Genomic DNA, 454,548 nt, shown 5'->3' on the forward strand with positions numbered 1-454,548 from the left:
GGCGCGCAGGGTCGCCGTCGCCAGGTCCGCGAGCTCGGCGGCCGCCTCGGGCAGGTCCGTCGTGCCGCAGACGTCACGGGCCGCTATGGCGAGCAGGCAGCGGCGGTAGGAGACACGCAACGACACCGGGTCGGTGGCATCGGCGAGGCCGCGCTCGAACTCCTCGACGCCGGGGTGCAGATCGGCCAGTTCGTACGTGACCAGGGCCTGCCAGTCCCTGGGGTGGCGGGCCAGGTGGTCGGCGAGGGCCTCGGAGGCGCCGAGCACGCCGAGCAGCCGGTCCCGCAGCGGCTTGGCGCTGACCAGGGTGTCGAGCAGCTCCTGGCGGCTGGTGTCGTCGGGCTGGCCCTCGACCAGGCGTACGAGGCCCAGGAGCGCCAGGTCGGGGTCCGCGGCGGCGCCGAGCGCGTCCAGGAGCACCGGGTCGGACCGCACCGCGGACAGCTCGGGGGCGCCGAGCAGCCGCTCGGCCGCGGACGGATCGGTGAAGCCATGCCGCAGCAGCCGCGTAAACGTACTGCTTCTGCGCCCTTGCGGCACCGTCATCCCCGCGCCTCCGTTCGATCATCCTGGCCCGAGCCTACGGCCTGACCGATGAGTTCTGCCCGCGAGCGGAGTCCGTACTTGGACGGAAGCATCAATAGCAGCGTCAGGGAGGCGGACCATGCCGAGCAAGGAACCCCGTACGGAACTGGATTCCCGCTACAGCAGCGCGGGGGCCGCCGCGACCCCCTGGTCCGAGGCCGTGCGGCAGCTCAGGACGGCCGAACTCTTCTGGATCTCGACCGTACGCCCGGACGGGCGCCCGCACGTCACCCCGCTGCCCGCGGTCTGGCTGGACGGCGCCCTGCACTTCTGCACGGGCCCCGAGGAGCGCAAGGCACGGAACCTCGCGGCCAACCCCGAGACGGTCCTGACCACGGGCGTCAACCTCTGGGACAAGGGCCATGACCTGGTCGTCGAGGGCTCCGCGGTCCGGATCACCGACGAGGAGAGACTGCGGCGCCTCGCGGCGGCCTGGGAGGAGAAGTACGGCAGCTTCTGGCACTACGAGGTGCGGGACGGCTGCTTCCACCACGGGCCGGGCCACGCGTACGTCTTCGAGCTGGCCCCCCGCACCGCTTTCGGCTTCGGCAAGGGCGAACCGTTCAGCCAGACGCGGTGGAGCTTCGGCTGACGTCCCCGGAGCGGACGCGGCCGTTCACGCTGACAGGACCCCGGAGCCTTGATGTACTCGGACCATGGAATACACACTCGAGGTGATCCCGCTCCCCGTCAGTGACGTCGACCGGGCCATGGAGTTCTACCGCGACAAGCTGGGCTTCCACGTGGACATCGACCAGGAGGTCATGCCGGGCATGCGCATCGTCCAGCTGACCCCGCCGGGGTCCGGCTGTTCCATCGCCCTGGCGGACACCCTCTGGGACACGATGGACGGCCCTACCCCGGCCCCCGGTACCTACCAGGGCCTCCAGCTGTGCGTCGCCGACGCGAAGGCGGCGCACGCCGAGCTGACCGCGCGCGGCCTGGACATCTCGGAGCCGGTCGCACACGCGCCGCAGGACGGCGGCACGTTCATGTACTTCAAGGACCCGGACGGCAACGGCTGGGCGATCCAGGAGTACCGGGTGCGGGCGGAGACGTCCTTGCGGGCGGCGATCGTCAGCGCCCTTTAGGGGCGCGGGGCTGTATCGATCTGCGGCTCTTTCGTGGCCGCTCGCGCAGTTCCCCGCGCCCCTTACGGGGCCCTGCTACAGCACCGGCAGGTTCTTCCTCAGCTCGAAGGCCGTGACCTCTGACCTGTACTCCTCCCACTCCTGCTTCTTGTTGCGCAGGAACTGGCGTGCTCTCAGAACGGCCTCGGAAGATTCAAGTGGGACCCCAGACGAGTAGGGATTTCACAGTCGTCGTTGGTCGTTGTCGGCCGCTGCGGGTCACCCTTTGACGGCCCACAGACGGCCCGGCGCTGCACTGGCTGAGCTGCGACCACGGCCCCAGAGGTTCCGGCTCGGACCCTTTGCCATCCCCTCCGCCAACGATCCTCGGTCGCATGCAGCCCGAAGCCCACCCAGCATGGCCCCGCGCACCCCACTCACCTCATGCCGCGTGAGGAGGTGGAGCAGGGTGGCGACTCCCACGCCGACTGGTCCATCGAACAGAGCCTCAGAGGAACACGCCGGCACAGTTTCCGCGTCGCTCAAAAGTCGACTTTCACTGACTAATTAAGTCATCAATTGACACATGTCTTTCGTTGGTGACGGGGCTATTATTTCCGAGACTGTTCCATGCCTTTAGGGTGGGCGCGATACATCCTGAGGGGGGATATGTCAGTTCCGAGCCAGGGGCAGGCGCCGAACCCGGATCCTGAACCGACACCCAGTCCCGCACCAGCACCAACTCCCGCACCATTACCAAGCCCAAGCCCCACACCGACACCTATACCGCCTGGAGCACTCCTCACGAGATTCGAGGTGTGGCGCTTTGTAGTGGAAATCGCCCTCTGTGTTGCAGCGCTCCTAACGCTCCTGTTCTTATCCTGGCAAACAGAGGCTGCCAGGCAACAGGCCTTCGAGGCTGAGAAGCAAAGCGCAGGGCAGCGCCTAGACGGCCTGTACCAGCACCTGCTGCAGAGGCGCGAATTTCTGGCGGAAAAGGACAACTCTGAACTCGCTCAACATGTCTGGGGTACGACTCCGCTGGAGGATATCCCTGATCGTGCAGAGCGGGAGCGGGTGGAAACTGTCCTGTCGTGGGATCTGCTTTTTGCGGACTATGCCTATGCAGTCCTTCCGGACTTAATCGGACAAGACTGTGTACCCGATGACAGGCATTTTGTCTTGAGAGTAGACAACGAGGCTGCACACACGTGTGATGATTGGCTGGCTTGGAGTGAGTACTTGGTCGCCTACTTTCGGGATCCCCGTCTCTGCGAAATGATTAAAGGGGCCAGGGATACGTACGGAACTGACTTCATCCAAGCTATCGACCGGACTGGCGCCTGCGACTTGCTTCCCCACGGTGCGAACTAACGGCGTGGTGGTCGCTGAAGTCTCCGCTCCTGATCAAACCAACTGTACGGAGCACTGATGGTCAGGGACGTTCGGCAATTCTCAGCTGTACTGCTAGTGCTTCGGGGTGCCCGTTAACGGTTTCTAGTAGACGACGGGAGGACGTGAGCCAATCGCCGCATCGAGTTGCTTGGCGACCGCGAGGGCATCCGCTACTCAGAGGAGTCACGACCCATGAAGTGCATCGTTGCTGGTCATGCTGCCGACCTCACACCGAGCCTTCGAGGAGCCGACCACGAGGCCATGAGGTACTGGAGAGGCTCGGCCAACAGCGCGAACCGGCAGGCGTCAGCTTCTCCCCAACCAGGCGTCGACCGCCGCCTTACGTGCGTCTTTTAGCTCCGTCTCAAGATCCCACATCTTCTCCGCCAAGGCTTCGATGTCGCTAACAGCGAACTGACGCTCTTCGAAGCCCTTCCGGTAGCGGCTCCGGCAGACGTGAAACACGCGATGATCTGGTGGGCTATTGGCAGGCCGACCAACACATCCATCTTCTCGGAGGACACATACAGCGCGCCACTCGCCGTGAACCATCAAGTTGCGGAGGCGGTTCACCTCCTGCGCAGCAAGGAGCACCCGACGTATTCGCTGGGAGTTTGCTTCCGGCCAGCGCTTCATCGCCTCAAGCTGCCCCATGACGGCGATGCCGTTCGATACGAGCCAGTCCACAGACTGCCCCTCAAAGACGATCCAACCAGCGTCATCGTTGCCTGCGAGCTCAGATACGACGTACCGGAGGCGTGACTCCATGTCAGCGCTCGCCACGACGAGCTGGCCTAGAGCCGGATACAACTCCTCGAACCCGTAGGTCAGACTGGGGGACTCGGTCATGCTCGTTAGCCTGCCTCAGATGTCCTTGAGCCCGCTCCGCATTTCCTGCTCTGCCTGAGACGAACAGGCGTGCCGCTTTTCAGGATTGTCCTGATCGGACGCCCTGGCAGCTGGTCGTACGCGGACTGGCCGATAGGGTGGGACGGGCGGAGGGGCGCCGCATGAGCAGCACCCCTCCTTGATCGGATTTCAAGAGGTCACTTCTTGCCAGAACGCCTCTTCGGAGCCTCTACCACCGTGGTACGTGGATGAGCCTTCGCAAAGCTCTTCGTCACGCACCGGCCGGTTACGGCGCTCCGGGCCTTGCTCCCGGAGCTACCACCGCTTCCCTTCTTAGCCATGATGCACCTCATTCGCATCAGACCTATGTCGGTCAACTCCGATTGTATTGGGCACCACTGACAACAGCTGGGGCCAACTACATCGCAAGTAGGTCGAGTTGGCGGACCCGTGACAGGTTGGTCGGAGAGCCTTGAACTTGGGAGGAGCTCAGCAGGTAAAGGGGAGGCCGACTGTCAGTAGCGCCTGCAAGGCTGCGCACATGATCGGTGAAACCCCGGACGTGTTATGGCGTCGCGGCCCTGTGTCGATGCTCAGGCATTCTGGCTAACCAACGATCGCGTTGACCGCGATGCCGGCACCGACGAGGCCGAAGGTTGAGAGCCCGGCGATCCATACGGAGTAGGCGCGAAGACGAGCCAAAAGCGGTACAGGCACGCCGAGCTGACCACACCGGTCGTTCAACGGTCGGTGAAGCACCTCCCACCCCTGGTCTCGCTCGAACCTCTCAAGCCAAACTGCATCCGCAATCGCACTGAGCCGGTGCCGCATCAGCAGCTCAACAGACAGGATCGCGACCACTACGGACAGAAACCCCGACCCAAGGCGAGCGAGTTGGCCAGATCCGGGGCCGAGGCCAATCGTCATCAGGAACGCCTGGGCAGTAAGGGCGATGCCCGGTACCTGCCAGACCATCTGGTCGAGGCCCACATGCCGAGCCGCGACCACTTGATACATGACTAGGCGATCGTCTGGACTCGGTTGCGTCGCCATGTAAGCCCCCGCTGATCGACGGTGGTGAGCATGCTCTGCTCATGACTGATACCACCGCGATGGGGCAAACATCCCCGGCCGTCGTCTCTGTTGCTCAATTCCCGTGGCGTGGCAGAGGCGTGCACCTGTCCAAGCCCTGTGACGGTGAGGTCCAGTCTGGTACCCCGGTCCAGCGTAAGACGGCCCACAGACGGCCCAGCCGCAGGCTGACAACCGAGAGGGCCCGCAGCCGACGACCGCGGGCCCTCTCGGGGGAAGTGAGCGGAAAGCGCCCTGACCTGCCCTTACAGCACCGGCAGGTTCTTCCTCAGCTCGAAGGCCGTGACCTCGCTGCGGTACTCCTCCCACTCCTGCTTCTTGTTGCGCAGGAAGAAGTCGTACACGTGCTCGCCCAGGGTTTCGGCGACGAGTTCGCTGCGTTCCATCAGGGCGATCGCCTCGCCCAGGTTCTGCGGGAGCGGCTCGATGCCCATCGCGCGGCGTTCCGCGTCGCTCAGGGCCCAGACGTCGTCGTCGGCGCCCGGCGGGAGTTCGTAGCCCTCCTCGATGCCCTTGAGGCCGGCGGCCAGCAGCACCGCGTACGTCAGGTAGGGATTCGCGCCCGAGTCGATCGAGCGGACCTCCACCCGGGCGGAGCCGGTCTTGCCGGGCTTGTACATCGGGACGCGGATGAGCGCGCTGCGGTTGTTGTGGCCCCAGCAGATGTACGAGGGGGCCTCGCCGCCCGCGCCCGCCGTGCGCTCCGAGCCGCCCCAGATGCGCTTGTAGGAGTTCACCCACTGGTTGGTGACCGCGGAGATCTCCGCGGCGTGCTTCAGGAGGCCCGCGATGAAGGAGCGGCCGACCTTGGAGAGCTGGTACTCGGAGCCGGACTCGTAGAACGCGTTGCGGTCGCCCTCGAAGAGGGAGAGGTGCGTGTGCATGCCCGAGCCCGGGTGCTCGGAGAAGGGCTTGGGCATGAAGGTCGCGTTGACCCCCTGCTCCAGCGCGACCTGCTTCATGACCAGGCGGAACGTCATGATGTTGTCGGCCGTGGAGAGCGCGTCCGCGTAACGGAGGTCGATCTCCTGCTGGCCGGGGGCGCCCTCGTGGTGGCTGAACTCGACCGAGATGCCCATCGATTCGAGCATCGTGATCGCCTGGCGGCGGAAGTCCATCCCGACGTTCTGCGGGGTGTGGTCGAAGTAGCCGGAGTTGTCGGCGGGGGTGGGGCGCGAGCCGTCCAGCGGCTTGTCCTTCAGGAGGAAGAACTCGATCTCGGGGTGGGTGTAGAAGGTGAACCCGAGGTCGGAGGTCTTCGCCAGGGCGCGCTTGAGGACGTACCGCGGGTCCGCGAAGGACGGGGAGCCGTCCGGCATGAGGATGTCGCAGAACATGCGGGCGGTGCCGGGGGCCTCCGCGCGCCAGGGCAGGACCTGGAACGTCGACGGGTCCGGCTTGGCGATCATGTCCGACTCGTACACCCGGGCGAATCCCTCGATCGCCGAGCCGTCGAAGCCGATGCCTTCGTCGAAGGCCTGCTCCAGCTCGGCGGGAGCCACCGCGACCGATTTCAGGAAGCCGAGGACATCCGTGAACCACAGGCGTACGAACCGGATGTCGCGCTCCTCCAGTGTCCGGAGCACGAATTCCTGCTGCTTGTCCATCTTCCGCTTCCACCCATCCTTGCTGGTCAGGCCACCTGCGTCCGCGCTGTTCTCGCGCTGAGCTCTCGTCCGGGGACACCGCGGGGCACATGAGCATCCCACCACACCGTTTCGAGCGCGTTGCGGGCCATGTGCCGCCCTGTGCCCATAGTGCCTGCTGATCGGCGCGCCCGTAACAGCGGGCGGCTCGGACTGCCCCTACAGCCCGCCGGGATCGCCCATTACGATCAGCGAACCGCTCCACCATGTTCCGCAACGCGCGTCCCGCCCTTTCCGTCGTATCGCATCGCCGAAGGACACATCATGGGTTCCGCCAAGAACACGAGCAGCTCGTCACGCAAGACCCGGATAGAGGAGATGCGCCGGGCAGAGCGCGCACGCGACCGCCGGGGCCGCGTCATCGCGATCACCCTGAGCGCGGTGGTGGTCGCCGCGCTCGCCGTGGGCGGTGTCGTCCTCTTCCAGAAGGCCGACGATTCCGACTCGGCGGCCTCCGACGGGAAGTCCGCGCCGAGGTTCAAGACGACGGCGGACGGCGAGAAGGTCTGGGACGCGAAGAAGCTGGGCCGTACGCATGTCACCAAGGACGTCAGTTACGCGATGACCCCGCCGGTGGGCGGCGATCACGACCAGGTGTGGATGAACTGCAACGGCGACGTCTACCAGGACGAACTTCCCGAGCGCCATGCCGTGCACTCCCTGGAGCACGGCGCAGTGTGGGTGACGTACAACGACAAGGCCAAGGCGGCGGACCTCAAGAAGCTCGAGGCGAAGGTCAAGCAGACGCCGTACACGCTGATGAGTCCGGTCAAGGACCAGAAGGACCCGATCATGCTGACGGCCTGGGGCCACCAGCGCACAGTGACCGGCGCGTCCGACCCGAACGTCGCCTCCTTCCTCTCCACGTACGTCCAGGGCAAGCAGACCCCTGAGCCGGGCGCCGCGTGCACGGGTGGCAAGGCCCAGTGAGGCGGCGCACCTGCTGGGTGGTGGGGGCGGTCGCCGCGGTGGCCGTGGCCGGCGGCGGGATCACGGTCGCCGTCGCGGCGTCGGACGGTTCGTCCGCCGCGTCGGCCCCCTCCACGGAGTCGGCCGACGCGGGCTTCGCCAGGGACATGGCCACGCATCACCAGCAGGCGGTGGAGATGTCGTACATCGTGCGCGACCGCACGAAGGACGAGGAGATCCGCCGCCTCGCGTACGACATCGCCCAGACCCAGGCGAACCAGCGGGGCATGCTGCTCGGCTGGCTCGACCTGTGGGAGCTGCCGAAGGTGCCCGAGAAGGCTCCGATGGAGTGGATGGGGATGGGGGACATGCCGCCGGGCGAAGACGGCGCTCTGATGCCCGGGATGGCGACGAACACGGAGCTGAAGAAGCTCGGCAAGCTGAACGGGCGGGCCGCCGAGGTGCGCTATCTGCAGCTGATGATCAAGCATCACAAGGGCGGGGTCCATATGGCCGACGGGTGTGTGGACCGGTGCGAGGTGGGGGCGGAGGTGCGGCTCGCGCGGGGCATGGTGGAGTCGCAGGAGTCGGAGATCGAGCTGATGACGGACCTGCTGAGCGCGCGGGGCGCTAAGCCGTAATTTTTCCCGGCCCCGCTCGCTCAATCGCCGGAGGCGGAGAGGCTGAATTTTCAGCCTCTCCGCCTCCGGCGATTGAGGAGGGCCCCCGCGCCGAGCGGGTTCTCGGGAAGGGGCGGGGTTGGGGAAAAATAACCGCCCCTACGCCACCCGCAGCAACTCCTCCCGCAACAACCGCCCCCGCAACACCTCCCCCCGCACGAACCGCTCGACCTCCCCCACCGCGAACTCCCCCAACCTGCGCACCTCACTGCCCTGCGCCCCCGCGACATGCGGGGTGACAAGAACGTTCGGCAGCGTCAGCAGAGGGTGCCCGGCCGGCAGCGGCTCCGGGTCCGTCACGTCCAGGAAGGCGTCCAGGCGCCCCGCCCCGCACTCCCTGGCCAGCGCCTCCGTGTCGATCAGCGCGCCGCGTGCCGTGTTGATGAGCGTGCCCCCGTCGGGGATCAGCTTCAGCATGTCCTCGCTCACCATGCCCCGCGTCTCGGGCAGTTGGGGCGCGTGGACGCTGACGATCGAACTGCGCCGGCACAGCTCCGAGAGGTCCACCAGCTCCACGCCGAGGCCGGCCGCCTCCTCCCGCGTGACGTACGGATCGCTGAGCAGCACGCGCCACCCCACGTCGGACGCGCGCAGCGCCGCGATGACTCCGCGGCCGATGCGGGAGGCGCCGATGATGCCGATGGTGCGCGCGTCGGCGCCGGTCCGCTCGGTGAAGGGCGGCCACCCGGCCGCGTACCCCGCCGCGGTCGGCAGCGCGCCCTTCGCCGCGAAGGTGATCGCGGCGAGCGTGTAGGCCACGACGGGCCCCGCGTTCGCGTCGGCCGCCGACGAGACCACCACGCCCCGGTCCCACAGGGCGTCCGTCACCACGGGCTTCACCGATCCGGCGGCGTGCACGAGGGCCCGGAGCCGAGGGGCGTGGGCGAGGACCTCGGCCGTGACGGGCGGGCAGTTCCAGCCGGTGACCAGGATCTCCGCGTCGGCCAGCGCCGCGAGCGCCCCGGCTCCGGTGAGTGAGCCGGTGAGCAGGGCGGGCGCCAACTCGACGCTACGGCCCAGCCGTTCACGGATGTCGGGGGTGAAGACCCGCTCCGCCACGTCCGCGCTCATCGCGAGCACCGCGTTCGGTCGGCCCTTCAACTCTGCCTGGTCTGCCACGCGTGACCATCCCTCGTAGTAACCGGTTACCCAACATCGCCTGGAGGCTAGGCCGAAGTCAGGACGGGGGTCAAGAGATCGCGGGGCCAAGGGGGTTGACCGGGCTTAGTAACCGCTTTAGATTCCGGTCACCTTGTTCCGACAACGGAGGGGCTGCCGTGTCAGCGGTGTTGAAGGACCGGACGGAAACCGAGGCGGTGAAGCCGCCCGGCAAGCGCAGCAATCGGCCAAATGGCAACAAAATAAGGCGTGATGAGCGATGGAAACGGTTTCGCTCCTCGCGAGTCCTGCTGCTGCTCATGGCCCCGGGAGTCGCGTACTTCCTGGTGTTCCACTACGGCGCGTTCATCGGGAACGCCGTCGCCTTCAAGGAGTACGTCCCCTTCGACGGCCTCTGGGCCAGCCCCTGGGTCGGCTTCGAGAACTTCGACCGGATGTTGGGCGACCCGGACTTCTGGCACGCGACCTGGAACACGCTCTTCCTCGCGGTGCTCCAGCTGGTCTTCTTCTTCCCGGTCCCGCTCGGCCTGGCCCTGCTGCTGCACAGCCTGACCTCGGACCTGACACGGCGCTTCGTGCAGTCGGTGGTCTATCTGCCGCACTTCCTGTCGTGGGTCATCGTCGTAGCCCTGTTCCAGCAGGTACTCGCCGACACCGGCCTGCTCAACTCCGTGCTCGGGCAGGCGGGTCTGCACTCCGTCGACATCATCGGCAACCCGGACGCGTACCCGGCGCTCGTCGTCGCGCAGGTCGTATGGAAGGACGCGGGCTGGGGCACGATCATCTTCCTCGCCGCGCTGATGCAGGTGGACGAGCAGCAGTACGAGGCCGCCGCCATCGACGGGGCGGGCCCCTGGCGCCGCTTCTGGCACGTGACGCTGCCGTCGATCCGGCCGGTCGTCATCCTGCTGCTGATCATGCGGCTCGGCGACATCCTCTCCGTCGGCTTCGAACAGATGCTGCTGCAACGGCAGTCGGTGGGACCAGAGGCCGGTGAGGTGCTCGACACCTTCGTCTTCTGGCAGGGCATCGTCGGCGGCGACACCGGATACGCCGCGGCGGCGGGCCTGTTCAAGGGCGTGGTCGGCGCGATTCTCGTCTTCGCGGCCAACAAGGTCGCCCATCGCCTCGGCGAGCAGGGGGTCTACAAGTGAGCACGAAATCCACGGCGATACGCGCCGGGCGGCCGAGTCCCGTGCGAGCGGGACGCCCCGTACGCCCCTCCTGGATGGAGAAGCCGAAGCCGGTCACCCAGGTGGCCAAGGCGCTGGCGATCGTCACCATCCTGGTCATGGTCTTCGTGCCGTTCCTCGTGATCATCTCGACGTCGTTCGCCTCGAACCGCGAGGTCATCGCCAACGGCGGCTGGGTCCTGTGGCCCACGCACCCCACCCTGCGCGCCTACGAGCAGGTCTTCGCGGGCGGCATCGTCACCAAGGCGCTCGGCGTGAGCGCCGGCGTCACGATCATCGGCACCCTGGCCTCACTCGCGTGCACGACGTTCCTCGCGTACGCGCTGAGCCGCCCCAAGGTGTACGGCGGCAAGCCGATCCTGCTGATCGTTCTGTTCACGTTCCTCTTCCCGCCCGGCATGATCCCCGCGTTCCTCCTTGTCAAGGGCATGGGGATGCTGGAGAGCTACAGCGCCTTGGTCGTCCCCGTCCTCATCAACGTCTTCAACCTGGTCGTCCTGCGCGGCTTCTTCCAGGGCGTGCCCGAGGAGCTGTACGAGGCGGCGCGGCTCGACGGCGCGAACGACTGGCAGATCCTGTGGCGGGTCGTGCTTCCGCTCTCCAAGGCGGCCCTCGCGGTGGTCGGCCTCTTCTACGCGGTGAGCTACTGGAACGCCTGGTTCCATGCCTCGATCTATCTGGAGTCCGACCACTGGCCGCTCCAGCAGGTCCTTCGCACGTACGTGATGGGCGGCTCGCAGATCGCGGACACCGGCCTGAGCGACGCCGCGAACGTGTCGGCCCCGCAGACGATGCAGATGGCCGTCCTGGTGATCGCCACCGTGCCGATTTTGATCGTCTACCCCTTCCTGCAGAAGTACTTCACCAAGGGCGTGCTCACGGGCGCCATCAAGAGCTGAGCCAACTCGCTTGAAACCTCGAAAGGTTGACACTGTGTCCGGTTCATCGGGTTCCTCTGGTTCCTCAATGTCGCGCCGTACGCTGCTGCGCTCCATAGCCGTCGGCGGGGCCGCGGTCGCGGCCCCTTCCCTGCTCACCGCCTGCTCCACCGGCTCGGGCGGCGGCGGTTCGGTCAGCAACGCCAACAAGAAGGCGGCGCCCTGGCCGACGTACGCCCCCGCCAAGGGCCCGAAGCCCGACCTCGCACCCACGTCCGAGGGCGTGCAGCCCGGCTTCACGAAGTACCCGCAGCAGCTGGTCGCCGCGACGGCCGAGAAGCCGGGCAACGGCAAGCAGAAGATCAAGGTCATGACCATCACCTACGGCACCCCGCCGAAGCCGGTCGGATCGAACAAGTTCTGGCAGGCGATGAACGAGGCCCTCGGCGTGGAGGTCGAGTTCTCGGTCGTGCCGGACGCGGACTTCCGCTCCAAGATGTCCACCCTGATGTCCGGCGACGACCTGCCCGACATGATCAACTTCGGTGGCGGATACGTCCTTCCGCGCGAGTCGCAGTTCGTGAAGTCGCGGTGTGAGGACCTCTCGGAGCACCTCTCCGGAGACGCGGTCAAGGACTACCCGAACCTCGCCAACATCCCCACGTACGCGTGGGAAGGCATGGGCCGCGTCTCCGGACGCATCTACGGCCTGCCGGTCGAACGGGCCAAGGTGCAGGGCGCGATGTTCATCAACCGGGACGCCTTCGACAAGGCGGGTTACAAGCCGGGCATGGCGGCGGCCGACTTCCAGGCCATGGCCAGGGAGGGCTCGCGGAACAAGAAGTACATGCTCGGCGGCTCGTCGGTCGGCTTCTTCGGCTACCTCTACCACGCGATGTGGCACGGGGCGCCGAACCAGTGGCAGATCAAGAACGGCAAGGTCACCGACATGTACGGGACCGACGAGTTCAAGGCAGCCCTTGAGTTCATGTCCAAGATGCGCAAAGCCGGCTCGTACAACTCCGACGCCACCTCGATCTCCCAGGTCGACCTCAAGACGCAGTTCTACAACGGCACGGTCCGCTCCATGACGGACGGCTGGGGCGCCGCCATCTCCAACGCGCAGGGCATCAAGGACGAGTTCACGCTGGACGCCGCCGTTCCGTACGTCGTGGACGGCGTTACGCCCGTCTACCAGCAGAACCGCGGCTGTTTCGGCTACACCGTCATCAAGAAGGCCTCCAAGGACCGCGTCAAGCTGATGCTGCGGGTCCTGGACTGGCTGGCGTCGCCGTTCGGCTCCAAGGAGTACGAGTTGATGCACTCCGGAGTCGAGGGCACGCACTTCGAGTACGACAAGAGCGGCGACCCGATCCCCACCTCGCTCGGCCTGGTCGAGAACCGCACGAACCTCCCCTTCGCCTACCTCATGGACGCGCCGCAGCCGCTGTACTTCCCCGGCTTCGCCGACCTGACCGAGCGGCTGCACACCTGGGAGAAGGCGGTCGTGCCGAACCTCGTCCGGGACGACCACTGGGGCCTGATGTCGGACACGTACAACCGGCAGGGCGCTTCCATGCAGCAGGTCATCGAGGACGGGGTGACGGCGATCGTCTCGGGCCGCAGGAAACTGTCCGACTGGGACGCCGTCTACAAGAAGTGGCAGACCCAGGGCGGCGAGAAGGCACGCGAGGAGTTCGCGAAGGAGTACGAAGCCGCGCACTGATCCGGCGCGGGAGCGGGATGATGGTCCGGGGCGGGCTGTTGTGGGGCGCGGAGCGCCGTGGGGGACAACACCGCCCCGGACGCTGCTACTTGAGGACTTGAGGAGACACAGTGGGTGAGCGGGTCACCATCCGTGACGTGGCGGCGCGGGCGGGCGTCTCGGTCGCGACCGTCTCGCGGGTTCTCGCGGGCAACTACCCGACGTCGACGGCGTCACGGGGGAAGGTGCTGCGGGCCGTCAAGGACCTCGACTACGTCGCCAACGCGCACGCGCGCGCGTTGGCGGGCGCCGGTCGCAAGACGATCGCGGTGCTGATGTTCGACGTGGTGAGCTCCTTCTACGCGCATGTGGCGCAGGGTGTGGAGATGGAGGCGGCCCAGCGGGGCCGGCTCACGCTGATCTCGTCGACGAACAGCGATCCGGCCCGCGAGCTGGCGCTGGTGCAGATGATGCGCGAGCAGGCCGCGGAGGCGGTGGTGCTCGTGGGCGGGGTCGTCGAGGACGACGAGTACCGCGAACGGATGGCGCGGTACGCGGAGGCCCTCGCCGCGGCGGGCTCCCGCCTTGTCCTGTGCGGGCGTCCGGCGCCGGCGCCGGATGTCCCCGCGCTGGTCGTCGAGTACGACAACGAGGCGGGCGCGTACGCCATCACGAGCCACCTGCTGGGCGCCGGGCACCGCAAGATAGCCCTGATCGGCTACCAGCCCGGCCACACCACGGGCGAGGACCGCGTCGCGGGCTACCTCCGCGCGCTGGCTGACCACGGGGTGCCGCGCGGGGAGGCGATCCTGCACGGCATCGGCTTCGGTCAGAATCACGGGTACGAGGCGATCAAGGACCTCCTCAAGAAGGCGGACGGCCGACCGGACTTCACGGCGGTGTTCGCGGGCGACGACAGGGTGGCGGCGGCCACGGTGATCGCCCTGCGGGAGCATGGGCTGCGGGTGCCGGAGGACATCTCGGTGGTCGGCTACAACGACGATCCGGTGGCGGCGGACATCACTCCCGGCCTGACGACCGTGCACATCCCCGCGGAGGAAATGGGCCGCACGGCGGTCCGCCTCGCCTTGTCGGGCTCCCCCCGAACAGGCCAAGAACGCCACCTCCTGGGCACGCATATCGTGATTCGGGAGAGTGTGCGGGGGGTTCGGGAGGGGGGTGGGTTGTAAAAGACCACGGACGAGGCGCGCACACCCACGGCGCACCACCCACCCCCGGACCGGGGAAACGCCCACTGCCGGGTGATCGGGTGGGTGGGCGGGGAAACGCCGCCGCGCAGCGGCGAACCAGACCACCCGACGAGGCACGCGCACCCAGGAACACAACCACCCCCGGACGGAGGGAACGACCGCTGCCGGGCGATCGGGTGGGTGGGGCTGCTCCGCCGCGCAGCGGCGGGTCGGGGCGGGTCAAGGCCCAGGGGCCAGTACCGCCTCCGCCACAACCCCCGGCACATCCCACATAGGCAAGTGCCCCGAAGGCTCCGCGACGCGGAAGGCCCCGCCGAGGGAGACGGCGAGGGCACGCTGCCGGGCGAGCCACCCCACCCCGCCACCCCCGTACGCCGCGAGCACCGTCACCGGAAGCCCACCCGGCAGAGGGAAAGCCCGCCGAAGCGCGTCGAGCTGCAGCGCCACGTCGCCATACGTCGCGTACTCCAGCAACGCCCCCCGCCACACCCGACTCCCCCCATAGACCCGCCGCAACGGCCCTTCACCCCGCACCGCCACCCTCCGCACCGCGGGCCCCACCGCCCACGGCAACCCCGTTCCAGCCAAGACAGCCCCGCCCACCCGGGCGGCCCTCACCCGCACCCCGCGCGGAACCCGTACCCTCGGCCGTTCCTCGACGCTGGAGTCGACGAGGACCAGGCCCGCCGTACGCTCCGGGAAGAGACGGGCGAACGCCTCGCAGTGGAAGCCCGCCAGGGAGTGTCCGACCACGGTGGCCGGGCCGGCGAGGCCCACCGCGTGCAGGACCCCCGCGATCCGCTCGGCCTCGCCGGCCAGCGTGGGCGCCACGCGCGCGTGCCCGCTCAGCCCCGACCCCGGCCGGTCGAAGCGGACGACGGTCCGCCACGGGACGAGGCGTTCCACCACCGCGTCCCAGTCGAACCACGCGAGCCCGAGCCCCGCGCTCAGCACGCACACCGGCCCGCTCCCCGCCACCCGCACGTGATGCGGCACTCCCCCGATCCGTACGAAACTCACGCGCGCCGCACCACCGCACGCGCGAGGAACCCCAGCCAGACCGCGATCAGCAGCACCTGGAGCCGCTGCCCCGCCCCCAGCGCCCACGTTCCGTACCCCGAGTCGAAGGCGGCGATCGCGGCCAACGTCCAGGCGGTGGCGGCCAGTTCGAGGCCCACGAGGAGGAGACCGAGGCCCCCCGCGAGGGAGGGCAGGAGCCCGTGCCTGCGCGCCGCGAACGTCAGCGCCACCATCCCCACCAGCGCCCCCGTCACCGCGACACTGCTGCTCACCACGTGCGCCGAGTGCGCCGCGGGCACGAGCCCCGCCCGCTCCCTGGCCCCGCAGACCGCGTCGGCGGTCGGCGCGCAGCTCAGCGGCAGCCGCGAATCGACCGCGGTGGCCGCTCCGAACAGGGCGAGCCCCGCCCACCCCACGACCCCGCTCCACCGCCGCGGCAGCCACAGCAGCGCACCCACCGCGCCCGCGAGGACCAGTAGCCCCGCGGTCAGGTCGGTCGTGCGGAACAACGTGCCGTACGGCTGGTCCTGCGCCCCGAGTTCACTGACGTACGAACTCAGCGGCGAGAGTCCCGTACCGAGGAAGGCTTCGAGGAGCCAGGTGCTGTAGGCGACCGCGCCAAATACCAGGAGGGCCGAGACGGTGAGGGCGCGAGCGCGGCAGGACTTGGTCGGCGTGACCGGCACGGCGGGGCGGCGGGCGGCGCTAGTCGGCGACAACACGTGCGCCCCCACCGTCGCTCCGTCCCCGCCATCCACTCCGTCCGCCCCGTCCACTCCGCCCGCGAATAGCGCTTTATGCCCCACTTTGTCCGTAATCGTCATGGGGTCATGATCGGCGGCATACTGGGGGGCCGCATGTCGCCGCATACCCGGTGGGGGTAAGGTTCCGCCCATGGCGGCCACGAGGAGACCAGCGAACGGCAGGCAGCTCCTGCTGCTCGCCGCCCTGCTCTTCGGCATCGTGACGATGCATACGCTGGGCCACCCGACCGGCCACGCGTCGAGCCCCACGACGGGCCACTCCACGAGCCCCGCGAGCCCCGCGACGGGCCACTCTCCGAACCACCAAAACCACCAGAACCGCCCGACCGACCCGAGGCACCACCCGAGCCACCACCCGAGCGGACCCGAACAAGCCGCCACGCAGCACGAAATGAGCGCGAGCGACGCAGCACCACCGGGCATCGCCGAAGTCACCGGCCACGCGGGCGCGGCGACAGTCGTGGGCGCCCCTGCCGGGATGGGCGGGATGGACCCGCTGTCCGTCTGCCTCGCCGTTCTTGCCGCGCTCACCCTCGTACTGCTGCTCAAGGCGGGCCTGCTGCGGCCCGGCGGCTTCGCCGTCCCCGCACGTCCGCTCGCCCGGCTGCTCGACGGACTGCGGCCCAATCCGCCGCCGCCCCGCATACTCCTCTCCCACCTCTCGGTGCTGCGCATTTAGGCCGACGCACCGGCTGCTTCGCGCTGCCCGCGTCCTGGTGCGTCCGTGTATGGGGACCTCCGGGCGTCGAGCGGTGTATCAGAAGCAGCAGATGCGCCCATCTGCACGCACCACCATCACGACGAGGTGTACTCAGCCATGCGCACTCAACCCCCGCGCACCCCTTCGCGCCGCGCCCCTTCGCGCCGCGCCCTGCTCGGCGCCGCGACGGCCGTCGCCGGTCCGGGCATCCTGACGGCCTGCTCCGGGTCCGGGTCCGGCTCCGGTGCGGACTCCGCCCACGCCGGACACGGCGGCGGCTCCGAGCCCGAGGGTTATGTCGATCCCGCGGGCAAGGAGGTCGCCGCCGCGGAGAAGAAGCGGACCGGTGGCGGCACGGTCCACGAGGTGAAGCTGACGGCGATGGCGGCCAAGCTCGACCTCGGCGGCCGCACGGTCAAGACGTGGGCGTACGGCGACCGGCTCCCCGGCAAGGAAGTCCGCCTCACCGCGGGTGACACCCTCGCCCTGACGCTCGCCAACCACCTCCCCGAGGCCACGTCCCTGCACTGGCACGGCCTGGCGCTGCGCAACGACATGGACGGCGTCCCCGGCCTGACCCAGAAGGCCGTGAAGCCCGGCGCCGAGTTCACCTACCGCTTCGCGGTGCCGCACCCGGGGACGTACTGGTTTCACCCCCACTCGGGCACCCAGCAGGACCGCGGTCTGTACGCACCACTGATCGTCGAGGACCCCAAGGAGCCTTTGCGGTACGACAAGGAGTGGGTCGTCGTCCTGGACGACTGGGTCGACGGCGTGGACGGCTCCACCCCGGACGCCGTGCTCGCCGAGCTCAGCAAGGGCATGGGCGGCCACGACATGGAAGGCGACAGCGAGGAGGGAGGCGGCTCCGGCGGGGACGGCATGGACCACGGCGGCCACGACATGTCCGGCATGGCGCTGCGCATGGCCGCGACGCCGAATCCCTCCGCATCGCCGAGCCCCTCCGCGACGCCGAGTGCCCCTACGTCGGGTGCCTCTGCATCGCCTCCCCCTTCCCGCATGATGATGGGCGCCAAGAGCGACCTGCTGGGCGGCGACGCGGGCGACGTCGCCTACCCGCACTACTTGATCAACGGCCGTACGCCGGACGCCCCGTCCTCCTTCAAGGCCCGCCCCGGCGACCGCATCCGCCTGCGCATCATCAACGCGGGCGGGGACACGGCCTTCCGGGTGGCGCTCGGCGGCCACGAGATGACCGTGACGCACACGGACGGCTTCCCGGTGGAGCACGCGAGGACGGACGCACTGCTGCTCGGCATGGGCGAGCGCTATGACGTCCTGGTCACCGCCAAGGACGGGGTCTTCCCGCTGACCGCGGCGGCCGAGGGCAAGAAGGCGGCGGCCCTCGCCGTCCTGCGCACGGGCGGCGGCCGGGCACCCGCCCCCTCGACACGACCCAAGGAACTGAAGGGCCGCCTCCTCACGGCGGACAAGCTCCGGGCGGCACGGTCGGTGGCCATCCCGTCCCGCAAGCCGGACCGCACGATCAGGCTGCGGCTGACCGGCGGAATGGCGAAGTACGACTGGGCCTTCGACAAGACTCCGTACTCCCCCGACCGCCGCCACCCGGTCCGCGCGGGCGAACGGGTCCGCCTGGTCTTCGCCAACTCGACGACGATGTGGCACCCGATCCATCTGCACGGCCACACGTTCACCCTGGCCAACACGCCGAACGGCCCTCGCAAGGACACCGCGGTCATCTTGCCGAACGGCACCCTGACGGTGGACTTCGAGGCCGACAACCCGGGCCTGTGGATGATCCACTGCCACAACGTCTATCACTCGGAGGCAGGAATGATGACGATCCTCGGCTACCGCAACTGACGGCCCCCGGCTACCGCAACTGACAGCCCCGGCTATCGCCGCTGACGGTCTGGGCTACGCGGCTACGCCTGACGCCCTGAGCCACCGCTCTCGCCCGGCGGCGCGTGGGTGGGGCGCCCCCGGCTCACCGGTGGGGCGCCCCGCCCCCACCCCCGCCCCGCCCCGCAAGGCATCGCGTCGCTCTGACGATTACACTGGGGTGCGTGCCTCAACTACGCCTCGCCCTGAATCAGATCGACTCGACCGTCGGCGATCTCGCCGGGAACGTCGAGGCGATCGTCCATTGGACCCGGCACTCCGCCGAGCAGGGAGCGCACCTCGTCGCGTTCCCCGAGATGGCGCTGACCGGCTATCCCGTCGAGGACCTCGCCCTGCGGTCGTCCTTCGTCGACGCCTCCCGGGAGGCGCTGCGCGCGCTCGCCGCGCGGCTGAACGACGAGGGGTACGGCGAACTGCCGGTCGTCGTCGGCTATCTCGACCGCACCGAGGAGGCCAAGCCGAAGTACGGCCAGCCCGCGGGCGCCCCGCGCGACGCCGCCGCCGTACTGCACCGCGGCGAGGCCATCCTGACGTACTCCAAGCACCACCTGCCGAACTACGGCGTCTTCGACGAGTTCCGCTACTTCGTGCCGGGCGAGACCCTGCCGATCCTGCGCGTGCACGGCGTCGATGTCGCGCTCGCCATCTGCGAGGACCTCTGGCAGGACGGCGGCCGTGTCCCCGCCACGCGCACCGCGGGCGCGGGGCTGCTGCTGTCCATCAACGCGTCGCCGTACGAGCAGAACAAGGACGACGTACGCCTTGAGCTCGTGCGCAAGCGTGCGCAGGAGGCCGGCTGCACCACCGCCTACCTCGCCATGATCGGCGGCCAGGACGACATCGTCTTCGACGGTGACTCGGTCGTCGTGGACCGGGACGGCGAAGTCATCGCGCGGGCCCCGCAGTTCGCCGAGGGGTGTGTCGTCCTCGACCTGGACCTTCCGGCCGCCGCTCCCGAGCCGCCGTCGGGCGTCGTGGACGACGGGCTGCGCATCGAGCACGTCACCGTCTCGGACGAGCCCCTCGCCGCGTACGAGCCGGAACTCACGGGCGGGTACGCCGAGCGGCTCGACGACGAGGAAGAGGTGTACTCGGCGCTGGTCGTCGGGCTGCGTGCCTACACCGCGAAGAACGGTTTCAGCAGCGTCCTGATCGGGCTCTCCGGAGGCATCGACTCCGCGCTCACCGCCGCGATCGCCTGCGACGCGCTCGGCGCGCAGAACGTGTACGGCGTCGCCATGCCCTCCCGTTACTCCTCGGAACACTCCATCAGTGACGCGGAGGACCTGGCCCGGCGTACGGGGCTGAACTTCCGCACCGTGCCGATCGCCCCGATGTTCGACGCCTACATGGGGTCGCTGGGTCTGACCGGGCTCGCCGAGGAGAACCTCCAGTCGCGGCTGCGCGGCACGATGCTGATGGCCCTCTCCAACCAGGAGGGCCACATCGTCCTCGCCCCGGGCAACAAGTCCGAGCTGGCGGTGGGCTATTCGACGCTCTACGGCGACTCGGTCGGGGCGTACGGACCGATCAAGGACGTCTACAAGTCCCTGATCTTCCGGCTCGCCGAGTGGCGCAACCGCGCGGCGCTCGACCGCGGCCAGACGCCGCCGATCCCGGAGAACTCCATCACCAAGCCGCCGAGCGCGGAGCTGCGCCCCGACCAGGTGGACACGGACTCGCTGCCGGACTACCCCGTCCTCGACGCGATCCTGGAGATGTACGTCGACCGGGACATGGGCGCGGACACGATCGTCGCCGCCGGGTATGACCGGGAGCTGGTCGTGAAGACGCTGCGGATGGTGGACACCGCCGAGTACAAGCGGCGGCAGTATCCGCCGGGCACGAAGATCTCCGCGAAGGGCTTCGGCAAGGACCGCCGCCTTCCGATCACCAATCGGTGGCGGGAGAAGTCCGTCTGACGGTGCCGGTCGGGCGGGCGGGGCAGATCCGCCGCGAAGCGGCGGTTCAGCCGCCCGCCCACCCGTCACCCGGGAGCACGGATCACTAGCGGCCGGCCGGCTCCCGCTGCGGCTCGCCCGAAGCCACCAGGCGCTCGCTGCTCATCGCGGTCGTCGCGGTCCTCGCGGTCGTCGGTGCGGGCGACCGCAGGTCCACCACATAGGCGAGCCCCGCCACCGCGAGCCCGAGCACTGCGAGGAAAGCGCCCACCACGGCCGGTGACGTCACCCCGAAGCCCGCGGCAAGCGCGAGGCCGCCGACCCAGGCACCTCCCGCGTTGGCGAGGTTGAACGCGGCCTGGTTGGCGGAGGAGGCCAGGGACGGGGCCGCCGACGCCTTCTCCATCACCATCAGCTGCAGGGGCGAGCCCGTCGTGAACGCCGCCATGCCGAGCAGCGTCACCGCGAGCGCCGCGCTCCACGCCGTCCCCATCAGGACTGGGAAGAGGGCAAGGACCACGACCAGCGCCGTGAGGCCGCCGAAGAGCGTGCCCCGCAGGGAATGGTCGGCGAGCCGGCCGCCGAGCAGGTTGCCCGCCGTCGCACCGACACCGAACAGCGCCAGGAGCAACGTGACGCTGGATTCGGCGTAGCCCGCGGCGTCGGTGAGCATCGGCGTCACATAGCTGTACGCGGAGAACAGCGCGCCGAAGCCCGCCACGGTCGTGCCGAGCGCGAGCCACACCGGAACGCTGCCGAGCGCCCGCATCTCCCCGCGCAGGCCGCCGCTCTCGCCGTGCCCGTGGTCGGCGGGGACGAGGAGGGCGAGCGCGGCGATGGCGGCGAGGCCGATGGCGCTGACCGCGAGGAACGTCGCGCGCCAGCCGAGCTGCTGGCCCATCGCCGTGGCGACGGGCACGCCCACGATGTTGGCGACGGTCAGGCCGAGGAACATGAGCGAGACGGAGCGCGCCTTGCGCTCGGGGGCCACGAGGCCGGTGGCGACCACGGCGCCGACGCCGAAGAACGCGCCGTGCGGCAGGCCGCTCAGGAAGCGGGCGGCCATCAGCCAGTGGTAGTCGGGGGCGGCGGCCGAGAGCGCGTTGCCCGCGACGAAGAGCACCATCAGGCCGATGAGGACCCGGCGGCGCGGCATGCGCGCGGTGACCGCGGCGAGCAGCGGGGCGCCGATGACGACGCCGAGGGCGTACGCGGAGACCAGGTGTCCTGCGGTGGGGATGGATATGTGCAGGTCGTCCGCGACGTTGGGCAGCAGGCCCATCATCACGAACTCGGTCGTGCCGATGCCGAAGGCGCCCACGGCTAGGGCGAGCAGGGCCAGGGGCATGAAGAACCTTCCGGTGGAGCGCGTGAGGGAGTGGTGTTCCATAAGTTTACGTACGGAACAAAGTCTCTCGGCCCCAGTATTCCGTGAGGTGAAGAGCAGATGTGCACCGCGTGACGCCCGAAGGGGTGCGGGGAACCGCGCGACCAGCCACGACCGGCCCGCCGGACGACCGCTCCCCCGGTCGGCCAGAGGCTAGAGCTCGACCCGCGCCGCGATCGGCAGATGATCGCTGCCCGTCTCCGGCAGCGTCCACGACGACAGCGGCTCGACGCCCTTCACCATGATCTGGTCGATCCGCGCCATCGGGAACGACGCGGGCCAGCTGAAGCCGAAGCCGTCGCCCGCCGCGCCCTGCGTGGAGCGCATCTGGGAGGTGACCGCGTTCAGGGCGCGGTCGTTCATCGTGCCGTTCAGGTCGCCGAGCAGCACGACCTTGGAGACCTGCTCGTCGGCGATCGCCTCACCAAGGGCGTCCGCGCTGTCGTCACGCTGGTTGGCGGTGAAGCCCGCGTCCAGCTTGACCCGCACCGACGGCAGGTGGGCGACGTAGACGGCGACCTCGCCCTTGGGGCTGTTGACGGTCGTGCGCATCGCGCGTGTCCAGCCCAGCTTGATGTCGACGGGCTCGGTGCCGGTCAGGGGGTACTTGCTCCACAGGCCGACGGTGCCCTGCACCGAGTGGTACTTGTACGTGCCGGCGAGCGCCTTCTCGTACGTCGGGACGGCGCCCGCCGTGAGTTCCTCCAGGGCCACGACGTCGGCGCCGGAAGCGGCGACGTCACGGGCGGTGCCCGACGGGTCGGCATTCTCCGCGTTCACGTTGTGGGTGGCGACCGTCAGGTCACCGCCGGCGCCCGACTTGTCGCTGATCAGACCGCCGAAGGAGCTGACCCAGATGACCGAGGGCAGCAGCACCGCGATCAGCGCGGTGGCGGACCTGCGCACGAAGCCGACGACAAGCAGCACCGGGATCAGGACGCCGAGCCAGGGCAGGAACGTCTCGATGAGGCTGCCGAGGTTGCCCACACCGTTCGGGATCTGTGCGTGGAAGAGCATCACCAGGGCGAGCAGCACCGCGATCCCGGCCGTGACGAGCCCGCGCCGCCAGATGCCCCGGTCGCCCCGCCAGCCGTCGGCCAGGCGCCGGAACCGAGACCCCTGGCGGCCGGGTTCCGAGCCGCCGCTGCCTGTCTCCGTCACATACGCCTGCGCCATACGCTCGTCGCCTCACTGGTGCCGTGCAACCGTCCTCGCCCCTGAAACCCTAGGCGATGATCGGGTGTCCTCCCCGCCGTCCGTGACGGCCGTACGGGACGAGGACGAGCGGCGCGGCGCGGCGGGTTCCGCATCTCCCCGCACAACGGGCCGCTGTGACGAAACGCGCACATTCACCCCGTGGGCCGCAGCCCCGCGAGCACGGTGTCCACGATCCGCTCGGCGAGGTCCTCCTCCAGCGGCGCGTCGGAGCGCAGGACGGTGCGGACGAGCATGGGGCCGACGAAGAGATCGTTGGCGAGGACGATGTCGACGTCGGCGGGCAGTTCACCGTTCTCCGCGCCCCGGCGCAGCACCCCGAGCATGACGCGGCGCTGGGGTTCGACGACGGTCGCGTGGTACGCCTCCCACAGCTTCGGCAGGCTCTTCATCTGCGCGAACACGTTGTGCAGCAGTGCGGAGGACCGCATGTTCACGCCGCGCCTGCGCAGATGGTCGAGGAGGGTGATGATGTCGCCGCGCATCGAATCGCCGGTCAGCTCGGGCGGCGGGTCGTCGATGCCGCGCAGGATGTCGACGAAGAGTTCCTCCTTGCCGCTCCAGCGACGGTAGATGGTCGCCTTGCCGACACCCGCCGTGCGCGCGATCCGCTCGACGGAGAGATCGGCCAGGGGCACGCCGTCCTCGATCAGCTTCAGGACGCCCTCGATGATCGACCGCTCCACGGCCTCACTCCGGGGGCGCCCCCGGGCGCCTTTGGCGATGTGGCCCACGTCAACTCCGCTTCTCGTCGTCCGGCGCTCTGCCGTGGCGATTCTCCCTTGCCCCGATCAGCGCCCCTGTCCCGATTCCCGATCAGCGCCCGGCGCCCACGGGGTCGGCCTCCGGACGTTCCGCCTCCGGCTCCTTGGGCGTGCGGCCGGGCAGGAACAGGGCGACGACCACGACGCCGATGAGGGCGACGCCCGCGCCGCAGAGTGCCGTGATGTGCATGGCGTGCAGGAAGGAGTCGTGGGCCACTGTCACCAGCGGTTCACCGCGCGGGCCGAGCTTGGCGGCGACGCCGAGGGTGGCCTCGATGGACTCGCCCGCCGCGTGCCGCGCGTCGGCGGGCAGCAGCGTGAGCTTGTCCTCGACGCCGCTGCGGTAGGCCGCGGAGAGCACGGAGCCGAGCACCGCGATGCCGAGGGCGCCGCCGACCTGCCGGAAGGTGTTGCTCAGCGCGGAGGCGGAGCCCGCCTTCTCGCGGGGCAGCGCCTGCATGATGACGACGCTGGCGGGCGTCATGATGTGCGCCATGCCGGTGCCCATCAGGAAGAAGATGACCTCCAGGATCCAGATCGGCGTATCGGCCTCCAGGGTCGTGAAGGCGGCGAGCATCGCGGCCAGGAGCAGCAGCCCGCCCGAGCACACGGCACGGACGCCGAAGCGGTCGACGACGAGGCGGGCGCGCGGCGCGAAGATGAGCTGGGCCGCGGCGAGCGGCAGCATCAACAGGCCGGTCTGCAGCGGCGAGTAGCCGCGCACGCTCTGCGTGTAGAAGACCGCGAAGAACGTCACGCCCATCAGTGCGAAGAAGACGAGGGCGAGGCTGCTGATCGCCGCCGAGAACACACGGTTCTTGAAATACGAGATGTCGATGGACGGGTGGTCGCTGCGCTTCTCGTACAGCACGAATCCGACGAGTACGGCGATGCCCGCGACGACGGTCCCGAGGACGGCGAGGTCGGTGAAGTCGGCGAGTTGGCCGCCCTTGATGATGCCGTAGACGAGCAGGACGAGGCCGACGACGGACAGGCCCACGCCCACCAGGTCGATCCGGCCCGGCTTCGGGTCGCGCGACTCGGGCACGAGCCAGATCATCAGCCCGATGGCGACGATCACGATCGGCACGTTCACCAGGAAGACCGAGCCCCACCAGAAGTGGTCGAGAAGGACGCCGCCGGTGATGGGCCCGATCGCGATGGCGAGACCGACGCCGCCCGCCCAGATGCCGATGGCCTTGGGCTGCTCGTCGCGCTCGAAGACGTTCATCAGGACGGCGAGGGTGGCGGGCATCACGAAGGCCGCGCCGAGGCCCATCACCGCGCGGAACAGGATGAGTTGTACGGGTGAGCCGGACTCGGCGGCGAGCGCGGAGCCGATGCCGAAGACGGCGAGGCCCGCGAGCAGCATCTTCTTGCGGCCGAGCCGGTCGCCGAGCAGGCCCGCGGTGAAGAGGAGCCCCGCGAAGACCAGGGTGTAGGAGTTGATGGCCCACTCCAGGTCGCCCTGGGTGGCGCCGAGGCCCGTGGGCTCCGGGGTCGAGATCGTCTTGATGGCGACGTTCAGGATCGAGTTGTCGAGCACCACGATCAGCAGGCTCAGCATCAGAACGCCGAGGATCGCCCACCGGCGCCGGTGAACGGCTTCCGGTATGCGTGGGGTGGAGACGGCGGGAGTAGTCATGGCTCCCACGGTAAAGCCATTTCGATACGAGACCGTCTCGTATTGTAAAGACTTTACCGAAGGGTCCCCTAGCCGACGGGCGCCGCGTGGTGCCACCATGGAGGTGATCCGGGGACGCCGTCAGGGCGCCTCGAGATAACAGAAGGAGCCGTTGCGATGACGCAACTTTCGGCTGCCCAGAACCAGCCCGCGGGGCCCGCCGCTCCCGCCGCGAGCCAGTCCACCGACAGCAGCAAGGCGCTGTACGGAGGCAAGAGCACCCGCCGCATCACCGTCCGGGACATCGCCGCCGCCAAGGAGCGCGGTGAGAAGTGGCCCATGCTCACCGCGTACGACGCGATGACCGCGTCCGTCTTCGACGAGGCCGGCATCCCCGTGATGCTGGTCGGCGACTCGGCGGGCAACTGCCACCTCGGGTACGAGACGACCGTGCCCGTCACCCTTGACGAGATGACCATGCTGTCCGCGGCCGTCGTACGGGGCACGTCGCGTGCCCTGATCGTCGGCGACCTGCCCTTCGGGTCCTACCAGGAAGGGCCGGTCCAGGCTCTTCGCTCGGCGACGCGCCTGGTGAAGGAGGCCGGGGTCGGCGCGGTGAAGCTGGAGGGCGGCGAACGCTCGCTCCCCCAGACCGAGCTCATCGTCTCCTCCGGGATCCCCGTCATGTCCCACCTCGGCCTGACGCCGCAGTCCGTGAACACCATGGGCTACCGCGTCCAGGGCCGCGGCGACGAGGCGGCGCACCGGCTCTTGAGCGACGCGAAGGCCGCGCAGGACGCGGGCGCGTTCGCCGTCGTCCTCGAACTGGTCCCCGAGGAGCTGGCGGCCGAGGTCACCCGCTCCCTGCACATCCCGACGGTCGGGATCGGCGCGGGGGCCGCGTGCGACGCGCAGGTCCTTGTCTGGACGGACATGCTGGGCCTGACCGGCGGCAAGATGCCGCGCTTCGTGAAGCAGTACGCGGATCTGCGGGGCGTGATGAGTGGCGCGGCCAAGGCGTTCGCGGAGGATGTCGTGGGCGGGGCGTTCCCCGCCGCCGAGCACGCGGTCCACTAGCTCCTCCCCCGGGCGTCTCATCCCCGCCCATCCCTGAGCCATAGCGGCACCACCGGCAGCCCGTCGAACTTCCCCCGTCGACGGGCTGTCCGTTTTCCCGGGTACAGGCGTCGTGTCGGTGGCTTGTCGGTGGTTTGTCGGTGGCGGCTGACAGCCTTGCGGCATGACGCGAATCGACAACATCCCCGGCGGCACAGGAAGCGCCGTCACCGTGAGGGGACTGGTCAAGCACTACGGCGAGACCAAAGCACTGGACGGCGTGGACCTCGACGTACGCGAAGGCACCGTCCTCGGCGTGCTCGGCCCGAACGGCGCCGGCAAGACCACCCTCGTGCGCTGCCTCTCCACCCTCATCACCCCCGACGCGGGCACGGCCTACGTGGCCGGGTACGACGTCGCCAAGCAGCCCCGCCAGCTCCGCCGGGTCATAGGTCTCACCGGCCAGTACGCCTCCGTGGACGAGAAGCTCTCCGGGCGCGAGAACCTCTACATGATCGGGCGCCTCCTCGACCTCTCCCGCAAGGAGGCCAGGGCGAGGGCGGACGGCCTCCTGGAGCGGTTCTCGCTCACCGAGGCGGCGAACCGCCCGGCCAAGACGTACTCCGGCGGCATGCGCCGCCGACTCGACCTCGCGGCGTCGATGATCGGCAGCCCCTCCGTCCTCTACCTGGACGAGCCGACCACCGGCCTCGACCCCCGTACCCGCAACGAGGTGTGGGCCGAGGTCAAGCGCATGGTCACCGAGGGCGTCACCGTGCTGCTGACCACGCAGTACATGGAGGAGGCCGAGCAGCTCGCCTCCGAACTGACCGTCATAGACCGCGGCAAGGTCATCGCCAACGGCGGCATCGACGAGCTGAAGGCGAAGGTCGGCGGCCGCACCCTGCGCATCCGCCCGGCCGACCCGCTGGAACTGCGCCCGCTGGCCGGCGCGCTCGACGACATGGGCCTGACCGGCCTCGCCACCTCCACCGTGGACGTCGAGTCCGGCACGGTCCTGGTGCCGATCCTCAGCGACGAGCAGCTGACCGCCGTGGTCGGCGCCGTCACCGCGCGCGGCATCACGATCGGCTCGATCGGCACCGAACTGCCCAGCCTGGACGAGGTGTTCCTCTCCATCACCGGCCAGAAGGCCAGCGCCCCGCAGGACGTCCGCCCCGAACTCGAGGAGGTTGCCGTATGAGCAGCACCACTCTCGCGCCGCCCCTCCACCAGGGAGAGGCCGACGCCCGCATCGGTCTTCGCGACCACGTCCGGCACACCAGCGCCCTGGTCCGCCGCAACCTGCTGTGGATCCGCCAGGACCCGGAGTCGATGTTCGACGCGGTCCTGATGCCGATCGTCTTCACGCTCCTGTTCGTGTACGTCTTCGGCGGCTCCATCGGCCAGGCCCTCGGCGGCGGTCAGGACCAGTACGTCCAGTACGTCGTCCCGGGCATGATGGCGATGATGAGCATGAACATCGCCATGGCCGTCGGCACGGGCTTCAACCAGGACTTCCAGAACGGCATCATGGACCGTTTCCGCACCCTGCCGATCGGCCAGGGCTCGGTCCTCTTCGCCAAGATCGTGGTGGAGCTGATGCGTCTGCTCATCGCGACGACGATCATGATGATCGTCGGTGTCCTGGTCGGCTTCGACATCACGAACTGGGGCGGACTGCTCGGCGCCGTGGGCCTCTCCGCGCTGTTCGGCACGTCCATCATGTGGATCTTCCTGGTCCTCGGCGTCTCGATGAAGAGCGCCCAGTCCGTGCAGGCGATGGGCTTCCTGGTCCTGATGCCGCTGCAGTTCGGTTCGTCGATCTTCGCGCCGACGCAGTCGATGCCGGGCTGGCTGCAGGGCTTCACCGACTACAACCCGCTGTCCTCGCTCGCGGACTCCGCGCGCGGCCTGATGGTGGGCGGCCCGGTCGCGCACGACATCTGGGTGACGGTCGGCTGGTCGGCGGTGCTCACCCTGACGATGGCGCCCATCGCGATCCACAAGTTCCGCACGAAGAACTGAGCGCGGAAGCGCTAACCGATGTGCCTGTCGCAGAGGGCGGCGGCCTCCTCCACGGAGAGGCTGCCGCCTTCCGCGTACGCGGCCTCGTACGCGGTGTCGCCCAGGGCCCCGCGGGCCAACTCCACGGCGGTGTCGCGGATGTCGCGCTCCGCGGCGGGCGCGAAGTGACCGGGCGGCAGCTCACGGTCGGCGACCGCGATCAGCCGGGCCGCGTCGTGGGCGTACCGGCCGTCGTCGAGGGCGGCCAGGGCACGTGCGGCGGTGGTGAGGTGCACGGACGTCATCTGCGGCGCCATCATCTTGACCAGCGGGTCGAGGGACTTGCCGAGCGCGGAGCGCGCCGTGGACAGGCCATCCGCGTGGCGGCCCTCCACGGTGTCGATCCAGGCCTCGGCACCCAGCATGAAGCCCTCGAAGATGACGAACTCGACGGCCTTGAACTCCTCCGTGAGCAGCCGGAGTTGTTCCCGCGCCGCCGCGGTGCGGCCGGTACGGACCAGCAGGTCCACGAGGAAGAAGCGGGCGGCCGGCAGCGACTCGCCGGAGTTCGCGGCGGCCTGACCGTCATGCTCGAGGACCGACCAGAGCAGCTCCTCGCCCCGGGCCAGTTCTCCGGCCTCCGCGAGCACCGCCCCGAGCCGCGCCGTGAGCACGCTCACCTGCGCGGGGGCACCGAGCCGCTCCGCGTGCCCGATGGCGGCCGCGAAGTCCTCGGCGGCCAGGGTGAAGCGGCCCCGCCGCTCATGGGCCTCACCGCGCGAGGACAGCGCCTCGGCCATGCCCCACACATCGCCGAGCCGGGTGAAGATCTCCAGGGACTCGTCGGCGTCACGACGCGCGTCGCCCGCCCGGTCTGCGCGGTTGGCGAGGACGTTGGCGCGCTGCTGCAAGGACGCGGCGAGCTCCCAGTCGTACCCGCGCTCGCGGCAGGTGGCGATGGTCGCGTCGATGATGACGTGCAGTTTGTCGATGTCGCCGTCGAGCAGGACCGCGAAGAACCACAGACTCCCCGGCGACCAGCAGGTCTGCGGAAGCCCCGGCCGGTAGGCCTCCCTGATGCCCGCGAGTTTCTCCACGGCCTCAGGCGTGTGCCAGGACTCCAGGTTCATGTCCATGCAGGACAGCTGGATGAGGTGCACGCCGCGCCGCGCCTCCTGGAGCACCTCGGGGCGCATGGGCGGCGGGTTGTCCGTGCAGCGTTCGTAGAGGGGTTCCACCGGGGTGACGGGCCGCGCGAAGGGGTCGGGGCCGAGGGCGACGACATCGCGGGACCAGTTGCGGGTCTCGATGCGCAGGTCGCGGATCGTCCAGTACCAGGAGAGGGAGAGGACCAGGCAGAGCGCCTCCTGCTCGTCCCGGGCGGCGACGGCGTGCCGCAGCGCGGTGCGCAGGTTCTCGTACTCGACCTCAAGGCGTTCGACGGCCTCCCGCTGGCCGCCGCCCCGCAGACGCGACTCGGTCGTCCGGGCCAGCTCGCGGAAGTACACCAGGTGGGCCCGCTCGGCGGCGCCGCGGTCACCGGCCTCGTCGAGCCGCTCCGCCGCGTACTCGCCCACGGTCTCCAGGAGCCGGTAGCGCATGACGCCTTGGGGCGAAGGGGCAGCGACGACCAGGGACTTGTCGACGAGCGAGCCGAGCACGTCGGCGACGTCGGGCGACTCGCCGGGGGCCCCGCACACCGCCTCCGCCGCGGCCAGGTCACAGCCGCCCGCGAAGACGGAGAGGCGGCGCAGGACGGTGCGTTCGGGGCTGTCGAGGAGGTCCCAGGACCAGTCGACGACCGCGCGCAGCGTCTGCTGGCGGGGCAGGACCGTGCGGGCGCCGTTCGTCAGGAGGCGGAAACGGTCGTCGAGGCGGTCCGCGATCTGCCGGGGGGTGAGCATGCGCAGGCGGGCCGCGGCCAGTTCGATGGCCAGGGGCAGGCCGTCCAGGCGGTGGCAGATCTCCGCCGCCGCGGCCCTGTCGTCCTCGATACGGAAGCCGGGGCGGGCCGCCGCGCCGCGGTCCGCGAGCAGGCGCAGCGCGGTGGGTTCCGGCAGCGGCTCCACGGGGCGCAGCAACTCCCCTGGTACGCCGAGGGGTTCACGGCTGGTGGCGAGGACCGTGAGGCCGGGGCAGTGCGCGAGCAGCCGGTCCGCGAGGCGGGCCGCGGCGTCGATGACGTGCTCGCAGTTGTCGAGGATGAGGAGCATGCGGCGCGAGGCGCAGTGTTCCGTGAGGCGGACTACGGGGTCGTCGCCGTGCCACTCCGAGACCGCCCGCAGCTCTTCGGCGCCCGCGGCGCGCAGCACCGTCTCGCGGGCGCCGAGCGCGGTGAGGACCGCCTCCGGCACCGCGTCCGGGTCCTCGACGGGCGCAAGCTCGGCCAGCCATACGCCGTCGGGCACGCCGTCCGCGTGAGCCTCCGCGGCCTCCTGCGAGAGGCGCGTCTTGCCGGCGCCGCCGGGCCCGAGCAGCGTGACGAGGCGGGCCCTGGCCAGGTCGCCCCGGATGGCCTCGATGTCGCCCTCGCGGCCGACGAAGGAGGTGAGCCTGGCCCGCAGGTTGCCCTGCGGTCTCTGGGGCGGGCGGGACTGGCCCGCGGGCGGCCGCGGGGCGTCAGCGTGCAGCAACTCCTCGTGCAGCGCGCGGAGTTCGGGCCCGGGGTCGGTGCCGAGGCGGTCCGCGATGAGGCGGCGTACTTCGTCGTACGCGGCCAGAGCCTGCGCCGGGCGGCCCGCGTCGCGCAGCGCCCGCAGCCGCAGGGCCTGGAGCGGCTCGTCGAGGGGGTGGTCGTCGCACAGGGCGGCCAGCTCGGGCAGCGCCTGCTCGGACCGGCCCAGCGCGAGGGAAGCGGCCAGCCTGGCGCGGCGGGCTTCGAGGCGGCGGGCCTCCCACCGGGCGGCCTCCGCCGTGCGCTCCGGCAGGTCGGCGAGCACGGGGCCCTGCCAGAGGGCCAGCGCGTCGTCCAGGATCGCCGCCGCCTTGGCCGCGTCGCCGTCGGCGAGGGCGTCGGCGCCCTCGGCCGCGAGGCGGTCGAAACGGAACAGGTCGATCTCGTCCGGGGCGGCGCACAGCCGATAGCCGCCATCGGTGGAGACCACGGCCCCGGCTCCGACGGCCCGGCGCAGCCGCCCCACCAGGGCCTGCAGCGCACCGGTCGCGTCGGCGGGCGGATCACCGTGCCACACCTCGTCGACGAGCACGGACGCAGGAACGGCCCGGGGCGCGCGCAGAGCGAGGATCGTCAGCAGAGCACGCAGCCGTGAGCCACCCACGGCGATCGGGGTGCCGTCGGTGCGAAATGCCTGGGTGGTGCCGAGAATGCGATAGCGCACGGGGTCCATTGTCTCTGGTGGAGCTGCGGAGCGACGTCGGGTGCCACGCCAGGTCGAACACATGGTCGGTCACGTCGCAAGGGGATGGCGGCTCAATTACGTCTCGAAGCCCGCCGAGCCGCGGCGGTGAGCGCGGTCGGCGGTCAGGCGGTGTCCTCTGCCACCTCCAAGGAGACCAGCACCCCCACCTCACTCACGTTCCACAGCGCCATGCCCCCACCCTCCCTGGAACTCCCCACCGAGGGCGAGACGTTTTCGTCGTACGCCGGGGTACGGTCCCGTACGACAACCGGTCAGCCATCTCCAGGAGCCTCGCCCCATGACCACCGCTCCCACCCGACCGAGCGACCGGCGGATCAGCCCCGTCTTTCTCGGGATCGCCGCCGTCACCGCGGTCTCCGGCTGGGCCGCGTGGACCGGGTTCGCGGACAACGCCGGGCTCGCGGTCTTCCTCTTCGTGACGGCGGCCTGGATCGTCTCGCTCTGTCTGCACGAGTACGCGCACGCGCGCACCGCCCTGCACAGCGGCGACATCTCCATCGGCGCGAAGGGCTATCTGACCCTCAACCCGTTGAAGTACACGCACGCCCTGCTCAGCATCGTTCTTCCGGTGCTCTTCGTGATCATGGGCGGCATCGGTCTGCCCGGCGGCGCCGTCTTCATCGAGCGCGGGCGGATCCGGGGGAAGTGGAAGCACTCGCTGATCTCGGCCGCCGGGCCGCTGACGAACGTACTGTTCGCGGTCGTCTGTACCGCGCCCTTCTGGCTGGACGCGCTCTCCGGTGTCCCCGACACCTTCCGCTTCGCGCTCGCCTTCCTCGCCCTGCTCCAGGTGACGGCCGCGATCCTGAACTCGCTGCCCATCCCGGGCCTGGACGGCTACGGCGTCATCGAGCCCTGGCTCTCGCACAAGATCCGCCGCCAGGTTGAGCCGTTCGCGCCGTTCGGCCTGCTCGCCGTCTTCGGCATCCTGTGGATCCCCGAGGTCAACGGCGCCTTCTTCGACGCGATCGACGCGATCCTGCGCGGTCTCGGCGTCAATGATCTGGAGACGTACTGCGGGCAGGACTTCTACCGCTTCTGGGACGGCGACCCGAGCCAGTACTGCACGCTCAACCCGTAGCGGCGCGCGCGGCGTCCCGCTCGGCCTTCGCGCGGCGCAGGTAGTACCACGCCATGTTCGAGGAGAGCCCGGCGAGCAGCACCCAGACGACACCGATCCAGTAGCCCTGGACGAAGGAGACCACGGCCGCGACGACGGCGAGGGCGCAGACCGTGAGGGCGTAGAGAGCGAGGCGGGGCATGGGGGTCGGCTCCTGTCGGGGTCGGTGATCGAGTCGCGCTGAGGCGGGACGCGTACCGGACCAGTGTCCCCCATGCCCGCTACGTCCTAGACGTCGGTCACGCGCAGGCCCGCGTGGGCCTTGTAGCGGCGGTTCACGGAGATCAGGTTGGCCACCAGGGACTCGACCTGGTGGGCGTTGCGCAGGCGCCCCGCGAAGACGCCCCGCATCCCGGGGATCCGCGCGGCGAGCGCCTGCACGATGTCCGTGTCGGCGCGGACCTCGCCGAGGACCATCACGTCGGTGTCGATCTCCTCGACGGCCGGGTCCTGGAGCAGGACCGCCGACAGGTGGTGGAAGGCGGCCGTGACCCGGGAGTCCGGAAGCAGGGCGGCGGCCTGCTCGGCGGCGCTGCCCTCCTCGGGCTTCAGGGCGTAGGCGCCCTTCTTGTCGAAGCCCAGCGGGTTCACGCAGTCGATGACGAGCTTGCCGTTCAGCTCCTCGCGCAGCGCCTCGAGCGTCTTGCCGTGCCCGTCCCACGGCACGGCGACGATCACGATGTCGCTGCGCCGCGCGCACTCCGCGTTCTCGGCGCCCTCGACGCCGAGACCCAGCTCGTCGGCCGCGGTCTGCGCCCGCTCGGCCGCGCGGGAGCCGATGATCACCTTCTGGCCCGCGCGGGCCAGGCGGTAGGCGAGGCCGCGGCCCTGGTCGCCGGTACCGCCGAGCACGCCGACGACGAGCCCGGAGACGTCGGGCAGCTCCCAGGGGTCCTTGGCCGGGGGCTTCTGCGCATTGTCGTTAGAGGTCATGCCGCCGACCTTACTCACCGGTTCGGCGCCGCCGCCGTCAGACCAGCGCGCCCACCGGTATCCGCCGGAAGGTGATGGTCTCGTAGGCGCTGAAGTCTCCCGTCTCGTAGAGGAGTCCGACGGTCTCGTCGTCGACGCGGACGAGGTCGGAGTACGCGGCGGGCAGCCCGTCCACCGTGTACGCGTCCTGCCACGTGGTGCCGCCGTCGCGGCTGCGGCGCACCGTCATCAGGGCACGGAAGCCGGGGTCGGCGGGCCCGGAGAACAGCAGCACGTCCGGTGTACGCAGGTGCAGCACGCTGCACTCGACGACGGGGCCGACGAGGCCCGCCTGCGGACGGAAGGGCTTGACGAGGCTCTGGCCGCCGTCGAGGGAGTGGGCGTCGGCGCGGGTGCCGGGGGACGGGGAGTCGTTGCGGGTGTTGAAGTAGAGCCGCCCGTCGGGGAGTTCGGCGGCGGTGGTCTCGTTCACGTTCACGTAGCCGTCGGTGTTGTCGTCGACGTAGCCGATGCGCCAGGTCTGGCCGAGGTCGTCGCTGAGCAGGCAGTGGCCGCCGTTGTACTTGCCCTCGGTGCCGTTGTCGGTGCCGGTGGGGGGCAGGGAGTGGTTGGCGGGCACGACGACGCGGCCCGTACTGATCTGCACCGCGTGGCCCGGCGTGGTGGCGTACCACCGCCAGTTCGCCTTCTTCACCTGCCCGGTGATCTCCCGGGCCGCCGACCAGGTCAGCCCGTCGTCGTCGCTGTGCGTCACCCAGATCCGCCGCCCGTTCGCGGCGGAGACCTTGCCGCGCCGGATGGCGTCCTCGGTCGCGGCGGCGGCGTTGCGGACGTGGACGAGGAGGATCCGGCCGGTGTCGAGGACGACGGGGGCGGGGTTGCCCGCGAGGCCGGTGCCGTTCTGGGCGACGACCTGGAGGGGGCCCCAGGTGCGGCCGCCGTCGCTGGAGCGCTTCAGCACCACGTCGATGTTGCCGAAGTCCTCCTGCGAACCGACCCTCCCCTCGCAGAAGGCCAGCAGGGTGCCGGAGTTGGTGAGCACGACGGCGGGGATACGGAAGCTCGCGTAGCCCTCGCGCCCGGCCCGGAAGGGAACAGTTGTCTCATCAGCCATCCCCGGTCCGTCCCCACCCCGGACGAATTCCCGGTGAACTCCGCCTGACGACTCGTCGGTTGCGGCAGGATGCGGCCCCATGGACGCCGTACGGGTCGCGCTGCTGCGCGAAGTGCTCGCGGGAACCGAGTGGGTGGGCGCGACGCGCCACTTCGCGGGAACACTGCGGTCCTCCGTGGTGCCGCACGGGGGCGGGCTGCTCCTGGTGGGCACGCGGGAGTACGAGCCGTGGCATCTGGCCGCGCATCTCGTGGACGAGGCGGCCTGGTCGGGCATGCCGGAACTGACGCCGACGCTCGTACGCCACCGGGTGCGGGAGGGTGATCCCGCGCATCTGTCGACCGGGCTCGGCCGGATCGAGGCGGCGCGGCGCGGCGAGACCCTCCTGGTGGTGGCGCCGGACACGCCCGCCCCGCCCCCGGGGGCGGACCTCCTCGAACGGGTCCACGACGCCCGCACGGCGGGGGCGACGGTGCTGTCCCTGGGTTCGGGGCACGGTGACCTCCGCGCCATGGCGCACGAGGCCCTGGCGGTGCCGGAGTCCCCTGACCTCGACCTGGACATGGTGCAGCACCTGGTGAGCGCGGCGACGGGCGAGAACTCACTGCCCGCGGCGCGCGGCCGCAGGCGCCTGCGCGACCGCCTCTCCCGCCTGGCGGACCAACTGACGGCGCCGCCACCGGCGCGGTGGTAAGAGGGGCGCACCAACTGCGCCGCACAATTCGGTTGCCCCGCCCCATGAGCAGCCCCGACCATGACTGTTCGTGTCCCTTTCCTCGATATTGCCCGATCTCTCTCCCTGGCGTTCCACGCGCGACTTCCGGTTGCTCTGGGTGCAGGGGCTCGTCACGACCTTCGGCAGCTTCATGGCCCTGGTCGCGCTGCCGTTGCAGATCAAGGACCTCACGGACTCACCGCTCGCCGTCGGCGCGATGGGCGCGGTCGAGCTGGTGCCGCTGATCGTCTTCGGGCTCTACGGGGGCGCGCTGGCCGACGCGGTGGACCGGCGCCGGGTGATTCTCCTGACCGAGGCGGGGCTCGGCCTGCTGGCCGCCGTGCTCCTGGTGAACGCGCTGCTCCCGGAGCCGATGCTGTGGCCGCTGTACGTGGTGGCGGCGGGCGTCTCGGCGCTCGCGGGGCTGCAACGCCCCGCGCTCGACTCCCTGATGGCCCGCATCGTGCCGCACGACCAGCTCACCGCCGCCGCGGCGCTCAACTCCCTGCGCTGGAACGTCGGCGCGATCGCGGCCCCCGCCCTGGCGGGCCTGGTCGTCGCCTACGCCGGGCACGCACCCGCGTACGCGGTGACGGTGCTCTCCTTCGCCGTCTCCGTGGCGCTGTGCGCCCGCATCGCGCCCGCGCCTCCCGCACACGACGCGGAGAAGCCGTCCCTGCGGGGCCTCGCGGAAGGCGCGCGGTACGCGTGGTCGCGGCCGGTGCTGCTCGGCACGTACGCCATCGACATGGCGGCGATGTTCTTCGCCTTCCCGAACACGATCTTCCCGTTCCTCGCGGAGGATCTTGACGCGGAGTGGTCGCTCGGCCTGATGTACGCGGCCGGGGCGGTCGGCTCGCTGCTGCTGAGCCTGACCAGCGGGTGGACGTCACGGGTGCGGCGGCACGGGCTGCTCGTCGTGTTCGGGGCGGCGGGATGGGGTCTCGCGATCACGGCCGCCGGATGGTTCGGCAACGTCTGGCTGGTCCTCGTGTGCCTGGCCCTGGCCGGCGCGGGCGACATGCTCAGCGGGCTCGGCCGCTCCACGATCTGGAACCAGACGATCCCGGACGAGCTGCGGGGCCGGCTCGCGGGCATCGAGGTGCTGTCCTACAGCGTCGGCCCGCAGCTCGGCCAGGTCCGCGCGGGAGCGGCCGCCGGCTGGACGGGCACCCGCAGCGCCATCTGGTCCGGCGGCCTCGCCTGCGTGGCCTCGGTCGCCGCCCTGACGGCGGTACTGCCGAAGCTGCTCTCGTACGACGCGAGCACGGACGAGGACGCGGTCCGGCGCCGGGAGGTGTCCGCCACCCGGTAGCCGGCTGCGCCCCGGCGGCGGATCAGGCGCTGCCGGGGTCCTTGTCGTGCCACTTCGGGTCGGTCTCCCACTCCAGGTTCCGGTCGGCGGCGGTCTCCATCGCCCGCTGGGCCTCCTCGCGGGAGGCGTAGGGCCCGAAGCGGTCCTTGCCCGGACAGTCGGGGCCCTCCTCGACCTTCTTGTGCTCCAGGCAGTAGAACCACTCGCCCGGTTTACCGACGGTCCGCTTCTTGAACAGTGGCATGTGATCTGCTCCTCTCTCTTCAGCCATGCTGCCCCGAGACCGCTGGTTAGACTCGCTGGCATGTCTGGCCAGTCACTGCTCGTCCCAGGGGAGCTCTCCCCCATCCGCCCCGTTCCGGGAAACATCAGGCGCCCGGAGTACGTGGGGAAACCCGCGCCCACCCCGTACACCGGGCCCGAGGTGCAGACCCCCGAGACCATCGACCTGATGCGCACCGCGGGCCGTATCGCCGCGCGCGCGATGGCCGAGGCCGCCAAGCACATCGCGCCCGGGGTGACCACCGATGAGCTGGACCGTGTCGCCCACGAGTACATGTGCGACTACGGCGCCTACCCCTCCACGCTCGGCTACCGCGGCTTCAAGAAGTCGCTGTGCACCTCCGTCAACGAGGTCATCTGCCACGGCATCCCGGACTCCACCGTCCTGAACGACGGCGACATCATCAACCTCGACGTGACCGCCTACATCGGCGGCGTGCACGGCGACAACAACGCCACGTACCTGGTCGGGGACGTCGACGAGGAGTCCAGGCTGCTCGTGGAGCGGACCCGGGAGTCCCTCGACCGCGCCATCAAGGCGGTCAAGCCCGGCCGCCAGATCAACATCATCGGCCGCGTCATCGAGTCGTACGCCAAGCGCTTCGGCTACGGCGTCGTCCGTGACTTCACCGGCCACGGCATCAACACGTCCTTCCACTCCGGCCTGATCGTCCCGCACTACGACAGCCCGCACGCCACGACCGTGATCAAGCCCGGCATGACGTTCACCATCGAGCCGATGCTGACCCTCGGCACGCACGAGTACGACATGTGGGAGGACGGCTGGACGGTCGTCACGAAGGACCGCAAGCGGACCGCGCAGTTCGAGGAGACCCTCGTGGTGACGGACAGCGGGGCGGAGATCCTTACGCTTCCCTGAACTCAGGGCGGGTAGCGTCTTACCGAAGCGTTTTACCGACAGGACGTCGGGAACCAGTTGACTTAGGTAAGCCTAACTTGGATGATCGGTGGAGGTCACCGGTTCATTCGTTCTTCGTCACTGGTTCCTGCCCTTCTTCGGCGTTCCTCGCTTTCCCCGGCTTCGGAGGTCCCTCATGGATGCGTTCTCGACGGTCATCCGCACCGCGTCGCACGAGCAGCACACGGAGGCGGAGACCTCGACGTTCATGAGCGACCTCCTCGGCGGCAGGCTCGGCGTCGACGCGTACGCGCGCTACACCGAGCAGCTGTGGTTCGTGTACCGCGCCCTGGAGGAGGGCGCCGCCGCGCTGAAGGACGATCCGGTCGCGGGCCCGTTCATACAGCCCGAGCTGCTGCGGGTGGCGGAGCTGGAGCGGGACCTCGCGCATCTGCGGGGCGCGGGCTGGAAGTCCGCCGCCGCCCCGCTGCCCGCCACGGCTGCGTACGCGGCGCGGGTCGCCGAGTGCGCCGAGGAGTGGCCCGGCGGTTACGTCGCCCACCACTACACCCGCTACCTCGGGGATCTCTCCGGTGGTCAGATCATCCGCGGCAAGGCGGAGCAGACGTGGGGCTTCGCCCGCAAGGGTGACGGCGTCCGCTTCTACGTCTTCGAGGGGATATCGAACCCGGCGGCGTTCAAGCGGGGCTATCGGGAGCTGCTCGACGGGCTGGGCGAGGTCGTCCCCGACGAGCTGGAGAGGCAGCGGATCGTGGACGAGTGCAAGCGCGCTTTCGCTTTGAATACCGGGGTGTTCCGCGAGCTGGGGGAGGAGTTCCCGCTGTCGGCGTAGGGGCGTTCCCTGCGGGACCTTCCCCAATCCCGCCCCTTCCCGAAACCCGCTGCGCGGGGGCCTCCTCAATCGCCGGAGAGGCTGAAAGATTCAGCCTCTCCGGCGATTGAGGAGCGGGGTCTGGGGCGGAGCCCCAGTTTCGGGAAGGGGCGGGGTGGGGGAAAATCGCACTCGTCCCCCCACCTCGATCAACCCGCCCGGCGCCGGCGCCGTGAGGATCTGTGAGCCACGCCCTTGCGTGATGTTGAGGGCCCGGCCAAGCCGCTCCGTCAGGAGCAACGCCGCCGCCCCCGTGGCCTCGTCCTCCCGGATGCCGTCGTCCCGGCCAGGGAAGGCACGGGCCCGGATCCGACCCGCCGCCTCGTCCTCCCAGGCCCACGCGTAGATCCACTCCCCAGGCGGGGGCACAGCGAGGGCGTCCACCTCGGAGGGGGACCCGTAAGCACGCAGCGTCCGCGGCGGCGCCCACTCAGGTCGCGCCACGATCCAGCTGAACTCCCCGTCCTGGCGGGCCTCCACGACCCCCGCGGCTGTGACCAGTTCGGGGACGTCGAGGAGCCAGGACGTACCGACGCAGGGGTGCCCGGCGAAAGGCAGCCGCAGCGTGGGCGTATAGATGTCGATGACCCCGCGCTCGGGGTCATCGACGAACACCGTCTCGCTGAAGCCGAGCTTCCCGGCAACCTCCTGCCGCTCCCCCTGCCCCGGAACACGGGCCCCGTCACGCACGACACCCAGCTCATTGCCGTGCAGACCGTCGGGCCCGCAGAACACCCGGAGTACGTCGAGACCGTCAGGCAGTTGCGTCATCCGGGCATTCAAGCATCCCGGGCTGTCAAGAGGCCCGGCGGCGAGCCACGTACACCGCCCCGGCGCCCGCGGCGGCGATCGCCCCGGCGGCCCCGAGCAGCGCACCCGTCGGCACCGACGCACCGGTGGACGCCAGCGAGCCCCCCGTACCGCCGCCGACCGTGCCTCCACCGACCGTGCCACCGAGGTCGGACGAACCTCCGCCCGTGGAACCGGAGTCGGTCGAACCGCCCGTCGAGCCGCCGCTGCCGCCCGGCAGTTCTGCGCCCTCGGCGACGGAGAGCGCCACCGTCACGGGGTCGATCGCGTCACCCTCCTTGTAGCTGGACGGCGCGTCCTCGCTCGCGAACTGCTTCGCGCCCGCCGCGGTGAACGCCGCGGGCACCTTGTCGAGGACGACGACGTCGTCCTTCGCCGCGTACGACGCCTTGGAGAGGTCGAGCGTCGCGAACCTCACGTCGTCGGCGGTGCCCTTGGGCGTGGTGACGTCCAAGGTCAGCGTGCCCTTGGTGCCGTTCGCGGCCACCTTGATGTCGCTGAACTTCATGTCGATGCCGTGCGCCTTGTAGGCGAAACGGACTGCGCCGCCGAAGGACGCGTTCAGCTTCTTCGCTTCGCTGTCCACGTCGCCATCGGCGTACGGGAAGTCGTAGCCGTTGTCGTTCTTCTCGGCGCCGCCGGAGAGTGTGGCGCCGCCGCCGGACTCGATGTAGCGGCGGAAACTCTCCTTCACGCCCCAGGCGAGCGAGCCGTCGTGGACCTTGCCCGCCTCCTCTGAGGGCGCGGGCTTCGAGGTGGACGACGTGGGGGCGGGGCTGGGCGAGGACGTCGTCGTGCCGGACGGCGTGGGGGTGGCCGTCGGCTTCGGCGTCGAGGTCGGCTCGCCCGTGGGCGTCGGGGTGGGCGTCGGGGTGCCGGTCGGAGGCGTCTTCTGCGCGACCGTCAGCGGGTCGCCGTCCGCGCCCGTGTACCGGCCACCGCCGCCGAGCGCCGCGTCGGCCTCCTTGGTCAGCTTGGTCTTCATGTCGGCCATGCTGCGCGTGACGGTGACGTCGGCGAGGGGCACGTCGTCCTGGGGCGTACCGCCGTCTCTGGTGACGTCGGCGGTGATCTTCGCCTTCGCGCTGTCGAAGCGGACGTCCGCGAGCTTGACGTCGAAGCCGTGCAGCTTGGAGGTGAAGCTGACGCTGCCCTTGAAGGCCAGGTCCACGGTGTGCTTCTCGGAATCGTAGGATCCCGCTCCGTCGACGAAGCTCAACGGCCCGTTGCCCGCGGCCTGTTCGGCTCCGTCAGCGACAGTGATCTTTCCCGCCGCCATGCCGGTGACGTAGCTGCGGTAGCTCTCCTTGACGCCCCACGTCAGCCGGTAGTCCTTCAGCGGCACTTCGGCCGCGGACACGGGTGCGGCCGCCAGGACGGTGGCGCCGAGCGCCACGGCGGTGCCGGCTGCTGCGGCGAGGGCTATCGGGCGGCGAATGGCTGCCATGGTCAGTGGTCTCCTTGAGATGAGGCGTGGTGAAGTGGGGCACCGGGCAGGCCGTAGGGGCGCCCGGCAGGGCAGTGTGGCGGCGTCACGTCCGGTCGGCGCCGCGCCGTTTGCGCAGGACCCCGAACGTGACCGCCGCGGCGAGCAGCACCGCCACGCCCGCGCCGACGCCGATCGGCACGGCGGGCGACGAGGAGTCGGACGAGTCGGCGGCGTGCTCGGTCTTCGGCTCGGCGGCCTTCTTCGCCTGCGGAGTGGGGCTCGCGGACGAGCCGAGGTCCGGCAGCGCGGGCAGCTTCGCGTCGGAGTCGAGGGCGACGGCCAGGGAGAGCGGGTCCATCGCGGAGCCCGCCTTGTACATGCCGCCGAACGCCTTGGAACCATCGGCGGTGAGCTTCGAGGGCACCTCGGTCAGGGCGACGAGCCCGTCCTTCGGCTTCAGTTCCTTCGCCGCGAAGGTGATCAGCGGGGCTTTCTTCAACGTGACGCCCTTGTTGCCCCCGTCGCTCTTGTCGCCCTTCCTCTCGACGTCCGCGAAGAGAGTGCCCTTGCCGTCCTTCACCTTCACGGTGACCTCGCTCAGCGCGAGGTCGAGGCCGTGCTCACCGGTGAAGCGCACGGTGCCGGCGAAGTCCGCGTCGAGGGCCTGCTTCTTCTTGTCGTACGTCCCCTCGCCCTGCGGGAAGCGGAAGAGCGCGCCGCCGTCCTGGGCTCCCGCGGTCAGTTTCCATTCGCCCTTGGCGATGGAGCCGGTGACGTACTCGCGGAAGGTGCGGCGCACGCCCCAGTCGACGGCGGCGTCCTCGATCCGGCCCGCCTTCGATCGCACCTTCCCGGACTCCGAGGACTTCGCGGACTTCGCGGACTTCGCGGGCTTCGGCGCGGGCTTCTTCGACTGCTTGTCGGAGCCGGACGGCTTCGCCGCGAGGTCGGTGGAGAGGCTCACCCGGTCGAGCGCGGTGCCCGCCGTGTAGTACCCGGCGAAGGCTTTCGCGCCCTGGGAAGTGAGCGTCGCCGGGAGATTGTTGAGGGCGATCGGTCCCGACCCGCCCTTCATGTCGATGCCGGACATGCCGAGGGTCGCGAGCGGCACCTGGGCGTTGGTCGTGACCTTGCCCGTGCCCTTCTCCTTGCTGACCATGTCGGCGTAGAGCGTGCCGGAACCGCCGGAGATCTTGACGGTGGGGCGGCTGATGGTCAGGTCGAGCTCGTACGAGCCGCCCTTCTTGTGCCCGAGGAAGTGCACCCCGCCGGAGAACCCGGCGCTGAAGGCCCCGCTGCCCGGGTCGTATGAGCCCTGCGCCGAGTGGAAGCGGAACTGGCTGCCGCCGACCGTGGCGGCCCCGCCCTGGAGCGTCGAACTCCCTTGGGCGATGGGCCCGGTGACGTAGCTCTGGAACGAGGATTTGATGCCCCAGTCGAGCCGCCCGCCCTGGACCGTGCGGTCCTCCGCGTGCGCCGTGGCCGCCGGGAGCAGAGCTCCGACGAGTGCGGTGAGCACGGCCACGGCTCCGGCGCGGGCGATGGCTCGCGCCTGTCTTGACGACGACATGGGACCCCTCCAGGTGTGGCTAATGAGGTAAGGCTAACCTAAACTACGATCACTCCGGCTGGAACCCCCATCCCGGCCACCCGGGCACCAGGTAGCTCACAGCACCTTCGACAGCAGGCCCTCAACAGCACGACAGGACGGTGGACTTCGGTGCGTATGCCGCGCTCACTCCGTATCGCCGGCGCGTGGACCGCCGTTCTCGCCCTGGCCCTCACGGGCTGTGGATCATCGTCGGACGATGGTGGTGAGACGTCCCCGAAGGCGAAGGCGGCGGCCTCCGCACCCGACCGGGTCGAGCCGCTGAAGGCCCGCCCCACCCCCGTGCTCCCCGCCACCGTCACGTCGGCCGACGGCAAGAAGGTCACCGTCGAGGACACCAGCCGCATCGTGCCGCTCACCGGCAGCCTGAACGAGATCGTCTTCACGCTCGGCCTCGGCAAGAACGTCGTGGCCCGCGACATCACCGCCACCTTCGAACAGGCGAAGAAGCTGCCGGTGGTGACACGTGCGCACGACGTCTCGGCGGAGAGCGTCCTGTCCCTGAAGCCGACGGTCGTCCTCGCGGACACCACGACGGGGCCCGCGGAGGCCATCGGCCAGATCCGGGACGCGGGCATCCCGCTGATCGTGTTCGATGCGGCCAAGGGCCTCGACGACGTGGGCCCCCGGATCGACGCGGTGGCCGAGGCGCTCGGGGTCGAGAAGTCGGGCGACGAGCTCACGTCCCGTACGCGGGACCGCATCGCGAAGGTGCGCGAGTCCATCCCGGCGTCCGCCCGCACCGAGAAGCCCCGCGTCGCCTTCCTCTACCTGCGCGGCTCCGCCTCCGTCTATCTGCTCGGCGGCCGCGAGTCCGGGGCGAGTTCGCTCCTGGAGGCGGCGGGCGCGGTCGACGCGGGCAAGGCGTCGGGGCTCAAGAAGGACTTCACGGCGATCACCAGCGAGGCGCTCGCCAAGGCGGCACCGGACGCGATCCTGGTGATGTCCAAGGGGCTCGAATCGGTCGACGGCGTGGACGGTCTCCTGAAGGTGCCGGGTGTCGCCGAGACCCCGGCCGGGCTCGACCGGCGCATCGTCTCGATCGACGACGGGGTGCTCCTGAACTACGGGCCGCGTACGGACCAGGTCCTGAAGTCCCTGGTGGAGCAGTTGTACGGGGGCAAGAAGTGACCGTCCTGACCAAGACGGCCGAAGCCGGGCAGCCCGGGACGGAGGAGCCGTCGGATCCCCGGAGCCGCCGGCGGGGCACGGCGGCCACCCTGACCTTCGGGCTCACGGCCGCCCTCGTCCTGCTCTGTCTCCTCTCCGCGGGCATCGGCGCGTACGACATCCCCCTCGGGGACGTCGTCGGCTCCGTCCAGCACCGGATCGGTCTCGGCGGGAGCGCGCTCGACCGGGTCGGCGAGAGCGTCCTGTGGAACGTGCGGTTGCCGCGCGTGGTGCTCGCGCTGCTCGTCGGGGCGTCGCTCGGGTGCGCGGGCGCGCTCATGCAGGGCGTGTTCGGCAATCCGCTGGCCGAGCCCGGCGTCATCGGGATCTCGGCGGGCGCGGCCGTCGGCGCGGTGGCGTCGATCGCGCTGGGCCTCAGCTTCTTCGGCAACTGGACGGTGACGGTCTGCGCGTTCGTCACCGGCCTCGCCACCGTCCTTCTCGTGTACGTCCTTTCGCGCGACGGCGGGCGCACGGAGGTCGTCACGCTGATCCTCACCGGGATCGCCGCGAACGCGTTCGCGGGTGCCCTGATCGGGCTCTGCATCTTCTTCGCGGACAACGCGCAGATCACCCAGATCACGTTCTGGCAGCTCGGCTCGCTCGCCCAGGCGACCTGGCCGAAGGTGCTTGCCGTGCTGCCGTGCGCGGTGGCGGGCCTGGCCGTGGCGCCGTTGTACGGACGGAAACTGGATCTGTTGGCCCTCGGCGAGCGGCCCGCGCGGCACCTCGGGGTCGACGTCGAGCGGCTGCGGCTGGTGCTTGTCCTCGTGGTGGCGCTGCTGACCGCCGCCGCCGTGGCCGTCGCCGGCATCATCACGTTCGTCGGTCTTCTCGTCCCGCACCTGCTGCGGATGGCGGCGGGGCCCGGCCACCGCTTCCTCCTGCCGGGCAGTGCGCTGGGCGGGGCGGTCGTCCTGGTCGGCGCGGATCTCGCGGCGCGGACGGTGGCGGCTCCGGCGGAGCTGCCGCTGGGGGTGCTGACCGCGTTCGTCGGGAGTCCGTTCTTCTTCTGGCTGCTGCGCAGGACCCGTCGCAGGCAAGGGGGTTGGGCATGATCACGCGGATCGCCGAGCGGCTGTTCTCGTCCGGCCGTGGGCTCGCGCTCCCGGAGGCCGTCGCTCCCGGCGACCCGCTCGCCGAGGCGTCGGGGCTCGTGGTGCGGCTCGGGGGGCGCGAGGTGCTCGCCGGGGTGTCCCTCTCCGCCCGCGCGGGCGAGGTGCTCGCCCTGGTCGGGCCGAACGGGGCGGGCAAGTCGACGCTGCTTGCCGCGCTGGCCGCCGATCTTCCGGCCGACGAGGGGGTCGTACGCGTCTTCGGGCGGCCCACCGCGGACTGGCCCGCGCGTGAACTCGCCCTGCGGCGTGCGGTGTTGCCGCAGGCCGCCGCGCTCTCCTTCCCCTTCGTGGTCGAGGACGTCGTACGGATGGGGCGTGCGCCCTGGGCGGGTACGGCGCGTGAGGACGAGGACGACCTTGCCGTGCGGGAGGCGATGGGCGCGACGGAGGTCGGTGCGTTCGCCTCACGTCCCTTCTCCGCGCTGAGCGGTGGAGAGCGGGCGCGGGTCGCGCTGGCCCGGGTCCTCGCCCAGCGGACCCCCCTCCTCCTCCTGGACGAGCCGACCGCCGCGCTCGATCTGCGCCACCAGGAGATGGTGCTCCGTCTCTGCCGGGAGCGGGCTGCGGCCGGGGACGCGGTGGTGGTGGTTCTGCACGATCTTGGGCTTGCGGCGGCGTATGCGGATCGGGTGGCGGTGTTGAGGGGCGGGGGCATCGCCGCGGAGGGGCCTCCGGCGGGGGTCTTCACCGGCGACCTGCTCACCGAGGTCTATCGGCAACCGGTCGAGGTGTTTCCGCATCCGCGGACGGGGGCTCCGCTGGTGGCCCCGGTGCGAGGCTGACGGCGATCCCTGCGGGCCTTCCCCAATCCCGCCCCTTCCCGAAACCGGGGCTCCGCCCCAGACCCCGCCCCTCAATCGCCGGAGGGGCTGAAATTCAGCCCCTCCGGCGATCGAGGAGGGCCCCCGCGCCAGAGCGGGTTTTCGGGAAGGGGCGGGGTTGGGGGAAAAACCCACCCCCTTGACCCGTACTTTGCCACCCCATGAACCCCCCATCACTCCACCGTGATGCCCCCGTGAGCAGGGCCGAACGGTGAGAGGTGAATCACGGAACGGCCGGGTATCGACCAGGTAAGGCTCAGTTAAGTTAGGTCCGCCTCACCGGCATGTCGGAGTCGTCCGCGTCCCGTCCGTGAACCGCCTTGGAGCCACCATGCACCCCGCCCGCCTCTCCGTCGCCACCGCCATAGCCGCAGCAGCGACCCTCACCGCCGTCACGGGCTGCACCGAGAAGAGCGACGCGAAGGGCGGCGGCAACACCATCGAGGTGACCGCCACCGACGACAAGTGCGAGGTCTCCAAGACCAAGCTCAGCTCCGGGCACGTCGAGCTCGCCATCGAGAACAAGGGCTCCAAGGTCACCGAGGTGTATCTCCTCTTCCCCGACGACCGCATCGTCAGCGAGCGCGAGAACATCGGCCCCGGCACGAAGCAGAAGCTCACCGCCGAGGTGAAGTCCGGCTCGTACCAGATCGCCTGCAAGCCCGGCATGAAGGGCGACGGCATCCGCCAGAAGGTCACCGTCAGCGGCGGCAAGACCGCCAAGCGCGACCCGCGCCTGGACAAGGCCGTCGCCGACTACCGCGCCTACGCGCAGGAGCAGGCCGACGCGACGCTGCCCAGGACGAAGCTCTTCACCGACGCCGTCCGCGACGGCGACATCGAGGCCGCCAAGAAGGCGTACTCCAACTCCCGCATCGGCTGGGAGCGCACCGAGCCCGTCGCCGAGTCCTTCGGTGACATCGACCCGAAGGTCGACCTCCGCGAGGACGGCCTGGAGGAGGACCAGGACCTGGAGAAGGACTGGACGGGCTGGCACCGTCTGGAGCGGGCCCTGTGGAAGGACAAGAAGATCGGTGAGCGCGAGAAGGAGCTCGCCACCCAGCTGGACAAGGACCTCAAGGACTGGCAGAACCGCGTCGGCAAGGCGGAGATCACCCCGACCTCCATGGCCAACGGCGCCAAGGAGCTCCTCGACGAGGTCGCCACCGGCAAGGTCACCGGCGAGGAGGAGCGCTACTCGCACACCGACCTCGTCGACTTCAAGGCGAACGTCGAGGGCGCGGAGAAGGCGTACGGGCTGTTGAAGGCCGTCGCCTCGGAGAACGATCCGGCGCTCGCCAAGGAGCTCGACAAGCAGTTCGCGGCGCTGGACAAGCTGCTCGGCGAGTACCGCCAGGGTGGCGGCAAGGACTCGTACACGTTCACGTCGTACGACAAGCTCGACAAGGCGGACACCAAGGAGCTGTCGGACGGCGTCAACGCGCTCGCGGAGCCGCTGTCGAAGCTGGCCGCCGCGGTCGTGAGCAGCAAGTAGCGGCAAGGGGGCCGGAATCATGGCTGAGATCACGCACGACACCGCGCCCGACGACGCGCACGCCGACGCGAATGTCGGTGAGGTAGACGCCAACTCCGGTTCCCCTTCCCGGCGTTCACTTCTCGGCTGGGGTGGCGCCGGGCTCGCGCTCGGCGCCGCCGTCACCGGGGGCGCGGTGGCGGTGTCCCGGTCCGGGGACGAGACCGTGCCCGCCGCGTCCGCGGGCGGCGCGGTCGCCTTCCTCGGCAGGCATCAGGCGGGCATCGCGACCCCCGTCCAGGACCGGCTGCACTTCGCCGCCTTCGACGTGAGGACGGACGACCGCGAGCAGTTCGTGCAGCTCCTCAAGGACTGGACGAAGGCCGCCGCGCGGATGACCGCGGGGCACGAGGTCGGTGAGGGAGCCTTCGGCGGTCTCACCGAGGCGCCGCCGGACGACACCGGCGAGGCGCTCGGCCTCAAGCCCTCCCGGCTCACCCTCACCATCGGCTTCGGGCCCAGCCTCTTCGAGAAGTTCGGGCTCGAGGACCGGCGTCCCGAAGCCCTCGTCGATCTCCCTAAGTTCCCGGGTGACAACCTCGACAAGTCCCGCGGCGGCGGCGACCTGTGCGTGCAGGCCTGCGCGGACGACCCGCAGGTCGCCGTGCACGCCATCCGCAATCTCGCCCGCATCGGCTTCGGCAAGGTCGCGGTGCGCTGGTCGCAGCTCGGCTTCGGCAAGACCTCGTCGACCACGCCGGGCGCGCAGACGCCTCGCAACCTCTTCGGGTTCAAGGACGGCACCCGCAACATCTCGGGCGAGGACGGCTCCGCGCTCGCGAAGCACGTGTGGGTCGGCGAGAAGGACGGGCCCGGCTGGATGGCCGGAGGTTCGTATCTCGTCGCGCGCCGTATCCGCATGAACGTCGAGACCTGGGACCGGACTCCGCTCGGCGAGCAGGAGGACATCTTCGGGCGCGACAAGGGCGAGGGCGCCCCGGTCGGCAAGGCCAAGGAGCACGACGAGCCGTTCCTGAAGGCGATGAAGCCGGACTCGCACGTCCGGCTCGCGCACCCGGACACCAACGGCGGTGCGACGATCCTGCGCCGCGGCTACTCCTTCACGGACGGCACCGACGGCCTGGGCCGCCTGGACGCGGGGCTCTTCTTCCTCGCGTACCAGCGGGACGTGCGCACGGGTTTCATCCCGGTGCAGCGCAGTCTGGCGCGCGCCGACGTTCTCAACGAATACATCCAGCACGTGGGTTCAGCGGTCTTCGCGATCCCGCCGGGCGTCCGGAACAAGGACGACTGGTGGGGCCGGGCACTGTTCGGCTGAGGCCTGAGGGGATCTGACAGACATGTTCGGCAATTACCTGATCGGCCTGCGCGAAGGTCTTGAGGCCAGCCTGGTCGTCTGCATCCTCATCGCCTATCTGGTGAAGACGGAGCGGCGCGACGCCCTCAAGCCCATCTGGATCGGCATCGGCGTCGCGTGCGGTCTCGCGCTGGGCTTCGGCTGCGCGCTCACCTTCGGTTCGCAGGAGCTGACGTTCAAGGCGCAGGAGGCGCTGGGCGGTTCGCTGTCCATCGTCGCCGTCGCGCTTGTGACGTGGATGGTCTTCTGGATGCGGCGTACGGCACGCCATCTCAAGGCGGAGCTGCACGGCAGGCTGGACGCGGCGCTGCAGATGGGCACGGGCGCCCTGGTCGCCACCGCGTTCCTCGCCGTGGGCCGGGAGGGCCTGGAGACCGCGCTGTTCGTGTGGGCTTCGGTGCGCGCGTCGAACGACGGGACGCCGGGGCCGCTGATCGGCGTGCTCCTCGGCCTGCTCACGGCGATCGCGCTCGGCTGGCTGTTCTACAAGGGCACGGTCCGCATCAACCTGGCGAAGTTCTTCACCTGGACCGGCGCGATGCTGGTGGTCGTGGCGGCGGGCGTGCTCGCGTACGGCGTCCATGACCTGCAGGAGGCGGAGTTCCTCGGCGGGCTGCGGAACAAGGCGTTCGACATCAGCGCGACGATCCCGCCGGACAGTTGGTACGGCACACTCCTGAAGGGCATCTTCAACTTCCAGCCCGACCCGACGGTTGTCCAGGTCACGGTGTGGCTGCTGTACCTGATCCCGACGCTCGCGCTCTTCTTCGCCCCGGTAGGGTTCGGGCCCGGGAAGGGGAAGGTGAACGCAACGCATGAGCAGGCTTCCAAGGCAGCGCACTCCGATGCGGGGCAGTCGGTCGCGACGGCCGGTCCGGTTCGCGATGGCGGCGTCGACGGTGACCGTACTGACGGTGACGGCGAGCGGCTGCGTGACGGTGCACGGGGAGCGGGAAGTCGTCCCGTCGGCGACGAAGGCTGAGGCCGACCGTGCGCTGAAGGACTTCCTCACCGCGTACAACAAGGCCGAGAAGGCGTACGACCCGGCCCTGGACGCGGCCCGGGTCACGGGTCCGCTGAGCGCCATCAACCAGGCGGGCCTGAAGTCGAAGGGCGCTCGGAATCCGGGCGGCAACCCCAACCAGGTGCCCCTGGAGTTGTCGGACGCGAATTTCTCGATCCCCAAGAAGGCCGGCTGGCCCCGGTGGTTCGTGGCCGACACGAAGTCCAACCGCAGGGGTGACCTGCGCTGGCTGCTCGTGTTCACCAAGGGCAGCAAGGACCAGCTGTGGGAGGCGTCCTACCTGAATCTGGTGTCGCCCGCCAAGATGCCCGAGCTGAAGAAGGACAAGGACGGCTGGGCCGAGCCGGTCGGGGTGAACTCCAAGGCCCTCGCGGTGGCGCCGAAGAATCTCGGCGAGCAGTACACGACGTATCTGAAGTCGGGCGGTGACACGTTCGCGCCGGGTGACCACACCTCGACGTGGAAGGCGTTCCGCGACAAGAACACCAAGCGCCGCGGCATCGCCGTGCAGTACATCGACGAGCCCAAGAACGACGGAACGTTCGCGCCGGTGGGCCTGCGTACCGAGGACGGCGGGGCGATGGTCTTCTTCTCGACGCACCACTACGAGAAGCAGACCGCCGCGAAGGGCGTGAACCTCACCGTCGAGCCCGAGGTGAAGCCCCTCATGAAGGGCGAGGTCAGGCAGTCGGTGACGCTGGAGCGCGTCTCCAACCAGGTCGTCCTCGACCCGGCGGGGTCGGGCAAGGTGACGTTCCTGAGCCGCATCCAGGGACTGACGGGCGCGAAGGGCGAGTAGCCGGGGGGGCCGACGCGCGGGCGTCAGCCCCTCATCGGCCAGGCGGCGACGTCGTGCTGGGGCTCGCCCGCGACGCGTGCGCACTCGTCGGTGAGCGTCTCCAGGAGCGTCAGCGGTTCCGGCAGCGCGTGCTCGGGGCCCCGGATCCAGTGGACCGTCAGGTCACCGGGCAGCCGCGCGGGCGGCACGAGGACGTACGAACCGCGGCAGTGCCAGCGCAGGCCGGGGTGTTCGTTCGTCGTCTCGGGGTGGCAGTCCAGCTCGCAGGGCCACCACTCGTCCTCGTCCTCGGGGGTACCGCGGGTGAGCGTGAAGAAGAGCATCCGCCCCTCGTCCATGGTGCCCTCGGACTCGGCGACGGGGCCCACCTCGATGCCGTCGGCAAGCAGCCTGGCCAGAGCCTCGCGCCCGGCGGCCAGCGGCACGTCCAGGACGTCGTGGACCATGCCGGTCGCGGTGATGAAGTTGGCCTGAGGCTGATGCCTCGCCCAGCGCTCGATCTGCCCGCGGTCGGTGGTGGACTGCGTCTGCCAGGCGAAGGAGATGGGGTGTCTGGCGGGGGTGGGACAGCCGATGCGGTCACAGGAACATCGGTACGCGGAGGGATGCGCGGCCGGTGAGAGCGGCAGACCCGCTGCCGCGGCGGCGACCAGCAGGGCCTCGCGGCTCGCCTCGTCGCCTGCCGTGTCCTCCGGTCGGGGACGCCGGCGAAGCCACTGGGAAATCTTGCTCTGTCCGCCGGACCGGCGGCCGAACTCCGCGCCCATCAATCCCCTCACCTCGCATGTGTGCCGAGAAGCATCTCCCATGGTCGCACCATCCTGCTCCTCGGGGGGCCAGAGCCCACATCCGGGGTAGCTGGGGTGATGCAAGGCGCAGGGTGACATTGCGCGTCATTGCGTACTAACCGGCGATTTACCCCCCTACCGTGTTCGCCATGGTCACCAGGACTGTGCTCACGGGACTCTCGGGGCTCATGAGCCTCACCACACTGGCCCTCGCCGCGCCCGCCAGGCCACTGGCCCCGCTCGAATGGGGAGGCGGCCCGTTGACGGTCGAGGCCCTCCCCCGCGTCACGTACACCGCGCACCGCGGCGGCGCCCTGGAAGTGCCGGAGAACAGCATGTCCGGCCTGGTGGCGGCGTACGAACGCGGAACGTCGCAGGTCATCGACGTGGATACGCGGATACTGCGCGACGGCACCCTGGTGGCCATGCACGACGCGACCCTGGACCGTACGACGACGTCCACGGGGCCGGTGAGTTCGCTCACCCTGAGCGAGTGGCGCCGGGTGAGGCTGCGCCCAGGCTCCGGTCTGCCCGGCAGCTGGCGCTCCGAGCGGCCGCCGACGGTCGCCGAGGTCCTCGACCGCTTCGGTGGGCGGATCGTGCTGATGCTGGAGGCGAAGGATCCGCGCAGCCTGCGGCGGCTCGGCTCGCTGATCCGCGCCCGCGGCCTGACGCGCTCGGTGTTCGTGAACTCCAACGACCCCCTCGTCGCCGCGCGCGCCCACAAGATGGGACTGCTCGCGCAGCTGTGGCGTTCCAAGGCGCAGATGCGCACGGACCGCCCGGCGGGGTGGGCCGGGTTCGTGGACGTCCTCGACGTGGACCACAGGGCGCGGGACGCGGATCTGCTGCGCGCGGTCTACTCCGGGGTCCCCCGGGTGTGGGCGCACACGGTGACCACGCCGCGCCAGCGCGACCGGGCACTGCGGCTCGGGTGCAACGGCGTGATCACGGACGCGCCTGGGCTACTCGCGCGTACGCCGGTGAAGGGGGCCAAAGCCGTGAGCGCGGCCGGTCTGCGACGGAAGTGGCCGGTCAACTCCGCGTGACCGGCGGCGCGCGGGCGGCGGGACGCTGTCAGCGGGGCGCTGTCAGCGGGGCGCGATTCCGTAGAGGGCATATTCGACGAGCTTGTCGCCGTACTCGTGTGTGAGCGGGCCGGTGCGCTGCATCCAGCGCTGGGCGAGCGGGCCCGTCCACAGCTCCAGGGCGATCCGGGGGTCCACGTCGGGCGCGACCTGGCCGGCCTCCTGGGCGATCTCGATGCGCCGCACGTACATCCGGAGGCCGGGCTCCAGGAGCTTCTCCACGTACTCGGCGCCGAGCTCCGAGTTGAGCATGCCCTCGGCGGCGAGCGCGCGCCAAGGAGCGTCGTACTTGGGGTTCTTGAACTCGTCGATGGTGGCCCGCATGACGAGCTTGAGGTCCGCCTCCAGGTCCCCGGTGTCCGGGATCTCGGCCGGGGGCAGGTCCCGCCCCGCGTTGTCGCTCGCCTCTTGGTGGGCCTGTTCGCCGAGGTCCAGGAAGGCGTCCAGCAGGACGGCACCCTTCGAGGGCCACCAGCGGTAGATCGTCTGCTTGCCCACGCCCGCGCGGGCGGCGATCGCCTCGATCGTGAGCTTGCCGTAGCCGACCTCGGAGACCAGGTCGAGGGCGGCGTCATAGATCGCGCGGCGCGAGCGTTCGCTGCGGCGCTTGGAGTCAGGGGCGGGTTTCGTGGCCATGCCCTCGAATGTAGCAGCGAACGAACCGAGACGTCCCGTCTCACAAACGCTTGACAAGACGAACCGTCTCGCTCAAAGTAGGGACATCGAAGCGAGACGGTCCGTCTCGCTGGTGAGCGGTTCTCGATCCGGAGGTACACAGATGACGCGAGGCGGAGCAGGAAACATGCTGGGTGTGGGCGGTACGCGCACCAACCTCTCCCGCAAGGCGCTGCGCGGCGACGGCCGCGGCGGCCAGGTCGGCGGCGGGCTCAGCCCGCAGGCGCAGAAGCGTGAGCTGCTGCGCAAGCTGCGGGAGGACCGCTCGGCGGACGGCAGGTCATGACCATCCGATGAACCACCCGTTCAGATCACAGCGCGAGGGCTCCTCAGACCGCACCATGAACAGCAACTGCCCCACCCCGGGCAGCAACTGACCACAGCGGTACGTGAGGAGCCCTCGTTGAGTCGTTTTCCTCGTCGCGCCACACCCCGGCGCTATCTGATGTGCTCACCCGCACACTTCAAGGTCACGTACTCCATCAACCCCTGGATGGATCCCTCGAAACCGGTCGACGTCCCCCTGGCCATCGCCCAGTGGGAGGACCTGCGCGACCGCTACCGCTCGCTCGGCCACACCGTCGAGGAGCTCACCCCGCGTCCCGGCCTGCCGGACATGGTCTTCGCGGCGAACGGCGCCACCGTCATCGAGGGCCGCGTGCTCGGCGCGCGGTTCGCCCACCCGGAGCGCGGCCCCGAGGCCGTCGCCCACCTGGAGTGGTTCCGGCAGCACGGCTTCACGGACCTGCACGAACCGACGCACATCAACGAGGGCGAGGGCGACTTCGCCGTCACCTCCTCGTACGTCCTTGCGGGGCGCGGCTTCCGGGCGAGCCCCCTGTCACACGGGGAGGCGCAGGAGTTCTTCGGCCGCCCGGTCCTCGGGCTCGATCTCGTCGACCCCCGCTACTACCACCTCGACACGGCGCTCGCGGTGCTCGACGACGCGACGGACGACGTCATGTACTACCCGCCCGCGTTCTCGGCGGGCAGCCAGGCGGTGCTGCGGCGCCTCTTCCCCGACGCGCTGATCGCCGATGAGCCGGACGCGGTGGCCCTCGGGCTCAACGCGGTCTCGGACGGTCTGCACGTGCTGATCCCGCAGGCCGCGGCCGGTCTCTTCGCACCCCTGCGGGAACGTGGCTACGAACCCGTCGCGATGGATCTGAGCGAGCTGCTCAAGGGCGGCGGCAGCGTGAAGTGCTGCACACAGGAGCTGCGCCGCTAGCTCTCCTGGTGGGGCGGCCAGGGGTCGCCCCACTCCGCGTCGCGGGCCGCGCGGTACAGCGGTCCGTGGCGCTTGGTCACCGTCTCGCGGTGCAGGGTCTCGTCCGGCGCGCACAGGTCGAGCAGGACCTGCCCCTTGCGGATCTGCGGCTTGCGGACGACGCGTTCGGGCGCGGGCTCGGCGTCGAACCGCACGGCGGCCACGTAGCTGAACTTCTCGTCCTCGTACGCCAACGATCCGCCCTTGACCTGCCGGTGCAGGGAGGAGCGGCTGACGCGGGCGGAGAAGTGGCACCAGTCGTCGCCGGGCACGATCGGGCAGGCGGAGCTGTGCGGGCAGGGCGCTGCCACGCGGTAGCCGGCCTCGATGAGGCGGTCCCTGGCCTCGATGACGCGTGCGTAGCCGTCGGGGGTGCCGGGCTCGACGATGACGACGGCCTGCCGCGCGGCGGCCGCGGCCGCGTCGACGAGGGACCGCCGGTCGCCTTCGGTCAGCTCCTTCAAGACATAGGACACGGTGACGAGATCAGTGCTCTCGATGCTGAGCGCCGATCCGATACGTGAGCGCTGCCACTGCGCGGACTTCAACCACGGGTTCGCGGCGGCCAGTTCACGCCCCAGGGCGAGGGCGGGCTCTGCCCAGTCGAGGACCGTGACGGGCCGCTCGCCCTCCCAGATCGCGCTCACCGCCCAGGTAGCCGCACCGGTCCCGCCGCCGACGTCCACATGACTGCCGGGCGCCCATCCGGAGGGCGCCGCGTCCGCGAGGGCCCCGAGCGCGGAACGCACCGCCTCGAAGGTCGCGGGCATGCGGTACGCGGCATACGCGGCGACATCCGCCCGGTCCCGCAGAATCGGCGCGTCGGTCGGGGTGAGCCCCCGGTAACTGGCAATCAGCCGCTCGACGGCCTGCACGGCCTGCTTGGGCGGAAGCCCATCAAGAAGCCCCGCGAGGGCGGTACGCAGGGTCTCGGCCGGAGATGCCGGGGAAATCGGGACGTTCACCCAGCAATCCTAAGGCGCAAAGAACCGGGCCCCGTAAGGGGCGCGGGGCTGCAACACATTGCGGCTCCGCCGCGGGGCACGACGGGCTCCGTCAGGGGCGCGGGACTGTGACACATTACGGCTCCGCCGCGGGGCGCGACGAGGCCCCGTAAGGGGCGCGGGGAACTGCGCGACAAGCCCCCACCGGACCGCAGGCGAGATACTGCGCACCGCACCCAGCACAGCCAACGCAGCCAGTACACGAGGCCCCTGCCAGGGGCGCGGGGAACTGCGCGACAAGCCCCCGCCGGGCCCGCAGGTGATGTCCCGCCGAGTCAAAGCCAAGCCGCGCGGGACAGCCGGGTAGCCGCCCGTGCCCGGGGTCCGCTGTCGGCAGACTCCCGCCGCGGGTGAACCGTGTTCGCCAGAAGGATCAGATACGTGTCCGTGGCCGGGTCGATCACCAGCGACGTCCCGGTGAACCCCGTATGCCCCGCCGCCCCCCGCCCCGCCAGCTCCCCCATGAACCACGCCTGGTCGAGCCCGAAGCCAAGGCCCGGCGGCGTCAGCATCAGCTCGACGAAGTCGGGGCCGAGGATCCGCGCCGTACCGTACGAGCCGCCGCACAGCAGCGCACGGCAGAAGACCGCGAGGTCGCGTGCCGTGGAGAAGAGCCCCGCGTGGCCCGCGACACCCCCCAGCGCCCAGGCGTTCTCGTCGTGCACCTCACCCCGCAGCATCCCCCGGGAAACCTTCGCCCAGGGCCTGCGCTGGTCCTCGGTGGCCGCGGCGTCGGGACGCGGCCCGAAGCCGGTGGCCGCCATGCCGAGCGGCCGGGTGATGCCCTCACGGATGAGGACGTCCAGCGAGCGCCGCGTAAGGCGCTCCAGGACGTGCTGGAGGAGCAGCATGTTCAGGTCGGAGTAGAGGTGATCCCCCGGCGGACTCGACGGAGCCTCCGCCCGCAGCGCGGCAAGACGCGCCGCCCCGTCCGGCAAGTCGTACAGCGGGAGTTCGGGCCGCAGACCCGAGGTGTGCGTGAGCAACTGCCGCACCGTGACCCCGTGCTCAGCGGCCGCCGTGAACTCGGGAACGTACGCGGAGACCAGCGCGTCGATGCCGAGCGTGCCCCGCTCCAGCTGCTGCATCGCCGCGACGGTCGTGAACAGCTTGGTGAGCGAGGCCAGGTCGAAGGGGGTGCCCGTGCGGGTCAGCACCTGCTCCGCGGGCGGCAGTTCGACGCCCACGTCCTTCTCCGGGTCGTACGCGGCGTACCGCACCGCACGGCCCACCGCCTCATGCACGGCGATCACCGGCCCGCGCCCGGCGAGCACGACGGCACCGGAGCACCAGGGCCGCTCGCCGCGCGTCAGCGCACGCACCTCGCGTACGAGGTGGGCCATCTCGTCCGTGTCGAGCCCCGCGCGATCCGGCGTCCCGGCGCGCAGCAGGCGTGGCGCGGTCAGTGGTCCATCCCCTCCTGAGTCGGTCTCGCCGAGAACGCGTGCGAGTTCGAGTTCGCGTGCGAGTTCTGCCAGGGTCGGCACAGTCCCAAGAAGCAGCCGATGGCCGCAAGGCCGCAGACGAGCTGGACCACCGCCATCGGCACGGCCGTGGCCTCGCCCGCGATGCCGACCAGCGGGGACGCGATCGCGCCGACGAGGAACGAGGACGTGCCGAGCAGCGCCGACGCGGACCCCGCGGCGTGCGGGGTGCGCATCAGGGCGAGGGCGTTCGTGTTGGGCATCGCGAGGCCCATCGCCGACATCAGGACGAAGAGCCCGGCCGCGACGGGGAACAGGCCCACCTCACCGAAGACGCCCGAGGTCATGAGGAGCAGCGCGGTGGCGGCGAGCACGATGACCGTCAGGCCGAAGGCGAGCGCCTTGTCGAGGCTGACCCGGCCGACGAGCAGCTTGCCGTTGATCTGGCCGACGGCGATCAGGCCGATGGAGTTCACGCCGAAGAGCAGGCTGAAGGTCTGCGGGGACGCCCCGTAGATCTCCTGGATGACGAACGGCGAGGCGGAGATGTACGCGAAGAGCGCGGCGAACGCGAACCCGCCCGCGATCATGTACCCGGTGAAGACGCGGTCGGCGAGCAGCGCCTTCATGGTGCGCAGCGCCTCGACGGTGCCGCCGCTGTGCCGCTTCTCGGGCGCGAGCGTCTCGGGCAGGCACCGCCACACGAGCGCCGTCAGGGCGATGCCGACCACGGTGAGCACGGCGAAGATCCCGTGCCAGTCGGTGAAGCGCAGGACCTGACCGCCGATGAGGGGCGCGACGACCGGGGCGACCCCGGAGATCAGCATGAGGGTGGAGAAGAAGCGGGCCATCTCCACGCCGTCGTAGAGATCACGGACGACGGCGCGGGCGATGACTATGCCTGCCGCGCCCGCGAGGCCCTGCAACAGGCGGAAGGCGATGAGGAGTTCGGCGGTGGGCGCGAACGCGCAGATCGCGGTGGCCAGGATGTAGACGAAGAGCCCGATGAGCAGCGGCCTGCGCCGCCCCCACTTGTCGCTCATCGGCCCGACGACGAGCTGCCCGAGCGCCATGCCGGTGAGGCAGGCGGTGAGGGTGAGCTGCGCGGTCGCGGCGGACGTGTGCAGCGAGCGGGTGACCTCCGGGAGCGCGGGGAGGTACATGTCCATGGAGAGCGGCGGCACCGCGGTGAGGCCGCCGAGCACGAGGGTGACGAGAAGGCCGGTGCGGCGCTGCGCGGTGAGGGCCACGGCGTCGGGTGCCGGCCCCTTCTCCACCGTCCCTTCCACCGTCCTTGACTGCCGTATGAGGGGGCCTTGCGGCCCGCTCGTGGTGCGGCTGCCCTGCTCCGGCATGCGGATTCCCTCCCGATTAGGCGTGCGATTACCTATGCTCTCAGCTCAGCTGTGCTGGTTGAGACCATTTCCGTGCTACTGCGCGGTACTCCGCGGCACTCCGGCTGTACGAACAGGGGTCCAGCAGTGGAAGACAACCGTGAGCCCGTGCGTTGGGGCATCCTCGCCACGGGCGGGATCGCCGCATCGTTCACGGCGAACCTCCTCGACATGCCGGACGCGGAGGTCGTCGCGGTCGCCTCGCGGACCGAGGCGTCGGCGAAGGCGTTCGCCGAGCGGTTCGGCATACCGCGGGCGTACGGCGAGTGGGGCGCGCTCGCCGAGGACAAGGACATCGACGTCGTGTACGTGGCGACGCCGCACGCCTCGCACCGGGCGGCGGCGGGGCTCTGCCTGGAGTCGGGCCGCTCGGTGCTCTGCGAGAAGGCGTTCACGCTGAACGCGCGCGAGGCGGACGAGCTGGTGACGCTCGCCCGGCGGCGCGGCCTCTTCCTGATGGAGGCCATGTGGATGTACTGCCATCCCCTGATCCGGCGGATGAAGGCGCTGGTCGACGACGGGGCGATCGGCGAGGTGCGGACCGTGCAGGCCGACTTCGGCCTCGCGGGTCCCTTCCCGCCCGCGCACCGGCTCCGTGACCCGGCGCAGGGCGGCGGTTCGCTGCTCGATCTCGGGGTGTATCCGGTGTCGTTCGCGCAGCTGCTGCTCGGGGAGCCCTCGGGGGTGAGTGCGAGAGCGACGCTCTCGGATGAGGGCGTCGATCTCCAGACGGGAATGCTGCTCTCGTACGAGAGCGGTGCTCACGCTTTGTTGCACTGCTCCATCAACGCGGGCACCCCGGTCACCGCGTCCGTCACCGGTTCGCGGGGCCGCATCGACATCCCGAACGGCTTCTTCTTCCCGGAGAGCTTCGTGCTGCACCGCGACGGCCGTGACCCGGAGGAGTTCGCCGCCTCCCCCGAGTACGGCCCCCGCGACAGCCTCAAGCACGAGGCCGCCGAGGTCATGCACCGCCTGCGCGCGGGCGACACCGAGTCGCCTCTCGTCCCGCTGGACGGCACCCTCGCGGTGATGCGGACCCTGGACACGGTGCGGGAGCGGATCGGGGTGCGCTACCCGGGTGAGTGAGCGCACCCCCGGTGGAGGTTAGACGGGCTTCAGGCCCGGGTTTCCCGCCTCCGTCACGAAGGAGGCCGCCGTCGTGACGGGGGCTCCCGGCGTGGTCACCGCCGACACCGTCTTGAAGTCGGCGCGCGCGGAGGTCTGGCCGAGGTCCACGGTCACATAGCCGCGCCGCCCGTTGTAGAACTTCATGTGCGGGTTGGCCTTGGTGTAGGTGTCCCAGGTCGCGGGCTTGTCGGCGCCGTCCCTGCCGCTCGCGATCGACGTGGCGACGATCTCGGTGCCGACCGTCTTGGACGCCTGGTCGTCGAAGTCGGCCTTGATGTCGTAGGCGTACCCGACGTGCACGTCGCCGGTGAGCACCATCAGGTTCTCGATCCCGGCCGACGCGGCGCCCGCGAGGACGCGGTCGCGGGAGGCCGGGTAGCCGTCCCAGGCGTCCATGCTGAGCTTCGCCACCGCGTTGAGGTCCATCTTCCGCTGCGAGAAGTTGACCTGCTGCGGCATGACGTTCCACACCGCCTTCGAGCTGCGCCAGCCGTCGATGAGCCAGCGCTCCTGGGTGGCCCCGGTGATGCTGCGCTTCGGGTCGGTCGACTCCGGCCCCGGGATGTCCGCGCCGTCGCCGTAGGCCTGGTTGGAGCGGTACTGCCGGGTGTCCAGGATGTCGAACTGCGCGAGCAGGCCCCACTGCACCCGGCGGTAGAGCTGCAGGTCTGGGCCGACGGGCTGCTGGGGGCTGCGCAGCGGCAGGTTCTCCCAGTACGCGCGGTAGGCGGCGGCGCGGCGCACCAGGAACTCGGCGGACGGGCTGCCGTTCTCGTCGAGGTCGTCCGCGTAGTTGTTCTCGGTCTCGTGGTCGTCCCAGGTGACGACGAAGGGGTGGGCCGCGTGCGAGGCCCGCAGATCCGGGTCGCTCTTGTAGAGGGCGTACCGCAGGCGGTAGTCCTCCAGGGTCTTCGTCTCGCGGTTGAAGACGGCGGGCAGCACGCGGTCGGTGTAGTTGCGGTGGCCGCCGGCCGAGTTCACCGCGTACTCGTAGAGGTAGTCGCCGAGGTGGAAGACGACGTCGACGTCGTCCTTCGCCAGGTGTTTGTGCGCGGTGAAGTAGCCGTCGTGGTACGCCTGGCAGGACACCGCGGCGAACTTCAGGGAGCTCACCGTGCTGCCGGCCGCGGGCGCGGTGCGGGTCCGGCCCGTCTCGCTGATCCACTTCCCCGTCTTGAACCGGAAGTAGTAGGTCCGCCCCGGGTCCAGGAACGCCACCTCGACGTGCAGCGTGTGGTTGTACTCGGGGTGGGTCATCTCGAAGCCGCGTCTGGCGACCCGCTGGAAACCGGCGTCGTGGGCAAGCTCCCACTCCACGAGGACGCGTTGGTTCGGCAGCCCGCCGCCCGGTTCGTACGGGGACGGGGCGAGGCGGGTCCAGAGCAGGACCGAGTCGGGCTGCGGGTCGCCGGACGCGACGCCGAGGGTGAACGGATCGTCGGCGATCTTCCGCGCGTCCATCTCGGCGGCGCCCGCCGCGCCCGCTGTCGGCAGATTGGTGGCGAACGCGAGCGCTGCCGCGGCGCCGGTGACGGTCAGGAAACGCCGGCGGCCCAGGTGGCGCGCGGCGGCTCGAAGCTCGGCTGTGTCCTGCTGGCCTGTGGATGTCATATGGCCCTCCCCTGACGATTGGTGTCCTGGGCATGCAAGTGGCGGGGGAAGACGCGCGACTGTCGCGTACACAACACCCAAATGGCGGGCGGATGATGACCCTATAGACACACCTCCCGTACGCTGCGGGGCCATGAACGCTGAGCCAACTGGGCACCCGAACGGAGACCGGACCGGACATCGGACCGGACAGACGAGGACCGCCGTGGTGACCGGCGCGGGATCCGGGATCGGCCGGTCCGTGGCGGTGGAACTGCTGCGGGCCGGATGGTCCGTGGCGCTCGCGGGGCGCCGCAAGGAGACACTCGAGGAGACGGCGGCGATCGCCGCGGGGGTGTCGGAGGGCGCCGCGGTGCGGCCCGTCCCGCACGCCGAGGGATCCGCCGAGGTGAACGCCCCGGCCGAGACAGACGCCCTGTGCGTGCGCACCGACGTCTCACGGCCCGAGGACGTGGCCGCGCTGTTCGCGGCCGTACGCGACCGCTTCGGCCGGCTCGACCTCCTCTTCAACAACGCCGGCACGTTCGGCCCCGGCGGCGTACCCGTGGACGAGCTGGAGTACGACGCGTGGCGGCACGTCGTCGACACGAACCTCAACGGCGCGTTCCTGTGCGCGCAGGCGGCCTTCCGGCAGATGAAGGAGCAGGACCCGCAGGGCGGCCGGATCATCAACAACGGCTCGATCTCCGCGCACGTGCCGCGTCCGCGCTCCATCGCGTACACGGCGACGAAGCACGCGCTGACCGGCCTGACGAAGTCCCTCTCCCTGGACGGCCGCCCCTACCGGATCGCCTGCGGCCAGATCGACATCGGCAACGCGGCGACGGACATGACCGAGCGGATGCAGGCCGGGATCCTCCAGGCCAACGGAGAGCTGGCGCCCGAGCCGGTGATGGACGTGTCGGACGTGGCCCGGACGGTGCGTCACATGGCGGAACTGCCGCTGGAGGCGAACGTCCAGTTCGCCACGGTGCTGGCGACGAACATGCCGTTCATCGGGCGGGGCTAGCCCCACCGGCCCTGTCGTGGCCGACCGTGACCCCCCGTTCACGGTCGGCCCACATCTCCACAAGCGGAATGGGAAATACCGCGTAAATTACGCGCATCAACCCTCGTATGCTCAGCGTGCCCTCCACGAGAACTGCACATTCAGAGCACACTCGGAGCACACCTTGCGCATACGTTCCGCGGCCCCGGCCGTCCTCGCCGCGGCCGCACTCGCGGCCCCTCTGCTCGCCGCGTCCCCTGCGACCGCGGCCGCTGCCGCGCACCAGAGCGGACTGCACCTCGGGTACATCCAGTTCGACAGCCCGGGCAGCGACTCCCGTTCCAACTCCTCGCTGAACGCGGAGTGGGTGAACATCCACAACAACTCCGGCTCGGCGATCCAGCTCAAGGGCTACAAGCTGAAGGACAACACGGGCTACACGTACACCTTCGGCAGCTACAAGATCGGCGCGGGCAAGACGGTCAAGGTCCGCACCGGCAAGGGCACCAACGCCTCCGGCGTCCGCTACTGGGGCCGCGGCTCGTACGTCTGGAACAACACCAGCGACAAGGCCCGCCTCATCAAGCCGAGCGGTTCGCTCAAGGACTCCTGCTCCTGGACGAACAGCAACCCCGGTTACAAGAACTGCCACTGACGGCGCATCTGACACAGCTGCCACACCTGCCGCATCCGGAGGGGAGCGAGACTCACTCCTCCCCTCCCCCGCGCAGGATCCGCTCGACCTCCTCCGACTCCCCCGCGGTCAGCGGCCCGTATGCCAGCGCGCCCGCGTTCTCCTCGACCTGCGCCACGGTCCGGAAGCCCGGGACGGGCACGGCCAGCGGGCTCCGGGCCCAGAGCCAGGCGAGCGCGCCCTGCGCGAGCGTCCGTCCGCCGCCTGTCAGCACCGACCGCACCGCGTCGACCCGTCCCAGCCATTCGGGATCCGCGCCCCCGCCCGTCCCGAAGCCCGGCAGCCACGAGGGCGGTGCGCTGCGGATGTCCCCGGCCGCCGGCACGCGCCCGCCGCCGAACTTCCCCGTGAGCAGCCCCATGGCCAGGGGACTGCGCAGCACGCTCGCCAGACCGAGCTCCGAGCACAGCGCCAGCATCTCGGGGGCGTCCTGCAGCACATTGCAGCGGTGCTGGATCGCCGTGCAGTGCGGGCCCTCGGCGAACAGCGCCACCCGCGCCGGGTCGTCCGTACTCCAGCCGTAGGCCCGGATCAGTCCCTCCCGCACGAACTCCTCGCAGGCGTCGCGCAGTTGCTCCGCACGCTCCGGGTCCGCGTCGCCGATGTGCAGTTGGTAGAGGTCGACGTGATCCGTGCCGAGCCGCTTCAGCGAGGCGGTCAGCGCACGGCGTGCGTACGCCACCGAGTCGTCCGCGCCCCCGACCGCGGTCCGGGTCTCCTCGTCGAAGAGGTTCCCCCACTTCGTGGCGATGACGACGTCGTCCCGGCGGGCGCCCAGAGCACGCCCGAGGACGCGCTCGCTGTGCCCGGTCCCGTAGTTGTCGGCGGTGTCGAAGAAGTTCACGCCGAGATCGACGGCCCGCCGGATCGCCCGCACCGACTCCTCGTCGTCGACGGCTCCCCAGCCGTACGGTTGCCCGTCGGGGCCCGACCACTCGCCGCCGATGGCCCAGCAGCCGAGGCCGAGCGCGCTCACCTCGATGCCGCTGCGCCCCAAGGTCCTGCGTGTCGTCTCCGCTGTCCCACGTGTTGTCTCCATGCCGAGGAACGCTAGGAGTTGAAGAGCACGCGAAGGCAAGGCCTGACGCGGAATCCTTCACGCGGTGTGCTGCTTCAGACCGTCACGCCTGTCCCGTCTCGAACCGGGAGACCTTCCCGCCGTCGACGGTGAACCGCCACTTCGTCCGCATCTCCCCCCACGTGTCGTTGCGGTACGAGACGATCAGCGTGCGCCCGCCGTCCGACTCGTTCTCCACGTCCATGTGGCCGTGCGAGGAGAAGATCTCGCGGCCCGCCCAGTCGGCGACGTCCCTGTCGGAACCGTCGTCGGACATGGTCGCGTCGGGCGTGAGGACCGCTTGGAAGGCGGCCTCGTCGTGGGAGTTCACGGCGGTGACGAAGGCCTGGACCGTCGGGTCGGAGAGCCGGTCTACCTGAATGCTCATGCGCCCACGGTCACACCGGCCGCCCCGCCCCGCCACCGGACGGGGTCACCCGTACGGCTGCTTGAGCGGGGTGCGCGGCGAGGCTCTGACGGACGGTGGGGTGACGAGCACCCGGCACGCACCGGCACCGACCACTCATCGGTCCCGCCGGCCCCCACCCCAGGAGACAGCGCCATGACCCGTTCCTGCTTCGACCGACGTGACCTGGGCCTTCTGCTGCTCCGCGTCGGTACCGGCGGTGTCCTCGCCGCCCACGGCGCCCAGAAGCTCTTCGGCTGGTTCGGCGGCCACGGCATCAAGGGCACCGGCGCCTTCATGGAGTCCATCGGCTTCGCGCCCGGCAAGGCGAACGCCGTCGTCGCCGGGCTCGCCGAGGCGGGCGGCGGCACGCTGCTCGCACTGGGCCTCGCGACCCCCGCCGCCGGTTCCGCGGCGGCCGGCGCGATGGCCGGGGCGACCGCGGTGCACGCCCCCAACGGCTTCTTCAGCCAGTCCGGCGGCTACGAGTACCCGGCGTTCCTCGGCATGGTCGCCGCCACCCTCGCCGTCACGGGCCCCGGCGCCTACTCCCTCGACGACGCGCTCGGCCACTCCTTCAACCGCAACTGGATGGTGCCGGCGGCCCTGGCGGGAACGGCGCTCGGCGTGCTCGTCTCGGTGGGCTCGCGAGCGAAGAACGTACGGGAGCAGGAGGTACGGGAGCAGGAGAGCACGTCGGGCCCGGACGAGGTCTGACGGCCGCTGCCGTGGTTGCGGCGCGCGGGTGAGGTGATCGACACGACCGGCACGCCGCCTGATGAGGTCGTACGGCGCATCGCGGCGAAAGTCGCTGGTGGGGAGGGTAGTTGACCGGATAGCGTCCTCGCCCATGACCGACACCACCCTCCAGAACCTGCCGCCACGCCTGACCGGCCTGACCTTTCACGGCCCGCTCTCCGAGGCGCGCGCCGCTCGCCTCGTCGAGCGTGTCGCGCCGGGCGCCCGCTCCGTCCTCGATCTCGGCTGCGGCTGGGGCGAGTTGCTGCTCCGCGTTCTTGAGTCCGCCCCGGAAGCCACCGGCGTGGGCGTCGACCTGTCGGCCGATGACCTGGCCAGAGGCCGCGCCGCCGCCAAGGAGCGCGGTCTGGCCGAGCGCGTCTCCTTCGTCGAGGAGTCCGCGACGGACACCACCCGCGGCCCCGCCGACCTGGTGCTGTGCCTGGGCTCCAGCCACGCGCTCAGCTCCGCCGAACCGCCCGGCCACACCGAGGCGGCGCTGCGCGCCCTGCGCCGCCTGGTCACTCCCGGCGGCCGCGTCGTGCTCGGCGAGGGCTTCTGGCAGCGCACGCCGACCGCCGACGAACTCGCCGGGATGTGGCCGGGGGCGCACACCGGCGAACACCTCTTCCTCGGCGACCTCGTGGACGCGGCGATCACCGCGGGCTTCCGCCCCCTGTGGGTGGAGACGGCGAGCGCGGAGGAGTGGGAGGAGTTCGAGTCCGGTTACCGCACGGACGTGGAGGAATGGCTGGCCACGAACCCCGGCCACCCCCTGGCCGCCGAGACCCGCGAGAAGGCCGACCGCCAGCGCTCCACCTGGCTGCGGGGCTACCGCCAGGTGCTCGGTCTCGCGTACCTGACGCTGATGCCGGCGGCCTGAGGGCAGGCCACCGGGGCTCAGCCGGTTCCGCCGTCGAACCACGTCCGGGCCAGCGCGTCGAGCGTCGGCTCGGGCGGGGCGGGCAGCTCCCGCAGGTACCAGGGCAGGCTGCTGTAGACGTGGAGCAGGGTGTGGGCGAGGAGTTCGCGCGGCTCGAAGGTGTGGCCGTACGCCCGCATGAAGCGGCCGAGGAGACCCGGCTCCGCGCGCGTGACGAAGAGACCGACGCCCACGAAGTCGTACACCCTGTCCCCGATCATGGCGGGTTCGAAGTCGAAGAGCCCGGTGAGCCTTGGCTGCCCGGTCCCGCCGACGGAGCCGACCAGCAGATGCTGCCGCATGAACTCGGTGTGCAGGAGGACCCGTGGCGCGTCGGCCCGCAGCGGCACCGCGTCCAGGAAGCCGGGGATCTGCTCCAGCCAGCTCTCCGGCAGCCCGCGCTCCCGCTGCCGTGCGACGGCCCCGGCGCGCTGTCTGCCGAGGAAGGCTCCCCAGTCGCCGGGCCCGAGCACGTCGGCGAGCGGCTCGGGGTCCAGGGCGTGCAGCGCGGCGAGCGCCTCACCGGCCTCGGTGACCAGCCGCTCCCGGTCGGCGCGCGGGATGCGCGGCCAGGCTTCGGCGAGCTCTTCGCCGGGCAGCCGGGACATCAGCACGTACCGCCAGCCGTTCTCGTACGCCCCCGACGCGTGCACCCGCGGTGTGGGGACGGGCAGCCGGCCCTGAAGATGACTCAACACCCGCTCCTCGACGAGACCGTCGTGGGCGACGGCGCCGGGGAAGAGCTTCAGGACGAGGTCGTCCCCGACGGCGTAGACGGGCTGTGTCCCCTCCGTGAACCGGTCGAGGGGCGCTCCGGCGAGGCCGAGCCTGCGGCAGAGGTCCTCGACCCCGGGCCGCATGACAGCCTCGTCGGGGACGACGATGTCCCATTGCTCGTCGGTGTCCACGGTGGGCAGCATGATCGGCACGGTAGGAGGGGGAGCCCGGCCACGGCAACGCATTTATGGACGGCCCGATCCGCGGCCCGCACCCCCACAAACACCGACCGAAGTCTGTCGCCCATCGACTTTCGGCCGCTCCCCCGCGGGTGCCTGCCCGCCTAGCGTCAAGGGCATGACCAGCGAAGAGAGCCTCGGCCGCCCCGTCCCACTCCGCAAGGACCGGACGACGGTCCTCGGTTACCCGCGCGCCGACCTGCTGACCGTACTCATCGGCATGCCGATCCTCGGACTCCTCCTGGGCATCGCCCTGCCGCCCCTGGCCAGGTGGCTGAGTGACCTGCCGGTGCTGCCCTGGCGGGACGGCATCACGTTCGTCGGCTCGCTGGACAGGCCGTGGCAGACGGCGATCGCGGCGGGCCTCGGCCTCGTCGCCGGACTCCTCATCGCCGCCACGGACTTCGACGAGACCCTCAAACTGACGCTGACCGACCGGGAGTTGGTGGCCGACCTGCACGAAACGAAGCGGACCATCGAACGCGCCCGCGTCTCGGCGGTGTTCCTGGACGGCAAGGAGTTGGTGGTCCTCGACCAGTCGTCGTGCGAGTTCACGCGTGGCGTCCACAAGACGCCGGCTGCGGCCCTGGCCAAGGCTTTCCGCTCGCACGGCTACCCCTGGCAGGACGCCGACCCGCACGCGGCCCTGTTCCACCGCTGGATTCCCGGCGTCCCCGGCCTGCCCGCCGAGGCGCACGCGGTCCTCGCGGCGCGCAAGGCCGCCCTGAAGAACAAGGCCGCGGAGGACGTCCGGGACCTCGCGGAGACGATGCAGGGTCTGGGGTACGTCGTACGGGACGAGGGCAAGGACCAGTACTGGCGACCGCTGGCAGGGGAAGCGGGCGAGAGGGGCAGCGCCGCCCAGAACTGAGCGCCACCGCCAGCCCGGCCGCACGGGTGCAAAATGGCGATCATGACCTCGCCCCGGACGCCCCAGACCTACCAGCCGGTCCTCGACCGCATCGCGGCCGAGATCGAGGAGACACCGGGGCGCGGCAGGCCCGCCGACTACATCCCGGCGCTCGCGGCCTGCGACCCGCGCCGGTTCGGCATGGCCGTCGCGGAGCCCGACGGCACGGTGTACGGGGTGGGCGACTGGCAGCAGCCGTTCTCCGCGCAGTCCATCACCAAGGTGTTCACCCTCGCGCTCGACCTGGCGCGCGAGGGCGACGCCCTGTGGGACCACGTGGGCCGCGAGCCCTCCGGCAACCCCTTCAACTCGCTCGTGCAGCTGGAGTACGAGAACGGCATCCCGCGCAATCCCTTCATCAACGCGGGCGCGCTCGTCGTCACCGACCGCCTCCAGACCCAGACGGGCGACGCGTCGGTCGCCCTCCTCGATTTCCTGCGGGCGGAGAGCGGCAACGCCGGGCTCGCCATCAACGAGAGCGTCGCCGCTTCCGAGTCGGCGCACGGGGACCGCAACGCCGCACTCGGCCACTTCATGGCGTCGTACGGCAACATCGGCAACCCGGTCCCTGTCCTCCTGAACCAGTACTTCCGCCAGTGCTCCGTCGAGGCGTCCTGCGCCGACCTCGCCCTGGCCACCGGCTTCCTCGCCCGTTACGGCATCCGCGCCGACGGCACCCGCCTGCTGAGCCGCAGCCAGGCCAAGCAGGTCAACGCGATCATGCTGACGTGCGGGACGTACGACGCGGCGGGCGACTTCGCCTACCGCGTGGGGCTGCCCGGCAAGAGCGGCGTGGGCGGCGGCATCATCGCCGTCGTCCCCGGCCACTGCACGCTCTGCGTCTGGAGCCCCGGCCTGGACGAGCGGGGCAACTCGGTGTCGGGGGTGGTGGCGCTGGACCGCTTCACGACACTGACGGGCCTGTCCGTGTTCTGAACCGACTGGCCCGATGTGCGCTCGGCGCCCTTCAGGGCGATCTCGCCGACGATGTGGGCCGCGGGCTGGATCGACTCGCGCGGCGTGAGGTGCGGGGCGTCGAGGGGCCGTTGCGGGAGTTCGGCCGTGTCGGCGAACGCCGCCGCCGTCGGCAGAGCGACGGCGGCGAGCGCCGCGACCACGATCGCGAGGGCCTTCAGGCGGACGCGGGTGGGCATGATCTGTTCCTCGGGGTCGCCCGGCCTGGGTCAGGCGGCGGGAAGGGCGGCGGGCCCGCTTGCACTGCCGGGGTTGGTCTGCCCGGCGCCGTCGGGCTGGGGCTGCGGGGCCGGCTTCACGTCGTCGGTGTCCGGGGTCGGCTCGGGGTCGGGCCGCACGTCGTCGTCCGGCTGGGGCTGCGGGTCCGGCGCGACCTGTCCGGCGTCGTCGAGCCACGACTTGAGCTGACCGTCGGGCTGGAGCGCGACATGCAGACCGTTGTTCTCGCCGTAGGCGGCGCGTCCGTTCGCGTCGAGGGAGCCGAGCTTGGCACCGGCGCCGAAGAAGTCGGCCTGGTAGTGGTTGGCGGACAGCTTGTAGACCTTGGCGCCGGAGCCGTCGGCGAGGGTTGGCGAGGCGACCAGGACACGCTTGTTCGGGGTCGGCTTCGGGGTCGGCTTCGGCTTGGCCTTGTCCATCCAGGAGGTGAGCGAGCCGCTCGGGGTGAGCTTGATGTGCAGGCCGTTGTGGTTGGCGTAGGCGTTCTTGCCGTTGGCGACGAGGGTGCCGCCCTTGGGGCCGGATATGACGGCCTTGGCCTTCTTCTTGCCGAGCTTGTAGACCTTGGCGACGGAGCCGTCGCGCAGCTTGACCGTCTTGGCCTTGCTGCCCTTGACGGACACCGCGGCCTCGGCACTCACGTGCGAGGCCGGCGCCTGGGGCCCGGTGGCGGCGATGGCCCCGGAGGCGGCGCCGAGACTGATGCCGGCGGTGGCGACGACGGCGATGGCGGTGGTGCGCAGGGTGCGGGCGGTACGCATGATGAAGGGGACCCTTCCGGGACGGTTCCAGGATGTGCGTCGTCCGCTCGGTCGCGGCGACATCTACGAAGTTACGGATCTCACATCAAAGAACCCCATAGGTGATGTAACGGTCATCACGCGCATCACCCGCAAAATACGCACTAAAGGTGACGTTTAACTGCAAGGCTTGCAGCTTCCCGCGAGAAGGGGTGCAGTAAATGGCGATAAGCGCCGGCGAGGCCCGAAGCCGTGGCACGGGAAAGGGCCGACTGATCGCGAAGATCCAGCGCACCCCCTTCACCGGCATCGGCAGCCGGAGCCCCTGAGTCCAGTTGCCCCGGTCAGAGTGCCGCGAACTCGACGAACGCGGCCCAGGCCGTGGGCTTTACGGCGAGCGGGGCGCGGGTTGCGTCCTTGGAGTCGCGCACGTGCACGCCGGCGGGGCGGATGGCTACCTCTACGCATTCGCCGCCGTCACCTGCGCTGTAACTGCTCTTGAACCAGGCCCGTCCGTCCGGGCCAGGCGTGGCCTCTTCCCCGCTCATCCCTCTCCCAACAGCTCCTCGATCAACACACGCGATTCTGCCGGAGTGCTGGCCTGTGCGCGCAGGGACCCGTAGGTACGTTCAAGCTCTCGAACCTTCTGACGCTCCGTGTGGACCCGGCTATCGCCTTGTACCTCCGCATAGGCGATCCTGCGCCCATCCTTCAGTTCCATCAAGGTGAACGGGCCAGCCAATCCCGCGTGTTGCTGACGGGAGAGCGGCATCACCTGAACCTCCACGTTCCGCTTCTCCGCAATGAGCAGGAGTTGTTCCAGCTGTCCCCGCCAAACCGCCTCACCACCGAGCGGGCGCAGAAGCACGGCCTCCTCGATCACAAAGCTCAGGTGTGGAGCGGGCCGGCGGTCAAGGATCTCCTGTCGTGCCAGTCGGGCAGCCAACCGCTGCTCGACGATTACTTCGTCCAACTGCGGGCTCCATATGGCGAACACCGTCCGCGCGTAGTCCTCGGTCTGCAGGAGTCCGGGAACAGCCTGGGTGGCGTACACGTGCAGTACCACCGCTTCGGCCTCGAACTTGGCCGCGTCCCGGAAGAACGCCGGATACTGAGCCCGAGCCACCTCCTCCTTGCTCGCCCTCAACACCCCGCCCGCGTCCAGCACTTCATCAGAGCGGTCGATGAACTTCGGGGGCGGAACACGTCTCCCCTGCTCGAACGAAGCGATCGTCGAGGACGAGTACCCGGTCAGCGACCCGAGTCTCGCGCGGTCCATCCCCGCCCGTTCCCGGAGCAGCTTCAACTGCCGCCCGAACAAGCACAGAATGCCCGCCCCGACCTCGCACTCCGGCTGCTGAACCTCGTCGTCCACGCCGCAGCTCCTCCCGTTCGACCAGCACGGTCAGCGGACTTCGCCGAGCCAACGCACAGCTCGGAAACCGGTCACGCCCGACACCGCGTACAAGCGCACCGTCCACGCGTACAACCCGTACCCGTCAGCGCATCGCTCCTGTTCAACGCTACGCAGAGTGCACGACCGTTGGCCGCATGAAGTCAGCATCTCCCCCGAACGGGCATATGCCACAGCGCACCGCCCCTGAACGCGAGTTCACCATGCGCTTCACCTCGACCCCGCGAGGCGCCCGCCTCGCCCGCCGCCTCGTCTCACACCGCCTGAACGACTGGGGCCACCCGTACACGACCCCGATCAACGAGACACTGACCCTCATCACGGCAGAACTGACCGCCAACGCCGTACAGCACGGCCACGTCCCCGGCCGGGACTTTCACCTGAAACTCGCCCTGGATGAGCACACTTTCCGTATCGAGGTGACAGACACCCGCGCCGAGAGACAACCCCCATCCACTGCCCCGCCCCTCGACTCCACGTCAGAGTCCGGCCGCGGCCTCCACCTGGTCACCGCCCTCGCGGACGACTGGGGCATCACCCCTCGCCCGTCCGCCCCCGGCAAGACGATCTGGGCCGAGCTGCGCAACGCCAAACGACCCCTCCCCGGGTATAAACCCAGGTCAGGGCCGTGAGGGCAGACGAGTCGGGCTGTACGCCGGGTTTTGTCGCCCGGTCGCCTCGCGGCGGCCGGGGAGACGGCCATCCATCTAGGATCCGCATTGCTGCGGACCTCGTGCGGTCTACCCGCGGACTCGGGCGGGCAGCCCTCGATCATCCGCGCAGAAACACCGAAGTGTCTCCTTTTGACCTTGCTCCAAGTGGGGTTTACCTAGCCGCCTGAGTCACCTCAGGCGCTGGTGGTCTCTTACACCACCGTTTCACCCTTACCGGAGACCGAAGCCTCCGGCGGTCTGTTTTCTGTGGCACTGTCCCGCGGGTCACCCCGGGTGGCCGTTAGCCACCACCTTGCCCTGTGGAGCCCGGACGTTCCTCGGGAAGACCCCCTGGTGAGGGAACCTCCACGCGGCCGTCCGCCCGGCTCGTCTGCCGTGCCGACCATGCTACCCGGCGGCCGCCGGAGCTCAGGCCGCAGCCGCCGTCAGCCGAACTCCACGGTCTCCAGTTCGAAGCCGAACGGTTCAGGGAGCGCGACCGCCTTGCCGAAGGGGAGCGTGCATTGCTGGCGGTAGTCGTCACCCTCCGGGTCGCTGAACAGTGTCACCGAGGAGCCCTCACGGTCGATGAGGAGGTAGAGGGGGATGCCGCCGCGGGCATAGCAGCGACGCTTGGCCTCGCGGTCCGATTGCGGTTTGGTGCCCGTGACCTCGGCCACCATGGCGACGCCGTCGCACGGCATCCAGGAGTCCGCGCCGCGGAAGAGCCGCAGCTCCGCGGGGGCGAACGTGGCGTCCGGGATGGCGTGATTGGTCGGGCACGCATCCCCGCCCCTCAGCTTCAGGCCCTTGTTTCCCGAGAAGCACATATCGGTCCCGGAACGTTTGCAGACCTGGCTCACGACCAATCCGAGCAAGTGCTCGTGGTCCCCGTCCGGCGGCGGCGTCACGACGATCTCCCCTTCGATCAGCTCCGCCCGGAAACCATCCGGCGTGCCCAGTTCGAGGAAGCCCTCCAGCAGGATCTCTGTCCGCGTGTGTGACTCACGTGGCCTGGCAAGCATGTCGCGTCCCTTCCTCTGTTGCCCGCCAGCCTGGGACATCGCTTGATCAGCGGTCCGAACGATCGGGACTTGTTCCCTCGATCGTGCCAAGGAACATGGGCGCTCCGCGCTGCTTGACCTTGCCGCAGCGTCAACGTTTCTACTGACCTCATGAGCGAGAGCGGAAACGGGATGCGGATCGGCGAGCTCGCCGGGATCGTCGGTGTCACGACGCGGGCCATCAGGCACTATCACCACCTCGGGCTGCTGCCCGAGGCCGAGCGGCGGGCCAATGGTTACCGGGAGTACGGGCTGCGGCACGCCGTCGCGCTGGCGCGGATCCGGCGGCTGACCGAGCTGGGGCTCGGGCTCGCCGAGGTGCGGGACGTGCTCGCGGACGACGCGGGGCGCGAGCTGGCCGAGGTGCTCGCCGAGCTGGACGCGGACCTCGCCCGGCAGGAGACCGCGATCCGCGCGCGGCGGGAGCGGCTGCGGGTGCTGTTGGACGACGCGGAGCACGGGCGGTTGTCCGCCGAGGGGCCCGTATCGCCTCAACTGGGGGAGTTCTTCGCCGAGATGGCCCGCTCGGGCGCCGACCGCGAGGTCCCCAAGTCCGCTATGGCCGCGAAGGACCGGGAGCTGCTCGCCCTGATCGACACGACGGCGCCCCCGGAGGAACGCGACAGGTTCATGGCCGCGCTGCACCCCGCACTGTCCACCCCGGACGCCGTGGAGCGCGCGCACGAGGTGTACGCGCTGCTCGACGCGCTCGCGGAAGCCGACCTCGCCGATCCGCGTACGGAGGCTGCCGTCGACGAGGCCGCACGGGCGCTCGCCGCGGCGCTGCCCGACTCGCTCCTGGAGCAGCTGGGCATCGAGGGCGTACAGGCGGTGGCCGACGGGCGGGGTCGCGGCGACGGATGGGCGCGCGGCGACGACCGGTTCCTCGAAGCCTTCTTCTCCGACTTCTCCCCCGCCCAGGCGGAGGCCGTACGCCGCGGGATGCGGCTCCTCATCGAACGGAGTGCGCGATGACCGGGCTTGTGCGGGGCCTCGCCTGGGTGGTCGTACCCGTCGAAGTCGTCCTTGTCGTATGCCTGTTGGCGGGGGACGTACTCCCCGTGCGCGTGCTCCTCGGCGTGGAGGCCGTCGCCCTGGCGCTGCTCCTCGTCGAGTGCGCCGGGCTCCTGATCGTGTACCGGCGGGGCGGGCGCGCGGCGCTCAGGGACGTCGTGCCGGAGCCGGTGCGGCGGATCGTCGGGCATGAGGCGCGGGCGCTGTCGAGCCTGGTGCTGTGGGTGGCGCGGCGGCGGCACGGGGTGCGAGAGGGGGATCTCGCCTTCGGGCACGCCCGCGATCAGGCCGCGATGCTCTACGGCTTCGTGTTCGTCTGCGTCGTGGAGACCATCGGGCTCGCCCTACTGCTGCGGAACTGGCCCACGCTCCACGCGATCACCCTCGTCATCGACGTCTACGGCGTGGTCCTGATGCTCGGTATACACGCCGCCTCCGTGACCCGCCCGCACGTGCTGTCCGCCGACGCACTCCGCGTACGTCACGGCGCCCACCGGGACGTGACGATACCGCTGGAGCGGATCGCCGCCGTGCGCGGTGAGCGGCGCTTCACACACGAGGCCGCCGACGGGGTGCTCGACATTCCGGTCGCCGCGCAGACGTCCCTCACGCTGGAGCTGGCGGAGCCCGTCATGGCGGCCGGTTTTCTTGGTGGGCGCCGGCCCGTGACGACCGTACGGCTGCACTCCGACGAGCCGGCGGAGCTGCGAGCCGCGCTGGTGCGGGCCCTGGAACGCAGGGAGGGGTGCGCGCGGGAACTCACTCAGGAACGCGCGCAGGAACTCACGCGGGCGCGAACTGCACCTTCGCCACCCCCGGGTCGGCCTGCGTGAGCCGCACCCGCAGCCGCTCCCCAAGCGGCAGCGCGCCGGTGCCGCCCTCGATGCGGGCGACGATCGCGGGATCGGTCAACTGGACGGTCCCGGCGGCGGGTTCACGCTCCTGCACGTCCACCACCACCCCGTCGAAGAGCTCGCCGACCCGCTCCTTGAGCAGCGCGGCCTCGACGAGGTCCACGCACTCGCGCTCCACGGTGTTCGCGCGCCGCGTCCCGTCCGCCATCTCCTTGGGCAGCTCGGGGAGCGCGGCGAGCACCCACTCGGGCGGTTCGTCCCCGGCGATCGCGGCCAGGCACAGCTCAGAGGCGTAGCGGTCGACGAGGCGGCGCAGTGGGGCGGTGCAGTGGGCGTAGGGGGCGGCGACGGCGGCGTGGGTGATCAGCTCCGGGACGTCGCCGCCGCTGAACGCGGTGTATCCGGCGCCTCGCAGCAGCGTGGTGCACTCCTGGAGGAACGCGGCATGGTGGGGCAGGCGCGGGTCCAGGGCGCGGACCAGCTCGGCGTACGGGACGTGGTGCGGCCAGTCGACGTCCAGGGCCTTCGCGGTGCGGCGCAGGCGGCCGACGGCGCCGTCCGGGGCGGTGGGGAGAGTCCGCAGAATCCCCGCCCCCGACTGGATCATCAGCTCGGCGGCGGCCATGCCGGTGAGGAGGGAGATCTGGGCGTTCCAGCCGTCGGCGGGAAGCGGAGCCCGGAATTCCAGCTCGTACGTGCCGTTGCGCTCGACGATCTCCTGTTCGGGCACGTTGAGGGAGATGCCGCCGCGCTCGACCTCCAGCCCTTCGCGCAGCCGCCCGATGTCGGCGAGCAGCGCGAGCGGTTCCTCGGCGGTGCCGCCGTCGATGGCCTGCTGCACGCCGTCGTAGTCGAGCTTGGCGCGGCTGCGTACGAGGGCGCGGCGCACGTCGGTGGAGACGGCGCGCCCCTCTCCGTCGAGGTCGATGGTCCACAGCACCGCCGGGCAGTCCTGGCCCGGCAGCAGGCTGGCCGCGCCCTCGCTCAGGGCGGTGGGGTGCAGCGGCACCTTCTCGTCGGGGAAGTAGAGGGTGGTGACGCGCCGGTGGGCCTCCGCGTCGAGCGGCCCGCCGGGCGTGACGTACGCGGCGACGTCCGCGATGGCGTACCGCACCCGGAAGCCGCCGCCGTTCCGCCGGGAGAGATGCATCGCCTGGTCCAGGTCGACGGAGGTGGGCGGATCGATGGTGAACAGGGGGAGGTCGGTCGCGTCGTGCGCGGGAAGCCGTGGAGCGGCGAGGGCCTGCTCGGCATCGGCCAGAACGCCCGCGGGAAATCCCTCGGGCACGTCCAACTTCGTACGCAGCTCACGCAGCACACCCCACAGGGGAGCCTCGGCTGCGCCGGTCACGCGGAGATGACGACGGGGCATGGGTCGAGCGTAGGCGGGGAGGGGGTGCGGCGCGAGGCGTTGTGAGAGGGGCGAGGCGCGGTCCTCGCTGCCGGGGGCGTGGAACGCCTGGCACGGCATCCGCCCGCTGCCGGGTATTCGGATGGGGGGTGGGAGACCGGCCGCGAGGCGGCGGAGGCCAGCACCACCGCCGGGTGCGAAGCGGCCGAGGTCGGCGCCCCCGCCGGGTGCGAGGCGGTGGGGGCCAGCACCACCACCGGGTGCGAAGCGGCCGAGACCAGCACCACCGCCGGGTGCGGCGGCAACGCCACGGCCGTCGCAGGCGCAGGCGCTCGTCGCTGCCGGTGACGATTACCCTGGCGCAGGGCCCGCACCCCCCACCCGTCGCCCTCTGAAGGAGACCCAGACCCATGCTCGTCCTGCTGCCGCCCTCCGAAGGCAAGGCGTCCTCCGGCCGTGGTGCCCCCCTGAAGCCGGAGTCGCTCTCCCTGCCGGCGCTCGCGGACGCGCGGCAGGCAGTGTTCGACGAGTTGGTCGACCTCTGCGTGGCGGACGAGGAGAAGGCCCGCGACGTACTCGGTCTGAGCGAGGGCCTGCGCGGCGAGGTCGCGAAGAACGCCGAGCTGCGTACGGCGGGCGCGCGTCCCGCGGGCGAGATCTACACGGGCGTTCTGTACGACGCCCTGGGCCTCGCCACGCTCGACGCCGCCGCCAAGCGCCGTGCGGCCCGCTCCCTTCTGGTCTTCTCCGGGCTGTGGGGCGCCGTCAGTGTCACCGACCGCATCCCCTCCTACCGCTGCTCGATGGGCGTGAAGCTGCCCGGCCTCGGCGCGCTCGGCGCCTACTGGCGTACGCCGATGGCCTCGGCGATGCCTGACGCCGCGGGCGACGGGCTCGTACTGGACCTGCGGTCGTCGGCGTACGCGGCCGCGTGGAAGCCGAAGGGGGACGTCGCTGACCGGACGGCGACCGTGCGGGTGCTGCACGCGCAGATGGTCGACGGCGTCGAGAAGCGGTCCGTCGTCTCGCACTTCAACAAGGCGACGAAGGGGCGGATCGTCCGGTCACTCCTGGAGACCGGCACGCAGCCCAAGAATCCGGCCGAGCTGGTGGAGGCGCTGCGGGATCTTGGGCACGTGGTGGAGGCGGAGGCGCCGGGCAAGGCGGGTAAGGCGTGGGCCCTGGACGTGGTGGTGCGGGAGATTCACTGATCCCCCTCGCAGCGCCGGTTGCAGCATGCGCAACGCCCTTTGCGCATGCTGCGTGTGCCGAGGCAGGATGCAGCCATGACTTCCCCCTCCTCCGCCTCCTCCGCCGCGGCCTCCGGCTCCGTGCTCGATCTCGCCCCCGTCGTCCCCGTCGTCGTCGTGGAGGACCTCGCCGACGCCGTGCCGCTGGCGCGTGCGCTGGTCGCGGGCGGGCTGCCCGCGATCGAGGTGACGTTGCGGACGCCTGCCGCGCTCGACGCGATCCGGGCCATCGCGGCGGAGGTGCCGGACGCGGTGGTCGGTGCGGGCACCGTCATCTCTCCCCAGGGCGTCGCGGAGTCCGTGGACGCCGGGGCCCGCTTCCTGGTCAGTCCGGGGTGGACCGACACGCTGCTCGCCGCGATGAAGGCGTCCGGGGTGCCGTTCCTGCCGGGGGTCTCGACGACTTCCGAGGTGGTGGCTCTGCTGGAGCGGGGGGTGCACGAGATGAAGTTCTTCCCGGCGGAGGCTGCCGGCGGTACGGCTTACCTCAAGTCGCTCGGTGGTCCGCTGCCGCAGGCCCGCTTCTGCCCGACGGGGGGGATCGGTCTCGCCTCCGCGCCGTCGTATCTCGCGTTGCCGAACGTCGGTTGCGTGGGCGGTAGTTGGATGCTTCCCGCTGACGCGGTCTTGGCGAAGGACTGGCCTCGCGTCGAGGCCTTGGCCCGCGAGGCGGCGTCCCTTCGCTGAACCGCCGGGTCCTTGTGCGTGTACACGCCTGCGGGCCGGTGGGGGCAATCGCGCAGTTCCCCGCGCCCCTTACCGGCTCCAGCCCCCGCGCTGATCCCTGCGGGTGCTTCGTGGCCGATCGCGCCGTTCCCCGCGCCCCTGGCGGGGCCCTCAGCTCCGCGCTGATCCCTGCGGGTGCTTCGTGGTTGCGCGCGCAGTTCCCCGCGCCCCTTACGGGGCCCTCAGACCTGCGCTCGTACCTGCGGGTGCTCTGTGGCTTGGCGCGCCGTTCCTCGCGCCCCTGACGGGCCCCGTGCACCGCGCCCGGAGGGGCGCGGGGAACTGCGCGCTCAGCCCCCCACCGACCCGCAGAGGGAACACGACGGCATGTCCCCAGGGGCGCGGGGAACTGCGCGGCCAGCCCCCGCTCAGCCGCAAGGGGGACTCCGCGTTCAGCCCCCGCCGCCCCCCGCCAAAGGCCTAACGCAAGTGCGACGTGTCGTTCAGGAGGCGTACCGATGCGTTGCCGTCGGTGTAGTACGCCACCGCCGAGACCGACGCCGCCGAGAGTTCCATGCGGAACAGGGACTCCGGCGGGGCGCCCAAGGCCAGGCGGATCAGGGTTTTGATCGGGGTTACGTGTGTGACCAGAAGGAGCGTACGGCCCGCGTACTCCGCGGCCAGGCGGTCCCGTGCCGCCGAGACCCTGTCGGCCACCACCGCGAAGGACTCGCCACCCGGAGGCGCCGCCTCGGGTGAGGCCAGCCACGCGTTCAGCTCGTCGGGCTGACGCGACCGCACCTCGCCGAACGTAAGGCCCTCCCAGGAACCGAAGTCCGTCTCGCGCAGCCCCTCGTCGACGCGTACGTCGAGGCCGAGGCGGGCGGCGACCGCCCGCGCGGTCTCCTGGCACCGCTTCAGCGGCGAGGTCACGATCGCCTGGATCGTGCCGCGGGTCGCGAAAGCGGTCGCCGCGCGCGCCGCCTGCTCCCGGCCCACCTCGGAGAGGGAGGGGTCGGTGCCCCCACTGCCGGAGAAGCGTTTCTGGGGCGTCAGCGCGGTCTCCCCGTGCCGCAGCAGCACGAAGGTCGCGGGGGCACCCAGGTCGGCAGGCGCCGCCCAGCCGACGGGGGGGGCTTCCTGCGCCGCCACGTTGCCCGCGGCACGCGCGTCGGCCGTCACCGCCCCTGCCTCCGCCCCCGCCCCCACCAGCGCAGCCCTCGCCCTAGCCGCACCGGCGACCGCGTCCCCCGGAGGGCCCGAAGGGGCAGACGGGACGGAAGCCTGCCGCGCGGCCCGCGCGTCGAGCTCCGCCGTCGAATCCGACGCCGACCACCGCTCGCCCCGCTTGCCCGCATCCATCGCCTCGTTGGCGAGCCGGTCCGCGTGCTTGTTCTGCGCGCGTGGGATCCACTCGTACGTCACCTGGGCGGGCGGGAAGACCGCCGCGGCCTCGGCGGCGAGCGGCTTCATGTCCGGGTGCTTGATCTTCCAGCGGCCCGACATCTGCTCGACGACGAGCTTGGAGTCCATCCGGACATGGATCGAGGCGGCCGGGTCCAGGTCGTGCGCCGCCTTCAGGCCGGCCACCAGCCCCTTGTACTCGGCGACGTTGTTCGTCGCGACCCCGATGTACTCCGCGGCCTCCCGCAGCGTCTCGCCCGTGGCCGCGTCGATGACCACCGAGCCGTAGCCCGCGGGCCCCGGGTTGCCCCGCGACCCGCCGTCGGCCTCGACGATGAACTCCTGCACGGCCACGGTCCCTTACAGACCCGACTCGGACGTGCGGACCAGGATGCGGCTGCAGTTCTCGCAGCGCACGACCGTGTCGGGGGACGCCGCCTTCACCTCGTTGACCCCGGTGATGTCCAGCTCGATGCGGCAGCCCTCGCAGCGCCGCTGGTAGAGCTTGGCCGCGCCGATACCGCCCTCCTTGACGCGCAGCTTGTCGTACAGCTTGAGCAGGTCGGCCGGGACCGAACCCGCCACGACCTCGCGCTCCTTGGTGACCGTGGCGGCCTCGCCGTCGATCTCCTCGAAGGCCGCGTCACGGCGGGCCGTCGCGTCGTCGATCTTCGACTGGACCGAGGAGACACGTTCCGCCAGCTCGGAGACCCGCTCCTGGGCGGACTCGCGGCGCTCCATGACCTCGAGGACGACGTCCTCCAGGTCACCCTGGCGCTTGGCGAGGGACGCGATCTCGCGCTGGAGGTTCTCCAGGTCCTTGGGGGACGTCACAGCGCCCGAGTCCAGGCGCTGCTGGTCGCGGTTGGCGCGCTGGCGCACCTGGTCGACGTCCTGCTCCGCCTTGGTCTGCTCGCGGGCGCAGTCGCTCTCCTCGGTCGTCGAGGCGACGTGCAGATCGCGCAGCTGCGCGATGTCCTTGTTCAGCGACTCGATCTCGGCGTGCTCGGGCAGGGACTTCTTCCGGTGCGCCAGCTGCTGGAGGCGTACGTCGAGTGCCTGGACGTCGAGGAGTCGGATCTGGTCGGCGGGCGCGGCGTTCAGTTGGGGGCTCCTGTGGTGTGGGTATTCGAGGCCGCGTGGGCGGTCCAGGGGTCGGTGACCGTCTTGGAGACGTGGACGCGAAGTCCCCATCCGTGACGGTCGGAGATCTGATCGAGCTGCGCCGCCGCCAGTTCGCACCACGGCCACTCGGTGGCCCAGTGCGCGGCGTCGAGCAGCGCGAGCGGAGTCTGTGCGCGGGCCTCCGACACCGGGTGGTGGCGCAGGTCCGCGGTCAGGAAGGCGTCCACGCCCGACGCGCGTACGTCGTCGAAGAGGCTGTCGCCCGAGCCGCCGCTGACCGCGATCGTGCGGATGAGCTGCTCGGGGTCGCCCGCGACGCGGATGCCCTGCGCGGTGGCGGGCAGCCGCCGGGCCGCGCGTTCGGCGAGTTCGCGGAGCGTCAGCGGGTGTTCGAGCTCGCAGATCCGGCCGAGGCCGCGACGGCCGTGGGTGTCGGCCGGGTCCGGTACGAGGGGACGGACGATCCGGAGGTCGAGCGCGCCCGCGAGGGCGTCGGAGACGCCGGGGTCGGCGCGGTCCGCATTGGTGTGCGCGACGTGCAGCGCCACGTCGTTCTTGATGAGGTCGTGGACGACGCGGCCCTTGAAGGTGCCGGCCGAGACCGTCGTCGTGCCGCGCAGGTAGAGCGGGTGGTGCGTGACCAGGAGCTGGGCGCCCAGCTTCACCGCTTCGTCGACGATTTCCTGGACGGGGTCGACGGCGAACAGGACCCGGGAGACTTCCGCGTCGGGGTCGCCGCAGACCGTGCCGACCGCATCCCAGCCCTCGGCGAGTTCGGCGGGCCACAGGACGTCGAGGGCGGCGATGACTTCAGACAGACGGGGCACGGAGAAAGGCTACCTTCCCGCTGCGCTCGGCATGGCGTGCGTTACGCACCGCTACGGTCTGCTACTGAGCGCCCCGTAGGGGGCGCGGGGCTGTATCGATTTGCGGCTCCGCCGCGGGGCGCGCTCAGCCGATGAAAAGCCGCAGACGCGTCTGCTCAGTTGCTCGGCAGACGCGTCTGCGGCTTTTCCCTGGTTGCTCGCGCAGTTCCCCGCGCCCCCTACGGGGGCACTACTCGGCGAGGAAGCCCCTGAGGTCCCCCAGGACCTCATTCGCCGCCGTCACACCAAGACCCAGGTACCACGTCTCGTCCGGGACGTTCTTGGCCTGCCCGTTCTTGACCGCGTCGAGCTTCTTCCACAGAGGGTTCTTCTCGGCCTCGGAGCGACCGGTCTTCTCCGCGTCGCCGTAGACCCCCGTGAAGATCCAGTCCGCGTCGGCCTCGTCGATCTTCTCGGTGCTGATCTCCGTGGCGAGGTCGTCGATCTGCTGGTTCTTGGGGCGGGGCAGGCCGGTGTCGGCGAGGATCGTGCCGATGAAGGACGCCTTCGCGTAGAGGCGGACGCGGTCCGGCATGTAGCGGAGCATCGTGATCGTCGGCTTGTCGTCGCCGATGTCCCGGCCCAGGGACCTCGCCTTCTCCTCGTACGCGGCCAGCTCCGTCTTCGCCTTGGCGGTCCTGTCGAGCGCGGCAGCGTTCAGGAGGTAGTTCTCCTTCCACGTGAAGCCGGGGCGGATGGAGAAGACCGTCGGAGCGATCTTGGAGAGCTGCGGGTAGAGCTTGGCGGCGCGCAGTTCGCTGCCGAGGATCAGGTCCGGCTCGAGGTTCGCGATCGCTTCCAGGTTGAGGGCGTTGATCGTGCCCACGTCCTTGGGGCTGCCCGCGTCCTTCTTGAGGTAACCCGGGATGCCGTCGTCGCCCTCGGTGGGCGCGTACCCGACGGGCTTCACACCCAGCGAGACGACGTTGTCGAGCTCGCCGACGTCCAGGACCACGACCCGCTTGGGCTGCGCCTTCAGCTCGGTCTTGCCACGTGCGTGCGTGATGGTCCGCGGGAACTCGCCCGGCTTCGCCGTCGTGCCCATCTTCGCCGTCTGCTCGGCGGCCTGGGAGAAGTCCTCGCCGCCCTGGGCGACGGCCTTGCTGCCGGTGCCGTCGCCGGACTTGCCGGAGCCGTCGCCGTCGCCGGACCCGCAGGCCGCGAGGGAGAGCGCACCTGCCACGGCGAGAGCGATGGCGGCGGTGGCCCGGTGGCGGCGCGGTCGTGCGGACCGCGGTCGTACGGGCCGCGGAGACGGGGAAAGCGGTGCCATCGGTGCTCCAGGCTCCAGGGGGTGTGCTGCTGCCGCTTCCGCGGGCCCGCATCACTTAGGTGGCCCTTACTTTAAGCGCGCCCTCCTCACCCAGCACAACCACCCCCGCCCCCTCAGGCGAATCGGTACATCGCCACCCTTCTGTGTGAAGCGGGCGTCCACAGGTGCCACGGCAGCGCGTGCGAAAACTAGCTTCGTGGCCCGGAGGTTCCCCCATGACAGCGCCCACGCTTGAGCCCGAGCCCATGACCGCGCCGACGTCTCCCCCGGCGCCCACGGCGCCCGCGGCGCCCCCAGTGATCACCGCCGACGGTGCGTACGCCGCCCGTCTCGCCCTCGACGGCGGTAGCTGGTTCCCCGAGCGCTGGACCCTCGACTCCCCCGAGCCGTACGCGGTGCCGCTGCCCGGCCATCAGCCCGAGGAGCCCGGCACCGAGGTGCTCCCGATGGCCGACGGCCGGGTCCTGATCCACCGCGTCGTCGACGGCCGGCACACCTTCGCCCTCCTGTACCCGACGGGGCCGGAGACCGGCGAGATCCTGCTCGGCGCCGTGGAGTGCGGCGAGTCCCGGCTGACACTGCTTCCGCCCTCACCGGCGGCCGGTCACGCGTACGCGCTCGCGGTCGGCGCGGGGTCGACGGCGCTGTGGCTGGTGGCGGGCGGCGCGTTCGGTCCCGAGCACGTCGCGGAGATCCCCGGGCACTGCTCGGGCGGGGTCTGGCTGGACGGGGAGGGCCGGATGCTGGCCCTGGACAGGGAGTTGGGCGGCCGGGTCAAGGCGGTGGCGGTGGACCTGGAGCGGGGCGGCGAGGTGTCACCCCTTCTCCAGATCGCCGACGAGAGCGACGACCGGCTGCTGCTCGCGGACCCCGACAGCGGGCTGCTCCTGATCCGCTCGGACGCGCCGGGCCACGACAGGATCGGCTGGGGGGTGCTCGGCGGCACGCGCCCGGTGCGTTTCCCCGAGTGCCTGCGCCTGCCCGACCTCGCGGTGACGCCGTTCGCCATACAGCCCGGCCAGACGCTGATGCCGGAGAACTGTGCGGTGGCGCTGCGGATCGACGGGGCGGCGGGGAGCTGGCTCGGCCTGTGGCGGCCCACCGAGCGCCGCCTGCATCAACTGGCGGCGCCCGGAGGGTGGTTGGCAGGTTCGGGGTGGTGGACACGGGAGGGTGCGCTGCGTCTGCCGTATGTGACGGAGGCGGTTCCGTGCGGGGTCGCGGAGCTGGAACCTCCCGCTCCGGTGGCGGCGCCCGCGGCGGTTGCCGCGCGGCCCGTTCCGTTGCAGCAGGCGCCTCTCAACGGGCGTACGGGTGTTGGTTAGACTCGCCCGGCTGCACCGAACGATCTTCTTACAGAGTTACAGCTTTTACGGGGTGAATGTGTTGACCAGAACCGAGATCCGTACGGAATCCGAGCGGAATCCCGAGCCGCGGGAGGCGGCGGGTACTTCTGGTGCCGGTAGGCATCGGGGGCCTGTGGCCGAGTGTGACGGCCCGGCGGCGGCGCCGCGGGGCAAGCACCGTCGTCCGGGCGACGAGAACTGATTCATTCCCCAACCCCGCCCCTTCCCGAAAACCCGCTCGGCACGGGGGCCTTGTCCTCAAGCGTCGGACGGGCTGGAAATCCAGCCCGTCCGGCGCTTGAGGACGAACTCGGCGGAGCCGGTGATTGACGGCAAGCAAGGCCCCCGCGCCAGAGCGGGTTTTCGGGAAGGGGTGGGGTCGGGGACAAATCAGCCCCGCTTCAGCCCCAGCACCTCCGACGCCGCGAACGTCTCCCCCGAGGGCCTGCCCGCGTAATAAGGCGACAGGGCCTCGTCCAGCTCCTCGTACGTGAAGACGTCCTTCGCCGTGTCGAACTTCGCCGCCACCTTGGGGCGCTCGACCACGGCCACCATTCCGCCGTGCACGACGAGCAGCTGGCCGTTGACCCCGGCCGCCGCGGGGGACGCCAAGTAGCCGACCAGGGGCGCCACATGCTCGGGAGCGAGCGCGTCCAGTTCGCCCGCTCCCGGCTCCTGGTAGCCCGCGAAGACGTCCTCCGTCATCCGGGTCCGCGCCCGGGGGCAGATGACGTTCGCGGTCACGCCGTACTTGCCGAGTGCCAGCGCGCTCGACGTCGTCAGGCCGACGATGCCGCCCTTGGCCGCCGCGTAGTTCGGCTGGCCCGCCGAGCCCGCGAGGAACGCCTCGGACGAGGTGTTGACGATCCGGCCGTAGACCGGCTCGCCCGCCGCCTTGGACCGCTCGCGCCAGTGCACGGACGCGAAGTGCGACGTGTTGAAGTGACCCTTGAGGTGGACGTGGATGACCGAGTCCCACTCGCTCTCACTCATCGAGAAGATCATCCGGTCCCGCAGGATGCCCGCGTTGTTCACCAGGATGTCGAGCTTGCCGTACGTGTCGATCGCCAACTGGACGAGCCCGCGCGCCTGTTCGTGGTCCGCGACGTCGCCCAGGTGCGCGACCGCCTGCCCGCCCGCCGCACGGATCTCGGCGGCGACCTCCTCGGCGGGCGTCGCGGACGCCTCGCCCGAGCCGTCACGGCCCGGCTGCCCGAAGTCGTTGACGACGACGCTCGCGCCGAGCCGGGCGAGTTCGAGGGCCTCCGCACGGCCGAGCCCTCTGCCCGCGCCCGTCACGATCGCGGCCAAACCGTCCAGTGGCCGTGGCAATGGCTGTGCCATCAGGGATCGAAGTCCTCTCAGATCTCGATGCACGTACGCAGCGCGACGCCCGTACGCATCTGGTCAAGCGCTTCGTTGATCTCGGAGAGGGGCACCCGGTGGGTGATCAGGCTCTCCAGGTCGATCCGGCCCGCGCGCCACAGCGCGATGGCCCGCTCGTAGGACTGCAGGACGTCGCCGCCGCCGTACATCGACGGCAGGATCCTCTTCTCGTCGAAGAACAGCTCGAACATGTTGAGCTGAAGGTTGTCGTCCATGGCGCCAGCACCGACGACGACGAGCGTGCCGCCGCGCCGCGTCGTCTCGTACGCGGTGCGGGCGGTGGCGGACTTGCCCACGACCTCGAAGACGTAGTCGAAGCCCTCGCCCGCGGTGATCCGCTGCTTGGCGTCGGCGAGTTCGTCCGGGGAGACCGCCTCCGTGGCGCCGAACCGCAGCGCGGCCTCGCGCCGTGACGCCACCGGGTCGACGGCGACGATCTGCGCCGCGCCCTTGAGCCGCGCGCCCTGGATCGCGGAGATGCCGACGCCGCCGCAGCCGATGACGGCGACCGACGAACCGGCCTCCACCTTCGCGGTGTTGATGGCCGCGCCCAGCCCCGTCGTCACCCCACAGCCGATCAGGGCCGCGATGTCGAAGGGCACGTCGTCCGGGATCGGCACGGCGCAGCCCGCGTCGACCACGACCTCCTCGGTGAAGGTGCCCGTGCCCGCGAAGCCGAAGACGTCCCCGCCGGGCCGCTTGAAGTTGGGGGTGCCCGCGTTCATGAACCCGGCGAGGCACAGCTGGCTCTGGCCTCGCTTGCACGCCGGACACTGGCCGCACGCGGGCAGCCAGCACACCAGGACCCGGTCTCCCTGGCTGATGCCGCTCACGCCGTCGCCGACGTCGACGATCTCGCCCGCGCCCTCGTGGCCGGGGATGAAGGGCGCCGGCTGCGGCAGTACGCCGTTCATCGCGGAGATGTCGGAGTGGCACAGGCCGGTGGCCCGGACCCGGATCTTCACCTTGCCGGGGCCGAAGCCCACCGCCTCGACGTCGTCGAGGACCTCCAGCTTGTCCTGGCCTATCTCGTGCAGTACGGCTGCGCGCATGGTGCGGCTCCTCTCGTACGGAATTCAGGCGTTGCGGCGCTTCAGGCGTTGCGGCGGCGCTTCAGGCGTGTCCGAAGCCTCAGGCGTGCTCGATCACCGTGTCGGCGAGGACCGGCGCGTCGTCCCGCTCGGCCGCCGTCACCGCCACCTGGACACGGCCGCTCTCCGGGCTCCACATCCGGATCCGCAAGGTCTCGCCGGGGAAGACGATCCCGGTGAAGCGTGTGCTGTAGCTCCGCACCCGCGACACATCTCCGCCGAGCACCGTGTCGACGACGGCCTTGAGGGTCATGCCGTAGGTGCACAGGCCGTGCAGGATCGGCCTGTCGAAGCCGGCGAGCTTGGCGAACTCGGGGTCGGCGTGCAGCGGGTTCCAGTCCCCGGAGAGGCGGTAGAGCAGCGCCTGCTCCTCGCGGACGGGACGCTCGACGATCCTGTCGGGCTCGCCCTCGGGGGCCGGGAGGCGGGTCGAGGGGCCGCGTTCGCCGCCGAAACCGCCCTCACCGCGTACGAAGATCTGGGCGTCGCTCGTCCACAACGGCCCATCGGAGTCGGCGACTTCGGTGCGCAGGACGAGGATCGCGGCCTTGGTCTTGTCGTACACGGCGGCCACCTTGGAGGTGGTGACGGCCTCGCCCTTGACCGGGATCGGGCGGTGCAGCGTGATGCTCTGGCCGCCGTGCAGGACCGCGGCCAGGTTCACCTCGATGCCGGGGGCCGAGAGCCCGCCGACGACGCCCATGCCGGCGCCCGCGACGGTCGCGAAGCTGGGCAGGACGTGCAGCTTCGACTCCAGGGTGTAGCGCAGCTCGTCCGGGTCGGTGGCGGGGATGCCCGCGCCCAGGCCCAGGTGGTAGAGCTGGATGTCCTTGTGATCCCAGGCGATCTCGGCCGACCTGGGCTCCGCGGCCAGTGCTTTCGCGGCATCGATGGGCATGGGGTGGCAGCTCCTTGACCGGTCTGAAGACCTCGGTGCGGCCGTCCGCACCGTCGGTCGCACCGAGGTCGCAACAGGGCCGGACAGCGCCCGTTCTAGAACGCGTTCCAGTCCGGCGATCCCATGTATAGCCGAGGGTTCGGTAGTTGTGAAGACTCCTGACGTCACGTCAGATAGGTGCTCGGAGGGCCGCCCTCGCCCGCCCGTGACATTTGTACCGGCCGAGTCCGTACAACCACATCTGCCGGTTTTCCGCCCCGGCTCCGTAGGGTCGGCAGCCTGGGACGAGGCGCCACGGCGCGACAGGAGAAACGATGGCGGTGAAGGGCTTCTGGCAGCGGCACGCACGTCTCGCGCGCTGGAAACACATCAGCGGGGCGCAGCTGGCGGAGGCGCGGGCGCGGGAGAAGTCCGGCCGGAGCAGACCCGAGGACCTGGGCCCGCCCAACGGCTTCGCGATGCTGCCCTGGCTCCTGATGGGGATGGGCTCCTTCTCCAACATCCTCCAGGGCGAGACGGGCAATCCCTGGCTCGGCGGGCTCGGCCTGCTGGTCTTCAACTCCCTCTACATCAGCGTGGTGTTCCGCGCCTTCGACAAGAGGGCGCGGGAGGCACGCGTCACCAGGCAGCTCCTGCTCGCGCTGACCGCGGTCACCCTCGCCCTCACCATCGGCTACGGCGACAGCTGGCTGATGTTCTTCCCGCTGCTCGGCCTGGCCACGGGTTCGGTGCTCCGGGGCAGGCAGCTCGTTCCCGCGGCGTTCGCCCTGAGCATCACGGCGGCGGTGGTCGGCGGCCTCAAGGACGGCTGGGACGCGGCGGGCATCGCGTACGGCACATTCATCTCCGTCATGGTGACGGCCGCGATCCTCGCCCTCTCCGAGACGGTGAAGGAACTGCGGTCCACCCGTGAGGAGCTGGCTCGCAGCGCGGTCGAGAAGGAGCGGCTCCGTTTCTCGCGTGACCTGCACGACCTGCTCGGCCACACGCTGTCGGTGATCGTCGTCAAGGCGGAGGCGACGCGGCGTCTGGCGCCCCGCGACCTGGACGCGGCGCTCGGCCAGGTCTCCGACATCGAGTCCGTCGGCCGCCAGGCCCTGACCGAGATCCGCGAGGCGGTCACCGGCTACCGCGAGGGCAGCCTGGCCACGGAGCTCGACCGGGCCCGCGACCTCCTGGACGCGGCGGGCATCGAGGCCGTCGTACGGCAGTCGGGCCCGCCGCTCGCCCCGCAGACCGCGGCGCTGCTCGGCTGGGTCGTCCGGGAGTCCGCCACGAATGTCGTACGCCACGCACGGGCGACCCGCTGCGAGATCGAGGTGACGGGCACCGCCGAACGGACTCGGCTGCTGATCACCGACGACGGTCGCGGCGTAGGCTCGGGAACGCCCGGCAGCGGGCTGAAGGGCCTGGCCGAACGCCTCGCGGCGGCGGGCGGCGCCCTGGAGTCGGGCCCCGCACCGGGCGGCGGATTCCGGGTCACGGCGGAGCTGCCGGTCACCGAACCAAGCCCCGGTCCCGGCCCCGGGTCCAGCGCCGGTCCCGATTCCGGTTCCGGCCCCCTCCTGGAGGAGCGCACCCCATGATCAGAGTCCTGCTCGCCGAGGACCAGGGCATGATGCGGGGCGCGCTCGCGCTGCTGCTCGGCATGGAGGCGGACATCGAGGTCGTCGCGCAGGTCGGCGCGGGCGACGAGATCGTGGACGCGGCGCTGAACGCCCGCCCCGACGTGGCGCTCCTCGACATCGAGCTGCCGGGCCGCAGCGGGCTCGACGCGGCGGCGGACCTGCGGGAGGAGTGCCCGGAGTGCCGGGTACTCATCCTCACGACCTTCGGCAGGCCCGGCTATCTGCGCCGGGCCATGGAGGCGGGCGCGGTGGGCTTCCTGGTCAAGGACGGCCCGGTGGAGGACCTCGCGGAGGCGATCCGGCAGGCACTGCGGGGCGAGACGGTGATCGACCCCGCGCTGGCCGCGGCGGCACTGAGCGCGGGGCCGAGCCCGCTGACCGGGCGGGAGGCGGATGTCCTGAAGGCTTCGGTGGACGGCGCGACGGTCTCCGACATCGCGGAGAAGCTGCATCTGTCGGAGTCGACCGTACGGAACTACCTCTCGGCGGCGATCGGGAAGACGGGGACGCGGAACCGGATGGAGGCGGTACGGGAGGCTCGGCAGCGGGGCTGGCTTTGATCTGGCCCCTGGGCCTTGACCCGGGCCGCCGCTTCTGGCCCCTGGGCCCTGGCCGTGGCTTGTGGCCCCGCGGCCCCGGGCGCCGTTGATCACCGGCTCCGCCGAGTTCGTCCTCAATCGCCGGACGGGCTGATTCCACTCAACCCTCGCCCCGCGGCACCCTCAATCACCGGCTCCGACGATTCGTCCTCAAACGCCGGACGGGCTGATTCCGTCGCCGGACGGGCTGATTCCGCTCAGCCCTTGCTCCGCTCCCTCGGCATCCACACCAGCAGCACCACGACCCCCGCCAGCAGGATGAACCCACTGGTCCTGAACGCCGCCGCGTAGCCCTCGGTCAGGGCCTCGGGGCTCGTGGAGCCGCCCATCCGCGAGGCCGCGACGGTGGAGAGCACCGCGAGCCCCAGCGCACCGCCCATCGTGCGCGAGGTGTTGATGAGACCGGAGACGAGGCCCGCGTCGCCCGGCGCGGCCCCGGACGTGCCAAGGGAGGCCAGCGGCGTCGCGGCCAGGCCGGCGCCGAACATCATCACGATGCCGGGCAGCATGATCGAGGTGACGTACGCGCCGTCGGCCGTCATCATCGACTGCCAGCCGAACCCGGCCGCCGCCACGATGATGCCGAGCAGCGACACGTTCTTCGCCCCGAGCACCGGCATCAGGCGGGGCGCCAGCTTCGAGCCGAAGACGATCGTCAGCGAGGACGGGATCAGGGCGAGACCCGCCTTCAGGGCCGAGTAGCCGAGGACGTTCTGCGCGTACAGCGTCATGAACATCCACATCGCGAACATTCCGGCGCCGCACACGAACATCGCCGCGTTCGCCGCCGACACCGACCGCACCCGGAACAGCTTCAGCGGCATCAGCGGCACCGCCGACCGCGCCTCCACCACCAGGAACGCCGCGAGCAGCGCGAGGCCCACCGCCAGGGGCACCAGGGTCTCGGCCGCCGTCCAGCCCTGCTCCTCGGTCTGGACGATGCCGTACGCGAGGGTGGCGAGCCCGCCCGTCACGAGGACCGCGCCCGGCAGGTCGAGCTTGCGGCTGCCGCCCGCGCGGCTCTCGGTGAGCCACAGCACGCCCATCGCGAGGACGAGCGCGCCGATCGGCACGTTGATCAGGAGCACCCAGCGCCAGGAGAGCAGGTCGGTGAGGACTCCGCCGACCAGGCCGCCCGCCGCGCCGCCGCCCGCTCCCACCGCCGACCAGGTGCCGATGGCCCGTATGCGTGCGGGCCCTTCGGGCACCGCGGAGGTCAGGATCGTCAGGGTCGAGGGGGCGAGCACCGCCGCGCCGAGTCCCTGCACGGCCCGCGCGAGGAGCAGCTGCCACTCGGCCTGCGCGAGGCCGCCCGCGAGCGAGGCCACCGTGAAGAGCGCGAGCCCGACAAGGAACATCCGCTTGCGGCCGAAGAGGTCGCCGGCCCGCCCGCCGAGCAGCATGAAGCCCGCGAAGGCGATCGAGTACGCGTTGACCACCCACTGCAGGCCCACCGCACTCATGCCGAGGTCGGCCCGCATGGAGGGCAGCGCGGTGTTCACCACGGACACGTCGAGGACGACGAGGAACTGTCCCGCGCAGGCGGCGAGCACCACCGCCCACACGGGGGCCGACTTCCGTGCGGTGGCGGGCATGTAAGTGTCGGGGGGCGTTTGGACCATGACAGCCATGCTCTCAGGAGTGCATGGCCCTTGCATCGGGGTTTCGCCGCAGAGATCCTCGGCCGTGGGTCCTAGGACCCCGGGCCGACTCCGCCCCTCCTTCCTTCCTCATCTCCCGCCCCTTCTTCCTCATCCCTTCCGCAGCAGTGTCACCACCGCGGCCCCGCCGAGGCCGATGTTGTGCGCGAGCCCCACCCGCGCCCCCGCCACCTGCCGCGCGTCCGCCTCGCCCCTCAACTGCCAGGTCAGTTCGGCCACTTGGGCTATGCCCGTCGCGCCGAGCGGGTGTCCCTTGGAGATCAGGCCGCCCGAGGGGTTCACCACCCAGCGCCCGCCGTACGTCGTGGCGCCGCTCTCGACGAGCTTCCCCGACTCCCCCGCCGCGCACATGCCGAGCGCCTCGTAGGTGAGGAGCTCGTTGATCGAGAAGCAGTCGTGCAGCTCGACGACGTCGACGTCCTCGATGCCGAGCCCCGACCTCTCGTACACCTGCCGCGCCGCCGCCCGCGACATCGGCTGCCCCACGACGTCGATGCACGAGCCCGATTCGAAGGACTCCCCCGTGTCCGTGGTCATCGCCTGCGCGGCGATCTCAACGGCACGCTCCTGGAGGCCGTGCCGCTCCACGAACCGCTCCGACACCACCACCGCGGCTGCCGACCCGTCCGAGGTCGGCGAGCACTGCAGCTTGGTGAGCGGGCGGTGGATGGTCTTGGCGGCGAGGATCTCGTCGACGGTGTACTCGTCCTGGAACTGGGCGTACGGGTTGTTCACCGAGTGCCGGTGGTTCTTGGCGCCCACCGCGGCGAGCTGCGCCTCGGTCGTGCCGTACCTCTCCATGTGCTCGCGTGCCGCGTTGCCGAAGATCTGGGCGGTGGGCGGGGTCATCTCGAAGCCGTGGCGGGCGGCCATCACGCCGTAGTGCCGGGCGACGGGAGACGTTTTGAAGTCGCCGCCGTCGGACCCGCCCCCCAACGCGCCCCGCGCCATCTTCTCGAAGCCGAGCGCGAGGACGCAGTCGTTGATGCCGCCCTCGACGAACTGCCGCGCCATCATCAGCGCGGTCGACGCCGTCGCGCAGTTGTTGTTCACGTTGTAGACCGGGACACCGGTCAGGCCCAGTTCGTACGCGGCCCGCTGGCCCGCCGTCGAGGCCTGGAAGCAGTACCCGACCGGGACCTGCTCCACCTGTTCGTACGAGATCCCGGCGTCGTCGAGCGCCTTGGTGCCCGCCTCCTTCGCCATGTCCCAGTACTGCCAGTCCCGCGTCTCGGGTTTCTCGAACTTCGTCATGCCGACGCCGACTATGTACGCCTTCACTGGCCAGCTCCTTCTAGATGATGGGGCGGGGCTCGGGGTCCCTCGGCAGGCCGAGGAGCCGCTCCGCGACGACGTTCAGCTGCACCTGCGTGGTCCCGCCCGCGATGGTCAGGCAGCGCGACATCAGGAAGCCGTGCAGCGCCCGCTCCCCGGCGCCCTCGCGCACCGCGCCCGCGGGGCCGAGCAGTTCGAGGGCAAGCTCGGCGACTTTCTGCTGATGCGGGGTCTGCACGAGCTTGCGGACGGAGGCCCCGGCGCCCGGTTCCGCCCCGGCCACCTGCTGCATCGTCGTGCGCAGGCCGATGCAGGCGAGCGCGTGCGCCTCGGCGGCGAGCGCGCCGATGCGCGCGCGGCGGGCGCCGTCGAGCTCGCCGGCTCGCTCGATGAGAGCCTCCAGGCCGGTGTCGAAGGTCAACTGGTCGGCCATGTGGACGCGTTCGTTGCCGAGCGTGTGGCGAGCGACCCGCCAGCCGTCGTTCACCTCGCCGACGACGGCGTCAGCGGGCAGCAGGACGTCGTCGAAGTAGACCTCGTTGAAGAGGGAGTCCCCGGTGATCTCCTTCAGCGGGCGGATGTCGATGCCCTTGGCCCGCTTCATGTCGACGAGGAAGTAGGTGAGTCCCTTGTGCTTGGGGGCTTCCGGGTCCGTGCGGGCCAGCAGGATGCCGTGGTCCGCCCACTGCGCCGCGCTCGTCCACACCTTCTGGCCGCTGATCAGCCAGCCGCCCTCGACCCGCTCGGCCCGTGTCCGCAGCGCGGCCAGGTCCGAGCCCGCCCCGGGCTCGCTGAACAGCTGGCACCACAGCACCTCGCCCCTGAGCGTCGGCGCCAGGAACCGCTCCTGCTGCTCGCGTGTCCCGTAGGCGATGAGCGAGGGCACCACCCAGGTGGCGATCCCGAGATCACTGACGCGTACGCCCGCTGCCGCCAACTCCTGCTGCACGGCGAGCTGTTGGATGGGCCCCGCGCCGAGGCCGTACGGCTCGGGCAGGTGCGGTGCGGCATGGCCGGTGGGCGCGAGGGCCTTGCGGGCGGCGGCCGGATCGAGGCCGCGGGCCGGGGCGATGGCCTCGCGCGCCTGCTCCCGGTAGGCCGCCGCCTCCGGGGGCAGCTCCATCCGCAGCTCCCGGCGCGCCCCGCCCTCCGCGAGCCGCACCGCCCGCAGCCGGTGCGCGTCACCGGTGCCGAGCAGCTGCCGGGCAACGAGTGACCTGCGCAGATACAGATGCGCGTCGTGCTCCCACGTGAAGCCGATGCCCCCGAGGATCTGGATGGCGTCCTTGGCACAGGAGTACGCGGCGTCGAGGGCGACACCGGCGGCGAGCGCACAGACGAGGCTGCGTACGTCCGGCGACGGGGAGTCTGGCGACAGGCCGTCGTCCGGCGAGGGGACGTTTGGCGAGAGGCCGCCCGGCGGGGGGACGTCCGTCGACGGGCCGTCCGGCGACGAAGGAGTGCCCGGCGAGGGGGCATCCGACAACAGACCGCCCGACGAGGGACCGCTTGGCGACAGGCCACCCCGCAGGGGGACATCCGGCGACGGGCCGCCCGGCGACGAAGGAGTGCCCGGCGAGGGGGCGTCCGACAACAGACCGCCCGACGAGGGACCGCTCGGCGACAGGCCACCCGGCGACGGGCCGCCCGGCGGCGAAGGGGTACCCGGCGAGGGGGCGTCCGACAACAGGCCGCCCGACGAGGGACCGCTTGGCGAGAGGCCGTCCCGCGGGGGGACATCCGGCGGCAGACCGCCCGGCGGCGAAAGGGCGCCCGGCGCCGGATCGCTCGGCGAGGCGGCGTCCGTCGCCCGCGTCGCGTCCCAGGTGAGGGCCCGTGCCTGCTCCAGGCGCACCAGCATGTCCGCGCAGAGGTGCTTGACCGCCTGGAACTGTCCGATCGGCCGCCCGAACTGCTCGCGCACCTTCGCGTACTCGGTGGCGGTCTCCAGCGCCCAGGCCGCCACCCCGCATGCGTCCGCCGCGTACAGGGCGCACGCCAAGTCCCGTACGAGTGCCGCGTCGACATCGAGCACCCGCCCGGCCGGGACCTCGACACCGTCCGCCACCACCTCGGCGGTGGGCCGCGTGGGGTCGGCGCTCTCCTGCGTACGTACGGTCAGCTCGGCCGCGTCGACGGCCAGCCACACGGTTCCGCGAGGGGACTCGGCGGCCAGGATCAGCAGGTCGGCGTCGGCCCCGCAGAGCACGGGCGGCGCGACGCCGTCGAGGAGGTAGCCGTCCGGCACGGACAGCGCGGTCAGCGTGCCCGCACCCAGCGCGACGGCGCCGATCCGCGCCCCGGAGGCCAGCTCGGCGGCCAGGTCGACGGCGCCCGCCCGGTGCAGCACGGCCGAGGCGAGGGAGCTCGCCAGGTAGGGCCCCGGGAGCGCGGCCCGCCCCGCCTCCTCCAGGGCAACCGCGAGGTCCACGAGGTCACCGCCCCCGCCGCCGCACTCCTCGGGCAGGTGTACCGCGAGCAGCCCCTGCTCGGCGAGCCCCTCCCAGTGGGCGGGCCTGCCGCCGGGGGCCGACGGGGCGTCGAGCAGCTTGCGTATCTCCTCGGGCGGGACCGCGCGGGCGATCCAGCCGCGCACCGCCGCCGCCAACTCCCGCTGTTCCTGCGTGATTCCGATGCCCATGCGCGTCCTCGCCGGTAGCAGCTTCCGGGACGGCGACACACTAGAACACGTTCCAATTCGATGGAAGCCTGACGGTGGGTCAGATGCGGGTCCACTCAGGTGCCGGGCGCGGGCTCCCGTAAGCCCCCGGTTAACAACAGGTCAAGAATTCCCCTCGTACGACATCCGTCGGAATAGTCGCCCGGGGAAACAGGTTCGTACTGCACGTACCCCTGCCACCCTGCACCCTTGCACCGCCCCCGGAGGCCCCACGTAATGACGCAGTCGACGACCCACCAACGCGGCACCCGCGGAGTCGTCCCCGTACTCGCCTTCGCCGGCATCGTCGTCGCGGTGATGCAGACGCTCCTGGTGCCGGTCATCAAGGACCTGCCGACGCTGCTCGACACCACGCCGTCGAACGCCACCTGGGTCATGACGGCGACCCTGCTCGCCGGCGCCGTCTCGACCCCGATCATGGGCCGCCTCGGCGACCTCAACGGCAAGCGCCGCATGCTGCTCACAAGCCTCGCCGTGATGGTCGTGGGCTCCCTGATCTGCGGCTTCACCGACAACCTCGTCGTGATGATCGTCGGCCGCGCCCTCCAGGGCTTCGCGATGGGCGCCATCCCGCTCGGCATCGGCCTGATGCGCGACATGCTGCCCCGCGAGAAGCTCGGCTCCGCGATGGCCCTGATGAGCTCCTCCATCGGCGTCGGCGGCGGCCTCGCGCTGCCGCTCGCGGCACTGACCGCACAGCACGCCGACTGGCACACCCTGTTCTTCGGCGCGGCGGGCCTGGGCGTCATATCGATGGTCCTGACCGTCCTCTTCGTGCCCGAGAGCAAGGTCAAGGCGCAGGGCACCTTCGACGTGATCGGCGCGCTCGGCCTCTCCGCGGGCCTGGTCCTCTTCCTCCTCCCCATCACCAAGGGCAGCGACTGGGGCTGGACATCGGGCATGACCCTCGGCCTGTTCGGCGCGGCGGCGGTCGTCCTCGTCCTCTGGGGCGTGATGGAGCTGCGCCTCAAGGCGCCGCTGGTGGACCTGCGCACCACGGCCCGCCCGGCGGTCCTGTTCACCAACCTGGCCTCGATCATGGTCGGCGTGGCGTTCTACGCGATCTCACTGGTGTTGCCCCAGCTGCTCCAGCTCCCGACCACCACCGGCTACGGCCTCGGCCAGTCCATGGTCGTCGCGGGTCTGTGCGTGGCACCGCTGGGCCTCACGATGATGTTCACGGCCCCGGTCTACGCCCGCCTCTCGGCGAAGTACGGCCCGAAGGTAACCCTGATCCTCGGCATGCTGATCATCGCGATCGGCTACGGGGCGGGCCTCGGCCTGATGAGCGCCGCCTGGCAGACGATCATCATCGCGGTGGTCGTGGGCGCGGGCATCGGCCTCGCCTACTCCTCGCTCCCGGCGCTGATCATCGGCGCGGTGCCCGCTTCGGAGACGGGCGCGGCGAACGGCCTCAACACGCTGATGCGCTCCATCGGCACGTCGGTCTCGTCCGCCGTGATCGGCATGGTCCTCGCCAACACGGCGAACCACGTGGGCGGCGTCGCCGTCCCGACGATGACGGGCTTCCGCACGTCCTTCCTCATCGCCACGGGTGCGGTCGCCCTCGGCCTGGTCTTCGCCCTCTTCCTGCCCTCCGCCCGCCGCTCGGTCAAGACGCAGCTCCGGGCCAGCAGCGAGGAGGACGCGAACCTGCGCGCGGCCACGGAGGCGCTGGCCGGTTTCCACGGCCGGGTGCTGAGCCCTTCCGGGGCGCCGGTGGCGCGGGCCAAGGTGACGCTGATCGACCGCCGGGGGCGGCAGGCGGGGTCGGCGCTGACGGATGACGGCGGCCGCTACGCGCTCTCCGTCCCGGGCGACGGCTCGTACGTCCTCGCGGCGACGGCGTCCGGGCATGCGCCGCTGGCCTCGGCGGCGGCGTATCGCGAGGCGGACCGAGCGGTGGAGATGGACCTGCTGCTGCCGGGCGGGAGTGAGGTGCTGGCGTAGGGGCGGTCCCTGCGGGGCTTTCCCCAATCCCGCCCCTTCCCGAAACCGGGGCTCCGCCCCAGACCCCGTACAAGATGTCCTCAAACGCCGGACGGGCTGGAAATTTCCCCGAGCCGGGGAAATTTCTAGCCCGTCCGGCGTTTGAGGACGAACTCGGCGAAGCCGGTGATCGACGGCACGCAAGGCCCCCGCGCCGAGCGGGTTTTCGGGAAGGGGCGGGGTTGGGGAGGGAAAAGACGCTCTACCCCCGCGGAGCGACCCTCTCCAGCTCCTCGATCGACCCGGACATAACAGTCCGGACATGCTCCGTCAGATGCTCCGCAGGCCAATCCCACCAGCCAACGGCCAACAGCCGGGCAACCTCGTCCTCGCTGTACCGCGTACGGATGAGCTTGGCGGGGTTGCCGCCGACGACCCCGTAGTCGGGAACGTCATCCACCACAACAGACCCCGAGGCGATGACGGCCCCGTGCCCGATCCGCACGCCGGGCATCACCATCACCCCGTACCCGAACCACACGTCGTTGCCGACGACGGTGTCCCCCCGCCCCGGCAGCCCGCTGATGAGATCGAAATGCTCGCTCCACGACCCGCCCATGATGGGGAACGGGAAGGTCGAGGGCCCGTCCATCCGGTGGTTCGCGCCGTTCATGATGAACCGCACCCCCGTCCCGAACGCACAGAACTTGCCGATACGGAGCTTCTCGGGCCCGTAGTGATAGAGGACGTTGCGCGTCTCGAAGGCGGTCGCGTCGTCCGGATCGTCGTAGTACGAGAACTCCCCGACCTCGATCAACGGCGACTTCACCAGCGGCTTCAGAAGCACGACACGAGGCTGGTCCGGAAAAGGATGCAGCACCGTCGGATCCGCCGGTACGAGTTGCATGGTCATGCCGCCTTCCACTCCTCTGCACGGCCCCGCCTCCATGATCAGCCGGACCATGCGGCAGCATAGGTCGGCCCACGGCGGAGACCCACCGCTTTTCGGAAGCCCAGGAGGACCCCATGGCCGCCCCCCAGCCCACGCCGGAGATTCTTGCCGCCTTCGAGGCGGCCAAGGGCTTCATGCCGGCCGGCGAGGGCCTCGCCCTGTACGCCGCGGCGACGGAGGCGGCGGCGCTCGGCTTGCCGCTCCTGGAGGTCGGAACGTACTGCGGCCGCTCCACGATCCTGCTCGCGGACGCCGCACGCGAGGCGGGCGTCACGGCCATCACCGTGGACCACCACCGCGGCAGCGAGGAGCAGCAGCCGGGCTGGGAGTACCACGACCCGGCGACGGTCGACCCGGAGCTCGGCCGCATGGACACGCTCCCGACCTTCCGCCGCACGCTGCACCACGCGGGCCTGGAGGACCACGTGATCGCGATCGTCGGCCGCTCGCCGCAGGTGGCGAAGGCGTGGGGCGGAAAGCTCGGCCTGGTCTTCATCGACGGCGGCCACACGGACGAGCACGCGACGGGCGACTACGAGGGCTGGGCCCCGCACCTCGCGGAGGGCGGCCTGCTCCTTATCCACGACGTCTTCCCGAACCCGGCGGACATCATGACGGGTCAGGCCCCGTACCGCGTGTACCTCAGGGCCCTGAACTCCGGCGCGTTCACCGAACTCCCGCCGACCGACTCCCTGCGCGTCCTGCGCCGAACGGGAGCGGGGATCTGACCTCCCCGTTAGAGTCACTCTCGTGTCGTACGTAGGTCCGGACAGCCAGCCCCCACGCCCGCCCCGCCGTTTCACCGGCGGCCCTCTCACGGTGACGCTCGCCGCGCTGGTGCCGACGTGCCTCGCGGGATGGCTCATTTACGAGGCCACGAGCGGACCAGGCGGCAGTGAGCCGGCCAGAACGCTTCCCTCCGTGAGCCAGTCCGCGCAGGGTTCGCCCTCCGCCGAGCCCTCCCCGTCCGCCTCCGAGAAGGACGACGGCAAGGGTGACAAGGGCGACGGCGACGCGAGTGACGAGCCGAGCGCGTCGAAGCCCCCGAAGTCCTCCACCCGCCCCGCCGCCTCCGGCCCGCTCAAGGGCAAGGTCGTCGTCGTCGACCCCGGTCACAACACGGGCAACGGCAAGCACACCGCCGAGATCAACCGCCTCGTCAACGTCGGCACGCACCGCAAGGAGTGCGACACCACGGGCACCTCCACCAACAACGGTTACAGCGAGGCCCAGTTCACCCTCGACGTCTCGCGCCGCCTGCGCACGTTGCTCGAGAAGCAGGGCGCCACGGTCAAGTTCACCCAGGACGGCGACCGCCCCTGGGGACCCTGCGTCGACGAGCGCGCCCGCATCGGCAACAACGCCCACGCGGACGCCGTCGTCTCCGTACACGCCGACGGCTCGGCCGTGGGCAACCGCGGCTTCCATGTGATCCTTCCCGCATCGGTGAAGTCCGGAGCCGCGGACACCTCCGAGATCGTCGTTCCCTCGCGAGACTTGGGCGAGCGCATCGCGGGCACGTTCCTTCGGGCGACCGGCAGCGCCCCTTCCAACTACGTCGGCGACGGCACCGGGCTCGACGTGCGCAAGGACCTGGGCGGCCTCAACCTCTCGACCGTCCCGAAGGTCTTCATCGAGTGCGGCAACATGCGCGACGCGAAGGACGAGGCATTGCTCACGAGCGACACCTGGCGGCAGAAGGCGGCGCAGGGGATCTCCGACGGAATCGTGAGCTTTCTGCGCGGATAACGGGTTGGTTCGTCGGGGATAACGGGTTGGTTGGTCTTTATCCCGAGCAGACACCCCACCCGCGTGAACGATAATGTCCTCCGTACGATGGGGGGCCATCCCCGCGCTCAGCACCACGACCTTGGGGCGAGCGACGCCTCCACCGACGAGACGACTTACGAAGGACCTGAAGTGAATATCCGCTCTCTCACTCGAGGCGACGGCGTGGTGATCGGGGCAGCGGTGTTGCTCTTCATCGCATCGTTCCTCAACACCCTTGACGCCGACGGCGGCGACAGCGACAAGCTTCCCAACGCCTGGGAGAACGGCAACCTGCTGCTGAGCGTGTACCTGCTCGGGATCATCGGTGCCGCGCTCATCGTCGTGGGCCGCGCCCTCCCGCAGCCGCGCAAGGTCGCGGGCCTCGACCTCGGCCAGCTCGGCGTCGCCTTCACCATCGCCGCCGCCTGGAGCTCGATTGGTGCGATCTTCGACGCCGACCAGTCGTACGGCTTCTTCTTCGACAGCAGCCTGAGCGGTGGCTCCGGCGGCCCCGAGGCCGGCATCGGCCTCATCCTCGGCCTGATCGCCGCCCTGGTCCTGGCCGCGGCCGCGGTCGCGACGGCGCTGGTTCCGGCGCTCAAGGCTCCCCTCGTCGGCGCCCCGCGTCCCACCCCTCAGCCCTACGGCGGCCAGCCGCAGGGTGGGTACGGGTACCCCGGTGCGCAGGGCCAGCCGCAGCAGGGGCAGCCGTACGGCGCCCAGCCGGGTCAGCCCGGTCAGCCGCAGCAGGGTCAGCCCTTCGGTGCCCAGCCGGGTCAGCCCGGTCAGCCGCAGCAGCAGACGCCGCCTCCCGGGCAGGCGCAGGCCGCCGGTGACTTCTCGCCGTTCTGGTTCGCCGTGCCCGTGCCGCGTCCGCTGTACGCGGAGGACGGTTCGCCGACGCCGATCGCCGAACTGGCGCCCGGCACCTGGTACTTGGCCGTCGAGCAGCGCGGTCCCGGCCTGGTTGCCCAGACGCAGGACGGCCGTCGTGGCGTGCTGCAGGACACCACGGGGATTCAGCGCGGCTGATCTCTCCGTACCTCGCGACACCTCGCGGCCCCTCGCCCTTCCGGGCGGGGGGCCGTTGTCGTACAGTCGCCACCCTGCACCGAACTGACGTACCGTCAGAAAGGACCGGGGTATGGGCATGCGCCTGGGACTCGCACTCGGCTACTGGGGGCGCGGGCCCGACCCCGGGCACGTGGCACTCGCCCAGGAGGCCGAGCGGCTCGGATATGACTCCGTGTGGACGGCCGAGGCGTGGGGTTCCGACGCCTTCACCCCGCTGACCTGGATCGCTGCGCAGACCTCCCGGATCAAGCTGGGCACGGCGGTCGTGCAGATGGCGGCGCGGTCGCCGGTGACGACGGCGATGCACGCGCTGACCCTGGACCACCTGTCCGGCGGGCGGATGATGCTCGGGCTCGGGCTGTCCGGGCCGCAGGTGGTGGAGGGGTGGTACGGACGGCCGTTCCCGAAGTCGCCGCTGACCGCGACCCGGGAGTACGTGGACGTCATCCGCCAGGTGCTTCGGCGGGAGGGGCCGGTGGCACTGGACGGGCGCTTCCACTCCCACCCCTATCGGGGAGAGGACGGGAGCGGCCTGGGCAAGCCCCTGAAGCCGATCACGCATCCGCTGCGGGCGGATCTTCCGGTGCTGCTCGGTGCGGAGGGCCCGAAGAACATCGCGCAGACGGCGCGGATCGCGGACGGCTGGCTGCCGCTCTACTGGTCGCCGATGCGGGCCGACGTGTACGAGGCTTCGCTGGAGGGTGCGCCCGACGGCTTCATGGTCGCGCCGATGGCGCGGGCGAAGGTCTGCGACGACGTTGCGGAGGGCCTGCTTCCGGTCAAGGCGATGCTGGGGTTCTATATCGGGGGGATGGGGCACTCCGCGCGGAACTTTCATGCAGATCTGATGGCGCGGATGGGGTTCGAGGCGGAAGCCCGGCGGATTCAGGAGTTGTTTCTGGCGGGGCGCCGGGAAGAGGCGGTCCTTGCCGTTCCGGACGCTTTCGCCGATGAGATCTCGTTGGTGGGACCGCGGGAGAGGATCGCGGAGCGGCTTGAGTTGTGGCGGAAGGGACCCGTCACGGATCTGCTGGTACTGGCTCCGGACCGTCTTACGCTGCGGACGCTGGCCGAGCTGGCCGAGCTGGCCGAGCTGGAGCGGTAGCTCAGCCCGTCCGGCGCCTGACGACGCCCCTCCCGGGTGCCTTCGCCTACCCCTTCGCCAGCTCCCCCGCCGACGGCACCTTGTTCTTGACCTCCGCGCCCGCGCCCTTCCCGGCGTCCTTCACCTGGTTGATGACGTCGTCGAAGGAGTTCACGACCGAGTCCGTGGAGTCGCCCTTGCGGAGCTTGGACGGGAGATCCTTCAGGGCGTCGATGCCCGCCGTCAGCGGAGCCACCGCCTTGGCCAGCGCGGGGTCGCCCTTCGCGTTCTTCGACGCCGCCTTCAGGCGGTTGTAGGCGAGGGTCCCGGCGAGGCCCGCCTTGATCAGGGCGAACTTGCGCCCGTCGGCGCCCTTCTTGAACTTCCCCGCGCGGAAGGGCTTCACGATCCACTGGTACGTCGCCCCGGCGGCGATCCCCGCGTTTGCCGCGAACCGCGTCTTGGCGAACTTCTGCTTCTCGGCGGAGCTCGAACTCGACGGCGCCCTGGAGGACGACGCCGCGTCCGCGTCGTCACCCCCGCACCCGGTCGCCCCCGCGATCAGGGCCCCGCACAGCACTGGGACGACGAGAGACCGGCGTACGGTCGCGGCGGACGGCAACACGGGGACCTCCGGGGGTGGACAGCCTGCGGACAGCTCTCCCGGCAGCCTCACCCCGGTCGGCGGGACCCGCCACTCGGGCGAGCCCGTACGGGTTTCAACCGGGCCGGGCCAGGTACACGGTCTTTATGTCCACCCGACAAGCACGTGGCAGCACCGCAGCGAGGGTCATCGTCATCGTCGCGGACGTGATGGCCATCATCCTCGGCCTGTGGATCCTCATGTATCTGTTGGACGCGAACCGCGCCAACGACCTCGTCCAGTTCATCCACGACGTGGCCCGCTGGCTGGCCGGCTGGTCACACGATCTGTTCACGTTCGACGAGGCCTGGGCCCGTGTGGTCTGCGGTTATGGCCTCGCGGCACTGGTCTACGTCTTCATCGGCCACGCCATCGCAGGCCGCCTCCGCCGCTACTGACCGGCACCGGCACGCCACGCCCCGACCCCCACCACCCCCAGTCACACGATCCGGGGGATCCGGGGGCACCCCCCGGAAAGACACAGCACGTTCGACGAGGCCTGGGCCCGCGTGGTCTGCGGTTATGGCCTCGCGGCACTGGTCTACGTCTTCATCGGCCACGCCATCGCAGGCCGCCTCCGCCGCTACTGATGGAGGAGCCCGCGCGTACCACCACGGTCGCCGCTGTCACCCCCCGGCAGCGGCGCCGCTGTGGCGCCGCTACTGACCCCCGGTGGCGGCGCCGCAGCACTCCGGGGTCAGGCCCTCGGGGAGGCGTTCGCCCGAGAAGACCGCGCAGGTGGCCTCGTCGCCGCCGAGTGCCGCCACCGCGAGCAGCAGGGAGCCCGCCGTCCACGTGGTGAGTTCCTCCGGCCAGATCGCACCGTCGTCGAAGACGTAACCCGTCCAGTACAGGCCGGTCTCCGGGTCGCGCAGGTGCTGGATCGACTGGAGGATCTCCAGGGCGCGGTCCGATTCCCCCAACACCCAGAGGGCCAGGGCGAGTTCGGCACTCTCGCCGCCCGTCACCCAGTTGTTGGGGATGACGCAGCGCACGCCGAGGTCCGGCACCACGAAGCGGTCCCAGCCCTCCTCCATGCGGGCCTTGGCCGCCGCGCCCGTGAGCGCGCCGCCGAGGACCGGGTAGTACCAGTCCATCGAGTAGCGGTCCTTGTCCAGGAACCGCTCGGGGTGGCTCTGGATCGCGTGGGCCAGCGCACCCGTCGCCAACTCCCAGTCCGGTTGCGGTTCTTCGCGCTGCTCGGCGATCGCCAGGGCGCACCGCAGCGCCTGGTGGATCGATGAACTGCCCGTCAGCAGCGCGTCGTTGACCGCCTCACCGCTCGGCTCCCGCTTCCAGCCGATCTGGCCGCCCTGCTGCTGGAGGGCGAGCACGAACTCCACCGCGCCCACCACCGTCGGCCACATGCGGTCCAGGAACGTGTCGTCGCCGGTCGAGAGGTAGTGGTGCCAGACGCCCACCGCGATGTACGCGCAGAAGTTCGTCTCGCGGCCCCGGTCCGTCACGTCGTGCGGATCCCCGTCGGCGTACGCCGCGTACCAGGACCCGTCCGGATTCTGGTGCCGCGCCAGCCAGTCGTAGGCGCGGCCCGCCGCCGCGTGCTCGCCCGCCGCGTCCAGGGCCATGGCGGCCTCGGTGTGGTCCCAGGGGTCGAGATGGTGGCCGCGGAACCACGGGATCGCGCCGTCCTCGCGCTGGACGGCAAGAATCCCGCGGACCGTCCGCGTGGCCTGATCCGCCGTCAGGACGCCCGGCAGGACCAGGTGTTCCGTCCGCTCCGGGCTCGTCACGCGTCGGTCTTCGCGTCGGCCTTCGGCAGGTGCGGCTTCGTCGCGTACGCCACGAAACTCTTGCCCACGACCGGGTTGAGCAACTGCTCCGCCACCTTCGTGGCCAGCGGTTTCTTCATGATGTCCCAGACGAGGAGCTTGTGGTACGCCCGCACGGGCAGCGCCTTGTCGTTGTCCACGCCGAACGCGCACTTCAGCCACCAGTACGGCGCGTGCAGCGCGTGCGCGTGGTGCGTGCCGTACGGCTTCAGGCCCGCTTCCCGCATCCTGCCGAGCAGCTCGTCCGCCTTGTAGATGCGGATGTGACCGCCCTCGACCTCGTGGTACGCGTCCGACAGGGCCCAGCAGATCTTCTCGGGGCCGTAGCGCGGGACCGTGACCGCGATGCGACCGCCCGGCTTCAGGACCCGGACCATCTCGGCGAGTACGCCCTTGTCGTCGGGGATGTGCTCCATCACCTCGGAGATGATCACGACGTCGAACGAGGCGTCGGGGAAGGGCAGGTTGAGCGCGTCACCCTCCATCGCGGTGGCGGTGGCGCCCGCAGGCGCCTCGCCCGCCTCCTTCATCGCGGCGAACCACTTGGCGACCTCGCGGATCTCCTCGCCGTTCTGGTCGAGGGCCACCACCTGGGCCCCCCGCCGGTAACACTCGAAGGCGTGCCGGCCCGCGCCGCAGCCCAGGTCGAGGACGCGGTCGCCCGCGGCGAGCGGGAAGCGGGTGAAGTCGACGGTCAGCATCAGCGATGGCTCCCGGAGTACGTCGGGGTGGTGGCCGGGGGGCGGCCGGATTGCGAGGCCGCGTTGGTGGCGATCGCCGCGCGGTACAACTCTGCGGTGCCCTGGGCGGCGCGGGCCCAGGTGAACTTGGCGAGAACCCGCTCACGCCCGGCGGCGCCGAGGCGGGCCCGCAGCTCCGGGTCGCCGAGCAGTCGGTTCAGTCCGGCGGCGAGGGCGCCTGGATCGGCGGGGCGTACCGCAAGGCAGGTCTCGCCGTCGGGCCCCGCGACCTCGGGGATCGCGCCGCCGGTCGTCGCGAGGAGGGGCGTCCCGGTGGCCATGGCCTCGGCCGCGGGAAGCGAGAAGCCCTCGTAGAGCGACGGGACGCAGGCGACCTCGGCCGAGCGGACCAGGTCCACCAGCTCCTCGTCGGTGATGCCCTTGACGAACTCGATGGCACCTTCGAGGCCGTACCGCTCGATGGCCTGCGCCACGGGGCCGTCCTCGGCGCGCTTGCCGACGACGACGAGGTGGGCGGCGGGGTTCTCGGCGCGGACCTTGGCCAGCGCCTCGACGAGGTAGATGAGGCCCTTGAGCGGGACGTCCGCGCTGGAGGTGGTGACGATGCGTCCGGGCACCTCGGGGATCGAGGGGTCGGGCGAGAAGAGGTCGGTGTCGGCGCCGATGTGCACGACGCTGATGCGGTCGTCGCGTACGCCGAGGTGGTCGACGATCTCCTGGCGCGATGTGCCGGAGACGGTGAGCACGGAGGGCAGACGGCGGGCCACACGCTTCTGCATGCGCGTGAACGCGTACCAGCGGCGCACGGACATGCGGCGGCGCCAGTCGGGCGCCGCGTCGAGCTCGAGGCGGCGGTCCACGGTGATGGGGTGATGGATCGTCGAGACGAGCGGGGCACCGAGGTCGCCCAACAGGCCGTAGCCGAGCGTCTGGTTGTCGTGCACGACGTCGAACTCGCCCCGCCTGGCTCGCAGATGGCGGCGGGCGCGCAGGCTGAACGTCGCGGGCTCGGGGAATCCGCCGGTCCACATCGTCGCCACTTCGAGCGCGTCGACCCAGTCGCGGTACTCGGCGCGCTTCGGCGTGCGGAAGGGGTCGGGCGAGCGGTAGAGGTCGAGGCTCGGCAGCTCGGTGAGCTTGAGCCCTTCGAGACCGTCGTCGTCCAGGACGGGGTAGGGCTGCGCGCCGATCACCTCGACGCTGTGGCCGAGGCGGGCCAGCTCGCGCGAGAGGTGACGTACGTAGACGCCCTGGCCCCCGCAGAACGGGTTGCCCTTGTACGTGAGGAGAGCGATGCGCAACGGACGATCACCATCGGCGTCCGGCCCCGTCCGGGGGCCCGCCTCCATGGCCTCAGCGGTCACTCTCGGCCCCCTTCTTCTTGCGGTTGTCCGCGAGGTTACGCCGGGACGGTAATCTAGAACAAGTTTCAGACTTGTTCGTTGAATGATCGGTGAGTGATCGCTGGACGAGCTTTGAATCTACCGGCAGGTAGCCGCGCTGTAAGGCCCGGATCAGGTGATTCGCGCCACGGCAGGTGCCCTGCCATGCTTGCCGACCACGTAACCGGCCGGGACGACGGAACAACGGGACATATGACAGCGGAAGCCAAGGCAGCGGAAGTCGCAGCAGCTGATCCGGCGTCGCCACCCCTGACCGAGCGGCAGGAGGCGCGCCGCCGCCGCATCCTGCACGCCAGCGCCCAACTCGCGAGCAGGGGCGGGTTCGACGCGGTGCAGATGCGCGAGGTCGCCGAGTCCTCCAGCGTCGCCCTCGGCACGTTGTACCGGTACTTCCCTTCCAAGGTGCATCTCCTGGTCGCCACCATGCAGGACCAGCTGCAGCACATGCACACCACGATCCGTAAACGCCCGCCCGCGGGTGAGACGCCCGCCGAGCGGTGCGCCGAGACGCTGATGCGGGCCTTCCGTGCCCTGCAGCGCGAGCCCCACTTGGCGGACGCCATGGTCAGGGCGCTGACGTTCGCCGACCGTTCCGTGAGCCCCGAGGTGGACACGGTCTCGCGGCTGACCACGGCGATCATCCTGGACGCGATGGGCCTGGCGGACGCGCCGACCCCCGAGCAGCTCTCGGCCGTCCGGGTCATCGAGCACACCTGGCACTCGGCGCTGATCACCTGGCTCTCGGGGCGGGCGTCGATCGCGCAGGTCAAGATCGACATCGAGATGGTGTGCCGCCTGATCGATCTGACGTCTCCCGAGGCCGAGTAGCACCGAGCAGGGCCGAGCAGGAGCCGATCAGTGCGCCGCCCCGTTTGCCCGGGAACGCTCGACAGCTAACGCCCGCACAACCCCCGAACCGTTGCATGGGGGGCGCACAGCCTCCTGGCAATTGCGCCCCTGAGCCTCTCCTTGGTCCCGCTTGGCCAGTTCTCCGCGTCCGTACGAGCCGTCGGCGCCGTATGAATGGCTACGTGCTGTACGAAGCCATCGCGACCACAAGCGGGAACCTGGAGGAGCGAAGCGTGATCCGGGTACTTCTCGTGCACGACGCCTGTCTGTTGCGGTCGGCTCTGGCCGAATGCCTCGCCCGTGAACCGGACCTGGAGGTGTCCCATGCCCCGTGGCACAACGCCCGCGACCGTACGGGCGCGGTGCGTCCCGACGTCTGCGTGGTCGACCCCGACGGCGACGCGGCCCACGCGTCCGCCGAGTTCGGGGAGCAGTCCCATCCCGTGTACGGCGGCCTCGGCTGCCCGCTCCTCGTCCTGGTGTCCGGCAACCGGCCGGGGCTGCTCCGCCGCTGCATGGACGCGGGCGCCCTCGGCTATGTGGACAAGGCGAGCCCGCCGGACCGGCTGCTCGCCGGGATAAGACAGGTGGCCGCCGGCCGGCGGTTCGTGGACGAGACACTCGGGTTCGGATTCCTGAAGGCAGCTCAGATGCCGCTCACCGCAAGGGAGTTACTGGTGCTCTCGCTGGCCGCCGGGGGCGCGCCCGTCGCCGAGATCGCGCACCGCCTGCATCTGACGAACGGGACGGTGCGCAACTACATGGCCGCGATCACCCGCAAGACCGGGGCCCGGAACAGGATCGACGCGATTCGGATCTCGCGGGTCGAGGGCTGGGTGTGACGCCCCGTTCACCGGCCCCCAGTTGCCGGACAGCTCGCGGTAGAGGGACGAGGTGCCGAGCAGCTCCTCGTGGCGTCCGCACACGGTGTGCGTCCCGTCCATCACCAGGATCCGGTCGGCGCGGCGTGCCGAGCTGATGCGGTGGGCGATCACCACGAGAGTGCCGCCCGGCCGTGCCGCGAAGGCCCGCTCGGCGCGGGCCTCCGCCACCGGGTCGAGGTGGCAGGTCGCCTCGTCGAGCAGGGCGAGGGGCGCGTACGAGACATAGGCGCGGGTCAGCGCGACGAGTTGGCGCTCGCCGGCGGAGAGGGCGGCGGGATCGACCGGGGCCGCGAGGCCGCCGAGCCGGTCGATCACCGCGCTGAGCCCGACGGCCCGCGCGGCGGCCAGCAACTCCGCGTCACCGACGGCGTCCACCCGCAGGTACTCCAAGTTCTGCCTGACCGTGCCGCTGAAGACGTACGCCTCCTGCGGGATCAACACCCGCCGCCCGGCGGCCGCACGCCCCCGCACGGGCCGCCCGTCGACGCGAACGACACCACCCCCCGGCTCCAGCAGCCCGGCCACGAGCCCGGCAAGGGTGGACTTCCCGATCCCACTGGGCCCGACGACCGCCAGATGACCGCCGCGCGGAAGGCTGAGCGAGAGTTCGCGTACGACGGGCGCGGCCTGGGGACCGTAGGCGAAGGTGACGGAGTCGAGCTGGAGGGCAGGGGGCACGCGAGGGGAGAGGGCTTCACCGGGAGCGGGGGGTCCATCGGGGGGAGGCTTCCGGCCGGGGGCAGACGTGCGGCCGGGGGCAAACGTGCGGCCGGGGGGAGGCGTCCCGCCGGGGGCAGGCACCCCGCCAGGGACAGGCACCCCGCCAGGGGCAGACGGCCCGCCAGGGGCAGACGGCCCGCCAGGGGCAGACGGCCCGCCAGGGGCAGACGGCCCGCCAGGGGCAGACGGCCCGCCGGGGGCAGGCACCCCGCCAGGGGGAACCGGCCCGCCAGGGGCAGACGCCCCGCCAGGGGGAACCGGCCCGCCAGGGGCAGACGCCCCGCCAGGGGGAACCGGCCCGCCAGGGGCAGACGCCCCGCCAGCGGAAACCGGCCCGCCAGGGGCAGACGCCCCGCCAGCGGAAACCGGCCCGCCAGGGGCAGGCACCCCGCCAGCGGAAACCGGCCCGCCAGGGGCAGGCACCCCGCCAGCGGAAACCGGCCCGCCGGGGACAGGTGTCCCACCGAAGACAAACCCCTCCCCAGGGGCAGACGCTCCGCCAGAAGCAAGTCCCTCGCCCTCAGTGGGCGTCCCGGTTGCCGCGGGGCCGGTGGCCCGTGACGGCGCGTCGCCGAGTGCAGATGGCCCGGTGACCGCTCCTGCCGTGTCGCGGGTGGTGGCGGCCTCCTTCGTTCCTGGCTGCTCGGGGATTTCCGCCTCCGGCGTCCACGTCAGGCGGCGCAGGACTATGGCCAGGCGGGAGCCGCTTGTGCCGAGGCCGTGGATCAGGTTGTGCAGGGCCGGGAGCAGGGCCTGGGTGACGTAGGCGATCGCGCCCACCAACGCGCCCGGCGTCACCCCCTTGTTCAGGAGCCAGGGGGCCGTGACGAGGAGCAGGACGAGCGGGAGCTGGCCGCCGGTCACGAGGGCCGCCGTGCGCAGGATGCCCCAGCGGGCCAGGGAGCCGGCCGCCGCGTACTCCGCGGCGATGCCCCGGTCCAGCTCCACCGCCACGTCCTGTTCCGCGCCCGCGGCGGCGACGTCCCGCAACCCCGGTGCCACTGAACCCAGTTGACCCGCGATGCCCTCATCGGCGACGAGGAACTTCTCTTGGCGCCGCGCCAGCGGCCGCAGGCTCGCCACGAACAGGCCGACTCCGGCCAGCAGCGGTGGCGCGACGACCAGAAGGAGGAGCGGGGCCAACGAGAACAGGCCGATCAGCGCGCCCGCCGCCGTGAAGACGAAGGAACGGGACACCAGGACCAGGCCCGCGAAGGTGTCCCTGGCGATCTCCACCTGCTGGGTGAGCCGGGACACGGAGGCGCCGTCCGCGTCCCGCAGCCCCCGGCCGACGACCTGCCGTACGAGGGTGTCCCGCAGGGGTTCCACCAGATCGGCGATCGCGCGGAACACCCGCCCCGTGCCGTACGCGGCCACGACCACGCCGAGGCCGGCCCCGCCGAGCCACCCGAGGCCCACCGCCTCACGCCCCGCCAGGAACCCGTCGTCCAGGGCGCGCGCGAGGGCGTAGCCGGTGAGGAAGGTCTGCCCGGTCTCCAGGACGGACCAGAGCGCGAGCCGCAGCACCACCGGCCACCGACGCAGAAGGAACCGCACGCCGCGACGGTAGGTACCCGGCCGCGCCGGGAAGGCCGACACCACCGGTCCGCTCGCCGCCTGGCCGCCAGAAGCCTTCCTCACGCGCCGAACACCTCCCTGTACTCCGCCCGCTCCCACAGCTCCGCATGCGTCCCCACCGCGCGGATCCGGCCGCCGTCCAGCCAGGCGACCACGTCCGCGCGGGCCGCCGTCGCCGCGCGGTGGGCGATGATCAGGCGGCTGCGGTGCGGGCTGCGGTGGAGCAGGGCCTCGGCTATGTGGTGTTCGGTCACCGTGTCGAGGCTCGACATCGCGTCGTCCAGGATCAGGATCCGGCCGCCTCGCGCGAACGCCCGCGCCAGGCCCAGGCGTTGGGCCTCGCCCCCGGAGAGGGGCGCGTCGGCGCAGGGCGTGGCGTAGCCGTCGGGGAGCCGCGTGATGAAGGAGTCCGCGTGGGCGGCACGGGCCGCCTCACGGATACGGGGCGGCGTCGGGCGCGGGGCGCCGAAGCCGATGGTGCCCTCCAGGGTCGTGCCGAGGAGCGCGGGCCGCTCGAAGGCGTAGCCGACCTCGCGGCGCAGCTCCTCGCGGCGGAGCGAACGCAGCGGTACCCCGTCGAGGCGTACGTCCCCTTCGTCGGGGTCGGCGAGCCGGCCCGCGACGGACGCCAGGAGCGACTTGCCCGCGCCGGAGCGGCCGACCACGGCGAGTGTGCGGCCCGCCGGGACGGTCAGGTCGACGCCGTCGAGCACGGTGCGCTCGCCGCGGGTCACCGTGACCCCGCGTAGCTCCAACAAGCCGTCCCCGGGCGGGAGTTCCGCGTCGCCGTACGTGGTCGAGGGTTCGGCAAGGACCTCCCCCAGGCGGCGCGCGGCGGCCTTGGCGCGCACCAGCGCCCCCAGCTGTCCGACGAGCATGCCGATGCCGGTGGCGAGCACCGCGTAGCGGGACGCGGCCAGCAACTCGCCGACGGAGATGCTGTCTTGCAGCACCAAATGGCCCGCGACCGCGACGACCGCGATCTGCAGGAGGGGCGCGACCGCCATGGCCTGTGACTGGGAGCGGCCCTGGACGCGCCACATCCGGTGCCCGTGCCGGGAGAGTTCGGGCAGCGGCCCGAGCACCCGCCTTGCCTCCTTGTCCTCGGTTTGCGCTGCCGCGATGGTCCTGGCCCCGCCGACCGCCTCGCTGAGACGGCCCGCGATGTCGCCCTGGACCTGCTGGTAGCGCGTCACGCAGTCGGAGGTGGCGCGGGTGAACGCCCGTAGGAGCAGGACGAGTACGGGGACTCCGGCGATGAACGCCACGGCGAGCAAGCCGTCGATCAGGGCGAGTGCCACCACGGCCCCGACGGGCACGACCAGGGCGGCGAGAAGCCCGGCGAGCGTGGCGGGCGCGACGCCCGCGTGCGCCGCGTTGTCGATGAGGCGGGCCACCAGGTCGCCGGGGGCGAAGCGTGCGGTGGCGCGCGGCCCCACGCCCAGTACATGACGTCCGACACGGCCCCTCAGCCAGGCCGTCGTACGGGCGTTGGTGGTTCCGGTGAGGACGCCTTCGCAGGCGTCGAGGAGCGCGCTCGCGCCGATCAGCGCCGCGCAGACGAGGATCCAGCGGGTGGCGTCGGCGCCTACGTGGCCGGCCGCGTGTCCCGCGATGACGGCGTCAAGGGCGCTGCCGATCGCGAACGGCAGGAGGAGACTCGCGCCGGCCCCCGCGACTCCGCACAGTGCCAGCGCCACGCAGCGTGCGGCGCTGTGGCGGGTCGCGGCCTTCAGCAGGCCCGCGTAGTGGCCGGGGCGCGGAGGACGTGTGGTCGTGATCGCCATGCGGTGCGGGCCCTCGCAGTCCTCGTGTTCCTTGGCGGAGCAGCCGTGACGAAGCGACCGGGCGTCGGGACGGGCGCCGGTGAAGGAGTCCCCGCCGCAACAACCGTCCGTAACCGCTGTCCATACCGGGTGTCCGGGGCGTGGTGGGAACCGGGCGGTGCCTCTGGGCGGAGGCGCCGCCCGGTCCCTCAGGAACCGTGCCGCTCAGGCACGGACCTGTGTCACAGGCAGAGCAGCACGCTCGCGTCGCTCCAGCACAGCAGCAGGCTCACGTTGCTGCCGCCGCCACCGTGGCCGCCACCGGTCATCTCGTCGGACTCCATGCTCTGCAGGTCGAGAAGCGCCATGGTCTTCCCTTTCATTTGGGGACGTAGTTGTCCTTATGGGTGGTGTCACGACCCCGCCGCGTGGCGGGACCGGCTCTGGGGCCGCCTGGGCGGCGGCAGGAAGGGGACGTGTGCTCCGCCGTCCCCCAGGGCGGCGGCGAGGGCGAGGAGACAGCCCGCCGTTCCGGTGTGGAGGTCCATGGAGAGACGCAGCATCTGGTGCCCGGGGAACGCGAGTTGGCCCGCGTACGGCATCGCGAACCAGCCGAGGCCCTCGATCTGCGCGGCGATGTCCTCGGGCGTGATGCCGGGCGCGGTGCTGCGGTTGAGGTGCGTCAGCAGTCCGGCCCGCCCCTGGAACAGGCCCGGCTGCACGCAGAACCGTGAGCGCGCGGTGGCCAGGATGCCCGGCCGTACCGCCTCGAACCCGGCGTCGTCCCGGTGCGCGAGGTAGTCGTCGACGACCATCCCGATGCCTACGCTGCCGTCGCCGAGGTACGGCATCGTGCGCCAGCCCTCGTCCACCCCGAGGCTGCCGTCCGGCCGCGCGACGCACCGGGCGAGGTCCGCGCGCAGGGCGTGTGCCGCCAGGTCGAGGAGCGCGGCGTCGCCGTTCCTCTCGTAGAGCCGCAGGAAGAGGAGTGCGGGGCCGGTGGCACCGTGCAGCAGACCGGCCCGTTGCCGCCCCTTCGGCGGGTTTTCGGAGGAGGTCAGCCGCTCGCCGATCACCTCGGCCGCTCGCAAGGCGTGCTGGGCGAGCGCCTCCTCGCCGGTGCTGTGCGCGAGGGCGTCGAGGGCAAGGCCGAGTCCGGCGAGGCCGCCGTGCAGGTCGGAGGGGAGCCGCTGCCAGTTCTCCTGGAGGACGGTCTCCATCAGGTCGAGTGCGCGGGTGCGGTGGCCGAGCCGGTCGAGTACGTGGGCGATGCCCGCGAGGCCGTCGTCGAGCCCGAGGGGCGTGCCGGGCGGCGCGGGCTCGGTGTGCTTCAGGAGCCAGCGCTCGCCTTCCTCGTAGCGTTCACCGCCGCTCTCGGCGAGGGCGTGCAGCACTCCGGCGGCGCCGTGCGCGAGGCCGAGCCCGCCGCTGTCGGTGAACTGCGCGATGTCCCCGGGGAAGAGCCGGTCGTCGCGCTCCGGGGTTGCCGAGGCGAGGATGGCCTTGACCATCGAGTCCCGGCTGCTGGGCCAGTCGGCGACGTCGACGAGCGGCGCGGCCGTCGATGCGGTCCGGCGTCCGGTCACCTTCGCGCCGTCCCGGTCCTGCCCGCCTCGCTCGATCTCCGCCACGGCTTCGTCGAGGAACTCGGGGGGTACGTCGGGGAATTGCGAGGCGATCACCGTCGCGAGATGCGCGGCCTTGCTCCGGTCGACGGCGAGGAGCGTGGTGATCGGCAGGAAGAGGGCGAGCCGCAGGCATGCCAGGGCGTAGCGGTCGACGTCCACGCCCTCGCGGTCCGCGGGCGCGATGAATCCGGGGTGGGCCACGACCTGCCGGCCGCCCTCGCCCACTCGCGTCGCCGCCTCGAAGTCGAGGAGGGACACGGACTGTTCGTCGGGCGCGACCATGATGTTGAACATGTGGAGGTCGTTGAAGACGACACCCCGCTCGTGCACGGCGGCGACGGCCTCCTCGACGGCCCGGTGGATCCGCAGCGCCCAGGCCGTGTAGGTGGCGATCGCGTCGGCGTCCGGCTCACTGACCAGGAGCGGATGCCGGTCCGCGAAGAAGGAGTTGAGGGTGCGGCCCTCCAGGAAGTCCATGACGAGGAAGCGGTGGCCGCCGAGTTCGAACCAGTCCCGTACCCCGGGCGCGACACCGAGGCCCGCCAGCTTCTCCAGCGCGCCCCGTTCGCGCTCCAGGCGGGCCACGGCGTCGGCCCCGTCGGAGGCCAGGCCCGCGTGCGGCCGGCCCTCCTTCAGGACGACCTTGCGGCCGTCCCGGGTGTCGGTGCCCGCGTAGACCCCGCCGCCGTTGGAGAAGTGCAGCGCCTTCTCCATGCGGTACGGCAGGTCGGTGACCGTCGTGTTGTTGCGCGCCGCGAGCTGCGGTCCGAGGAACGGCGGCAGCGTCACCCACTCGGGGACCTTGAACGCCGGGTCGCGTGAGTCGGGGACGAGGCGGCCTTGGCCGTCCTCGATCGCGGGCACGAGACCGCCGCGCTCGTCGGCGCACATGCGGCGGGTGAAGGCGCCGTACCTGACGTACAGCGGGCCTTCCTGCCAGCGCAGGTCGGTGAGGATGTAAGGGCCTTCGTACCCTTCGAGGATCTGCCCCAACTCGACCAGGAGTGAATGCAGTTGCTGTTCGTCGGCCGGGTAGATCGTCGCGAACTTGCCGCTGCCGTCGCGTCCCGCGTACTTGCTGTTGCGCAGGTGGAGCAGGTGCCGGCCCGCGATGAACTTGAACGGCACGGCGCGCGGCACGCAGTGTTCCCGCACCGCGGCGGCTATTCGGTCGGCGTTCTCCAGCGTGGCCGACACATGGATCTTCCAGCCCTGCTGGGGCGCGGGCCGTGCGCGCCCGTCCTCGTCGAGGGGGACGAAGGTCAGCCAGTCGCCCTGGCGGGCCGACCGCCACCCCTGCGGGACCGGCAGTCCCCCGGTCTCGAACTCAGGGGCGCTCCCGCCCACGGACAAGCGGTCCGGAGTCTCGTAGAAGTACCTGTCGGCCAGGCAGTAGACCTCGTACCGCTTGTCCACGGCGTCCCCATCCCCCAAGTTGTCTGGCTCTGAACAGTTCCAGGCCGCAAAGGGGACGGACAGTCACGGATGTCATCGATCGGGCATGCGGAACGCATGGGTAAAGTCCTGTTCGCACACGTTCGAGTGCAGATAAAGTGCACAGGACCGCCACAAACCGGCGCGGATCGCATCACGGAAGTAAATCCGGTTGCCGGAGCGAAGCCGCTAGTCCTCCGGCGGGAAGACGACCTCCCCGCTGCCGGACAACGTGATGGTGATCGCCTCGACCGGGCACCCCTCGGCCGCTTCGAGCACCTTCTCGTTGGCGTCGGTCTCGGGGTCCTCGGGGTGCGACTGGCGGGCGGAGTCGAGCGTGAAACCGCCCGGCGCCGTGATCACGCACATCCCGGAGCCGATGCAGACCGAGCGGTCCACCTCGACGTGCCAGCGGTCACCCATCAGGCACCCGCCCCTTCGTAACCCGCCGGGAGGTGGATCATCTTGTGCTCGAAGTACTCGCCATACCCCTCGGGTCCGAACTCCCGCCCCAGACCGGAGTTCTTGTAGCCGCCGAACGGGCCGAGCATGTCGAGGCTGAAGGTGTTCACCGAGTACGTCCCGGTGCGCACCCGCCGCGCGATGTCGATGCCGCGCTCCGTGTCCGCCGTCCACACGCTGCCGCTGAGCCCGTAGTCGGAGTCGTTGGCGATCTTCACGGCCTCGCTCTCGTCGCCGTACGGGAGAAGGCAGATGACCGGGCCGAAGATCTCCTCGCGGGCGATCCGCATCGAGTTGTCGACGCCGCCGAAGAGCGTCGGCTCGACGTACCACCCCTCGTCGAATCCGGCCGGACGGCCGCCACCCGTAAGGATCTTGGCGCCTTCCTCCTGGCCGATGCGGATGTAGTCGAGGGAACGCTGCTGCTGGCGTTTGGCGACCAGCGGGCCCAGTTCGGTCTCCGGGTCGAGCGGGTCGCCGACCTTCAGCGCGGAGGCCGCGGCGGCGAAGGCCTCGGCGAACTCGTCGTGGCGGGAGTGCGGCACGAGGATGCGGGTCTGGGCCACACACGCCTGGCCGTTGATCATCCAGGCGAAGGGGACGATGCCGGCGACCGCGCTCGCCGCGTCCGCGTCCGGCAGGATCACCGCGGCCGACTTGCCGCCCAACTCCAGTGTCACGCGCGTGAGGTTGCGGGCCGCGACCTCCATGACGCGCTTGCCCGCGCCCACGGAGCCGGTGAAGGACACCTTGTCGACGCCGGGGTGTCCGACGAGGTACTCGCTCACCTCGCGGTCGGCCGAGATGATCGAGAGCACGCCCTGCGGCAGCCCCGCCTCGGTGGCGATGTCGGCGAGGATGTACGCGTCGAGCGGCGTCTCGGGCGAGGTCTTGAGGATCACCGGGCACCCCGCGAGCAGTGCGGGCGCGAGCTTGGCCGCGGCGGTGAACTGCGGGACGTTCCACGGGACCACCGCCGCCACGACGCCGACCGGCTCGCGCCGGACCAGGATCTTGCCGAGGGCGCCGTCGCGCGCCTCCTCGTACGTGAAGTTCCTCGCGACCGTGAGCGCGGAGTCCCAGACCATCATCGCGGCGAGGGCCTGCACCATCACGCTCGACGTGTAGGGGGTGCCGTTCTGGGAGCTGATGACGCGGGCGATCTCCTCGTGCCGTACGGCGAACGCGTCCTTGATCCTGGTGACGACCTCGATCCGCTCGTCGAGGGTCATCCGGGGCCAGGGGCCCTCGTCGAACGCCTTGCGCGCGGTGGCGACGGCCCGGTCGACGTCGGCGGGCGCGGCGTGCGGCACCCGCGCGAAGACCTGGCCGGTGTGCGGCGAGACCACCTCGATGACGTCCTTGCCGAGGGGGTCCACCAACTCCCCGCCGATGAACAGCTGTCCGTGTTCCACGAGCTCGGTCATGGCTGACTGCCTCCTGCGGGATTACGGGATTGCGGGATTCCACCTGCGCGGCACGCTTTCTGACACTGTTTCAGAACTGATACCAGTTCTAGTTCCACTAGCCCACGGAGGGCAAGGCTCACGCAGCCGTTCAAGTAGCCTGACGAAACAGTCGACTTGGGCGATCATTGGAACTAGTTCTAGTTACTGCTGGTTCCAGTTGCCGAGAGATGAGGGCCCCATGACGCAGGTGACCGATCCGCAGGTGACCGAGCACGGCGGGGGCGTGTGGAGCATCAAGGTCCCCATCCCGGACAACCCGCTGGGCTTCACCCTCGTCCACCTCCTGGACACGGACGCCGGACCGGTCCTCGTCGACACGGGCTGGGACGACCCCACCTCCTGGGACGCACTCGCCGAGGGCCTCGCCGCCTGCGGCACCTCCACCGACGCGGTGCACGGCGTCGTCATCACCCACCACCACCCCGACCACCACGGCCTCTCGGCCAAGGTCCGCGAGGCATCGGGCGCGTGGATCGCGATGCACGAGGCGGACGCGTCGGTCGTACGCCGCACCCGGACCGGGCCGCCCGCCCGCTGGTTCGACTACATGGTGGAGAAGCTGACGGCCGCGGGCGCCCCCGCCGACCACCTGTCCCCCCTCATCGCCGCGCGTGACGCGGGCCGCGCACCCCGGCTGCCCGGCCTGGCCGCCGCGCTCCCCGACCGCGACATCACCCCGGGCGAGCTGCTCGAACTGCCGGGGCGCAGGCTCCGCGCGATCTGGACCCCCGGCCACACCCCCGGCCACGTCTGCCTGCACCTGGAGGAGGAGCACCCGGCGCGGCTGCCGGGCCACGGCCGCCTGTTCTCCGGCGACCATCTGCTCCCCGGGATCACCCCGCACATCGGCCTGTACGAGGACCCCGACGACAACACCGTCACCGACCCCCTCGGCGACTACCTCGACTCCCTGGAGCGCATCGGCCGCCTGGGGGTCGCCGAGGTGCTCCCGGCCCACCAGTACGCGTTCACCGACGCCCCGGCCCGCGTCCGGGAGATCCTGACCCACCACGAGGAGCGCCTGACGGACCTGCTCGCCCTCCTCGCCGAGCCCCTCACGCCCTGGCAGCTCGCCGAGCAGATGGAGTGGAACCGCCCCTGGGCCGAGATCCGCTACGGCTCGCGGAACATCGCGGTCTCCGAGGCCGAGGCCCATGTGCGGCGCCTGGTGAAGCTGGGGCGCGCGGAGGCGATGGGCAATGATCCCGTGCGGTATCGCGCTGTGTGACCTCCCGCCGGGGGCGGGCACCCCGGGGCGCCTCCCCTACGGGCCGGTAGAGTGGCCCCGTCGTCATCATGCCCGTACGGGGGGAAGCCGGTGTGAATCCGGCGCTGACCCGCAGCCGTGATCCACGGTCCTCGAGGACCGCCGGAAAGCCGGATCGCCTCGTACGGAACGTGACCGGCTCGCGTCATCGGAACCGCCGATGACCGGCACCGTCGAGGTATACGGAGCCGGAGCCGCCCGGTGCCCGTGCCCGCACGCGCCCGTGCTGCCCCGCTCCCCCGCAGGGAGAGGCACCCGCCGCATCATGAACGTTCGCCGCAGCGCAGCGGTCCTGGCCGCCGTCGCCGTGTTCGGTTCGGCCGCCGCCCCGGCCGCCTTCGCGGACACCGCGTCCCCGTCGCCCTCCGCCAAGCTGCCCTCCGGTCTGTACGGCGACGCCGACCCCAAGTTCGACGGGGTGTTCCGGCAGTCGTACGCCTTGCTCGCGCAGGACTCGGCCGGTGTGAAGCCCGCCGCGAAGTCCGTCGACTGGCTCACCGGGCAGAGTTGCGCGAACGGCGGTTACGCCGCGTACCGCGCCGACGCGGGCGAGCCCTGCGACTCCAAGACGATGTTCGACAGCAACGCGACGGCTTCGGCCGTGCAGGCGCTCGCCGCGCTCGGCGGCCAGAAGCAGACGGTCGGCAAGAGCGTCGACTGGCTGAAGTCCGTGCAGAACCAGGACGGCGGCTGGGGCTACAGCCCCGGCATGGACTCGGACGCCAACTCCACCGGCATCGTCATCGGCGCGCTCGCCGCGGCGGGCGAGAAGCCGCAGTCGGTGAAGTCGCAGGACGGCAAGTCCCCGTACGACGCGCTGCCCGCCCTCGCGATGAGCTGTGGCAAGGACGGCGGCGCCTTCGGCCTCGCGGACGTCAAGTCCGGCAAGCTGTCGCCGAACGCCGACGCCACCGCGGCCGGTGTCCTCGGCGCCCACGGCAAGGGCCTGGTCGTGGACGCGGCCAAGAAGAAGGAAGCCGCCCCGAAGTGCGCGAAGGCCGACACCGCCCAGCAGGCGGCGTCGAACGGCACGGGCTACCTCCTGAAGACCCTCGCCAAGGGCGACGACCACCTGATGTCGTCGATGCCCGGCGCCAAGAACATGCCCGACCTCGGCAACACCGCCGACTCCGTGCTCGCGCTCGCCGCGGCCGGTCAGCCGGAGCAGGCAAAGAAGTCGGCCCAGTGGCTGGCGAAGAACTCCGCGCAGTGGGCCGAGAAGTCCGGCCCCGCCGCCTACGCCCAGCTGATCTTCGCCGCCCACGCCGCCGGCCTTGACCCGCGTGACTTCGGCGGCGCGGACCTGGTCAAGCAGCTGAACGCGCAGGGTCCTGCCCCGGAGGCGACGGAGAAGGCCGCCGACGAGAAGAAGGACAGCGACGACGGCGGCGTGAGCATCTGGTGGATCATCGGCGTCGGCATGGTCGCCGGTATCGGCATCGGCTTCCTCTACAGCGGCAACAAGAAGAAGCAGCAGCTGTGACGCGGGGCCGCGCGCGGTGGGGGCGCCTGGTGACCGGGGCGCTCTTCGCCGCCCTGCTCGGTGTCCTCACCGCCGCCCCCGCCCAGGCCGGTACCGGGTACCGCTACTGGTCCTTCTGGGACCGCGACGGCTCCACGTGGGCCTACGCGAGCCAGGGGCCGAGCACCGCGCGCCCCGACGACGGGGCCGTCCAGGGCTTCCGGTTCGCCGTGTCCGCCGACTCGAAGGACGCCACGAAGCCGCGCGGCGCCGCGGACTTCGACACGATCTGCGCCAAGACCCCCGCCCAAGATGATCGCAAGCGGGTCGCCCTGGTCATCGACTTCGGCACACCGGGCGACGCCCCCGACGGGGAGAGCCCGCCGAAGGCGCGTACGGCCTGCGCACGGATCGCGGACGACGCGACCAGCGCGGACGCGCTCGCCGCGGTCGCCAAGCCCCTGCGCTACGACAGCAACGCCCTGCTGTGCGCCATCGCGGACTACCCGAAGTCGGGCTGCGGCGAGCAGGTCTCGGGCAACGGCGAGTCCGACGGCACGGAGAAGAAGCCGACCGCGAGCGAGTCCGGTGAGTCCGCCGGGAAGGACGACTCCGGTGGCCCCTCCGTCGGTCTGATCGCGGGCGTGGCCGCCATCGCCCTGCTCGGCGGGGCCGCCGTCTGGCAGGCACGCCGCCGACGCGGCTGACCGCACGATGACCGATCACCCGAGCACCGCTCCCGGTGCGCTGCGGAGGCGTCTGGCCCCCGAGGCGCACCGGAGCAACGCGCTGCACCCCGGCGCCTGGTGGGTGTGGGCGCTCGGGCTCGGCGTCGCGGCGTCGCGCACCACCAACCCCCTGCTGCTCGGTCTCCTCATCGGCGTCGCGGGCTATGTCGTCGCGGCCCGCAGGACCTCGGCCCCGTGGGCGCGGTCCTACGGAGCCTTCGTGAAGCTGGGCCTCGTCGTGATCGCGATCCGGCTCGTCTTCGCCATCGTGCTCGGCTCCCCCATCCCCGGTACGCACGTCATCGTGACGCTCCCCGAAGTGCCGCTGCCCGACTGGGCGAAGGGGGTGCGGATCGGGGGCCGGGTGACGGCCGAGGGGCTGCTCTTCGCGCTCTACGACGGGGTGCGCCTGGCCGGTCTCCTCATCTGCGTCGGCGCAGCCAACGCCCTCGCCAGCCCGGCACGGCTGCTCAAGTCGCTGCCGGGCGCGCTGTACGAGGTGGGGGTCGCCATCGTCGTCGCGATGACGTTCGCGCCGAACCTGATCATGGATGTGCAGCGCCTCCGTGCCGCGCGGCGCCTTCGCGGGCGTGCGGACAAGGGCATCCGGGGGCTGCTCCAGGTGGGGCTCCCGGTCCTTGAGGGCGCCCTTGAGCGGTCGGTCGCGCTGGCCGCGGCGATGGACGCGCGCGGCTTCGGCCGCAGCGCGCCGGTTCCGGCCGGGGTGCGCAGGGCGACGGCGTTCCTGACGCTCGGCGGTCTGATGGGCGTCTGCGTGGGCACGTACGGTCTGCTCACCGCGGACGGCACGGAGTACGGCCTGCCCGTCCTCGCCGTCGGTCTCGTCACCGCCCTCGCGGGGCTCCGCCTCGGCGGCCGGCGCTCCGTGCGCAGCCGCTACCGCCCCGACACGTGGGGCGTGCGCGCCTGGCTCGTCGCCGGGTCGGGGATCGCGGTGGCGGGCCTGATGATCTGGGCCGCCTCGTACGACGCGTCCGCCCTGCACCCCGGGGTCGTCCCCCTGACGGCACCGACACTGCCGCTGTGGCCCGCGGTGGCGATCCTTGCCGGACTGCTGCCCGCTTTCGTGGCTCCGGTGCCGACGGGGGAGGCGGCGCCTGCGCCTGCGGGGAAGCGGAGAGCGGCGGCGCCTGCGCCCGAGGGGAAGCGGAGGCCCACGACCGCGGGGCAGGCGGCACCCGCACTCGCCGGGAAACAGGCACCTGCCAGGGAACAGCCTCCCGCCGGGGATCAACCTCCCGCCGAGCAGCCGACACCCGCACCTGCGGCAAGTGCCGAGTCGGCCGTCGGGCCTCCCGAGTCCGCCGCCGTGCCCCCCGATTCCGCCACCCCGCTTCCCCCCAAGGAGCCCTCATGATCCGCTTCGAGGATGTCTCCGTGACGTACGAAGGGGTCGCGGGGCCCACCGTGCGCGGGGTCGATCTCGCCGTACCCGAGGGCGAGTTGGTGCTCCTCGTCGGGCCTTCGGGGGTCGGCAAGTCAACGCTGCTCGGTACGGTGAGCGGGCTCGTGCCGCACTTCACCGGGGGCACGCTGCGGGGCCGGGTGACGGTGGCGGGGCGCGACACACGTACCCACAAGCCGCGTGAACTCGCCGATGTCGTCGGCACGGTGGGCCAGGACCCGCTCTCGCACTTCGTGACGGACACGGTCGAGGACGAGCTGGCGTACGGGATGGAGTCGCTCGGGCTCGCTCCGGACGTGATGCGCCGCCGCGTCGAGGAGACCCTCGACCTCCTCGGCCTCGCCGATCTGCGCGACCGGCCCATCGCCACGCTCTCCGGCGGCCAGCAGCAGCGTGTCGCCATCGGTTCGGTGCTCACCCCGCACCCCGAGGTCCTCGTCCTGGACGAACCGACGTCGGCCCTCGACCCGGCCGCCGCCGAGGAGGTCCTCGCCGTACTGCAGCGCCTGGTGCACGATCTGGGCACGACGGTCCTGATGGCCGAGCACCGCCTGGAGCGGGTCGTGCAGTACGCCGACCAGGTCCTGCTGCTCGCGGCGCCGGGCGAGCCGCCCGTGCTCGGCGACCCCGCCTCGCTGATGGCCGTCTCGCCGGTCTACCCGCCGGTGGTGGGCCTCGGCCGCCTCGCGGGCTGGTCCCCGCTGCCGCTGACGGTGCGGGACGCCAGGCGGAAGGCCGGCGGGCTGCGGGAGCGGCTTGCCGGGGCCGCACCCCGCGAGGAGGTCACGGCCGTACGTCCGGCGGCGGGCCGCCCGAGCCTCTTCCGGCGTACGAAGAAGGCGGATGCCCCGGAAGCCGCCGCCGCGAGCGTCACGGGTCTTGCCGTGCGCCGGGGCCGGGTGGAGGCCCTGCGCCGCGTGGACCTCACCGTCTCCGCGGGCGAGACGGTGGCCCTGATGGGCCGCAACGGCGCCGGGAAGTCCACGCTCCTCTCCACCCTGGTGGGCCTGCTCGAACCGGCGGCGGGCTCCGTCCGCGTCGGTGGTGCGATCCCCCACCGCACAGGACCCCGCGAGCTGATCCGGCACGTGGGCCTCGTCCCCCAGGAGCCGCGTGACCTCCTCTACGCGGACACGGTGGCCGCCGAGTGCACGGCCGCCGACCATGACGCGGGAGCGGAGCCGGGCACCTGCCGCGCGCTGGTCACCGAGCTGCTCCCCGGCATCGCGGACGACACCCACCCCCGCGACCTCTCGGAGGGCCAGCGCCTCACCCTGGCCCTGGCGATCGTCCTGACCGCCCGCCCGCCGCTGCTCCTCCTGGACGAGCCGACCCGCGGCCTCGACTACGCGGCCAAGGCCCGTCTGGTCACGCTCCTGCGCGGCCTCGCCGCCGACGGCCACGCGATCGTCCTCGCCACGCACGACGTGGAGCTGGCGGCGGAACTGGCCCACCGGGTCGCGATCCTCGCCGACGGGGAGATCGTCGCCGACGGCCCGACCTCCGACATCGTGGTCTCCTCCCCCTCCTTCGCCCCGCAGACCACCAAGATCCTCGCCCCGCAGAAGTGGCTGACGGTCACGGAGGTACGGGACGCGCTCGGCGCCGAGGGCGGTACCCCGTGAGCGGCTCCCCCGTGGCCCGGCAGGCCCGCCCCATCCGCCTGGGGCCGCGCTCGATCGGCGCTCTCGCGCTCGTCAGCGCGGTCGGCGTGGTGGCCTTCGGCTGGCCGCTGATCGCGGGCGGGGATTCAGGCCTCAGCGCACACGCCCAGGACGCGCCCTGGCTGTTCGCGGCGCTGCTTCCGCTCCTGCTCGCCGTCGTCGTGGCGACCATCGCCGACGTCGGTCTCGACGCGAAGGCCATCGCGATGCTGGGGGTGCTCGCCGCGGCCGGTGCCGCGCTGCGACCGCTGGGCGCGGGGACGGCCGGGATCGAGCCGATGTTCTTCCTGATGGTGCTCAGCGGGCGCGTGCTGGGGCCGGGGTTCGGGTTCGTGCTCGGGGCCGCGTCCATGTTCGCCTCCGCGCTCCTGACCGGGGGCGTCGGCCCGTGGATGCCGTTCCAGATGCTGTCCATGGGGTGGGTCTGCATGGGGGCGGGGCTGCTGCCGGGACCCGACACCCTGCGCGGGCGCGGGGAGCTGTGGCTGCTCGCCGCTTACGGGGCCGTCTCCTCTGTCCTCTACGGGACCGTCATGAATCTGCAGGGCTGGCCCTACCTCGGTGGCCTCGCGACCGGCGTCTCCTTCGTGCCCGGCGACCCCGTCGGCGACAACCTCGGCCGTTTCATCGCGTACTGCCTGGCGACCTCGCTGGGCTGGGACCTGCCCCGCGCCGTCGTGACCGTCCTGCTGAGCCTCGCCCTCGGGCCCGCCGTCCTGAAGGCGCTGCGCCGGGCCACGCGCCGGGCCGCGTTCGAGGCCCAGGTCACTTTCGAGGGGCCGAAGGCGTGAGCAGCCGGTGGCTCTCCGTCGCGCGAAGGGGTCCTTCGCGGTGAGGCGGCCCACAGTACTTTGGTCCTCTACTAGGGCGGGCCGTAGCGGCGGCCTGCTGGCGCGTACGCGTCAAAACACGCGCTGACCTGCGGATTGAGAGCCAGGTCACATGCGGGACTTTTCGCACACATGCGACATCCACTAGTAAAAAGGGTCATTGCGGAGACGTGGCAGCCCTGCTTCTCTGGATCGAGTCGCACGGCGTCGCCGGTCGCAAGGCCCCCGGCGCCGACGCATTCCTCCAGCCACACCCCCGTGGCCCACGGCATGCCCGCGACACCATGTCCCCCACGGAAGGCCACGCTTTGTCCGCCACGCTCCTCCGCCGTATCGCCACCCCGAAGAAGGCCCTCACCGGTGCCGCCGTGGCCGTCGCCACGACCGGCATGGTGTTCAGCGCGGGCGCGGCCCAGGCCGCGACCCCCACGGCGGCGAAGGCCGCGGCTCCGGCCGCCGCTCCCGCCGCGGCGCCTTCCTCGGCCAAGGCGATCGCGAAGAAGATGATCCCGGACCCGGCCCAGTACAAGGCGTTCAGCAAGATCGTGGAGCACGAGAGCGGCTGGAACCCCAAGGCCACGAACGCCTCCTCCGGCGCCTACGGCCTGGTCCAGGCCCTGCCCGCCTCGAAGATGGCGTCGGCGGGCTCGGACTGGAAGTCCAACCCCGAGACCCAGATCAAGTGGGGCCTCGACTACATGAACGACCGCTACGGAAGTCCGGTCGGCGCCTGGAACCACTGGCAGGCCAACGGCTCGTACTGAGCCGTCAGGATCTCCTGAAACACACGAAGGCGGCCGCCCCTCTCGGGGGGTGGCCGCCTTCGTCACACCCATGCCAGGGACTCGCTCAGAGCCGCTGAATGATCGTCCCCGTAGCGACAGCGCCACCCGCGCACATCGTGATCAGCGCGAACTCCTTGTCCCGGCGCTCAAGCTCATGGAGGGCGGTGGTGATCAGCCGCGCCCCGGTCGCCCCGACCGGGTGGCCGATGGCGATCGCGCCCCCGTTCACGTTCACCTTCTCCAGGTCCTGCTCGAAGACCTGCGCCCAGCTCAGGACCACCGACGCGAACGCCTCGTTGATCTCCACGAGGTCGATGTCCTTCAGTGACATCCCCGCCTTGCCGAGCACCGCCCGCGTCGCGTCGATCGGACCGTCCAGGTGGAAGTGCGGATCGGCGCCCACCAGCGCCTGCGCCACGATCCGCGCGCGCGGCCTCAGCTTCAGGGCCCGCGCCATCCGCTTCGACGCCCACATGATCGCCGCCGCGCCGTCCGAGATCTGCGAGGAGTTGCCCGCGGTGTGCACGGCGGTCGGCATCACCGGCTTGAGCCGCTCAAGGCCCTCCATCGTGGTGTCCCGCAGCCCCTCGTCCCGGTCGACGAGGCGCCACATGCCCTGCCCCGCGGCCTGCTCCTCCTCCGTCGTCGGGACCTGGACGGCGAACGTCTCGCGTTTGAAGCGCTCCTCGGCCCAGGCGGTCGCCGCGCGCTCCTGCGAGATGAGGCCGAGCGAGTCGACGTTCTCCCTCGTCAGGCCGCGGTTGCGGGCGATCCGCTCGGCCGCCTCGAACTGGTTGGGCAGGTCGACGTTCCACTCCTCGGGGAACGGCTTGCCGGGGCCGTGCTTGGAGCCCGACCCGAGCGGCACCCGTGACATCGCCTCGACGCCGCAGCTGATGCCCACGTCGATGACACCGGCCGCGACCATGTTGGCGACCATGTGACTCGCCTGCTGCGACGAGCCGCACTGACAGTCCACCGTCGTCGCGGCGGTCTCGTACGGAAGGCCCATCGTGAGCCAGGCCGTGCGCGCCGGGTTCATGGACTGCTCCCCGGCGTGGGTGACCGTGCCGCCCACGATCTGCTCGACGCAGTCGGCGTGGATGCCCGTGCGACCGAGGAGCTCGCGGTAGGTCTCACCGAGCAGATAGGCGGGGTGGAGATTGGCGAGCGCGCCGCCGCGCTTACCTATGGGGGTGCGTACGGCTTCGACGATGACAGGTTCCGCGGCCATGGGCGTCCTCTCCATCCACATCCCGCGTGAGTGTCCCGGCACCCACGCGGAGAACTAGTACGCGTTCTAGTTCTGCAAGCAGTCTGCTGAGCGCGACCCCGGCACCGCAAGGGGCTTGCACGCACCTTGCGCAGGACGCGCACAGTGGGGCCTCCCCTGCTCTTTAGGAGCTTGGGGAAGCGACCCCGACGCGGGCCTTGCCACTTGTAGAACCCGTTACTACCTTGCGGGTCATCTCCTGATGGACCGTCAGGACAGCTACAGAGCTGCCAGAACTGAACTCCTGGAGTTGCCGATGCCCTGTCCAGCGCTGCCCGACGGGTTCGACTTCACCGACCCCGACCTGCTCCAAGAGCGCGTGCCCCACCCGGAGTTCGCCCAGCTGCGGCAGACCGAACCGGTGCGCTGGATCGCCCAGCCACCACGCATCTCGGGCTTCGACGACTCGGGCTACTGGGCCGTCACCCGGCACGCGGACGTCAAGTACGTGTCCACGCACCCGGAGTTGTTCTCCTCGAACCTCAACACCGCGGTCATCCGGTTCAACGAGACGATCAGCCGCGACCAGATCGAGGTCCAGAAGCTGATCATGCTGAACATGGACCCACCCGAGCACACCCGGGTCCGCCAGATCGTGCAGCGCGGCTTCACCCCCCGCGCCATCCGCTCCCTGGAGGACGCCCTGCGCGAGCGCGCGGGCTCCATCGTCGAGACGGCCCTGGCGAACGCCGCGGCCGACGGCTCCTTCGACTTCGTCACGAACGTCGCCGTGGAACTTCCCCTCCAGGCGATCGCCGAGCTCATCGGTGTGCCCCAGGACGACCGGACGAAGATCTTCGACTGGTCCAACAAGATGGCGGCCTACGACGACCCGGAGTACGCGATCACCGAGGAGGTCGGGGCCGAGGCGGCCATGGAGATCGTCTCGTACGCGATGAACCTCGCCGCCGCCCGCAAGGAGTGCCCGGCCAAGGACATCGTCAGCCAGCTGGTCGCCGCCGAGGACGAGGGCAACCTCTCGTCCGACGAGTTCGGCTTCTTCGTCATCCTGCTCGCGGTGGCCGGCAACGAGACCACCCGGAACGCCATCACCCACGGCATGCACGCCTTCCTCACCCATCCGGAGCAGTGGGAGCTCTTCAAGCGCGAGCGCCCGGAGACCACCGCCGAGGAGATCGTGCGCTGGGCCACCCCCGTCGTCTCCTTCCAGCGCACCGCGACCCAGGACACCGAGATCGGCGACGCGAAGATCAAGCAGGGCGACCGCGTCGGCATCTTCTACTCCTCGGCCAACAACGACCCCGAGGTCTTCGACGACCCGATGACGTTCGACATCACCCGCGACCCGAACCCACACCTCGGATTCGGCGGCGGAGGCCCGCACTTCTGCCTCGGCAAGTCGCTCGCGGTCCTGGAGATCAACCTCATCTTCAACGCGATCGCGGACGCGCTGCCCGACCTGCGCCTGGTCTCCGACCCCCGCAGGCTCCGCTCGGCCTGGCTGAACGGCGTCAAGGAACTGCAGGTCAGCACCGGCTGACCTGCCGCCGGGGAGGCAGAGGCAACTCCACCCACGCCCTGCCCCTGCCTCCTCGGACCTACCCGGGCCTCCCCCGGATCTTTTCCGCCGAAGCCAACGTTTCCATTGCGTGCCGCGTCTTGAGAAGTGAACCTTGCCTCTCCAAGACTTCGAACGGAAACGGTCGCCGTGGTCTCCGCAGGTCTCTCCGTCGCGCCGTCGGGCAGCACACCCAATGAGCGGAAGACCTCCCTCCGCGCCTTCTGCCGACGCCACCGGATCCCGCTCGTCGCCACGCTGCCCACACTGCCGCTGTACGCGGTGTGGGCGGCGTTCCTCGCCACCGGCGGCGGCGACCTGGCGGCGCAGTACGCCTGGGCGCGGTTCGCGTCGGAGCACGGGGCCGCCGCGTACGGCCTGTTCTGGTACGGCGGCATGCACACCGCCAACTACAGCCTGATCTCGCCCTACTTGATGGCCGCCGTGGGCGTGAAGACCGTGACGGTGGCGTCGGGTGTCGCCGGCGCCTGGCTGGTCGCCGCGCTCGTGGAACGCACCGGGATACGGCGCCCGCTGTGGCCCGCGGTGCTCGCCTCGCTCGCGGTGTGGTGCAACGTCGCGTCCGGGCGCACGACGTTCGCGCTCGGCATCGCCTTCGGGTTCGCGGCATGCCTGGTGCTCGTGCGCGAGCGGCGCGTGGTGCCGGCCGTGGTGTGCGCGGCGCTCGCCACCATGTCCAGCCCGGTGGCGGGACTCTTCCTCGTGGTGGCGGGCGCCGCCTACTTCCTCGTACGTGACTGGGGGCGGGCCGCGGCGCTGATGGTGCCGCCGGTGCTGGTCGTGGGGGTGACCACCGCGCTCTTCCCCTTCTCCGGCGAGCACTTGATGCCGTTCGACCGGATCTTCCCGCCCGTGCTCTTCAGCCTCGCACTCATCGTGGCGGCTCCGCGCGAGTGGCGCGTGCTGCGGTGGGGGGCCGCGGTGTACGCGGCCGGGACGGTCCTGACCTACCTCATCCCGTCCCCGATCGGCACGAACGTGGAACGTCTGGCCGAGCTGCTGGCGCCCGCCGTACTGCTCGGCGCGCTCCTGATGCCCGCCCTGACCCGCGCGCGCCGCATCGTGCTCACGGTCGCGCTCGTCCTCTCCTCGGCCTGGGTCGGGCAGAAGACCGCGGACGATCTGACGGTGTCGACGGCCGTGCCGAAGTGGGCCGCCGACACCGAGGGCGTGGTGCGGGAGCTGGAGCGGCTCGGCGCCGACCGGGGCCGCGTGGAGGTGGTCCCGGCCCGCAATCACCGCGAGGCCACGGCGCTGGCGCCGTACGTGAACATGGCGCGCGGCTGGAACCGGCAGCTCGACATCGAGCGCGGGCGCCTCTTCTACGACGGGTCGTTCTCGGCCGGCACCTACCGGGCGTGGCTGGACAAGTGGGCGGTCGGCTATGTGGTGTTGCCGTCGGGCAAGCCGGACGGGTTCGCCGAGGACGAGGCGGCCCTGGTCGCCAGTGGCCCCAAGTGGCTGGAACCGGTGTGGCGGGACGCGCACTGGCGGGTGTTCCGGGTGAAGGACGCGGTGCCGATGGTGTCGAAACCGGCGACCGTCGTGAAGTCCACCGGATCGGCCATGGTGGTGCGCGTCCCCACGCGTGAGCCGGTGACGCTGCGCCTGGTGTACTCGCGGTGGCTCCGGGCGGAGGGAGCCTGCTTGCAACGGCAGGGCGACTTCACCCGGCTCACGGTGTCGGCACCGGGCACGTACAAGATCAGCTCGGGGTACGGTCCTTCGCCGAGTCCTTCGTCATGTCGATGACCGGCTCCGCACTCGTGACCGGCTCCGCACCCGTGTCCGGTTTCGCGCCCGTGACCGGCTCCGCCCCCGTCGCCACCTGCAAGTTCCTGCCCACCCGGGGTCCGGCCAAGAGGTAGCCGATGCCGAAGCCCGCGCCGACGACGGCCGCGCCGCCCACCGCGTCCAGGACCCAGTGATTGCCGGTGGCGACGATCGCGGCGACCGTGCACAGCGGATGCAGCAGGCCGAGCGCCTTCATCCACCACTTCGGCGCGAGGATCACGATCACCACGCCACACCACAGCGACCAGCCGAAGTGCAGCGAGGGCATCGCCGCGTACTGGTTGGTGAGCGCCGTCAGCGTGCCGTAGTCGGGCTGGGTGAAGTCCTGCACGCCGTGGACGGTGTCGATGAAACCGAGCTCGGGCATCAGGCGCGGCGGGGCCAGCGGGTAGAGCCAGAACCCGACGAGCGCGAGGACGGTCGCGAAGCCGAGCGCGGTGCGTGCCCAGCGGTAGTCGGCGGGACGCCGGACGTAGAGCACGCCGAGGACGGTCAGCGGCACCACGAAGTGGAACGAGGTGTAGTAGAAGTTGAAGAACTCCTCGAGCCAACTGACCTTCACCACCGCGTGGTTGACCCAGTGCTCGATGTCGATGCGCAGGAACTGCTCGATCGCGTGGATCTGCTCGCCGTGGTGTTCGGCGGTGGCCCGTCCGCCCGAGTTGGTGCCGCCCGTCGCGGCGAGCCGTGCCTGCTGGTAGGCGGAGTAGCCGACGCGGATCAGGAGCAGTTCGAGCAGGAGGTTCGGCCGGGTGGTGACCCGCCGCCAGAACGGGAGCAGCGGCACCCAGCTCCAGCGCGCGGGCGCGGGCCTGGCGTAGTCGGTGGGGATGGGCACCTGATACCGCGGGTCCGTGCGGGACAGGAACGGCACCACCGTGGCGGCGGCGAGCGCGGCGATCAGGACGACGTTGTCGCGGATGGGCTCCACGACCGGCATGTTCGGCAGCATCATCTTCGCCGGCAGCGTCGAGACGAGGACGACGGCGACGGGCCACATGTACCGGTCGGACTGCTTCTTGCCGGCCCGACCCGCCACCGCGAGCAGCACCCACAGGAGCTGGTGCTGCCAGGTCGTCGGGGACACGGCGACGGCGACGCAGCCGGTGATCGCGACGGCGAGCAGCAGCTGCCCGTCCTTGGCGTAGCGCACGGCCCGGCGCACGCCGAACCAGACGACGGCCGCGCCCAGGACCACGTAGAGCCCGATCTCCAGCGGCCCTTCGAGGCCGAACCGGAGCAGGGCGCCGTGCAGCGACTGGTTGGCGAGTCCGGCCGGGCTCGCGCCGAGACCCGCTCCCGCGAGGTGGTGTATCCAGTACGTCCACGAGTCGTGCGGCATCGCGGCCCAGGCGAGCGCGGTGATGGCGAGGAAGGTGGCGCCGGTGGACGCGGTGGCCCGCCTGCGCCCGGTGAACCAGAAGAGGGCGGCGAAGAGCAGCAGCGTGGGCTGGAGCGCGGCCCCGATGCCGATGAGGACGCCGCCGGCGCGTTCCCCGCGGACCGCGAAGCACCCGAGCAGGACGAGGAGCACGGGGAAGATGCTGGTCTGGCCCAGATACAGGGTGTTGCGCACCGGGAGCGACAGCATCAGGAGACAGATCGCGACGGGCGCGGCGAGCAGCGAGGTGCGTCGGGACACGGGCTGCGGCAGGGCGCGGGCGGCGACCAGGCCGAGGATCACGACCAGGATCAGCGTGCCGAACGTCCAGCCCCAGCCGAGCGCCTGCTCGGCCGCGCGGGAGAACGGTTTGAGCACGAGTCCCGCGAAGGGGGTGCCGGTGAACTTGTCCGCGTCGTAGAAGGAGCCGTTCACATGCAGGACGCCGTCCGGGCCGATCCAGGTCTCCAGATCGATGAACCGCTCGCCTTTCGGCGTACGCAGGACGACGGCCGCCTGTCGTACCGCGAGTACTGCAGCGATCAGCCAGAGGGCGACACGGACCGCCCCGATCCGCGTCGTCGGCGCACCGGGTCCCCCCGTCCCAAAGGCATTTCCCGGTCCTCCGTGCTCGACATTCGCCACGCCCCGTCGGCCCTCCCGCCCGCTCGTCGTCTCTGCTCGGTCCCAACGTCCGGCTGGTCCCGAGAGTTCTCCGTCGGCCCCGAGATGTGCGGTCGGACCCGATGGGCTCGCGCCCTCTGGTGAGACGCGAGACACCCCCATTTCACCTGGCAGCCACACCGCTTTCTACCGGCTTTTGCGCAGACTTCCTAACCAGCCCTTTTGTCCGGTTGGCGACCGGACCTTTACAGGCCGTCCACCCCATATCCATATCCATGCCCATGGAACGACGCTGCGGCCCTCGGCGGGCGGTTCCTTGCACGAGACGCGACATAGATCACAAGAACGGTTTCTCGCCACCGCCGAAAGCGGAACCATTCGCCCTGGATAGCGGCACATTCCGGACAGTGCGCGGTTGACCGGGCACCGAACGTAATGGTGCCGTCTACACCTATGGTCGCCTGCGGGCCGCCCCTTCACCGGGCGGCTCTGTCCTTGTCGTCAACCGAGAGGCAGGCGAGCGAACCCTTGCCGGCAGCCGGACCCGTCGCACCCGTATCCCCGCAGACCTCTCAGACCTCTGGGACCTCTCGGACGCAGGCCCCTCCGTCCGCGCCCTCCCCGTCGGACGCCCGGCCGGATGTCACGGTCGTCGACCCGGCGCTGGTCAAGCGGGCAGTGAAGGCGGCGGCGCTCGGCAACGCGATGGAGTGGTTCGACTTCGGCGTCTACAGCTACATCGCCGTGACGCTCGGCAAGGTCTTCTTCCCCTCGGGCAACCCCACGGCCCAACTGCTCTCCACCTTCGGCGCCTTCGCCGCGGCGTTCCTGATCCGCCCGCTGGGCGGCATGGTCTTCGGCCCGCTCGGTGACCGCATCGGCCGCCAGAAGATCCTCGCCCTCACCATGATCATGATGGCGGCGGGCACGTTCGCGATCGGCCTGATCCCGTCGTACGCGACGATCGGCGTGGGCGCCCCGATCCTTCTGCTGCTTGCCCGCCTGGTGCAGGGCTTCTCGACGGGCGGCGAGTACGCGGGTGCGTCCACCTTCATCGCCGAGTACGCCCCCGACAAGAAGCGGGGCTTCCTCGGCAGCTGGCTGGAGTTCGGCACCCTCGCGGGCTACATCGGCGGCGCGGGCCTGGTGACGCTGATGACGGCCCTCCTCTCCACGGAGGACCTCCTCTCCTGGGGCTGGCGCATCCCGTTCCTGATCGCGGGCCCGATGGGTCTGATCGGCCTGTACCTGCGGATGAAGCTGGAGGAGACCCCGGCGTTCGCCGCGGAACTCACCAAGGCGCACAAGGACGAGCAGTCCCGCCCGAAGGTGCGCCTGCGCGACATGGTCACGGGCCAGTGGAAGGCGCTGCTCCTGTGCATGGGCCTGGTCCTGGTCTTCAACGTCACGGACTACATGCTGCTCTCGTACATGCCGAGCTATCTGACGAGCGAGCTGAAGTACGACGAGACGCACGGGCTCCTTGTCGTGCTCGCGGTGATGGCGCTGATGATGTGCGTCCAGCCGTTCGCGGGCGCGCTGACCGACCGGGTGGGCCGCCGCCCGGTGATCGCGGCAGGCTGCGTGGGCTTCCTGCTCCTGTCCGTTCCCGCCCTGCTCCTGATCCGCCAGGGCTCGCTGTGGGCGATCGGCCTCGGCATGGCGGCACTCGGCCTGCTCCTGGTCTGTTTCACGGCGTCAATGCCGTCAACGCTCCCCGCCCTCTTCCCGACCAAGGTCCGCTACGGCTCGCTCTCCATCGGCTTCAACATCTCCGTCTCGATCTTCGGAGGCACGACCCCGCTGGTGGTGACGGCACTGATCGGAGCCACGGGGAACATGATGATGCCCGCGTACTACATGATGGCGGCGGCCGTGGTGGGCGGCATCGCGGTCTGGTTCACGACGGAAAGCGCGGGCCGCCCGCTGCCGGGGTCACGCCCGGCGGTGGAGGGGGGCTCGGCGGATTCGTCGTCCGGGGCGAAAGCCGGACCTCCCAGCCCGTCCGGCGTTTGAGGCCCGCCCCTCCCAGCCCGTCCGGCGCTTGAGGCCCGCCCCTCCCAGCCCGTCCGGCGTTTGAGGACGAACTCGGCGGAGCCGGTGACCGACGGCACGCAAGGCCACGCGGCCAGCAAAGGCCCCCGCGCCAGAGCGGGTTTTCGGGAAGGGGCGGGGTTGGGGAAAAGCCCCGCAGGGACCGCCCCGCCCAGGACCCCACCGCCTACCCCCGGCACACCCGCCTACCCCGGCACACCCGCCTGCCACCCCACAAACAACGGCACCTCCCCCACCCCATCCAGCACCACAACCCCAAACGGCCGGTTAAAGGCGATCCACTCGATCCGTCGAGGGACATAAGCCCCGCCGGCAGCCACCGGCACAGCCGTAACCGCCGCCGCCTCCACCCCCTCCTCCGCAACCCGCACCACAGCCTCCTGCACCACCTGCGATATCGCGAGCCTCTCCGGCGACATCCCGGAGAAGTCGGCCCCCTCACCCATCGCCCACCGCACCCCAAGCGCAGCCAACTGCTCCGTGGCATCGACCCGCGTCCGCAAGGACATCCGCGGCAGCGCCATATTGATCTGCTCGGCGTCGATCCCCGTCCACCGCCCCTCCGGCGCCCACGCCAGCGGCAGCACCTCGGCGGCCCCGGCTCCCGGCTCACCGAGCACGAACCGCACCCGGGCAGGCGCCCGCCCACCCTCCGCCCGGCACTTCAGCTCGACGACACTCGCACCGCCCACAGTCCAGGCGGAGTTCAGCGGAACGGGCCGATGCATCGTGGGCACCCGGTGCCGTACGCCGAGGGAGTCCGTGAAGTCCTGGTCGCGCGTACCCGCCCCGTCGAAGGGGATCTCCCAACGCGCCCGCAGCGCAAGCACGTTGACGAGAAGCAGCAGCACATCCGGAGTGATCACCACCGGCAGCCGCTCGATCAGCCCGCCGGTGGCCTCCCGCACCCAAGCGTCAACACCGCCCGCATCCATCGGCCCGAACCCCACATCCGGCAACGCCTCCCGATAGGCGCGGTACACCGGACCCCGGCTCCACACCCGCGTGGCGACGGCCACCGCATCCGTACCGGCCAACGCCCGCGCGGCAGCCGTGACCACTACGGCAGCCTCTTCGCCCGCGACGCCGAGCAACTCCCGCAGCTCCGCGGCGGTTTCCTCCCGCGCGCCCACGGCGGCGGCGGCCAGCGCGAGCCACAACCCCGCGGGCGAACACACGAAGTCCCCCGCACCGGCCCCCTCACTGTGCCTCGCCCCGCTCCCCGACCCCGGCGAAGCCATCAGCGGCAACCACCGACCGGCGAGCCCCTGGATGGCAGCCGCGGGCAATCCCTGCCCAGCTCCGACGCCCACCCCAGTTCCCGCCCCGACCCCGTCCCCGTACGTCATCGCAACCCCCCGTAACCCACAGCCCAAGGCCCCATTCCTCGGCCCTCGACCCTCGCAACGCCACCACAACCCATCGACCCCAGTATGCGAGTCCCCACTGACAATCGACCCCACCCCCACTAACATCGTTAGCGAACCTAACGAGTGCCGATTGCTCCGGAAAGGACCCCATGCCCCAGCAGCAATGGACCGCGGTGGACACCTACTTCACCGATCTGCTCGCCCCCGCCGACGAGGCGCTGGCCGCGGCCCTGCACGACAGCGACGCCGCCGGACTGCCGCAGATCAGCGTCGCGCCGAACCAGGGCAAGCTGCTCCAGCTCCTCGCCCAGATCCAGGGCGCGCACCGCATTCTCGAGATCGGCACGCTCGGCGGCTACAGCACCATCTGGCTGGCCCACGCCCTGCCCGCGGACGGCCACCTGATCACCCTGGAGTACTCCCCGGTCCACGCCGACGTGGCCCGAGGCAACCTCGCCCGAGCCGGCCTCGACAAGCTCACCGAGGTCCGGGTGGGCCCGGCACTCGACTCGCTGGCAGCGCTCGTAAGCGAGGAGGCGCCCCCCTTCGACCTGGTCTTCATCGACGCGGACAAGGCCAACAACCCCCACTACGTGGAGTGGTCGCTCAAGCTCACCCGCCCCGGCAGCCTCATCATCGTCGACAACGTCGTACGGAGCGGCGCGGTGGTCGACGCGGACAGCGCCGACCCCGGCGTGCAGGGCACACGCGAGGCGCTGCAACTCATCGCCGACCACCCGAAGTTGACTGGGACGGCCTTGCAGACGGTGGGAACGAAGGGCTACGACGGCCTGGCCCTGGCCCGAGTACTGGACTGAGCCGCACCAGGCCACCCAGAAGCCCCACCCACCAACCAACCAGCCCACGAACCCGCCAACCAGCCTCAACCCTCCAAATAAAACCCGACATGCACGCTGCGAGGCCCAGCCCGGTCCTGGATGACGACATCACCGGACCCGCCCCTGGGCAGCGGAGCCGTCCCCCCGTACTCAAGGGGCGCCGGCGCCCCGCCCACACTGAGCCGCACCTCCGAGGCGGGCTCGGGATGCGACCCGCGCACCCACGTCACGGTCCAGGCGCCGTCGGGCCCGCAGCGGAACTCCAGGTGCGTACGCGAGACGAACAGCCAGTCATCCGGCGGCACAAGACGGCACACGCCACGATCGCGCCCCACCCGCAGCACGGAACCCGGCGCGCTCGGGGCGTCAGCCATGAGCATGCCCGCGGTCGCCCCCTCGTCCGCCCCGGCCAACGAGGCCATGGTCAGCTCCAGCACGTACGCTCCCCCAGCTCTCGGCGTCCAGAAAGCGCGACGGCCACACACGCCCCCGCGCCGCCGCATCCTATGGCGCACCTCACGTGACCACACGGCCGCCTGGAACAATGGCCGCACGACTGAATGCAAACCACCTGGCCGCGGCGCCGACGCCCCCTCCGAACAAGCCGCCCGAGGCAGCACAAACCTGGCGCGACCGCCACCCGGACAGGGGTTAGGGCGCGCCCGGACAGGGGTTAGGGCGCACCCGGACAGGGGCCGGGACGACATGCCCGGCCGGGCGTCGCGACTGATGGCGCCTGCGGCAGGATGGCCCCATGAGTATCGTCAAGATCAACGTGCTGACCGTTCCCGCCGAGCAGCGGGAAGTCCTGGAGAAGCGCTTCGCGTCCCGTGCCGGCGCCGTCGAGAACTCGGACGGCTTCGAGTGGTTCGAGCTTCTCCGCCCCATCGAGGGCACTGATGACTACCTGGTGTACACGCGCTGGCGTGACGAGGAGTCCTTCCAGGCGTGGATGGAGGGCCCGATGAAGGCCGCGCACCAGGGCGGCGCCGCGGGCGGCGGCGACCGGCCCAAGCCCGCGTCGAGCAGTGCCGCCGTGTGGTCCTTCGAGGTCGTGCAGCAGGCCGCCCCCAAGGGCTAGGGCCTGGCAGCCGCTCGGCGGGACGGAGCGGAAAAGCGATACCGGGGCTCGGCGGGCCTGTGGTGCCATGGGCCCATGATGTCCTCCGATCGGATACTCGCCTTCGCGGCCATGTCGTTTCTGCTCATCGTGATTCCCGGGCCCAGCGTCCTGTTCGTGATCGGGCGGGCGCTGGCGCAGGGGCGCCGGGCCGCGCTGACCACGGTGGTGGGGAACACGATCGGGGCCTATGTGCTCGTCGTGGCCGTGGCTCTTGGGGTCGGCACCGTCGTCGAGCGCTCGGTCGTCGTGTTCACGGCGCTGAAGCTGCTGGGCGCCGCCTATCTGATCTATCTGGGGGTCAAGGCAGTGCGCCAACGCGGCGCGCTGCACGCCGCGTTCACCGGTGATGCCCCGGCCCGCAGTGGTCTGCGTACCTTGTGGGAAGGGTTCGCCGTCGGGGTGGCCAACCCCAAGACCATCGTCTTCTTCGCCGCCGTGCTGCCGCAGTTCGTCGACCGCGAGCAAGGGCACGTCATGCTGCAGATGCTGGTGCTCGGCCTCGTCTTCAACGCCATCGCCGTGGCCTGCGACAGCGTGTGGGGACTGGCCGCGGCCACCGCCCGCGGCTGGTTCGCGCACTCGCCGCGGCGCCTCTCGACCGTCGGCGGCGTCGGCGGGCTCACCATGATCGGGCTCGGCGTCAGCATCGCTGCCACCGGGCGCAAGGACTGACCACCCCGGCAGCAAGGCCGCGCCGCCACTAATTCGCTTGCGGGGCAAGGCAGTTGCTTCCCGAGAATGACCCCATGACCACGACCCGCATCGCGAACGGCACCTCGGACACCGTCTCCTGGACCGTCACCCCCGAAGCCGTCGACTCCCCCGTCGCCGCCGCCCTCTGGCGCGCGTACTACACCGAGGTGAGCGACCGGTACTACCTCCTCCACGAGGGGCGCCGGACCGACCCCGGAGAGCTGGAGCGCGAGGTCGCGGCGGAGACGGGCGGCGACCTGCGCCCGCCCACCGGCGTCCTCCTGGTCGCCCGGTACGGGGGCGAGCCCGCGGGTACCGCCGGGGTGCGGCTCGCGGACGACCTCCCCGGTCCTCCTGCCGCCGAGCTCAAACGCGTCTTCGTACGCGAGGACATGCGCGGCAAGGGCGGCGCCGCGCTCCTCCTCGCCGCCGCCGAGGACGCCGCCCGCGCGCTGGGCGCCGAGCGCGTCGTCCTCGACACCCGCCTCGACCTCGTCGAGGCCAGAGCGCTCTATGCCCGGCACGGCTACGAGGAGAGCGAGCCGCTCACCGAGCGGATGTACGCCGAGTGCTGGTACGCGAAGAAACTGACCTGAACTGGCGAACCAGCCTGGCCTGACCCCCACAAAGGCGCGAGAGCGAGGTGGCGGCGCCGCTCAGGCCGCCACCCCGCGCTGTGGCGGCCTGCCGTTGTGCGGCTGTTCCGCGTCGGAGCCGCACATCTCGGCGCCGAGTTCCTCGACGAGCTTGACCAGGTCGGTGGGCCGGTCGGGCCCCCACCAGTCACCAAGGAGCTCGGCCAGGGACTCCTCGCGGGCCCTGGCGAGCTTGGCGACCGCGGCCCGGCCCTCGTCGGTCAGCGTCAGGCCCATGCCCTGGCGCCGGGCGAGCCTGCGCTCCTCGACCTGGCGGGACGCCGCCGTGATCACGGACAGGGGCACGGTGGTGCTGTCGGCGAGCCTCGCCGGTTCGACGTGCCCGTGGCGGCTGATCCGCAGCAGGAGCCAGCTGGCGGCGGGCAGCAGGTCGTAGCCCGCGCGCTCGGTGATGCGTACGTAGATCTCGCGGCGGCCCTCCCGCGTGCCGAGCACGGAGAGCGCCCGCGCCACCTCGTCGTACGACGAACGCTCGACGGGATTGCTGGCGAGCGTCTGCGTCTGGTCCGGCGCCATGACCGAGCCCCGCAGTTTGTCCTCGCGCAGGAACCAGGCCAGGACGAAGGCGACCAGGGCCACCGGCGCCGCGTACAGGAAGACATCCGTGATGGATGAGGCGTACGCGTGGACCACGCCGGGCCGCACCGCCGCCGGGAGTTCGGCGATGCCGCGCGGGTCCGCCTTGAGGGAGTCCGCACTGACGCCGGGCGGCAACTGCTGCCCCGCCACGGCGTCGTTGAGCTTGGTGACGAGCCGGTTGGCGAAGATCGTGCCGAAGATCGCGACGCCGAACGAGGCTCCGATGGAACGGAAGAACGTCGCGCCGGACGTGGCGACGCCCAGATCCCCGTACGGGACCGCGTTCTGCACGATCAGCACCAGGACCTGCATGACCAGGCCGAGCCCGAAGCCGAAGACGAAGAAGTAGGCGCTCATCTCGCCCGTGCCGCTGTTCTCGTTCAGCTGGTGGAGGAGGAGCAGTCCGAGCGCCGTGATCCCGGTGCCCGCGACGGGGAACACCTTCCAGCGGCCCGTACGGCTGACGATCTGGCCGGACGCGGTCGACGAGATCAGCATGCCGATCACCATCGGCAGCATGTGCACGCCCGACATCGTGGGCGAGACACCCTGGACCACCTGCAAGAACGTCGGCAGGTACGTCATCGCGCCGAACATCGCGAAGCCGACCACGAAACTGATGATCGCGGAGAGCGTGAACGTCCTGACCCGGAACAGTTTCATCGGGATGACCGGTTCGGCCGCCCTGCGCTCGATGGCCACGAACGCGGCGGCGAGCACGACGCCGAGCACGGCGAGGACGATGATCTGCGGCGAGCCCCAGCCCCAGGTGGTGCCGCCGAGCGAGGCGACGAGGACGAGGCAGGTGGCGACGGCCGCGATCAGGAAGGTGCCGAGGTAGTCGATGACGTGCTTCGTCGAGCGCACCGGGATGTGCAGGGCCGCTGCGATGACGACGAGCGCGACGACACCGATCGGCAGGTTGATGTAGAAGACCCAGCGCCAGCTGAGATGCTCGGTGAAGAGGCCGCCGAGCAGCGGCCCGAGGACGCTCGTCGCGCCGAAGACGGCACCGAACAGGCCCTGGTACTTGCCTCGTTCGCGCGGCGAGACGATGTCACCGACGATCGCCATCGACAGGACCATCAGTCCGCCGCCGCCGATTCCCTGGAGCGCGCGGAAGCCGATGAGCTGCGGCATGTTCTGCGCCATGCCGCAGAGCGCGGAGCTGACCAGGAAGATCACGATGGCCAGCTGGAACAGCTTCTTGCGGCCGTACTGGTCGCCGAGCTTGCCCCAGAGCGGCGTCGCGGCCGTCGCGGCGAGCAGATACGCGGTGACGACCCACGAGAGGTGCTCCATGCCGCCGAGCTCGCTGACGATGGTGGGCAGCGCGGTCGAGACGATGGTCTGGTCGAGGGCGGCGAGCAGCATGCCGAGCAGCAGCGCACCGATGGAGACCAGTACGCCGCCGTGCGCGTGCTCGTCCGGTGGCCCGGGGACGGGATCTGGCTCCGGCCCCACGGGGCGGGCGCTGACGTCCTGCGTCATGGACACCTCCTGAAAACTCCCGCGTGTCCTGCGAGGGCTCTCCCTCTCCATCCTGGTCCGTGTGACCCGTTATGGCCTGTTGAAGCCAGGGTCTGCATAATCGGCGGAGTTCTCTAGGGGTGGGGTACGAAGAGTGAGCAGCACGGAAAAACGTCCGGACGGCGACGGCAGCGGGCACGACGACGGGCTCGGCAGCGGGCCGGGCGACCGGCGGTGTCCTGAATGCGGTGCGTCGCGCGCACCGGGCACCGCGCCTGTCTGCGGCTGTACGGAACGGGCCGCCGACGCGGCGCGGGACGCGAGGTCCGCGGACGCCGCCGCGGCGGAGGACTTCGATCCGCTGCGGATCCGTCCGTACGTGACGTTGCCGGAGCCCGGCCGCGCGGAGGAGTCGGCGCCCGAACCGGACGCGGCCCTCTCCCCCGCCCCCGCCCCCGTTCTCCCGCCGGAGGTTGTGGCTCCGCCGCGCTCGGCGGACGTGGGGCTGTTCGCGCCGGGTGGTTCGGATAGTGCGGGCGGTGCGGAAGGTGCGGTCAGCGGGGGCAGAAACCTCTCCGCACCGGGAGAGGACCCTGCCCCGCCCCCTCTGCCGTACGACGACGGATCGGCACCGCCTCGCGGCCGTGCGGGCTGTACGCGGGGGTGAGCGCTGTGGTGGCGGTGGTGGCCGTCGCAGTGCTTGCCGCGGTGCTGCTCTCGCCCGACAAGCCGCAGCGGGAGCAGGCGCTGCCGGACGTGCCGACCCGTGCGGTGACCGGCCCGTCCGAATCCACCTCGGAGGCACCACCGCCCTCGACGACGTCCGCCGCGCCCTCCGTGTCCCCGTCGCCGTCGGCGTCGTCGTCCGCCTCACCCGAGGCGAGCCCGTCCCTCACCCCGTCACGCTCGGCTTCGCCGAAGCCGCGGTCCACCCGACCGCCGAGCCGCTCGACGGCACGGGCGACGGGCTCGGTGGAGCCGGCGGAGCCCAAGGCCGACCGCGTCCTGCGCCGCGGCGACAGGGGCCCTGAGGTCGCGGAACTCCAGGAACGCCTGCAGCAGCTGTACCTGTACATGGACGAGTCCGACGGCACGTACGACAGCCAGGTGGAAGACGCGGTGGCCCGCTACCAGTACGCCCGCGCGACGCACCGCGACGGCAGGGGGGTCTACGGGGAGGAGACGCGGGCGGCACTGGAGGCGGAAACGCGGGAGCCGTAGGGCGGCGGGGGACGCGGGGCGAAACGCAAGCCCCCGTCCCCACCGGAAACCAAAAGGCGCCCCGCACCGCGAAGGTGCAAGGCGCCGGAACGCATCACCGGGGCCGGTCACAAGTCCCGGTCAGCCAAGGATCTGCCAAAGATCAGCCGAAGCTGAGCCGAAGCCCCCCACCCTCAACCGGCTCCACCCGTACCTCCGTCAGATCGGCGACATGCACGGTGGGCCCGAACTCCCCGGCCCGGGGGCCGATCCCCACGACCCGCATGCCCGCCGCGAGCCCCGCGGCTATCCCCGCACCGGAGTCCTCGAACACGACGCAGTCAGCGGGGTCGAAGCCCAGCTCGGCGGCGCCCTTGAGGAACCCCTCGGGGTCGGGCTTGCTCGCGCTCACGCTCTCCGCGGTGACCCGCACGGCCGGAAGCGGCAGCCCGGCCGCGGCCATCCGACCGTTGGACAGGTGCACGTCAGCGGACGTCACGAGCGCGTGCGGCACCCCCTCCAGGGAGGCCAGGAAGGCAGCGGCGCCCGGCACCGGAACGACGCCCTCCATGTCGGCGGTCTCGGCGGCCAGCATCTCGCGGTTCTCCGCGTAGTTCTCCTCCATGGGCCGCTCGGGCAGCAGCACCGCCATCGAGGCGTACCCCTGACGACCGTGGACGATCTTGATGACCTCGTCGAAGTCGAGCCCGTGCCGCTCGGACCAGCGCCGCCAGCAGCGCTCGACCACGGCGTCGGAGTTGACGAGCGTCCCGTCCATGTCCAGGAGGAGAGCCCGGGCGGTCAGAACAGAGGCGGTCTCAGCCGTCATCGGCGTACTCCAGAGCACAGAGAGAGGTGCAGAGATGTCGCGGGAAGGGGGATGCGGAAGAAGCGGGAAAAGAATCAAGGCAGCTCCGCCCGCCGGTCAGGGAACACGGGCGGAGCCACTTTGTTCCTCCACGATACAAAAAGGGGCCAGCAGACGCCAGCACCGCAGGTCACACCCCTTACAAGGGCATCCCGAACCCGGACATCCGGGTGTCGCGGGGAGCGGCTCAGGCAATCGCCTCGTACAGGCTCCACACCCCGAGCCCCAGCATCAGGAGCGCCGCGATCTTGGTGATGAGCGACAGCGGCACCCGCTTCATCAGCGCCTTTCCGCCGACGATGCCGAGCCCGGCGACCGCCCACAGCGCGAGCACCGCGCCAAGACCCACGGAGAGCGGGTCGTCGTACCGCGCGGCCAGGTTCGCGGTCATGATCTGCGTCAGGTCACCGAACTCAGCGACCAGGATCAGCATGAAACCCGCGCCGGAGACCTTCCAGAAACTCTGGTCCTTGGGCTCGCGGACCTCTTCCTCGTCCTCGCCGCCCTTCAGGAGCAGCATCGCCGCCCCGCCGAGGAAGAGGACACCGGTGAGCGCGTGCAGCAGTTGCTGCGGCAGGAGCGTCAGGACGCTGCCCGCCGCCACGGCGAGCACGACATGAACGACGAAGGCGGCCGCGACCCCGACGAAGACGTACGAGGCGCGGTAGCGCGTCCCGAGGACGAGCCCGGCCAGCGCTGTCTTGTCCGGGAGTTCGGCAAGGAAGACGACGCCGAAGACGAGCGCCATCACGCTGATGCTGATCAAGGTTCCTCAATCGGTCGGGCTGCCCCACCGAGAGCAATCTGTACCTCACGTACGACACCTCGGCACGGCAGCACACACGGACGCACACGGTCATGTACGTCGGGCACTGCTTGCCGAAGGTCTCGCTGGCCGACCCGGTCCATCGCGGTACACCGCGAGGATGACGGGGCCTGCCTCCGGGCGCCGGCTCAGGCGAGCTGAGCAGTATGTCGACGGTCCGGCGAAGAGCTACTCCCCTTCTGCGCCATCCATCGTACGGGACGCACGAGCACCCCGGACCAGGGCCTTTCGACCCCCCGACATGTGACCCGGGCCACTTAGAAACGGCCCTCCGGGCCACTCGCCCCCAACTCCCCCACACATGAACGCACATGACATGGCGCCAGAACTCTTGAACTGACCACCTGATTGACGCGACCCTGTCACTTGACGCACATCCGCAGGAAACCCCACCGCGTCAGCATGGCCGCCCGAACGGCCAACATCCCCCCACCTCAAGGGAGTTCGCATGCCCGCTGTCTACGCGCGTCGACGTATCGCCACGGTCACCGCCCTGACCGCCCTCACCTCCGCGGCGGCCCTCCTCACCGGGGCGCCCGCCCAGGCCGCTCCCCCGGCGCCGGTATCCGCTGCCACCGCCCGCACCTACCTGGGCCAGCTCACCGAGCGGGCCGAAGGGTCGTCCGACGGATACAGCCGCGAGAAGTTCCCGCACTGGAGCACCCAGTCCGGCGCCTGCAACACCCGCGAGGTCGTCCTCAAGCGCGACGGCACGAACGTCCAGCAGGACTCCAGTTGCGCGGCCACGTCCGGCACCTGGAAGTCCCCGTACGACGGCGGCACCTGGACCGCCGCGTCCGACGTCGACATCGACCACGTGATCCCGCTCTCCGAGGCCTGGAAGTCCGGCGCGAGCAGCTGGACCACCGCCCAGCGGGAAGGTTTCGCCAACGACCTCAGCCGCCCCCAGCTGATCGCCGTCACCGACAACGTCAACCAGAGCAAGGGCGACCAGGACCCGGCCGAATGGATGCCGCCCACCACGTCGTACCACTGCTACTACGCCCGGATGTGGGTGGACGTGAAGCACCACTACAGCCTCACGGTGAACGCGGCGGAGAAGACCAAGCTGTCGTCGGTGCTCAACGGCTGCTGAGACCGGCTGCTGAGACCACCGGCTCGCATGAGCGGTCAGGTCACCAGCCTGTAACCAGCGGGAATCCCCGGAACCTCGCCACGGACCTCCGTCGTTCCGTACCGTACGGGGCGACGGAGGAGAGTGATCATCGTGGCACGGCTGCGTCTGGGTCCACTGCTGAGGTATGTCGACGGTTCGACGGCGACGGTCTGGGTCGAGGCCGACCGCCCGTGCACCGCCGAGGTGCGGTGCGCCGACGGCGCCAAGGGCACGGCGAACACGTTCCAGATCGCGGGCCATCACTACGCGCTCATCCCGGTCACCGGGCTGCGTCCGGGCACGGAGACCGCGTACGAGGTGCGGCTCGGCGACAGCGGCGCGCCCGTGTGGCCGCTGCCGGACTCGCCCTTCCCGCCGAGCACCATCCGCACGCCGGGCGACGGCGACGACGAGGCGATCCGTGTCACCTTCGGGTCCTGCCGCTGGGCCGCCCCGCCGAGCGACGAGCACGATCCCGTCGGGCCCGACGCCCTCGACACCCTCGCCGCACGCATCGCCACCGGCACGCCGGCCGACCGCCCGGACGTCCTGCTCCTCCTGGGCGACCAGGTGTACGCGGACAACACGTCCGAGGCGACGCGGCGCTGGCTCGCGGCCCGCAGGAACCTGAACGACCCGCCGGGCGACCAGGTCGCGGACTACGAGGAGTACACCCACCTCTACTACGAGTCGTGGCTCGACCCCGAGGTACGGTGGCTGCTCTCCACCGTGCCCAGTTGCATGATCTTCGACGATCACGACGTCATAGACGACTGGAACACCAGCGCGGCCTGGCTCGCCGAGATGCGCGCGACGCCCTGGTGGCGCGAGCGCGTGCTGAGCGGCCTGATGTCGTACTGGGTTTACCAGCACATCGGCAACCTGCCGCCCGCCGAACTCGAACGCGACGAGCTGTACGCCGTGCTGCGCTCGTCGCCCGACGGCACGGACGCGCTGCGCGCCTTCGCCTCCGCGTCGGACGCCGATCCCCGCGCCACCCGGTGGAGCTACCGCCGGGACTTCGGCCGCGTACGCCTGCTCATGATCGACACACGTGCGGCGCGTGTCCTGGACGAGCAGAACCGCGCGATGATCGATCCGGACGAGGCCCGCTGGCTGCGCGAGCAGGCGCTGGACGGCGTGGGCGGAGAGGTCGGCGCAGGCGGCGTGGGCGGGGAGGACGGCTCGGGCAGCACGGGCGGCAGGAGCCAGGGATACGACCACCTCCTGATCGGCACGTCGCTGCCCTGGCTCCTGCCGCACCTCATCCATGACGCCGAGGGCTGGAACGCCGCGCTGTGCCGTGGCGAGCGTGGCGCGCGCTGGGCCCGCTTCGGCGAGAACCTGCGCAGGCGTTCGGATCTGGAGCACTGGGCGGCGTTCCCCTCGTCCTTCGACGCGCTGACCTCCCTGATCGCTGAGGCGGGTACGGGGGCGGGCGCCCCGGCGACGGTGTGCGTGCTCTCCGGCGACGTGCACCACGCGTACATCGCGGAGCCCACGTGGCCGGACGGCGGCGGCCCCGAAGCCCGCGTCCTGCAGCTGACGTGCTCCCCCGTCCACAACTCCATCCCCGCGTCGATAAAGGTGGGCTTCCACTTCGGCTGGAGCAGGGTGGGCCGGGCGCTGGGCCGTCGCTTCGTACGTCATGGCCGTTCGGCACCGGCAGCCATCAACTGGCGCAAGACGGGCGGGCCTTGGTTCGGCAACCAGCTCATGACGCTGACACTGCGGGGCCGCTCGGCGCACGTACGCCTTGACCAGGCCCAGGTGGTGAAGGGCGTGGGCGCCCACCTGAAGACGACCCAGGAGTCTCAGCTCTCGTGACGCGGCGGGGGCGTGGGCTCACGGGTTCGCGAGACCCCTCACGCCCCTTTCTTTTCCATAACCCCTCATAGGACACCGGCGCTTCACACACCTCACGTGACACAGGACACACCCGTCCGGTGATCCTCCGCTGCGGGGTTCGCCTTCCGGTGCCGCGGCGGCATGATGAGGCGGACCGTCCGCTTCCACCGCCCTCAACACCCCCGCACCCTCGCCACCCCGCATCCCCCCACCGCCCCCTGCTATGCCCGGGAGTCACGCCTTTGTCCGCACCATCCGCATCGGCCGCACCGGACCATGACGTCGCAGACTCAGTCTCAGTCTCAAGCGCAGTCGCAGTCGCCGTCGTCGGCGCGGGGCCCCGCGGGACGAGTGTCCTCGAACGCCTCTGTGCCTCGGCAGCCGAACTCCTGTCGCCGGGGGCGCGGCTGACGGTTCACGTCGTCGACCCCTCGCCCCCGGGGCCGGGACGCGTCTGGCGGACCGCCCAGCCGGCCGAGCTGCTCATGAACACGGTCGCCTCCCAGGTGACCCTCTTCACCGACGAGAGCGTCGACTGCGCAGGACCGATCCGGCCGGGGCCGAGCCTGTACGCGTGGGCCGCCGCCGGGCACGCGCCGGGGCTCGGCCCGGACGACTACCCGACGCGCGCCTGCTACGGTCGCTACCTGGAGTGGGTCTTCGCCGAAACCCTGCGCGCCGCCCCCGGATCGGTCCGGGTCGAGGTGCACGCGGCGCGCGCGGTGCGACTGGACGGCCCGAGCGACGGCCCCCAGTCCCTCGTACTCGACGGTGGCCGCTCACTCACCGGCCTCAGCGCCGTCGTCCTCGCTCAAGGGCACCTCCCTGCGGTCGGCGACACCACGCAGGAACAGTTCGGCGCGCACGCCGCGCGCCACGGCCTTCGCCACATACCGCCGGCCAACCCCGCCGACGTGGACCTCTCGGCCATCGCCCCCGGCGAGCACGTCCTGCTGCGCGGGCTCGGCCTCAACTTCTTCGATCACATGGCGCTCCTGACGCAGGCCCGCGGCGGACGCTTCGTCCCGGCGCCGGGGGGCGGGCTGCGCTACCAGCCATCGGGACACGAGCCGAAGCTGTACGCGGGGTCGCGGCGCGGCATCCCGTACCAAGCACGCGGCGACAACGCGAAGGGCCCGTACGGACGGCATCGGCCGCTCGTCCTCACCCCCGACGTCATAGCCCGTTTCCGCAAGCGCGCGGACAACGGCGACGCCCCGGACTTCCTCGACGAGATATGGCCGCTGGTCGCGAAGGAGGTCGAGACGGTCTACTACGCCGCCCTCGTCCATCCCGCCGGGCGTGCCGTGGAGTTCCGGGACGCCTTCCTCGCGTCGCCGCACCGCAGCCCCCGAGAAGAGCTGACACTGGCCGAGTTCGGGATCCCCGAGGCCGCGCGCTGGTCCTGGGACCGCCTCGCGCAGCCGCATTCCGGCCGTACCTTCCGCTCACCGGACGACTTCCGCGCCTGGCTACTCGCGTATCTGCGCGAGGACACGGCGCAGGCCGCGCTCGGCAACGTCGCGAGCCCGCTGAAGTCCGCCCTGGACGTGCTGCGCGACCTGCGCAACGAACTCCGCCTGATCCTCGACCACGGCGGCCTGTCCGGGACGTCACGCCGCGAGCACCTGGACCGCTGGTACACACCGCTCAACGCCTACCTCTCGATCGGCCCGCCGCGGCGCCGCATCGAGGAGATGACCGCGCTCATCGAGGCGGGCGTCCTCGAAGTCCTCGGCCCGCGTCTCGCAGTGCGCCCCACCGCGGACGGGGCGTACCTCGCGCACTCCCCCGACGTACCGGGGTCGGCCGTGTCGGTCACCACAGTGATCGAGGCCCGGCTGCCCGAGCCCGACGTGCGGCGCACCGCGGACGAACTGCTCGGGCAGCTCCTGAGGACCGGGCAGTGCCGCGCCCACGTCGTCGACGGCCACGAAACCGGAGGCGTCGACGTCACACCCCGCCCCTATCACCTGATCGACCGTCAAGGACGGTCGCACGCAAGGCGGTTTGCGTTCGGCGTGCCCACCGAGGGCGTGCACTGGGTGACGGCCGCCGGCGCCCGGCCGGGTGTCGACTCGGTGACCTTGTCGGACGCGGACGCGGTGGCGCGGGCCGTGCTGCGGACGGCTGCGGGCGTCGCGAAGATCCCGTCGGCGAGGGGAGTGATCCCGTCCGCGGGGGAAGCGGAATCGCCCGAATGGCCAGATGTTGAACTTGCAAGCATTGATTAGGTTCACCTAACCTTGGGCCTCCACTCGGTTACCGTCCCCGAAAACCGAAGGAGTCCCCCACCATGACTGGACGTCTCAACAGCGCCCAGCCCTACGCCCTCGGGCTTTTCCGCATAGTGATCGGCCTGCTCTTCGCCTGCCACGGCGCCGCCTCGCTCTTCGGAGTGCTCGGTGGCGCGATGGGCGGCGGCACGGTCGACGCGGGCACCTGGCCCGGCTGGTACGCGGCCGTCATCCAGCTGGTCGGCGGCGGCCTGGTCGCCCTCGGCCTTGGCACCCGCGCCGCCGCGTTCATCTCGTCGGGCTCGATGGCGTACGCCTACTTCAAGGTGCACCAGCCGGAGGCCCTGTGGCCGATGCAGAACGGCGGCGAGGCCTCCGCGATCTTCTGCTGGGCCATGCTCCTGCTCGTCTTCACCGGCTCGGGCGCGCTCGGCCTCGACCGGCTCTTCGCCTCGCGCGGCGAGACCGCGAACAAGGGCGCCTCGGAGCGGACCCCGGTGGCCGCCTGACGCGGACGCGCGCTCAGGTGCACCGGTGACGGCGCCCCCTTCCTCGTGCGCGTACGAGGAAGGGGGCGCCGTCGCTACGTCAGACCCCGTCGTGCCCCGAGGGCTGTCGCTTCAGTGGGTGGGAAGGAACGGCACCGTGAAGCACGCCAGCCGCTCACCCGCGCCGCCCCGCTCGCGGTGCAGCACGACGGATCTGGCCTCACCCGCCCGGAACTCCCAGTCATGGCGGGAAGTCGCCGTGCCCGAGCCGTCCGTGCCCGCGGTGAAGTCCAGCCAGACCTCGTTCTCCGGGTTCACGTAGGCCGGGTCCTCGGAAGGCTGGACCGGGTCCTTGCGGTGCTGGTAGTGCCCGCCCGCCGCTTCGGGGTCGACGCCGCACGGCTTCTCGTGCACGTGCGCGCCGTACGCGTAACCAGGCTGCATTCCCTTCACCCGGAGCGTGACCGACATGTCGTTCGGCCTGCCGCGCTGGTCGATCTCGATCTGGGATCCGGCCGGGACGAGCTTTGTGTCGTACGTGACCGCCCACACGTACATGGAGGCCGTGGGCGGCGCGAACCGCCCCCCGGCCTTCATCTCGTAGTAGGGCGCACCTTCGTTCAAGGGCGCACCGCCACCGCCCGCTGCGAGCACCACCGTTGCCACGGCCCCGGCGAGCATTCCTGCCACCATCGCCCCGCTCCTTCCGTACCGTCCGCCGACCCTGCTGGTCGCTGGGTTGGTGATGATGTTGGTACGGGACTTCGGCGCCGTATGCCCCATCGGGGGCGGCAGCCGGGTGAACGTGATGTAGCGAACATATGAGCCCCCCGTGGATCTCCGCGGGAGACCGCGGCGTACGCTGTACAGCTGTCACCAAGCCGCCCCTGCCGCTCCCCCGCGACGTCGCGGCAGTCACGTCGCCGGCCGGGGAGTTACGGGGAATTTCGGTGCTTGAGAATCTGGGCTCACTGACCAGCAGCCCATGGATCTACGCGGTGGTCGCTCTCTCCGTGCTCTTCGACATCGTCGTGCCCGTGCTGCCGAGCGGCGTCCTCGTCATCACGGCGGCCACGGCGGCTGCCGCGGCGGGCACCAGCACGCAGAGCGTGCCGCACGCCGTCCCCGACATCCTGGTCCTGCTGCTCTGCGCGGCCACCGCCTCGGTCCTCGGCGACCTGGCCGTCTACCGCCTCGCCTGGCGCGGCGGCGAACGCCTGGACCGCGCCATCGCCCGCTCGCGCCGCCTCACCACCGCGCAGGAACGACTCGGCACGGCGCTTGCCCGGGGCGGCGGCGCCCTGGTCGTCATCGCGCGCTTCGCCCCCGCGGGCCGCTCGATCGTCTCGCTCGCGGCAGGAGCCGCACACCGCAAGGTGCGCGAGTTCCTGCCCTGGTCGGCCCTCGCGGGCGTGGCCTGGGCCGGTTACAGCGTCGCGCTCGGCTACTTCGGCGCCCAGTGGCTCGGCGCGACGTGGCTGGCCACCGGCGTCTCGCTGCTCGCTCTGTTCGCGGCGGGCGCGGGGGCGGCGTTCCTGGTCCGACGACCGCGCACCGCGACGGGCTCGGCCACGGCGGGCACGGCGGGCCCGGCGGGTCCGGCGGGTGCCGCCACGGCGGCGGCGACCGCGGCGAACTAGGCCGCCGGGGCCTTTTCGGGCGTCTGCTCGGCGGCCCGCGGCTTGCCTCCGCGAACCTCGATCCCGGCGAGCAGCTCGGCGGTGGCTTCGGCGACCGCGTCCACGGCACGGTCGAAGACCTCGCGGTTGTGCGCGGCCGGGGCACGGAAACCCGAGACCTTGCGCACGTACTGGAGCGCGGCGGCCCGGACCTCCTCCTCGGTGGCGTCCTCGGGGATGGCGGGCGGACGGAGAGTCTTGATGCTGCGGCACATACCTACAGCTTGCCGCGAGTGCGGCACGCGCGGGAAGTCGTGTCGGAGGTCTCGTCGGAGGCCGTGCCGACCACGAGAGCCCTCGCACTCGTAATTCGAACAGGAGTAGCATTACGGGGTGCCTGCAACCCCTGCATACGACTTTCCGGACGACCTCCTCGCGGGTCAGGAGGAACTGCACCAGGTCCGGGCCGAACTCCTGGCCCTGCTGAAGCGGCTCCCCTGGTCGGTCACGCCCCTGGACGGCTTCAGCGACGACCACGGCTGGCGGAAGGTGGAGCGCCCCGCCTCCCCAGGCTGGACCCCGGACGAACAGGCGGAGGTCGAGAAACTCCGGGCACGGGAGCGGGAGTTGGCAGTGTTTGTCACTTGTCACCGCTTCTGGGAACAGGTGACGGGACCCGACGCGGTGGCTGCTCGCGCACGGCTCAAACACATACACGAGAAAATCATTGACACCGGGTGACGGCGGGCGTTGACTCCCCCCAACGCCGAGGAGGTGCTGCCATGAATGTTCTGTTGGTCGTCCTGCTCCTTGCACTGATCGGCCTGGGTTTCAGCCAGCCACTTCTGTGGCTGGCAGCTGCGGCGCTCGTTTTCTTCATGGTCCAGCAGTACGACCGCGGGGGCTCGGGCAAGAGCAGCAGCGGAAGCGGCGCGGGTGCGGCCCCTGGTGCCGGAGGCGGCGGTGGGGGCGGTGGGGGCGGTGGGGGCGGAGGCGGAGGCTTCCCCAAGACCTACCGCGACTACCGCATCCGCAAGGAACGTCAGGAACGCTGGGACCGCAGGTACAAGCGCACACACCCGGGTTCCGGCCGCTGAGCGGGTCGGTCGCCCCAGGGCGGCCGGGCCCGCCGACGCGACCGGTCATCCAATGACCTGGACGCCCCGCGCCAAGGAGCCGTTCTGCGGCGGCGGTTCGCCCATGGGCCTCGAACAGGGCTGACGTACGCGGACACCGCCCCCTCAGCCTCCGAGCGGCGCTCCGGCGGGCAGCCCTCCCAGCGGCGCCCCGGCGGGAAGCCCTCCGAGCAGCGAGACCGCGCCCTGCGCCGCGCTGTCGACCGTGGAGGTGACAGCCGAGGGGTTGTCCGCCCGCAGCTCCCCGGTGGCCGGGTCGACGGCGACCTCGTCGAGGGGGTTCTTCACGTCCTCCGGACTCGGCGCGACCCGCGCGACGGAGTCGAGCAGCGTCCCGCCGTCGGCAGGCGGCTGCGGCGCGGCGTACGCGGATGAAGCGGTCCCCAGCGCGAGTCCTGCCCCGAGGAGACCGGCAGTGGCCTTGGCAGTCTTCATGAGATGCATCCTTTCCGGCGAGGGCCCCACACAGGCCGTGCCGAACCGTTCAACTCACCCAAGATCCCCGAAGTTCTGGGCGACCACCCGATCGATCCGTAACCGCCTTTACATTCGCGACCACGCGCGACCTCTCGCGGCCAGGTGGCGCCCTCCGGCCGGCAGGCGGACGATGGAAGAAAGGGGTCGGCTGGTGATGATGTCGGCCGTGGGCCCCGCGGCGACTCCAACTGACTCCGGATATACGCGGGCAGGGCCCGGACGGAGGAAGTTGTCATGATCGAGGTCAAGGCGGTCGAAAAGCCGGACGAGCGACGCGATTTCCCTCGCGGTCACCTCGAAGCCGTTCATCTCACGGGCCTTGACTTCGCCGTGGGAACCTTCGAACCCGGCTGGCGCTGGTCCGAATCCGTCGCCCCGCTCGCGGGCACCGAGAGCTGCCAGATCCACCACAACGCCTATGTCGTCAAGGGACGGATGCACCTCCGCATGGACGACGGAGGCGAGGCCGAAGTCGGCCCGGGTGACGTCTTCGTGTGCCCGCCCGGCCACGACGCCTGGGTGGTCGGCGAGGAACAGGTCGTGGTGTACGACTTCGCGGGAGGCATGGCCCAGGAGTATGCAAAGGCAGAGGGGACCTAGCCTGCGAAAGGCTTCACGGAATGAATCCCTCACGCGCCGGGAATTTTGCAAACGCACCCACCGACGCCGCCCCTCTCGCCTCTAGACGGGGGGGCGGCATCTGTTGGTGCCGCTGGTGTTTCTGATATTTCTGTTGCCGCCATCCTGAACCCCAGGTTTAGCCCCGCGGTCACGAAGGGACTCTCCAACTCGACTTCGGCATAACGTGGTTGTTGAGAGAGGGGGACCCGTCCATGCAGACCAAATCCGTGATCCTCGTCGTCGACGACCACAAGGACACCCTGTTCGCGCTGGAGAGCGCGCTGGCTCCCCTCGGATACCCGCTGGTGAGCGCGACCAACGGCGACGACGCGCTCAGAGTGGTGCTGCGCGGGGACGTCGGGCTCATCCTGCTCGACGTGCGCATGCCGGGCGTGAGCGGTCTCGACGTCGTGCGCTACGTACGGCGTCTGGACCAGACACGCGGCATACCGATCGTCCTGCTGACCGGTTTCGACGTCAGCCGCGAGGTCGCCGCGGCCGCCTTCCTGCTCGGCGTGGCCGACGTGGCCCTCAAGCCCATCGACCCGCTGACGCTGCGCACCAAGGTCCGCTACCTCTTCGACACCTACGAGCAGCTGAAGGCCATGCGGCAGCAGATCGCAGCACTCCAGGTCCAGTTGAGGGCCGGAACCGTCAAACCGACGAACGACAGCCACTCGGAGCCCGGCTGGGCACCCAGCCCTCAGCTTGAAACGTGACGCGACGAGCCACGTGACGCGACGAGCGACTGAACGCGACAGGGCAAGCCCGCACACGCCCCCACACGAAACCGGCCCCCCATCCGATCAAGGATGGGAGGCCGTTCACACCGTCTACCTGCACGGCGTCACTGTGGGCGCGGACGGTTTCGAACCGCCGACATCTGCCTTGTAAGGGCAGCGCTCTACCGCTGAGCTACGCGCCCGGGATATTTCGACAGCCTACCTTGCCTGTGGCCCCGGGCCGCAAACCCGTAAGGGAGCGGTCCTCGACCGGTGGGGGCACAGATGTTTCCGCCCTCCGTGGCAGTGGTAGTCCGCACCTCGTGTCCGCCCGCAGCGAAGACGGCAAAGTCTCGGTGCGGAGCGCGAACTAACCGGCCCGTGTGTTCGTCATTAACCGGTGGGAGAATGTGAGACCGGGCAAGGCGGATGACAGCACGGGAGAGGGATAGTGACGGCGACACCTTCGCAGCCGTACACACCGGACACGTCGAGTAGATCAGCACTGCCGGACGAGGATGTACGTCGCTGCGGGAGCGTGCGGCCTCATTCCCGCTCGGCGCCCCGTTCCCGCTCCGCGCCCCGATCCCGGCCCGCGCCTAATTCCCGCCCCGGCGTCCGTCCGAGCCCTTTGCGCGACGCGTTGGCGCTCGCCCTCCTGCCCCTCCCCCTCCTCGCCCTGGCCCTCCCCGCCGCCTTCGCGGGCGGCGGCACCCGGCGGTGGTTCGGCGGGCGCGGGGAGAGCGTGCGGGCCGACGCCCAGGCCGCCAAGGACGCCGCGGCCGCCGCCTTCTACGAGTTGGACACCGCCCAGCGGGACCTGCGGATCTCCGTGGAGACCATCGTCGCCGTCGACTCCACGCCCGCCGCCCAGCGTGCCGTGTCCGACTTCGAGGCCATCGGGCGCCGGATCGACGAGGCAAGCCGCCAGTACATCAGCGCGGTGGACGCCCATGATCTCGACCGCGACGACCTGGAGGCCTCCGTCGCCGCCCGCGCGCGGACCGAGCTCACCGAGGCCAAGGCCGAGCTGGACAAGGCCAAGCAGGACCTGGACCGGTTCCAGCAGGGGCTCGGCCCGTTGCTCGACAAGGCGGAGACACAGCTCGCCCGGCTCGCCCCGGCCGTCGAGCGCGCCCGCCAGACCCTCCTCGCCGCCAGCAACGCCCTCGATGCCGTGCGGGGTGCCGGGCTCAAGGCCGACGATCTCGCCGCCCGCCTGGCCGCCCTCGGGCCCGAGCTGACCAAGCTCAACCAAGGAGCGGGGCAGCACGGCGTGCCGGAGACGCTGCAGCGCGCCGACCGCGTCCTGCGAGACGCCGAAGCGGTGCGGGCCGAGGCGGAGCGGCTGCCCGAGCGTGCCGCCGAGATAGACCGCCGCCTCGTCTCGCTGCGTACGCGTGCGCAGGCCCTCACCACCCGCAGCGGCCAGGTCGAACCGGTCCTCAGCGAGCTGCGGCGGCGCTTCACCGTCGCCTGCTGGCAGGACCTGCAGCGCGTACCGGACCAGGCCGCGGAGAACGTGCGCCAGGCCGAGGTCAAGCTCAAGGAGGCCCGCCAGGCGCGGGACGAGCAGCGCTGGCCGGACGCCACCTCCCTGCTCTCGACGGTCCGCGCCCTGCTGAACTCGACGGACGAGGCGGTCTCGGCCGCCGGCGACCGGCTGCACCGGCTGAACGCAGTGGCGAAGGACCCCCAGCAGGAGATCGAGCGCACCCGCTTCGCGATCCGCGACGCCCAGCGCCTGGCCATGGCGGGGCGCCAGACCCCGGAGCAGCGGCACGCCCGCCCGCTGGACGAGTCCGTCGCCCGCCTGGACCGCGCGGTGGCCTCCCTGGAAGGGCGCCACCCGGACTACTGGCACTTCCTGACCGAGACCGAAGGCGTGCGGCAGGCGGTGGGCCGCGTGGTCACGCAGATCAGGGAGGAGCGCGGGCAGGGGGCCTGAGGGCCGAGGGGCGGCCGGTATCGGAGGGCGCCTGGTGGCGGTCCGTGGCCCGCGGGCGGATCCTGGAGCTACGTACGCCGACATCGGGAGGCGGACCATGGCCACGCATGTACTCCATCCAGGGACGAAGCGCCCGAGGCGGCGCGTCACGCTGAACGAGCACCTGCCCGTCGACCACCGTCTCAGCACGGTCTACCGCGTCGGCGCGGGCCTGATGGGGCTCGTCCTGATCGCGTTCGGCATCCTCGGCCTGATCGACAAGGTCGGCTTCTTCGACACCGGGGGCGACACCGTCGCCGGTCTGAACACCAACGGCGCGCTCAGCGTCCTGTCGATCTGCGTCGGGCTGTTCCTCCTCGCCGGCATGGTCATCGGCGGCAACTTCGCGTCGACGCTCAACATGGTCCTCGGCTGTGCCTTCATCCTCAGCGGCTTCGTCAACCTCGCCCTCCTCGACACGGGCTTCAACTTCCTCGCCTTCCGCATCCAGAACGTGCTGTTCAGCTTCGTGGTGGGCGTTCTGTTGATGATCTTCGGGATGTACGGGCGGGTCGGCTCGGCCCTGCCGCACGACAACCCGTACTGGCAGGCACGCCACCCCGAGCAGACGCGGCACGCGGGGCGCGGGCACGGGAGCCGCCGCCCCGAGCCGAGGTCCAAGGTCCCCGGCACCGAGACCTAGGGTCCGTCGACAGGGCAGGCCTAGCCCTGAGCAGGCACGCTCAGCCCCCTGTGCGAGCCTTGGGGCATGTCGGACCTCACCACTGCCTTCAGTTCAGCCCTGCGGACCCAGCGCCTGGTCGCCATCGTGCGCGGCACCGACGCGGAAGCCTCCTTCCGGACGGTCATGGCGCTCGTCGAGTCCGGTGTGCCGCTCGTCGAGGTCTCCTTCAGCGGTGCGGACACCCTGGGCGTCCTGCGGCGGGCCCGCGCCGAGCTGGGCGGCGAGGCCTGGCTCGGCGCGGGCACGGTCCTCACGGCGGACGACGCACGGCGCGCCGCGGACGCGGGGGCGAACCTCGTCGTGACGCCGGGACTCGGAGCCGGCGTCGAGGAGGCCCTGCGGTGTGAACTGCCCGTCGCAGCAGGGGTGTTGACCCCCACCGACGTGATCTCGGCGAGTGCTGCCGGCGCCACCGCGCTCAAGATCTTCCCCGCTTCGGCGATGGGCGGCCCCGCCTACCTGAAGGCACTGCGAGCCCCCTTCCCCGACCTCCCCTTCGTACCGGTGGGCGGCGTGGACGCGCCCGCCGCCGAGGAGTATCTGGCGCTCGGCGCGGTCGCGGTCGGCGTCGGCTCCCCGCTGATCGGCGACGCGGCGGACGGCGGCGACCTGGACGCGCTGCGCAAGCGCGCGGCGCAGTTCGTGGCGGTCACAGGGTCCGGCCGATGAGCGCCACGGCTCACGGGAGCGCCGCCGACGTCCTCACCCTCGGCGAGAGCATGGTCGCCCTGCGCGGCAGCGGTCCGCTGAAGCTGGGCGGTTCGATGGACGTGTCCGTCGCGGGTGCCGAGTCGAACGTGGCCATCGGTCTCGCGCGCCTTGACCACACGGCTCGGTGGGCGGGCGCTGTCGGCGACGACGAGGCGGGCGAGCTGGTGCTGCGCACGCTGCGGGCCGAGGGTGTCGACGTCTCCGGCGCCACCCGTGATCCGGACGCGCCCACGGGCCTGATCCTCTTCGAGCCACGGCTGCCCGAGGTGACCCGCGTGCACTACTACCGCGCGGGCTCGGCCGGTTCACGCCTCACGGCGACCGCGGTCGAGGCCGCCTTCACCTCTTCGGGCGCGCCTCGCGTCCTGCACCTCACCGGCATCACCCCGGCCCTTGGCCCGTCCGCCCTCGACGCGTGCCGCCGCGCCCTCGAACTGGCCCGGGAGCACGGCACGACGGTCTGCCTCGACGTCAACTTCCGCTCGCGGCTGTGGAGCGCGGAGGAGTCCGCCGCGGTGATGCGCACCTGGATGCCGTACGTCGATGTCCTCATCGCGTCGGACGACGAACTGCCGCTGTGCCTCCCGGAGACGAAGGACGCCGGTGAGGCCTCCGCCCTGGCCGGGGAGCTCCTCGCGCAGGGCGTCCGCGAGGTCGTGGTCAAGCTCGGCGCCGACGGGGCCACCACGTACGACGCCGCCGGCGAGCTGTACGCTCCGGCGCGCCCGGTGCGGGCGGTGGACGCCGTGGGCGCGGGAGACGCGTTCGTCGCCGGATACCTGTCGGCGCTGCTCGACGGGGAGGACCTGACGGGGCGCCTCGACCGGGCGGTGACCACGGGCGCCTTCGCCGTGGCGTCACACGGGGACTGGGAAGGCGCGCCTACGCGTGCGGAGCTCGGGCTGCTGGGAGCGGGGCCCGGGACCGTCGTTCGCTGAACGCCCTCCCGCAGGCAGCCCCACCGGCCCGCTAGCCCACCGGCCCGCTAGCCGCAGCAGCCTCCGCCACAGCAGCCGCCACCGCCGCCCGGGGCGGGGGCGGGGGCCGAGGACGAACCCCCGACGGCCACCGTGGACAGCAGCTTCACCGTGTCCTCGTGCCCGGCGGGACAGGCCGCGGGGTCGGCGGACTCGGCCATCGGACGGCTCAGCTCAAAGGTGTCGCCGCAGGAACGGCAGCGGTACTCGTATCGGGGCATGGGCCAAGGCTAGCGGCAGCGGACCCACCGGTGGTCAGCCGTCGGCAGGTTCTTCGCCGAGGAACCTCCGCAGGATCTCCTCCCCCGCCGCGACGCCGCGTTCCGGCAGCACGGTGAGCCCCGGCGCCGTCCAGCCCGTGTCCGCGAGCTCGCCGTGCCCCGGACGCCAGGAACGGTCGGCGGCGAGCAGCAGATCGGCGTCGAGGAGCGAGTCTCCGGCGGCGAGGATCTCGTCCGCGCCGATACGGCGGGCCACCTCGCGCACCGCCGCGCTCTTGGTCAGCGGCTTCGGCACGGCGTAGATCTTGCGGCCCTGCAGCGAGACGGTCCAGCCGCGTTCCTCCGCCCACACGGCGAGCTCCTTGACCCACTCCTTCGGCAGCAAGGAGCGCTCGACGACCAGATAGGCGAAGAGATCCTCGGCCACCCTCTCCTTCAGGAGCCAGGCCGGGTCGGCGGTGCGCACCATGTGCGCGCGGACCTCGTCGAGCGAGGCGCACTCTGCGGAGAGCCGCCGGTCCACGTCCGCTCGCCATGCGGGGTCGGACACCCCGTCGACCAGCAGGTGCCCGCCGTTGGCGCAGATCGCGAACTGTGGTGCGGGGCCCGGCAGATGGATGCGCCCGTACTGCTCGCGCGTCCGCGTGGTGGTCGGCACGAAGACCGTGCGGCGGCCCACCTCGTCGAGGAGACCGGCGGCGGCCTCGGTGACGTACGACAGCGGCTTGCTCTCGTACACCTCGACGCAGAGCAGGCGTGGCGCCTGGGCGTCGGGCATGGTCAGACCGAGGGCCGCGGCGGAGTAGATGAGGGTGCGGTCGAGGTCGCTGGCGACCAGGACCTTGCGTGAGGTACTCACTTGGAGGCCACCGCCTTGCCGTCCGTGCCGGTGGCTCCGCGCGTGAACTGAGGGTGGATCAGGCCGACGCAGGTGTAAGGGAGTTCGTCCACTTCCTCGACCGGCACGCCGCGCTGCTCGGCGAGGAGTCGTACGTGATCGAGGTCGGCCCCCGCTCCCGCGCGCGCCAGAATCTTCCAGGGGACACGCCGCAGCAGGACGCGCGTCGTCTCGCCGACGCCGGGCTTGACCAGGTTCACGTCGTGGATGCCGTACTCCTCGCTGATCCGCTCCACGGCGGCCCAGCCCTCCCAGGTCGGTGCCCTGTCGGCCGAAAGCAGCTCCTTGACCTGGGCATCGACGGCGTCGGCCACTTCGTCGAAACGGTCCGTGATGGCGTGCAGGAAGTCGAGGGAGACGTCGCCGTCCGCGAGCTCGCGGTAGAACTTCGCGCCGTGGAAGTCGTCGGGTCCGACGAGGTCCGCGCGCAGCACGGTGCGCGATATCAGGCCGGACACGGTCGAGTTGAGGCAGGCCGAGGGGATGAGGAAGTCCTCGCGGGTGCCGTAGGTGCGCACGCAGGAGCCGGGGTCGGCGAGCACCGCGATCTCCGGGTTGAAGCCGACGGGACCGCCCGACTCCTCGAACTCCCTTACTGCGTCCGCGAGTTCACGCGTGATCGCGCCCTTGCCCGTCCAGCCGTCGACGAAGACGACATCAGCGGGGTCGTGGTGTGCGGCGAGCCACCGCAGCGCGTTGGCGTCGATGCCGCGGCCGCGGACGATCGACACGGCGTAGTGCGGCAGATCCAGGCCGTGCCGGTGCTGCGCCCAGCGCCGCATCAGTACACCGACGGGCGTGCCCGCGCGGGCGAGGGAGACCAGCACCGGGCCGGGAGTGGGGGTCCCCCCGCGCTTTCGGCTGTGGGGGAGCTCCGCGAGCACGGTCTCGGTGACGGTGCCGACGGCCTGCGCGATGCGGGCGGCGGAGGTGCCGAGCGCCGCGCGGAACAGCTCTTGGTACTGCGGGCTCGGCTGGTACTCGACCGGCAGCGACTCGGCGTAGTGCGCGCCACCGCTCTGTATCGCCTCTTCGCGCTCCTCGGTGGGCGCCTCGAGGCGTACGTCCGAGAGATCCTGAAGCAGCCAGCCGACGTCTTCGGCCGCGTACGAGGAGAAGGCGGGGCCGCGGAGGGGCTCGGGCAGCATGGAGGGCCTTTCGGGGACGTGCTCGGCGACATGCTCGACGTGTTCGGTGGCGTGTTCGGGGGTCTGCTCGGGGACGTACGAGGGCACGACGGCGAGCAGCACCTGCGGTGCGTGCGCGGCGAGCTGCGCCAACAGGCCCTCGGGGGCGTGCAGTTCGGGTCGGTCGCCCACGGAATCGACCACGAGGACGATCGCGTCGAAGCCGCCGCCCGCGACGTTGTACGCGTACCGGTCGCCAGGCCCGTCGGCGGGGGCGTCGTGCGCGGGGAAGACGAGGCGGCTGCGTATGGCGTAGCCGGGGTCATCGACGGCGAGGACGGGCGAGCGGGTGGTGGTGGAGTACCGCACCTCCGCGCTCCCGGCGGGCAGCCGCTCCTCCAGGGCCACGCCCAGGGCCAGAGGCGCGTACATCAACTCCTCGAAGCCGAGGACGAGAACGCGGGCGGGACCTGCGGCGGCCCCCGGACCGCCCCCCGGAACCAGCGCCTCCGCGAGCCGGTCGGCCATCCCCGGCAGCGCCGCCTGAAGTGCCGTCCGGTGCTCGGGGGCGAACCCGTGGCGCCCGCCGTCCGGCACCCCCGCGGGCCAGCCGAGATCGACCCGGGTGACCGAGCCGCCCTCCTTGCGCGGGGCGGGGAGCGCCGAAGCCTCGTACTCCTCGACCAGCGCCTGCCCCCTCTCCAGGACGCCGTCCGGCAGGCTCACGGTGCCGGACGCCGTCGTGATGAGGTCGACCCGCGCGCCGATCTCCCGGGCGAAGTCGGCCAGGCGGCCCTGGTCCCGCGGGGAGCGCATGTCGACGAGGGCCACGATGACGTACCGCTCGCGCGGGTACAGCTCGTGCAGGGCGCGGATGGTGTTGAGGACCGTGTTGCCGGTGGAGAACTCGTCGTCGACGAGCACCAGCGGCCCGTCCCTGGTGAGCAGCCGGGGGTCCTCGGGGAGCAGCAGGTGCGAGGTCGCGTGCGAGTGGGACTCCTCGAAGCCGCCCGCCCGGCGTACCGAGTCGACCGGGCGGCGCGTGGAGTGGAGGTAGGGCGCGAGGCCGATGCCGTCCGCGACACAGTGGCCGAGGCCGGTCGCCGTCTCCGCGTACCCGAGCACGACCGCGCGCCGGGCCTCCGCGTCGCCCAGGAGCCCGCGCACGCGGACACCGAGGTCGCGCCCGGCCGCGTACACGACGGAGGGCAGCTGCGGCACATGCTTGCCGAGGACGTTGGACACCAGGAGGTGCGCCCGCTTCGGATTGCGGCGCAGGGCGAGGCCGAGCAGGTCGCTCAGCCCCGCGTCCCCGGCCAGTTCCACACCGAGCCGCTCGGCGACCCACCTCCCTGACCACACCGTCGCCGGCTTCACCACGTCGTCGTTCACAGTCCTCGCACAGTCCTTACGTTCAGCCGGATCAATCGGGGAAGTCCCGGCGGTCACCCGGAGAGCCCGGCGGTGAGCAGCTCCACGAAGCCGATGTCCTCGCGCGCGACGCCGAAGACCTCGGCGCGCTGGAGGGTCCGCTCGGCCCAGGCGCGGTGCGGCTTCACCTCGTTCATCTTGTTCGTGTACGCCGAGCGCATGACCCCGCCGCCGTCCCGCTCCGGGCGCAGGATGTCCTCGGCGTCGCTGAACTCCTCGTGGCTGACGACCGAGAGCGCGTGCACGGGCAGCACGTGCGAGGGGTGGATGCAGGTCTTGCCGAGCAGGCCGTTGGCCCGGTCGAGCTCGATCTCGCGCAGCAGCCCGTCGATGTCGTGCTCGATGAGCGCCTGGCGCAGCTCCTCGGCCCGGCCCTCCAGGAAGGGGCTGCGGCGCAGCTGGGGCTTGAACATGCGCTCCTGGGCGCGGAAGTACTCCCACACGGGCCCCGTCACGGTGAAGCCCGTGCCGTCGGCCCTGCCGAGGTGGTTGACGACGTCGGCGATGACGGAGGCCACGATGTGCACGTCGTACGCGGTCATGTGCGGGGGTCTGCGCAGTCCGTACGCCGAGCAGAAGTCGGTGACGCCGAGGCGCAGCGCGAGCACCCGCTCGCGGTACTTGTCGACGGTGCGGGCGATCCCGGCGAGGGTCTCCGAGCGGCTCTCCAGGTGCAGCAGCTCGGCCGATTCGAGGACGGGCATCGCGAAGAGCCGGTGGCCGCTCGCGGCTTCCGCCGCGGCGAGCGACTCCAGGAAGGCGGCGCCACGCTCCTCGGTGAACTTCGGCAGCACGAATCCGGAGAGGAGACGGATGCTGGGGCCGAGGCGGGCCGCCAGGTCGGCTATCTGCTCGGGATACCGGACCCGGATGAACAGCAGCGGCGGCTCCGCGCCGTCGCGCTCGGCCAGATCGGCGAACTGGTCGACCAGGTTCTCCTCGGCGCCGACGACCTCCGCGTCGTCGATCGAGTCCTCGAGGCAGAGGACCATCGAGATCACGCCACGCCCCGCCTGCTTCAGGATGTCGTCGGCGAGGCGGGGACGCGTGGCCGGGCTGTAGAGCGTGGCTCCCAGGGCGGCGGCGAGCAGGCGCGGGGAGGAGTCCGCGGTGAAGACGCACGGCTCCCGATGAAAGAGACGCTGTCGCACCTCTGGGGCTATATGCCCGAAATGACGCATGATTTCCCCTGTACTCGTCGGCGCGACCCGACGTGATGTGGCCGGTAATAGTACGTAGGGACGGGTGTCAAGGGTTCCCCACGTGCATGAAATTCAAGTAACTCGGCCATGACAGACACACAGGCCACACACCGTCACCCCCGCGTTGTCCCGTCCAAACCCGGGAAGGCAGGATGACCGCATGACGCACGCGATGTTGAAGGGGTCGAACGTCCCGCTCGAAGCCACGGCCGTCCGTGCCGTGCTGCGCTGGACCCCCGGGCAGGGCGTCCCGGACGTCGACGCGTCGGCCCTGTTGCTCGGCGCCGACGGCCGCGTCCGGTCCGACGAGGACTTCGTCTTCTACAACCAGCCACGTCACCCGTCCGGCAAGGTCTGGCGGCTCGGCAAGAAGCGCGTCTCCCAGGGCCTCTCCGAGGGCCTGACCGACACGATCCAGACGGACATGGCGGGCCTGGATCCCGCGGTCAGCCGAGTCCTGCTCGTCGCGTCCGCCGAGAACGTCGCCTTCGAGAACGTACGAGCGCTGCGCATCCTGCTGTACGACGCGGGCGCGTCCGAGGCCGAACCGCTCGCCTACTTCGACATCACCCCGCAGACGGGCGCCGAGACGGCCCTGATCTGCGGCGAGCTCTACCGACGCGGCGACGTCTGGAAGTTCCGCGCCCTGGGTGAGGGATATCTGAACGGCCTGGAGGGGCTGGCCGGCGACTTCGGCATCTCCGTGGACGAGTCCGAGGCGGTGCCCGAGCCGACGACCGAGGCCTCGCTCCCGCAGCCCTACCCCCAGCGCCAGCCGCTGCCCGCGCCCGCCACGCAGGCCCCGCCTCCGCAACCCTTCCCCGCCCCGGCCCCGCAGCCCTCGTACGGCTACCCGCCCGAGCCTCCGCGCCACCAGCCCGCCCCGCAGCCGTCCTACGGCTACCCGCAGCACGCGCCCGCGCACGCGGCGCCGGTCCCGCAGCCCAGTTACGGCTATCCGCAGCCCGTGGCCCCGATGCCCGACCCGAACTTCCGGCTGCCGCCGCAGGGGCCGCAGTTCCTCGCACGCTGAGTGCGCGGGGCGCTCCGGGCGCTCCGGGCAGGTGGGGCGCGCCCGGCCCGTGCGGCGCTTCAGGCGCCGCCGACCTTCGTCTTGTAGCCGCGGCCCCACTGCAGCCCCCAGCCGTACAGCCGGTCGAGTTCGGCCTGGAAGCCGTACACGAACTTCACCTCGCGGCGCACGACCAGCTCGTCCTTGACGTTCTCCAGCGTGAATATCGCGCAGGAGCGGGCCTGCGGCTGGCGCTCGTCCAGGTCGATCTCGATCCGCGGGCCGTTGCTGGGGTAGAGCGTCACCTTGGCGTGCGTGCGGTCGAAGGCGGGCGTCTGGTCGTAGATGTAGGCGAAGAAGAGCAGCCGCTTGATCGACTCGCGGTGGTCGAGGTTCACGTAGATCGTCTCGCCTGACGGCGAACCGAACCGGTCGTCGCCGCTGAGCTTCACGTACGGCGGCGCGTTCAGGTCCCCGAAGAAGCTGCCCAGCGGCTGCACGACGCCCTTGGCGCCGTCCATCGTCTCGTACAGGCAGCCGAGGTCGAGGTCCACGTTGACCACGCCCTGGGTGTGCGCCTGCACCACGTCGGGCTGGAACATCCGGAGGGGGTGCCGCAGCAGGCCGCCGCCCTTGGGCTTGCCGATGATGTCGGACGTACGCATCTGCCAGGAGAGGTTGACCCGGAGATTGCCGGTGGCCGCGCCCTGTTTGTTGAGCGAGACCGTCGGGTTCCTCTTCGTGAGTTCGATGGAGTTCGTCGCCGCGCTGCCCGACTCGTAGTCCATCGAGCGTCCACGCCACAGACCGTCCCAGAAGGACATCGCCGCCCCCAAAAAGTGCCGGAGCCCCATATGGGCCCGTTACGAATGCCACGGGGCGGCCAGGAGGACTCGTCCTCGATGGCCGCCCCGTTCAGAAGCGTTCCTCACTCGGCCCCGCGTCACACTCCGGGGACGGGTCGGACCCTGCGTCAGACGCCGGAAGGAACCTCGGTCTTGTCGTCCGAGCCCGAGCCCTTGCCCTTGCCCTCCTCGGCCGCGATGCGCCTGTTGCGCATGACGGAGGAGATGAAGGACCAGCCGATCAGGACGACGCCGACGAGGCCGGTGATGACCTCGTGGATCTCGTACTGGATCGTGATGAGCAGGATCGCGGCGAGGGCGCCGATCGCGTAGTGCGCGCCGTGCTCCAGGTAGACGTAGTCGTCGAGGGTGCCCTGGCGGACCAGGTAGACGGTGAGCGAACGGACGTACATCGCGCCGATGCCCAGTCCGAGCGCCATCAGGACGATGTCGTTGGTGATGGCGAAGGCGCCGATGACGCCGTCGAAGGAGAACGACGCGTCCAGGACCTCGAGGTAGAGGAACATGAAGAACGCGGCCTTGCCGGCCATGACGACGGCGGGGACCTTCTTGCCGCTCTTCCTGGCCTCTTCCTCCTGCTCGTGCTCGCGCTCCTCCTCTTCCTCGAGTTTGTTCTCGAAGAAGCCGGAGAGTCCGCCCACGATGAGATAGGTGATGAGTCCGGCGACGCCGGAGAGCAGCACCGTCTCCGCCTTGTCCACGTGTGTGCCGCCGTGCTGGTGGGCGTTGGTGGCGACGGTCATCGCGGAGATCATGAGGACGATGAGCGCGATGCAGGCCGACAGCATGTCGATCTTGCCGAGCTTGGCCAGCGGGCGCTCCAGCCAGCCGAGCCACTTGATGTCACGGTCCTCGAAGATGAAGTCGAGGAAGATCATCAACAGGAACATGCCACCGAAAGCGGCGATCGACGGGTGAGCGTCGGTCACCAACTGCTGGTACTGGTCCTTGTCGTTGAGCGCGAGACGCACAGCCTCGATCGGGCCGATCTTGGCGCTGATGGCCACGATCGCGACGGGGAACACGAGCCGCATGCCGAAGACGGCGATCAGCACACCGATGGTGAGGAAGATCTTCTGCCAGAAGGCACTCATCTTCTTCAGGATCCCGGCGTTGACCACCGCGTTGTCGAAGGACAGCGAGATCTCGAGGATGGACAGGATCGCCACGATCCCGAAACCTGTCCACCCCCCGTAGAACACCGCCGCGACCAAGCCGAGCGCGGTAACCGCGAACGACCAGCCGAAGGTTTTCAGAACCACTGGCTACCCAATCATGTGTGTACGGGCTCCCGTTTAGCGGTCTCCCCCGCGCCGGTCCCCTGCTTTACGAAACATTGACCCCGAAGTCTAGAGCGATGCCCCGCAGACCCGACGCGTACCCCTGCCCAACCGCACGGAACTTCCACTCCCCGCCATAGCGGTACACCTCGCCGAAGATCATCGCGGTCTCCGTGGAGGCGTCCTCGGAGAGGTCGTACCGCGCCAGTTCCTGGTGGTCGGCCTGGTTGACCACGCGGATGAAAGCGTTGCTGACCTGGCCGAACGCCTGGCCGCGGTTGTCCGCGTCATGGATCGAGACAGGGAAGACGATCTTGTCGCAGGTGGCCGGAACCTTGGAGAGGTCGATCAGGAGCGACTCGTCGTCGCCGTCACCCTCACCCGTGAGGTTGTCGCCGGTGTGTTCGACGGAGCCGTCCGGGCACTTCAGGTTGTTGTAGAAGACGAACCACTCGTCGCCGATGACCCGGCCCGAGTTGCACATCAGAGCGCTGGCGTCGAGGTCGAAGGGTGCTCCGGTGGTGGAGCGCGCGTCCCAGCCGAGGCCGATCAGGACCTGTGTGAGGTTCGGTGCGGCCTTGGAGAGGGAGACGTTGCCTCCCTTGGCGAGCGTGACGCCCATGATGTGTCCTCCCCGTGGTTCGAGATCAAGAATTCCCCGGTCCCCCATGGTGCGGGGGCAGTGCCCGGGAGCAGGAGTTTTGAGCGCGTCCGGCGCCGCACTCGTGGTGTGCGGCGCCGGACGACAGGCGGAGGGTGTTACTCGGCTCAGACGTTGACGCCGAAGTCCTGCGCGATGCCGCGCAGGCCCGAGGCGTAACCCTGGCCGACGGCGCGGAACTTCCACTCCGCGCCGTTGCGGTACAGCTCGCCGAAGACCATCGCGGTCTCCGTCGAGGCGTCCTCGGAGAGGTCGTACCGCGCGATCTCCGCGCCGCCCGCCTGGTTCACGACGCGGATGAACGCGTTGCGGACCTGGCCGAACGACTGCTGGCGGGTCTCGGCGTCGTAGATCGAGACCGGGAAGACGATCTTGTCCACGTCGGCCGGGACGGCGGCCAGGTCGACCTTGATCGCCTCGTCGTCGCCCTCGCCCTCACCGGTGGTGTTGTCACCGGTGTGCTCGACGGACCCGTCCGGGCTCTTCAGGTTGTTGAAGAACACGAAGTTGCCGTCGCTGCTGACCTTGCCCTCGGCATTCGTCAGGATGGCGCTGGCGTCGAGGTCGAAGTCCGTACCGGTGGTGGTACGGACATCCCAGCCCAGGCCGACCAGAACCGCGGTCAGGCCGGGGGCCTCCTTGCTCAGCGATACGTTGCCGCCCTTGCTGAGGCTGACTCCCACAAATCCTCCCAAATTGATGTCCAGGGGCGGGGAGCCCCAGTCGTGCTGTGCCATCGGATCAACGAATGGATCCTAGTGACCCGTTCCCGGCCGCCACAGGCTCTGCACCTGAAGAATCACAGGGTGTCACCCCTGAGGAATCACAGGGTGTCGAGCGCCTTGACGTAGTCGTTGAGGTCGCGGGCGTCCGGCAGGCCGTTCACGACAGTCCAGCGCACCACGCCCTCCTTGTCGATGATGAACGTGCCGCGCACCGCGCAGCCCTTGTCTTCGTCGAAGACTCCGTAGGCGCGCGACGCCTCGCCGTGCGGCCAGAAATCGGAGAGCAGCGGGTACTCCAGGCCCTCCTGTTCGGCGAAAACGCGCAGGGTGTGGATGGAGTCGTTCGAGACGGCGAGGAGCTGTGTGTCGTCGTTGACGAACCTCGGCAGCTCGTCGCGCAGCGCGCACAGCTCGCCCGTGCACACGCCGGTGAACGCGAACGGATAGAAGAGCAGCACCACGTTCTTCTCGCCGCGGAAGTCCGACAGCCGCACGGTCCGGCCGTGATTGTCCTTCAGCTCGAAGTCCGGGGCCTTGGTGTCGGTCGCGATGCCGGCGAGCGCCATGAGTTCGCATCCCTTCGGTGGGGCTGTTCGGGTGATGACCACCCTACGCAACGGGCGTTTCGTCCGATCACCTCGCAGGGCGTGCCATTTCCCGCGCGACGTGCGCCCTCACACGCACGCGTGAGCCCCCACCGGCTTAGGTCGGTGGGGGCTCACGGCGATTGGCTCAGTCGACTTCCTGCTGCCTGAGCGGCAGCTTCACCGCTTCTTGGCTGCCGCCTTCGGCGTGACCAGACGGCTGCCCGTCCAGTCCTTGCCCGCGTTGATGGTCCGGGTCTGCGCAAGGCCTGCGGTCTGGGCTGCCTCGTTGATGTCGCTCGGCTCGACGTAACCGTCGCGGCCGGTCTTCGGCGTCATCAGCCAGAGGTCGCCGCCCTCTTCGATCAGCTGGGTGGCGTCCACCAGCGCATCCGTCAGGTCACCGTCGTCCTCGCGGAACCACAGCACCACGGCGTCAGCAGTGTCGTCGTAGTCCTCGTCGACGAGCTCGCTGCCGATCACCCCTTCAATGGCCTCGCGGAGCTCCTGATCGACATCGTCGTCGTAGCCGATCTCCTGGACCACCTGCTCGGGCTGGAAACCCAGCCTCGCGGCAGGGTTGGTCCGCTCCTCCGCGTGGTCCGCGGTCGCGCTCACGGCTTGCCTCCTGATCATGTTTTCGGGAATGCCTTCATCCACGCGCGTGCGCGGGACATTGGCGGTAGTCCACACGGGCGGACCGGATCGCGCAAGTACCCGGCCGTCAAGACCGCTGAAACGGTGACGTTCCCGGCCGTGTCGTCGCAACTCAAGGCCCACCTGCCAGATCCTTCTCCGCTCGCACTTCGCTCGTACGACACCGATCGGAACTGAGGTCCGAACGGCCTTACGAACCGGCTAGGCGGGATGGGCGTATCGTTGCGATTTGGTCGAGCCTACCCCAGGGCCGCCGGGCGGACCCGTCGGTTACCCCTCAGTAGAGATGACGATTGCGTCTACGCGGTACACGATGGGGAACGTCTCACAGCCAGGCAGAACCCAGGCGAAAGCCCCAACAGCGAAGGAACAGCGTGGCTTCCGGATCCGATCGCAACCCGATCATCATTGGCGGCCTGCCGAGTCAGGTCCCGGACTTCGATCCCGAAGAGACCCAGGAGTGGCTCGACTCCCTCGATGCCGCGGTCGACGAACGCGGCCGCGAGCGGGCCCGCTACCTGATGCTCCGGCTCATCGAACGCGCGCGCGAGAAGCGCGTCGCCGTGCCCGAGATGCGCAGCACGGACTACATCAACACGATCGCCACCAAGGACGAGCCGTTCTTCCCCGGCAACGAGGAGATCGAGCGCAAGGTCCTGAACGCGACCCGCTGGAACGCCGCGGTGATGGTGTCGCGCGCCCAGCGCCCCGGCATCGGGGTCGGCGGCCACATCGCCACCTTCGCCTCCTCGGCCTCGCTCTACGACGTGGGCTTCAACCACTTCTTCCGCGGCAAGGACGAGGGCGACGGCGGCGACCAGATCTTCTTCCAGGGGCACGCTTCCCCCGGCATCTACGCCCGCGCGTTCCTCCTCGACCGGCTGTCCGAGCAGCAGCTCGACGCGTTCCGCCAGGAGAAGTCCAAGGCTCCGCACGGGCTCTCGTCCTACCCGCACCCGCGCCTGATGCCGGACTTCTGGGAGTTCCCGACCGTCTCGATGGGCCTCGGTCCGCTCGGCGCGATCTTCCAGGCGCGGATGAACCGCTACATGGAGGCGCGCGGCATCGCCGACACCTCCAAGTCGCACGTCTGGGCCTACCTCGGCGACGGCGAGATGGACGAGCCCGAGTCCCTCGGCCAGCTCTCCATCGCCGCCCGCGAGGGCCTGGACAACCTGACCTTCGTCGTCAACTGCAACCTCCAGCGCCTCGACGGCCCGGTGCGCGGCAACGGCAAGATCATCCAGGAACTGGAGTCGCAGTTCCGCGGCGCCGGCTGGAACGTCATCAAGCTGGTCTGGGACCGCAGCTGGGACCCGCTGCTCGCCCAGGACCGCGACGGCGTCCTGGTCAACCGGCTCAACACCACGCCCGACGGCCAGTTCCAGACGTACGCCACCGAGACCGGCTCGTACATCCGCGAGCACTTCTTCGGCGACGACCACCGCCTGCGCTCCATGGTCGAGAACATGACCGACGAGCAGATCCTGCACCTGGGCCGCGGCGGCCACGACCACAAGAAGGTCTACGCGGCGTACGCGGCCGCCAAGGCCCACAAGGGCCAGCCGACCGTCATCCTGGCGCAGACGGTCAAGGGCTGGACGCTCGGCCCGAACTTCGAGGGCCGCAACGCCACGCACCAGATGAAGAAGCTGACGGTCGACGACCTCAAGGGCTTCCGCGACCGCCTGCACATCCCGATCACGGACAAGCAGCTGGAGGACGGCGCCCCGCCGTACTACCACCCGGGCCGTGACTCGGAAGAGATCCAGTACATGCACGACCGCCGCCAGGGCCTGGGCGGTTACGTCCCGACCCGCGTCGTCCGCTCGAAGCCCCTCCCGCTTCCCGAGGACAAGACATACGCGACCGCGAAGAAGGGTTCGGGTCAGCAGTCGATCGCCACGACCATGGCGTTCGTCCGCATCCTGAAGGACCTCATGCGGGACAAGGAGATCGGCAAGCGCTTCGTACTGATCGCCCCCGACGAGTACCGCACCTTCGGCATGGACGCCTTCTTCCCGAGCGCGAAGATCTACAACCCGCTCGGCCAGCAGTACGAGGCCGTCGACCGCGAGCTGCTCCTCGCCTACAAGGAGTCCCCGACCGGCCAGATGCTGCACGACGGCATCTCCGAGGCCGGCTGCACGGCCTCGCTGATCGCCGCGGGCTCCGCCTACGCCACCCACGGCGAACCGCTGATCCCCGTGTACGTCTTCTACTCGATGTTCGGTTTCCAGCGCACCGGCGACCAGTTCTGGCAGATGGCCGACCAGCTGGCCCGCGGCTTCGTCCTCGGCGCCACCGCCGGCCGTACGACGCTGACCGGCGAGGGCCTCCAGCACGCGGACGGCCACTCGCAGCTGCTCGCCTCGACCAACCCGGGCTGCGTCGCCTACGACCCCGCCTTCGGCTACGAGATCGCGCACATCGTCAAGGACGGCCTGCGCCGGATGTACGGCCCCGACAGTGAAGACGTCTTCTACTACCTCACTGTCTACAACGAGCCGATCCAGCACCCGGCCGAGCCCGCCGATGTGGACGTCGACGGCATCCTCAAGGGCATCTACCGCTTCAAGGCGGGCGAGCAGGGCGCCATTCCGGCGCAGATCCTCGCCTCCGGTGTCGCGGTGCCGTGGGCGGTCGAGGCCCAGCAGATCCTCGCTTCGGAGTGGAACGTCAAGGCGGACGTCTGGTCGGCGACCTCCTGGAACGAGCTGCGCCGCGAGGCGGTCGACGTGGAGCGCCACAACCTCCTGCACCCCGAGGAGGAGCAGCGCACCCCGTACGTGACGCAGAAGCTGTCCGGCGCCGAGGGCCCGTTCGTGGCCGTCTCCGACTGGATGCGGGGCGTCCCCGACCAGATCTCCCGCTGGGTCCCCGGCACGTACCAGTCCCTGGGCGCCGACGGCTTCGGCTTCGCGGACACCCGCGGTGCGGCCCGCCGCTTCTTCCACATCGACGCGCAGTCGATCGTGGTCGGCGTGCTCACCGAGCTGGCCCGCGAGGGCAAGCTCGACCGCTCCGTACTGAAGCAGGCCATCGACCGCTACCAGCTGCTCGACGTCACGGCGGCCGACCCGGGCGCTGCCGGAGGCGACGCCTAGGCCTTACACACCGTGCGGTGGTAGCCGTAGCCGCGTGGTCGCGCGGCACCTGTAGCGCGTAGGACGTTCGGAGGGCGGTGGGGCGGTGGCTCCCGCCGCCCTCCGGCGTTTCCTACGATGCGCGCATGGAAGCGCCCGACAAGCACCCTCCGGCACAGCTCCGTTGGGAGCGACGCACACAGAATCCGCTCCTCGTGCTCGCGGTGGCCTTCGCCGTCGCCTACGCCGTGCCCATCGTGGTGCCCGACGCGAGCAAGAGCGTCGGAACCACCTGCACGGTGGTGGAGTGGATCGTCTGGGCATCGTTCGCCGCCGACTATCTCGTACGCCTCTACCTCACCGACCACCGCAAGCAGTTCGTCCGCTCGCACTGGCTCGACCTCGGTGCTGTCCTCCTCCCGATGTTGCAGCCGCTGCGGTTGCTGCGGCTGGTCTCGACTCTGCTGCTGGTCGGGCGCCGGGCCCGGATGGCGTCTCAGATTCAGCTGACGACCTATGTCGCCGGAGCTGTCGTTGGCCTCCTCATGTTCGGTTCGCTGGCCGTTCTCTCGGTGGAGCGGGAATCACCGAACGGCAACATCAAGACCCTTGGTGACGCGGTGTGGTGGTCCTTCACCACGATGACCACCGTCGGCTACGGCGATCACGCGCCGACGACCGGGCTCGGCCGCATCCTCGCGGTCGGCCTGATGCTGTCGGGCATCGCGCTTCTGGGTGTGGTGACCGCCAACATCGCGGCCTGGTTCATCTCGCGCTTCGACCGGGACGACGTCGAGGAGCGCCGCCAGACAGCGGCGATCGAGGCGCTGACGACGGAGGTGCGATCCCTGCGGGCACAGGTGACGGCGCTATCGGCGGGGGTGCAGCCTGACGCGGCGGGTGCGGGGGCATCTACCGCGCCGGCCGAGGGAGCTCCTCAGGTGCCTCCGGTCAGGTCTCCCAGACCTTGAACGCCCGTACGTGATAGGGCGATTCGGGGACCCACGTGCCACCCCCCGGATAGGTGTCGAACTCGCCCGTCTCGCCGCACTCCGCGGATTGATACGTGGTGACCGGCCGGCCCGTGCGGTTGGCGAGGGCTTGAGCGCTGCCCCCCTCCGGCAGCGCTACACAGCTCTCGATGTCGATCTCGGACAGCTCGTACGTCTGTCGGGCCCCTTTGAACTTCGCCTTGCCCCAGAGGCAGAGCTCCCCCGGTCCACACCCTGCGAGCGTGGGTGGCGCGGCGGCCCCGGCGTGCTTCGCGGGTGTCGCGAGGTCGGCCTGTGTGGCCGCTGCCGTGGCTCCGGCCTGTGCGGGGGTGAGGATCACTGTGGCGAGCGCGGCCGCGGCGAGGGTCGTGGGCATGGTCGTACGCATCTGCATCAACTCCCGTGTCGTGTGGATCACTTGCTGGATCACTTGCCAGAACTGTGACCCACTCGCTAGCTCCGTCGGAAGGGGTACGAATGTGCGTCACCCAGATAGGCGAAAACCCCCCAGTTGGACCCTGAGGGGCTTTCCCTGACGCGTGCTCTGAGGCGTGCCCTGATGCGTGCTCGCCGCTGGACGTGGGCGCGGTTAGATGTGCCCGACTCCGGCGCCCGCGTCGGCGTTGGCGCCTCGCTTGGCGGCCGTGGCGACCAGGGCCGCGACGACCGCGACGACACCGGCGACGGTGAAGGCCAGGCCCATCCCGGACACGAACGTGTCATGCGCGACCGAGGTGATCGCCTCGGTGACCGGCTCCGGCGCCTTCGGCGGCACCGGGGCCCCACCCATCTCGATCACGGCGGACGACTGGTCGAGCTGGTCCGGTGTCATGGGCGGAAGCTTGGCATCCGCCCAGTTCCCGGGGAGGTCTTCGTCGACCCGTGCAGCCATCACCGCACCGAGCACCGCCGTGCCGAGCGCACCGCCGACCTGCATGCCGGCCTGCTGGAGGCCGCCCGCGACGCCGGACAGCTCCAGCGGGGCGTTGCCGACGATGACCTCGGTGGCTCCCACCATCACGGGCGCGAGGCCGAGGCCGAGCAGGCCGAGCCAGAGCGACATCGGCAGCGTCGCGGTGTCCGTCGTCATCGTGGACATGCCGAACATGGCGACGGCGGTGGCCACCATGCCGCCGACGAGCGGGACGCGCGGGCCGAACTTGGTGATGAGAGCGCCGGCGATCGGCGAGGCCACGATCATCATGGCCGTCAGCGGCAGGAGGTGCAGACCGCTGTCGACCGGGCTCATCCCATGGACGTTCTGCAGATAGAACGTGACGAAGAACAGGCCGCCCATGAAGGCGAAGGCCATCAGGACCATGAGCACCACGCCCGCGGACAGCGGGACGGACTTGAACATGCCCAGCGGGATGAGCGGTTCCTTGACCTTCGTCTCCCAGAAAGCGAAGAGCACGAAGAGAACCACGGCACCCGCGAGGAAGAGCAGCGTCGTGGATCCGCCCCAGCCCCACTCCGAGCCCTTGATGAGGGCCAGGATCAGCGCGAACATGCCGCCCGACAGCAGGACGATGCCGGGGATGTCGAAGGACTTCGGCGCGTTCTCCGCGCGGTGGTCCTTGAGGATCACCAGGCCGAGGACGAGCGCGATGACGCCGACCGGCACGTTGATGAAGAACACCGACTGCCAGCTGACGTGCTCGACGAGCAGGCCGCCGACGATGGGGCCGCCTGCGGTCGAGGCGCCGATGACCATGCCCCAGATACCGATCGCCATGTTCAGCTTCTCGGCGGGGAAGGTGGCGCGCAGCAGGCCGAGCGCGGCCGGCATGAGCAGGGCTCCGAAGAGACCCTGGAGCACACGGAAGGCGACGACCAGGCCGACGCTGCTGGAGAACCCGATGGCACCCGAGGCCACGGCGAAGCCCGCCACACCTATCAGGAAGGTCTGCCGGTGGCCGAACCGGTCACCGAGCTTGCCGGCGGTGATCAGCGCGACGGCGAGCGCGAGGAGGTAGCCGTTGGTGATCCATTGAACGCCGGCCATCGAGGTGCCGAGGTCCTTGGCGATGGCCGGGTTGGCGATCGCCACGATGGTGCCGTCCAGGGCGACCATCATCACGCCGATCGCGACGGAGAAGAGCGTCAGCCAAGGGTGGCCGCGGAGCCCCTTGGCCGGGGCCGGAGCGGACGCCGGCTCCTTGTCCGCCTTGTCGACGGTGATCTGACTAGTCATGCGTTCGAGGCTAGTGTCAGTCGCTGACAGTTGACAAACCAATTCACAAGTCGGTAACTGTCACGTAGCTCACAGGTAAGATGAGCTGGTCAGAACGGTGGAAAGAGGGCCATGGCGTGAGGACCGAGCAGCGAGCGGCGGACCCCGCGAAACCGCAGCCCGAGCCCTTCGGGGACATCTCCGTCTCCGTCGAGCCCTCTCGGCCGGGCCTGCGTGAGCGCAAGAAGCAGCGCACCCGTGACGCGCTCCTGCGTGCGGCGCTCGAGCTCTTCACGACCAAGGGGTTCGAGGAGACGACGGTCGACGAGATCGCCGAGGCGGTCGACGTCTCCCAGCGCACTTTCTTCCGGTACTTCGCCAACAAGCAGGAGACCGCCTTCGCCGTACAGGAGATGGTGGAGCGGCGGTTCGTGGAGACGCTGCGCGAACGCCCTGCCGACGAAACACCGTTCGTGGCACTGCGCGGTGCCGTCCTCGGAGCCTGGGACGCGATGGGCCGGTCCATCGAAGAGGTCGTCCCGGTCGAACTCCACATGCGGACCTACCAGATGATCGAGTCCACCCCTTCCTTGCTCGCCGTCCACCTGCGCCGCTCCATCGAGATGGAGGAGGAGATCGCGTGTGTGATCGCCGAGCGCGAGGGCCTCGACCTGGACAAGGACCCCCGACCGCGCGTGGTGGTGGCCGCTTTCAGCGGCGTGATGCGCGTGACCGGGCGACTGTGGGGTGCGGGCGAGGACTCGAGCGTGGAGTCGATCCGCGCGATCACCGAGACATATCTCGACCATCTGGGGCCCGCGTTGACGGAAAACTGGCGCTCGAAGTGACACTCCGCGCAGTTCACTGCGGGTCACCCGCCGGATCGACCCGTCGAACAAATCAACACGTTGGGTAATTGTTTGATTCACCGTCAGTAGCGGCACGCCTGGGCGCGCAGCGCATATTCGCCACCTACGGAGCGTGACGAAAGTACCCAAAGTGCGCCCGCTATGCCTCAATTACCCCAGTGGAAACGTGATCTGCCTCACCCGGTGCACGGTAGGCATCACGATTCTCCTAGGGTGTTCCGTAGTGAATTCCTTCGACTCCTCCCCTCAACTCAGCGCCTGGCGTGCACTGCTTGCGCTCGCCGTCGTGTTCGTCATGCTGGCGACCACGGGCTGGACTGCGGTACGCCACCACAAGGACGCCGCTTCGCCGCTCGCGGCCTCGCTCTCCGCCTGGGAGCGCGGGCACATCGGCGGGCGGGCCCTGCCCGACCCCGGTGCCCACGCCGGCAAGCTCGCCCATTTCTTCGCGTCGCTCAACGCGCAACAGCGCACCCGCCTCGTCACCCGCTATCCCCTTGCGGTCGGCAACATGAACGGTGCCCCCGTAGAGCTTCGATATCGCGCGAACCGCATCGCTCTGGGGCAAGCGCGCAAGACCGAGCGAGAGCGCGTGCACGACAAGCGACTCTCCCGTCTCGGGCAACAGGAGGCGGAACGCAGAATGAAGCGCTTCGGCGTGATGATGCGTCCGGGTCGGCAGGTGCTGTCCTTCGACCCCATGGGGACGGGTCGCATCGCCGAGGTCTTCGGCAACCTCGACCGGGCCTCCAGAGTGTCGGTCGTGGTGCCGGGCGTGGACACGAACGTGCTGACGTTCGAGCGGACGAACCGCAAGTACTCGGCGCCTGTCGGCATGGCCAAGGCCCTGCACGGCGCGGAGCGCTCCGCGAATCCACGCGCGCGTACCGCCGTGATCGCCTGGGCCGACTACACCGCGCCCGTCGGACTCGGTGTGGACGCCGCCACGTCCATGCGTGCGGATGACGGCGCGATCCGGCTCAATGCTCTGGTCCGTGGTCTGCCGGGGCACTCACCCGTCGCGCTGTACTGCCACAGCTACGGCTCGGTGGTCTGCGGGGTCGCCGCACGACAGCTGCCCTCCCGCGTTTCCGACATCGCGGTCGCGGGCAGTCCCGGCATGCGCGCGGACACGGCGACACAGCTGGGCACAGGAGCCCGGATCTGGGCCACAAGGGACGGCGACGACTGGATCCAGGATGTACCAAACATGGAGGTCGGCGGGCTCGGCCACGGTGCCGACCCCGTCTCAAGGGACTTCGGCGCGCGCGTGCTCTCCGCACGCGGTGCGATCGGCCACACCGGCTATTTCGAGCCGGGCACGGAGAGCCTCAGGAACTTCGCCGACATCGGCATCGGTTCGTACCGTTCGGTGCAGTGTGCGAGCGGGGACGACACCTGCCGGAAGGAATTTTCCGGCGCGACAGTGGCCTGACGCGCGTAGAAATCGACAAAACAGCGGCACGCCGCAGGAGGGACGGAGGCGCGCGTGCCGCCTACGATGAGCCGCATGGGTGACGTACTGGCCGGATTTCATGCCGCCTGGGAGTTCGAGTCCGACTCCGTGCTCATCCGCTTCGAACGGGGGATCCGCACGCCGAAGCTCCTTCAGGCGCTCGGCGAACGCCGCATCCCCCACGAGGCGATCGCGGCGGTGACACTGACTCCTGGCAAGCGCGGGACGGTCGTCCTGCACGCCGTGCCGAGACCGGGGGCCGATCCACTGATGGAGGCGGCCGCGGGCCAGCTCAAGGACGGCTGCGACCCGTATCGCCTCGTGCTGCCCGCCGAGCGGGAGACGCTCGCCGAGTACTACGCGGACGAGCTGCGGGCCCAGCTCTCGGAGGCCGACTGCGGGCCTCCCGACCGCTACCTGGTGGCCGCGCCGGAGACTCCGCTGCAGTTCAAGGCGTACGACGGGAAGGCGTCCTTCGACGGCAAGTCGGTGGCCTTCCGGTGGTTCTGGACGGGGGCTTCGTCCGCGAAATGGAAGGCCGGCGACCAGAGCTTCCTGGTCACGGATCTGAGCGGCGTGGAGTGGCGCTCCCCCGAGGTCTTCGAGGGCCATCTGCGGCTGCTGCGCCGTGAGACCCCCGTCGCCCAGCCCGCGCAGGCGGACCAGGATCCCGCGGCCGTCGTATTCGGCCTCGGGTACGGACCGGTGCACGAGTCGCTGCCGTTCGCGGCGTCGGTGCTCGCAGCGGTGCGGTCGTCGGGCCCCGCCCTGACGCCCGGCACGGTCCCCGTCAACGCTCCGGTGGCCCGTCGCGACCCGGCGGACATCGCGGAGCGCATCCGGCACCTCGGTGAGCTGCACCAGTCCGGTCTGCTCACGGACGAGGAATTCACGATGAAGAAGGCCGAGCTGCTGGCGGAGCTGTGACCTGGCCTCGCTGTCGTTCGGCAGAGCTGCCGTTCGGCGGAAGCTCGGGCTTCCGGCCCGGGTCATACCTGGGTATCGCCAGAGGCCCATCTCGTACCTGGGTATGAGGTGCAGGTCAGCTCCGCGGTACGACGGCGCGGGGCGTGCTTCTTGCCTACGCTGATCAGGCCATGAGCAGTTCATCGACACCACCTGACCAGGGCCCCCGCCCACCGGCCACCGAGCCGGACGGGCGCGGGGACACATCTCGGCGTGCGGCCGCGGGCGTGCGCGAAGGACTCGACAGGGCAGGGGCCTTCTTCTCGACGCCCGCGGGGCGGGCGGAACCACTCCTCGCGCGGGCGCCCAGAACCTGGATGCGGCTGCTCCCCTTGATCACCGCGCTGGGATTTGTCGCGGCGCTCATCCCCATCACCACTCAGGTGCTGATGAACGACTACGGGGTGGGCGGCGGGCTCGCGGGCGCCCTGGGAGTCGCCCAGGCCGCGCCGTTGCTGCTGGCGGTCAGCCGGCCGTTGGCCGCCTGGTGCATCATCATCGTCGCGGACGTCCTCGGGGCGATCGTGACGCTGTCCATGGGCGACGACCGCCCCGCCCCATGGACGGCCATGATCATCGTGGGTTACGTGGTCGTGTGTCTCCTGCTGTCCCTGCGCGAGAGCCGCCGCACTCTCCTGGGGATCTGGCTGGTCACCGTCGTGGTGGGCCTCGTCCTCGGTGCCTTCCGCGATGACGGCAGCCAGGACACCAGCGTGCTCCTGATCGTGCTGAGCGGCGTCGCGCTGCTGCTCGGCGCGCTGCTGCGCGAGCGCGGCGACGCACAGCGCAGACTCGTCGAGCAGGAGACCATCAGCGAGGCCGAGCGCGCCCAGCGCACGCTCCTGGAGGAACGAGCCCGCATCGCCCGGGAGTTGCACGACGTCGTCGCGCACCACATGTCGGTGATCACGGTGCAGGCCGATTCCGCGCCCTACCGCCTCGACGGACTCCCGGACACGGCGCGTGAGGAGTTCGGGAGCATCGCGGCCAGCGCCCGCGAGTCCCTCACCGAGATGCGGAGGTTGCTCGCCGTGCTGCGCAGCGAGGACACCCCAGGTGAGCGGTCTCCGCAGCCGGGGCTCAGCCGGCTGCCGCATCTGGTGGAGGCCACGGTGCGTGCCGGCATACCGATCGATCTGTCGCGTCCTGAACTGTCGGTGCTCACCGAGCTGGCCGACGTCACCCCGGCCGTCGACCTGTCCGCCTACCGCATCGTCCAGGAAGCCCTGTCGAACGTGATGCGGCACGCGCCGGGAGCACGCACCACCATCACAGTGACCCTGGACGAGGAGCACCTGCTGATCCTCGTGGTCAACGGCCCGCCCACCGAAGCACCCGAGTCGTTGGAGCACAGCGGCACAGGTCACGGTCTCGTCGGCATGCGCGAACGCGTACGGTTGGTCGGCGGCACGGTCGACGCCGGGCCGCTGCCCGACGGCGGGTTCCGTGTGGCGGCCCAACTCCCCCTCCTCAAGAAGGAATCCGGCACCGCATGACCATCCGCGTGATCATCGTCGATGACCAGAACATGGTGCGGGCCGGCTTCGCCGCACTCCTTGCGGCCCAGAGCGACATCGACGTCGTGGGCGAGGCACCGAACGGCAAGGCGGGAGTCGACGTCAGCCGCAACGCCCATCCCGATGTCGTCCTGATGGATGTCCGGATGCCGGAGATGGACGGACTCAACGCGGCGCGAGCCCTGTTGGACCCGCCACCCGGAGTAGTACACGTGCCGAAGGTACTGATGCTCACCACCTTCGACGTGGACGACTATGTGTACGAGGCGCTGCGCGCCGGGGCCTCGGGGTTCCTCCTCAAGGACGCCCCGCCCGCCGATCTGATCTCGGCGGTGCGCGTGGTGGCGGCAGGCGACGCACTGCTCGCTCCGTCCGTGACCCGGCGTCTGATCACGGACTTCGCCAAGCAGCGGCCGCGCTCCGACCAGTCGCCGCGGCTGAACGGCCTGACGGCGCGTGAGACCGAGGTACTGGTGCTGATCGCGCGCGGCCTGTCCAATCAGGAGATCGCCGAGCGCTTGGTCCTCGCCGAGCAGACCGTGAAGACCCATATCGGCAAGGTGCTGTCCAAGTTGGACCTGCGGGACCGCGCACAGGCCGTGATCTTCGCCTATGAGTCAGGGCTGATCACCCCCGGAGGGCAGTAGAGCCCTCTCCCCTCCATACCGCGGTATGAGCCGCACATACCGCGGTATGACCTGCAAGTTGGCTCCCCAGTGTGAGGTGCCGACGGGCACCGTCTTCCTACTTTTCCCCTCGTCACGCCAGAGCGTGCCACGAGTTGGGGAGGGAGACGGGCCATGCGCCTTCGTTCTTGGAAAGCCCGCGGGAGCTGGAAGAACCGCAGCAAGCGGACACTGATCGCCGCGGCGCTCACGACGACGATCGTGGCGGGAACGACCGGCTGGGCGGTCGGCAATGAGCAGCAGCCGCTCACGGGCCCGCCGCCGGGCACACAGTCCTGGCGTGCGGACGATGCGTGGGGGGCCCGGCTGCCTGATCCGGCGGCCACCGCCCCCGCCAGGATCACCGCGTTCTTCGACTCGTTGAGCGAGGCGCAGCAGCACAGGCTGGCCGCACGGCACCCCTCGGTCGTCGGCAACCTGGATGGCGCCCCGACCGCACTGCGCTTCGAGGCCAACTCCCGCGCTCTCAAGGCCGAGCGTGCCCGTGAGCAGGTCCGCGAGAGCGACCCGAACCTCACACCGCAGAACCATGAGCGCTCCCGGTCCCTCGTCGCGCGATACGAGGAGCTCCTGCGCCCCGGCCGGCACATACTCGCGTTCGATCCACGCGGGAGAGGTCAAGTGGCCGAGGTGTACGGGGACTTGGGGAAGGCCCGGCACGTATCAGTTGTCGTGCCGGGGTCGGACATAGACCTGAGTACCTTCGACCGCTCGAACGACAAGTACGGCACACCGGCCGGGATGGCGCGCTCCCTGCACGCCGCGGCGGGCGACGACACAGCCGTGGTGGCCTGGGTCGGGTACACCACCCCGGTCGGTCTCGGCCCCGACGCCGCGACAGGGCGGCTCGCGGAAGCGGGCGCGCCACGGCTCGCACGGTTCGTGCAGGCTCTGACGGCGACCGGCACCCCACGCCCCGCCGTGTTCTGCCACAGCTACGGCTCGGTGGTGTGCGGCCTGGCGGCCCCCCAACTCCCGGCATCCGACCTGGTGGTGCTCGGCTCCCCCGGCATGCGCGCGGACAGCGTGGCCGATCTGCGCACCTCCGCCCGCGTGTGGGCGGCCAAGGACGACAGCGACTGGATCGGTGACGTGCCGAACGTCGAGCTGTTCGGCCTCGGCCATGGCGAGGACCCGACCGACCCGGGGTTCGGCGCCCGACGCGTTCCCGCGGAGCGAGCCGAGGGGCACACCGGTTACTTCGCCCCGGGGACGGACTCCCTCCGGGCCTTCGCCGCCATCGCGGAGACCGCGGCCCCCGGCATCCCTGACATCGGCGACATCGGCACCGACGGAAGCGCGCCTTCCGCCGAGGCCCGCCCCATCGGAGAGCGGACATGAGCCTCAACGCACTGACGAGCCTGCGCAACACAGCTGCGGCGATCGACGCCAAGACGCCCGCGCATCGTGACCGGGCGATAGACGGGCTGCGAGCGCTCGCCCTGCTCGCCGTGCCGACCGGGCACTGGCTGCTCGGCGGATTCACGCTCGACGCGAGCGGCGCGCTGCACAACGCGAGCCCTCTGGCGTCATTCGGCTTCTTCGCACCGCTCAGTTGGGTGCTGCAGATGCTCGGCATCTTCTTCTTGGTGGGTGGCTATGCCTCGGTCCTGTCGTACCGGCGGGCAGCGGCGCGCGGGGAGTCGACAAGACGCTGGCTTCAGGCGCGCGTGGCGCGTCTCGGGCGTCCTGTCCTCGGGGTGACGGCCGTCTGGGCCGCGTTGATCCCCGTGCTGTACGCGATGGGGGTGCCGGGCACGACTTTGCGCACGGGGTCCACGCTGGTGATACAGCCACTGTGGTTCGTGGGGATCTATGCGGTGATCACCGCGCTCACCCCGTGGTGCATCAAGGCTGCCGAGCGGCTCGGGGCCTGGGCCGCGGCACCACTGCTCGGATCGGTCGCCATCGTCGACTTCCTGCGCTACGGCCCGTTCGGGGACGCGATGCCGTCCTGGCTGAGCCTGGTGAATCTGCTGCCCGGCTGGATGTTCGCCTACCAACTGGGCGTCAGTTGGGGCGAGAAGAAGCTGGGCAGGCGCGGGGCGTGGCTGCTGCTCGTCGGGGGGACAGCCCTCTTCGCGGCCCTGCTGTTCGTCTTCCACTACCCGGCGTCGATGGTGGGTGTCCCGGGCGAGGCCCGGACGAACTCCCACCCGCCGTCGCTGCTGGTCCTGGCGCTGGCTGCCGCGCAGAGCGGTGCGGCGATCCTGCTGCGGGATCGCATCGGGAAGTTGCTGCGCCGGCCCGCTGTGTGGGCGCCGGTTGTGGTGATCAACCTGTCGGCGATGACGATCCTCTGCTGGCACCAGACCGCGATGCTCGCGGCGGCCGTGCCCGGCTCGTTCCTCGGCGGCACGGTGCCAGGGCTGACGGCGGGTCCGGACACCTGGGCCTGGATAGCCGCCCGGATCGCCTGGCTCCCGGTCTTCGGAGGGCTCCTGCTGCTGATAGGCCGTTACACCCGCGGCTTCGAGTCCCCGTGGGAGCGCGCCACACCCCCGCGAAGGGCCCTCGCCGGGCTCCTGGCGGCCGGGTTCGCGGTGTTCGCCCTGGGGCTGGCGTGAACGGGGGGGGACCGGAGGGATCGAGGGACCCGAGGGGCGAGGCTGCGCCCCTCGGGGGGTGGCCGGTGGCCGAGCCGTGGCTACTCGCGGCCCGCCGAGGTGAAGGTCATGTCGGCGTAGCGGTCGCCTGCCACCTGGGTGGCGATGGGGTTCAGGAGAGCGAGGTCGGAGGGGGTGAGTTCGAGGTGGGTGGCCGCGGTGTTCTCCTCGACTCGGGTGCGCTTGCGGGTGCCGGGGATGGGGACGACGGCCAGTCCGTGAACCTGGGCCTGCTGCTGGACCCAGGCCAGGGCGACCTGGCCGAGGCTCGCGCCATGGGCTTCGGCGACGGTGCGGACGGGGTCGAGGAGGGCCGCGTTGGCGGCGGCGTTGTCACCCGTGAAGCGGGGCTGCTGGCGGCGGAAGTCGTCCTTGCCGAGGTCCTTGTCGGCGCTGACGAACGAGCCGGTGAGGAAGCCGCGTCCGAGCGGGGAGTAGGGGACGAGGGCGACACCGAGTTCGGCGGCGGCGGGGACCACGCCCTGCTCGATGTCACGGCTGAAGAGCGACCACTCCGACTGGAGGGCGGCGATGGGATGGACGGCGTGGGCGGCGCGGAGTTCGGGGCCGGTGACCTCGCTGAGGCCGAGGTGCTTGACCTTGCCGGCGGCGACGAGTTCGGCCATCACGCCGACCGTTTCCTCGATCGGCACCTCGGGGTTGCGGCGGTGCATGTAGTAGACGTCGATGACGTCCACGCCCAGGCGCTGGAGGCTGGCGTCGACGCAGGCGCGGATGTAGGCGGGGTCGTTGTTGATGATCCGCTTGGTCGAGTCGTTCGGGTCGATGGACAGGGCGAACTTGGTGGCAAGGACGACCTCGTCGCGGTGGGCCTTGAGGAAGGGGGAGAGGAACTTCTCGTTCTCACCGTCGGCGTAGGCGTCGGCGGTGTCGTAGAAGGTGACGCCCAGCTCAAGGGCTCGTTCCAGGGTCGCCCGGGCCTCTTCGGCGTCGGTGGGGCCGTAGGCGAAGCTCATGCCCATGCAGCCGAGTCCCTGGACGCCTACTTCGGGGCCGCCTGTGCCGAGCTGCGCCTTCGCGATCGGCTCGGGCGTTCCGCCGAGGGTTCCGGTGGCCGTGGGGGGCTGGGGTGTCTCTGAGGTCATCGGTGTCAGTGCCTCTCCGACGCCGGGCGGGCGTCAGCGTAAAAGTTGATCTTGTAGTCGAGCACGGCGACCGTGTCCTGCAGTACCGCTATGCGGGTGCGGACGTCGCGGCGGGTCTGTTCGAGGAGCTCGTGGCGCTCGGTGAAGGTGTGGTCGCCCTCGCGCACCAGCTCGGCGTAGCGGACCATGTCCGCCACCGGCATACCGGTCAGGCGGAGCTTGCCGACGAAGGTGAGCCAGTCCAGGTCACGGTTGCGGTAGCGGCGCTGGCCCGTGTGGGAGCGGTCGATGTGAGGCATCAGGCCGATCCGCTCGTACCAGCGCAGGGTGTGCGCGGTCAGGCCGATGAAGGCGACGACCTCACTGATCGTGTAGTGGTCCTGCCCGTTCGGGCGGGGGTGCGTGGTGGGCGCCGAGGCGCATGCGTCGGCCCCGGTGCCGGTGGCGGCGCCAGTTCCGGGGCCGGTGGCGGTGCCCGTTCCGGTGCCGGTGGCGGTGCCCGTTCCGGTGCCGGTGGCGGTGCCCGTTCCGGTGCCGGTGGCGGTGCCCGTTCGGGTGCCGGCGGAGCTTTCGGTGCTGCCGGGGGCGCCTGGGGTCGCCTCGGTCACGCCCTGTGCGGGGCCCTTTGTGCGCGTGGTCTCGGTCTCCATCACCGTCATGACCACCACGCTAGAACCTTGGAGTGCGCTCTAAGCAAGCAGAACCGGGAGGAAATATGTGACGGCAACAACCCTCGGGAAATCGGGAGACGCCGCTTCCCGCGGTGGCTACGGTGCCGATCATGAGTGTTGTGCGTCGTGCCACGCCAGAGGATGCCGAGGAACTGATCAGGTTGCGGCAGGTGATGATCGACTCGATCTTCGCCACCGGCCCGGCGGCAGCTGCCGAGTCCGACACCGGCTGGCATGCCGAGTCCCTGCCCGTCGTCCGGGGGAGACTGGCCGATCACGACGGCGACTTCGCCGCCTTCGTCGTCGACCGGCCGGACCGGCCCGGCAAGCTCGCGGCGCTGGTGGTGGGCACACTGGACTACCGCATCGGACGGGCGGGCAATCCGCGGGGCGTCATCGGCCATGTGTTCAGCGTGGCCACCGACCCGGACCAGCGGCGGCGTGGGTATGCGCGGGCGGGCATGGAGGTGCTGCTCGACTGGTTCCGGGAGCGTGGTGCGGGGAGTGTCGATCTCAACGCGTCAGCGGAAGCCGAGCCGCTGTACGCCTCGCTCGGCTTCGTGCGCAAGCCTGACCCCTCGATGCGGCTGAGCCTGTAGGGCGCATAGGCTCGTACGCATGCAGAGCCTGGCGTTGATCGAGAACTGGCCGGTCCCCACCGCTGCCGCCGCCGTCGTGCGGGCGGACGGCACGGTCGTCGGGACGCACGGACCCACCGGGCACCGTTTCGCGCTCGCCTCGGTCACCAAGCCGCTGGCGGCGTACGCGGTGTTGGTGGCATACGAAGAGGGGGCGGTCGAGCTCGATGAGCCCGCCGGGCCCGAGGGCTCGACCGTGCGGCATCTCCTCGCGCACACCAGTGGTCTCGCGTTCGACGAGCACCGGGTGACGGCGCCCGCCGGAACGCGGCGGCTGTACTCGAACTCGGGGTTCGAGGTGCTCGGGGATCACATCGCCAAGGCGACGGACATCCCCTTCGGGGAGTATCTGCGGCAGGCGGTGCTTGAGCCGCTCGGGATGACGTCCACCACGCTCGACGGAGGGGCCTCGCCCGCCAAGGACGGGGTGTCCACCGTCGATGACCTGGTGAAGTTCGCCGCCGAGGTGCAGGCGCCGCGGTTGCTCGACGCGCGGACGGTGGCCGAGGCGATGTCCGTGACGTATCCGGGGCTCAAGGGTGTGCTTCCCGGGTACGGGCATCAGAGTCCCAACGACTGGGGGCTCGGGTTCGAGATCCGGGACTCGAAGTCGCCGCACTGGACCGGGAGTTCTTCGTCGCCCCGGACGTTCGGGCACTTCGGGCAGGCCGGGACGTTCCTCTGGGTCGATCCCGATGCGGGGGCGGCGTGTGTCGCTCTGGCGGATCGGGCGTTCGGGCCGTGGGCCGTCGAGGCGTGGCCCCCGTTCACGGACGCGGTGCTCTCCGAGCTGTAGGGGGGCGTACGGGCGGGCCTGGCGGGCGCCGCAGCTTTGCGCGGCATGCGCGGCACCCCGCAGCCCAGTCCCCGCAAGGACCGTTTCCGCAGCCCGGCGAAAGCGAGGAGCCGCCGCCGTGCCCACCCGTGCGGCCCCAGCGGCACGACTGCCCACAGCGACAGCGACAGCGGAGGCGCCCCCGAAGCGGCACGACTTCCGCCACGGCAGTCGCGCAGCCTCAGCCCCCCGCCATCTCCCACACCAGCAGCTCCGCCGCACCCCCGGGTCCCGCCACTGCCTCCAAGCCCTTCCCCTCCGTGATGCGGGCCGCGTCGCCCGGGGTCAGGGTTTCGTCGGCCACGTGGACTTCGCCGCGTACGACGTGGACGTACGCGAAGGGGGCGTCCGGGATGGCGGTGCGCTCGCCCGCGGCGAGTCGGCGGACGTGCAGGAGCGCGCCCGCGGCCGGGACCGCGTACGGGGTCGAGTCCGCGATGCCGTGGACCACCTCGTAGGCAGGGTCTCCGCCGGGGCTGAGCGGGGAGAGCCACATCTGCACGAAGACCAACGGGTCGCCGCCGTCGTTGCGTTCCACATGCCGGACGCCGCCCGCCGCGCTCAGGTGCTGGACGTCCCCGGGGCGCACGACCGACTCGTGGCCCGTCGTGTCGCGGTGCGTCAGTTCGCCCTCGACCACCCAGGTCACGATCTCGGTGTGGCTGTGCGGGTGTTCGTCGAAGCCCGCGCCGGGCGCCAGACGCTCTTCGTTGCAGGCCAGGACCGCGCCGAAGCGGAGGTTGTCCGGGTCGTAGTGCGGCCCGAAGGAGAAGGCGTGGAAGGTTTCGATACCGGCGGCGGGCTCGCCACCGCGGTACCGCTCGCCGGAGCGCCGTACATCAATCACGCACCCCACGTTAGACCCGGCTCCGCATGTCCCCGTCCCGATAAGGCAGTCTTGTCCCCGTGCCCGAACCCTCTGCGAACGAAGCCCGCCAGGACGCCCATCAGGCAGCCCACGAGGAAGCCGCGCGCCACGAGGAAGCCGCCCGCCAGGACGCGCACCGGAAGGCCCACGCGCACTCAGCCACACTGAAGCGCCTCGAGCAGTCGGCCGGCAGTCTCGCGGCGCAGGCCATCGCGCGCATGGACGAGACACTGTCCTGGTACCGGGCGATGCCTCCCGAGAACCGGTCGTGGATCGGTCTGGTCGCGCAGGCCGGTATCGCCGCCTTCACCGAGTGGTTCCGCCACCCCGACGCCCCCCAGGCCATCTCCACCGACGTCTTCGGCACCGCCCCGCGCGAGCTGACCAGGGCGATCACCCTGCGCCAGACGGTGGAGATGGTGCGTACGACGATCGAGGTGATGGAGTCCGCGGTCGACGAGATCGCGGCCCCGGGAGACGAGTCCATCCTTCGCGAGGCGCTCCTCGTGTACGCCCGCGAGATCGCCTTCGCCACCGCGCAGGTCTACGCGCAGGCCGCCGAGGCACGCGGTGCCTGGGACGCCCGCCTCGAGTCGCTCGTCGTGAACGCGGTGCTCTCCGGTGAGGCCGACGAGGGGGCGGTGAGCAGGGCCGCCGCGCTCGGCTGGAACTCCCCCGAGCACGTCTGCGTCGTGCTCGGCACCGCGCCCGACGGCGACAGCGAGCTCACCGTCGAGGCCATCCGCCGCGCCGCGCGGCACGCCAAGCTGCAGGTCCTGACCGGTGTGCTCGGCGACCGCCTGGTCGTCATCGCGGGCGGCAGCGACAATCCGCTGCAGGTCGCCAAGGGGCTGATCGGCCCGTACGCGGCCGGGCCCGTCGTCGCCGGACCCATCGTCCCCGACCTGCTGGCCGCCACCCGGTCCGCGCAGGCCGCGGCCGCCGGGCTCAAGGCCTGTGCCGCCTGGCAGGACGCCCCGCGCCCGGTCCTGGCGGACGATCTCCTGCCGGAGCGCGCGATCGCGAGCGATCCCGCCGCGCGCGAGCAGTTGGTGGAGGAGATCTACAGACCACTGGAGGAAGCCGGCTCCGCGCTCCTGGAGACGCTCAGCGTCTATCTGGAACAGGCCAGCAGCCTCGAAGGCGCCGCCCGGATGCTCTTCGTGCACCCCAACACCGTGCGCTACCGGCTGCGACGTGTGACAGACGTCACCGGCTGGTCGCCCTCGGACGTGCGCTCGGCATTCACGCTGCGGATCGCGCTGATCCTGGGACGTCTGGCCGACGGAGATCTCCAACCCTAGGGTTTTGTCGGGCCTCTACAATTCCCCCAGCGGTTCTTCGTCCCTGTCCCCACGGGCGGCTTCTACCGTCCACAAGAGAGAGTGTGAGTGTGCTCGTACTCGTCGCTCCCGGCCAAGGCGCTCAGACGCCCGGCTTCCTGACCCCCTGGCTCGACCTCCCCGGTGCGGCCGACCGCATCGGTGCGTGGTCGGACGCCATCGGGCTCGACCTTGCCCACTACGGCACGCAGGCCGACGCGGACGCGATCCGCGACACCGCCGTGGCCCAGCCCCTCCTTGTGGCCGCCGGTCTGCTGTCCGCCGCGGCACTCAGTGACACCCTCGCCGCGCACCAGCCCGGCGCGGTCGCGGGACACAGCGTCGGCGAGATCACCGCCGCCGCGTACGCCGGTGTGCTCACCGAGGAAGCCGCGCTCGGCCTCGTGCGCAAGCGGGGTCTGGCCATGGCCGACGCCGCCGCGATCACGGAGACCGGCATGGCGGCGCTGCTCGGCGGCGACCCCGAGGTCACCATCCCGCACCTGGAGAAGCTCGGCCTGACGCCCGCGAACGTGAACGGCGCGGGCCAGATCGTCGCCGCGGGCACCGCCGAGCAGATCGCGGCGCTCGCCGAGGACAAGCCCGAAGGCGTCCGCCGCGTCGTACCGTTGAAGGTGGCGGGCGCGTTCCACACGCACCACATGGCACCCGCGGTCGCCACCCTCGAAGAGGCCGCCAAGGCCCTCGACCCGGCCGACCCGAAGCTGACGTACGTCTCGAACCGCGACGGCCGGGCCGTGGCGACCGGCGCGGACGTCGTGTCCCGCCTGGTCGGCCAGGTGGCCAACCCGGTGCGCTGGGACCTCTGCATGGAGACGTTCAAGGACCTGGGCGCCACGGCGCTGATCGAGCTGTGCCCCGGTGGCACGCTGACCGGCCTCGCCAAGCGCGCCCTGCCCGGGGTGCGGACGGTGGCCCTGAAGACCCCCGACGACCTCGACGCCGCATCTGAGCTCATCGCCGAAACCGCATCCGCCGCCGACGCGGCGGGTGCCTGAGAAGGAGCCAGGAGAGCATGTCGAAGATCAAGCCCAGTAAGGGCGCCCCGTACGCGCGCATCATGGGTGTCGGTGGCTACCGCCCGACCCGTGTCGTGCCCAACGAGGTGATCCTCGAGACGATCGACTCGTCCGACGAGTGGATCCGCTCCCGCTCCGGCATCGCGACCCGCCACTGGGCCTCCGACGAGGAGACCGTGGCCGCGATGTCGATCGAGGCTTCCGGCAAGGCGATCGCCGACGCGGGCATCACCCCGGAGCAGATCGGCGCGGTCGTCGTCTCGACCGTGTCGCACTTCAAGCAGACCCCGGCCATCGCGACCGAGATCGCGGACAAGATCGGCGCGGGCAAGCCCGCCGCGTTCGACATCTCCGCGGGCTGCGCCGGCTTCGGCTACGGCCTGACCCTCGCCAAGGGCATGATCACCGACGGCTCCGCGGAGTACGTCCTGGTCATCGGCGTCGAGCGGCTGAGCGACCTGACCGACCTTGAGGACCGCGCGACGGCCTTCCTGTTCGGTGACGGCGCGGGCGCCGTGATCGTCGGCCCGGCCACCGAGCCGCAGATCGGTCCCACCGTCTGGGGCAGCGAGGGCGACAAGTCCGAGACCATCAAGCAGACCGTGGCGTGGAACGACATGCACGTCGGCGATGTCTCGAAGCTGCCGCTCGACAGCAAGGGCAACATCAAGTTCCCTGCGATCACGCAGGAGGGCCAGGCGGTCTTCCGCTGGGCCGTGTTCGAGATGGCGAAGGTCGCCCAGCAGGCGCTGGACGCGGCCGGAATCACCGCGGACGACCTGGATGTCTTCATCCCGCACCAGGCCAACGAGCGGATCATCGACTCGATGGTGAAGACTCTGAAACTGCCGGAACACGTCACGGTCGCCCGTGATGTGCGCACCACCGGCAACACGTCGGCAGCCTCGATCCCGCTCGCGATGGAGCGGCTCCTGGCGACCGGCGAGGCGAAGAGCGGCGACACCGCGCTCGTGATCGGCTTCGGGGCGGGTCTCGTGTACGCCGCCACGGTCGTTACCCTCCCCTAGGCATGTCGTCCGGATCATCCGATCCGGACGGCTGTAAACCAACCTGCCGCTTCCGCGGCGGGCGCCACACCCTCTGGATACATAGAAGGAGCGCCAACATGGCCGCCACTGAGAAGGAGATCGTTGACGGTCTCGCCGAGATCGTGAACGAGATCGCCGGCATCCCGGTCGAGGACGTCGAGCTCGGCAAGTCCTTCACCGACGACCTGGACGTCGACTCGCTGTCCATGGTCGAGGTCGTCGTCGCCGCCGAAGAGCGCTTCGACGTCAAGATCCCGGACGACGACGTCAAGAACCTCAAGACGGTCGGCGACGCGACCAGCTACATCCTCAAGCACCAGGCCGCCTGACCAGGCTGCACTGCTGTCGCCACCCGGCGGTGGCGCCGCTGATCCCCTCAACACCGTGGAGAAATTTCCTGTGAACTCGACCAATCGCACCGTGGTCGTCACCGGTATCGGCGCAACCACACCGCTGGGTGGCGACGCAGCCTCGACCTGGGAAGGTCTGCTCGCGGGCCGTTCCGGTGTACGCCTTCTCGAGCAGGACTGGGCGGCCGAGCTTCCGGTCCGTATCGCGGGCCAGATCGCGGTCGAGCCGGGCGAGGTCATTCCCCGCCCGCAGGCCCGCAAGCTGGACCGTTCGGCGCAGTTCGCGCTGATCGCGGCCAAGGAGGCCTGGGCCGACGCGGGTTACACCGCGAAGGCGGGCGAGGACACATCCGTCGACCCGCACCGCCTGGGCGCGGTCATCGCCTCCGGCATCGGCGGCGTGACCACCCTGCTCGACCAGTACGACGTGCTCAAGGAGAAGGGCGTACGCCGCGTCTCCCCGCACACCGTGCCGATGCTCATGCCCAACTCGCCGTCGGCCAACGTCGGCATCGAGCTGGGCGCTCACGCCGGTGTGCACACCCCCGTGTCGGCATGCGCCTCGGGCGCCGAGGCCATCGGCTACGCGATCGAGATGATCCGCACCGGCCGCGCCGACGTCGTCGTCGCGGGTGGCACGGAGGCCGCCATCCACCCGCTGCCGATCGTCGCGTTCGGCAACATGATGGCGATGTCCAAGAACAACGACGACCCGGCGGGCGCCTCGCGTCCCTACGACGTCGACCGCAACGGCTTCGTGCTCGGCGAGGGCGCCGGCGTGATCATCCTCGAGTCCGAGGAGCACGCCAAGGCCCGCGGCGCGAAGATCTACGCGGAGGCCGTCGGTCAGGGCATCTCGGCCGACGCCCACCACATCACGCAGCCCGAGCCGTCCGGCAACGGCATCGCCGCGGCGCTGCAGAACCTCGTCGACGGCACGGACCTCAAGCCCGCCGAGATCGTGCACGTGAACGCGCACGCGACCTCGACGCCGCAGGGTGACGTCGCCGAGATCAAGGCGCTGCGCAAGGCGTTCGGCGACGACGTGGACCACATGGCGATCGCCAGCACGAAGTCGATGACCGGTCACCTGCTCGGTGGCGCGGGCGGCGTGGAGACCGTGGCCACGGTTCTCGCGCTGAAGCACCGCATGGCCCCGCCGACGATCAACATCGAGAACCTCGACCCCGAGGTCGACGCGGACATCATCCGCGACGAGGCCCGCGCACTGCCCGAGGGCAGGATCGCGGCGCTGAACGACTCGTTCGGCTTCGGCGGCCACAACGTGGTGCTCGCGTTCAGGACCGTCTGAGCAGTCACTCGTACGAGGAAGGGCCCCCACCATGCGGTGGGGGCCCTTCCTCGTACGAGATCGAGCTACGTCAGACGACTTGGTGCAGCCAGCGGACCGGGGCGCCCTCGCCCGCGTACCGGAAAGGTTCGAGTTCGTCGTCCCAGGGCTTGCCGAGCAGCTTGGCCAGCTCGCCCTCCAGGTCGCTCTCGCCGGCCTGGGAGCGGGCCAGGGCGGCGCGCAGACGGTCCTCCGGGATCAGGATGTCGCCGTGGATGCCGGTGACCGCGTGGAAGATCCCGAGGTCGGGCGTGGCGCTGTACCGCTCGCCCTCGGCCGTGGGGCACGGCTCGGACGTGACCTCGAAGCGCAGCAGCTGCCAGCCGCGCAGGGCTGAGGCGAGTTTGGACGCGGTGCCCACCGAGCCACGCCAGGAGAACTCGGATCTCCAGCTGCCGGGCGCCGCGGGCTGCCTGATCCAGTCGAGGTTGACGCGCGCGCCGAGTACGCCCGCGACTGCCCATTCGACGTGCGGACACAGCGCGCGCGGTGCGGAGTGCACGTAAAGAACTCCACGTGTCGTCACCGGGACCTCCAGTGTGGGTCGAGGTTCGCCTTCCCCAGCGGCCTCGCGCCCGTGCCGAGCGTTGTCGCCCTGAAATCGGGAAACTCCCGAAAACGGGACAGATGTGACGTGATGTAATTTAGCGGAACCGGAAGAGCAGGGTGCCACTGGGTGGCGAGGCTACCGTGCGGCGGAACAAGGAGTGTGACGTACGGTCGGTCCCAAGGCCAGGAATCGCCCAGGCTTCACCCGGCCGGGGGTCTGCGGGGGTGCGGTCGGCCTACGGCAGTGGATCGGTCTACGGCAACAGAGGGGGACCCGGGATGCGGAACCGAAGGCACCGCTCGCGTGCCGCCGTCGCCATGGCGACGGCGGTTCTTCTCGGCGCCACCGCGCTCACGGCGTGCGACGCCTCCGGCGGCGACTCCCCCGCGCCCCAGGGACCATCCGCGAACAAGCCGTCCCCCAAGCCCACCCCGGTCTGGGACACGAGCCCGGACTCCCTGGCGGCCGTCGGTGACTCCATCACCCGCGGCTTCGACGCCTGCTCGGTGCTCGCCGACTGCCCCGAGGCGTCCTGGGCGACCGGCACGGACTCCGAGGTGCGCAGCCTCGCCACCCGGCTCCTGGGCAAGGAGCGGGCCGCCGGGCACAGCTGGAACTTCGCCAAGACCGGCGCCCGTATGGCGGACCTCCCCGCACAGGTCGAGCAGGCCGCGGCCGAACGGCCCGAGCTGGTCACGGTGATGGCGGGCGCGAACGACGCGTGCCGGCCCACCGCTGATTCCATGACGCCGGTCGCCGAGTTCCGCGCGGACTTCCAGAAGGCGATGCGCACGCTGCGGCGCGAGCTTCCCAAGACGCAGGTGTACGTGACCTCCGTGCCGGACCTGAAACGGCTCTGGTCCCAGGGGCGCACCAACGCACTGGGCAAGCAGATCTGGAAGCTGGGCATCTGTGCCTCGATGCTGGCGGACCCTGACGCGCAGGACGCGGCGGCGACGCAGCGGCGGGCGAACGTGCAGAACCGCGTGGTCGCGTACAACGACGTGCTCAAGGACGTGTGCGCCAAGGACCTGCGCTGCCGGTACGACGGCGGGGCGGTCTTCGATTACCGCTTCGACGGCGACCAGTTGAGCCGCTGGGACTGGTTCCACCCCAGCAAGGACGGCCAGTCGCGGCTCGCCGAACTGGCCTACCGGCAGGTGAAGGCCAAGAATCCCAAGGATCCCGGGGCCTGAGGTCACCGCTTCCCGGCGTAGGGTCGCGATCATGCGCAGTGAACTCTTCGGGGCTCTCCCCGACGGCACGCCCGTCCATCGCTGGACCCTGGAAAGGGACGGGGTGCGGGTACGCGTCCTGACGTACGGCGGGATCATCCAGTCGGCGGAAGTTCCCGACCGGTCGGGGCGGCGCGAGCCGGTGGCGCTCGGCTTCGACGGCCTCCAGGGCTATCTCGACCACCCTGGACCGTACTTCGGGGCGCTGGTGGGACGGTACGCGAACCGGATCGCGGGCGGTGAGTTCGCGCTCGACGGCCGGACGTACCGCTTGGCGCGGAACAACGAACCCAGCGCGCTGCACGGCGGCACGGCCGGCTTCGACAAGCGGGTGTGGGAGGCGACGGAGGTCGAGCACGGTGTGCGGCTCTCCCGGGTGAGCCCGGACGGCGAGGAGGGCTATCCCGGGCGGCTCGCGGTGTCGGCGACGTACTCCCTCGACGCGTCGGGCGCGCTGCGGATCGCGTACGAGGCGACGACGGACGCCCCGACGGTCGTGAACCTCACCAACCACACGTACTGGAACCTCGCGGGCGCCGGGAGCGGCAGCGCGGGCGGGCATGAGCTGCGGATCGACGCGGCGCGCATCACGCCGACGGACGGGGCGCAGATTCCCACGGGGGTGTACGAGGACGTCGAGGGGACACGCTTCGACTTCCGGGAGGCGCGGAAGGTCGGGGCCGGGATCGACCACAACTACGTGCTGGACAAGGGGCTCACCGCGCGGCCGGTCGAGGTGGCCGAGCTGAGCGATCCGGCGTCCGGGCGCGTGCTGACCGTGGCGACGACGGAGCCGGGCCTTCAGCTGTACACGGGGGACCACTTCGAGGAGCCGCTGCCGTTCGGCCCGGGGGACGGGGTCGCCCTGGAGACGCAGCACTTCCCCGACTCCCCCAACCGGCCGGAGTTTCCGGGGACGGTACTGCGGCCGGGTGGGGTGTACGAGTCGGAGACGGTGTACGGCTTCTCCGTGCGCTGAGCGTTCCGCTGGATGTGCGGTGATGGACCTGCCGGCCGGTGGGGGCTGGTCGCTCCGTTCCCCGCGCCCCTTACGGGGCGATTGCCCTACGTCATACGGCGATCGTCTCGCTCAGCCTGCGGTCGGCGATGGAGCGGCCCGCCTGGACCTCGTACGAACCGGCCTGCCGCGACCAGGCGTTGGCTTCCTCGTCCCAGATCTCGAAGGCGCGGCGCGGGAGTTCGATGCGGACCTCCACGCTCTCGCCGGGCGCGGCCTCGACCCCCGCGAAGCCCGCGAGCCAGCGGGCCGGGCGGTTGTCGTCGGCCGTGGTCGGGGCGAGGTAGACCTGGACGACCTCGCGGCCCGCGCGCGGACCGGAGTTGCGGACGCGGATGGTGGCCGTCGTGCCCTCCACGTCGAGGGACTCGTACGTCCAGTCGGTGTAGCCGAGGCCGTGACCGAAGGCGTAGGCAGGGGTGGCACCCGACCTCTCCCAGGCGCGATAGCCGATGAACACGCCCTCGGAGTAGGAGAGTTCCCCGTCGACCGGGGTGACCTGGGTGACCGGCGCGTCCGCGAAGGAGCCCCACGTGGTGGGCAGCCGACCGCCCGGTTCCTGGGCGCCCAGCAGCACCTCGGCGAGCGCGGCGCCACCCTCCTGCCCCGGGAACCAGCCGAGCAGCACCGCCGCCACGTCGTCGCGCCACGGAAGCTCCACCGGGGAACCGGAGTTGACGACCACGACCGTGCGGGGGTTGGCCGCGGCCACTGCGCGCACCAGTTCGTCCTGGCGGCCCGGGAGCCGCAGGTCCCGTCGGTCGAAGCCCTCGGACTCGACGCGTTCGGTGGTGGCGACGACCACGACCGCGGCGTCGGCTCCCCGCGCCGCATCGACGGCTTCCGCGATCAGCTCGTCGGGGTCACGCCGCGGGCCCAGGTGCACGAAGGAGAACACCACGCCAGGCAGCGGGGCCTTGTACTCCTTGTCGAGCGGGTGGAACAGGGAGACCTCGACGCTCTCGCCCGCCGTCAGGCTCACCTTGGCGCGCTCGACCGGGGAGCCAAAGAACGCCTCGAAGGGGTCGGACGCGGCGCCCATCCCCTCGGTCCCGTCGAAGACGATTTCGCCGCCGACCCGGAGCGTGAAGGCGCCCAGGCCGCGTGTGCCGAAGGAGTGCTCGCCGCTCTCGCGGGGCGTGAACGTGCCGACGACCTCGATGGAGGCCAGCGCCTCGTGGGTGACGCCGTCGGGCAGGTCGTCGCCGATCCACTGGACCTGGCCGGAGGGGAGGCTGCCCTCGCCGAGGATGTCGCCGTTCGCGTCACGACAGATCGCGTGCAGCTCGAACCCCTTGTCCGCGGGGGCGAGTTCGTCGCTCGGGTCGGCCCCGACGGCGTACGTCAGCGCCTCCTCGCCGAGTGCCGCCGCCAGGCCGTCGAGCGGGGAGATGACGCGGGCGGGGAAGACGGTGGCGGAGCCGCCGCCCAGGACGCGGGCGTCGCGCGCGGCGGCGCCGATGAGGGCGACGGAGGCGGCAGGCCGCAGCGGCAGCGTGTCGTTCTCGTTGCGTACGAGGACGAAGGCGCGGCGGGCGATCTCGCGGGCGAGCGCCTCGCCGTCGATGTCGGCGGGCAGGTCGGTGACCACGGGTTCGGCGCCTTCGAGGATGCCGACGCGGGCGGCGAGGCGCAGGACGTTGCGGACGGCTTCGTCGACCGTCGCCTCCTTGACCCGGCCGCCGCGCACCGCTTCGGCGAGCGCGTCGCCGTACACGGTCCGCGGTCCCGGCATGGCGACGTCGAGGCCGCCGTCGATGGCGCCGGTGGTCGAGCGGGCGGCCATCCAGTCGGAGACGTTGTAGCCGTCGAAGCCCCACTCGCCGCGCAGGACCTCGTTGACCAGGTAGCGGTGCTCGGTCATCGTCGAGCCGTTGACCTGGTTGTACGCGGTCATGATGCCCCACGGGTGGGCGTTGGCGACGATCGCCTCGAAGGGCGCGAGGTACAGCTCGCGCAGGGCTCGCGCGCCCACCTTGTTGTCGACGGTGAAGCGGTCGGTCTCGGCGTCGTTCGCCACGAAGTGCTTGACGGTCGTGCCGACGCCGCCGGACTGCACGCCCTGGACGTAGCCGGTGCCGATGACGCCGGTCAGATACGGGTCCTCGCTGTACGCCTCGAAGTGTCGGCCGCCGAGCGGCGAGCGGTGCAGGTTGACGGTGGGCGCGAGGAGGACGTGGACGCCCTTGCGGCGGGCCTCCTGGGCGAGGAGGTTGCCCGCGCGGCGGGCGAGGTCCTGGTCCCAGGTGGCGGCGAGCGCGGTCGGGGACGGCAGGGCGATGGACGGGTCGTCGGCGGTCCAGCGGGTTCCGCGCACGCCGATCGGGCCGTCCGACATCACGAGGGACGCCAGGCCGATCTCCGGCAGCGCGTGCAGCGACCACATGTCACGCCCGCCGAGCAGCCGGGTCTTGGCGTCGAGATCCAGCGCGGCGAGCGCGGCCTCCACGACCGCCTCGCGTGCCTGGTCGGCCTGTGTGGCCCCGGGGCCCTGGGTTCCCGCCATGGCGGTGCCTCCTCGTTGAAGTCGCCTGTGTCGTCGAGGTCCGTTCCGTACGTTCCCTCCATCCTGCCTCGACTACCTGTAGACCGGTAGGTTTCGTGATCTGTACGTTACATTCAGAGCGGCGCATGACGTACGGTCGTCCCGCGAGCAGGACCGAGAGCGTGAAGGGCAGAGACCATGGCGACCAGAGCCAGAAGCGAGGAGCGGCGAGCGGAGATCCTCCGGGCCGCCCTGGAGGTGATCGCCGAGCGTGGCTACCGCGGCGCGAGCCTGGGCGCCGTCGCCGAGCGGGTCGGGCTCACCCAGCAGGGCCTGCTGCACTACTTCCCCACGAAGGACGCCCTGCTCGTCGCCGTCCTGGAGGCCCGCGACCAGTGGGACGCGGTGCCGGCGAACGAGATCCGCCTCGACCTGCTCGGCTCGCTCGTCGACTACAACGCGATGCGCCCCGGCATCATCCAGACCTTCAGCGCCCTGCTCGGCGAGAGCGTCACGGACGGGCATCCGGCCCGGGAGTACTTCACCGAGCGGTACGGATCGGTGCGGGCGAAGTTCGCCGCGGTGCTGCGCGCGGAGTACGGGGAGCGGCTCCCGGGGGGCCTCACGCCGGAGGCGGCGGCGCCGCTCCTCGTCGCGGTGATGGACGGACTCCAGTACCAGTGGCTCCTGGACCCCGAATCGGTGGACATGGCGGGGGCGTTCAGGGATTTCCTGGGGCTGCTGGGTGGCGGCGCCGACAGCCGGTGATCACCCGCCCGCGACAGCCGCCACGACGTCGATCTCGATGAGCGCCTCCCGCCGGAAGAGCCGGGGCACCTCGACCGTCGTACTGGTGGGCGGCGCCGCCGTGAGGAACTGGGCGCGTACGGCGGCGTATTGGGGAAGGTCGCCGAGGTCCGTCATGAACGTACGGATGTTGATGACGTCGTCGAGCGTCGCGCCGTGCGCCGTCAGCAGGGCGGATAGGGTCTCGAAGATGCCGCGGCTCTGGGCGGCGACATCGTCACCTCCGGCGATCTGCCCCGAGAGGTACAACAGGGAGCCTCCGCCGTCCAGTTCGACGCGGGCGACCTGGGAGTAGGGGCCCAGGGGCTGGGGCGCGGAAGCGGGGCTGTCGATGGTTATGTGCATGGTGCGTGCTGCTCCTCTTGTCGGGTCGTGCCTAGTTGATGTTCCGGGTACGGATGTGGGCGACCGCCCGCGCGATGTCCTCGTGGACGACCTCCGGGTCGGCGGCAGCGGCCTGGTAGTGGCCGAGGACCGCTTCCATCGCCGGGAGTCCGGTGACCTCGGTCGCGAGCGCCACGTCCTTGACGGCGAGGTCGCTGCCGAAGTGCACGTCGGTGGCGAAGGCCCGGCTCACCGCGCCCCCGAGCGGCCCGCCCGCGAGCGCCCCTTTGGCCGTCTCCTCGTCCAGACCCAGCGCGTCCGCCAGCCTCATCGCCTCGGCCACGAGAGCCACACCACCGATGACGGCGGTGTTGACGACGAGCTTCAGGGCGGCCCCCGAGCCGAGCGGACCCGTACGGGTCACCGGGCCGAAGCAGGACAGCATCCGCTCGACCCCGTCCGCCTCACCCCCCGCGAGAATGCCGAGCCGCCCCGCCGCCGCCTTGTCCGTGCTGCCCATGACGGGCGCGTCGACAAGGGTCACGCCGTCCGGCACCCTCGCCGCCAACTCGCGTACGACATCGGGCCCGACGGTGGACATCTCCACCCAGTGGGACCCCGCCCGCAGCTCCGGCACGATGGCGTCGGCGACGGCACGCACGGCGTCGGGGCCCGCCAGCATGGTGATGACGACATCGGCGTCACGCACCGCGTCCGCGGGGTCGGCGGCGAGCCGGGCCCCCTCCCCCACCAGTGGCTCCGCCTTCCCGGCGGTCCTGTTCCAGACCGTCAACAGGTGCCCTGCCGCGATGAGTTGGCGAGCCATTGGCGCGCCCATGTGTCCGAGTCCCAGAAACGCGATCTTCTCCATGGCTTCGACGCTAGGGCCGGGCGCGTGATGCGACAAGCGAATGTCTAGCATGACTGCCATGCCGGAATCGCATACCGCACGGATGGCCCAGGACCCGGCCCCGCCCGACCTCTCCACCGTCTGGCTCCGCGTCTTCCTGGACGTCGCGCGGCACGGCTCCTTCACCGTGGCAGCGCGCGCCCTCGGCTGGACACAGTCCGCCGTCTCGCGGCAGATCTCCTCGCTCGAGGCCGCGCTCGGCGGGGCCCCGCTCTTCGACCGGCTGCCACGGGGCGTACGCCTGACCGCGCACGGCCGTACGCTCCTGCCGCACGCCGAGGAGACCGTGGCCCGACTGCGCGCCATGCAGCGGGAGTTGGTGTCGCTGCGCGACCTGACCGGCGGAACTCTGCGCTTCGGGGCGTTCGCGACGGCGGACGCGGCGCTCGTGCCACGGGCCATCGCGGCGTTCCGCGCCCGGCACCCCGGCGTGACGCTCACCCGCGAGGAGGGGCTGACGCCGGGGCTGCTGGCCCGCCTCGGGGCCGGCGAGCTCGACCTCGCGATCGTCTCCTCGACGGGCGGGGCGCTGAGCGGGGACATGGGCGCGTACGAACTGCGTCACCTCCTCGACGAGGGGCTGTACGTCGCATTCCCCCCTGGCCACGCGCTGGCGGGCCATGACTCCGTACGTCTGGCGCAACTCGCCTCGGAGGAATGGATTTCCGGCAGCGCGGACGTCGGGGGAACGCTCCTGGAGGAGGCTCACCGGCATGGCTTCCGCCCGCGGGTCGCCCATGTCGTCGCCGAATGGACCGCCAAGCAGGGCTATGTGGCCGCGGGGCTCGGGGTCACCCTCGTGCCCGCCCTCGCCGCCGAGTCCGTGCGCCCCGACATCACCCTGGTCCCGGTGCACGGCGATGACGTGCCGCCACGGGCCGTGTACGCGGCGACCGTGCGGGGCCGGGCGGCTCCACCGGCACTGGAGCCGTTCCTCGACGCGCTGCGCAGATGAAGTGCACGCGGATCAAGGTGTCGTGGACGCCTAGCGGGGGCCGGGGCTCTGCCGGGATACTGCGACGATCCCCACCGGCCACGGAAGGACTCCCGTGTCACTTACGTCCCATGGCGCCGCCCGGCTCACCTCGCTCGGCGTCGCTCTCCTGCTCTCCCTCGCCGCGGTGCCCGCATCGGCCGCCGACGCGCCCGCCGGGACCGCCGAGGAGCAGCGCCTCGACCGGGCGGTTCCGCAGGAGATCCTGCGCCGCAGCGGATTCGACTCCGTGGCACCGGAGTTCGTGCGCGCCCTGGACCGCGCCCACTCGTACGCCGAGGCCAAGCGCGTCGTCGTACGACAGGGAGACGCCCTGTGGCGGCGTGCCGTCGACCGGGCGCAGGGGCAGGGTCCGGCGGTGAAGGCCGGGGACCTGAGCCGGGACGACGACCGGCCGCTGTACTGGGCCCGGCTCGGGATGACGCGGGAGCTCCGGCAGTGGGAGCCGAGCCGGTTCGGGGTGAGCAAGGCCCGGCACGAGCGGCTCATACGGGCGTTGGAGAACGCCTCCCGCGGGCACGACTCCATCCGCTACCCGCAGAAGGACCGCGCGGGCCACCGCCTCAAGCGCATCCTCGTCACCGGCTTCGACCCCTTCACGCTCGACCGTGACGTCCGCATCAGCAACCCGTCGGGCGCCACCGCCCTGGCGCTGGACGGCGCCGTCATCGAGACCGCCGACGGGCCCGCCCGCGTGGAGACCGCCGTCTTCCCCGTCCGCTGGGACGACTTCGCGGAAGGCACGGTCGAGCGCACCCTGCGCGCCCACCTCCCCCGCGTCGACCTCTTCACCACCATCAGCCAGGGCCGGGTGGGGCGCTTCGACATCGAGCGGACCAACGGGGCCTGGCGGGGCGGCTTCCCCGACAACGAGAACCTCTCGCGCACCGAGACCGTCCCGGTCACCGACCCGGCCACGCAGCCCCAGTGGACGTCCACGACGCTCCCGTACAAGGAGATCGTGAGCGCGGAGACGGGCCGCTTCCCGGTGTACGACAACACGTCGGTGACCGAGATCCCGGCGGGCCAGAGCGCTCCCGTGGTCCGCCCGGACGGGCCCACCGCCGGTTCGACGGCCCGCGAGGGCGGCGGCGGCAACTACCTGTCGAACGAGATCGCCTACCGGGCGACGCTGCTGCGCGACCGCCTCGGGCTGCACGACCGGCTGCCCGGCGGCCATGTGCACACGCCGGTCCTGCAGTTCGGGGCGGGCAACACGGACCCGGCCACGGGCGCGGTCACCGATCCCGACTTCGTGCGCAACCGGCTCGACATCATCGCGCAGGTGCGCGAGATCCTGACGGCGGCTATGAACGCCCGCCGGTAGCGGCCTGCGGTCCACCGGGGCCGGCCGGATCGGCCGCGCCCCGGTGGTCGTCGTCGTCCGGGTCCCGGCCGCTGTCCTCGCCCATCAGCTCCCGCGCCATGAGCGTCGCGCCCGCGACCGCACCCGGCATCAGGAACACGGCGACGAACGGCACCAGGAAGGCCACGGCGAGCGGGGTGCCGAAGCCCCACGCCAGCTGCCTGCGGCCGCGCAGCAGCGCAAGGCGTTCGCGGGCCTCGACGCCCCGGCGCTGCAGCGCCACCGCCGTCAGCTCCTCGACCAGGAAGAAGCCCGTCACGCAGAAGCCGATCACCGGGACGACGGTCTGGCCGGCGACCGGGATGAAACCGAGGGCGAAGAGCAGGATGCCCCAGACCAGGGCCCGCGCGACGATGCGGAGGCTGTCGCGGGCGGAGATCCACAGTTCGCGCCAGAGCGGCAGGCCCGACTCGGGGGCGAACCCGGAGACCGAGATGTCGACCTTCTCCGAGAGCGACTCGTAGAAGGGCTGGCCCACCAGGAGCGTCACCGCCGTGAAGGTGACCACCGACAGCAGGAGGGCAAGGGCGAAGAGAAGCGCCGTGAGGAAGCCGCGGAAGAGGCCGATCCACGGCGAGGACCAGTCGTCGGCGAAGGGCGTGGCCCAGTCGACGAGGTCCGTGCCCCACAACGCGAGCGCGACGAGCGCGGCCGCGTAGAGAAGCAGGGTGATCAGGCCGGGCAGCAGGCCGACTCCGTACTGCTTGCCGTGCTGGGCAACCCAGCGCTGGCCCTTCATCAAATAGCCGAAGCCACGTCCCAGATCACGCATGCGGCACAGCCTATCCGCCGGTCACGGCCCCGCGGCCCGCGGGACGTGTGGGGGCGGAGGGAGGTGAAGGCCCTCTTGTTGCGCGGGGGTTGAGACGGTAGACCACGCGTACTGGCTTCTTTCCCGGAGGTACGTATGGGCATATCCCGGCCATCCAGACCCGTTCTGCTCACCACCCTCGCTTCGGCGGGCGCTCTCCTGTTCACCACCCTCGCCCCCGGCGCCGCGACCGCCGACCCCCGTCCGGGCGGGCGCGACATCCTTCGCGACGGCTCCCCCCTCAGCAGTACGGAACGGGCCGCGAGGAACCCGGAGAGTGCCGCCGACCGGGCTCTGGGAACCGCCGGGACCCCCGGCCTCGACTCGGGTCGGGGCGGCAAGGACCGCGGCTACCCCCGCGAGCAGAAGCTCACCCCGCCGCCCGCGAATCCTGACGACAAGTCGATAAAACTGGGTCTGGCCCCCTATCACTCCATCGCCCCGAAGCTGAATGACATCCAGGGCGCCGGTGACCGGGTCAGCGTGGAGATCGCGGGCCGTTCGGCGGGCGGTCACCAGCTCTATCTGGTGACCGTCACCTCCCCCGAGTCCGCCAAGGAGACCGCCCGCCAGGAGCGGATGCGGGAACTCATCGAGAACGAGCCCGCGGCCGCCGCCAAGGATCCGGCGGTCAAGTCCTCGTACAAGACACCGGTCTTCATCAACAACAACATCCACGGCAACGAGTGGGAGGGCACGGACGCCGCCCTCAAGCTCATCGAGAAGCTCGCGAAGGCCAAGGACGGCAAAACAAAGGACCTGCTCGCGCACAACCGGCTCTACTTCAACGTCACGGCCAACCCCGACGGCCGCATCGCGGGCACCCGCGCCAACGCCAACGGCTTCGACCTCAACCGCGACTTCATCACCGCCTCGCAGCCCGAGGCGCGCGCGATGCGGCAGATCGCCATCGACAAGCAGCCCGCGGTCATGATCGACCTGCACGGGTACGTCAACGGCACGCTGATCGAGCCGACGACTCCCCCGCACGGCGAGAACTACGAGTACGACCTCTTCCTGAAGAACACCTACGCCAACGCCCTCGGCATGGAGGCCGCGGTCAACGGCCTCGGCTACACCCCCGAGAAGGACGGCGTCGAGCCGGCGATCATCCCCTTCCGCGACCAGGAAGAGGGCTGGGACGACTGGCCGCCGATCTTCACCCCGCAGTACATGCCGTTCCACGGCACGGTCGCCGCGCACACCATCGAGTTCCCGATGACCGTCAACAACGACGAGTACGACGAGCTCCCGGTGCCCGAGCTGCGGCGACGGTCCGCGATCAACGTGGACATCGCGGGGGCCGCCATGTCGGCGACGCTCAAGTACACGCAGGAGCACCGCACTTCGGTGATCGCCGACCAGATCGAGACGTTCCGGCGGGGCGCGGTGGGCGCGGCGCAGGTGCCGGTGTCGCCGGAGACCGTACCGGGCGTGCCCGGCATCGGTCCGGAGGACGTCTACACGACCGACTTCCCGCGTGCGTACGTGATCCCACAGGGTGGGCGAGGTCAGCGTTCCGCCGCTGCCGCCTCGCGGCTCGTGGAGCATCTGCTCGACAACGACGTCGAAGTCCGCAGGGCCACACGGGACTTCCGGCTCGGCGGCACCTCGTACGCCGAGGGCTCGTACGTCATCGACATGCGTCAGCCCAAGCGCGGGCTCGCCAACGTGATGCTCGCCGACGGGCGGGACATCAGCGACAAGGTGTCCACCATGTACGACATCTCGGGGTGGAGCCTCGGGCGGCTGTGGGGCGCGACCGTGGACTCCGTGCAGGACGGCTCGCTCTCCGGTGTGCGCACGCGTGTCGTGGACTCCGCCTCGCGCGTCGGCCATGTCGCCTCGCGCGGATCTCTTCGGCTGCGGCTCGACGACGCGCGTGAGGTGGCCGCTCTCAACTGGCTGCTCGCGCGCGGGACTTCCGTACGGCGGGCTGATGACGGCAGCGTGATCCTGCCCTCGTCGGCGCGGGGCGCTGCGGTCGCCGCGGCGAAGAAGTACGACGTCGCCTTCGACGCGACGAAGACGAAGGGTGGGGCTGTCGTGCGGGCGACTCGGGTCGCGGCGGCCGTGACTCCTGGGGAGTTGTTCGCGCTGCGGGAGATGAACTTCGACGTGGTGCCGGTCTCGACCGCGGTGCTCAACGCGGGCTTCGACTGGAAGAAGTCGGGTGCGGACGCGTTGTTCGTGTCGGCCGGGCTTTCGTACGGGGAGCTGAACGCGGGGGCGAAGGCCGGGCTCGACTCGTTCCTCGCCGGGGGCGGTGGGCTTGTCGGGCGTGGCTCGGAGGGGGCCTCGCTGAACTCCGACGCGAAGCTGCTTTCCGTTGAGGCGGTCTCCGGGAACGGGGATGCCAATGGCGTGGTGCGGGTGGTGAATTCCGGGGGGCCTGTCACCGGGGGTGCGGTGTCGCACTCGTTCGTCTACTCGCCCATGTGGTTCAAGGGGCTGGGGAGTGGGGTGCGGGTGGATCAGTCCTATGGGGCCGGGAATCCGCTGGTTTCCGGGCATTGGCGTCCTGCGGAGGGCGGTTCGGGTGGGCCTTCTGACGCTGCGGGTCAGCCTTCCGTCGTGAGTGGTGCCGCTGCGGGGTCCCGCGTGGTCCTGTTCGGCACGGAGCCGCTGTTCCGGGACCACCCCAAGGGGGTGTTCCCGCAGGTGGGGCGGGCGCTGCTGAGTGTGAGCCGGGGCTAGGGCAATCCCTGCGGGGCTTTCCCCAACCCCGCCCCTTCCCGAAACTGGGGCTCCGCCCCAGACCCCGTACAAGATGGCCTCAAACGCCGGACGGGCTGAGATTTCCCCGAGCCGGGGAAATCTCTAGCCCGTCCGGCGTTTGAGGACGAACTCGGCGGAGCCGGTGATGACGGCACGGCACGCACAAGGCCCCTGCGCCAGCAGGTTTCTGGGAAGGGGCGGTTAGGGGAATCGAAAAGCATGACCCGCGAGATCAAAGTGCAAGGCACCACTGCCCCGGGATACGAAGCCGTGCGGGACGAGTTCACCGCCGTACTCACCGGGGAGAAGCCCGATCATGCCGCGCAGCTTTCCGCGTACGTACGAGGGGAGCAGGTCGTCGACCTGTGGGTGGGGCCTGACACCGGTGGGGACACCCTCTTCGGGGTCTACTCCTCCACGAAGGGCGCCGCCCATCTCGTCATGGCGCTGCTCGTCCAGGACGGGACCCTGGAGCTGGATCGAGAAGTCGCGCACTACTGGCCGGAGTTCGCGGCCGAGGGCAAGGGCGGCATCACGCTCCGGGAGCTTCTCTCCCACCGCGCGGGCGTCGTCGGCGCCGACGGCGGCTTCAGCCCGGAGGAGGTCGCCGACGACCGTGCCATCGCCGCGCGCCTCGCGGGCCAGCGGCCCTACTGGCGTCCCGGTACCGCCTTCGGCTATCACGCACTGTCCGTGGGGGCGCTGGCCGGTGAGGTCGTGTTCCGGGCCACCGGGCAGACCTTGCAGGAGGTGTACGAGGAGCGGGTCCGCGCCCCGTTCGGCCTCGGCTTTTACCTCGGGCTTCCGGAAGCCCTTGAGCCCCGCTTCCGCTCCGTCCTGCCGGCGATCCCCTCCCCCTCGGAGCGCGCCCTCATGGACGCGCAGCCGCCGCAACCCGGCACCCTGAACTCCATCGCCTTCAACCGCAACGGCACGCACCCCACCGACCTGGAGTCGCTCCCCAACTCCCGTCTGGTGCGCGCCAAGGGGCCCGCGTCCGTCGGCGGTGTCGCATCGGCGCGCGGTCTCGCCATGCTGTACGCGGCAGCGGTCGGCGGGCTCGACGGGCGGGAGCCGCTCCTGAAGCCGGACACCGTGGCCGAGTTCGGGCAGATCCATTCCAACGGGTTCGACCTGGTGGCGCGGGCCCACAAATCGTTCGGAGTGGGGTTCCAGAACGTCGCCGAGGCCTGGCACCCGTTCCTCGGCGCGGGGTCCATCGGGCACCGGGGCGTGGGCGGCTCGCAGGCGTTCGCCGATCCGCGCAGCGGGTTGGCCTACGGCTACACGCGGCGCCGCTTCCCCTTCCCCGGCAGCCCGGCGCCGGAGGAGGGGCGGCTCGTGCGGGCGGTGCACACCGCCGCGGTCACCTGAGGGAGGGCCGCACTCCATGACGGAGGGCCGCACCCCTGTTCGGGGTGCGGCCCTCCGTCACGTACGCGAAGAGGCGATCAGGCGACCGCGAGCTCCACCTTGATGTTGCCCCGCGTGGCGCTGGAGTACGGGCACACCTCGTGCGCCTTCTCGATCAGGGCCTGCGCGGTGGCCGCGTCCACGTTCGGGATGGAGGCGGTGATCGCGACCTCCAGGCCGAAGCCGCCGGCCTCGGTCTGGCCTATGCCGACCTTGGCGGTCACGGTCGAGCCGGAGATGTCGGCGTTCTCCTTGCGGGCGACCACGCCGAGGGCGCCCTGGAAGCAGGCGCTGTAGCCGGCCGCGAAGAGCTGCTCGGGGTTGGTGCCGGCGCCGCTGCCGCCCATCTCCTTCGGCGGGTTGACGACGACGTCGAGCTTGCCGTCATCGGTGGCGACGCGGCCGACACGGCCGTTCTCGGCGGTGGCGACGGCGGTGTACTTGACGTCGATCTGCTGGATGGACATAAGTGCCGGTTCCTCCTGAGATGTTCCGCGATGCGCGCCCACAGTCGCGACAATGTGGAATTACTTTATCGGATGACGGAAAACGACGGTCGGCGGCCACCTGCAGCGGCCACCGCCCGTCGCCCTCACCTCACCGGCTCACCACTCTCAGGCGAGAGAAACGACCATCTTTCCGGTGTTCTCGCCGCGCAGCATGCCGAGGAATGCCTCAACGCCGTTCTCGACGCCCTCGACGACCGTCTCGTTGTACTTGAGCTCGCCGGAGCGGATCCAGGCGCCGACCTCCTCCACGAACTGCGGCTGGAGGTTCTCGTGGTCCCCGACGAGAACGCCCTGCAGACGCAGGCGCTTGCCGATGATCATGGCCATGTTGCGCGGGCCCGGCGTCGGCTCGGTGTCGTTGTAGCCCGCGATCATGCCGCAGATGGTGGCGCGGCCGTGCACGTTCATGCGGCTGATGGCGGCTTCGAGGTGCTCGCCGCCGACGTTGTCGAAGTAGACGTCGATGCCGTCGGGGGCCGCCTCCTTCAGCTGCTCCACGACCGGGCGCGGGTCCTTGTAGTTGAACGCGGCGTCGAAGCCGAGCTCCTCGACGAGGTACTTCACCTTCTCGTCCGAACCCGCCGAGCCGATGACGCGCGAGGCGCCCTTGAGCCTGGCCATCTGGCCGACCTGGGAGCCGACGGCACCCGCGGCGCCGGAGACGAACACCGCGTCACCCTCCTTGAAGGAGGCGACCTCGAAGAGTCCCGCGTAGGCCGTCAGGCCCGGCATGCCGAGCACACCGAGGTAAGCCGAGAGCGGCGCGGCCTGCGGGTCCACCTTCACGGCGTGCTTGGCCGGGACGGTCGCGTAGTCGCGCCAGCCGGCGAAGTGCAGGACGTGGTCGCCCACGGCCAGGCCGTCGGCGTTCGACGCGATGACCTCACCGACCGCACCTCCCTGCATGGGCTCGTCCAGCTTGAACGGCGGGGTGTACGACTTCACGTCGTTCATCCGGCCCCGCATGTACGGGTCCACGGAGAAGTGCAGGTTGCGGACCACGACCTGGCCGTCGGCCGGGGCGGTCACAGGGACCTCGCGCAGTGCGAAGTCCTCCGGGACCGGCCAGCCGTGCGGGCGGCGCACGAGGTGCCACTCGCGGCTGACGGCGGGGAGCTGCGCGGACCCGGGGGCCTCGGGGGTGACGGACATGCGGGCGTCCTCCTCCTGCTCAGGCTGCCGTTGCCGACAGGCTGACATCGTGGAAATGCTTCATGTTGTGAAACAACCATGCGCCTACATATTTCACTATGTCAAGTATCGGGGTAGCCTGGGGCCCATGGCCACCAGCAGCTCCCGCACCCCGCGCACGGACCCCCTGACGCTCGAAGTCGTCGAGCTCATCGGCACGGTCGTCGCGCGCTACCACGAGGAGTACGACGCCGCGGCGGGCAAGCACGCCCTCACCGGGGCGCAGGCGCGCGTTCTGGGACTGCTTTCCCTGGAGCCGCTGCCCATGCGCCGCATAGCGAAGAAGCTGAAGTGCGAGCCGTCGAACATCACGGGGATCATCGACCGCCTTGAGGCACGCGGCCTCGTCGAGCGGCGGCCCGACCCGGCCGACCGCCGCGTGAAGCTCGCGGCGCCGACGGACGAGGGTCTTGAGGTCGCCCGCAGCCTGCGCGATTCGCTGGACTTCGCGCGGGAGCCGCTGGCCGAGCTCTCCAGGGAGGAGCGGCTTTCGCTGCGGGCGCTGCTGCGCAGGATGATCGGCGAGGACCCCGCGGCCTGACGGACTCTCCCGGAGTCGCCGTCCGCTACGTGCACCACCACAGGAAGCGGTCGCACGTCTCCGACGGCTCCGGTTCCGGTGTCGGGTCCGGCTGCTGCGAGCTCGGCGGAGGCGTGGTGGGGTCCGGGGTCCCTGGGGTGCCCGGTGCGTCGGGAGAGTTTGGTGCGTCCGGCGCGGAGGTCGTACCCGGCGTGGTCGAGTCCGGCTCCTGCCCGGCCTCCTCCGTCTCCTCGCCCTTGCCGTCCTCGTCGTCCTTGCCGCCCTTGCGGTCCTTGGCCTTCTTGGAGTCCTTGTCCGTCGCGGACGCCGACGCCGAGGGCGTCGCCGACGTGGCACCGCCGCCCGTGGCCGCCCCGCTGTCCGGGTCCGTCGGCGTCCGGGACGCGGACCGGCTCGCGTCGGTGTCCGGCGCGGAGGCCGCCGCCGGTTCCTCCGAGGGCCCCTCGATGCCGAGCTCGGCCAGGCTCAGGCCACCGGCCGCGAGCGCGAGCCCGGCGGTGACCAGGAGGATCTTGCGACGCCTGCGGCGGTGCGCCGCCCGGCGCCCGCGCTCCCGGCGGCGGCTCCTGCCGCGCGGCGCCTCGCCGTCGTACGGGCGCTCGGCACCCGGCGGCTCGTCCTGCGCGGCGACCGCCTCCGCGTACTCACGGCAGGCTTCGGCCGGAGTGCCGCACCCCGGGCAGGCGAGGGCGCCGTTGAGGTGCCTGTGGCACGGGTGGCAGTAGTCCATGAGGCATGGAGGCTAAGTGAGCCACGGGTAACAGAGGAAGCCGCTGCCGTGAAGGTTGTGTGCGGAATCGCATGTTCCAGCGGCGCGGACGTCCGATGTACGGCAATCCGCCTGATCAGCCCCTACCCGGCGAACGCCGCCTGCGCCACGCCCCGTCCCGCGTCCGGCAGCACGAGCACCGAACCGGACAGGGGGTGCGGCGCCTCAAGTCCCGTACGAGCGGAGGTGATGTAGAGGTCGCGCAGCCCCGCGCCGCCGAACGCGCACGCGGTCGGGCGGGCCACCGGGAGCTCGATCACCCGGTCCAGGTCGCCGGACGGCGTGTAACGGCGGATCGCGGCGCCGTCCCACAGGGCGACCCAGATACAGCCGTCGGCGTCGACGGTGAGCCCGTCGGGGTATCCGGCGTCGGCCTCGATCTCCGCCAAGGGCCGCCTGGTGGGCGGGAGTTGGCCCTCGTGCGGTTCCAGTACGTCGATTACGTCGATGCGGCGCGTCAGGGTGTCGACGTAGTACATGAGCCGGCCGTCCGGGCTCCAGCCGATGCCGTTGCTGACGGAGACGTCGTCGAACACCTCGGTGACGGTGCCGTCCCCCGTGACGCGCAGCAGGTTGGCGGCCCCCGGCGTCTCGTCGTAGGCCATCGTGCCCGCCCAGAGCGCCCCGTCGGGGGCGACCGCCGCGTCGTTGCCACGGCGGCCCGGCACGACCTCGCGGTGCAGCCAGCGGAAAGCGCCTCCGTCGGCCATGGAGTCGTAAAGGCCCACGCCGTCCCGGAGGTTGACCACCAGGCCGCCGCCCGCGCGCGGCTTCGCGGCGCCCACGTGCTGCTCGGTGGCCAGGACCGAGCGGTGCCCGCTCGACGGGTCGTACGTGTGGACGCGTGAGCTCAGGATGTCGACCCAGATGAGCCGTTGGGCGGCGGAGTCCCAGGTGGGGCCCTCGCCGAGTGCTGCCTGCGCGCGTACCGCCATGTCGATTGCGACCATTGCGGCAGGCTACCCGCAAGCACGGCTCCGGGGACCTGGGCCGTGCGCCTCAGCCCACCCGGCCCAGCTCTCCCCTCAACCGCCGCGCACGAAGGACCAGTTCGAGCTCGAAGCGGCGGTCCGGGTCGTCGACCTCGTCTCCCCACAGTTCCCTGATCTGCCGCAGGCGGTAGCGCACCGTCTGCGGGTGCACCCCGAGGCGGGCCGCCACCTCCGGTGCGCCGCCCCGCGTCTCCAGCCAGGCGAGCAGGGTCTCGGCAAGGCGGCGGCCGTGCGCGGGTCCGCAGTGCGCGAGCGGGGCGAGGCAGCGGCGGGCCAGGTCCTCGATGAGCTCCTCGGGCTGGAGCAGGACCAGCGCCTCGGTGTGCTCGGTGCAGTGCAGGACCTCACCGGAGGGCAGCAGTCCGCGTTCCATCAGGCGGACCGCGGCCTGCGCCCAGCGCAACGACTTCGCCGCGTCGGCCAGCGGCACGGGCGGGCCGATCGCGCCGGACCAGCCCGCCATGGCGCGCCGCAGAAGCTCGGGGCGGCCCGCCGCGTCGGGGTCGGGGACGACCATGCGGGGCTGTTCCGTCTCCATGTCGAGCAGGACGCCCTGGCCGACGGCGGGCGCCACGGCCTCCCGCGCGGGGCGCAGGAGCACGCCGACGGCGACCCGTTCGGGCAGCTGCCAGCCCACGCGGGCGGCGCGTTCGTCGAGGGCGCTGCGGGCACCGGCCTGTCCCGGGGCGGAGGTGGCGCCGGAGACGTGCCCGAAGTCGGCGGGTGCCGACGCTCCGGGTTCCCCGCGCCGCTCGGAGAGCAGCAGTTCCATCAGCTTGCGTTGCAGGCGCAGCCTCTCGCCCGCCTGCCGGGCCGCGGCCTCGGCGTATCCGCGGACGGACTGGTCGACGAGGCCGTCCAGATACTCGAAGCCGGACTCGGCGAGTTCGTACATGGCCGGTGGCGGGATCTCGATCTGCTGGCCGATCTCGGCCAGGCGGCGCCAGGCGAGCCGTACGCCGAGACGGTAGATCGCCTGGAGCGAGTCGAGGCTGCGGCCGTGCAGGCCCTCGCCCCTGCCGAACTCCTGGAAGACCTCAAGGGGGTAGCACGGCCGCCCGCCCTCGGCGGAGGCGATCTGCTGGACGAACCCCTCCAGGGCACGGCGTATGCCGATGAGCGCCATGGGTTCGCCCGAGTCGTCGAGGACGACGGGCAGGCCGGGGTACTCGGAGCGGATCTGGCGCAGGATGTCCTGCGCCAGGGCGGGCACCTCGTCCAGGGCGAGCGCGGCGAACCGGCGCACCTGCAGGGGCGGTACGTCGCGCCAGGCCGAACGGACGGACAGTGACCCTTGGCTCTCGGTCACGGGCACGGTCACTCACTGTCCCCGGGGGGCAGTCTCGTAATGCACGAGGGGGGTGTTGGGCTGTTCCGGGGTCGCGTTCAGGAGCGCGACGACGCCGAACGAAGCGGCCACGGCGAGTGCGGCGGCGGCTACGACGGTCAGACCGGCGGCAAACAATCGGTGCATGTCAGGGTCAGCCTCTCTGCTGGAGGTCGATCCCACCCAGGTCGCGCGGATGCCGTGCACACAGTCCCTCACCGGCCCCACCCGGTTGGTGCACAGTTTCATCAACGCATTGACACTTCGTCAAGGGTCCGCCTAGCGTTCCGGCCCCTACGGCTCGGTAACACTTCTCACCCGCCACCAGGAGTGCCGGATGCGCCGCACAGCCTCGCCCCTCTCGCTGATCCTGCTCGGACTCGGCGTTTTTCTGCTCGTCCTGGCCCCGATGCTCGCGTGGTATGTCGAGCCACGGGCGAAACGCACGCCCGTCGACATCGACACGACCACCGTGTTCGAGGGCAAAGGAAGTTATTTCGACACCAAGAAGATCAAGACCGTACATAACAAGAACCTCACGATCACGCGTCAGGTACGCGGCGACGTCGACGACAGCAACAGCGAGCACGCCGTCTGGGACGTGGTCACGTCCGTCGACCCGAACCAGTCGCTGCCGGCGTCGGACCCGCACGACTCGCTCCAGTTCACGCAGGAGCGCTGGGTCACCGACCGCGAGACGAACAAGCCGGTCCACTGCTGCGACGAGAAGCCCTACTTCGAGGGCGAGGCCTACCTCAAGTTCCCCTTCGACGTGGAACGACGCTCGTACGTCTGGTGGGACAACACCCTCGGCGCGACCGTCCCGCTGACCTTCCGGGGCACGAAGAAGATCCAGGGCTACGAGGGCTACCGCTTCACCGCCAAGGTGAAGCCCGCCAAGACCGGGACCCGTCTGGTGCCGGGCCGCCTGGTGGGGCAGCCCAAGCGCAGCAACGTGCTCGCCGAGGAGTGGTACTCCAACCACGGCGTCGAGCTGGTCGCCGACAAGCGCACGGGCCGGATCATCTACGCGGCGATCGGCCCCCGCAAGACGCTGCGCGCGCCCGGCTCGGACAAGGCCGCGACGGTGCTGCTTGAGAGCAAGCGCATCGCGTTCACCGAGAAGACCCAGAAGGCGCAGGTCGAGCTCGCGGACGACGACAGCAGCCGGCTGAAGCTCCTGGGCGAGACGCTGCCGGTCGGGACGGGTGTGCTGGGAGCGCTGCTCGCCATCGCGGGAGGCGTTCTCGTCCTGCGCGGACGGCGTTCCGACAGTGGGGCACAAGGGCCCGGAGGGCCGGGTTCCGCGGCGGAGCCGGGCGGTCCGAATAGCGATACGTCACCAACCGCCCTGCAACCCACCACGATGTGATGAGACGTCAGCAGTTGAAACCCCGAAAGTTGTCACTTCGGTGAGTAGCCGCGTCGAACACGGCGGCGAAAACTAACGATCCCACCCCAACACAGTCCCCGCACCGCCCTCGCACCGCCCCCGCACAGTCACAGCACAGCACCTCCGCAAGCGACCCCCGAACGGTGCAACCCCCCATAGCGACCTCACGGTTCCGCACCCTGACGAGTTGGAGCACGCATGCCCCAGCACGTGCCTTCTCCGCTGCGCGCCGCAATCCCGCGGGTCGCGCAACGGCTACCGGCACCTCCCCCGCAGCCGCGCCGGATCGTTTTTCTCGCCCGGCGCGACCTGGCGAATCCGGCCGCGGGCGGATCCGAACTGCTCGTCGACCGGCTGGCCGACGGCCTGAGCAAGCTCGGCCATCAGGTCACCCTCCTGTGCGGCGGGCCCGCGGCCTTCCGTGACTACCGCGTCGTGTCGGCGGGCGGTGACCTCGGGCACTACCTGCGCTCGCGCTCCGCCTTCACCCGGCAGGTCGGCGACTGCGACCTCCTCGTCGAGGTCTGCAACGGCATGCCGTACCTGGCGCCGCTGTGGCACCGCGGGCCCACGCTGTGCCTGGTCAACCACGTGCACACCGATCTGTGGGGGATGCGCTTCCAGGGCACCCTCGCCCCCGCGGCCCGGCTCGGCCGAAGACTCGAACACTGGTCGCTCTCCGGTGCCCAGCGCGGCAATCTCCTGGTGGCCGTCTCGCCGTCGACGGCCACCGCGCTGCGTGCGATAGGCGTCGACCGTGAGCGCATACGCATAGTCCACAACGGGGTCGAGGAGCCGGGTCCGCTCCACCCCCGCTCGGACGAGCCGATGTTCCTGGCGATGGGACGGCTCGTCGAGTACAAGCGCATCGATCTGCTGCTCCGACTCTGGGAGCGGGTCAGGCCCGTCACCGGAGGCCGACTGGTGATCGTGGGCGACGGACCCGAGCGGGCCAGGCTCGAACAGATCGCGGGACCCGGCGTCGAGTTCAAGGGCCATGTCTCCGAGGCCGAGAAGCACCGGCTGCTCTGCGAGGCGTGGATGCTCCTGCACCCCTCCGCCGTGGAGGGCTGGGGCCTGGTGATCACCGAGGCGGCGACCCGCTCGACCCCGGCCATCGGCTTCGACGTACCGGGCGTCCGTGACTCCATCGAGGACGGCGTGACCGGCCTGCTCGCCCGGGGCGAGAGTTCCTTCGCCGCCGCCTGGTGCACCCTGGCGCTGAGCACCGAGCGCCGCGAGACCTTCGGCAAGGCGGCCGGCGAACGGGCCACCAGCTACCGGTGGGCCAATTCCGTGCGCGAGTTCCAGGCGGTGGCCTCCGAGGCGATCGTCACGCACCAGACAGCCCAGGGGTCCGCGTGAAGGATCCGTCCCTGCGCCGTTCCGTCACCCTCTTCCGGGCCTTCCTGCGCGAGCAGCAAGAGCCCGAGCGGTGTTACACCCTGCTCGCCCGTGACGCCGCCGACCAGGTCGAGGCCTACGGACCGGTCAAGGGCCGTGTCGTCGTCGATGTCGGCGGCGGCGGTGGCTATTTCACCGAGGAGTTCCGGCGCCGCGGCGCCCAGAGTTTCCTGTTCGAGCCGGACCCGGCCGAGCTGGGCGCCAAGCCGCCGGAGGGCTCCGTCGTCGCCGACGGGTATCTGCTCCCGCTGGCGGACGGCGTCGCCGACGTCACGTTCTCCTCCAACGTCCTCGAGCACGTGGACGATCCGCAGACGTTCCTCAGCGAGATGGTGCGGGTGACCAGGCCGGGCGGCCTGATCTACGTCTCCTTCACCAACTGGTACTCGCCGTGGGGCGGCCACGAGTGGGCGCCCTGGCACTACCTGGGCGGCGCCCGTGGGCGCGCCCGCTATGAACGACGTACAGGCAAGGCAGCCAAACACACGCTCGGCGAGAACCTCTTCGCTCACCACGTCGGCCCGACCCTGCGCCAAGTGCGGGCGAGGGAAGACGTGTCCGTCGTGTCCGCACGGTCCCGCTACTGGCCGTTCCTGGCCAGTGGCATCACCAAAGTGCCGGGTGTACGCGAGATCGCCACCTGGAATCTCCTTCTCATCCTCAGGCGGTGTCCATGACCACGGTGCAGGCCCCACCCCCGGCGGCAGTCCGGCCAACGGCTGACGCCCCCGAACCCGGCAGAGGGCCGCGCTCCAAGCGCTGGCTGCTCGGGTTCTGGGCCGTGGTCTTCGTCCTCTTCCTGGCCGTGAAGCCGGGGCGGATGACGTTCGACACCAAGCTGGGCGTCGCCGTCGACCCCTGGCGGTTCCTCTCCGACCTGGGCCAGCTGTGGCAGGACCAGGGCGGCTTCGGCGGCATCCAGAACCAGTACGTCGGCTATACCTGGCCGATGCTGCCGTTCTACGGCCTGGCGGACCTCGTCCAGCTGCCGGTCTGGCTGGCGGAGCGGCTCTGGCTCTCGCTGATCGTGGCCACCGCGTTCTGGGGTGCGCTGCGGCTCGCGGAGCGGCTGAACATAGGCAGCAGCGGGAGCAGGCTGCTCGGCGCGGTGGCGTACGCCCTGTGGCCGACGTTCACCGTCGTCGTCGGCTCGACGTCGGCGGCCGCGCTGCCCGGCGCGCTGCTGCCGTGGGTGCTGCTCCCGCTGCTCAACGACCGCATCAGCGCCCGCTCGGCAGCCCTGCGCTCCGCGCTCGTCATCCCCTTCATGGGTGGCGTCAACGCGGCCTCGACGCTCGCTTCGCTGCTGCCGGTGGGCCTGTATCTGCTGTCCCGGCCGAACGGACCGCGCAAGCGGAAGCTGATCACCTGGTGGGTGCCCGGCGTCATCCTCGCCACCGCCTGGTGGGTGGTGCCGCTGCTCGTGCTCGGCGTGTACGGCGAGAACTTCCTCCCCTTCGTCGAGAACTCGGCCACCACCACCGGCACCATGTCCGCCACGGAGACCCTGCGCGGCGCCGGCAACTGGGTCGCCTACCTGCACTTCGGTGAGGCATGGCTGCCCGCGGGCTGGACGGTCGCGACGTCCGTGATCGTCGTGGTCTGCTCGGCGTTCGCCGCCGCCCTCGGCCTCGCCGGGCTCGCGCGGCGTGACCTGCCCGAGCGGCGCTGGCTCGTCCTGACCGTGCTCTCGGTCGCACTGATCACCCTCGCGGGATACGGCGGCTCGTTCGGCGCGCCCTTCCACGAGACGGTGCAGTCGTGGCTGGACGGCGGGCTCGTCCCCTTCCGCAACATCTACAAGTTCCAGACGGGTCTCGCGCTCGCGCTGGTCTTCGGTCTGATGCATCTCGTGGGCGTGGCCGCGCAGGCGCGCGGGGCGCGGCCGGTGCGCGGGCGCAAGTTCGCCCCGCTGATCGCGGCCCTGCTCGTGCTGCCGGGTCTCGCCTTCCCCTACCTGAACGGCTCGATCCTCCAGCCCGGCTCGTTCCAGAAGCTGCCCAACTACTGGGAGGCGACGGGCGACTGGCTGAAGAAGTACTCCCCCGACTCCCGCGCCCTCGTGGTGCCTGCCACCGCGCACGGCATCTACACCTGGGGCTCGCCCATCGACCAGCCCCTCGACGTGCTCGCCGAGTCGCGCTGGGCGCAGCGGGACTACGTCCCGTTCGGCACGCCCGGCAACCGGCGCGCGATGGACGCGGTGGAGCAGGCGCTCGCGACCGGCGGCGCTGTCCCCGGTCTGCAGGACTACCTGACGCGCGCGGGCCTGTACTACGTCGTCGTACGCAATGACCTCGATCCCGACCAGGTCGGGAACGTGCCGTCCGCGACCGTGAAGCGGACCCTTGAGGAGTCCGGCTTCAAGCGGGTCACCGGCTTCGGTCCGACACAGACCGGCGGGATCATCCCGAAGGACACGCCCCTCCAGGTCGAGGGCCTCTACCCGCGTGAGCGCGCGGTGGAGATCTACGCACCGGGCACGGGCGCCGAGCGGCCCGGCCAGGCCGGGATCAAGCCGGTCTCGAACACGGCCGTGGTGAGCGGTGGCCCCGAGTCGCTGCTCCAGCTGTCCGCCGACCCCTCGATGCGGGACCGCCCCTCCGTCCTGACGGGCGACAACCACCCGGGCGTCGGAACTCCCGGCCTGCAGGCGGTCGGTGACGGTCTCCGTCGCGCGGACACCCGCTTCGGCCTGGTCAACTCCAACACCTCGTACACCTACACGCCGGACGAACGCAACGCGAGCGAGGCGCTTCAGGAGCCGGGCAAGAAGCCGCACCAGATCCTTCCCACCACCGGGATCGAGCACCAGACGACGGCATACCTGCGCGGCGCGAAGTCCGTGACGGCGTCCAGCTACGGCAACTGGCTCTTCCACCTGCCGCAGTACGACCCCGTGAACGCCTTCGACAGCAACCCGGCCACGTCATGGGCCGAGGGAAGCCCCGGAAAGCCGAAGGGTGCGTGGATCAAGGCCGAGTTCAGGGCCAAGGAGTCGATTCCGTCCATGCTCCGGGTCACGCCGCTGCCCCAGGAGGGCGTGCGAGCCGCGCCCACCAAGGTGCGGGTGGAGACGGAGCAGGGCAGCCGCACCAGTTCGCTGAAGCCCAACGGCATGCGTCAGAGCATCAAGGCGCCCGAGGGCGATTCGAGCTGGCTGAAGGTCACCATCCTGGACGCGGAGATCGGCCACGAGGGCCTGACCGGCGCCGGATTCTCGGAGATCACCGTTCCGGGTGTGCGCGTGACGAAGCTGCTGCAGCTGCCCACGGACACCGCGTCCGAGTCCAGGACGCCCGCCGAGGGCGCCGACGCGACGACGTACTCGATGCATCGCGCCTCCGACCCGAGCGCGCTCTCGCCGGTGAACACCGAGTCGGGGCTGCACCGCCGCTTCACCACTCCGGCCGCGGCCGAGTACGAGGTGAAGGCGAGCGCGCTCCCCGTGGCGGGGTCCGAGCTCGACGAGCTGCTCTACAAGGTGGCGCCCGAGCAGAAGGACCAGATCGTCGCGAGCGCCGACTCCACGTCGAAGCTCGGCGGCGGTCTCTCCCCGCGCAACCTCACGGACGGCGACCTGACGACGGCGTGGATCGCCGGCGACAGGCCCGTGGTGCACCTGAAGTGGAAGGGCAAGGTGCCGGTCGGCGAGGTCGTGCTGCCCGCCGCGGGCGGACTCTCGACGCGCCCCGAGAAGGTCGAGATCAGCTCGCCGGACGGCGCGGCGATCGCCGGCGTCGACGAGAACGGCAACACGCGTTTCCCGCCGATCACCACGGACGAGCTGACCATCACCATCACCGAGACCGCGTCGCTGGCGGTCCACAACCCGGTGGCGGACAAGGAGCTGCAGCTGCCGGTGGGCCTCACCGAGGTCTACGTCCCGGCACTCGACAAGTTCCGGACGAAGCAGCCGTCGGCGTCCAAGAAGTTCGAACTCGCCTGCGGTGAGGGCCCGGTGCTCGCCGTCGACGGCAAGCTGCACGCGACGAGCGCGAAGGGTTCGGTACGGGACCTGATCGAGCGGCGGCCCATCGAGGTGACGCTCTGCTCGCGCGGCTCGGAGAACACGACCCTGTCGCTCGGCGCGGGCAAGCACACCGTCGAGGCCGGGGACGGGGGCCCGCTCGCCCTCATGGACGTCTCGATGACGCAGGGGACGCCGGGAGCGATCGACGAGGAGTCCCGCTCCCTGGACGTCAAGGACTGGCTCGGCGACCGGCGCGAGGTGTCGGTGGGCGCGGGTTCGGCCTCGTACCTCTCGACCTTCGAGAACATCAACGACGGCTGGAAGGCGACGCTCAACGGCAAGGAGCTGTCGTCCGTACGTCTCGACGGCTGGCAGCAGGGCTTCCTGGTCCCCAAGGGTGAGGGCGGCACGGTCAAGCTCTCCTACGAGCCCTCGCGGATCTACGAGATCGGCCTGATCGGCGGCGGTGTCGGCGTCCTCGCCCTGATCGCCCTGGTCCTGATCAAGCGCCGCGAGCCGAACCCGGACGGTCCCGACCTGGCGCCGCCGGCGCCGGGGCTGATCCTCGGCACGGTCGCGCTGACGCTGGTGGCGGTGGTGATCGCGGGCTGGTTCGCCCTGCTGGTGCCCGCGCTCGCGCTGCTCGCCTGGCGCCGTCACGCGCTGCTCGTGCCGCTCGCCTTCGTGGCGATGGCAGGAGCGGGTATCGCGGCGGCCATTGGTGCGGGTGAGCCGAGCCCGGCCGACGAGGGCGCGTTCAGCCCCATCGCCCAACTCCTCGCACTGATCGCCCTGTTCGCGGCGCTGGTGAGCGTGAAGGGCGCCCAGGAGGGGACCACCGCGCCAACCGGGGGCCCCGGTGGCGGCGGCGAGTTCGCTCCGTGGGAGCCGCCTCCGCACCAGCCCCCGCCCGCCGCTCCCCCGGTGATGCCTCCTCCCCCGGTCAGCGGCGGCACCCCGTCACCCGGTCCTGACCGGGACCTGGGCACGACTCCGCTGCCGCGCCGCAAGCGCGGGGAGAGCGGGCCGGGCTCCGACGCGGGCGGCGACCCTCGGGCCACCAGTTCGACCATCTCGGCCAGGGGCCCCGCGACGGCCCAGCCGGAACCGGCACCGCCGGGTGCGCGGACCACGCGCTTCAGGCGGCGTAGGCCAAGGAATACGGAGGGGCTCGCGGGAGCCGCGGCGCCGTCCACCTCCGGGGAGGACACCGACCGATGACCGCACTCGATCAGCCGGCACGTCACGCGGACGGACCCGAGCGGCCCCCGGGGCGCGTGCCGTTCCCCGTCGTCGACGAGGTCTCCCGGCACTGCCTCCAGGAGGAGGAGCCGGAGACGGTACACATCGAGGTCCACCTGCCCGGCACCCCGGACCCGGCCCGTCTGAAGGCCGCGTTCACCGAGGCCCTGCGCCGCCACCCGCGCATCCTGATGCGGGAGGCGCGGGGGCCTTGGTACCGCCGTCGCTACGAATGGGAGCTGACGGCGGAGCCGGACGTGGAGGTCGTGACGTTCCCGGCGCCGGAACGGGACGCCCTCAAGAAGGCCCGCACCCGCTCCCTGTCGGAGGCCCCACCGCTGTCGGCTTCGCCACCGATCCGCCTGGAGGTGATCGCCCAGGAGAGGGGCGGCACCGGGGCCGCCCACGGCGGGGCGGTCGGGACGGCCAGGGCGGTCGGCGCGACGGTTCCGGACAACGCAGCCGCGTCGGGCAGCACGCCTGCTCCCGGCGGCGGCGCGCCCGCCTCCGGCGACGCGCCCGCCTCGGGCGACGGCCGGGCAGACACCGTGCCCGGCAACGGCAGCGTCCTCTTCCTCACCATCAATCACACCGCCCTCGACGGCCCCGCCTGCCTCCGGGTCCTCGCCACCGCCGCCGAGCTGTACGGCGGGCAGGACAACTCGCCCGCCGCTCCCCCGTCGCGTACGCCCACGTCCCCCGACGCCGAGAGCGCGGTGGACGTCGGAGACGCGTCCGCCGGGTGGGCTCCTCCCGCCCGGGTCTCGCGCGGGACGCCCGAGCCCTCTCCCGGCAACGGCATGCTCGTCGCCGAGCTGGCCGTGCCCCGGCGGCCCAAGGGGGCGCCGTTCACCGTGAACGACCAGCTCATGGTGGCGACCGCCCTGATGATCGCGCACTGGAACCGGGAGCACGGCGCGCGGCCGAAGCCGTTCCGGATCACCATGCCCGTGGACGACCGGCCCCGCAGCATGGACATGCCCATCGGGAACGGCACCCGGCTCGTCGAAGTCCCCTTCAGCGCGGCCGAGTTGACCTCCAAGGAGTGGGGGCCGGAGGACATCGGGGCACTCCTGCGCCGTACGGCCGACCGCACCCGCGCGCTCAAGGCCCTCTCCCGGCCCCAACTCGGCCGCGGAGCCGCCCTCCTGACCTCGCCCGTCCTGCCCGTCACCCTCAGGGCCGCCGTGACGCGCGGCCTGCGCAGAGTCGCCGCGCCCTGGACGTCCACCACGCTGCTCAGCAACATCGGCCGCGTCCCGTACTCCCTGGACTTCGGCGACGCCGGACGCGCGCACGCCGTCTGGTTCTCCGCGCCCGCCCGGCTGCCCCGCGGCCTGACGGTGACCACGGCGTCCACCGCGGGCCGGCTGCACGTCGCCCTGCGCTGGTCGAAGTCCCTGCTCAGCAGCGGCGACGGGGCACACCTGCGCGACCTCTTCGAGCACTACCTCCACGCCACGGAGCACACGGAGCCGACGGAGCACACGGAGGAGGGGAAGACACCGTGACCAGCACCGGTACGGTCAGCACCAGCACCGCGCCCCGCGACCTGCGGGACTTCTACGAGGACCCCTCCGTCCCCGTGGCCTCCGGCGACGCCCGCAGCCTGCGCCAGGCCCGGATGCTCGCCGACGCCATCGGCCCCGCCACCGCCCGCACGGCCGTCGTCCTCGACATCGGCTGCGGCGACGGCACCGCGGCCGCGACCGCCGCCCCGCTCCTCGCGGGGCACCGCGTCGTCGGCGTCGACTGGTCCCAGGACGCCCTCAAGCGGGCGCACGCGCATCTGCCGTACGTCGTACGCGGTGAACTCACCGACGGCGGGCTCCCGTTCGCCGACGGTTCCGCCGACGCCGTCCTGTTCAGCGAGGTCATCGAGCACCTCGTCGATCCCGACAGCGCCCTGGACGAGCTGAGAAGAGTGCTCAGGCCAGGGGGGCATCTGATGCTGTCCACGCCCAACCTCGCCGCCTGGTACAACCGCGGGCTCCTGCTCGCGGGCGTCCAGCCCATCTTCTCCGAGGTCAGCCTGCGCGGCATCCACGGCCGTCCGGGGACCGAGGTCGTCGGGCACCTGCGGCTCTACACCGCCCGCGCGCTGCGGGAGTTCGTCGCCGCGTCCGGCTTCGACGTGGTGCGCGTCGCCGGTGCGCCCTTCCACGGCGTACCGCGTCCGCTGCGCGCTCTGGACCGGCTCGCGTGCGCCGTGCCGAGCGCCTCGTCGATCCTGCTGCTGCACGCCCGAAGGACGTAAGGCCATGTGGTGGGGTGTTGCCGCCGCCCTCCTCGCGAACGTCCTCTACAGCACCGGGTTCGTCCTGGAGAAACGGGCCCTGACCGCCATGCCGTCCGTCAGCGTGCGCAAACCGGCGCGGCTGCTCAGGCAGGTCGTGTCCAGTCCGCTGTGGATCGGCGGATCGCTCGCGCTCGCCGCCGGGTTCGGCGCGCAACTCGCCGTCTACCGGACGCTGCCGATCGCCGCCGCGCAGGGCATCTTCGTCTCCGGGCTCGTGCTCCTGCTGCTGCTCTCCTCCGTGCTGCTCGGCGAGCAGACGTCGGGGCGCGAGCGGTACGCCGTCGGGGCCATCCTCGCCGCGCTGCTCATGGTCGTCCTCTCGCTGGACGAGGAGGCGGACACCGTGAGCCACGGCGCGCCCGTGGCGCTGGTCCTCACGGTCTGTCTGCCGTCGCTCGCGGCGGGGGTCCTGCTGTACGGATCGGCCGAGCGCCGCGCGAAGCACCGGCACCGGCTGCCGACGACGGGGGTCGAGTACGGGGTGGCAGTCGGGCTCCTCTACGGGGTCAGCTCGCTGGCCATCAAGGGCGTGTCCAGCTACCTGACCACGCAGGAACTCGGCTCGGCGCTGCTCGACCTGCTCGCCTCCCCGTACCCGTATCTCCTGATGTTCACCGGCGCGTTCGGCCTGATCATGTCCCAGGCAGCGCTGCAGCGCTGCCGGGCCTCGCTCATCGTCCCCGTGTGCACGACGGTTACCGCGCTGTTCACCGCGGTACTCGGCACGCTGGCGTTCGGCGAGCCGCTGCCCGACGAACCACTGCGGCTCGCCCTGCGGATCGCGGGCACCGCGCTCGCGGTCTCCGTGCTCCTCGCCATGCCCAAGCATGACGCGCCACCGCCTCAACCAACGCCCCCGACCAAGGAGTTGACCACCTGATGAACCCCGAAGATCCGCTTCTGAAGATCCTCGCCTGTCCGCTGGACAAGGGCCCGCTGCACCTTCTGGAGCCCGCGGAACCCCTCGTACCGGATGAGGTCCTCTACAACCCGAGGCTGCGCCGCCGTTACCCGATCATCGACGGCATACCGCAGCTCCTGCCCTCGTCGGGAGAGCAGATATCGGAGGACGAGCACGAGCAGCTCCTGAAGCGGATCTCCCCGTGACGGGGCCCGACAGGTCCGTCACCAAGCCGCACAAGACCGTGGCCGCCCGCCTCGCCCCGCACCTCCCCGCCCGGCTCATCGCCTCCCTGGCCCGGCTCGTCTACCCCCGCTTCGAACCGGAGCTGGCCCGTCTCGCCGACCTCTGCCCGCGCGGCTGCGGCACGGCGGTGGACGTCGGCGGCTGGTACGGCCCCTGGTCGCGCCGCCTGGCCTCGCGTGCGCGCCGCGTGGTGACGGTGGAGCCCGTGCCGCATCTGGCCAGGCTTCTGGAGACCTCGACGCCCGGCAACGTCCGGGTGATCCAGGCCGCGGCCACCGACCGCCCCGGCACGGCACGGCTCTGGCTGCCGCAGGGCGACCGCGGGGACCGCGGGGTCTCATCGCTCATCCGCAGGGACATCCACGCCAAGGCGGTCGAGGTGCCCTGCCTCACCCTGGACGGGCTCGGCCTGCGCGACGTCGACTTCATCAAGATCGACGTGGACGGCAACGAACTCCCGGTCCTGCACGGCGCCCACGATCTGCTGACCCGGGACCGGCCCGCCCTCTTCATCGAGCTGGAGTCCCGCATCCAGCCGATCAAGCCGATCGTCGACCTGCTCACCCGGCACCACGGCTACCGGGGCTGGGTCCTGCCGCACCACACGTGGCTGCCGCTCGCCGACTTCGACCTGGAGGCGCACCAGAACGACACGTCGTACGTCGTGTCGCAGGGCCTCCTTCGCAGGGTGCTCACGCCCCGCAGGCCCCGGTACGTCAACTCCGTCCTCTTCCTTCCCGACGGGCGCCGCCCGGGAGCCGCGACGGTGCGCGACCATGGAGCCCATGTCCGCTAGCTCCGCGTTCACCCCGCTCGACTTCCAGCTGGTCCTGTTGCGCCGCATGGCCGACCACCACCCGGACCTGGTGGAGGCTGCCCGCCACGAGCTCGGCGCCTCCATCGCGGACATGCGCGAGGCCAACCGCCGCTGGCAGGCGATGTCCCGCTCGCCCCGCTCGCGAGGCGCCGCCGCCCGCTACCGCTCGGTCCTCGGCCCGCCCGAAGCCACGGTGACCCGCCGGATCGGCGACCTGGAGTGCGAGGCCCTGTTGTGGCCGGTGCCGCTCTGGCCCGGCCTGCGCTTCGAGGTGCTTCGCGCCCCGAACGGCGCGGTGTGGAACGAGTGGCTGATCCGGGCGCCCGGCGCCCCGGGCCCCGCGCTCCGGACCCTGGACGACCTCACGCCCTGGTCGTGCACGGTCGACGAGGCCGCCCGCGCGTTTCCCCCGGCCCGCCCGATGGAGGGCACGGCGCCCACGCGCTGGCGGCTCGCCTTCACCGCGCCGGACGGCGCAGGTCAGCCGCGGCGCTGCGTCGCGGAGTTCACCTGGGGGCTGCTCCAGCGGTTGTCGTTCCCGGACGGCCCCTGACCCCTCTTGCGGAGGAGCGCCACCGCCCCCACCGCGAGCGCGAGCGCCACGAGCAGCGCGCTGACCCACAGCGGCGAGCGGTGGCCGAGTCCCGCGGAGAGGGCGATGCCGCCGCCCACGGGGCCGACCGCGGCCCCCACGTTCAGCGCGGCCGTGGCGAAGCCGCCGGAGAGCGTGGGGGCGCCGGTCGCCGCGTACAGCGCCTGGGTGATCAGCGCCGAGCCGACACCGAAGGACAGCGCGCCCTGGACGAGGACGAGCACGACCGCCGCCACGGAGTTCTGGGCGGTCAGCGCGAAGAGCACCCACCCGGCGAGCAGCGCCACCGCGCCCGTGAGGAGGAACGGAAGGGGCCGCGCGTCAGCGAAGCGCCCCGAGACCGTGACCCCGACGAACGACCCCACGCCGAAGAGCGCGAGGAGCGCGGGCACCCAGCTCTCGGAGAAGCCGGTGACGTTCGTGATCACCGGCGAGAGATAGGTGAACGTGCAGAAGGTCGCGCCGTTCACCAGCGCCCCGAGCAGCAGCGTCACCACGAGGCGCGGCTCGCGCAGCGTCCGCAGTTCCCCGCGCGCGTCGGCCTTGGCGGTGGCGGGAGCGCCGGCGGGCACGGACCGCAGGATCGCGAGGACGGCGGGCACCGAGACGAGGGCCACCGCCCAGAACGCGGACCGCCACCCCCAGAACTGGCCGAGCAGCGCGCCGCCCGGCACCCCCGCGACACAGGCGAGGGTGACGCCGCCGAGCAGGACCGACGTGGCCCGCCCCTTGGCGTTCGGCTCGACCATGCCGACGGCGGCGACCAGGGCCACCGCGAGGAACCCGGCGTTGGCGAGCGCGCCGACGACGCGGGTCGCGAGCAGCACGGCGAAGTTGGTGGTCAGCGCGCCGACGACATGCGCGAGCAGGAAGGTGACGAGGAACGCGAGCAGCGTGGTCCTCGGCGGCCTGCGGCGGCCGAGGACGGCCATCACGGGCGCACCGATGACCATCCCCACGGCGAAGGCCGAGGTCAGGGTTCCGGCGGTGGAGAGGGACACGTCGAGGTCGGCGGCGATGTCGGGGCCGAGACCGGAGAGCATGAACTCGGATGTGCCTTGCGCGAAGACGGCAAGTCCGAGCATGTAGAGGGCAAAGGGCATGAGAAGACTCCGCACCCACGTCGGGGGTCGACAAGGCGGCGGCTCAGCCGTGCGGCTGCCGCGCCAGGGAGAAAAGGGGGAAGGTCAGTCCGCGCTGCGGCGATGGGTCCGGTGACGTGAGAGAGAGCCACCGGTCATGCCGGCCGGTGGCTGGAGTCTGTCGGACTCGGGACTGGACATGGCGGCAGCGTATGCACGCCTCTGACGCCACGTCCACCTCATTACTCGGCGTACCCGGCTTACCCGGCAGCGGTGAGGATCTCCTCGGTGACCGCGGGCAGCGAGTCCTCGTGCAGGAAGAGGAAAAGGTTCGGCTCGACGAGTTCGAGCTCCATGACGCAGGGCGCGCCGTCCGCGTCGTCGACGAGGTCGACGCGCGCGTACAGCAGCTCGGGCGAGCCCGGCACCGCGGCCAACGCCCGTGCGGCAACGCCCAGTTCGCCGGGGGTCGGCTGCCACGGGCGCAGGTCGGGGTGCGGCATCTTCTCGTCGTCGTACGCAACGCCCGCCGCGAGCACCGCGCCCTTCTGTACGGCGTGCAGGAACCGCCCGCCGACGTAGACGAGCGCGCGTTCGCCGGTCTCGTCGATGCCCGGCACATAGGGCTGCACCATCGCGGTCAGACCCTCGCCGTGCATCCGCTCGATGTGCCGTACGGCGGCCTCGTACTCGCCCTTCTCGTACCGGGCGGCGTAGCGCGCGCCCGCCCCGGCGGTGGGCTTGACGACGAACTCGCCGTCGTCGGGTATCTCCAGGGGGTCGCCGGGCGCCAGGTAGCGGGTCGGTACGACGGACACCCCGGCCGCCGCGAGCTCCGCGAGGTACCGCTTGTCGCTGTTCCACCGCACCACGGAGGCCGGGTTGGCCAGGACGGTGAGCTGCGCGACCCGCCCCGCCCAGGCGACGAACTCGGCGAGGCGCTCGCTGTAGTCCCAGGCCGACCGGATGACGACGAGGTCGAACCGCTCCCAGTCGACCTCCGGGTCGTCCCAGGAGACGGTGGCGACATCGGCGTCCGCCGCGCCGAGCGAGCGTGCCAGCTCGGGGAGGTCACGGTCGAGACCGGTCTCCAGCTGAGGCCTGCTGGTGACCAGGGCGATCGTGGGGCGGTCGGGTGACACTGTGCCTCCTGGGTTCGATGATCCGCCCCGCAGGCTAACAACTTGTCGACGTGCCCCCGACAATCCGGTCCGCCCTCGGCTCCCGGCCGGAGTCAGAGGATGAAGACGCTCTGCGCCGTCTCCGTGTAGTAGGTCTCGCCCGGATAGACGAGCCATTCGACCGGGCCGGTGCAGCCGGGCCCGGCGTGGACCTCGGCGATGGCATCGGTGTGATTGGTGACCGAGGACGGGAACCAGTCCACCCCGTAGCAACCGCTCGGATCCACATGTTCGTTGCCGTTGACGATCAGGACACCTTCCGCCGCGTACGCCGATCCCGGCACCGCCACCGTCAGGGTCGCTGCAGCCATGAGCGCCCCCAGAGTCACGGCCATGCATCGTCGCATCATGTTGAGATCCCCTCCACCGTGCGAACCGCTCCCGACGCGGCCGCTGGAGTCACCCAGAGTAGCCTCCCAGACACGTCAAGTATCCGGCGCGCGGGTGCACCTGCCGTCGACATACGCGCCGTTCACCCCCTGCACGCGGCCGGGCCGACCCGCCGCGCGCGTCTCAGCCCCCGCCCTTCAGCAACTCGGCCCGCAGCATGGGCAGATGACCGTGCTCCACGTCCTTCACGGCGGTGACCAAGGTGACCGTCCCGGTGGCGGCCAGTTCCCGCAGGTGCTGGAGGGCGTCCTGCTGCTCGGGGCCCGTCAGCTCGGCGCGGTAGCGGCGGCCGAACTCCTCGTACTGGTCGCGGTGTTCGTGGAACCAGGTTCGCAGCCCATTGGAGGGCGTGACCTCCTTGAGCCACTCGTCGACGGCGGCCCGCTCCTTGGAGACGCCGCGCGGCCACAGCCGGTCGACCAGCACGCGCACGCCGTCCGCCCCTCCGGGCGGGTCGTACACGCGGTGCACGGGAAACGTCTCGGCGGCCTCCATGAGGCCATCGTCGCGCCCGTCCACACCCTCCGCATCTCGAAAATGCGAACAGGGGAGCAGTTGTTCCCTGGAACAGGTGATCGTCACGCCAGGGATTGCATGTGGCCTCTGTGATTGACGATGATTACGGTGCGCAAGCGACGGGCTGCAGACCGTAGTTACAGCGCTCCCGGTCCATGTCCCATACGGGGTCCGGGAGTTGGAACGTCCTGAAAGTCCCACAAGGAGAAGCACCACCATGAACATCATCACTGACGTCGTCGCCGGTATCGCCCACTTCCTCGGCTGGCTGGTCTGACGTCACCCAGGGGTACTCACAGCGACGCCGCCTCCCCCGTCCCAGGGGAGGCGGCGTCGCCGCGTTCGGCCGTCCGCTACTTCACCCCGACAGCCCGCACGATCTCCTGTGTGACGGAACCGCCCCGGTCGTCCTTCGCCGAGGCCCGCAGCGAGATGAACTCGGCGGAACCGGGCACCTTCAGCTTCCCGTCCCAGGCCGCCTTCGCACCGTCCCGGTCCAGCTTCACCCCGGTCCAGCTCTTCCCGTCGTCGTACGACACCTCCAGCTTGCCGCCGCCGATGGTCCCGGTGTCCGGCGCACCCTTTACGTACTCGGAGAAGATCCCGACCGGCACGCTCCGGCCACCCCGTACGTCACCCGCCAGATCCGTGTCCACGTCGAACCCGAGGTTCAGGAGCGGCAGGAAGGTCTTCCGGTCACTCGCCGTCTCCTTCGACGTGAAGGTCCACTCGGAGTGGCCCTTCGTGGCGAGCCGCCACCGCCCCGGGTCGAGCGTCGTGTCCGTCACGACCTTGTACGTCGTCGGCTCCGGGCTCGCGTCCCACGCGTACGCCGCCGAACTCCGGCGCCGGTCGACCAGCTTCCCGTCCGCGTGGACCTCGGTGAACTGCGTCATCGACTCGTCGTTCCACACGTCGCCGAACCCCGTGTGGTCGGGCCCCGAGTCGCCCCACCCGGGGACGTTGAACTCCAGGTCGTTCCCCCTCCGCTGCTGGCCCCAGCCGAGGCCCGTGCCCAGCCACGGGTGCCACACGGGCTTGAACCAGTTCAGCTCGCCGCGCTTGCCGCCCCGGTAGGTGACCAGGCCGCTCCGCTCCTCCAGGGCGCCAGGACCGACCGACACCGACTCGTGCCACAGCTGACCGGCTCCCGTGGACGCGTAGTCCGTCCGCTCCACCGGATAGTCGATCTTCTCCTGGAAGCCGATCCCGACGTCGAAGGTGTCGGTCAGGGAGTAGCGGAACTCGCCGCCCGCCACGGGCTTCACCGCGTGGAACTTCGTGTCCAGGACCGCCAGTTCACGCTTCGAGGGCTCGTACGTCAGGTCGCGGGGCACCGCACCCTTGTGGCCCTCCGAGACGTCGTAGACGTAGGGCGTGCGGGAGGTCGCCGTCGTCTCCACGGTCCGGCCCGCCTTCGCCGCCGCCCGTAGCCACGCGCCATCGGCGGCGTCGACCGTGCCGATCCGCAGCGGCCGGTCCGCGTTGTCGTCCGTGCCGAACCAGGCGTTGAGCCTGCCCGGCGCGTCGTCGGTCACGAACAGCGCCTTCACGCCCGCGTCCTGGGCCGCCTGGCCCAACTGCTCGGGCGTCGCGTCCGATCCGGGGTCGCGCCGCACGATCACGGCCTTGCCCTTGACGTCCTTGCCCGCGTACTCGGCCGCCGTGCCGCCGCCCACATCCACGATCCGCAGCCTGCTCCGGCCGTCGCCCACCGTGCCGCCGGGCTGGGCGACCACCTCGCCGAGGCCCTTGACGTCCAGGGACGGCTTGCCGAGGCGCCAGACGGTGCGGTACTCGAAGCTGCCGTCGGCCACCTTGGCGGTGGGCGCCGCGAAGATGCTGTCGTACTTGACCGGCACCTGGACCGCGCCCTGCAGAGCGGCGCCGTTCGCGCGGCGGTCGTACTCCATCAGGAGCTGGCGGGTCTCCGTCCGCTTGCCGACGTCCACGCCGATCTCGCGCAACTGGCGTCCGTCCAGAGTGACTTCCCGGTCCTTGTCGAGGACGATCTCGGGCGCGGCGAGAAAGCCGAGGCCCAGGGAGTCCTTGCCGTTGCTGCCGCGCACGTCGAGGAAGGAGGAGAGGGAGTACGTGCCGGGCTTCAGGCGCAGCTCCAGCGTGCCGGACGCACCGACCTCCGCCTGGACGGGGTCGACCTGTTCCGCGAGCCGCTGGTAGACGAGGCCGGCTCCGGTCGCGGCGCCGTCACGGTCCTTGACGTGGACGGTGAGCGTGTACCGCTCCTCCTCCTTGACCAGGCCGAACGCGGTGTGCGCGACGGGCTTCCCGGCGGCGCTCGCGACGATGCGGCCACTGGTGTTGCCGACAGGCGCCTTCGCGCCGTCGCCGGTCACCGTGGTCGACGCGGTGCCGTGCGCGGGGACGGTGAGCGTCTCGTCGGCGAGGGTGGCGACCCCCTCGGCCGCGCCCTCGGCGACCAGGGTCAAGTCCACTGCCGCGTCGGACGAGTTGGTGTACGTCACCGTTTTCGCGACGGGCTTGTTGTCCTCGTACGGCCAGGAGTAGAAGCCGAGGTCGGCCCTCCCGGTCGCGGTGACCCGCGCGTCGATCGCGTCGGGCACGCTGACCCGCCCGGAGCCCAGCTCGTACGCCGACGCGTCCAGTCGCGTGGACGTCGACATCAGGGCGTCCTTGAGGCGGGCCCCGCTCCAGTCCGGGTGCTTCTCGGCGAGCAGGGCGGCCACGCCCGCGATGTGCGGCGTCGCCATCGACGTACCGCTCATCTCGGTGTAGTAGCCCTCACCTTCGGTGAGTTGGGAGCGGGCGGCGAGGATGTCGACGCCCGGCGCGGACAGATCCGGCTTGAGGGCGTTGTCGCCGGCGCGCGGGCCCTGGCTGGTGAAGTAGGCGGCCTGGTCGGCGGAGTCGACGGCGCCGACGGTCAGCGCGGAGTCCGCCGCGCCGGGCGAGCCGATCGAGGAGGGGGCACCGGTGTTGCCCGCGGCGATGACGAAGAGGGCGCCGGTCTCCTTGGAGAGGCTGTTGACCGCGGCGGCCATCGGGTCGGTGCCGTCGCTCGCCTCCTGCGAACCGAGGCTCATCGAGACGACCTTGGCGCCGACATCCTTGGCCGCCCACTCCATGCCCGCGATGATCTGCGACTCGCTGCCGGAGCCCTCGTCACTGAGCACCTTGCCGACGGAGAGCGCGGCACCCGGTGCCACGCCCTTCTCCTTGTCGGCCTCGGACTCGGCACCGCTGCCGCCGACGGTCGAGGCCACATGGGTGCCGTGGCCGTTGCGGTCGGCGACCTCCTCGCCCGGGATGAAGCTCTTGGTGGCGTCCACCCGGTCCTTGAGACCGGGGTGACCGGCATCCACACCCGTGTCGAGGACGGCCACCTTCACGCCCTTGCCGGTGAGCCCGGCCTCCCAGGCCTTGGGGGTGCCGATCTGCTCGTTGCTCTGCGCCATGTCGGCCTCGACCCGGCCGTCGAGCCAGATCTTGTCGATGCCGTTCGCGAGGCCCCCGCCCGAACCCGCCTTCGTACGCGCCGACTTGCCGGAATCCGGAGCGGCGTCCGGGGCGACTTCCCGCCAGAAGGTCCCCGGCTCGGCCGCCCTCACCGCCAGGCCGCCCACGCTGGGCAGCGAGCGCACCTTGTCGGCGCCACGGGGCGTCGCCGGTCCCGCGTCACGGCGGGCGTTCTTGTCGTACGTGACGATGAGCGGCAGCGCGCCGCCCTTCTCGTCCCCGAGCCCCTGGCGTATCAGCTCCGTCACGTCGAAGAGCCGCTCGTCGAGGGTGCCCGCGCTCAGGTAGGGCCGCGCCTCGTCCGGTACGACGGTGATGCGGTCCCCCGCGATCTCGCTCCGCACGGCTCCGGTGGCCCCGGCGGGCCGGTCGACGGTGACGGTCCTCTTGCCGCCGCCGAGTTCCGTGACGGTGACCTTGTCGCCGGTCACCAGGGTGACCGTGTGGGCGGCGCGCGCGGCGGAGCCGGCAGGGGTGGCCTGCCCGTGCGGCACGCCGGAAGGAGCCGCGGTGGCGGCCTGCCCGGCCGGCAGCAGCGCGAACGCGAGGCCGACGGCAGGCAGCAGCCCGGCTCTTCGCCACGCGGGTGATCGGGTCATGGGAGCCCTCTCTTCGTCGGACCCGGGCGGGGGTGGTTCCCGGGTGCTGCGAAAAGTGTCGGGGGGCTTGTGTTGCGGGGGTGTTGACGGGTGCTGGCGGGAAGCCGCCAGGGCACCTTCCCGCCAGCCTCACCCGTACGCGTCCGTTGCCCGGGACACGGGTGACAGCCGCAACGACCATCCGTAACAATGCGGTTGGCAGGCGCGGCAGGGTGCGACGGGGGCATTGATGGACGATCTGGTGGAGTTCACCACCGACGACGGCACGCGGGTCGTCATGGCCGACGTGGAGGACACGCACGGCTCCCACCTCATCTCGCGCGGCGAAGGCCCCTCCCGCGCGGTCCGCACCTTCGAGGAGTCGCTCGCCGGAGCCCGCGCGGCCGCGGAGTCCGCACTGCGGGTGTTCCGTGACGGCAGCCTGCGCCCGGACTCGGTGGAGATCGAGTTCGGCGTACGGATGTCGGCGGAGGCGGGCGCGGTGATCGTGAAGGGCACGACGGAGGGCCACCTGGTGGTGCGCCTCGCCTGGACGCCGGACGGGCCCGCCGCCACGACCCCGCCGGAGGCCACCCCCGCCCCATGAGCAGCGCATCGTGGCATGCCCGCATCGTGTGCGGGAGCGAGGTCGGGGCGGGGTTCCTCGTGTCCCAGCGGCATGTGCTGACCTGTGCGCACGTGGTCCGCGGCAGTGGCGCGCCCCTCACCGTCTCCTTCCCGCACCGCGAGGATCTCGGTGTCGTGAGCGCCGTCGTCGAGGCGCACGGCGGCTGGGACGGGCACGGCGGCGACCTGGGAGACCTCGCCGTCCTGGAGCTCGCGCACGCGGTGCCGGTACGGCCCGCCGAGTTCGCGGCACCCGACGACGCCTACGCCGAACCCCGCCCCCGGCTCCTCGTGTACGGATTCCCCAAGGGTTACCGCGAGGGCACCCTCGCCGAGTACCGCGCCACCGCCGCCCAGCGGATCGCCGACGAGTGGGTCCAGCTGGAGGCGTGGAGCGCCCACGGGCAGCCCCTGGCACCGGGGTTCAGCGGCGCGGCGGTGACCCTCGCGGACAGCAACCAGGTGGTGGGCATGGTGTCGGCCGCCGCCCGCGCGTCCAGCGGCGTACGCAACGGACGGATGCTGCCCACCTCCGTCATGGCGCGCTACTGGCCCCCGCTCGGCGACCTGGTGCCCACCCCCGGCCATCAGCGCCCCGCGAAGGAACGGCTGCGCGCCCTGGTGGACCGGGCGGCGGACACCGGAGTCGCGCGTGACCCGGAGCGTCTCTACCGCGACGCGGTGGGCCCGCTCGGGCCACCCGTACCGCCGGAGGGCTTCGGTTCACTGTGGTCGGCGGCCTGGTACATCCTCTGGGAGGTCGAGGACCCGGACGCCGTCACGCGCCTCGCCGACCGCCTCGCGGGCCTGCTCGAAGCGCCCGCGGCCCCTGCCCCTGTCCCGGGGGAGCCGGGAGAGCCGGCGGAGCCGCCCGCCTGGTCCCCCATCCTCGTCGAGATCGACCACAGCGGCGCGGGCGACGACCAGCTCCTGGTCGAGGTGTCCGCCTACCGCGAGGGGCTGCGCCACCCCGTGAGCTCGCACACCCTGCCCGCGGGGCAGGTGCGCGCGTACGTCCAGGAGCGCGTCGACGATGCCTTCTCCCATCTCACCCCCGGCACGGATGAGTTGCTGGCCTTCGTGCTGCCCCGCGCGCTGCTCAACTGGCCGGTGGCCCGATGGGAGTGCGGGGCCGACGACCCGACCCCGCTCGGCTGCTCGTACCCCCTGGTCGTGACCGACCGGTCACGGCGCAAGGGCGGTCTGCGGCACCGGCTCGCCCGCAAGTGGGAGCACCTGGACGACAGCCCGGCGACCGTCCTGCACCGCGTGGAGTGCGGCACCGAGGAGAAACCGAACAAACTGCGGTTCAGGCTGCGGCGCGACGGCGCGGACCTGGCCGGGTTCGCCGCGCCGCCACGTGCCGGACGCGTCGGCCCCGACGCCGACGTGACGCACTTCGACGTGTCGCTCACCGTGCCGGTGCCGGTCATCCTGTGGCCGCGCACGGGCTGCGAGGACCCCGGCCACCGCGACGACACGACCTGTCCGGGCGCCGATTTCCTGGACCGCATCGCCGCCCACATCGAGGGGCGCCCGCCCGCCGAACTCCCGCGCGCCATCCTCACGTTGCGGGAGGCCGCGGAGGCGTCGGACGAGCCGGACACCCACTGGGCGAGGGACGTGCAGCTCCTCTGGGACGACCCGCGCTGCTTCCCCGACGCACCCGCCGCCCACCGCCACTCCCCCGTCGCCTGAGCCCGCCGTACGCCTCGCATCCTGAGCCCGACGTAGAAATACGGAATACGGAGAACCCCGATCATGTCCCTGTGGCCCGTCTACACCGGCACGAACGAGCCCCACGACGGGATCACCCGGCTGCCTCCGCCGCCGCCCTGGCGCGCCTTCGACGGCGGCCCGGTCCTCGGCACGCCCACGGACGACGGCTCGGCGACCTCCCCGGACCGCGCACACCGGGCCCACACCTACCGGGCCACGGAGATCTGCGTCCAACTGGTCAACGCGGCCCTGTACTTGCGGCGCCCGCTCCTGGTGACGGGCCCTCCGGGCAGCGGCAAGTCGAGCCTCGCGTACGCCGTGGCACGGGAGTTGGGCCTCGGTCCGGTGCTGCGCTGGAACATCACGAGCCGCAGCGCCCTGCACGACGGCCTCTACCAGTACGACCCGCTGTCGCGGCTGTACGCGGCGGGGCGCGCCCCGCGGTCCAGGGCGTCGCGGGACGGTGCGGGCGTCGAGGACCACCTCCGACTCGGCCCGCTCGGCACGGCGCTCCTCCCCTACGAACGCCCGCGTGCCCTCCTCATCGACGAGATCGACAAGAGCGACCTGGACCTGCCCAACGACCTCCTGAACATCCTGGAGGAGGGGCAGTACGAGATCCCCGAGCTGGTACGGATCGCCAAGCACACCCCGCAGGCGGCCCTCCTGGCCGACGGCTCGGACGACCCGGTGACCGTCGAGCGCGGCCGCGTGCGCTGCCGGGCCTTCCCCTTCGTCGTCCTCACCAGCAACGGGGAGCGCGAGTTCCCGCCCGCGTTCCTGCGCCGCTGCGTCACGCTGCGCCTGCGCCAGCCCCGTGACGAGCACCTGGAGGAGATCGTCCGGGCCCACCTCGGCGAGCCCGACGCCTACGCCCGCACGCTCATCGCCCGCTTCCTGGAGCGCGGCTCCGGCGGTGAACTCGCCACGGACCAGCTTCTGAACGCGATCTACCTGACCGGTGCGGCTGGGGTCGACGCGGGGTCGCGCGACGAGCTCGCGCGGCAGCTGATGCCGTACCTGACGCAGTCCGCGGACCCGGGCCCCGATGCACTCTGACGCGCCCCGGCACCGGGGCCCCGTCGCACGTCTCGCCGATCTCCTCGCGGAGGCGGCGGACGGGTCACGCCCCACGTCGACCGAGCTGGCCGAACTCCTCTGGCTCGCGGGGCAGATGGACGGCGCCGAGCCGCGGCAGGAAGCCTCCGCCGACGCGGCGCCGCCGGAGCCCACGCCATCGCCGGTGAGCCCGTCGCCGTCCCCGCACCCGGCGGACCCCAGCCCCGCCCCCACGCCTGCCCCCGCGCCGGCCCCTGCGCCCGCGCCGGACGACCGGGTGCCGCTGCTGCTGCCCGCGCGGCCCGACGGCGACGCATCGGCGGCGGAAGGAGCGGCAGCCCACCACACCCCGGTCCGGGCCCCCGTCCCCCCGATGGTGACGCACCCCCTCACCCTGCAGCGCGCCCTGCGTCCCTTGAAGCGCCGCGTCCCCTCCCCGGTGGGCCAGGTCATCGACGAGGAGGCCACGGCCCACCGCATCGCCCGCCTGGGCGGCCACCCGCGAAGCTGGCTGCCGGTCCTGCGCCCCGCCGAGGAACGCTGGCTGCGCCTGTGCCTGGTGTACGACGCGGGCCCCACCATGCCGATCTGGCGCCCCCTGGTCCACGAACTCCACACGGCGCTCGCCCAGTCCGGCATCTTCCGCACGGTGGAGCTGCACCGTGCGGAGCCGGACGGCACGGTCCCGCCCCAGGCGGCGCACGCCCCCGCGTCGGGCCGCACGGTCACCCTGGTGATCAGCGACTGCATGGGCCCGCAGTGGCGCGAGGGCGCCGCGGGCACCCGCTGGTACCGCACGCTGTACCGCTGGGCCGCGCACCAGCCGATGGCCGTGATCCAGCCGCTCCCGGAACGCCTCTGGCGCACCACGGCGCTGCCCACGGCTCCGGGCTCGCTCTCGGCCCCGTTCCCCGCGGCACCGACCGCCGCGCTCTCCTTCGCTCCGTACGCCGCCGCGGAGGCCCCGCCGCCCGCCGGGGCGTTGCCGGTCCCGGTCCTCGAACCCGCCGGGTCGTGGCTCGCCAACTGGGCGGCGCTGGTGGCGGACGCGGGCGGGGCGCGACTGCCGGGGGCGGTGGGCTGGCTGGGCCCGGCTCCGGCACCTCCGGGTGTCGAGGCGCCTGCCGAGGACGTCACACGACTCTCCGCCGAGGACCTCGTGCTCCGCTTCCGCTCCACCGCCACCCCCGAGGCTTTCCGCCTCGCGGGTCACCTCGCGGTGGGCGAGGCCCAGTTGCCGGTGATGCGGCTCGTCCAGGCCGCGGTGGAGGAGCGCCCGCGTCCGCAACACCTGGCGGAAGTGATCCTCAGTGGCATGCTGGCTTCGGGCGGGAGCGCCGGATCGTACGAATTCCGTTCCGGAGTACGTGACTTGCTGCTCCGTACGCTCCCCCGCACCGCACGGGGACGCACGCGGGAGCTGCTCGCCCGGGTCGGCGGGCTGATCGACGAGCGGGCGGGCACGGCACCCGGGGAGCTGCGGGCGGTGGCGTCTTCGCCCGGCGGGGGCACGGGACCGGAGACACCGCTGGGCGAACCCTTCGCGACGGTCACCCCGGACAGTGTGCGGCAGCTCGGCGGGGGCCGGGAGGCAGGACTTCTCGGCGACCGCTACCGGATGGTGCGGCGGATCGGGCAGAGCGGCAAGGTGTGGCTCGCGGAGGATGTGCGCCGGGGCGGTGAGCCCGTGGTGGTGCAACGCTACCCGCAGGCACCGCAGTGGCTCCGCGGCGACTTCACGCGGGCGGCGCGGCAGCTGTCCCGGTTCCGCCACGCGCAGGTGGCGGCCGTACGGGACTACGCGAACGGTGAAGTCCCGTACGTGGTCATGGACTTCATCGAGGGACGCAACCTCGCAGAACTCCTGGCGGACCACCCCGGCGGCCTGCCCGCCCACCTCCTCCTCGACCTGGTCCCGCCCCTGGCCCGCGCGGTCTCCGCCCTGCACACCGCGGGCATGACCCATGGCGCCCTCTCCCCCGCCTTCGTCCGGCTCCCGCCGCAAGGGGGCGCCGTGCTCTGCGGCTTCACGCTCATCCCCTACGGCGAGGAGAGCGGCCGAGCCGACCTCACCGCCCTCGGCCGCCTCGTGCGCCAGATGTACGCCGGGACCGGTGAGGCCCCCGGAACGGGCCTCCCCAGACCGCCGGCCACGGATGCGGCTGACGCGGCTACGCCCTCTGAACTGGCGGAGGGGATCGGCATGGTGAGCCCGCGTTTGCGGCCAGGCCTCGGTGAACCCGCTGGTATCGGTGATCCTGGTGGCTTCGGTGGGCCCGGTGGCCTCGGTGAGCCCGGTGGCCTCGGCGAGACGCTCCTCTGGGCCGTCGCGGACCTCGACTCCATCGCCCCGGAGCGCCGGAGCCAGGGCCTCCAGCGGCTCACGCGGCTCTCCACGCCCGCGTCGTACGAGCGCACGTACTCCCTGCTCGGCCCTCTTCGCGTCGCCCGCGGCGGCCGGCCCCTCGCCACCGGTACCGCCCGGGAGCAGGCGATGCTCTGCATGCTGCTGCTCGGGCGTGGTCGGGACGTGCCTCTCGACGAGCTGATCCACGGCATGTGGGGCGGGGGCGACAGGCCCGCCGACGCACCCCGGCTCCTCGGCACCTACGCCTCCCGCCTCCGCAACGCGCTGGGCCCCGACTCCGTGGTGACGGGGAGCGGTACCTACTCCCTGGCCCTTCCGACCGGCCCCGACGCGGTCGACCTGTTCCGCTTCCAGCGGCTCCACGACGACGCCCGCGACGCCCGTTTCGCGGGGGACGCCGTCCGGGCGCGCGAGCTGGTCCGTTCCGCCCTGGCCCTGTGGCGCGGCAACCCGCTGGAAGGCGTCCCCGGCCCGGCGGCCCGCGCCACCCGCGCCGAGATCACCCGCCTCCGACAGTCCCTGCGCCACACGCAGCAGGAGCTGAACCGGGAGCTCGGCGCGAGCGAGGAGGAGCAGGAGCTGGAGCGGGAGCAGGCCGAACTCGACGCGCTGCTCCGCGAGTTCCCGCACAGCGACGGCACCGACGACGAGGTGCTCACTCCGAACGAGGAACTCCCCAGCGACCAGCTGGACGATCTCGGCGTCCGCCGTGAGACCGCGGACGACCAGCGGGTCGCCCCACCGACCACCGTCACCTTCGAGTACCTGGCCCGCCCGGCGGGACGGGAGGAGGACATCCGGCAGAACCTGGGCCGGGAGATCTCCCACCTCCTCATCCGGGGCGGCATCACCCCCGATCAGTTCGCGATGCGCCCCCGCCCACACGGCTGGGACGTGACGGTGGCCCCCGAGGTGCACGTCCTGCACGTGCTGACCACGACGGTCAACGAACTCCCGTCCGCGCTGGACGTCTTCCCCGTACTCGGGCTCGGGATCACCCTCACCCACGAGCCGGACCCGACGGTCTCGGCGCCCACGTTCCCCTCCGGCCTCCGTCATCTGCTCGGACGCGACAGCAGGCGCGCCGTCGTGATCGTCTCCAACGACCTGCACCAGCGCCTCAACCGCTCGGGCCGGCTGCCCCGCCGGTTCGATCCGGTCCCGCAGTCCGACGACTGGTACTGCGAGGTCACCACCGAGCCGCCCAACGCCCCGATGCCCGCCGCCGTCGAAGCCGTGCTCCTCGGCTTCGACGGAACCCTCGCCCAGCTCTACACGGCACAGTCGGCGCGCCACGCGGCCCGCGCCCTCACCGCCCTGATCGCCGAGCGGCGTGACCCCGAGGAGGCACTGGCCGGTACGCCTCTCCTGCCCGAGCATCACCTGGCCGGCGGCACGGCCGACCGCGTCCACCCCGTGGACGTGCTCCGCGCCTTCGCCCGGCGCCGCACTCTCTCCCAGGAGCTGCACGGGCGCCTGGAAGAGATTGAGATGCAGGCCGCCCTAACCGCGAAGCCGTCGCCCCACGTCGCGAAGCTCCTGCACACCCTGGCCCGGCCCGACGAGCCCCTCCGCCTGGCCCTCGTCACCGACACCTCGCCGCTCGCCGTGGCGGCCTGGCTGGGCGCCAAGGGGCTCCACCTCCCCGACGCCGGGATCCACGGCCGCACCCAGGACCTCACCCTCCTCATGCCCGATCCCGACTGCCCGCGCCGCGCGCTGGAGCAACTGGGCACCCCGGCGGACCGCTGCGTCATGGTCGGCTCCTCACCGGAGGAGGCGGCCGCCGCCCGGAGCCTGCGCATCGCGTTCATCGGGTACGCACCGGACCGCACGGCCCGCGAGCGCCTAGCCGCCGCCGGAGTGCGTACGACCGAGAACGATCTGTCCCGCCTCGTCGGCCTGCTCCACGACCGGTGAGTTCCCGCACCGCTACGCCCGTGGCGCCCCCGCGTCGTACCGGGCGAATCCCCGCCACCGCAGAGCCAGCAGCCCCACGGCGACGACACACGCGATGCCGCCGCCCACCACCGCGATGCCCGGCGACGCCAGATCCCCCACCGACCCCGCGATGAAGTCCCCGAGGCGCGGCCCGCCCGCCACCACCACGATGAAGACGCCCTGTAGCCGGCCCCGCATCTCGTCCGGCACGGCCGCCTGGAGCATCGTGCTGCGGAACACCATCGAGATGGTGTCTGCGCAGCCCGCCAGCGCGAGGAAGAACAGCCCCAGCCACAGGTTCCGGGTGAGGCCGAAGACGGCGATCGCCGTGCCCCATCCGGCCACCGCGAGCAGAATCGCAAGACCGTGCCGCCGGATCCGCCCCAGCCAGCCGGAGAACACCGCGCCGAGCAGCGCTCCGACCGCGGGCGCCGCGACAAGGAGACCCACCGTCTTCGCGTCGCCCCCGAACCACACCACCGCCACCGCGGGGAACAGCGCCCGCGGGTGCGCGAACACCATCGCGCACATGTCCGTGAAGAAGGTCATCCGCAGGTTCGGCCGGGTGGCGAGGAACCGCAGGCCGTCGAGGACCGAGGCCCGCTTCCGGCGCACCCCGTCCTCCGCGCCCTCCGGCCGCATCGCCGGCAGCCGCCACATCGCGTACAGGGAAGCGCTGAAGGCGACCGCGTCCACCGTGTACGCGGCCTGATATCCCCACAGGCCGACGATGAGGCCGCCCAGCATGGGGCCGAGCATCGTGCCCCCGGTCGTCGTGATCGACGACAGCGCGTTGGCCGCGGGCAACTGCTCCGGCGGCAGGAGCCGCGGGATCATCGAGGACCGCGCAGGAGAGTTCAGCGCCCCGCAGACCGCCTGCAGCGCGACCACGGAGTACAGGAACCACACGTGGTGGAAGCCCGCGAACGCCCCCGCGGCCAGCGCGACGGAGAGCCCGCACGAGCCGAGCGACGAGTAGAGGCCGAGCTTGCGCCGGTCCACGGTGTCCGCGATGGCGCCCCCGTACAGGCCGAACACGACGAGCGGGACCAGCGAGAAGAGTCCCACCAGGCCGACCGAGAAGCTGGAGTGCGTGATGTCGTAGACCTGGAGGGAGACCGCGAGCGCGGTCATCGCTTGGCCGATCCAGGAGATCGTGTTGCCGGCCCAGAGCCGGCGGTAGTCGACGGACATACGCAAAGGCGTCAGATCCGCGAGTATCCGCCTTTTCGCGACGGGCCCCCGGGGCTCCACCGGTAGCGAGGACAGCGGGGGGCCGCCGGCAGCTCCGGGTATGCGGGAGCCGTCGGCTTCGTCTTCTTCCGGGGGCGTATGCGTCACACGGGATGCTAACTGCGCCGCCCGCAACGCGATCAAGACCACCCGTGCGGCGGCACCCCACCCGGCTCAGCCCAGCGCGCGCGCCGCCCGCGGCCACCGCACGATGCGAGACAGGACCGTCGTCCGACGGCCCGTACGGTCCGCGCTCTCGGGAGGATCTGCCATGACCGTCAGTCTGGAGCAGTTGCGCCGCTGCCACATCGCCGTCGACCTGGGTGCCGCGAGGACCCGGGTGTTCGTGAAGGGCGCGGGCCTCGTCGTCGACGAACCCAGCGCCGCCGCCGTGAACACACGGACGGGCGCGCTCATCGCGGTCGGCCAGTTCGCCGAGCAGATGACGGGACGCACCCCGGGATACATCCGGGTCGTGCGGCCGGTCTCCGGCGGCACCGTCGTCGACATCGAGATGGCCCAGCGCATGCTGCGCCACCTCCTGGGCGAGAAGCTCCGCCGCACCCTGCGCCGCAAGCCCCGGCTGCGCGCGGCCGCCTGCACACCGCACGACGCGGACCCGCTGGCCCAGCGCGCCGCCGTCGAGACGATGGTCGGGCTCGGGGCGCGCAGGGTCGAGCTGGTGGACACGCTCATCGCGGCCGCGGTCGGCTGCGGGCTGCCCGTGGAGCAGCCGGAGGCGACGATGATCCTGGTGTGCGGGGCCGCGACCACGCAGGTCGCGGTGCTGTCCCTCGGGTCGATCGTGACGGCCCAGCGCATCCCGGTGGGCGGCGAGGCCATCGACAACGCAATCGTCCAGCACCTGCGCCACCACCACGAGCTGATGCTCCCCAGCCAGTCGGTACGCCCACTGCAACTGGCCCTGCGCGGCAACGGCCTCACTCCGCAGGGTCCCGAGTCGACGGAGATCCACGGCCGTGACGTCGCCACGGGCCTGGCCCGGTCGGTGCACGTGGACACCGCCGCCGTCCGCGAGGCGATCCACACGCCGCTCACCGCCGTGCTCGACGGCATCGGCAAGGTGCTGCGGGACTGCCCGCCCGACCTGGTGGCCGACCTGGCCGACCGCGGGATCATGATGGTCGGCGGCAGCGCGCTGCTCCCGGGCCTTGACCAGATGCTGCGGGACGCGACGGGGATGCCGGTGCAGATCGCCGAACGGCCGGACGTGTGCGCCGTGCTCGGGCTCGGGGCGATGCTGGAGGGCAAGATCCAGCCCCTGGTCCTCAACCCGCTCTCCGGCTGACCGGCTCGGCACGGGCACCTGGTGGTCACGTCGATGGGCCCGGTGGTGATGGGCCCGGTGGTGATGGGCCCGGTCGAGAAGGCGTGGGTCGCCGCGCGATGAACGGCGACGACCTGCCCCTCTCCCTGGTGCCTCTCCTGGACGCGGTCCTCGGCGTCGGCTCGGACCTCGAACTGCACACCACGCTCCAGCACATCGTGGAGAGCGCGACCGAGCTCACCGGCGCCCGGTACGGCGCGCTGGGTGTCATCGACCCCGGCCACGGCAAGCTGACCGACCTGTTCACGGCGGGCCTGACCGCGGCCGAGCGCGAGCGCATCGGCCCCCTCCCCGACGGCCACTCGGGGCTTCTGGGCACCCTGATCCGCGAGCCGAAGCCGCTCCTCCTTGACGACCTGACGGCGGACCCCCGCTCGTGCGGCGTACCGCCGGAACACCCGGAGATGCACAGCTTCCTGGGCGTCCCGGTGCACGTCCACGACGAGGCGTTCGGCAATCTCTACCTCACCGAGAAGCGCGCTGGCCGCTTCACCGAGGAGGACCTGCAGCTGCTCCGCGTCCTGGCGAGCCAGGCGGGCATCGCGATCGGCAACGCCCGCCTGTACGAGACGGCCAGGCAGCGGGAGCGGTGGATCGACGGCGCCGCCGCCGTCACCACGGCCCTGCTGACGGGCGAGCCGGCGGCCGACGCGCTGATGACGGTCGCCGAGCAGGCCCGCATCCTGGCGAGCGCGTCGGCGGGAGTGATCCTGCAGCCCACGGACCAGGGCGGCATGCGGATCGTCGCGGCAGCGACGGCGGAGGAGGACGGCATCACGCCCCCGAGCGACGCCGACGCCCACCCGAGCGCCCTCCAGAACGACCTCATCGGCACGACCATCGAGCCCGGCAGCGCGGTCCTCGAGCAACTGCTCGGCGGCGAGCCGGTGTTCATCGAGGACTCCGCGACCGACCCCCGGATGACCACGCACGTACGGACCAACTTCGGGCCCAGCATGATGCTGCCGCTGCAGGCGGGCGGACGGCTCATCGGGACGCTCGCGCTGCCCCGCCGCAGGGGCGAGCGTGCGTACACCTCCGTGGAGCGTCTGCTCGCCACCCAGTTCGCCTCACAGGCCGCGCTGGCCCTCGTCCTGGCAGACGCCCAGCAGAGCAGGCAGCGCCTTGCGGTGTTCGAGGACCGCGACCGCATCGCCCGTGACCTGCACGACCTCGTCGTCCAGCGGCTCTTCGCGACGGGAATGATGCTGGAGTCGACCCGGCGCAGGGACAGCTCACCCCCGGTCGCGTCGACCCTGGACCAAGCCGTGGACGAGCTGGAGTCCACCATCCAGGAGGTCCGCACGGCGATCTTCGCGCTCCAGCAGCCACCGGCCGACGCCCCGACCACGTTCCGCGGCAGGGTGCTGCGCGAGACGGCGGGCGCGGCGGCGGTGGTCGGCGTCCAGCCCTCGGTGCACTTCACCGGAGCCGTCGACGCCCGCGTCACGGAGCCCACGGCGGGCCACCTCCTGGCTGCCCTGCGCCGCGCCCTGGCCGCCGCGTCACGCCGCCCCGACGTCACGCGCATCGAGGTGGCGGTGGACGCGAGAGCGACACTGCCGGACGGCCGGACGGGCGTACGCCTGACGGTCTACGACGACGGCACGACGGACGGCGTCGGCACGGGCACGACAGCCACCTGGCAGGCACCGCTCTAGCCGGTGGCCGCCCTACGCAGGCGTGCCTACGCCGCTTCGTAGTGGTGCGCCACCCCGCCGCGCCACTTCACCCACGCGGGATCGTCCAGGAGCTCCTCGGCGTCCGGCAGCCCTGCGACGCGCAGGAACTCGACCACGTCCGCATCGGAGTGCGCGAGACCGAGGATCGCCCCGCGAACCGTCACCCGGCGGCCTCCGGTACCCGTGGGCGGATGCACGGCCACCGGAGCGGCTGCCGTGGATCCGGCGGGCGCGCTCAACGCCGCTTCCGCGACTGCAGGTACCAAGCCGCGGCCAGGCCGATGACCACCAGGACGATCAATATCTTCATGAGCCCCTGCTGCCCCGGATTCCGGAGCTGAAGCTCACCCGCACGTCACTTCACAGAGAAGGACGGGGAGAGGTTTGCGCTGCTGACGCAGGTGGAATCGTTCCTGCGGCCCAGCGCTTCGGTGGGGCGGGTGGGACTCGAACCCACGGCCGACGGATTATGAGTCCGCTGCTCTAACCGGCTGAGCTACCGCCCCTAACGGCGCGTCGCGCACATTTGTGCGCGCCGTCTGCCGCAGCATAGCCGCTCATACGATCTCCTGCTTCGGATGGTCGGCATCGCTCGACCATGAGGACCGCAGTGCTGCCCCGATGGTTCCACGAGGCATGAAAAAGGACCCTTGGGGGCAACCCCAAGGGCCCTTCTCACAAGCTCTCCCGACTGGACTCGAACCAGTAACCTGCCGGTTAACAGCCGGCTGCTCTGCCAATTGAGCTACAGGAGACCGAGCTCCCCCGACTGGACTCGAACCAGTAACCTGCCGGTTAACAGCCGGCTGCTCTGCCAATTGAGCTACAGGGGATCGTCTCGTTGCATCGAACGCAGCTACCTGGGAACTCTCCAGGCGGCGGGCGGTCGCTGCGACACATACATTAGCGCAAGCAGGGGGGTGCTCCGCCAATCGGTATCCCCACCGCATCCCCACCGCCCGCACAGGGCAACAGATGAGCGAACAGACGATCGATGCCGAGGCAAGGGAAGGGTGGCAGCCATGCGCTACCGGCTCACATTCGTCGCGGGACTGGCTCTCGGGTACGTGCTCGGTACCCGGGCAGGCCGCGAGCGCTACGAGAAGCTGAGGAAGTCCGCCCGCCAGTTCGCGCAGAACCCGGCGGTGCGCAACACCGTGGAGTCCGCGACACAGCAGGGGCGCGACGTGGCGGGCAAGGCCTTCCACACCGTCTCCGAGAAGGTCGGGGACCGGGTCCCGGACTCGGTGGCCGACCGGGTGCGGTCGCTGCGCGAGCGCGGGCAGGGCAGTGCTGAGGACGACTGGGGCACCAGTAATACGTAGCCGTGGCGGCTCCTGGGAGCTGAGGTACGGGTCACGTCGCGCGGTGCGGCAGAATTCCAGGCATGGGGATAGTCGCAGGGTTGGACAGTTCGCCCGATTTCACGCGCATCGTGGTCTGTGACGCGGACACGGGCGCCGTACTCAAGCAGGGCTATGCCCCGCATCCGACGGAGGGCCCCGACGGAGGCGGCCGTCCTTCGGACGTGGATCCGCAGGCCTGGCTGCTCTCGCTCGGTGAGGCAGCGGGCGGCGGGCTGCTCGAGGGCGTACAGGCCATCGGCGTCTCCGCGCAGCAGAACGCGGTCGTCCCCCTGGACCAGCACGGCAACACCGTGCGGCCCGCGCTCGTCGGCAACGACCGGCGGGCGCAGGTCGCGGCCGCCGACCTGATCGACGGGCTCGGCAGCCGCGAGGCCTGGGCGCAGGCCGTCGGATGCGTCCCGCAGGCGGCACACCCGGTGACGAAGCTGCGCTGGCTTGCGAAGAACGAACCTGAGGCGGCGCGGCGCGTCGCCTCTCTCATGCAGGCGCACGACTGGCTGGTGTGGCAGCTCCTCGGCCGGCCCGCGCGGCGCACGAGCGACCGGGGCGGGGCCTCCGGTACCGGTTACTGGTCGGCGGCGACGGGCACGTACCGCCCCGATCTCGTCGAGCTCGCGCTGGGCCACCAGGCGATGCTGCCCGAGGTGATCGGACCCGCCGAGCCTGCGGGGACGACACCAGAGGGACTGCTGATCTCTGCGGGTACGGGCGAGACGATGGCGGCGGCGTTCGGGCTCGGGGTCCAGCAGGGCGACGCGGTCGTCTCGCTGGGCGCTTCGGGGTCCGTGATGGCCGTGCACCACGAGGCCCTGGTCGACGCGAGCGGGACGATCACCTCGCTCGCGGACGCCACCGGCATGCACCTGCCCGTGGTGCACACGCTGAACGCCGTGCGGGTGCTGCGCGGCGCGGCCGAGATGCTGGGGGTGCCCGATCTGGAGGGGCTCTCGGAGCTGGCCATGAAGTCGACGCCGGGTGCGCACGGGCTCGTGCTCCTGCCGTATCTGGAGGGCGAGAAGACGCCGAACCTGCCGCACGCCGCGGGAACCCTGACCGGGCTCCGGCGTGAGTCGATGCGGCCGGAGCATCTGGCGCGGGCGGCCTTCGAGGGCATGCTGTGCGGGCTCGGGGACGCGCTGGACGTGCTGCGGTCGCGGGGCGTGGAGGTGCGCCGGGTCTTCCTGCTCGGCGCGGCGGCCGAGCTGCCGGCGGTGCAGGCGGCGGCGCCGATGCTGTTCGGTACGCAGGTCGTGGTGCCGCAGCCCGCGGACTACGCGGCGATCGGTGCGGCGCGCCAGGCGGCCTGGGCGCTGAACGGCCAACTGCCGTACTGGCAGGGGGCGTCCGCGCAGGTCTTCGAGCCGGGCGAGGAGCACGCCGTGGGCCAGGCGGTGCGCCAGCAGTACCGGACCGTGCGGGAGCAGACTCATCCGGGGGCACTCTCGGCGAGCGGCTCCTGAGGAGCGCCCCCGAAGGGGCGCGGGGAACTGCGCGCTCAGCCACATCAGACCCGCAGGAAGCATGCCTAGTTCTTGACCCGGACAAACATTTTACCGGGTCATGGCTTAATCGCTTGCGCAGCCCCGGGTGCGGTATCGGAGTATTGGGGGGCGCCCACGCCAGACAGACTCTCCGCCCACGCCTCTCGAAGAGACCATGCTCATACGACTCCTGCGGGCCCACCTGGGCCCGTACAAGAAGCCCATCGCCCTGCTTGTGCTGCTGCAGTTCCTGCAGACGTGTGCCTCGCTCTATCTGCCCACGCTCAACGCCGACATCATCGATGAGGGTGTCGTGAAGGGCGACACGGGCTACATCCTGTCGTTCGGCGGCATCATGATCGCCGTCACCGTCGCCCAGGTGGTCTGCAATGTCGGCGCCGTCTACTACGGCGCCCGCACCGCGTCCGCGCTCGGCCGCGACGTGCGGGCCGCCGTCTTCGACCGCGTGCAGTCGTTCTCCGCACGGGAGTTGGGGCAGTTCGGTGCGCCGTCGCTGATCACCCGGACCACGAACGACGTCCAGCAGGTGCAGATGCTGGTCCTGATGTCGTTCACGCTGATGGTGTCCGCGCCGATCATGTGCGTCGGCGGCATCATCATGGCGCTCGGCCTCGACGTACCGCTCTCGGGTGTCCTGGTCGCCGTCGTGCCCGTCCTCGCGATCTGCGTCAGCCTGATCGTGAAGCGTCTTCGCCCGCTCTTCCGCACGATGCAGGTGCGCCTGGACACCGTGAACCGCGTGCTGCGCGAGCAGATCACCGGCAACCGCGTCATCCGCGCCTTCGTCCGCGACGAGTACGAGAAGGACCGCTTCCGGAAGGCCAACGCCGAGCTGACCGACGTGTCGCTCGGCACCGGCAAGCTGCTCGCGCTGATGTTCCCGATCGTCATGACCGTCGTGAACATCTCGTCGATCGCCGTGGTGTGGTTCGGCGCGCACCGCATCGACAGCGGCGGCATGCAGATCGGTGCGCTCACCGCGTTCCTCGCGTATCTGATGCAGATCGTGATGTCCGTGATGATGGCCACCTTCATGTTCATGATGGTGCCGCGCGCCGAGGTCTGCGCCGAGCGCATCGAGGAGGTCCTGGACACCGAGAGCAGCGTGGTGCCCCCGGCCTCCCCCGTACGGGAGTTGCGGCGCCACGGCCACCTGGAGATCCGTGACGCGGGCTTCCGTTATCCCGGCGCCGAGGAGCCCGTACTGAAGGCCGTCGGCCTGGTCGCTCGGCCCGGTGAGACGACCGCCGTGATCGGGTCGACCGGCAGCGGCAAGTCGACGCTGCTCAGCCTCGTGCCGCGGCTCATCGACGCCACCGAGGGCGAGGTCCTGGTGGACGACGTGCCCGTGCACACCATCGAGCCCGCGCTGCTCGCGCGGACCGTGGGCCTGGTGCCGCAGAAGCCGTACCTCTTCGCCGGCACGGTCGCCACCAACCTCCGCTACGGCAACCCGGACGCGACAGACGAGGAGCTCTGGCACGCGCTCGAAGTGGCCCAGGCCAAGGGCTTCGTCGAAAGCCTGGAGGAAGGCCTGAATGCGCCCATCTCCCAGGGCGGCACGAACGTCTCCGGTGGTCAGCGCCAGCGCCTCGCGATCGCGCGGACGCTCGTGCAGCGCCCCGAGATCTATCTCTTCGACGACTCCTTCTCGGCCCTGGACTACGCGACCGACGCCGCCTTGCGGGCCGCGCTCGGCCGCGAGACCGCCGAGGCGACCGTCGTGATCGTCGCCCAGCGCGTGGCGACGATCAGGGACGCCGACCGCATCATCGTCCTGGACGAGGGCCGGGTCGTGGGGACGGGACGCCATCAGGAGCTGATGGAGAGCAATGAGACCTACCGGGAGATCGTGCTCTCCCAGCTGACGGAAGCGGAGGCCGCGTGATGGCCGGTCCGGGCGGACAGATGATGGGGCCGGACTCCCGGTCGATGGACTTCAAGGGGTCGGGCAAGCGGCTCCTGGCCCAGTTCAGGCCAGAGCGCACCACGATGTACGGGATGGTCGCCGCCGGGGTGCTCAGCGTGGCGCTCACCGTGCTCGGCCCGAAGATCCTCGGCAAGGCGACCGACCTGCTCTTCGCGGGCATCGTCGGCCGTGACATGCCGGACGGAGTCACCAAGGAACAGGCCATCGAGGGCCTGCGCGACAAGGGCGACGGCGGCATGGCCGACATGCTCTCCGGGGTCGACTTCACGCCGGGCCAGGGCATCGACTTCGACGCCGTGGGCGAGGTGCTGCTCCTCGCCCTCGTGACGTTCCTGATCGCCGGTCTGCTGATGATGATCTCGACGCGGCTCTCGAACCGCGCCATCAACAGGACCGTCTTCAAGATGCGCGGCGACGTGCAGGAGAAGCTGTCTCGGCTTCCGCTGTCGTACTTCGACAAGCGGCAGCGCGGTGAGGTGCTCAGCCGGGCGACGAACGACCTCGACAACATCGGCCAGACGCTCCAGCAGACCATGGGCCAGCTGGTGAACTCCCTGCTCACCATCGTCGGCGTACTGATCATGATGTTCTACGTCTCGCCGCTGCTCGCCCTGGTGGCGCTTGTCACCGTGCCGCTGTCGTTCTTCGTGGCGACGAAGGTCGGCAAGCGGTCGCAGCCGCAGTTCGTGCAGCAGTGGAAGTCCACCGGCAAGCTCAACGCGCACATCGAGGAGATGTACACCGGGCACAACCTGGTGAAGGTCTTCGGGCGCCAGGAGGAGTCTGCGAAGGCGTTCGCCGAGCAGAACGACGCGCTCTACGAGGCCGGGTTCAAGGCGCAGTTCAACAGCGGGGCCATGCAGCCGCTGATGTTCTTCATGTCGAACCTCAACTACGTGCTCGTGGCCGTGGTGGGCGGCCTCAGGGTCGCGTCCGGCGCGCTGTCCATCGGCGACGTGCAGGCGTTCATCCAGTACTCACGGCAGTTCTCGATGCCGCTCACTCAGGTCGCCTCGATGGCGAACCTGGTGCAGTCCGGTGTCGCCTCCGCCGAGCGGGTCTTCGAGCTGCTCGACGCGGACGAGCAGGAGGCCGACCCGGTGCCGGGGGCGCGGCCCGAACAACTGCGCGGCCGGGTCGAGATGGAGCGGGTGTCCTTCCGCTACGAGAAGGACAGGCCGCTCATCGAGGACCTGTCCCTGAAGGTGGAGCCGGGCCACACGGTGGCGATCGTCGGTCCGACCGGCGCGGGCAAGACCACGCTGGTCAATCTCCTGATGCGGTTCTACGAGGTCACCGGCGGGCGCATCACGCTCGACGGCGTCGACATCGCGAGGATGTCGCGCGACGAACTGCGGTCCGGCATCGGCATGGTGCTCCAGGACACCTGGCTGTTCGGCGGCACCATCGCGGAGAACATCGCGTACGGAGCGGCCAAGGACGTCACGCGTGAGGAGATCGAGGAGGCGGCGCGGGCGGCCCACGCCGACCGCTTCTGCCGCACGCTGCCCGACGGGTACGACACGGTGATCGACGACGAGGGCACGGGCGTGAGCGCGGGTGAGAAGCAGCTCATCACGATCGCGCGCGCGTTCCTGTCCGACCCGGTGATACTCGTCCTCGACGAGGCGACCAGCTCGGTCGACACCCGGACCGAGGTGCTCATCCAGAAGGCGATGGCGCGGCTCGCGCACGGCCGGACGTCGTTCGTCATCGCGCACCGGCTCTCCACGATCCGCGACGCGGACACCATCCTGGTGATGGAGAACGGGTCGATCGTCGAACAGGGCACGCATGACGCGCTGCTGGCCGTCGGCGGGGCGTATGAGCGGTTGTACAGGGCTCAGTTCGCGGAGGCTGTGGCTGAGGTCGACTAGCGCCGCTGGGGTTCGGGGACTTCTGCGCGTGCTGGTCTCGTGTGGTTGGTCGCGCAGTTCCCCGCGCCCCTTACGGGGCTAGTCCAAGTAGCCCCTCAGTTGGTCCGCGAAGGCGTGGTCCCGCAGTTTGTTGAGGGTCTTGGACTCGATCTGGCGGATGCGTTCGCGCGTCACGCCGAAGATCCGGCCGATCTCCTCCAGGGTGCGGGGCCTGCCGTCCGCGAGGCCGTAGCGCAGCTGGACCACCTTGCGTTCGCGCTCGCCGAGCGTGGAGAGGACCGCCTCCAGGTGCTCGCGCAGCAGGAGGAAGGCCGCCGACTCGACGGGGCTCGTCGCGTCGCCGTCCTCGATGAGGTCGCCGAGCGCGACGTCGTCCTCCTCGCCCACGGGCGCGTGCAGCGACACCGGTTCCTGGGCCAGGCGCAGGACCTCGCTGACCCGCTCGGGCGGCAGGTCGAGGTGCGCGGCGACCTCTTCGGGGGTCGGTTCGTAACCCCGCTCCTGGAGCATGCGGCGCTGGACGCGGACGACGCGGTTGATGAGCTCCACGACGTGCACGGGGACGCGGATGGTGCGGGCCTGGTCGGCGAGGGCCCGCGACATCGCCTGACGGATCCACCAGGTCGCGTACGTGGAGAACTTGTAGCCGCGGGCGTAGTCGAACTTCTCGACCGCCCTGATCAGGCCCAGGTTTCCCTCCTGGACGAGATCGAGCATGGTCAGTCCGCGCCCGACGTACCGCTTGGCGACGGAGACGACCAGGCGGAGGTTGGCCTCGATCAAGCGGCGCTTGGCCATCCGGCCGACGACCACCAACTTGTCCAGGTCGAGGGCCAGTTGGGAGTCAAGGTCGGTGGCGAGGCGCAGCTTCTCCTCGGCGAACAGGCCGGCCTCGACGCCGCGCGCGAGTTCCACTTCCTCCGCCGCCGTGAGCAGGGGGATCCGGCCTATCTCGCGCAGATACTGCCGGAACAGGTCGGACGACGGGCCGCCTGAGTCGGCGCGGGTGCGGGGAGCGGGCGGCGGCAGCTCGCCGCTGTCCGGTTCGAGCGCCTCCGGGGCGTCCGGGGGCTCGGGGGCCGCCTCCGCCCCGGGACTTTCGGGACCCGCCTCCGGGTGCCGCGCGGCGCGGCTCTGCGGTGGTACGGCCGCGATGACGTCCGTATCCGCCACCACCTCCGCTTCCGCGGCGACGGCGGTCTCGCTCTGGCTGAGGGTCTGGGTCTGCACGGGGGCGACCTCCATGATGATCGCTGCTGAGGCGTGCGGCAGCGGTACAGCGGGATCGGCTTCGACGGCCTCGCCGCTGTCCGTCCCGAACACGATGTGTGGAATCGCGGGTGTACCGGATCCGCATGCGCTGTCTGCGGGCCGGCCGCGCTCCGAGGACTCAGGCACCGCAACCCAGTGTGGGGTACGACACACGGCCGCCACGAGGGGCGTGCGGTGACTTTTTGAGTCCGGTGCGTGACCGCTCGGTTACCCGACGGGTAACCAATCGGGCGCCGATCGAACCTCAGGCGCCGTCCCCGATGGGACTCGGGCCCGGCCGGGAGCGAGGGTGCATGGTGAGCCCGAGCACGTGACCCAGCCGGGCAATGCACAGCTCGGCTCCCGCCGGGCGGGGTGTCAGCCGCTTCCCCGAGCGGAACTCAGAGCGCGTCGGCGCCGCGCTCGCGGAGTGCCTGGGCGTACTGCTGGAGGATCCACAACTCGTTCTGGACCGCGGCCAGTTGGGTGGGGTCGCCCTGCGCGCTCAGGCGGGTCAGGCTGCCCTGGACGTCGCGGATGCGGCGGTCGACGGCACGCAGCCGGACCTGGACGAGCTGCGTGCCCGCGTAGATCTCGTCCACCTGCTTGCGCAGGATCGCCTCGACGGCCAGCTCGGTGACCATGGCGCGGACCGTGTCGTCCGGCGCGGCGTCCAGGACGCGGGCGAGGTAGGTCTGCGGCTCCGGGATGCCCGCCTCGGCGCCGCCGGCCTCCTCGACGCACTGGCGCACCGCCGCGTACGGCGGCGCGGTGAACTCGTCCACGCCGTACGCGTCGAAGGCCGGGGAGACCAGCTCGGGGCGCTGCAGGGCCAGCTTGAGCAGCTCGCGCTCGGTGCGGTGGGCGGGGCTGCGCAGGGTGAGCGCGGGGCCGGAGGGCCCTGAGGGCACGGACGGCGCCGAGGGCCCGTACTGCTGGCCCTGGTGGGTGCGCTGCTGCTGCGGCGCCGGGCCCCTGCCGCCCCGGTCGCGGGCCCAACGCGCGAGCTGCGCCACGCGCTTGACCACGAACTGGGTGTCCAGGATGCCGAGCATCCCGGCGAGCTGGACGGCCACCTCGTGCTGCGCGCCGCTGTTCTTGATGCGGGCCACGACCGGCGCCGCCTCGTCCAGGGCGGCGGCGCGGCCCGCGGGGGTCTCCAGGTCGTAGCGCGCGACGATCTGGCGCAGCGCGAACTCGAAGAGCGGCGTACGGGGTTCGACGAGGTCGGCGACCGCCGAGTCCCCCTTGGCGAGGCGCAGCTCGCAGGGGTCCATGCCGTCGGGCGCGATGGCGATGTACGTCTCGGCGGCGAACTTCTGGTCGTCCTCGAAGGCGCGCAGGGCGGCCTTCTGGCCTGCCGCGTCACCGTCGAAGGTGAAGATCACCCGCGCGGAGCCGTTGTCCATCAGGAGGCGGCGCAGGATCTTGATGTGGTCGCCGCCGAAAGCGGTGCCGCAGGTCGCGATGGCCGTGGTGACACCGGCGAGGTGGCAGGCCATGACGTCGGTGTATCCCTCGACGACGACCGCGCGGGAGGTCTTGGCGATCTCCTTCTTGGCCAGGTCCACCCCGTAGAGCACCTGGCCCTTCTTGTAGATCGGTGTCTCGGGGGTGTTGAGGTACTTGGGGCCGTTGTCGTCGTCGCGCAGCTTGCGCGCGCCGAAGCCGACGACCTCGCCGCTGATGTCGCGGATCGGCCACATCAGGCGGCCGCGGAAGCGGTCGATGGGGCCGCGGCGGCCCTCCTGGGAGATGCCGGAGAGGGTCAGCTCCTTGTCGGTGAAGCCCTTGCCGCGCAGGAACCGGGTGAGGTGGTCCCAGCCCGCGGGGCTGTAACCGACGCCGAAATGCGCGGCGGCGGCCTGGTCGAAGCCGCGTTCGGCCAGGAATTTCCGGCCGATCTCGGCCTCGGGGCTCTCCAGCTGGTCCACGTAGAACTGAGCGGCGATCTTGTGGGCCTCGACGAGACGGATGCGCTCGCCGCGCTGGCTCGTGGGGTTGTACCCACCCTCCTCGTACCGCAGGGTGATGCCCGCCTGGGCGGCGAGGCGCTCGACCGTCTCCGAGAAGGTGAGGTGGTCGATCTTCATCACGAAGGCGATCGTGTCGCCGCCTTCCTGGCAGCCGAAGCAGTGGAAGAGACCCTTGCTGGGGCTGACCTGGAAGGACGGTGACTTCTCGTCGTGGAAGGGGCACAGGCCCTTGAGGTTGCCGCCGCCCGCGTTCCGTAGCTGGAGGTAGTCGGAGACCACGGCGTCGATCGGGACCGCGTCCCGAACCGCCTTCACGTCCTCGTCATTGATCCTGCCTGCCACGTAGGAATACTACGGCCCTGCTGTGACACTCCCGTCCGGCCCGTCACCCGAGCAGCGACTCCAGGGGGACGGACGGGTCGGAGAGGGACTCGGCGGGCGGCCGGGCGCCCGCGCGGATCAGCCGCTGGATGGGGTCCGTGACGTCCCACACATTCACGTTCATCCCGGCGAGGACCCGGCCCTCGCTCAGCCAGAAGGCGACGAACTCGCGCTTCCCCGCGTCGCCCCGGACCACGACCTGGTCGTACGAACCCGGCGGCGCCCACCCCGAGTACTCCAGGCCCACGTCGTACTGGTCCGAGAAGAAGTAGGGCACGCGGTCGTACGACACCTCCTGGCCGAGCATCGCGCGGGCCGCGGCCGGGCCGCCGTTCAGGGCGTTCGCCCAGTGCTCCACGCGCAGCCTGGTGTCGAAGAGCGGGTGCTGCACGGCGGCCACGTCGCCCGCCGCGAAGATGTCCGGGTCCGAGGTCCGTAGCGAGGCGTCGACCACGACACCGCCGCCGTGCGCGCGGTCGGCGATCTCAAGGCCCGCCGCCTCGGCGAGTCCGGTGCGCGGGGCCGCGCCGATCGCGGCGAGCACGTCGTGCGCCGGGTGCTCCTCGCCGTCGTCCGTGCGGGCGGCAAGGACCAGGCCGTCCTCCCCCGCGATCTCGGTGAGCGTGGCGCCGAAGTGGAAGCGCACCCCGTGCTCGGCGTGCAGGTCGGTGAACATCTGGCCGATCTCGGGGCCCAGGACCGCGTGCAGCGGGGTGGCCTGCGGCTCGACGACCGTGACCTCCGCGCCGTACGTCCGCGCGGCGGCGGCGACCTCCAGGCCGATCCAGCCGGCTCCGGCGATCACCAGGTGGCCGTTGTCCCGGCCGAGACCGGACAGGACCTGACGCAGCCGGTCGGCGTGCGCGAGGCGGCGCAGGTGGTGCACGCCGACCAGGCCGGTGCCGGGGACGTCCAGGCGGCGCGGCTCCGCTCCCGTGGCAAGGAGGAGCTTGTCGTAGTGGATGACGTCGCGGTCGCCGAGGCGGACGGCCTTGGTCTCGCGGTCGATGGAGACGACGGTCTGGCCGAGATGCAGCTCCACGTCCGACTGCGCGTACCAGGAGGGTTCGTGGACGAAGACGCTGTCGCGCTCCTCCTTGCCCAGGAGATATCCCTTCGACAAGGGCGGGCGCTCGTACGGGTGGTCGCGTTCGTCGCCGATGAGGATCACCCGGCCGGTGAAGCCCTCCGACCGGAGCGTCTCGGCCGCTTTCGCGCCCGCGAGACCTCCTCCGACAATGACGAACGTCTGATCCGCGTCGACCACTTGATGCCTCCTCAAAGCCTTGCCGTCAGGGGAGCGTCCCGCACGGAGCGTGATGCGGGAAGGGGTTGCGAACCGATCCGGCCAGTTTTCGTCACGCCCCGTGGTCGATCGGCTCATTCCGCATATGTCAGGGCCCTGTATGGCAGGGCCCTCCTGCGTCAGGGGGCCGCGTCAGGGCTGTCTCGCCGTGAGCCGTGCGTGCAGGGAACGCGCGGCGGCGTCCGTGAAGGACGCGATCTGGTCGACGACCACGCGCAGGGCCGCGCGGTCGTCGGGCGCCGTGTCGTACAGCGCGCGGAACTGCGGGTCGAGTCCTTCTGGGGCGCGGGCCGTGAGCGCCTCGGCCAGTTCGGCGACGACGATCCGCTGGTCCGCGCGCAGCCGCTCCTGGGCGGGGCGCTGCATCACGTACCGGTCGGCGACGGCCTTGAGGACCGCGCACTCGTGACGGGCCTCGCGCGGGACGACCAGTTCGGCCGCGTACCGCGTGAGGGGGCCCTTGCCGTACCGCAGGCGGGTGGCGGTCTCGGCGGCGAGGCAGAAGTGGCCGATGAGCTGGCTGGTGGCGTCCTTCAGGCGGCCCTGGGCGATCGCCGAACCGTCGTACCCGTGCGGCCACCATTCCTGGCCCAGGAGGCGGTCGAGGGCCTCGGAGAGCTCTTCGGGGTCGGTGTCCGCCGGTACGTAGCGTCCGATGGCGACGGCGAAGATGTCCTGGCGCTCGGGCTCGGCGTGCAGGAGGTTCGGGTCGAGGTGCCCGGCGTGCAGGCCGTCCTCGATGTCGTGCACCGAGTACGCCACGTCGTCCGACCAGTCCATGACCTGGGCCTCGAAGCAGGTGCGGCGGCCGGGGGCCTCCTTGCGGACCCAGTCGAAGACCGGCCGGTCGTCCTCGTAGACCCCGAACTTGGGCGAGTCCGGGTCGGTGGGGTGGGCGCCGCGCGGCCAGGGGTACTTGGTGGCGGCGTCCAGCGCCGCCCGGGTCAGGTTGAGCCCCACGCCGACCAGTTCGTCCGTCTCCTCGCTTCTTACGAAGCGCTTCGGCTCGATGCGGGTGAGGAGGCGCAGCGACTGGGCGTTGCCCTCGAAACCGCCGCAGCTCTCGGCGACTTCGTTCAGCGCCTGCTCGCCGTTGTGGCCGAAGGGCGGGTGGCCCATGTCGTGCGAGAGGCAGGCGGTCTCCACCAGGTCCGGGTCGCAGCCGAGGGCGGCGCCGAGCTCGCGGCCGACCTGGGCGCACTCCAGGGAGTGCGTCAGGCGGGTACGGGCGCTGGCGTCCCACGCCTCGTTGCTGCGCGTGCCGGGGGTGACCACCTGGGTCTTCCCGGCGAGGCGGCGCAGCGCCGATGAGTGCAGGACACGCGCGCGGTCCCGCTGGAAGGCAGTGCGCCCCGGCCTCTTGTCGGGCTCGGCGGCCCATCGCTCGACGGCGGCCTTGTCATAGGCCGCCTCGGCCGCCTCGTCGTCGTACGCGTTCGGTGCAGTGCCTTCCATGCACCGACAGTAAACGCAAGGAGTGACAAAGGGGGCTTCAGGGCACCTCGGTGGCCGACAGGCGACCGTCGGACGCGGGTCAGGCGGAGGTCAGCTGACGGGGCGGCAGGTGCGTGGCGAGGGTGGCGGGCGTGGTCGCACGGGCCGTGTCGTAGCGGTGCAGGAGGAGGCGGGCCATCGCCGGGTGGTCGCCGAGCGGGGCCGACGCGATCCAGGGTGCGGCGTCGGCGCACTGCGTGGCGAAGCGGCCGGGTGCCGTGAAGTACGAGGCCACGGCGGTGCGGTGGCGGCCACGGGCGGCGAGGGCACGCACCGCGGCGGGCACGCTGAGCGGGGCGGCCGCGGTCGGCGTGGCGTACGCGGGAATCACCGGTACGCCGAGCCGCTGGGCGAGGAGGTCCGCCGTGCGCCGGGTGTCCGTGGCGGAGTCGGGGTCGCGGGAGCCGGCCGCGGCGAGGACCACGCCGCCGGTGCGCCGCCGAGCCCGGCCGGGCTCGGCCGGCCAGCCGGCCTCGACGAGCCGGTCGTGCAGCGCGTCGACCAGCAGGGGGTGCGGGCCGAGCGGGGCGGCGAGGCGCGTGTCGAGGTGCGTGGCCAGGGCCGCGGCCTCGGGGATGTCGTGCTTGACGTGGTAGCCGCGGCTGAGCAGCAGCGGCACCAGGACGGCGGAGCCGGTGGCCTCGGCGAGGGTGTCGCCGAGCAGCGGTTCGTTCAGCTCGATGTGGCCGAGGCGCACGGTGAGGCCGGGCCGCAGCTCGCGGACCCGTGCCAGGAGCGCCGTGACGGTGGCGAGGGCGCGGGGGTCACGGCTGCCGTGGGCGACCACGACGAGGTCGGGCCCTTGTCGGGGGCGGCGCGGGGCGGGGCGGCGCCTGCCGTCGAGCGAGACGAGGGCGAGCTGGCTGCCGAGCTGGGTGGTGATCCGGTTCATGAGGTGCGCCGTACTTTCGAGAGGGGTGCTGCCGGACTCATCGCGAAGAGGGTTCGACGGCGTCATGGACCGAGGATGACCGTGCGGCGTTTCGGTCGCGTTGCGCGCCGGTGACGGGTCCTTTCGGCCTGGCTCACCGACGGTGCCGTCGCGTTGTCAGTGCGGTCGCCTACCGTTGTGGGCAGTGATCGGATCGGGGGATCCGGCCAGGGGCACGGGGGAACGGGGAACGGGATGAAGCGTCCTGGGTGGGTGAGGCGTCCGGGGTGGACGCGGATGGCGTGGATGCGACTGCCGCGGGTGCGGCTGCCGCGGACGCGGCAGGGGCAGCGGCGGGCCGTGCAGACCCTCATGGCCCTCTGCGTGGTGGCGCTGCTGCCCGCGACCTGGCTGTTCGTGACGGCGGAGGGGCGGTTGCGCACGACCGCCGACGTGCCGCGCACGCAGGTCGCGGTGGTCTTCGGCGCCGGGCTGTGGAAGGGCGAACCCTCGCCGTATCTCGCGCACCGCCTCGACGCGGCGGTGGAGCTGTACGAGGCGGGGCGGATAGAGGTCGTCCTCGTCACCGGGGACAACAGCCGCGAGGAGTACGACGAGCCGGACGCCATGCGCGCGTATCTGACCGAGCGCGGGGTGCCGGGGCGGCGGATCGTCAGTGATTACGCGGGCTTCGACACCTGGGACTCCTGCGTGCGCGCCAAGAAGGTGTTCGGCGTGGACCGGGCGGTGCTGATCAGCCAGGGCTTCCACATACGCAGGGCCGTCGCGCTCTGCCGCGCGGCGGGCGTCTCGTCGTACGGCGTCGGGGTCGACGCCAAGCACGACGCGACCTGGTACTACGGCGGCGCGCGGGAGCTGTTCGCGGCGGGCAAGGCGGCGGTGGACTCGGCGTTTCGACCGGATCCGCGGTTCCTCGGGCCCCGGGAGCCCGGCGTGGGCCGGGCCCTGGCTGCGCCTCGGCTGGCCCCTGGGCCTTGAGCGGGGTTGCGGGGTTGCGTCTGCCCTTCCGCCCGCCCGTCCGCCCGTCCGCCCGTCCGCCGAGTGCGGGTCGTGGTCCGTCCTCGCGCAGTTCCCCGCGCCCCTGACGGGGCACGTCCGTCCTCGCGGCGTTCCCCGCGCCCCTGAAGGGGCACACGACCGGCTCACAGTGGGGTGTGGGCTCTGCTGAGGTCGGGTTACCTCGCGTGTAACGCGACCGCGTCGGGGCGCGTAACAAGTCCGGCGGAGGCTGGACCGTATGCACACCACGGCGACACCCACCCACTGTCCGTACTGCGCGCTGCAATGCGGGATGGGCCTGGCCACCGGGCCCGGCGGGGTGGAGGTCGTGGAGCGTCCCGAGTTCCCCGTGAACGGGGGCGCGCTGTGCGGCAAGGGCCGCACGGCGCCCGCTGTGCTCTCCTCCCGGGTGCGCCTGACCGAGCCACTCATCCGATCCCGCGCCACGGGCCGACTCGAACCGGCCACCTGGGAGGAGGCCGTAGCGCGCGTCGCCGACGGGCTTTCCCGCACGCGTACGGAACATGGCGCGGACGCGTGCGGAGTGTTCGGCGGCGGGGGTCTGACCAACGAGAAGGCGTACGCCCTGGGGAAGTTCGCGCGGGTGGCGCTCGGCACGTCGCAGATCGACTACAACGGCCGGTTCTGCATGTCGTCGGCGGCAGCGGCGGGGCAGCGGGCCTTCGGGCTCGACCGCGGTCTGCCGTTCCCCCTGGAGGACATCCCGCGCACCGGCTGCGTGATCCTCGTCGGCTCGAACCTCGCCGAGACGATGCCGCCCGCTCTGCGGTATCTGACGGAGCTGAAGGAGAACGGCGGAAAGCTGATCGTCATCGACCCGCGCAGGACCCGCACCGCCGAGCAGGCCGACCTGCATCTGGCGCCGCGCCCCGGCACCGACCTCGCCCTCGCGCTCGGCCTGCTCCACCTGGTGGTGGCCGAGGGCCGGACGGACGAGGCGTTCATCGAGGAGCGCACCAGCGGCTGGGAGGACGCGCGGGCGGCGGCGATGGCGCACTGGCCGGAGTACGTGGAGCGGATCAGCGGCACCCCCGTGCCCCAACTGCGGGAGGCGGTGCGGATGTTCTGCGACGCCGAGAACGGGATGGTGCTCACGGCCCGCGGCCCCGAGCAGCAGTCCAAGGGCACGGACACGGTGGGCGCGTGGATCAACCTCTGCCTGGCGACCGGGAACGCGGGCCGCCCGCTCGCCGGGTACGGCTGCCTGACCGGGCAGGGCAACGGCCAGGGCGGACGGGAACACGGCCAGAAGGCCGACCAGTTGCCCGGCTACCGCAAGCTGACGGACCCGGCGGCGCGGGCCCATGTGGCGGGGGTGTGGGGCGTCGACCCGGACTCGCTCCCGGGTCCCGGCCGGTCGGCGTACGAGCTGCTCGACGCGCTCGGCGGGGACATCAAGGCCCTGCTCCTCATGGGCTCCAACCCGGTCGTCTCGGCGCCGCGCGCCGCGCATGTGGAGGAGCGCCTTCGGTCGCTCGACTTCCTGGCGGTGGCGGACGTGGTGCTGTCGGAGACGGCTCAACTGGCCGATGTCGTCCTGCCGGTGACGCAGTGGGCCGAGGAGACGGGCACGGTGACGAACCTGGAGGGGCGGGTACTGCTGCGCCGCAAGGCGGTGAGTGCTCCCGACGGCGTACGCAGCGACCTGGACGTGCTGCACGGTCTCGCCGCCCACCTCGGCCACGAGAAGGGCTTCCCGACGGACCCGGAGGAGGTCTTCGAGGAGCTGCGCCGGGCGAGCGCGGGCGGTGCGGCGGACTACTCGGGGATCTCGTACGCACGCCTGAAGAAGGGCAACGGGGAGGGGGTGTTCTGGCCCTGCCCCGCGCAGGAGGACGAGACTGAGGTCGACCATCCCGGCACCCCGCGTCTGTTCCTCGACCGCTTCGCCACCGAGGACGGGCGGGCGCGGTTCGTGCCGGTGGCCCATCGCGGCGCCGCCGAGGAGCCGGACGCGGAGTATCCCGTGCTCCTGACCACCGGGCGGGTCCTCGCGCAGTATCAGTCGGGGGCCCAGACGCGCCGTGTCGACGAGCTCAACTCCGCCGCTCCCGGGCCCTTCGTGGAGCTGCATCCGCGGCTCGCCGCGCGCCTTGAGGTCGAGGAGGGCGAGCCGGTGACCGTCGTCTCGCGGCGGGGACGGGCCGTCGCCCCCGCGCGGATCACCACCGCGATCCGCTCCGACACGGTCTTCATGCCGTTCCACTGGCCGGGCGAGGGCCGGGCCAACTCCCTGACGAATCCGGCGCTCGACCCGGTCTCGCGGATGCCGGAGTTCAAGGTGTGCGCGGTGCGGCTCGAACGGGCCGGCGGCCGGGCATGACCGCGGGCCGGGGGAAACCACCCGGCCCGCGGTCAGTAGGTGGGGATCAGTGGGTGGGGGTCAGCAGGTGCGTCCCACGTAGTGCGCGCCCTGGATCTTGCTCGCCGAACCCAGCCAGAGCTTGCCCGGACCCACACAACGCTCGTAGTCGGGGGCCATGGCCACCTCCACCTTGATGACGACGTTCGAGCCGTCGCCCGTGCAGTGGTTGTAGAACGCGTCGCTGCCCGTCTCGTAGAAGCCGCAGGGGTTCATGACGGCGGCCGGGGCGTGAGCGGACGCGGCGGCCGCCACGGGGAGGCCGAGGGTGAGGGCTACGGCGCCGACGAGGGCCGGCAGCGAACGGCGAAGGCTCATGGGGCAACTCCTGCTGAGGACGTGGTGCTCACGCACCGACTCGCGCACCGACTGGTGCACACGGAGAGTGCCACAGCGGAAACCCTTGGTGATCATGCGGTTCGCGCGGGTCGCTCGCACGGGTGATTGAGTGCATCAAATCGAGTTGCGGGCGTTTGAGCTGCGCAAAGCACGTTCGCGGCGCGGGCCGGCGGGCGAGGGGGTGGCCGCGCGGCCGCGCCTCACCGGCCGGCCCGGAACGACACCCAGTCCCCTCCCCCGATCACCGCCCCCGAGGCGCGCAGCCACGCCGCCACCCGCGGCGCCGCCACGTACACCCACGCGCGCGCCGGGGCCCCGCCCAGGAGGATCACCTCGCGCTCCACGCGCTCGTACAGATTGCGGGGATCGCCCGGCGCGTACTCCTCCAGTACGTCGAGGTCGGCGAGGAGCCGGTCGTACGCGGAAGGGGTCGCCGTGATCAACTCGCCGTACACGGGGCCGGCTTCGGGGCCCTCCACCAGGTACGGATAACCGGGCCCCTCATAGAGGACCGCCCCCGGGAGCCGGGCCGGCCACTCCGCCTCGATGCTGCCGCACAGATGGACGTCGTGATTCCGCTCCCCCGGCCGCAGCGTTCCGTACACGAAGAACGGCAGCCGGCCCCCCTCCTTCGTCACCCGGCCGTCTCCCGCTCCACCCACTCCAGGTAGGCCGCGCTCCCCCGCACGACCGGCGTCGCGATGATCTCGGGGGTGTCGTAGTCGTGGACGTCGGTCAGCCAGGTCTCCAGGGCCTCGTACCGCGCGGCGGCCGTCTTGAACAGGATCTGCCACTCGCTCGCGGTCTCGACGGCGCCCTCCCACCGGTAGACGGAGGTGACGGGCCCGACGATCTGCGCGCACGCGGCGACCCGGGCGGCCACCGCACCGCTCGCCAGGTCCTCCGCCTTCCGCGCGGTGTCGGTCGTGGTCAGCACGGTGAGCACCGTTGCCTGTCCGGGCCCGGGCCCGGAGCCGGTTTCGTACGTCGACGTCATGCGCCGATTCTCCCCGGAGCGGCCGCCGCCCAAGGCCGATGGGGCCACCGGCCAGGCCGAAGGTCCCGAATCCCGCGTTTCCACCCCACATACCCCTGTCTGTTACACAACGTCCCGTTATCCGTGACGCGCGCTTCCTACCGTCGGTGGAGCCATGAACCTTTCCTGCCCTCACCGCCGCCTCCTGCGCCGTGCCGCCGTCCTCACCGCCACGGCGGCCGTCGTGCTGGCCGGATGCGGCAGCGTGGACGGGCTCGACGCCGGTGAGCCCGCGCCGTCCGTGTCCGTGCAGCCGCGCCCCCAGCCGCTCTGGCCCGCCTGGTCGAGCACGTCCCCCGAGGCGCCCGGCGCCGACACCGCCACCCACCAGCCGCCGCCACAGGCCCTGGAAGAGCTGCCGACGCTGGGCAAGGGCGGACTCCGTACGGAGGACTTCCGCGAGGTCCTGCGCGCCGACCCGCGGATGAAGCCGCTCGCCGACCGCGGCGAGATCGACCGCCCCGGGCAGGCCGGGCTGCGGCCGCCGCTCCTGACGGACCTGACCGGCGACGGACGCCCCGAGCTGCTCGTGGCCGCCGACACGGAGAGCGGCCGCAGCGTCCTCTCCGTCTACGAGGAGCGCGAAGGACGCGTTTATCCGGTCCTGTTCACCTCCGGGAAGCGCGTGAGCATCGAGACGCTCGGCAGGGACCTGCTGGTACGCAGTTCGTGCGCGGACGGCGGCCAGCAGGCCGTGCGGTTCCACTGGGACGGCGTACGGATGTCGACGGTGAGCGACACGAAGAACTACAAGAAGGACGGCTCCGGTGCCGACGGCTCCCCGTCGCCGACGCCCACCCCTACGCCCACTCCGGAGCCCTCGCGCGGCACGGACGGGCCGCGGTGAGAGGCGTCGGGCGGCGCGCTCGCGCCGCGCTCAACGCCCTCGGTCTGCGCTGGAAGATCGCCGCGCTGCTCGCGCTCGGCTGCGCGGTCGTCGCCGTCGCCATCGGGGTCCTCGTCCACCAGGCGCGGCTCGAACAGGTCTCCGAGAACGCCAGGTCGGGGGCGACCGCGCAGCTGGTGCGGGTGCGTCAGCTGTACGAGCTGACGGGGCAGGTCGACACCGCCGGAGACGCCCGTACGGACGCCGCCATCGACGCGCCCGATCTGCCCGCGTCGCTGCGAGCCGCCGCTCTGGACGGGCGGCGGACCACGTACCTCGACATGAGCGCCGAGCACCCCGTCGTGTGGGCGGCGCGCCCAGTAGGCGGCCACGTGCTCTCGGTCCGCGAGTCACTGACCGAACAGGCCGCGGAGATGGCGGAGTTCGACCGGCAGCTCCTTGCTTCGGGGGCCGTCGTCGTCATCCTCGCGGCACTGGGTGGCGCCGCGCTCGCCAGCCGCCTCAGCCGCGAGCTGCGGACCGCGGCGGCCACCGCGCGCCGCATCAGCCAGGGCGAACTGGACGCCCGTATCGACCATCCGCGCGTGCCGGGCAGTCGGCCCGGCAAGGACGAGGTGGCCGAACTGGCCGCCGCCGTCGACACGATGGCGGCGTCCCTGCAGCAGCGCATCGAGGCCGAGCAGCGCTTCACCGCCGACGTCGCCCACGAGCTGCGCACCCCGCTGACCGGTCTGCACACCGCGGCCGAACTGCTGCCGCAGAGCCGCCCCACGGAACTCGTACGTGACCGGGTGACCGCCCTGCGCACCCTCACCGAGGATCTGCTCGAAGTGGCGCGGCTCGACGCGGAGATGGAACGCCCCGACCTGGGCACGCATCCGCTGCGCGCGCTCACGGAGGGGATCGTGCAGCGGTCGGGGTGCGCGGTGCGGTTCGCGACGGCAGCAGAGAGCAGGGCGGACGGCTCGGGCTCGGGCTCGGGCTCGGGCTCGGGCGACACGCTCGTACGCACCGACGCGCGCCGTCTGGAGCGGATCGTCGCCAACCTCGTCGCCAACGCCCGCAGGCACGGGGCCGGTCCGGTCGAGGTGCGGGTGGCCGGGCCCGCGGTCACGGTCAGCGACCATGGTCCCGGCTTTCCCGAGCATCTCCTCAAGGAGGGCCCGCGGCGCTTCCAGACCGGAGCCCGCGAGCGCGGACAGGGCACGGGCCTGGGGCTGACCATCGCGTTCGGCCAGGCCCAGGCGATCGGCGCGCGGGTGGAGCTGCGCAACGCGGCGAGCGGCGGCGCGGTGGCGACGGTGCGCCTGCCGGAGGCCTGAGCCCGCGCAACCCCACACACGCTCAACTGCCGTACGGGCGGGCCTCCTTGGCGCTGCGCAGCGCCCACGCCCACCAGTGGAGCTGGTCGAGCATCGACTTGGCGGCGGCGTTGGCGGCCGTCGGGTCCTTGTGGGTGCCGTCGTCGGCGAAGAGGCCGCCCGCGTTGTGGAAGGAGACGGTGTCGCGAATCGTCATGGTGTGCAGTTCGGCGAAGACCGGGCGCAGGTGCTCGACCGCGCGCAGGCCGCCGGAGAGCCCTCCATAGGAGACGAAGGCGAGGGGCTTGGCCTGCCACTCGGCGTTGTGCCAGTCGATGAGGCTCTTGAGGGAGGCGGGGTAGGAGTGGTTGTACTCGGGGGTGAGGACGACGAAGGCGTCTGCGGCGGCCAGCTTCGGCGTGACCTTGCCGAGCTCGGCGAGGGTCTCGTGCGACGGGTTGAAGGAGAGCGCGGTCGGCAGGTGGGAATCGGCCAGGTCGATGACGTCCACCTCGAAGTCCGCCCGCTCCCCGATCCGCGCGAGCAGCCACTCGGCGACGATCGGCCCGAAGCGGCCCTCGCGATTGCTCCCGATGATGACGGCAACGCGCAGGGGTGCGGCGGACTCGGTGGAGAACGCGACGGTGGTCGCGCTGGAAAACGTGGCGGTGGACGGGGAATCAGTGGCATTCGTGTTCTGGGTCATGAGAGGAGCGTCGTTGCTCAACCTAGGTTGAGGTCAAGCGGGACGTGCGGGGAGTTTCCGGAGGCGTCGTACGGTGACGGCCATGACGACAACTCCTCCGGCAGCTCCTCCGCCCCTGCAGCGCATCGAGATCGACGGGCGGGACGTCACCGCGGACCGGCTGCTGTGGGCCGCGCTCGGCGGCGTGGGGCACTTCACCGCGATGCAGGTCAGGGGTGGCGCGACGCGCGGGCTCGGGCTGCATCTGGAGCGGCTCGACGCGGCCACCCGTGAGCTGTTCGACCGGGAGCTGGACGGCGAGCACGTGCGCGGGCTCATCCGGCACGTGCTCCGCGACGACATCGCCGACGCCTCCGTACGCGTCCACGTCCACGCACCCGAGGGCGAGCCGTCCGTGACGGTCACCGTCCGGGCGCCGGCCGAGATGTCCGAGAACCCGCAGGCCCTGCGGTCCGTCCCGTACCAGCGGCCCTTCCCGCACATCAAGCACATCGGCGGCTTCGGGCAGGCCCTCCACGGAGAGCTCGCCCGGCGGGCGGGCTTCGACGACGCGCTGCTCACCGGGCACGGCGGAACGATCAGCGAGGGTGCCGTCACGAACATCGGCTTCCACGACGGCGCCGAGGTCGTCTGGCCCGACGCGCCCTGCCTGACCGGCATCACCATGCAGCTGCTCGAAGCGCGCCTCACGGCCGCCGGGATCCCCACGCGCCGGGCGCCGGTCACGCTCGCCGACCTCTCCTCGTACTCGGCCGCCTTCGTCACCAACGCGCGCGGCATCGCGCCGGTGCGGCGGATCGACGACACCGGCTTCGCGGTCGACGAGAAGCTGATGGTGACACTGGCGGAGCTCTACGCCGACGTTCCCTGGGACGCCGTCTGAGGTGGGATCAGGTCGGGTCACGGGGCACGTGAGGAGGGGCGGCGGAGAGACGTCCGGTCGGCCCAGGGGTCACCCATTCACAGGCGCCCCGCGTCCCCTTCGGACACTGCTCGGCGACACGCCGAGTGACCTGCTGGAATGTTCCCGCCGAAAGGTCAGAAGCCGCTCCACCGCACGCTTTCTGACAGCTCTTCAGGAGGCGTACGTCGCCGAGTGCCACTTACCTCGGTAGCGCGGGGTTCGACCGACGCAGCGGCACTTGGAGGTGCCGCGGGCCGTGCCCTCTGATGGCCCCTCGGAGGAGCAAGCACGATGCGCAAAGCCCGCCTGCTGACCACTGCCGCGCTCGCCGTCGCATCGGCGGCCCTGCTGGCACCCCCCGCCGCGGCCGCCGTGCGCGACGCGGGCGGCGGCCTTCAGGTCCACCCGGCCACCGTCATGCCGGGCTCCACGGTCACCGTGGACACCACCGCCTGCGGCAGCGACGGGGCCGCGACGGGCGACGCGAGCGCGGTCGGCGCCGGCACCTTCACGCTCGCCCCGGACACGCACAAGGAGAACGCGACCGGCACGTTCAAGGTGCCGCCGTCGGCCCAGCCCGGCACCTACGAGATCGCCGCGCAGTGCTCCGGCTCCGGCGCGGACGGCAAGCAGGTGGCGGGCGACCTGATCGTGACGATCACCTCCACCGCCGCCGCCCGCGATGCGCAGCAGGTGACCCCGAAGGGCCATGTGAAGACGGGGGTCGGCGGCGCTCTCGGCCCCGACCCCGTGCAGACCGCGGCGGGAGTGGCGGCGCTTGCCGTCGCCGCCGCGGGCGGTACCTGGCTCCTGCATCGCCGGGCGAGAGGCGACAGGATCTGACGGACACCCTCCGCTGTCCACCGGTACCGCCAGCCCCCTCCCCCTCCGGGTCCACCGGTCCCAAGTGGACCCGGAGGGGGATGCGGGGACCGGCCTCCCCGAACCCTGAGGGGGACGAGTCGATTGACGCGCAGGAAGAATCCCGGCAGGAAACACCCCGGCAGGAAAGCCGTCAACTCCGCCATAGGCACGGTCACCGTCCTCGCCCTGTGCTCCGGCGCGTGGCTGCTGCACAACGGCACGGAGTCCCATCCCCCGCCGCAGCCGTCCGCCGAGCAGGCCGCGTCGGCCCACCCCCGGTCCGGCGACGCCCCGGCCGCCGCGGCGCTGCCCCCGTCCCCGCCCGACCGGATCCGGATCCCCTCGATCCGGATCGACGCGCCTCTCATGGGGCTCGGTCTGACGCGGCAGGGCAGCCTGGACGTACCGCCGCCGAAGAAGACGAATCTCGCGGGCTGGTACGAGTCGGGGACCACGCCGGGCGAGACCGGCACCGCCGTCGTGGCGGGGCACGTCGACAACGCGGACGGCCCGTCCGTCTTCTACGACCTGGGCGGTCTGACCCGGGGCCGGACCATCGAGATCGAGCGCAGGGACGGCAGCGTCGCGGTGTTCACCGTCGACGCGAACGAGGTCTACGACGCGAAGGAGTTCCCGGACGCCAAGGTGTACGGGGCGGCGGACCGGCCGGAGCTGCGGGTGATCACGTGCGGCGGCGGTTACTCGAAGACGACGGGGTACGAGGGCAATGTCGTGGTGTTCGCGCATCTGACGGGCGTGCGCTGATCACCGGCCGGAGGGTTGCGGTTGGCCGGTCCCGCCACACCAACCGCTATGCGAACCACTGCTCGTACGCCATCTTCGCCACGAGCCCGAACACGGTGGTGAGCAGCACGATCCGGACGAAGCCGCTGCCCTTCTTCAGCGCGGTGTGCGCCCCGAACATGCCGCCCGCGAGGTTGAAGACGGCCATCAGCGCGGCCAGTTGCCACAGGACCGCGCCCTGCCAGGCGAACATCGCGAGGGCGCCCGCGTTGGTGCAGCAGTTGACGATCTTGGCGGTGGCGGAGGCGGACACCAGGTCGAGGTGGAGCACGGCGGTCAGCGCGAGCACCAGGAAGGTGCCGGTGCCGGGCCCGATGAGGCCGTCGTAGAACCCGATGCCGAGGCCCGCGAGGCCGATGGCGGCGAGGATGCGCTTGGGCGACGCGGGGCGGGCGGAGGGCGCGGTGCCGAAGGCGGGCCTGAAGATGACGAAGGCCCCGACGCCGAGCAGCACCACCATGATCACGGGCTTGAGCACCTCGGTGCTCATGCCGGCGGCGAAGAAGGCGCCGCCCATGGACCCGGCGAGCGCGGCCAGGCCGATCCGGACGGCGGTGGGCACGTCGACCGGCGTCTTCCTGACGTAGGTCACCGCGGCGCCGGTCGTCCCGACGATGGCCACGGCTTTGTTCGTCCCGAGTGCGTGCGCGGCCGGGGTCCCGGGCGGCAGGCCGAGGAGCAGGGCGGGCAGCAGGAGGAGCCCGCCGCCGCCCACCACCGCGTCGATCCAGCCGGCCGCGAGTGCGGCGATGCAGAGGACGACGACGGTGGTCAGAGATATGTCGGGCATGATCGCGACCTTATGGAGGGGTGATCACGCCGTCCATGAATTCAGGGAGAGTTGAGGGACTTCAGAGGTTTCGTTCTTCCCCGTCCCCTGTCCCCCCGTCCCTCGTCCCTCGTCCCTTGTCCCTCGTCTCCCGTCCCTCGCCACCGCTACGGCGCAGCCTGAGGTGCAGGAACCCCCGCCGGGGCGCGATCGGGTGCCGGTGGCGCCGCCGGGTCGACCGTGAGGGCGAGCACGGTGGCGACCAGCGCGCTCGCTCCCGCGAGGCCCGTCGCCAGTTTGCGGCGTGCCTGCACGGTGGGGCCCAGGACCGGGCCCACGGGTTTGCGATGACGTCCCACGTCAGCCCCTCTCCAGGTTCGAAAGTCTCAGTTCGAAAAGTCATGGTGGTTCTCAAAAGGTGAAGCACTCGGCGTGGATGCGCTCCTGGGGCACCCCGGCCCGTACGAGCGACACGGTGGCGGAAGCGGCCATCCCTGGCGGCCCGCACAGGTAGACGTCGTGCTCGGCGAGGTCGGGGATCAGATTGCGCAGGGCCTGCGGGGCGAGCGGATCGAAGGAGGCGTCGGACCGGCCGAGCAGATAGTGCAGGCCCGCTCCCCTGCTCCGGGCGATAGCCTCCAGCTCCTCCCGCAGCACGAGCTGCTCCGCGCTGCCGGCCCGGTAGAGGAGCGTGAGGTCCCCGGGCCCGCCGGGCAGCGTCTCGAACAGCGCCCGCATCGGGGTGATCCCCACCCCGCCCGCGAGCAGCAGCACCTTGCGCCGCGTACGCCGATGGGCGGTCAGCGCCCCGAAGGGCCCCGTGGCGAGCACCCGCGTCCCCGGCTTCAGGCGCCGCATCCGCCGTGTGTGGTCGCCCAGGGCTTTCACGGTGATCCGGAGGGTGTCGTCGCGCACGGGCGCGGACAGCGAGAACGGCAGCGCGGTGCGCCACAGCCTGCGCCGCAGGAAGCGCCAGCGGAAGAACTGTCCGGGTTCGGCGCGCAGTTCGTCGAGCCCGATGCCCTGCATGACGACCGACACGACACCGGGGCCCTCGTCGCGTACGTCGATGACGCGCAGGCTGTGCCGCAGCGCCTGCCGCACGGGCACGACGACGCGGTACCAGACGAGCAGCACGGCCACCGTGGCGTGCAGCATCGACCACAGCCACACCGTCAGGATGCTGCCCGCCACGTCGGGCCCCGCGAGCTGGTGCACGAAGCCGAGCGCCACGCCGAGGTAGGTCAGCAGGTGCACGGCCCGCCAGGTCTCGTGCGGGACGCGGCGCCGCATCGCACGCGCCGAGGTGACACCGACGGCGAGCAGCAGGGCGGTGCCCGCGCAGGCCAGGGCGAGGCCCGGGTAGCCGAGCAGGTCGAGGCCGGCGCTGAGGAGGTCGGTGTCGGCGTGGGCGGCGTATCCGCACAGGGCGAGCAGGGCGTGGGCCAGGCACAGGCTGAGCACGTAGCGGCCGCCCTGGGCGTGCAGCCGGGCGAGCCGGTCGGCGCCGACGCCGTGCTCGACCGCGGGCACGCGGGCCATCAGGAAGAGCATGACGAGGACGCCGTACCCGGCGAGCAGGCCGGTGAGATGGGCACCGGTCGCGAAGAGCACATCGAGCCGGGCCGAGGGTTCAACTTGCACGGCCCAAAGCGCGGTGACGGCGACCGCCATACCGAGGATTCCGTTGCGCAGGGCGATGGGGGTGACGCGAATCGGCGAAACGGGGGTGGCGGCGGCCCGGGGCCGCGGGGGCACCGGTGGCATCGGCGGAACCTGCGGCCCGTCCGTCTGCCGCAGGTACGCGGACAGCGCGGGGTACGCGTCAAGGCGGGAATCGGTCACGTCGGTGGTCACGGCCGCAGACTAGGCGTGGGGCTCCGGCAAAAACGCCTGGTCAGCCGGATACGACTGATCCTTAAGGCACCCTTGAGGATTGCCTCAACGAGGGTTAAGTCCAGTTCGCCAGAAGGCCACTACGGGGCAATCGGGCGGGTGGGCGGGTGGGCGGGAAAGCTAGTTCGTCCGGGGTCGGATGCGGGGTGAACGGGCGGGTGGGCGGGAAAGCTCGTCCGTCCAGGGCCGGACGCGGGCCACCCCCAAGGCCCCCGGCCAGACCCCTCACATCCAGTTCCGGCCCCCGCTGAGGGCAGCGTTCCCCCAGGGAAACAGTCAGGATGCCGCCGGGTAACACCGCCCCCGCACGCTGCCGTACATGACCTCATCGACCCCGAGCCCCGCGACCCCCGTGGTGGTGATCGGCGGCGGCCTAGCCGGTGTCCGCCTCGCCCAGCGGCTCGGGGGCTCCGGCGACGAAACCCGCCGCGTCACCCTCATCGGAGAGGAGCCGCACGCCCCGTACAACCGCGTGCTCCTCGCCGACGTCCTCTCCGGACGACTCGACCCCGAGGTCATCGGCCTTCCGCCCGCCCCCGCCGAGTTCCTCCGCACCCGCGCCGTCCGCGTCGACCGCGCGGACCGGATCGTGCACTGCGCGGACGGCAGCGTCGTCCCGTACGGCACGCTCGTCCTCGCGACCGGCTCGAACCCGGTGCTCCCGCCGCTGCGGGGCCTCTTCGAGCCCGGCGCGGTGGAGCTGCCGCGCGGCGTGCACGCCTTCCGGACGATGGACGACTGCCTGGCCCTGTCCAAGGCCGTCGTACCCGGAACCCGCGTAGTCGTCATCGGCGGCGGCCTCCTCGGCGTATCGGCCGCCCGCGCGCTGGCCGTGCGCGGCGCCCAGGTCGTCCTCACCCAGCAGGGCGACCGCCTCATGGAGCGCCAGCTCGACCCCGCCGCGAGCGCACTCGTGCACCAACACCTCACCGAACTCGGCGTGGAAGTGCACACCGAGTGCCGTGTACGCGGGGTTCGCCAGACCGACGGGGCCATCCGCTCGGTGGAGCTCGCCGACGGCTACGTACTCGGCACCGACCTCACCGTCCTCGCCTGCGGCGTCCGCCCCCGCACGGGCCTCGCGCAGGCCGCGGGCCTGGACGTGCGCCGCGGCATCGTCGTCGACGACGAGCTGCGCACCTCCGACCCGCACATCCGCGCCATCGGCGACTGCGCCGAGCACTCCGGCGAGGCCCGCTGCCTGGCGGCGCCCGCGCTGGAACAGGCCGACGCGCTGGCGGACAGCCTGCTCTCCCCGCGGGACGCCCGCCCCTACGCCGGCACCCGCGCCCTCACCCGCCTCACCCTGCACAACGGACGCCCCGGCTCCGCTCCCCTGGACCTGGCGGCCTTCGGCGACCCCGAGCACCGGCCCGACGACGACGTCGTCCAGCTCGCGGACGCCACCCGTGGCACGTACCGCAAGGTCGTCGTGCGCGGTGACCGGCTCGTCGGCGGCGTACTGCTCGGCGAACTGACCGCCGTCGGCGCGCTCGCCCGCGCCTGGGAGGCCGACGACCAGCTGCCCGACGACGGCAGCCCCCTGCTCCACCTGCTCACCAACGACGGAGGCCTCTGAGATGCCCACGGACACGGACACCCCCCGCCCCCGCCACGGCGCGCACGACAACACCATCGTCCTTGTCGGGCACGGCATGGTCGGCCAGCACTTCCTGGAGGCCATCGCCGCCCGCGGCCTCACCGACAACCACCGCGTGGTCGTCCTGTGCGAGGAGCCGCGGCCCGCCTACGACCGCGTACAGCTCACCTCGTACTTCGCGGGCCGCACACCCGACGAACTCTCCCTCACGGACCCGGAGTTCATCGCGAAGCACGGCATCGAGCTGTACGTCGGCGACCCCGCCGAGACCGTCGACCGCGACGCGAAGACCGTCACCGCGCGCTCGGGGCAGACCTTCGCCTACGACACCCTGGTCCTCGCGACCGGCTCCTTCCCCTTCGTGCCGCCGGTGCCGGGCAAGGACACGACGGGCTGTTTCGTCTACCGCACGATCGAGGACCTGCTCGCCATCGAGGAGTACGCGAAGACGTACGCCACGACCGGCGCCGTCGTCGGCGGCGGGCTGCTGGGCCTGGAGGCCGCGGGCGCGCTGCGCGGCCTCGGACTCGACACGCATGTGGTGGAGTTCGCGCCGCGGCTGATGCCCGTACAGGTCGACGAAGGCGGCGGCGCCGCGCTCCTGCGCACCATCACCGGCATGGGCCTGACCGTGCACACGGGCGTCGGCACCCAGGAGATCGTCGGCACGGAGGGTGCCGTCAGCGGGATGAAGCTGTCGGACGGCAGTGAACTCGCCACCGATCTCGTCGTGTTCTCCGCCGGCGTCCGCCCCCGCGACCAACTCGCCCGCGACAGCGGCCTTTCGGTGGGCGAACGCGGCGGCATCACCGTCGACGAGCAATGCCGCACCAGCGACCCGTCCGTGTACGCGATCGGCGAGTGCGCCCTGGCGTCGGACGGCCGGGTCTACGGCCTGGTCGCGCCCGGCTACGAGATGGCCGAGACCGTCGCCGCCTCCATCGCCGCGGAGGAGTCGAGCTTCACCGGCGCCGATCTCTCCACCAAGCTGAAGCTGCTCGGCGTGGACGTCGCCTCCTTCGGAGACGCGCACGGCGCGACCCCGGACTGCCTGGACGTCGTCTACTCCGACTCGCGCTCGGGCACGTACAAGAAGCTGGTCATCGGCACGGGTGGTGAGCTGCTCGGCGGTGTCCTGGTCGGTGACGCGGAGGCGTACGGCGTGCTGCGGCCGATGACCGGGAGCGTGCCGCCGGTCTCGCCGGAGCAGCTGGTGCTTCCCGCGGGCGCGGGCGGCCCGGTGTCGATCGGCCCATCCTCACTGCCGGACTCCGCGGTCATCTGCTCCTGCCACAACGTCACCAAGGGCTCCATCCGCGGCGCCGTCACCGAGCACAACTGCACCACCGTGCCCGAGGTCAAGAAGTGCACCAAGGCCGGTACAGGCTGCGGCAGTTGCGTGAAGGTGCTCGGCCAGTTGGTGAACGACGAGCTTGAGGCGTCGGGCGTCGAGGTCGACAAGGGCCTGTGCGGCTGCTTCGGCCAGACCCGCCAGGAGCTGTACGAGATCGTCCACACCCTGGGGATCACCTCCTACCGTCAACTCCTGGACTCCCACGGCCGCGAGTCCGCCCGTGGCACGGAGGGCTGCGAGACCTGCAAGCCGACGGTCGGCTCGATCATCGCCTCCCTTGCCCCGACGATCGGCGCCGACGGCTACGTACTCGAAGGCGAGCAGGCGTCCCTCCAGGACACGAACGACCACTTCCTCGCCAACCTCCAGAAGAACGGCTCGTATTCGGTCGTGCCGCGCATCCCCGGCGGCGAGATCACCCCGGAGAAGCTGATCGTGATCGGCGAGGTGGCCAAGGACTTCGGTCTCTACACGAAGATCACCGGCGGCCAGCGCATCGACATGTTCGGCGCACGCGTGGAGCAACTTCCGCTGATCTGGACGCGGTTGGTGGACGCGGGATTCGAGTCGGGTCACGCGTACGGCAAGTCGCTGCGGACGGTGAAGTCCTGCGTCGGGCAGACCTGGTGCCGTTACGGCGTCCAGGACTCGGTCCGGATGGCGATCGACCTGGAGCTGCGCTACCGCGGCCTGCGCTCCCCGCACAAGCTGAAGTCGGCCGTCTCGGGATGCGCCCGCGAATGCGCGGAGGCCCAGTCCAAGGACTTCGGCGTGATCGCCACGTCGAGCGGCTGGAACCTGTACGTGGGCGGCAACGGCGGCGCGACCCCGCGCCACGCGGACCTGCTCGCCCAGGACCTGTCCGATGCCGAACTGGTGCGCCTCATCGACCGGTTCCTGATGTTCTACATCCGTACGGCGGACCGCCTGGAGCGCACATCGACCTGGCTGGAGCGCATCGAGGGCGGCCTCGACCACGTACGGGACGTGGTCGTCCATGACTCGCTCGGCCTCTGCGACGAACTGGAGGCCCTGATGGCCGACCACGTCGCGCACTACCGCGACGAGTGGTCCGAGACCATCAACGACCCCGAGCACCTCGCGCGGTTCGTGTCCTTCGTGAACGCGCCGGACGTCCCGGACCCGACCGTGAGCTTCGTCCCGGAACGGGACCAGATCAAGCCGGACCTGCCGCTGCTCTCCATCGGCTCCCGCCCCCGCGACCTGGAAGGTGCTGCATCCTGATGAGCATTCAACTCCATTTGGAAGACGACTGGTTCGAGGTCTGCGACCGCGCGCACCTCCAGCCTGGCCGCGGCATCGCCGCGCTGCTCCCCGACGGCCGCCAGGCCGCGCTCTTCATCGACCGCGCGGGCCGCGCGTACGCGATCGACAACCGCGACCCGTTCACGGGCGCCGCGGTGCTCTCGCGGGGCCTGCTCGGCGCGGCGGCGGGCCGGCCGTTCGTCGCGTCGCCGCTCCTGAAGCAGCGGTTCGACCTGGAGACGGGGCAGTGCCTGGACGACGACTCGGTGACGGTCCAGACGCACCGGGTCCGGCTGGCCTAGCAGCTTTACTTGACCGAGCGTTCCAGTCAGCCCTAGTCTCCCCTCGTGGCCAGGACCAAGGAATTCGATCCGGACGCCGCGCTCCAGTCAGCCCTAGAGCTGTTCTGGCGGCGCGGTTACGAGGCGACGTCGATGGCCGACCTCGTCGAAGAACTGGGCATCGGCCGCGCCAGCCTCTACGCGACCTTCGGCAACAAGCACGACCTGTACCTGAAGTCACTGGAGCGGTACGCCGAGTCCCAGAACCCGCGACTGCTCGCCGAGCTCTCGCAGCCGGGCCCCGCACTGCCCGCCGTCCGTGCGGTGGTCCGCCGCTTCGGGGCCGAGGCGGCCTCCGAAACGGGACGCCTGAACGGCTGTTTCATCACCAACACGGCAGCCGAGCTCGGCCCGCACGACGAGGCGGCTACCCGCCGCGTCGAGCGCAGCTGGGAGCACATGGAGACGCTGCTGCACTCCGCGCTCGTCCGCGCCCAGGCGCAGGGCGAACTCCCCGAGGACCGCGATCCGCTCGCCCTCGCGCGCATGCTGCTGACCCTGATGCAGGGGCTGCGCGTGGTCGGCAAGGCGTCGAAGGACCCGGCGCGGGTGCGGGACGCGACGGAGCAGGCGCTGACCCTGCTCGACTGAGCCCTCTTTTCCTGAATCCTCCGGCCTCTTTTTTCATGCCCCGATACTGAACCGATCGTTCAAGAAACCCTTCAAGAAACCAATTCAAGAAAAGAGTTCCGTCATGACTTCAGCACCGCGCACCCGCTTCGCCGGCCGCACCGCCCTCGTCACCGGCGGCGGCTCCGGCCTCGGCCGCGCCATGGCGCTCGCGTTCGCCGCCGAGGGCGCGAACGTCGTCGTCGCCGGGCGCACCGAAGGCCCCCTCAAGGAGACCGTGGGCCTCATCGAGGATGCGGGCGGCACGGCGCTCGCCGTCCCGGCCGACGTCTCGCGCTCCGCGGACCTCGCGGCGCTCGTCGATGCCACCGTCGAGCGGTTCGGCTCGCTGGACGTGGCCGTCAACAACGCGGGCGTCCTGCGTGCCGGGCAGCCGGTCGCGGAGCTGCCCGAGGAGGACTGGCGGACGATGCTCGACATCAACGTCACCGGCGTACTGCTCGCGCTCCAGGCCGAGGTGCGGCAGATGCGTACCCAGCCCGGCGGCGGGGCGATCGTCAACATCTCCTCCAACCTCGGCGCCCACACCAGCCTGCCGGGCACCATCGGTTACGGCGTCACCAAGGCCGCCGTCTCCGCGCTGACCAAGGGCGCCGCGGTCGAGCACATCGGCGAGGGGGTGCGGATCAACGCGGTGAGCCCCGGCTCGTCCGACACCACCATGTCGCTGCTCCCGGGCGAGAGCGAGGCCGGGCGCGCGGAGCGGATGAAGGGCGCGACGCCGCTCGGCCGCGTCTCGTCGACCGCGGAGGTCGCGGCCGCCGTGCTCTACCTCACCTCGGACGAATCGGCGTCGGTGGTGGGCGCGGACCTGGTCATCGACGGGGGCGCCGCAGCCTGACTCCCCGCCCTTCCCGCACCGGCGCGGTCCTGGCGAGCGAAGTGGGCGGTACGCGGCGCTGAAAGGGTGAGACGGCGCGGCCCCCGTGCTTCCGCCTTGCGGCAGGACGCGGCCGGTCCTAGCGTCGCGCCATGAGCGGACGTACGGGCGACACAGGTGCGGCGGGCGGCACGGGCGCCACGGGCCGCGCCGCGGGCAAGAGGATCACCGAGAAGCTGTCGGACGAGGCGCTGCGCGAGGCGACCGGCAAGGGGTGGCCGCAGTGGTTCGCGGTGCTCGACGCCTGGGGCGCGGCCTCCCGGGGCCACACGGAGATCGCCCGCCACGTACGCGAGGACCACGGCGTCGACGGCTGGTACGCCCAGTCCGTGACCGTCGGCTACGAGCAGGAGCGGGGTCTGCGCGAGGTCGGCCAGAGCAGCACGGGCGACTGGCGGACGAGCGGCAGCAAAACGATCGAGGCTTCGGCGGCCCGGGTCATCGAGGCCTTCGCGGACGACGGCGTACGCGGCCGCTGGCTCCCCGGCACCGACATCACGCTGCGCACGCACCGCCCCGCCAAGTCGGTGACCGCCGACTTCAAGGACGCGACGGGCGCCACCAGCCGTCTCTCCGTGGGTGTGACCGTCAAGGGCACGGCGAAGACACTGGTGGGCGTCCGGCACGAGAAGCTGGCGGACGCGGCGGAGGTGGCGGCGTACAAGGCGTTCTGGCGCGAGCGCCTGGCCGAACTCAAGTCCCTGCTGGAGAACGCCGAGTAGCCCCACCGTTCCCCCGGGCACTCGGAGGGGGCGCACTCCGCGTCCCGCACGCCCGGAAGCGTCCCGCACCCCCGGAATTCGGCCGCATATACCTTTCGCTGCGTCCATCGGCCCCGGCTCCACGGAAGTCATGCGGCAAGGCCCCGGCAACCGTGAGCGGCCCGGGGCACGGGAGACCGGACGGAGTCGACATGGTGGAGCAGGGCGGGCGCAGGAGCGCCGCCGGGCTGGCGGAGGACCCAGCAGATCTGGCGTACCGCGCGATGCTGGCCCACGGCCTTAACTGCCCCCGCTGCCAGTGCAACTGGCGCGAGTGCCCCACCCGCCGGGCCCTGGCAGCCATACTGCGCGAGGCACGCCGCTGACGCCCACGGGCAGCCCGACGGGCAGCGCGAGGCCGTCCAGGCCACCGAAACCAGGCAAGTAGGGCGAGTAGGAAATCAAGCGATGACATTGCATTCCGATGTGGCCGAGCTCCTCGCGGAGGCCGGCCTCGCCGACGTGGACGAGGACGAGGCCGTCGCGGATGACCACGCCCGGACGTCCGCGTACCTCCGCGTCGTCTCGGTCGTCGCTGCCTCGCAGAGCCGCGACCGGGACCGCAGGATCGTGGCCACGATCCTGCGCGACCCCGACGCAAGCGGGGCCAAGACGGCGGTGGTCGCCCTCGTGGACAGGATCGCGTGGAAGGTGAGCGGTCCCGCCGAGTTCCGGCAGTGGTCGGACGACCTGCTGCCGGAGATCGACCGGCTCCCCGTCGAAGCCTTCCGCGACTTCATTCGCCGCCGCATCCAGGACTGGCTGTTCCACCTGTCCGTCGAGGACGGTCACGTGCCGACGGCGGCCGAGTTGGCGGAGGTCACGGACTGGATGCAGCGCTACCTGGCGGAGGGATCGACGTCGCCTGCGGTACTCGCCGTGGTCGCCGAGTCGGCCCGCACCAGGAAGACACGCAACATCGCGGAGAACCGGTCAAGGAGCCGCGAGCTGAGAACGACCGAAGGGGCAGCTCCCCCGCACAGGGAACTGCCCCTTCGTGGTGAACCGGGACCGACGCCGCATCGGTGAGGGTCGGGGACACGGCGTCGGCCCCGGAGTTCTGCCGGTGGCCCGTCAGGACTACCGGTGGTCGCTGCCCGCCGACTCGGAGGCGGCGCGGCCGGCTTCGAGGCGGGCCACCGGGATGCGGAACGGGGAGCAGGAGACGTAGTCCAGGCCCACCTCGTGGAAGAAGTGGACGGACTCCGGGTCGCCGCCGTGCTCGCCGCAGACGCCGAGCTTCAGGTCCGGGCGGGTGGCGCGGCCCGCCGCCACGGCGTCCCGCACCAGCTTGCCCACGCCGTCCTTGTCGATGGTCTCGAAGGGGGAGACACCGAAGATGCCCTTCTCCAGGTAGGCGGTGAAGAACGAAGCCTCCACGTCGTCCCGCGAGAAGCCCCAGACGGTCTGCGTGAGGTCGTTCGTGCCGAAGGAGAAGAACTCGGCGGCCTCGGCGATCTGGTCCGCCGTGAGCGCGGCACGCGGCAGCTCGATCATGGTGCCGAGCGCCAGCTTCAGCGCCACGCCGGTCGTCGCCTCGACCTCCGCGATGACCTGCTCGGCCTCCTCGCGGACGATCTCCAGCTCCTGGACCGTGCCGACGAGCGGAATCATGATCTCCGCGCGCGGGTCGCCCTTGGCGTTCTTGCGCTCGGCGGCGGCCTCGGCGATGGCCCGTACCTGCATGGTGAACAGGCCGGGGATCACGAGACCCAGGCGTACGCCGCGCAGGCCCAGCATCGGATTCTGCTCGTGCAGGCGGTGCACGGCCTGGAGCAGGCGCAGGTCGTTCTCGTTGGAGTCCTTGCGGGACTCGGCGAGGGCGACCCGGACGGACAGCTCGGTGATGTCCGGCAGGAACTCGTGCAGCGGCGGGTCCAGGAGACGGACCGTGACCGGGAGGCCGTCCATCGCCTCGAAGAGCTCCACGAAGTCGCGCTTCTGGAGCGGCAGGAGCTCCTTGAGGGCTTCCTCCCGCTCGCCGTCCGCGTCGGCGAGGATCAGCCGCTCGACCATCTCGCGGCGCTCACCGAGGAACATGTGCTCGGTGCGGCACAGGCCGATGCCCTGGGCGCCGAAGCGGCGGGCGCGAAGGGCGTCCTCGGCGTTGTCCGCGTTGGCGCGCACCCGCAGGCGGCGTACTCGGTCCGCGTACGCCATGATCCGGTGCACGGCGCCGACCAGCTCGTCCGCGTCGTCGGCACCGGCGTGCATGCGGCCCTCGAAGTACTCGACGACCGGCGACGGGACGACGGGCACCTCACCGGCGTAGACCTTGCCGGTCGAGCCGTCGATGGAGACGACGTCGCCCTCCTCGATGACCACACCGCCGGGCGCGGTCAGGCGGCGCCGCTTGGTGTCGACCTCGATCTCCTCGGCGCCGCAGACGCAGGTCTTGCCCATGCCGCGGGCGACGACTGCGGCGTGCGAGGTCTTGCCGCCGCGGGAGGTGAGGATGCCCTCGGCCGCGATCATGCCGTCGAGGTCGTCCGGGTTGGTCTCACGGCGGATGAGGATGACCTTCTCGCCCGAACGCGACCACTTGATGGCCGTGTACGAGTCGAAGACCGCCTTGCCGACCGCGGCACCGGGTGACGCGGCGATGCCCCGGCCGAGCTGCTCGACCTTCGCGGTGTCGTCGAAGCGCGGGAACATCAGCTGGGCGAGCTGGGCGCCGTTGACGCGCTGCAGCGCCTCGGCCTCGTCGATCAGGCCCTGGTCGACGAGCTGCGTCGCGATACGGAAGGCGGCACCGGCGGTGCGCTTGCCGACGCGGGTCTGGAGCATCCACAGCTGGCCGCGCTCGATGGTGAACTCGATGTCGCACAGGTCCTTGTAGTGCGTTTCGAGGGTCTCCATGATCTGCATGAGCTGGTCGTACGACTTCTTGTCGATCTGCTCAAGATCTGCGAGCGGGACGGTGTTGCGGATGCCCGCCACCACGTCCTCGCCCTGTGCGTTCGTCAGGTAGTCGCCGTACACGCCCTGGTGGCCGCTGGCCGGGTCGCGGGTGAACGCGACGCCCGTGCCGGAGTCCGGGCCGAGGTTGCCGAAGACCATCGAGCAGATGTTGACCGCGGTGCCCAGGTCACCGGGGATGCGCTCCTGGCGGCGGTAGAGCTTGGCGCGGTCGGTGTTCCACGACTCGAAGACCGAGCGGATGGCGAGGTCCATCTGCTCGCGCGGGTCCTGCGGGAAGTCGCGGCCCGCCTCGGTCTTGACGATCTTCTTGAACTTCGTGACCAGCTTCTTCAGGTCCGCGGCCTCCAGGTCGGTGTCGACCGTGACCTTCTTGGCGGCCTTGGCGGCCTCCAGGGCGTCCTCGAAGAGCTCGCCGTCGACGTCCATGACGGTCTTGCCGAACATCTGGATGAGGCGGCGGTAGGAGTCCCACGCGAAGCGGTCGTCGCCGGACTGCTTGGCGAGGCCGGTCACCGACTTGTCGGAGAGCCCGATGTTCAGGACGGTGTCCATCATCCCGGGCATCGAGAACTTGGCGCCCGAGCGGACCGAGACGAGCAGCGGGTCGTTGGCCTGACCGAGCTTCTTGCCCATCTTCCGCTCAAGGGCGTCGAGGTGGGCACTCACCTCGTCACGCAGCTCGACCGGCTCCTCGCCGCTGGCGAGGTAGGTCTTGCAGGCCTCAGTGGTGATCGTGAAGCCCGGAGGAACGGGCAGCCCGAGGTTGGTCATCTCGGCGAGGTTCGCGCCCTTCCCGCCGAGAAGGTCCTTGAGGTTCCTGTTGCCCTCGGTGAAGTCGTAAACGAACTTCACCGCCGCATCGCTCGCGTCGCTCGCGTCGTTCGCGTCGTTCTGCGCTACGTGGGGATCTTTGTTTTCCGACACGGGTCTCGACTCCTCGAGGACTCGGTGGCTGCCCTGACGGCGAGGAACATACCCAGATCGAAGGCGCATGGGTACGTCCACTTGTGCGTCATGCGGCCGTAACCACCCGTCCGCCAGTAGATCGAAAGTGACTCAGCGGTAGCTGGACGGGCGATCATTCGTTCAACTCTTGAAGACGCAACGCCCGTAGACCTGGGGTTTTGCTCAAATGAGCGCAAGATTCTCAGATGTGAGTTCATCTCATGAATGATCGAGCAGTGGCACTGAGTGCCACCCCTTGGAGAAGTGCAGTCACCCTGAAACCGCTCATCTGAGCGCCACACCTATCAGGGGTGGCGAGAATCACGCCGTTTGAAGCGGCCTGATGTCAGCATCCGGACGCGTGGCGAGACGATTCGCGCGCCGGTCAGTCCCCGTCGGACGCCGCGGCCGGAAACGGGAAGGGGGTTCAGGCCAAATCTCGCGCAGGCGGCACTTCAGCCGCCCGCAGGCGGCGGTTCAGCCCCCCGACGTGTCCAGCTCCGCGTCCTCGCTGATGCCCGCGCAGTCGTACGGGTCCTTCAGCCAGCCGTCCGGCAGGACAACGCGGTTGTTGCCCGACGTACGGCCGCGCGGGCCGTCCGCTCCCGTGGGCCACGACTGGTCGAGGTCCAGCTCGCCGAGCCCGTCCTCCAGTTCGGCGAGGGACGAGGTGATCGCGAGACGCTTGCGCATCTCCGAGCCGACCGCGAAGCCCTTCAGGTACCAGGCCACGTGCTTGCGGAAGTCGATCACACCGCGCGCCTCGTCGCCGATCCACTCGCCGAGGAGCGTCGCGTGGCGGAGCATCACGGCCGAGACCTCGCGCAGGTTCGGCGCCTTGGGCGCGCCCGTGCCCTCGAAGGCGGCGACCAGGTCGGCGAAGAGCCAGGGGCGGCCGAGGCAGCCGCGGCCCACGACGACTCCGTCGCAGCCGGTCTCCTTCATCATCCGCACCGCGTCGTCGGCGGACCAGATGTCGCCGTTGCCGAGCACCGGGATCTCGGGGACGTGCTCCTTGAGGCGGGCGATGGCGTCCCAGTCGGCGGTGCCGCCGTAGTGCTGGGCGGCCGTGCGGCCGTGCAGGGCGATCGCCGTGACGCCTTCCTCGACGGCGATGCGGCCCGCGTCGAGGAAGGTGATGTGCTCGTCGTTGATGCCCTTGCGCATCTTCATGGTGACGGGCAGGTCCCCGGCACCGCTGACGGCCTCGCGGAGGATCGCGCGAAGAAGGGGCCTCTTGTACGGGAGCGCGGAGCCGCCTCCCTTGCGGGTGACCTTGGGGACGGGGCAGCCGAAGTTCAGGTCGATGTGGTCGGCGAGGTTCTCCTCGGCGATCATGCGGACCGCCTTGCCCACCGTCGCGGGGTCGACGCCGTACAGCTGGATGGACCGGGGCTTCTCGGTCTCGTCGAAGTGGATCAGCTGCATGGTCTTCTCGTTGCGCTCGACCAGCGCCCGCGTGGTGATCATCTCGCTGACGAAGAGGCCCTTGCCGCCGCTGAACTCCCGGCACAGCGTACGGAACGGCGCGTTCGTGATGCCCGCCATGGGTGCGAGCACGACGGGCGGCCGCACGGCGTGCGGGCCGATCTGAAGCTGGGGCTCCATGGCGCGGGATTCCTCCGGGGCGAGCAGTTCTGAAGCGAGGGCAGACCTCTTATTGTCCCCCATCCGCGCGCGTGCCCACGCGCCCCGCCTTCACCAGGCGGTACAGCTCCTCCGTGGCCGCCTGCGAGCGGGCGTCGGCCGGGACGTACGTCCCCAGGCGCGGGCCCTCGGCCGGGCCGAGCCACAGCCCGTGGTACGTGAAGTGCAGCGGGCCCACGGCCGGATTGTTGAAGCGCTTGGACTGGTCGACCGCCTGCATCACCTCGTGCCGCTCCCACAGCTCGCGGAACTCCGGCGACGCGTTGCGCAACCTCCTGAGCAGCGTCTTCCACGCCGGGTCCGCGAGGTGCCCCGCCATCCGCGCCCGGAACCTCGCCACCATCCGGCGCATCGTCTCCGCCCGGTCGTCCATGCCGGCCTGCCAGCCGGGGTGGGTGAAGGTCAGCCACATGCAGTTGCGGTCCTCGGGCGGCAGCGCGTCGAGGTCGGTGAGGAGATTCCCGTACGTCACGTTGTGGGCGAGGATGTCGTAGCGGGCGTTCTGCACGCACGCGGGGTACGGCTCGAGCTGGGTGACGATCCGCAGCAGGCCCTGCGGGACCGACGCGGTCTCGGCTGCCGGGGAGGGGTCGGTGGTGCCCGCGAGCTGGAAGAGGTGCGCGCGCTCACCGGCGTCCAGCATCAGGGCGCGGGACAGCGCGTCCAGCACCTGCGCCGAGACATGGATGGCGCGGCCCTGCTCCAGCCACGTGTACCAGGTGACGCCCACCGTGGAGAGGTGCGCGACCTCCTCGCGGCGCAGCCCCGGCGTGCGGCGGCGCGGACCGCGGGGCAGGCCCGCCTGCTCGGGTGTGATGCGCTCCCGGCGACTGCGCAGGAAGTCGGCGAGCTCGCTGCGGCGGATGCGGTCGCCTGGCGGCGGGGTCGGCGCTGTGGTGTCCATGGGAACGGCTTTGTCCATGGGGACAGCTTGCCCGCGGTCCGACCCTGTTTCCAGGTAGTACAGGTACCAGGATAAAGAGACTCTGGTACCAGGCTGAAGGTTCGACGAGCGTCGTACTCGTGAACCTGACGAAATCCACGGCCCACGTCCTGAAGCCCGCCCACGTCCTGAAGCCCGGCCCGGCCACCCTTCGTGATCCTGTGCCGGGCGGCTCCCCCGCCCTGTCTCCGCTCGGCCTCATCACCGTCCTGCTCGGTGCCGCGCTGCCGATGATCGACTTCTTCATCGTCAACGTCGCCCTGCCCAGCATCGAGCACGACCTGCACGCCTCTCCCGCCACCCTGGAGATGGTCGTCGCGGGTTACGCCGTCGCGTACGCCGTGCTGCTCGTGCTCGGCGGCAGGCTCGGCGACACCTACGGGCGCCGCCGCCTCTTCCTCTGGGGTGTCGCCGCCTTCGGCGTGACCTCGCTGGCCTGCGGGCTCGCGCCCGGCGCCTGGTGGCTCGTGGGGGCGCGGGTCGCCCAGGGCGCGGCGTCCGCGCTGATGCTGCCGCAGGTGCTCGCCACCATCCACGCGACGACGCGGGGCGAGCGGCGGTCCAGGGCGGTCGCCCTCTACGGCTCGGTGGGCGGCATCTCCATCATCCTCGGCCAGGTGCTCGGCGGCGTTCTGGTCTCCGCCGATCTGGCGGGCACCGGCTGGCGCGCGGTGTTCCTGGTGAACGCGCCGGTGGCGGTCGCCGCGCTGCTCTGCGCGGTGCGGGCGGTGCCGGACAGCCGGGCCGAAGAGCCCACCCGCAGCGATGTCGGCGGCACGCTGCTGCTCGCCGCGGCCCTGATCGCGCTGCTCCTTCCCCTGACCGAGGGCAGGGCCGCGGGCTGGCCCCTGTGGTCGCTCCTGTCGCTGGCCGCCTCGCCGTTCCTCGCCTGGGCGTTCGCCCGCGTAGAGCTGCGCGCCGAGCGCAGCGGGGGCAGTCCGCTGCTGCCCCCGTCGCTGCTGCGTGAACCGGGTGTACGGAGGGGGCTCGTCCTCGGCCTGCCCATCTTCACCGGCTTCGCCGGGTGGATGTTCGTCAGCGCGGTGACGCTTCAGCAGTGGCTCGGCTTCAGCCCCCTGAAGTCCGGTCTGACGCTGATCCCGATGGGCGTCGCGCAGTTCGCGGCGTCGATGCTCGCGCCGCGCCTGGTACAGCGGCTCGGCAGCCGCGGTCTTACGCTGTGCGCGCTGGTGCACGGTGCCGGGCTCGCACTGCTCGCCCTGACGGTGCTGTGGACGCCGTACGCCTCGCTGAACCCGGTGGTCCTCGCGCCGGGCCTCGCGCTGTGCGGCCTCGGCCAGGGCGTGCAGCTCGCCCTCTACTACCGCATCGTGCTCGCCGCGGTGCCGGCGGCGAAGGCGGGCGCGGGCAGTGGGCTCGCGGCGACGGTCCAGCAGTCGTGCCTGGCCCTCGGTGTCGCCACCCTCGGCTCCCTTTTTCTGGCCCTGGTACCGGCCGCGGGGATGCGGGACGCGTTCGCGATTGTCCTGGCGGTTCAGGTGGTCGGGCTCGTCGGCCTGGCGCTCCTGAGCCTGCGGCTGCCTCGGAGGCTCGCTTGAGGCGAGGCGGCAGTGCCTTGGGGTGCGGTGCGGGATTCGTCGTGGTTGATCGAGGAGCGGAGGAGGGTGTAGAGCGGCTGCGGCAGGCCTGGGGGGCGTCCCGTCCTAGGCCCGCAGTCCCCGCACCGTCAGGTCGAGTACCGCCGTGAACGCGGCCTCGATGTCGGGGCGGGACCAGTGGGAGGCGTAGGACGGGTCGTGGAAGCGGCTCGTGGCGTCGAAGACGGCGCGGGCCGAGACCGCGGCGTCCGACGAGGCGAACTCGCCCGCGTCCACACCCTGTTGCACGATCGCGGTCAGCTGGCCCGTGAGATCGGCGATGTGTGCGTCCACCACGCCGCTGTTCTCCTCGGTCAACACCGTGTACGTGGCGAAGAGTTCGGGGTCGTCGCCGGCCTTGTGCTGCTTGGCGGCGAAGAGGCCCGCGAGCCAGTGGCGCAGCTTCGCCTCGGGGTGCTCGGCGCCGGTGACGATTCCGGACAGGGACTCCGACGTACGGTCCAGCCAGCGCTTGGTTACCGCGCCGCGCAGTTCCGCCTTCGTGCGGAAGTGGCGGTACACCGTGCCATGACTGACCCCCAGCGCGCGGGCCACGTCCACGACCGTGGCCTTCGCCGCGCCGTGGCGGCGCAGCATCTCCTCCGTGGCTTCGAGGATGCGCTCGGGGGTCAGGGTGCCGGTTGCCATGACAGTGACCGTACCCGGGAGGGATCAGTGCTCGCTGTCGAGGTGCGCCATCTGTGCCTCGGGGTAGCGCGCGCCGGCGGCGGCGCCCACGGGGACCGCCTGCTCGATCGCGGCGAGGTCGGCCTCGCCGAGCGTCACGTCGAGAGCGCCGAGCGCCTCGGCGAGCCGGTCGCGGCGACGGGCGCCGACGAGCGGCACGATCACGGCATCGTGCCGGGACCCCTGGGCGAACACCCAGGCGATGGCGGTCTGCGCGACGCTGACCCCCTTCTGCTCCGCGATCTTGCGGAGGGCGTCGACCAGATCGAGGTTCCGGTCGAGATTCTCGCCCTGGAAGCGGGGGCTCATCGCCCGGAAGTCGTTCGCGGCCAGCTTGCGGTCGCGGGTGAAGTGGCCTGAGATCAGACCGCGGGAGAGCACTCCGTACGCCGTGATCCCGATGCCGAGCTCGCTGACCGTGGGCAGGATCTGCTGCTCGATGCCGCGGGAGATGAGCGAGTACTCGATCTGTACGTCCGAGATGGGGGCGGTGGCGGCGGCACGACGGATGGTGTCGGCGCCGACCTCCGAGAGGCCGATGTGCCGGACGTACCCCTTCTCGACCAGCTCGGCGATCGCGCCGACGGTCTCCTCGACGGGGACGTCGGGGTCGATGCGGGCGATCCGGTAGACGTCGATGTGGTCGACGCCGAGCCGCTGCAAGGAGTACGCGGCGAAGTTCTTGACGGCCGCGGGCCGCCCGTCGTATCCGGACCAGCCGCCGTCCGGGTCGCGGAGGGCGCCGAACTTGACGCTGGTGAGCGCCTGTTCGCGGCGCGCGGCGGGGGCGGAACGGAGGGCTTCGCCGATCAGGATCTCGTTGTGACCCATGCCGTAGAAGTCGCCGGTGTCGATGAGGGTGACGCCCGCTTCGAGAGCGGCGTGGATGGTTGCGATGGACTCGGCCCGGTCCGCGTCGCCGTACAGGGCGGACATGCCCATGGTGCCGAGGCCCAGGGCGGAGGTGTGGGGGCCGGTGGTTCCGAGGGTGAGAGTACGCATGCGTTCACCATGCCATGACAGATGACAGATTTCAATATCTGTCATCTGTCATTGTGCAGTGCCTCCTGGGCGGGGCGCCCCCGCCGACCGCCTCAGCCGAATCGCCGCACGAACCTCCGTTGCCACGGTGTCTCCACCGCCCGGCGCGCATAGTGCTCCCGCACATAGGCGACTGCCTCGCCGCTCGGCACCCCGTCCAGTACCGCGATGCACGCCAGCGCCGTCCCCGTACGTCCCTGGCCGCCACCGCACGCGACCTCGACCCGCTCCGTGCCGGCCCGTTCCAGCGCTTCGCGCAGGGCAGCGGCCGTCGCCGCGCGGTCGGTGGGCAGCCGGAAGTCGGGCCAGCGCAGCCAGCGGGTTTCCCAGGGGACAGCGGGCGGCTCCTTGCCCAGGAGGTACAGCGCGAAGTCGGGCGTCTGGCCGTCCGGGAGGGGGTGGCGCAGGCCCCGGCCGCGGATGAGCCGGCCCGAGGGGAGTCGCAGTACGCCCGATGCAGAAAGATCCCAAGAAGCAGTCACGGCGCGAGCGTAGTGCGGGACTTCTGGTCGGGGCCGGGCTTTTGGGGCACGGCCTCCAGGCGCTCCGCCGTCCGTCGTGCCGTCTCCCTCGCCCAGTGGCCGCTGGACAGGGCGCCGAGGAGGAGGACCGCGAAGCCGCAGCCCGCGATGATCCACCAGGCGGGGCGGCTCGCCTCCGTGAAGGTGGCGGCGTACGACGAGGACCCCACCCCGGAGGCGAGGACCGCGCCGATGACGGCGACGCCGAGCGTCTGGCCGATCTGACGGCTTGTGGAGGCGACGGCGGCGGCGACGCCCGCCTGGGAGCGGGGCATCCCGGAGACGGCGGTGTTGGTGATGGGGGCGTTGACGAAGCCGAAGCCGAGGCCGAAGAGCACGTAGCCGAGGAAGAGCGTCGCGTTCGTGGTCTCCGCGTCGAAGGCGGCGAACAGGACCCCTGACGCCGTCATCGCGACACCGGCGATCAGGAGTGGGAGGCGCGGGCCGCGGCTGCCGACCAGGCGGCCCGAGAGCGGGGCGCAGACGAAGGTCATCGCGGCCATCGGCAGCATCCACACGCCCGCGTCCAGCGCGTTCAGGCCGCGCACGTTCTGGAGGTAGAGCGTGGAGAGGAAGAGGAAGCCGCCGAGCGCCGCGAAGGCGCTGACCGCGATCACGGTGGCCCCGCTGAACGGGGCGGAGCCGAAGAAGCGGAGGTCGATGAGGGGGTCGGCGCGGCGCGGCTCGTAGGCGAGCAGGCCGACGAGGGCGAGGAGCGCGGCGCCCGCGAAGGCGATGGTCAGCGGCGAGGTCCAGCCCGCCGCCGGAGCCTCGATGATCGCGTACGTCAGGGCCCCGAGCAGCACCATGACCAGGAGCTGGCCCACGGGGTCGGGGCGGCGCGGCCTGGGGGCGCGGGACTCGGGGACGTAGCGGATGGTGAGGAGGAGCGCCGCGAGGCCGACCGGCAGGTTGATCCAGAAGATGGAGCGCCAGCCGACGGAGTCCACCAGGAGGCCGCCCACGAGCGGGCCCGCCGCCATGGAGATGCCGACGACGCCGCCCCAGACGCCGATGGCGCGGGCACGCTCGCGCGGCTCGGTGAAGGTGTTGGTGATGATCGACATCGCGACCGGGTTGAGCATGGAGCCGCCGACCGCCTGGAGCATGCGGAAGGCCACGAGGGATTCGAGGTTGGGCGCGAGGGAGCAGGCGACGGAGGCAGCCGTGAAGACCACGAGCCCCACCTTGAAGATCTTCTGCCGCCCCACGCGGTCCGCCGTCGACCCCGCGAGCATGAGGAGCGCGGCGAGCACGAGGGTGTAGGCGTCGATCGTCCACTGCATGCCCGAGATGCTGGTGCCGAACTCCCGCGCCATCGAGGGCAGCGCGACGTTCAGAACGGTGTTGTCGAGGCTGACGATGAGCAGGCTCATGCAACAGATCGCGAGAACGAGCATGCGCCGGCGGTGCGTGAGTTCTTGCTGGGGCATGAGTTCGACGGTATCCCGAGGGGGCGGAGGGCGCGCTCGCCAGGGCGGCCGAGGGCGCCCGTCAGAGTCCGCAGGCCGCCGCGGTCCTCGTGCTGCCGCCTACGCCCCAGGAGCAGACGGATCCACCGTCGCCTGATGCTCCTCCGCCAGGTGTTCCTCGGCCTTGAGCCACGGCAGGAACTGCACCCGCTTCTTCCAGTCGCACGTGTCGCAGCTCAACTGCCGCTGCACGCCAGACTTCCGCACGTGCACCACATGCGCGCGCCCGTGCTGGTCCCATCTGCTGACCTTGCTCGTGGTCATCGAAGGCATGGCGAACAGTGTGCAGCAGAAGGCCCCGGTTCCGTATGCGGAACCGGGGCCTTCTTTCAACCTTCACTCAGCCGACGGCCGAGCGGGGCAGCGTCAGCAGCCCACCAGGCGCGAGGCGAGGTAGCCCTCGATCTGGTCGAGGGAGACGCGCTCCTGCTTCATCGAGTCACGCTCGCGGACCGTGACCGCGTTGTCGTCCAGGGTGTCGAAGTCGACCGTCACGCAGTACGGCGTGCCGATCTCGTCCTGGCGGCGGTAGCGGCGGCCGATGGCGCCCGCGTCGTCGAACTCGATGTTCCAGTTCTGCCGCAGGGCGGTCGCGAGGCCCTTGGCCTTCGGGGACAGCTCCGGGTTGCGGGAGAGCGGCAGCACCGCGACCTTCACCGGGGCGATGCGGTGGTCGAAGCGCATGACCGTCCGCTTCTCCAGCTTGCCCTTGGCGTTCGGGGCCTCGTCCTCGATGTAGGAGTCGAGGAGGAACGCGAGCATCGTGCGGCCGACACCGGCCGCGGGCTCGATGACGTACGGAGTCCAGCGCTCGCCGGCCTCCTGGTCGAAGTAGGACAGGTCTTGGCCCGACGCCTTGGAGTGCGCGGAGAGGTCGTAGTCCGTGCGGTTGGCGACGCCCTCGAGCTCGCCCCACTCGCTGCCGCCGAAGCGGAAGCGGTACTCGATGTCAGCGGTGCGCTTGGAGTAGTGGGAGAGCTTCTCCTTCGGGTGCTCGAACCACCGCATGTTCTCCTCGCGCAGGCCCAGGCCGGTGTACCAGTTCCAGCGCTGCTCCATCCAGTACTCCTGCCACTTCTCGTCCTCGCCCGGCTTGACGAAGAACTCCATCTCCATCTGCTCGAACTCGCGGGTCCGGAAGATGAAGTTGCCGGGCGTGATCTCGTTGCGGAAGGACTTGCCCATCTGCGCGATGCCGAACGGCGGCTTCTTGCGGGAAGTCTGCTGGACCTGGCCGAAGTTGGTGAAGATGCCCTGCGCGGTCTCGGGGCGCAGGTAGGCGACGGAGCCGCTGTCCTGCGTCGGGCCGAGGTGCGTGGAGAGCATGCCGGAGAACTGCTTGGGCTCGGTGAACTGGCCCTTGGTGCCGCAGTTGGGGCAGTTGACGTCGGCCAGGCTCTCCGGCGGGCGGTTGTGCTTGGCCTCGTACGCCTCTTCAAGGTGGTCGGCGCGGTGGCGCTTGTGACAGGAGAGGCACTCGGTCAACGGGTCGGAGAACGTCGCGACGTGACCCGAGGCCTGCCAGACCTCCGTGGCCAGGATCACCGACGAGTCGATGCCGACCACGTCCTCGCGCGAGGTGACCATGTAGCGCCACCACTGGCGCTTGAGGTTCTCCTTGAGCTCGACGCCGAGCGGCCCGTAATCCCAGGCGGCACGCTGGCCGCCGTAGATCTCACTGCACGGGTAAACAAAGCCACGGCGCTTGCTCAGGCTGACGATGCTGTCGATCTTGTCGGCGGCCACGGTGCTCTCTTCATTACGACGGTGGAATGTGGATGGGCGGCGCGAAGCGCCTCGTTGAGGGGGGAGGTCGGGAGACGGGCGGGCGAATGACTCAGGTTACCGGCGGCCTTACCCCCCTAATCAAATCGGATACGGGTCTGGGTCCGGGCCGGAGCCCACGCCGACCTCTAGTTGACAATCGTTTCCAGATTTGTTGAAAATGAGTGTCATGAACGTACGTCGCCTCATACCCACCGCCGCCCTCGCCTCCGCCACGGTGCTCGGCCTCACGGCCCTGACCGCCTGCTCCTCCTCCGGCGCCGCGGACAAGAACGGCGACGGCAAGCTGAGCGTGACGGCGTCGTTCTACCCCATGCAGTACCTCGCCCAGGAGATCGGCGGCGATCACGTCTCCGTGGACACCCTGACCAAGCCGGGTGTCGAGCCGCACGACCTGGAACTCAGCCCGAGGCAGACCGCCACCCTCGGCGAATCGGACGTCATCCTGTACCTCAAGGGCATCCAGCCCGCCGTCGACGACGCCATCGGCCAGTCCGGCGTGAAGAACACCGTGGATGCCGCGACCCTCACCAAGCTGGAGAAGCACGGCACGGGCGTCGGCCACGACCACGGCCACGAGGGCGAAGAGCACGCCGAGGAAGAGCACGGCCACGACGAAGAGGGCGAAGCCGGCGCCGACCCGCACATCTGGCTCGACCCGGTGAAGTACGCCGAGGTCGCCGAAGGTGTCGGCAAGGCACTGGAGAAGGCCGACCCGGACCACGCGGCGGCGTACAAGAAGAACACGAAGGCCCTGGTCGAGAAGCTGGACGGCCTGAACGCGAAGTTCGAGAGCGGCCTGATGAACACCAAGTCCAAGACGTTCATCACCACGCACTCCGCCTTCGGCTACCTCGCCGAGCGCTACGACCTGGACCAGGAGGGCATCTCCGGCATCGACCCCGAGTCGGACCCGAGCCCCGCCCGCATCAAGGAGCTCCAGGACATCGCCAAGAAGGACAAGGTCTCCACGGTGTTCTTCGAGACCCTCGCCAGCGACAAGACCGCCAAGACCCTCGCGAACGACGCGGGCCTCAAGACGGACGTCCTGGACCCCCTTGAGGGAATTACGGGCAAGTCCAAGGGCGATGACTACATCGAGGTCATGGAGTCGAACCTCGGCGCCCTGGAGAAGGCACTCGGCGCGAAGTGAAAGAACCGCTAGCGGCAGCATCGGAGGCGCACGCCATGGGAGACACGGCCTCAAGCGAGACCACCCCGCCCGTCATATCCGTGCGGGCGGCCACGGCCACCCTCGGCGCGCGCCCGGTGCTGCGCGGCATCGACCTCACCGTCAGGCGCGGCGAGGTCGTCGCCCTGCTCGGCGCGAACGGCTCCGGCAAGTCCACCGCCGTCCGCTCGGTCATCGGCCAAGTCCCCCTGACCGGCGGCGACATAAGCCTCTTCGGCACCCCCCTCAAGCGCTTCAGGCAGTGGGCCCGCATCGGTTACGTACCGCAGCGCACCACGGCCGCGAGCGGCGTTCCCGCGACGATCCGCGAGGTCGTCTCGTCGGGCCGCCTCTCACGTACGAAGCTCACACGGCTCGGCTTGACGACCAAGGCGGACCGCGCGGCAGTCGACAGGGCCATCGGGCTCGTCGGCCTCGGTGACCGCGCCAAGGACTCCGTGAGCGCCCTCTCCGGCGGCCAGCACCAGCGCGTGCTGATCGCCCGCGCGCTGGCCTCCGAGCCCGAACTGCTGATCATGGACGAGCCGATGGCGGGCGTCGACCTGGCGAGCCAGGAGATCCTCGCGCAGACCCTGCGCGAACAGGTCGCGGCCGGTACGACGGTGCTGCTCGTCCTGCACGAGCTCGGTGCCCTGGAGCCGCTGATCGACCGCGCGATCGTGCTGCGCGACGGCTGCGTGACCCACGACGGTCCGCCGCCCAAGGCCACGGGACAGCACGCGCTGCCCGGCCACGACCACGTACATCCGCACTCGGCCGACGAGCACGAGCCGATCCGCACGGGACTGCTGACCTGATGATGGAAATCTTCCAGACCGAATTCATGCAGCGGGCGCTGATCGCCGCCGTCCTCGTCGGCATCACGGCCCCCGCCATCGGCATCTACCTCGTCCAGCGCCGCCAGGCCCTGATGGGCGACGGCATCGGCCACATCGCCATGACGGGCGTCGGCCTCGGCTTCCTGCTCAATTCGAGCCCCGTCTGGATGGCGACGCTGATCGCCGTCGTCGGCGCGGTGACGATGGAGCTGATCAGGGCGTACGGCAAGACGCGCGGCGACATCGCCCTCGCGATGCTCTTCTACGGCGGCATGGCGGGCGGTGTCCTGCTGATCAACCTCTCGGACACCGGCTCCAACGCGAACCTCTCCTCGTACCTCTTCGGCTCGCTCTCGACGGTCTCCGACTCCGACGTCACCGCGATCTGCCTGCTCGCGGCCTTTGTGGTGCTCGTCACCGTCGGCCTGCGCAAGCAGCTCTTCGCGGTGAGCCAGGACGAGGAGTTCGCCCGGGTCACGGGGCTTCCGGTGCGGGCGCTGAACCTGCTCATCGCGGTCACCGCCGCCGTCACGGTCACCGTCGCGATGCGCGTCGTGGGCCTGCTCCTGGTGAGCGCGCTGATGGTGGTGCCGGTCGCCGCGGCCCAGCAGATCACCCGCTCGTTCAAGGTGACGTTCATCCTGTCGGTGGTCATCGGCACCGCCGTGACGCTGTCCGGCACGGTCACGTCGTACTACCAGGACGTGCCGCCCGGGGCGACGATCGTCCTGATGGCGATCGGCGTCTTCGTCGTCCTGACCGCGCTCGCGACCCCGCTGGCCCGGCGCCGGGCGCGGACCGTGGCCGCCACCGACGCGACCTGCACGGCGGAGGCGTCCACGGGTGTTCCCGAGGCGCGGCGCCCGGCGGACGAGGTCACCGTCTGAGAGCGAGCTGGCACAATGGCCCGACGGGATATGACAGATGTGCGGGCGATCGTGCGAGTTTTCCAGTTGAGGAGGCACCTGTGACAACGGCTGCGGGACCCCCGGTACGAGGCCGATCCACCCGGCAGCGCGCCGCTGTGGCGGCGGCCCTGGGCGAGGTGGACGAGTTCCGCAGTGCGCAGGACCTGCACGACATGCTGAAGCACAAGGGCGATTCGGTGGGCCTGACCACGGTCTACCGCACGCTCCAGTCCCTCGCCGACGCCGGCGAGGTCGACGTGCTCCGCACGGACGAGGGCGAGTCGGTCTACCGCCGCTGCTCCACCGGCGACCACCACCATCACCTGGTCTGCCGGGTGTGCGGCAAGGCGGTCGAGGTCGAGGGCCCGGCGGTCGAGAAGTGGGCCGAGGCCATCGCCTCCGAGCACGGGTATGTGAACGTGGCGCACACGGTCGAGATCTTCGGCACGTGCGCGGAGTGCGCGAGCAAGTAGCCGCACAGACGTGAGGGCCCCCACCATCAGCTGATGGTGGGGGCCCTCACGCACGCACGGCTAACTGTCGGCGATCTGCTGCTCGTTCGGGATCGCCCCGCCGAAGCGGCGGTCACGCGACGCGTATTCGAGGCAGGCGCGCCACAGGTCACGGCGGTCGAAGTCCGGCCACAGCACGTCCTGGAAGACCATCTCGGCGTAAGCGCTCTGCCAGAGAAGGTAGTTGGAGGTGCGCTGCTCGCCGCTCGGGCGCAGGAAGAGGTCGACGTCCGGCATGTCCGAGTAGTACAGGTACTTCGCGAAGGTCTTCTCGCTGACCTTGGAGGGATCGAGCCGCCCCGCCTTCACGTCCTCGGCGATCGCCTGCGCGGCATCCGCGATCTCGGCCCGCCCGCCGTAGTTCATGCAGAAGTACAGGGTGAGCTTGTCGTTGCCCTTGGTCTGCTCCTGGGAGATCTCCAGCTCCTTGGCGACCGACTTCCACAGCTTGGGCATCCGGCCCACCCAGCGCACCCGGATGCCCAGCTCGTCCAGCTGGTCGCGGGTCTTGCGGATGAAGTCGCGGTTGAAGTTCATCAGGAACTTCACCTCGTCCGGAGAACGCTTCCAGTTCTCGGTGGAGAAGGCGTAGAGCGAGATCGCCCCGACGCCCATCTCGATGCCGCCCTGCAGTACGTCGAGGACGCGCTCGGCGCCGACCTTGTGCCCCTCGGTGCGCGGCAGGCCGCGCTCCTTCGCCCAACGTCCGTTGCCGTCCATGACGATCGCCACGTGCTTGGGCACCAGCTCACCGGGGATCTTCGGCGGGGTGGCGCCCGAGGGGTGCGGCTCGGGGGCCTTGTACTCACGGCGGGACCGTCCGAGGATTCCGCGTCGTGCCATGGGGGGCTCTCTCCTACCTAGCTGTATCTCTGTTACTTGGTCTTCTCTACGTACCGCAACGAGCGGAGCCCGCGCTCCAAGTGCCAGTGCAGATAGGCGGAAACAAGCCCGCTGCCCTCCCTGACATGCCGCGCCTCGCACGCGTCCGCCGTCTCCCAGTCTCCGGTGAGCAGCGCGCCGAGCAGGCCGAGGGCTTCCATCGAGGGTACGACGCTGCCGGGCACCCGGCAGTCGACGCACACGGAGCCGCCCGCGGCGACGGAGAAGAACCGGTTCGGTCCGGGCATCCCGCACTTCGCGCAGGAACTGAAGCTGGGCGCGTACCCGTTCACGGCGAGGGAGCGGAGAAGAAACGCGTCGAGGATGAGATGCGGCTCGTGCTCGCCGTTGGCGAGGGTCCGAAGACCGCCCACGAGCAGCAGATACTGCTGGACGGCGGGCTCACCCTCATGATCGGTGAACCGCTCGGCGGTCTCCAGCATGGCCGTGCCGGCGGTGTAGCGCGCGTAGTCCGTGACGATCCCGCCACCGTACGGAGCGATGGTCTCACTCTGCGTGCACAACGGCAGGCCGTGCCCGATGAGTTCGCTGCCACGCGCGAAGAACTGCACGTCGACGTGTGAGAAGGGTTCGAGCCGCGCCCCGAACTTGGACTTCGTGCGCCGCACGCCGCGCGCGACGGCACGGACCCGGCCATGACTGCGGGTGAGCAGCGTGATGATGCGGTCCGCCTCACCCAGCTTCTGGGTGCGCAGCACGATGCCGTCATCACGGAACAGACTCATGGCCCCATTCTCGCGTACGGGGCCGACAGCCGTGGCCGGGGTGGCACCGACCCGTCCTGCCCCCTGGTCATTTCAGTCACGCCTGCCAAAATGCCCGCATGAAGAGTGAGCTGTTCTCCACGGAGCACATGGCGCAGCAGTCCGTCGTCCCCGGGATGACCCTGCAGAACGCCAAGTCCATCAAGTACGCGGTCAACGGCGAGATGCACGCACGACAGGGCGCGATGATCGCCTACCGCGGCGACCTCCAGTTCGAGCGCAAGGGCCAGGGCATGGGCGGCATGCTGAAGCGGGCGATGACCGGTGAGGGTCTTCCGCTGATGGCGGTGCGCGGCCAGGGCGAGGCGTGGTTCGCGCACGAGGCGCAGAACTGCTTCATCGTCGACATCGAGCCGGGCGACGTCCTCACCGTCAACGGCCGCAACGTCCTGTGCTTCGACGCGACGCTCTCGTACGAGATCAAGACGGTGAAGGGCGCGGGCGTCACCGGCGGCGGCCTCTTCAACAGCGTCTTCACCGGGTCCGGGCAGCTCGGCCTGGTCTGCGACGGCAACCCCCTCGTCATCCCGGTTTCGCCGCAGCAGCCGGTGTACGTCGACACGGACGCGGTGGTCGGCTGGACGGCGAACCTGGACACCACGCTGCACCGCTCGCAGTCCGTCGGCTCCATGATCAGGGGAGGTTCCGGCGAGGCGGTGCAGCTGCTGCTGCGCGGCGAGGGGTACGTCATCGTCCGCCCGAGCGAGCTGACCCCGTCGAAGCCGACGCAGCACTAGACGCGTCGCTGGGGAGTGCGGTGATCAGTCCGCGGGCCGGTGGGGGCTGGTCGCGCAATTCCCCGCGCCCCTTCGGGCGTCGGGTCCGCTCAGCGGGCAGGGCGCGCCTGGTCGGGGCGGCTGATCGCTTCCCAGGGGGCGAGGTTCCACGGGCTGGACCGGTTCGCCGGGTCCAGGAGGTTCTGGAGGTGGGCGTCGGATGCGGCCTGGGGCGCGGGGAAGTCCGCGTCCTGGGTGCCCTGGAGACTGTCCCGCCAGACCTTCCTCCCGAGGAGGTAGTGGCCGGCGTACTTTTCCCAGGAGGAGTACGTCCCCACCACCGTCGGCACGACGTTCTTGAGCCGGTTCCAGGTGTCGGCCTCACTCAGCATCCCGCAGGCCAAGCCGCGCCGTGAGATGTCCACGTAGAGCGCGATGTCCCAGGCGAGCGGTGCGACGCCGATGCGCCGCTGGGCCATGGCGCGATAGCCGGTGCTCGCAAGGCCGCTCAGGCGCCCGAGCAACTGCTCGGGCGCGGTGATCTCCCACTGCTCGGCCAGCCACTTCCGCGCCTTGCCGTCGTCGATGCGGGTGAACGGATACAAGGTCGTCCGGGACGCGTCCTTGTCCCGGCTGACGGGCGCGCTCAGCGACACCATCCAGAGCTGGTGCATGGTGAGCGGTGCCGGGTACTTGGACTCGACCCTCGGCTTGCTCCACTTCCATATGGCCATGCGCCCGCACATTACGTCACGGGACTTCACCTACGTCACGGCACTTCACCCCGGCTGCGTGCGTTCGCATAGGCGGTCGCCGCCCGTAGCCGCTCCGAAGTAGTGGCAGTTCGCAACGCGTCCGGCGAACAGTCCCACTCCCGTCCGCCCCCGAAGGGGCGGAGCTGGACGTAGGGCCCCTCGTGCCCCATGACCCGCCCGACCTGTCCGGTGCGGGTGTCCACGGCGTACGCGCCGACGGGAAGGTACAGGTTCATGGCGCCACCCCCAGCGCGGCGACAAGGCGGGCCGCCGTCTCGACCCGGCATCCGCCCAATTCGATGATCGGGCAGGGCGCCTCCCGGGCCAAAGATGTGGGGTCGATCCGCAATGACGGCAAAGTAATTCCCGCCCGCGCGAGTGCGGTGCGCAATTCCTTCATGGTCTCCTCCGCGTCCTCGACGCATACCAGCGCGTGCGCCTTCTTCTCACCCATCGGGTGGCTCCCCTTTGCCGTCGGATCTCACTCTTCGCATCCCTACGGTGACGGAATCCACCTACACTCGACAGGAGTCTGTCTCCTACAACTGCGGGGCAGCGAAAGGCGGTTGGCCATGGCCAATGGTTCACGTCAGGCGGCCTGGGAGTTCTTCGGCGCGGAGCTGAAGAGACGGCGCGAGGACGCGGGGCTTACGCAGTCGGCGCTTGGCGTGCGGGTTTTCGTTTCCGGTGGATACGTCGGCCAATTCGAACAGGCCATTCGGAAACCGCAGTTGGATGTGGCGGAGAGGATCGACGAGGTCCTACAAACCGATGGCTTTTTCGAGCGGATGTGCCGAAAGCTGATCGATGACAAGCGGTACGCGGATTACTTCGCGACGGTCGTCGAACTTGAAGCGCTGGCCACGCGGATCTGCGAGTTCGCGCCCACACTGATCCCAGGTCTGTTGCAGACCGCCGCGTACGCACGAGCGGTGACTCTTGCGGCCAACCCATTCGTCACCGACGAGTACGTGGACGAGATCGTCGGCGCCCGGCTGGAGCGGGCGGCAATCCTCAAGGACGCTACAAGGCCGGAGTATTGGGTGGTGCTGCACGAGAACGCGCTGTACATCCCGGTGGGCGGCCCAGCCGCCATGGCGCAGCAGCTGGACCACGTGGCGGCCCTGATCCGCGAGCGGCAGGTGTTGGTGATGATGCTTCCCTATGAGGCTGGCGCACACGCTGCGATGGTCGGATCGCTGAAGCTCATGGATTTCGAGGACGCGCCACCAACTGCCTATACAGAGACCTCGTTTTCGGGAACCCTCGTCGACGAACCGGCAGTGGTGGTGAGAGCACAGCGCGCATACGATCTACTCAGGGGCGCCGCGCTGTCGCCGGAGGCGTCCCTCGCCCTGGTCGAGTCGGCGGCTGAGGATTACAGACGATGCGCGAGTACGACCTGAGCAACGCCCGCTGGCGTAAGAGCAGCTACAGCAACGGCGAGGGCGGCGACTGCATCGAGGTCGCGTACGACTTCATCGGCGCCGCCCGATGGCGTAAGAGCACGTATAGCAACGGGGAGGGCGGCAACTGCGTCGAGGTGGCCGATGGATACCCCGGCGTCGTTCCCGTCCGCGACAGCAAGAACCCCCAGGGCCCCGCCCTGCTGATCCGCGCCGAAGCGTGGGCGGCGTTTGTGGGGAACGTGGGAGACCGCCCGAGGTGAGCGCCCCGTAGGGGCGCGGGGAACTGCGCGACCAGCCCCCACCTGCCCGCAGGGAAGCACGCCTCCCTACTGGCGACTGATCGCCCTCGTGATGCCCGCGGCAATCGTCGTGGCAAGGGTCCAGCCCATGATGACCAGGGCGTACCCGAACCACTGCAACGCCCCCCGCGCGGCATACGCATGCTCCTGACCGAAGTCGATGATCGGAAGCAGCAGGTCCAACGTATAGAAGACAGCGCTGAACTCCGGCGCCTCCTTCGGCTTCAGCGCCACCGGCTCCCGCACGGCGTACGTGACGGAGCCGATAAGGAGCAGCGAGAACAGCCAGACCGCGGCCCGCGTAGGCCGGAAGCCGTATCCGACGGTGAGGTCCTGGAGATACCCCCAGGCCTTGGCGTACCAGGGCAGGGTGGTGCGGTGGCGGCGTTGCTTGGCGAGCTGCACGGTACGCGCGGCCGCCTCGTCGCCGACACGGCGATACGCGGCGGTGAGTTGCTCGTACGCGAAGGGGACGTAGCCCTCGGTGTCCCGCTCCATGACCTGGAGCCTTCGCTCGGCGGGTTCGTGCGGGCCGAGTCTGTTGTACGTCAGGCCATCGAGGCGGACCTTGTCCGGCCAGACCTCCGGGGCTATGTGCAGGAGATCGAGTTGGCAGCCCCGCAGTGTGACGGCCCCTTCGATGGGCGCGGCCCCGTCCAGCCACAACGTGCCCCCGGTGACGCTGGCGCGCAGGGCCATGCCGCCCGGGTTGGAGAGCCGGGCGCCCTCCAGGTTGAACTGACCGGGGATACGGGCACCCGGCAGGTTGAGGCGCCCGTGAGCCGTGAGCCGCATCGCCTGCACATCGTCCCCGGCACTGAGGTTCGCCGCCTGCAGGGCTGTGCCGCCCGGGTTGCTGAGCACCGCATCGTTGAGGGTGACGGTCCCGGCGACCACGGCGCCCACGAGGCGGACCAACCCGTGGGCGGTGAAGCCGTCGTCGGCGTGGAGATCGCCGTCGATGGTGGCGCGATTGAGCGCGAGGACGGGCTCGTCGACGGCATCCGACAGACCACCCTCGCCCAGCCGTGCCCCGTCGAGGAACACCGCCCCGGCGATCCGCGCGCCCCCGAGCCGGATGGCCCTCCGTACGCGGACACCGGTCATCCGCAGCGAGCCGTCGACCCGTAGACCAGTGCCGTACAGGTCGGGGAAGACGGACCAACCCAGATTCAGCTGGCGCAACTGCGCACCGTAAAGGTCCAGTTCGCCGTCGAAGTAGCAGGCCCAGAGGTGGATGGCGCCGGCGACTTCGGCGTACTCAAGGTCGAGCTTGCCCGTGATGCGAGCCCCGTGCAGCCGCAGGACGGGAGTCTCGCCCTCCTGGCGGGGCCCGTCGATGAGCAGAGCGCGCAGCACCTCGGCCCGTACGGTCCGCTCGGGGCCCCAGTCCGCGCCGGAATCGGCGGGTTCCCTGTGCCGCTCCCGGAAGTCGACGCCCCGCCCCAGCGGGAACGCCTCCCACACCTGCCGCTCGGCCTCGCTCAGATCCGTGATCTCCACCGGCGCGACTCTGACGCGGGCCGGATCATGTGTCAACCAGCAGCCAGCTCAAGGCGGTAGCGCACCTCGGGCCGTCCCTTATCCCCGGCCTCCACCTCACCCACGACCACGAACCCGGCAGCCACGAGAACCGCCCGCGACCCGGCGTTGTCCACGTCCGTAGCCGCCCGCAGGGCGGTGAGCCCGTACTCCACGCCGGCGATCCCGCACACCCGCCGCACGGCATCCGTGGCAAGCCCACGCCCCGTCGCGCGCTCGGCAATGCGATAGCCGAGCTCGGCCTCACCATCCGCGACGTCAACGAGATTGACGCGCCCGACCACCGCATTCTCACCGTCCACCAGCACATGGAAGTGGCAGGTGCCGGCGGCCTGTTCGGCCAGCAGGGAAGCATGCCGCGCATCGAACTCGGCGAAGTAGGCGTCACCCCGGTCGGGCACGTGCTTCGCGAAGTAGGCGCGGTTCTCGCGCTCGAAGGCGAGCAGGGCGGGGGCGTGCTCGGGGCGCAGACGCTGGAGTTCAGGCATGGCGGCAACGTAGCCGCAACCCTCCGCCCACCGCCTCGCCTTTACGCCCCGCCCTGTTGGTCCCGCCCTGTTGGTCCCGCACTGCTGGTCCCGCACTGTCAGTGGGGGCCGGTAGCGTCCGTCCTGTGCCGCCCCCACGCCGAGGAGATGCCGCCGTGCCCGACGCCTACTCACCCATACCCGAGCTGAATCTGCTCAAGGAGTTCCACGACGGGCCGGGGAAGGCAGGGTTCTCCGACGGGTTCGAGATGTACGAGTACGGGACCCGCGATTGCGGCCTAGTCCAGTGGCTGGGCATGCCCGACTCCCCGGAGTTGCGGGCCCGCCTCGACCGACTCGTGCCCTTCGCCCAGGCCACCGGCTCCGGGTCGTTCTACGCGCTGTGGCGCTGCGACGACCGCGCCGATCTCGCGACGCTGCCGGTCGTCCTCTTCGGTGACGAAGGCGATCTCGATGTCGTGGCGTCCGGCCTGCGGGAGCTGTTCCGTCTGCTGGCCGTCGACCACGAGTGGTACCTCCCCGAGGAGGAGTGGGACGTCGACGAGGCGCACAGCTCGGGGCACGAGGAGTATCTCGTCTGGCTGGAGAAGAGGTTCGATCTCACCGCGCCCGAGGCCGCCGACCCCATCATCGCGCGGGCGCGGGCGGAGTACGGGCTGCGCTTCATGGACTGGTTCCTCGAGTTCTCGCCCGAGGACGTGGTCGGCGCGCTCCGCGAGAACCTCGGCGCGTAGCCGCGTCCCCCTACTCCCTTTACTTACTCCCCTTACTTCTTGACCGGCGGGCAGTAGCCGGTGTCCGCGCCGATGCTGTTGATCTCCGCGTTCGGCCGGGAGTCACCGGCGTAGTCGATCTGGTCGGTGCAGCTGACGCCGGGCTTGTTGGGCGTACCCGACGGCTTGTCGCCCTTCTCCGGGGTGGGGCAGGTGCCGGTGTCGGCACCGATGCTGTTGATCTCGGCGTTCGAGCGCGGGTCACCCGCGTAGTTGATCTGGTCGGTGCAGCTCTTGCCGGTCTTGTCACCCTTCTCCGGGGTGGGGCAGGTGCCCGTGTCCGCGCCGATGCTGTTGATCTCGGCGTTCGAGCGCGGGTCGCCCGCGTAGTTGATCTGGTCGGTGCAGCTCGTGCCGGACTTGGCCTGCGTGCCCGACGACTTGTTGGTGGCGGAGTCGCCACCGGTCTTGCCGGTCTCGCCGGACCCGCCGGACCCACCGGACTTCCCGGCCTCGGACGCGGAAGCGGGGGCCGGGGCGGAGGACGACGAGGCGTCGTTCCCGCTGCCCTGGCAGGCGGTGAGCCCGAACGCGGCGACGGTGATGACCATGGCGGCTGCGGCCTTGCGGGCGTGGAGGAGGGTGGCGTGCGACATGGTCTTCCCGTTCTGTGCGGTGTTGCGGGCTCGTTGAGAACAAGACTGTCCGCCGCTGCTGGTGATCTGTCGCCGTCTCACTAACGCCTCACTAACGTCACCCGCAGGTCGCTCAGCTGCAGCAAAATCCCACGTCAACGCGCCCCCGGGCGGGATTTACTTGCAGCTCTCCCCCGCCGCACTTCCACGCTCCCCCCGCGCTCATCCATCACCACGAGGACCCGCTCGCCCGCCCTCGTGACCCGCGCCCGCGCCTGCACCCCTTCCGGGACGTCCGGCAGGACCGGCTCCACCCCGCACTCCGCGCGCACCCGGTCGAGGAGCTCCCGCATCTCCTTCGGGGTGGGGCGCGTGCTCAGGTACCAGGCCACGCCCTCGCCGTAGGGGTGGCGGGTCACCGTCGGGGCGCCAGTGGGCGACGTACGTACCGCGTCCGCGCCCTCCAGGTGGATCTCCTCCGACCAGGTGCCGTCCGGGCCCGGGTCGAATTCCTCCACCCGGAGGCCGAGCAGCTCGCGGAACGGGGCGGGGTAGCCGCCGAGGTGGACGCGGTCGTGTTCGTCCACGATTCCGGAGAAGTAGGACATGAGCAGGGTGCCGCCGCCGTGGACGTACGCGCGGATTCGTTCCGCGGTCTCCTTCGTTACCGAGTAAAGATTGGGGATCAGGAGCAAGCGATACTCGGTCAGGTCCCCGTCCACCGGGACCACGTCGCACGCCACCGACGCGTCGTACAGCGGCTTGTGGTGGGCCAGTGCCGCGTCCAGGAACGTGAGGTCCGCGCTCGGGTGCGCGTCCAGTTCCAGGGCCCACCAGCTCGGCCAGTCCATGAGCAGCGCCGCGTCCGCCCGTTCGGGGCGGGAGCCAAGGAGCTCGGGACACGAGGCGAACTCCGCGCCCAGTTCACGCACCTCCCGGAAGATCCGTGTCTCCCTGCCCCCGTGCGGAACCATCGCCGAGTGGAACTTCTCCGCTCCCCCGCGCGACTGCCGCCACTGGAAGAACAGCACCGAGTCCGCCCCGTGCGCCACCGCCTGCCAGCTGTCCAGGCGCATCCGGCCCGGCGGCTTCCTGCCGTTGCGCTCGCGCCAGTTCACCGCGCCCGGCGCCTGCTCCAGGAGCAGCCACGGCTGCCCGCCCTTCAGGCCGCGCATGACGTCGTACGAGAAGGCCGTGCGGTGGAGGGAATCGGGGGCGTGCGGATCGGGGTACGAGTCGTACGACACCACGTCCAGGTGTGGGGCCCACGCGAAGAGGTCCAGCGTTTTCGCCACCGGGACGAAGTTCGTCGTGACGGGGAGGTGGGGGGTGATGCGGTTCAGGACCTCCTTCTCCGCCAGGTAGCACGCGAGGAGCTCGTCCGAGGAGAAGCGCCAGTAGTCGAGCTGCTGGGCCGGATTGCGGAAGGACGGGGCCCTGCGCGGGGTGTGGATCTCCTCGAAGGTGCCGTAGCGCTGCGACCAGAAGTCCGTCGACCAGGCGTCGTTGAGCGCCGCCACCGTCCCGTACCGCTCCCGCAGCCACGTGCGGAACGCCGCCGTCGACACCTCGCAGTGGCAGTGGCGTGAGATGTGGCAGCCGTATTCGTTGCCGATGTGCCAGAGAGCGAGCGCGGGGTGCGTGCCGTAGCGCGTGGCCAGGCGCTCGGTGAGGCGTACGGCGTGCGTGCGGTAGGCGGGGCTCGACGGGCACCAGTGCTGACGCGAGCCCGGGTGCAGGCGCACCCCGTCCTCCGTCACCGGGAGAGTCTCGGGGTGCAGGCGCGTCAGCCACGGCGGCGGGGACGCCGTCATCGTCGCCAGGCTGACCGCGACGCCCGCCTCCGCGAGTCGGTCCATGTGGCCGTCCAGCCACGCGAAGTCGTACGCGCCCGGGGCCGGTTCCGCCTTCGCCCAGGAGAAGATCCCGAGCGTCACGAGGTTCACCCCCGCCTCACGCATCAACTCGGCGTCCTCTGCGTGGACTTCGGGACCCCATTGCTCGGGGTTGTAGTCGCCGCCGTACCCGATCGACGACAACCGGGAACGAAATCGCTCGGCGAGGCGCTCCCGGCTCATGTCATCCGACCTTTCGTAGCTCACCGTCGTCGAAGACCGCGACCATCACCAGATTGCCGCCGAGCGCTTCGACGTACCGCGCCATCACGTCCGTACCTGAGACTTGCCCACTCTCGATCTGGGACACCCTTCCTTTGCTCACCCCCATACGCTCGGCCACCTGCGTCCAGCGAGTGCCCCGTCCAGGGCCTTGACCGCCCTCCCGGCCCCTTTTATGGTCGCCACGCCACCACGACGTAGGACGTGGGATCTCTCAAGGGAGCAAGGGGAGACACAGTGAGCGACCAGAAGACCAGCAGCGGCTCCACCGAGCCGAACGGCTCCACCGCGCACACCGGACCCGCACCGGACCGTCGGTCCTTCCTCAAGTACACCGGTGTGCTGGGCGCCGCCGCCGCCATCACCACCACGCTCTCCGCCTGCTCGTCGGGGCCCGAGTCCACGAACGAGGCCGGGGACGGTGGCGGCAAGGGCGGCGACTCGACCCTCACCGCCGTCATCGGCTATGGCAACGACGGCAGTTGGGACCCGACGCAGACCGCGTCCGCCTTCGCGATGGCCGGCAACGAGCACATTTACGAGGGTCTGCTGAACACCGATCCCCTCACCCGCGAGCCGTACGCGGCGCTCGCCACGGAGATCCCCACCGACGACAAGGCGACCACCTGGAAGTTCACGCTGCGGCCCGGCGCCAAGTGGCACGACGGGAAGCCCGTGACCGCCGACGACGTGGTGTTCGTCTTCGACCGCATCCTGGACCCGAAGACGCAGACGCTGGCCAAGGGCTTCTTCGAGAGCTGGCTGAAGGAGGTCAAGAAGGTCGACGCGACCTCCGTCGAGCTGATCCTGAAGTTCCCGTTCCCGGACGGGCTCGCGCGCCTCTCCCTCGCCAAGATCATGCCGAAGCACGTCTTCTCCAAGCCCGGAGCCTGGGATGACGCGACCAAGGGCAAGGCGGTGGGCTCGGGCCCGTACAAGATGGCGTCGCACGCCCCGAAGTCCAACACCACCTTCGAGGCCTTCGACGACTACAACGGACCCCGCAAGGCCGCCTTCAAGAAGATGAACTGGCTGACCATCGTGGACGCGGCGCCCCGCGTCGCGAAGATCTCCGGTGGCAGCGCGGACTCGGAGATCGCGGACAACATCCCGTACGCCAACATCGAGCAGCTGAAGAAGGGCGGGCTCACCGTCGAGGGCGGGGCGGGGATGAACAACCTGTTCCTGATGTTCAACACCGCGCACAAGCCCTTCGACGACGTACGCGTGCGCCAGGCCCTGCACCACGCCATCGACACCGGGAAGATGATCGAGGTCGCGCTCAAGGGACATGGAAAGGCCTCGACTTCGTTCCTCAACGAATCCAACCCCGCCTATCGTCCGGCGAAGACGGTCTACGAGTACGACCCCGCGAAGGCGAAGAAGCTCCTGAAGGAGGCCGGGGTCAAGGATCTGTCGGTCAACCTCATGGCGGTGAACGTGAGTTGGATCGTCGACTGCCTGCCGACCATCAAGGCCTCATGGGACGCGATCGGCGTCAAGACGACCCTTGACCCGCAGGAGACCACGGCCGTCTTCACCAAGATGGACCAGAAGAAGGACTATCAGGTCGTCGCCGCCGCATCGAACCCCAACCAGTTCGGCATCGACCCCGACCTGATCATGCATTACAACTACGGGCCCGAGAACCTGTGGATGGGTTACGCCCGCTGGGCGGACAACTCCGTGGCCAAGAAGCTCTTCAAGGACATGGACCAGGCGACGCGCGAGCCGGACGCGGCCAAGAAGAAGGCCATGGTCCAGGACTACATCGACACCGTCGCCGAGCAGGCGGTGATCTATCCGGTCGTCCACAACGAGCTGATGACCGCCTGGGACCCGAAGAAACTCACCGCCGTCAAGGCCCAGCCCTACCCGGGGATCAACCTGCTCCAGGCGAAGTGGGCGACGTGATCGCGGTACTCCGAATCCTGGTCCGCCGCCTGGTTCTGCTCGTCCCGCTGCTGCTCGGCATCGTCCTGTTCGTCTTCCTCGTGATGCGGTTCTCGGACGTCGACCCGGCGTCGGCGTTCTTCCAGGGCGCCAACCCGACCGAGGAGCAACTGCAGGATTTCCGCGAGGAGAACGGGCTGCTCGATCCGCTGCCGGTGCGCTATGCCGCGTTCGTCGGCGATCTGGTCCAGGGCGACATGGGCATCAGCGTGCTCACCCGCTCGCCGGTGCTGGAGCAGGTCACCACCGCGCTGCCGCTCACCCTCCAGCTGACCTTCCTGGGGCTCGGCGTCGCGGTGGTCATCTCGCTGCTGCTCGGCGTGACCGCCGCGATCTACCGCGACCGGCTGCCGGACCAGCTGATCCGCGTCGTCTCGCTGACCGGTGTGGCGGCGCCCGGCTTCTGGCTGGCGCTGCTCATGATCCAGTACCTGGCGGTGGAGGCGGGCTGGTTCCCGACCGGCGGGTACGTCAACCCCGGTGACTCCTTCACCGGCTGGCTGAAGACGATGACCCTCCCGGCCCTCGCGCTCTCCCTGCCGGTGGCCGCGGGGCTCACCCGCATCATCCGCACGGCGGTGGTCGAGGAACTCGACAAGGACTACGTGCGGACGGCGATCGGCAGCGGTCTGCCACCGGTCGTGGTGGTCGGCCGCAACGTCCTGCGCAACGCCCTCATCAACCCGCTGACCGTGCTCGGCCTGCGCGTGGGCTATCTGCTCGGCGGCGCGGTCGTCATCGAGACGATCTTCTCGCTGCCCGGCATGGGGAAGCTGATGATCGACGCCGTGAAGAACGGCGACCCGGCCGTCGTGCAAGGAGTCGTCATCACGACGGCCGTCGGGTTCGTGGTCGTGAACCTGGTCCTCGACATCCTCTATCTGCTGGTCAATCCGCGTCTGAGGGGGACCGCCTGATGATCACGTCGCGCAAGGCCCTGGCCGAGCGGCTCTCGCGGCCCGGCATCCGGCTGCGCTCCCTGCGCCGCCTGCCCGTGCTCTCGCGCATCGCGGTGGGCGTGCTCGGCGTGGTCGTCCTCGTGGCGCTCTTCGCGCCGCTGATCGCCCCGCACGACCCGCTCGACCAGCAACCGCAGGCCGACGGCACGGGCCACCCGACCGCCGGCCACTGGATGGGGCAGGACAGCCTCGGCCGGGACATCCTCAGCAGGCTGATGTACGGGGCGCGCTGGTCCCTCGCGATCGGGCTCGGGGCGACGCTGCTCGCCCTGATCGTCGGGGCCGCGCTCGGGGCGATCGCGGCGACCTCGCGCAAGGCGGTCGACGAGACGCTGATGCGGTGCCTGGACATCGTCATGGCGTTCCCCGGCATCGCGCTCGCCGCCGTCCTCGTGGCGGTCTTCGGGGGCGGCATCCTCGTACTGATCTGCGCCATCGCGTTCCTGTTCACTCCACCGATCGCGCGGGTCGTGCGGGCGAACGTGATGGATCAGTACGGCGAGGACTACGTCGTCGCCGAACGCATCGTCGGGGCCCGCACCCCACACATCCTGATCAAGCACGTGGCCATCAACTGCGCGGCGCCGATCCTGGTGTTCTGCACGGTGCAGGTCGCCGAGGCGATCGTCTTCGAGGCCTCGCTGTCGTTCATCGGCGCGGGCGTGCGGCCACCGGACCCGTCCTGGGGCAGCGTCATCGCCGACGGCAAGAACATGGTGCTGCTCGGCGGCTGGTGGGCGACGGTCTTCCCCGGACTGCTCATGCTGGTCACGGTCCTCGCCCTGAACATCCTCTCCGAGGGTGTGTCGGACGCGTGGGCGGCGCCCGCGACCCGCGACGTGCCGGGAGAGGCCCGCAAGGAGGACCGCCTCGAAGCGCCCGAGCCGGGCAGCGGAAAGGTCCTCGAACTGCCGGGCCTGACGGAGGCCGCCGAGCGCTTACGCGCACGCGCGCGCCCGCTGCCGGAGGGCACTCCGGTGCTCACGGTCTCCGACCTCACCATCGGCTTCGACGCCCGCCACGGCGGCGTCGACATCGTCGACGGCATCAGCTTCCACGTCCGGCCCGGCGAAGTCCTGGGCCTGGTGGGCGAGTCGGGCTGCGGCAAGTCACTCACCGCGCTGACCGTGATGGGCCTGGAACCCAAGGGCGCCCGCATCGGCGGCCAGGTCACCTTCGACGGCGAGCAACTGCTCGGCATGCCGATGCGCGTCCGCAGACGACTGCTCGGCCACGACATGGCGATGATCTACCAGGACGCCCTGTCCTCCCTCAACCCCGCGATGACGGTCCGCTCCCAGCTCAAGCAGGTCGTACGAAGGGGAGGGCGCCGGACAGCGGCCGAACTCCTCGGCCTGGTCGGCCTGGACCCGGAACGCACCCTGCGCAGCTACCCGCACGAACTCTCCGGCGGCCAGCGCCAGCGCGTCCTGATCGCGATGGCCCTCTCCCGCGACCCGAAACTGATCGTCGCCGACGAACCGACGACGGCCCTGGACGTCACGGTCCAGGCCCAGGTCATCCAACTCCTCCTCCGCCTGCGCGAGGAGCTGGGCTTCGCGCTGATCCTCGTCTCGCACGACCTGGCCCTGGTCGCGGACGTCACCGACCGCGTGGTGGTGATGTACGGCGGCCAGATCGTCGAGACGGGCGTGACGGCGGACCTCGTCGAGGCACCCTCGCACCACTACACGCGCGGCCTGCTCGGCTCGGTCCTCTCGCTCGAAGCGGCGGCGGAACGCCTGACCCAGATCAAGGGCGTCGTCCCCTCACCGGCCGACTTCCCCGCGGGCTGCCGGTTCGCGGACCGCTGCCCCCTCGCGAGCGAGGTGTGCCATACGACGGCGCCCGAACTCGTGGGCGGGGCACGGCATTCCATCGCCTGCCACCACCCGGCGCAGCAGCCGCCTCGGATGCCGCGGCCCAGGGGAAACGAGGCCCTCAAGTGACCGCTCTCATCTCGCTGTCCGACGCACACGTCGTGCACCGCGCACGCTCGGGCGGCCTCTTCTCGCGTGAGCGGGTGTACGCCCTGACCGGAGCCGATCTGACCATCGCGCCCGGCGAGACGGTGGGCGTCGTGGGCGAGTCGGGGTGCGGCAAGTCGACGCTCGCGAAGGTGCTCGTGGGGGTGCAGCAGCCCACGGCGGGCACGGTGTCCTTCCGGGGACGCGACCTGTGGACGATGAAGCCGGCCGAACGCCGCACCGCGATCGGCCGGAACACCGGCATGATCTTCCAGGACCCGTCGACGGCCCTGAACCGCAGGCTGACCGTACGCCAGATACTCCGCGACCCCCTGGACGTACACAGGGTGGGAACGACATGCCAACGCAACGAGCGAGTACGGGAGTTGATGTCACTCGTAGGCCTGCCCAAGGTTCTGGCGGACGGCCTCCCCGGCCAGCTCTCGGGCGGGCAGCGCCAGCGCGTGGCGATCGCGCGCGCACTGGCGTTGGAACCGGAGCTGGTGGTGGCGGACGAGCCGACGAGCGCGCTCGACGTCTCCGTACGCGCCCAGATCCTCAACCTCCTCCTTGACCTGAAGGAGCGGCTCGGCCTCGCCCTGGTGTTCGTGTCGCACGACATCCAGACGGTGCGGCGGATGAGCGACCGGGTCATCACCATGTACCTGGGCAGAATCGTGGAGGAGTCACCGGCCGAGGAGATCCTGGACCGAGCGCGGCACCCGTACACCCGGGCTCTCTTCTCCGCGACGCCCGGCCTTCTGGACCCCATCGACCCGATCCCGCTCGTCGGCCCGGTGCCGTCGGCCACGCGTCCGCCGAGCGGCTGCCCGTTCCGTACGCGGTGCTGGAAGGCGGACGACGTCTGCGCGGCCACCATGCCGGACGTCGAGTCGACGTCGGGGTCCGGGCGGTCGGGGCACCGCTACCGCTGCCACCACCCCGTGCCGGACGGCCAGTCCACGCACGAGCTAGTGATCCAGTCCGCCGCCACGGACGCGAGCCCCAGGGAGATCCCATGACACTGCCCACCCCGCTGAACGGTGTCGTTCCACCCGTCTGCACACCCCTGACGCCGGACCGCGAGGTGGACACGGCCTCGCTCGTCAGGCTGGTCGACCACCTGGTGTCGGGCGGGGTCGACGGCCTGTTCGTCCTCGGTTCGTCGTCGGAGGCGGCGTACCTGACGGACGCCCAGCGGAGGCTGGTGATCGAGACGGTGGCGGGCCATGTCGGGGGCCAACTCCCGGTCTTGGCCGGGGCGATCGACATGGCGACGCCAAGGGTCCTGGACCACGTCCGCTCGGTGACGGACGCGGGGGCGGACGGCGTGGTGGTGACGGCCCCCTTCTACACGCGCACGCACCCGGTGGAGGTGGCCCGCCACTTCCGCCTCGTCGCGGCGCGCTCACCGGTCCCGGTCTTCGCGTACGACCTCCCGGCCTCGGTCCACTCCAAACTGCCCGCCGAGCTGATCCTGGAACTGGCGGCGGAGGGCACCCTGGCCGGCCTGAAGGACTCCAGCGGGGACGAGGGGAACTTCCGGGAGGTGGTGCTCGGGGCGCGGGGGCGGACGGACGTCGCGGGCTTCAGCGTCCTGACGGGTTCGGAGACGACGGTGGACTCGGCGCTGGCGATGGGTGCGGACGGGGTGGTGCCGGGGCTGGGGAATGTGGACCCCGAGGGTTATGCGCGTCTCTACCGCTACTGCCGGGAGGGGGACTGGGTGCGGGCGCGGGCCGAGCAGGAGCGGTTGTGTGGGCTTTTCGGGATGGTGCGGGTGGGGGATGCGGGGCGGATGGGCGCCAACTCTTCGGCGCTGGGGGCGTTTAAGGCGGCGCTGCACCTACGGGGCGTGATTGCCTGCCCCGCTACTGCGGAGCCGCAGGTTCCGCTGGACGCCGGGGAGGTTGAGCGGGTGGGGAAGTTCTTGGCGGGGGCGGGGTTGTTGTAAGCCCTCCCTGCGGGGCTTACAACAACCCCGCCCCAACGCCGGAGGAGCTGAATTTTCAGCCCCTCCGGCGTTTGAGGAGCGGGGTCTGGGGCGGAGCCCCAGTTTCGGGAAGGGGTGGGGTCGGGGAAAGCCCCGCAGGGATCGCCCTACCCAGCCCCCTCCACCCCCGGCCGCACCAACCCCGACTCGTACGCAACAATCACCAGCTGCGCCCGATCCCTCGCCTCCAGCTTCCCCATGATCCGGCTGACGTGAGTCTTCGCCGTCAAGGGGCTCAATCCCAACACGTCAGCGATCTCCGTGTTGTTCAGCCCCCGAGCCACCAGCGAAAGCACTTGCAGCTCCCGCTCCGAAAGCCCGTCGGGACCCCCGGCCCCGGCAGCCGCAGGCTCCGGCGCCCGCAGCACCCTCGCAATAAGCCGAGAAGTCGGGCCCGGCGAAAGCAGGGACTCCCCCGCAGCCACCACCCGAATCGCATCCAACAGCTCCGCCGGCTTCGTGTCCTTCACCAGAAACCCCGAGGCCCCGGCCCGCAACGCCTCCACGACATGCTCATCCGTGTCGTAAGTGGTCAGCATCAGCACCTTCACCCCGGCCAGATCCTCGTCCCGCGCGAGCAGCCGCGTCGCCTCGATCCCGTTCAGGTCCGGCATCCGGATGTCCATGACGATGAGATCGGCCCGCTCCGAGCGGGCGAGGTCGACCGCCGCCCGCCCCGTCCCCGCCTGCCCCACCACCTCCATGTCCGGAGCGGACTCGACCAGCATCGCGAAGGCCGCCCGTACCAGCGTCTGATCGTCGGCGAGCAGCACACGGATCGTCATCGAAGCCCTCCCACAGGCACCAGCGGCAGTACGGCCGACACCATGAAACCGCCCTCGGACCGGGGCCCCGCCTCCAGGGTGCCGCCCACGCTCCGGGCCCGCTCCCGCATCCCCACGAGGCCGAACCCGGGGGTGTGCGAGGGGTCGTCGGCGGCTCGCCCGTCGTCCGTGACCGTCACCCGCAGCTCCGCCCCCTCCGTGCGTATCCCCACCCGGATGGTGAGCCCAGGCCCGCCGTGCCGCACCGCGTTGGTCAACGCCTCCTGCACGATGCGGTAGGCCGCCGCGCCCACGGCGGGCGGCGCCTCGGCCTCCCGTACCGCCAGATCGACCTCGGCCCCGGACGTACGCGCCGCCTCCGCGAGGTCGGCGAGGCCGTCAAGGCCGGGCAGCGGGCCCCGCGACTCCTCCGCGGTACCCGTCGTCTCCCTCAACACCTCAAGTGTGGCCCGGAGTTCACCTCGCGCCGAGCGGCACGTGTCGGCGATGTCGTCCAGGGCCTTCGCCACCGCCGCCCGGTCAAGGCGCTCCGGATCGGCGGCGAGGACATGTGCCGCGACGGAGGTCTGCACGCCGACCAGGGTGATGCTGTGCGCGAGCAGATCGTGCAGATCGCGGGCGACCCGCAGCCGCTCCTCGGCGACCCGCCGCCGCGCCTCCTCCTCCCGCGTGCGCTCGGCCCGCTCGGCGCGCTCCAGTACGGAGGTGACGTACTGGCGGTGGATGCGCACGTACACGCCGAGCAGCAGCACGGCGACGACCCAGCCGGAAATCCTGAGCACCTCGGCCACCTGGTGCGGGGGCTGGACCGCGTTGACGCTCACCATGGCGCCCACGACGAGGAGGCCCGTCAGCACGGCGCGGCGCGGGCGCCCGGACACGGCGACCGTGTAGAGCGCGACCATGCCCACCGGGACCGCAGCCGTGTGCGTGTAGTCGATGCCGTGGTAAGGAGCGACGAAGGCGAGCACGGCAAGCAGCACGAGCAGCGGACGGATGCGCCGCCACACCAGCGGCACGTGCGCGCACAGCAGCAGGCTCCACCCGAGGAGGTCGGGCCGTCGGCCGTCCTCGACGAACGCGGCGAGCACGGCGGACAGCACCGCGAGCGCCGCCGCGAACACCGCGTCGTCCCGCACGGCACGCGAGGTGCCGGGCACGGCTCCGGTGAAGGGCAGCACACCACGCGGCCCCGACGGACCCGGGCGGACCTGAACCTGCGGTTCTCTCCCCACCGCTGCATCCTCCCGTACGAGGACGCCCCTCCGGCACAGGAGGGGCGTCCTGAAGTGATCAACTGTCAGGGTGCGGGGACCCGTTGGGGCTCGACCTCCGGGGCCGGGCCGGTGGCGGCCGCGGGTCGCGACAGCTTGCCCGGCCACCACACCTTCCGTCCAAGGGCCACGCTCGCGCTCGTCACCAGGTACGTCCGCACCAGGAACGTGTCGAGCAGCACGCCGACCGCGATCACGAAGCCGAGCTCTACCAGCTGCACCAGCGGCATGTTGGTGAGTACCGCGAACGTCGCGGCGAGCACGAGCCCCGCCGAGGCGATGACGCCGCCCGTCGTGCGCAGCGCGGTGAGCGCGGCGGCCCCCGGTTCGGCTCCGGCGAGGGATTCCTCCCGCATGCGGTGCATCAGGAAGATGCCGTAGTCGACGCCCAGGGCGACGAGGAAGACGAAGGACAGCAGCCCGAGCCCCGGGTCGGTGCCCTCGAAGCCCAGGAGCGGCTCGAAGACCAGGCCCGCGATGCCCAGCGACGCGCCCCACACCGCGACCACCGCCGCGAGGAGCAGCAAAGGCGCGACGAGGGAGCGCAGGAGCGCCACCAGGATCAGCAGGACGGCCGCGAGCACCAGGGGCACGATGACGAGCCGGTCGCGGGAGTTGGTGTCCTTGAGGTCGAGCTGCTGGGCGCTCGGCCCGCCCACGTACGAGCCGTCCAGGTCGGCCCGCAGCGCCTTGATCGTCGCGGTCTCGCCCGCCGACTCGGGCGGGGCCTTCGCGGTCACGGAGATCTCCGTCCAGCCCTCCGCGGTGCGTCCCTTCTCGGCGCTGTCCACGCCCTTCATGCCCTTGATGTCGGCGAGGGCGGCGGTGACGCGGTCCTCGGGCGTCAGCACGGTGATGGGCCGGGTGCCGCGTTCGGGGTAGGCCTTGGCGAGGGTCTCCATCGCGGTGACGGAGTCGGGCGTCTTGGTGAAGGAGTCCTCCTGTTTCAGCGCGCCCGGCAGGTTCAGCACCCCCAGGGCGAGCACGCCGAGCAGCACGGCGCCGGCCGCGAGCACGGTGCGGGGCCTGCGGCCCGCCGAACTGCCCATCAGGGAGAAGAGACTGCGGCGCTGTTTGGGCTCGCTGCCGAAGGCGGGCACGAGCGGCCAGAACACGCGTCGTCCGAGGAGGACCAGGATCGCGGGCAGCAGCGTCAGCATCGCGGCGAGCGCGCACAGCACGCCGACCGTGCCGAGCGGTCCCATGCCGCGGCTGCTGTTGAGGTCGGCGGCGAGCAGGCAGAGCAGCCCGGCGGCGACCGTCCCCGACGAGGCGAGCACGGCGGGACCGCATCCCTTCAGGGCGGCGACCATCGCGTCGTAGGGCCGCTCGATCCTGCGCAGCTCCTCGCGGTAGCGGGAGACGATGAGCAGCGCGTAGTCGGTGCCCGCCCCGAAGACGAGGATCGTCATCACACCGCTGCTCTGGCCGCTGATGGATGTCCCGAAGCCTTCGTGCAGTCCGTACGCGACGCCCATCGCGAGGTAGTCCGCGACGCCCGCCACGGCGAGCGGCACGAGCCACAGGAACGGGCTGCGGTAGATGAGGATGAGGAGCAGCGCGACGACTCCGGCGGTGGTGTAGAGCAGCGGTCCGCCGAGGGAGTCGTAGACCTTGCCCGCGTCGGTGTCGAGTGCGCCCGGCCCGCCCACGTCGACGCTCAACCCGCCTTTGCCGTCGGCGACTTCGCGTATGTCGTCGACGAGGGCGTCCCTGGCCTCCTCGTCCTGGCCGGGCTCGGTGCTCGCCACGGGGTACATCAGCGTGGTGCCGTCCTTGGACGGTACGGCGCGGGGGTCGGACGTCAGCTCGTGGGCCCGGCCGATCTCGGCGACCTGGGCGGCCGCCGTCTCGCGGTCGGCGGCGGTCAGGCCGCCGTCGCGGTGGTAGACGAGCACCAGCTCGGTGGACTTGCCGCCGGGCAACTGGTCCTGGATCTTGGCCACTTCGGTGGAGTCGGCGCTCGCGGGCAGATAGTCGACGACGCGGTCCTGCTGGGCGTCGGAGAGCTTCGACGCGAAGGGCCCGGCGAGCGCGAGCACGGCTATCCACAGTCCGAGGAACACCCAGGGCACGGCTCGTCGCCGTCGTGCGGTGGTCTGTTCGGCCCGCATGACGGGCCTCCTTCCGGCAGGTCGGCAAGTTCGGTGCCAACCCTTCCGGAGGGGCCCGCGCGTTCCGTCGGGCGCGAGGGCGAGTTGGGGAGTACGGCGGTGGGAGACATCCGCTTCGCAGTACTCCCTGGGGAGTAGCGCCCCTACACCCCTGAGGTGACCCCCGAGGTCGCCCCTGAGATCAGAAGTGCGTCGTCCGCGCCGCCACCATCAGCCGCGTCACCTCGTCCGCGCCGATGGTCAGCGCGCCGCCCGCCGTGGCGAGCACTTCGCGCTCGGCGGGGGTGTACGGGCCGTCGGCGAGGGCGATCCGCGCGCCCTGGAGCAGCAGCGCCTCGCGTCCGGCCGGGGCCAGGTGCGGGGCCAACGGGCCGAGCGCCTCGTGGAGTTCTATGGCCAGACCGGGCCCGCAGTCCGGGACGGTCGCGCGGCCGGTGTCCGCGGCGAGCGCGTCGACGAGGGCGACGAGCTGTTCCTCGCGGCAGTCGTCGAAGCCCGCTCCGCGCAGCGCGCCGACGGCCGCGTCGAGCGTCGTGCGCGAGGAGGTGCCGCCCGCGGCGAGGATGGCGAGGACGACGGTGTGCACGGCGTCGCGCACCATGGCCGAGAGGCGCGTGGTGGTGGGATGGCCGAGAACGTCCGTGCCGAAGTGGTCGCCGCAGGCGGCGCACTCGACGATGGGACCCGCCGCGCCGCGGGGCAGGACCGGCACACCGAGCAGGACGAAGCGGCGCCGGCCCGTGCGGCGCTGGTAGTTGCGGTCGCCGCCGCAGCCGGGGCAGAAGAACTCGCCGTCCCCGACGGTGGTCCAGGCCGTGTGCACGCCGACCACGCGCCTGCGCAGGACCCGCCCGCGGGAAACGGGCGTGGCGAAAATGCGGGATTCCCGGCCGTTTCGTCCCCGATCTGGCAGCACCGCACACCTCCGTAACGCCCCGGCAACATTGCCGCGTTGGGCGTGATGTTAGCCACATTGTTGATGTGGCGTCAGCACCCTGGGCGAGAGATGGCCGGTAGACGATCGCCGGACAGGCTCATTTTCGGCCTGTCCGGCGGCCGGAAGGTGTCAGCGTGCGGCGCGGTTCACCGCGGAGACCGCGGCCTTCAGCGACGCACGCGTCGTGTTGGCGTCGATGCCGATGCCCCACAGGACCTTGTCACCGATGGCGCATTCGATGTACGAGGCGGCCTGCGCGGAGGCGCCCTCGCTCATCGTGTGCTCCTGGTAGTCCAGGAGGCGTACGTCGATGCCGATGCCCTGCAGCGCGTGGAAGAAGGCCGAGATCGGACCGTTGCCGGTGCCGGTCAGGACGGTGTCGGAGCCGTCGACCGTCGCCTCGACGGTGAGGGTGTCCGTGCCGTCCTTGTCCGTGGTGGTCTGGCCGTTCTTGACCTGGATGCGGCCCCACGGGTTGGCGGGGTTGGGCAGGTACTCGTCCTGGAAGATGCTCCAGATCGCGTCCGGCGTGACCTCGCCGCCCTCGCTGTCCGTCTTCGTCTGGATGATCTTGGAGAACTCGACCTGCATGCGGCGCGGCAGGTCCAGGCTGTGGTCGTTCTGCAGGACGTAGGCGATGCCGCCCTTGCCGGACTGCGAGTTGACGCGGATGACGGCCTCGTACGAACGGCCGACGTCCTTGGGGTCGATGGGCAGGTACGGGACGGCCCACTCGATCTCGTCGACCGTCTTGCCCTGCTTCTCGGCGCGGATACCCATCGCCTCGAAGCCCTTCTTGATGGCGTCCTGGTGGGAGCCGGAGAAGGCGGTGTAGACGAGGTCACCTGCGTACGGGTGGCGCGGGTGGACCTCCATCTGGTTGCAGTACTCGGCGGTGCGGCGGATCTCGTCGATGTCGGAGAAGTCGATCTGCGGGTCGACGCCCTGCGAGAACAGGTTCATGCCCAGCGTGACCAGGTCGACGTTGCCGGTGCGCTCGCCCTGCCCGAACAGGCAGCCCTCGATGCGGTCGGCGCCGGCCATGATGGCCAGTTCGGCGGCGGCGACGGCGGTGCCGCGGTCGTTGTGCGGGTGGACGGACAGGCAGACGTGCTCGCGGCGGGTCAGGTTGCGGGACATCCACTCAAAGCGGTCCGCGTGCGTGGAGGGCGTCGAACGCTCCACCGTGGCGGGCAGGTTCAGGATGATCTCGCGGCCCTCTTCGGGCTGCCACACGTCACAGACGGCCTCGCAGACCTCCAGGGCGAAGTCCAGCTCGGTGTCGGTGAAGATCTCGGGGCTGTACTGGTAGCCGAAGACGGTCTCGGGGCCCAGCAGCTTCTCCGCGTACTCCATGACCAGGCGCGTGCCGTCGACGGCGATCTGCTTGACCGCGTCCTTCGAGCCACGGAAGACGACCTCGCGCCAGACGGGCGCGGTCGCGTTGTAGAGGTGGACGGTGGCGCGCTTGGCGCCGACCAGCGACTCGACGGTGCGGGAGATCAGCTCTTCGCGGGCCTGCGTCAGCACGGAGATGGTGACGTCGTCCGGGATCGCGCCGTCCTCGATGATCGACCGCACGAAGTCGAAGTCGGTCTGGCCCGACGAGGGGAAGCCGACCTCGATCTCCTTGTAGCCCATGCGGACCAGCAGGTCGAACATCTCGCGCTTGCGCGCGGGCGACATGGGGTCGATCAGCGCTTGGTTGCCGTCACGCAGGTCCGTGGAGAGCCAGCGGGGAGCGACCGTGATCCGGTTGTCGGGCCACGTGCGGTCGGGGATGTCGACCTGGTCGTACTGCCCGTACTTGTGGATCGGCATGGAAGTGGCGCGCTGCAGATTGGGCTTGATCGCCATGATGCGGGGGCTCCTCGGGAGTGTCCTTAAGGACGGCCGACGGTCGCTTCGCGAGCAACACCGAACTCCGCGGGGAGGGGGTCGGCCTCGACTACAGGCCCTCGCCGCGGCAGCTAAGGAGAAGCAGCCCGTAACGCATGATGCTCCGCAGCCTAGCCGAGCCGCGCTGTGTGCGCGGGTGCGTATCAGTATGCGGGATCGCCATCAGGTAACGGGTAAGAGGTGATCAATACCTCTATTTCACTAATCATGGTTGCAGGTAGTGACAGCGGCATGACCCAGTGCCACATTGCACGCCATGACCGCCAACCCAGGCTTCGAGCCTGTCTTCTGCACCATCATCCCTCCTCACGTGCTCGACACTCTTGCCCGGAGTGACGACGCCACTCTCGCCGGTCCCGCTCGCCGCACCCTTGAGCGCGACTCGATCGAGCGCACCCACCGCCGTCTGACCACGGTCATCGGCGCCCCGGCCGTCTCGCTGCCCAAGGAAGCGGCGGAGAGCAAACCGCACCGCACGATCCACGACGCGAAGCACAAGACCGAGCTGCCGGGCCGCAAGGTCCGCGGCGAGGGCGACAAGCCCGGCAAGGACGCGACCGTCAACCGCGCGTACGCGGGCCTCGGCGCGACCTTCGAGCTGTTCCTGAAGTCGTACCAGCGAAACTCCATCGACGGCAGCGGCCTGCCGCTGAACGCGACCGTGCACTACGGCGAGGACTACGGGAACGCCTTCTGGAACGGCGAGCAGATGGTGTTCGGCGACGGTGACGGCGAGATCTTCCTCGACTTCACCATCCCCGTGGACGTCATCGGCCACGAGCTGACGCACGGCGTCGTCCAGTACACGGCCAACCTCACGTACTTCGGCCAGCCGGGCGCGCTCAACGAGTCCTTCGCGGACGTCTTCGGCTCGCTGATCAAGCAGTACACGCTCGGCCAGACCGCCTCCGAGGCCGACTGGCTGATCGGCGCCGGGCTGCTCGCCCCGCGCGTCACGGGCACGGCGCTGCGCTCCATGAAGGCCCCGGGCACGGCGTACGACGACGATGTGCTCGGCAAGGACCCGCAGCCCGCCGACATGGACCACTACGTCCGCACCGGCCGCGACAACGGCGGCGTGCACATCAACTCCGGCATCCCCAACCACGCCTTCTACCTGCTGGCCGAGGCGCTCGGCGGCAACGCGTGGGAGCGGGCCGGACAGATCTGGTACGCCGTCCTGACCGGCGGCGAGCTGGCCCAGGACGCGTCCTTCGCGGACTTCGCGAAGCTGACCGTGGCCGCGGCGCGCGACAAGTACGGCGAGGGCGAGGAGCACGGCGCCGTGGTGAAGGCGTGGTCCCAGGTCGGGGTTCCTACCAACTGACCGTCCCATGGAGTAGACAGGTTCCATGCGTATCCAGGTGAAGCGCACGGGAGGATTCGCGGGCATCGAGCGGCACGCCGAGGTCGAGACCTCGGGACTGCCCGATGCCCACGAGTGGCAGGCCCTGGCCGAGGAGGCCGTGGCAGAGGGCCGGAACACGCCACCAATAGGGGTGCCGGACGGCTTCAGCTACCAGCTCACCGTGGACGGACACACGGTGTACTGCTCGGATCCCCGCCTGACCGATCCACAGCGCAAGCTGATCACGCGCGTCCTCAAGGAGGGCTCGTAGATAAGGGGAACTCGCAAGACGTGAGAAGTGTTCACGTTTTCTGAGGTACGCCCATTGACTTCCGTACGCGGCCGTACGGAAGATCGCGGCCATGGCAGCGACCCATGCGGACCATGCGCGCGAACCACTCCCTCAGTTCCCCCGCGACTTCGTGTGGGGGGTGTCCACTTCGGCTCACCAGATCGAGGGCGCCGTCGACGAACGCGGCCCCTCGGTCTGGGACGCGTTCACGGCGATACCTGGCCGGGTCAAGGACGGCACGACGGCCGCCGTCGCCTGCGACCACTACCACCGCTACCGCGAAGACGTCGCGCTCATCCGAGAGTTGGGCGCGGACGCCTACCGCTTCTCGGTGTCGTGGCCGCGCGTACTGCCGGGCGGGACGGGCGAGGTGAGCGTCGCGGGCCTGGACTTCTACGACCGCCTTGTCGACGAGCTGTGCGCGGCGGGCGTCAGCCCCGTCCCCACGCTCTTCCACTGGGACACCCCGCTCACGCTCGCCGACGAGGGCGGCTGGCTGCGGCGGGACACGGCCGAGCGGTTCGCCGAGTACGCGGCCGTGGTGGCAGCGCGCGTCGGCGACCGCGCCAAGAAGTGGATCACCCTGAACGAACCCGCCGAACACACCCTCCTCGGGCACGCGCTCGGCCAGCACGCGCCCGGACAGCAGCTCATGTTCGACGCGTTGCCGGTGGCGCACCACCAACTCCTCGCCCACGGTCTCGCCGTACGGGCGCTGCGCGCGGCAGGCGTCACGGACATCGGCATCGCCAACTCACACGGCCCCACCTGGCCGGCGTCACCCTCGGCCGAGGACACGGAGGCGGCGGACTTCTACGACGTGCTCCTCAACCGCCTGTTCGCGGACCCGCTCATCCTGGGCCGATACCCGGACGGCGTCGGGGAGTTGATGCCGGGCGACTGCGACATCGAAGCCGACCTGAAGGTGATCGCGGAGCCGATCGACTGGTACGGGATCAACTTCTACCAGCCGACGAAGGTGGGCGCCCCGCTCCCGGCCACGGCCACGACGTCCACGGAGTTCGCCGGCGTCACGCTCCCGCCCGAACTCCCCTTCTCACCACGGCAGATCGAGGGCCGCCCGGTGACGGACTTCGGCTGGCCGGTGGTCCCGGAGTCGCTGACCGAACTGCTCACCGGCTTCCGCGACCGGTACGGCGACCGCCTCCCCCCGCTGGTGATCACCGAGAACGGCTGCTCGTACGAGGGCATCGACGACCAACGCCGGATCGATTACCTCGACGGCCATCTGCGGGCGCTGCACCGGGCGTTGGAGGAGGGAGTGGACGTACGCGGCTACTTCGTCTGGTCCCTGATGGACAACTTCGAGTGGGCGGAGGGCTACCGGCAGCGCTTCGGTCTCGTCCACGTCGACCACGCGACCCTTGAGCGCACCCCGAAGGCGTCGTACGCATGGCTGCGCGAGGCGCTGCGGGCCCAACGGCCATGACGGCCGACGCGCTGCGGGAGCCGGTCGACCGGGTCGGCCGTAGCTGGACCGCATCCCTGTCGCTCGCCAACGGCGCGATCTGGGTGGGCTGGTACGGCCCGCTGCAGATCCTGCTCGCCGTGCAGGCGGAGGATCTCGCCCCGGCCGGTACCTCCAAGGAGACGGTCCTGGCGTGGGTCGCGGGCGTGGGCGCCGTGGTGTCCCTCGCCTCGAACCCGCTGTTCGGCGCTCTCTCGGACCGGACGGCGTCCCGCTGGGGCAGGCGTACGCCGTGGATCGTGGCGGGCACGGCGGGCGGCGCGGCGGCGCTCCTGCTGCTCTCGGCCGCCGGGTCCGTGTGGTGGATGGCGGCGGGCTGGTGCCTGGTCCAGCTCACCCTGAACGCCGCGTTCGCCGCGGTCACGGCGGCCGTGCCGGACAGGGTGCCGCGGCTCCAGCGGGGCGCGGTGGGCGGCTGGCTGGGGGCGGCGCAGATCCTGGGCGTGGTCGTGGGGACGGGCCTCGCGACGGCTGCCGGGGGTGTGGGCGCGGGGTACGCGGCGTGCGCGGTGTTCACGCTGGTGGGCGTGCTGCCGTACGTCCTGCGCCACCGGGACCCACGCCTCGCGCCGCGAGACAGGCCGCCGTTCGCGTGGCGGTCGTTCGCCCGCGCTTTCTGGCTGAGCCCGCGCCGCTACCCGGACCTGGGGTGGGCCTGGCTGACCCGCTTCCTGATCAACCTCAGCAACGCCCTGGTCCTGCTCTATCTCCTCTACTACCTGCGGGACCGCCTGCACTACTCCGACCCGGACGAAGGCGTACTGATCCTCACGGCGGTGAACGGCGTGACGCTGCTCGCGACGGTGGTCGTGGGCGGCGTCTGGTCGGACCGCGTGGGCCGCCGCAAGCCGTTCGTGCTCTGGTCCGGCGTCCTGATGGCGGTGGCGACGGCCCTGCTGTCCGGCTGGCAGACCTGGCCGGGCGCGATCGTCGCGGCGGCGGTGCTCGGGGTGGGCTTCGGCGTCTTCACGTCGGTGGACTTCGCCCTGATGACGGACGTCCTGCCGAAGGCCATGGACCGCGGCAAGGACATGGGCGTCATCAACATCGCCAACTCCCTGCCTCAGGTGGCGGCCCCCGCCCTCGCGGCCCCGCTCGTGACACACCTGGGCGGCTACCGGGTGCTGTACCTGGTGGCGGCCGCGATCGGCCTTGCGGGGGCGCTGCTCGTGACGCGGATCAGGGGCGTGGAGTAAGCAGGGGTGGGGCTGACCTCAGAAGCCAAGCTTGCGCAACTGCTTGGGGTCGCGCTGCCAGTCCTTGGCCACCTTCACGTGCAGGTCCAAGAAGACCGGCGTACCCAGCAGGGCCTCGATCTGCTGGCGGGACTTGATCCCGACCTCCTTGAGGCGCTTGCCCTTCGGGCCGATGATGATGCCCTTCTGGCTGGGGCGCTCGATGTAGACGTTCGCGTGGATGTCGAGCATCGGCTTGTCCGCGGGGCGGTCCTGGCGCGGCAGCATCTCCTCCACCACGACGGCGATGGAGTGCGGCAGCTCGTCCCGCACGCCTTCGAGCGCGGCCTCGCGGATCAGCTCGGCGACCATGACCTGCTCGGGCTCGTCCGTGAGGTCGCCCTCGGGGTAGAGCGGCGGGCTCTTGGGGAGCATCGGGACGATCAGGTCGGCGAGCAGCTGGACCTGCTTGTCGCCGACCGCCGAGACCGGCACGATCTGCGCCCACTCGAAGCCGAGCTCCTTGCCGAGCTGGTCGATGGCGATGAGCTGCTCGGCGAGGGTCTTGCTGTCGACGAGGTCGGTCTTCGTCACGACCGCGATCTTCGGCGTCTTCTTGATGCCGGCCAGTTCCTTGGCGATGAACCGGTCACCGGGGCCGAGCTTCTCGTTCGCGGGCAGACAGAAGCCGATGACGTCGACCTCGGCCCACGTGGTCCGCACGACGTCGTTGAGCCGCTCGCCGAGCAGCGTGCGCGGCTTGTGGAGCCCGGGGGTGTCCACCAGGATCAGCTGGGCGTCGGGCCGGTGCACGATGCCGCGGACCGTGTGCCGCGTGGTCTGCGGCTGGTTCGCGGTGATCGCCACCTTCTGGCCGACCAGAGCATTCGTAAGGGTGGACTTGCCCGCGTTGGGGCGGCCGACGAAGCAGGCGAAGCCGGCGCGATGGGTGGCCTCGGACGGCTCGGATGACTCGGTACGAACGCTCATGGCGCCCATTCTCCCTGATCGCCGGAGGCCCGCAGCACCCCGAGGCGCCCTCGGGCCGCCGATCGGGCACCTTCGGGCCGTCCGTGAGCCTCCGGAAACCCTCGCGCAACACGAAACACGGCGGAAACGCCCGGGTGCCCGTTCCGAAACGCGGGGCGGTGACGCTCTCCCTCTGCCCCCACCCGGAGGAGAGATTCCCCGTGCAGTCCGTGCAGTCCGCGCACTCCCTCACCACCCTGGCCGCGGCCAAGGGTCCCGACACCGGCGACACCGCCTGGCTGCTCGCGGCCACAGCCCTGGTCCTCCTGATGACACCGGGCCTCGCGCTGTTCTACGGCGGCATGGTCCGCACGAAGAGCGTCCTCAACATGCTCCTGATGTCCTTCGTCTCGATCGCCCTGGTCACGGTGGTGTGGCTGCTCGCCGGCTACTCGCTCGCGTTCGGCGAGGACGCGTTCGGGGGCCTGATCGGAGGCCTCGACCACCTCGGCATGGCGGGCATCGGCCCGAGCACGCTCACGGGCACGGTCCCCACCCTCCTCTTCACCACCTTCCAGCTCACTTTCGCGATCCTCACCACCGCCCTGATCAGCGGTGCGATCGCGGACCGCACGAAGTTCGCGGCGTGGCTGGTCTTCGTGCCGCTCTGGGCGCTGCTCGTATACGTTCCCGTGGCGCACTGGGTGTGGGGTCCGGACGGCTGGATCTCCTCGTCCCTCGGCGCCCTTGACTTCGCGGGCGGCCTGGTCGTCGAGATCGCCTCCGGCGCGTCCGGTCTCGCGCTGGTCCTGGTCATCGGCCCGCGCATCGGCTTCAAGAAGGACGCGATGCGTCCGCACAACCTGCCGATGGTGCTGATGGGCGCGGGCCTGCTCTGGTTCGGCTGGCTCGGCTTCAACGGCGGCTCGGCGCTCGGCGCGAACGGCCTCGCGGCGGCTTCCCTCCTGAACACCCTCCTGGCCGGGTGCACGGGCCTGCTCGGCTGGCTCTTCGTGGAGCAGCGACGCGACGGCCACCCCACGACCTTCGGCGCGGCGTCGGGCGCGGTGGCCGGCCTGGTCGCCATCACGCCCGCGTGCGGGGTCGTCGGGGTGCTCGGCGCCGCGGTGGTCGGTCTCGCGGCCGGGGTGGTCTGCTCGTACGCCGTGGCGTGGAAGTTCCGCTTCGACTACGACGACTCGCTCGACGTGGTGGGCGTCCACCTGGTCGGCGGCGTGGTCGGCACGCTCCTGATCGGCCTGTTCGCGACGGCCACGATGACGGAGGGCGCCGAGGGCCTCTTCTACGGGGGCGGGCTCGGCCAGTTGGGCAAGCAGACGGTGGCGGTGCTCGCGGTGGCGGCGTACACGTTCTCGGTGACGTACGGCATCGGCAAGGCGATCGACAAGCTCATGGGCTTCAGGGCGTCGGCGGAGGACGAACAGACGGGCCTCGACCAGACGCACCACGCGGAGACGGCCTACGATCACGGCGTCCTGGTCAGCCCGATGAGGGGGAGCACCGTCCGATGAAGCTCGTTACCGCGGTCATCAAGCCGTTCCGCCTGGACGAGGTGAAGACCGCGCTCCAGGAACTGGGCGTCCAGGGCCTCACCGTCACGGAGGCGAGCGGGTACGGGCGCCAGCGGGGGCACACGGAGGTGTACCGGGGCGCGGAGTACCAGGTGGACCTGGTCCCGAAGGTGCGTATCGAGGTCGTGGTCGACGACGCGGACCTCGACCCAGTGATCGACGGAATCGTCCGCGCGGCGTCCACGGGCAAGATCGGTGACGGGAAGGTGTGGGCGGTACCGGTGGAAACGGTGGTCCGGGTCCGCACGGGGGAACGGGGCCCGGACGCGGTGTAACCCCCCCTGGGGCTCCGCCCCAGACCCCGCTCCTCAAACGCCGGAGGGGCTGTTTCCCGCCCACCCACCCGATTACCCCGGAGCTGGCCCTTTCCAGCCCGTCCGGCGTTTGAGGACGAACTCGGCGGAGCCGGTGATTGACGGCAACCAAGGCCCCCGCGCCAGAGCGGGTTTTCGGGAAGGGGCGGGGTCGGGGAACGAATCAGTTCGCCTGGGCCCGCACCCGGACCTCCCCATCAGCCCCCGCCAGGAACACCGGCGTACCGGCCCCGCCAAGGTCCCGCACAGCGGAGAGATCCTCGGGGGACAGCGCCTCGGAGGAGGAGACAACCGCCGCCGCCTCAAGGGACTCCGCCCCGGAGGCGACAGCCATCGCAACGGCGGTACGCAAGGCGGAAAGTGACAGCGAGGGAAGAGAAACGGTCCCGGCGACATACGTCCGCCCCGTCTCGTCCCGCACAGCGGCCCCCTCGGCCACCCCATTCCGCGCCCGCGCCGAACGAGCCAACGTAACGATCTTCCGGTCCTCAGCGTCAAGCACGACAGGCGACGCAGCACTCTCGGTCATGATCCGAGCATACGGAGGACAACGGAGGACGAAGAACAGGGGCTCACCCGGCCACCGGGTACATCGACCCCCGCCGCCCCTCCGGCGAAGCCAGCCACTCCAGCTTCGCCGCGGTCTCCGCCTCCGGCAACGGCGTGTGCAGCACGATCGTCAGGTCGGGCCGAGCCGGCACCCGCAGGGCCGTCGACTCGACGTGCAACGCCCCCACCAGCGGATGCGTGAGCTCCTTGTGCACCTGCCCCGCGGGCCGCACGTCCCGCCGCTCCCACAGCTCGGTGAACTCCTCGCCCGCCGTCTCCCGCAGCTCGGCGAGGACCGCCTGGAACCCCTCGTCGTGCGGGGTCTCCGAGCACGAGGCACGGAACTGCGCGACGACGGTCTCCGCGTTCGTCCGCCAACTCACGCTCCGGGAGCGGTAGATGGGATCGGTGAAGAAGTCCACGATGCAGTTCTGGGTGATCTCGGGACGCATCCCGAAGACCATCCCGGCGGCGTCGTTGTAGAGGACGCAGTTGTAGTAGCGGTCCATGATGTGTGCCGGGTACGGCATCCACGTGTCGATGAGCCGCTGCAACCCCGCACACATGTCCCGGTCGGCCTGTTCGACCTCGGGCGCGGGCGGATTCAGCCCGGCCAGCACATAGAGATGCCGCCGCTCGGTGCTCGACAGCTTCAGGACGCGTCCCACGGAGTCCAGGACCTGCGGCGACACCGAGATGTCGCGGCCCTGCTCCAGCCACTGGTACCAGGACGCGCCGACCCCGGCGAGCACGGCGACCTCCTCGCGGCGAAGCCCCGGCGTACGCCGCCGCGCGCCGCCGTCCGGGAGGCCGGCCTCCGCGGGGCTGACCCGGGCGCGGCGGCTCATCAGGAACTCGCGCAGCTCGCCGAGCCGCCGTGCCTTGGCCTCGTCCTGGGGCCGCACTGCGGCCGCCTCACTCGTCCCTGCCATCCGCGGCTCCCCCTTGCCTGGTGTTGCGACCACCAGCATAAGTTCCCGCTCCCCACGGGTATTCCGGACGCCCGAAGCTCATTGCCATGGCGATCGACACCACCACTCCCCCGTCCACGAAGGCCACGGCCCCCGCGCCGCGGCCCCGGTCCAAGACCGGCGCACCCAAGCTCTCCTCCCGCGACAGACTCGTCCTCTTCGTGCTCTGCGCCGCCCAGTTCATGGTCGCGCTCGACTTCTCCGTGCTGAACGTGGCGCTGCCCGTGCTCGGCGCCGACCTGGGCATGAGCCAGTCCGCGCTGCAGTGGGCGGTGACCGCGTTCGCCCTCCCCTCCGGCGGCTTCCTGCTCCTCTTCGGCCGCACCGGCGACCTGTTCGGCCGCCGCAAGCTGTTCGTCGGCGGCCTCGCGCTCTTCGGCCTCGCCTCGCTCCTTGCCACCTTCGCCTGGGACCCGGCGTCCTTCCTCGCCGGGCGCGCGCTGCAGGGCGTGGGCGCGGCGGCCATCGTGCCGACCGGCATGTCCCTGCTGACGACGACCTTCCCCGAGGGTCCGCAGCGGGACCGGGCGCTCGGGATATCCGGCACGCTGCTCTCGCTCGGCTTCACGATCGGCATGGTCCTCGGCGGCGTACTCACCGACACGCTCGGCTGGCGCTCCACGATGGGCCTGCTGACCCTCTTCGTGCTGATCGTGCTGCCGCTGGCACCGGGCCTGCTGCCCGAGTCCCGCACCCCGGACCGCCCCCGCCTCGACATCCCGGGCGCGGTCACCGTCACCGGCGGCCTGCTCGCCCTGATCTACGCGCTCTCCACGGCCGCCGAGCGCGGCTTCGGCGGTGCGGACGTCATCGTCACGCTGACCGCCGGTGTGCTGCTCCTCGCGGCCTTCGGTTACGTCGAGTCGCGCGCCGAGTCCCCGCTCGTCTCCCTCCCCATGCTGCGGCGGCGGACGGTGGCGTGGGGCAACCTGGGCGGGCTCGTCACCTTCTCGATGATGTCGGCGGTCATCTTCGCCCTCACCCTGTATCTGCAGGAGGTGTTGGAGCTCTCCGCCTTCCGGACAGGTCTGGTCTTCGGCGTGCAGGGTGTGCTCTCGGTGGTCGCCGGGATCTACGCGCCCAAGGTCATCAGCCGCTTCGGGGCCCGGCGTGTCCTCGTCGTCTCGCTGCTCGGCCAGGGCCTGTTCATCGCGACGCTGCTCGGCATGGACGAGGGCACCTGGTCGGTGTGGCTCGCCACGGCGGGCGTCTCGGTGGCGAGCATGTTCCACCTGGGCGCGATCATCTCGTACGGCGTGACCGTCACCTCGGGTGTCCCGGACGAGGAGCAGGGCCTGGCCACGGGCCTGGTGACGTCCACCCAGCAGGTGGGCATCACGATCGGCATCCCGCTCCTGGGTGTCCTCGCCACCACGAGCACGGATCTCCTGGCGGGAACGCGCACGGTGCTCCTGATCGACGCGGCGGTCCTGCTGGTGACGGCGGCCCTGGTGGCGACGGGCCTGCGGGTCCGGCGTAACGCCTAGGGGCGGTCGAGACGCAGTCGCACAGCCTTCGGGAGCCCGGCCACCACCAGGTCGTACGAGTCCTCGACGAGCTCCCGGACCTGCTGGTCCGGGAGCTTCGCGTCCACCGTCACGGTGTTCCAGTGCCGCTTGTTCATGTGCCACCCCGGCACGATCTCCGGGTGGGCTTCCCGCAGCTGGACCGCCATGTCGGGCTCGCACTTCAGGTTCACGGTCAGCGGCTCGGCGTCCAGGAAACTCAGCGCGAACATCTTGCCCGCGACCTTGAACACCGAGATCTCGGGGCTGAACGGGAACTCCTCCACCGCGTCGTTGAACGACAGGCAGAACGTGCGCAGCTCCTGCGGTGTCACCCCGAGGTCTCCTTCTCCGCGCCCGCGGGCGCGAGCGGCTCCACGAGCACCGTCACGATCTTGTTCCGCCGCCCGGCCGCGGATTCCGCGGTGAGCCGCAGCTCACGGCCGTCCGGCAACGGCACGAGTGCGGACGCGTCGGCGATCGGCACCCGGCCGAGCGCCTTGGCGAGCAGACCGCCGACCGTCTCGACGTCCTCGTCGTCGAACTCGTCGAGCCCGAAGAGCTCGCCGAGGTCGCCGATGTCGAGGCGCGCGGTGACGCGGTAGCAGCCGTCGTCGAGTTCCTCGACCGGCGGCAGCTCACGGTCGTACTCGTCGGTGATCTCGCCGACGATCTCCTCGAGGATGTCCTCGATGGTGACGATGCCGGCCGTGCCGCCGTACTCGTCGATGACGACGGCGACGTGATTGCGCTCCTGCTGCATCTCCCGAAGCAGGTCGCCCGCGTTCTTCGTGTCGGGCACGAACGTCGCCGGGCGCATGGCCGTCGACACCAGGTCCGACTCGCTGTCGCGGTTGATGTGCGTCTTGCGGGCCAGGTCCTTGAGATAGACCATGCCGACGACGTCGTCCTCGCTCTCCCCGGTCACGGGGATACGCGAGAAACCGGACCGCAGCGCGAGGGTGAGCGCCTGGCGGATGGTCTTGAAGCGCTCGATGGCGACCAAGTCCGTCCGGGGCACCATGACTTCGCGTACGAGGGTGTCGCCGAGCTCGAAGACGGAGTGCACCATGCGGCGCTCGTCGTCCTCGATGAGGGATTCCTTCTCGGCGAGGTCGACCATCGCGCGCAGCTCGGCCTCGGAGGCGAACGGGCCGCGCCGGAAGCCCTTGCCGGGCGTGAGGGCGTTGCCGATGAGGATCAGGAGCGGCGGGATCGGGCCCATGATGCGGGCCAGCGGCAGCAGGACGTACGCGGCGGCGGTCGCGGTGTTGAGCGGGTGCTGGCGGCCGATGGTGCGCGGCGAGACCCCCACGGCCACGTACGAGACGAGGACCATCACCGCGATGGCGATGGCGAGCGCCTCCCAGGTCTCGGGGAATTCGTTCAGGCAGGCGTACGTCACCAGGGACGCCGCCGCCATCTCGCACGCCACGCGCACGAGCAGCGCCACGTTCAGGTAGCGGGTGGGGTCGGCGGCGACCTGGGCGAGCTTGCCGCTGCCGCGCCGCCCGGAGCGGACCGCCTCCTCCGCACGGAAGCTGGAGGTGCGGGCGATGCCCGCCTCGGCACAGGCCGCGAGCCAGGCGACGACGACCAGGGCGACGGCGCCCGCGATCAGCTGAAAACTCATGGGCCTACGAGACCGTGGGCGCCGGAGAGGGGCCCGTCAGGCCGTTCTCCCCGCGCCAGCCGTCGACGATGGCCGCCTGAAGGCCGAACATCTCGGCCTTCTCGTCCGGCTCCTCGTGGTCGTACCCCAGCAGGTGCAGCACCCCGTGGACGGTGAGCAGCTGCAGCTCCTCGTCCATGGAGTGCTCCGTCGGCGCTTCCTTGCCCTGCTTGGTGGCGACCTCGGGGCAGAGCACGATGTCGCCGAGGAGGCCCTGCGGGGGCTCCTCCTCGTCCTTGGCCGGCGGGCGCAGTTCGTCCATGGGGAAGGACATGACGTCCGTCGGGCCCGGCAGGTCCATCCACTGGATGTGGAGCTGCTCCATGGCGTCCTCGTCCACGACGATCACCGAGAGCTCGGAGAGCGGGTGGATGCGCATCCGCGCGAGGGCGTAGCGGGCGATGTCGAGGATCGCCTGCTCGTCGACCTCGGTCCCGGATTCGTTGTTGACGTCGATCGACATGGTGCGGCTTCCGCTACTTCCCGTGTTTCTTGTTCTGCTGACTCTGCTGGCTGTCGTCGTACTTCTCGTACGCGTCGACGATACGGCCGACGAGCTTGTGCCGTACGACGTCGTGGGACGTGAGCCGCGAGAAGTGCACGTCGTCGATGCCCTCCAGGATGTCCTGGACCTGGCGCAGACCCGACTTCGTGCCGTTCGGCAGGTCGACCTGCGTGACGTCGCCCGTGATCACGATCTTCGACTCGAAGCCGAGGCGGGTGAGGAACATCTTCATCTGCTCGACGCTGGTGTTCTGCGCCTCGTCGAGAATGATGAACGCGTCATTCAAGGTGCGGCCACGCATATACGCCAGCGGCGCGACCTCGATCGTTCCCGCCGCCATCAGGCGCGGGATCGAGTCCGGGTCGAGCATGTCGTGCAGCGCGTCGTACAGCGGGCGCAGGTACGGGTCGATCTTCTCGTAGAGCGTGCCCGGCAGGAAGCCGAGGCGCTCACCGGCCTCGACGGCGGGGCGGGTCAGGATGATGCGGTTGACCTGCTTGGCCTGCAGGGCCTGCACGGCCTTGGCCATGGCGAGGTAGGTCTTGCCGGTGCCCGCGGGGCCGATGCCGAAGACGATGGTGTTCTTGTCGATGGCGTCGACGTAACGCTTCTGGTTGAGCGTCTTGGGGCGGATCGTGCGGCCTCGGGACGAGAGGATGTTCTGCGTGAGGACCTCGGCCGGGGTCTCCTGGCCGTCGCCCTCTCCTGCCTCGTCCGCCCTGAGCATGGCGATCGAGCGTTCCACTGCGTCCTCCGTCATCGGCTGACCGGTGCGGAGCACCAGCATCATCTCGTCGAAAAGGCGCTGGATGAGGGTGACTTCATGGGCCTCACCGACAGCGCTGATCTCGTTGCCCCGGACATGGATGTCGGCCGCCGGGAAGGCCTTCTCGATCACGCGCAACAGGGCGTCTCCGGAACCGAGCACCGTCACCATCGGGTGGTTGGCCGGGACGGTGAAGTGTGCTCGCGACTGGCCCTGGGCAGGGGTACGAGCTGTGGGTGTCTGAGTCATGGGCCGGCACTTAGGCCTGCTCATCCTCCTCATGCGGGGCTTGGTGGCCGCTCGACAGCCTTGCACTGCCAAGAGTACGACGCACCACTGTCACCGCCGTAGGGCTTTTCCACTCCGGTCACGCACGACTGTGCGATTTTCGGGCTGGAGCTACGCCGACCGGAACCCGATCGTGGGCACCGCGCGCCGCAGCGGCCACGGGCGTGTGGCCTCCGGAAGCAGGCCCTCCAGGAAGCCGTACCTGCGCAGCGCCACGGGGTCCTGGTCGTCGACCTCGCGCACGGTCCGCCACCACGTGGCGACCTCCGCCCAGCCCGGCGCCGAGAGGGAGCCGCCGAACTCCTGCACGGAGAGCGCCGCCGTGAGCCCCGCGAAGGCGAGCCGGTCCGCGAGGGGCCATCCGGCGAGGGTGCCCGTCACGAAGCCCGCCACGAAGACATCACCGGCCCCGGTGGGATCGAGCGCCTCGACCGCGATGGCCGGAACCTCGGCCGTCTCGCCGGTCCGCCCGTCCACCGCGTACGCCCCTTCGGCACCCAGCGTCACCACGGCGAGCGGCACGTGTTCGGTCAGCGCACGCGCGGCGGCCCGAGGGCACTGCGTACGGGTGTAGCGCATGGCCTCCTCCGCGTTCGGCAGGAACGCCTCGCAGTGCGCCAGGTCCGGTAGCCCCGCCAGGTCCCAGCGCCCCGTGTCGTCCCACCCGACGTCGGCGAAGATCCGCGTACCCGTGCGCGCGGCCTCGGCGATCCACGGCGCGCGCGTGCCGGGCGTCAGAGAGGCGACGGCGGCACGCGCGCGTGGCGGGCAGGCCGGGGCGCCGCCGTCCGGGGATGCGGCGTCGGGCGGCGGCTCGTGGCCGTGGCTGACCATGGTCCGCTCACCCTCGTAGGCCATGGAGACGGTCACCGGCGAGTGCCAGCCGGGCACGGTGCGTGAGGTCGCGAGGTCGATGCCCTCGCCCTGTTCGAGCGCGTCCCAGCAGTACTCGCCGTAGTGGTCGTCCCCGAATGCCGCGGCGAGGGAGGTGCGCAGGCCGAGCCGGGCGAGGGCGGTCGCCATGTTGGCGACGCCGCCGGGGCTCGACCCCATGCCGCGGGCCCAGGACTCGGTGCCGCGTACGGGCGCGGAGTCGAGCCCGGTGAAGATGATGTCGAGGAAGACCGTGCCGGTGAGGAAGACGTCGCAGGGCGGATCGCCTGCTCTGCGGGCTCCCTTGAGCGGGTCGATGCTGGGTTTGAGAGGTACGACCATGCAGGCAACGTAACGGATTCAGGCCACCGGGGGCCGAACGCCGGACGGGCCGAGGGTACGGTCCGCCCGGCGTGCCGGGGTCGGCCGCTACCCGCCGAGCTCCGCCTCGACGAGGTCGGCGGCCCGAGCGGTGCCGCCCTCGGCCCGCACCTCCGCCTTCAGACGGGCGGCCCGGAGCGCGACGTCGGGGTCGGACGTCAGCTCAAGGAGAGCCGAACGCAACGCGTCGGCGGTCGCGTCGGCGGTGTCGATGCGCCGCGCGACCCCCAGCTCCACGAGCCGGTCCGCGTTGAGCGGCTGCTCCGCGCCCTGGGGCACGGCGATCATCGGTACGCCGTTGAACAGCCCTTCACTGCTGCTGCCCATACCCGCGTGGGTGACGAACGCGTCGGCCTGCTCCAGGATCGCCAACTGCGGTACCCACGAGCTCACTTCCACGTTCGCCGGCACTTCCCCGAGCTCCGCGGGATCCACGTGCTTGCCGATCTGCAGCACCACGTGCCATCCCGGCAGGCCGCCGAACGCGCCGACGCAGTTCCGGTAGAACTCGGGCTGCTGGGTGTAGGAGGAGCCGAGGGACACGAGCAGTACCTTCTCGGCGCCCTCGGGCCGCTGCCAGCCGCCCTGTGCCGCCCGGTCGCCGAAGCAGGGCCCGACGAAGTCGACCCGCTTGGGGTCGACCCGGTCGGCGGACAGCTGCATGGCCCGGGGGATCATCGCGACGGCACGCTCGGGCGTGCCCGAGAACGTGGCGACGTCCAGGGTCGTGGCGCCGCTGGTGGCGAGCCACCGCCCGAAGCGCTCCTCCAGGTCGAGGGCTCCGGGCAGCTGCCGGATCTGCGCCCCGACCTCCTCCTGGTACCCCTCCCAGGCCACGAAGGTGGGCGACAGCTGCAGGAACGGCCGCTGCTGCCCTTCGGCGAGGGCGCGGGCGACGTACGCGCCGATGTCGTACAGATACAGATCGGCCGGGTCGTCGTCGTAGAACGCGCGCAACTGCGGGAGCAGCGCCATCGCGTCGTCGAGGAAGAGACCGCTCGCGGCGATCGGGTCCTCGGGCCAGACGTTGTCCTTGAACGGCAGTACCGACGTGCACGGGACGAGTTCGGCGCCGGTGGGCTCGATCAGCCCGCGGTTCGCCGGGTCGTTGGCGTACGTCACCCGGTGGCCGCGCGCCACCAGTTCACGGATGATCTCCAGGCTGGGCAGCACATGGCTGACCATCGGGGTGCCGACCATGGCGATATGGGCGCGGTGACGGGAGGTTCGACGATGCATGGGTGAGTTCCTTCGTGTGATGCCACTGCTACGGATGAAGGCGTGCCGGACCGGCGCCGCAACCGCTGTTCAGCGGGGCGCTCGGACCGGCGAGGCCGTGTCAGCCGTAGAGCTGGATGAAGGAGTCCATGCGCGAAACCGTAGCTCCGCTCCCGTCGATCAGTCGAAGGAATATTCCGCGACCTCGGCGAGGTACCGCGCCCGCAGTGCCTCGTCCTGTGCGCTGCCGTCGAGGAAGGACGCCTCGAACGAGTTCCGCGCGAGTTCCCGCAGCCGTTCCTGGTCGATGGACAGGGCTTCCCGTACGGCGTGGAAGGTGTCGTCGACATAGCCGCCGAAGTACGCGGGGTCGTCGGAGTTGACCGTGCAGAGGAGACCGGCGTCCATCATCCGTGCGAGCGGGTGGTCTTCGAGTACGTCGATGGCGCGCAGCCGGACGTTGGACAGCGGGCACAGGGTGAGCGGGATCCGCTCGCGCACGAGGCGTTCGACCAGTTGCGGGTCCTCCATGCAGCGCAGCCCGTGGTCGATGCGCTCGACGCCCAGGACGTCCAGGGCCTCCGTGATGTACGCGGGCGGCCCCTCCTCGCCCGCGTGCGCGACGCGGCGCAGGCCGAGCTTGGCCGCCGCCTCGTACACCTCGCGGAACTTGGCGGGCGGGTGCCCGACCTCGGCGGAGTCGAGACCGACGCCGATGATGCGGTGCAGGTGGGGCTTGGCGGCTTCCAGCGTCTCCAGGGCGGACTCGGCGGACTCGTCGCGCAGGAAGCACATGATGAGCTTGGTCGAGATCCCGTGCCGCTCGACACTGCGGTCGAGGGCGCGCCCGAGCCCTTCGATCACGGTGCCGATGCCGACGCCGCGCGTCATGTGCGCCTGTGGGTCGAAGAAGATCTCCACGTGCCGCACGCCTTGCTGGGCCGCTCGCGCCAGATAGGCGTCGGCGAGCTCCTCGAAGTCCGCCTCGGTCCGCAGCACGGCCATCAACCCGTAGTACAGGTTGAGAAAGGACTGCAGGTCATCGAAGAGGTAGGCCTTGCGGAGCTCTTCGGTGTCCGCGTACGGGAGCGTGACGCCGTTGCGGGCAGCGAGGGTGAAAGCGAGCTCGGGTTCGAGCGTCCCCTCGATGTGGAGGTGGAGTTCGGCTTTGGGAAGGGGCATGGCGGCGGCTCACTCAGGTGGTTCGTTTGGGCAGAGGTACACGCAGCAGGTCTTTGGCGACGGTGAGTTCACCGTCGAATCCCGCGTCCCGGGCCTGCTGCTCGAAGACGCCGGGGTCGGGGTAGCGCTGGCTGAAGTGGGTCAGCACGAGATGCCGGACGCCGCCGTCCACGGCGACCCGGGCGGCTTGCCCCACGGTCAAGTGCCCGTGATCGCGGGCGAGTTGTTCGTCCTCGTCCAGGAAGGTGGACTCGATGACGAGCATGTCGCAGCCGTCGGCAAGCGCGTGGACGCCGTCGCAGAGGCGGGTGTCCATCACGAAGGCGAACTTCTGCCCCCGCCGCACCGCGCTCACCTCGTCGAGCGCAACGCCCCGCAGCGAGCCCTCCCGCTGGAGGCGGCCCACGTCGGGTCCCGCGATGCCGCGCGCGGCGAGCAGCTCCGGGAGTATCCGCCGGCCGTCGGGCTCGGTGATGCGGTAGCCGAAGGACTCGACGGGGTGCGAGAGCTTGACGGCGTCGAGCGCGAAGGAGGGGGCGACGGCCAGGGGCCCGTCGTCCGCCACGGGCTCCTGGATGAGGGCGACGGTCTCGCGGTAGGCGGTGGCGTACCGGAGCCGGTCGAAGAAGTGCTGTCCGGAGCGCGGGTAGTGCACGGTCACGTCGTGCGGGACGCGATCCAGGTTGATGCGCTGGATGACCCCCGGCAGGCCAAGCGAATGATCTCCGTGGAAATGCGTGACACAGATCCGGTGCAGGTCGTGCGCGGCGACCCCGGCACGCAGCATCTGGCGCTGCGTGCCCTCGCCGGGGTCGAAGAGGATGCCCTGCCCGTCCCAGAGCAGGACGTACCCGTTGTGGTTGCGGTGCCGGGTGGGGACCTGACTGGCGGTGCCGAGGACGACCAACTCGCGTACGGACAACGTGCGTTATCCCGGGGGCCACTGCAGGCCGCGTCCGCCGAGGACGTGGGCGTGCGTGTGGAAGACGGTCTGGCCCGCGCCGGTGCCGGTGTTGAAGACGATGCGGTAGCTCTCCGCCTTCTCCTCGGCTGCGACCTCGCCGGCCTCGCGCAGGACGTCGGCGGCGATGGTGGGTTCGGCGGCGGCGAGGGCGGCGGCGTCGGCGTAGTGCACCCTGGGGATGATCAGGACGTGGGAGGGGGCCTGCGGGTTGATGTCCCGGAAGGCGACGGTCGTCTCCGTCTCCCTGACGAGGGTCGCGGGTACGTCCCCCGCGACGATCTTGCAGAACAGGCAGTCAGCCTGCGGTTCACCCGCCATGCGGTGCCTCCGGTCTAGCTGGTTACTGGGCCTTCCCCGCATGTTATCCGGGCTGCGCCCCTGCCTGGCCCTCCCCTTGGCCCCCGGGGGTCGTGCGTTGCCGAAGGGACCTCTCCCACCCACCCGATTGCCCCTCGGCCATCGGACGACAGCGAGGACGGACGTACCGGCGCGGCCCCGCACCCTCGCCTCAGCCCCCTGGCAACTCCGGCGCCGTCTTCGGCGGCGTTGTCTCCAGCGACGCCAGCGCCAGGCGGATCGCCTCGTCCAGTTGGGGGTCACGGTCCGCCGCGTAGTCCTCCGGAGTTGTCACCACCTCCACGTCCGGGTCGACCCCGTAGTTCTCGACGCCCCAGCCGTAGCCCTCCAGCCAGAACGCGTACTTCGGCTGCGTCACCAGCGTGCCGTCCACAAGCCGGTACCGGCTGTCGATGCCGATGACGCCGCCCCACGTCCGCGTCCCCACCACGGGCCCGATCCCCAGCGCCTTGATCGCCGCGTTCACGATGTCCCCGTCGGAGCCGGAGAATTCGTTGGCGACGGCGACGACAGGCCCCCTGGGCGCGTCCGCCGGGTAGCTGTGGGGCCGCACGCCCCTCGGCAGGTCCCAGCCCACGATCTTGCGGGCCAGCTTCTCCACCACCAGCTGGGACGTGTGCCCGCCACGGTTCTCCCGTACGTCCACCACGAGCCCGTCCCTGGCCACCTCCACCCGCAGGTCCCGGTGGATCTGCGCCCAGCCGGGAGCCTGCATGTCCGGAACATGGAGGTATCCGAGCCGGCCACCCGACCGCTCGTGGACGTACGCACGCCGGTCGACGACCCAGGCGTGGTACCGCAGCGGCTCCTCGTCGTCGACGGGGATCACCACCGCGTGCCGCGGGTCGCCCCCGCCCGCGGGCGACACCGTCAGCTCCACCGGCTTCCCCGCCGTGCCCACGAGGAGCGGCCCGGGTCCCACCACCGGATCGACCGGCTGCCCCGCGACCGCCAGCAGGGCGTCCCCGGCGCGCACCGCGACCCCGGGCGCGGCGAGCGGCGAGCGGGCGGCGGGGTCGGAGGTCTCGGAGGGCAGGATGCGGTCGATGCGCCACGCCCCGTCCGCGCCCCGCGAGACATCCGCGCCGAGCAGCCCCTGACGTATCGCCGAACTCCCCCGGGCCCCGCCTCCCATGACGTACGCGTGCGAGGTGCCGAGCTCCCCGGCGACCTCCCACAGCAGGTCCACGAGGTCGTCGTGCGTGGCCACCCGGCCGAGCACCGGACGGTACCGGTCGAGCACGCCCTCCCAGTCGATCCCGCCCAGGTCGGGCCGCCAGAAGTTGTCCCGCATCAACCGCCCGGCCTCGTCGTACATCTGCCGCCACTCCGCGGCCGGATCGACGGTCTGCCGGACCCGGGTGAGGTCGACGGTGATGTTCGAGTCGGAGCTCTCGTCGCCGGAGGCACGCCGGTCGCTCGGCACGACCTTCAGCTTCCCGTCGGCCCACAGCAGCACCCGCTTGCCGTCCCCGCTGACGGCGAAGTGGTCGGCGTCCGAAGCCAGTTCCTCGATGCGCTGCTGTACGAGGTCGTAGCGTTCGAGCTCGGTGCGCGGGTCGGGGTCGGACGGGGTGGCCCGGGACGCGCCGAGGACGCCGCGCACGGGGTGCCGCAGCCACAGGACGCCGTCCTTGGCGGCCCGCAGGGTCGAGTACCGGGCGGCCTCGACCGGGAACGGCACGATGCGGTCGGCGAGACCGTCGAGGTCGATGCGGGTGACGGGCGAGCCCTCGCTGTCCGGGGTCTCGTCCTTGTCGGGCGCCTCGAAGGGCCGCCCGTGCCGCTGCGGCCCGAAGGGCGAGGGCGTGGTGGCGGCCAGCGTGATGAGGTGGGGCCGCGATCCGCCGACGAAGGCGAGGTCGAAGACGTGCTCGTCGTAGACGGGGTCGAAGGCCCGCGCGGACAGGAACGCCAGATGTTTCCCGTCGAGGGTGAACGCGGGGGCGTAGTCGCGGAACCGCAGCGGCGTCGCCTCGGACACCGAGAGATCGGCCGTGTTCGCCAGCTTCAGCTGCCGCAGCGGGCTCGGTCCCGGATGCGACCACGCGAGCCAGGCCGAGTCCGGCGAGAAGACGAGCCCGGTGGCGTCCCCGTGCTCCCCGCGGTCGACCTCGCGCACCTCGCCGCTCTCCCGCTCGACAAGGAGCACCCGGCCGTCGTGCGAGGCGACGGCGGCGCGGCTGCCGTCGGGCGCCACGGCCAGCCCGAGCACCCGGCCCAGCCGGCCCGCGGCGATCCTGCGCGGCGTGGCACCGGGCGCGAGGCCGGTGGCCGGGGCGAACTGGAGCGCGTCGTCGCCCTCCGCGTCCGTCACCCAGACGACGTGTTCCTCGCCGTCGACCCGGAACGTGCGCGGCAGCCGTGCGCGCACCCCGTGCTCGGCGGCGAGCGCGCGGGCGGGCCCCTCGCGGTGCGTCACCCAGTGCACACCGCCGCGCACGGAGACGGCGCTGCCCCGGCCGGTGTGGTCGGGAGCGGCGGCGCCGAACCAGCGTGACGCGCTGACGGGGTGCGGCTGGAGATCCGCGCGCTGGCCGCCGAGGCGGACGTCGATGCGGCGCGGCTCGGCGTCCACCAGGTCGTCCAGGAGCCAGAGTTCGCCCGCGGACGCGTACACGACGCGGGTGCCGTCGGTCGCGGCGTGCCGGGCGTAGAAACCGTCGATTCCGGTGTGCCGGCGCAGCTCGGAGCCGTCGGGCAGCGAGGAGTAGACGGCGCCGACGCCTTCGTGGTCGGAGAGGAAGGCGATGCGCTCCCCGACCCACAGCGGGTACTCGATGTTCCCGTCGAGCTCTTCATGGACGCGTACGAAGCGGTCCTCGTCTCCCGCGCCGCCGCGCCGGATCCAGAGCTTGCCCGCGGTGCCGCCGCGGTAGCGCTTCCACCAGGCGGCCTCGCGCCCCATCGGCGCGGAGAGCAGGAGGACTTGGCCGTCCCGTGGGCCGTACGCGACATCTCCCACGAGTCCGTACGGCAGGGTGTCCGCGGGCCCGCCGTCCAGCGGGACGGCCCGCGCCCAGCTGCGGCGCAGCGAGGCCTGGCCGGACGTGCTGACCGCGAGGACCCGCCCGTCCGGGGTCCAGCCGCGCACCGCGGTGCGCGAACTGCCCCAGTACGTCAGGCGCTTGGAAGGGCCGCCGTCGACGGGGGCGACATGCACCTCGGGGGAGCCGTCACGCGTGGACGACCAGGCGACGGTCGTCCCGTCCGGGGATATGCGGGGGTGGTTCACCGGCGTGTTGTCGGCGCTGACGCGCCACGCCCGGCCGCCGTCGAGAGGCGCGACCCAGACGTCGTCCTCGGCGGTGAAGGCGACCAACTCGCCGCGCAGATGGGGAAACCGGAGATACGCAGAGTGCCCAGTCAGTGTCACTCAGCCAGCCTAGGCAGCGTCGGCGGACCCGGACAGGGTTTTGGATCACTTGCCTCTGATGCATGAGCAGGACGGATGGGGCGTGACGGTCACCGTGACGGTCGCGGCGGGCGGCTGGTCGGGCTCATCCGGCTGGTCCGGCTGATCCGGCTGGTCCGGGTCCTGTGGCTGCTCCGACTTGTCGCCTCCGGAGCAGTCGCCGAGCACGTCCACCCGGAACCGCTCCTTGCCGTCGACCTTGGCGGTGAGGTTGCCGCGTACGCAGTGCCCGTCGACGACGGACGACACCGAGCCCTTGACGGTGATGTCGCTGGTGTCGTCGGAGCCCTTGCCGGTCTTGGCCTGGCCCTGGCAGTCGACGGTGGCGACGGCGTCCCGGTCCGGGGAACCGGACGGTGTGACCCGGGACTTGTAGCGGGCGGTGCAGCTGATCCACAGCACGTCGAGGCGCTGCCGCTCCAGCTCCTTGGTCGCCATCTCGTCCGTGGTGATCGCGATGGCCGCGGTGTTCATGCCTCCGTCGACCGGGTCGCACGCGGCGGCCCCGATCACCGCCGCCCCCGCGAGCCCGACGGCGTACAGCACCCGCCCGCGCCGTCCGCGTACCGCCACCGAATGATCACGTAAGCGCCTCAATGCCCCCATAGGCGGCAGGGTGCCACTGCGAGCCGTCTGACGGTAGTCCCCTTTGCGTCCAGTCCCGAGGGGGCCACTGGACGCGGGGCCCGAAAAAGGACGCGCCTGACACCGGCCCCCGCCCGTAACCTCCCCGCATGAGAAGCGACCGCAGACTCCGACGCCTGGTCGTCGACGAACACACCGTCTACCTGTGGTCGTTCCGGCACCGCCACGACCGCGCCGCGGGTGCCGGCGGCCCCGACTGCCGGCACGTGCTGTCCCTCTGCCGCGAGGGCAGCCGGGTGCGTACGGCGTTCGTCTTCCGGGCGGGACCCGGGCGAACCATCTCCGAGGGGTCCTGGGACCAAGGCTCGCTCATCGGCACGACGGGGGACGACGACCGGAAGTGGCTCAACCTGTACGAGCCCGGATCCGTCCGGCTGCTCGTCGACGAGGCGACGGCGCGCGGATTGCTGCCGGGCCCGGGCGACAGCGCCGGATCGTCGCGCGAGCTGGACGGCTGGCCGCTGCTTGAGGAAGTCCTCAGCCCCGCACCTTGAGTTGGGCGACCCGCATGCGGTCGGTCAGCGGCGCGGGGCCCTCACCCGGCGCGGGAGTTCAGGACCAGCGGCCGGTGCGTCCCAGGAGCAGTGCGGCCGCCGCCGTCCCCGCGGTCGACGTACGCAGCACGCTGCGCCCCAGGCGGTACGGCTTCGCCCCCGCTTCCGCGAAGGCCGCGAGCTCGTCCGGTGACACACCGCCCTCGGGGCCGACCACGAGGACGATGTGTCCGGCCGCCGGGAGTTCGGCCGTGGCCAGCGGTTCGCTGCCTTGCTCGTGCAGGACCGCGGCGAGGTCGGCGGAGGCGAGCAGCGCCGCCACCTGCTTGGTCGACAGGGCGTCCGCCACCTCGGGGAAGCGCACCCGGCGGGACTGCTTGCCCGCCTCGCGCGCCGTGGCACGCCACTTGCCGAGCGCCTTGAGCCCGCGCTCGCCCTTCCACTGCGTGATGCAGCGCGACGCGGACCAGGGCACGATCGCGTCGACGCCGGTCTCCGTCATGGTCTCGACGGCGAGTTCACCGCGGTCGCCCTTGGGCAGGGCCTGTACGACGGTGATGCGGGGCTCCTGCGGGGCCTCTTCCCGTACGGAGTCCATCCGCAGGATCAGCCGGTCCTTGCCCTCGGTGTCCTCGACCACGCAGTCGGCCCAGCGCCCGGCCCCGTCGGTCAGGACGACGTCCTCACCGGCGTGCAGCCGCTTCACGGAGACGGCGTGGCGCCCTTCGGGACCGTCGAGTACGTAGCGTCCGTCGCCGCCCGCGGCAGGGTTCCCCCGGGTCTCGAAGGTCTCGACGACGAAGACGGGCGCGGTCACGCCTGGCTCCCCGGCTGGGTCCCCTGCTGCCCTCCGGCCGCCAACGCGGCCTTCGACTCGGCCAGTTCGGCCGCGAGGACCTCCACGAGCTGCCCGGCGGGAAGTTCCCGCGCCATGCGGTGGCCCTGCCCCGCCCACAGCGCCATGCCCTGCGCGTCACCGGCCTTGGCGGCGGCCTTGCGCAGGCCGCTGGTGAGGTGGTGGACCTGGGGGTAGGCGGCGGGGGCGTAGGGACCGTGCTCGCGCATGAAGCGGTTGACCAGGCCCCGTGCGGGGCGTCCCGAGAAGGCGCGGGTCAGTTCGGTGCGGGTGAACAGCGGGTTGGTCATGGCCTGCTTGTGCAGGGCGTTGGCGCCCGACTCGGGGCAGACCAGGAAGGCCGTGCCGAGCTGCGCGGCGTCCGCGCCGGCCGCGAGCACCGCGGCGATCTGCGAGCCGCGCATCAGACCGCCGGCCGCGACGACCGGGATCTGAACGGTCTCGCGCACCTGCGCGATGAGCGAGAGGAGGCCGAGCCCCGCGCCGTCCGTCTCGGGGTTGTCGCGGTGCGTGCCCTGGTGGCCGCCCGCCTCGATGCCCTGTACGCACACGGCGTCGGCGCCCGACCACTGGGCGGTCTGCGCCTCTTCGGGCGAGGTGACGGTGGCGACGGTGATGGTGCCGACCCGCGCGAAGGCGTCGAAGACGTCGCGGGTGGGGCAGCCGAAGGTGAACGACACCAGCGGCACCGGATCCTCGACGAGGATCGCCAGCTTGGCGTCGTAGTTGTCGTCGCGACCGCTGTCCGGATCACCGAGCTGCGTCTCGTACCAGGCGGCCTCACCGGCGAGCTGATTGCGGTAGACGTCGACGGCGGCGGCGTCGGCGTACTCGGGCTGCGGCATGAACAGGTTCACGCCGAACGGCCGGCTCGTGAGCCCCCGCAGCTGTTTGATCTCCTGGTACATCCCGTCGGCGGTTTTATACCCGGCGGCGAGGAAACCGAGGCCTCCGGCCTCGGAGACGGCCGCGGCGAGCTGGGGGCACGAGGCGCCTCCCGCCATAGGGGCCTGCACGATCGGAAGGCGGCAGAGATCGGTCAGTGCGGTGGGCATGAACGCATCGTGCCACTTCCTGGCCGGGGGGCCGAATCGCGGGTCTTTCCCACCCACCCACCCGTCACCCGGCATGATCAGGAGCGCCCCGTCAGGGGCGCGGGACTGTGACATGAGCGGCTCCGCCGCGGGGCGCGAGCAACCCAGGACGCCCCGTAAGGGGCGCGGGGAACTGCGCGAGCAACCCAGGACAGCCCGCGGACAGACAGCAAAGCGCCCCCGGCACGGGCGAACCGCTACCGGGGGCGCAGGAAAGGCACCGCTCGAGGCGCCCTCGCCCGTAAAAGGCGCTACCGCCCGTTGAACGCGTCCTTGAGGCGGGAGAACAGACCCTGCTGCCCCGGCTGGAACTGCCCGGTAGGCCGCTCCTCGCCACGCAGCACCGCAAGCTCCCGCAGGACCCGCTCCTGCTCCGCGTCCAGCTTGCTCGGTGTGAGGACCTCGACGTGCACGATGAGGTCACCGCGACCGCCGCCCCGCAGGTGCGTGATGCCCCTGCCGTGCAGCGGCACCGACTGGCCGGACTGTGTGCCGGGCCGGATGTCGACCTCCTCCAGGCCGTCCAGCGTCTCCAGGGGCACCTTGGTGCCCAGAGCCGCGGCCGTCATGGGGATGGTGACCGTGCAGTGCAGATCGTCCCCACGCCGCTGGAACACGGCGTGCGGCAGCTCGTGGATCTCCACGTACAGGTCGCCGGCGGGGCCGCCGCCGGGGCCGACCTCGCCCTCGCCCGCGAGCTGGATCCGCGTGCCGTTGTCGACACCGGCCGGGATCTTCACGGTGAGCGTCCGCCGCGACCGGATGCGGCCGTCGCCGGCGCACTCCGGGCACGGGGTGGGCACGACCGTGCCGAAGCCCTGACACTGCGGGCACGGCCGCGATGTCATGACCTGGCCGAGGAAGGACCGCGTGACCTGCGACACCTCACCGCGACCGCGGCACATGTCACACGTTTGAGCGGACGTCCCCGGCGCGGCACCTTCACCGCTGCAGGTCGTACAGACGACCGCCGTGTCGACCTGTATGTCCTTGGTGGTCCCGAAGGCCGCCTCGTCCAGGTCGATCTCGAGCCGGATCATGGCGTCCTGGCCACGGCGCGTGCGCGACCGGGGGCCACGCTGCGACGCCGTCCCGAAGAACGCGTCCATGATGTCCGAGAAGTTGCCGAAGCCACCGGCCCCGAAACCGCCCGCACCGCCGCCGCCCGCCTGGGACAGCGGGTCACCGCCGAGGTCGTAGACCTGCTTCTTCTGCGGGTCCGACAACACCTCGTACGCGGCGTTGATCTCCTTGAAGCGCTCCTGAGTCTTCGGATCCGGATTCACGTCCGGGTGAAGCTCTCGCGCAAGCCTCCGGAAGGCCTTCTTGATCTCGTCCTGGGAAGCGTCGCGGCGCACGCCTAGTACGGCGTAGTAGTCCGTGGCCACTTACGACTCCGCCAGGATCTGTCCGACGTAACGTGCCACTGCGCGTACTGCTCCCATCGTTCCCGGATAGTCCATGCGGGTCGGGCCGACCACGCCGAGTTTGGCTACTGCCTCGCTGCCCGAACCGTAACCGACGGAGACCACGGACGTGGAGCTGAGTCCCTCATGGGCGTTCTCGTGACCGATCCGTACGGTCATGCCCGAATCCGTGGCTTCGCCAAGCAACTTGAGCAGGACGACCTGCTCCTCAAGAGCCTCCAGGACGGGCCTGATGGTGAGGGGAAAGTCATGTCCGAAGCGGGTGAGATTGGCCGTTCCGCCGATCATCAGCCGCTCCTCGGTCTCCTCGACAAGAGTTTCGAGGAGTGTCGAGAGCACCGTCGCCACCGTGCCGCGGTCCTCCGCGTCGAAGGACTCCGTCATGTCCTGCACCAGCTGCGGCACGTCCGCGAAGCGACGGCCCGCGACCCTGCTGTTGAGCCGCGCCCGCAGGTCCGCGAGCGAGGTCTCGCCGAACGGGGCGGGACAGTCGATCATGCGCTGCTCGACCCGGCCCGTGTCCGTGATCAGTACGAGCATCAGACGGGCGGGAGCCAGCGAGAGCAGCTCCACGTGCCGCACCGTCGACCGCGTGAGGGACGGATACTGCACGACCGCGACCTGCCGGGTCAGCTGCGCGAGCAGCCGCACCGTGCGTGCCACGACGTCGTCGAGGTCGACGGCGCCGTCGAGGAAGTTCTGGATGGCCCTGCGCTCCGGCGCCGCCATCGGCTTGACGCCCGCGAGCCGGTCGACGAAGAGGCGGTACCCCTTGTCGGTCGGGATACGGCCCGCGCTGGTGTGAGGCTGGGCGATGAACCCTTCCTCCTCCAGCGCCGCCATGTCGTTGCGGACGGTGGCCGGCGAGACCCCGAGACTGTGCCGCTCGGTGAGCGCCTTGGAGCCGACGGGCTCCTCGGTGCCTACGTAGTCATGGACGATGGCACGCAGCACCTCGAGCCTGCGTTCACTGAGCATCCGCGCAACACCTCCACCTTTTCGCCCTGGGACGTGTCTGCCCCGCGGCCTTGCCTGGCACTCCCCGCAGGTGAGTGCCAGCCTGCACCGCGCCCAGTGTACGGCTGCGAGGTACGGGCCCGGCAAGGGCCGGACCCTATGTCGGTCCGACGGCCGAAGTGACGGCTGCCAAGCCGCCCGCGCGGGGCTAGCGTCGGCTGCATGGACGTGGCACTGGCTTGGGACGAGGCGGGTTGGGAACGGCTCGCGCCGCATGTGGGACGCAGGCGCCTGCCGGTCTGGGACTGTACGGCGGGCCTGGTCGTCGGCGGTGAGTCGGCGCTGATGATCGAGGCGGGCGCGACCCTGCGCGAGGGCGCGGAGCTGCGCAACCAGGCGCGCGGCATCCTCGGCGAGGGCCGCCGGGTCACCCATCTCGCCCTGACGCATCCGCACTTCGACCACGTGCTCGGCGCCGCGGCGTTCGCGGGCGTGGAGGTGTACGGCGCGGTCGGCCTCGACGCGCTGCTCACGAGGGGGCGCGACGAGCTGCGCGAGGACGCCGTGCGGCAGGGCGTCGCCCCGGACGCCGCGGCGGAGGCGGCCGACCTGCTCGTCCGCCCGCGCCACGCGGTGTGCGGGGAGTGGACGCTGGACCTGGGCGGCGGGGTGCAGGTCCTGCTCGCGAACGTCGGCCCGGGTCATACGGGCCACGACCTGGCGGTCCTGGTCCCCGGCACGGGCGACACCCCCGAGATCGTCTTCTGCGGCGACCTGGTCGAGGAGTCGGGCGAACCGCAGGCCGGTCCCGACGCGGTCCCGGCGCGCTGGCCGGCCGCGCTCGACCGGCTGCTGGACCTGGGCGGCGAGAACGCGCTGTACGTGCCGGGGCACGGCGCGGTGGTCGATGCGGCTTTTGTCCGCACGCAACGCGCCACACTGGCGGCTCGCTTCGGCGTGTCGTAGCCGGCCTCCCCCTACTTCTTCCTATCGTCGGGAAAATGCGCCAGTACTCCGCGGACCTCACCCCGCCCTGGAAGAAGCCGAAGCCCGTGCCGGAGGTCGCCGCGGAGGCGGACCTCGTGGTGGAGGAGCTGAGCACCGGGTTCTGCGGGGCGGTGATCCGCTGCGAGAAGACGGCGGAGGGTCCGACGGTGACCCTGGAGGACCGCTTCGGCAAGCACCGTGTCTTTCCGATGACGCCGGGGGCCTTCGCCTTGGAGGGCCGGACGGTGACGCTGGTCCGCCCCTCCGCCGCCTCCTCCTCTTCCTCCTCGCCCGTACGTCCCACGCGTACCGCTTCGGGTTCGGTGGCCGTACCGGGGGCGCGGGCCCGGGTCGCCCGTGCCGGGCGGATCTATGTCGAGGGGCGGCACGACGCGGAGCTGGTCGAGCGGGTGTGGGGCGACGACCTGCGGATCGAGGGCGTGGTCGTCGAGTACCTGGAGGGCATCGACGACCTCCCGGGGATCGTCGAGGAGTTCTCCCCCGGGCCCGACGCGCGCCTGGGCGTCCTGGTGGACCACTTGGTTCCGGGCTCGAAGGAGTCACGGATCGCGGCGCAGGTGAGCTCTCCCTCCGCCCTGGTGGTGGGGCACCCCTACATCGATGTGTGGGAGGCGGTGAAGCCGTCGTCGGTGGGGATCGCGGCGTGGCCCCGGGTCCCCCGCGGTACTGACTGGAAGACGGGCGTCTGCGAGGCGCTGGGCTGGCCCCTCAACACGGGCGCCGCGTGGCAGCGGATCCTGGGCTCGGTCCGCAGCTACCGGGATCTTGAGCCGGCGCTGTTGGGCCGCGTGGAGGAACTGATCGACTTCGTCACGGCGGAGTAGCGTACGGCGGTGTGCGGGCCCCTGGGCCATCACCGCAGCCGTCTGCGGGCCCGAACAAGGCCCGCCGCTCCGCGGCGGATCTCTCCCACCCACCCACCCGATTGCCCCGCGGCCTGCTCAGCGGAGTCGTGGGCCCTCGCCCACCCACCCGATTACCCCGCGGTTGCCCGCCCGGGCCTGCGGCGTCTTTTTTCAGCCCGTCCGGCGTTTGAGGACCGGGGTCTGGGGCGGAGCCCCAGTTCGGGAAGGGGCGGGATTGGGGAAAGCCCCGCAGGGAACGCCCGAGCCTCAGTCCACCAGGTCCCGCACCACCGCATCCGCCAGCAACCGCCCCCGCAGGGTCAGCACGGCCCGCCCCTCCTCGTAGGGCCCCGCCTCAAGGAGCCCATCCGCGAGGGCCCGCCCCGCGGCCGCAAGGCCGGCGGGGCGAAGGAGGGACAACGGACACCCCTCAAGCAGCCGCAGCTCCAGCAGAATCCGCTCCACCCGCCGATCCTCATCGGCAAGAATCTCCCGCCCGGCCCCAGGCGAGCGCCCCGCACCCAGAGCCCCCGCGTACGCCCCCGGATGCTTGACGTTCCACCACCGCACGCCCCCCACGTGACTGTGGGCCCCCGGCCCGGCCCCCCACCAGTCGGCCCCACGCCAGTACAACTCGTTGTGCAGGCACCGCCCGGCATCGGACGTGGCCCAGTTGGACACCTCGTACCAGGAGAATCCGGCGCCCCCGAGGACCTCGTCGGCGATCAGGTACCGGTCCGCGTGCACGTCGTCGTCCGTCATGGGCACCTCACCGCGCCGGATCCTCCGCGCCAGCTGCGTGCCCTCCTCGACGATCAGGGCGTACGCGCTGACGTGGCCGGGCCCGGCGCCGATCGCCGCGTCCAGCGTGGCCCGCCAGTCGTCGTCGGTCTCGCCCGGCGTGCCGTAGATGAGGTCGAGGTTGACGTGCTCGAAGCCCGCCGCCCGCGCCTCCGCCACGCAGGCCTCGGGCCGGCCGGGGGTGTGCGTACGGTCGAGCACCTTCAGTACGTGCTGCTTGGCGCTCTGCATTCCGAAGGAGACGCGGTTGAAGCCGCCGGCCCGCAGCTCGCTCAGGTAGGCGAGGTCGACGGACTCCGGATTCGCCTCGGTGGTGATCTCCGCGTCGTCCGCGAGCCCGAACTCCTCCCGCACGGCCCCCAGCATGCGGACCAGGTCGGCCGCGGCGAGCAGCGTCGGCGTACCGCCCCCCACAAAGACCGTCTGGACGGGGCGCGGGTCGTCCCCCAGCACCTTCCGTGCGAGCCGCACCTCGTCGGTCAACGTGTCCGCGTAGTTGTCGCGCGAGGCGAGCACGCCGCCGGAGCCGCGCAGCTCGGTCGCGGTGTAGGTGTTGAAGTCGCAGTACCCGCAGCGCGTGGCGCAGTACGGGACGTGCAGGTAGAAACCGAGCGGACGCGACGCCGCACCCGCGAGGGCGGACGCGGGCAGGGCCCCGTCCTCGGGCATGGGCTCACCATCGGGCAGTGCGGAAGGCATACCTCGATTGTCCCGCACCCCGGAGAGAGCGAACGCCGCTGGTCCGACGGCCCCCGCAGATCACCGCGCCTGCAGCACAAGCACCGCCAGATCATCGTCCGGCGGCCGCTCCGAGGCTGCACCCACCCGGGGGGGGCGACCCCCGGACCCCCAGCCACACAGACCACACCCCCGCCGAGCAGCCGCACATCACCTCACTGCGCCTGCAGCACCAGCACCGCCAGATCATCATCCGGCGGCCGCTCCGAAAATTCGTGCACCATGCGTTTGATCCGTTCCGCCACCAGGCCCGCGTCGAGGCCCGCGCAGCTGGCGAGGGCCGCCGCGAGGCCGTCGCTGTCGTCGAACATCCGCTGGCCCGTACGCCGCTCCGTCACCCCGTCCGTGACGCAGAGCAGCGTGTCGCCCGTGCGCAGCTCGAAGGTCTCGCTCTTGTACGTCGCGTCGTCGACGACCCCGAGCAGCAGCTGGGGCGTGGCCGCCACCTGGACCGTGCCGGCCGGGGAGAGGAGGAGCGGCAGGGGATGCCCCGCGCTGGCCACCGTGCAGCGGACGCCGCCGTCGTCCATGGGCACCAGCTCGCCGTAGAGGAGGGAGAGGAAGCGGGAGGTGGCCCCGTCGGGCGGCACGCCCTGGCCGCCCGCCACCGCGACCACCGCCGCGGCCGCGTCCGCCGCCTCCGTGGCGTCGTCGAGGAGGAGCTGGTTGAGACGGTCGAGCACCTCCGCGACCTCGTACCCCTCGCGGGCGAGCAACCGAAGCCAGGGCCGGGCGAGGCCGATCACGACGGCCGCCTCGACGCCCTTGCCCTGGACGTCGCCGAGCGCGAAGCACCAGCGGCCCTTGCCCGCCTGGAACACGTCGTAGAAGTCACCGCCCGGTCCGCCCTTGTCCCGCGGCTCATACACGACGCCGCTGCTCACGCCGGGGATGTCGGCGACGGAGCTCGGAAGGAGTCCGCGCTGCAGGACCTGGCTGATGGTGGCCTGGCGCTGAAAGCGCCGCGCCGCGCTGATGGCCAGGGCGACGCGGCGGCTGAAGTCCTCGATGAGGCCGGTGACTTCGTCCGCGAAGCGCATCATCCCGGCCCGCCCGATGATGAGCGTGCCCAGCACACGGCCGCCCGCCGTGAGGCGGTACGCCAGGGCCGTGCCGTTCGCGTCTTCCGCCGACGTCTCGCCGGGCCAGGGCAGGGGGACGGCGCCGGAGCCCACCTCGTCGGGCAGCTGGGGCGGGTCCTTCTCCAGGCTGCGGCGCAGTTCCTCTATCCGCTGTTCGCTGGTGTGCCAGACGCGGGCGAGGCGGGAGCCCGTGCCTCCGCTCGCGGAGCCGCGCGGGGCGACCTCCGCCTCGTCGTCGAGCCAGACCGCGCACCAGTCCGCGAGCCGCGGCACGAGGAGCTGCCCGGCGAGCGCGGCCACCAGGTCCTCGTCGAACTGCCCGGCGAGCAGGTCGGAGGCCTCGGCGAGGAAGGTGAGCGCGCCGCGGTTGACCCACTCCGTGTCGTGTGTGATCCGTCTGGGCAGCGGCGCGAGGATCTCGGCGGCGCGCAGACCCCGCTGCGCGGCCTGTTCACTCGCGTACGCCTCGATCTCATGTCCGGACTGTCCGGCCTGTACGTCGCCGACGGGGAGGCGCGCCCAGACGGCCTTGGTGCCGGTGCGGTAGGTGATGCCCCAGGAGTCGGAGAGGGTGGCGACGAGCTGGAGGCCGCGGCCGTACTCGGGCATGCCGGGCTGGTGGGGCGTGGGTTCGCTGCGGACCGCGCGGGCGGGGTGGTGGTCGGAGACCTCGATGACCAGGGTGTCGCAGTTCTCCCCCAGGCCCGCCTCGTCGAGTCTGCACACCAGCTCGACCGTCGTGCCCGCGTGCACGACGGCGTTCGTGACGAGCTCGCTGACCAGCAGTACGGCGTCGTCCGCGAGGCGGTCGGTGACACCAGCGGCGGCGGGCACGGAGAGTTCGACCCAGTCGGCGAGCGCGGCGCGAACGAACCTTCGTGCGGCGGCGGGCGCCATCGGGTTTCCGGGCAGCGATGTGCACACCACCGCCGGCGGGCCGGGCTGGTGCCCCGGCTGGGCGGACGCACGGAGAATGGTCTCCCGTTGCATCGGAATGGACCCCACGTTTCGGCTCCTGAGCAGTTCGGTCGAATAGGCCTCAGGCGACACGGACAGAGTGACAGACTGGCCACGCCCATAAGCACCGAGTTACTGAAGTGGGCCGCTATGAGTGATAACAGTGCTATGCCCGCGCTCGGTTACGGTCGGATTCCGGCACCGAAACCAGCTTCGACACCTCAGCCACGCACCGGGAACGATCCCGACGCGGCAGTAGAAAACATCTCGGAAACCGCTCCGGAAGCGGCGTCCGATCTGCGCAACCTCCTGGCGGCGATGCGGTCGGCGCGCGACGGGGACTTCACCAAGGTCACGGTGAGCGGCCACGGCGTGGTCGCCGAGCTGCACACGGTGTTCAACGAGATGCTCGACCGCTCCCTGCACTTCGACAGCGAACTCACGCGCGTACGCCGGGAGATCATCCGGCACGGCCACCTCGACGAGCGGTTCACCGCGAGTCCGGGGCAGGGCAGCTGGGCCACGCGCGTGGCGGACGCCAACTCCCTGCTCGACTCCCTGGTCGCCCCGGCGGCCAACGCGACGCGCGTGCTGAACGCGGTCGCGGGCGGTGACCTCACCCAGCGCGTGGATCTGCACGACGGCTCCCGTGAGCTGCGGGGAGACCTGCGGCGCCTGGGCCGCGCGGTGAACACGATGGTCGACCAGCTGTCGCTCTTCACGGGCGAGGTCACCCGGGTCGCGCGCGAGGTCGGCACGGAGGGGCGGCTCGGCGGGCGCGCCAAGGTGCGGGGCCTTTCGGGCAGTTGGCGTGACGTGACGGAGGCCGTCAACACGATGGCCTCCCGGCTCACCGCCCAGGTGCGTGACATCGCCCTGGTGACGACGGCGGTGGCGCAGGGCGACCTGACGCGGACGGTCACGGTCGAGGCGACGGGCGAGCTGCTCGAACTGAAGCTGACCGTCAACACCATGGTGGAGCAGCTCTCCGCGTTCGCGGCCGAGGTGACCCGGGTGGCCCGTGAGGTCGGCACCGAGGGTCAGTTGGGCGGCCGGGCGCAGGCCCGTGGTGTCTCGGGGGTCTGGAAGGACCTCACGGACAACGTCAACTTCATGGCGTCGAACCTCACCTCTCAGGTGCGGAACATCGCTCAGGTCACGACGGCGGTCGCCAACGGCGACCTGAGCCAGAAGATCACCGTCGATGCCCGGGGCGAGATCCTGGAGCTGAAGTCGACGGTCAACACGATGGTGGACCAGCTCTCCGCGTTCGCCGACGAGGTCACGCGTGTGGCCCGCGAGGTCGGCACGGAGGGCAATCTGGGCGGTCGTGCTCAGGTGCGCGGCGTGTCCGGGGTCTGGAAGGACCTCACGGACAACGTCAACTTCATGGCGGACAACCTCACCTCTCAGGTGCGCAACATCGCCCTCGTGTCGACGGCCGTCGCGCAGGGCGACCTCGGCAAGAAGATCACGGTCGAGGCGAAGGGCGAGATCCTCGAACTGAAGTCGACCATCAACACGATGGTGGACCAGCTCTCCGCGTTCGCCGACGAGGTCACACGTGTGGCCCGCGAGGTCGGCACGGAGGGCAACCTTGGCGGTCAGGCCCAGGTGCGCGGCGTGTCCGGCGTCTGGAAGGACCTCACGGACAACGTCAACTTCATGGCGCTGAACCTCACCTCACAGGTGCGCAACATCGCCCAGGTCACCACGGCCGTCGCCAACGGCGACCTGTCCAAGATGATCACGGTGACGGCGCGCGGCGAGATCCTGGAGCTGAAGGACACCGTCAACACGATGGTGGAGCAGTTGCGTGCCTTCGCGGACGAGGTGACCCGCGTGGCCCGTGAGGTCGGCACGGACGGCCGGCTCGGCGGCCGTGCCCAGGTGCTCGGCGTGTCTGGCGTGTGGAAGGACCTGACGGACAACGTCAACTACATGGCCGACAACCTCACCGGCCAGGTCCGCAACATCGCACAGGTCGCGACGGCGGTGGCCCAGGGCGACCTCTCCAAGAAGATCGACGTGGACGCGCGCGGCGAGATCCTGGAGCTGAAGACCACCATCAACACCATGGTGGACACGCTCTCCTCCTTCTCCTCGGAGGTCACCCGCGTGGCCCGCGAGGTCGGTTCCGAGGGCCAACTGGGCGGTCAGGCACGGGTCGAGGGCGTCTACGGCACGTGGAAGCGCCTGACGACGAACGTGAACGAACTCGCCCTGAACCTCACCACCCAGGTCCGCGCGATCGCCGAGGTCGCGTCGGCGGTGGCGCAGGGCGACATGACCCGGTCCATCACGGTCGAGACCCGCGGCGAGGTCTCCGAGCTCAAGAACAACATCAACGTCATGGTCTCCAACCTCCGCGAGACCACCCGCGCCAAGGACTGGCTGGAGTCGAACCTGGCCCGCCTCGCGGGTCTGATGCAGGGCCACCGTGACCTGATGGAGGTCGCGGACCTGATCCTGCGGGAGCTGACGCCGCTGGTGAACGCGCAGTACGGCGCCTTCTTCCTGGCCGACCCGGAGGCCGGGGACGCCGCGACGCTGCAGACTCCCCCGGTCAAGGGGCTCGCCTTCATCGCCGGGTACGGCTCCGCGCAGGGCTCGGTCGTCGACACGGGCGCGATGCCCGCGCACGGCCTGGTGCGTCAGGCGGCCCTGGAGAAGAAGCGGATCCTCGTCGACGAGGTGCCGCCCGACTACATCAAGATCACCTCGGGGCTCGGGGACGCCGCCCCGGCCAGCCTGGTGATCATCCCCATCCTCTTCGAGGACAAGCTGCTCGGCGTCATCGAGCTGGCCACGTTCTCCCGCTTCTCGGACGTGCACCTGGCGTTCTTCGACCAGTTCGTGAGCACCATCGGCGTCGCGATCAACACCATCATCGCCAACTCCCGTACGGAGTCACTGCTCAGCGAGTCCCAGCGGCTGGCCACGCAGCTCCAGGACCGCTCGGACGAACTCCAGCTCCAGCAGGCGGAGTTGCAGCGCTCGAACGCGGAGCTGGAGGAGAAGGCGGCGCTCCTGGCCACGTCGTCGCAGTACAAGTCGGAGTTCCTCGCGAACATGTCGCACGAGCTGCGCACCCCGCTGAACTCCCTGCTCATCCTGGCCCGGCTGCTCTCCGACAACCCCGACAGCCATCTCTCCGACCAGGAAGTGCAGTTCGCGACCACGATCCACCGCTCGGGCTCCGACCTGCTCCAGCTCATCAACGACATCCTGGACCTGTCGAAGATCGAGGCGGGCCGGATGGACGTACGCCCCAAGAAGCTCCCCCTCATCAAGGTCCTCGACTACGTCCACGCGACGTTCCGCCCGCTCACCCTGGACCGCGGGCTCGCCTTCGAGGTGTCGGTCGGCGAGGACGTGCCGCGCGAGATGTTCTCGGACGAGCAGCGGCTCCAGCAGATCCTGCGCAACCTCCTGTCGAACGCGGTCAAGTTCACCGCGAGCGGCCGGGTCGAGCTGCGTGTCAGCCGCGTCAAGAACACCGGGGAGCGGCGGCTCCACGACGGCGGCGACCGCCTCTGCTTCGCCGTCACGGACACCGGCATCGGCATCCCCGCCGATCAGCTCCCGGCCATCTTCGAGGCGTTCCAGCAGGCCGACGGCACCACCAATCGCAAGTACGGCGGCACCGGCCTAGGCCTCTCCATCAGCCGCGAGATCGCCGGTCTCCTCGGCGGCCGCATCACCGCGGAGAGCAGCCCGGGGCAAGGCTCCACGTTCTCGCTCTACGTCCCGGTGGTGCACCCCGGCCACGGGCCCGCGGCGGCGGCGTACGCGGCGACCAGGTCGCTGACCACACCGGAGCCGCAGGAGGAGCGGGTCACCATGTCCCCGCACACCTTCCACGAACAGAACGACAGCTGGCCGACGCCGACCAAGCTGGAGGAGTACCGCGAGGGGCCCGCGGGCCGCATACTGCGCGGGCGCCGCGTCCTGATCGTGGACGACGACATCCGCAACGTCTTCGCGCTCACCCATGTGCTGAGCCGCGTCGGCATGCCGGTCCTCTACGCGGAGAACGGCCGCGAAGGCATCGAGACCCTGGAGCGCAACCCCGACACCGACCTCATCCTGATGGACATCATGATGCCGGAGATGGACGGCTACGAAACCATCGCCGCGATCCGCCGCACCCCGCGCTGGACCGGCCTTCCCATCATCGCGCTGACCGCCAAGGCGATGCCCGGCGACCGTGAGAAGGCCATCGAGCAGGGCGCCAACGACTACGTACCCAAACCCGTGGATGTGGACCAGCTGCTCACCGTCGCCTGCGCGCTTCTGGCACCCGAGAGCGCGGACAGGACAGAGCCGGACACGCCCACCACCACAGATACGACCGTTGCCCCGGAACCGGCAGGCGCTCATGGGGAGGCCGCTGTTCCGCCGACGATCGAGTGAGGCACTGTCACCATGAGCACAGAGGTCCTGACCGACAACCGCGCGAGCATCCTCCTTGTCGATGACATGGAGGACAACCTGATGGCGCTCGAAGCCGTCCTTGGGTCACTCAACGAACCACTGGTACGCGCCCGTTCGGGCGAAGAGGCGATGAAGGCCCTCCTGCGCCAACGTTTCGCCGTGATCCTCCTCGACGTACGCATGCCGGGGATGGACGGCTTCGAGACCGCGTCGAACATCAAACGGCTCGACCAGACCAAGGACGTGCCCATCATCTTCCTGACGGGCACCGACAACGACGCGGGCTATGCCTTCAGGGGTTACGCGACGGGTGCCGCGGACTACCTCACCAAGCCGTTCGACCCCTGGGTGCTGCGGGCCAAGGTCACCGTCTTCCTCGAACTGCACCGCAAGAACCAGCAGTTGGAGAAGATCCTGGCCCACGAGCAGCAGCAGTTCGACGAACTGGCCGCCCGTCTGTCGGCCATCGAGACACACATGGCGGCCAGCAGCCTGGGGGACATCCTCGAACTGCGCCACCACGTCACGCACATGGAGGAGCTGGTGAAGGAGATGCGGCGCGGGCGGGGCGGCGGCTGACGCATGCGTCGCGCACCACCCCGCCCGCGTACGGGCGTCGGGGCTCAGGCCTCGCGCGAACCCGCGTACATCTCGTCGATGAGGTGCTGGTACTCGCGCTCGACGACCGGGCGCTTCAGCTTCAGACTGGGCGTCAGTTCGCCGTGCTCGATGTCCAGGTCGCGGGGCAGCAGCTTGAACTTCTTGACGGTCTGCCAGCGCTGGAGGCCTTCGTTGAGCTCCTTCACATAGCCCTCGACCAGGGCGACCGTCGCCGGGGCCGCGACCACGTCGGCGTAGCTCTTGCCCTCCAGGCCGTTGTCCTTGGCCCAGGCCAGGATGGCCGGCTCGTCGAGCGCGATCAGAGCGGTGCAGAAGTTCTTGTCGGCGCCGTGCACCAGGATGTTGGAGACGTACGGGCAGACTGCCTTGAACTGACCCTCGACCTCGGCGGGCGCGATGTACTTGCCGCCGGACGTCTTGATCAGGTCCTTCTTGCGGTCGGTGATCTTCAGATAGCCGTCGGCGGACAGCTCGCCGATGTCGCCGGTGTGGAACCAGCCGTCGGGCTCCAGGACCTCTGCCGTCTTCTCGGCCAGACCGTGGTAGCCCTCCATGATGCCGGGGCCGCGCAGCAGGATCTCGCCGTCGTCCGCGATCCGGACCTCGGTGCCGGGCAGCGGCTTGCCGACGGTGCCGGTGCGGTAGGCCTCGCCCGGGTTGACGAAGGAGGCGGCCGAGGACTCGGTCAGGCCGTAGCCCTCCAGGATGTGGATGCCCGCGCCGGCGAAGAAGTAGCCGATCTCGGGGGCGAGCGCGGCCGAGCCGGAGACGGCGGCGCGCAGCCGTCCGCCGAAGGCCTCCCGCAGCTTGGAGTAGACGAGCGTGTCGGCGACCTTGTGCTTGGCGCCGAGGCCGAAGGGCACGGACGCGTTGCCGGTCCTGCGGAAGTTGTCCTGGCTGACCTTCGCGTACTCGCGGGCGACCTCGGCGGCCCACAGGAAGATCTTGTACTTGGCGCCGCCGCCGGCCCGCGCCTTGGCCGCGACCCCGTTGTAGACCTTCTCGAAGATGCGCGGCACGGCGGCCATGTACGTCGGCTGCACCACCGGCAGGTTCTCGATGATCTTGTCGACGCGGCCGTCGACCGCGGTGACGTGCCCGAGCTCGATCTGGCCGGAGGTCAGCACCTTGCCGAAGACGTGCGCGAGCGGCAGCCACAGGTACTGCACGTCGTCCGGGCCGAGCAGCCCGGTCGCCGCGATGGCCTTGGCCATGTACGACCAGTTGTCCTGCGGCAGGCGCACGCCCTTGGGGCGGCCGGTGGTGCCGGAGGTGTAGATGATCGTGGCGAGCTGGTCCTTGGTGATGGCGGCGATCCGCTCCTTGACCGCCTCCGGGTTCTTCTCCAGGTGGGCGGCGCCGCGCGCCTCCAGGTCGGCGAGGGTGAGCACCCAGCCGTCGGGGTCGCCCTCGACGGGCCCCGCGCCCTCGGCGTCGATCACCACGACATGCCGCAGATCGGGCAGCTCGGCCCGCTTCTCGCGCGCCTTGGCGAGCTGCTCGGCGTTCTCCGCGATCAGCACCCGGCTGTCGGAGTCGGCCAGGATGTAGGTGGCCTCCTCGGCGTTGGTCTGCGGATACACCGTGGTGGTGGCCGCACCCGCGCAGAGGATGCCGAGGTCGGCGAGGATCCACTCGACCCGCGTGGCCGAGGCGAGCGCCACCCGGTCCTCGGGCGCGAGTCCGAGCTCGATCAGGCCGGCCGCGATGGCGTAGACACGCTCGGCGGCCTGTCCCCAGCTCAGCGACTTCCACTCGTCGGGGCCCTCGCCGGACGCGGCCGGCACCGGGTAGCGGTAGGCCTCCGCGTCGGGCGTGGCCGCCACGCGCTCAAGGAAGAGTTGGGCCACGGACGGCGGACGGTTCTCGATCAAGGTCTGTGTGTCGCTCACGACATCCTCCGGACCCGCGACTATGCGGCGACTGGCTGGCGGCTGCTGGTCTTGTTTAACTTGCGAGTAACCTACGAGCAGTGATCAGAGTAGAGCGCCGAAGCCCGGTGCGTAAGGGGCTTCTGCCTGTCACTTCCTACAAGAACGGGCCCGCCGCGCAAGAGCACGACGGACCCGTTGAAACGCCTGTGTGACGCCCGTGACGGACGGGACGGCGGCCGAGGCGTGAGCTACTTCTTCGCCTTGCCCGGACCGCTGTCGTCACTGGAGAGCACCGCGATGAAGGCTTCCTGCGGCACCTCGACGGAGCCGACCATCTTCATGCGCTTCTTGCCCTCCTTCTGCTTCTCCAGGAGCTTGCGCTTACGGGAGATGTCACCGCCGTAACACTTGGCGAGGACGTCCTTGCGGATGGCGCGGATGGTCTCGCGGGCGATGACCCGGGAGCCGATCGCGGCCTGGACGGGCACCTCGAAGGCCTGGCGCGGGATGAGCTCGCGCAGCTTGGCCACCAGGCGCACGCCGTACGCGTACGCGGCGTCCTTGTGGGTGACGGCGGAGAAGGCGTCGACCTTGTCGCCGTGGAGCAGGATGTCGACCTTGACGAGCTGCGCGGACTGCTCGCCCGTGGGCTCGTAGTCCAGGGAGGCGTAGCCCCGCGTCTTGGACTTCAGCTGGTCGAAGAAGTCGAAGACGATCTCGGCGAGCGGCAGCGTGTAACGGATCTCCACGCGGTCCTCGGAGAGGTAGTCCATGCCGAGCAGGACACCGCGCCGGTTCTGGCACAGCTCCATGATCGAGCCGATGAACTCGCTCGGGGCGAGGATCGTGGCGCGTACGACGGGCTCGTACACCTCGTCGATCTTGCCCTCGGGGAATTCGCTCGGGTTGGTGACGGTGTGCTCGGCGCCGTCCTCCATGATCACGCGGTAGACCACGTTCGGAGCGGTGGCGATGAGGTCGAGTCCGAACTCGCGCTCGAGCCGCTCACGGATCACGTCGAGGTGGAGCAGACCCAGGAAGCCCACGCGGAAGCCGAAGCCGAGCGCGGCCGAGGTCTCCGGCTCGTAGACCAGCGCGGCGTCGTTGAGCTGCAGCTTGTCCAGGGCCTCGCGCAGGTCCGGGTACTCCGAGCCGTCCAGCGGATACAGACCCGAGAAGACCATCGGCTTCGGGTCCTTGTAACCGCCGAGGGCCTCGGTGGCGCCCTTGTGCAGGGAGGTGATCGTGTCACCGACCTTGGACTGACGGACGTCCTTCACGCCGGTGATGATGTAGCCCACCTCGCCGACGCCGATGCCGTCGGCCGGGGTCATCTCGGGCGACGAGACGCCGATCTCGAGGAGCTCGTGCGTGGCGCCGGTGGACATCATCCGGATCCGCTCACGCTTGTTGAGCTGGCCGTCGACCACACGGACGTACGTCACGACGCCGCGGTACGAGTCGTACACCGAGTCGAAGATCATCGCGCGCGCGGGCGCGTCGGCGACGCCGACCGGCGGCGGGACCTCGGCGACGACCTTGTCCAGGAGCGCCTCGACGCCCATGCCGGTCTTCGCGGAGACCTTCAGCACGTCCTCCGGGTCGCAACCGATGAGGTTGGCGAGCTCCTCGGAGAACTTCTCCGGCTGGGCGGCCGGCAGGTCGATCTTGTTGAGCACCGGAACGATCTTGAGGTCGTTCTCCATCGCCAGGTAGAGGTTGGCGAGAGTCTGCGCCTCGATGCCCTGCGCCGCGTCCACGAGAAGGACCGTGCCCTCACAGGCCGCCAGCGAGCGCGACACCTCGTACGTGAAGTCCACGTGCCCGGGGGTGTCGATCATGTTGAGGACGTGGGTCTTGGCCTTCTCGGGCCCCTCCGTGGGGGCCCAGGGCAGACGCACCGCCTGAGACTTGATGGTGATGCCGCGCTCGCGCTCGATGTCCATGCGGTCGAGGTACTGAGCACGCATCTGGCGCTGGTCGACCACGCCGGTCAGCTGGAGCATCCGGTCGGCGAGCGTGGACTTGCCGTGGTCGATGTGCGCGATGATGCAGAAATTACGGATCAGAGCCGGGTCGGTACGGCTCGGCTCGGGCACATTTTTAGGGGTCGCGGGCACGCAGGGTCCTGTCTCTTGAGGCGCCTGTCGCCTCGGGTCGGATCTATACGTAGGTTCCATGGTCCCATGGGTGAGGCACTGGGCCCGGTGTGGGCCGGTCCGGGTGGACGAGGGGTCCCGAATTGGGACGGGCGGGGAGCGGCTGGTAATCTGGGCAGCTGTGTCTCCTTGCCCTCTCGGCATTGCGGCACATGTCAAAAAAACTCATCTGCAGTACCTCTGCAGTACCTGAACCTGAAAAGGCTCTTTCGTGGCGAACATCAAGTCCCAGATGAAGCGGATCAAGACCAACGAGAAGGCGCGTCAGCGCAACAAGGCGGTCAAGTCTTCGCTGAAGACCGCGATCCGCAAGGCCCGCGAGGCCGTTGCCGCCGGTGACTCCCAGAAGGCCGTCGAGGCGACGCGCGAGGCTTCGCGCCAGCTCGACAAGGCCGTCTCGAAGGGTGTCATCCACAAGAACCAGGCCGCCAACAAGAAGTCGGCGCTTGCTTCGAAGGTCGCGACCCTCCAGGGCTGACCCCCTTGCCCCGGCTCGCCGGGGCGTTGATCAATCCTCCCGCGAGGGTAATTCGAGCCCTCTACCTCGAATCGCGGACAGACCACGCAGTACGCCACGCTGCGACGATGCCCCCGGCCCACTCCGGGGGCATTGCTGTGTTCTGGGGGGGGACGGGCCCGTAAGGGGCGCGGGGATGTGACATGTGCGGCTCCGCCGCGCGGGCGCGAGGCAACCACGGGCGGCCCGCGGGCGAGAGACCGGCGCAGGGCCCGTAAGGGGCGCGGGGAACGGCGCGAACAGCCACGACGCACGCGCGGCTTCAAGACGGACGGACGCTTTCCCAGGGGCGCGGGGAACTGCGCGAGCAACCACAACGCACGCGCGGCCTCAAGACGGACGGACGCTTTCCCAGGGGCGCGGGGAACTGCGCGAGCAACCACAACGCACGCGCGGCCTCAAGACGGGCGAACGCTTTCCCAGGGGCGCGGGGAACGGCGCGAACAGCCACGACGCACCCGCGGCCGCAAGACGGGCGAACGTTTCTCAGGGGCGCGGGGAACTGCGCGACCAGCCACGAACGGCCCGCAGAGAAACCGCTCAACCCGCGGAGCGACTACCCCCGCCGAGACCTCGCCGCACGAGCAATCGCGACGACCGCCTTCTCCAGGGCGTACTCGGGATCATCGCCCCCACCCTTCACCCCCGCATCAGCCTCCGCGCAGGCCCGCAGGGCCACCGCCACCCCGTCGGGGGTCCACCCCCGCATCTGCTGCCGGACCCGGTCGATCTTCCACGGCGGCATCCCCAGCTCCCGGGCAAGATCCGCCGGCCGCCCGCCCCTCGCGGAGGACAGCTTCCCGATCGCCCGCACGGCCTGTGCCAACGCGCTGGTGATCAGCACGGGGGCGACCCCGGTCGACAGGGACCAGCGCAACGCCTCGAGCGCCTCGGCGGCCCGCCCCTCCACCGCCCGGTCGGCCACGGTGAAACTGGAGGCCTCGGCCCGCCCCGTGTAGTAGCGGCCGACGACCGCCTCGTCGATCGTGCCCTCGACGTCAGCCACCAGCTGGGACACCGCCGAGGCGAGCTCCCGCAGATCGCTGCCGATCGAGTCGACCAGGGCCTGGCACGCCTCGGGCGTGGCCGAACGCCCCAGCGCACGGAACTCGCTCCGTACGAACGAGAGCCGGTCCGCGGCCTTCGTCATCTTGGGGCAGGCGACCTCACGGGCCCCCGCCTTGCGCGCGGCGTCGAGCAGAGCCTTGCCCTTGGCACCGCCCGCGTGCAGCAGGACGAGGGTGATCTCCTCGGCCGGCGACGTGAGATACGCCTTCACGTCCTTGACCGTGTCGGCCGACAGATCCTGCGCGTTGCGTACGACCACGACCTTGCGCTCGGCGAAGAGCGAAGGACTGGTCAGCTCGGCGAGCGTGCCGGGCTGCAGCTGGTCGGAGGTGAGGTCGCGCACGTCCGTGTCGGCGTCCGTGGCACGGGCGGCCGCGACCACCTGCTGCACGGCACGGTCGAGGAGGAGGTCCTCCTGGCCCACGGCGAGCGTGAGGGGAGCGAGCGGGTCGGCGGTATCTGTCTTCCTGGCCATCGCGATAAAGCATCCCACGCGGCACTGACAGCCCGCCCCGTACAGCCGGTTCCCGACCGCCTCCCCCGGTGCCGGAGAATGAGCGGGTGACCGACGTACGACATGTCCTGGTGCTGCCCGACCGCGATGCCGCGGAGGAAGTGGCCGAAGAACTCCCCGACCGTTTCGGCGTGCGCGAGCAGCCCCAGCTCGTCCGTGACGCCCTGGCCGGCGAGGACGACGCCGAGGACGCCCAGTGGCTGGTCGTGGTCGAGGACCCGGAGCGGCGCCTGGACCGGACGGCACTGGACGATCTGGCGGCGGAGCACGAGGGCTGGCTCGAAGCTCCGTGACGGCCCCTCGCGCGCAGGCGCCCGGCGTCAGCTCTTGGGCAGGACCTGGATGTCGAGGTCGATCGAGATGCTGGGGCCGACCGCCGCGATGCCACGGGCCAGCATCGTCTGCCAGTTGATCGTGAAGTCGTCGCGATGCAGCTCCGTGGAGGCGCGGCAGGCCACCCGGGTCTCGCCCTCCAGGCCCTGGCCCACCCCGAGGTACTCCGTCTCCAGCGTCACCGTGCGCGTCACGCCGTGCAGCGTCAGGCCGCCCGTGATCGCCCAACGGGTGCCGCCCTTGTGCACGAAGCGGTCGCTGTAGAACTCCATCGTGGGGAAGCGCTCCACGTCTAGGAAGTCCTTGGACCGCAGGTGGTCGTCGCGCATCCGCACCGCGGTGTCGATGGACGCGGCGTCGATGACGACGTGCATCGCGGAGTCCTCCATGCGCTCCCCCAGCCGGATGGCCCCCGCGAAGCTGTTGAACCGGCCGTGGATACGGGCAAGACCGATGTGCCGCGCGGTGAAGGCGATCGAGGAGTGCAGCGGGTCGATCTCCCAGTCACCGGGCTCGGGCAGCGCCGGAGGCGGGGCTATCTGGAGCATGACGTCACCGAGCGAGGCGTGCGCGCTCTCCCCGACCGTGGCGTTCGCCCGGTACGGGGTGAACCCTTCCGCCGAGACCGCCAGGCGGTAGTCCCCGGCGGGAACGGTCGCGACGAACGAACCGTAAGGATCAAGTCCCCCGCCGACGACCTTGCGCCCCATGGCGTCGCTGACCGCGAACTCCGCGTGCCGCACGGGCTCGTTGACGGGGTCGAGCACCCGGCAACTGAGCACGCCCGCGCTGGGCGGAACCGCCACGGCGGAAAGGGGACCGCCGACCCGCCCCGCTCGCCCGTCCTGCCGGACTCTCGCCACCCCGCCGGCTCGGTTCATCCCACCGGCTCGGTTCATCCGGCCGGCTCGGTTCATCCGGCCGGCTCGGTTCGTACGGTCTCCCAGCCAACGGCCGAACATTTGCGACACACCCCCGCGCACCTTGACATCTCTGGTCACGAAGAGGCATTCGATCACCGTTGCGGCATTCGATGCAACACGAACCCACTGCGCTGAAATCCTTCGTTAGCGCTGAAACTGTCGCGAGTAACCGAATTGGTCCTCCTGGGTGGGGGTTTGGCAGCTCGGGGCGGCTGCGGCGAGTCGTGGGCGGCGTCTGCGGCCCGCCCGTCATGGGGGGCGGGTGGTCACCTTCAGGGGTGGGACTCCGTCCTTCGGCTCGACCGCCGACCTGCCGGCCGGGCCGGACACCGCGATCGAACCGTTCGTATCCGTACGCAGTACCTCCGCTCCCCCGGCCCGCAGCGCCGCGACCGTCCGGGGCGCCGGGTGTCCGTACGCGTTGTCCCGCCCGCAGGAGATGAGGGCGAGGCGAGGCGCGGCCCGCTGCAGGAGTCCGGGGTCCTGGTAGGCCGAGCCGTGGTGGGCGACCTTGAGCACGTCCACGGGTGGCAGCGCCGCCACGGCCGGGGTACGTAATAGGGCTCGCTGGCCGGGCGGTTCGAGATCACCGAGCAGGAGCAGGGTCACCCCTATGGCCCGGACGAGCAGGGTGACGCTGGCGTCGTTCGCGCCATCGGGAGTCGGCCCCGCCCCCGGGCCGGTCGCCGCGGGCCAGAGCACCTGCCAGTCGAGGGCGCCCGCACCCGCGCGGCGCCGCTCCCCCGCCACGGCGTGACTCACCGGGACCCGATGGGCGGCCGCCTGCGCCCGTACGAACCGTGCCTGCTCGGGCGGCTCCTGAAACCCCGTCGTCTGGATCGCCCCGACCGAACGCCCCCGCAGTACCCCCGGCAGACCCGCCACGTGATCAGCGTGGAAGTGCGTCAACAGCACGAGCGGCACACGGGTCACGCCCAGCGAACGCAGACAGCGGTCCACGAGCACCGGATCGGGGCCCGCGTCGACGACCACCCCCGCCCCGTCACCGGCGGCGAGCACCGTCGCGTCCCCCTGGCCCACGTCACACATCGCGAACCGCCACCCCGGCGGTGGCCAGCCCGCGATCACCCGGGTGAGGGGCGGGGGCTGCACGACCGCGAGGAGAAACAGCAGGGCGCAGGCCGCGCTGAGCCACGGGTGCCTGACCAGCCTGCGGCCGACCAGCACCACGCCGACCGTGGCGAGCGCCAGCAGCAGGCCGCCACGCCAGCCGCCGGGCCAGTCGACCCCGCTGCCGGGAAGCGCCGCACCCGTGCGGGCGATGTCAGCGATCCACCCTGTCGGCCAACTCGCGCACCATGCCAGGGCCTTGGCCACCGGCATCGCGGCCGGCGCGGCCGCGAGCGTGGCGAAACCGAGGACCGTGGCGGGTGCTACGGCCACCTCCGCGAGGAGATTGCAGGGCACCGCCACCAGGCTCACCCGTGCCGCGATGACGGCCACGACGGGCGCGCACACCGCCTGCGCCGCGGCCGCGGCCGCCAACGCCTCCGCCAACCGCGGAGGCACCCGGCGTCTGCGCAGGGCAGCACTCCACCTCGGGGCGAGGGTGAGCAGCGCTCCGGTGGCCAGGACGGAGAGCAGGAAGCCGGGGCTGCGCGCCAGCCACGGGTCGTACAGGACGAGCAGCAGTACGGCGGCGGCCAGGGCCGGGATCAGCGAACGGCGCCGCCCCGTGCCGATGGCGAGCAGCGCGATCAGTCCGCAGGCCGCGGCCCGCAGCACACTGGGGTCGGGTCGGCAGACGATGACGAAGCCGAGGGTGAGGGCGCCGCCCAGCAACGCCGTCGCCCGGAGTGAAATCCCCAGCCGCGGCGCGATACCCCGGCGTTCGGCACGTTGGGCAAGGCCGGGCGGGCCGATGAGCAGGGCAAGGACGATCGTGAGGTTGGCGCCGCTCACCGCCAGGAGGTGCGTCAGGTCGGTCGCCCTGAACGCCTCTTCCAGCTCGGGCGGCACGCGCGAGGTGTCCCCCACCACCAGTCCGGGCAACAACGCCCGCGCGTCAGGCGGCAAACCATCCGTGGCCTCCCGCAGCCCACCCCGCAACCGCCCCGCCACCTGCTGCGGCCCCGACGGCCCCTCGACCACCCGCGGCGCCGACCCGCCGGACACCCGCAGCACCGCCGCGACCCGGTCACCCCGCGGCAAGGGCGGCGAAACGCTCACCTGCACACGCAGCCTGGTCGAAGGCAGAAGCGCAAGCCAGCGGGCCCTGCTCCAGGAGGCCGTGGAAGCCTCGTCTCCCCTCCACCGGGGCGCGTCGGAATCCCCGCTCTTGCCACTCTGGGCACCCTCAGCGAAGACCAGGACCGGCGTGCGTGTCACGGAGGTGCTGCCGTCCGGCGACGTCACCCGGACGATCTCCGCGTTCAGCATGACGGAGGGTGGCATCGCATGTGCCCCTGTGATGCGGGGCCGGGTCAGCCGGGGGTCGGAGGTGACCATCAACTCGGCTTCCGCTTCGGCATATTCACGCGCCAAGGCAGGTACTGGCCCCCGGTGAAGGTCGGCCCCATGCAGTGCCGCTGAGGTAGCGCCCGCTGCGGCGCAGAGGAGGACTGCGGCCACCGACACCCGCTGCCAGGGGTGCCGCTGACGCTGCCGCCGGCCATCGGTCGTCGGCTCTCGCGCCTCCCGCACGTCCCGCCGCCCTCTCACCGTCCACGTCACCAACAGGACGCCGGCCAGCGCCACACAGACCACCACGGCTGCGACCACCCACCGAGGCGGGGCGTCCAGTGTCAGGGCCGCGGTGCCCCACGCCGCGAGGGCGGGCGGCACGAGGCGCAGGTCCAGCGGGCCTTCCGGGCGTGGCCGCGATCCCGTGAGCCCTCGGCCGTCCGGGGCGTGAACGGCGGGGTCTCCCGGGCCCCTTGCCGCTTCTGGTACAACGCCGCCGTCCACCCGGCTCGGCGCTCTCATGGCCGCACGAGATTCTGCAGGTCGGCATAGCGCTTGTCCCCGATTCCATTGACCTCCCGCAGCTCGTCCACCGAGCGGAAACCGCCGTGTTCCGTGCGGTAGTCGATGATGTGCTGCGCCAGCACGGGGCCGACGCCCGGCAGTTCGTCGAGTTGCTCGGCGGTGGCCGTGTTCAGGCCGATCGGAGCGGCTGGGCTCGCTCCCGTCGCCCCTGGGGCCGCCGCCCCCGCGCCCGGTGTCGTCGGAGGGGCCGGTGCCGTCGCCGGGGCGCCGACCACCACCTGTTCGCCGTCGATGAGGAGACGGGCACGGTTGAGGCCGGCCGTGTCGGCGCCGGGGCGGACGCCGCCCGCGGCCTTCAACGCGTCGGCGACCCTGGAACCCGCGGGCATCCGCAAGATCCCCGGGCTGCGTACCTTCCCACTGACGTCCACGACGATCCGCCCCCCGCCGGGGCCGGTCGCCGGTCGGCCATCGCCCTCCGGCGGAGGCGGGGCTCCTGGTGACGGAGACGGCCGCACGCCTGGATCACGCGCCGCTCCGACCACGTCCGGCGCCCGCACCGGCTGCGTCCGCCCCGCCCAGAAGTGCTGGGCGGCGAAGACCGCCGCGAGGGCGAGGACCACCAGGAGCGCGATCAGGCTGCGCCGCTCAAGACCACACCGCAGCTGCAGCCACAACGGCAACCGCTCCCGCACCGCAAGCCCCACCCGCCCCGGCAGCGGCGCCACGACCTCCCCACCGGCGGCCCCGGAAGCCACCGCCTGCTGAGCACCTCGGGGCTCCGAAAGCTGAGCCGACGACTTAGCCCGCGCCTCAGCCCGACCCTCAGCCCGCCCCTCGCCCCGCGACTCGACCCGCGACTCGCCCCGCGCCTCGACCCGCGCCTTAGGCCGCGGCACGGTCGCAGCATCCGGCCGCGACAACTCCCGACGCTGCCGCCGTACGGCCTGCGGCAGCGTCCTGGCCTCCGGCTGCCGCGCCACCGACCGAACCGCACGCACACCCTGAGCTGCCCGCACCCCCTGCGTTCGCCCCACACTCTCCGGACTCTCCGGCGCCGACGCAGGCAACGGCGCAGCCCGCGGCTGAAACAACAGCCCCGGCTCCGACGCCTCGCCCCCCACAGCCTCCAACTCCGGCTGCCGCCACCGCACGGCCCGCGTCCGCACCTGCGGCGCACCGTACGGCTGAGACGTCGCCGGCCCCCCAGGCTTCGCCCCCGGCCCGGTCTCCGGCCCCGGTGGCGCCCCCGACCTCAACCCCCCGCAGTCTCCACCCCCTTCGCCCCCTTCGGCCCCGGCAGGGAAAAGCAACTCCGCGCGCTGACGCAACGCCTGTGCCCGCGCTTCCGCCGAAGCGTGTCTGCGCCGGATCGCCCGCCCGCGGGCACGCCCGTATCGCGCGCGACCGTCCGACGCGGGGCCTCGCCCCGGCCCGCTCGTCGCCGCAGATGTCCGTGAAAGTGATCGAAGTGCCATGCCGACGACGCTAGGCACTTCAGCGGAACCACGTTGATCTTGGTCAATTCCCGTGGATTACCCACGGGTTGTGGATAACCCCCTCACCCTCACCAGGGCGAAACAACAGCCCCCAACAACCCCGGCCCCGTATGCGCCCCGATCACCGCGCCCACCTCGCTCACATGCAGCTCCGCGAGGCCCGGCACCCGGCCCTTGAGGCGGTCCGCCAAGGTTGTCGCGCGATCCGGCGCCGCCAAGTGATGTACCGCGATGTCCACGCGGTTCGACCCGGCCCGCTCCACCACGATCTCCTCGAGGCGGGCGATGGCCTTGGACGCCGTCCGCACCTTCTCCAGCATCTCGATGCGTCCGCCGTCCAGCTGAAGCAGCGGCTTCACGGCGAGGGCCGAGCCCAACAGGGCCTGTGCGGCGCCGATCCGGCCGCCGCGGCGCAGGTAGTCCAGTGTGTCGACGTAGAAGTACGCGGACGTGTTCGCGGCCCTCTTCTCCGCCGCGGCCACCGCCTCGTCCACCGAGCCGCCCGACTCGGCGGCCTCCGCCGCCGCGAGGGCGCAGAAGCCGAGAGCCATCGCGACCATGCCGGTGTCCACCACCCGCACCGGCACCGGCGCGTCCTTCGCGGCGAGGACCGCCGCGTCGTACGTGCCCGAGAACTCGGCGGACAGATGCAGCGAGACGATGGCGCTCGCGCCCGACTCGGCGACCTTGCGATAGGTCTGCGCGAAGACTTCCGGGCTCGGCCGGGAGGTGGTCACGGAGCGCCGTTTCTGCAGCGCCAGAGCCAGGGAACGGGCGGAGATCTCCGTGCCCTCTTCGAGGGCCTGGTCACCGAGGACCACGGTCAGAGGTACCGACGTGATGCCGTGCCGCTCCATCGTCCGCTGCGGCAGGTAGGCCGTTGAATCCGTGACGATCGCGACATGACGGGACATGCGGTGGAGATTACCTGCCTGGGCCCGACGGCGGCAGCCCGGCCCCTGGCTCGGCCCCTCGCTCAGTCACGTCGTGCTCTCGGGCCTGGTCTGCTTCTCCCAGGGGTAGCTGGGCCGCGGCGTGGGCGGCGTGATGGCCGGCCGCGCCGACTCCGACTGGGGCTCCGCCGGTTCCGACGGCTCCGTCCACGTCTGCTCGGCCCCCTTGCCCGCGTCCGCCGCCGGCTCGGGTTCGGGCCACGCGGCCGGTGTCTGCGTGGGCGCGGGCTCCTTCGTCCAGTGCCGCAGGGCGCCCGTCTCCAGGTCGATCTGCGAGCTCAGCGAGTCCAGGTCGTCGTCGGCGAACCGCTGGGACCGGTCGCGCACCGCCCACCGCAGCGAGTCCGCCGACTTGGTGATCTGCGCCGTACGCTCCCGCAGCGCGGGGAGCCGCGATGCCAGGGACGTCTTGTCGGGGTCCCGCTCCAGGCGCCGGAGCTCGTCGTCCAGCTCGTGCCCGTGCGCGCTGAGCCGCTCGAAGAGGCCCAGGGACTCCTTCAGCGAGGCGTCTTCGACCACGCCCGCCTGCAGGGCGTCCTGCGTGGCCCGCATCGACGTACGCAACGAGAGGCGCAGCTGGGCCAGTTCGCCGGCCGTGCCCACCTGCGCGAAGCTCCTGGCGCGGAGCGTCGTGTCCTCCACCGACCGGCGCGCCTGCGAGATCGTGCGGTCCACGCCGCGCTTGGCAGCTCCGACCGCCTTCACCGTCATGTACGCACCAAAAACCACGAACAGCAGGACGAGCAGTGCCACGATCACGCCCACGGCTTCCATGACGCTCCTCTCAGGTCCTGCGGCGAGTTCCGCACCGACTCTTCAACGGTAAACGCAAAGGGCAGGCCGAGGGTTCCGACGGAACCCCCAACCTGCCCGTAGGGGACTACCCTCATGCCCCCTTGCACCCGTTCAGCGCCCGGCGTTACGCCGGAACGATGTTCACCAGCTTCGGCGCCCGAACGATGATCTTGCGGATCCCGGCACCGTCCAGCGCCGCCAGCACCCTCTCGTCGCCCAAGGCCACCTTCTCCAGCTCATCGTCAGAAATCGACGGGGAGACCTCCAGGCGCGCCCTGACCTTGCCCTTGATCTGCACGACGCAGGTCACGCTCTCGTCCACGACGTACGCAGGGTCGGGCACCGGGAAGTCCTGGTGCACGACCGAGTCGGTGTGGCCCAGCTTGCGCCACAGCTCCTCGCCGACGTGCGGGGCCAGCGGGGCGATCAGCAGCACCAGGCGCTCGGCGACCGAGCGCGGCAGCGTGCCGCCCTCCTTGGTCAGGTAGTTGTTCAGCTCGGTGATCTTGGCGATGGCGGTGTTGAACCGCATGCCGTCCAGGTCCTGGCGCACGCCGTCGATCGCCTTGTGCAGGGCGCGCAGCGTGCCCTCGGCGATGTCGGACTCCGCGACGTCGGCGACCGTGACCTCACCGGTCGACTCGTCGACGATCAGACGCCACATCCGCTGCAGCAGGCGGTACTGGCCCACCACCGCGCGCGTGTCCCACGGGCGCGAGACGTCCAGCGGGCCCATCGCCATCTCGTACAGGCGCAGGGTGTCGGCGCCGTACTCCTCGCAGATCTCGTCCGGAGTGACGGCGTTCTTCAGGGACTTGCCCATCTTGCCCAGCTCGCGCCTGACCGGCTCGCCCTCGAAGAAGTACTGGCCGTCGCGCTCCTCGACCTCGGTCGCCTGGACCGGGAAGCCACGGCTGTCGCGGTACACGTAGGCCTGGATCATGCCCTGGTTGAACAGCTTGTGGAACGGCTCGCTGGACGAGACGTGCCCCAGGTCGAACAGCATCTTCGACCAGAAGCGGGCGTACAGCAGGTGCAGCACCGCGTGCTCGGCGCCGCCCACGTACAGGTCGACGCCGCCCGTCGGCTGTCCCTCGCGCGGGCCCATCCAGTACTGCTCGACCTCCGGGTCGACCAGCTTCTGGTCGTTGTGCGGGTCCAGGTAGCGCAGCTCGTACCAGCACGAACCCGCCCAGTTGGGCATGGTGTTGGTCTCGCGGCGGTAGCGCTTCACGCCGTCGCCCAGGTCCAGCTCGACGTCGACCCAGTCCTCGTTGCGGGACAGCGGCGTCTCCGGAGAGGTGTCCGCGTCGTCCGGGTCGAAGGTGCGCGGGGAGTAGTCCTCGACCTCCGGCAGCTCCAGGGGCAGCATCGACTCGGGCAGCGAGTGGGCGACGCCGTCCTCGTCGTAGACGATCGGGAAGGGCTCGCCCCAGTAGCGCTGGCGGCTGAACAGCCAGTCGCGCAGACGGAAGTTGACGGTGCCCTCGCCGATGCCGCGGGTGGCCAGCCAGCCGGTGATGCGCGCCTTGGCGCCTGCGACGTCCAGGCCGTCCAGGGAGATCTCGGGGTTCGTGGAGTTGATCAGCTTCGCATCGTACGAGGAGAAGGCGTCGTCCCACGTCGTGGTGTCGGTGCCGCGGTCGTCGGACGGCTCCACCACGCAGTGCATCGGCAGGTGGAAGGCGCGCGCGAAGGCGAAGTCGCGGCTGTCGTGCGCCGGGACGGCCATGATCGCGCCGGTGCCGTAGCCCATCAGCACGTAGTCGGCGATGAAGACCGGGACCTGCTCGCCGCTGACCGGGTTGGTGGCGTAGACGCCGGTGAAGACGCCGGTCTTCTCCTTGGCGTCGGCCTGACGCTCCACGTCGGACTTGGACGCGGCGAACGCGCGGTACTTGGCGACGGCCTCAGCCGGCGTGGCGTGCCCGCCGGTCCACGTCTCGTGGGTGCCCTCGGGCCAGACGTCGGGGATGACCTTGTCGACCAGCTCGTGTTCGGGCGCCAGGACCATGTAGGTGGCGCCGAACAGGGTGTCCTGGCGGGTGGTGAAGACGGTGATCGCGTCGCCGTCCTCGGTACCGACGGGGAAGTCGACGCGGGCACCCTCGGAGCGGCCGATCCAGTTGCGCTGCTGCAGCTTGATGGCCTCGGGCCAGTCCAGCGCGTCCAGATCGTCCAGCAGGCGGTCGGCGTACGCGGTGATGCGCATGTTCCACTGGCGCAGCTTGGCCTTGAAGACCGGGAAGTTGCCGCGCTCGGAGCGTCCGTCGGCGGTGACCTCCTCGTTGGCCAGGACGGTGCCCAGGCCGGGACACCAGTTGACGGGGGCGTCGGACGCGTACGCCAGGCGGTACTGGCTCAGGACCTCCGCACGCTCCACGGCGTCCAGTTCGCTCCACGCGCGCGTGGTGCCCGGTACGGCACGCTCACCGCTGTCGAACTGGGCGACCAGGTCGGCGATCGGGCGGGCCTTCCGGGCGTCGGCGTCGTACCAGGAGTTGAAGATCTGTACGAAGATCCACTGGGTCCACTTGTAGTAGTCCGGGTCGATCGTCGCGAAGGTGCGGCGCTTGTCGTGGCCCAGGCCCAGACCGCGCAGCTGCGCCTTCATGTTCTCCATGTTGGCCTCGGTGGAGGCCCGCGGGTGGGTGCCCGTCTGGACGGCGTACTGCTCGGCGGGCAGGCCGAACGCGTCGAAGCCCAGGGTGTGCAGGACGTTGTGGCCGTTCATCCGCTGGAAGCGCGCGAAGACGTCCGTGGCGATGTAACCCAGCGGGTGGCCGACGTGCAGGCCCGCTCCGGAGGGGTACGGGAACATGTCCATGATGAACTTCTTGGGCTTGGCGACCAGCGCGGCCTGGGCGTCACCCTTCGCCGCCAGCTCACCGCTCGGGTTGGGCGCCTCGTACGTGCCGTCGGCGTCCCAGAAGTCCTGCCAGCGTGCCTCGATCTCGGCGGCCAGGGCGGCCGTGTAGCGGTGCGGTGCGGCCACCTCGGAGGCGGCAGCAGAATTCGTCTCGCTCATGATCCTCAAAGCTCCATCGATCGTCTCTGCCTGCGGAAATGGCCGTCCCGGCCAAATGAAAAAGCCCCTCACACAGGAGGGGACGCCGCGCCGATGCCGACCGCGATTTTCCGGCGGTCGGGACTGATCAGCGCGGCCCGCTAAGCAGAAGGCGTACGGCACGCATGGCGTCAGGGTACCGCAGCGCCCGCGCGGCCCGCGACGAGGTTCCGCCGCCCCGCTCGATGCCCGCCGCGCGGCCCACCGGCGGACCGGAGCCCACCTTTGGCCAAAGGTTACTCCGCGTACCGACCGCTATCGGGGCAACACCAAGATCGCATCGCTTTTAGATAACGACGCAATAACTCAAACCGCGTACTCGCCGGTATGAGGACACTTAGCATGCGGCGATCGAGCCATTTCGGAGTCGCCCCCATGAACCCTCTGAATCCTCCTCGCAAGAGCCGCTCCAACCGCTCCAACCGCACCGCCCGCCAGAGCCGTTCGTTCACAGCCTTCCCCGAACCGAGCAGAACCACGCGCGGAGTCCTGACGACCGCCGCGCTGCTTCTCATACCCCTGCTGGTGGTCATCGGGAGCGACGCCTTCCGCGCCGCACTCGACTTCACCACCGGCGTCCTGTCCCTGGTCTCCCTGACCGCCGCCGTCGTCTGGGGCCTGGTCGCCACGGACCGGCTCTTCCTGCACTCCCGTCAGCGACTGCTCGCCCAGGCCGTGCACCGGGCCACCGCGGTCGCTTCCATCGGTTTCCTCCTGCTGCACGTCACCGTCAAGCTCGCGCTCGACCACGTGTCGCCGGTCGGCGCCTTCATCCCCTTCGGGATGGGCTTCTCCGGCAGTGACGGGCTCATCGGCCTCGGCTCGCTCGCCGGGCTCCTCATGGTGGTCACAGGCGTCACCGGGGCCCTGCGCAGCGCCTTCGCCTCGCCGGCCCAGGTCGCGTCGCGCTGGCGCGCGCTGCACATGCTCGCCTACCCGGCCTGGTGTTCGGCCCTGATCCACGGCCTGTACGCGGGACGCGCCCCCAAGCCATGGGTGATCGTCCTCTACAGCCTCTGCCTGGTCGCCGTCGCGGGCGCGGTCGCGCTGCGCGCGTCCCCGCTCCCGATCAAGCGGAAGGCGGCCGCCCGCATCCTGGCCGTCCTCGAACCTGAGCGCAGGGCGGGCGGCAGAGACCCCGTGCGCCGGGACACCGCCGAGTCCCCGCTCCCCGGCACGGCCGCCGCTCCCGGCCGTGCCCCCGAACCCGGGCCCGACACCGCCCCCGTGGTCGGCATCGCGGCGGCTTACCGCGTCCTCGCCTCCACCAACCAGCCCACGGAGGTCACGGAGGTACTGCCGCACGTCGATCCCCCCGCGCCCCGCTGGCCGGCCCCGTCCCCGCCACCCCCGGCCGAGGCCCCGCACATCCCGTACGACGACACCTCGTACGCGTACGACACCCACTCCACCGCGTACGGCTCGGAGGACCCCGGCTACCGCTCCCACGACACCGCGTACGACCCGCTGTACGACGCGGCCACCGACCCTCCGTACGAGGTCCCGTACCCACCCCCGTACCAACCCCCGTACCAACCCCCGTACGACAACGGTCCCGCCACTGAACCGCTGCCCCACACCTTCCAGGCGCCGAGTTCGGGCGAGCCCTGGAACGCCGCCTCCGGAGGCCCCAAGTGAACGCGTCGCTGCCCGACGTCCCCGAAGTGCGAGTCGTCGGGCTTCCGCTCCTGACCTCGGGCTTCGACCTGGTCGAGCGCCTCGACCTGGCGATGCACCTGAAGGTGCACGGCCCGCTCGAGCCCATGGCGGGCGAGTCCCTCGCCTCCCTCTCCGAGGCCATCTCACTGCGCGGCAGGGGCGGCGCGGGCTTCCCCTTCGCCAAGAAGCTGCGCTCGGTCGCCGACGCGGCGATACGTCGCGGCGTGCGCCCCGTGGTCGTCATCAACGGCAGTGAGGACGAACCGGCCTGCCGCAAGGACACCGTCCTGATCAACAGGGCCCCGCACCTCATCCTCGACGGCGCACTCCTTGCCGCCGAGGCACTGGGCGCCCGCACGCTCGTCGTGGGCGTCACCCGGGACTCCACCGAGTCCTCGATGCTGGCGGCGCTCGCCGAGCGCGGCCTGACCAACCGGCGCGGATCGAGCATCCGCGCGCGCGTGCAGCGCAATCCGGTGCGCATGGTGACCGGCGAATCGTCGGCCCTGGTGCGTTCGGCGGACGGCGGCCCGCCCATGCCACCGGGACGCAAGGTGCGCACCTCCGACTCCGGGGTGGGCGGCGCGCCCACACTCCTGTCCAACGCGGAGACCTTCGCCCAGCTCGCGGTGGCCGCCCGGATCGGCCCCGACCGCTACTGCCGCACCGGCCTGCGGGACGAGCCCGGCACGGTGCTGCTCACCGTCTCCGGAGCCGTCGCGCGGCCCATGGTGGTCGAGGTCCCCACAGGGGTGCCCCTGCGGTACGTCCTGCAGCTGGCCGGTGCCCCGCCGCTTCCCCAGGGCGTCCTGACGGGCGGCTATCACGGCAAGTGGCTCGACGCGGTCACCGCTCATGACGCGGTCGTCTCACGCGCCTCCCTGGAGGCCTGCGGGGGCGCGCTCGGCGCGGGCGCGATCCTGCCGATCGGCGCAGGCACCTGCCCGCTCGGGGAGGCGCTGCAGGTGGCGAACTGGCTGGCCTCCGAGAGCGCGGGGCAGTGCGGCCCCTGCTATCTGGGCCTTCCCGCGGCGGCCCGCGGCCTCGCGGACGTCCTGGACGGCGGCGGCCCCACGGCCCTGGAGGCGCTGCGCGAGGTGACACGGGCCGTGAAGCGGCGCGGCGCCTGCAAGCACCCCGACGGCACGGCGGCGTTCATCGAATCCACGATCTCGGCGTTCACGGACGACCTCGCCGCGCACGTCCTCGGCGCCGGCTGCGGCCGCCCCGTGGAGGGCGTCCTGCCGCTCCAGGCGGAAACCCCGCAGGCCGAGGCCCCCAGTGGCCGCAGGCTGGCCGTCGACTGGACGCTCTGCCAGGGCCACGGGCTCTGCGCGGACATCGTCCCCGAGCTGATCCAGCTGGGCCCCGACGGCTTCCCCGGTGTGGCGGAAGCTTCCGTACCGCGGTACTCCGAAGCGCGTGCCGAGCGTGCCGTACGCCGCTGCCCGGCGCTCGCACTGCGCATCGAGGAGGACCCGTCCCTGCCATCGCCGCGCACGGCGCTGCCGCTCGCACTGCCGCCGGGCCGCGGCCGTGGCCGCAGGGCTCTCGGCAGCGGACGGCAGTGACCCGCCCCTAGAGGCCAGACACACGAGAGCGGGCCACCCGATCCGGGTGGCCCGCTCTCATCTGCTGTGGAGCTAAGGAGAATTGAACTCCTGACCTCCTGCATGCCATGCAGGCGCTCTACCAACTGAGCTATAGCCCCTTGCTTGTCCGCCCGGTTCCCCCGGCGACTTCGTAAACATTACACGGTCCTCCCCGTGCTCCACCAAATCGTTTCCGGTCTGTACGGATACGGCCGGTACTGTCTGCCTTCGTGACCGTGATCGCGCTAGTCGGCGCCCGCCGCCGCGTGCCCCTCGCCGCCGGGGCCTGCCTGCTCTCCTTCACGGCTTTCTGGCTCGCGCAGCGCGCCCTGGACGTCTCGATGATCGACTTGATGGTCTACCGAGCGGAGGGTGAGACCGTGCGCGCGGGCGGCGACCTCTACTCGCTGCGGACCACCGAGGCCCATCTGCCCACCACCTACCCGCCGTTCGCCGCCCTGCTGTTCACGCCGCTGACGCTCCTGGACACGGCGGAGATGCGCACGCTGGCGACGGCGGGAAACCTGCTCCTCCTGGTGGCCTTCGCCCACCTCGCCCTCCGTCTCGTCGGGCCCGCCAAGGACACCGGGGGGAACGGCGCCGGGCACGCGCGCGTGGAGACCGCCCTGTGGGTGGCCGCACTCGCGGTCTGGGCCGAGCCGGTGTGGACGACCCTGCGGTACGGCCAGATCAATCTGCTGCTCGCCGTCCTGGTCCTGTGGGATCTCTCCCGCCGCCCCGGCCACCGCTGGGCGGGCCTGGGCATCGGCATCGCGGCCGCGATCAAGCTCACGCCCGCGCTCTTCGCGGTCTTCCTGCTGCTCACCGGCGCCGCGGAGGCCGTGCGGCGGGGGCAGTGGCGCGTACCCGTACGGCACGCGTGCGTGGCGGCCGTCTCCTTCGTCGGCGCGACGCTGCTCGCGGCCGCCGTCCTGCCGTACGACTCGCGGCGCTTCTGGACCCGGATGGTCTTCGAGGCGGGCCGGGTCGGGCTCCCGGAGGACACCGCGAACCAGTCTCTGCGCGGGGTGCTCGCACGGCTCCTGCACACCGAGGAGCCAGGCATCTGGTGGATCATGGCCGCGGCGGCGGCCGGCGCGCTCGGGCTGACGGTCGCGGTGCGCGCGGCGCTCCGCGGGGAGCACGCCCGGGCGGCGGTGAGCTGCGCGGCGACGGCGCTCCTGGTGAGCCCGGTGTCGTGGTCGCACCACTGGGTGTGGTGCGTGCCGATGGTGCTGCTCGTGTGGACGCAAGCGGTGCGCCGCGGCGGCCGGGCCCGGTGGGCAGGCACCGGCGCGATGGCCCTCGTCTTCTGTTCGTACGCCCTGTGGTGGGTCCCGCACGGCGTGGGGCGGCTCGAACTCGACCAGAATTATGGCGAGATGACGCTGTCAGCCCTCTACGTAGGGACCGCTGTGGCGTTCCTGCTGCAAGGAGCCGGCCGCCGGTCCCTCCTGAGGATGAGGCGAGGTCAAGCCGTGGCGAAGGAGTAGAAGCGCTTGAGCGTGCAGTGTTCGTCGAGCAGCCGGCCATAGATCGGCTCCCCTTCGAGTTCGCGGTACGTCTCGATGGGGTCGCCCTTTATGATCAGCGCCCGCGCGCACTCCTCGCACCAGTACTGGTAGTCCTGGTTGACCGGTTCCATGTCGCGGACGATCGGCGTGCCACTGCCACACCAGTCGCACTTCCGCCTGTGTGCACCCATCGATCAGCTCCAGCTGCGGCCGCAGGCCGTGCACACGTACGAGACACCGCCGTTGTCGCCGAGAACTTGGGCGACATGGGACGAACCGCAGGACGGACAGGTGAGGAGAGGGATCGCCGCGAAGGGAGAGGCAGCGCGCCGTGGCGCGGCCACTGCGACGGGGCCGTCGGCCCCATCGAGGATGCTCGCAGGCATCGCTCTCCCTCCCGTCGGGTCACAATCGGTGGTCTGGTGCGGTCCCCTTCCGGCTGTCCGATTCTGCCACGGCCTGAGCGACCCGGTCAGCGACGCAGTCGTACCAGTCCGGACACGGCGCCCAGTGCGGCCGCCCCGGCCAGGGCGTATGTGCACACCAGGAGGGCGTCCGCGGATGAATACGCCCCCGGAGCCCCTTGTGACTCAAGCCGGTTGAGGAAAAGTGCGCCATAACACGCGACGCCGATCAACTGGCCGAGCTGAGCGACCGTCGACAGAAGACCGCTGGCATCCGCGGCGTCCTCGGGCCGCACCGTGGAGAGCGCCCGGGTCAGCGTCGGGCTGAACCCCAGGGAGAGGCCGGCGCCGATGCCCACGGAAGCCACATACAGCCATGGTCCGCCCTCCCCGCCGTCCCGGAGCAGCAGCCCCACGGCGCCCGCCGAGAGCGCGGTGAGCGCGAACCCGCCGGGGATCAGTGCCCGTTGGAGCACCGCGGGCCAGCGGCGCCACGTCAGGCCGACCGCGCCGAAGACGACCGCGGTCGGCGCGAACGTCAGACCGGCGCGCAACGCGCTGTAGCCGAGACCGCCCTGGATGTGCAGGGTGAGCACGAACAGGAAGCCCGCGTTGACCCCCATCACCGCGGCGATCCGGAACACGGCGAGGCCCATGCCGGGGATGCGCAGGACCCGCGGCGAGATCAGCGGCGCGCCACCGCCGCGGGCCAGCCGGGACTCGTACGCACAGAAGAGGGCGAAGAGCGGCAGTGCGGACCCCAGCGAGAGCCAGGACCACAACGGCCAGTTCTCCTCCTGACCGAGCACCAGCGGCACGGTGAGCAGCGAGACGGCGGCGCCGAGCAGCACGAGCCCCGGCAGATCGAGCCCACGTGCCCGCGGCCCCTCCCCCGGTTCCCGGGCGGCGTCACGCGGCAGCACGCGCCCCGCCATGACCAGCAGGACCACACCCACCGGCACGTTCACCAGGAACACCGGGCGCCATCCCGTGCCGAACAGGTCGGCGCTGACCAGGACACCGCCGAGCACCTGCCCCGCGGCGGCGCCGACGGCGAGCGTGGCCGCGTACGCGCCGAGCGCCTTCGTCCGCGCCTCCCCGGTGAAGTTGCGCTGGATCAGGCTGAGCACCTGCGGGATGAGCAGCGCCGAACCCGCGCCCTGCAACAGCCGGAAGGCGATCAACTCCCCCGTCCCGCGGCTGAGTCCACAGGCGAGCGAGGCGACGGTGAAGACCGCGAGGCCGATGAGATAGACGCGACGGTGTCCGAGGCGGTCGCCGAGCCGTGCACCGGTGATCAGGAGCACGGCGTACGTGATGGTGTAACCGGCGACCACCATCTGCAAGCCCGCGCCCGACGCGCCCAGTTCGGTACGGATGGTGGGCGCGGCGACATTGACGATGAAGACGTCGAGCAGTGCCATGAACTGCGCGGCGATGACGACGGCGAGCAGCCGCCCGGGGCGATTGTCGGTGCCGGGAGCTTTACTGGATGTGGGGCCCGAACAAGCGGGTTCCGCCGCGGTGGGCGGGGTCGTGGTGGTCATGGCACCGAGCGTGGCGGCGAGTTGGTACGGGTAACGAGAGCCCGCCGATGCTGGTACTGGCAGCACCTGGCAAGGCCCGGGGCGAGGACCGACCATGGGGGACGTGATGACGATGGGGACGACTCAGCGACGGAGGCCGGAGCTCGCCGCCTTCCTGCGCGGCCGCAGGGCCAGGGTGACTCCGGCCGACGTGGGCATGCCGCCGGGCCTGCGCCGCCGTACGCCGGGGCTGCGCCGCGAGGAGGTCGCCCAGCTCTCCGGGGTCGGCGTCACCTGGTACACGTGGTTGGAGCAGGGCCGTCCGATCAACGCGTCGGCGCAGGTCCTGGACGCCGTGGCGCGCACGCTGCGCCTCGACAGGGCGGAGCGCGAGCACCTGTACCACCTGGCGGAGGTGCCGTTCGAGCCAGTCCGCAGGACCACGTCCCCAGCGGCCGTCGGCCCGGAGATCCAGGGCATCATCGACGCCCTCGACCCGCACCCGGCGGTGGTCTACAACGCGCGGTACGACATCCTCGCCACCAACCCCGCCTACCGCGATCTCTTCTTCGTCCCGCAGCTGGCGGCCATCGGCGCACCGAACGTGCTGTGGACGCTGTTCATCGCGCCCGACCCCGTGTGCCCGCTGGTCTTCCGCGACGAGGAGCTGCCGGTGATGGTGGCGACGCTGCGCAGTTCGTACGGACGGCATGTGGGCGAGCCCGCCTGGGAGGACTTCATAGGCCGGCTTTCGGCCGCGAGCGCGCACTTCGCCGAGCTGTGGGAGAGGGGCGACGTGGCGCCGCCGGGTCCCCGTGTGAAGACGTTCCGGCACGAGGCGGTCGGAGAGCTGCGGATGACGTCGGTCTCGCTGTCCATCAACGGCATGCCGGAGTGCCGGATCGTCGCGTACACCCCGGACGACGAGGAGAGCCGTCGGCGGGCAGCCGAGCTTCGCGAGCTCAGGCCCCCGGAAACGGAAGGATCTCCGGAAACGCAAGAATCCCGCCCTCTGATGAGGACGGGATCCTGATTGTGGAGCTAAGGAGAATTGAACTCCTGACCTCCTGCATGCCATGCAGGCGCTCTACCAACTGAGCTATAGCCCCGTGTGTTCTTCGTGTTCTTCCCGCTCGGCGGGCGAACAAGAAGAACTTTAGCCTGCGACGAGCCGGAATGTGAAATCCGGGTGGCGGGCCCTCCCGGGCCCTGTGACCAGCGGCTCTGGCACCCACCCCCGCACCCGCCCCGGCGCAGGGCTAATCGTCGTCGCCGAGCACCGGCTCCGGCAGCGTGCCGGCGTTGTGCTCGAGGAGGCGCCAGCCTCGCGCGCCCTGGCCGAGCACGGACCAGCAACAGTTGGAGAGCCCGCCGAGGCCCTCCCAGTGGTGGGAATCCAGGCCGAGGAGGCGGCCGATGGTGGTGCGGATCGTGCCGCCGTGGCTGACCACCACGAGCGTGCCGTTCTCCGGCAGCTTCTCGGCATGGCGCAGCACGATCGGCGCGGCACGGTCGGCGACCTCGGTCTCCAGCTCACCGCCGCCGCGGCGCACCGATTCGCCGCGCTTCCACGCGGCGTACTGGTCGCCGAAGCGCGTGATGATCTCGTCGTGCGTCAGGCCCTGCCACTCACCGGCGTACGTCTCCTGGAGACCCTGCTCGTGCGTGACGGGGAGGCCGGTGAGGTCCGCGAGCTCGTTCGCCGTGGCCGCCGCCCGCTTCAGGTCGGACGCCACGATGGCGTCCGGCTTCAGCGAGGCGAGCAGCCGGGCGGCGCGCCTGGCCTGAGCGACTCCGGTGTCGGTCAGCTCGATGTCCGTGGAGCCCTGGAAGCGGCGCTCCAGGTTCCAGGACGTCTGGCCGTGCCGCCACAGGATGATCCGGCAGCCGCGGCTGGTCACCGAAGCTCACCGTCCAGGTCGGCTGCCTCCTCCGCGGCGCGCTGCTCGGCGTGCTCGGCGGCCTTGCCGCGGGTCGCGACGGCGTCCGCGGGGAGCTCGATCTCGGGGCAGTCCTTCCACAGGCGCTCGAGGGCGTAGAAGACACGCTCCTCGCTGTGCTGAACGTGCACCACGATGTCCACGTAGTCCAGGAGGACCCAGCGGGCTTCGCGGTCGCCCTCGCGGCGCACCGGCTTGACGCCGAGCTCCTTGTTGAGCCGCTCCTCGATCTCGTCGACGATCGACTTGACCTGGCGGTCGTTGGGTGCGGAGGCGAGCAGGAAGGCGTCGGTGATCGACAGCACGTCGCTGACGTCGTACGCGATGATGTCGTGCGCGAGCTTGTCGGCGGCCGACTGAGCGGCGACCTTGATGAGCTCGATGGAGCGGTCCGTGGCGGTCACAGTTGCGCTTTCCTTCGGGTGGTCAAGACTCCCCAAGGGTCTCACGGACCGCCGAAAGACCTCCCGCCGATGACGCGACGGCCCTGTCTGCTGCGTCACCCCGGCCGGAACCACCCGCGGCCGGGGCCGCCGCCGTCATCCCGCGTCGTAGTCCTGACCGAGGACGACCGACACATCCGCGTTCGGTGCGGTCTTGCCCTTGCGGACCGCGCCGTCCGGCAGGCCGAGGGTCTTGGCGACCTCGGTGGCCTGCGTCTTCTTCTCCGCGTCGGCGTACGTGACCTGCGATGTCGCCTGGGCCGTCGAGCCCGCGCCGCCGTCCACGAAGGTGTAGCCGCCGTTGACCAGCGAGATCCGCGCGTCCTGCCCCGCGCCCTTGCTGCCGGACGCGTTCTTGACGCCGACCCGTACGGCCGCGTCCTTGTCCGGGTTCTTGACCCCGCCGCCCAGGACGCTCTTGACCACGCTCGCGCCGGCCTTCTCCGAGAGCGTCCCGTCCTGTTGCACCGGGAGCATCTGGGTGGCGTAGTCGCCGCCCTTCGCTCGGTCGGCGAGCTTGGCGAGGAAGGCTCCGAGGTCCTTCTCCTTGAGGGACGGGTCCAGGATCTGGGCCAGCGACTGGACGGTGGTCGTCGCGGCCTGCGGGTCGGACGAGAGCTTGCGCAGGACGCCCTGCATGACCTGCCCGAACCGGTCGAGCTGCGCGGTCTCGGACTCGCCGGACGCGCGGTAGGTGGCGTACGCGACGGCCATCGGGCCGCTCAGGGTCTGCTGCTCGCCCTTCTTCACGAGGGGCGCCTGACCCTTCTTGGCCTTGGGGTCGGGCACATCGGCGTCGGTGTCGATGTCGATGTTGCCGACCAGCTCGACGAGGTTGTTCAGGTAGGGGGTGTCGAGGCGCCAGGTGCCCTCGACCTGGGTGCCGAGCAGGCTGTCGATCGACTCGCGGGTGCCGGTGGAGCCGTCGTCGTCGACCGACTTGCCGAGCGTCGTCCCCGCGCCCTCGTCGTCCGTCACGGAGAGGGCGTTGGGCAGCAGGACGGTGGTGCCGCGCTTCGTGGTGGTGTTGTTCACCAGGAGCGCCGTGGAGGTACCGCCCCCCTTGGTGTTGTGCAGGTGGACGACGATCACGTCGCGGTTCTGCGGTCCGGCCGCCGCCTCGCCGCCGCCGGCTGCGTCGTCCGACAGGCCGGGCAGCTTGCCCGCGTACCAGAGGTAGCCGACGCCGCCCGCGATGACGAGCGCGAGCACCACGACGAGGGCGACGACCCGGGAACGCCCGCGCCGCTTGGCCTCCTCGCGCCGCTCGGTGCGGCTCTCGGTGAACTTCAGCCAGTCGATGACGTCTTCGGACTCTTCGTCCGGCTCCTCGATGAAGGAGAACTGCTGGGTCTCGTACGCGGGATCGCGGCGCTGAGGCTCACGCTGCGGATCGGCCTCGAAATCCGGCTCGGGCTCAGGCTCCGGCTGCCGCGACTGCTGCGGGATCCAGCCGGTCTGCGTCTGCTGGGCGGTCTGCGGCTGGTCGTAGGTGCCGTACGAACCGGAGTCGTAGGGCGGGGCAGGCGGGACGGGCGCCTGCTGCCCCGTCGTGTACGGGTCGTAGCCGTAGCCTTGCGGCTGCTGCTGGTACTGCTGCTGGGCCTGGGCCTGGGACCCGTACTGGTCGTACGAGGCCGACGGCTGGGCCTGCTGTTGAGCCTGCTGCTGGACCTGCTGATACACCGGCTGCCCGTACTCGTCGTACCCGACGATCTGGTACTGATCAGCCGCGTACTCGCCCGCGTACGGGTCGCCGCCCGCATACGGGTCGTACTGTCGGTCGTTCACCGGTGCCCCTCTCGGCTCAATCGCCGCGGTACAGCTCGCGCTTGTCGATATAACGCACCACGCCGTCCGGCACCAGATACCAGACGGGGTCACCCTTGGCGACCCGTGCACGGCAGTCCGTGGACGAGATGGCGAGGGCCGGGACCTCCACGAGGGAGACGCCGCCTTCGGGAAGTCCGGGGTCGGCCAGCGTATGACCCGGCCGGGTGACCCCGATGAAGTGCGCCAGGGAGAACAGCTCTTCGGTGTAGCGCCAGGTGAGGATCTGGCCGAGGGCGTCGGCGCCCGTGATGAAGAAGAGGTCCGTGTCGGGATTGAGCGTGCGCAGATCGCGCAGCGTGTCCGTCGTGTAGGTCGGTCCGCCGCGGTCGATGTCGATGCGGCTCACCGAGAACTGCGGGTTCTCGGCCGTCGCGATGACCGTCATCAGATAACGGTCCTCGGCCGGGGACACCGCCTTGTCGCTCTTCTGCCACGGCTGCCCGGTCGGCACGAACACCACCTCGTCGAGGTGGAACTGCGCGGCGACCTCCTGGGCCGCCACCAGGTGTCCGTGGTGGATCGGGTCAAACGTTCCGCCCATGACGCCCAGGCGACGCTTGCCCTTGCTGGCCGGGCCGGCACCGGGACCGGTAGGCATGTCCTGCTCTCCCATGCGTGCAGACCCTACCGGCCCGGTGGACGGGCTCTGTTCCGGTGTCCGTCCGGTGGACGGCTCAGCGGTCCCGGTTGAAGCGCGTGGTGATCCACAGGAGCAGCATCAGCACGACGAACGCGCCACCGCCGGTGATGTAGGGGCTGAGGCTTGCGTGCTCGTCGACGTGCTTGCCCTCGGAGGCGAGAGTGACCAGCTGGGAGGCGGTGCTGTGGAGGCTCATCGTCGGCAGGACCTATCCGGAGGTGGGCGGGAACAAGGACTTACGGGCCATCGTATGCGGGGGCACCGGCAGAGCTCACGCCGACTCAGCCGTTGTGATCCGCGCGGCCGTCCTCGTCGCCGCCGCCCGGACGCCCTGCGTCCGCGTTCGCGTCCGTGCCTGCGTCCGTGCCCGCATCCGTGCCATGGCGCTCCGCGTCGGCCCCCTGGCGGTAGCCGCGCAGCAGGAACCACGCCACGAGCACGCAGCCGACGACCATGACGATCAGCACGACGCGGAGCAGATTGCCCGCCCCCTGCTCCTTCGCGGCCAGGGCGGCCGCCTCCGTGACCCAGTGGTGGGCTGCGGCGCTGTGCTCCATGACGGCCATGACGGGCGACTCCATTCGCTGTGCTGCCCTGTCACGGTATCTCCGCCTAGGCTGGGACCCACCTCGGGGGCATGACTGGACGAGCATGGGGGATGGGGCATGACCGACGACAACGACCACGGCCAGCAGGGCGGTGGCCACGAACACGTGCCGAGCAGGCAGCGCAGGCGCTTCCCCGGCATCTCGTCACGGGCGTACGAACACCCGGCGGACCGTTCGGCCCTGGTGGCCCTGCGCAAGCTCACCGGCTTCGACACCGTCTTCAAGGCGCTCAGCGCGCTGCTCCCGGAGCGGAGCCTGCGGCTGCTGTTCCTCTCGGACTCCGTGCGGGTCTCCGACGCACAGTTCGCGCACCTCAACACCATGCTGCGGGACGCCTGTTACATCCTGGACCTGGAGAAGGTCCCGCCGATGTACGTGAACCAGGACCCGACCCCGAACGCGATGTGCATCGGCCTCGACGAGCCGATCATCGTGGTGACCACGGGCCTCGTCGAGCTCCTCGACGAGGAGGAGATGCGCGCGGTCGTCGGCCACGAGGTGGGCCACGCGCTCTCCGGCCACTCGGTGTACCGCACGATTCTGCTGTTCCTGACCAGCCTCGCGCTCAAGGTCGCCTGGATCCCGCTCGGCAACATGGCGATCATGGCCATCGTGACCGCCCTGCGCGAGTGGTTCCGCAAGTCGGAGCTGTCGGCGGACCGCGCGGGGCTCCTGGTGGGCCAGGACCTCAAGGCGTCGATGCGCGGCCTGATGAAGATCGCGGGCGGCAACCACCTGCACGAGATGAACGTGGACGCGTTCCTGGAGCAGGCCAAGGAGTACGAGGCCGGGGGCGACCTGCGGGACTCGGTCCTGAAGATCCTGAACGTCATGCCGCGCACGCACCCCTTCACCACCGTGCGCGCGGCCGAGCTGAAGAAGTGGGCCGAGACCCGCGACTACCAGCGGATCATGGACGGCCACTACCCCCGCCGCGACGAGGACGGGGACACCTCGGTGTCCGACTCCTTCCGCCAGTCGGCCTCCAGCTACGCCGATGACGTACGCAACAGCAAGGACCCGCTGATGAAGCTGGTCAACGACCTCGCGGGCGGCGCGGGCGACCTGGGCGGCAAGCTGCGCGGCAAGTTCACCGGCCAGAGCCGCAACGACACGCCGCCGGCTGACACGCCACCGGCCGACGAAGCGCCGTAACCCTCACAGCGAGGCCCCTCAGAGCGAGGGCTGGGCGGCCGCCGAGAGCGAGCCGCACAGCGCCGGGGCGTCACCCGTCGCGTACGGGTCGGTGCCCGCGGGGCCGCCCGCCTTCGCCTTCTGCCCGGCGAGCAGCGGCCGCAGCTGGTTGGTGGCGTCGGCGGAGCAGGTGAGCGGACCCGCCTGCATGTACGACACGAGCAGCTCGGCCTGGCGCATCCGCAGGTCGTCGCGGTCGAAGCGGAACTGCAGCTCACGCCGGACGGTGAAGAGCGAGGCCTTGGCGTGCTCGTCCTTGCCGGCCGGCCGCAGCGCGTAGACGAAGGTGTGGTCCGAGGTCACCTCGAGGGTGTTCTTGTCCGTCTCGGCGGCGTGCAGCGTGCCGTGGACGCGGATGCCGGGCGAGGCGAGGGACGTCTTCGTCGGGTCGAAGCGCACGAGCCAGCCGGTGGGCGCGTGCCGCCCGTCCGCCGCCGGGTGCGCGAAGCTCCTGTCGAACTGGTCGAGTTGCCGCGGGTCGAGCAGGACCCGGGCGGAGCGCACGGCGCCGCCGGTGAGGACGTCCGGGTCGAGCGATGACTCGACGAGATAGTCCTTGGCGGTGGTCAGCGCGGTCATCACCTGACCGTCCGAGAAGTGCGATGTCCGGTGCGCCGCGGGGAGGTTGATGCCCGAGGCGCCCGCCCGGAACTGCGCGGCCGGGCTGTGCGCGAACAGGTCGGCGGGCTTCTCGGCGCCGGGCACGGGCCCCGGCGGGGCGAGCGGGATGACCGTCATCCGCAGCGGCTCGGGGCGCTGGGCGACGGGGTTCTGGTACGGGTGGCGCACGCCCATGTAGATCGCGGTGCCGAAGGCGACGGCGATCAGCAGGACGAGGATCACGGCCTGCTTGGAGAGGTGCTTGCGGTGCGCGGGAGTGCGGCGCACCGGGTGTGTGTGGTCACTCATGCGCTCTCGCGCGGAGTACTCCTGGAGCCGTGCGGCGCGGACGAACGACTCGTCGAAGACAACGGATCGGTACTCGTCCTCACCACCGGCGGGAGCGCCCTCGGATGTCCCCTCGGGTGGTTCTCCTGGCCCGCCCATACCTTCAGGGTAGGTCGCAGCACGGTCGGGTAAACGCCCTGCCGCACGACAAGTTCTGACAACTTCTCACGGGATGCGGGGTGTTGCGGACACCGGTGGCCTGCCGTACTCCGCGGAGGCCGACGGCTCCGTGGACATCGGGGGCGGAGCCGGGTCCTGGCGGCCCGTCGACGCGCCGCGGTAGACCGCGGTGAAGGCGAGCGCGACCATGCCGATGCCCATCAGGAGGGCGAGCATCCAGGCGACGGGGCGGTGCCAGCGGTTGCGGCCGGCATAGCCCTGCCTGCCGTACCGGTGCTCGGTGAACTCATGGTCGTACACGTCGTCGAGGTCCGCGTCGTGGCCGAACTCGACGCCGTCGTCCGGGCCGAAGCCCTCGTCGTAGAGATCGTCCTCCGGTGAGTCGCGGCCCGAGCCCCGGGTGCGGGCCCGGCGGCTCTCGGCCTCGGAGGCCTCCGCGCGCGCCTGGGCGGCGGCCAACAGCCGCTCCACCGCGGTGGGTTCATGTATCTCGGCGGCCTTGACGAAGGCCTCGTCGAAGACCACGGAGGCGAACTCTTCGTCCGCACCCCCGCGGTCGCGGTCGTCGTCGGGCTCCCCGCCGTCAGGAAACGACGGCGTGCCCCCCACGTCCTCCGGCACCCTTCCAGCGTAGACCGGAAGGGGCAATCTGGGCAGACGGTACGGGGATTCGGCCCGTGCGGGAATTCAGCGGGTGTGGCCGTCGCCGGTGACGATGTACTTCGTCGAGGTCAGCTCGGGAAGCCCCATCGGGCCGCGGGCGTGCAGCTTCTGCGTGGAGATGCCGATCTCGGCGCCGAAGCCGAACTGGCCGCCGTCCGTGAAGCGCGTGGAGGCGTTCACGGCGACCGTCGTGGAGTCCACGAGCTGCGTGAAGCGGCGCGCGGCCTGCTGCGAGGTGGTGACGATCGCCTCGGTGTGCCCGGAGGTCCACAGGCGGATGTGCTCGACGGCCTGCTCGAGGGAGTCGACGACGCCCGCCGCGATGTCGTACGAGAGGTACTCGGTCTCCCAGTCCTCCAGGGTCGCGGGCACGACGGTGGCCTTCGACCCGTCGGCGTACGAGATGACCCGCTCGTCGGCGTGCACGGTGACCCCGGCCTCGGCCAGGGCGTCCAGGGCGCGCGGCAGGAAGGCGTCGGCGATGTCCGCGTGCACCAGGAGCGTCTCGGCGGCGTTGCAGACGCTGGGGCGCTGGGCCTTGGAGTTGACGAGGATGTCGACGGCCATGTCCAAGTCGGCGTCGGCGTCCACGTAGACGTGGCAGTTGCCGGTGCCGGTCTCGATGACCGGGACGGTCGACTCCTCGACGACGGTCTTGATCAGCGAGGCGCCGCCGCGCGGGATGAGGACGTCGACGAGGCCGCGGGCGCGCATCAGCTCCCGCACGGAGTCACGGTTCTCGCCCGGCACGAGCTGTACGGCGTCGGCAGGCAGGCCCGCTCCGTGCACGGCGTCGCGAAGCACGCGCACGAGCGCGGTGTTCGACTCGAATGCCGAGGACGAGCCCCGCAGGAGCACCGCGTTGCCGGACTTCAGGCAGAGGGCGGCGGCGTCCACGGTGACGTTCGGGCGGGCCTCGTAGATGATGCCGACCACGCCGAGCGGGACGCGGACCTGACGCAGGTCGATGCCGTTCGGCAGGGTCGAGCCGCGGACGACCTCGCCGACGGGGTCGGGCAGGGCGGCCACGTCGCGCACGTCGGCGGCGATGGCGCGGACCCGCTCCGGGGTGAGCGTCAGACGGTCGACGACGGACTCGCTGGTCCCGGCCTCTCGGGCGCGGGCGGTGTCCTTGCCGTTGGCCTCGATGATCTCGGCCGTACGGACCTCGAGGGCGTCGGCGATCGCCAGGAGCGCGTCGTCCTTCGCGGCACGCGGCAGCGGCGCGAGTGTCGCGGCCGCGCCACGGGCGCGGTAGGCGGCCTGGGCGACCGGCGAGAGGTTGTCGTACGGAGAGACCGGCGTGAGGGACGTCATGACGGAAGCGTAATGGGGAGCGGCCACGGTCCACCCGCTGTTTCAGCAGCCGAGACCACGGTGCTCACGTCGGCTCGAAAAGCACGCCGGCTCAGAAAGGGTGCACGCCCACCGGGGTCGCCGGCAGCGGGCCGTACCCCTCCGCGATGCGCTGGTGGTAGGTGTCGCGGTCGATGACCTCGAGACCGACGATCTCCCACGGCGGGAGCTGCGCGCTCTGCCGGTGCTCCCCCCAGAGCCGGAGCGCGACCGCGGCCGCGTCGTGCAGGTCGCGGGCCTCTTCCCAGTAGCGGATCTCCGCGTGGTCGGGCGCGTACCTGCTGGTCAGCAGGAAGGGGTGGTCGTGGGCGAGCTGTTCGAGGCCGCGCCTGACCTCCTTCAGCGGGGCTTCGCTTCCCGAGACGCTCAGGGTGATGTGCCACAGACGGGGCGCGTCCACCGTCTCGCCCTCCTGGCTCTCGTCCGTCTCCCCCGCCGCTTGCGTGTCACCGGTGTACGTCGCCCCCGCGGCGACGCTGGTCAGGGACCGCTCAGCCGGCGCGCGGGACGACGCTCCCGGGCGCACTCGTCTCACGACGGCCTCCTCTACGCAATGGTGGTGCGGATACGCAATGGTCGTGCGGAAGTGTCTGGAACAAAGTTGAGCAGGCCAAGCGCCTCCGCGGGGCGGTTTTGGGGAGTTTCACCTCGCACGGGCCGGGCGGGACAAGGCGTTCGCGCCTGTTTTCGGCCGCGGCCGGGGCCGGGAGCGGGGCCGCGCGAAGGGCTCAGTCGTGCAGCAGTGCGAGGTCGTCGCGGTGCACGACCTCCCGCTCGTACGCCGGTCCGAGCTCGCGCGCGAGATCCCTGGTGGAACGGCCGAGGAGCTGCGGAAGCTCCTTGGCGTCGAAGTTCACCAGACCGCGCGCCACGGCCCGCCCCGCGGTGTCCCGCAGCTCGACCGGGTCGCCCGCGGCGAAGTCACCCTCGACCCCGGCGATCCCGGCGGGCAGCAGCGATTTGCGCCCCTCGACGACCGCACGCACCGCGCCGTCGTCGAGCGTCAGCGCGCCCTGCGGCTCCGAGGCGTGCTGGAGCCAGAGGAGCCGGTCGCCGGAGCGGCGGCCCGTGCGGTGGAAGTACGTGCCGGTGTCGCGGCCCGCGAGGGCGTCGGCGGCCTGGCTCGCGGAGGTCAGGACCACCGGGATCCCGGCGCCCGCGGCGATCCGCGCGGCCTCGACCTTGGTGACCATGCCGCCGGTGCCGACGCCCGCCTTGCCCGCGCTGCCGATCTGGACGTGCGCTATGTCGGCGGGGCCCGTGACCTCGGAGATCCGGGAGGTGCCCGGCCTGGCCGGGTCGCCGTCGTAGAGGCCGTCCACGTCGGAGAGCAGGACGAGGAGGTCGGCGTGGACGAGGTGCGCGACAAGGGCGGCGAGCCGGTCGTTGTCGCCGAAGCGGATCTCGTCCGTCGCCACGGTGTCGTTCTCGTTCACGACCGGCAGCGCGCCCATCGCCAGGAGCTGGTCGAAGGTGCGGGACGCGTTGCGGTGGTGCGCGCGGCGGGCCATGTCGTCGGAGGTGAGGAGCACCTGCCCGACGCGTACGCCGTAACGCGCGAAGGAAGCGGTGTAACGGGCCATCAGAAGGCCCTGGCCGACGCTGGCGGCCGCCTGCTGCCTCGCCAGGTCCTTGGGCCGCCTGCGCAGCCCCAGCGGCGAGAGGCCCGCGGCGATGGAGCCGGACGAGACGAGCACGATCTCGCGCTCGCCGCCGCTGCGGCTCTTGGCGAGCACGTCGACGAGGGCGTCAACGCGATCGGCGTCCAGGCCCCCCGCCGCGGTGGTCAGGGACGAGGACCCGACCTTGACGACCACCCTGTGGGCCTCTGCGATGCCCTGCCTTGCCCCAGCCAACGTCTTCCCCAATGATCCCGAAGGTCCCATTCCCTGCCGGACCAGCAATCTACGCGAGTGAGCGTGTGGAGTGCCCATCCATTTCGAGGGACGGACCGCACACTCCCCCGAGACGAAACCGGGCCCCGGGGTTCAGTACCTTTGCCCCTTTATCCGGTGATTGTCGTCACGGAAGATTGCTACAGGGCCACCGCACGTCATACGGTCAGTGGTCGCTTTCCTTGACTTCTCTCCGTCCGATCCCCCCCGATCCCCCGCCAGGAGCCCAAGCCCGTGCCCTCTGCCGGACTCGCCCCCCGCCGCATCGTGCAGCTCACCGCGCTGTTCGCGATGTTCGCGCTCTTCACGGCCCAGCTCGTCAGCGCGCTGGTCCCGTATGTACCGGTGTTCGTCGCCGCGTCCGCGGCGAACCTCGCGCTCGACGTGTATCTGCAGTACAAGCAGCCGGGGCTCCTCTCCCTCCTTGGCAAGATCCGGTTCGATGTCACCGTCAGGCAGCTCCTGCGCGACATGCTGATCCTGGTCGGCCTGCTGCGCATCGACGGCATCGAGCCGCTGGCCGAGCAGTCGCCGCTGACGATCTCGCTGCTCGCCTTCTACTTCCTGCACTTCGGCTGCCAGGCCACCGCCATACTGGTGCGCCGCCGCCGGCAGCTGCCGATCGTCACGCGCAACATCGACACGTCCGCGCTGCACCTGACCGCGGCCCCGCCGCGGATCCTCTCGCGCCGCCAGGCCCACCGCCTGCTGACGTTCTCGATCCCCGGCACGGCGGGCCTCCTGGTCACCGCCGCCACCACCGAGGCGTACTGGGGCGGCATCGGCCTCGGGATCTCCATCGCCCTGATGGGCCTCGGCGCGGTCTACCTCGCCACGTGGCTGCTCCCCAAGAAGCGCGCGAAGAACGACGAGCAGGTCATGGAGTGGCTGGACAACTGGCTGGCCGACTACCAGCCGTCCGTCGCCATGTACTTCTCGGGCGGCTCCACGTCCGCGTACCAGGCGAACATGTGGCTCTCCACCCTCTCCAGGCTCGACGGCAATCCGCTGATCGTGCTGCGTGAGCGCTTCATGGTGCAGAAGATCGACGCGACGGACGTCCCGATCATCTGCTTCCCGAAGGTTGCGACGATGTTCTCCCTGGAGACGTCGACGCTGAAGATGATGCTGCACCCGGCGAACGCCGCGAAGACCTCGCAGGTCCTCCGCATCCCCACGATCAAGCACGCCTTCATCAACCACGGCGAGAGCGACAAGCTGTCCTCCTGCAACCCGTACGCGAAGGCGTACGACGAGGTGTGGGTGGCGGGCCCCGCCGCGCGCGACCGCTACCAGGCCGCCGACGTCGGCGTCGAGGACAAGGACGTGGTCGAGGTCGGCCGCCCCCAGCTGTCGCCGATCCTGCCTTCCACGGGCGCCCCCACGGGCCCGTTCACGACCGTGTTGTACGCCCCCACCTGGGAGGGCTGGGACGGCAACCCCGGCAACACGTCGGTGACCCTCGCGGGCGAGAACATCGTCCGGCACCTCCTCGCCGACCCCGGCGTCCGGCTCATCTACAAGCCGCACCCGATGACCGGCTCGCAGGACCCCCGCGCCGGCGCCGCCGACCTGCGCATCAAGGCGATGATCCGCGAGGCGGCCGCCAAGCGTTCGGGCGAGCGTCCCGGCCCGGAGGTGGCCGCCGAACTGGCGCGCCGCACCGCCGAGTTGGACCGGCTGACCTCGACCGCGTTCCGCAAGAGCGTGGACGAGATGGAGCGGATGATGCTCCAGGGCACGCCCGACGGCGACCAGCAGACGGCGGTCGCCGAGGCGACGGCCGCGTGGGAGGCGGCGTACTGGGCCTCGTTCCCCGAGTGGGAGCACCAGATCATCACCACCGCGCGCCCGGCGATCTTCTCCTGCTTCAACCAGGCGGATCTGCTGATCAGCGATGTCTCCTCGGTCGTCTCCGACTGGCTGTCGAGCGAGAAGCCGTACGCGGTCGCCAACACGTCCGGCATGTCCGAGGCGGACTTCCGCACGGGCTTCCCGACGGTGAGCGCGGCGGCGATCCTCTCCCCGACCGCCGAGGGCGTCCCGGCCCTCCTGGAGGCCGTCCGCTCCCCGGAGAAGGACACCCACGCCGAGGCCCGCGCGGCGCTCAAGGAGCACCTCCTGGGCCCCTCGGACCCGCCCTCCCTGGTCCGCTTCAACGAGGCGGCCCTCACGCTCTCGGCCAAGGCCGACGAGCGCCGCGTCCGCATGGCCACCCGCATCGACGCGGAGATCCCCGGCCAGCGGGCGGCGCAGGACGCTGCGGAGGAAGTCGAGTCCGACCCGTCGGAATCGAACGGCGCGGAGGACTCCGTCACGGCGTAGCCGCAGGGAGTGCCCCGTAAGGGGCGCGGGGCTGTGACACTTGCGGCTCCGCCGCGTGGGCGCCCCGTAAGGGGCGCGGGGAACTGCGCGACAAGCCACGACGCACCCGCACGGTGTACGAAAAAGCGAAGGCCCCCCGGAGCAGAAGCTCCGGGGGGCCTTCGCGCAGTCCAGGGCGCCCCCGCCAGGCAAAAGCCTAGAACGGTTCGAAGTCGTCGTACGCCTTCTCCGCCTCGTCCCGCTCCGAGTCGCGGTCCCGGCGGCGCTGAGCAGCGGGACGGGGCGCCTCAAGGCGGTGGTCCTCGCCACGCCGGCCCAGCATCTCCGCGCCGGCCATGACCGTGGGCTCCCAGTCGAAGACGACCGCGTTGTCCTCGGGGCCGATGGCGACGCCGTCACCCGTGCGGGCGCCCGCCTTCATCAGCTCTTCCTCGACGCCGAGACGGTTGAGACGGTCCGCGAGGTAGCCGACGGCCTCGTCGTTGTTGAAGTCGGTCTGGCGCACCCAGCGCTCCGGCTTCTCGCCGCGCACGCGGTAGATGCCGTCGTCGCCGAGCTTGACGGTGAAGCCCGCGTCGTCCACGGCCTTGGGCCGGATGACGATACGGGTCGCCTCCTCCTTCGGCTTCGCGGCACGCGCCGCCGCCACGACCTCGGCGAGCGCGAAGGAGAGCTCCTTGAGCCCCTTGTGCGCCACGGCCGACACCTCGAAGACGCGGTAGCCGCGGGCCTCCAGGTCGGGGCGGACCAGGTCGGCCAGGTCCTGGCCGTCCGGTACGTCGATCTTGTTGAGGACGACGACGCGCGGGCGGTTCTCCAACCCCGCGCCGTACTCACGCAGCTCGGCCTCGATGATGTCGAGGTCGGAGACGGGGTCGCGGTCGGACTCGAGGGTCGCCGTGTCCAGGACGTGCACCAGGACGCTGCACCGCTCGACGTGGCGCAGGAACTCGAGGCCGAGGCCCTTGCCCTGGCTGGCTCCCGGGATCAGGCCCGGTACGTCGGCGATGGTGTAGACGGTCGAACCGGCCGTCACCACACCGAGGTTGGGGACCAGCGTCGTGAAGGGGTAGTCCGCGATCTTCGGCTTGGCGGCGCTCAGGACCGAGATCAGCGAGGACTTGCCCGCGCTCGGGTAACCCACGAGCGCGACGTCCGCGACGGTCTTGAGCTCCAGGATGACGTCGCCCGCGTCGCCCGGCTCACCGAGGAGCGCGAAGCCGGGCGCCTTGCGGCGGGCCGAGGCGAGCGCCGCGTTGCCGAGGCCGCCGCGGCCGCCCTGCGAGGCGATGTACGTCGTGCCCTGGCCGACCAGGTCGGCGAGGACGTTGCCGTCCTTGTCGAGGATGACGGTGCCGTCCGGCACGGGCAGGACGAGGTCCTGGCCGTCCTTGCCGGAGCGGTTGTCACCGGCGCCGGGAGCGCCGTTGGTGGCCTTGCGGTGCGGGGAGTGGTGGTAGTCGAGGAGCGTCGTGACCGACTGGTCGACGACCAGGATCACGTCACCGCCACGGCCGCCGTTGCCGCCGTCCGGGCCGCCGAGCGGCTTGAACTTCTCACGGTGGACGGAGGCACAGCCGTGGCCCCCGCTACCCGCGGCGACATGCAGCTCGACGCGGTCCACGAAGGTGGTCATGGGATGTGCCTCCAGAAGCGGTACGAAATGTCAGGGGACGAAATGCCCCTAGGTGTAACACGCGAAGGGCGGACCCGCTTCCCGACAGGGAAGTGAGGTCCGCCCTCGCGAAGAACCTGTTCTACGGAAGCCTGATTCAGGCGACCGGAACGATGTTCACGACCTTGCGGCCACGGTGCGTGCCGAACTCGACCGCACCGGCGGCCAGCGCGAACAGCGTGTCGTCCTTGCCACGGCCGACGCTCGAGCCGGGGTGGAAGTGGGTGCCACGCTGGCGGACCAGGATCTCACCGGCGTTGACGGTCTGACCGCCGAAGCGCTTCACGCCGAGCCGCTGAGCATTGGAATCGCGCCCGTTCCGAGTGGACGATGCGCCCTTCTTGTGTGCCATCTTGTCTCAGTCCCTTACTTCGCAGCCGTGGGGATACCGGTGACCTTGATCGCCGTGTACTGCTGGCGGTGACCCTGGCGACGGCGGTAGCCGGTCTTGTTCTTGTAGCGAAGGATGTCGATCTTCGCGCCCTTGTGGTGGTCCACGACCTCGGCCGTGACCTTGATACCGGCAAGCACCCACGGGTCGCTCGTCACGGCGTCACCGTCGACAACGAGCAGGGTCGAGAGCTCGACCGTGTCGCCAACCTTGGCAGTGGAAATCTTGTCAACCTCAACGATGTCGTCGACAGCAACCTTGTGCTGGCGACCACCGCTGCGCACGATGGCGTACACGCGGATCTCTCTCTCGCTCGGAACGGGACCCCCGCAGTCCAGCCGTCCGTCCAGATGCACGGTCGGCCTCTTCCGAGCGCTGTGCGCCGGAAGGAAATCAGGTTTACAGGGGTAGGACGCGTCCAGTGACACGCCGACGGTCAAGATTACGGGGCTGGGCCACAAGGGTCAAACCGGCTTCTCGCCGTCCGGCGGCAGCGGCTTGACGCCCTTGCACAGGTCGGTGCCGTCGGCCTTGCCGGGCCAGGCGATCGTCCGCACCCGGTCGAAATGGCCGCGGTACGCGTCGTGCACGGAGTCGTCGTCGACCTTAACGATCGCCTCGTCGTTCTCGCGCAGCGCGGGCGCCGTGTAGTTCTGCGAGCCGGTGAAGGAGAGCTTGTTCTGCTTGCCGTCGTACTTGCCGTCGATGAGCAGGTACTTCGAGTGGATGATGTAGGGCGTCACCAGCTTGGTCCCGGGGCGCAGCGGGTCCCGGTCGTCGTTGAAGCAGCGCACGGTGGGCCCGCCCGACTTGTGCAGGGCCTCCCAGGTGCCCGGGGTGCCGCCCTGGCTCTTTGCGCTGTCGGTCTCGGCGTAGACGATGCTGACGGTGCAGCCCGCCTTCTTGAGCGAGACGAGCTTGTCGGCGATCTGCTTGCGGGTGATCTTGAAGATCGAGGCGCGGATGTTGGTGTGCCGGGCCACCCCCGCCGCGTCCTTGTAGTTGCACTGCACGTTGTTCAGGACCGAGTACATGGTGTCGGTCTCGTTGACGGTGCCGGAGCGCGGGAAGAAGTACGCCTTGTAGAGGCCATCGCTCACCGTGCGGTAGTCCCAGTTCCGCCAGTCCTTGCGGATCATGTCGGCGAAGTAGTCGGCGTACGCCTCGTACATCGTCGGGTTGTTCGGCAGCTGCAGCGCGTCGTTGTAGAACTTCGTGTGGGCGGAGGGCGTCGAGTTCGACGTGGTCTGCACGACGACGTCCCTGGCGCCCTCGACCTCCGAGAAGAGCCAGAACTTGTTGTGCATGATCGACTTGCCGTACCTGGGATCACCGAGGCAGGACTTGCCGGTCGGGCAGAGCGTCACGAAGGACGGCTTGTTCTTGTCGGTGCCGAGCGCCGCCGCGAGCCTGCCGTACGAGGTGTTCGTGGGGCGGTCGCTCCTGCTGGTCTCGTCGAGGACCATCTGTACGCGCACACCGCGGTCCTTGGCGGCCACGAGCGCGTCGACGACCGAGGCCTCCCACACGTGGTAGACCGCGACCTTGATGGTCGAGCCGGGCACCGCGGCGTTCGTCAGCTCGATCAGGCGGGTCCTGATCGCGTGCTGCTGCTCGGGGGTCCCCTTCGGATCGTTGAAGAGCGGCGCCTCGACCAGTGGCGGCTCCCCGTCGGCCGTTGCCGTCCCCATCGCGCTGACGGTCTGGATCCCCGCCGCCGACAGGACCGTGGCCAGGGCGACCGCCTGGCGTCCGCCCTTGATCTGTTTCACGGCACGGTGACGTCCCGTGCCCCTCAGGCGACCGTGCGCCATCGTGCGTCCCCTCCCTGACACGCACGCGCGTCTCCCGAACGCCACGCGCGTGTGCTCTTTCATCAACCGCATGAGTTTTACAAATACATCTCGGTGTTCCAACAGAGAGGTGCCCCCGGCATGGCCAGATCACCATGCCGGGGGCACCCGGTCATATGTACGGACTACGAAGGAGGGGATCAGCCCTCGTCGGCCGCGGAGGCCTTGACGCCGGACGGCGCCTGCTCCGCCGCGGCGGTCTTCTTCGTGGTCTTCGACGCCTTCTTGGCCGTCGTCTTCTTCGCGGCCGTCTTCTTGGCCGTCGTCTTCTTGGCGGCGGCCTTCTTCGCGGGCGCCTTCTTGGCGGCGGTCTTACGCGCCGTCTTCTTGGCCGGAGCGGCTTCCTCGGCCTCGGCCTCGGGCTGCTCCGCTGCCTGCTCGGTGGCCTTCTCCGGGGCCTGTGCGGCCTTCTCGGCCGACGGGACGACCAGGACGGCCGCCTCCGCGGACGCGGTCGGCGCGGTGGCCTTACGGACCGCACGGCGGCGCGGACGGGCCGGAGCGGCGTCGGCCGGGGCCGTGTCGGAGGAGGACGCCGGCTCGGCCACGACGGGCTCGGCCACGGGCTCCGCCTTCGGCACCTCGGCGACGATCACCTCGGCGGACCGGGGCTCGGCGCTCTCGGCGCTCTTCGGCGAACCGGCGGGCGAGGTCGCCTTACGGGTCGCACGACGGCGCGTACGCCCCTTGGGGGCCGCGTCGTCCACGGGCGCCTCGGGGGCCACCTCGACCACCGGGTCCTCCGCGGCGGCCGGAGTCTCGACCACGGGGGCCTCGACGACCGGAGCCTCGTCCTCGGCCGTGGCGGCCTTCCGGGACCTGGACCGCTTCTCCGCCTTCGGCGCGCTCTCCGTCTTCGGGGCGCCGGCCGGAGCCGAGGCCCGACGGGTCGCCCTGCGGCGCGAACGGCCACCGCGGGACGCCGCGGCCTCCGCCTCGGACGCGCTGCTGTAGAGCTCCTCGTCCGGCACGAACTCCGGCTCGGGAAGCGCCACGGGAGCGGCGGCCTCGGCGGCGACCTCTGCCTCGGACTCGGTCTCGTCCGTGACGTCGTGGACCTCGTGGTCGTGCTCGTGCGTGTGGTCCTGACCCTGTTCGGAGCCACCGCGGCCGCGCTTCTTGCGCTTGCCGCCGCCACCGGCGGAGGTCGGCTGCTCCATGTGCACGATCACGCCGCGGCCGTTGCAGTGGACGCAGGTCTCGGAGAAGGACTCCAAGAGGCCCTGGCCGACCCGCTTACGGGTCATCTGCACGAGGCCCAGCGAGGTGACCTCGGCCACCTGGTGCTTCGTGCGGTCACGGCCCAGACATTCGAGCAGCCGGCGCAGGACCAGGTCGCGGTTGGACTCCAGGACCATGTCGATGAAGTCGATGACGACGATGCCGCCGAGGTCGCGCAACCGGAGCTGGCGCACGATCTCCTCGGCCGCTTCGAGGTTGTTCCTCGTGACGGTCTCTTCGAGGTTGCCGCCCTGACCGGTGAACTTCCCGGTGTTGACGTCGACGACGATCATCGCCTCGGTCTTGTCGATCACCAGCGAGCCACCGCTGGGCAGCCAGACCTTGCGGTCGAGCGCCTTCATCAGCTGCTCGTCGATGCGGTACGTCGCGAAGACGTCGACCTCGGAGGTCCAGCGCTGCAGGCGGTCGGCCAGGTCGGGGGCGACATGGGAGACGTATCCGTGGATGGTCTCCCAGGCGTCGTCACCGCTGACGATGACCTTCGAGAAGTCCTCGTTGAAGATGTCGCGGACGACACGGACAGTCATGTCCGGCTCGCCGTACAGCAGGCCGGGCGCGCTCGTCGAGGCCGCCTTCGACTTCTTCTGGATGTCCTCCCACTGCTGCTGCAGACGCTCGACGTCACGGCGCAGCTCGTCCTCGCTCGCGCCCTCGGCTGCGGTGCGCACGATGACGCCCGCGTCCTCGGGGACGATCTTCTTGAGGATGGTCTTCAGACGCGCGCGCTCGGTGTCGGGCAGCTTGCGGCTGATGCCGGTCATCGAGCCCTCGGGCACGTAGACCAGGTAGCGGCCGGGCAACGAGACCTGGCTGGTCAGGCGGGCGCCCTTGTGGCCGATCGGGTCCTTCGTGACCTGCACGAGGACCGACTGCCCAGACTTCAGGGCGGACTCGATGCGACGGGGGCCGTTGGCCATCCCGAGCGCCTCGAAGTTGACCTCACCGGCGTACAGGACCGCGTTGCGGCCCTTGCCGATGTCGATGAAGGCGGCCTCCATGGACGGCAGCACGTTCTGGACCTTGCCCAGGTAGACGTTGCCGACGTACGAGGTGGCCTGCTCCTTGTTGACGTAGTGCTCGACGAGCACGTTGTCCTCGAGGACGCCGATCTGGGTGCGCTCGCCGTTCTGGCGGACGACCATCACACGCTCGACGGCCTCGCGGCGCGCCAGGAACTCGGCCTCGGTGATGATCGGGACGCGGCGGCGGCCCTGCTCACGGCCTTCGCGGCGGCGCTGCTTCTTGGCCTCGAGGCGGGTCGAGCCCTTGATGGACGTGACCTCGTCGACGCCGGTGCCCAGCTCGCGCTCTTCCTTCTTGCGCGGCTCGCGGACCTTGACGACCGTACGCTCCGGGTCGCCGTCCGACGTGCTCTCGGCCTCACCGGAGTCACCGGCACGGCGACGGCGGCGACGACGGCGGCGGCTGCTGCTCGAGCCGGAGCCCGAGCCGTTGTCGTCAGCGTCCTCGTCTGAGTCCTCGGCGGCCGGCTCGGCGTCCTGCTCGGCGGTGTCCGTGTCGGAGTCCGCTTCGGCGTCCGCGTCCTGCTGGTCGCCGGAGTCGTCGGCGGACTCACCGCGGCGGCGGCGACGGCCACCACGACGACGACGGCGGCCGTGCCGCTCACCGGAGTCGTCGGACTCGTCGTTGTCGTTGTCCTCGGCGACGTCCTCGGCCTCTTCGGCCTCGGGGACCTCGGCCTCGGCGGGCTGCGGAGCGGCCTTGGCGGGCTCGCGCTCGGCGGCGGGCTGCTCGTCGGAGGCCCGGCCGCGGCGACGGCGACGGCGCGGACCCGTCTCCTCCTCCGCCACGGGGGCGGCGGCCACGGGCTCGGCCTCGACCTCTTCGGCGGGCTCGTCGGCCGCTTCGGCGGCGGCAGCGGCAGCGGCGCTCTCGGGGGTCTGGAACATCGGCGCGGCGAACACCGGCGCCTGGAAGACGGCGACGGCGGGGCGCGGCTTCCTTCCGGAGCCCTCCTCGCTGTCACCGGCACGCGCCTTGCGGGCACGGGCAGGGGCGGGCGCCGAGAATCCGGCGGCCGCCTTGCGGGTGGCGCGGCGGGGACGGCGGCCACTGGGCGCGTCCTCTTCGGCGGCTTCCGGCTCGGGGGCCTGCTTGACCTCGGCGGGCGCGGCGTCGGCCTTCGGCTCGGCGGCGGGGGCCTTCTCGGCGGCCTGCGTCTCTACGGCGGCGGGCGCGGACGAACCGCGGGTCGCGCGGCGGCGGGCACGGCGCGGGGCGGCGTCGCCGGACTCCGGCTGCGCCTCGGGCGCGGCCTCGGCGGCGGGCTCCTCGGCCACGGGCTCGGCGGCCGCCGGCGTCTGAGCGGCGGCCTCGGCACCCTGCGGCGCGCCGGCCGGAGCCGAGGCACGGCGGGTGGCACGGCGACGGCGCGGGGCAGGAGCGGTCTCTTCAGGCTCGGCCTCGGCCACGGCAGCGGCGGGCTCGGCAGCCTCGGCCGGCGTCTCGGCACCCTGCGGCGCACCGGCGGGAGCCGAGGCACGGCGGGTGGCACGACGGCGACGCGGGGCGGGAGCGGCTTCCTCGGCCGCTGCGGGCTCCGGAGTCACGGCCTTGGCGGGCTCTTCGGCAGCGGGGGTGGCCGGTATGGCCGGAGCAGCTGCTTCGGTGGCGCCCACGGGCGGACCCGCGGGCCGCGACGCCGCACGGCGCCTACGGCGCGGCGGCAGGGTGTCGCTGGGCGTGTTGTTGTCCGAGCCCTCAGTGGGTTCGTTCGGCTCATGCATGCGGGCGGTTCTCCCGTCACGCTCCCGGGCGCCGCGCCTGGTCCGGTGATGTCCGCGGCCCTCGCTCGACTACGCGGGGCCGCCATCCGGGGGCGTGGGCGCCGCACGGGAGCTCTATGTGTCTGTCTCGCCGGTTCCGTACGCCCAAATGCGAACGGCCTGGCGAAAGTCTCGGTCAGTGCGCTGCCCGACCCAGGTGGCTCCCGAGTACAAGGGCGGCGCTTCGACATCCGTCCCTACGCGGGACCTTCCTGCGCCGGCGCCTTCGCGGTGGCTGCGGCGGCCCCGTGGTTCTGAAGTGGGGTCGTGGCTGCCTCGCGGTCGGGCGCGAGCGGGTCGGTCACCGTGCCGGTCTCGTCGTCAAGAAGCCCCTGCGCCAGCCTGGTCACCGCTGCGGGGACCGGCGGCGCCAGGTCGGCCACAGCTCGGAGACCGGACAGGACGTCGTCGGGTCGTACGGCAGGTGTCACGTGCCGAACAACCAGCCGCAGTATCGCACAGGGCTGGTCGGTCGGCCTATCAGCGTCGTGGCTGAGTGCCTCGTCAGAGGCCAGGGCCTCAAGGCTCACGACGGCCTCGCGGGCGTCGAAGGTCCGCATGCCGTTCTTCGTGCGGCGCTGGACCTCGACGACCTCCGCGGCCCGGAAGGCCTCGGCGGCACGCTGCGCGTCCGCGGGCTCGACGCCGTTCAGGCGCAGCTCCCAGATGGACGCGGTGAGCCGGTCGGCGAGTCCCGAGGTGTGGGACACGACGGCGTCGATGATGTCGAGGCCGGTGGGCATCGACTCGTCGAGCAGCTCGCGCAGCTTGTCGGGGTCACGCGGCTCGGTGAGCGCGATCTCCAGGTACTCGGCCTCACTGCCCGTGCCGGTGGGTGCGGCATTGGCGTACGACACCTTCGGGTGCGGTGTGAACCCCGCCGAGTACGCCATGGGCACCTCGGCGCGGCGCAGCGCCCGCTCGAAGGCGCGCTGGAAGTCACGGTGGCTGGTGAACCGGAGGCGGCCGCGCTTGGTGTAGCGCAGTCGGATGCGCTGCACCGCGGGAGCGGGCGGCGGGCCTTCGGGCTGTCGCTTGCCCAGTGTTCTAGTCCTTCGTGAGTGCGGTCGTACTGCTACCTAGAGTACGTGCCGCGGCCGCGTCCGGTTCCCGCCGGGCCACCGGCACCGGTGTGGGTTCCGTCGCGGCCGCCCCCACCGGTACCTGTGGCTTCGGTGCCCCGAACAGCATGCGGCGCACGTCGGCACGGGCGTCCCGCACGCTCTGCCGGGCGGCTGCCAGGGCCTGCCGGGTGGCACGGCCCGCGTCTTTCACCGCCTTGGCCACGGGCCGCCAGACACCGTCACGTACCGCGTGCCCCACCGGAGTGAGGATCACCCGGTACGCCCAGCGCACCGGGTCGACGAAGAGCCACCGCAGGAGCCTGCCGAGGAAGCGGCCCACGGCGAGCGAGACATACCCGGCGATACGCCAGGCGTGTCCGAACGCGGCGCCGACCTCACGCCCGACGACAGCGATGCCCCGCCCGATGGGGGCGAGCACCCAGCGCCACAGGGCGACGGCGGGCACGACGAAGATCCAGCGCCCCAGGGCGCCGAGCACCGCCCCGATCCCCCGGACCGTCCAGGCGATGCCCGCCCCAATTGCAGTGGCCAGCCAGGCGATCGCGTGCCCGACGGGGGTGAGGACAGTGACGTACAGCCACACGGCGGGGATCACGACCAGCACCCGCCCGAGCCACGCGAGACCCTTGCCGACCGGCACGACCACATACCGCCACAGCCCCACCCACGGCCACACGAACACGGCCTTGAGCAGCCACATCACACCGGCGCCGACGCCACGCCCGGCCACCGCCGCTCCCGCGGCGACGACCCGCGCGAGCCAGGCGATCGCGTGCCCGACCGGGGTGAGCACGGCGACGTACAGCCACACGGCGGGGATCACGAGCAACACCCGCCCCAGCCACGCGAGACCCTTGCCGACCGGCACGACCACATACCGCCACAGCCCCACCCACGGCCACACGAACACGGCCTTGAGCAGCCACGTCGTGACGGTGGTGACGCCGAGCGCGACCGGCCTGATGACGTACTCGTACAGCCAGCTCAGCGGCGTCACGATCAGCGTCCGCCCCAGCCACGCCACCGCGCGCCCCACGGGTCGCAGGCCTCTGAGGTAGACGAAGCGGCCGCAGACGGCCAGTGCGTCCCACACCAGGCGCACCGGGACGACAAGTACGAGCACGACGATCCGCACCGGGATGCGGATCGCCACGGCCAGACAGCCCTCGGCCTGCGGTGGCGCCTGCGGTGGCGCTTGCGGTGCGGGCAGCGGGGGCCGCTTTTCCAGGTCCATGCCGTCCTAGACGCGTCAGTGGCGGGATGTGGTTCGGTCAGGCGCCGGTCGGGATCCAGTACCGCAGCTTTCCGCCGCGTTCATCCTCGAAGGTGCCGCCCGCGCCCTCGATCACCTTGCGTGAACCGGTGTTGTCGGTGTCGCAGGTGACCAGGACCGATGCGATGTCCAGCGCGCGTGCGTACGGCAGGGCGCCGATCAGCATCGCCGTGGCGTGGCCGCGGCGGCGGGCGGTGGGGCGTACGTCGTAGCCGATGTGGCCGCCGTACTCGCGCAGGAAGCGCGTGTTGACGTTGTGCCGGATGGCGAGGCGGCCGAAGTAGTCGGCGCCGTCCGCGTACCAGAGCGTCGTCACGGGGACGGAGAACGGCTCGGCGGGGTGCACGGCGGCACGGACCTCGGCGACGTACCGCTCGAAGACCGCGGGGTCGTGCCATTTGTCGCCGTAGTCACGCAGGGTCTGGCCGAGCGTCGTGTCGTCGTCGTCGCCACCGCGCCCCTCGGCGCGGAACTCCTCCATCGCGGCGACGAAGGAGAGATGCACGAGGCCGGTGGGCGGGACGAGTCGAGGACCCGCTCCGGCCACCGGCCCCGGCTGCGTCATCAACTTCTACTTCACGACCGTCAGCGGAAGGAGCTTCTTGCCGGTCGGGCCGATCTGGATCTCGGTCTGCATCTGCGGGCACACGCCGCAGTCGAAGCACGGGGTCCAGCGGCAGTCCTCGACCTCGGTCTCGTCGAGCGAGTCCTGCCAGTCGTCCCAGAGCCAGTCCTTGTCGAGACCGGAGTCCAGGTGGTCCCAGGGCAGGACCTCCTCGTACGTCCGCTCACGCGTCGTGTACCAGTCGACGTCCACGCCGAAGTCGGGCAGCGTCTTCTCGGCGCAGGCCATCCAGCGGTCGTAGCTGAAGTGCTCGCGCCAGCCGTCGAAGCGGCCGCCGTCCTCGTACACCGCGCGGATGACGGAGCCGATGCGGCGGTCACCGCGCGAGAGCAGGCCCTCGACGATGCCGGGCTTGCCGTCGTGGTAGCGGAAGCCGATCGAGCGGCCGTACTTCTTGTCGCCGCGGATCTTGTCGCGCAGCTTCGTGAGACGGGCGTCCGTCTCCTCGGCCGACAGCTGCGGGGCCCACTGGAAGGGCGTGTGCGGCTTGGGCACGAAGCCGCCGATGGAGACAGTGCAGCGGATGTCGTTGCCCGCGACCTCGCGGCCCTTGGCGATGACGTTCGCCGCCATGTCCGCGATCTGCAGGACGTCCTCGTCGGTCTCGGTGGGCAGGCCGAGCATGAAGTACAGCTTGACCTGGCGCCAGCCGTTGCCGTACGCCGTCGCGACGGTGCGGATCAGGTCCTCTTCGGAGACCATCTTGTTGATGACCTTCCGCATCCGCTCGCTGCCGCCCTCGGGGGCGAAGGTGAGGCCGGAGCGGCGGCCGTTCCTCGTCAGCTCGTTCGCCAGGTCGATGTTGAAGGCGTCGACGCGGGTCGAGGGCAGGGAGAGGCCGATCTTGTCTTCCTCGTACCGGTCCGCGAGGCCCTTGGCGACGTCCGCGATCTCCGTGTGGTCCGCGGAGGACAGGGAGAGCAGCCCGACTTCCTCGAAGCCGGTCGCCTTCAGGCCCTTCTCCACCATGTCGCCGATGCCGGTGATGCTTCGCTCCCGCACGGGGCGCGTGATCATGCCGGCCTGGCAGAAGCGGCACCCGCGGGTGCAGCCGCGGAAGATCTCCACGGACATGCGCTCGTGGACGGTCTCCGCGAGCGGCACGAGGGGCTGCTTGGGGTAGGGCCACTCGTCCAGGTCCATGACGGTGTGCTTGGACACGCGCCACGGGACACCGGACTTGTTCGGTACGACGCGGCCGATGCGCCCGTCCGGGAGGTACTCGACGTCGTAGAACCCGGGGACGTAGACCGAACCGGTGCGCGCGAGCCGGAAGAGGACTTCCTCGCGGCCGCCGGGGCGCCCCTCGGCCTTCCACTCGCGGATGATCGCGGTCATGTCGAGCACGGCCTGCTCGCCGTCGCCGATGACCACGCAGTCGATGAACTGCGCGATCGGCTCGGGGTTGAAGGCCGCGTGGCCTCCGGCGAGGACGATCGGGTCGTCGATTCCGCGGTCCTTGGACTCCAGCGGAATGCCCGCGAGGTCCAGGGCCGTGAGCATGTTCGTGTAGCCCAGCTCCGTGGAGAAGCTGAGCCCGAACACGTCGAAGGCGCCGACGGGGCGGTGGCTGTCCACGGTGAACTGCGGGACCTTGTGCTCCCGCATCAGCTCTTCGAGGTCCGGCCAGACGCTGTACGTGCGCTCGGCGAGGACGCCCTCGCGCTCGTTCAGTACCTCGTAGAGGATCATGACGCCCTGGTTGGGCAGCCCCACCTCGTAGGCGTCCGGGTACATGAGCGCCCAGCGGACGTCACATTCGTCCCAGTCCTTGACGGTGGAGTTGAGCTCTCCGCCGACGTACTGGATGGGCTTCTGGACGTGCGGGAGAAGCGCTTCCAGGCGTGGGAAGACGGACTCGACAGGCATCTCGGCGTCTCTCATGAGCTGGCAGGGGTGACCATCCAGCGTACCCCGCTACTCAGCCACCCAATGACGACCTCACTTTGGGCCGGGACGCCCGGTGCCACACCACGGGCAATTCGTTCTCGCGCTCGGCGGCCCTTGCCTCCTCATGGCCGTACAGAAGTCCCCAGGTGAAGGCGGTCTCGCCCGCCGCGTGGGCCTGGATCGCCAGGTTCCGCAGGGCCTCGCGCGCGACCACGCTGTCCTGGTGATCGCCGAGCACCTTCTGGACGGCCTTCATCCGCTTCGCGAACCGCTTGGCGGGCTTGCCGAGCGCGGGCTTCGCCGCCTCGCCCGCGTAACGGGCACGCTTGGCGGCCTTGCGGGCGCCGTGCATCGCCACGTCACGCTCCTCCCCCGGCGCGAGCGCGAGGGCGTGTTCGATGCGGGCCTCCAGGCGGGCGAAGTCCTTCCGGGCGGCCTTGGGCAGCGCCTTGCCGGGGGATGCGGTGGCGGCCTTGCGCAGCGGCGGGTCGGCGAGCAGGGCGTCCACGGAGTCGAGGAGCCGCACGTACCGGCGGCTCTCGAGCGCGGCGACGGTCCTGCTCCGGGCGTCGGCGGAGCCCGCGACGTTCCAGATGCTCAGACGGGCCCGCACGGGACCCAGGAGCAGGGTCCCCGGCACGGCGTCGATGCGGCCGCTGAGCCGCTCGGCCAGGACCTCCTGGTCGCGGTCGACGCCGAGCTCTCCCGCGAGCCACTTCAGTTCGTCGCCGACCGGGTCGGTGACGGAGCGGTCGAGGAGCTTCCGGTACGAGCGGAACGCGCTGCGCATCCGCCGCGTGGCGACCCGCATCTGGTGCACGGAATCCGGCTGGCCGCGGCGGACGTCGGGGTCGAGGGCGACGAGGGCGTCGCGCTGGGTGCGGATGTAGGCGAGGACGTGGTCGGCAGCGGTGACGGGGTCAGGTTGCACGGCGGAGTCCTTCGGCTGGATGACGGTGTACCGGTCACCCTTCTGCCCGTTCTTGCCCTCGGCAGGCTTCAGCGTGCCCTCCGCGACCAGTTGCCGGGTCGCGGACAGCGCCGTCCCCGCCTGGGCCTTGGCCAGTTTCGACGTGGCCGCCGACCGCTCGACGCCGAGCTTTTTCAGCTTTTTCTCGATCTTGTCGAGCAGCGCGGGATCCACGCCGTCCGCGAGCTCCACCTCGATCTCGGCCCACTCGGTGGTGCCGCCGCCCTCCGTGAGCCGCTCGGCCCTGACCCGGTCGATGCTCAGCTCGGCGAGGAGCGCGCCCTTGCCGTCGAGCAGATGGCGCAGGTCCCGCGCGGTCAACAGCCGCATGACGGGGACGAGTTCGGCGTCGCGCACCCGGGATCGCACCAGCGCGGAGAGTTCGGGCGGCACCGAGTCCGACAGGGGTGCCTGGAGCTCGTCCCGCGCGCCCTGTACGAGGGACACCGGCAGTTTCAGATGCCAGCCCTCGTCGTCGCCGCCCGTGCGGCGGCGCAGCGTGATCGAGTCCGCGAGCAGAAGTTGGTCGGTCGTGTCGTGATAGACGGCGTCCAGTTCGACGACGCCCTTGTCGACGACCTTCGCCACTGAGGCGACACCGGTCAGGTCGGGCAGCTCCGCGGCCGCTTCGACGTCGTACTTCCGCTCGATCTCCCGCTTTGTCTCCGCCATGAACCGAATCTAGACGGGATCCGGGGCGCTGGGCAGTCCCCCAGACGCCCCGGGGCCGAGCTAGGCCGACATCGGCCGCTGCACCTTGATGGACTGGAGCAGCCCGACGGCCACCCAGACCGCGAACATCGATGACCCTCCGTACGAGACGAAGGGCAGTGGCAGACCTGCCACCGGCATGATGCCGAGCGTCATCCCGATGTTCTCGAAGGACTGGAAGGCGAACCAGGCGATGATCCCGGCGGCGACGATCGTGCCGTACAGCTCGGTCGTCTCGCGCGCGATGCGGCAGGCGCGCCAGAGGAAGATGCCGAGCAGGACGAGGATGAGTCCCGCGCCCGCGAAGCCGAGTTCCTCGCCCGCGACGGTGAACACGAAGTCCGTCTGCTGCTCGGGCACGAACTGTCCGGTGGTCTGCGAGCCCTTGAAGAGGCCGGTGCCCGTCAGGCCGCCGGAGCCGATCGCGATGCGCGCCTGGTTGGTGTTGTAGCCGACGCCGGCCGGGTCGAGCGCGGGGTTGGCGAAGGCCGCGAAGCGGGCGATCTGGTAGTCGTCCAGGACGCCGAGCTGCCAGACGGCGATCGCGCCGGCGGTGCCCGTGCCGAGGAGTCCGAAGACCCAGCGGTTGGAGGCGCCCGACGCGAGCAGCACGCCGAGCACGATCATCGCCATCACCATGACCGACCCGAGGTCGGGCATGAGGAGCACGATCACTATCGGTACGGCGGCCAGGCCGAGGGCCTGGAGCACCGTGCGGTGGTCGGGGTGGTCCCGGTCGCCCGCGTCCACCCGTGCCGCGAGCAGCATCGCCATGCCCAGGATGATCGTGATCTTCACGAACTCGGAGGGCTGCAGCGAGAAGCCGCCGCCGAGCACGATCCAGGCGTGCGCGCCGTTGATCGTCGCGCCGAGCGGGGTGAGGACGAGCAGGACGAGGAAGACGGAGATGCCGTAGAGGATCGGCACGGCCGTCCGCAGCGTCCGGTGGCCGAGCCACACCGTGCCCGCCATCAGGGCGATGCCGATGCCGGTGTTCAGGACGTGCTTGAACAGGAAGGAGTACGGGTCGTCGCCGACCAGTTCGGTGCGGTTGCGCGTCGCCGAGTAGACAAGCGCGGAGCCGATCGCGGAGAGCGCGATCGCGCAGAGCAGTATCGGCCAGTCCAGCCTGCGCACCAGCGAGTCGCGGGCGAGCAGGCGGGACGTCATCGAGGAGCGCTCGGGCCCGTAGCCGGAGACGGAGAAGCCATTGTTGCCGGCCACTAGTCGCGCCTCCCGTTCGCGGGCGCGCCCGCCAGTTCCTGCGGCGCCTCGGACGGCTTGGGTGCCTCGGGCTTGTACGGCTTGATCTTCGGGGACTTGATCGAACCGTCGGTCTCGATCTTCGGCAGGTCCTTCTGCGGCTCGGGGAGCAGGGCCTTCTTGAGGTCCTGCTTGCCGTCCTCGTTGAGGCCGTAGATGCCGTCGTAGATCTTGCGGACGGCGGGGCCCGAAGCACCGGAACCCGTACCACCCTGGGAGATCGTCATCACGATCGAGTAGTCCTTGGTGTACGTCGCGAACCACGAGGTGGTCTGCTTGCCGTGGACCTCGGCCGTGCCCGTCTTGGCGTGCATCGGGATCTTGTCCTGCGGCCAGCCGCCGAACCGCCAGGCGGCCGTTCCCTTGGTGGCGACGTCGGCGAGTGCACCGTCTATGTCGTCGCGGGTCTTCTTGTCCATGGGCAGCTTGCCGTGCGACTTCGGCTTGATCTCCTGGACCTGCTTGCCGTCGGCGCTGACGATCGCCTTGCCGACCGTGGGGTCGTACAGGGTGCCGCCGTTGGCGATGGCGGAGTAGATCGTGGCCATCTGTATCGGCGTGACGAGGGTGTCGCCCTGTCCGATGGAGTAGTTGACGGAGTCACCGGCGCGCATCTTCATGCCTTCGAGGCAGTTCTCGTACGCGATCTTCTCGACGTAGTCACCGCCCTTCTTGCCCTGCTTGCACCAGCCGTCCTTGTTGGCCTTCCAGTAGTCCTTCTTCCACTGGCGGTCCGGGACGCGGCCGGTGACCTCGTTCGGCAGGTCGATGCCGGTCTCCTTGCCGAGGCCGAACTGGTGGGCGGTCTTGTAGAACCAGTCCTTGGCGTCCTTCTTCGGCTTGTTGCCGCCGTCCTTGGCCCACTGGTCGTGCGAGAGCTTGTAGAAGACGGTGTCGCAGGAGACCTCGAGGGCCTGGCCGAGGCTGATGCTGCCGTGGCCCTGGGACTCGAAGTTCTTGAAGACCTGGCCGCCGATGGAGTACGAGCTCGGGCAGGGGTAGCTGCCGTTGAAGTCGTAGCCCGCGTTGACCGCGGCCGTCGTCGGGATGACCTTGAAGATCGAGCCGGGGGCCGCCTGGCCCTGGATGGCGCGGTTCAGGAGCGGGTAGTTGGACTGCTTGCCGGTGAGCCGCGTGTAGTCCTTGCCGGAGATGCCGCCGACCCAGGCGTTCGGGTCGTAGGTCGGGTTGGACGCCATGGAGACGATGCGTCCGGTCTTGTTCTCCATGACGACGACGGCGCCCGCGTCCGCCTTGTAGTTTTCGTTGGTGTTCTTGTCGAACTCCTGGCGGGCCTTCTTCATCGCGTCGTTCAGCCAGTACTCGGACAGCGCCTGTACGCGTGCGTCGATGCTGGTGACGACGTTCGCGCCGGGCTGGGCCGGGTCGTCCTTGGCCTTGCCGATGACGCGGCCGAGGTTGTCGACCTCGTAACGGGTGACGCCTGCCTTGCCGCGCAACTGCGCGTCGTACGTGCGCTCGAGGCCGGAGCGGCCGACCTGGTCGGAGCGCAGGAACGGCGAGTTGGTGTGCTCCGCCTTGGTGATCTCTTCGTCGGTGACGGGCGAGAGGTAGCCGAGCACCTGGGCGGTGTTGGACTTGCCGGGCGCGGCATAGCGGCGGACGGCGGTGGGCTCGGCGGTGATCCCGGGGAAGTCCTCGGCGCGCTCGCGGATCTGGAGGGCCTGCTTGGGTGAGGCCTCGTCCGTGATCGGGATCGGCTGGTAGGGCGAGCCGTTCCAGCAGGGCTGCGGCGTCTTGGAGTCGCAGAGGCGGACCTTGTCGGAGACTTCCTTCGTGGTCATGCCGAGGACGTCGGCGAGCTTGGCGAGGGCCGCCTTGCCGTCGTCCTTCATCTTCATCAGGTCCGTGCGGGACGCGGAGACGACCAGGCGGGTCTCGTTGTCGGCGATCGGCACGCCGCGGGCGTCGAGGATCGAGCCGCGTACGGCGGGGTCGACGACCTGCTGGACGTGGTTGCCGGAGGCTTCCTCGGCGTACTCCTCGCCGTTGCGGACCTGGAGGTACCAGAGGCGGCCGCCGAGGGTGAGGAGGAGGGAGAGCACGAGGATCTGGATGACGATGAGACGGATCTGGACTCTTGGGGTCCGTCCGGTCTCGGGAATGTTGGTCACAGGCGCTTGACCCCCTTGATGCGTCCGGCGCGCGCGACGCGGGCCTTGGCCGCCTTCATCCGCAGGCCGCCGCGCTGGTTGCCGATGCGCAGGCCCGTGCCGGAGGAGAGCCAGCCGGACGCGACGTCCGTGGCGGCCTTGTTGGCCGGGGAGGTCTCCCCCAGTGGGTCGTTCTCGGCTCTGCGGGCGAGCGCGATGATGAGCGGCACCGTGAACGGCGCGAGGAGCAGGTCGTACAGGGCGGCCGTGAAGAGGAGCCCGCCCAGGCCCACGTGGCGGGCGGCGGTGTCCCCCACGAGGGCGCCCACGCCCGCGTAGAGCAGGGTCGAGCCGATGGCGGCGCTGACGACCACGACGAGCGGCCCGGTGGCCGACCTGAGCCGCCCGGTCTCCGGCTTGGCCAGGCCCGCCAGGTAGCCGACGACGCACAGGACCAGGGCGTACCGCCCGGCGGCGTGATCGGCCGGCGGGGCCAGGTCCGCGAGGAGTCCGGCGCCGAAGCCGACGAAGGCGCCGCCCACATGGCCGTAGACCAGGGCGAGGCCGAGCACCGTGAGCAGCACGAGGTCCGGGACAGCGCCCGGCAGCTGCAGCCGGGCCAGGACGCTGACCTGGATGACCAGGGCGACGACGACCAGGGTGGTGGAGAGCAGGATTCGGTTGAAGCGCATGGTTCCGGTGCTCCTACTGCTCGTTGCCGTTGTCGACGCCGTCGGCCGGGGCCTGTCCTGACGGGGTGGCCGTCACGGTCACCGTCGGGGTCGGCTTCGGCTTGGCGGGCTTCTTCGGCAGGACCGTGTCGCGCGGGTCCTCGCGGGGCGCTTCGACGACGACTCCGACGATGTCCAGCTTGGTGAAGCCGACGTACGGCTTGATGTAGATGTTGCGCGTCAGGTCGCCGCCCGACGGGTCGACGCGGACGACCTCGCCGACCGGCACGCCGGGCACGAACGGCTTGTCCTTCTGCGATCCGAAGGTGACCAGGCGGTCGCCCTTCTTGATCTCGGCCTTGCCGTTGAGCATCTGCACCGAGAGCGGGCGGTCGCCCTGTCCGGTGGCGAAGCCGAGCTCGTCGGTCTTCTCCATGCGGGTGCCGACGGTGAAGTCGGGGTCGTTGGCGAGCAGGACGGTCGCGGTCCCGGGGCCGACCGTGGTGACGCGGCCGACCAGGCCGTCGCCGTTCAGGACGGTCATGTCGCGCTTGATTCCGTCGTTGGCGCCCGCGTCGATGGTGACGGTCCAGGAGAAGCCCTGGGCCGCTCCTATGCCGATGACTTCGGCGCCCTTGATGCCGTACTGACCGGCACCGGCGCTCTTGAGCATGCTGTCCAGCTGTCTGACCCGACTGCGGTTGCGGTCGTCGCTGCCGAGCTTCGCCTTCAACGCGGCGTTCTGCCGCGTGAGTTCGGCGATCCGGTCATGCCGGTCGCCGGAGTCCCGTACCGCGCCGATGGCGTTGCCGATCGGGTCGACGGCGGACGACACGCCGTTCTCGACCGGGCCGAAGACCGTGGCGGCGGCCTGGCGGGCACCGTCGACCGGCGAGTCCTCGCCACCACGGATGTCCACCGTGATCAAAGCGAACGCGATGGCGATCAGCAGCACCAGGAGCAGCCGGCTCTCTCGTGTGTCCCTCACGTGCGGCGGCCGTGCCTTCCTCAGTTGGAAATCTTTGGAATCCGCGGCATCCGGGGCGCCGCGGAATTGTTGTGCCGTGCCTTCTGAGCCCTCTATATCAACGATCCGCCGCACGAGGTGACAGGCACTCGTACGGCGGACACCCTTTCAGCGGGTTCGCGCCACCCTCAGCGGCGCGGCGATGCGTCAAGGACCTGCTGAAGCGCCTCGAACTCCTCGACGCACTTGCCGGAGCCGAGCGCCACGCTGTCCAGCGGGTCCTCGGCGATGTGGATCGGCATGCCCGTCTCGCGGCGCAGACGCTCGTCGAGGCCGCGCAGCAGGGCGCCGCCTCCGGTGAGAACGATGCCGCGGTCCATCACGTCACCGGAGAGTTCCGGCGGGCACTTGTCGAGGGTCGTCTTGACCGCGTCCACGATCGCGTTGACCGGCTCCTCGATGGCCTTGCGGACCTCGGCGGCCGAGATGACGACGGTCTTGGGCAGCCCGGAGACCAGGTCCCTGCCGCGGATCTCGGTGTGCTCGTCGGCGTCCATGTCGTACGCCGAGCCGATGGTGATCTTGATCTGCTCGGCGGTGCGCTCACCGAGGAGGAGGGAGTACTCCTTCTTGATGTGCTGGATGATCGCGTTGTCCAGCTCGTCGCCCGCGACGCGGATCGACTGTGCCGTGACGATTCCGCCGAGCGAGATGACGGCGACCTCGGTGGTGCCGCCGCCGATGTCGACCACCATGTTGCCCGTGGCCTCGTGGACCGGCAGGCCGGAACCGATGGCCGCGGCCATGGGCTCCTCGATGATGTGCACCTGGCGGGCGCCGGCCTGCGAGGAGGCCTCGATGACGGCGCGGCGCTCGACTCCGGTGATGCCGGAGGGCACACAGACGACGACACGCGGGCGGGCGAGGTACCGCCGCTTGTGGATCTTGAGGATGAAGTAGCGGAGCATCCGCTCGGTGATCTCGAAGTCGGCGATGACGCCGTCCTTCAGCGGTCGCACGGCAACGATGTTGCCCGGCGTGCGACCGATCATCTTCTTGGCTTCGGCGCCGACAGCGAGGATGCCACCGGTGTTGGTGTTGATCGCGACCACGGACGGTTCGTTGAGAACGATCCCGCGACCCCTGACGTACACCAGCGTGTTGGCGGTCCCGAGGTCGACAGCCATGTCACGGCCGATGAACGACATGTTGTTCCCCATGAGGATGCGTCTGGCCTTCCCTGGAGCTTCTGATGGCTTTTTAGGTAGGCGAGGTGGGTGCTGTGTGGCGTGGAGGCTTCCATCGTAGTCTCGCCTGCACGATCACGGCGCTAGGGTCTTCGCCATTGTCAGCAGATGATGCGCCGCCTCGCTCTTGGAGACGTGCCATCGGAGGCACGGGTTCCCCCAATTGGGGCGCATATGCCAAGGGGCGGCCGGTTTTCTCGGCCACCCCTGGTCAGGGCGGCGCCCTGCTGACTGGGCGTCAGAAGTCTTTACGGAACTCTTTACCTGTGTCCCTCAGGTGTCCGTCAGGCGAGACGCGCCCGGCGTCAGGCGACACCCGGGAAGAAGATCTTCAGCTCGCGCTCGGCGGACTCCTCGGAGTCCGAGGCGTGGATCAGGTTCTCCCGGACGATGCTGCCGAAGTCACCCCGGATGGAGCCGGGCGCGGCGGCGATCGGGTCGGTCGGACCCGCGAGGGCGCGCACGCCCTCGATGACACGCTCACCCTCGACGACGAGCGCGACGACCGGACCGGAGGACATGAAGTCGACCAGCGGCTCGTAGAAGGGCTTGCCCTTGTGCTCGCCGTAGTGCTGCTCCAGCGTCTCCTGGTCGAGCGAGCGCAGTTCGAGGGCGGAGATCGTCCAGCCCGCCTTGCGCTCGATGCGGCCGATGATCTCGCCGATCAGGCCACGACGGACGGTGTCGGGCTTGAGCAGGACGAGAGTGCGCTGGGTCATGTGCGGCTCCAAGCATTTTTTCTACGAGCGTGTGGGTTGCCCGGCAGAATACCGGCACCCACTACACCGCGTTACCTCCGGCCCCACCCCCGGGGGCCCGCACCGTCAGGCCTCTGCCTCGGCCTGTGCCGCGAACCTGGCCTTCGCCTCGTCGATCTTCTGGCCGAAGTGGATCGAGGCCCACCACAGCGCGGCGAACACCGCCCCCATGAAGAACATGATCGGCACGACGAAGCCGCTCGCGATGAGCGCGATCTGCAGCGCCCAGCCGAGCTGCACCCCGCCGGGCCGGGTGATCACTCCGCACAGCAGGACGCAGAACAGCATCGCGATGCCGCAGACCGTCCAGACCGTGCCCATCGAGAGGTCCGGGTCCTTCATGGCGACCAGACCGGCGAAACCGATGACGAAGAACTCGCCGATCAGCGTCGAAGCACAGAGCGTACGCACAGGAGTCAGCCCCTCCCCAGGAGCAGTCGGGCCTCGCCGACCGTGATGACGGAGCCGGTGACCAGGACGCCACCGCCCGCGTACTCGCCCTCTTCCTCGGCGAGGGTGATCGCTGCTTCAAGGGCGTCCGGCAGGCGCGGCTCGACCTGGACGCGGTCGTCGCCGAAGACCTCGACGGCGATCCCGGCCAGCGTGTCCGCGTCCATCGCCCGATGGCTGGAGTTCTGCGTGATGACGACCTCGGCGAAGATCGGCTCGAAGGCTTCGAGCAGTCCCCTCATGTCCTTGCCGTCGCTCGCCGCGACCACGCCGATCAGGCGGCTGAAGTCGAAGACCTCGCTGATCGCCTCGGCGGTGGCGCGGGCGCCCGCCGGATTGTGCGCGGCGTCCAGGACGACGGTCGGCGAGGTGCGCACGACCTCCAGGCGGCCCGGCGACGAGACCGAGGCGAAGGCCTTGCGGATGGTGTCGATGTCGAGGACGCGCGCGTGCTGCGAGCCGATGCCGAAGAACGCCTCCACCGCGGCGAGCGCGACGGCGGCGTTGTGCGCCTGATAGGCGCCGTGCAGGGGCAGGAAAACCTCTTCGTACTCCCCGCCGAGACCGCGCAGCGTCAGGAGCTGGCCGCCGACCGCGACCGTGCGGGAGACGATGCCGAACTCCAGGCCCTCGCGGGCCACCGTCGCGTCGACCTCCACGGACTTCTTCAGGAGCACCTGCGCCGCGTCCACCGGCTGCTGGGCGAGGATCACCGTCGCGTCCTGCTTGATGATGCCGGCCTTCTCCGCGGCGATCTCGCCCGGCGTGCCGCCCAGGCGGTCGGTGTGGTCCAGGTCGATGGGCGTGACCACGGCGACGGAGCCGTCGATGACGTTCGTCGCGTCCCAGCTGCCGCCCATGCCGACCTCGACGACGGCGACGTCCACGGGGGCGTCCGCGAAGGCCGCGTACGCCATGCCAGTGAGCACCTCGAAGAAGGAGAGCCTGTACTCCTGTTGGGCGTCGACCATCTCGACGTACGGCTTGATGTCGTTGTACGTCTCCACGAAGCGCTCGGCCTCGATGGGGGCGCCGTCCAGACTGATCCGCTCGGTGATCGACTGGACGTGCGGCGAGGTGTAACGCCCGGTGCGCAGCTCGAAGGCGGTGAACAGGGCCTCGATCATGCGGGCCGTGGACGTCTTGCCGTTCGTGCCGGTGATGTGGATCGAGGGGTACGCCCGCTGGGGCTCGCCCAGGACGTCCATCAACGCGGCGATCCGGCTGACGGAGGGCTCCAGCTTCGTCTCTCCCCAGCGGCTCGCGAGCTCTGTCTCGACCTCGCGCAGCGCCTTGTCGATCTCCGGGTCGGTGGGGCGCGACGGGATGTCGCCCTGGGGCGGGCCCGCCTGCGTGCGCAGGGTGCGGCTGCCCGCCTCGATCACTGCGAGGTCGGGGTCACGGTCGGTCTCGGCGCCGACGATCTCTTCGAAACGGTCGTCGCTGTCGTCGTGGTCGTCGCGGTCGGGGTGCGCGCTGTCAGGCGGGGGGAGGTCACTCACGTACGCCAGTCTACGGACGGGGTGTGACAGCCGCCGTCGGGACCTGTCGGGGCGCCGTCGGGACTTTAGTCACAGTCGATTTGGGACTTTCGTCCCGCCGATCCGGGGCTTCACCGGGCAAACTTGGCGATCATGGACATAGGTATCGACCTCGGCACAGCGAACACCCTTCTCTACGTACGCGGCCAGGGCATCGTGCTCAACGAGCCGTCCGTGGTCGCCGTCAAGGAGGGCGCGCGCACCGCCCTCGCGGTCGGTACGGAGGCCAAGGAGACGATCGGCCGGACCCCGGGTTCCATCACCGCGATCCGCCCGCTGCGGGACGGCGTGATCAGCGACTACGAAGCCGCCGAGGAGATGATCCGGCACTTCGTGCGCAAGGCCGTGCCGGGGCGCCGTCCTCGTACGCGGATGGTGATCTGCGTGCCGAGCGGTGTCACGCAGGTCGAGCGCAGGGCCATCGTGCACGCGGCGCAGCGGGCCGGGGCCCGTGCCGTGCATCTGGTGGAGGAGCCGATGGCGGCTGCGATCGGGGCGGGGCTTCCGGTGGCGGAGCCGCGGGGCTCGATGGTGGTCGACATCGGGGGCGGCACGACCGAGGTCGCGGTGATCTCACTCGGCGGGATCGTCACGGCGCAGTCGCTGCGGGTGGGCGGGGACCGCTTCGACGAGGCGATCACGCACTTCGTGCGCAAGGAGCACGGGCTGCTCATCGGCGAGCGCACCGCCGAGGACGTCAAGGTCGCGATCGGCTCGGCGTGGCCGGTGCCGGGGGACGACGCCCTGGAGTCGCGGACGTTCACCGTGCGGGGCCGGGAGAAGGTGCGGGGCCTGCCGAAGACGGTGGAACTGACGGTGCGTGAGGTGCGGGCTGCCCTCGACGAGCCGGTGGAGGCGGTGATCGCCGCGGTGCGGACGACGCTGGAGGAGTGCCCGCCGGAGCTGTCCGGCGACGTGATGGAACACGGCATCATCCTGACGGGCGGCGGCGCGCTCCTGCCGGGCCTCGACCTGCGCATTGCTTCGGCGACGGGCATCCCGGTCTTCGTGGCGGACGACCCACTGGACAGCGTGGCGCTGGGCTGCGGCAAGTGCGTGGAGGACTTCGACGGCCTGGAGCGGGGGATGACGGCGGCGTAGGGGTCGGATGCGGGGTAAACGGGTGGGCGGGAAGGTCTTTTCGACGCGGCCGCTGCCGGGGGCGGAGAACGCGGCGTCCGCCCCACCGCAGGGACCCTCAGGTCAAGTCCCCCGCGGGCAGCGTCGCGAGGACCGCGTAGAGCCCCCCGCAGGGGCCCGCCGAGAAGGTGCCGCCCATCGCATGGACCCGCTCGGCCATCCCGGCGGTACCGGTCCCGGCGGAGACGGGTGAGAAGGAAGGCCCAGCACCGGGCAACGTGTTGCGCACACTGACCCGCAGGCGCCCGCCGGCAACCCGTACCCGCACATCCACCCGCTCCCCCGGCGCATGCTTGGCCGCGTTCGTCAGACACTCCTGCACCACCCGGTGCACGGCGGCCTGGCGAATCGGCGAAAGCCGGTGGGCGGCCCCGTCGACCAGGAGGTCGACCGGCGTGCCCGCGCGCTCACTGCGCTCGGCCAGCTCGGGGAGCGCGTCGAGACCGGGCGTGGGGGCGCCGTCCACGCCCCGCCGCACGATGATCTCGTTCAGCATCCGGTGCGCCGAACGCGCCGTCTCCGACAACTCCTCGAAGCCGTCCTCGAAGTCACCGCCCGTGGCCCGCCGCGCGAGCACCTGCGAGCGCACGCTCAGCAGCGTCAGCTCGCGGCCCACGAAGTCGTGCACGTCCCGTGCGATCCGGGCCCGCTCCTGCTGCACCGCGTGCAACGCGTCCGTCTCGGCCCGCTGCGCCTGGAGCGCACGCACCAGGTCCTGGCGGTTGGCCGCGACCCCGACCCCCGCGGCGAGCACGCCGATCGGCACGACCAGGCCGAGGAAGGAGCCCAGCGTGTCCCCGCGGTGGACCGGCCAGCCGGGGAGGGTGAACATCACGTACGCGAAAGCCACGTACCCGATCACGCCGCACGTACCGGCGAGACGGCCGCGGTACCTGCCGAGGGAGTACAGCGCGAACTGCGCGAGGGTCAGTTCGTGCAGCCAGCCGATGAGCACGAGAGCCACCGCGTACGTCACCCAGGGCGCGCCGCGGCGCACCAGCAGGGACGCGGCGCCGCAGGTGAGGACCAGGGCCGCGAGGGGGCCGTTGAGGGCGTTGTCCGCCTCGGCGAGGCCGGGGATGTCCAGGCTCATCAGAGCGAGGCAGCTGAGCGCGGTGAGAGCGTCAAGGGCCCGGGGAGCACGCGACCAGCGCCCGGCCAGACGGCGGCCCGCGGCCGTCGCCCCGCGGATCGCCTGGGCGACGGGCTGGTCGTGCATGCCTTCCATCATCCAAGGTCTTTCTGCCCGAATCATCAGACTTATGACCTTTATTTCGTGAAGTGTGACACGTCGACGTCATCCGGCGTGGCGGTCCCCGAAAGCCCACCACCGGGGGTCAAATCAGACCATGTGGTATGCCCAGAATCCCGGCCGACGGACCCGCCAACTGCTCGGCGACGGCGCGGTCCTGCTCTGGACCGCGCTGTGGACCGCCGCCGCCGTCGTCGCCTACCGGCTGGCCTGTCTGCTCACCCGCCCCGCGCCTGAGACTCCGCCCCCGCCCATCGGCGACCCCTCACGCCTGCCCCTGGTCGGTGATCGCGTCGACTCCGCACTGCGCATCGCCGCGGACGTCGCCGGAGCCGGGGACCCGGTGACCGTGCGCGCGGCGGTGATCGTGGGTGCCGTCGTCGTCTTCCTCGTGCCCGTGGGTCTCGTGCTCAACAGCTGGCTCCCCCGCCGCCTGCGCTGGATCCGGCAGGCCGCAGCCGCCCACGAGCTCGCCGCGAGCGACGACGGCCGTGAACTGCTCGCCCTGCGCGCCCTGCTGCGCCCCTTGGACGAGGTCGCGCGGACCGCGAACGAGCTCCCGGACGCCACCGCCGGCAGCCTCGCCGAGGGCTGGCGCGGCGGCGACCCGGACGTCATCGACGCGCTCGCCGAGGCGGAGCTGGTGCGCCTCGGGCTGCACATCCCCGACAACGGGACAGGGCTCACGGAACCGTACGGTCCCATGAGCCCTGTCTCCACCGCGTGAGAGATCGCGCGACGATCGCGTGACTAGCCCTGCGGCAGCCCGTCCAACTGGGCCTGCAGGCGGGCGATGTCGGCGTCCGCCTTGGTGAGGCGGCCACGGATCTTGTCGACCACGTTGTCCGGCGCCTTCGCCAGGAACGCCTCGTTGCCCAGCTTCGCCGTGGCCTGCGCCTTCTCCTTCTCGGCGGCGGCGAGGTCCTTGGCGAGGCGCTTGCGCTCCGCCGCGACGTCGATCGTGCCGGACAGGTCGAGCGCGACCGTGGCGCCCGAGACCGGCAGCGTGGCGGTGGCCGCGAAGCCCTCGCCCTCCGGCTGGAGCCGCAGGAGCTGACGGATGGCCGCCTCGTGCGGGGCGAGCGCCGTGCCGTCCAGGGAGAGGCGGGCCGGGACCTTCTGGCCCGGCTGAAGCCCCTGGTCGGCGCGGAAGCGGCGGACCTCGGTGATGACCTGCTGGAGGGTCTCGATCTCCTGCTCGGCCCCGCGGTCACGGAAGCCGCTGTCGAACGGCCACTCGGCGATCACGAGGGACTCGCGGCCGGTGAGGGTCGTCCAGAGCGTCTCCGTCACGAACGGGACGATCGGGTGCAGGAGGCGCAGCGTCACGTCGAGGACCTCGCCCAGGACGCGGCCCGAGACCTTCGCCGCGTCGCCGCCGCCCATGAAGGTCGTCTTGGACAGCTCGACGTACCAGTCGAAGACCTCGTCCCACGCGAAGTGGAAGAGGGCATCCGACAGCTTGGCGAACTGGTAGTCGTCATAGAGCGCGTCGACCTCGGCGACCGTCGCGTTCAGTCGGGACAGGATCCAGCGGTCCGTCGCCGACAGCTGCTCGGCGGGCGGGAGTTCGCCCTCGATCGTGGCGCCGTTCATCAGCGCGAAGCGCGTGGCGTTCCAGATCTTGTTGGCGAAGTTGCGCGAGCCCTGGACCCAGTCCTCGCCGATCGGCACGTCGACGCCGGGGTTGGCGCCGCGGGCCAGCGTGAAGCGGACGGCGTCCGAGCCGTACTTGTCCATCCAGTCCAGCGGGTTGACCGCGTTGCCGAAGGACTTCGACATCTTCTTGCCGAACTGGTCGCGGACCATGCCGTGCAGCACGATCGTGTGGAACGGCGGGGTGCCGTCCATCGCGTACAGACCGAACATCATCATCCGGGCGACCCAGAAGAAGAGAATGTCGTAGCCGGTGACCAGGACGGAGTTCGGATAGAACTTCGCGAGGCTCTCGGTCTCCTCGGGCCAGCCGAGCGTGGAGAACGGCCACAGGCCGGACGAGAACCACGTGTCGAGGACGTCGCTGTCCTGCGTCCAGCCTTCGCCGGTGGGCGCCTCGTCGTCGGGTCCGACGCAGACGACCTCGCCGTTCGGCCCGTACCAGACGGGAATCCGGTGGCCCCACCACAGCTGGCGCGAGATGCACCAGTCGTGGAGGTTGTCGACCCAGTCGAAGTAGCGCTTCTCCATGTCCTGCGGGTGGATCTTGACCTTGCCGTCGCGGACCGCGTCACCGGCGGCCTTCGCGAGCGGGCCGACCTTGACCCACCACTGCATCGACAGGCGCGGCTCGATGGTGGTCTTGCAGCGCGAGCAGTGGCCGACGGAGTGCGTGTACGGCCGCTTCTCGGCGACGATGCGGCCCTCGGCGCGCAGGGCGCCGACAATGGCGCTGCGGGCCTCCAGCCGGTCCAGGCCCTGGAAGGGACCGGGGACGGTGATGACCGCGTGCTCGTCCATGACCGCGATGTTCGGCAGGTCGTGACGCTGGCCGATCTCGAAGTCGTTCGGGTCGTGCGCCGGGGTCACCTTGACGCAGCCCGTGCCGAACTCGGGGTCGACGTGCTCGTCCGCGACGACCGGGATCGAGCGGTCGGTCAGCGGCAGCTTGATCAGCTTGCCGACGAGGTGCTTGTAGCGCTCGTCGTCCGGGTGGACGGCGATGGCCGTGTCACCGAGCATCGTCTCGGCGCGGGTGGTGGCGACGACGAGGGTCTCGTCCCCGTCGCCGTACTTCAGGGAGACGAGCTCGCCGTCGTCGTCCTGGTACTCGACCTCGATGTCGGAGATCGCGGTCAGACAGCGCGGGCACCAGTTGATGATGCGCTCGGCGCGGTAGATCAGCTCGTCGTCGTAGAGCTTCTTGAAGATGGTCTGGACGGACTGGGAGAGGCCCTCGTCCATCGTGAACCGCTCACGGTCCCAGTCGACGCCGTCGCCGAGGCGGCGCATCTGCCCGGAGATCTGGCCGCCGGACTCGCCCTTCCACTTCCAGACGCGCTCGATGAACTCCTCGCGCCCCAGGTCGTGGCGGGACTTGCCCTCCTTGGCGAGCTCGCGCTCCACGACGTTCTGCGTGGCGATGCCGGCGTGGTCCATGCCCGGCTGCCACAGCGTCTCGAAGCCCTGCATGCGCTTGCGGCGCGTGAGGGCGTCGATGAGCGTGTGCTCGAAGGCGTGGCCCAGGTGCAGGGACCCGGTGACGTTCGGCGGCGGAATGACGACGGTGTACGGCGGCTTCTCACTGTTCGCATCGGCGGAGAAGTAGCCGCGTTCTACCCAGCGCTCGTACAGCGTCCCCTCTACCTCGGCCGGCGCGTACTGGGTCGGCAGTTCGGTGATGGGCGCTGAATTCTGCTGCTGAGTGTTCTCGGTCACCGGGCCAGTTTAGAGGTGTCACAGACCCGTCCCGAAACCGGATTCTTGAGTAACGGTTGCGGCCGTGCGCCCCATGGGGGCTCTGCCTTCGTACAGGATGTCGGCATCACATAAGCGTTCGGAGGGGAACCCACGCGATGAGCTACAACCAGCCTGGCCCGTACGGCGGGCAGCAGCCCCAGCAGCCCGGTCCTTACGGGCAGCAGCCGGGCCAGCCTGGCCCCTACGGCCAGCAGCCGCAGGCTCCCCAGCCCGGCTACGGCTACCCCCAGCAGGCCCCCCAGGGCGTCCCCCCGCAGCAGGGCGGCTACAGCCAGCCGCAGCAGCCGGGGCCGTACGACCACAACCAGCAGGGCGGCCCGTACGGGCAGGTCCCCCCGCCGCCGCCCGCGGGTAGCGGCGGCAAGAAGACCGGGATCATCATCGGCGCGGTCGTGGCGCTCGTCGCGATCGGCGGCGGCATCTGGTGGTTCACGGCGGGCAAGGACGACAGCTCGTCGGCGGGGAACTCCGCGGTCGTGGACGACGGCGCGCACAAGCTGGTCACGCCCGAGACGGTGCTCTCCGAGTACAAGAAGAAGGCCGGGGCCAGCGACGGCTTCGACGACGATGACATGAAGGAAGCCGAGAAGGACGGCGTCAAGAACGGCACGCCCGTGGACGCGGAGTACCAGTCGGGCGACAAGAGCAACCCGCTGGCACAGAAGATGATCAAGTTCATGGGCGTCTATGGAGAGATCGACAACCCGTCCAAGGTGGTCGACGGGATGTTCGCCAAGATGAAGAAGGAGTCGGTGGACGAGAGCACCGACACGGGCAAGCTGATCGGCAGCCCCGAGAGCTTCAACGGCGACGGCGCGGTCCTCAAGTGCCAGGAGACCGAGATCAAGGGCGGCGCCTCCGGTCCCAAGTCGATCCGCATGCCGGTCTGTATCTGGGGCGACAACAGCACGCTCGGCGTCGTCATCCCGGTCGACATGGCGTCCGCCATGACCGGCAAGAGCGCCTCGCTGGAGGACGCCGCGGACACCACGTCCAAGCTCCGCAAGGAAGTACGCGTCAAGTCGTGACGCCCTGACGGCGCCTCAGCGCGCACAGCAGCCCCGGCCGCTTCGGCCGGGGTTGCTTCCGTCAGGATGTCGGCATCACATAAGCACACTCACGGGGGAACCCACGTCATGAGCTACAACCAGCCAGGCCCGTACGGCGGACAGCCGCCCCAGCAGCCCGGTCCCTACGGCCAGCAGCCGCAGGCACCCCAGCCCGGCTACGGCTACCCGCCGCAGGCCCCGCAGGGTGTGCCCGGTCAGCAGCCGGGCCCGTACGGCCAGCAGCCTCAGGCCCCTTACGGCCAGCAGGCCCCTTACGGACAGGTCCCGCCGCCTCCGCCCCAGGGTGGCGGCAAGAAGACCGGCGTCATCATCGCAGCCGTGGTCGCGGTCGTGGCGGTCGCCGTGGGTGGTTACTTCGTTCTCGCGGGCGGTGACGACAAGGACGGCGGCAAGAAGGGCGGTTCCTCGTCGGTGGCGGGCGGCGGCGCGGCCGACGGCGGCATGAAGGACGACGGGCCGCACAAGCTGATCACGCCGGCCACGGTCCTCACCGAGTACAAGCTGGAGAAGGATGCCGGCAGCGAGAGCGGCATGACCTCCTCCGACGTCAGGCAAGCCGAGAAGCACGGCGTGAAGAACGCCAAGGACATCGCGGGTCAGTACCAGTCGGGGACCGAGGACAACCCGCTGTCGCAGAAGATCCTCCAGTTCAACGGCGTCTACGGCGACATAGCGGAGCCGGAGGACGTCGTCGACGCGATGTTCGGCGAGGCGGAGAAGAACGCCCAGGAAGGCGGCAGCGGGAGCACCGGTCAGAAGATGACCCTGGTCGGCAGCCCCAAGTCGTACAGCCCCGCCGGGCTCGACGGAGCGGTCCTGAAGTGCCAGGAGATGAAGCTCGACTTCGGCTCCTCCTCCACGGCGGGCGCGAGCCAGGGCCCGAGCGAGATGTCGATGGCCACCTGCATCTGGGGTGACCACAGCACCCTCGGCATCGTGATCACCACGGACGTGGCGAACGCGATGGGCGGCAAGAGCGCCGACCTCGACGCGGCAGCGGAGACATCGGCCAAGTTCCGCAAGGAAGTTCGCGTCAAGCTCTGACGCCGGAGGGGAATCCACACATGAGCTACAACCAGCCGGGCCCGTACGGCAATCAGCCGCCGCAGCAACAGCAGCCCGGGCCCTACGGTCAGCAGGCGCCCTACGGTGGCCCCCAGCAGCCGCCCGCGCCGCAGCCCGGGTACGGCTACCCGCAGCAGCCACAAGGCCCTTACGGGCAGCAGCCGCAGGCTCCTTACGGGCAGGTTCCGCCTCCCCCGCAGGGCGGTGGCGGCAAGAAGGGCGGGATCATCGTCGGCGTCGTCGTGGCGGTCGCCGCGATCGGTGCCGGTGTCTGGTGGTTCACCGCGGGCAAGGACAGTGGTTCCGTCGCCGACGACGGCAAGACGTACAAGCTGACGGCGCCCGCGTCCGTGCTCGGCGGCGAGTACAAGAAGGACACGTCGGGCGGCAGCGGTGGCGGCATGTCCTCCAGTGACCTCAAGGAGCTGGAGCAGCAGGGTGTCAGCAACCCCAAGGACGTCTTCGCCGCGTACAACTACGGCGAGGGCTCGGCCATGAAGTCCCTCAACTACTCCGGCGTGTACGGCGAGATCGACGACCCGGAGAAGGTCGTGGACGCCATGTTCGCCGAGATGAAGAAGAAGTCCACCGAGGAGCCCGGGAGCATCCAGCTCATCGGCGACCCCGAGGAGTTCACCCCGGACGGCTTCGAGAACGGCGTCATGAAGTGCCAGCAGGCCGAGTTCAAGATGGGTGAGACCGGCGCCGGTGACGAGGGCGTCCCGAACAGTTTCAAGACGCCGATGTGCGTCTGGGGCGACCACAGCACGGTGGCGTCCGCGGCCTACTCCGATGTCGCCGCGACCGCGAGCGGCGCGGACATCGAGCTGGAGGACGTCGCGAGCCTGGTGACCAATCTGCGCGACGACGTGCGCGTCGAGGTCAAGTAGGCGACAGGGGAAGCGAAAAGGGGCGCCCGGCGATCGAATCGCCGGGCGCCCCCTCTCGCGTATGCCCTGAAGCTACGCCGACTTCTGCTCGCCGCCGGACCCCGGGCCCCGCGCGTCGCGCGGCACCAGGGTCGGGTTCACGTTCGAGTGGACGACGTCCGCCGTGATGACCACGCGGGCCACGTCCTTGCGGGACGGGACCTCGTACATCACCGACTGGAGGACTTCCTCCATGATGGCGCGCAGGCCTCGCGCGCCGGTCTGGCGCAGGATCGCCTGGTCGGCGATGGCCTCCAGGGCCTCACGCTCGAAGTCCAGCTCCACGCCGTCGAGTTCGAACAGGCGTTGGTACTGCTTCACGAGTGCGTTGCGCGGCTCCACCAGGATCTGGAGCAGGGCCTCGCGGTCCAGGTTGTGGACCGAGGTGATCACGGGGAGGCGGCCGATGAACTCCGGGATCATCCCGAACTTCACCAGGTCCTCCGGCATGATGTCCTCGAACCGGTCCTTCTCCTGGAGCTCGCGCTTGGAGTGGATCGTGGCGCCGAAGCCGATGCCCTTCGCGCCCGCCCGCGACTCGATGATCTTCTCGAGGCCGGCGAACGCGCCGCCCACGATGAAGAGCACGTTCGTCGTGTCGATCTGGATGAACTCCTGGTGCGGGTGCTTGCGTCCGCCCTGCGGCGGGACGGAAGCCGTCGTGCCCTCCAGGATCTTGAGCAGGGCCTGCTGGACGCCTTCTCCCGAGACATCGCGCGTGATCGACGGGTTCTCGCTCTTGCGGGCGACCTTGTCGATCTCGTCGATGTAGATGATGCCCGTCTCGGCCTTCTTGACGTCGTAGTCAGCGGCCTGGATGAGCTTCAGGAGGATGTTCTCGACGTCCTCGCCGACATAACCCGCCTCCGTGAGCGCCGTCGCGTCCGCGATGGCGAACGGGACGTTCAGCATGCGCGCGAGCGTCTGCGCGAGCAGCGTCTTGCCGGAGCCGGTCGGGCCGAGCAGCAGGATGTTGGACTTGGCGAGTTCGATCGCGTCGTCACGGCCCTGCGCGCCGCCGGTCTCCCCGGCCTGGACCCGCTTGTAGTGGTTGTAGACCGCCACCGAGAGGGCTTTCTTCGCGGGCTCCTGGCCCACGACATACCCCTCGAGGAATTCGTAGATCTCGCGAGGCTTGGGGAGTTCCTCCCACCGCACCTCGCTCGTCTCCGCGAGCTCTTCCTCGATGATCTCGTTGCAGAGGTCGATGCACTCATCGCAGATGTACACACCGGGACCTGCGATGAGCTTCTTGACCTGCTTCTGACTCTTCCCGCAGAACGAGCACTTGAGCAGATCGCCGCCGTCACCGATGCGTGCCACGAGGTGCTTCCCCTTCGCCTGGGAGACGCCACGTTCAGCGACTCCTGGTGCCTCTATCTGACGGTACCTTGCCCGGCCCCCCGTTCGGGCCCCCCTTGGCACGGTTCACTTCGAGGTGAACCGTGCCAAGGAACGGCAGATGCTACAGCGCTGCGTCAGACGACCGAGGAGTTGTTCATCTTCCGGGTGGAGATGATCTGGTCGACCAGGCCGTACGACAGTGCGTCCTCGGCAGTGAGGATCTTGTCGCGCTCGATGTCGTCGCGGATCTTCTCGATCGGCGTCGTGGAGTGCTTGGCCAGCATCTCCTCCAGCTGCGCGCGCATCCGGAGGATCTCGTTCGCGGCGATCTCCAGGTCGGAGACCTGACCGCGGCCCGTCTCGCTGTAGGGCTGGTGGATCAGGACGCGCGCGTTCGGGAGCGCCATGCGCTTGCCCGGCGTACCGGCCGCGAGGAGCACGGCGGCGGCGGACGCGGCCTGGCCCATGCAGACCGTCTGCACGTCGGGCTTCACGAACTGCATCGTGTCGTAGATGGCCGTGAGCGCCGTGAAGGAGCCACCGGGGCTGTTGATGTAGATCGAGATGTCACGGTCCGGGTCCATCGACTCCAGGCACAGGAGCTGCGCCATGACGTCGTTGGCGGACGCGTCGTCGATCTGCACGCCGAGGAAGATCACGCGCTCCTCGAAGAGCTTCGCGTACGGGTCGTACTCACGCACGCCCTGCGAGGTGCGCTCGACGAAGCGCGGGATGACGTAGCGGGACTCGGCGCTGGGGCCGGTGTACTCGGCCTGGGCGCCCTCGTAGAGGCCGCTGCCGGGGAAGTTCTTCATCTCTGTAGGTCTCCTGAGGAGCGTGGGCTTACGTCGGCTTCGGAAGGGCTGAGCGGTGAGGCTCAGGCTCCGGTGCCGCCGCCGCCCGGCATGCTGGCCGCGTTGGGCATGATGTCGTCGATGAGGCCGTACTCCTTGGCCTCCTGCGGGTCGAACCAGCGGTCGCGGTCCGAGTCGCGGGTGACCTGCTCGACGGTCTGACCCGTGTGGAACGCGGTGAGATCAGCCATCTTCTTCTTCGTGAGGAGAAGGCGCTCGGCGTGGATCTTGATGTCCGACGCGGAGCCCGCGAGTCCGGCGGAGGGCTGGTGGATCAGGATCTCGGCGTTCGGCAGCGCGAAGCGCTTGCCGGGGGTGCCGGCGCTGAGCAGGAACTGGCCCATCGAGGCCGCCATGCCCATCGCGATCGTCACCACGTCGTTCTGGATGTACTGCATGGTGTCGTAGATCGCCATGCCGGCCGTGATGGATCCACCAGGGCTGTTGATGTAAAGGAAGATGTCCTTGTCCGGCTCTGCGGCAAGGAGCAGCAACTGCGCTGTGATCTTGTTGGCGATGTCGTCGTCCACGGCCTGGCCGAGGAAGATGATCCGCTCGCCGAGCAGCCGGTTGTAGACCTGGTCGCCGAGGCCACCACCGATGGAGGGGTCGCCGGCGGCGGAGGGCATCAGATTCGTCACGTATCCACCTGCTCGTCTTACGACGGCGCCGGGCCGTCTCACGTCTTCTTCTGAGGCTTGGGACCCCGCGTGCTCGCCGCTCCGGGGCGGCTTCGGGGACTCCCCTGCCCTCGTATTCATGGACCCTAACGCTCAGCCCCGTCCGGGGAATCCCGCAAGGGGGACTGTTCGCTGTGAGCGCAGGTAGTGCCCCGTAGGGGCGCGGGGAACTGCGCGGCCAGCCCGCGACGGGTCGCACCCGCCGTAGGACCACCCGTGGCAGGCGCTTCTGCGGCTTGTGGGGGTTGCTCGCGCAGTTCCCCGCGCCCCTAAAGGGCCGGGCCCCGGGGACGTGCGTCCCCGGGGCCCGGCTGTGCGCTCAGCGAAGCGAGGCTGCTCAGACCTCGGTCTTCTCCTCGGCCTTGGCATCGGCGGACGCCTCGGCCTGCTCACCCTCGGCGGGAGCCTCTTCCTCGTCGTCGAGGTCAACGACCTCGCCGTTCGTGTCCTTGACCGTCGCGGCCTCCACGACGACCGCGAGGGCCTTGCCGCGGGCGACCTCGCCGACCAGCATCGGGACCTGGCCGCCTTCGACGACGGCCTGGGCGAACTGGTCGGGGGACATGCCGGAGGACTGCGCGCGACGCATGAGGTGCTCGGTGAGCTCCTCCTGGTTCACGTTCAGCTTCTCCTTGTTGACGAGCTCGTCGAGGACGAACTGCGTCTTGATGCCCTTCTCGGCCTGCTCCTTGGTCTCGGCGTCGAACTCTTCCTCGGTCTTGCCCTGGATCTCCAGGTACTTCGCGAGGTCGAGGCCCATCTGGCCGAGCTGGTGGTTCACCAGGTTGTGCTTGCGGGTCTCGATCTCGTCCGCGAGGAGCTTCTCGGGGACGGGGACCTCGACCAGCTCGAGCAGCTTCTCCAGGACGCGCTCCTGGGCCTGCGTCGCCTGGTCGTACTGCTTCATGTTCTCGAGGCGCTTGCGGCTGTCCGCCTTGACCTCGTCGAGGGTGTCGAACTCCGACGCGAGCTGCGCGAAGTCGTCGTCGAGCTCCGGCAGCTCACGGGCGGCGACCTGGGTGACCTTGACGGTCACCTCGGACTCCTTGCCCGCGGCCGAGCCGCCCTTGAGCTCGGAGGTGAAGGTGGCCTCGCCACCGGCCTCCAGGCCCTTCACGGCGTCGTCGATGCCCTCGAGGAGCTCGCCGGAGCCGATCGTGTAGGAGACGCCGGACGCGACGCCGTCCTCCAGGACCTCGCCGTCGACCTTGGCCTCCAGGTCGATCGTCACGACGTCGCCGTCCTCGGCGGCACGCTCGATCGGCGAGGTGGACGCGAAGCGCTCACGGAGCTCCTCGACGGCCTTCTCGACGTCCTCGTCGCTGACCTCGACGGCGTCGACCTCGACCTCGATGCCGGAGTAGTCCGGGATCTCGATCGCGGGACGGATGTCGACCTCAGCGGTGAAGTTGAGGGTCTCGTTGTCCTTCAGCTCGGTGATGTCCACCTCGGGCTGGCCCAGGACGTTGAGCTCGGCCTCGTTCACGGCCTCGGTGTAGAACTTCGGGAGCGCGTCGTTGACGGCCTCTTCGAGGACGGCGCCGCGGCCGAACCGCTGGTCGATGACTCGGGCCGGGATCTTGCCCTTGCGGAAGCCCTTCACCGTGACCTGCTGGTTGATCTTCTTGTAGGCCGCGTCGAGGCTTTCCTTGAGCTCCTCGAAGGGCACCTCAACAGTGAGCCGAACCCGGGTCGGGTTCAGGGTCTCCACGGCGCTCTTCACGGTTCGGTCTCCTTGGGGCTGACTTCTTGGGATTGAGCCCGGCTCAGAGACACACGGGCACACAGCTTGCATAGTAACGGCAAGCGGGAGCCGACCCACAATGCGATCTTGTGAGGGAGATCCTGGGAGAGATCCTGCTGGTCGGGGTGGCGGGATTTGAACCCACGGCCTTCCGCTCCCAAAGCGGACGCGCTACCAAGCTGCGCCACACCCCGTCGGTGCGACACGTAGGGTACATGCACCCAGGCAGTGCGGCGCCCGCTTAATCGCGAGTACGTACGGGGTGTGCGGGGAGGGCGTCCGACCCGCTACGATGCTTGCCGTGCCGCGGTCGCTGACCAGCAGTGTCCTCGACGGGCGGCGCGAGCTGTGCGGGTGTAGCTCAATGGTAGAGCCCTAGTCTTCCAAACTAGCTACGCGGGTTCGATTCCCGTCACCCGCTCTGTTGGCCTCAGGCCCGGTTCCCCGGAACCGGGCCTGAGGCTTTTCTGTGCGCTCACGCCGGGTGCGCCCGCAACCGCATCTGTGCGCTGACAGCGCTCAAGGGCAGCGCGGAGCGCCGCCCGTCCCGGGTCGCCCTCAGAAGCTGATCGAGTTGATGGTCTCGGCCACCTCATTGAGGAAGCGATTTATGGAGGGGGCCATTCCGGTTGAGGCGAGGAAGAACCCGAAGAGCACCGCGACGATCGCGGGCCCCGCTTTGATCGATCCACCGCGGATCAGCACGATGAGGATGATCGCCAACAGCAACACCACTGACAGCGAAATGGCCACACTGATCACACCCTAGGTCGGTCTCTCCCCGGCCCGGGGGGTACGACCCCGCACACCCCCGCCAGGACCATCGTGCCACCAACACGCCGTCCGTATGCGGCCGGTGACACATCGTCGGCCAGGGGCACACACGCCCGGCGCGGGTCCGGCACACGGGGATGCCCTTGGGGCACATGAACACCGCACCTCCGCACGGCAATTCGAAGGCCGCGCACGGCCACTAATTCGGCTTGATCGTTTCCATCGCCACACAACTCGTTCGCCAGAAATTCGAATTGTCGCCGGAGCCACACCCCGGGTTTCACAAAGACCCAATCAATCGGACATTTCGCCAGAGTCGCCTGCGGGCGTTATGCGGCGTTTAAGGGGGATGAAGGGTGACGTACTGGGCATACGACCCGATGTAACTAGGGATGACAGGAGGTGAATCTCCATGTCAACTCCGATGATTTCTGGGTACTCGGACCGCAATACCCCTGGTCCGTCTGTGATTGAGAAGACAGCCGAGTTGGGGGTTTTACGAATACACACAAGCGACGCTAGGGTGCCTCAGATGTTCCACGCTGCCACCATCCCCGCAGGCGCAGTGCGGTCCAGGTTCGTCCCACCGAGCTCATGGTGGGAGGGCCTGTGACGAACTCGGTTCAGCCGCACGGCCGCCACCGGGCGCCGCTCCCCCCGGCACATGTGCCCGCGGACGGAGTACCCGGCCCCCGCGCCCCCCAGTCCACGATGGCCGCGACCGTTTCCCACGCCCCGGCCGGCACCACCGCTCGACCCGGTTCCCCGGGCCTCTCCGGCTCTACGGGCCACCCCGGTTCCACGGGCAGACCCGCCCCCACGGGTCAACCCGCCAAGCAGCGCGACGCGTTCTTCGACAACGCCAAGTACCTGGCGATCGTCCTGGTCGCGATGGCGCACGCCTGGGAGCCGCTGACGGACGGCAGCCGCGCCGCCGAGGCGCTGTACATGACCGTCTACACCTTCCACATGCCGGCGTTCATCCTCATCTCCGGCTATTTCTCACGCAGCTTCGACATGCGGTCCGACCGGCTCAAGCGCCTGGTGACCGGCGTCGCCGTGCCGTACGTCCTCTTCGAGGTCGCGTACACCTTCTTCAAGCGCTACGCGGACAACGACCCGACGCAGCCGATCAGCCTGCTCGACCCCTGGTACCTCACCTGGTTCCTGGTCGCGCTCTTCGTCTGGCGTCTGACGACCCCGCTGTGGAAGCTGGTCCGTTGGCCGCTTCCGCTCGCGCTCGCCATCGCGGTTCTCGCCACCATCTCCCCGGACATCGGCGACGACCTGGACCTGCAGCGCGTGCTGCAGTTCCTGCCCTTCTTCGTGCTCGGCCTGTTCATGAAGCCCGAGTACTTCCAGCTGGTGCGGCGCCGCGAGGTGCGGCTGCTCTCCATCCCGATCTTCGCGAGCGCGCTGCTCCTCGCGTACTGGGCAGGCCCGCGGATGACGTCGGCCTGGTTCTACCGCCGGGACAGCGCACAGGAGTTGGGCGCGCCGTGGTGGGCCGGTGTCGTGATGACGCTGGCGCTCTTCGGCTGCTCCGCGATCCTGACCGCGTGCTTCTTCGCGTGGGTTCCGCGCCGGAAGATGTGGTTCACGGTGCTCGGCGCGGGCACGCTGTACGGCTACCTGCTGCACGGCTTCCTCGCCAAGGGCTCGCGTTTCTGGGGCTGGTTCGAGAACTACGAGTGGATGCACACGCCTGTCGGACAGGTGATCGTGTCGCTGGTGGCCGCGGCGGTGGTGACGCTTCTCTGTACGCCTCCGGTGCAGCGGATGTTCCGCTTCGCCATGGAGCCGAAGATGGAGTGGGCGTTCAAGCGGGACGCTGCCGCGTTGGCTCGGGAGCGGGCCAAGGCTTCTTCCTAACCCTGCGACTGGATGCCCAACAGGGCGCGCATGTTGGCGTACTTCGCTGTGAGGCGGGTGCGTGTCGGCCCGTCTAGCTCTGCTAGGCGGGCCGGATCTGCGTTGTGGGCCAGGTCCGCCTCCTTGACCAGGCGGGCGCCGGGGGTTTCGAGGATGCGGGTGGCGTAGGCCTCGGGGGGTTCGCCCGCCCTCTTGGTGAGGGCTCGCACGATGTCCTTCGTACGTGGGGTGAGGGGCGCGGCCCGGAGCCACTCCTCGGTGAGGGCGTTGTCCTCGATGGCGTCGTGGAGCCAGGCCGCGGCGATTTGTTCTGGCGAGCCGCCTCGGGCCTCGACTCCCTCTGCCACGGCTTCCAGGTGCTCTGCGTAGGGGCGGCCCGCCTTGTCCTTCTGGGTGGCGTGGGCGCGGCGGGCTGTGGCTTCTACCTCGGGGAGGGACAGCAAGGGGTCGGGGTTCATACAGGGGATTCTTTCCCCAACCCCGCCCCTTCCCGAAAACCCGCTGGCGCGGGGGCCTTGAGTACCGTGATCACCGGCTCCGCCGAGTTCGTCCTCAAACGCCGGACGGGCTGGAAACCCTCGATCGCCGGAGGGGCTGAATCTTTCAGCCCCTCCGGCGATTGAGGAGGGCCCTCGCGCCGAGCGAGTTAGTGGGAAGGGGCGGGGTTGGGGAAAATTTAGGCCCTTGCCTTCAGCGCCGCCCTCGCCGGTAGTGCAGTAGCTGCCAGGCCCAGGGCCAGGGTCGCCGCCACGAAGGAGCCGTAGACCAGCGGAGGGATGTACGGGGGCTCGCCCGTCAGGCCGTTCATCATGGGGATCAACGTGGCCAGCGCGATCGCCGAGCCGATCACGATGCCCGCGCCGGCGACGAGGAGCGCCTCCCACCGCACCATCAGCATCACCTGGCGCCGGGTGGAGCCGATCAAACGCAGCGTGCCGAGTTCGCGGCGGCGGTCGAGAACCGTCATCACCAGGGTGTTGACGGCGGCGATCGCCGCGAAACCGCCGAGTACCGCGGCCATCACGGTGTTCGCCCAGGCGTTGACCGCGCGGTCGGTGGACTGTGCGGTGGCGTATTCGTCGCGGTCCTGGAGGGTGCCGAGGGCGGTGAGGGCCGCCGGGGCCGCCCCCTTCGTCCAGATCTCCGAGGAGAAGGAGGAGGTCAGGTGGGGCTTCAAATCCGCTGCGGGGAGGGTGACTTGCGACAGGCCCAGGCCTCGGTCGTACGTGGCCACCACCTTCGGTGACGTCTTCGTACCGTCGGGCATCCGCAGGGCGATCCGCTCGCCCGTCCTCACGTGCGCGGAGTCCGCCAGCTTCGCGTCGACGGCGATCTCGCCCTTGCCGAGCGAGTTCATCGTGCCCGTCCTGACGCCCAGATCCTGGACTTCGGCCAGATCACGGGGTGAACCGGTGATGCCCTGCGTTGACGCCGACTCCAGCCAGCGGTCGCCGCCCGAGCCCACCGGGACCAGGACGGAGGTCTTGAGGAGGCCCACGGCCGAGGTGACGCCCGGGGCCTGCCCGGCCTTCGCCACGGCGGCCGGGGTCGCTCCCGCCCCCGACGCCGTCACGATGTGGTCCGCCGTGATGCCCTCGCGCTGCTGGTCGGCCGCCACCCGGTCCTCGCTGGTGTGCATGAAGACGAGGGTCGAGGAGAACGCCATGGCCAGGACGATCGGGGTGATCGCGGAGGCCAGCCGGCGCGCGTTCGTACGGGAGTTGGCCGCGGCGAGCGAGGCGGACGCGCCGGCGCCGCGCAGCGGGAGTCCGAACAGGGCCGCGCAGGCGCGGGCGACCAGCGGGCCGAGCAGAGCCACGGCGAGCATGAACAGCATGACGATGCCGAGTGCCACGTTGGCCGCGTCGTCCCCCGTCAGCGAGGAGGCGATCCCGGCGAGGACGCAGCCGCCGACGGCCGCCGCGATGCCCAGCGGCGTACGGATCCAGCCGAAGCGCAGGCGTTCCACGGAGGACTCGCTCAGGGCCTGGCCGGGCCTGATGCGGGAGGGGCGGCGGGCCGCCAGGTAGCCGGAGACCAGTGCGGTGAGCACGGCGACGCCGACGGCCGAGACAAGGGGGATGAAGGAGACGGAGAGGTCCAGGGCCTCGGGGATCGCCCCCTTGTCCTTGAGCTGGCCGAACCACCAGCTCGCCAGGGCGATTCCGGGCAGGACACCGACCGCTCCCGCGAGGGGCGCCACGAGCAGGGCCTCGGTGGCGATGGTGCGGCGGATCTGCCGGGGTGTCGTGCCGATGGCCCGCAGGAGTGCGTACTCGCGGGCGCGCTGGCCGACGGAGAGCGCCACGGTGCCCGCCGCGGTGAACATGGCGACCATCGCCGCGATGCCGCCGAAGGAGCCGCCGAGGCCGGTGAGCATCTCCTGGGCGTAGGCGAGCTCCGATCCCTCGGCCTCGCTGCGGTCGTCGCCGGTGTGGACGTCGGCCTTGGTGCCGATGGCCCGCGCCACCTGGGACTTGAGGGCCTCGTCCGTCACGCCGTCCTTGGGCAGGACGGCCACGGCGTCGATGCGGCCCGGGTGGCCGGAGAGGCGTACGGCGTCGGAGTCGGCGAACCAGGCGGTGGGGGCGCCCTGTTGGCCTCGCACGGTGCCGGAGATCCGGAAGTCGCGCGGCCCGTCGGCCGTGGTGAGCGTGGTGTGTTCGCCGACGGCCGCGCCGGGCGCGGCGAGTACGACCTCGCCGGGGTGCGGGGCGCGGCCCGCGGTCAGCTTCTCGCCGGTGAAGGCCGTGGAGCCCCAGCCGTGCGCGGTGACGCCCTTGCCGCCGGACTGCACGGGGAAGGTGACGTCCGGGACGGCGGTGCGTGCTCCGGTCACCGAACCCGCCCTCGCCACCAGGGAGTTGTCGATCCGGGCCCGGTCGGGCAGCGGCGTGTTCGACTCGGAGCGACTGTCACCGCTGCCCGTGACGAAGTGGGCCCGCTGGTCGGCGGCCACCACCACGGGGGCGCCCGCGTACCGGGTGGGCGGCACGGATGCGCGTACCCCGGTCTCCAGGAGGATGCCGCAGGCGGAGACGATCAGCGCGGCCATCATCAGCGCGACGAACGTGCCCACGAAGGCGGCGGGTTTGAAGCGGACGGCGGCGCGGGCGAGGCCGTTGGGCATCGGGATTCTCCGGAGTCGTGAAAGGGGCAGGGGGCGGGTGGCTAGGCCGCCGCTGTGGCGTACGCCGGGGCCGTGAGCGCCGTCATGCGGGCCGCGATCCGCGCCGCCGATGCCCGCTCAAGGCGGTCCACGATCGCGCCGTCGGCGAGGAACAGCACCCGGTCCGCATAAGCCGCGGCAGCGGGATCGTGGGTGACCATGACGACCGTGGCGCCCATGCCGTCGACGGCCGATCGCAGGAGGGTGAGGATCTCGGCTGCGGTGGTGGTGTCCAGGGCGCCGGTCGGCTCGTCCGCGAAGATCACGTCCGGGTTCGTGACCAGGGCGCGGGCGATCGCGACGCGCTGCTGCTGGCCGCCGGAGAGCTCGCCGGGGCGGCGCTTGTGCTTGTCGGCGCCGAGGCCGACGCGCTGGAGCAGGTCGGCGGCCCTGCGCCGGTCGGGGCGGTGGCCCGCGAGGCGCATCGGCAGGACGACGTTCTGTTCGACGGTCAGCGAGGGCAGCAGGTTGAAGGCCTGGAAGACGAAGCCGAGGCGGGTGCGGCGCAGCGCGGTCAGCTTGTTCTCGCTCATGGACGTGATCTCCGTGCCGCCCAGGCGCACCGTGCCCTCGCTGGGCCGGTCGAGTCCGGCCGCGCACTGCAGGAAGGTGGACTTGCCGGAGCCCGAGGGGCCCATGACGGCGGTGAAGCTGCCGCGCTCCAGGGCGAGATCGATACCGCTGAGGGCGTGCACGGCGCCGGCTCCCCTGCCGTACCTCCGGCGCACGCCGCGCAGTTCCACGGCCCAGTCGGCGCCGCGGGGGGCCTCGCCGGGCATGGGGGGTACCGCCGCACTGCCCTCACCGGATCGCCTTTTGCGCCGCAGCCCCATGGCGTCGTCCACCTTCCGTCCGTACGTCCTGATCGATACCTCGAACGTACGGATCCGGGGTGCTGTGGACCATGAGGGTCCCCGGCGGGCCGGGGGTGGGGAGAACCCCACCTCTGGACGCCGAAGCCTGCTTCATAAGTCGTTTGGTAAGCTAACTATTGACGCTTTCTTGACGCCCCCTTTGCCATTTGTGTGCGGTGGGTGCGTCGCCGACTACCAGGAGGAACGGGCCCATCGGACACGCAGACACCCTGATAGCCATGGGCGGCGCTTTTCTCGCCGCCGCGGTGCTCGCCCGCGTGGGCGGCCGCATCGGACTCCCCACCATTCCGCTCTTCATCCTGGCCGGGATCCTCCTCGGCCCGCACACTCCCGGCGTGGTCCTGCTCTCCGACCCCCACGACCTGGAGATGCTCTCGGCGCTCGGCCTGGTGCTGCTGCTCTTCTACCTGGGCCTCGAGTTCCACATGGACGACCTCAAGACGGGCGGCCGCAAGATGGCCCTCGCCGGCGGGACGTACCTCGCGCTGAACGTCGGCGCGGGCCTCGGCTTCGGATTCGCCCTCGGCTGGGGCACCTCCGAGGCTCTGGTCCTCGCCGGGGTGCTCGGCATCTCGTCGTCCGCGATCGTCACCAAGGTGCTCGTCGACACCGGACGGCTCGGCAATCCGGAGACCAAACCGATCCTCGGCATCATCGTCGTCGAGGACATCTTCCTGGCGCTCTACCTGGCGGCGCTGCAACCCGTCCTGTCCGGCGCCGACAGTCTCGCGGCGGCCGTCATGGACGGCGGCAAGGCGTTCGGCTTCCTGCTCCTTCTCGCCCTCGTGGCGCGCTTCGGCACGAAGGTCGTCGGGCGGCTCATGGACACCCGGGACGACGAACTGCTCGTCATCTCCTTCCTAGGGGCCGCGGTCTTCGTCGCCGGGGTCTCGGAGTGGTTCGGGGTCGCGGACGCGATCGGCGCGTTCATGGTCGGCCTGATGGTGGGCAGTACGGCATCCGGCGAGCGCGTGCGCAAGCTGGTGCACCCGCTGCGGGACGCGTTCGGGGCGATCTTCTTCTTCGGGTTCGGCCTCTCCATCGACCCGGGCGACCTGCCCACCGTGCTCTGGCCGGTGCTCGCCGCCGTGGCCGTGACACTGCTGATGAACGTCCTCGCGGGACTCGGTGCCGCGCGCATCTACGGCTTCGGGGCAGGGCCCGCGGCGAACATCTCCACCACCCTGCTCGCCCGCGGAGAGTTCGCCCTGATCCTGGCGACCATGGCGGCCACCGCGGGCCTGGACGAACGGCTCTCCCCGTTCATCGCGGGGTACGTGCTGTTGCTCGCGGTGCTCGGGCCGCTGGCCGCGGGACGCTCGAAGTGGCTGGCCCGGATCCTGCCGGGCGGGCGCGATCCCGTACGCGAACCGGAGCCCGAGCTGTCAGGCGCCCGCTGACGGCTCCCGGCAGATCAGGAGCAGCGCCCGGTCGTCGTTGACGTCCTTCGCGACCGCCTCGATCAGATGCCACGCGGCGCCGTGGAAGCCGCCTGCCACATAGCGGTCGGCTTCCCCGGTGAGGCGGTCGATGCCCTCGCTGATGTCCCGGTCGGAGGTCTCGACGAGGCCGTCCGTGAACAGCATCAGGACGTCGCCGGGGCGCAGGGAGCCCTTGACCGGGTCGAACTGCGCCCCGTCGTACACGCCCAGGAGCGGTCCCTCGGCGGCCATCTGCTCCCAGCGGCCACTGCCCGCGCTGAGCTGGAGGCCCGGCGGATGGCCCGCGGTGAAGAGTTCGTAGTCGCCGCTCTCCAGGTCGAGGACCAGGTGGATGGAGGTCGCGAAGCCCTCGTCCCAGTCCTGGCGCAGGAGGTAGCCGTTGGCGGCGGTCAGGAACGCGTGCGGGGGAAGCGAGCCGAGCAGGCCGCCGAAGGCTCCCGAGAGGAGCAGGGCGCGGGAGCCCGCGTCCATGCCCTTGCCGGAGACGTCAGTGAGGACGACCTCCAGGGTGCGGCCGCCGTTCGTGCGGGCCGCGACCACGAAGTCCCCGGAGAAGGACTGGCCGCCCGCGGGGCGCAGGGCCATCTCGCGGTGCCAGCCGCGGGGCAGCTTCGGCAACTTGCTCTGTACACGGATACGTTCACGCAGGTCGAAGAGCATCGTGCCGCCGCCGCGCCACGGCACGCCGACCCTGCTGCGGAACTGCGCGATGATCAGCCCGAAGAAGCCGCAGGCCGCGACGACGAGGACCACTCCGGGCGTGACCCGCGAGCTGCCTTCCGTGTACGGGCCGAGCTGGACGGACTCCACGATGAGCGCGGCGGCGGCCGTCGCGTACAGGCCGAGCAGGCTGGAGGGCCGAAGGAGCAGGCCGCCGGCCACGATGGGCAGGACGAGCGCCGCGGGCGCGCACCAGACGGGGTTGACGAGGGTGCAGAAGGTGATCACCGGGATGGTGACGAGCAGGCCCGCGAGCGCGATCCAGTCCGAGCCGTCACCCCGGAAGTAGTCCACCCCGGATTTGCGCAGCCCTATGCGCGCCCGGTGGATCCGCTTCTTCATCCGGGCTGTAAACGTCTCGGCTTCCGCTCGACTGCCGTCCATTGCTCCCGGACCCTATCCACCGGGCCAGGCACTTCGCACGGGAGGTGCCGGTTGTCCCCCGTCAGGGGCATGCCGCAGGACCGCGTAAATCCTGTCGCTTCGCCCGCTTCGCCCTGGTAGGCATGGCATATGACGACGGAGATGCGGGAGTTGCGGCAGGAAGACTGGGACGCGTACTACGGCACGCTGGAGCTCGCCTTCGGTGGCGTGGCCGAGGCCAGGGAGGAGCATGAGCTCTGGAACGCCCTGACCGAGTTCGACCGTTTCTTCGGCACCTGGGAGGGCGGGACCTGCGTCGGCACCGCGGGAGCGTTCAGCTTCCGCCTCTCCGTGCCGGGCGGCTCCCTGGTGGACGCGGCCGGAGTGACGATGGTCAGCGTCGCGGCGACGCACCGGCGGCGGGGCATCCTGACGTCGATGATGCGGCGCCAGCTCGACGACGTGCGCGCGAAGGGCGAGTGTTTGGCGGTCCTCACCGCTTCCGAACCCGTCATCTACGGACGGTTCGGGTACGGCGCGGCGACGTTCGCGACGAAGGCCGAGATCGACACCTCCCGCGTACGCCTGTCGGTGCCGGCCGGTACGGATGACGTAGCCCTTCGGTACGCCAAACCCGCCGATGTCCACGAGGCGTGCGAGGCGCTGTACGCGCGGCGGGTGAGCGAGCGGCCGGGAATGCTGGCCAGGCAGCCCGGCTGGGACCGGCTCGGTCTGCTCGACCCGGAGAGCGAGCGGCAGGGCTCGTCGCCGCTGCAGTGCGTTCTCGCCGAGCGGGACGGTGAGCTCGTCGGGTACGCGCGCTTCCACGTGAAGCCCGAGTGGGACGCGGCCGGCCCCAACGGCACGGTCCGGCTGCGCGAGCTGGAGGCCGAGGACCCGGCGGCGTACGCGGCGCTGTGGCGGTTCCTCTTCGGCATCGACCTGACGTCGACGCTCGACGTGCACAACCGCCCGACGGACGACGCGGTGTTCCAGCTCGTCTCGGACGTGCGGCGCTGCCGGATGCAGGTGAAGGACTCGCTCCACGTACGCCTGGTGGAGGTGGGAGCGGCCCTCGCGGCGCGCACCTACCGGACGCCGGTGAATGTGGTGTTGGACGTCGAGGACGCCTTCTGCCCCTGGAACGCGGGCCGTTGGCGGCTCACGGGCGATCTGAAGGGCGCAACCTGTGAGCGCACGGACGATGACGCCGATCTCGCCCTGTCCGTACGGGAGTTGGGCTCGGCCTATCTCGGCGGCGTGTCCCTGACGTCACTGGCGGCAGCGGGCCGCGTACGAGAACTGCGACCGGGGGCCCTGGCGGAGGCGGCGACGGCCTTCGGCTCGGACGTCGCACCGTGGCTGCCGCACGGGTTCTAGCCGGGGGCTTGGGACGGTCCCGGCAGCGCCGCCTTGGCCTTGCGGGTGGCGAGGTACAGGGCGATCAGCCAGCCGATGACGGAGACGCCGAGCACGAGGTTGACGACCAGGACGAGCCAGCGGTTGTCGATGCCCCGGTTGAAGGCGATGAGGGACGGCAGGAGGAAGAGCGCCAGGCTGACCAGCGCGAACAGGGTGGCGGCAAGCAGGCCGATGCCGGCGAACATGGTCAGCCGCTCTTTCGTCGGGACCGGCTCGGCCGGCGGGGCCGCTGGCACTTGGGGCACCAGAAGAGATTGCGGGCGGCGAGGTCGGCGGTGCGGATCTCGCCGCCACAGATGTGGCAGGGCATCGTGGCCCTGCGGTACACGTACACCTCGCCGCCGTGGTCGTCCACGCGCGGCGCGCGGCCCATCGCCTCCGGCGTGTGCTCGGGCCTGACGGTGTCGATGCGGTTGAGGCGTACGCCCTCCCGCATCAGGGCGACCAGGTCCTCCCACATCGCCGTCCACAGGGCGGGCTTGATGTCCTTGCCCGGGGTGTACGGGTCGATGCCGTGCCGGAAGAGGACCTCGGCGCGGTAGACGTTGCCGACGCCCGCGATGACCTTCTGGTCCATGAGGAGCGCGGCGATGGTGGTGCGGCTGCGGGAGATGCGGGCGTAGGCCTCGCCCGGGTCGTCCGCTTCCCGGAGGGGGTCCGGGCCGAGGCGGGCGTGTATCGCCTGCTTCTCCTCGTCCGTGATGAGCGCGCAGGTCGTGGGGCCGCGGAGGTCCACGTACGCGTCTTCGGTGGCGATGCGGAGGCGGACGGTGTCCGTGGGCGGGTTCGCGGCGGCCGCGGTGCCGAAGTTCACCTTGCCGAAGAGGCCCAGGTGGATGTGGACCCAGCCGGTTTCGGCGAAGCCTAGGAAGAGGTGCTTGCCGTGGGCCTCGGCGGTGTCCATCTCCTGACCGTTCAGGAGGGCCGCGCTGTCGGAGAACTTGCCCTGGGGGCTGGTGACGCGGAGAGGGCCGCGGTCCTGGAAACGTTCCCGGTGGTCGGCTGCCAGCCGGTGAATGGTGTGCCCCTCCGGCACGGGTCCCTCCGGGGGTGGGTGCGGGCAAATCGCCTTGAGGGCTCGTCCTCAAACGCCGGACGGGCTGAAAATCCAGCCCCTCCGGCGTTTGAGGAGCGGGGTCCGGGGCGGAGCCCCGGGGCCTCGCTACTGCTGCGGGTGGTGGGCCGGGATGGGGGGCAGCTCGCCCGTCTGCTCGTAGCGCGACAGCATGTCGATCCGGCGGGTGTGGCGGTCCTCGCCCGAGTACGGCGTCGACAGGAAGATCTCGACGAACTTCGTCGCCTCCTCCTGCGTGTGCATCCGGCCGCCGATCGACACCACGTTCGCGTCATTGTGCTCGCGGCCGAGCGCGGCCGTCTGGTCGCTCCAGGCGAGAGCGGCCCGCACCCCCTTCACCTTGTTCGCGGCGATCTGCTCCCCGTTGCCGGAGCCCCCGATCACGATGCCGAGCGACTGGGGGTCCGCCGCCGTCTTCTCCGCGGCGCGGAGGCAGAAGGGGGGGTAGTCGTCCTGGGCGTCATAGATGTGGGGCCCGCAGTCGACGGGCTCGTGGCCGTGGCTCTTGAGCCACTCGACCAGGTGGTTCTTCAGTTCGTAGCCGGCATGATCCGAGCCGAGGTACACGCGCATGCGTCTGAGTGTGGCACGTCGCGAGGCGGGTAGCGGCGTCCGGGGGCCGGACCGCGGCCACCCTGGTCTGGGCCTTTGACCCACAAGGTCTGAGCCATCGGGCCGGAATACAACGATCCGGAGTCGGGACTTCCGTCCCGTTCACCCCTGAGTTTGAATGCGGGGGCTCGTGACCCGAGAACTTAAGGATTCGTCCATGACCTCGCAACCCTCCCTTGCGAAGGCAGACCGCAACCCCATCGAACCTGGGGATTCGCGGTCTGGAGACACCGGTGACGGCCTGCAGGCCGGGCTGAAGAACCGCCACCTCTCCATGATCGCCATCGGTGGCGTCATCGGAGCCGGACTCTTCGTCGGCTCCAGCTCCGGCATCGCCGCCGCGGGGCCCGCCATCCTCGTCTCGTACGCCCTCGTCGGCACGATGGTCGTCCTGGTGATGCGGATGCTCGGCGAGATGGCCGCCGCACGGCCCACCTCGGGCTCCTTCTCCACCTACGCGGACCAGGCGCTCGGCCGCTGGGCCGGTTTCTCGATCGGCTGGCTGTACTGGTTCTTCTGGGTCGTGGTGCTCGCCGTGGAGGCCACCGCCGGCGCCGTCATCCTCAACGGGTGGATACCGTCCGTACCGCAGTGGGGCTGGGCGCTCATCGTGATGGTGGTGCTCACCGCGACGAACCTCGTCTCGGTCGGCTCCTACGGTGAGTTCGAGTTCTGGTTCGCCGGGATCAAGGTCGTCGCCATCGGCGGCTTCGTGATCATCGGTCTGCTCGCCGTCTTCGGCGTGCTGCCCGGCTCCGACAACCCCGGCGCCGGATTCGCGCACCTCACCGACGCGGGCGGCTTCATGCCGCAGGGCGCGGGCGCCATCCTCACCGGCGTGCTCATGGTCGTCTTCTCGTTCATGGGCTCCGAGATCGTCACGCTGGCCGCCGGTGAGTCCGAGGACCCGCAGCGCGCCGTCACCAAGGCCACCAACAGCGTCATCTGGCGTATCGGTGTCTTCTACCTGGGCTCGATCTTCGTCGTCATCACGCTGCTTCCGTGGAACGACAAGTCGATCGTCAAGGACGGTTCGTACGTCGCCGCGCTGAACTCGATCGGCATCCCGCACGCCGGTCAGGTCATGAACGTCATCGTCCTGACGGCCGTGCTCTCCTGCCTCAACTCCGGTCTTTACACCGCCTCCCGCATGGCCTTCTCGCTCGGCCAGCGAGGTGACGCGCCGAAGGCCTTCGCGCGCACCAACAAGCGCGGTGTGCCGCAGGCCGCGATCCTCGGGTCCGTCGTCTTCGGCTTCGTCGCCGTCTGGTTCAACTACCAGTGGAAGGACACCGTCTTCGACTTCCTGCTGAACTCCTCGGGCGCGGTGGCCCTGTTCGTCTGGCTGATGATCGCGTTCACGCAGCTGCGGATGCGCGGGATCATCCTGCGCGAGCAGCCGGAGAAGCTCGTCGTGAAGATGTGGCTCTTCCCGTACCTGACCTGGGTCACGATCGCGATGATCTCGTTCGTGCTCGTCTACATGCTGACCGACGAGACCGGGCGCAAGCAGGTGCTCCTTTCGCTGCTCGCCGCGGCGTTCGTGGTGGCGTTCTCCCTCATCCGGGAGAAGGTGCGGCCTCGCACGGAGGTCGAGACCGACGCGGCCGACACGGCCGACACCAGCGTCGACTCCTAGCCGGTGCCGTCCGACGGTGGCGCGGTCGACGTACCCGCCACCGTCGGCGAGTTTCCCGAAGACTGGGAAAGCCCGGGCAAGGCCGGGAAACTTGACGGCGGATGTCAGGTTTTCCAGGGAGGGTCTGACGCGTCAGCAGCTCTTCTTGGAGGATCACCGTGGACTTCACCGATCAGCGACTCGTGTTCCGGCCCGGCGACGACGGGTACGACGAGGAGATCGCCGGGTTCCAGACCGGTTTCGCGCAGCGGCCCGCGCTCGTGTTCGGGGCCGGGAGCGCCGATGACGTCGTCGCCGCCGTGTCGTACGCCGCGCAGGAGGGCCTGCCCGTCGGGGTCCAGGCCACCGGGCACGGGCTTCCGGGGGCGTCGGAGAGCGGCGTACTGATCAGCACCCGGCGGATGGACTCCCTCCGGATCGATGCCGCCACGCGCACGGCGACCCTCGGCGCGGGAGTCCGCTGGGGCCAGGTCGTCGAGGCCGCGGCAGCGCACGGCCTTGCGCCGCTGAACGGTTCGGCACCGGCCGTGGGCGCCGTCTCGTACACGCTGGGCGGTGGACTCGGCATCCTGGCAAGGGAGTTCGGATACGCAGCCGACCACGTCCGGTGGCTCGACGTCGTCACGGCTGACGGCACGCTGCGCCACGTCACGGCGGAGAGCGAGCCCGGCCTCTTCTGGGGGCTGCTCGGCGGCGGCGCGAACCTCGGGGTGGTGACGGCCCTGGAGATCGGGCTCGTGCCGGTGGCGCGGCTGTACGGCGGGGCGATCGAGTTCGACGGCCGTGCGGTGGACCCGGGCCACGTGCTGCGGGCGTACGAGGCGTGGACGCGGACGGTGCCGGACGAGCTGACCTCGTCGGTGGCGGCGCTCGTCTATCCGGACATCCCGCAGCTGCCGCCCCATCTGCGGGGCCGCTACCTCGTCACGGTGCGCGTCGCGTACACGGGCTCGGAGGCGGCGGGCGAGCGGATCGTGGCGCCGCTGCGGGAGATCGGGCCCACGGTGTCGGACTCACTGCGGGAGATGCCGTACACCGACAGCCACACCATCCACAGCGACCCGGACTTCCCGCACTCCTACTACGGGGACAGCGTGGTCGTGCGGGAGCTGGACCTGGCGGCGGCGGAAGAACTGTTCGCGCTGACCGGTCCGGCCGCCGAGAAGATGCACGTCATACAGATCAACCAGCTCGGCGGGGCCCTCGCGAAGCCGGTGGGCAACGCGGTGCCCCACCGGGACGCGGGGTGGCTGGTGCGGGTGCTGTCGCCCTTTGACGCCACCGACGGCACGGATCTCGACGCGGTACGGGCCGTGCAGGCGCGGGCGTTCGGGCTCTTCGCGCCGGACAGCGTCGGGCGGCTGCTCAACTTCGCCTTTGCCGCGGGGGATCGGCCCGACGGCCTGTATGACGCCGGTACGCGGAAGAGGCTCGCCGAGCTGAAGGCCACGTACGACCCGGCGAACCTCTTCAGGCGGAACTACAACGTCAGTTGACGACCGCTCAGCGGTCGAGGAACTTCCACGCCGTGGGCAGCGCGCCCATCGCGAGCGCGGCCTTGAGGGCGTCGCCGATCAGGAAGGGCGTGAGTCCGGCGGCGACGGCCTGGGTCAGCGACATGCCGGTCGCGGCGGCGAGGTACGGGACGCCGACCGCGTAGATGATCGCCGAGCCGAGCACCATCGTGCCAGCGGTGCGCAGGACGGAACGGTCACCTCCGCGGCGGGCGAGGGCGCCGGCCACGGTGGCGGCGAGCAGCATGCCGAGGACGTAGCCGAGGGACGGCGCGGCGACGCCGGAGCCCGCCTCCGCGAACCACGGCATGCCCGCCATGCCCACGAGGGCGTACACCGCGAGGGAGAGGAAACCGCGGCGGGCGCCGAGGGCGGTGCCGACGAGGAGGGCGGCGAAGGTCTGTCCCGTCACCGGTACGGGGGAACCCGGCACGGGCACGGCGATCTGGGCCGCGATGCCGGTGAGGGCGGCGCCGCCGAGGACGAACGCCGCGTCCTTCGCGCGGGACGCGGGCAGCAGGTCCGCGAGGACCTGGCCGGGACGGGAAGAGACGGCGGCGATGCTCATCGGGACTCCGCGGGTTCTGGGACGGGCAGGTGGGACCCCGAGACGCTATCTCAGGCGGGGGCGCGTGACACCGGCGGTGAGCGACAAGGCACCGGGTGCCCCGGTGGTGGGCTTTGCACAAAGCGATCGGCGTACCCCTGCAGGGGGCGTGATGCGCGTCACTGAGGTGGGGGCCGCAGGGAGCCGTTTTGCGCGGGGGGCTCCTGCCCGGGGAGACTGTAGGTTCCCGCCAAAGTCTTTGTGAGCCCGAGAGCAGCCTGAGCACCATGCACGACGCACCCCCGCCCACGACGGCAACGGAACCCGAGCCTCTCGGCGGTGGCCTCAAGCAGCGGCACCTCACGATGCTCGGGCTCGGCGGCGTCATCGGGGCCGGGCTCTTCGTCGGCTCGGGGGCCGGGATCGTCGTGGCCGGGCCCGGGATCGTCGTCTCGTATCTCATCGCCGGCGCGCTCGCGATGTGCGTGATGCGGATGCTGGGTGAGATGTCGGCCGCGATGCCCGCGTCCGGGTCCTTCTCCGTGCACGCCGAGCGTGCGCTCGGGCGCTGGGCGGGGTTCAGCGTCGGATGGCTCTACTGGTTCCTGCTCGTCGTCGTGCTCGCCGTGGAGGCGACCGGCGCCGCGCAGATCGCCAACGGCTGGGCGCCGGGCGTGCCGCAGTGGGCCTGGGTGCTGATCTTCATGCTGGTGTTCACGGCGGCCAACCTCGCCGCGGTGAAGAACTTCGGCGAGTTCGAGTTCTGGTTCGCCGCGCTGAAGGTCTTCGCGATCGTCGCGTTCCTGGTGCTCGGCCTCCTCGCGGTCTTCGGGATCTTGCCCGCTGCGTCCCATTCCTCAGGCGAGCCCGTGGGCCTCACCAACCTCACTGGGCAGGGCGGCTTCCTGCCCAACGGCTGGGAGGGCGTGACGTCCGGGGTGCTCGCCGTCGTCTTCGCCTTCGGCGGCCTGGAGGTCGTGACGATCGCGGCCGCCGAGTCCGACGACCCGGTGCGCTCGGTCGCCCGCGCCGTGCGCAGCGCCGTCTACCGCATCCTCTTCTTCTACGTCGGCTCGATGCTCGTCATCGTGACGGTGCTGCCGTGGACGGCGGAGAAGGCCGGCGTCAGCCCGTACGTCACGGTGCTCGACTCGATCGGCGTGCCGTCCGCGGGCACGATCATGAACATCGTGGTGTTCGTGGCGCTGCTGTCGGCGCTGAACGCCAACCTCTACGGCTCGTCCCGGATGGTCTTCTCGCTCGCCGAGCGAGGCGAGGCGCCGAAGGCCCTCCTGAAGGTGTCGGGCGGCGGGGTGCCGCGCCGGGCGGTGCTCGCGTCGGTGGCCTTCGGCTTCGTCTCCGTCGTGCTCAATCTGAAGTGGCCCGACTCGGTATTCCTCTACATGCTCAACTCGGTCGGCGCGGTGCTGCTTTTCGTGTGGGCGCTGATCGCCGTCTCGCAGCTGCGCCTTCGCCGCCGCATCGAGCGCGAGGCGCCGGAGCGGCTCGTCCTGCGGATGTGGGCGTTCCCGTACCTGACCTGGGCGGCGCTCGCCGCGATGGCGGCCGTGCTGGGCCTGATGCTGACCGACGCCACGGCGCGCCCGCAGCTGCTGTGGTCGGCGGGCGCGACGGGTCTGGTCCTCGCGGTCGCGGGGCTACGGGAGTGGCGCGAGGTGCGCAAGAAGCGCGCGTGAACATCCAGTGCCCGAACCTTCACAAAGTGTGAGCGTCGTGTCCGTATAGCGGTCAGGTGTTCCCTGTCAGCGGTACCGGACTTCAGACTGTGGGCCGCTCGCTCCCCCGTCTCAGCTACTGAACAGGGCACGCCCATGTCTCGGACGTCCACCCCCCAGGACGCATCGCCCGGCGCATCACCCGACGAGGCCCCCAAGGTCGATTCACCGCTCGTGCACGGCCTCAAGCAGCGGCATCTCTCCATGATCGCCCTCGGCGGCGTCATCGGAGCGGGCCTCTTCGTGGGCTCCGGAGCGGGCATCGCCGCGGCAGGACCTTCGATCGTCCTCGCCTACGCGATATCCGGCGCGCTCGTCATGCTCGTGATGCGCATGCTCGGCGAGATGTCGGCGGCGAACCCGGCGTCCGGCTCCTTCTCCGTGCACGCCGAGCGGGCGATCGGCCCGTGGGCGGGCTTCACCGCGGGCTGGGGCTTCTGGTTCCTGCTCTGTGTCGCCGTCGGACTCGAGGGCATCGGCGCCGCGAAGATCATGGTGGGCTGGTTCCCCGACAGCCCCGAATGGGCCTGGGTCGCCCTCTTCATGCTGGTGTTCTGCGGGGCCAACCTGACGGCCGTGAAGAACTTCGGCGAGTTCGAGTTCTGGTTCGCCGCGCTCAAGGTCGGCGCGATCGCGCTCTTCCTCGGCATCGGCGTCCTCGCGATCCTCGGCATCCTGCCCGGCTCGGACGTCTCCGCCCCCGGCACGGCCAACCTCACCGGTGAGGGCGGGTTCATGCCGAACGGCACGGACGGCCTGATCATCGGCCTCCTCGCGTCCGTCTTCGCGTACGGCGGTCTGGAGACCGTCACGATCGCGGCGGCGGAGTCCGAGAAGCCGGTCCAGAGCGTCGCCAAGGCCGTGCGCACGGCGATGTGGCGCATCGCCCTCTTCTACGTCGGCTCGATGCTCGTCGTCGTCACGCTGCTCCCCTGGGACAACAAGGAGGTCGTGGCGAAGGGCCCGTACGTCGCCACCCTCGACCACCTGGGCATCCCCGGCGCCGGCCAGATCATGAACGTCATCGTCCTGATCGCCCTGCTCTCCGCGATGAACGCCAACATCTACGGCGCATCGCGCATGTCGTACTCCCTGATCGCCCGCGGCCAGGGCCCCAAGGCGCTCGGCCGCGTCCACAGCGGCGTCCCGCGCCTCGCGGTCCTCGCCTCCTCGGTCTTCGGCTTCGTCTGCGTCCTGCTCAGCTACTGGCGCCCCGACGACGTCTTCCCGTGGCTCCTGAACATGATCGGCGCGATGATCCTGGTCGTCTGGATCTTCATCGCCGTCTCGCAGCTGATCCTGCGCCGCAGGACGGAGCGCGAGGAGCCGCAGAAGCTGGTCGTGAAGATGTGGGCGTACCCGTTCCTGACGTGGATCGCCCTGGCCGCGATGGCGTACATCTTCTACCTGATGACGGAACAGCCCGACACGCGCAAGCAGCTCCTGGCCACGGGGACGCTGACGCTGGTGCTCGCGGTGATCGGCTTCGTGCGGCAGAAGACGGCGGAGAAGCGGGCGGCGGTCGCCGCCGAGTAGCAGCAGCGCGAAGAGGGCCCCGAGTCGACGGACTCGGGGCCCTCTTCGCGTTTCCCCACCCGCCCCCGGCCTCCCCCGGCCTCCGGTCCTAGGTCGAAGGGCTGATCATTGCTGCCGTCCTCCCACCCCCTTCTGCTGCTAGCCTGCACCTGCATATAGGTTGCAATAAGCGTTGCCCTACAGCAGAGCAGCACTACAGCAGAGCAGCAGTCGGAGGGCTCGGATCATGGCCATTTACACGCTTCCAGAACTTCCGTACGACTACGCGGCGCTCGAGCCGGTCATCAATCCCCAGATCGTCGAGCTGCATCACGACAAGCACCACGCGGCGTACGTGAAGGGCGCGAACGACACCCTTGAGCAGCTGGAGGAGGCGCGCGACAAGGAGACGTGGGGCGCCATCAACGGGCTGGAGAAGAACCTGGCCTTCCACCTCTCCGGCCACATCCTGCACAGCATTTACTGGCACAACATGAACAGCCCGAAGGACGGTGGCGGTGGCGAGCCGCTGGCCGCCGACGGTGTCGGTGACCTCGCGGACGCGATCACCGAGTCCTTCGGCTCCTTCGCCAAGTTCAAGGCGCAGCTGACCAAGGCCGCGGCGACCACGCAGGGTTCGGGCTGGGGCGTGCTCGCCTACGAGCCGCTCAGCAACCGCCTCATCGTCGAGCAGGTCTACGACCACCAGGGCAACGTCGGCCAGGGCTCGACGCCGATCCTGGTCTTCGATGCCTGGGAGCACGCCTTCTACCTGCAGTACAAGAACCAGAAGGTGGACTTCATCGACGCCATGTGGGCCGTCGTCAACTGGCAGGACGTGAGCAAGCGTTACGCCGCCGCGAAGCAGCGCGTGAACAGTCTGCTGCTGGCCCCGTGAGGCGTCCGGCCCCCTGAGAACGTCCTGCCTCGTGATCGTCTTCTCAACTTTCACCGAAGCAGGCGGATGGACGAAGGACCCCCGTGAGGACATGACTCACGGGGGTCTTTCGGTATGCGGGGTTCCGGGGGACGGTGTCGTCCATGGCGACAGCTTTCAGGCACTGCCCCACCTGCGGCGGCAAGCCGCAGGGCTTCCGGCCGGTCACCCGGGCGGAAGAGGACCATCTGGCGACACTGATGACGCGGGCCGAGGCCCAAGGCCACTGGCGCTGTCCGAGCCCCGGATGCCTCTGGGTGCAACCGCACCTCCATACCCGCGGGGGCCAGGAGCTCCCCAAATCCTTCCTCTGACTCAGTCGAAGATCGGCCCCTGCGTGCGCGTCCGCTTGATCTCGTAGAAGCCCGGCGTGGACGCCACCAGGAGCGTGCCGTCCCAGAGCCTGGCCGCGGCCTCGCCCTTGGGCGCGGGGGTCACGACGGGGCCGAAGAAGGCGACCTGCTCGCCGTCCGCGCCGGGGACGGCGATGACGGGCGTGCCCACGTCCTGGCCGACCTTGTCGATGCCCTCCTGGTGGGAGGCGCGCAGCTGGGTGTCGTACTCGTCCGAGTCCGCGTAGGCCGCGAGATCCTCGGGCAGGCCGACGTCCTTGAGTGCGGCGGCGACCGCCTCGCGGGTCGGGCCCTCGCCCTGGTTGTGGAAGCGGGTGCCAAGGGCGGTGTAGAGCTTGCCGGTGTACTCGTCGCCGTGCTTCTGCTGGGCGGCGATGACCACGCGGACCGGGCCCCAGGCCTTGTTCTCCAGCATGTCGCGGTATTCCTCGGGCAGCTCGTCGAGCCTGTCCTCGTTCAGTACGGCAAGGCTCATGACATGCCAGCGGACCTCGACATCGCGGACCTTCTCCACCTCGAGCATCCAGCGCGAGGTCATCCAGGCCCACGGGCACAGCGGGTCGAACCAGAAATCGACGGGGGTCTTGCCGGACTTGCCGTTCTCGGACATGTCTCTCCCTAGGGAATGCGTGCGCGCTTGGCCAGGGGAACGTCAGTGATCTACCCGGGCATTCCCCGATACCGCCCGCTGAGGGCACATGCGAGGATCGTAGACATTCGTACAGGTCGTGCGATCCACGACTTCCCCATGCGAGTACAAGGGAGTACCGCCCGTGCCCGGTGAGAATCTTTCCCGCGACGAGGCCCAGGAGAGGGCCGCGCTGTTGTCCGTCGACGGGTACGAGGTCTTTCTCGACCTGCGCTCCGCGATCGGCGAGAGCGACCAGGAGCCGCGCACGTTCCGCTCCGTCACCACCCTGCGCTTCCGCTGTGCCGACCCCGGCGCCGCGAGCTTCGCCGACCTGATCGCCCCGAGCGTCACTGCCCTCTCCCTCAACGGCAGGGATCTGGACCCGTCCGAGGTCTTCGACGGCACCCGGATCACCCTTGAGGATCTGGCCGCGGAGAACGAACTCGTGGTGGACGCCCAGTGCGCCTACAGCCGCACCGGCGAGGGCATGCACCGCTTCGTCGACCCGGAGGACGGCGAGGTCTACCTCTACACGCAGTACGAGCCCGCGGACTCGCGCCGCGTCTTCGCCAACTTCGAGCAGCCCGACCTGAAGGCGCCCTTCCGTTTCGAGGTGCGGGCCCCGGAGGGATGGACCGCCTGGTCCAACGGCTCCGGTGAACTGGTCGACGGGGTGTGGAAGTTCGCCGAGACGAAGGCGATCTCCACCTACATCACCGCTGTCGTCGCGGGTCCGTACCACTACGTGACGGACTCCTACAGCCGCACCTTCGACGACGGCACGACGCTGGAGATCCCGCTCGGCGCGATGTGCAGGAAGGGCCTGGCGAAGCACTTCGACGCGGACGACGTCTTCCTGGTCACCAAGCAGGGGCTCGACTTCTTCCACGACAACTTCGACTATCCCTACCCCTTCGGGAAGTACGACCAGGCCTTCGTCCCGGAGTACAACCTGGGCGCGATGGAGAACCCCGGCTGTGTGACCTTCCGCGAGGAGTTCATCTTCCGCGGCAAGGTGACCCAGGCGTCGTACGAGCGCCGGGCCAACGTCATCCTGCACGAGATGGCGCACATGTGGTTCGGCGACCTCGTCACCATGCGCTGGTGGGACGACCTGTGGCTCAAGGAGTCCTTCGCCGACTTCATGGGCGCCTTCTCGATGACCGAGGCGACGCGCTTCACCAACGGCTGGATCACCTTCGCCAACAACCGCAAGGCGTGGGCCTACCGCGCCGACCAGCTGCCCTCCACGCACCCGGTCACGGCCGACATCCGTGACCTGGAGGACGCCAAGCTGAACTTCGACGGGATCACGTACGCCAAGGGCGCGAGCGTCCTGAAGCAGCTCGTCGCCTACGCCGGACGTGACGCGTTCCTCGAAGGCGCCCGGCGCTACTTCAAGCGGCACGCGTACGGGAACACCCGGCTCGGTGACCTGCTCTCGGTCCTGGAGGAGACCTCGGGGCGTGACATGGCGTCCTGGTCGCGG

397 protein-coding genes, 8 tRNA genes, 1 other RNA gene, 3 pseudogenes and 1 riboswitch (2 of these 410 only partly in view) are annotated in these 454,548 nt (G+C 70.7%); of the genes and pseudogenes, 190 read left to right on the forward strand and 219 right to left on the reverse strand.

All coding sequences use genetic code 11. The features are described from left to right. On the reverse strand, positions 1 to 546 hold the 5' end (the start) of the coding sequence (locus ACZ5U5_RS07310; RefSeq protein ID WP_469017584.1) for a bifunctional [glutamine synthetase] adenylyltransferase/[glutamine synthetase]-adenylyl-L-tyrosine phosphorylase. 2,466 nt of this gene lie to the left of the window's left edge; the window shows 546 of its 3,012 coding nt (coding positions 1-546); the start codon lies at positions 544 to 546; its stop codon lies beyond the left edge, outside the window. A gap of 118 nt (positions 547 to 664) precedes the next feature. On the opposite strand from ACZ5U5_RS07310, the gene ACZ5U5_RS07315 reads away from it, so the two are divergent. After that, entirely contained in the window at positions 665 to 1,177 is a 513-nt protein-coding gene (locus ACZ5U5_RS07315; protein ID WP_469017587.1) for a pyridoxamine 5'-phosphate oxidase family protein, read from the forward strand. A 64-nt stretch (positions 1,178 to 1,241) separates the two neighbouring features. Further along, positions 1,242 to 1,676, forward strand: a complete 435-nt coding sequence (locus ACZ5U5_RS07320; RefSeq protein WP_469017590.1) for a VOC family protein — start codon at positions 1,242 to 1,244, stop codon at positions 1,674 to 1,676. 75 nt (positions 1,677 to 1,751) lie between these two features. Here the strand turns inward: ACZ5U5_RS07320 and ACZ5U5_RS07325 are convergent. Next, positions 1,752 to 1,838 (reverse strand): annotated as a pseudogene (locus ACZ5U5_RS07325) (glutamine synthetase); the annotation flags it as partial. A gap of 648 nt (positions 1,839 to 2,486) precedes the next feature. Between ACZ5U5_RS07325 and ACZ5U5_RS07330 the strand changes: the two are divergent. Further along, complete coding sequence (locus ACZ5U5_RS07330; RefSeq protein WP_469017593.1) at positions 2,487 to 3,029, forward strand: hypothetical protein; 543 nt, start codon at positions 2,487 to 2,489, stop codon at positions 3,027 to 3,029. Between the two features lie 327 nt (positions 3,030 to 3,356). Here the strand turns inward: ACZ5U5_RS07330 and ACZ5U5_RS07335 are convergent, their stop codons facing one another. The 3 genes from ACZ5U5_RS07335 to ACZ5U5_RS07345 all read right to left on the reverse strand — a co-directional run bounded on the left by ACZ5U5_RS07335 (position 3,357) and on the right by ACZ5U5_RS07345 (position 6,598). Further along, positions 3,357 to 3,899 (reverse strand): hypothetical protein, encoded by a 543-nt coding sequence (locus ACZ5U5_RS07335; protein ID WP_469017596.1) that lies wholly within the window; start codon positions 3,897 to 3,899, stop codon positions 3,357 to 3,359. Between the two features lie 606 nt (positions 3,900 to 4,505). Further along, a complete protein-coding gene (locus ACZ5U5_RS07340; RefSeq protein WP_469017599.1) occupies positions 4,506 to 4,916 on the reverse strand; it encodes a hypothetical protein in 411 nt (136 codons plus the stop codon). 320 nt (positions 4,917 to 5,236) lie between these two features. After that, entirely contained in the window at positions 5,237 to 6,598 is a 1,362-nt protein-coding gene (locus tag ACZ5U5_RS07345; protein ID WP_160504710.1) for a glutamine synthetase family protein, read from the reverse strand. A gap of 303 nt (positions 6,599 to 6,901) precedes the next feature. Between ACZ5U5_RS07345 and ACZ5U5_RS07350 the strand changes: the two genes are divergently transcribed. Both ACZ5U5_RS07350 and ACZ5U5_RS07355 read left to right on the forward strand, forming a co-directional pair. Next, a complete protein-coding gene (locus tag ACZ5U5_RS07350; protein ID WP_469017603.1) occupies positions 6,902 to 7,567 on the forward strand; it encodes a DUF3105 domain-containing protein in 666 nt (221 codons plus the stop codon). After that, positions 7,564 to 8,187 (forward strand): DUF305 domain-containing protein, encoded by a 624-nt coding sequence (locus ACZ5U5_RS07355; protein ID WP_469017606.1) that lies wholly within the window; start codon positions 7,564 to 7,566, stop codon positions 8,185 to 8,187. Before ACZ5U5_RS07350 ends, ACZ5U5_RS07355 begins: the two co-directional genes overlap by 4 nt. A gap of 138 nt (positions 8,188 to 8,325) precedes the next feature. Here ACZ5U5_RS07355 and ACZ5U5_RS07360 read toward each other — a convergent pair whose 3' ends face one another. Next, positions 8,326 to 9,297, reverse strand: coding sequence for a hydroxyacid dehydrogenase (locus tag ACZ5U5_RS07360; RefSeq protein ID WP_469019314.1), 972 nt, complete (start codon positions 9,295 to 9,297; stop codon positions 8,326 to 8,328). Between the two features lie 347 nt (positions 9,298 to 9,644). Between ACZ5U5_RS07360 and ACZ5U5_RS07365 the strand changes: the two genes are divergently transcribed. The 4 genes from ACZ5U5_RS07365 to ACZ5U5_RS07380 all read left to right on the forward strand — a co-directional run bounded on the left by ACZ5U5_RS07365 (position 9,645) and on the right by ACZ5U5_RS07380 (position 14,311). Continuing rightward, a complete protein-coding gene (locus ACZ5U5_RS07365) occupies positions 9,645 to 10,499 on the forward strand; it encodes an ABC transporter permease (protein WP_469017609.1) in 855 nt (284 codons plus the stop codon). Between the two features lie 74 nt (positions 10,500 to 10,573). After that, a complete protein-coding gene (locus tag ACZ5U5_RS07370; RefSeq protein WP_469019317.1) occupies positions 10,574 to 11,437 on the forward strand; it encodes a carbohydrate ABC transporter permease in 864 nt (287 codons plus the stop codon). 67 nt (positions 11,438 to 11,504) lie between these two features. After that, positions 11,505 to 13,142 (forward strand): type 2 periplasmic-binding domain-containing protein, encoded by a 1,638-nt coding sequence (locus tag ACZ5U5_RS07375; RefSeq protein ID WP_469017612.1) that lies wholly within the window; start codon positions 11,505 to 11,507, stop codon positions 13,140 to 13,142. 110 nt (positions 13,143 to 13,252) lie between these two features. After that, the gene (locus ACZ5U5_RS07380; RefSeq protein WP_469017615.1) at positions 13,253 to 14,311 is read left to right on the forward strand and encodes a LacI family DNA-binding transcriptional regulator; all 1,059 of its coding nucleotides are present in this window, start codon (positions 13,253 to 13,255) and stop codon (positions 14,309 to 14,311) included. A gap of 240 nt (positions 14,312 to 14,551) precedes the next feature. Here ACZ5U5_RS07380 and ACZ5U5_RS07385 read toward each other — a convergent pair whose 3' ends face one another. Both ACZ5U5_RS07385 and ACZ5U5_RS07390 read right to left on the reverse strand, forming a co-directional pair. Beyond that, positions 14,552 to 15,352 (reverse strand): alpha/beta fold hydrolase, encoded by an 801-nt coding sequence (locus tag ACZ5U5_RS07385; RefSeq protein ID WP_469017618.1) that lies wholly within the window; start codon positions 15,350 to 15,352, stop codon positions 14,552 to 14,554. Further along, the gene (locus tag ACZ5U5_RS07390) at positions 15,349 to 16,038 is read right to left on the reverse strand and encodes a DUF998 domain-containing protein (RefSeq protein ID WP_469019320.1); all 690 of its coding nucleotides are present in this window, start codon (positions 16,036 to 16,038) and stop codon (positions 15,349 to 15,351) included. Before ACZ5U5_RS07390 ends, ACZ5U5_RS07385 begins: the two co-directional genes overlap by 4 nt. Positions 16,039 to 16,246: 208 nt before the next feature. On the opposite strand from ACZ5U5_RS07390, the gene ACZ5U5_RS07395 reads away from it, so the two are divergent. From ACZ5U5_RS07395 to ACZ5U5_RS07405, 3 genes are all read left to right on the forward strand, one after another. Beyond that, a complete protein-coding gene (locus ACZ5U5_RS07395; protein WP_469017620.1) occupies positions 16,247 to 16,795 on the forward strand; it encodes a hypothetical protein in 549 nt (182 codons plus the stop codon). Between the two features lie 138 nt (positions 16,796 to 16,933). Beyond that, positions 16,934 to 18,661, forward strand: coding sequence for a multicopper oxidase family protein (locus ACZ5U5_RS07400; protein WP_469017623.1), 1,728 nt, complete (start codon positions 16,934 to 16,936; stop codon positions 18,659 to 18,661). 203 nt (positions 18,662 to 18,864) lie between these two features. After that, complete coding sequence (locus ACZ5U5_RS07405) at positions 18,865 to 20,622, forward strand: NAD+ synthase (RefSeq protein WP_469017626.1); 1,758 nt, start codon at positions 18,865 to 18,867, stop codon at positions 20,620 to 20,622. Positions 20,623 to 20,707: 85 nt separating this feature from the next. Here ACZ5U5_RS07405 and ACZ5U5_RS07410 read toward each other — a convergent pair whose 3' ends face one another. The 4 genes from ACZ5U5_RS07410 to ACZ5U5_RS07425 form a co-directional block, all read right to left on the reverse strand. Next, positions 20,708 to 21,949, reverse strand: a complete 1,242-nt coding sequence (locus ACZ5U5_RS07410; RefSeq protein WP_469017628.1) for an MFS transporter — start codon at positions 21,947 to 21,949, stop codon at positions 20,708 to 20,710. 192 nt (positions 21,950 to 22,141) lie between these two features. Next, positions 22,142 to 23,164 (reverse strand): endonuclease/exonuclease/phosphatase family protein, encoded by a 1,023-nt coding sequence (locus ACZ5U5_RS07415; RefSeq protein WP_469017631.1) that lies wholly within the window; start codon positions 23,162 to 23,164, stop codon positions 22,142 to 22,144. Positions 23,165 to 23,337: 173 nt separating this feature from the next. Beyond that, positions 23,338 to 23,889: a TetR/AcrR family transcriptional regulator gene (locus tag ACZ5U5_RS07420; RefSeq protein ID WP_469017633.1), complete on the reverse strand. Its 552-nt coding sequence runs from the start codon at positions 23,887 to 23,889 to the stop codon at positions 23,338 to 23,340. A 130-nt stretch (positions 23,890 to 24,019) separates the two neighbouring features. Then, positions 24,020 to 25,612, reverse strand: a complete 1,593-nt coding sequence (locus tag ACZ5U5_RS07425) for an MFS transporter (RefSeq protein WP_469017636.1) — start codon at positions 25,610 to 25,612, stop codon at positions 24,020 to 24,022. Positions 25,613 to 25,768: 156 nt separating this feature from the next. Here ACZ5U5_RS07425 and panB point away from each other — a divergent pair, with 156 nt between their 5' ends. From panB to ACZ5U5_RS07440, 3 genes are all read left to right on the forward strand, one after another. Then, complete coding sequence (gene panB / locus ACZ5U5_RS07430) at positions 25,769 to 26,668, forward strand: 3-methyl-2-oxobutanoate hydroxymethyltransferase (protein ID WP_469017639.1); 900 nt, start codon at positions 25,769 to 25,771, stop codon at positions 26,666 to 26,668. 163 nt (positions 26,669 to 26,831) lie between these two features. Further along, a complete protein-coding gene (locus ACZ5U5_RS07435; protein WP_469017642.1) occupies positions 26,832 to 27,851 on the forward strand; it encodes an ATP-binding cassette domain-containing protein in 1,020 nt (339 codons plus the stop codon). Beyond that, a complete protein-coding gene (locus tag ACZ5U5_RS07440; protein WP_469017645.1) occupies positions 27,848 to 28,675 on the forward strand; it encodes an ABC transporter permease in 828 nt (275 codons plus the stop codon). The genes ACZ5U5_RS07435 and ACZ5U5_RS07440 overlap by 4 nt, the downstream gene beginning before the upstream one ends. Before the next feature lie 11 nt (positions 28,676 to 28,686). Here ACZ5U5_RS07440 and ACZ5U5_RS07445 read toward each other — a convergent pair whose 3' ends face one another. Next, positions 28,687 to 32,001 carry an AfsR/SARP family transcriptional regulator gene (locus ACZ5U5_RS07445; protein ID WP_469017647.1) on the reverse strand — a complete coding sequence of 1,105 codons (3,315 nt, stop codon included), beginning with the start codon at positions 31,999 to 32,001 and terminating at the stop codon, positions 28,687 to 28,689. 310 nt (positions 32,002 to 32,311) lie between these two features. On the opposite strand from ACZ5U5_RS07445, the gene ACZ5U5_RS07450 reads away from it, so the two are divergent. Beyond that, entirely contained in the window at positions 32,312 to 33,115 is an 804-nt protein-coding gene (locus ACZ5U5_RS07450; protein WP_469017650.1) for a site-2 protease family protein, read from the forward strand. Here the strand turns inward: ACZ5U5_RS07450 and ACZ5U5_RS07455 are convergent. The 3 genes from ACZ5U5_RS07455 to ACZ5U5_RS07465 form a co-directional block, all read right to left on the reverse strand. Continuing rightward, entirely contained in the window at positions 33,105 to 33,296 is a 192-nt protein-coding gene (locus ACZ5U5_RS07455) for a hypothetical protein (protein ID WP_469017652.1), read from the reverse strand. The genes ACZ5U5_RS07450 and ACZ5U5_RS07455 overlap by 11 nt on opposite strands. 86 nt (positions 33,297 to 33,382) lie before the next feature. After that, positions 33,383 to 34,087: an NADPH-dependent F420 reductase gene (npdG, locus tag ACZ5U5_RS07460; protein ID WP_469017654.1), complete on the reverse strand. Its 705-nt coding sequence runs from the start codon at positions 34,085 to 34,087 to the stop codon at positions 33,383 to 33,385. A 37-nt stretch (positions 34,088 to 34,124) separates the two neighbouring features. Beyond that, positions 34,125 to 35,201 (reverse strand): sialidase family protein, encoded by a 1,077-nt coding sequence (locus ACZ5U5_RS07465; protein WP_469017657.1) that lies wholly within the window; start codon positions 35,199 to 35,201, stop codon positions 34,125 to 34,127. A 79-nt stretch (positions 35,202 to 35,280) separates the two neighbouring features. On the opposite strand from ACZ5U5_RS07465, the gene ACZ5U5_RS07470 reads away from it, so the two are divergent. After that, entirely contained in the window at positions 35,281 to 35,895 is a 615-nt protein-coding gene (locus tag ACZ5U5_RS07470; protein WP_469017659.1) for a hypothetical protein, read from the forward strand. A 70-nt stretch (positions 35,896 to 35,965) separates the two neighbouring features. Beyond that, the gene (locus ACZ5U5_RS07475; protein ID WP_469017661.1) at positions 35,966 to 37,231 is read left to right on the forward strand and encodes an MFS transporter; all 1,266 of its coding nucleotides are present in this window, start codon (positions 35,966 to 35,968) and stop codon (positions 37,229 to 37,231) included. A 22-nt stretch (positions 37,232 to 37,253) separates the two neighbouring features. Here the strand turns inward: ACZ5U5_RS07475 and ACZ5U5_RS07480 are convergent, their stop codons facing one another. Beyond that, positions 37,254 to 37,475 carry a hypothetical protein gene (locus ACZ5U5_RS07480; RefSeq protein WP_469017663.1) on the reverse strand — a complete coding sequence of 74 codons (222 nt, stop codon included), beginning with the start codon at positions 37,473 to 37,475 and terminating at the stop codon, positions 37,254 to 37,256. 60 nt (positions 37,476 to 37,535) lie between these two features. Here ACZ5U5_RS07480 and map point away from each other — a divergent pair, with 60 nt between their 5' ends. Further along, positions 37,536 to 38,393, forward strand: a complete 858-nt coding sequence (gene map, locus ACZ5U5_RS07485; protein ID WP_469017665.1) for a type I methionyl aminopeptidase — start codon at positions 37,536 to 37,538, stop codon at positions 38,391 to 38,393. Positions 38,394 to 38,568: 175 nt separating this feature from the next. Continuing rightward, a complete protein-coding gene (locus ACZ5U5_RS07490; RefSeq protein WP_469017667.1) occupies positions 38,569 to 39,225 on the forward strand; it encodes a biliverdin-producing heme oxygenase in 657 nt (218 codons plus the stop codon). Positions 39,226 to 39,315: 90 nt separating this feature from the next. On the opposite strand, the gene ACZ5U5_RS07495 is transcribed toward ACZ5U5_RS07490, so the two are convergent. The 3 genes from ACZ5U5_RS07495 to ACZ5U5_RS07505 all read right to left on the reverse strand — a co-directional run bounded on the left by ACZ5U5_RS07495 (position 39,316) and on the right by ACZ5U5_RS07505 (position 43,073). Beyond that, a complete protein-coding gene (locus ACZ5U5_RS07495) occupies positions 39,316 to 40,035 on the reverse strand; it encodes a PhzF family phenazine biosynthesis protein (protein WP_469017669.1) in 720 nt (239 codons plus the stop codon). 25 nt (positions 40,036 to 40,060) lie between these two features. Continuing rightward, positions 40,061 to 41,521, reverse strand: a complete 1,461-nt coding sequence (locus ACZ5U5_RS07500) for an HtaA domain-containing protein (RefSeq protein WP_469017672.1) — start codon at positions 41,519 to 41,521, stop codon at positions 40,061 to 40,063. A gap of 85 nt (positions 41,522 to 41,606) precedes the next feature. After that, the gene (locus ACZ5U5_RS07505; RefSeq protein WP_469017674.1) at positions 41,607 to 43,073 is read right to left on the reverse strand and encodes an HtaA domain-containing protein; all 1,467 of its coding nucleotides are present in this window, start codon (positions 43,071 to 43,073) and stop codon (positions 41,607 to 41,609) included. Between the two features lie 156 nt (positions 43,074 to 43,229). Between ACZ5U5_RS07505 and ACZ5U5_RS07510 the strand changes: the two genes are divergently transcribed. From ACZ5U5_RS07510 to ACZ5U5_RS07540, 7 genes are all read left to right on the forward strand, one after another. Further along, positions 43,230 to 44,243: a heme/hemin ABC transporter substrate-binding protein gene (locus ACZ5U5_RS07510; RefSeq protein ID WP_469017676.1), complete on the forward strand. Its 1,014-nt coding sequence runs from the start codon at positions 43,230 to 43,232 to the stop codon at positions 44,241 to 44,243. A 5-nt stretch (positions 44,244 to 44,248) separates the two neighbouring features. After that, positions 44,249 to 45,340, forward strand: coding sequence for a FecCD family ABC transporter permease (locus tag ACZ5U5_RS07515; protein WP_469019323.1), 1,092 nt, complete (start codon positions 44,249 to 44,251; stop codon positions 45,338 to 45,340). Beyond that, complete coding sequence (locus ACZ5U5_RS07520) at positions 45,337 to 46,182, forward strand: heme ABC transporter ATP-binding protein (protein ID WP_469017679.1); 846 nt, start codon at positions 45,337 to 45,339, stop codon at positions 46,180 to 46,182. The genes ACZ5U5_RS07515 and ACZ5U5_RS07520 overlap by 4 nt, the downstream gene beginning before the upstream one ends. 370 nt (positions 46,183 to 46,552) lie before the next feature. Continuing rightward, entirely contained in the window at positions 46,553 to 47,716 is a 1,164-nt protein-coding gene (efeO, locus tag ACZ5U5_RS07525; protein ID WP_469017681.1) for an iron uptake system protein EfeO, read from the forward strand. A gap of 28 nt (positions 47,717 to 47,744) precedes the next feature. Further along, positions 47,745 to 49,034, forward strand: a complete 1,290-nt coding sequence (gene efeB / locus ACZ5U5_RS07530; RefSeq protein ID WP_469019326.1) for an iron uptake transporter deferrochelatase/peroxidase subunit — start codon at positions 47,745 to 47,747, stop codon at positions 49,032 to 49,034. A gap of 22 nt (positions 49,035 to 49,056) precedes the next feature. Beyond that, the gene (efeU, locus tag ACZ5U5_RS07535; protein ID WP_469017683.1) at positions 49,057 to 50,055 is read left to right on the forward strand and encodes an iron uptake transporter permease EfeU; all 999 of its coding nucleotides are present in this window, start codon (positions 49,057 to 49,059) and stop codon (positions 50,053 to 50,055) included. After that, the gene (locus ACZ5U5_RS07540; protein ID WP_469019328.1) at positions 49,958 to 50,896 is read left to right on the forward strand and encodes an SCO2278 family lipoprotein; all 939 of its coding nucleotides are present in this window, start codon (positions 49,958 to 49,960) and stop codon (positions 50,894 to 50,896) included. The genes efeU and ACZ5U5_RS07540 overlap by 98 nt, the downstream gene beginning before the upstream one ends. A 23-nt stretch (positions 50,897 to 50,919) precedes the next feature. On the opposite strand, the gene ACZ5U5_RS07545 is transcribed toward ACZ5U5_RS07540, so the two are convergent. Beyond that, the gene (locus ACZ5U5_RS07545) at positions 50,920 to 51,663 is read right to left on the reverse strand and encodes a bifunctional DNA primase/polymerase (RefSeq protein ID WP_469017686.1); all 744 of its coding nucleotides are present in this window, start codon (positions 51,661 to 51,663) and stop codon (positions 50,920 to 50,922) included. Between the two features lie 170 nt (positions 51,664 to 51,833). Here ACZ5U5_RS07545 and ACZ5U5_RS07550 point away from each other — a divergent pair, with 170 nt between their 5' ends. Next, positions 51,834 to 52,733: a glycerophosphodiester phosphodiesterase gene (locus ACZ5U5_RS07550; RefSeq protein ID WP_469017688.1), complete on the forward strand. Its 900-nt coding sequence runs from the start codon at positions 51,834 to 51,836 to the stop codon at positions 52,731 to 52,733. Between the two features lie 42 nt (positions 52,734 to 52,775). On the opposite strand, the gene ACZ5U5_RS07555 is transcribed toward ACZ5U5_RS07550, so the two are convergent. Beyond that, positions 52,776 to 53,408 carry a TetR/AcrR family transcriptional regulator gene (locus tag ACZ5U5_RS07555; protein WP_469017690.1) on the reverse strand — a complete coding sequence of 211 codons (633 nt, stop codon included), beginning with the start codon at positions 53,406 to 53,408 and terminating at the stop codon, positions 52,776 to 52,778. Between the two features lie 142 nt (positions 53,409 to 53,550). Here ACZ5U5_RS07555 and ACZ5U5_RS07560 point away from each other — a divergent pair, with 142 nt between their 5' ends. Next, positions 53,551 to 53,733, forward strand: a complete 183-nt coding sequence (locus ACZ5U5_RS07560; RefSeq protein ID WP_469017692.1) for a DUF6243 family protein — start codon at positions 53,551 to 53,553, stop codon at positions 53,731 to 53,733. Positions 53,734 to 53,850: 117 nt separating this feature from the next. Further along, the gene (gene ddaH, locus ACZ5U5_RS07565; RefSeq protein WP_469017694.1) at positions 53,851 to 54,675 is read left to right on the forward strand and encodes a dimethylargininase; all 825 of its coding nucleotides are present in this window, start codon (positions 53,851 to 53,853) and stop codon (positions 54,673 to 54,675) included. On the opposite strand, the gene ACZ5U5_RS07570 is transcribed toward ddaH, so the two are convergent. The 3 genes from ACZ5U5_RS07570 to ACZ5U5_RS07580 form a co-directional block, all read right to left on the reverse strand. Continuing rightward, positions 54,672 to 55,679 (reverse strand): small ribosomal subunit Rsm22 family protein, encoded by a 1,008-nt coding sequence (locus ACZ5U5_RS07570; RefSeq protein WP_469017696.1) that lies wholly within the window; start codon positions 55,677 to 55,679, stop codon positions 54,672 to 54,674. The genes ddaH and ACZ5U5_RS07570 overlap by 4 nt on opposite strands. Before the next feature lie 314 nt (positions 55,680 to 55,993). Then, a complete protein-coding gene (locus ACZ5U5_RS07575; protein ID WP_469019331.1) occupies positions 55,994 to 57,061 on the reverse strand; it encodes a serine hydrolase domain-containing protein in 1,068 nt (355 codons plus the stop codon). A 59-nt stretch (positions 57,062 to 57,120) separates the two neighbouring features. Continuing rightward, a complete protein-coding gene (locus tag ACZ5U5_RS07580; RefSeq protein ID WP_469017699.1) occupies positions 57,121 to 58,497 on the reverse strand; it encodes a Bcr/CflA family multidrug efflux MFS transporter in 1,377 nt (458 codons plus the stop codon). Between the two features lie 126 nt (positions 58,498 to 58,623). Between ACZ5U5_RS07580 and ACZ5U5_RS07585 the strand changes: the two genes are divergently transcribed. Beyond that, on the forward strand, positions 58,624 to 59,625 hold the full coding sequence (locus ACZ5U5_RS07585) for a Gfo/Idh/MocA family protein (protein ID WP_469017701.1): 1,002 nt from the start codon (positions 58,624 to 58,626) through the stop codon (positions 59,623 to 59,625). Positions 59,626 to 59,643: 18 nt separating this feature from the next. Here ACZ5U5_RS07585 and ACZ5U5_RS07590 read toward each other — a convergent pair whose 3' ends face one another. Next, complete coding sequence (locus ACZ5U5_RS07590) at positions 59,644 to 61,278, reverse strand: alkaline phosphatase D family protein (RefSeq protein ID WP_469017704.1); 1,635 nt, start codon at positions 61,276 to 61,278, stop codon at positions 59,644 to 59,646. 133 nt (positions 61,279 to 61,411) lie between these two features. Between ACZ5U5_RS07590 and ACZ5U5_RS07595 the strand changes: the two genes are divergently transcribed. Both ACZ5U5_RS07595 and ACZ5U5_RS07600 read left to right on the forward strand, forming a co-directional pair. Beyond that, positions 61,412 to 62,287, forward strand: a complete 876-nt coding sequence (locus tag ACZ5U5_RS07595; protein WP_469017706.1) for an SDR family oxidoreductase — start codon at positions 61,412 to 61,414, stop codon at positions 62,285 to 62,287. Between the two features lie 163 nt (positions 62,288 to 62,450). Then, positions 62,451 to 62,921 carry a lamin tail domain-containing protein gene (locus tag ACZ5U5_RS07600; protein ID WP_469017708.1) on the forward strand — a complete coding sequence of 157 codons (471 nt, stop codon included), beginning with the start codon at positions 62,451 to 62,453 and terminating at the stop codon, positions 62,919 to 62,921. 52 nt (positions 62,922 to 62,973) lie between these two features. Here the strand turns inward: ACZ5U5_RS07600 and ACZ5U5_RS07605 are convergent, their stop codons facing one another. Continuing rightward, positions 62,974 to 63,999: an aldo/keto reductase gene (locus ACZ5U5_RS07605; RefSeq protein ID WP_469017711.1), complete on the reverse strand. Its 1,026-nt coding sequence runs from the start codon at positions 63,997 to 63,999 to the stop codon at positions 62,974 to 62,976. Positions 64,000 to 64,081: 82 nt separating this feature from the next. Beyond that, a complete protein-coding gene (locus ACZ5U5_RS07610; protein WP_469017713.1) occupies positions 64,082 to 64,405 on the reverse strand; it encodes a nuclear transport factor 2-like protein in 324 nt (107 codons plus the stop codon). Positions 64,406 to 64,579: 174 nt separating this feature from the next. Between ACZ5U5_RS07610 and ACZ5U5_RS07615 the strand changes: the two genes are divergently transcribed. Both ACZ5U5_RS07615 and ACZ5U5_RS07620 read left to right on the forward strand, forming a co-directional pair. Next, positions 64,580 to 65,140, forward strand: coding sequence for a DoxX family protein (locus ACZ5U5_RS07615; protein ID WP_469017715.1), 561 nt, complete (start codon positions 64,580 to 64,582; stop codon positions 65,138 to 65,140). Between the two features lie 133 nt (positions 65,141 to 65,273). Further along, positions 65,274 to 66,044 (forward strand): SAM-dependent methyltransferase, encoded by a 771-nt coding sequence (locus ACZ5U5_RS07620; RefSeq protein WP_469017718.1) that lies wholly within the window; start codon positions 65,274 to 65,276, stop codon positions 66,042 to 66,044. 17 nt (positions 66,045 to 66,061) lie between these two features. On the opposite strand, the gene ACZ5U5_RS07625 is transcribed toward ACZ5U5_RS07620, so the two are convergent. After that, positions 66,062 to 67,003 (reverse strand): aminoglycoside phosphotransferase family protein, encoded by a 942-nt coding sequence (locus ACZ5U5_RS07625; RefSeq protein WP_469017720.1) that lies wholly within the window; start codon positions 67,001 to 67,003, stop codon positions 66,062 to 66,064. A gap of 154 nt (positions 67,004 to 67,157) precedes the next feature. Between ACZ5U5_RS07625 and ACZ5U5_RS07630 the strand changes: the two genes are divergently transcribed. Together ACZ5U5_RS07630 and ACZ5U5_RS07635 are read left to right on the forward strand one after the other, a co-directional pair. Next, positions 67,158 to 67,910: a DUF883 C-terminal domain-containing protein gene (locus tag ACZ5U5_RS07630; RefSeq protein ID WP_469017722.1), complete on the forward strand. Its 753-nt coding sequence runs from the start codon at positions 67,158 to 67,160 to the stop codon at positions 67,908 to 67,910. Positions 67,911 to 67,943: 33 nt separating this feature from the next. Continuing rightward, positions 67,944 to 68,885, forward strand: coding sequence for a glutaminase (locus tag ACZ5U5_RS07635; RefSeq protein WP_469017724.1), 942 nt, complete (start codon positions 67,944 to 67,946; stop codon positions 68,883 to 68,885). A 248-nt stretch (positions 68,886 to 69,133) separates the two neighbouring features. Here ACZ5U5_RS07635 and ACZ5U5_RS07640 read toward each other — a convergent pair whose 3' ends face one another. From ACZ5U5_RS07640 to ACZ5U5_RS07650, 3 genes are all read right to left on the reverse strand, one after another. Then, the gene (locus ACZ5U5_RS07640; RefSeq protein WP_469017727.1) at positions 69,134 to 69,904 is read right to left on the reverse strand and encodes a hypothetical protein; all 771 of its coding nucleotides are present in this window, start codon (positions 69,902 to 69,904) and stop codon (positions 69,134 to 69,136) included. A 323-nt stretch (positions 69,905 to 70,227) separates the two neighbouring features. Then, entirely contained in the window at positions 70,228 to 70,431 is a 204-nt protein-coding gene (locus ACZ5U5_RS07645; protein WP_469017730.1) for a DUF397 domain-containing protein, read from the reverse strand. Continuing rightward, a complete protein-coding gene (locus ACZ5U5_RS07650; protein ID WP_469017733.1) occupies positions 70,428 to 71,258 on the reverse strand; it encodes a helix-turn-helix domain-containing protein in 831 nt (276 codons plus the stop codon). Before ACZ5U5_RS07650 ends, ACZ5U5_RS07645 begins: the two co-directional genes overlap by 4 nt. A 176-nt stretch (positions 71,259 to 71,434) precedes the next feature. Between ACZ5U5_RS07650 and ACZ5U5_RS07655 the strand changes: the two genes are divergently transcribed. Beyond that, on the forward strand, positions 71,435 to 71,929 hold the full coding sequence (locus ACZ5U5_RS07655) for an ATP-binding protein (protein ID WP_469017736.1): 495 nt from the start codon (positions 71,435 to 71,437) through the stop codon (positions 71,927 to 71,929). Between the two features lie 3 nt (positions 71,930 to 71,932). On the opposite strand, the gene rnpB is transcribed toward ACZ5U5_RS07655, so the two are convergent. Both rnpB and ACZ5U5_RS07665 read right to left on the reverse strand, forming a co-directional pair. After that, positions 71,933 to 72,340: RNase P RNA component class A (gene rnpB, locus ACZ5U5_RS07660), an RNA gene on the reverse strand. A 56-nt stretch (positions 72,341 to 72,396) separates the two neighbouring features. Continuing rightward, entirely contained in the window at positions 72,397 to 72,975 is a 579-nt protein-coding gene (locus ACZ5U5_RS07665) for a Uma2 family endonuclease (protein ID WP_469017739.1), read from the reverse strand. 171 nt (positions 72,976 to 73,146) lie between these two features. Here ACZ5U5_RS07665 and ACZ5U5_RS07670 point away from each other — a divergent pair, with 171 nt between their 5' ends. After that, a complete protein-coding gene (locus ACZ5U5_RS07670) occupies positions 73,147 to 73,989 on the forward strand; it encodes a MerR family transcriptional regulator (protein WP_469019334.1) in 843 nt (280 codons plus the stop codon). Beyond that, a complete protein-coding gene (locus ACZ5U5_RS07675; RefSeq protein ID WP_469017741.1) occupies positions 73,986 to 74,861 on the forward strand; it encodes a hypothetical protein in 876 nt (291 codons plus the stop codon). Before ACZ5U5_RS07670 ends, ACZ5U5_RS07675 begins: the two co-directional genes overlap by 4 nt. Here ACZ5U5_RS07675 and ACZ5U5_RS07680 read toward each other — a convergent pair. Further along, a complete protein-coding gene (locus ACZ5U5_RS07680; protein WP_469017743.1) occupies positions 74,812 to 76,254 on the reverse strand; it encodes an RNB domain-containing ribonuclease in 1,443 nt (480 codons plus the stop codon). The two genes, ACZ5U5_RS07675 and ACZ5U5_RS07680, sit on opposite strands and share 50 nt — an antisense overlap. 389 nt (positions 76,255 to 76,643) lie before the next feature. Between ACZ5U5_RS07680 and yaaA the strand changes: the two genes are divergently transcribed. Beyond that, a complete protein-coding gene (gene yaaA, locus ACZ5U5_RS07685) occupies positions 76,644 to 77,444 on the forward strand; it encodes a peroxide stress protein YaaA (RefSeq protein WP_469017746.1) in 801 nt (266 codons plus the stop codon). A 75-nt stretch (positions 77,445 to 77,519) separates the two neighbouring features. Beyond that, positions 77,520 to 78,170, forward strand: coding sequence for a bifunctional 4-hydroxy-2-oxoglutarate aldolase/2-dehydro-3-deoxy-phosphogluconate aldolase (gene eda, locus ACZ5U5_RS07690; protein ID WP_469017748.1), 651 nt, complete (start codon positions 77,520 to 77,522; stop codon positions 78,168 to 78,170). Positions 78,171 to 78,629: 459 nt separating this feature from the next. Here eda and ACZ5U5_RS07695 read toward each other — a convergent pair whose 3' ends face one another. The 4 genes from ACZ5U5_RS07695 to ACZ5U5_RS07710 all read right to left on the reverse strand — a co-directional run bounded on the left by ACZ5U5_RS07695 (position 78,630) and on the right by ACZ5U5_RS07710 (position 82,817). Next, positions 78,630 to 79,901 (reverse strand): bifunctional RNase H/acid phosphatase, encoded by a 1,272-nt coding sequence (locus ACZ5U5_RS07695; RefSeq protein WP_469019337.1) that lies wholly within the window; start codon positions 79,899 to 79,901, stop codon positions 78,630 to 78,632. Positions 79,902 to 79,913: 12 nt separating this feature from the next. Next, complete coding sequence (locus tag ACZ5U5_RS07700; protein ID WP_363208696.1) at positions 79,914 to 80,657, reverse strand: zinc ribbon domain-containing protein; 744 nt, start codon at positions 80,655 to 80,657, stop codon at positions 79,914 to 79,916. Next, positions 80,654 to 81,505, reverse strand: a complete 852-nt coding sequence (locus ACZ5U5_RS07705) for a Nif3-like dinuclear metal center hexameric protein (RefSeq protein WP_469017751.1) — start codon at positions 81,503 to 81,505, stop codon at positions 80,654 to 80,656. Before ACZ5U5_RS07705 ends, ACZ5U5_RS07700 begins: the two co-directional genes overlap by 4 nt. A gap of 229 nt (positions 81,506 to 81,734) precedes the next feature. Next, positions 81,735 to 82,817: an ABC transporter substrate-binding protein gene (locus ACZ5U5_RS07710; protein WP_469017754.1), complete on the reverse strand. Its 1,083-nt coding sequence runs from the start codon at positions 82,815 to 82,817 to the stop codon at positions 81,735 to 81,737. 245 nt (positions 82,818 to 83,062) lie between these two features. Between ACZ5U5_RS07710 and ACZ5U5_RS07715 the strand changes: the two genes are divergently transcribed. Beyond that, the gene (locus tag ACZ5U5_RS07715; RefSeq protein ID WP_469019340.1) at positions 83,063 to 84,142 is read left to right on the forward strand and encodes a hypothetical protein; all 1,080 of its coding nucleotides are present in this window, start codon (positions 83,063 to 83,065) and stop codon (positions 84,140 to 84,142) included. Positions 84,143 to 84,553: 411 nt separating this feature from the next. Here ACZ5U5_RS07715 and ACZ5U5_RS07720 read toward each other — a convergent pair whose 3' ends face one another. The 3 genes from ACZ5U5_RS07720 to ACZ5U5_RS07730 all read right to left on the reverse strand — a co-directional run bounded on the left by ACZ5U5_RS07720 (position 84,554) and on the right by ACZ5U5_RS07730 (position 87,538). Next, the gene (locus ACZ5U5_RS07720; RefSeq protein WP_469017757.1) at positions 84,554 to 85,507 is read right to left on the reverse strand and encodes a 3-oxoacyl-ACP reductase; all 954 of its coding nucleotides are present in this window, start codon (positions 85,505 to 85,507) and stop codon (positions 84,554 to 84,556) included. A gap of 17 nt (positions 85,508 to 85,524) precedes the next feature. Continuing rightward, entirely contained in the window at positions 85,525 to 86,601 is a 1,077-nt protein-coding gene (locus ACZ5U5_RS07725) for a Zn-dependent alcohol dehydrogenase (protein WP_469017759.1), read from the reverse strand. Between the two features lie 79 nt (positions 86,602 to 86,680). Then, positions 86,681 to 87,538 (reverse strand): MaoC/PaaZ C-terminal domain-containing protein, encoded by an 858-nt coding sequence (locus ACZ5U5_RS07730; RefSeq protein ID WP_469017761.1) that lies wholly within the window; start codon positions 87,536 to 87,538, stop codon positions 86,681 to 86,683. Between the two features lie 314 nt (positions 87,539 to 87,852). On the opposite strand from ACZ5U5_RS07730, the gene ACZ5U5_RS07735 reads away from it, so the two are divergent. Beyond that, positions 87,853 to 89,124, forward strand: coding sequence for a sensor histidine kinase (locus tag ACZ5U5_RS07735; protein WP_469017764.1), 1,272 nt, complete (start codon positions 87,853 to 87,855; stop codon positions 89,122 to 89,124). Continuing rightward, entirely contained in the window at positions 89,121 to 89,726 is a 606-nt protein-coding gene (locus ACZ5U5_RS07740; protein ID WP_469017767.1) for a response regulator, read from the forward strand. The genes ACZ5U5_RS07735 and ACZ5U5_RS07740 overlap by 4 nt, the downstream gene beginning before the upstream one ends. Before the next feature lie 236 nt (positions 89,727 to 89,962). On the opposite strand, the gene ACZ5U5_RS07745 is transcribed toward ACZ5U5_RS07740, so the two are convergent. The 3 genes from ACZ5U5_RS07745 to ACZ5U5_RS07755 form a co-directional block, all read right to left on the reverse strand. Next, complete coding sequence (locus ACZ5U5_RS07745; protein ID WP_469017771.1) at positions 89,963 to 91,387, reverse strand: MFS transporter; 1,425 nt, start codon at positions 91,385 to 91,387, stop codon at positions 89,963 to 89,965. A 129-nt stretch (positions 91,388 to 91,516) separates the two neighbouring features. Then, positions 91,517 to 92,707, reverse strand: a complete 1,191-nt coding sequence (locus tag ACZ5U5_RS07750) for a lipid-transfer protein (RefSeq protein WP_469017774.1) — start codon at positions 92,705 to 92,707, stop codon at positions 91,517 to 91,519. A 13-nt stretch (positions 92,708 to 92,720) separates the two neighbouring features. Further along, positions 92,721 to 95,342, reverse strand: coding sequence for an acyl-CoA dehydrogenase (locus ACZ5U5_RS07755; RefSeq protein WP_469017777.1), 2,622 nt, complete (start codon positions 95,340 to 95,342; stop codon positions 92,721 to 92,723). Between the two features lie 255 nt (positions 95,343 to 95,597). Between ACZ5U5_RS07755 and ACZ5U5_RS07760 the strand changes: the two genes are divergently transcribed. Next, complete coding sequence (locus ACZ5U5_RS07760; RefSeq protein ID WP_469017779.1) at positions 95,598 to 97,331, forward strand: MFS transporter; 1,734 nt, start codon at positions 95,598 to 95,600, stop codon at positions 97,329 to 97,331. 241 nt (positions 97,332 to 97,572) lie between these two features. Here ACZ5U5_RS07760 and ACZ5U5_RS07765 read toward each other — a convergent pair whose 3' ends face one another. Then, on the reverse strand, positions 97,573 to 98,217 hold the full coding sequence (locus ACZ5U5_RS07765; protein ID WP_469019343.1) for a CatB-related O-acetyltransferase: 645 nt from the start codon (positions 98,215 to 98,217) through the stop codon (positions 97,573 to 97,575). Positions 98,218 to 98,336: 119 nt separating this feature from the next. Between ACZ5U5_RS07765 and ACZ5U5_RS07770 the strand changes: the two genes are divergently transcribed. The 4 genes from ACZ5U5_RS07770 to ACZ5U5_RS07785 all read left to right on the forward strand — a co-directional run bounded on the left by ACZ5U5_RS07770 (position 98,337) and on the right by ACZ5U5_RS07785 (position 102,211). Further along, complete coding sequence (locus ACZ5U5_RS07770; RefSeq protein ID WP_469017782.1) at positions 98,337 to 98,990, forward strand: class I SAM-dependent methyltransferase; 654 nt, start codon at positions 98,337 to 98,339, stop codon at positions 98,988 to 98,990. Between the two features lie 22 nt (positions 98,991 to 99,012). Next, complete coding sequence (locus ACZ5U5_RS07775) at positions 99,013 to 100,011, forward strand: N-acetylmuramoyl-L-alanine amidase (protein ID WP_469017784.1); 999 nt, start codon at positions 99,013 to 99,015, stop codon at positions 100,009 to 100,011. A 171-nt stretch (positions 100,012 to 100,182) separates the two neighbouring features. Continuing rightward, a complete protein-coding gene (locus ACZ5U5_RS07780; protein ID WP_469017786.1) occupies positions 100,183 to 101,064 on the forward strand; it encodes a hypothetical protein in 882 nt (293 codons plus the stop codon). A 118-nt stretch (positions 101,065 to 101,182) separates the two neighbouring features. After that, complete coding sequence (locus tag ACZ5U5_RS07785; RefSeq protein WP_469019345.1) at positions 101,183 to 102,211, forward strand: LLM class F420-dependent oxidoreductase; 1,029 nt, start codon at positions 101,183 to 101,185, stop codon at positions 102,209 to 102,211. Between the two features lie 46 nt (positions 102,212 to 102,257). On the opposite strand, the gene ACZ5U5_RS07790 is transcribed toward ACZ5U5_RS07785, so the two are convergent. Beyond that, the gene (locus ACZ5U5_RS07790; RefSeq protein WP_469019348.1) at positions 102,258 to 102,812 is read right to left on the reverse strand and encodes a hypothetical protein; all 555 of its coding nucleotides are present in this window, start codon (positions 102,810 to 102,812) and stop codon (positions 102,258 to 102,260) included. 128 nt (positions 102,813 to 102,940) lie between these two features. On the opposite strand from ACZ5U5_RS07790, the gene ACZ5U5_RS07795 reads away from it, so the two are divergent. Beyond that, entirely contained in the window at positions 102,941 to 103,231 is a 291-nt protein-coding gene (locus ACZ5U5_RS07795) for a hypothetical protein (RefSeq protein ID WP_451203177.1), read from the forward strand. 261 nt (positions 103,232 to 103,492) lie between these two features. On the opposite strand, the gene ACZ5U5_RS07800 is transcribed toward ACZ5U5_RS07795, so the two are convergent. Genes ACZ5U5_RS07800 through ACZ5U5_RS07810 form a run of 3 tightly spaced genes read right to left on the reverse strand, consistent with a single transcriptional unit; the run spans position 103,493 to position 106,688 of the window. Next, complete coding sequence (locus ACZ5U5_RS07800; RefSeq protein WP_469017789.1) at positions 103,493 to 104,584, reverse strand: prenyltransferase/squalene oxidase repeat-containing protein; 1,092 nt, start codon at positions 104,582 to 104,584, stop codon at positions 103,493 to 103,495. Next, positions 104,581 to 105,324, reverse strand: coding sequence for a class I SAM-dependent methyltransferase (locus ACZ5U5_RS07805; protein ID WP_160504786.1), 744 nt, complete (start codon positions 105,322 to 105,324; stop codon positions 104,581 to 104,583). The genes ACZ5U5_RS07800 and ACZ5U5_RS07805 overlap by 4 nt, the downstream gene beginning before the upstream one ends. Then, positions 105,324 to 106,688, reverse strand: coding sequence for a glycosyltransferase family 4 protein (locus ACZ5U5_RS07810; RefSeq protein WP_469017792.1), 1,365 nt, complete (start codon positions 106,686 to 106,688; stop codon positions 105,324 to 105,326). Before ACZ5U5_RS07810 ends, ACZ5U5_RS07805 begins: the two co-directional genes overlap by 1 nt. A gap of 231 nt (positions 106,689 to 106,919) precedes the next feature. Between ACZ5U5_RS07810 and ACZ5U5_RS07815 the strand changes: the two genes are divergently transcribed. Further along, complete coding sequence (locus ACZ5U5_RS07815; protein ID WP_469017794.1) at positions 106,920 to 107,555, forward strand: TetR family transcriptional regulator; 636 nt, start codon at positions 106,920 to 106,922, stop codon at positions 107,553 to 107,555. 536 nt (positions 107,556 to 108,091) lie between these two features. Continuing rightward, a pseudogene (locus ACZ5U5_RS07820) lies at positions 108,092 to 108,334 on the forward strand (LuxR C-terminal-related transcriptional regulator); the annotation flags it as partial. On the opposite strand, the gene ACZ5U5_RS07825 reads toward ACZ5U5_RS07820, so the two are convergent. From ACZ5U5_RS07825 to ACZ5U5_RS07850, 6 genes are all read right to left on the reverse strand, one after another. Continuing rightward, positions 108,248 to 110,779: an ATP-binding cassette domain-containing protein gene (locus tag ACZ5U5_RS07825; RefSeq protein ID WP_469019351.1), complete on the reverse strand. Its 2,532-nt coding sequence runs from the start codon at positions 110,777 to 110,779 to the stop codon at positions 108,248 to 108,250. The pseudogene ACZ5U5_RS07820 and the gene ACZ5U5_RS07825 overlap by 87 nt on opposite strands. A gap of 38 nt (positions 110,780 to 110,817) precedes the next feature. Then, positions 110,818 to 112,545, reverse strand: coding sequence for an ABC transporter ATP-binding protein (locus tag ACZ5U5_RS07830; RefSeq protein WP_469017796.1), 1,728 nt, complete (start codon positions 112,543 to 112,545; stop codon positions 110,818 to 110,820). A 221-nt stretch (positions 112,546 to 112,766) separates the two neighbouring features. After that, positions 112,767 to 112,892: a SapB/AmfS family lanthipeptide gene (locus ACZ5U5_RS07835; RefSeq protein ID WP_383271570.1), complete on the reverse strand. Its 126-nt coding sequence runs from the start codon at positions 112,890 to 112,892 to the stop codon at positions 112,767 to 112,769. A gap of 45 nt (positions 112,893 to 112,937) precedes the next feature. Next, positions 112,938 to 115,568: a class III lanthionine synthetase LanKC gene (gene lanKC / locus ACZ5U5_RS07840; RefSeq protein ID WP_469017799.1), complete on the reverse strand. Its 2,631-nt coding sequence runs from the start codon at positions 115,566 to 115,568 to the stop codon at positions 112,938 to 112,940. A gap of 207 nt (positions 115,569 to 115,775) precedes the next feature. Beyond that, complete coding sequence (locus tag ACZ5U5_RS07845; RefSeq protein WP_469017802.1) at positions 115,776 to 116,009, reverse strand: ferredoxin; 234 nt, start codon at positions 116,007 to 116,009, stop codon at positions 115,776 to 115,778. After that, on the reverse strand, positions 116,009 to 117,475 hold the full coding sequence (locus ACZ5U5_RS07850; protein ID WP_469017804.1) for an aldehyde dehydrogenase: 1,467 nt from the start codon (positions 117,473 to 117,475) through the stop codon (positions 116,009 to 116,011). Before ACZ5U5_RS07850 ends, ACZ5U5_RS07845 begins: the two co-directional genes overlap by 1 nt. Before the next feature lie 220 nt (positions 117,476 to 117,695). Between ACZ5U5_RS07850 and ACZ5U5_RS07855 the strand changes: the two genes are divergently transcribed. The 7 genes from ACZ5U5_RS07855 (at position 117,696) to ACZ5U5_RS07885 (ending at position 125,658) form a co-directional block, all read left to right on the forward strand. Continuing rightward, positions 117,696 to 118,745 carry an MBL fold metallo-hydrolase gene (locus tag ACZ5U5_RS07855; protein WP_469017806.1) on the forward strand — a complete coding sequence of 350 codons (1,050 nt, stop codon included), beginning with the start codon at positions 117,696 to 117,698 and terminating at the stop codon, positions 118,743 to 118,745. An 81-nt stretch (positions 118,746 to 118,826) separates the two neighbouring features. After that, positions 118,827 to 118,896, forward strand: a riboswitch (cobalamin riboswitch). 153 nt (positions 118,897 to 119,049) lie between these two features. After that, complete coding sequence (locus ACZ5U5_RS07860; RefSeq protein WP_469017808.1) at positions 119,050 to 120,267, forward strand: prenyltransferase/squalene oxidase repeat-containing protein; 1,218 nt, start codon at positions 119,050 to 119,052, stop codon at positions 120,265 to 120,267. Further along, on the forward strand, positions 120,264 to 120,953 hold the full coding sequence (locus tag ACZ5U5_RS07865; RefSeq protein ID WP_469017810.1) for an SCO2322 family protein: 690 nt from the start codon (positions 120,264 to 120,266) through the stop codon (positions 120,951 to 120,953). The genes ACZ5U5_RS07860 and ACZ5U5_RS07865 overlap by 4 nt, the downstream gene beginning before the upstream one ends. A 7-nt stretch (positions 120,954 to 120,960) precedes the next feature. Continuing rightward, positions 120,961 to 122,352, forward strand: a complete 1,392-nt coding sequence (locus ACZ5U5_RS07870) for an energy-coupling factor transporter transmembrane component T (RefSeq protein WP_469017812.1) — start codon at positions 120,961 to 120,963, stop codon at positions 122,350 to 122,352. Next, a complete protein-coding gene (locus tag ACZ5U5_RS07875; protein WP_469017815.1) occupies positions 122,349 to 124,025 on the forward strand; it encodes an ABC transporter ATP-binding protein in 1,677 nt (558 codons plus the stop codon). Before ACZ5U5_RS07870 ends, ACZ5U5_RS07875 begins: the two co-directional genes overlap by 4 nt. After that, positions 124,022 to 124,855 carry an ECF transporter S component gene (locus ACZ5U5_RS07880; RefSeq protein ID WP_469017817.1) on the forward strand — a complete coding sequence of 278 codons (834 nt, stop codon included), beginning with the start codon at positions 124,022 to 124,024 and terminating at the stop codon, positions 124,853 to 124,855. The genes ACZ5U5_RS07875 and ACZ5U5_RS07880 overlap by 4 nt, the downstream gene beginning before the upstream one ends. Positions 124,856 to 125,202: 347 nt before the next feature. Continuing rightward, entirely contained in the window at positions 125,203 to 125,658 is a 456-nt protein-coding gene (locus tag ACZ5U5_RS07885) for an aggregation-promoting factor C-terminal-like domain-containing protein (RefSeq protein ID WP_469019353.1), read from the forward strand. Positions 125,659 to 125,743: 85 nt separating this feature from the next. Here ACZ5U5_RS07885 and ACZ5U5_RS07890 read toward each other — a convergent pair whose 3' ends face one another. Continuing rightward, positions 125,744 to 126,913 (reverse strand): steroid 3-ketoacyl-CoA thiolase, encoded by a 1,170-nt coding sequence (locus tag ACZ5U5_RS07890; RefSeq protein WP_363208462.1) that lies wholly within the window; start codon positions 126,911 to 126,913, stop codon positions 125,744 to 125,746. A 295-nt stretch (positions 126,914 to 127,208) separates the two neighbouring features. Between ACZ5U5_RS07890 and ACZ5U5_RS07895 the strand changes: the two genes are divergently transcribed. Both ACZ5U5_RS07895 and ACZ5U5_RS07900 read left to right on the forward strand, forming a co-directional pair. Further along, positions 127,209 to 128,453 (forward strand): cytochrome P450, encoded by a 1,245-nt coding sequence (locus ACZ5U5_RS07895; RefSeq protein ID WP_469017819.1) that lies wholly within the window; start codon positions 127,209 to 127,211, stop codon positions 128,451 to 128,453. Positions 128,454 to 128,621: 168 nt separating this feature from the next. After that, positions 128,622 to 130,244 (forward strand): hypothetical protein, encoded by a 1,623-nt coding sequence (locus ACZ5U5_RS07900; protein ID WP_469017822.1) that lies wholly within the window; start codon positions 128,622 to 128,624, stop codon positions 130,242 to 130,244. On the opposite strand, the gene ACZ5U5_RS07905 is transcribed toward ACZ5U5_RS07900, so the two are convergent. Further along, positions 130,198 to 132,312 (reverse strand): bifunctional glycosyltransferase 87/phosphatase PAP2 family protein, encoded by a 2,115-nt coding sequence (locus ACZ5U5_RS07905; RefSeq protein WP_469017825.1) that lies wholly within the window; start codon positions 132,310 to 132,312, stop codon positions 130,198 to 130,200. The genes ACZ5U5_RS07900 and ACZ5U5_RS07905 overlap by 47 nt on opposite strands. Positions 132,313 to 132,819: 507 nt before the next feature. Here ACZ5U5_RS07905 and proP point away from each other — a divergent pair. Continuing rightward, entirely contained in the window at positions 132,820 to 134,307 is a 1,488-nt protein-coding gene (proP, locus tag ACZ5U5_RS07910; RefSeq protein ID WP_469017828.1) for a glycine betaine/L-proline transporter ProP, read from the forward strand. 224 nt (positions 134,308 to 134,531) lie between these two features. Here proP and ACZ5U5_RS07915 read toward each other — a convergent pair whose 3' ends face one another. After that, complete coding sequence (locus tag ACZ5U5_RS07915; protein WP_469017831.1) at positions 134,532 to 135,695, reverse strand: serpin family protein; 1,164 nt, start codon at positions 135,693 to 135,695, stop codon at positions 134,532 to 134,534. Positions 135,696 to 135,865: 170 nt separating this feature from the next. Between ACZ5U5_RS07915 and ACZ5U5_RS07920 the strand changes: the two genes are divergently transcribed. After that, complete coding sequence (locus ACZ5U5_RS07920; protein ID WP_469017833.1) at positions 135,866 to 136,534, forward strand: O-methyltransferase; 669 nt, start codon at positions 135,866 to 135,868, stop codon at positions 136,532 to 136,534. Positions 136,535 to 136,599: 65 nt separating this feature from the next. Here the strand turns inward: ACZ5U5_RS07920 and ACZ5U5_RS07925 are convergent, their stop codons facing one another. Beyond that, entirely contained in the window at positions 136,600 to 136,992 is a 393-nt protein-coding gene (locus ACZ5U5_RS07925; RefSeq protein WP_469017836.1) for an FHA domain-containing protein, read from the reverse strand. Positions 136,993 to 137,309: 317 nt separating this feature from the next. Here ACZ5U5_RS07925 and ACZ5U5_RS07930 point away from each other — a divergent pair, with 317 nt between their 5' ends. The 3 genes from ACZ5U5_RS07930 to ACZ5U5_RS07940 all read left to right on the forward strand — a co-directional run bounded on the left by ACZ5U5_RS07930 (position 137,310) and on the right by ACZ5U5_RS07940 (position 138,967). Further along, positions 137,310 to 137,636, forward strand: coding sequence for an antibiotic biosynthesis monooxygenase family protein (locus ACZ5U5_RS07930; protein WP_469017838.1), 327 nt, complete (start codon positions 137,310 to 137,312; stop codon positions 137,634 to 137,636). A gap of 75 nt (positions 137,637 to 137,711) precedes the next feature. Then, positions 137,712 to 138,350, forward strand: a complete 639-nt coding sequence (locus tag ACZ5U5_RS07935) for a LysE family translocator (protein WP_469017841.1) — start codon at positions 137,712 to 137,714, stop codon at positions 138,348 to 138,350. Positions 138,351 to 138,424: 74 nt separating this feature from the next. Next, positions 138,425 to 138,967, forward strand: a complete 543-nt coding sequence (locus ACZ5U5_RS07940) for a GNAT family N-acetyltransferase (protein ID WP_469017843.1) — start codon at positions 138,425 to 138,427, stop codon at positions 138,965 to 138,967. Positions 138,968 to 139,027: 60 nt separating this feature from the next. On the opposite strand, the gene ACZ5U5_RS07945 is transcribed toward ACZ5U5_RS07940, so the two are convergent. Continuing rightward, positions 139,028 to 141,097: a DHA2 family efflux MFS transporter permease subunit gene (locus ACZ5U5_RS07945; protein ID WP_469017845.1), complete on the reverse strand. Its 2,070-nt coding sequence runs from the start codon at positions 141,095 to 141,097 to the stop codon at positions 139,028 to 139,030. Between the two features lie 133 nt (positions 141,098 to 141,230). Between ACZ5U5_RS07945 and ACZ5U5_RS07950 the strand changes: the two genes are divergently transcribed. Together ACZ5U5_RS07950 and ACZ5U5_RS07955 are read left to right on the forward strand one after the other, a co-directional pair. After that, positions 141,231 to 141,743, forward strand: a complete 513-nt coding sequence (locus ACZ5U5_RS07950; protein WP_469017848.1) for a hypothetical protein — start codon at positions 141,231 to 141,233, stop codon at positions 141,741 to 141,743. Between the two features lie 17 nt (positions 141,744 to 141,760). Next, on the forward strand, positions 141,761 to 142,297 hold the full coding sequence (locus tag ACZ5U5_RS07955; RefSeq protein WP_469017850.1) for a peptidoglycan-binding domain-containing protein: 537 nt from the start codon (positions 141,761 to 141,763) through the stop codon (positions 142,295 to 142,297). Positions 142,298 to 142,439: 142 nt separating this feature from the next. On the opposite strand, the gene ACZ5U5_RS07960 is transcribed toward ACZ5U5_RS07955, so the two are convergent. Continuing rightward, positions 142,440 to 143,105: an HAD-IA family hydrolase gene (locus ACZ5U5_RS07960; protein WP_469017853.1), complete on the reverse strand. Its 666-nt coding sequence runs from the start codon at positions 143,103 to 143,105 to the stop codon at positions 142,440 to 142,442. A 226-nt stretch (positions 143,106 to 143,331) separates the two neighbouring features. After that, positions 143,332 to 143,910, reverse strand: a complete 579-nt coding sequence (locus tag ACZ5U5_RS07965) for a TMEM165/GDT1 family protein (protein WP_451203249.1) — start codon at positions 143,908 to 143,910, stop codon at positions 143,332 to 143,334. A gap of 508 nt (positions 143,911 to 144,418) precedes the next feature. On the opposite strand from ACZ5U5_RS07965, the gene ACZ5U5_RS07970 reads away from it, so the two are divergent. The 4 genes from ACZ5U5_RS07970 (at position 144,419) to ACZ5U5_RS07985 (ending at position 149,681) form a co-directional block, all read left to right on the forward strand. Then, complete coding sequence (locus ACZ5U5_RS07970; protein ID WP_469017856.1) at positions 144,419 to 145,066, forward strand: HNH endonuclease family protein; 648 nt, start codon at positions 144,419 to 144,421, stop codon at positions 145,064 to 145,066. Between the two features lie 132 nt (positions 145,067 to 145,198). Further along, positions 145,199 to 146,914: an alkaline phosphatase D family protein gene (locus tag ACZ5U5_RS07975; protein ID WP_469017858.1), complete on the forward strand. Its 1,716-nt coding sequence runs from the start codon at positions 145,199 to 145,201 to the stop codon at positions 146,912 to 146,914. A 263-nt stretch (positions 146,915 to 147,177) separates the two neighbouring features. Further along, positions 147,178 to 149,169, forward strand: coding sequence for an FAD/NAD(P)-binding protein (locus ACZ5U5_RS07980; protein ID WP_469017861.1), 1,992 nt, complete (start codon positions 147,178 to 147,180; stop codon positions 149,167 to 149,169). 62 nt (positions 149,170 to 149,231) lie between these two features. Then, positions 149,232 to 149,681 carry a DoxX family protein gene (locus tag ACZ5U5_RS07985; RefSeq protein WP_469017863.1) on the forward strand — a complete coding sequence of 150 codons (450 nt, stop codon included), beginning with the start codon at positions 149,232 to 149,234 and terminating at the stop codon, positions 149,679 to 149,681. 111 nt (positions 149,682 to 149,792) lie between these two features. Here ACZ5U5_RS07985 and ACZ5U5_RS07990 read toward each other — a convergent pair whose 3' ends face one another. Further along, complete coding sequence (locus ACZ5U5_RS07990; RefSeq protein WP_469017866.1) at positions 149,793 to 150,353, reverse strand: superoxide dismutase family protein; 561 nt, start codon at positions 150,351 to 150,353, stop codon at positions 149,793 to 149,795. A 257-nt stretch (positions 150,354 to 150,610) separates the two neighbouring features. Here ACZ5U5_RS07990 and ACZ5U5_RS07995 point away from each other — a divergent pair, with 257 nt between their 5' ends. Further along, positions 150,611 to 151,300, forward strand: coding sequence for a DedA family protein (locus ACZ5U5_RS07995; RefSeq protein ID WP_469017869.1), 690 nt, complete (start codon positions 150,611 to 150,613; stop codon positions 151,298 to 151,300). Here ACZ5U5_RS07995 and ACZ5U5_RS08000 read toward each other — a convergent pair. After that, positions 151,297 to 151,554: a DUF2277 domain-containing protein gene (locus tag ACZ5U5_RS08000; protein ID WP_469017872.1), complete on the reverse strand. Its 258-nt coding sequence runs from the start codon at positions 151,552 to 151,554 to the stop codon at positions 151,297 to 151,299. The genes ACZ5U5_RS07995 and ACZ5U5_RS08000 overlap by 4 nt on opposite strands. A 118-nt stretch (positions 151,555 to 151,672) precedes the next feature. Between ACZ5U5_RS08000 and ACZ5U5_RS08005 the strand changes: the two genes are divergently transcribed. Next, positions 151,673 to 152,020 (forward strand): hypothetical protein, encoded by a 348-nt coding sequence (locus ACZ5U5_RS08005; protein WP_469017875.1) that lies wholly within the window; start codon positions 151,673 to 151,675, stop codon positions 152,018 to 152,020. Between the two features lie 41 nt (positions 152,021 to 152,061). Next, positions 152,062 to 152,376 carry a hypothetical protein gene (locus ACZ5U5_RS08010; protein ID WP_469017878.1) on the forward strand — a complete coding sequence of 105 codons (315 nt, stop codon included), beginning with the start codon at positions 152,062 to 152,064 and terminating at the stop codon, positions 152,374 to 152,376. A 144-nt stretch (positions 152,377 to 152,520) separates the two neighbouring features. On the opposite strand, the gene ACZ5U5_RS08015 is transcribed toward ACZ5U5_RS08010, so the two are convergent. Next, positions 152,521 to 152,850: a hypothetical protein gene (locus tag ACZ5U5_RS08015; RefSeq protein ID WP_469017880.1), complete on the reverse strand. Its 330-nt coding sequence runs from the start codon at positions 152,848 to 152,850 to the stop codon at positions 152,521 to 152,523. Positions 152,851 to 153,126: 276 nt separating this feature from the next. Here ACZ5U5_RS08015 and ACZ5U5_RS08020 point away from each other — a divergent pair, with 276 nt between their 5' ends. Then, a complete protein-coding gene (locus tag ACZ5U5_RS08020) occupies positions 153,127 to 153,492 on the forward strand; it encodes a cupin domain-containing protein (protein ID WP_469017883.1) in 366 nt (121 codons plus the stop codon). 233 nt (positions 153,493 to 153,725) lie between these two features. Next, positions 153,726 to 154,232 (forward strand): response regulator, encoded by a 507-nt coding sequence (locus ACZ5U5_RS08025; protein WP_469017886.1) that lies wholly within the window; start codon positions 153,726 to 153,728, stop codon positions 154,230 to 154,232. A 134-nt stretch (positions 154,233 to 154,366) separates the two neighbouring features. Here ACZ5U5_RS08025 and ACZ5U5_RS08030 read toward each other — a convergent pair. Beyond that, positions 154,367 to 154,438 (reverse strand) — tRNA-Val (locus tag ACZ5U5_RS08030). Between the two features lie 248 nt (positions 154,439 to 154,686). Here ACZ5U5_RS08030 and ACZ5U5_RS08035 point away from each other — a divergent pair. From ACZ5U5_RS08035 to ACZ5U5_RS08050, 4 genes are all read left to right on the forward strand, one after another. Continuing rightward, positions 154,687 to 156,183, forward strand: a complete 1,497-nt coding sequence (locus tag ACZ5U5_RS08035) for a hypothetical protein (RefSeq protein WP_469017888.1) — start codon at positions 154,687 to 154,689, stop codon at positions 156,181 to 156,183. Between the two features lie 97 nt (positions 156,184 to 156,280). Continuing rightward, entirely contained in the window at positions 156,281 to 156,865 is a 585-nt protein-coding gene (locus tag ACZ5U5_RS08040) for a DUF4383 domain-containing protein (protein WP_469017891.1), read from the forward strand. A 66-nt stretch (positions 156,866 to 156,931) separates the two neighbouring features. Beyond that, complete coding sequence (locus ACZ5U5_RS08045) at positions 156,932 to 157,576, forward strand: bifunctional 4-hydroxy-2-oxoglutarate aldolase/2-dehydro-3-deoxy-phosphogluconate aldolase (RefSeq protein WP_469017894.1); 645 nt, start codon at positions 156,932 to 156,934, stop codon at positions 157,574 to 157,576. Further along, positions 157,573 to 158,556 carry a sugar kinase gene (locus ACZ5U5_RS08050; protein ID WP_469017897.1) on the forward strand — a complete coding sequence of 328 codons (984 nt, stop codon included), beginning with the start codon at positions 157,573 to 157,575 and terminating at the stop codon, positions 158,554 to 158,556. The genes ACZ5U5_RS08045 and ACZ5U5_RS08050 overlap by 4 nt, the downstream gene beginning before the upstream one ends. 47 nt (positions 158,557 to 158,603) lie before the next feature. On the opposite strand, the gene ACZ5U5_RS08055 is transcribed toward ACZ5U5_RS08050, so the two are convergent. From ACZ5U5_RS08055 to ACZ5U5_RS08070, 4 genes are all read right to left on the reverse strand, one after another. After that, positions 158,604 to 158,816 carry an FmdB family zinc ribbon protein gene (locus tag ACZ5U5_RS08055; RefSeq protein WP_451203282.1) on the reverse strand — a complete coding sequence of 71 codons (213 nt, stop codon included), beginning with the start codon at positions 158,814 to 158,816 and terminating at the stop codon, positions 158,604 to 158,606. A 34-nt stretch (positions 158,817 to 158,850) separates the two neighbouring features. Next, entirely contained in the window at positions 158,851 to 159,594 is a 744-nt protein-coding gene (locus ACZ5U5_RS08060; RefSeq protein ID WP_469019356.1) for an HAD family hydrolase, read from the reverse strand. Between the two features lie 77 nt (positions 159,595 to 159,671). Beyond that, a complete protein-coding gene (locus ACZ5U5_RS08065) occupies positions 159,672 to 162,233 on the reverse strand; it encodes a phosphoribosyltransferase (RefSeq protein WP_469017900.1) in 2,562 nt (853 codons plus the stop codon). Between the two features lie 53 nt (positions 162,234 to 162,286). After that, on the reverse strand, positions 162,287 to 163,453 hold the full coding sequence (locus ACZ5U5_RS08070; RefSeq protein WP_469017903.1) for an HpcH/HpaI aldolase/citrate lyase family protein: 1,167 nt from the start codon (positions 163,451 to 163,453) through the stop codon (positions 162,287 to 162,289). Positions 163,454 to 163,634: 181 nt separating this feature from the next. On the opposite strand from ACZ5U5_RS08070, the gene ACZ5U5_RS08075 reads away from it, so the two are divergent. Further along, entirely contained in the window at positions 163,635 to 164,507 is an 873-nt protein-coding gene (locus tag ACZ5U5_RS08075) for a TerD family protein (RefSeq protein ID WP_469017905.1), read from the forward strand. Between the two features lie 59 nt (positions 164,508 to 164,566). Here ACZ5U5_RS08075 and ACZ5U5_RS08080 read toward each other — a convergent pair whose 3' ends face one another. The 6 genes from ACZ5U5_RS08080 to ACZ5U5_RS08105 all read right to left on the reverse strand — a co-directional run bounded on the left by ACZ5U5_RS08080 (position 164,567) and on the right by ACZ5U5_RS08105 (position 169,220). Next, the gene (locus ACZ5U5_RS08080) at positions 164,567 to 165,310 is read right to left on the reverse strand and encodes a TerD family protein (protein WP_469017908.1); all 744 of its coding nucleotides are present in this window, start codon (positions 165,308 to 165,310) and stop codon (positions 164,567 to 164,569) included. A 149-nt stretch (positions 165,311 to 165,459) separates the two neighbouring features. Further along, entirely contained in the window at positions 165,460 to 166,614 is a 1,155-nt protein-coding gene (locus ACZ5U5_RS08085; RefSeq protein WP_469017911.1) for a DUF475 domain-containing protein, read from the reverse strand. Between the two features lie 64 nt (positions 166,615 to 166,678). Then, the gene (locus ACZ5U5_RS08090; protein ID WP_469017914.1) at positions 166,679 to 167,254 is read right to left on the reverse strand and encodes a TerD family protein; all 576 of its coding nucleotides are present in this window, start codon (positions 167,252 to 167,254) and stop codon (positions 166,679 to 166,681) included. 146 nt (positions 167,255 to 167,400) lie between these two features. Next, a complete protein-coding gene (locus ACZ5U5_RS08095) occupies positions 167,401 to 167,976 on the reverse strand; it encodes a TerD family protein (RefSeq protein ID WP_361827689.1) in 576 nt (191 codons plus the stop codon). 140 nt (positions 167,977 to 168,116) lie between these two features. Continuing rightward, positions 168,117 to 168,584, reverse strand: coding sequence for a peroxiredoxin (locus tag ACZ5U5_RS08100; protein WP_469017917.1), 468 nt, complete (start codon positions 168,582 to 168,584; stop codon positions 168,117 to 168,119). 198 nt (positions 168,585 to 168,782) lie between these two features. Next, the gene (locus ACZ5U5_RS08105; protein ID WP_383271784.1) at positions 168,783 to 169,220 is read right to left on the reverse strand and encodes a DUF3052 domain-containing protein; all 438 of its coding nucleotides are present in this window, start codon (positions 169,218 to 169,220) and stop codon (positions 168,783 to 168,785) included. A 413-nt stretch (positions 169,221 to 169,633) separates the two neighbouring features. Between ACZ5U5_RS08105 and aceE the strand changes: the two genes are divergently transcribed. After that, positions 169,634 to 172,366, forward strand: a complete 2,733-nt coding sequence (gene aceE / locus ACZ5U5_RS08110) for a pyruvate dehydrogenase (acetyl-transferring), homodimeric type (protein ID WP_469017920.1) — start codon at positions 169,634 to 169,636, stop codon at positions 172,364 to 172,366. A gap of 125 nt (positions 172,367 to 172,491) precedes the next feature. Next, positions 172,492 to 173,316 carry a potassium channel family protein gene (locus ACZ5U5_RS08115; protein ID WP_469017922.1) on the forward strand — a complete coding sequence of 275 codons (825 nt, stop codon included), beginning with the start codon at positions 172,492 to 172,494 and terminating at the stop codon, positions 173,314 to 173,316. Here the strand turns inward: ACZ5U5_RS08115 and ACZ5U5_RS08120 are convergent. Further along, positions 173,297 to 173,725: a peptidase inhibitor family I36 protein gene (locus ACZ5U5_RS08120; RefSeq protein ID WP_469019358.1), complete on the reverse strand. Its 429-nt coding sequence runs from the start codon at positions 173,723 to 173,725 to the stop codon at positions 173,297 to 173,299. The genes ACZ5U5_RS08115 and ACZ5U5_RS08120 overlap by 20 nt on opposite strands. A 201-nt stretch (positions 173,726 to 173,926) precedes the next feature. Beyond that, on the reverse strand, positions 173,927 to 175,531 hold the full coding sequence (locus tag ACZ5U5_RS08125) for an MFS transporter (protein WP_469017925.1): 1,605 nt from the start codon (positions 175,529 to 175,531) through the stop codon (positions 173,927 to 173,929). A 116-nt stretch (positions 175,532 to 175,647) separates the two neighbouring features. On the opposite strand from ACZ5U5_RS08125, the gene ACZ5U5_RS08130 reads away from it, so the two are divergent. The 7 genes from ACZ5U5_RS08130 to ACZ5U5_RS08160 all read left to right on the forward strand — a co-directional run bounded on the left by ACZ5U5_RS08130 (position 175,648) and on the right by ACZ5U5_RS08160 (position 183,571). Next, positions 175,648 to 176,358: a TetR/AcrR family transcriptional regulator gene (locus ACZ5U5_RS08130; protein ID WP_469017927.1), complete on the forward strand. Its 711-nt coding sequence runs from the start codon at positions 175,648 to 175,650 to the stop codon at positions 176,356 to 176,358. A 244-nt stretch (positions 176,359 to 176,602) separates the two neighbouring features. After that, positions 176,603 to 177,814, forward strand: a complete 1,212-nt coding sequence (locus ACZ5U5_RS08135; RefSeq protein ID WP_469017929.1) for an alpha/beta hydrolase — start codon at positions 176,603 to 176,605, stop codon at positions 177,812 to 177,814. A 66-nt stretch (positions 177,815 to 177,880) separates the two neighbouring features. Further along, positions 177,881 to 178,762, forward strand: coding sequence for a DUF4429 domain-containing protein (locus ACZ5U5_RS08140; protein WP_469019361.1), 882 nt, complete (start codon positions 177,881 to 177,883; stop codon positions 178,760 to 178,762). A gap of 170 nt (positions 178,763 to 178,932) precedes the next feature. After that, entirely contained in the window at positions 178,933 to 180,297 is a 1,365-nt protein-coding gene (locus ACZ5U5_RS08145; RefSeq protein ID WP_469017930.1) for a sensor histidine kinase, read from the forward strand. After that, positions 180,294 to 180,965 (forward strand): response regulator, encoded by a 672-nt coding sequence (locus ACZ5U5_RS08150; RefSeq protein WP_469017931.1) that lies wholly within the window; start codon positions 180,294 to 180,296, stop codon positions 180,963 to 180,965. The genes ACZ5U5_RS08145 and ACZ5U5_RS08150 overlap by 4 nt, the downstream gene beginning before the upstream one ends. A gap of 153 nt (positions 180,966 to 181,118) precedes the next feature. Beyond that, the gene (locus tag ACZ5U5_RS08155; protein WP_469017933.1) at positions 181,119 to 182,345 is read left to right on the forward strand and encodes an alpha/beta hydrolase; all 1,227 of its coding nucleotides are present in this window, start codon (positions 181,119 to 181,121) and stop codon (positions 182,343 to 182,345) included. Further along, entirely contained in the window at positions 182,342 to 183,571 is a 1,230-nt protein-coding gene (locus tag ACZ5U5_RS08160) for an acyltransferase family protein (RefSeq protein ID WP_469017935.1), read from the forward strand. Before ACZ5U5_RS08155 ends, ACZ5U5_RS08160 begins: the two co-directional genes overlap by 4 nt. 80 nt (positions 183,572 to 183,651) lie before the next feature. On the opposite strand, the gene ACZ5U5_RS08165 is transcribed toward ACZ5U5_RS08160, so the two are convergent. Together ACZ5U5_RS08165 and ACZ5U5_RS08170 are read right to left on the reverse strand one after the other, a co-directional pair. Continuing rightward, the gene (locus ACZ5U5_RS08165; RefSeq protein WP_469019363.1) at positions 183,652 to 184,593 is read right to left on the reverse strand and encodes an aldo/keto reductase; all 942 of its coding nucleotides are present in this window, start codon (positions 184,591 to 184,593) and stop codon (positions 183,652 to 183,654) included. A gap of 128 nt (positions 184,594 to 184,721) precedes the next feature. Next, a pseudogene (locus tag ACZ5U5_RS08170) lies at positions 184,722 to 185,159 on the reverse strand (MerR family transcriptional regulator); the annotation flags it as partial. A gap of 338 nt (positions 185,160 to 185,497) precedes the next feature. On the opposite strand from ACZ5U5_RS08170, the gene ACZ5U5_RS08175 reads away from it, so the two are divergent. Both ACZ5U5_RS08175 and ACZ5U5_RS08180 read left to right on the forward strand, forming a co-directional pair. After that, positions 185,498 to 185,986, forward strand: a complete 489-nt coding sequence (locus tag ACZ5U5_RS08175) for a GNAT family N-acetyltransferase (protein ID WP_469017938.1) — start codon at positions 185,498 to 185,500, stop codon at positions 185,984 to 185,986. A 19-nt stretch (positions 185,987 to 186,005) separates the two neighbouring features. Further along, entirely contained in the window at positions 186,006 to 186,821 is an 816-nt protein-coding gene (locus ACZ5U5_RS08180) for a serine hydrolase domain-containing protein (RefSeq protein ID WP_469017941.1), read from the forward strand. 220 nt (positions 186,822 to 187,041) lie between these two features. Here ACZ5U5_RS08180 and ACZ5U5_RS08185 read toward each other — a convergent pair whose 3' ends face one another. Continuing rightward, a complete protein-coding gene (locus tag ACZ5U5_RS08185) occupies positions 187,042 to 187,707 on the reverse strand; it encodes a pirin family protein (RefSeq protein ID WP_469017944.1) in 666 nt (221 codons plus the stop codon). 185 nt (positions 187,708 to 187,892) lie between these two features. Between ACZ5U5_RS08185 and fasR the strand changes: the two genes are divergently transcribed. The 5 genes from fasR (at position 187,893) to fabF (ending at position 192,801) form a co-directional block, all read left to right on the forward strand. Further along, on the forward strand, positions 187,893 to 189,032 hold the full coding sequence (gene fasR, locus ACZ5U5_RS08190) for a fatty acid biosynthesis transcriptional regulator FasR (protein ID WP_367048988.1): 1,140 nt from the start codon (positions 187,893 to 187,895) through the stop codon (positions 189,030 to 189,032). Positions 189,033 to 189,121: 89 nt separating this feature from the next. Then, a complete protein-coding gene (locus tag ACZ5U5_RS08195) occupies positions 189,122 to 190,069 on the forward strand; it encodes an ACP S-malonyltransferase (protein WP_469019367.1) in 948 nt (315 codons plus the stop codon). A gap of 17 nt (positions 190,070 to 190,086) precedes the next feature. After that, on the forward strand, positions 190,087 to 191,118 hold the full coding sequence (locus ACZ5U5_RS08200) for a beta-ketoacyl-ACP synthase 3 (protein WP_469017947.1): 1,032 nt from the start codon (positions 190,087 to 190,089) through the stop codon (positions 191,116 to 191,118). 98 nt (positions 191,119 to 191,216) lie between these two features. Next, on the forward strand, positions 191,217 to 191,468 hold the full coding sequence (locus ACZ5U5_RS08205; RefSeq protein WP_363208517.1) for an acyl carrier protein: 252 nt from the start codon (positions 191,217 to 191,219) through the stop codon (positions 191,466 to 191,468). A gap of 70 nt (positions 191,469 to 191,538) precedes the next feature. Further along, positions 191,539 to 192,801, forward strand: a complete 1,263-nt coding sequence (fabF, locus tag ACZ5U5_RS08210; protein ID WP_453683941.1) for a beta-ketoacyl-ACP synthase II — start codon at positions 191,539 to 191,541, stop codon at positions 192,799 to 192,801. A gap of 70 nt (positions 192,802 to 192,871) precedes the next feature. Here fabF and ACZ5U5_RS08215 read toward each other — a convergent pair whose 3' ends face one another. Next, positions 192,872 to 193,366, reverse strand: a complete 495-nt coding sequence (locus ACZ5U5_RS08215; protein WP_469017952.1) for a DUF3145 domain-containing protein — start codon at positions 193,364 to 193,366, stop codon at positions 192,872 to 192,874. A 302-nt stretch (positions 193,367 to 193,668) separates the two neighbouring features. Between ACZ5U5_RS08215 and ACZ5U5_RS08220 the strand changes: the two genes are divergently transcribed. Beyond that, on the forward strand, positions 193,669 to 194,586 hold the full coding sequence (locus tag ACZ5U5_RS08220; protein ID WP_469017955.1) for an SGNH/GDSL hydrolase family protein: 918 nt from the start codon (positions 193,669 to 193,671) through the stop codon (positions 194,584 to 194,586). 31 nt (positions 194,587 to 194,617) lie between these two features. After that, entirely contained in the window at positions 194,618 to 195,604 is a 987-nt protein-coding gene (locus tag ACZ5U5_RS08225) for an aldose epimerase family protein (RefSeq protein ID WP_469017958.1), read from the forward strand. A 91-nt stretch (positions 195,605 to 195,695) separates the two neighbouring features. Here ACZ5U5_RS08225 and ACZ5U5_RS08230 read toward each other — a convergent pair whose 3' ends face one another. Next, the gene (locus ACZ5U5_RS08230) at positions 195,696 to 198,149 is read right to left on the reverse strand and encodes a beta-glucosidase (protein WP_469017961.1); all 2,454 of its coding nucleotides are present in this window, start codon (positions 198,147 to 198,149) and stop codon (positions 195,696 to 195,698) included. Between the two features lie 177 nt (positions 198,150 to 198,326). On the opposite strand from ACZ5U5_RS08230, the gene ACZ5U5_RS08235 reads away from it, so the two are divergent. Further along, positions 198,327 to 198,896 carry a TetR/AcrR family transcriptional regulator gene (locus tag ACZ5U5_RS08235; RefSeq protein WP_469017964.1) on the forward strand — a complete coding sequence of 190 codons (570 nt, stop codon included), beginning with the start codon at positions 198,327 to 198,329 and terminating at the stop codon, positions 198,894 to 198,896. Here the strand turns inward: ACZ5U5_RS08235 and ACZ5U5_RS08240 are convergent, their stop codons facing one another. Beyond that, complete coding sequence (locus ACZ5U5_RS08240; RefSeq protein ID WP_469017967.1) at positions 198,897 to 199,280, reverse strand: RidA family protein; 384 nt, start codon at positions 199,278 to 199,280, stop codon at positions 198,897 to 198,899. A 31-nt stretch (positions 199,281 to 199,311) separates the two neighbouring features. After that, positions 199,312 to 200,130, reverse strand: a complete 819-nt coding sequence (locus ACZ5U5_RS08245; RefSeq protein WP_469017969.1) for an NAD(P)-dependent oxidoreductase — start codon at positions 200,128 to 200,130, stop codon at positions 199,312 to 199,314. Positions 200,131 to 200,179: 49 nt separating this feature from the next. Here ACZ5U5_RS08245 and ACZ5U5_RS08250 point away from each other — a divergent pair, with 49 nt between their 5' ends. Both ACZ5U5_RS08250 and ACZ5U5_RS08255 read left to right on the forward strand, forming a co-directional pair. Beyond that, positions 200,180 to 201,124, forward strand: a complete 945-nt coding sequence (locus tag ACZ5U5_RS08250) for a LysR family transcriptional regulator (protein ID WP_469017972.1) — start codon at positions 200,180 to 200,182, stop codon at positions 201,122 to 201,124. A 94-nt stretch (positions 201,125 to 201,218) separates the two neighbouring features. Beyond that, positions 201,219 to 202,490, forward strand: a complete 1,272-nt coding sequence (locus tag ACZ5U5_RS08255) for a pyroglutamyl-peptidase I (protein ID WP_469017975.1) — start codon at positions 201,219 to 201,221, stop codon at positions 202,488 to 202,490. Here the strand turns inward: ACZ5U5_RS08255 and ACZ5U5_RS08260 are convergent. Further along, the gene (locus ACZ5U5_RS08260) at positions 202,471 to 203,301 is read right to left on the reverse strand and encodes an EI24 domain-containing protein (RefSeq protein ID WP_469017977.1); all 831 of its coding nucleotides are present in this window, start codon (positions 203,299 to 203,301) and stop codon (positions 202,471 to 202,473) included. The genes ACZ5U5_RS08255 and ACZ5U5_RS08260 overlap by 20 nt on opposite strands. A 135-nt stretch (positions 203,302 to 203,436) precedes the next feature. Between ACZ5U5_RS08260 and ACZ5U5_RS08265 the strand changes: the two genes are divergently transcribed. Further along, positions 203,437 to 206,037, forward strand: a complete 2,601-nt coding sequence (locus ACZ5U5_RS08265; protein ID WP_469017980.1) for a M14 family zinc carboxypeptidase — start codon at positions 203,437 to 203,439, stop codon at positions 206,035 to 206,037. 240 nt (positions 206,038 to 206,277) lie between these two features. Next, the gene (locus tag ACZ5U5_RS08270; protein WP_469017983.1) at positions 206,278 to 207,432 is read left to right on the forward strand and encodes a serine hydrolase domain-containing protein; all 1,155 of its coding nucleotides are present in this window, start codon (positions 206,278 to 206,280) and stop codon (positions 207,430 to 207,432) included. A 77-nt stretch (positions 207,433 to 207,509) separates the two neighbouring features. Here ACZ5U5_RS08270 and ACZ5U5_RS08275 read toward each other — a convergent pair whose 3' ends face one another. Continuing rightward, positions 207,510 to 207,938 carry an organic hydroperoxide resistance protein gene (locus tag ACZ5U5_RS08275; protein ID WP_469017986.1) on the reverse strand — a complete coding sequence of 143 codons (429 nt, stop codon included), beginning with the start codon at positions 207,936 to 207,938 and terminating at the stop codon, positions 207,510 to 207,512. Between the two features lie 147 nt (positions 207,939 to 208,085). After that, positions 208,086 to 209,132: an NADP-dependent oxidoreductase gene (locus ACZ5U5_RS08280; RefSeq protein ID WP_469017989.1), complete on the reverse strand. Its 1,047-nt coding sequence runs from the start codon at positions 209,130 to 209,132 to the stop codon at positions 208,086 to 208,088. 127 nt (positions 209,133 to 209,259) lie between these two features. Here ACZ5U5_RS08280 and ACZ5U5_RS08285 point away from each other — a divergent pair, with 127 nt between their 5' ends. After that, positions 209,260 to 209,712, forward strand: coding sequence for a MarR family winged helix-turn-helix transcriptional regulator (locus ACZ5U5_RS08285; RefSeq protein ID WP_469017992.1), 453 nt, complete (start codon positions 209,260 to 209,262; stop codon positions 209,710 to 209,712). Positions 209,713 to 209,737: 25 nt separating this feature from the next. Here ACZ5U5_RS08285 and ACZ5U5_RS08290 read toward each other — a convergent pair whose 3' ends face one another. The 4 genes from ACZ5U5_RS08290 to ACZ5U5_RS08305 all read right to left on the reverse strand — a co-directional run bounded on the left by ACZ5U5_RS08290 (position 209,738) and on the right by ACZ5U5_RS08305 (position 212,947). Beyond that, on the reverse strand, positions 209,738 to 210,442 hold the full coding sequence (locus ACZ5U5_RS08290; RefSeq protein WP_469017995.1) for an SCO2400 family protein: 705 nt from the start codon (positions 210,440 to 210,442) through the stop codon (positions 209,738 to 209,740). Between the two features lie 122 nt (positions 210,443 to 210,564). After that, positions 210,565 to 211,431 (reverse strand): SMP-30/gluconolactonase/LRE family protein, encoded by an 867-nt coding sequence (locus ACZ5U5_RS08295; RefSeq protein WP_469017997.1) that lies wholly within the window; start codon positions 211,429 to 211,431, stop codon positions 210,565 to 210,567. Positions 211,432 to 211,480: 49 nt separating this feature from the next. After that, positions 211,481 to 212,788, reverse strand: a complete 1,308-nt coding sequence (locus tag ACZ5U5_RS08300; RefSeq protein ID WP_469018000.1) for a PucR-like N-terminal domain-containing protein — start codon at positions 212,786 to 212,788, stop codon at positions 211,481 to 211,483. Between the two features lie 6 nt (positions 212,789 to 212,794). Beyond that, complete coding sequence (locus ACZ5U5_RS08305; protein ID WP_469018002.1) at positions 212,795 to 212,947, reverse strand: hypothetical protein; 153 nt, start codon at positions 212,945 to 212,947, stop codon at positions 212,795 to 212,797. A 190-nt stretch (positions 212,948 to 213,137) separates the two neighbouring features. On the opposite strand from ACZ5U5_RS08305, the gene pgfA reads away from it, so the two are divergent. The 10 genes from pgfA (at position 213,138) to ACZ5U5_RS08355 (ending at position 225,628) form a co-directional block, all read left to right on the forward strand. Beyond that, on the forward strand, positions 213,138 to 214,172 hold the full coding sequence (gene pgfA, locus ACZ5U5_RS08310; RefSeq protein WP_469018004.1) for a cell envelope lipid trafficking protein PgfA: 1,035 nt from the start codon (positions 213,138 to 213,140) through the stop codon (positions 214,170 to 214,172). Positions 214,173 to 214,391: 219 nt separating this feature from the next. Continuing rightward, positions 214,392 to 215,558 carry a glycosyltransferase family 4 protein gene (locus ACZ5U5_RS08315; protein WP_469018007.1) on the forward strand — a complete coding sequence of 389 codons (1,167 nt, stop codon included), beginning with the start codon at positions 214,392 to 214,394 and terminating at the stop codon, positions 215,556 to 215,558. Beyond that, positions 215,555 to 216,274: a class I SAM-dependent methyltransferase gene (locus tag ACZ5U5_RS08320; protein ID WP_363208536.1), complete on the forward strand. Its 720-nt coding sequence runs from the start codon at positions 215,555 to 215,557 to the stop codon at positions 216,272 to 216,274. The genes ACZ5U5_RS08315 and ACZ5U5_RS08320 overlap by 4 nt, the downstream gene beginning before the upstream one ends. After that, a complete protein-coding gene (locus tag ACZ5U5_RS08325; RefSeq protein ID WP_469018010.1) occupies positions 216,271 to 220,791 on the forward strand; it encodes a DUF3367 domain-containing protein in 4,521 nt (1,506 codons plus the stop codon). Before ACZ5U5_RS08320 ends, ACZ5U5_RS08325 begins: the two co-directional genes overlap by 4 nt. After that, positions 220,788 to 222,323: a condensation protein gene (locus ACZ5U5_RS08330; protein WP_469018013.1), complete on the forward strand. Its 1,536-nt coding sequence runs from the start codon at positions 220,788 to 220,790 to the stop codon at positions 222,321 to 222,323. Before ACZ5U5_RS08325 ends, ACZ5U5_RS08330 begins: the two co-directional genes overlap by 4 nt. Then, complete coding sequence (locus tag ACZ5U5_RS08335; protein ID WP_469018015.1) at positions 222,320 to 223,069, forward strand: class I SAM-dependent methyltransferase; 750 nt, start codon at positions 222,320 to 222,322, stop codon at positions 223,067 to 223,069. The genes ACZ5U5_RS08330 and ACZ5U5_RS08335 overlap by 4 nt, the downstream gene beginning before the upstream one ends. 4 nt (positions 223,070 to 223,073) lie before the next feature. Continuing rightward, positions 223,074 to 223,991 carry a hypothetical protein gene (locus ACZ5U5_RS08340; protein WP_469018017.1) on the forward strand — a complete coding sequence of 306 codons (918 nt, stop codon included), beginning with the start codon at positions 223,074 to 223,076 and terminating at the stop codon, positions 223,989 to 223,991. After that, complete coding sequence (locus tag ACZ5U5_RS08345) at positions 223,991 to 224,218, forward strand: Trm112 family protein (RefSeq protein WP_363208541.1); 228 nt, start codon at positions 223,991 to 223,993, stop codon at positions 224,216 to 224,218. Before ACZ5U5_RS08340 ends, ACZ5U5_RS08345 begins: the two co-directional genes overlap by 1 nt. After that, on the forward strand, positions 224,215 to 225,054 hold the full coding sequence (locus ACZ5U5_RS08350) for an FkbM family methyltransferase (RefSeq protein ID WP_469018020.1): 840 nt from the start codon (positions 224,215 to 224,217) through the stop codon (positions 225,052 to 225,054). Before ACZ5U5_RS08345 ends, ACZ5U5_RS08350 begins: the two co-directional genes overlap by 4 nt. Next, the gene (locus ACZ5U5_RS08355) at positions 225,044 to 225,628 is read left to right on the forward strand and encodes a hypothetical protein (protein ID WP_469018022.1); all 585 of its coding nucleotides are present in this window, start codon (positions 225,044 to 225,046) and stop codon (positions 225,626 to 225,628) included. Before ACZ5U5_RS08350 ends, ACZ5U5_RS08355 begins: the two co-directional genes overlap by 11 nt. Here ACZ5U5_RS08355 and ACZ5U5_RS08360 read toward each other — a convergent pair. The 5 genes from ACZ5U5_RS08360 to ACZ5U5_RS08380 form a co-directional block, all read right to left on the reverse strand. Then, entirely contained in the window at positions 225,556 to 226,770 is a 1,215-nt protein-coding gene (locus ACZ5U5_RS08360) for a Cmx/CmrA family chloramphenicol efflux MFS transporter (protein WP_469018024.1), read from the reverse strand. The two genes, ACZ5U5_RS08355 and ACZ5U5_RS08360, sit on opposite strands and share 73 nt — an antisense overlap. A gap of 239 nt (positions 226,771 to 227,009) precedes the next feature. Beyond that, positions 227,010 to 227,891 carry an ATP-grasp domain-containing protein gene (locus ACZ5U5_RS08365; RefSeq protein WP_469018027.1) on the reverse strand — a complete coding sequence of 294 codons (882 nt, stop codon included), beginning with the start codon at positions 227,889 to 227,891 and terminating at the stop codon, positions 227,010 to 227,012. 92 nt (positions 227,892 to 227,983) lie between these two features. Then, the gene (locus tag ACZ5U5_RS08370; RefSeq protein WP_469018030.1) at positions 227,984 to 228,241 is read right to left on the reverse strand and encodes a hypothetical protein; all 258 of its coding nucleotides are present in this window, start codon (positions 228,239 to 228,241) and stop codon (positions 227,984 to 227,986) included. Between the two features lie 202 nt (positions 228,242 to 228,443). Beyond that, positions 228,444 to 228,815: a DUF488 domain-containing protein gene (locus ACZ5U5_RS08375; RefSeq protein ID WP_469018033.1), complete on the reverse strand. Its 372-nt coding sequence runs from the start codon at positions 228,813 to 228,815 to the stop codon at positions 228,444 to 228,446. Positions 228,816 to 229,189: 374 nt separating this feature from the next. Beyond that, positions 229,190 to 232,933: a S8 family serine peptidase gene (locus tag ACZ5U5_RS08380; RefSeq protein WP_469018035.1), complete on the reverse strand. Its 3,744-nt coding sequence runs from the start codon at positions 232,931 to 232,933 to the stop codon at positions 229,190 to 229,192. Positions 232,934 to 233,162: 229 nt separating this feature from the next. On the opposite strand from ACZ5U5_RS08380, the gene ACZ5U5_RS08385 reads away from it, so the two are divergent. The 4 genes from ACZ5U5_RS08385 to ACZ5U5_RS08400 all read left to right on the forward strand — a co-directional run bounded on the left by ACZ5U5_RS08385 (position 233,163) and on the right by ACZ5U5_RS08400 (position 240,605). Further along, positions 233,163 to 233,519, forward strand: coding sequence for a CU044_2847 family protein (locus ACZ5U5_RS08385; protein ID WP_469018037.1), 357 nt, complete (start codon positions 233,163 to 233,165; stop codon positions 233,517 to 233,519). Next, positions 233,516 to 235,237: a VMAP-C domain-containing protein gene (locus tag ACZ5U5_RS08390; RefSeq protein ID WP_469018040.1), complete on the forward strand. Its 1,722-nt coding sequence runs from the start codon at positions 233,516 to 233,518 to the stop codon at positions 235,235 to 235,237. Before ACZ5U5_RS08385 ends, ACZ5U5_RS08390 begins: the two co-directional genes overlap by 4 nt. Before the next feature lie 63 nt (positions 235,238 to 235,300). Next, a complete protein-coding gene (locus ACZ5U5_RS08395; protein ID WP_469018042.1) occupies positions 235,301 to 236,317 on the forward strand; it encodes an AAA family ATPase in 1,017 nt (338 codons plus the stop codon). Then, entirely contained in the window at positions 236,307 to 240,605 is a 4,299-nt protein-coding gene (locus ACZ5U5_RS08400) for an SAV_2336 N-terminal domain-related protein (protein WP_469018045.1), read from the forward strand. The genes ACZ5U5_RS08395 and ACZ5U5_RS08400 overlap by 11 nt, the downstream gene beginning before the upstream one ends. Before the next feature lie 12 nt (positions 240,606 to 240,617). Here ACZ5U5_RS08400 and ACZ5U5_RS08405 read toward each other — a convergent pair whose 3' ends face one another. After that, a complete protein-coding gene (locus tag ACZ5U5_RS08405; protein ID WP_469019369.1) occupies positions 240,618 to 241,880 on the reverse strand; it encodes an MFS transporter in 1,263 nt (420 codons plus the stop codon). A 250-nt stretch (positions 241,881 to 242,130) separates the two neighbouring features. On the opposite strand from ACZ5U5_RS08405, the gene mreB reads away from it, so the two are divergent. Both mreB and ACZ5U5_RS08415 read left to right on the forward strand, forming a co-directional pair. Next, positions 242,131 to 243,168, forward strand: a complete 1,038-nt coding sequence (gene mreB, locus ACZ5U5_RS08410; RefSeq protein ID WP_451203393.1) for a rod shape-determining protein — start codon at positions 242,131 to 242,133, stop codon at positions 243,166 to 243,168. 98 nt (positions 243,169 to 243,266) lie between these two features. Further along, positions 243,267 to 244,868 (forward strand): GAF domain-containing protein, encoded by a 1,602-nt coding sequence (locus tag ACZ5U5_RS08415; RefSeq protein ID WP_469018048.1) that lies wholly within the window; start codon positions 243,267 to 243,269, stop codon positions 244,866 to 244,868. Between the two features lie 26 nt (positions 244,869 to 244,894). Here ACZ5U5_RS08415 and ACZ5U5_RS08420 read toward each other — a convergent pair whose 3' ends face one another. From ACZ5U5_RS08420 to ACZ5U5_RS08435, 4 genes are all read right to left on the reverse strand, one after another. Next, the gene (locus ACZ5U5_RS08420; RefSeq protein WP_469019371.1) at positions 244,895 to 245,092 is read right to left on the reverse strand and encodes a hypothetical protein; all 198 of its coding nucleotides are present in this window, start codon (positions 245,090 to 245,092) and stop codon (positions 244,895 to 244,897) included. Between the two features lie 229 nt (positions 245,093 to 245,321). After that, positions 245,322 to 245,395, reverse strand: a tRNA-Ile gene (locus tag ACZ5U5_RS08425). Between the two features lie 176 nt (positions 245,396 to 245,571). Further along, a tRNA-Asn gene (locus ACZ5U5_RS08430) sits at positions 245,572 to 245,644 on the reverse strand. A 5-nt stretch (positions 245,645 to 245,649) separates the two neighbouring features. Then, positions 245,650 to 245,722, reverse strand: a tRNA-Asn gene (locus tag ACZ5U5_RS08435). A 189-nt stretch (positions 245,723 to 245,911) separates the two neighbouring features. Between ACZ5U5_RS08435 and ACZ5U5_RS08440 the strand changes: the two genes are divergently transcribed. The 4 genes from ACZ5U5_RS08440 (at position 245,912) to ACZ5U5_RS08455 (ending at position 251,565) form a co-directional block, all read left to right on the forward strand. Next, entirely contained in the window at positions 245,912 to 246,214 is a 303-nt protein-coding gene (locus ACZ5U5_RS08440) for a YtxH domain-containing protein (RefSeq protein ID WP_469018051.1), read from the forward strand. A 62-nt stretch (positions 246,215 to 246,276) separates the two neighbouring features. Next, the gene (locus ACZ5U5_RS08445; RefSeq protein ID WP_469018054.1) at positions 246,277 to 247,716 is read left to right on the forward strand and encodes a xylulokinase; all 1,440 of its coding nucleotides are present in this window, start codon (positions 246,277 to 246,279) and stop codon (positions 247,714 to 247,716) included. A 196-nt stretch (positions 247,717 to 247,912) separates the two neighbouring features. Continuing rightward, on the forward strand, positions 247,913 to 249,646 hold the full coding sequence (locus ACZ5U5_RS08450; RefSeq protein ID WP_469018056.1) for an ABC transporter ATP-binding protein: 1,734 nt from the start codon (positions 247,913 to 247,915) through the stop codon (positions 249,644 to 249,646). After that, entirely contained in the window at positions 249,646 to 251,565 is a 1,920-nt protein-coding gene (locus ACZ5U5_RS08455) for an ABC transporter ATP-binding protein (protein ID WP_469018059.1), read from the forward strand. The genes ACZ5U5_RS08450 and ACZ5U5_RS08455 overlap by 1 nt, the downstream gene beginning before the upstream one ends. 78 nt (positions 251,566 to 251,643) lie before the next feature. Here ACZ5U5_RS08455 and ACZ5U5_RS08460 read toward each other — a convergent pair whose 3' ends face one another. The 5 genes from ACZ5U5_RS08460 to ACZ5U5_RS08480 all read right to left on the reverse strand — a co-directional run bounded on the left by ACZ5U5_RS08460 (position 251,644) and on the right by ACZ5U5_RS08480 (position 258,931). Continuing rightward, on the reverse strand, positions 251,644 to 252,963 hold the full coding sequence (locus ACZ5U5_RS08460; protein WP_469018061.1) for an RNA polymerase sigma factor: 1,320 nt from the start codon (positions 252,961 to 252,963) through the stop codon (positions 251,644 to 251,646). A gap of 254 nt (positions 252,964 to 253,217) precedes the next feature. Continuing rightward, complete coding sequence (gene dnaG / locus ACZ5U5_RS08465) at positions 253,218 to 255,134, reverse strand: DNA primase (protein ID WP_469018064.1); 1,917 nt, start codon at positions 255,132 to 255,134, stop codon at positions 253,218 to 253,220. A gap of 43 nt (positions 255,135 to 255,177) precedes the next feature. After that, on the reverse strand, positions 255,178 to 256,440 hold the full coding sequence (locus ACZ5U5_RS08470) for an NAD(P)/FAD-dependent oxidoreductase (RefSeq protein WP_469018067.1): 1,263 nt from the start codon (positions 256,438 to 256,440) through the stop codon (positions 255,178 to 255,180). A 171-nt stretch (positions 256,441 to 256,611) separates the two neighbouring features. Next, a complete protein-coding gene (locus ACZ5U5_RS08475) occupies positions 256,612 to 257,934 on the reverse strand; it encodes a deoxyguanosinetriphosphate triphosphohydrolase (RefSeq protein WP_469018070.1) in 1,323 nt (440 codons plus the stop codon). Positions 257,935 to 258,013: 79 nt separating this feature from the next. Continuing rightward, entirely contained in the window at positions 258,014 to 258,931 is a 918-nt protein-coding gene (locus ACZ5U5_RS08480; protein ID WP_469018073.1) for a sirohydrochlorin chelatase, read from the reverse strand. Between the two features lie 219 nt (positions 258,932 to 259,150). Here ACZ5U5_RS08480 and ACZ5U5_RS08485 point away from each other — a divergent pair, with 219 nt between their 5' ends. Beyond that, positions 259,151 to 259,843: a SanA/YdcF family protein gene (locus ACZ5U5_RS08485; protein WP_469019374.1), complete on the forward strand. Its 693-nt coding sequence runs from the start codon at positions 259,151 to 259,153 to the stop codon at positions 259,841 to 259,843. Between the two features lie 259 nt (positions 259,844 to 260,102). Beyond that, positions 260,103 to 262,208: a molybdopterin oxidoreductase family protein gene (locus tag ACZ5U5_RS08490; RefSeq protein ID WP_469018075.1), complete on the forward strand. Its 2,106-nt coding sequence runs from the start codon at positions 260,103 to 260,105 to the stop codon at positions 262,206 to 262,208. 60 nt (positions 262,209 to 262,268) lie between these two features. On the opposite strand, the gene ACZ5U5_RS08495 is transcribed toward ACZ5U5_RS08490, so the two are convergent. The 3 genes from ACZ5U5_RS08495 to cutA all read right to left on the reverse strand — a co-directional run bounded on the left by ACZ5U5_RS08495 (position 262,269) and on the right by cutA (position 263,583). Further along, the gene (locus ACZ5U5_RS08495) at positions 262,269 to 262,565 is read right to left on the reverse strand and encodes a DUF6355 family natural product biosynthesis protein (RefSeq protein ID WP_453684020.1); all 297 of its coding nucleotides are present in this window, start codon (positions 262,563 to 262,565) and stop codon (positions 262,269 to 262,271) included. 221 nt (positions 262,566 to 262,786) lie between these two features. Next, positions 262,787 to 263,224, reverse strand: a complete 438-nt coding sequence (locus ACZ5U5_RS08500; RefSeq protein ID WP_469018079.1) for a gamma-glutamylcyclotransferase family protein — start codon at positions 263,222 to 263,224, stop codon at positions 262,787 to 262,789. Beyond that, positions 263,221 to 263,583, reverse strand: a complete 363-nt coding sequence (cutA, locus tag ACZ5U5_RS08505) for a divalent-cation tolerance protein CutA (RefSeq protein ID WP_469018082.1) — start codon at positions 263,581 to 263,583, stop codon at positions 263,221 to 263,223. The genes ACZ5U5_RS08500 and cutA overlap by 4 nt, the downstream gene beginning before the upstream one ends. Before the next feature lie 154 nt (positions 263,584 to 263,737). Here cutA and ACZ5U5_RS08510 point away from each other — a divergent pair, with 154 nt between their 5' ends. Next, positions 263,738 to 264,469: a hypothetical protein gene (locus tag ACZ5U5_RS08510; protein ID WP_469018083.1), complete on the forward strand. Its 732-nt coding sequence runs from the start codon at positions 263,738 to 263,740 to the stop codon at positions 264,467 to 264,469. Beyond that, complete coding sequence (locus ACZ5U5_RS08515) at positions 264,466 to 265,791, forward strand: sensor histidine kinase (protein WP_469018085.1); 1,326 nt, start codon at positions 264,466 to 264,468, stop codon at positions 265,789 to 265,791. The genes ACZ5U5_RS08510 and ACZ5U5_RS08515 overlap by 4 nt, the downstream gene beginning before the upstream one ends. Positions 265,792 to 265,813: 22 nt before the next feature. On the opposite strand, the gene ACZ5U5_RS08520 is transcribed toward ACZ5U5_RS08515, so the two are convergent. Next, positions 265,814 to 266,476: an NADPH-dependent FMN reductase gene (locus ACZ5U5_RS08520; protein WP_469018087.1), complete on the reverse strand. Its 663-nt coding sequence runs from the start codon at positions 266,474 to 266,476 to the stop codon at positions 265,814 to 265,816. An 82-nt stretch (positions 266,477 to 266,558) separates the two neighbouring features. On the opposite strand from ACZ5U5_RS08520, the gene ACZ5U5_RS08525 reads away from it, so the two are divergent. The 3 genes from ACZ5U5_RS08525 (at position 266,559) to ACZ5U5_RS08535 (ending at position 269,009) form a co-directional block, all read left to right on the forward strand. Beyond that, positions 266,559 to 267,359, forward strand: a complete 801-nt coding sequence (locus tag ACZ5U5_RS08525; RefSeq protein ID WP_469018090.1) for an aminotransferase class IV family protein — start codon at positions 266,559 to 266,561, stop codon at positions 267,357 to 267,359. Positions 267,360 to 267,671: 312 nt separating this feature from the next. Beyond that, a complete protein-coding gene (locus tag ACZ5U5_RS08530) occupies positions 267,672 to 268,223 on the forward strand; it encodes a hypothetical protein (RefSeq protein WP_469018092.1) in 552 nt (183 codons plus the stop codon). A 123-nt stretch (positions 268,224 to 268,346) separates the two neighbouring features. Continuing rightward, complete coding sequence (locus ACZ5U5_RS08535) at positions 268,347 to 269,009, forward strand: class F sortase (protein WP_469018095.1); 663 nt, start codon at positions 268,347 to 268,349, stop codon at positions 269,007 to 269,009. Positions 269,010 to 269,055: 46 nt separating this feature from the next. Here ACZ5U5_RS08535 and ACZ5U5_RS08540 read toward each other — a convergent pair whose 3' ends face one another. The 3 genes from ACZ5U5_RS08540 to ACZ5U5_RS08550 form a co-directional block, all read right to left on the reverse strand. Beyond that, positions 269,056 to 269,838, reverse strand: coding sequence for a sulfite exporter TauE/SafE family protein (locus ACZ5U5_RS08540; protein ID WP_469018098.1), 783 nt, complete (start codon positions 269,836 to 269,838; stop codon positions 269,056 to 269,058). A gap of 146 nt (positions 269,839 to 269,984) precedes the next feature. Then, positions 269,985 to 270,176 carry a hypothetical protein gene (locus ACZ5U5_RS08545; RefSeq protein WP_469018101.1) on the reverse strand — a complete coding sequence of 64 codons (192 nt, stop codon included), beginning with the start codon at positions 270,174 to 270,176 and terminating at the stop codon, positions 269,985 to 269,987. 52 nt (positions 270,177 to 270,228) lie between these two features. Next, complete coding sequence (locus ACZ5U5_RS08550; RefSeq protein WP_469018104.1) at positions 270,229 to 271,674, reverse strand: ferredoxin reductase family protein; 1,446 nt, start codon at positions 271,672 to 271,674, stop codon at positions 270,229 to 270,231. 358 nt (positions 271,675 to 272,032) lie between these two features. On the opposite strand from ACZ5U5_RS08550, the gene ACZ5U5_RS08555 reads away from it, so the two are divergent. From ACZ5U5_RS08555 to ACZ5U5_RS08585, 7 genes are all read left to right on the forward strand, one after another. Continuing rightward, positions 272,033 to 273,292, forward strand: a complete 1,260-nt coding sequence (locus ACZ5U5_RS08555; RefSeq protein WP_469018106.1) for an NAD(P)/FAD-dependent oxidoreductase — start codon at positions 272,033 to 272,035, stop codon at positions 273,290 to 273,292. A gap of 1 nt (position 273,293) precedes the next feature. After that, positions 273,294 to 275,912, forward strand: coding sequence for a nitrite reductase large subunit NirB (nirB, locus tag ACZ5U5_RS08560; protein WP_469018109.1), 2,619 nt, complete (start codon positions 273,294 to 273,296; stop codon positions 275,910 to 275,912). Next, positions 275,912 to 276,235 carry a nitrite reductase small subunit NirD gene (gene nirD, locus ACZ5U5_RS08565; RefSeq protein ID WP_469018111.1) on the forward strand — a complete coding sequence of 108 codons (324 nt, stop codon included), beginning with the start codon at positions 275,912 to 275,914 and terminating at the stop codon, positions 276,233 to 276,235. Before nirB ends, nirD begins: the two co-directional genes overlap by 1 nt. A 45-nt stretch (positions 276,236 to 276,280) precedes the next feature. Continuing rightward, complete coding sequence (locus tag ACZ5U5_RS08570) at positions 276,281 to 276,865, forward strand: TetR/AcrR family transcriptional regulator (RefSeq protein WP_469018114.1); 585 nt, start codon at positions 276,281 to 276,283, stop codon at positions 276,863 to 276,865. A 103-nt stretch (positions 276,866 to 276,968) separates the two neighbouring features. Beyond that, the gene (locus ACZ5U5_RS08575) at positions 276,969 to 277,745 is read left to right on the forward strand and encodes an SDR family NAD(P)-dependent oxidoreductase (protein ID WP_469018117.1); all 777 of its coding nucleotides are present in this window, start codon (positions 276,969 to 276,971) and stop codon (positions 277,743 to 277,745) included. A 131-nt stretch (positions 277,746 to 277,876) separates the two neighbouring features. Then, a complete protein-coding gene (locus tag ACZ5U5_RS08580; protein ID WP_469018119.1) occupies positions 277,877 to 278,506 on the forward strand; it encodes a hypothetical protein in 630 nt (209 codons plus the stop codon). Positions 278,507 to 278,953: 447 nt separating this feature from the next. Then, positions 278,954 to 279,574 (forward strand): hypothetical protein, encoded by a 621-nt coding sequence (locus ACZ5U5_RS08585; protein WP_469018121.1) that lies wholly within the window; start codon positions 278,954 to 278,956, stop codon positions 279,572 to 279,574. Between the two features lie 51 nt (positions 279,575 to 279,625). Here the strand turns inward: ACZ5U5_RS08585 and ppdK are convergent, their stop codons facing one another. The 3 genes from ppdK to ACZ5U5_RS08600 form a co-directional block, all read right to left on the reverse strand. Further along, a complete protein-coding gene (gene ppdK / locus ACZ5U5_RS08590; RefSeq protein ID WP_469018123.1) occupies positions 279,626 to 282,391 on the reverse strand; it encodes a pyruvate, phosphate dikinase in 2,766 nt (921 codons plus the stop codon). A gap of 498 nt (positions 282,392 to 282,889) precedes the next feature. After that, positions 282,890 to 284,020, reverse strand: coding sequence for a tRNA dihydrouridine synthase DusB (gene dusB / locus ACZ5U5_RS08595; RefSeq protein ID WP_469018125.1), 1,131 nt, complete (start codon positions 284,018 to 284,020; stop codon positions 282,890 to 282,892). 49 nt (positions 284,021 to 284,069) lie between these two features. After that, positions 284,070 to 284,981 (reverse strand): helix-turn-helix transcriptional regulator, encoded by a 912-nt coding sequence (locus ACZ5U5_RS08600; protein WP_469018128.1) that lies wholly within the window; start codon positions 284,979 to 284,981, stop codon positions 284,070 to 284,072. Between the two features lie 101 nt (positions 284,982 to 285,082). Between ACZ5U5_RS08600 and ACZ5U5_RS08605 the strand changes: the two genes are divergently transcribed. Beyond that, positions 285,083 to 286,561 carry an MFS transporter gene (locus ACZ5U5_RS08605; protein ID WP_469018131.1) on the forward strand — a complete coding sequence of 493 codons (1,479 nt, stop codon included), beginning with the start codon at positions 285,083 to 285,085 and terminating at the stop codon, positions 286,559 to 286,561. A gap of 105 nt (positions 286,562 to 286,666) precedes the next feature. Here the strand turns inward: ACZ5U5_RS08605 and ACZ5U5_RS08610 are convergent, their stop codons facing one another. The 6 genes from ACZ5U5_RS08610 to ACZ5U5_RS08635 all read right to left on the reverse strand — a co-directional run bounded on the left by ACZ5U5_RS08610 (position 286,667) and on the right by ACZ5U5_RS08635 (position 292,067). Then, on the reverse strand, positions 286,667 to 287,248 hold the full coding sequence (locus tag ACZ5U5_RS08610) for a TetR/AcrR family transcriptional regulator (RefSeq protein WP_469018134.1): 582 nt from the start codon (positions 287,246 to 287,248) through the stop codon (positions 286,667 to 286,669). A gap of 24 nt (positions 287,249 to 287,272) precedes the next feature. Then, positions 287,273 to 288,289, reverse strand: coding sequence for an aldo/keto reductase (locus ACZ5U5_RS08615; RefSeq protein ID WP_469018138.1), 1,017 nt, complete (start codon positions 288,287 to 288,289; stop codon positions 287,273 to 287,275). 92 nt (positions 288,290 to 288,381) lie between these two features. Beyond that, positions 288,382 to 288,810, reverse strand: a complete 429-nt coding sequence (locus tag ACZ5U5_RS08620) for a protein-tyrosine phosphatase family protein (protein ID WP_469018141.1) — start codon at positions 288,808 to 288,810, stop codon at positions 288,382 to 288,384. Further along, a complete protein-coding gene (locus tag ACZ5U5_RS08625; RefSeq protein ID WP_469018143.1) occupies positions 288,807 to 290,282 on the reverse strand; it encodes an MFS transporter in 1,476 nt (491 codons plus the stop codon). Before ACZ5U5_RS08625 ends, ACZ5U5_RS08620 begins: the two co-directional genes overlap by 4 nt. 99 nt (positions 290,283 to 290,381) lie before the next feature. Continuing rightward, positions 290,382 to 290,594, reverse strand: a complete 213-nt coding sequence (locus ACZ5U5_RS08630; protein ID WP_469018146.1) for a hypothetical protein — start codon at positions 290,592 to 290,594, stop codon at positions 290,382 to 290,384. Positions 290,595 to 290,687: 93 nt separating this feature from the next. Then, positions 290,688 to 292,067, reverse strand: coding sequence for a glycine--tRNA ligase (locus tag ACZ5U5_RS08635; protein WP_469018148.1), 1,380 nt, complete (start codon positions 292,065 to 292,067; stop codon positions 290,688 to 290,690). A 208-nt stretch (positions 292,068 to 292,275) separates the two neighbouring features. Here ACZ5U5_RS08635 and ACZ5U5_RS08640 point away from each other — a divergent pair, with 208 nt between their 5' ends. The 4 genes from ACZ5U5_RS08640 to ACZ5U5_RS08655 all read left to right on the forward strand — a co-directional run bounded on the left by ACZ5U5_RS08640 (position 292,276) and on the right by ACZ5U5_RS08655 (position 295,497). Beyond that, complete coding sequence (locus tag ACZ5U5_RS08640; RefSeq protein ID WP_469018151.1) at positions 292,276 to 293,259, forward strand: metal ABC transporter substrate-binding protein; 984 nt, start codon at positions 292,276 to 292,278, stop codon at positions 293,257 to 293,259. Positions 293,260 to 293,294: 35 nt separating this feature from the next. After that, positions 293,295 to 294,095, forward strand: a complete 801-nt coding sequence (locus ACZ5U5_RS08645; protein WP_469018153.1) for a metal ABC transporter ATP-binding protein — start codon at positions 293,295 to 293,297, stop codon at positions 294,093 to 294,095. Between the two features lie 2 nt (positions 294,096 to 294,097). Then, positions 294,098 to 295,003 carry a metal ABC transporter permease gene (locus ACZ5U5_RS08650; RefSeq protein WP_469019377.1) on the forward strand — a complete coding sequence of 302 codons (906 nt, stop codon included), beginning with the start codon at positions 294,098 to 294,100 and terminating at the stop codon, positions 295,001 to 295,003. Positions 295,004 to 295,083: 80 nt separating this feature from the next. Continuing rightward, a complete protein-coding gene (locus ACZ5U5_RS08655) occupies positions 295,084 to 295,497 on the forward strand; it encodes a Fur family transcriptional regulator (RefSeq protein WP_453395457.1) in 414 nt (137 codons plus the stop codon). A gap of 60 nt (positions 295,498 to 295,557) precedes the next feature. Here ACZ5U5_RS08655 and ACZ5U5_RS08660 read toward each other — a convergent pair whose 3' ends face one another. Together ACZ5U5_RS08660 and recO are read right to left on the reverse strand one after the other, a co-directional pair. Next, the gene (locus tag ACZ5U5_RS08660) at positions 295,558 to 296,379 is read right to left on the reverse strand and encodes an isoprenyl transferase (RefSeq protein WP_469018156.1); all 822 of its coding nucleotides are present in this window, start codon (positions 296,377 to 296,379) and stop codon (positions 295,558 to 295,560) included. Positions 296,380 to 296,411: 32 nt separating this feature from the next. Next, a complete protein-coding gene (gene recO / locus ACZ5U5_RS08665) occupies positions 296,412 to 297,164 on the reverse strand; it encodes a DNA repair protein RecO (RefSeq protein ID WP_469018158.1) in 753 nt (250 codons plus the stop codon). Positions 297,165 to 297,262: 98 nt separating this feature from the next. Here recO and ACZ5U5_RS08670 point away from each other — a divergent pair, with 98 nt between their 5' ends. Then, positions 297,263 to 297,940, forward strand: a complete 678-nt coding sequence (locus ACZ5U5_RS08670; protein ID WP_469018161.1) for an AIM24 family protein — start codon at positions 297,263 to 297,265, stop codon at positions 297,938 to 297,940. An 89-nt stretch (positions 297,941 to 298,029) separates the two neighbouring features. Here the strand turns inward: ACZ5U5_RS08670 and ACZ5U5_RS08675 are convergent, their stop codons facing one another. The 3 genes from ACZ5U5_RS08675 to ACZ5U5_RS08685 are packed head-to-tail and all read right to left on the reverse strand — an operon-like array spanning position 298,030 to position 299,128. Continuing rightward, complete coding sequence (locus tag ACZ5U5_RS08675; protein WP_469018163.1) at positions 298,030 to 298,653, reverse strand: DUF1266 domain-containing protein; 624 nt, start codon at positions 298,651 to 298,653, stop codon at positions 298,030 to 298,032. A gap of 35 nt (positions 298,654 to 298,688) precedes the next feature. Beyond that, a complete protein-coding gene (locus ACZ5U5_RS08680; RefSeq protein ID WP_384273242.1) occupies positions 298,689 to 298,910 on the reverse strand; it encodes a hypothetical protein in 222 nt (73 codons plus the stop codon). Next, positions 298,907 to 299,128 carry a hypothetical protein gene (locus ACZ5U5_RS08685; protein WP_469018165.1) on the reverse strand — a complete coding sequence of 74 codons (222 nt, stop codon included), beginning with the start codon at positions 299,126 to 299,128 and terminating at the stop codon, positions 298,907 to 298,909. The genes ACZ5U5_RS08680 and ACZ5U5_RS08685 overlap by 4 nt, the downstream gene beginning before the upstream one ends. Positions 299,129 to 299,246: 118 nt before the next feature. On the opposite strand from ACZ5U5_RS08685, the gene ACZ5U5_RS08690 reads away from it, so the two are divergent. Continuing rightward, a complete protein-coding gene (locus ACZ5U5_RS08690) occupies positions 299,247 to 300,080 on the forward strand; it encodes a helix-turn-helix domain-containing protein (protein WP_469018168.1) in 834 nt (277 codons plus the stop codon). Next, positions 300,062 to 300,343, forward strand: coding sequence for a DUF397 domain-containing protein (locus ACZ5U5_RS08695; RefSeq protein ID WP_469018170.1), 282 nt, complete (start codon positions 300,062 to 300,064; stop codon positions 300,341 to 300,343). The genes ACZ5U5_RS08690 and ACZ5U5_RS08695 overlap by 19 nt, the downstream gene beginning before the upstream one ends. Positions 300,344 to 300,409: 66 nt before the next feature. On the opposite strand, the gene ACZ5U5_RS08700 is transcribed toward ACZ5U5_RS08695, so the two are convergent. Further along, a complete protein-coding gene (locus ACZ5U5_RS08700) occupies positions 300,410 to 301,885 on the reverse strand; it encodes a membrane-associated oxidoreductase (protein ID WP_469018173.1) in 1,476 nt (491 codons plus the stop codon). A 32-nt stretch (positions 301,886 to 301,917) separates the two neighbouring features. Continuing rightward, entirely contained in the window at positions 301,918 to 302,412 is a 495-nt protein-coding gene (locus ACZ5U5_RS08705; protein WP_469018175.1) for a GNAT family N-acetyltransferase, read from the reverse strand. Between the two features lie 155 nt (positions 302,413 to 302,567). Between ACZ5U5_RS08705 and ACZ5U5_RS08710 the strand changes: the two genes are divergently transcribed. Further along, the gene (locus tag ACZ5U5_RS08710; protein ID WP_469018177.1) at positions 302,568 to 303,146 is read left to right on the forward strand and encodes a hypothetical protein; all 579 of its coding nucleotides are present in this window, start codon (positions 302,568 to 302,570) and stop codon (positions 303,144 to 303,146) included. A 32-nt stretch (positions 303,147 to 303,178) separates the two neighbouring features. Here ACZ5U5_RS08710 and ACZ5U5_RS08715 read toward each other — a convergent pair whose 3' ends face one another. From ACZ5U5_RS08715 to ACZ5U5_RS08725, 3 genes are all read right to left on the reverse strand, one after another. Then, positions 303,179 to 303,781 carry a hypothetical protein gene (locus ACZ5U5_RS08715; RefSeq protein ID WP_469018180.1) on the reverse strand — a complete coding sequence of 201 codons (603 nt, stop codon included), beginning with the start codon at positions 303,779 to 303,781 and terminating at the stop codon, positions 303,179 to 303,181. A gap of 134 nt (positions 303,782 to 303,915) precedes the next feature. Next, entirely contained in the window at positions 303,916 to 305,838 is a 1,923-nt protein-coding gene (locus tag ACZ5U5_RS08720; protein ID WP_469018182.1) for a beta-galactosidase, read from the reverse strand. Between the two features lies 1 nt (position 305,839). Beyond that, on the reverse strand, positions 305,840 to 306,088 hold the full coding sequence (locus ACZ5U5_RS08725; RefSeq protein WP_469019380.1) for a helix-turn-helix domain-containing protein: 249 nt from the start codon (positions 306,086 to 306,088) through the stop codon (positions 305,840 to 305,842). A gap of 26 nt (positions 306,089 to 306,114) precedes the next feature. Here ACZ5U5_RS08725 and ACZ5U5_RS08730 point away from each other — a divergent pair, with 26 nt between their 5' ends. From ACZ5U5_RS08730 to ACZ5U5_RS08750, 5 genes are read left to right on the forward strand one after another with little or no spacing between them, the layout of a single operon-like run. Continuing rightward, positions 306,115 to 307,791, forward strand: coding sequence for an ABC transporter substrate-binding protein (locus ACZ5U5_RS08730; protein ID WP_469018185.1), 1,677 nt, complete (start codon positions 306,115 to 306,117; stop codon positions 307,789 to 307,791). Then, a complete protein-coding gene (locus ACZ5U5_RS08735) occupies positions 307,788 to 308,747 on the forward strand; it encodes an ABC transporter permease (RefSeq protein WP_469018188.1) in 960 nt (319 codons plus the stop codon). The genes ACZ5U5_RS08730 and ACZ5U5_RS08735 overlap by 4 nt, the downstream gene beginning before the upstream one ends. Beyond that, positions 308,747 to 310,738: a dipeptide/oligopeptide/nickel ABC transporter permease/ATP-binding protein gene (locus ACZ5U5_RS08740; protein ID WP_469018190.1), complete on the forward strand. Its 1,992-nt coding sequence runs from the start codon at positions 308,747 to 308,749 to the stop codon at positions 310,736 to 310,738. Before ACZ5U5_RS08735 ends, ACZ5U5_RS08740 begins: the two co-directional genes overlap by 1 nt. Then, positions 310,735 to 311,778 carry an oligopeptide/dipeptide ABC transporter ATP-binding protein gene (locus tag ACZ5U5_RS08745; protein ID WP_469018193.1) on the forward strand — a complete coding sequence of 348 codons (1,044 nt, stop codon included), beginning with the start codon at positions 310,735 to 310,737 and terminating at the stop codon, positions 311,776 to 311,778. Before ACZ5U5_RS08740 ends, ACZ5U5_RS08745 begins: the two co-directional genes overlap by 4 nt. Next, entirely contained in the window at positions 311,775 to 312,710 is a 936-nt protein-coding gene (locus ACZ5U5_RS08750) for a dihydrodipicolinate synthase family protein (protein ID WP_469018196.1), read from the forward strand. Before ACZ5U5_RS08745 ends, ACZ5U5_RS08750 begins: the two co-directional genes overlap by 4 nt. Positions 312,711 to 312,856: 146 nt before the next feature. On the opposite strand, the gene ACZ5U5_RS08755 is transcribed toward ACZ5U5_RS08750, so the two are convergent. From ACZ5U5_RS08755 to leuA, 5 genes are all read right to left on the reverse strand, one after another. Continuing rightward, positions 312,857 to 313,534, reverse strand: a complete 678-nt coding sequence (locus ACZ5U5_RS08755; protein WP_469018198.1) for a response regulator — start codon at positions 313,532 to 313,534, stop codon at positions 312,857 to 312,859. Next, positions 313,531 to 314,769: a sensor histidine kinase gene (locus ACZ5U5_RS08760; RefSeq protein ID WP_469018200.1), complete on the reverse strand. Its 1,239-nt coding sequence runs from the start codon at positions 314,767 to 314,769 to the stop codon at positions 313,531 to 313,533. Before ACZ5U5_RS08760 ends, ACZ5U5_RS08755 begins: the two co-directional genes overlap by 4 nt. 65 nt (positions 314,770 to 314,834) lie before the next feature. Next, positions 314,835 to 316,922, reverse strand: a complete 2,088-nt coding sequence (locus ACZ5U5_RS08765; protein ID WP_469018202.1) for an MMPL family transporter — start codon at positions 316,920 to 316,922, stop codon at positions 314,835 to 314,837. A gap of 181 nt (positions 316,923 to 317,103) precedes the next feature. Beyond that, the gene (locus ACZ5U5_RS08770) at positions 317,104 to 317,838 is read right to left on the reverse strand and encodes a tellurite resistance TerB family protein (protein ID WP_469018205.1); all 735 of its coding nucleotides are present in this window, start codon (positions 317,836 to 317,838) and stop codon (positions 317,104 to 317,106) included. A gap of 150 nt (positions 317,839 to 317,988) precedes the next feature. Beyond that, positions 317,989 to 319,716, reverse strand: coding sequence for a 2-isopropylmalate synthase (leuA, locus tag ACZ5U5_RS08775; protein ID WP_469018207.1), 1,728 nt, complete (start codon positions 319,714 to 319,716; stop codon positions 317,989 to 317,991). A gap of 298 nt (positions 319,717 to 320,014) precedes the next feature. Here leuA and ACZ5U5_RS08780 point away from each other — a divergent pair, with 298 nt between their 5' ends. From ACZ5U5_RS08780 to ACZ5U5_RS08795, 4 genes are all read left to right on the forward strand, one after another. Further along, positions 320,015 to 321,085, forward strand: coding sequence for a M4 family metallopeptidase (locus ACZ5U5_RS08780; RefSeq protein WP_469018210.1), 1,071 nt, complete (start codon positions 320,015 to 320,017; stop codon positions 321,083 to 321,085). A gap of 25 nt (positions 321,086 to 321,110) precedes the next feature. Continuing rightward, the gene (locus ACZ5U5_RS08785; protein ID WP_469018212.1) at positions 321,111 to 321,377 is read left to right on the forward strand and encodes a protealysin inhibitor emfourin; all 267 of its coding nucleotides are present in this window, start codon (positions 321,111 to 321,113) and stop codon (positions 321,375 to 321,377) included. 91 nt (positions 321,378 to 321,468) lie between these two features. Beyond that, the gene (locus ACZ5U5_RS08790; RefSeq protein WP_469018215.1) at positions 321,469 to 322,848 is read left to right on the forward strand and encodes a GH1 family beta-glucosidase; all 1,380 of its coding nucleotides are present in this window, start codon (positions 321,469 to 321,471) and stop codon (positions 322,846 to 322,848) included. Continuing rightward, complete coding sequence (locus ACZ5U5_RS08795; RefSeq protein ID WP_469018217.1) at positions 322,812 to 324,083, forward strand: MFS transporter; 1,272 nt, start codon at positions 322,812 to 322,814, stop codon at positions 324,081 to 324,083. The genes ACZ5U5_RS08790 and ACZ5U5_RS08795 overlap by 37 nt, the downstream gene beginning before the upstream one ends. A gap of 18 nt (positions 324,084 to 324,101) precedes the next feature. On the opposite strand, the gene era is transcribed toward ACZ5U5_RS08795, so the two are convergent. Further along, positions 324,102 to 325,061 carry a GTPase Era gene (era, locus tag ACZ5U5_RS08800; protein ID WP_363208624.1) on the reverse strand — a complete coding sequence of 320 codons (960 nt, stop codon included), beginning with the start codon at positions 325,059 to 325,061 and terminating at the stop codon, positions 324,102 to 324,104. 191 nt (positions 325,062 to 325,252) lie between these two features. Between era and ACZ5U5_RS08805 the strand changes: the two genes are divergently transcribed. Next, entirely contained in the window at positions 325,253 to 326,563 is a 1,311-nt protein-coding gene (locus ACZ5U5_RS08805; RefSeq protein WP_469018221.1) for an ammonium transporter, read from the forward strand. After that, positions 326,560 to 326,898 carry a P-II family nitrogen regulator gene (locus tag ACZ5U5_RS08810; protein WP_469018224.1) on the forward strand — a complete coding sequence of 113 codons (339 nt, stop codon included), beginning with the start codon at positions 326,560 to 326,562 and terminating at the stop codon, positions 326,896 to 326,898. Before ACZ5U5_RS08805 ends, ACZ5U5_RS08810 begins: the two co-directional genes overlap by 4 nt. A gap of 202 nt (positions 326,899 to 327,100) precedes the next feature. Here the strand turns inward: ACZ5U5_RS08810 and ACZ5U5_RS08815 are convergent, their stop codons facing one another. Together ACZ5U5_RS08815 and ACZ5U5_RS08820 are read right to left on the reverse strand one after the other, a co-directional pair. After that, positions 327,101 to 327,466 (reverse strand): cytidine deaminase, encoded by a 366-nt coding sequence (locus ACZ5U5_RS08815; RefSeq protein ID WP_469018227.1) that lies wholly within the window; start codon positions 327,464 to 327,466, stop codon positions 327,101 to 327,103. Between the two features lie 43 nt (positions 327,467 to 327,509). After that, positions 327,510 to 328,418, reverse strand: a complete 909-nt coding sequence (locus ACZ5U5_RS08820) for a helix-turn-helix transcriptional regulator (RefSeq protein ID WP_469018230.1) — start codon at positions 328,416 to 328,418, stop codon at positions 327,510 to 327,512. Positions 328,419 to 328,504: 86 nt separating this feature from the next. Between ACZ5U5_RS08820 and ACZ5U5_RS08825 the strand changes: the two genes are divergently transcribed. Further along, positions 328,505 to 329,944: an MFS transporter gene (locus ACZ5U5_RS08825; protein ID WP_469018232.1), complete on the forward strand. Its 1,440-nt coding sequence runs from the start codon at positions 328,505 to 328,507 to the stop codon at positions 329,942 to 329,944. Here ACZ5U5_RS08825 and ACZ5U5_RS08830 read toward each other — a convergent pair. From ACZ5U5_RS08830 to ACZ5U5_RS08880, 11 genes are all read right to left on the reverse strand, one after another. After that, positions 329,941 to 330,297, reverse strand: coding sequence for an MmcQ/YjbR family DNA-binding protein (locus ACZ5U5_RS08830; protein ID WP_469018235.1), 357 nt, complete (start codon positions 330,295 to 330,297; stop codon positions 329,941 to 329,943). The two genes, ACZ5U5_RS08825 and ACZ5U5_RS08830, sit on opposite strands and share 4 nt — an antisense overlap. Further along, positions 330,294 to 331,595 carry a hemolysin family protein gene (locus tag ACZ5U5_RS08835; RefSeq protein WP_469018237.1) on the reverse strand — a complete coding sequence of 434 codons (1,302 nt, stop codon included), beginning with the start codon at positions 331,593 to 331,595 and terminating at the stop codon, positions 330,294 to 330,296. The genes ACZ5U5_RS08830 and ACZ5U5_RS08835 overlap by 4 nt, the downstream gene beginning before the upstream one ends. Positions 331,596 to 331,599: 4 nt before the next feature. Then, entirely contained in the window at positions 331,600 to 332,097 is a 498-nt protein-coding gene (gene ybeY, locus ACZ5U5_RS08840) for an rRNA maturation RNase YbeY (protein ID WP_365817103.1), read from the reverse strand. Positions 332,098 to 332,110: 13 nt separating this feature from the next. Further along, positions 332,111 to 333,154, reverse strand: a complete 1,044-nt coding sequence (locus tag ACZ5U5_RS08845) for a PhoH family protein (RefSeq protein WP_469018241.1) — start codon at positions 333,152 to 333,154, stop codon at positions 332,111 to 332,113. 150 nt (positions 333,155 to 333,304) lie between these two features. Beyond that, positions 333,305 to 334,408, reverse strand: a complete 1,104-nt coding sequence (locus ACZ5U5_RS08850) for a carbohydrate kinase family protein (RefSeq protein ID WP_469018244.1) — start codon at positions 334,406 to 334,408, stop codon at positions 333,305 to 333,307. Positions 334,409 to 334,495: 87 nt separating this feature from the next. Further along, entirely contained in the window at positions 334,496 to 335,686 is a 1,191-nt protein-coding gene (locus ACZ5U5_RS08855) for a macrolide family glycosyltransferase (RefSeq protein ID WP_469018247.1), read from the reverse strand. A gap of 159 nt (positions 335,687 to 335,845) precedes the next feature. Continuing rightward, on the reverse strand, positions 335,846 to 336,847 hold the full coding sequence (locus ACZ5U5_RS08860; protein WP_469018249.1) for an adenosine deaminase: 1,002 nt from the start codon (positions 336,845 to 336,847) through the stop codon (positions 335,846 to 335,848). A gap of 13 nt (positions 336,848 to 336,860) precedes the next feature. Then, entirely contained in the window at positions 336,861 to 337,769 is a 909-nt protein-coding gene (locus tag ACZ5U5_RS08865; protein WP_469018252.1) for a ribonuclease Z, read from the reverse strand. A gap of 6 nt (positions 337,770 to 337,775) precedes the next feature. Next, a complete protein-coding gene (locus ACZ5U5_RS08870; RefSeq protein ID WP_469018255.1) occupies positions 337,776 to 338,129 on the reverse strand; it encodes a histidine triad nucleotide-binding protein in 354 nt (117 codons plus the stop codon). A 190-nt stretch (positions 338,130 to 338,319) separates the two neighbouring features. Continuing rightward, complete coding sequence (locus tag ACZ5U5_RS08875; protein ID WP_469019383.1) at positions 338,320 to 341,538, reverse strand: S41 family peptidase; 3,219 nt, start codon at positions 341,536 to 341,538, stop codon at positions 338,320 to 338,322. Positions 341,539 to 341,589: 51 nt separating this feature from the next. Next, positions 341,590 to 342,156: a hypothetical protein gene (locus ACZ5U5_RS08880; protein ID WP_469018258.1), complete on the reverse strand. Its 567-nt coding sequence runs from the start codon at positions 342,154 to 342,156 to the stop codon at positions 341,590 to 341,592. Positions 342,157 to 342,317: 161 nt separating this feature from the next. Here ACZ5U5_RS08880 and ACZ5U5_RS08885 point away from each other — a divergent pair, with 161 nt between their 5' ends. Then, positions 342,318 to 342,722, forward strand: coding sequence for a hypothetical protein (locus ACZ5U5_RS08885; protein ID WP_469018261.1), 405 nt, complete (start codon positions 342,318 to 342,320; stop codon positions 342,720 to 342,722). Positions 342,723 to 342,780: 58 nt separating this feature from the next. Here ACZ5U5_RS08885 and ACZ5U5_RS08890 read toward each other — a convergent pair whose 3' ends face one another. The 4 genes from ACZ5U5_RS08890 to hrcA form a co-directional block, all read right to left on the reverse strand. Beyond that, positions 342,781 to 343,539: a 16S rRNA (uracil(1498)-N(3))-methyltransferase gene (locus ACZ5U5_RS08890; RefSeq protein ID WP_469018264.1), complete on the reverse strand. Its 759-nt coding sequence runs from the start codon at positions 343,537 to 343,539 to the stop codon at positions 342,781 to 342,783. After that, positions 343,536 to 344,633: a nitronate monooxygenase gene (locus ACZ5U5_RS08895; protein WP_469018267.1), complete on the reverse strand. Its 1,098-nt coding sequence runs from the start codon at positions 344,631 to 344,633 to the stop codon at positions 343,536 to 343,538. The genes ACZ5U5_RS08890 and ACZ5U5_RS08895 overlap by 4 nt, the downstream gene beginning before the upstream one ends. 290 nt (positions 344,634 to 344,923) lie before the next feature. Further along, positions 344,924 to 346,060, reverse strand: a complete 1,137-nt coding sequence (gene dnaJ, locus ACZ5U5_RS08900) for a molecular chaperone DnaJ (protein ID WP_361828118.1) — start codon at positions 346,058 to 346,060, stop codon at positions 344,924 to 344,926. Beyond that, positions 346,061 to 347,077: a heat-inducible transcriptional repressor HrcA gene (gene hrcA / locus ACZ5U5_RS08905; RefSeq protein WP_351160429.1), complete on the reverse strand. Its 1,017-nt coding sequence runs from the start codon at positions 347,075 to 347,077 to the stop codon at positions 346,061 to 346,063. 201 nt (positions 347,078 to 347,278) lie between these two features. Here hrcA and ACZ5U5_RS08910 point away from each other — a divergent pair, with 201 nt between their 5' ends. Together ACZ5U5_RS08910 and ACZ5U5_RS08915 are read left to right on the forward strand one after the other, a co-directional pair. Beyond that, a complete protein-coding gene (locus ACZ5U5_RS08910) occupies positions 347,279 to 348,022 on the forward strand; it encodes an MBL fold metallo-hydrolase (RefSeq protein WP_469018271.1) in 744 nt (247 codons plus the stop codon). Positions 348,023 to 348,057: 35 nt separating this feature from the next. Next, positions 348,058 to 348,888 carry a DUF3097 domain-containing protein gene (locus ACZ5U5_RS08915; protein WP_469018274.1) on the forward strand — a complete coding sequence of 277 codons (831 nt, stop codon included), beginning with the start codon at positions 348,058 to 348,060 and terminating at the stop codon, positions 348,886 to 348,888. 288 nt (positions 348,889 to 349,176) lie between these two features. Here ACZ5U5_RS08915 and hemW read toward each other — a convergent pair whose 3' ends face one another. Further along, positions 349,177 to 350,409: a radical SAM family heme chaperone HemW gene (gene hemW, locus ACZ5U5_RS08920; protein WP_469018277.1), complete on the reverse strand. Its 1,233-nt coding sequence runs from the start codon at positions 350,407 to 350,409 to the stop codon at positions 349,177 to 349,179. Positions 350,410 to 350,603: 194 nt separating this feature from the next. Beyond that, positions 350,604 to 352,535: a SpoIIE family protein phosphatase gene (locus ACZ5U5_RS08925; RefSeq protein ID WP_469018280.1), complete on the reverse strand. Its 1,932-nt coding sequence runs from the start codon at positions 352,533 to 352,535 to the stop codon at positions 350,604 to 350,606. Between the two features lie 270 nt (positions 352,536 to 352,805). Here ACZ5U5_RS08925 and ACZ5U5_RS08930 point away from each other — a divergent pair, with 270 nt between their 5' ends. Then, entirely contained in the window at positions 352,806 to 356,903 is a 4,098-nt protein-coding gene (locus ACZ5U5_RS08930) for a HAMP domain-containing protein (RefSeq protein WP_469018282.1), read from the forward strand. 12 nt (positions 356,904 to 356,915) lie between these two features. Then, complete coding sequence (locus ACZ5U5_RS08935) at positions 356,916 to 357,503, forward strand: response regulator (protein WP_469018285.1); 588 nt, start codon at positions 356,916 to 356,918, stop codon at positions 357,501 to 357,503. Between the two features lie 44 nt (positions 357,504 to 357,547). Here the strand turns inward: ACZ5U5_RS08935 and ACZ5U5_RS08940 are convergent, their stop codons facing one another. Together ACZ5U5_RS08940 and lepA are read right to left on the reverse strand one after the other, a co-directional pair. Next, a complete protein-coding gene (locus ACZ5U5_RS08940; RefSeq protein ID WP_469018287.1) occupies positions 357,548 to 359,437 on the reverse strand; it encodes an AMP-dependent synthetase/ligase in 1,890 nt (629 codons plus the stop codon). A 230-nt stretch (positions 359,438 to 359,667) separates the two neighbouring features. Beyond that, positions 359,668 to 361,539: a translation elongation factor 4 gene (gene lepA / locus ACZ5U5_RS08945; protein ID WP_469018290.1), complete on the reverse strand. Its 1,872-nt coding sequence runs from the start codon at positions 361,537 to 361,539 to the stop codon at positions 359,668 to 359,670. Positions 361,540 to 361,789: 250 nt separating this feature from the next. Here lepA and rpsT point away from each other — a divergent pair, with 250 nt between their 5' ends. Next, the gene (gene rpsT, locus ACZ5U5_RS08950; protein ID WP_469018293.1) at positions 361,790 to 362,056 is read left to right on the forward strand and encodes a 30S ribosomal protein S20; all 267 of its coding nucleotides are present in this window, start codon (positions 361,790 to 361,792) and stop codon (positions 362,054 to 362,056) included. Positions 362,057 to 362,651: 595 nt separating this feature from the next. Here the strand turns inward: rpsT and holA are convergent. Next, on the reverse strand, positions 362,652 to 363,638 hold the full coding sequence (gene holA, locus ACZ5U5_RS08955; protein WP_469018296.1) for a DNA polymerase III subunit delta: 987 nt from the start codon (positions 363,636 to 363,638) through the stop codon (positions 362,652 to 362,654). A gap of 86 nt (positions 363,639 to 363,724) precedes the next feature. Here holA and ACZ5U5_RS08960 point away from each other — a divergent pair, with 86 nt between their 5' ends. Then, positions 363,725 to 363,970, forward strand: a complete 246-nt coding sequence (locus tag ACZ5U5_RS08960; protein WP_361046475.1) for a hypothetical protein — start codon at positions 363,725 to 363,727, stop codon at positions 363,968 to 363,970. A gap of 27 nt (positions 363,971 to 363,997) precedes the next feature. Here the strand turns inward: ACZ5U5_RS08960 and ACZ5U5_RS08965 are convergent, their stop codons facing one another. The 6 genes from ACZ5U5_RS08965 to leuS all read right to left on the reverse strand — a co-directional run bounded on the left by ACZ5U5_RS08965 (position 363,998) and on the right by leuS (position 374,157). Next, complete coding sequence (locus tag ACZ5U5_RS08965; protein ID WP_469019385.1) at positions 363,998 to 364,972, reverse strand: YceI family protein; 975 nt, start codon at positions 364,970 to 364,972, stop codon at positions 363,998 to 364,000. 210 nt (positions 364,973 to 365,182) lie between these two features. Continuing rightward, on the reverse strand, positions 365,183 to 367,879 hold the full coding sequence (locus ACZ5U5_RS08970) for a ComEC/Rec2 family competence protein (RefSeq protein WP_469018299.1): 2,697 nt from the start codon (positions 367,877 to 367,879) through the stop codon (positions 365,183 to 365,185). Then, positions 367,876 to 368,640, reverse strand: a complete 765-nt coding sequence (locus ACZ5U5_RS08975) for a ComEA family DNA-binding protein (RefSeq protein WP_469018302.1) — start codon at positions 368,638 to 368,640, stop codon at positions 367,876 to 367,878. Before ACZ5U5_RS08975 ends, ACZ5U5_RS08970 begins: the two co-directional genes overlap by 4 nt. An 809-nt stretch (positions 368,641 to 369,449) precedes the next feature. After that, complete coding sequence (locus ACZ5U5_RS08980; protein WP_469018305.1) at positions 369,450 to 370,295, reverse strand: DegV family protein; 846 nt, start codon at positions 370,293 to 370,295, stop codon at positions 369,450 to 369,452. Between the two features lie 66 nt (positions 370,296 to 370,361). After that, a complete protein-coding gene (locus ACZ5U5_RS08985; protein WP_469018308.1) occupies positions 370,362 to 371,108 on the reverse strand; it encodes a hypothetical protein in 747 nt (248 codons plus the stop codon). 145 nt (positions 371,109 to 371,253) lie between these two features. After that, positions 371,254 to 374,157 carry a leucine--tRNA ligase gene (gene leuS / locus ACZ5U5_RS08990; protein ID WP_469018311.1) on the reverse strand — a complete coding sequence of 968 codons (2,904 nt, stop codon included), beginning with the start codon at positions 374,155 to 374,157 and terminating at the stop codon, positions 371,254 to 371,256. Between the two features lie 414 nt (positions 374,158 to 374,571). On the opposite strand from leuS, the gene ACZ5U5_RS08995 reads away from it, so the two are divergent. Both ACZ5U5_RS08995 and ACZ5U5_RS09000 read left to right on the forward strand, forming a co-directional pair. Further along, complete coding sequence (locus ACZ5U5_RS08995; RefSeq protein WP_469018314.1) at positions 374,572 to 375,834, forward strand: cytochrome b/b6 domain-containing protein; 1,263 nt, start codon at positions 374,572 to 374,574, stop codon at positions 375,832 to 375,834. Beyond that, the gene (locus ACZ5U5_RS09000; RefSeq protein ID WP_469018317.1) at positions 375,831 to 377,426 is read left to right on the forward strand and encodes an NADH-ubiquinone oxidoreductase-F iron-sulfur binding region domain-containing protein; all 1,596 of its coding nucleotides are present in this window, start codon (positions 375,831 to 375,833) and stop codon (positions 377,424 to 377,426) included. The genes ACZ5U5_RS08995 and ACZ5U5_RS09000 overlap by 4 nt, the downstream gene beginning before the upstream one ends. 67 nt (positions 377,427 to 377,493) lie before the next feature. Here the strand turns inward: ACZ5U5_RS09000 and ACZ5U5_RS09005 are convergent. Beyond that, positions 377,494 to 377,566, reverse strand: a tRNA-Ala gene (locus ACZ5U5_RS09005). A gap of 111 nt (positions 377,567 to 377,677) precedes the next feature. Here ACZ5U5_RS09005 and ACZ5U5_RS09010 point away from each other — a divergent pair. Further along, on the forward strand, positions 377,678 to 378,940 hold the full coding sequence (locus tag ACZ5U5_RS09010) for a glycosyltransferase 87 family protein (RefSeq protein ID WP_469018320.1): 1,263 nt from the start codon (positions 377,678 to 377,680) through the stop codon (positions 378,938 to 378,940). On the opposite strand, the gene ACZ5U5_RS09015 is transcribed toward ACZ5U5_RS09010, so the two are convergent. From ACZ5U5_RS09015 to ACZ5U5_RS09025, 3 genes are all read right to left on the reverse strand, one after another. Next, positions 378,919 to 379,152, reverse strand: coding sequence for a hypothetical protein (locus ACZ5U5_RS09015; protein ID WP_006137425.1), 234 nt, complete (start codon positions 379,150 to 379,152; stop codon positions 378,919 to 378,921). The genes ACZ5U5_RS09010 and ACZ5U5_RS09015 overlap by 22 nt on opposite strands. 3 nt (positions 379,153 to 379,155) lie before the next feature. Further along, on the reverse strand, positions 379,156 to 379,347 hold the full coding sequence (locus ACZ5U5_RS09020) for a hypothetical protein (RefSeq protein WP_469018323.1): 192 nt from the start codon (positions 379,345 to 379,347) through the stop codon (positions 379,156 to 379,158). Positions 379,348 to 379,433: 86 nt separating this feature from the next. Continuing rightward, on the reverse strand, positions 379,434 to 380,912 hold the full coding sequence (locus ACZ5U5_RS09025) for an MFS transporter (protein ID WP_469018326.1): 1,479 nt from the start codon (positions 380,910 to 380,912) through the stop codon (positions 379,434 to 379,436). A gap of 94 nt (positions 380,913 to 381,006) precedes the next feature. Between ACZ5U5_RS09025 and ACZ5U5_RS09030 the strand changes: the two genes are divergently transcribed. Continuing rightward, positions 381,007 to 381,924 (forward strand): helix-turn-helix transcriptional regulator, encoded by a 918-nt coding sequence (locus tag ACZ5U5_RS09030; protein ID WP_469018329.1) that lies wholly within the window; start codon positions 381,007 to 381,009, stop codon positions 381,922 to 381,924. A 3-nt stretch (positions 381,925 to 381,927) separates the two neighbouring features. On the opposite strand, the gene ACZ5U5_RS09035 is transcribed toward ACZ5U5_RS09030, so the two are convergent. From ACZ5U5_RS09035 to ACZ5U5_RS09065, 7 genes are all read right to left on the reverse strand, one after another. Then, positions 381,928 to 382,000: transfer RNA gene (locus ACZ5U5_RS09035), tRNA-Ala, on the reverse strand. A gap of 150 nt (positions 382,001 to 382,150) precedes the next feature. Then, positions 382,151 to 382,792, reverse strand: coding sequence for a histidine phosphatase family protein (locus tag ACZ5U5_RS09040; RefSeq protein ID WP_469018331.1), 642 nt, complete (start codon positions 382,790 to 382,792; stop codon positions 382,151 to 382,153). Further along, the gene (gene rsfS, locus ACZ5U5_RS09045; protein ID WP_371529206.1) at positions 382,789 to 383,235 is read right to left on the reverse strand and encodes a ribosome silencing factor; all 447 of its coding nucleotides are present in this window, start codon (positions 383,233 to 383,235) and stop codon (positions 382,789 to 382,791) included. Before rsfS ends, ACZ5U5_RS09040 begins: the two co-directional genes overlap by 4 nt. Before the next feature lie 135 nt (positions 383,236 to 383,370). Beyond that, positions 383,371 to 385,065 carry an LCP family protein gene (locus ACZ5U5_RS09050; protein ID WP_469018334.1) on the reverse strand — a complete coding sequence of 565 codons (1,695 nt, stop codon included), beginning with the start codon at positions 385,063 to 385,065 and terminating at the stop codon, positions 383,371 to 383,373. A 16-nt stretch (positions 385,066 to 385,081) separates the two neighbouring features. Then, complete coding sequence (gene nadD, locus ACZ5U5_RS09055; protein ID WP_469018336.1) at positions 385,082 to 385,720, reverse strand: nicotinate-nucleotide adenylyltransferase; 639 nt, start codon at positions 385,718 to 385,720, stop codon at positions 385,082 to 385,084. Between the two features lie 61 nt (positions 385,721 to 385,781). Further along, the gene (locus ACZ5U5_RS09060; RefSeq protein ID WP_363211168.1) at positions 385,782 to 385,943 is read right to left on the reverse strand and encodes a hypothetical protein; all 162 of its coding nucleotides are present in this window, start codon (positions 385,941 to 385,943) and stop codon (positions 385,782 to 385,784) included. An 85-nt stretch (positions 385,944 to 386,028) separates the two neighbouring features. Next, on the reverse strand, positions 386,029 to 386,313 hold the full coding sequence (locus tag ACZ5U5_RS09065) for a hypothetical protein (protein ID WP_469019433.1): 285 nt from the start codon (positions 386,311 to 386,313) through the stop codon (positions 386,029 to 386,031). A gap of 99 nt (positions 386,314 to 386,412) precedes the next feature. Here ACZ5U5_RS09065 and ACZ5U5_RS09070 point away from each other — a divergent pair, with 99 nt between their 5' ends. Next, on the forward strand, positions 386,413 to 387,510 hold the full coding sequence (locus ACZ5U5_RS09070) for a M48 family metallopeptidase (protein WP_469018339.1): 1,098 nt from the start codon (positions 386,413 to 386,415) through the stop codon (positions 387,508 to 387,510). Between the two features lie 18 nt (positions 387,511 to 387,528). Here the strand turns inward: ACZ5U5_RS09070 and ACZ5U5_RS09075 are convergent, their stop codons facing one another. The 5 genes from ACZ5U5_RS09075 to proB form a co-directional block, all read right to left on the reverse strand. Beyond that, a complete protein-coding gene (locus tag ACZ5U5_RS09075) occupies positions 387,529 to 388,596 on the reverse strand; it encodes an SCO2583 family membrane protein (protein WP_469018342.1) in 1,068 nt (355 codons plus the stop codon). Between the two features lie 66 nt (positions 388,597 to 388,662). After that, positions 388,663 to 389,238: an SCO2584 family spore wall biosynthesis protein gene (locus tag ACZ5U5_RS09080; RefSeq protein WP_469018345.1), complete on the reverse strand. Its 576-nt coding sequence runs from the start codon at positions 389,236 to 389,238 to the stop codon at positions 388,663 to 388,665. A 66-nt stretch (positions 389,239 to 389,304) separates the two neighbouring features. After that, positions 389,305 to 390,597: a glutamate-5-semialdehyde dehydrogenase gene (locus ACZ5U5_RS09085; RefSeq protein WP_469018348.1), complete on the reverse strand. Its 1,293-nt coding sequence runs from the start codon at positions 390,595 to 390,597 to the stop codon at positions 389,305 to 389,307. Between the two features lie 91 nt (positions 390,598 to 390,688). Then, positions 390,689 to 391,171, reverse strand: a complete 483-nt coding sequence (locus ACZ5U5_RS09090) for a hypothetical protein (protein ID WP_469018350.1) — start codon at positions 391,169 to 391,171, stop codon at positions 390,689 to 390,691. Positions 391,172 to 391,364: 193 nt separating this feature from the next. Further along, on the reverse strand, positions 391,365 to 392,522 hold the full coding sequence (proB, locus tag ACZ5U5_RS09095) for a glutamate 5-kinase (protein WP_469018353.1): 1,158 nt from the start codon (positions 392,520 to 392,522) through the stop codon (positions 391,365 to 391,367). Positions 392,523 to 392,765: 243 nt separating this feature from the next. On the opposite strand from proB, the gene ACZ5U5_RS09100 reads away from it, so the two are divergent. Further along, positions 392,766 to 394,856 (forward strand): hypothetical protein, encoded by a 2,091-nt coding sequence (locus ACZ5U5_RS09100; protein WP_469018356.1) that lies wholly within the window; start codon positions 392,766 to 392,768, stop codon positions 394,854 to 394,856. 196 nt (positions 394,857 to 395,052) lie between these two features. On the opposite strand, the gene obgE is transcribed toward ACZ5U5_RS09100, so the two are convergent. The 18 genes from obgE to folC all read right to left on the reverse strand — a co-directional run bounded on the left by obgE (position 395,053) and on the right by folC (position 418,329). Then, positions 395,053 to 396,492, reverse strand: coding sequence for a GTPase ObgE (obgE, locus tag ACZ5U5_RS09105; protein ID WP_469018359.1), 1,440 nt, complete (start codon positions 396,490 to 396,492; stop codon positions 395,053 to 395,055). A gap of 136 nt (positions 396,493 to 396,628) precedes the next feature. Next, a complete protein-coding gene (gene rpmA, locus ACZ5U5_RS09110) occupies positions 396,629 to 396,883 on the reverse strand; it encodes a 50S ribosomal protein L27 (RefSeq protein ID WP_160505003.1) in 255 nt (84 codons plus the stop codon). Positions 396,884 to 396,897: 14 nt separating this feature from the next. After that, the gene (gene rplU / locus ACZ5U5_RS09115) at positions 396,898 to 397,218 is read right to left on the reverse strand and encodes a 50S ribosomal protein L21 (protein ID WP_363211177.1); all 321 of its coding nucleotides are present in this window, start codon (positions 397,216 to 397,218) and stop codon (positions 396,898 to 396,900) included. 168 nt (positions 397,219 to 397,386) lie between these two features. Beyond that, the gene (locus ACZ5U5_RS09120; RefSeq protein WP_469018363.1) at positions 397,387 to 398,736 is read right to left on the reverse strand and encodes a phospholipase D-like domain-containing protein; all 1,350 of its coding nucleotides are present in this window, start codon (positions 398,734 to 398,736) and stop codon (positions 397,387 to 397,389) included. Between the two features lie 179 nt (positions 398,737 to 398,915). After that, positions 398,916 to 402,764: an Rne/Rng family ribonuclease gene (locus ACZ5U5_RS09125; protein ID WP_469018365.1), complete on the reverse strand. Its 3,849-nt coding sequence runs from the start codon at positions 402,762 to 402,764 to the stop codon at positions 398,916 to 398,918. Positions 402,765 to 403,000: 236 nt separating this feature from the next. Continuing rightward, on the reverse strand, positions 403,001 to 403,804 hold the full coding sequence (locus ACZ5U5_RS09130; RefSeq protein WP_469018368.1) for a TIGR03936 family radical SAM-associated protein: 804 nt from the start codon (positions 403,802 to 403,804) through the stop codon (positions 403,001 to 403,003). 46 nt (positions 403,805 to 403,850) lie between these two features. Continuing rightward, the gene (locus tag ACZ5U5_RS09135) at positions 403,851 to 405,122 is read right to left on the reverse strand and encodes a hypothetical protein (RefSeq protein WP_469018370.1); all 1,272 of its coding nucleotides are present in this window, start codon (positions 405,120 to 405,122) and stop codon (positions 403,851 to 403,853) included. Positions 405,123 to 405,159: 37 nt separating this feature from the next. Next, positions 405,160 to 405,726: a GNAT family N-acetyltransferase gene (locus ACZ5U5_RS09140; RefSeq protein ID WP_469018372.1), complete on the reverse strand. Its 567-nt coding sequence runs from the start codon at positions 405,724 to 405,726 to the stop codon at positions 405,160 to 405,162. 6 nt (positions 405,727 to 405,732) lie between these two features. Continuing rightward, on the reverse strand, positions 405,733 to 407,655 hold the full coding sequence (locus tag ACZ5U5_RS09145; protein ID WP_469018375.1) for a TIGR03960 family B12-binding radical SAM protein: 1,923 nt from the start codon (positions 407,653 to 407,655) through the stop codon (positions 405,733 to 405,735). Between the two features lie 52 nt (positions 407,656 to 407,707). After that, positions 407,708 to 409,318: a CYTH and CHAD domain-containing protein gene (locus tag ACZ5U5_RS09150; RefSeq protein WP_469018378.1), complete on the reverse strand. Its 1,611-nt coding sequence runs from the start codon at positions 409,316 to 409,318 to the stop codon at positions 407,708 to 407,710. Between the two features lie 60 nt (positions 409,319 to 409,378). Beyond that, a complete protein-coding gene (gene rodA / locus ACZ5U5_RS09155; RefSeq protein WP_469018380.1) occupies positions 409,379 to 410,581 on the reverse strand; it encodes a rod shape-determining protein RodA in 1,203 nt (400 codons plus the stop codon). Then, entirely contained in the window at positions 410,581 to 412,755 is a 2,175-nt protein-coding gene (gene mrdA, locus ACZ5U5_RS09160) for a penicillin-binding protein 2 (protein ID WP_469018382.1), read from the reverse strand. The genes rodA and mrdA overlap by 1 nt, the downstream gene beginning before the upstream one ends. Further along, complete coding sequence (mreD, locus tag ACZ5U5_RS09165; protein ID WP_469018384.1) at positions 412,752 to 413,426, reverse strand: rod shape-determining protein MreD; 675 nt, start codon at positions 413,424 to 413,426, stop codon at positions 412,752 to 412,754. Before mreD ends, mrdA begins: the two co-directional genes overlap by 4 nt. Before the next feature lie 13 nt (positions 413,427 to 413,439). Beyond that, a complete protein-coding gene (gene mreC, locus ACZ5U5_RS09170; RefSeq protein WP_469018387.1) occupies positions 413,440 to 414,393 on the reverse strand; it encodes a rod shape-determining protein MreC in 954 nt (317 codons plus the stop codon). Between the two features lie 167 nt (positions 414,394 to 414,560). Continuing rightward, a complete protein-coding gene (locus ACZ5U5_RS09175; protein WP_160505014.1) occupies positions 414,561 to 415,580 on the reverse strand; it encodes a rod shape-determining protein in 1,020 nt (339 codons plus the stop codon). 344 nt (positions 415,581 to 415,924) lie between these two features. After that, positions 415,925 to 416,338 carry a nucleoside-diphosphate kinase gene (gene ndk, locus ACZ5U5_RS09180; protein ID WP_363307696.1) on the reverse strand — a complete coding sequence of 138 codons (414 nt, stop codon included), beginning with the start codon at positions 416,336 to 416,338 and terminating at the stop codon, positions 415,925 to 415,927. Between the two features lie 105 nt (positions 416,339 to 416,443). Beyond that, positions 416,444 to 416,788, reverse strand: a complete 345-nt coding sequence (locus ACZ5U5_RS09185; RefSeq protein ID WP_469018390.1) for a DUF4233 domain-containing protein — start codon at positions 416,786 to 416,788, stop codon at positions 416,444 to 416,446. 5 nt (positions 416,789 to 416,793) lie between these two features. Further along, positions 416,794 to 418,329 (reverse strand): bifunctional tetrahydrofolate synthase/dihydrofolate synthase, encoded by a 1,536-nt coding sequence (gene folC, locus ACZ5U5_RS09190; RefSeq protein ID WP_469018393.1) that lies wholly within the window; start codon positions 418,327 to 418,329, stop codon positions 416,794 to 416,796. A gap of 132 nt (positions 418,330 to 418,461) precedes the next feature. On the opposite strand from folC, the gene ACZ5U5_RS09195 reads away from it, so the two are divergent. Further along, complete coding sequence (locus ACZ5U5_RS09195) at positions 418,462 to 419,469, forward strand: rod shape-determining protein (RefSeq protein WP_469018396.1); 1,008 nt, start codon at positions 418,462 to 418,464, stop codon at positions 419,467 to 419,469. A 97-nt stretch (positions 419,470 to 419,566) separates the two neighbouring features. Here the strand turns inward: ACZ5U5_RS09195 and ACZ5U5_RS09200 are convergent, their stop codons facing one another. Continuing rightward, positions 419,567 to 420,727 carry a sensor histidine kinase gene (locus ACZ5U5_RS09200; RefSeq protein ID WP_469018398.1) on the reverse strand — a complete coding sequence of 387 codons (1,161 nt, stop codon included), beginning with the start codon at positions 420,725 to 420,727 and terminating at the stop codon, positions 419,567 to 419,569. A 130-nt stretch (positions 420,728 to 420,857) separates the two neighbouring features. Between ACZ5U5_RS09200 and ACZ5U5_RS09205 the strand changes: the two genes are divergently transcribed. Next, complete coding sequence (locus ACZ5U5_RS09205) at positions 420,858 to 421,487, forward strand: hypothetical protein (RefSeq protein ID WP_469018401.1); 630 nt, start codon at positions 420,858 to 420,860, stop codon at positions 421,485 to 421,487. 23 nt (positions 421,488 to 421,510) lie between these two features. Here the strand turns inward: ACZ5U5_RS09205 and ACZ5U5_RS09210 are convergent, their stop codons facing one another. After that, on the reverse strand, positions 421,511 to 424,135 hold the full coding sequence (locus ACZ5U5_RS09210; protein ID WP_469018404.1) for a valine--tRNA ligase: 2,625 nt from the start codon (positions 424,133 to 424,135) through the stop codon (positions 421,511 to 421,513). A 137-nt stretch (positions 424,136 to 424,272) separates the two neighbouring features. Here ACZ5U5_RS09210 and ACZ5U5_RS09215 point away from each other — a divergent pair, with 137 nt between their 5' ends. From ACZ5U5_RS09215 to ACZ5U5_RS09225, 3 genes are all read left to right on the forward strand, one after another. Then, complete coding sequence (locus ACZ5U5_RS09215; RefSeq protein WP_469018406.1) at positions 424,273 to 425,205, forward strand: hypothetical protein; 933 nt, start codon at positions 424,273 to 424,275, stop codon at positions 425,203 to 425,205. Between the two features lie 108 nt (positions 425,206 to 425,313). Continuing rightward, positions 425,314 to 426,291 (forward strand): hypothetical protein, encoded by a 978-nt coding sequence (locus ACZ5U5_RS09220; protein ID WP_469018409.1) that lies wholly within the window; start codon positions 425,314 to 425,316, stop codon positions 426,289 to 426,291. A 20-nt stretch (positions 426,292 to 426,311) separates the two neighbouring features. Then, entirely contained in the window at positions 426,312 to 427,202 is an 891-nt protein-coding gene (locus tag ACZ5U5_RS09225; protein WP_469018412.1) for a hypothetical protein, read from the forward strand. 72 nt (positions 427,203 to 427,274) lie between these two features. On the opposite strand, the gene clpX is transcribed toward ACZ5U5_RS09225, so the two are convergent. The 5 genes from clpX to ACZ5U5_RS09250 form a co-directional block, all read right to left on the reverse strand. After that, positions 427,275 to 428,564, reverse strand: a complete 1,290-nt coding sequence (clpX, locus tag ACZ5U5_RS09230) for an ATP-dependent Clp protease ATP-binding subunit ClpX (RefSeq protein WP_399386621.1) — start codon at positions 428,562 to 428,564, stop codon at positions 427,275 to 427,277. 155 nt (positions 428,565 to 428,719) lie between these two features. Continuing rightward, the gene (locus ACZ5U5_RS09235; RefSeq protein WP_469018414.1) at positions 428,720 to 429,400 is read right to left on the reverse strand and encodes an ATP-dependent Clp protease proteolytic subunit; all 681 of its coding nucleotides are present in this window, start codon (positions 429,398 to 429,400) and stop codon (positions 428,720 to 428,722) included. A 62-nt stretch (positions 429,401 to 429,462) separates the two neighbouring features. Continuing rightward, positions 429,463 to 430,068 carry an ATP-dependent Clp protease proteolytic subunit gene (locus ACZ5U5_RS09240; RefSeq protein WP_202122057.1) on the reverse strand — a complete coding sequence of 202 codons (606 nt, stop codon included), beginning with the start codon at positions 430,066 to 430,068 and terminating at the stop codon, positions 429,463 to 429,465. 388 nt (positions 430,069 to 430,456) lie between these two features. After that, the gene (gene tig / locus ACZ5U5_RS09245; RefSeq protein WP_469018416.1) at positions 430,457 to 431,842 is read right to left on the reverse strand and encodes a trigger factor; all 1,386 of its coding nucleotides are present in this window, start codon (positions 431,840 to 431,842) and stop codon (positions 430,457 to 430,459) included. Between the two features lie 138 nt (positions 431,843 to 431,980). Further along, positions 431,981 to 432,057: transfer RNA gene (locus tag ACZ5U5_RS09250), tRNA-Pro, on the reverse strand. Between the two features lie 156 nt (positions 432,058 to 432,213). On the opposite strand from ACZ5U5_RS09250, the gene ACZ5U5_RS09255 reads away from it, so the two are divergent. Continuing rightward, positions 432,214 to 432,284: transfer RNA gene (locus tag ACZ5U5_RS09255), tRNA-Gly, on the forward strand. Positions 432,285 to 432,421: 137 nt separating this feature from the next. On the opposite strand, the gene ACZ5U5_RS09260 is transcribed toward ACZ5U5_RS09255, so the two are convergent. After that, positions 432,422 to 432,616, reverse strand: coding sequence for a hypothetical protein (locus tag ACZ5U5_RS09260; RefSeq protein WP_160505028.1), 195 nt, complete (start codon positions 432,614 to 432,616; stop codon positions 432,422 to 432,424). A gap of 630 nt (positions 432,617 to 433,246) precedes the next feature. On the opposite strand from ACZ5U5_RS09260, the gene ACZ5U5_RS09265 reads away from it, so the two are divergent. Continuing rightward, positions 433,247 to 434,509 carry an acyltransferase family protein gene (locus ACZ5U5_RS09265; RefSeq protein ID WP_469018420.1) on the forward strand — a complete coding sequence of 421 codons (1,263 nt, stop codon included), beginning with the start codon at positions 433,247 to 433,249 and terminating at the stop codon, positions 434,507 to 434,509. On the opposite strand, the gene ACZ5U5_RS09270 is transcribed toward ACZ5U5_RS09265, so the two are convergent. From ACZ5U5_RS09270 to ACZ5U5_RS09280, 3 genes are all read right to left on the reverse strand, one after another. Beyond that, positions 434,506 to 434,967: an HD domain-containing protein gene (locus ACZ5U5_RS09270; RefSeq protein WP_469018423.1), complete on the reverse strand. Its 462-nt coding sequence runs from the start codon at positions 434,965 to 434,967 to the stop codon at positions 434,506 to 434,508. The two genes, ACZ5U5_RS09265 and ACZ5U5_RS09270, sit on opposite strands and share 4 nt — an antisense overlap. 218 nt (positions 434,968 to 435,185) lie before the next feature. Further along, positions 435,186 to 437,639, reverse strand: coding sequence for an FtsX-like permease family protein (locus tag ACZ5U5_RS09275; RefSeq protein WP_469018426.1), 2,454 nt, complete (start codon positions 437,637 to 437,639; stop codon positions 435,186 to 435,188). Positions 437,640 to 437,680: 41 nt separating this feature from the next. Continuing rightward, entirely contained in the window at positions 437,681 to 438,457 is a 777-nt protein-coding gene (locus ACZ5U5_RS09280; protein ID WP_469018428.1) for an ABC transporter ATP-binding protein, read from the reverse strand. Positions 438,458 to 438,771: 314 nt separating this feature from the next. Here ACZ5U5_RS09280 and ACZ5U5_RS09285 point away from each other — a divergent pair, with 314 nt between their 5' ends. Then, entirely contained in the window at positions 438,772 to 439,953 is a 1,182-nt protein-coding gene (locus tag ACZ5U5_RS09285) for a cation:proton antiporter (protein WP_469018431.1), read from the forward strand. On the opposite strand, the gene ACZ5U5_RS09290 is transcribed toward ACZ5U5_RS09285, so the two are convergent. After that, positions 439,939 to 441,099, reverse strand: coding sequence for a PP2C family protein-serine/threonine phosphatase (locus tag ACZ5U5_RS09290; RefSeq protein ID WP_469018433.1), 1,161 nt, complete (start codon positions 441,097 to 441,099; stop codon positions 439,939 to 439,941). The genes ACZ5U5_RS09285 and ACZ5U5_RS09290 overlap by 15 nt on opposite strands. Positions 441,100 to 441,228: 129 nt before the next feature. Between ACZ5U5_RS09290 and ACZ5U5_RS09295 the strand changes: the two genes are divergently transcribed. Further along, positions 441,229 to 442,458 carry a GNAT family N-acetyltransferase gene (locus tag ACZ5U5_RS09295; protein WP_469018436.1) on the forward strand — a complete coding sequence of 410 codons (1,230 nt, stop codon included), beginning with the start codon at positions 441,229 to 441,231 and terminating at the stop codon, positions 442,456 to 442,458. Here ACZ5U5_RS09295 and ACZ5U5_RS09300 read toward each other — a convergent pair. The 3 genes from ACZ5U5_RS09300 to ACZ5U5_RS09310 all read right to left on the reverse strand — a co-directional run bounded on the left by ACZ5U5_RS09300 (position 442,455) and on the right by ACZ5U5_RS09310 (position 444,148). Then, positions 442,455 to 442,685, reverse strand: coding sequence for a superinfection immunity protein (locus ACZ5U5_RS09300; protein WP_469018438.1), 231 nt, complete (start codon positions 442,683 to 442,685; stop codon positions 442,455 to 442,457). The genes ACZ5U5_RS09295 and ACZ5U5_RS09300 overlap by 4 nt on opposite strands. Before the next feature lie 2 nt (positions 442,686 to 442,687). Further along, complete coding sequence (locus ACZ5U5_RS09305; protein ID WP_469018441.1) at positions 442,688 to 443,536, reverse strand: Fpg/Nei family DNA glycosylase; 849 nt, start codon at positions 443,534 to 443,536, stop codon at positions 442,688 to 442,690. Between the two features lie 126 nt (positions 443,537 to 443,662). Further along, entirely contained in the window at positions 443,663 to 444,148 is a 486-nt protein-coding gene (locus ACZ5U5_RS09310) for a ribose-5-phosphate isomerase (protein WP_469018443.1), read from the reverse strand. 196 nt (positions 444,149 to 444,344) lie between these two features. Here ACZ5U5_RS09310 and ACZ5U5_RS09315 point away from each other — a divergent pair, with 196 nt between their 5' ends. Together ACZ5U5_RS09315 and ACZ5U5_RS09320 are read left to right on the forward strand one after the other, a co-directional pair. Then, positions 444,345 to 445,826, forward strand: coding sequence for an amino acid permease (locus ACZ5U5_RS09315; RefSeq protein WP_469018446.1), 1,482 nt, complete (start codon positions 444,345 to 444,347; stop codon positions 445,824 to 445,826). Positions 445,827 to 445,984: 158 nt separating this feature from the next. Further along, a complete protein-coding gene (locus tag ACZ5U5_RS09320) occupies positions 445,985 to 447,322 on the forward strand; it encodes an FAD-binding oxidoreductase (RefSeq protein WP_469018449.1) in 1,338 nt (445 codons plus the stop codon). Positions 447,323 to 447,329: 7 nt separating this feature from the next. Here the strand turns inward: ACZ5U5_RS09320 and ACZ5U5_RS09325 are convergent, their stop codons facing one another. Next, the gene (locus ACZ5U5_RS09325; protein ID WP_469018452.1) at positions 447,330 to 447,908 is read right to left on the reverse strand and encodes a biotin transporter BioY; all 579 of its coding nucleotides are present in this window, start codon (positions 447,906 to 447,908) and stop codon (positions 447,330 to 447,332) included. A gap of 266 nt (positions 447,909 to 448,174) precedes the next feature. Between ACZ5U5_RS09325 and ACZ5U5_RS09330 the strand changes: the two genes are divergently transcribed. From ACZ5U5_RS09330 to ACZ5U5_RS09340, 3 genes are all read left to right on the forward strand, one after another. Next, positions 448,175 to 449,584 (forward strand): amino acid permease, encoded by a 1,410-nt coding sequence (locus ACZ5U5_RS09330; RefSeq protein ID WP_469018455.1) that lies wholly within the window; start codon positions 448,175 to 448,177, stop codon positions 449,582 to 449,584. Positions 449,585 to 449,719: 135 nt separating this feature from the next. Further along, complete coding sequence (locus tag ACZ5U5_RS09335; protein WP_469018458.1) at positions 449,720 to 451,159, forward strand: amino acid permease; 1,440 nt, start codon at positions 449,720 to 449,722, stop codon at positions 451,157 to 451,159. Between the two features lie 226 nt (positions 451,160 to 451,385). Next, on the forward strand, positions 451,386 to 452,036 hold the full coding sequence (locus tag ACZ5U5_RS09340; protein WP_363211215.1) for a superoxide dismutase: 651 nt from the start codon (positions 451,386 to 451,388) through the stop codon (positions 452,034 to 452,036). 354 nt (positions 452,037 to 452,390) lie between these two features. Here ACZ5U5_RS09340 and ACZ5U5_RS09345 read toward each other — a convergent pair whose 3' ends face one another. Continuing rightward, the gene (locus ACZ5U5_RS09345) at positions 452,391 to 453,038 is read right to left on the reverse strand and encodes a mycothiol-dependent nitroreductase Rv2466c family protein (RefSeq protein WP_469018461.1); all 648 of its coding nucleotides are present in this window, start codon (positions 453,036 to 453,038) and stop codon (positions 452,391 to 452,393) included. A gap of 163 nt (positions 453,039 to 453,201) precedes the next feature. On the opposite strand from ACZ5U5_RS09345, the gene pepN reads away from it, so the two are divergent. Next, positions 453,202 to 454,548: the 5' portion of an aminopeptidase N gene (pepN, locus tag ACZ5U5_RS09350; RefSeq protein ID WP_469018464.1), read on the forward strand. The gene runs 1,230 nt beyond the window's last position; 1,347 of the gene's 2,577 nt are visible here — the first part of the coding sequence; it begins with the start codon at positions 453,202 to 453,204; its stop codon lies beyond the right edge, outside the window.

This window comes from Streptomyces sp. NPDC033177 (assembly GCF_055577715.1).

Coding starts and splice junctions, on each gene's coding strand:
- ACZ5U5_RS07315 (WP_469017587.1), top strand. CDS start 665: ATGCCGAGCAAGGAACCCCGTACGGAACTGGATTCCCGCTACAGCAGC.
- ACZ5U5_RS07320 (WP_469017590.1), top strand. CDS start 1,242: ATGGAATACACACTCGAGGTGATCCCGCTCCCCGTCAGTGACGTCGAC.
- ACZ5U5_RS07335 (WP_469017596.1), bottom strand. CDS start 3,899: ATGACCGAGTCCCCCAGTCTGACCTACGGGTTCGAGGAGTTGTATCCG.
- ACZ5U5_RS07340 (WP_469017599.1), bottom strand. CDS start 4,916: ATGTATCAAGTGGTCGCGGCTCGGCATGTGGGCCTCGACCAGATGGTC.
- ACZ5U5_RS07345 (WP_160504710.1), bottom strand. CDS start 6,598: ATGGACAAGCAGCAGGAATTCGTGCTCCGGACACTGGAGGAGCGCGAC.
- ACZ5U5_RS07350 (WP_469017603.1), top strand. CDS start 6,902: ATGGGTTCCGCCAAGAACACGAGCAGCTCGTCACGCAAGACCCGGATA.
- ACZ5U5_RS07360 (WP_469019314.1), bottom strand. CDS start 9,297: ATGAGCGCGGACGTGGCGGAGCGGGTCTTCACCCCCGACATCCGTGAA.
- ACZ5U5_RS07365 (WP_469017609.1), top strand. CDS start 9,645: ATGGCCCCGGGAGTCGCGTACTTCCTGGTGTTCCACTACGGCGCGTTC.
- ACZ5U5_RS07370 (WP_469019317.1), top strand. CDS start 10,574: ATGGAGAAGCCGAAGCCGGTCACCCAGGTGGCCAAGGCGCTGGCGATC.
- ACZ5U5_RS07375 (WP_469017612.1), top strand. CDS start 11,505: ATGTCGCGCCGTACGCTGCTGCGCTCCATAGCCGTCGGCGGGGCCGCG.
- ACZ5U5_RS07395 (WP_469017620.1), top strand. CDS start 16,247: ATGGCGGCCACGAGGAGACCAGCGAACGGCAGGCAGCTCCTGCTGCTC.
- ACZ5U5_RS07400 (WP_469017623.1), top strand. CDS start 16,934: ATGCGCACTCAACCCCCGCGCACCCCTTCGCGCCGCGCCCCTTCGCGC.
- ACZ5U5_RS07410 (WP_469017628.1), bottom strand. CDS start 21,949: ATGCCCCTGGCCCTGCTCGCCCTAGCCGTGGGCGCCTTCGGCATCGGC.
- ACZ5U5_RS07415 (WP_469017631.1), bottom strand. CDS start 23,164: ATGGCGCAGGCGTATGTGACGGAGACAGGCAGCGGCGGCTCGGAACCC.
- ACZ5U5_RS07425 (WP_469017636.1), bottom strand. CDS start 25,612: ATGACTACTCCCGCCGTCTCCACCCCACGCATACCGGAAGCCGTTCAC.
- panB (WP_469017639.1), top strand. CDS start 25,769: ATGACGCAACTTTCGGCTGCCCAGAACCAGCCCGCGGGGCCCGCCGCT.
- ACZ5U5_RS07435 (WP_469017642.1), top strand. CDS start 26,832: ATGACGCGAATCGACAACATCCCCGGCGGCACAGGAAGCGCCGTCACC.
- ACZ5U5_RS07440 (WP_469017645.1), top strand. CDS start 27,848: ATGAGCAGCACCACTCTCGCGCCGCCCCTCCACCAGGGAGAGGCCGAC.
- ACZ5U5_RS07445 (WP_469017647.1), bottom strand. CDS start 32,001: ATGGACCCCGTGCGCTATCGCATTCTCGGCACCACCCAGGCATTTCGC.
- ACZ5U5_RS07450 (WP_469017650.1), top strand. CDS start 32,312: ATGACCACCGCTCCCACCCGACCGAGCGACCGGCGGATCAGCCCCGTC.
- ACZ5U5_RS07455 (WP_469017652.1), bottom strand. CDS start 33,296: ATGCCCCGCCTCGCTCTCTACGCCCTCACGGTCTGCGCCCTCGCCGTC.
- npdG (WP_469017654.1), bottom strand. CDS start 34,087: ATGACCTCTAACGACAATGCGCAGAAGCCCCCGGCCAAGGACCCCTGG.
- ACZ5U5_RS07465 (WP_469017657.1), bottom strand. CDS start 35,201: ATGGCTGATGAGACAACTGTTCCCTTCCGGGCCGGGCGCGAGGGCTAC.
- ACZ5U5_RS07470 (WP_469017659.1), top strand. CDS start 35,281: ATGGACGCCGTACGGGTCGCGCTGCTGCGCGAAGTGCTCGCGGGAACC.
- ACZ5U5_RS07480 (WP_469017663.1), bottom strand. CDS start 37,475: ATGCCACTGTTCAAGAAGCGGACCGTCGGTAAACCGGGCGAGTGGTTC.
- map (WP_469017665.1), top strand. CDS start 37,536: ATGTCTGGCCAGTCACTGCTCGTCCCAGGGGAGCTCTCCCCCATCCGC.
- ACZ5U5_RS07490 (WP_469017667.1), top strand. CDS start 38,569: ATGGATGCGTTCTCGACGGTCATCCGCACCGCGTCGCACGAGCAGCAC.
- ACZ5U5_RS07495 (WP_469017669.1), bottom strand. CDS start 40,035: ATGACGCAACTGCCTGACGGTCTCGACGTACTCCGGGTGTTCTGCGGG.
- ACZ5U5_RS07500 (WP_469017672.1), bottom strand. CDS start 41,521: ATGGCAGCCATTCGCCGCCCGATAGCCCTCGCCGCAGCAGCCGGCACC.
- ACZ5U5_RS07505 (WP_469017674.1), bottom strand. CDS start 43,073: ATGTCGTCGTCAAGACAGGCGCGAGCCATCGCCCGCGCCGGAGCCGTG.
- ACZ5U5_RS07510 (WP_469017676.1), top strand. CDS start 43,230: ATGCCGCGCTCACTCCGTATCGCCGGCGCGTGGACCGCCGTTCTCGCC.
- ACZ5U5_RS07520 (WP_469017679.1), top strand. CDS start 45,337: ATGATCACGCGGATCGCCGAGCGGCTGTTCTCGTCCGGCCGTGGGCTC.
- efeO (WP_469017681.1), top strand. CDS start 46,553: ATGCACCCCGCCCGCCTCTCCGTCGCCACCGCCATAGCCGCAGCAGCG.
- efeU (WP_469017683.1), top strand. CDS start 49,057: ATGTTCGGCAATTACCTGATCGGCCTGCGCGAAGGTCTTGAGGCCAGC.
- ACZ5U5_RS07540 (WP_469019328.1), top strand. CDS start 49,958: ATGGCGGCGTCGACGGTGACCGTACTGACGGTGACGGCGAGCGGCTGC.
- ACZ5U5_RS07545 (WP_469017686.1), bottom strand. CDS start 51,663: ATGGGCGCGGAGTTCGGCCGCCGGTCCGGCGGACAGAGCAAGATTTCC.
- ACZ5U5_RS07550 (WP_469017688.1), top strand. CDS start 51,834: ATGGTCACCAGGACTGTGCTCACGGGACTCTCGGGGCTCATGAGCCTC.
- ACZ5U5_RS07555 (WP_469017690.1), bottom strand. CDS start 53,408: ATGGCCACGAAACCCGCCCCTGACTCCAAGCGCCGCAGCGAACGCTCG.
- ACZ5U5_RS07560 (WP_469017692.1), top strand. CDS start 53,551: ATGACGCGAGGCGGAGCAGGAAACATGCTGGGTGTGGGCGGTACGCGC.
- ACZ5U5_RS07575 (WP_469019331.1), bottom strand. CDS start 57,061: ATGGCCCACCTCGTACGCGAGGTGCGTGCGCTGACGCGCGGCGAGCGG.
- ACZ5U5_RS07580 (WP_469017699.1), bottom strand. CDS start 58,497: ATGCCGGAGCAGGGCAGCCGCACCACGAGCGGGCCGCAAGGCCCCCTC.
- ACZ5U5_RS07590 (WP_469017704.1), bottom strand. CDS start 61,278: ATGACATCCACAGGCCAGCAGGACACAGCCGAGCTTCGAGCCGCCGCG.
- ACZ5U5_RS07595 (WP_469017706.1), top strand. CDS start 61,412: ATGAACGCTGAGCCAACTGGGCACCCGAACGGAGACCGGACCGGACAT.
- ACZ5U5_RS07605 (WP_469017711.1), bottom strand. CDS start 63,999: ATGGAGACAACACGTGGGACAGCGGAGACGACACGCAGGACCTTGGGG.
- ACZ5U5_RS07610 (WP_469017713.1), bottom strand. CDS start 64,405: ATGAGCATTCAGGTAGACCGGCTCTCCGACCCGACGGTCCAGGCCTTC.
- ACZ5U5_RS07615 (WP_469017715.1), top strand. CDS start 64,580: ATGACCCGTTCCTGCTTCGACCGACGTGACCTGGGCCTTCTGCTGCTC.
- ACZ5U5_RS07620 (WP_469017718.1), top strand. CDS start 65,274: ATGACCGACACCACCCTCCAGAACCTGCCGCCACGCCTGACCGGCCTG.
- ACZ5U5_RS07625 (WP_469017720.1), bottom strand. CDS start 67,003: ATGCTGCCCACCGTGGACACCGACGAGCAATGGGACATCGTCGTCCCC.
- ACZ5U5_RS07630 (WP_469017722.1), top strand. CDS start 67,158: ATGACCAGCGAAGAGAGCCTCGGCCGCCCCGTCCCACTCCGCAAGGAC.
- ACZ5U5_RS07635 (WP_469017724.1), top strand. CDS start 67,944: ATGGCGATCATGACCTCGCCCCGGACGCCCCAGACCTACCAGCCGGTC.
- ACZ5U5_RS07640 (WP_469017727.1), bottom strand. CDS start 69,904: ATGCGTACCGCCCGCACCCTGCGCACCACCGCCATCGCCGTCGTCGCC.
- ACZ5U5_RS07645 (WP_469017730.1), bottom strand. CDS start 70,431: ATGAGCGGGGAAGAGGCCACGCCTGGCCCGGACGGACGGGCCTGGTTC.
- ACZ5U5_RS07655 (WP_469017736.1), top strand. CDS start 71,435: ATGAAGTCAGCATCTCCCCCGAACGGGCATATGCCACAGCGCACCGCC.
- ACZ5U5_RS07665 (WP_469017739.1), bottom strand. CDS start 72,975: ATGCTTGCCAGGCCACGTGAGTCACACACGCGGACAGAGATCCTGCTG.
- ACZ5U5_RS07670 (WP_469019334.1), top strand. CDS start 73,147: ATGCGGATCGGCGAGCTCGCCGGGATCGTCGGTGTCACGACGCGGGCC.
- ACZ5U5_RS07675 (WP_469017741.1), top strand. CDS start 73,986: ATGACCGGGCTTGTGCGGGGCCTCGCCTGGGTGGTCGTACCCGTCGAA.
- ACZ5U5_RS07680 (WP_469017743.1), bottom strand. CDS start 76,254: ATGCCCCGTCGTCATCTCCGCGTGACCGGCGCAGCCGAGGCTCCCCTG.
- yaaA (WP_469017746.1), top strand. CDS start 76,644: ATGCTCGTCCTGCTGCCGCCCTCCGAAGGCAAGGCGTCCTCCGGCCGT.
- eda (WP_469017748.1), top strand. CDS start 77,520: ATGACTTCCCCCTCCTCCGCCTCCTCCGCCGCGGCCTCCGGCTCCGTG.
- ACZ5U5_RS07710 (WP_469017754.1), bottom strand. CDS start 82,817: ATGGCACCGCTTTCCCCGTCTCCGCGGCCCGTACGACCGCGGTCCGCA.
- ACZ5U5_RS07715 (WP_469019340.1), top strand. CDS start 83,063: ATGACCGCGCCGACGTCTCCCCCGGCGCCCACGGCGCCCGCGGCGCCC.
- ACZ5U5_RS07720 (WP_469017757.1), bottom strand. CDS start 85,507: ATGGCACAGCCATTGCCACGGCCACTGGACGGTTTGGCCGCGATCGTG.
- ACZ5U5_RS07725 (WP_469017759.1), bottom strand. CDS start 86,601: ATGCGCGCAGCCGTACTGCACGAGATAGGCCAGGACAAGCTGGAGGTC.
- ACZ5U5_RS07730 (WP_469017761.1), bottom strand. CDS start 87,538: ATGCCCATCGATGCCGCGAAAGCACTGGCCGCGGAGCCCAGGTCGGCC.
- ACZ5U5_RS07735 (WP_469017764.1), top strand. CDS start 87,853: ATGGCGGTGAAGGGCTTCTGGCAGCGGCACGCACGTCTCGCGCGCTGG.
- ACZ5U5_RS07740 (WP_469017767.1), top strand. CDS start 89,121: ATGATCAGAGTCCTGCTCGCCGAGGACCAGGGCATGATGCGGGGCGCG.
- ACZ5U5_RS07745 (WP_469017771.1), bottom strand. CDS start 91,387: ATGGTCCAAACGCCCCCCGACACTTACATGCCCGCCACCGCACGGAAG.
- ACZ5U5_RS07755 (WP_469017777.1), bottom strand. CDS start 95,342: ATGGGCATCGGAATCACGCAGGAACAGCGGGAGTTGGCGGCGGCGGTG.
- ACZ5U5_RS07760 (WP_469017779.1), top strand. CDS start 95,598: ATGACGCAGTCGACGACCCACCAACGCGGCACCCGCGGAGTCGTCCCC.
- ACZ5U5_RS07765 (WP_469019343.1), bottom strand. CDS start 98,217: ATGCAACTCGTACCGGCGGATCCGACGGTGCTGCATCCTTTTCCGGAC.
- ACZ5U5_RS07770 (WP_469017782.1), top strand. CDS start 98,337: ATGGCCGCCCCCCAGCCCACGCCGGAGATTCTTGCCGCCTTCGAGGCG.
- ACZ5U5_RS07785 (WP_469019345.1), top strand. CDS start 101,183: ATGCGCCTGGGACTCGCACTCGGCTACTGGGGGCGCGGGCCCGACCCC.
- ACZ5U5_RS07795 (WP_451203177.1), top strand. CDS start 102,941: ATGTCCACCCGACAAGCACGTGGCAGCACCGCAGCGAGGGTCATCGTC.
- ACZ5U5_RS07805 (WP_160504786.1), bottom strand. CDS start 105,324: ATGCTGACCGTCGACTTCACCCGCTTCCCGCTCGCCGCGGGCGACCGC.
- ACZ5U5_RS07815 (WP_469017794.1), top strand. CDS start 106,920: ATGACAGCGGAAGCCAAGGCAGCGGAAGTCGCAGCAGCTGATCCGGCG.
- ACZ5U5_RS07830 (WP_469017796.1), bottom strand. CDS start 112,545: ATGGCGATCACGACCACACGTCCTCCGCGCCCCGGCCACTACGCGGGC.
- ACZ5U5_RS07835 (WP_383271570.1), bottom strand. CDS start 112,892: ATGGCGCTTCTCGACCTGCAGAGCATGGAGTCCGACGAGATGACCGGT.
- ACZ5U5_RS07845 (WP_469017802.1), bottom strand. CDS start 116,009: ATGGGTGACCGCTGGCACGTCGAGGTGGACCGCTCGGTCTGCATCGGC.
- ACZ5U5_RS07850 (WP_469017804.1), bottom strand. CDS start 117,475: ATGACCGAGCTCGTGGAACACGGACAGCTGTTCATCGGCGGGGAGTTG.
- ACZ5U5_RS07855 (WP_469017806.1), top strand. CDS start 117,696: ATGACGCAGGTGACCGATCCGCAGGTGACCGAGCACGGCGGGGGCGTG.
- ACZ5U5_RS07860 (WP_469017808.1), top strand. CDS start 119,050: ATGAACGTTCGCCGCAGCGCAGCGGTCCTGGCCGCCGTCGCCGTGTTC.
- ACZ5U5_RS07870 (WP_469017812.1), top strand. CDS start 120,961: ATGACCGATCACCCGAGCACCGCTCCCGGTGCGCTGCGGAGGCGTCTG.
- ACZ5U5_RS07875 (WP_469017815.1), top strand. CDS start 122,349: ATGATCCGCTTCGAGGATGTCTCCGTGACGTACGAAGGGGTCGCGGGG.
- ACZ5U5_RS07890 (WP_363208462.1), bottom strand. CDS start 126,913: ATGGCCGCGGAACCTGTCATCGTCGAAGCCGTACGCACCCCCATAGGT.
- ACZ5U5_RS07895 (WP_469017819.1), top strand. CDS start 127,209: ATGCCCTGTCCAGCGCTGCCCGACGGGTTCGACTTCACCGACCCCGAC.
- ACZ5U5_RS07915 (WP_469017831.1), bottom strand. CDS start 135,695: ATGACGTACGGGGACGGGGTCGGGGCGGGAACTGGGGTGGGCGTCGGA.
- ACZ5U5_RS07920 (WP_469017833.1), top strand. CDS start 135,866: ATGCCCCAGCAGCAATGGACCGCGGTGGACACCTACTTCACCGATCTG.
- ACZ5U5_RS07930 (WP_469017838.1), top strand. CDS start 137,310: ATGAGTATCGTCAAGATCAACGTGCTGACCGTTCCCGCCGAGCAGCGG.
- ACZ5U5_RS07935 (WP_469017841.1), top strand. CDS start 137,712: ATGATGTCCTCCGATCGGATACTCGCCTTCGCGGCCATGTCGTTTCTG.
- ACZ5U5_RS07940 (WP_469017843.1), top strand. CDS start 138,425: ATGACCACGACCCGCATCGCGAACGGCACCTCGGACACCGTCTCCTGG.
- ACZ5U5_RS07945 (WP_469017845.1), bottom strand. CDS start 141,097: ATGACGCAGGACGTCAGCGCCCGCCCCGTGGGGCCGGAGCCAGATCCC.
- ACZ5U5_RS07960 (WP_469017853.1), bottom strand. CDS start 143,105: ATGACGGCTGAGACCGCCTCTGTTCTGACCGCCCGGGCTCTCCTCCTG.
- ACZ5U5_RS07970 (WP_469017856.1), top strand. CDS start 144,419: ATGCCCGCTGTCTACGCGCGTCGACGTATCGCCACGGTCACCGCCCTG.
- ACZ5U5_RS07985 (WP_469017863.1), top strand. CDS start 149,232: ATGACTGGACGTCTCAACAGCGCCCAGCCCTACGCCCTCGGGCTTTTC.
- ACZ5U5_RS07990 (WP_469017866.1), bottom strand. CDS start 150,353: ATGGTGGCAGGAATGCTCGCCGGGGCCGTGGCAACGGTGGTGCTCGCA.
- ACZ5U5_RS08000 (WP_469017872.1), bottom strand. CDS start 151,554: ATGTGCCGCAGCATCAAGACTCTCCGTCCGCCCGCCATCCCCGAGGAC.
- ACZ5U5_RS08010 (WP_469017878.1), top strand. CDS start 152,062: ATGAATGTTCTGTTGGTCGTCCTGCTCCTTGCACTGATCGGCCTGGGT.
- ACZ5U5_RS08015 (WP_469017880.1), bottom strand. CDS start 152,850: ATGAAGACTGCCAAGGCCACTGCCGGTCTCCTCGGGGCAGGACTCGCG.
- ACZ5U5_RS08020 (WP_469017883.1), top strand. CDS start 153,127: ATGATCGAGGTCAAGGCGGTCGAAAAGCCGGACGAGCGACGCGATTTC.
- ACZ5U5_RS08025 (WP_469017886.1), top strand. CDS start 153,726: ATGCAGACCAAATCCGTGATCCTCGTCGTCGACGACCACAAGGACACC.
- ACZ5U5_RS08040 (WP_469017891.1), top strand. CDS start 156,281: ATGGCCACGCATGTACTCCATCCAGGGACGAAGCGCCCGAGGCGGCGC.
- ACZ5U5_RS08045 (WP_469017894.1), top strand. CDS start 156,932: ATGTCGGACCTCACCACTGCCTTCAGTTCAGCCCTGCGGACCCAGCGC.
- ACZ5U5_RS08050 (WP_469017897.1), top strand. CDS start 157,573: ATGAGCGCCACGGCTCACGGGAGCGCCGCCGACGTCCTCACCCTCGGC.
- ACZ5U5_RS08055 (WP_451203282.1), bottom strand. CDS start 158,816: ATGCCCCGATACGAGTACCGCTGCCGTTCCTGCGGCGACACCTTTGAG.
- ACZ5U5_RS08060 (WP_469019356.1), bottom strand. CDS start 159,594: ATGCCCGACGCCCAGGCGCCACGCCTGCTCTGCGTCGAGGTGTACGAG.
- ACZ5U5_RS08070 (WP_469017903.1), bottom strand. CDS start 163,453: ATGCGTCATTTCGGGCATATAGCCCCAGAGGTGCGACAGCGTCTCTTT.
- ACZ5U5_RS08075 (WP_469017905.1), top strand. CDS start 163,635: ATGACGCACGCGATGTTGAAGGGGTCGAACGTCCCGCTCGAAGCCACG.
- ACZ5U5_RS08080 (WP_469017908.1), bottom strand. CDS start 165,310: ATGTCCTTCTGGGACGGTCTGTGGCGTGGACGCTCGATGGACTACGAG.
- ACZ5U5_RS08090 (WP_469017914.1), bottom strand. CDS start 167,254: ATGGGCGTCACGCTCGCCAAGGGAGGCAACGTCTCCCTCTCCAAGGCC.
- ACZ5U5_RS08100 (WP_469017917.1), bottom strand. CDS start 168,584: ATGGCGCTCGCCGGCATCGCGACCGACACCAAGGCCCCGGACTTCGAG.
- ACZ5U5_RS08115 (WP_469017922.1), top strand. CDS start 172,492: ATGGAAGCGCCCGACAAGCACCCTCCGGCACAGCTCCGTTGGGAGCGA.
- ACZ5U5_RS08120 (WP_469019358.1), bottom strand. CDS start 173,725: ATGCGTACGACCATGCCCACGACCCTCGCCGCGGCCGCGCTCGCCACA.
- ACZ5U5_RS08125 (WP_469017925.1), bottom strand. CDS start 175,531: ATGACTAGTCAGATCACCGTCGACAAGGCGGACAAGGAGCCGGCGTCC.
- ACZ5U5_RS08140 (WP_469019361.1), top strand. CDS start 177,881: ATGAGCCGCATGGGTGACGTACTGGCCGGATTTCATGCCGCCTGGGAG.
- ACZ5U5_RS08145 (WP_469017930.1), top strand. CDS start 178,933: ATGAGCAGTTCATCGACACCACCTGACCAGGGCCCCCGCCCACCGGCC.
- ACZ5U5_RS08150 (WP_469017931.1), top strand. CDS start 180,294: ATGACCATCCGCGTGATCATCGTCGATGACCAGAACATGGTGCGGGCC.
- ACZ5U5_RS08155 (WP_469017933.1), top strand. CDS start 181,119: ATGCGCCTTCGTTCTTGGAAAGCCCGCGGGAGCTGGAAGAACCGCAGC.
- ACZ5U5_RS08160 (WP_469017935.1), top strand. CDS start 182,342: ATGAGCCTCAACGCACTGACGAGCCTGCGCAACACAGCTGCGGCGATC.
- ACZ5U5_RS08165 (WP_469019363.1), bottom strand. CDS start 184,593: ATGGGCATGAGCTTCGCCTACGGCCCCACCGACGCCGAAGAGGCCCGG.
- ACZ5U5_RS08175 (WP_469017938.1), top strand. CDS start 185,498: ATGAGTGTTGTGCGTCGTGCCACGCCAGAGGATGCCGAGGAACTGATC.
- ACZ5U5_RS08180 (WP_469017941.1), top strand. CDS start 186,006: ATGCAGAGCCTGGCGTTGATCGAGAACTGGCCGGTCCCCACCGCTGCC.
- ACZ5U5_RS08200 (WP_469017947.1), top strand. CDS start 190,087: ATGTCGAAGATCAAGCCCAGTAAGGGCGCCCCGTACGCGCGCATCATG.
- ACZ5U5_RS08205 (WP_363208517.1), top strand. CDS start 191,217: ATGGCCGCCACTGAGAAGGAGATCGTTGACGGTCTCGCCGAGATCGTG.
- ACZ5U5_RS08220 (WP_469017955.1), top strand. CDS start 193,669: ATGCGGAACCGAAGGCACCGCTCGCGTGCCGCCGTCGCCATGGCGACG.
- ACZ5U5_RS08225 (WP_469017958.1), top strand. CDS start 194,618: ATGCGCAGTGAACTCTTCGGGGCTCTCCCCGACGGCACGCCCGTCCAT.
- ACZ5U5_RS08230 (WP_469017961.1), bottom strand. CDS start 198,149: ATGGCGGGAACCCAGGGCCCCGGGGCCACACAGGCCGACCAGGCACGC.
- ACZ5U5_RS08235 (WP_469017964.1), top strand. CDS start 198,327: ATGGCGACCAGAGCCAGAAGCGAGGAGCGGCGAGCGGAGATCCTCCGG.
- ACZ5U5_RS08240 (WP_469017967.1), bottom strand. CDS start 199,280: ATGCACATAACCATCGACAGCCCCGCTTCCGCGCCCCAGCCCCTGGGC.
- ACZ5U5_RS08245 (WP_469017969.1), bottom strand. CDS start 200,130: ATGGAGAAGATCGCGTTTCTGGGACTCGGACACATGGGCGCGCCAATG.
- ACZ5U5_RS08250 (WP_469017972.1), top strand. CDS start 200,180: ATGACTGCCATGCCGGAATCGCATACCGCACGGATGGCCCAGGACCCG.
- ACZ5U5_RS08260 (WP_469017977.1), bottom strand. CDS start 203,301: ATGCGTGATCTGGGACGTGGCTTCGGCTATTTGATGAAGGGCCAGCGC.
- ACZ5U5_RS08265 (WP_469017980.1), top strand. CDS start 203,437: ATGGGCATATCCCGGCCATCCAGACCCGTTCTGCTCACCACCCTCGCT.
- ACZ5U5_RS08270 (WP_469017983.1), top strand. CDS start 206,278: ATGACCCGCGAGATCAAAGTGCAAGGCACCACTGCCCCGGGATACGAA.
- ACZ5U5_RS08275 (WP_469017986.1), bottom strand. CDS start 207,938: ATGTCCATCCAGCAGATCGACGTCAAGTACACCGCCGTCGCCACCGCC.
- ACZ5U5_RS08280 (WP_469017989.1), bottom strand. CDS start 209,132: ATGTCCGTCACCCCCGAGGCCCCCGGGTCCGCGCAGCTCCCCGCCGTC.
- ACZ5U5_RS08285 (WP_469017992.1), top strand. CDS start 209,260: ATGGCCACCAGCAGCTCCCGCACCCCGCGCACGGACCCCCTGACGCTC.
- ACZ5U5_RS08290 (WP_469017995.1), bottom strand. CDS start 210,442: ATGGACTACTGCCACCCGTGCCACAGGCACCTCAACGGCGCCCTCGCC.
- ACZ5U5_RS08295 (WP_469017997.1), bottom strand. CDS start 211,431: ATGGTCGCAATCGACATGGCGGTACGCGCGCAGGCAGCACTCGGCGAG.
- ACZ5U5_RS08305 (WP_469018002.1), bottom strand. CDS start 212,947: ATGCACCGATTGTTTGCCGCCGGTCTGACCGTCGTAGCCGCCGCCGCA.
- pgfA (WP_469018004.1), top strand. CDS start 213,138: ATGCGCCGCACAGCCTCGCCCCTCTCGCTGATCCTGCTCGGACTCGGC.
- ACZ5U5_RS08315 (WP_469018007.1), top strand. CDS start 214,392: ATGCCCCAGCACGTGCCTTCTCCGCTGCGCGCCGCAATCCCGCGGGTC.
- ACZ5U5_RS08325 (WP_469018010.1), top strand. CDS start 216,271: ATGACCACGGTGCAGGCCCCACCCCCGGCGGCAGTCCGGCCAACGGCT.
- ACZ5U5_RS08330 (WP_469018013.1), top strand. CDS start 220,788: ATGACCGCACTCGATCAGCCGGCACGTCACGCGGACGGACCCGAGCGG.
- ACZ5U5_RS08340 (WP_469018017.1), top strand. CDS start 223,074: ATGTGGTGGGGTGTTGCCGCCGCCCTCCTCGCGAACGTCCTCTACAGC.
- ACZ5U5_RS08345 (WP_363208541.1), top strand. CDS start 223,991: ATGAACCCCGAAGATCCGCTTCTGAAGATCCTCGCCTGTCCGCTGGAC.
- ACZ5U5_RS08355 (WP_469018022.1), top strand. CDS start 225,044: ATGTCCGCTAGCTCCGCGTTCACCCCGCTCGACTTCCAGCTGGTCCTG.
- ACZ5U5_RS08360 (WP_469018024.1), bottom strand. CDS start 226,770: ATGCCCTTTGCCCTCTACATGCTCGGACTTGCCGTCTTCGCGCAAGGC.
- ACZ5U5_RS08370 (WP_469018030.1), bottom strand. CDS start 228,241: ATGGCTGCAGCGACCCTGACGGTGGCGGTGCCGGGATCGGCGTACGCG.
- ACZ5U5_RS08375 (WP_469018033.1), bottom strand. CDS start 228,815: ATGGAGGCCGCCGAGACGTTTCCCGTGCACCGCGTGTACGACCCGCCC.
- ACZ5U5_RS08380 (WP_469018035.1), bottom strand. CDS start 232,933: ATGACCCGATCACCCGCGTGGCGAAGAGCCGGGCTGCTGCCTGCCGTC.
- ACZ5U5_RS08385 (WP_469018037.1), top strand. CDS start 233,163: ATGGACGATCTGGTGGAGTTCACCACCGACGACGGCACGCGGGTCGTC.
- ACZ5U5_RS08390 (WP_469018040.1), top strand. CDS start 233,516: ATGAGCAGCGCATCGTGGCATGCCCGCATCGTGTGCGGGAGCGAGGTC.
- ACZ5U5_RS08395 (WP_469018042.1), top strand. CDS start 235,301: ATGTCCCTGTGGCCCGTCTACACCGGCACGAACGAGCCCCACGACGGG.
- ACZ5U5_RS08400 (WP_469018045.1), top strand. CDS start 236,307: ATGCACTCTGACGCGCCCCGGCACCGGGGCCCCGTCGCACGTCTCGCC.
- mreB (WP_451203393.1), top strand. CDS start 242,131: ATGACCGTCAGTCTGGAGCAGTTGCGCCGCTGCCACATCGCCGTCGAC.
- ACZ5U5_RS08415 (WP_469018048.1), top strand. CDS start 243,267: ATGAACGGCGACGACCTGCCCCTCTCCCTGGTGCCTCTCCTGGACGCG.
- ACZ5U5_RS08440 (WP_469018051.1), top strand. CDS start 245,912: ATGCGCTACCGGCTCACATTCGTCGCGGGACTGGCTCTCGGGTACGTG.
- ACZ5U5_RS08445 (WP_469018054.1), top strand. CDS start 246,277: ATGGGGATAGTCGCAGGGTTGGACAGTTCGCCCGATTTCACGCGCATC.
- ACZ5U5_RS08450 (WP_469018056.1), top strand. CDS start 247,913: ATGCTCATACGACTCCTGCGGGCCCACCTGGGCCCGTACAAGAAGCCC.
- ACZ5U5_RS08455 (WP_469018059.1), top strand. CDS start 249,646: ATGGCCGGTCCGGGCGGACAGATGATGGGGCCGGACTCCCGGTCGATG.
- ACZ5U5_RS08475 (WP_469018070.1), bottom strand. CDS start 257,934: ATGGAAGGCACTGCACCGAACGCGTACGACGACGAGGCGGCCGAGGCG.
- ACZ5U5_RS08480 (WP_469018073.1), bottom strand. CDS start 258,931: ATGACGCCGTCGAACCCTCTTCGCGATGAGTCCGGCAGCACCCCTCTC.
- ACZ5U5_RS08485 (WP_469019374.1), top strand. CDS start 259,151: ATGCGACTGCCGCGGGTGCGGCTGCCGCGGACGCGGCAGGGGCAGCGG.
- ACZ5U5_RS08490 (WP_469018075.1), top strand. CDS start 260,103: ATGCACACCACGGCGACACCCACCCACTGTCCGTACTGCGCGCTGCAA.
- ACZ5U5_RS08495 (WP_453684020.1), bottom strand. CDS start 262,565: ATGAGCCTTCGCCGTTCGCTGCCGGCCCTCGTCGGCGCCGTAGCCCTC.
- cutA (WP_469018082.1), bottom strand. CDS start 263,583: ATGACGTCGACGTACGAAACCGGCTCCGGGCCCGGGCCCGGACAGGCA.
- ACZ5U5_RS08510 (WP_469018083.1), top strand. CDS start 263,738: ATGAACCTTTCCTGCCCTCACCGCCGCCTCCTGCGCCGTGCCGCCGTC.
- ACZ5U5_RS08520 (WP_469018087.1), bottom strand. CDS start 266,476: ATGACCCAGAACACGAATGCCACTGATTCCCCGTCCACCGCCACGTTT.
- ACZ5U5_RS08525 (WP_469018090.1), top strand. CDS start 266,559: ATGACGACAACTCCTCCGGCAGCTCCTCCGCCCCTGCAGCGCATCGAG.
- ACZ5U5_RS08530 (WP_469018092.1), top strand. CDS start 267,672: ATGCGCAAAGCCCGCCTGCTGACCACTGCCGCGCTCGCCGTCGCATCG.
- ACZ5U5_RS08540 (WP_469018098.1), bottom strand. CDS start 269,838: ATGCCCGACATATCTCTGACCACCGTCGTCGTCCTCTGCATCGCCGCA.
- ACZ5U5_RS08555 (WP_469018106.1), top strand. CDS start 272,033: ATGACCTCATCGACCCCGAGCCCCGCGACCCCCGTGGTGGTGATCGGC.
- nirB (WP_469018109.1), top strand. CDS start 273,294: ATGCCCACGGACACGGACACCCCCCGCCCCCGCCACGGCGCGCACGAC.
- nirD (WP_469018111.1), top strand. CDS start 275,912: ATGAGCATTCAACTCCATTTGGAAGACGACTGGTTCGAGGTCTGCGAC.
- ACZ5U5_RS08575 (WP_469018117.1), top strand. CDS start 276,969: ATGACTTCAGCACCGCGCACCCGCTTCGCCGGCCGCACCGCCCTCGTC.
- ACZ5U5_RS08580 (WP_469018119.1), top strand. CDS start 277,877: ATGAGCGGACGTACGGGCGACACAGGTGCGGCGGGCGGCACGGGCGCC.
- ACZ5U5_RS08585 (WP_469018121.1), top strand. CDS start 278,954: ATGACATTGCATTCCGATGTGGCCGAGCTCCTCGCGGAGGCCGGCCTC.
- dusB (WP_469018125.1), bottom strand. CDS start 284,020: ATGGAGCCCCAGCTTCAGATCGGCCCGCACGCCGTGCGGCCGCCCGTC.
- ACZ5U5_RS08600 (WP_469018128.1), bottom strand. CDS start 284,981: ATGGACAAAGCCGTTCCCATGGACACCACAGCGCCGACCCCGCCGCCA.
- ACZ5U5_RS08610 (WP_469018134.1), bottom strand. CDS start 287,248: ATGGCAACCGGCACCCTGACCCCCGAGCGCATCCTCGAAGCCACGGAG.
- ACZ5U5_RS08615 (WP_469018138.1), bottom strand. CDS start 288,289: ATGCGTACTCTCACCCTCGGAACCACCGGCCCCCACACCTCCGCCCTG.
- ACZ5U5_RS08625 (WP_469018143.1), bottom strand. CDS start 290,282: ATGCCCCAGCAAGAACTCACGCACCGCCGGCGCATGCTCGTTCTCGCG.
- ACZ5U5_RS08630 (WP_469018146.1), bottom strand. CDS start 290,594: ATGCCTTCGATGACCACGAGCAAGGTCAGCAGATGGGACCAGCACGGG.
- ACZ5U5_RS08640 (WP_469018151.1), top strand. CDS start 292,276: ATGAACGTACGTCGCCTCATACCCACCGCCGCCCTCGCCTCCGCCACG.
- ACZ5U5_RS08645 (WP_469018153.1), top strand. CDS start 293,295: ATGGGAGACACGGCCTCAAGCGAGACCACCCCGCCCGTCATATCCGTG.
- ACZ5U5_RS08650 (WP_469019377.1), top strand. CDS start 294,098: ATGGAAATCTTCCAGACCGAATTCATGCAGCGGGCGCTGATCGCCGCC.
- ACZ5U5_RS08660 (WP_469018156.1), bottom strand. CDS start 296,379: ATGGCACGACGCGGAATCCTCGGACGGTCCCGCCGTGAGTACAAGGCC.
- recO (WP_469018158.1), bottom strand. CDS start 297,164: ATGAGTCTGTTCCGTGATGACGGCATCGTGCTGCGCACCCAGAAGCTG.
- ACZ5U5_RS08670 (WP_469018161.1), top strand. CDS start 297,263: ATGAAGAGTGAGCTGTTCTCCACGGAGCACATGGCGCAGCAGTCCGTC.
- ACZ5U5_RS08675 (WP_469018163.1), bottom strand. CDS start 298,653: ATGGCCATATGGAAGTGGAGCAAGCCGAGGGTCGAGTCCAAGTACCCG.
- ACZ5U5_RS08680 (WP_384273242.1), bottom strand. CDS start 298,910: ATGAACCTGTACCTTCCCGTCGGCGCGTACGCCGTGGACACCCGCACC.
- ACZ5U5_RS08685 (WP_469018165.1), bottom strand. CDS start 299,128: ATGGGTGAGAAGAAGGCGCACGCGCTGGTATGCGTCGAGGACGCGGAG.
- ACZ5U5_RS08690 (WP_469018168.1), top strand. CDS start 299,247: ATGGCCAATGGTTCACGTCAGGCGGCCTGGGAGTTCTTCGGCGCGGAG.
- ACZ5U5_RS08695 (WP_469018170.1), top strand. CDS start 300,062: ATGCGCGAGTACGACCTGAGCAACGCCCGCTGGCGTAAGAGCAGCTAC.
- ACZ5U5_RS08705 (WP_469018175.1), bottom strand. CDS start 302,412: ATGCCTGAACTCCAGCGTCTGCGCCCCGAGCACGCCCCCGCCCTGCTC.
- ACZ5U5_RS08715 (WP_469018180.1), bottom strand. CDS start 303,781: ATGTCGCACGCCACCCTCCTCCACGCCCGCAAGGCCGCAGCCGCCATG.
- ACZ5U5_RS08720 (WP_469018182.1), bottom strand. CDS start 305,838: ATGAGCCGGGAGCGCCTCGCCGAGCGATTTCGTTCCCGGTTGTCGTCG.
- ACZ5U5_RS08740 (WP_469018190.1), top strand. CDS start 308,747: ATGATCACGTCGCGCAAGGCCCTGGCCGAGCGGCTCTCGCGGCCCGGC.
- ACZ5U5_RS08750 (WP_469018196.1), top strand. CDS start 311,775: ATGACACTGCCCACCCCGCTGAACGGTGTCGTTCCACCCGTCTGCACA.
- ACZ5U5_RS08755 (WP_469018198.1), bottom strand. CDS start 313,534: ATGACGATCCGTGTGCTGCTCGCCGACGATCAGACGCTGGTACGGGCG.
- ACZ5U5_RS08765 (WP_469018202.1), bottom strand. CDS start 316,922: ATGCGGGCCGAACAGACCACCGCACGACGGCGACGAGCCGTGCCCTGG.
- leuA (WP_469018207.1), bottom strand. CDS start 319,716: ATGGCGATCAAGCCCAATCTGCAGCGCGCCACTTCCATGCCGATCCAC.
- ACZ5U5_RS08780 (WP_469018210.1), top strand. CDS start 320,015: ATGACCGCCAACCCAGGCTTCGAGCCTGTCTTCTGCACCATCATCCCT.
- ACZ5U5_RS08785 (WP_469018212.1), top strand. CDS start 321,111: ATGCGTATCCAGGTGAAGCGCACGGGAGGATTCGCGGGCATCGAGCGG.
- ACZ5U5_RS08790 (WP_469018215.1), top strand. CDS start 321,469: ATGGCAGCGACCCATGCGGACCATGCGCGCGAACCACTCCCTCAGTTC.
- ACZ5U5_RS08795 (WP_469018217.1), top strand. CDS start 322,812: ATGGCTGCGCGAGGCGCTGCGGGCCCAACGGCCATGACGGCCGACGCG.
- era (WP_363208624.1), bottom strand. CDS start 325,061: ATGGGCGCCATGAGCGTTCGTACCGAGTCATCCGAGCCGTCCGAGGCC.
- ACZ5U5_RS08810 (WP_469018224.1), top strand. CDS start 326,560: ATGAAGCTCGTTACCGCGGTCATCAAGCCGTTCCGCCTGGACGAGGTG.
- ACZ5U5_RS08815 (WP_469018227.1), bottom strand. CDS start 327,466: ATGACCGAGAGTGCTGCGTCGCCTGTCGTGCTTGACGCTGAGGACCGG.
- ACZ5U5_RS08820 (WP_469018230.1), bottom strand. CDS start 328,418: ATGGCAGGGACGAGTGAGGCGGCCGCAGTGCGGCCCCAGGACGAGGCC.
- ACZ5U5_RS08825 (WP_469018232.1), top strand. CDS start 328,505: ATGGCGATCGACACCACCACTCCCCCGTCCACGAAGGCCACGGCCCCC.
- ACZ5U5_RS08835 (WP_469018237.1), bottom strand. CDS start 331,595: ATGAGTTTTCAGCTGATCGCGGGCGCCGTCGCCCTGGTCGTCGTCGCC.
- ybeY (WP_365817103.1), bottom strand. CDS start 332,097: ATGTCGATCGACGTCAACAACGAATCCGGGACCGAGGTCGACGAGCAG.
- ACZ5U5_RS08845 (WP_469018241.1), bottom strand. CDS start 333,154: ATGACTCAGACACCCACAGCTCGTACCCCTGCCCAGGGCCAGTCGCGA.
- ACZ5U5_RS08850 (WP_469018244.1), bottom strand. CDS start 334,408: ATGGTCGTACCTCTCAAACCCAGCATCGACCCGCTCAAGGGAGCCCGC.
- ACZ5U5_RS08855 (WP_469018247.1), bottom strand. CDS start 335,686: ATGCATCGTCGAACCTCCCGTCACCGCGCCCATATCGCCATGGTCGGC.
- ACZ5U5_RS08860 (WP_469018249.1), bottom strand. CDS start 336,847: ATGCCCCTTCCCAAAGCCGAACTCCACCTCCACATCGAGGGGACGCTC.
- ACZ5U5_RS08870 (WP_469018255.1), bottom strand. CDS start 338,129: ATGGCGGGTGAACCGCAGGCTGACTGCCTGTTCTGCAAGATCGTCGCG.
- ACZ5U5_RS08885 (WP_469018261.1), top strand. CDS start 342,318: ATGAGAAGCGACCGCAGACTCCGACGCCTGGTCGTCGACGAACACACC.
- ACZ5U5_RS08895 (WP_469018267.1), bottom strand. CDS start 344,633: ATGCCCACCGCACTGACCGATCTCTGCCGCCTTCCGATCGTGCAGGCC.
- hrcA (WP_351160429.1), bottom strand. CDS start 347,077: ATGCTCAGTGAACGCAGGCTCGAGGTGCTGCGTGCCATCGTCCATGAC.
- ACZ5U5_RS08910 (WP_469018271.1), top strand. CDS start 347,279: ATGGACGTGGCACTGGCTTGGGACGAGGCGGGTTGGGAACGGCTCGCG.
- ACZ5U5_RS08915 (WP_469018274.1), top strand. CDS start 348,058: ATGCGCCAGTACTCCGCGGACCTCACCCCGCCCTGGAAGAAGCCGAAG.
- hemW (WP_469018277.1), bottom strand. CDS start 350,409: ATGCCTTCCGCACTGCCCGATGGTGAGCCCATGCCCGAGGACGGGGCC.
- ACZ5U5_RS08930 (WP_469018282.1), top strand. CDS start 352,806: ATGCGGTCGGCGCGCGACGGGGACTTCACCAAGGTCACGGTGAGCGGC.
- ACZ5U5_RS08935 (WP_469018285.1), top strand. CDS start 356,916: ATGAGCACAGAGGTCCTGACCGACAACCGCGCGAGCATCCTCCTTGTC.
- holA (WP_469018296.1), bottom strand. CDS start 363,638: ATGGCCAGGAAGACAGATACCGCCGACCCGCTCGCTCCCCTCACGCTC.
- ACZ5U5_RS08965 (WP_469019385.1), bottom strand. CDS start 364,972: ATGTTCGGCCGTTGGCTGGGAGACCGTACGAACCGAGCCGGCCGGATG.
- ACZ5U5_RS08970 (WP_469018299.1), bottom strand. CDS start 367,879: ATGAGAGCGCCGAGCCGGGTGGACGGCGGCGTTGTACCAGAAGCGGCA.
- ACZ5U5_RS08980 (WP_469018305.1), bottom strand. CDS start 370,295: ATGTCCCGTCATGTCGCGATCGTCACGGATTCAACGGCCTACCTGCCG.
- ACZ5U5_RS08985 (WP_469018308.1), bottom strand. CDS start 371,108: ATGGAAGCCGTGGGCGTGATCGTGGCACTGCTCGTCCTGCTGTTCGTG.
- leuS (WP_469018311.1), bottom strand. CDS start 374,157: ATGAGCGAGACGAATTCTGCTGCCGCCTCCGAGGTGGCCGCACCGCAC.
- ACZ5U5_RS08995 (WP_469018314.1), top strand. CDS start 374,572: ATGAACCCTCTGAATCCTCCTCGCAAGAGCCGCTCCAACCGCTCCAAC.
- ACZ5U5_RS09015 (WP_006137425.1), bottom strand. CDS start 379,152: ATGGGTGCACACAGGCGGAAGTGCGACTGGTGTGGCAGTGGCACGCCG.
- ACZ5U5_RS09020 (WP_469018323.1), bottom strand. CDS start 379,347: ATGCCTGCGAGCATCCTCGATGGGGCCGACGGCCCCGTCGCAGTGGCC.
- ACZ5U5_RS09025 (WP_469018326.1), bottom strand. CDS start 380,912: ATGACCACCACGACCCCGCCCACCGCGGCGGAACCCGCTTGTTCGGGC.
- ACZ5U5_RS09030 (WP_469018329.1), top strand. CDS start 381,007: ATGGGGGACGTGATGACGATGGGGACGACTCAGCGACGGAGGCCGGAG.
- nadD (WP_469018336.1), bottom strand. CDS start 385,720: ATGGGAGAGCAGGACATGCCTACCGGTCCCGGTGCCGGCCCGGCCAGC.
- ACZ5U5_RS09060 (WP_363211168.1), bottom strand. CDS start 385,943: ATGAGCCTCCACAGCACCGCCTCCCAGCTGGTCACTCTCGCCTCCGAG.
- ACZ5U5_RS09065 (WP_469019433.1), bottom strand. CDS start 386,313: ATGGCCGTCATGGAGCACAGCGCCGCAGCCCACCACTGGGTCACGGAG.
- ACZ5U5_RS09070 (WP_469018339.1), top strand. CDS start 386,413: ATGACCGACGACAACGACCACGGCCAGCAGGGCGGTGGCCACGAACAC.
- ACZ5U5_RS09075 (WP_469018342.1), bottom strand. CDS start 388,596: ATGGGCGGGCCAGGAGAACCACCCGAGGGGACATCCGAGGGCGCTCCC.
- ACZ5U5_RS09085 (WP_469018348.1), bottom strand. CDS start 390,597: ATGACGTCCCTCACGCCGGTCTCTCCGTACGACAACCTCTCGCCGGTC.
- proB (WP_469018353.1), bottom strand. CDS start 392,522: ATGGGACCTTCGGGATCATTGGGGAAGACGTTGGCTGGGGCAAGGCAG.
- obgE (WP_469018359.1), bottom strand. CDS start 396,492: ATGACCACCTTCGTGGACCGCGTCGAGCTGCATGTCGCCGCGGGTAGC.
- rpmA (WP_160505003.1), bottom strand. CDS start 396,883: ATGGCACACAAGAAGGGCGCATCGTCCACTCGGAACGGGCGCGATTCC.
- ACZ5U5_RS09120 (WP_469018363.1), bottom strand. CDS start 398,736: ATGGCGCACGGTCGCCTGAGGGGCACGGGACGTCACCGTGCCGTGAAA.
- ACZ5U5_RS09125 (WP_469018365.1), bottom strand. CDS start 402,764: ATGCATGAGCCGAACGAACCCACTGAGGGCTCGGACAACAACACGCCC.
- ACZ5U5_RS09135 (WP_469018370.1), bottom strand. CDS start 405,122: ATGGACCTGGAAAAGCGGCCCCCGCTGCCCGCACCGCAAGCGCCACCG.
- ACZ5U5_RS09140 (WP_469018372.1), bottom strand. CDS start 405,726: ATGACGCAGCCGGGGCCGGTGGCCGGAGCGGGTCCTCGACTCGTCCCG.
- ACZ5U5_RS09145 (WP_469018375.1), bottom strand. CDS start 407,655: ATGCCTGTCGAGTCCGTCTTCCCACGCCTGGAAGCGCTTCTCCCGCAC.
- ACZ5U5_RS09150 (WP_469018378.1), bottom strand. CDS start 409,318: ATGGCGGAGACAAAGCGGGAGATCGAGCGGAAGTACGACGTCGAAGCG.
- mreD (WP_469018384.1), bottom strand. CDS start 413,426: ATGCGCTTCAACCGAATCCTGCTCTCCACCACCCTGGTCGTCGTCGCC.
- ACZ5U5_RS09175 (WP_160505014.1), bottom strand. CDS start 415,580: ATGTCGTTCATCGGCCGTGACATGGCTGTCGACCTCGGGACCGCCAAC.
- ndk (WP_363307696.1), bottom strand. CDS start 416,338: ATGACCCAGCGCACTCTCGTCCTGCTCAAGCCCGACACCGTCCGTCGT.
- ACZ5U5_RS09195 (WP_469018396.1), top strand. CDS start 418,462: ATGGACATAGGTATCGACCTCGGCACAGCGAACACCCTTCTCTACGTA.
- ACZ5U5_RS09200 (WP_469018398.1), bottom strand. CDS start 420,727: ATGCACGACCAGCCCGTCGCCCAGGCGATCCGCGGGGCGACGGCCGCG.
- ACZ5U5_RS09205 (WP_469018401.1), top strand. CDS start 420,858: ATGTGGTATGCCCAGAATCCCGGCCGACGGACCCGCCAACTGCTCGGC.
- ACZ5U5_RS09215 (WP_469018406.1), top strand. CDS start 424,273: ATGAGCTACAACCAGCCTGGCCCGTACGGCGGGCAGCAGCCCCAGCAG.
- ACZ5U5_RS09220 (WP_469018409.1), top strand. CDS start 425,314: ATGAGCTACAACCAGCCAGGCCCGTACGGCGGACAGCCGCCCCAGCAG.
- ACZ5U5_RS09225 (WP_469018412.1), top strand. CDS start 426,312: ATGAGCTACAACCAGCCGGGCCCGTACGGCAATCAGCCGCCGCAGCAA.
- ACZ5U5_RS09235 (WP_469018414.1), bottom strand. CDS start 429,400: ATGAAGAACTTCCCCGGCAGCGGCCTCTACGAGGGCGCCCAGGCCGAG.
- ACZ5U5_RS09240 (WP_202122057.1), bottom strand. CDS start 430,068: ATGCCCTCCGCCGCCGGCGACCCCTCCATCGGTGGTGGCCTCGGCGAC.
- ACZ5U5_RS09270 (WP_469018423.1), bottom strand. CDS start 434,967: ATGAACCCCGACCCCTTGCTGTCCCTCCCCGAGGTAGAAGCCACAGCC.
- ACZ5U5_RS09275 (WP_469018426.1), bottom strand. CDS start 437,639: ATGCCCAACGGCCTCGCCCGCGCCGCCGTCCGCTTCAAACCCGCCGCC.
- ACZ5U5_RS09280 (WP_469018428.1), bottom strand. CDS start 438,457: ATGCCCGGCGAGGCCCCCCGCGGCGCCGACTGGGCCGTGGAACTGCGC.
- ACZ5U5_RS09285 (WP_469018431.1), top strand. CDS start 438,772: ATGGGCGGCGCTTTTCTCGCCGCCGCGGTGCTCGCCCGCGTGGGCGGC.
- ACZ5U5_RS09290 (WP_469018433.1), bottom strand. CDS start 441,099: ATGGACGGCAGTCGAGCGGAAGCCGAGACGTTTACAGCCCGGATGAAG.
- ACZ5U5_RS09295 (WP_469018436.1), top strand. CDS start 441,229: ATGACGACGGAGATGCGGGAGTTGCGGCAGGAAGACTGGGACGCGTAC.
- ACZ5U5_RS09300 (WP_469018438.1), bottom strand. CDS start 442,685: ATGTTCGCCGGCATCGGCCTGCTTGCCGCCACCCTGTTCGCGCTGGTC.
- ACZ5U5_RS09310 (WP_469018443.1), bottom strand. CDS start 444,148: ATGCGCGTGTACCTCGGCTCGGATCATGCCGGCTACGAACTGAAGAAC.
- ACZ5U5_RS09315 (WP_469018446.1), top strand. CDS start 444,345: ATGACCTCGCAACCCTCCCTTGCGAAGGCAGACCGCAACCCCATCGAA.
- ACZ5U5_RS09325 (WP_469018452.1), bottom strand. CDS start 447,908: ATGAGCATCGCCGCCGTCTCTTCCCGTCCCGGCCAGGTCCTCGCGGAC.
- ACZ5U5_RS09330 (WP_469018455.1), top strand. CDS start 448,175: ATGCACGACGCACCCCCGCCCACGACGGCAACGGAACCCGAGCCTCTC.
- ACZ5U5_RS09335 (WP_469018458.1), top strand. CDS start 449,720: ATGTCTCGGACGTCCACCCCCCAGGACGCATCGCCCGGCGCATCACCC.
- ACZ5U5_RS09340 (WP_363211215.1), top strand. CDS start 451,386: ATGGCCATTTACACGCTTCCAGAACTTCCGTACGACTACGCGGCGCTC.
- ACZ5U5_RS09345 (WP_469018461.1), bottom strand. CDS start 453,038: ATGTCCGAGAACGGCAAGTCCGGCAAGACCCCCGTCGATTTCTGGTTC.